Here is a 401,438-nt window from a genome sequence, read left to right as displayed (position 1 = left end):
CTGAAAGGGGTTTACAACCCGAAGGCCGTCATCCCCCACGCGGCGTCGCTGCATCAGGCTTTCGCCCATTGTGCAATATTCCCCACTGCTGCCTCCCGTAGGAGTCTGGGCCGTGTCTCAGTCCCAGTGTGGCCGGTCGCCCTCTCAGGCCGGCTACCCGTCATCGTCTTGGTGAGCCATCACCTCACCAACAAACTGATAGGCCGCGAGTCCATCCCCCACCGATAAATCTTTCCAGCACTCACCATGCGATGAGTGCTCGTATCCGGTATTAGCCACGATTTCCCGAGGTTATCCCGAAGTGGAGGGCAGGTTACTCACGTGTTACTCACCCGTTCGCCACTAATCAGGCGGTGCAAGCACCACCGTCATCGTTCGACTTGCATGTGTTAAGCACGCCGCCAGCGTTCGTCCTGAGCCAGGATCAAACTCTCCATGAAAATCATGAAAAACTATAAACCTGACAAAATAAACAAACAACCAGCATTAACTGCTGTATCATCCGTTACAATCTGCCATTCAAAATAATGGCATCGATAAACAGACACGCTATTGAGATATCAAGCAACACGCGCACTCAGTGTTCCGAACCTTTTCAAGCTCTTCGCCCTGAGGCAACCCGTCTAACTTAGGACTTCCGCTCCTCCGAGTCAAATCGCTGCGGTGTGATCCGCGCCGCGATCCTCTTCCGAGAACCTTCCGCCCCAGGTCAGGACCAGTTCCAACCTCTCGACCATGGGCCGATCCGCTGTCCCGATCTCCTGGGCACGAGGAAGAACATTACGGGGGTTCCGAGACCCCGTCAAGCCAGAACGGCCCTTTTCGAGGTGGCCTCGACCACATCGCTCGCCGTCGAGGCGCTCATCGGCCCCGACGCCGATCCTCGTTCCGCCCGACCGTGCAGGTCAGAGCAAGGATCGAAGGGGCTCAGCGAGCGGGCACCACTCCACGGTGCAGGGCCACGATTCCCCCGCTGAGGTTCCGGTACCGCACCTGCTCGAGGCCGACCTGGGCGAACCAACCCCGCAGCGCCTCCTGGTCCGGCCAGTCGAGGATCGACTCGGCGAGATAGTCGTAGGCGTCAGCGCTCGTGGCGACGCGTCGTGCCACGGCCGGCAGCGCACGCAGCAGGTAGTTCTCGTAGACCGTCCGGAAGGGACGCCACGTCGGGGTCGAGAACTCGCAGACCACGACGCGACCTCCCGGGCGCACCACCCGGGACATCTCCGCGAGCGCCAGACGCGGCTCGTGGACGTTGCGCAGGCCGAAGGAGATCACCGCGGCCTCGAAGGAGTCGTCCGCGAAGGGGAGGTGCTGGGCGTCGGCGCCCACGAACGGGACCGGCGCACCGCGTCGTCGGCCCTCGGTCATCATCCCGAGCGAGAAGTCGGCGGCGACCACCTGCGCACCTGCGCGGGAGATGGCGGCGCTCGAGGTGCCGGTGCCGGCGGCGAGGTCCAGGACCTGGTCCCCCGCAGCGATGTCGAGGGACTCGACCATCTTCTCTCGCCACATCCCGACCTGCCCCATCGCGGCGACGTCGTTCATCAGGTCGTAGCGGCGGGCGATGCCGTCGAACATCGTCGCGACGTCGTACGGCTTCTTCTCGAGATCGGCACGGCTCATGCCCTGATCCTCGCACGGACCGTGCCCCGGGAGCGCCAGCCGGCCCGCACTCCCGACGCTCCCCGGACCGACCGAGGCGTCGAGGCCCGTCCCTGGAAGAATGCCTCCGGGCCGCCTCGTCACCGGACGGCCCGGACCGTCCTCGTGAGGAGAGCTCGAATGACCGCTGCCAGCACCGCTCGCACCGACGCCCTGCGCGCCCTGACCATCCCCTCGGAGCTCCTGCCCTCCGACGGACGCTTCGGCTCCGGTCCCTCCCGGGTGCGCGATGCGCAGATGGAGGCTCTCTCCTCGGTGTCCCGCACGGTGATGGGCACCTCCCACCGTCAGGCCCCCGTCAAGCAGGTCGTCGCTCGGGTCCGTCAGGGCCTGGCCGAGCTCTTCTCCCTCCCCGAGGGGTACGAGGTGGTGCTCGGCAACGGAGGCTCCACCGCGTTCTGGGACGTGGCCGCCTACGGACTGATCGAGAAGCGCTCCCAGCACCTCGTGCTCGGCGAGTTCTCGCAGAAGTTCGCCGCGGAGTCCGCCGGCGCACCGCATCTCGCGGAGCCCGAGGTCATCCGCGCCGAGCCGGGGAGCTGCCCTTCCCCGCGCTTCTCCGAGGACGTGGACGCCTATGCCTGGCCGCACAACGAGACCTCGACCGGCGTGATGGTCCCGGTCGCCCGTCCAGACGGCGCGCACGAGGACCAGCTCGTGCTCGTGGATGCGACCTCGGTGGCCGGCGCCGCGAAAGTAGACGTCTCGGCGACGGACGCGTACTACTTCGCCCCGCAGAAGGCCTTCGCCTCCGACGGGGGGCTGTGGCTCGCGCTCCTCTCCCCCGCCGCGATCGAGCGCGCGGAGCGGCTCGGCGCGGCGGAGGACCGCTGGATCCCGTCCTTCCTCTCCCTCACCGCCGCGATCGACAACTCGCGCAAGGACCAGACGCTCAACACCCCGGCGGTGGCGACCCTGGTGCTGATGGCCGAGCAGATCGAGTGGATGCTCGCCCAGGGCGGTCTCGCCTGGGCCGACTCCCGCACCCGCACCACCAGCGGCATGCTCCAGGCCTGGGCCGAGCGGCGCGAGGAGATCACCCCCTTCGTGACGGACCCGGCGGCGCGCTCGCAGGTCGTGACCACCCTCGACGTCGACGACTCGATCGACGCCACGGCCATCACCTCCGTGCTGCGGGCCCACGGGATCGTCGACATCGAGCCCTACCGCAAGCTCGGACGCAATCAGCTGCGCATCGCGACCTTCCCGGCCGTGGACGAGCAGGACGTCGCCGCGCTGATCGCGGTCCTGGACCACGTGCTCGACCGCTCGGCCGACGCCGTCTCGTAAGCACCTCGCCGGGCCGGGCGGCTCCCGCGCGCTGACCGCTGCGCGTCGGCCCGCCCGCCCTCCCGCGGGGATCACGCGTCCCGCACGCATGAAGGGCCCCGTCCTCGGACGGGGCCCTTCATGCGTGCGGCACGTGCGAACGGGGAGTCGATGCGGGGCCGCGGCGAGGCTCTTCGCGGTGCGGGCGGGGGCGGTGCCGCGCTTCTGCGTCGCCTTGCTTCTGCGTCGCCGTGATCCCGGGGCGGCGCCCCGCTCGCCCGCGAGGGCATCCCGGCGCCACCGTCTCTGCGTCCCTCCGCGCCCCGTCAGTCCCGCGGCGGGACCAGCGTGCACCGCAGCAGGGCGGTCGCCTCGCGCAGGCTCTCCCGCTCCGCGGCGCTGATCCCGTCGAGACGGGAGCGCAGCCAGGCGTCCCGCTCCGCGCGGCCGGCCCGCACCAGGTCCCTGCCCCGTTCGGTGAGGGTCACCCTCACCTGCCGACCGTCCTCGGGGTGGGCGGATCGGCGGACGAGCCCCGCCTCCTCGAGGCGGCCGAGCACGCGGGTCATCACCGGAGGGCTCACGTGCTCGAAGTCGGCCAGCGCCCCCGGGGTGGACTCCCCCGCCCGGTCCAGGTGCGCGAGCACCGAGAACTGCGAGGCGGAGACCGCGTGCGAGGCGGTGTGCGAGCGCAGGATCCGCGAGGAGACCAGCAGCAGGCGCTGCAGCTCGGCGGCGAGCTCCGCGATCTCGGTCTCCGCCCCGGGATCGGTCACAGCAGCAGGCCCTCGACCGCGCCGCGCAGGAAGTACGCGACGAACATCAGGGCGATCACGTACATCAGCCAGTGGATCGAGCGTGCCTTGCCCCGCACCAGCTTCAGCAGCACGTACATGATGAAGCCGGCGCCCATACCCACGGTGATCGAGTACGCGAAGGGCATCAGGATGATCGTGAGGAAGGCGGGGATCGCGATCTCGACGTCGGTGAAGTCGATGTCGGTGATCTGGGTCATCATCAGGAAGCCGACCATCACCAGCGCCGGGGTCGCCGCCTCGTAGGGCACCATCCCCACGAGCGGCGAGAGGAAGGTCGAGAGCAGGAACAGCACGCCGACGACCACCGCGGACAGCCCAGTGCGCGCGCCCTCGGCGACGCCGGAGGTGGACTCGACGAAGCTCGTGTTCGAGGAGACGCCGCCCATGCCGCCGGCGATCGCCGCCGCGGAGTCGACCACGAGGATCCGCTGGGAGTGCGGGATGTCGCCCTGCTCGTCGACGAGGTCCGCCCCCGCGGCGACCCCGACCATGGTGCCCATGGTGTCGAAGAAGTCGGCCAGCAGCAGCGAGAAGACGATGACGCTCGCACCGACCGCTCCCGCGGCGGTGATCCCGCTGATCGGGTCGACGGTCAGCAGCGTGGAGAAGTCGGGCAGCTGGACCGGGAACTCGGAGACGGCCGGGACGTTCATCGCCCACCCGCCCGGATTGCCGGGGCCGTCGGCGCCGGCCGGGGCGAAGGCGCCCAGGTGGAGCACGCGCTCGATCACGATCGACAGCGCGGTCGCGGTGACGATGGCGATGAGGATCGCGCCGGGGACCTTGCGCACCCACAGCACGAACATGAGCAGCAGTCCGGCGACGAACACGAAGGTGGGCCAGCCGGTGAGGGACCCGTCGTTGCCGAGCTGGACCGGGGTGCCGTTCGCGGTCGTCACGAACTTCGCGTTGTACAGGCCCAGGAAGGCGATGAACAGCCCGATGCCGACGGCGATCGCGGTCTTGAGGAAGGCCGGGACGGCGTCGAAGACGGCCTTGCGGAAGCCGCTGAGCACCAGCAGCAGGATGACCACGCCCTCGATGACGACGAGGCCCATGGCGCCGCCCCAGGTCATGCCCGGCAGCGGGACGACGGAGTAGGCGAGATAGGCGTTCAGCCCGAGCCCGGCGGCCAGCGCCAGCGGGAACTTCGCCCACGCCCCCATGAAGATGCTCAGCAGTCCTGCGATGAGCGCGGTGCCGGCGGCGACGGCGGGGAGGTTCGGCTCGGTGCCGCCGCCGAGGTACATCCCGGTCGAGTCCGGGACCGTGCCGATGATCAGGGGGTTCAGCACCACGATGTAGCACATCGAGAAGAAGGTGACGATGCCGCCGCGGATCTCCCGGGGGATCGTCGATCCGCGTGCGGTGATGTGGAACCAGCGGTCCAGGGCGCCGCGCGGCGCCTCGGGGGTCGTGGTCGCGGCGTCGGGGGCTGTGCGGGAGGAGGAGGGGGAGGGATCGGCCTGCTGCATGAGGGCGATCGTATCGGCCCTGCGCCCACCGGGTCCCTGCCGGGGAGGGTGGTCCCGGCCGGGACCCGGTGGTATCGGTCTCAGTGGGAGCGCGCGGCGCGCTCGGCCTCCTCGAGGCGGCGCTCGTGGCGGTAGTCCTCGTGCAGCTCGAGGCGGGAGGCGGCGGCCTCGTCGGCGACGACGACGACCTCGGGGTGCATCTGCAGCACGGTCGCGGGCCAGCGCGCGCTGATCCCGCCCTCGACGAGCTGGGCGATGGCCGCGGCCTTGTTCTCCCCGGAGGCGACCAGCACGATCCGCCGCGCCTCGAGGATGGTCCCGAGCCCCTGGCTGAGGGCCTGGATCGGGACGTCCTCGCGGCTGGCGAAGTAGCGCGAGTTGTCGGCGATGGTCGAGCGGGTCAGGCCCACCACGCGGGTGCGGGAGCCGAGGGAGCTGCCGGGCTCGTTGAAGGCGATGTGGCCGTTGGAGCCGATGCCGAGGACCTGCACGTCCACGCCCCCGGCGTCCCGGATGCGTCCGTCATAGGCCACGGCCTCGGCGTGGGGGTCCTCGGCGGTGCCGTCCGGGGAGAAGACCTTCTCCTCCGGCAGGTCGATGTGGGAGACGAGGTTCTCGCGGATGAAGCGGTGGTAGCTCTGCTCGTGCTCGTCGGGCAGGCCCACGTACTCGTCGAGGAGGAAGGCGCGCGCGTCGGCGAAGGAGAGCCCCTCCTCGCGGTGGCGGCGGATCAGCTCCTGGTAGGCGGGCAGCGGCGAGGAGCCGGTCGCCAGGCCCAGCACCGGGCCCCGGTCGCCCGCGCGCTCGAGGACGCGCTGGATCTCGTCGGCGACCACGACGCCTCCGGCCGCCGCGTCCTCCACGATGTGGATCTGCATGGTCCTGCCCCTCTCCGGCCGTGCGCCGGATGCTCTGCGCCGCGCCGCTGCCGCGTGCGCGAACGTGCTCGTTTGCGTGACCATCCGAGGATACTCGCTCACGGAGGTTCCGAACCCACGGAGGTTCCGTACGCGACGACGCCGCCGCCCCCTGAGGGGCGACGGCGTCGTGTCGGGGGACGCTCAGCGGCGTCCCGCGCGGCTCACTTCTTCTTGCCGGAGCTCGCGGCGAGCTCGAAGGCGGCGCGCGGGGTCTCCGCCTGCGGGATGCCGATGATGTCGCGGCGGGAGACGAGGTTGCCCACCCAGCCTGCGGCCACGGAGACCTTCCGGCCGATGGTCGGCATCGCGTACAGGTGGTACGAGCGGGCCATCGCCCAGGCCGGCAGGCCGCGGATGTCCAGCTCCTTCTCGCCGAGCATCAGGCGGCCGACGCCCTTGTACATGCCGAGGGTCGCGAAGACGCCGAGGTTCTTGTGGTAGTAGTCCACCAGCGGGCGGCCCTGGACGGAGCGCGCGATGTTGTCGGCCAGGCGCTTGGCCTGGCGCACCGCGTGCTGGGCGTTGGGCGGGCAGAACTTGCCCTCGCCCGAGGCGAGGTCCGGCACGGCGGCGCAGTCGCCGGCGGCGAAGACGTCGTCGAAGGGGCCGTCCTCGCCGTTGACGCGCAGGTCGGGCAGGACCTGGACCTTGCCCATGAGCGGGCCGCGCTCGGTGACGATCGGGAGATCGGAGGTCTCCTCGTCGAAGAGCACCGGGTTGGGCTTCACGCCCGCGTTCCACACGAGCAGGTCGGTCTCGAACTCGTCGCCGTCGCTGGTCTTGATCACGCCGTTCTCGGCGGAGTTCAGGAAGGTCTCGAGCTTGACCTCGATGCCGCGCTCGCGCAGCTGGTTCAGCACGTAGGCGCGCTGGTCCTCGGTGAGCTCCGGGAAGATGAAGGGGGCGCCGTCGACGAGCACGAAGCGGATGTCGGAGGCGTGGAGGTCGGGGTAGTAGCGCAGGGCGTCGCGCACCATGTCCTCGGCCTCGGACACGGCCTCGCCGCCGGCGAAGCCGCCGCCGATGAAGGTGAAGGTGAGCAGGCGCTTGCGGAGCTTGGGGTCCTTCGTGGTCGCCGCCTCGGCGAGGTTGGCGAGGATGCGGTCACGGACGGCCGCGGCCTCCTCGACCTGCTTGAAGCCGATCGCGTTCTCGGCGAGGCCGGGGATCGGGAGCAGACGCGGGACGGCGCCGAGGCCCACGACGAGGTAGTCGTAGGAGATCTCGAGCTGCTCGCCCTCCTCGGTGTCCACCACCACGGTGTGCTCGGCGCTGCGGATCGCCGCGACGGAGCCGGTGACGACCTTGGTGCCGGTGAGGATCTTGCGCAGCGGCGCGAGCACGTTGCGGGGATCGATGCTGCCGGCGCCGACCTCGGGGAGGAAGGGCGCGTAGGTCATGTACGGACGCGGGTCGACGACGGTGATCGCGACCTCCGCTCCGAGCGTCTTGCGCAGCTCGGACGCGGTGGTCATGCCGACGGAACCGCCGCCGAGGATGAGGACATGGGGCTTGCCGCCGAAGGTGTTGGTCATGGACCCCAGCCTAGGACCGTATGGTCGCTGAGACAAAAGCACCTCGTCAGGTGGTCACCGCCCGACGCGCGGAGGGTCTCAGGGCACGTGGTCCAGCAGATCCAGCGCCATCCCGTCGAGGATGTCGTGCTCGCTCGTGCGGGTCTCGGTGATGCCGGAGGCGGCGGCGACGCGCTCGACGATGCGCGACCAGATCAGCGCGCCCGCGCCGATGACGTCGATGCGCCCGGGGTGGATCACCTGGTGGCGCGCCCGTTCCTCGCGGGTCTCCCGCAGCAGCGACTCGCACAGCGCGCGGACCTCGTCGACGGGGAGGGCGGCGCCGTGGGTGACATCGGGACGATAGTCCCGGATCCCGGTGGCGACCGCGGTGACCGTGGTCACCGTCCCGGCGACTCCGACGAGCGAGGCGACCTGCTCGAGCGGGATCGCCGCCGCGGCCTCGTCCAGCAGGGCGTCGATGTCCGCCGCGGCGGCGGCGATCTCGGCGTCGGCGGGCGGGTCGGAGCGCAGGTGGCGCTCGGTGAGGCGGACCGAGCCCATGTCCAGGCTGATGCGGTGGGTGGGGGCGGTGGTGCCGAGCACCAGCTCGGTGGAGCCGCCGCCGATGTCGACCACGAGCGCGGGCCCTGCGGGCAGGCCCTCGACGGTGCTGACCGCGCCGCGGTAGGAGAGCTCCGCCTCCTCCTGGCCGGAGATGACCTCGGGGTCGATGCCGAGGATCGCGCGGATGCCGGAGATGAAGTCCTCGCGGTTGGAGGCGTCGCGGGTCGCGGAGGTGGCCACGAAGCGGACGTCCTCGCGGCGCACGCCGTGGTGCTCCACCAGCGCCTGGTAGCGGCGGGCGGCGTCCAGCGTGCGCTCGACGGCGACGGGGTCGAAGCGTCCGGTGCGGTCCACGCCGAGCCCGAGGCGGACCATCTCCAGGTGCCGCTCGAGGTCGACGAGGCGCCCGGTGGCCTCGTCGCGCCGGGCGATCAGCAGGCGGATCGAGTTGGTGCCGCAGTCGATCGCGGCGACGGGCGCGCTCATCGTCCCTCCTCGCCCTCGTCGGTGCGGTGCTCGTCCGGGTCGGACGTGGATTCCTCGTCCTGGCAGCGGCAGACGAGCTCGGGCGCCGCGCCGTCGATCATCGCGAGCACCTCGTCGCCGACCGGGTTGACGCCCGGTCCCTCGGCGAGGGACTGGCCCGCGAGGGCGTGCAGGCACTTGACGCGCGTGGGCATCCCGCCGGCGCTGACGTGCGCGACCTCCTCCGCCTCGCCGATCTCGGCACGGCGCGCCAGATAGCGCTCGTGCGCCGCCCGGTACGGGGCGGCGAGCTGCTCGTCGCTCTCGAGGCGCTCGGTGAGCTCGGCCATCAGCCCGGTCGCCTCGAGCCGGGAGAGCTCGAGGGTGAGCCAGGGAAGGGTGAGGTACAGCGAGGTCGGGAACGGGGTGCCGTCCTCGAGGCGCGGCGCGGTGCGCACCACGGCGGGGCGCCCGCAGCCGCAGCGCCTGGCGATCGAGACGACACCGCGCATGTCGCGGCCGAGCTGGAGGCGCATGATCTCGAGGTCGCGCGGCGAGGCGGGCGTCTCGTGGGGAAGAGGGGCGAGTGAGGTCACTGGTCGTCGTCCTGATCGGTGGTGTCGGCGGGGTCCTCGGCCGGGACGTCCTCGTCGGTCGAGCCGGTCTCGTCGGGGATGTCCTCGGGGGTCAGGCGGCTCGAGCCCTCGACGCTCTCCCAGAGGGTCGAGTACCACTCGCCCTCCTTCGCGGCCTCCTCGGCCTGCTGCGCCTCGGTGAGGGGGACGTCCTGGCCGGAGGTGTCGGTGAGGCGGTACTGGGTCTCCCCCGGCATCGCGAACAGGAGGCGCTCGCGAGCGCGGGCGGCCACGTAGGTGGGGTCCTCCCACTGCGCGACCTGCTCGCGCAGGTCCTCGACCTCCGCCTCCTGCTGGGCCACCTGGCCCTGCAGGTCGGACAGCTTCTGGCGCTGGGCGACGTAGGAGTTCACCGTCGGCACGAGGGCCGCCAGCGCCACCACCACGAGCGCGACCAGCACGAGGGTGCGGCGCGTGATCGTGATGCCGGGCCCGTCCGGGCCGTCGGCGCGGGAGGGGGAGGTGGTGGGGCGGGAGGCGGCGGCCGGTCCCCGGCTGCGGTCGCCGCCGGTGCCGGCGGAGGCGGGTTGCCTGGTCCCGCCGGGGCGGGCGGCGCCGCCGCGGCCGGGGGCGGCCGACGGGCGCGAGGTCGAGCGCGCACCGGTGCGACGGGCCCCGGACGCGGCGACCGGGCGCCTCGTCGATCGCGGGGCGCCCGGTCGTCTGCTGCTCATGCGCTAGAGGATACGGCCTCCGCCTGGACGCGCCGCGCGGGAAACGCGGTGCGTCCGGGCGGCGGCGATCACGCCGTGTAGCGCGGGAAGGCGGAGGCGCCGGCGTAGCGGGCGGCCTCGCCGAGCTCCTCCTCGATGCGGAGCAGCTGGTTGTACTTGGCCACGCGCTCGCCGCGGGCGGGGGCGCCCGACTTGATCTGGCCGCAGTTGGTCGCCACGGACAGGTCGGCGATGGTGGTGTCCTCGGTCTCGCCGGAGCGGTGGGACATCATGGCCTTGAAGCCCGCGCGGTGCGCGAGGTCGACGGCGTCGAGGGTCTCGGAGAGCGAGCCGATCTGGTTGACCTTGACCAGCAGCGCGTTGCCGGCGCCCTCGTCGATGCCGCGGCCGAGGCGCTCGGGGTTGGTGACGAAGAGGTCGTCGCCCACGAGCTGCGTCTTGGTGCCGAGGCGCTCGGTGATGGCCTTCCAGCCGTCCCAGTCCTCCTCGTCCAGCGGGTCCTCGATGGAGACCAGCGGGTAGGCGTCGACGAGCTCGGCGTAGTAGTCCACCATCTCGGCGGAGGTCTTCTTCGCGCCCTCGAAGGTGTAGGCGCCGTCCTCGAAGAACTCGGAGGCCGCGACGTCGAGCGCGAGAGCGACGTCCTTGCCGGCCTCGAAGCCGGCCCTGCCGATGGCCTCGACGATCAGGTCGAGCGCGGCGCGGTTGGAGTCGAGGTTCGGGGCGAAGCCGCCCTCGTCGCCGAGACCGGTCGCCAGGCCCCGCTCCTTGAGCACGGCCTTCAGCGCGTGGTAGACCTCGGCGCCGACGCGCATGGCCTCGGAGAAGGTCTCCGCGCCGATCGGCGCGATCATGAACTCCTGGATGTCGACGTTGGAGTCCGCGTGGGATCCGCCGTTGAGGATGTTCATCATCGGGACGGGCAGGATGTGCGCGTTCGGGCCGCCGACGTACTGGTACAGCGGCACGCCCGCGGAGGCCGCGGCGGCGCGCGCCACGGCGAGGGAGACGCCGAGGATGGCGTTCGCGCCGAGGGTGCCCTTGTTCTTGGTGCCGTCCAGATCGAGCATCGCCTGATCGATCGCGCGCTGCTCCTGGACGTCCATGCCGTGGATCGCCGGCAGGATCTCGGTGATCACGGCGTTGACGGCGTCGAGCGTGCCCTTGCCGAGGTAGCGGTCCTTGTCGCCGTCACGGCGCTCGACGGCCTCGAACTGGCCGGTGGAGGCGCCGGAGGGGACCGCCGCGCGCTCGAACGTGCCGTCGTCGAGCAGGATCTCGACCTCGACGGTGGGGTTGCCGCGGGAGTCGAGGATCTCTCGGGCGAGGAGTGCTTCGATCAGGGCTGCCATGGGCTGTTCCTTCCTTCGGTGATGAAGTTCGAATCGTCCGGTCGGCGCTGACCGTCCGCCCGACAGTCTAGGCCGAGCGGCGCCCGCCACGCGCCCCCGTGCCCGCGGTTGCGGCCGGAGGGGGCTGACGGAGGATGAGCGCGCCGGTCAGGAGGCGGTGCCCTGCTCGAGCTCGCGGACGGTCCTCGCGAGCAGGGCGCGCAGCGCGGTCTCGGGATCGTCGTCGCGGCCCTCGGCGGCCACGACCAGGTCGAGCAGCGCCCGGCCGAGGTCGCCGCCCCAGTCGTCGGCGTCCTCGGCCGAGGCCGCGGCGTCGGCCGCCGCGAGGAGCTGCTCGAGCCCGCCGGCCGATCGGGCGCGGTGGACGATCTTCGCCGCGGTCTGCAGGGCGGGCAGCTCGGCGGGGATTCCCTCGGCCCAGCCGCGGGGGCGCGTCGGAGCCGTCCCGGAGCTCCCCTGCTCCTGCAGGTCCTGCTGGGCCTCCTGGACCTGCTGCTTCTCCTGCGCCTTGACGGCGTGCCACTGCGCGATGATCTGCTCGACGTCGGCGGGGTCCTCGAGCGCCTGCTCGGGCGCGTCGCCGAAGACGTGCGGGTTGCGCCGCTCCATCTTCGCGACGAAGGAGCGGGCCACGTCGTCCACGTCCCAGGCCGGCTCCTCCTCCTGGCCCACGCGCGCGTGGAAGAGGATCTGGAAGAGCAGGTCGCCGAGCTCGTCGGGCAGCGCCCCGGGGCCGTGGCCGGCGGGGTCGTCGATCACCTCGAGCACCTCATGGGTCTCCTCGAGGAGGTAGCGGGCGAGCGAGGCGTGGGTCTGCCGGTGGGTCCAGGCGTCGCCGCTCGGCGCCCGCAGCGCCTCCATCACCTCCACGGCCCGCAGCAGGGCGCTACCGCGCGGTGCGGGATCGGTCGGGTCGGGGCGCTGCGCGGTGCTCACGGTGGCGAGGCTACTTCCTCGCCGGGCCCGATCCCGCCTCCGCCTGCACGACGGGCGCGGAGATCTGCTCCGCCGCGGAGGGCACGAGCACGCGCAGCACCTCGCGCGCCCACTCGAGCAGCGCGTGGTCGCGCAGCTCGGTGCCGCCGAAGCGGGAGGTCATCGGGCGGGGCACGAGCACCTGGCGCAGGGCGGGCTTGAGCAGCGTGCCCGGGTACAGGCGCTTCATCCGCATCGCGACGGAGTCGGCGGGCTCGAGATGGGCGAAGCGGATCATCTTGCCCTGGGCCTGGACCTCGTCCACCCCGGCGGCGCGGGCGTCGATCCGGAAGCGGGCCACGTCCAGCAGCACCTCCACCGGCGCGGGCAGCGGGCCGTAGCGGTCCGCGAGCTCGGCACGGACCTGCTCGATCTCGGAGACCTCGCGCACCGCGGAGAGCTTCGCGTAGGCCTCGAGCCGCAGTCGCTCGGAGCCGATGTAGTCGTGCGGGACGTGCGCGTCCAGCGGCAGCTCGACCCGGATCTCCTTCTCCGGCGCGCTCGCCTCGCCGCGGAAGGCCGCGACGGCCTCCCCGACCATGCGCACGTAGAGGTCGAAGCCCACGCCGGCGATGTGCCCGGACTGCTCGCCGCCGAGCAGGTTGCCGGCGCCGCGGATCTCGAGGTCCTTCATCGCCACCTGCATGCCTGCGCCGAGGTCGGTGTTGGTGGCGAGGGTGGTGAGGCGGTCGTGGGCGGTCTCGGTGAGCGGCTTGCCGGCGTTGTAGAGGAAGTAGGCGTAGGCGCGCTCGCTCGAACGGCCCACGCGGCCGCGCAGCTGGTGCAGCTGCGAGAGCCCGAAGCGGTCCGCGTTCTCGACGATCAGGGTGTTGGCGTTGGCGATGTCGAGGCCCGTCTCGACGATCGTGGTGCACACGAGCACGTCGAAGTCCCGCTCCCAGAAGTCGACGATCACCCGCTCGAGCTGGTGCTCGTTCATCTTGCCGTGGGCGACGGCGACGCGGGCGTCGGGCACCAGCTCGCGCAGGTGCGCGGCGACGCGGTCGATGTCCTCGACCCGGTTGTGGATGTAGAACACCTGCCCCTCGCGCAGCAGCTCGCGCCGGACCGCGGCGGCGATCTGGCGATCCTCGTCGGCGCCGACGTAGGTCAGCACCGGATGGCGCTCCTCGGGCGGGGTCGCGAGGATGGACATCTCCCGGATGCCGGTCACGGCCATCTCGAGCGTGCGCGGGATGGGGGTCGCCGACATGGACAGCACATCCACGTTCGTGCGCAGCGCCTTGAGCGTCTCCTTGTGCTCGACGCCGAAGCGCTGCTCCTCGTCGATGATCAGCAGCCCCAGGTCCTTGAAGCGCACGTTGCCGGTGAGCAGGCGGTGGGTGCCGATCACGACGTCGACGCTCCCCTCGCGCAGACCCTCGACCGTCGCCTCGGAGTCGGCGGCGGACTGGAAGCGGCTGAGCCCCTTCACGGTCACGGGGAAGCCCGTGTACCGCTCGGAGAAGGTGTCGAGATGCTGCTGGGCCAGCAGTGTCGTCGGGGCGAGCACGGCGACCTGCTTGCCGTCCTGGACGGCCTTGAATGCGGCGCGCACCGCGATCTCCGTCTTCCCGTAGCCGACGTCGCCGAGGATCAGGCGGTCCATCGGGACCGGCTTCTCCATGTCCTTCTTGACGTCCTCGATGGTGGAGAGCTGGTCCGGGGTCTCGACGAACTCGAAGGAGTCCTCGAGCTCCCGCTGCCAGGGGGTGTCGGGGCCGAAGGCGTGGCCGGGCGCGGACTGCCGGGCGGAGTACAGGCGCACCAGCTCGTCGGCGATCTCGCGGATCGCCTTGCGGGCCTTCGACTTGGTCTTCGCCCAGTCGGCGCCGCCCATGCGGTTGACGGACGGCTCCTCGCCGCCGACGTACTTGGTGACCTGGTCGAGCTGGTCGGAGGGGACGTAGAGCCGGTCGCCGGGCTGGCCCTTCTTCGAGGCCGCGTACTCGATGACGAGGTACTCGCGGGTGGTGCGCTTCGCGCCGGTGCCGACGGTGCGGCTGGTCATCTCCACGAAGCGGCCCACGCCGTGGTGGGCGTGGACGACGTGGTCGCCGGGCCGCAGCTGGAGCGGGTCGACGACGTTGCGGCGGCGGGAGGGCATCCTCCGCTCCTCGCCGCGGCGCGCCCCGGACTTGCCGGTGAGGTCGCGCTCGGAGGCGAGGGCCAGCTTCAGGTCCTCGGCGACGAGCCCTTCGGCGAAGGGGCCGACGGTGACGACGGCCTCGCCGGGCTCGACGGGTCCCTCGAGCCGCTCGGCGAAGACGGCCGCCATGCCCTCGCCGCGGAGGTTCTCGGCCGCGTGGCGGGCCCCGCCCGGGCCGGCCATGGTCGCGAGGACGGACCAGCCGTCGGCGCGGCGGCGCTCGAGGTCCTTCGCGGCGTCGGCGGGCTTGCCGGAGTAGCCGGGGTGGGTGGACGTGCCGGAGGTGGTCAGATCGAGGTCGGCGTCGAGGCCGAAGGCGGCCAGGGTGAACCAGGCGCGGCCGCCCTCGCGGGCGTGGCCCTTCGCCTCGGACAGGGGCACGAAGCTCGCCGCCCCCACGTCGATCGGGAGTCCGCCGCCGGCGGCGGCGCTGGACCAGGCCGCGGCGAGGAACTCGTCGGTCGTGGCGACGAGCTCCTCGGAGCGGGCGCGGGCCTTCTCCGGGTCGACGACGAGGAAGCGGGCGCCGGCGGGGAGCACGTCGGCGACCTGCTCCATGCCGTCCACGAGGACGGGGCTGAGGGACTCCATGCCGTCGGCGGCGATGCCGTCGGCGATGCGCAGCAGCAGGTCGCGCGCGCCGGGCAGCTCCTCGGCGCGGGCGCGGGCGCGCTCGCGCACCGTGGGGGTCAGCAGGATCTCCCGGCAGGGCGGGGCGTCGAGCCCGTGCGGGACGGCATCGAGCGAGCGCTGGTCGGCGACGGCGAAGTACCGCACGTCGTCGATCTCGTCCCCGAAGAGGTCCACGCGCACGGGATGCGGCTCGGTGGGCGGGAAGACGTCCAGGATCCCGCCGCGCACCGCGAACTCGCCGCGCTTCTCGACCATGTCCACGCGCACGTAGGCGGCGTCGACGAGCTCCTGCTCGAGGTCCTCGAGGGGGTGCTCCTCCCCCACCTGTGCCCGGACCGGACGGAGCTCGCCGAGGCCGGTCGCGATCGGCTGGAGGAGGGAGCGCACGGGCATCAGCAGCACGTGCACCGGGTCCTCGGTCTCCGGATGGGCGATGCGGCGCAGGGTCTTCAGGCGCTTCGCGACGGTGTCGGCGCGCGGGGAGAGCCGCTCATGGGGCAGGGTCTCCCAGGCGGGCAGCTCGGCGACGTGCGCGGTGCCGACGAGGGCGCTCAGCGCCGCGCGGAGGTCCTCGGCGGCGCGGGTGGTGGAGGTGACCACGACCAGCGGCGACTCGGCGCTCGCGCGTCGCGCGAGATCGGCGACGACGAAGGGGAACAGCGCGGTCGCGGCGACGATGTCCCCGCCCGGGCCACGGTCCTCGTCCGCGCCGGCGGACTCGACGAGCTCGCGGATCGCGGTGAGGTCGGCGCCCTCGGCGAGGCGCGCGAGCAGCGGGGCGAGCGGCGGAGCGGACCGCTCAGCGCTCACGGCATCGGGGCCTGGGTCGGCGGCCCGGTCGGTGCGTGCGGCGTCGGTCGGTGCGGTCATCGGCCCTCCCGGGAGTGGAAGCGCTGCTGGGCGGCGGTGAGGCCCTCGAGGACGACGGCCTCGACGGCGTCGGCGGCGTCCGAGATCAGCAGCTCAAGCGTGCGGCGCTCGGTGGAGGTGAAGGGGGCGAGCACGTGGTCGGCGGTGTCGCGGCTGCCCGGGGGCCGGCCCACCCCGACGCGGACGCGCAGGTAGTCCTTAGTGCCCAGCGCCTTGGAGATGTCACGCAGGCCGTTGTGGCCGCCCTCGCCGCCCCCGCGCTTCAGGCGCACCGCGTCGAAGGGGATGTCGACCTCGTCGTGGACGACGACGACCTGCTCGGGGTCGATGCCGTAGTAGGCGGCCAGCGCCTTCACCGGACCGCCGGAGACGTTCATGTAGGTAGTGGTCTTCGCGAGAATCACCCGCTCGCCGGCGCCGGGAGCGCCGAGACGGCCCTCCAGCACCACGGCCTGCGCCCGCTTGGCGGCGGCGAATCGCCCGCCAGCGGCGTCGGCGATGTGGTCCAGGACCATCTGGCCGATGTTGTGCCTGGTCGCGGCGTACTTCGGGCCGGGGTTGCCCAGGCCCACCACCAGGTACGGCCCGGGGCGGCGCTCGCTCACGGTCATGATGCTCCTCGTTCTCACCCGTGCGCGGCGGCGCACGACCCCGGACACCGTACCGGGGCGCCGCGCGATGCGCGACGCCCCGGCAGGCGGTGTGTGAGCAACGGAGCGGGACGGGGAGCCGACGGGCGTCCTGCCCGCGCTCCCCGTCCCGGAGGGGTCACTCCTCCTCGGAGCCCTCGGAGGACTCGGCGTCCTCGCCCTCGGCGGACTCGCCCTCAGCGCCCTCGGCTGCCTCGGCATCCTCGTCCTCACCCGGAGTCTCGAGGTCGGCCTCGTCCACGCGCGGCACCATCACGGAGACCACGAGGATCTCGGCGTCGGTGACGAGCTCTGCATCGCCCGGGAGGACGACGTCGCCGGCGAAGAGCTGGTAGCCCTCCTCCTTGCCCTCGACGTCGATCTCGATCTGCTCGGGGACCTTGAGCGCGTCGACCGAGAGGGTCAGCGACTGCAGGTCGACCATCGCGATCGCGGGGGACACGGCCTCGCCGTCCAGGACGACGGGGATGTCGACCTCGACCTTCTCGCCCTTCCTGACGATGATCAGGTCGAGGTGGTTCAGCGTGCGCTTGAGCGGGTGGCGCTGGATCTCCTTGATCAGGGCCAGGTGGGAGGTGCCGTCGGCGAGCTGCAGCTCGAGGAGGGCGTTGGGGTTGCGGGCCGCGAGCGCGGTCTCGTGACCGGGCAGCGACAGGTGCAGCGGCGCCTCGCCGTGGCCGTACAGGACGGCGGGGACGCGGCTCTCGGCGCGCAGACGGCGGGCAGCGCCCTTGCCGAAGTCCTCGCGCAGTTCGACGTTCAGCTTCTCAGCCATGGTGGTGCTCCTCGTGGATGCGGGGCTCGACGATGAGCGACGCCACGGGGCACAGGGAGGGCACTCCTCCCGGAGATCCGCACCGCGTCGATCACGGAGGGGACAGGACCCCTCCCTCGCCGAAGTGACGCGCAGACAATACCACGCAGGCCTCCACACGTCGCCCGATGGAGGCTCGGAGGTGAGCGGCGCCGCATGGCGCAGCGCCTCCCGCCCTCTCACTCCTCCTCTCACCCTACCCTCTCGCCCAACACCCCGGGACCAACGTCCCTGCAGGTCAGGAGCAGAAATCAGTGACCTTGGTCCCCGCGTGGACCCGTCGATCGGGCCTACCGTTGTTCTTGTCAGACAGACACCCCGAGATCCGATCATCGACCGGGTCGACACCGAAAGGCCCCTCCCGTGAGCGCCACCGCCGCAACCCCCGCCGCTGCGACTCCCGCCCGCCCCGCCGCCTCCGAGGTCACCGCCACGCGGAAGGCCGGCTGGGGCTACACGCTCCTGGGCGTGACGCGCCTGATGGTCGGCTTCACCTTCCTGTGGGCCTTCCTGGACAAGACCTTCGGCCTCGGCTTCGCGACCCCGCCCGAGGGCGCCTGGCTGAACGGCGGCTCCCCCACCGCCGGCTTCCTCGGCGGCTCGATCGAAGGCGGCAACCCCTTCGCGGACGTGTGGAGCGTCTTCCTCTCGATCAACCCGCTCACGGACGTGCTGTTCATGCTCGGCCTGCTCGGCGTGGGCCTGGCGTTCATGCTCGGCATCGGCACCCGCGTCGCCGCCGTCTCGGCCGCCGCGATGTACACGCTCATGTACCTCGCCGCGTTCCCGATGTCGACCAACCCGCTCTACGACACCCACCTGCTGCTCGCGGTCGCCGTCCTCGCGATGGCGGGCCTGGCCGCCGGTGACCACATCGGCCTCGGCAGGCAGTGGAGCCGGCTCGTCAAGGGCAACCGGTTCCTGATCTGAGTCCCAGGCCCCACCCCACCGCACGACGAAGCGGCCCCGTTCCCCGGAAGGAACGGGGCCGCTTCCCCGTCGGCCGCGCGGATCGCAGGGCGCCGCGACCGCAGGAGCCGCCGCCCCGGACCGCGCCGACCCGGACCTCGCCGGCTCAGACCTCGCCGTCGAAGAGGCTCGTCACCGAGCCGTCGTCGAACACGGCGCGGATCGCCCGCGCCAGCAGCGGCGCGATGGAGAGCTGGGTGAGGCGGTCGAACTGCTTCTCCGGCGGGACCGGGAGGGTGTTGGTGCACACGACCTCGCGCACCTGGGAGTTCTTCAGCCGCTCGGTCGCCGGGTCCGAGAGGATCGGGTGGGTGGTGGCGATGACGACGGAGGCGGCGCCGTTGGCGATCAGCGCGTCGGAGGCCTGGACGATGGTGCCGGCGGTGTCGATCATGTCGTCGACGAGGATGCAGGTCTTGCCCGTGACGTCGCCGATCACGCGCTTGGCGACGGCCTGGTTGGGGCGCGTCGTGTCGCGGGTCTTGTGGATGAAGGCGAGGTTCACGCCGCCGAGCCGCTTGGACCACTGCTCCGCGACGCGGATCCGGCCGGCGTCCGGGGAGACCACGGCGATGTCCTCCTCGCCGTACTTCCTCTGCACGTAGTCGGCGAGGATCGGCAGAGCCATCAGGTGGTCCAGCGGCCGGTTGAAGTAGCCCTGCACCTGCGGGGCGTGGAGGTCCACGGAGATCATGCGGTCCACGCCGGCGGTCTCGTAGAGGTCCGCCATGAGGCGGGCGGAGATCGGCTCGCGGCCGCGGTGCTTCTTGTCCTGGCGGGCGTAGGGGAAGCTCGGCGCGATGGCGGTGATGCGCTTGGCGGAGGCGCGCTTGAGCGCGTCGATCATGATGAGGTGCTCCATCACCCAGGTGTTGATGGGAGCGGGGTGGGACTGGAGCACGAAGACGTCGGTGCCGCGCACGGACTCGCCGTAGCGCACGTAGATCTCCCCGTTGGCGAAGTCCCAGGCGTCCATGGGGAGGACCTCGACGCCGAGCTCCTCGGCGACCTCCTGGGCGAGCACCGGGTGGGCCCGTCCTGAGGCGAGGACCAGTCGCTTCTCCCCGGTGGTGACGATTCCGCTCATCGCTGCTCGTGCTCCTTGTGCTCCTCGGCGGCAGTTCCTGCGGGCGTCTGTGCCGCGGACCCCTGCTCGGCGTCGAAGGCGGCCCGGGCCGCGCTCTCGGCCGGGGTCCCCGCACGGCGTCGCAGGGTCCATCCTTCCATGTTCCGCTGCGAGACAGCGTTCACGCCCAGCGCTCCGGCGGGGACGTCCTTGCGCACGGTGGTGCCGGCGCCCGTCGCAGCGCCATCGCCGATCGTGACCGGGGCGACGAGCACGTTGTCCGAGCCCACGCGCACGTGGCGGCCGACCGTGGTGCGGTGCTTGTTCACCCCGTCGTAGTTCGCCACGATCGTGCCGGCGCCGATGTTGGTGCCCTCGCCGATCACGGCGTCGCCGACGTAGCTGAGGTGGGGCACCTTCGCGCCCTCGCCGATCACCGCGTTCTTCGTCTCGACGAAGCCGCCGATCTTGCCCTTCGCGCCGAGGTCCGTGCCGGCGCGCAGGTAGGAGAAGGGGCCGACGGTCGCGCCCTCGCCGATCACGGCGAGCAGCGCATGGGAGCGGACCACCTCGGCGCCTGCGCCGACCTCGGTGTCGCGCAGGGTGGTGTCCGGGCCGATCACGGCCTCGGCGCCGATGTCGCTGGCGCCGTGCAGCTGGACGCCGGGGAGGATCGTCGCGTCCTGACTGATGGTGACGTCGGCGTCGATCCAGGTGGTGGCGGGGTCGACGATCGTGACGCCGGCGCGCATGTGGCGCTCGAGGATGCGGCGGTTCATCTCGGCGCCGAGCTGGGCGAGCTGAACGCGGTCGTTGACGCCCTCGACCATCATCACGTCCTCGGTGACCACGGCCCGCACGGAGCGGCCGTCGGCCCGCGCGATCGAGAGGACGTCGGTGAGGTACATCTCGCCCTGGGCGTTGTCGGTCGTGATGCGGCCGAGCGCGTCGCGCAGCACGGCGAGGTCGAACGCGTAGATGCCGGAGTTGATCTCGTCGATCGTGCGCTGCGCGTCGGTCGCGTCCTTGTGCTCGACGATGCCGAGCACCTCGGAGCCGTCCTCGCTGCGGAGGATCCGGCCGTAGCCGGCGGGGTCGGGGACGCGGGCGCTGAGCACGGTGACGGCGGCGCCCTCGGCCTCGTGGGCGGCGACCAGCTCGCGCAGCGTCGCGGGGTCCAGCAGCGGCACGTCGCCGTAGGTGACCAGCACGGTGCCCTCGGCCGCGGTGACCTGCTCGAGGCCGCATTGGACTGCGCGGCCGGTGCCGGGGATCTCGTCCTGGTCGGCGACCCGCACCTCGGAGGCGTGCTCGGCGAGGTGCTCGGCGACGCGCTCGCGCTCGTGGCGCAGCACGACGACGAGCTCGCCGGGGCCGGTGCCCTCGGCGGCGGTGAGCGCGTGCACGAGGAGCGAGCGACCGCCGATCTCGTGGAGCACCTTGGGGGTGCGGGACTTCATGCGGGTCCCGGCGCCGGCGGCCAGGACGATGACGGCGACGGGTGCAGTGGTCTCGGCAGTGGCCACGTCGGCAGCTCCTAGAGATCGAGGGTGGGATCGACGGGTGTCGGCCGCGCCGCCCCGGAGGGCGGTGAGCGTTCCGCCATCAGGACTCGAACCTGAAACTTCAGAACCAAAATCTGAGGTGTTGCCGATTACACCATGGCGGAGCGCGCCCGTCGCGGAGCGCCTGCGAGCAGGCGCGGGCCACCGCCGGACAAGGCCGACGGGCGCACGGACGCGGGGCGATCCTACCGCCCGGGCGGCCTCGGCCAGCGCCCGTCGACGCTCTCGGGGGCTCCGCTGACCCGCCGGTCATCGTACGGTCGCCGTGTGGGAGACTCGCCGCATGGCGGAGAACGGGGCCCCTCGCGGCCGGTCGACCCGGATGACGGGCAAGGAGCGGCGGGAGCAGCTCGTGCTCGTCGGCCGACGGGTGTTCGCCGAGAAGGGGTTCGACATGACCTCGGTCGAGGAGATCGCCTCGCGCGCGAAGGTCTCCAAGCCGATCGTCTACGAGCACTTCGGCGGCAAGGAGGGCCTGTACGCGGTGGTCGTGGACCGCGAGGTCTCCACCCTGCTCACCGCGCTCGAGGAGTCCCTCTCCGATCAGCGCGCCCATCCGCGGATGCTGATGGAGCGCGCGGCGCTGGCCTTCCTCGCCTACATCGACGAGAACGAGGACGGCTTCCGGATCCTCGTGCGCGACTCCCCCGTCAGCCATTCCGTGGGGACCTTCTCCTCCCTGCTCACGGACGTCTCGCGCCGCGTCGAGGTGATCCTGGCGAGACAGCTGCGGCTGCACAAGTACCCGATCAAGGACGCCGCGCTGTACGCGCAGATGCTGGTGGGCATGGTCGCCTACACAGGCCAGTGGTGGCTCGAGACCCGCAGGCCCTCGAAGGAGGTCGTCGCCGCGCGGATGGTGAACCTCTCCTGGTTCGGGCTGAGCTCGCTGGAGAAGAAGCCCGAGCTGCGCGGGGAGCCCAAGGGCTGAGCGTCCCGGTCGGAGCGGCACGCCGTCCGCGTCGCCCGCGTCACCCGTGGCGACCGCGGCCCGGGCCGAGAACCTAGACTCGCCCCATGCCCACCACGCCTGCGGACGACGCCGCGCCGCCCCATGACGAGGTCGACCGCGTCCTCGCGGGCTGGGAGCTCGCGCGCGAGGACCTCGACGTCTCGCCGCTGGCGGTCCTCTCCCGCGTCTCGCGCCTGACCCGCTATCTCGAGATCGCCCGGCGCGAGGCCTTCTCCGAGGCGGGGCTCGAGGGCTGGGAGTTCGACATGCTCTCCGCCCTGCGCCGCAGCGGCGAGGACGCCCTCTCCCCCGGCGCGCTCATGCACGAGACACTCGTGACCAGCGGCACCATGACCACCCGCATCGACAAGCTGGTCACCCGCGGCCTGGTCTCGAAGAACCGCAGCCCGCACGACGGCCGCGCGGTCGAGGTGCGCCTGCGTCCCGACGGCGTGGCCCGTGTCGACGCCGCGATGGAGCGCCTGCTCGAGGCGGAGCGGGAGCTGCTCGGCCCGCTCGCCGCGGCCGAGCAGGCGGAGCTCGCGGGCATGCTCCGCACCCTGCTGCTCACCTTCGAGTCCGACGACCCCCTCGGCGGCTGAAGCCCGCGCGCGGTGCCCGGTGAGCGTCCGCTCCCGCGCCGCGCGGCCCCCTCCGATTCCGCTCCCCGTCCCCCAGGAGGACCCCACCCGCATGGCTCATCTGCTCGGCACCCAGTCCCTCCACGTCGCGCTGCCCGATCGCGTGCTGCTCGACGACGTCACCGTCGGAATCGACGAGGGCGACCGCATCGGAGTCGTCGGCCGCAACGGCGACGGCAAGTCGACGCTGCTGCGCCTGCTCGCCCGCGCGCAGGCGCCCGACGAGGGACGGGTGACCGTGCGGGGCGGGGTGCGCGTCGGCGTCCTGACCCAGCAGGACGAGGCGACCGTCGGGGCGAGCGTCCGCGACCGCGTGGTGGGCGACCGTCCGGAGTACGAATGGGCCTCCGACGCGCGGATCCGCGACGTGCTCGCGGGTCTGCTCGGCGGCATCGATCTCGACGCACCGCTCACTGACCTCTCGGGCGGGCAGCTGCGCCGCGTGCACCTGGCGGAACTCCTGGTCGGCGACTGGGACGTGCTGCTGCTGGACGAGCCGACGAACCATCTCGACGTCGAGGGCATCGCCTGGCTCGCCGAGCACCTGCGGCGGCGCTGGAGCACGAAGGACGGCGGGCTGGTGGTCATCACCCACGACCGCTGGTTCCTCGATGCGGTGTGCACCCGGATGTGGGAGGTGCACGACGGGATCGTCGAGCCCTTCGAGGGCGGGTACGCCGCCTACGTCCTCCAGCGGGTCGAGCGAGACCGACAGGCCGCCGCGATCGAGTCGAAGCGGCAGAACCTGATGCGCAAGGAGCTCGCGTGGCTGCGTCGCGGCGCGCCGGCGCGGACCTCGAAGCCGAAGTTCCGCATCGACGCGGCGAACGAGCTCATCGCCGGCGAGCCGCCCGTGCGCGACACGGTCGCGCTGACCCAGCTGGCGACCTCGCGGCTGGGCCGCGACGTGATCGACGTGCTCGACGTCGACGCCGGCTACGGCGGCACGACCGTGCTGGAGGACGTGACCCTGCACATCGGCCCGGCGGATCGGATCGGGATCCTCGGACCGAACGGCGCCGGGAAGTCGACGCTGCTCGCGCTGATCACTGGGGACCTCGAGCCGCTCTCCGGGCGGGTCAAGCGCGGCAAGACCGTGACGGTGCGGCAGGTGTCCCAGCGGCTCGAGGGCCTGCAGGAACATCTGGACTCCCGGGTCAGCGATGTGGTGGGCCGGTACCGCACCACGTTCACGGCCGGCAAGGACGAGGTCTCCCCCGGCCAGCTGCTCGAGCGTCTGGGCTTCACCGCGGCGCATCAGAAGGTGCAGGTCAAGGCGCTCTCGGGTGGTCAGCAGCGTCGGCTCGACCTGCTGCTGACGCTGCTCGAGGAGCCGAACGTGCTGGTGCTGGACGAGCCGACTAACGACATGGACACGGACATGCTCGCGGCGATGGAGGACCTGCTGGACACCTGGCCCGGCCCGCTGCTGGTGGTCTCGCACGACCGCTACCTGCTCGAGCGCATCACGGACACGCAGTACGCGGTGCTGGACGGCGGGGTGCGGCACGTGCCGGGCGGTGTGGAGCAGTACCTGGAGCTGCGGGCTGCGAGCGAGGAGGCCGCGGCGGGTTCGGCCTCGGGCAGGGCGACCGGCACGGGCTCCTCCGGCGCTGCCGGCTCCGGGTCCGGGGCGGGCGGCGCAGGGCCCTCCGGATCCGGCGGCAGCTCCGCGGTTGCCCCTGCCCTCTCCGGCGCCGAGGCGCATGCGGCGCAGAAGGAGCTCGGCGCGATCGAGCGGCGGATGAAGAAGCTCGAGAAGCAGACGGAGTCCCTGCACGCGAAGCTCGCCGCGCACGACCAGTCGGACTACCAGGGGCTGCAGGAGATCACCGCGCAGCTGCAGGAGGTCGAGCGGGAGAACGAGGAGCTCGAGGAGCGCTGGCTGGAGCTGTCCGAGCAGCTCGGCTGAGCGTCGACGCCCGGCTGAGGTCGGCCGGTGCACGGCACTCGGGATCCGCGATTCCCGAATCTGCTCATCCCCTCCCGACTATCTCCCCCGACTGCCGCGTCGCACGATCCAGTCACCCGGGTAGCCCGGGAGACGGTGGATCCGGTGTGGATCCGGGATGTCCGTGAGCCGCAGGCGCAGATCCGTGAGCGCGCGCTGCAGGGGCATCAGCTCTCCGGGCTCGTCGTTCGCCAGCGGCAGTCTCTCGCGCCCGCTGTTCCCAGGGGTGATCGCGTCGCATCGGCGGTCCGCGCGCTCGCCGGTCGTGCGGTGCTCCGTCATCCGTTCCCTCGCCGCATGCTCTGCCGTCGCGTGGCTTCTCGGAACATCGGTGTCGGATGCGCGGCTCGCGGATGCGCATCGTCGTCGGTAGGTGCCGAGCGGATCGAGGTTGATCGCCCCGCGGGTCGCGCTGCGGCCGTTACGGGTGGTCCAGCGGACCGTGCGGCGCACGCCGTCCTCGTCGCGGACCACGCGTGCGGTCTCCCCGGCGAGCTCCTTCTGGTTGCATGCGGCGCAGAGGCCGTTGCCGTTGTCGAGGGACGTCGCCCCGCCCTGCGACCACGGCGTGATGTGGTCGATCTGCCGTATCGGGGCGTCGCAGTAAGGTCCGCGGCAGGTCTGGTGGGCGAGGGTGAGGAACCTGGTCAGCGCTGCGGGGAACGCCCGCGACCGTGATTCCACCGCGACCAGGTCGCCGTGGTCGAGGTGGGCGTAGAGCTGACGGATCGTCAGGGCGAGGTCGGTGTCCTCCTCGGCCTGGGCCGCGCGGAGCATCTCCTCGCGCACATGGTCGTAGGGCACGGACCCGAATCCTTCGACCAGGGCGGCATCGGCGTGCGCAGGGGCGAGGAGGGAGCGGTCGGTGATGACGATCCCGACATCGAGCGTCGTGGGGTCGATGCCGTCGCCTCGGCCGATCAGCGCATCGGCGAAGAGGTCGGCCATGATCTGCTGGTGGCCGCGCCGGTCGCCCTGGGCGCGGGCGCTCTCGGCCGCGACGTCGAGTCCCTTGCGGATCCGAGCGCCGTCGATGCCGGGGACGAGGGCGGTGATCCGCGCCATTCCGTGGTCTGTGCGCCGCACTGTCACGTGCCGCTCCCGTTTCGCGGCCTGGTGGCGCGCGGCGGCACCGGCAGGGTCGAGGGCGTGGAGGATCCTCGCCGCCTCGTCGCCCCACTGCTGCGGCCCGCACCCTTCGAGCTCGGCGAGCCGGGAGGTGAGGATCGTATCGACCTGTCGACGCTGCTCCGGGGTCGCCGGGCCGAGGACCGAGCCGACCTTGTGGGCGGACTGCGGGAGCATGCGCGCGGAGGACAGCGCCGAGATCATCCCGGGCATGCTGCGGACGAGCCGACGGGAGGTGGCGAGCGTGCGCCCCACGACAGAGCGGGAGGACTTCAGCGCTCGCGACGCTTCGGCGCGGGCCACCAGCGCGGCCTGCCTGGGACTCTCCTCCCGTCGGAGGCAGTCCGCCTTCACCGCGTCCTCGAGGTGCACCACGGTCCGCGCCCGCAGCGACTCGAGCGCTCCTTCCAGGCCGACGATGGTCTCGAGGAGCGTCATCGTCCCGTCGATGTCCAGCGAGTCCAGGGGCGCGGAGCCCCGCTCTCCGAGCTCGGCGAGGGTCTCGCGGGCGGCGAGGAGGTCGAGCTCGCCGATGGTCAGCTGCTCGGCGTCGACCTGGATCGGGCGGTCCGCACGAGGAGGGAGCTCGCCGGCCGGATCCCCGGGCGGGCGGAAGTGCTCCCCGGACGGGCGGCCGTATTTCCCGGACGGGCGACCATGTTCCCCGGACGGGCGGCCGTGATGACCGGAGGCGCCGGCGGCACCTTCGGGGATCTCGCGCTCGTTCGAGGATTCCTTCGACATACCTCTATTTTTGCACGGCCATTCGAGGAAGAGAAGACCCACAATGCAGCTACCGACCAGGAACTTCGCAGTGTGGATAACCAGGTCGTGGGGAGGGAAGGTCGGCGGTCGCGGCAGACAGCGGCACTAACACCCTCCCGCCGACCTGCAGACCCGCATTCATCTCAGGCCCTCGACTGCGCGTTTGAATACGAGGCGGAATGTCAAGAAGCGTCGATTCCTGTGGATAACTCGGATGCCGTCTACGATCTTCCGCACGGAATTGCGGACAGCGCACTGTGGAAAACCAATACGTGGGGAGGAACCCTCGACACGACGCGGTGGATGACTCCGCTTCGTGGAGGAACCGTCCAAGCCGCACCGGGACGGGGCCGCGCTCGGAGGGGCAATCCGCAGCCCGGCTCAGCTCTCCTCGAGCACGCTCGCGCCGGGCGCCGAGCCCCGCGCGATCAGGCAGGACTCCGCCAGCCCATCCTCCGTCAGCCCTGCTGCGATGGTGCGCGCGGCGGCCTCGTCCTCGACCAGCGCGGCGACCGTCGGCCCGGAGCCGCTGACGATCGCGCCGATCGCGCCGAGCCGCTCGGCAGCCTCGACGACCTCCTCGAGCCGGGGATGCAGGGCGAACGCCGCGGCCTGGAGGTCGTTGTGGAGGGTGTCGGCGAGCAGCTCGAGGTTGCCGCCGCTGAGCGCCTGGAGCTGTCGCTCGTCGATCTCGGGTCGCTCCGGCGGCACCCGGCCGCCCGCGAGCACGAGCTCGTCGAAGCGCCGGAAGACCTCCGGGGTGGAGAGGTGCCCGCCGGGGACGGCGAGCAGCCAGGTCCATTCGCCGTGGGTGAGCACCGTGGTGAGGTCCGCGCCGTTGCCGCGGCCGAGCGCGGTGTGTCCGAGCATCGAGAAGGGCACGTCGGCGCCGAGTTGTGCCCCGAGCGTGCGCAGCGCCTCGGCGCCGAGGCCCAGCCCCCACAGCCGGTCCAGCGCCACGAGCACCGCCGCAGCGTCGGCCGAGCCGCCCGCCATGCCGCCGGCGACGGGGACCTGCTTGCGGACGTGGAGCGCCGCCGCCTCCCGCACCCCGCACTCGGTGCGCAGCAGCTCGGCGGCGCGCAGGGCGAGGTTGGTGCCGTCCAGCGGCACCTCCCCGGGCACCTCGGAGGTGATCTCGAGGCTCATCTCGTCGGCGCGGGTCGCCGTGACGGTCTCGTAGAGGTCGACCGCCTGGAACACCGTCGCGAGCGCGTGGTAGCCACTGCCGTCCACGCCGCCGACGTGCAGGGACAGGTTGATCTTGCCGGGGGCGCGCACGACCACCCGTTCGAGGGCGCCGTTCACCCCTCGGCTCCCGTCGCGTCGTCCTCGGGCACGGTGCGCCCCGTCCCCTCGCCCGCCTCGGTGTCGCCCTCGGCCTGCTCGGCCGCGGCGTGCGCGATGGCGCGGAACTGCTCGACCTCGAGGGTCTCTCCTCGAGCCGACGGGTCGATCCCGGCGGCGCGGAGGATCTCCTCGGCGCGTGCCGCGGTGCCCGCCCAGCCGGCGAGCGCGGCGCGCAGGGTCTTGCGGCGCTGGGCGAATGCCGCATCGATCACGGCGAAGACCTGCTCACGCTCCGCCGCGGTGCCGAGCGGCTCCTCGTGGCGGACCAGCTGCACGAGGGCGGAGTCGACGTTGGGGACGGGCCAGAAGATCTGGCGCGAGATCCGTCCGGCCTGGACGGCGCGGCCGTACCAGGCGGCCTTCACGCTCGGTCCGCCGTAGGTGCGCGAGCCCGGCCCGGCGGTGAGCCGGTCGACGACCTCGGACTGCACCATGACCAGCGCCGAGCGGAGCGAGTCGAAGCGCTCGAGCATGGTCAGCAGGATGGGGGTGGCGACGTTGTAGGGCAGGTTCGCGACCAGCATCGTCGGCTCCCCCGCGCGGGGCAGCTCGGGCAGGTCGGTGACCTGGAGCGCGTCGGCGTGGACGAGGCGGAAGCGCCCCTCCTCGACGCCGCGGGCGCGCAGGGTGAGGGGGAGCAGCTCGGCGAGGCCGCGGTCGAGCTCGACCGCGACGACGTCCGCCTGCGCCTCGAGCAGGCCGAGGGTGAGGGACCCCAATCCCGGCCCGACCTCGAGCACGGCCTGGCCGGGCTCGACGCCGGCGCGGCCGACGATGGTGCGCACCGTGTTGGGATCCATCACGAAGTTCTGACCGCGCTGCTTCGAGGGGCGGATCCCTGCGGCCTCGGCGAGCTCGCGGATGTCGCGGTGGGTCAGCAGCAGGCCGGCGCCGTCCTGCTCGCCCCCGCGGCCCTGCTCCCCCGTGCTCATACCGCGGCCGCCTCGGGCCAGCCGTACACGTCCTGGGTGGTCGCCCGCACCGCGCGGCAGGCCTCCTCGAGGGAGGCACCGGTGGTCTCCGCGATCGTCGCCATGGTCAGCGGGATCAGGTAGGAGGAGTTCGGCCGGCCGCGATAGGGCACGGGGGTGAGGAAGGGCGCGTCGGTCTCGACCATGACCTGTCCGAGGCCCACCTCGGCGAGCGCGGCGCGGAGGTCGGTCGCGTTCTTGAAGGTGACGGTGCCGGCGAAGGAGAGGTACCAGCCGCGGTCCGCGCACTGGCGCGCGAACTCCGCGTCGCCGGAGAAGCAGTGGAAGACGGTCCGCTCGGGGGCGCCGTCGGCCTCGAGGATCTCGAGCACGTCGCGGTGCGCGTCGCGGTCGTGGATCTGGAGCGGGAGGTCGAGCTCCTTGGCGAGCGCGATGTGGGCGCGGAAGGAGGAGATCTGCGCCTCGCGGGCCTGCTCGTCCTTGCGGGAGGTGCGGAACCAGTCCAGGCCCGTCTCCCCCACCACGACCATGCCGGGGCCGCGCAGCAGCTCCGAGACCTCGGCGACGGCGGCGTCGAGGCCGACGATCCCGCGCCCGTCGTGGTCGTGACCGCGGGCGTGCAGCGTCGCCTCGTTGGGGTGCACGGCGACGCCGCCGCGCAAGGAGGGCGGGCAGTCCGGGGCGGCCAGCAGCGCCGCGGTCCAGCGCACCGCCTCGAGGTCGGAGCCGATCGTGATCTGCGCGTCGATGCCGGCGGCGGCGGCGCGGTCCACATGGTCCTGGACGCTGAGCTGCGTGTCCCCGTCGGCGAAGTCGAGGTGGCAGTGGTTGTCGATCACCGGGTACGGCAGCGGCTCGGGCGCGGGCGGCCAGGAGCGGTCGCGCTTCTTCCCGCGCGGATCGATGTCCTCGCGGTCGCGCACCGGCGGGAGCGCGGAGGCGGGGGTGTTCTCGTGCGGTGACGGCATGCGACCATCGTAGGAGGGTCGCCGCACTGCTCCGCACCGTGTCCTCGGGAGCGCCCCCTCGGCCTGCGGGGCCGACGGCCGCCGCGCAGCGCCGCAGAGGCGCCCGACCGGCCGTGTCCTGCACCGCCGGTGTGATACCTCACGGAGCGCGAGGGCGCGGAATCGATGCGGATGTGGCAAGATGGGTCGTCGTTGCGCGCCCTTTCGTGCACCCGAGCGCCCCGATCGTCGTGTCCCCGGACACTGCAGCGGGTTCGGGTCGCTGCTCGGTACGGACGCCAACGCCGTTCATCCTCCGGACCGTCCAAGGAGCGTCCCATGGCAGTGCCCAAGTTCAAGATGTCCCGTGCGCGCACGCACTCCCGCCGCTCGCAGTGGAAGGCGAACAACGCCGACCTCGTGCAGGTGACGGTCCGCGGCCGCACTGCCAACGTCCCGCGCCGCCTCGCGAAGGCCTACCAGCGCGGCCTCCTCCAGATCGAGGACTGATCCCGCGCGGGCACGGCCCGCACGCAGGACCTTCGAGAACGCCCCCGGCACCAGGTGCCGGGGGCGTTCTCGCATGCTGTCCTCACCGCCGACGGGCGGCGAGCGCGAGGTCGTAGAGCTCGCTCGCGCCGACGCCCTCGTGGGTCCGGGCGATCTCCTTCGCCGCGTCCTTGAGCCGCTCCCCCGCCGCCGCCCGCTCGAGCACCTCGTCGACGAGGTCCTCGGCGGAGGCGGCGACCGGCTCGGCCCCGGCGACCACGATCACGATCTCGCCGAGCACCTCGGTGCCCTCCGCCCAACGAACCAGCTCGGCGAGGGTGCCGCGCAGGATCTCCTCGTGCGTCTTGGTCAGCTCGCGGGCCACGGCCGCGCGTCGGCCCTCCCCGAAGGCCTCCGCCATCGCGGCGAGGGTCGCGGCGGTGCGCCGCGGCGATTCGAAGAAGACCATGGTGCGGCGCTCGCCCGCGAGCGGCTCGAGGGCGCTCGCGCGCCGGCCGCCGCGCCGGGGCGGGAAGCCCTCGAAGGTGAAGCGGTCCGGGGCGATCCCCGAGGCGGCGAGCGCGGTGAGCACGGCCGACGGGCCGGGGATCACCGTGACGGGCAGGCCCTCCTCCGCGGCGGCGCGCACGGCCTCGAAGCCGGGATCGGAGACCACCGGCATCCCGGCGTCGGTGACCACGAGGACCCGCTGCCCGGCGCGGACCGCCTCGAGCAGCGTCGCGGTCCGCTCGGCCTCGTTGTGCTCGTGGTAAGAGAGGATCCTCGAGCTCGTGGAGACCTCGAGGTCGGTCATCAGCCGGTGCAGGCGCCGGGTGTCCTCGGCGGCGATGAGGTCCGCGGAGCCGAGCGCCCGCAGCAGGCGCACCGAGGCGTCCAGGGGGTTCCCGATCGGGGTGGCGGCGAGGGTGAGGACTCCGGGCTCGAGCATCCCGCCATGCTAGTGCCGTCGGTGCCGGTTCCCTCGCCGCCGTCGGGCTCCGCGTGCTGTCCGTGGCGCGGCCTGCCGATCACCTAGCATGACCGGGTGCGCACCGAGCTGTCCGAGGAGGAGTCCGCGGCGGGGGCCCGTCGTCGTGCGGCCGTCGAGGACGAGCCGGGCGCGCTGCTGGCCTCCTACCGCCGGCGTCTGCGCGCCGTCGACCTGCCGGTCTCGCGGATGGCCTGGGCCGGGGCGATGGCGGTGTTCGGCCTCGCGCTCGTGCTGCGGCTGTGGGGGCTGGGCTCCATCGGGGAGCTGATCTTCGACGAGACCTACTACGTCAAGGACGGCTTCACCCTCACCCAGCAGGGCGTGGAGATGGACTGGCCCGAGGAGCCCGATGCGGCCTTCGAGGCCGGGGACGTCGACTCCTACGAGGAGACCGCCTCCTATGTCGTCCATCCGCCGCTCGGGAAGTGGCTGATCGGCGCGGGCATGACGCTGCTGGGGGCGGACAGCCCCTGGGGCTGGCGGATCTCCTCCGCCGTGCTCGGCTCCCTCGCGGTGCTGATGCTGACCTTCATCGCGCGGCGGCTGTTCCGCTCCACCACCGCGGGCCTCATCGCGGGGCTCCTGTTCGCCGTGGACGGGATGGCGCTCGTCCATGCGCGCACGAGCCTGCTGGACCCCTTCCTGATGGTGTTCGTGCTCGCCGCCTTCGGCGCGCTGCTCATCGACCGCGACCGGTTCCGGGAGCACCTCGCGCTGACCGCCGCCCGGATGCACCTCGCCGCCGAGGCGCCGCCCCCGCTCGGGGCCTCGGGCGGGCTGCGACCCTGGCGGATCCTGGCCGGGGCGCTGCTCGGTGCGGCCTGCGCGGTGAAGTGGTCGGGGCTGTACTTCGTGGCGGTCTTCGGGATCATGACCGTGCTGTGGGACTGGTGGGCACGCCGCACGATCGCCCAGCCCCGATGGTTCCTCGTCGGGCTGGTGAAGGATGCGATCCCCGCGTTCTTCGCGGTGGTCGGCACGGCGCTGCTGACCTACCTCGTCTCCTGGGCCGGCTGGTTCGCCTCCTCGATCGGGTACAACCGCCACCTCGCGGCCGACGAGGGCGTCGCCACCGGGTTCGATCCGCTCGATGCGCTGATCTCGCTGTGGCTGTACCACCGCCAGGCCTACGACTTCCACGTCGGCCTCGACTCCGAGCACCCGTACGCGGCGCATCCCGCGGGCTGGCTGCTGCAGCTGCGGCCGACGAACTTCTACTACCGCTCCTACGACTATGGGGAGAACGGCTGCGAGGTCGCCCGCTGCGGCGCGCACATCCTCGACGTCGGCAATCCGCTGATCTGGTGGCTGGGAGCGCTGGCGATCCTCGTCGCCGTGGTGCTCGGGATCGTGCATCGCGACGGGCGGGCGTGGGCATCGCTGTCGGGGATCGTCGCCGGCTACCTGCCGTGGCTGCTGTACACCGACCGCACCATCTTCACCTTCTACGCGATCGCCTTCGAGCCGTGGCTGATCCTGTGCCTGACCTACATGCTCAGCCTCGTGATCGGTCCGCCGGGCGCGGAGCGGGAGCGGCGCCTGGCCGGCGGGCTGTTCGTCGGCTCGCTGCTGGTGCTCATCGTGATGGTCTCGGCGTTCTTCTGGCCGGTGTGGACCGGGCAGGTGCTGGACGTGGAGCAGTGGCAGTACCGGATGTGGCTGCCGTCCTGGACCTGACAGACCGCGGGCGCGCCGGCGTCCCGTGCGGCAACCCCGCAGTCCGGTGCATCACGGCCCCTGCCCGCCGCTACGATGACGCCATGGCCACGGACTCCTCAGCGCTGCGAGCTCTCGCCCACGACCTCGGTGTCAGCACCCGGTACTGGGGGTGGGACGGCACCGAGAAGGACGTCGCCGACTCCACCCTGTACGCGATCCTCGCCGCGCTCGGCTCCCCGGTCGCCTCCGACGGGGACATCGCCGCCGTCCGCGCCCACCGCGAGCGCGCCCCGTGGGAGCGCACTCTCCCGCCGGTGACGGTGATGCGCGAGGACCGGGCCTCGAGCGTCCCCGTGCACGTCGACCACGGCACCCCCGTCTCCGTGCACGTCCTGCTCGAGGAGGGCGGGCGGGTCGATCTCGTCCAGGGCGAGGACCACACGACGCCGTTCGACCTCGACGGCACGCTGCGCGGCCGCGCCCGCTTCCTGCTGCCGGGAGGGCTGCCGCTGGGCTGGCACCGGCTGGTCGCCGAGACCGCCGCCGGTCCCGCCGAGGCGGACCTCGTGGTCACCCCGGCACGGCTCACCGTCCACGAGCAGTACGCGGCCCGGCGCGCCTTCGGCATCCAGGCGCAGCTGTACTCGGTCCGCTCCGAGCGGTCCTGGGGCATCGGCGATCTCGCCGACATGCGCGACCTCGCCGCGATCACCGGAGCGCGCCACGGCGCGGACTTCCTGCTGGTGAACCCGCTGCACGCCTCCTACCCGACCCCGCCCGTGGAGCCCTCCCCCTATCTCCCGGTCACCCGGCGCTTCACGGCCCCGCTGTACCTGCGGATCGAGGAGGTGCCCGAGCACCGCTCCCTCACCGAGATCGCCCGTCAGAAGGTCGAGCTGCTGCGCGGCACGGTCGCGGACCGCAACACACGCGGGGACCGGCTCGAGCGCGACGCCGTGCTGGAGGCGAAGCTCGAGGCGCTCGAGGAGCTGTTCGCGGTCCCGCTGACGGCGGGCCGGGCCGCGCTGCTGGACGCCTACCGGGCGCGGGAGGGGCAGGGGCTCGAGGACTTCGCCCTGTGGTCCGCGATCGCGGAGTCGGTGCGCGGCACGCCCAGGGAGACCGTGCTGCAGCATCTCGACGAGGCGGTCCTCGAGCAGGCACGGACCGAGCTCGCCGACCGGATCGAGTTCCACGTCCGCGTGCAGTGGTGGCTGGACGAGCAGATGGCCGCCGCACAGGCCGCCTCGCGCGAGGCCGGGATGCGGATCGGGATCATGCACGATCTCGCCGTCGGCGTCGAGCAGGTCGGCGCGGACTCCTGGGCGCTTCAGGACGTGCTCGCCCGCGGCGCGACCGTCGGCGCGCCCGCCGACCAGTACAACCAGCAGGGCCAGAACTGGTCGCAGCCGCCCTGGCACCCGGAGCGTCTGCGCGAGGCGTCCTACCGGCCGTGGCGGGACATGCTGCGCACCCTGACGCGGCATGCCGGCGCGCTGCGGATCGACCACGTGCTGGGCCTGTTCCGGCTGTGGTGGATCCCCGAGGGGCACCGGGCGGCCGACGGCGCCTACGTCTCCTACGACCACGAGGCGATGATCGGGATCCTCGCGCTGGAGGCGCAGCGCTCGGGCACCCTCGTCGTCGGCGAGGACCTGGGCACCTTCGAGCCGTGGGTGCGCGACTACCTGGTGGACCGCGGAATCATGGGCACCTCGATCCTGTGGTTCGAGTACGACGGCGAGGGGAAGCCGCTGCGCGCCGAGGACTACCGCACCCTGTGCATGGCCTCGGTGAACACCCATGACCTGCCGCCGACGGCCGGCTATCTCGCCGGCGACCACGTCACCCTCCGCCACGAGCTCGGGCTGCTGGAGCGGCCGCTGGACGAGGAGCTCGCGACCGACGCCGCCGGACGCGAGGAGGTGCTGGACGTGCTGCGGGCCGAGGGGCTGCTGGCCCCGGGTCCGGCAGGCGATGTCGAGGAGACGGTGATCGCGCTGCACCGGCACCTGGCCCGCACCCCGTCGATGCTGCTCGGGGTCTCGCTCGTGGACTGCGTGGGCGAGCGACGGATCCAGAACCAGCCGGGCACCGACGAGGAGTACCCCAACTGGCGGATCCCGCTCGCGGACCCGGCCGGCCGGCCCGTCGGCCTCGACGAGATTGCGACCGATCCCCGCACCGCACGGCTGCTCGCCGCGGTGCGGGAGGGGATCGGCGGGCGCTGAGCCCGCTCTCCCCCGCCCGCCGGGACGCTCGACGACGCAGCCCCGCCTCCCGTGATCGTGGGAGGCGGGGCTGCGTCGTCGGCGGGGCAGGCTCAGGAGGCGGTGACGGTGCCCCACTCCTCGCGCGCCTCGAGGAAGGCGCGGGCCGCGGCCTGGGCGCCCTCGAGGCTGTGGTGGGCGCCCCAGCCGCACTGGACCTCGTTCGCGGCGGGGACCTCGTCGGCCGCGAGCAGGTCGCGCAGGGTCGCCTCGAGGATCGGGGCGAAGCCGTCTGCGTCGTGGTCTCCCATCAGCAGCACGTAGAACCCGGTGCGGCAGCCCATCGGGGAGACGTCCAGGACGTCCCCGGAGTGGTTGCGCATGTGCTCGGCCATCATGTGCTCGAGGGAGTGGACCGTCTCGGACTCGAGATGGGCGAGGTTCGGCTGGGTGAAGCGGACGTCGAACTTGGTGAGCACGTCGCCGCCGGGCAGCTCTTTGCGATCGGCGATGCGCAGGTAGGGCGCGGCGACGGTGCGGTGGTCGAGGTTGAAGCTCTCGACGTTCATGCGGGGCTGCTCGGTCATGGTTCTCCTCTGATCGGGTGTGGGCGGAGGGTTCGGGGGCCGACGGGGCCGGTGCGCCGTCGGCGGGGGCGGAGGCGCGGCGCAGGCGCTCTGCGCGGCTCGGTCAGCGGCTCGAGCGGGAGGTGCGGCCGCGGACGACACCGACGAACTCCTGACGGATCTCGTCGTCGGCCGCGCGCGGCCAGGCGAGCGCGATGCGTGTCGGTTCGCCGTCCCGCAGAGGGAGGGCGACGGCGTCCTTGCGACGGTGGAGGCGGGCGAGGGAGAGCGGGACCCGCGCGAAGCCGACTCCGCTTGCGGCCACGGCGATCCGCGAGGCGGCATCGTCGAGGTGCTCCTGCCGGATCTCGGTCTGCCCCGCGAGGTCGGCCTCGACGATGTCGTCCTGCAGGCTCAGCACGTCCTCGTCGCCGACCACCACGCAGGCGCGCTCCTCCCACAGCGCCACCCGGTGCAGCTGCTCGCCCGACTCCTCCGGCAGCGGGAGGCGCACGAAGCACATGTCGACCTCGCCGCCGATCAGCGCCTCCGTCTGGCGGGAGAGCGGGACGGGGACGAGCTCGAGCCAGGCGTCGCGGCGGCCGGACTTCCAGCGGCGCAGGAAGCGGTCGGGCTCGACGCCGGGCACGAAGCCGACGCGCAGGGTGGTGTGGTGCATGGGACCAGACTAGGGCCCGAGACGGTCCTGGGTCGTCCCGGGGCTCGTCGGTCGTTCGGCGCGGGCGAGGACGCGCAGCAGGTCCGGGGTGAAGCGCTCGGCGCGGACGAGGTTCAGCATGTGGTTGCCGTAGGGCAGCAGCTCGAGCCGGCCCTGCGGGGCGGCGGCGGCGAACGAGCGCTCGTGCAGTCGCAGCTGCTCGAAGCGGCCGTGGAGGAAGGTCACCGGCACCGGGATGCGGGACAGCTCGCCGCGCAGGTCCAGGGAGGCGACGGCGGCGAAGGCGGGAGCGACCACGTCGATGTCGGCCCGGCCGCCGCGCAGGTAGGCGCGGGCCCCGTCCCGGCCCAGCAGCCAGGTGAAGGGGAAGGCCTCGGAGCCGCTGCGCATCGCGGGCAGCAGGTCGGTGGCGGTGATCAGGCGGGCGTAGAGCCGGGCGGTGAGCGGGGTGGGCTGCACCGCGGCGCCGCAGGCGACGAGGGAGCCGAGGACGGGGGATGCACCGGCCCTGTCGGTGCCGGCGTCGGCCCGGTCCGCCGCGCCGAGCCGCGCCGCGGAGCGGATCGCGAGCATCCCGCCGAGCGAGCTGCCGACGAGGTGGACGGGCAGAGCGGTCGCCTCGTGCGCGGTGCGCGCCGCGCCCTCGATGACGGACTGCGCGGCCTCGAGGGTGAAGGGCTCGCCGCGGCGTGCGCCGTGCCCGGGCAGGTCCGGGGCGAGGACGTGGTGGCCGGCGGCGCGGAGCGCGGGCACCTGCGGGTCCCACTGGCTGTACGAGGTGCGGGTGCCGTGCACGAGCACGACGGGCCAGGGGCGGGCGGGCCCGGCGGGTCGGGTCGCGGCGTGGTCGCTCATGCCGGCACCGTCGCCGCCGCGCAGCGGTGCAGCACCTTCGCGAAGCGCTTGGGGCGGGAGAGGTTCGCGATGTGCCCGGCATCCTGGAGGATCACGAGCTCGCCGTCGCGGGCGGCCTCGACGAAGAGCGCCTCGTGGCGACGGAAGGGGTCGTGCTCGCCGTTGACGAAGGTGATCGGCACGTCGATCGCGGCGACGTCGGCGAGCAGGTCGAGGGCGCCGATCGTGCGCACCACGGTGCGGATCACGCCGTGGGCGCGGCCGCCTCCGTAGTAGCGCTTCGCGGCCTTGCGGGTGTGGCGCCGGGCGAAGGAGCGGGCGACGCGGGCATCGGAGTCGCCGGGCAGCCAGTCCTTCATCGTCATCCACAGCCCGTACATCCGCGCCATCGCGGGTCCGGGCACGATCGTGCAGTCCGCGGCGACGACGCCCGCGAGCCGGCCGGGGTTCGTGCCGGCGAAGTGGAGGGTGAGATAGCCGCCGAGCGAGAGGCCGACGAGCAGCGGCGGCTGCTGGCAGCGGGAGACGGCCTCGTCGATCGTGGCGAGCGCGGACTCGAGGGTGAAGGGCTCGCCGCGGCGGGCGCCGTGGCCGGGCAGGTCCGGGGCGATCACCTCGTAGCCGCGGTCGCGCAGACGGCGAACCTGGCCCTTCCACATGGTGCGCGAGGAGCGCACGGCATGGATCAGCACGATGCTCCGAGTCACGGCGTCCCCTCCTGTGGCGTTCAGCTCCCCCGAGGGAGAGTACCGGGAGCCTGCTCCCCACGGCTGCATCCCCCCACGGACGAGTCCCCGAAGGGCTCTCGCCGGGACGGACAGCCCTCCGTCGCGCCCCTTCGCCACCGCTGCGTCGGCGCACGTCGGAGGGCGATTCCGTTTCCTCCCGGTAAGCCCTATTCTCCCGATACGGGGCGAGGACGCCCCTTTCCCGGCGAAGGAGCCCACCATGCTGACCAGTGTGTTCGACCGTCTCCGTCCAGCCCTCGTGTGGTGTGCCGTGCTGGCCCTCTCGGGCTGCGTCTCCATCAACGTCCCGACCGCTGACCAGCCCCCTCCGGATGAGCCCGGGGTCATCACCGAGGACGCAGGTCAGGAGGGCGAGCTCTCGGACGAACAGGGACCGGAGAAGGACACCGAGGACGACGCCGATCCGGTCTCCTCCTCCCCGGCCGATGATGGATCGACACCGGAGCAGGGCCTCGACGAGGATGCAGACGCTGGCGCCACCTCCAGCTGGGAGACCGTCACGGAGGAGACGAGCTCGGGCATCGCTCGCCTCACCGTGGTCGGCTGTGATCCGTCGGTGTACGGCTCCGGAAGCGGATTCCTCGTCGCCCCGGATCTCATGGTCACGGCGGCGCACGTGGTCGACGAGGCGATCACGACCACCGTCGCCGTCGACGGAGAGGTCCGGGACGCCGTGACGCTCGGCATCGACGACGGCGCCGATGTCGCCCTTCTCCTGCTGGACGAGCCCTTGGACGGGGCGCACGTCTTCTCCTGGCCGGAGGACGAGGTCGGCATCGGAACGGACATCGCGGCGCTCGGGTTCCCTTACGGCGGCGACCTGTCGATCAACAGCGGGACCCTCAGCAGCATCGAGCAGCGCGAGGGCCTGGAGTGGGTACGGATCAGCGCGGACGTGAATCCGGGAAACAGCGGAGGGCCGGTCATCACTCGCTCGGGGGACGTCGTCGGCATCGTTAGCCACGGCTACCACGAGATCAACGGACGCCCGGCCAATGCGATGAGCTACGCCCTCTCCCATGCCACTGCGCGTCCGCTGGTCGACGAGTGGGCCCAGTCCCCCGACCGTCCGGCCACGCCCGAGTGCGTCACCGAGACGGATCCGTCCGAGGTCGCCGTCGACGGCGATGTCTCCGACCCCGAGGTCGCCTTCGCCCTGCTCACCCTGCTCGTGCACGGCGACGCCATCAACCAAGGCAGCTACGACAGCGCGTACGCGATCTTCACGCCCCGGATGCAGGAGGCCATGGGAGGCGTCGAGGCCTGGTCGAGCGGGCTGCACAGCTCGTACTGGACCGAGCTCACGCTGACCGACAGCACGGTCACGCAGGGCGGCGTCACGCTCCGGGTGGCGCTCCGCACCGAGCAGGCGCCCGAGGACGGCCCGGACGGCCAGTCCTGCAGCGACTGGGACCTCACCTACGACCTCGTCCGGGACGGAGACACGCAGGAGCTGCTCATCGACAAGGTGACCTCGCACAGCGACCCCGTCGGCTGCTGACTACCCTGGGACGATGCCGAGCTACCGCCTCCATCTGCCGATCGGTGCGCTGCGCGCCGGCTCCTCCCCCGCCGACGTGCTCGAGCAGGCCGCGCTCGCGCTCGGCTCCCTCCACGCCGTGGAGCGGAAGGACGTCGAGGCGCCGCTCGTCGCGGGCCGGCGCGTCGGCCGGGTGGTGCTGCGCTTCGGCGTGGATCCGAGCTCCCGCGCGGAGGAGGACGAGTCGGCACGGCGGGCCCTCGCGGCCGTGGCCCGGCATCTCGAGGAGACGGTGTGCGAGGTCGCTCCGGCGAGCGCCGTGGTGCTGAGCCGCGGTGCGGGCGGACGGTTCCGGCCGATCCCGCCGTCCCGCCCCGGGGCCTGAGCACTCGCCCACACCTGCGGCGCGCACCGCGCCTGTGGTGGGATGAGGGCGGTGCGCCGTCCGTGCGTTCTGCCGTCGTCCCAGGGGGAGAACGATGATCCAGCCCGTCACCGCGCCCGTCAGCCGCCCGCTCACCACCGCGGTCACCGGCACCAACGGCAAGACCAGCGTCGCGACCGCGACGCTGCAGCTGCTGCGCGCGGCGGGGCTGCGCGCGGCCGGCTGCGACTCGACCGGGATCGACGACGTGCACGGCGCGGTGAGGCCCGCGCAGTTCCGGCGCTCTGCGCAGTTCCTGCCGGATCTCAACGCCGAGCAAGTCGCTCTCGGTGCGGAGGCGATCTCGCTCGAGGCCTTCGTGGGAATCCTCAAGGATGGCCTCTTCGAGCACGTCGAGGTCGACGTGGCGGTGTGCACGGGGCTGGAGCGCGACCACCTCGACGTGCACGGCAGCGTCGAGGCGTACTGGGGTGCGAAGCTGCGGCTGTTCGAGGAGCACCTGCGGCCCGACGGGGTGGCGGTGCTGGCGACGGACTGCGCGCAGGGGGATCTGGTGCGGGACGCGGCGGCGCGGCGCGGGGCGCGCCTGGTGACGGTCGGTCCCGGCGGGGACGTGGCGCTCGAGGAGGCCGAGGAGGTCGCCGCGGCCGACGGGGCGGTGCGGCTCGAGAGGATGCTGCGTGGGCTCGCAGCGTCTCCCGGTGCTGCTGCCGACGGTGCACGCGGTGGCGGTGACGAACCTGCTGCTCGCGGCGAGCGCGGTGATCGCCCTCGGAGCTGAGCCCGGGACGGTGGTCGAGGCGCTGGCAGGGGTGGCTCCTCCTCCGGGCCGGCTCGAGGTGATCGGGCGCCGCGACGGCGTCACCGCGATGGTCGACACCGCGCACAGCGGACGCCGCACCATCCCGCTCGCGGACACGAAGAACCCCGCCGGTCCGGAGACCAGCGGGGTGATTTTGTGGAGCTAGGGGGATTCGAACCCCCGACCTTCTCATTGCGAACGAGACGCGCTACCAACTGCGCCATAGCCCCATGTCGCTCGGCGACCGCATCAGATTAGCACCCCACCAGGGATGCTGTCGCATCGAGGCGGGCCTCTTGACGAAGGTCACAGAGCGGACGCTCAGCTCCCGACCCGCAGAGCCTGCAGCTCGTCCTGCAGCGCATCGAGCACCTCGAGCCGCCCCTGGCCGGAGCAGGCGACGTAGGCGGGCTGGAGGTGGTCGGGCCGCTCGGCGACCTCCTCCCCGGCCCAGGTGCGCAGGGAGCCGCCGGCGCGGCGGACGATGTGGAAGCCGGCCGCGACGTCCCAGGAGTTGATCGCGGTCAGCGCGGTGGCGTCCGCCCATCCCGCGGCGACGTAGGCGAGCTCGAGCGCGGCGGAGCCCAGGTGGCGCACCGCGGAGACCGAGTCCTCGAGGGTGCGGACGGCGCTCGCGGCGAACTCCGGGAAGCGGGAGCCCGTGCGCTGGCCGGGGTAGCCGGAGAGCACGAGGGCGTCGGGGGCCGGGCGGGTCTCGCGCGGGGTGATCTCCCGGCCGTTCAGGGTCGCGGGGCCGTCGGCCGCGGCGAAGACCTGGCCGAGCACCGGCGCGTCGATCACGCCGGCGACCAGCTCGTCGCCGATGGTGACGCCGATCGAGATGCAGAACAGCGGCAGGCCGGCGGCGAAGTTGCTGGTGCCGTCGATCGGGTCGACGTAGAAGCTGACCTGCTCGGGACCGGAGGGCTCCGCGGCGGGGCGCTCCCCGCCCTCCTCGCCGATGATGCGGGCGCTGGGCAGCAGTCGGCGCAGCTCGGAGACGATGATCTCCTCGCTGCGGCGGTCGTGCTCGGTGACGATGTCGTGGCTGGAGGTCTTGTACTCGCGGGAGAGGTCGTCGCGGTCGAGGCCGCGGAGGTACTCGGCGGCGGCGTGTGCGGCGGTGAGGGCGTGCTCGAGCAGCTGGGCCGGGGACGGGGCGGAAGAGGCGGTGGTGTTCATCACCGCCAGGCTAGTCCGCCCTGGTCAGGATCGGAGCGACGGCCCGGAGCACGGACATCTCCCCTCCCCCGACCTGACCTCCGCGACGCCGACCGGTCACGTCCCGAGCAGATGGCGGAGCGCCGGCGTCATGAGCTGTCCGTCCGGATCCGCCGCGCGGCGCACGGCGCGGAAGTCCTCGAAGCGCGGGTAGAGCCGGGAGAGCTCGCGGGCGCCCAGCCAGTGCATCTTGCCCCAGTGGGGCCTCGCCCCGAACCCGGCGAGGGTGCGCTGGACGAGCAGCAGATAGGGCCCGGCCTCCTCCCGGTGGTACCGGTGCGCGGCGATGTACACGGTCTCCCGCTCGAACGCGGTGGAGAGCCAGACGTCGTCGGCCGCGGCCCGGCGGATCTCGAGCGGGAAGGTGACGCGCACGTCCTCGGCCGTGAAGCGGGCGCGCAGCGCCGCGAGCGCCGCCTCGAGGTGCTCGGCCGGCAGCGCCCACTCCGACTCGTGGAAGCGCACCCGGCGCGGCGCGGCGTACACCGCGGCGGAGTCGTCGACCGTGCGCGGCCCGGCGAAGACGTGGGAGGCGAGCTCGGCGACGGGCCTCGACAGCGGCGGAGCGACCGCTGCGGCGCGGCACAGCATCTCCCAGGCGCCGTTGCCGAGCACCTCGCGCTGCAGCAGCACGGCGGCGCGCGGGGGCCGCTGCCGGGGCGCGTCGGCCGGGAGACGGGTCATGGTGCGCACGGTCGCGCGATCGGTGCGGGGGAACCAGAAGATCTCGTGGTGGTCCGCCCTCTCGCAGGTCGCGAGGAACTCGCCGGCCGCCTCGTCGAGGGGCCGGGTGGTCTCGACCAGCTGAAGCCGGTAGGCGGGCACGCATTGCAGGGTCACCTCGAGGACCACCCCGATCGTGCCGAGGCCGAGCCGTGCCGCCTCGAAGAGGTCCCGGTCCTGGGTCGGCGAGGTGTCGAGGACGGAGCCGTCGGGCAGGGCGATCCGCAGTGCGCGCACCGTGCCCGCGAAGCCGGTGAAGCGCGCGCCGGTGCCGTGGGTGCCGGTCTGGATCGCCCCGGCGATCGACTGCCGGTCGATGTCTCCCATCGTCTCCAGCGCCAGGCCGTGCGGGGCGAGGAGCTCGGCGACCGACCAGAGCCGGGTGCCGCCGCGCAGGGTCACGAGGCCGGTCGCCGGATCGGCGCGGACCAGCCCCTGATGGCGGTCGAGGGTGAGGAGCAGCCCGTCGGTCGCCACCAGCGGGGAGAAGGAGTGGCCGCCGCCGATCACGCGCAGCGGGAGACCACGGGAGCGCGCCTCCCGGAGCGCGGCGGTGACCTCGTCCTCGCTGGTGGGGGCGAGGACCTCGTGCGGGGTGAAGCGGACCGCGCCGGACCAGTTGCGGCGCGGCCGGGGGCGGCCTGATCGCGGGCGGCGGCTCGGGCTCGTCGTCATCGACGGCTCCTTCCGGGACAGGGGCGGCGGGGCGCTGCGGGCCGGGGTTCAGAGGAAGGTCAGGCCCTCGCCGCGGTAGGTGGGCATCGGGTCCAGGACCTGCTCGCCCTGGACGGGCAGGTAGTGGGAGAAGTGCTCGGCGGGCTCGCCGGCCTTGGCGTGCCGCAGCCACACCGTGTCGCCGATGAGGAGGTCCTCGGCGGCGGGGCCGATCACAGGGGTCTGCACCTCGCCGGCCGCCTCCTGCGGGGCGAAGGCGAGTCCGGGCGGATGGGCGATGGTGGGCAGGCGGTCCGTGCCGGGCGGGCCGGAGGCGATCCACCCGCCGCCGAGCACGGTCGCGACGCCCGGGGCGGGGCGGCGCACGACGGAGGTGCCCAGCCACAGCGCGGGCTGCGGGGAGAAGCCGCGGTAACGGTCGAACAGGCCCGGCCCGATCAGCCCCGAGCCGGCGGCGACCTCGGTGACGGCCTCCTCGGCGGCGCTGGACTCGAGCGAGCCGGTGCCGCCGGCGTTGACGAACTCGAGCGGGGCGAGCGCCCGGACCGCGGCGACCACCTCGGCGCGGCGTGCGGCGATCTCGGGGCGGGAGAGGCGCTTCATCGCGCGGACCGTGGCACCGTAGGGGGTGTGCGCGGCGTCGGTGACCCCGGCGATGTGGCCCTCGTAGGCCATCAGACCCACCAGCTGGAGACGGGGCCGGGAGATCGCCGCGCGGGCCAGGCGGACGGCCTGGCCCGCCGTGCGCACCGGGGAGCGCAGGGCGCCGAAGCGGATCCCGGGCAGTGGGGCGTAGGAGACGTCGAGCTCGAGCGCCACGCGGATCCTGCGCCCGCCCGTGCGGGGCGGGAGGTCGGCGGTGGCGTCGAGGACCAGATCCAGCTGCGCGGCCTCGTCGACCATGAGCGTGATCGCGTCCAGCGCCTCAGGGGAGGCGGCGAGGCGGCGCAGCGCCCCACGCTCCGCGGTCGGATAGGCGACCAGCACGTCCCGTGCCCCGTGGGCGACGAGCCACAGCGCCTCGGGGAGGGTGAAGGCGAGGATCCCGGAGATGCCGGGGCGGGCGAGGACCCGGTCCATCAGCCCCCGCACCCGCAGCGACTTCGAGGCGATGCGCACCGGGGTGCCGCCGGCGCGGCGGAGGAGGTCGTCGGCGTTGGCGTCGACGGCGTCGAGGTCGAGGACCGCGAGGGGGCGCTCGGACCAACCTGCCCCGGCCAGCAGTCCGTCGAGTCCCGCGAGGTCGCGCACCGGGTCTGCCTCAGGCGCGGCGGCGGGCGAGGATCTCGTCGAGGTGGAGGTCCTGCGCGGGGGCGAAGCTCTCCTCGACCGCCTCCGCCTCCTCGACGTGCGCGCGCTCCAGCGGCACGGACTCCGGGAGCATGCTGCGGCGGTGGGCGGCGTGACGGCTGGCGAGGTCGTCGACCTCGCCGCGCAAGGCGTAGGTGGGCCGCGGCACCGGGCGGGGGGTCCACTCCCCCGGGCGCGTGACCTGCTCGGCCGCGCGCTCCGAGGCGGTCTCGAGCGCGGACGCGGAGGCCGCCTCGGCCTCCGCGGACGCGGCGGGGTGCTGCGCGGCGGAGACGGCCGACGGGGCGGGCAGCTCGCGGCCGGTGCTCGCGGGCGTCTGCTCGGCGCGTCGACGCGCGGTCTCGGCCTCGGCCCGCTGCTGACGGCCGCGGGTCGCGGCGCGGGTGCGGCGGGCCCGACGGTCCAGCTCGGCACGGCGCAGCCCCACCAGGAACACGCCGAGCACGACCGCGCCGAGGACCGGCGGCCACCAGGGCAGCACGTTCGCGATCGCGCCGACGACCAGCGCGGCGGTGAGGACGATCAGCCCGATCAGCACACCGCGCATGAGACGACGCGAGCGGCCGCGCTCCTCGCCGAGGTCGACGCGCGTGCCGGGGTCGGTGTCGAAGCGGGGCCGACGGGTCGGGTCGGCGGGACGCATGAGCAGGCGGTCCTGGGGCATGGGGGTGGTCACCTCGGCAGACGAGCGGCGGGCGTGGACGGCCTCGGAGAGATCCCGGGCCTGGGGCGTCATCCCGGCCTCGTCCGCGGCGCGGGCGCGGCCCATCACCTCGCGACGGGCGGCGGTGCGTGGCAGCGCGTACACCAGCCACAGCAGCAGCAGGCCGCCGAAGAGGACGGCACCGAGATTGATCGACTCCACACCGCCACAGTAATGACACCGATGTGATTCGCCTGGTCACGGAGCGGGCGTGTCGGCGAGCAATTCCGTGCGCCGCGCCACCGCGGGTCTCAGCCGGTCGGTGCGGGGCTCGGATGCTCGCGATGCAGGCGGCGCAGGACCCCGTAGCCGGCGTGGTCGGTCGCGACCTCCTCGGCGGTCAGCGCGAAGACGAGGTGGTCGCGCCAGCCGCCGTCGACGTGGATCGCCGCGCGGCGCAGCCCCTCGGGGCGCAGGTTCAGCTTCTGGACCACGCGCAGGCTCGGCGCGTTCTCGGGCCGCACGGTCACCTCGACCCGGTGCAGGCCGAGTTCGGCGAAGAGGTGGTCGATCACCAGCGCCGCCGCGCGCGGCGCCAGCCCGCGGCCGGCCATCTCCCGATCCACCCAGTAGCCGAGCACCGCCGAGCGCACCGCCCCGTATTGGATGGGGCCCGCGGTGATCTGCCCGATCACCCGTCCGCCGACGACCATCGCGAGCGGGAGGGAGGTCCCCAGCCGCGCCTGCTCGTCGGCCCAGCGGCGCAGGGTGCGGAAGTCCGCAGGCCCGCGCTCGCTCAGCGGGTCCGTCGCGTCCCACGGCCGCAGCCAGTCGGCGCTGCGGGCACGCAGCCGCTCGAAGTCTCCGCGGTCGCGCCGTCGCAGCGGGCGCAGCGTCAGCTCCCCGTCGCGCAGGGCCAGGGGCCACACGTGAACCATCGCGTCATCGTAGACGTCCGACGGACTCGCCTGCGCGTTCTCCCGCCGTGTGCGAGCCTGGGCTGCGGACGCCCGGCGTCGGCCGATGCGCCGCCGTCCGGGGCCTCCCGCCCCCCGGGTCGGCGCGCCGGGCGGAGAGCCGTCGCCTACGAAGGAGCAGAGCGCGCAGTTGGAGGAGGCACTCGTGGACGAGCAGCTCGTGGACAAGCAGTCGGAGAAGAAGGCGCTGCGCAAGCAGCTGCGCGCGGACCGGCGTGCCATGTACGGGGAGGACCCCGGCCGGCGCTCCCGCGAGGCGGAGGCGATCCTCGCGCATGCCGCGGAGATCGTCGCGGACATCGCGGCCCGGGCCGCCCGTCGGGAGGAGGCCGGGGAACCGGCCCCTCGCGTCGCCGCCTTCCATCCCACCCCGACGGAGGCCGACGTGATGCCGCTGGCCTCCGCCCTCGCGGCGCGGGGCGCGGAGCTCGTCTTCCCCGCCGCCGCCGGGTCGGAGCTCGAGTGGATCCGCTGGGACGGGGTCTCCGACTTCGCCGACTCGCCCGGCCGCGGCTTCGGGAAGGAGCCCCAGGGCGAGCGGCTCGGGTCCGATGCGCTCTCCGAGGCCGTGCTCGTGCTCGCCCCCGCTCTCTCCGTGGACCGCTCCGGCACCCGGATCGGGCACGGCGCCGGCTACTACGACAGGGCGCTGACCACCCTTCCCGCCGAGGCGCGGGTGGTGGTCGTGACCCATCCGCACGAGCTGCTCGCGGCCGGCACCCTCCCGCGCGAGGAGCACGACGTGCCAATCCGCGAGGTGCTGACGGCCGACGGGATCGTCTCGCTGGTCACCTCCGATCCCGTCTGAGCGCCGAGCGGTCGTAGACTTCCTGCGGCCGCCCGTGCGCGGCCCGCACATCGACCATCCCGGAGGACCCGCGTGCCCACGTACGTCTATGCCTGCAAGAACTGCGGACATCGTTTCGAGCAGTACCAGAGCTTCAGCGAGGACTCGCTGACCACCTGCCCCGAGTGCGCGCAGGAGGCCCTGCGGAAGGTCTTCGACTCGGTGGGCATCGTCTTCAAGGGCTCCGGCTTCTACTCGACGGACTCGGCGACCTCGGGCGCCTCCACCGTGGGCGGGGGCTCCTCCTCCGACGCGGCGGGCGGCTCCGCCTCGTCCTCGGAGGGATCCGCCGGCTCGTCCGCGGCCGGCTCCTCCTCTGCCAGCTCCTCGGCGGGCCCCTCCTCGCAGCCCGCCGCCGCGGCCTCCTGACCTCTCCTCCCCATCGCCCCGCCGTCCACCGCGGGGCGCGGTCCGTCGCGCCGTCGCGCAGGCGCCCCTAGCGTCGGAGCATGCTCACTCGACTGCTCCCCCACCTGCCCACATGGCGCCGGGCCCTGCGCCGTCGGCGCCGCACCCTGGCCGTGCTCGGCGTGGCCGCCGCCGCAGTGCTGCTGGTGCCCTCGCTGGTGCCGGCCTCGGTGACGGGGACGGAGGTGGTGGTCGCCGCCGAGGACCTGCCGACCGGCACCGCCCTGGAGGCGGGGCAGATGCGCACCGTCGAGGTCGCGAGCTCACTGGTGCCCTCCGGTGCCGCGACCGCGGCGGAGGATCTCGTGGGCGAGCGGCTCGCCGCCCCGGTCGCCGAGGGCGGCCCGATCCTCGCCGGAGACCTGCTCGGCACCGGCGAGGACCCCCTCCCCGAGGGGACGGCGCTGCTGGCCGTCCCCGTGCCGGAGGTGCTGCTGCCGCATCTCCGATCGGGAAGTCGCATCGAGCTGCTGACGAGCGACCCCGTCGACGGGTCCGCGACCCGCATCCCCGCGGAGATCCGCTCCCTCTCCGCCGCCGCGACGGGCACGGGAGCGCTCGGCACGGGGACCGACACCGGCGTCCAGGCGCTCGTGCTCGTGGACCGGCAGCGGTCCGGAGAAGTCGCTCACGCTCTCGGCACGTCGACCGTGACGGTGTCCGTGATCGGCTAGAGTCCGAGCGGGCCGTGACTTCGGTTCTCCCTCATCCCCATCTTGAGAAGGAACTCCCCATGAAGGGCTTCAAGGACTTCGTCATGCAGGGCAACGTCATCGACCTCGCGGTCGGTGTCGTGATCGGCGGCGCGTTCACCGCGCTGGTCACCGCCTTCGTCGACAACCTCATCAACCCGGTCGTCGCCGCCGCGGGCGGCGCGGACAGCGTCGAGGGTTTCGGCTTCAAGATCTTCGAGAACAACGAGGCGACCTTCATCAACTTCGGTGCGGTGATCTCCGCGGTCATCACCTTCCTGATCACCGCGGCGGTCGTCTACTTCGTCTTCGTGATGCCGATGACCAAGGCCCGCGAGGCGGCCAACCGTCGCAAGGGCGTCGAGGAGGAGGTCGAGGCGGCTCCCGAGGACATCGTGCTGCTCTCCGAGATCCGCGACCTGCTCAAGACCCAGAACCCCCAGGGCGGCAACCCCCAGGTCTGATCCTGGTCCGATCCACCCCGGCGCGGCATCGCCCGCGCACCCCATGACGGGGGCGGCACCGTGCGGTGCCGCCCCCGTCGTCGTTCCCGGGGTGGACGTCGTTCCCCGGGCGGGCCCCGCGCGCGAAGCCGGTGCCCGCCCCGGCGCCGGGGCGGGATGCGATACCGTCCCCCGGGTGACCCGCTCCCCCACCGCCCCGAAGGGCACGACCCGCCCCGCGGCGCCCGCCGTCCCGGGCACGGAGGACGAGGCCGCTGCGGCCGGTCCGGACCTCGGGGCGATGATCGAGGCGACGATCGCCTGGTACGCGGAGACCGCCCGCGACCTCCCCTGGCGCTCTCCCGACGCGACGGCCTGGGGGATCCTGGTCTCCGAGGTGATGCTGCAGCAGACCCCCGTGGTGCGGGTGCTGCCGCGCTGGCTGGAGTGGATGCAGCGCTGGCCCGAGCCGGCAGCCCTCGCCGACGCCCCGACCTCCGAGGTGCTGCGCGCCTGGGATCGGCTCGGCTATCCGCGCCGCGCGCTGCGCCTGCAGGAGTGCGCGCGCGAGATCGTGCGCGCGCACGGGGGCGTGGTCCCCCGCGGCGAGGAGCGGCTGCGATCGCTGCCCGGGATCGGCGAGTACACCGCCGCCGCGGTCACCGCCTTCGCCCACCACGACCGCGCCGTGGTCGTGGACACCAACATCCGGCGCGTCCTCGCCCGCGCCGTCCGCGGCAGGGCGCTGCCGGACCGCTCCTACTCCGCCGCCGAACGGGCGCTCGCCACGCACGCGCTGCCCGCGGAGCGTGAGCGGTCGGTGGCGTGGAACCAGGCCGTGATGGAGCTCGGCGCGCTGGTGTGCACCGCGCGGACGCCCCGCTGCGCCCAGTGCCCCCTCGCGGGGATCGGCTGCGCGTGGGTTGCCGCGGGCCGCCCCGAGCCCGAGCAGGACACGCGGCGCCGTCAGTCCTTCGAGGGGACGGACCGGCAGATGCGCGGGCGGATCATGGCGCTGCTGCGCGAGCAGGGCGCGGCTGCACCGGCGATGCTCGCGGCGCTGGATCCCGAGGATCCGGTGCGGGTGGAGCGCTGTGTGCGCTCCCTGCTGGCCGACGGGCTCGCAGCGGTGGCGGAGGAGGCGGGAGAGGCCGCCACGGAGGGCGACGCCGGCGCGGAGGGCGATGCCGGGACGCTCCCCGGGCTGCGCCTGCCCTGAGGCACCGCGCTTGCCCTGAAGCACGGCGCCGACGGGCTCAGGAGCTCCGGTCGAGCTGCTTGATCATGCGGGTGTTGCCCAGGGTGTTGGGCTTGACCCGGGCGAGGTCCAGGAACTCGGCGATCCCCTCGTCCGGGGAGCGCAGCAGCTGGCTGTAGATCTCCGGGTCGACCGTCTCGGCCATCTCCTCGAAGCCGTGCCGAGCGAAGAACTCCACCTCGAAGGTCAGGCAGAACACGCGCTCGAGACCGAGCTCCACGGCCCGGTCCAGCAGCGCCTCGAGCATCCGGTGTCCGAGGCCCGTTCCGCGCACCGTGTCGGACACGGCGAGGGTGCGCACCTCCGCGAGGTCCTCCCACATCACGTGCAAGGCGCCGCATCCCACCACCCTGCCGTCCTCGTCGACCGCGACGAGGAACTCCTGGACGGCCTCGTAGTAGGAGACGAGGTCCTTGCCCAGCAGGATCCCGGTGTGGGTCATCGGCTCGACGAGCGCGTTGATGGCGCGGACGTCGGCCGGGAGCGCGGGACGGATCTGTGCGGCGGTGTCTGAGGTCATGCGGGGCTGTCCTCTCCGTGGACGGTGGTGGCGGCGTCGGCCTCGGCGTCCGCTCCGGGGCCGGTGCCGACGGTGGAGCCGGCGCCGACGGCAGAACCGGTGCCGACGCCGGAGCCGGCGTCGGGGGCGGTGCCGACGCCTGTGCCGGTCTCGACGGCGGAGCCGGCCTCTGGATCGGCCTCGGCATCGCGACGCTCGGCGCGACGGTCGAGCCAGCGGTGCACGGCCGCGATGATCCGCTCGACCACCAGCGCCATCACGATCGCGGCGACGAGCGCTACGGTGATCGCCAGCAGGTGGTTGTTCTCGAACCAGGCGCCGGCGACCGCGCCGATCGCGCAGGAGTACACCGCCCATACGAAGGTGGACAGTAGCGAGCGGGGCCAGAACAGGCGGTGCGGGTAGTGCACGGCGCCCGCGACGAGGTTCACGGCGGTGCGGCCGAAGGGGATGTAGCGGGCCGTCATGAGGAAGACCAGGGCCCGCTTGCGCAGCCCGTTCTCCGCGGCCTCGACCGCGCGTCGGCCCTTGCCCCCGCGCAGGAAGCGGAAGCGCTCCCAGCCGATCTTGTTGCCCAGGAGATAGCCGAGGTTGTCCCCGGTGAAGGCACCGGCCCAGGCCGCCAGCCCGATCAGGATGATCGAGGGTCTTCCGGAGCTCGACCACAGCGAGGACAGGGACACGATCGTCGACTCGCTGGGGACGGTCGGGAAGAAGCCGTCCAGGGCGGCGAAGGCGTAGACGACGAGGTGGACCCACCAGGCGTCGCCGATCTGGAGGATCCAGTCCTCCAGGACGCCGGTCAGCGAGAGGAGACGGTCGAGCAGCTCTCCCATGGGTCCTTCCGGTCTGGGGTCCCGCGGCCCCCGTGGGGGCCGCTGCGCTCCGGGACGTGATCCCGTGGCCGGTGACCCCGGTCCGGGAGTGCTCCGCGCTCCGGCGAGCGACCGGAGGCGGGATCGGTCACGGCCCGGCTCCCGCGGACGGGGGCCGGGCCGTGACCCGAGCTCAGGAGGCGCTGGCCTCCGCGCTGTCGGGCGTGCTGTCGGCGCCGTCCGCGCCGTCGGCGTGGGTGACGTCCTCGGCGCGGGCCTGGGTCATCGACTCCACGTCCACCACGTCGGAGATCGGCTCGAGGGAGCCGTCCTCGCCGCGGCGGGCGAAGGTGAGATCGCCCAGCAGGCCCTCGCCCTCGGCGTCGACCACGATCTGGTCGCCGACCTGGACCTGACCGAACAGGATCCGCTCGGAGAGGGAGTCCTCGATGTCTCGCTGGATGGTGCGGCGCAGCGGCCGCGCGCCCAGCACGGGGTCGTAGCCCTTCTCGGCCAGGAGGTTCTTGGCCGGCTGCGTGAGCTCGAGCGTCATGTCGCGGTCCTGCAGGCGACGCGAGAGCTTCGCGACCTCGAGATCGACGATCTGGATGATCTCGGTCCGGGACAGCTGCGGGAAGACCACCACGTCGTCGACGCGGTTGAGGAACTCGGGCTTGAAGTGCTGCTTGAGCTCCTCGTGGACCTTCGACTTCATCCGCTCGTAGTCGGTGGAGAGGTCGCCGCCCGCGGTGAAGCCCATGGAGACGCCCTTGGCGATGTCCCGGGTGCCGAGGTTGGTGGTCATGATGATGATGGTGTTCTTGAAGTCCACCACGCGGCCCTGGGAGTCGGTCAGGCGGCCGTCCTCCAGGATCTGCAGCAGCGAGTTGAAGATGTCCACGTGGGCCTTCTCCACCTCGTCGAACAGCACGACGGAGAACGGCTTGCGGCGCACCTTCTCGGTGAGCTGGCCGCCCTCGTCATAGCCGACGTAGCCGGGGGGCGAGCCGAACAGGCGCGAGGCGGTGTGCTTCTCGCCGAACTCCGACATGTCCAGCTGGATGAGCGCCTCCTCGTCGCCGAAGAGGAACTCGGCCAGGGCCTTGGCCAGCTCCGTCTTGCCGACGCCGGTGGGCCCGGCGAAGATGAACGAGCCGCCGGGGCGCTTGGGATCCTTCAGGCCCGCACGGGTGCGGCGGATCGCCCGGGAGATGGCCTTGATGGCCTCGTCCTGCCCGATGACGCGCTTGTGCAGCTCGTCCTCCATGTTCAGCAGGCGCGAGGACTCCTCCTCGGTCAGCTTCACGATCGGGATGCCGGTGGAGGCGGCGAGGACCTCGGCGATGACCTCCTCGGAGACGGTGGTCACCGCGTCGGACTCGCCGTGGCGCCAGGCCTTCTCCTTCTCGTCCCGCTCGGACTTGAGCTTCTGCTCCTCGTCGCGGAGGTTCGCGGCGAGCTCGAAGTCCTGCCCGTCGATCGCCTCCTCCTTCTTCTTCCGCGCCTCCTCGATGCGGGAGTCGAACTCCTTGAGCTCCGGCGGGGCGGTGAGGCGGCGGATGCGCAGGCGCGCACCGGCCTCGTCGATCAGGTCGATCGCCTTGTCCGGCAGGAACCGGTCGTTGACGTAGCGGTCGGCGAGGTTCGCCGCGGCGACGAGGGCGGAGTCGGTGATGGTCACCTTGTGGTGCGCCTCGTAGCGGTCGCGCAGGCCCTTGAGGATCTCGACCGTGTGCGCGACCGAGGGCTCGTCGACCTGGATCGGCTGGAAGCGGCGCTCGAGCGCGGCGTCCTTCTCGATGTGCTTGCGGTACTCCTCGAGGGTGGTCGCACCGATCGTCTGCAGCTCGCCGCGGGCCAGCATGGGCTTGAGGATGCTGGCGGCGTCGATCGCGCCCTCGGCGGCTCCGGCCCCGACGAGGGTGTGGATCTCGTCGATGAACAGGATGATGTCGCCGCGGGTGCGGATCTCCTTGAGCACCTTCTTCAGGCGCTCCTCGAAGTCGCCGCGGTAGCGGGAGCCCGCGACCAGGGAGCCGAGGTCGAGGGTGTAGAGCTGCTTGTCCTTGAGCGTCTCGGGGACGTCCCCGGCGACGATCGACTGGGCGAGACCCTCCACGACGGCGCTCTTGCCGACGCCGGGCTCGCCGATCAGGACGGGGTTGTTCTTGGTGCGGCGGCTGAGCACCTGCATGACCCGCTCGGCCTCGCCCTCGCGCCCGATGACCGGGTCGAGCTTGCCGTCGCGGGCGGCCTGGGTGAGGTTGCGGCCGAACTGGTCCAGCACGAGCGAGCCAGAGGGCTGACCCTCGGAGGGGCCGCCGGCGTTGGCCGGCTCCTTGCCCTGGTAGCCGGAGAGGCGCTCGATGACCTCCTGGCGCACGGCCGACGGCTCGGCCTTGAGACGGGAGAGCACCTTGACGGCGGTGCCCTCGCCCTCGCGCAGCAGACCGAGCAGGATGTGCTCGGTGCCGATGTAGTTGTGGCCGAGCTGGAGCGCCTCGCGCAGGCTCAGCTCGAGCACCTTCTTGGCGCGCGGGGTGAAGGGGATGTGGCCCGAGGGGGTCTGGTTGCCCTCGCCGATGATGTCCCGGACCTGCTCGCGCACGGCGTCGAGCGTCACGCCGAGGGCCTCGAGCGCCTTCGCGCCGACGCCCTCGTTCTCGTGGATCAGGCCCAGCAGGATGTGCTCGGTGCCGATGTAGTTGTGGTTGAGCAGGCGGGCCTCGTCCTGCGCCAGGACGACGACGCGACGCGCCCGGTCGGTGAACCGTTCGAACATGGTCCTCCCCATTCGGTGGTGGTGATGGATCGAGAGTACGCGGATCGGGCGGGGATTCCCCGTGTGTTCGCCGCGGGCGTGATGGCTGTTCGCCGTGGGCATGACGACCCGCTCCACCGGTGGCCGCGGGATCCCGACACGCGCCGCCGGCCCGCCGGTCGGGTGCCACGGGACGATCGGGACCGCCCCGTATCATGGCGTGCGTCACACCCCCTTCCTCAAGGAGCACCTCATGGGCGCCATCGTCGGCGGAATCATCCTCTTCGTCCTGGGAGCCATCGCGCGCTTCGCCCTCGAGATCGACATGCCGGGGGTGGACTCGGCCATGCTCGGCACCATCCTGATGGTCGCGGGAGCGGTGCTGTTCCTCGTCGGCCTGCTGCTGATGCTGCGCTCGCGCAAGACCGTGGTGGACACCCAGAACGCTCCGGGGCACAGCGTCTCCGAGCGCCGCGACCCCCCGCCGAACGTCTGAGGGTCACGACCCGACCGAGGCGGCAGCCCCTGTGAGGGGTGCCGCCTCGTCGCTGTGCAGGCGGCGAGGCGCCCGGCGCGGGCGCGGCGACCCCGGGCGGACGCCTGCGGACACGAGATACGCTGATGGGCACGACCGCCCGGGGCCGCGCGAGGCAGCACGCCGACCGGCCGCGAGGCGAGTGACGAGCAGCGAACGGAGAGACATGGCAGACCTGGACGTGACCCGCGCGGATGCGGTGCTGATCGGCGGCGGCATCGCCAGCGCGACCCTCGCCGCGATGCTCACCGAGCTCGAGCCGGACTGGGACATCGTGGTCCTCGAGCGCCTGGACTCCCTCGGCGCGGAGTCCAGCGACGCATGGAACAACGCGGGGACCGGGCACAGCGCGCTGTGCGAGCTGAACTACACCCCGCAGGACGTGGACGGCTCCGTCAGCCCCGCCAAGGCCATCGCGATCAACGAGCAGTTCCAGGTCTCTCGCCAGTTCTGGACCCACCTCGTGGAGAACGACCGGATCGGCGACCCCTCCCGCTTCATCCACACCGTCCCGCACATGAGCTTCGTGCACGGGATGGAGAACGCGGACTACCTGCGACGCCGCCACGAGGCGCTCGTCGCCAACCCGCTCTTCGACCGCATGGAGTTCACCACCGAGCACGCCCGGCTCGCCGAGTGGGCGCCGCTGGTCTCCGAGGGACGCCCGGTCACCGAGACCATCGCCGCGACCTGGTCGCCCGACGGCACCGACGTCGACTTCGGGGCCCTGACCCGGGAGATGCTCGACTTCGCCTCCCGCGCCGGGACCACCGTCGCCACCGGCTCCGAGGTCGTGGACCTGCGCCGCATGGGCAACGACTGGGGCGTCATGGTGCGCAGCACGGCCGACGACTCCCTGCGCGTGGTGCGTGCGCCGTTCGTGTTCGTCGGCGCGGGCGGCTACGCCCTGCCGCTGCTGCAGAAGTCCGGGATCGAGGAGATCCGCGGCTTCGGCGGCTTCCCGATCTCGGGCCAGTGGCTGCGCTGCACCGACCCGGCCGTCATCGCTCGGCACGACGCGAAGGTGTACGGAAAGGCCGCCGTCGGCGCCCCGCCGATGAGCGTCCCGCACCTGGACACCCGGTACGTCGGCGGGAAGCGCTCGCTGATGTTCGGCCCGTACGCGGGCTGGTCGCCGAAGTTCCTCAAGTCCGGCTCCTACACGGACCTCTTCGAGTCGATCAAGCCCTCGAACCTCACCCAGATGATGGCGGTCGCGCCGCCGAACCTCGACCTCATGGTCTACCTCGGCTCGCAGCTCGCCGCGACCACCCACAAGCGCTTCGAGGCCCTGCTGGAGTACATGCCGGACGCCGAGATGTCCGACTGGGAGGAGGTCACCGCCGGGCAGCGCGTCCAGGTGATCGCCCCCGACAAGAAGAAGCACGGCGTGCTGCAGTTCGGCACCCAGCTGATCACCGCGGCCGACGGGTCGATCGGCGGCATGCTCGGCGCCTCCCCCGGCGCGTCGACCGCGACGAGCATTATGCTCACGATGCTCGAGAAGATGTTCCCCCAGCGCATCGAGGCGTGGCGACCCGCGCTGCAGCAGATGGTCCCCAGCTGGGGCACCCACCTCTCGGAGGATGCGGAGCTCGCGCACCGCACCCTCGAGCGGACCGCCGCCGCCCTCGACCTCACCCACTGAGAGCCACCCGGCCTCGCCCACTGCGCGTCGACGACGACGCCTCGCCGCTCCAGGAGAGCTCATGCGGATCTCGCTGATGACCACCTGTCTCGTGGACGTGATGGCCCCGGACGTCGCCCGGGCCACCGTCACCCTCCTGGAGCGGCTGGGCCACGAGGTGGTGTTCGACAGGCGGCAGACCTGCTGCGGCCAGATGCACACCAACTCCGGGTACTACACCGAGGCCGCGCCGATCGTGCGCTCCTTCGTGGACACCTTCGAGCCGGCGCTCGATCGGGTCGACGCGATCGTGATGCCCTCGGGCTCCTGCACCGGGTGCGTCCGCGACCAGCACGCGCTGGTCGCCCGGCACGAGGGCGACACGGCGCTCGAGGAGCGCGCCGCCGCAGTCGCCGCGAAGACCTACGAGCTCTCCGAGCTGCTGGTGGACGTGCTGAAGGTGACCGACGTGGGCGCGTACTTCCCCCATTCGGTCACCTACCACCCCACCTGCCACTCGATGCGCTTCCTGAAGGTGGGGCCGCGCCCGCTGAAGCTGCTGCGCGCGGTCGAGGGCATCGAGGTGAAGAACCTGCCCGAGTCCGACACCTGCTGCGGCTTCGGCGGCACCTTCTCGGTGAAGAACGACGCCACCAGCGACGCGATGGTCACCGACAAGGCCGCGAACGTCGTCGCCTCCGGTGCGGAGTTCGTGGTCGCCGGCGATGCCTCGTGCCTGATGAACATCGGCGGGAAGCTGCACCGCACCGGGGCGGCGCCGAGGTCGGTGCATCTCGCGCAGATCCTCGCCTCGACGAAGGAGGACCCCTTCGTCCCGTCGGAGACGATCCTCTGGAGGGCGTCATGAGCACCGTCCAGCTGGGAATGCCGACCGTCCGCCCCCAGCACGCCTCGCCCGTCTCGACCCTGCGCGGCGAGCGCGGGTTCCCGGAGGCGGCGCGGGAGGCGCTGGGCGATGCGACCCTGCGCGCGAACATGCGCCACGCGACCTCGACGATCCAGGCCAAGCGCGCCGGAGCGGTGCGCGAGGTGCGCGACTGGCAGAAGCTCCGCAGCGCCGGCAGCGCCCTGAAGTGGCAGGTCACCGATCATCTCCCGGAGCTTCTCGAGCAGCTCGAGGAGTCGGTGTCGGCCGCAGGGGGCGTCGTGCACTGGGCCCGCGATGCCGAGGAGGCCTCCGAGATCGTCACCCGCCTCGCCCTCGAGCGCGATGCCCGGGAGGTGCTGAAGGTCAAGTCGATGGCGACCCAGGAGATCGGCCTGAACGAGGCGCTCGCGCATGCGGGCATCCGGGCGATCGAGTCCGATCTCGCCGAGCTCATCGTCCAGCTCGCGGACGACACCCCCTCCCACATCCTGGTCCCCGCGATCCACCGCAACCGCGCGGAGATCCGCGAGATCTTCCTGGCGGCGATGCCGGATCTCGATCCGTCGATCACCGACGACCCGGCCGAGCTCGCGGAGGCGGCGCGCCGCTTCCTGCGCGAGAAGTTCCTGGACATGCCCGGCTCGGTCGCGATCTGCGGGGCGAACTTCGCGGTCGCCGAGACGGGCACGCTGGTGGTCGTGGAGTCCGAGGGCAACGGGAGGATGTGCCTGACCCTGCCGAGGACCCTGATCTCCGTGGTCGGGATCGAGAAGATCGTCCCCACCTTCCAGGACCTCGAGGTGTTCCTGCAGCTGCTGCCCCGCTCCTCGACCGGCGAGCGGATGAACCCGTACACCACCCTGTTCACGGGCGTGCACGAGGGCGACGGCCCCGAGGAGTTCCACCTGGTGCTGCTGGACAACGGGCGATCGTCGGTGCTGGAGGACCCCGAGGGGCGCAGCGCCCTGCACTGCATCCGCTGCTCGGCCTGCCTGAACGTGTGCCCGGTCTATGCGCGCACGGGCGGCCACGCCTACGGATCGACCTATCCCGGCCCGATCGGCGCGATCCTCTCCCCGCAGATGACGGGCATGAGCGGCACCGACGACCCGAACTCGACCCTCCCCTACGCCTCGAGCCTGTGCGGCGCCTGCTACGACGTGTGCCCGGTGAAGATCGACATCCCCGAGATCCTCGTGCACCTGCGCGCGAAGGACGTGGACCGGCGCCGCGAGGCGCGCGGCGAGTTCCACGGCAGCTGGGACCTGGCGCTGAAGGGCGCGAGCCGCCTGATGTCCTCCCCCCGCGCCTACGACCTCGCCGTCCGCTCGGCGAAACCGCTGTCCTCGCTGCTGCCCGGCGCGAACATCGGACGGCTCCCGGGGACGCTGCCGATCCTCCCGGGCTGGACCGACCACCGCGACCTGCCCAGTCCCCCGCAGTCCTTCCGGTCCTGGTGGGACGAGCGCGAGAGGGAGCGCGCCGCTCGGGGCCCGGAGGGACCGTCGACCGGCGGTCCCGGTGGGAACGGCCGCACGCGATCGGCCGACGGGCCCACCCCGGACGGCGACGCACCGCCCGCCGACGATTCCGCCGGCACCCCCGACGGGGAGGAGCGGCCGTGAACGACTGGAGCGATGCCCGCCCCGCCCGCACTCCGGGGATGAGCGCGAAGGAGGAGATCCTCGCGCGCGTGCGCACCGCGCTCGCGGCCCCGCGCCGTGATGCGGTGACGGGCGCCGAGGACGTACCTCGCGACTACCAGCGCTCCGATGACAGGCAGGAGCTCGGCACCGCCCCGGAGAAGGTGCGCGACGTCCTCGTCCAGCGGCTCGAGGACTACACCGCGGTGGTGCACCGCACGACGCCGTCGGAGCTGCCCGCCGCGATCGCCGCGGCGCTCGGGGACGCCGCCTCGGCGGTGGTCCCCGCCGGTCTGCCGCCCGAGTGGACGCCGCCGTCAGGCATCGCGGTGACCGTCGACGACGGCACCGCCTCGCCCCGCGAGCTCGACGGGATCGACGCCGTGCTCACCGGCTGCCACACCGCCATCGCGCTGACCGGCACGATCGTGCTGCGGAACGACGATCTCGGCGGCAGGCGCGCGATCTCGCTGGTCCCGGACCGGCACGTCGTGGTTGTCGAGGCCGAGCAGGTGGTGCTCGGGGTGCCGCGCGGCATCGAGCGCATGGCCGAGGATCCCCGCGCCGCGTGGACGATGATCTCCGGGCCGAGCGCGACCAGCGACATCGAGCTCGACCGCGTCGAGGGCGTGCACGGGCCGAGCCGTCTCGAGGTCGTGCTCGTCGAGCCCGAGCCCGAGCCCGAGCCCGAGCCCGAGCCCGAGCCCGAGCCGGAGACGTCACCCGCACCGGAACCCGGCCCCGACGCCCCCGCCCGCCCTCCGGCCGACAGCGGCCCCACCACCCCCACCTCCCAGGAGAGCAGCCGATGACCACTCCCCTCACGCCCGCCGACCTTGGCGCCCCCGCCGCCGCTCCCGGGGACGCGGGCCGTGCCGCCCGCGATCGCGGCAACCTGCTGGTCCTCGTCGCCGGGGACTACCGCGCCGAGATCTCCACCGTCGGCGCGACGCTCGAGTCCCTCACCGTCGGCGGTCGCGATCTCGTGCTCCGCAGCCCCGAGGAGGGGCCGATGCTGTTCTACCGGGGCGCGATCGTGGCGCCCTGGCCGAACCGGATCGGGGACGGCACCTACGTGTGGGACGGCGAGGAGCTGCGCACCCCGCTCAGCGAGCCCGAGCGCGGCAACGCCCTCCACGGGCTCGTCTCCTTCCAGTCCTTCACCCCGGCGTCGGTGGACGAGGACGAGGCGGTGCTGCGCACCGAGCTGTTCCCCACCCCCGGCTATCCCTTCCACCTGCTGCTCACGGCCCGGTTCTCCCTCTCCGCCGAGGACGGGCTGGCCACCACGGTCACCGCCCGGAACCTCGGCCGACGCGACGCCCCCTACGGGGTGTGCCCGCATCCCTATCTCCTCGCCGGCCCCGAGCCGCTGGACGAGTGGTCGCTGCAGGTCGCGGCGAGCACGGTGCTGACGGTGACCGAGGACCGGCTGCTGCCCACCGGCACCGCCCCGGTCCCGCCCGGCGGTCCCTTCGACTTCTCCGCTTCGCGCGTGCTCGGCGACCTGTTCATCGACCACGCCTTCACCGACCTCGGCCGGGACGCAGAGGGGCGCCTGGCCGTCGCCGTCACCGCTCCCGGCGGCACCGGGGTGGAGCTCACCGCCGGTCCCGAGTGCCCGTGGCTGCAGATCCACACCGGGGACCGCCCAGAGCCGGAGCACCACCGCCGCGGCCTCGCGGTCGAGCCGATGACCTGCCCGCCGGACGCCTTCCGCAGCGGCACCGACGTGGTGCGCCTGGCCCCCGGCGACGAGCACGCCGCCTCCTGGGGCATCCGCGGCTGGTGACCAGCTGATCGGCGCGGCGGGCCCGACGGCGGGCGGGGGACGCCGCGCCGGCGCGCCGCCCGAAGCGCGGCCCAGGACAGGACGAGGGCCCGTGACCGTCATGGTCACGGGCCCTCGCCGAAGGCGTCGGCGGCTCATAGCCGCCGGGCGGGGTTCACTCCCCGTGGGCCTCCTCGTACGCCTTGCGGATCGCGCCGGAGATCCGGCCGCGATCGGGGACCTCGTAGCCCGCCTCACGCGCCCACTCGCGGATGCGCGAGGAGTCGTTCGAGCTCGCACGGGAGCCGGAGGCGGTGCCGCGGGTGCGGCGACCCCCGACGCGGCGCGCCTTGCCGACCCAGCCGCTCAGCTCCTCGCGGAGCTTCTCCGCGTTCTCGGCCGTCAGGTCGATCTCGTAGGCGACGCCGTCCAGGGCGAAGCTCACCGTCTCCTCGGCCTTGTCACCGTTGATGTCGTCGATGAGCTCCACGTAGGTCTTCCGTGCCATAGGGGTTCTCCCTCGCTGGTGGTTTCCGGACTTCATCATGAACGCATGGGGTGTTCACGATATCGCACAGTATCCATTACGAGGCCGGTCATTTCAATCTGATTACGAGGGGTGTGGACGAAGGGGTGTTCTCATTCTCGTCCGCCGCCGCATCAGGGGTCTTTCCGGGGCTGCTTCCGCTCCAGCAGCTCCTGCTCCGCCCGGCGCTCGGCCTCCCGCTCACGGCGGTCGGCGCGCAGCAGTGCACGGATCACGAACCAGAACAGCAGCCCCACGCCGATCGAGGGCAGCAGCGCACCGGCCTCGAACCAGAACCCGGAGTCCATCTCAGGCCCCCGGCTTCACGAGCGGGAACAGGATCGTCTCGCGGATGCCGAGCCCGGTCAGGGCCATGAGCAGGCGGTCCACGCCCATCCCCATGCCTCCCGTCGGCGGCAGCGCGTACTCCATCGCCTCGAGGAAGTCCTCATCCAGGCGCATCGCCTCGTCGTCGCCCTGGGCGGCGAGCTCGGCCTGCTGGGCGAAGCGCTCGCGCTGGATGACGGGATCGACCAGCTCGGAGTAGCCGGTGGCGAGCTCGAAGCCGCGCACGTACAGGTCCCACTTCTCGACCACGCCGGGCGTGCTGCGATGGGCCCGCACCAGCGGGCTGGTCTCCACCGGGAAGTCGCGCACGAAGGTCGGCTCGTGCAGGTGGTCGCCCACGCGATGCTCGAAGAGCTCCTCGACGAGCTTGCCGTGGCCGTACTTCGGGTGGTCGAGGTCCAGCTCGAGCGAGCGGGCGATCTCCCGCAGGCGCGCCGGGGTGGTCTCGGGGGTGATCTCCTCGCCGAGGGATTGGGAGAGCGAGCCGTAGACGGTGATCTTCGCCCATTCCCCGGAGAAGTCGTATTCGGTGCCGTCGGCGAGGGTGACGACCTGGGAGCCGGTGGCGGCCTCGGCGGCCTCCTGGATCAGCGACTGTGTGAGCTCGCCGATCGAGTCGTAATCCCCGTAGGCCTGGTAGGACTCGAGCATCGCGAACTCGGGCGAATGCGTGGAATCGGCGCCCTCGTTCCGGAAATTGCGGTTGATCTCGTAGACCTTCTCGAGCCCGCCCACCGCGGCGCGCTTGAGGAAGAGCTCCGGCGCGATCCGCAGGTACAGGTCCAGGTCGAAGGCATTCATGTGGGTGACGAACGGCCGTGCCGCCGCACCCGAGGGGATCACCTGCAGCATCGGGGTCTCGACCTCGACGAAGTCGCGACCGCGGAAGGACTCGCGGAGGGAGTGCATTACCTCGGAGCGCAGGCGCACCGCGTCCCGCGCCTCCTGGCGCACGATCAGGTCGACGTAGCGGCGGCGCACCCGCGACTCCTCGGAGAGGTCCGCGTGGAGCACCGGGAGGGGGCGCACCGCCTTCGCGGCCATCTGCCAGGAGTCGGCGAAGATGCTCAGCTCTCCGCGCCGGGACGCGCCGACCCGGCCGTGGAAGAAGACGTGGTCGCCGAGATCGACGTCGGCCTTGAGATCGGCGAGGCGCTCCTCGCCGATCACGGCCTGCGAGGCCATGATCTGCAGACGCTCCCCGGCGCCGTCCTGGAGGGTGACGAAGGCGAGCTTGCCCGTGTTGCGCTGGAAGACGACGCGGCCGGAGACGCCGACCTCGTCGTCCGTCTCCACGCCGGCCTCGAGGTGGCCGTACTCCGCGCGGACCTCGGCGATCGTGGCGGTGACGGGGACGGAGACGGGATAGGGCTCCTCCCCGCGCGCCAGCAGGCGCTCCCGCTTGGACCGTCGGACCGCGATCTGGTCGGAGCTGTCGGTCACCTCGGAGGCAGGGGGGTTCTCGCTCATGGCTGCGATTGTCTCATCACCGCGCGCGTGACGGCCTCAGGGATCAGGGTGCTGTCGCCACCGCCACAGCGGCGTCCAGCAGCCGGGTGCCGTCGACGCGTCCGGCGAGCACGACGAGCACCTCGCCGCGGTGGTCGGGGCCGGCGGGCTCGAGGGTCGCGGGGTCCAGGGCGAGCGCGTAGTCCCAGTCGATCTCCGCCCGCCCCCGCGCGGCCTCCAGAGCGTCCTGGATGCCGGAGAGCGAGGGGGCGGCCGCGAGCGCCGCGGCGATCGTGCGGGACAGGGCCAGAGCCTGCTCCTTCCCGTCCGCGGAGAGATAGGCGTTGCGGCTGGAGCGGGCGAGGCCCGTCTCCTCCCGCTGGATCTCCACCGGTTCGATCCGCACGGGCAGGTCGAGGTCGGCGACCAGGCGCTGGATGATCGCGAGCTGCTGGGCATCCTTGCGCCCGAACACGCTCAGATGCGGATCCGTCAGGCGCAGCAGCTTCGCGACGACGGTGACCACGCCGTCGAAGTGGCCGGGCCGGGCGGCGCCCTCGAGGACCGTACCGGCGCGTCCCGCGCTCACCGAGACCGTCGGCGGCATGACGGGGTACATCTCCTCCACACCCGGGGCGAAGACGAGGTCGACGAGCCCGTCGACGAGGGCGAGATCCGCCTCGAGGTCGCGGGGATAGGCCTCGTAGTCCTCCCCGGGTCCGAACTGGAGGGGGTTGACGAAGTCGGTGAGGATCACGTGGTCGGCGAGCTCGCGGGCCCTCTCGACGAGGGCCAGGTGCCCGGCATGGAGGGAGCCCATGGTGAGCACTGTCGCGACCGTCCCGTCCATCGCGGCGCGGTGCTCGCGCAGCGCGGACTTGGTGGTGACGAGCGTGGTGCGCGGGGTGCTCTCGGGCACGGCGGGGTCCTTCCTCAGCTCTCCTCCGGGGGCGGGGCCGCCTCCAGCAGCGCCCGGATCGTCTCCCGGTCGCCCTCGGGGAGTCTCGCACGCGCGAGCGCCGCGAGGGCGAGGGCGCGGTAGGTGTCGCTCACGTCGCCGGGCTCGAGCGGGGCGGCGGTCGCGTCGAGATCGGCGAGGGCGTCGAGGTGGGCGGCGACGGTGCCGGCGTCCCCGCGGACCACCGGTCCGGTCAGCGCCCCGCTCCCCCGCTGCAGCGACTCCTCGAGCGCCGCCTCGAGCAGCGGGCGGAGGTAGGCGCCGGGGTCCTCGATGCCGAGCCGGGCCAGCGCTCTGCGGGACTGGTCCACGAGGACCACGAGATGGTTCGCGGCGTGGGCGAGGGAGGCGTGGTAGAGCGGGCGGTCGCCCTCGGCGATGACGACGGCCTCGCCGCCCATCTCCACCACGAGCGCGGCGGCGACGGGCAGGAACTCCTCGGTGGCGGTGATCCCCATCGGGCATCCGACGAGCCGGCGCAGGTCGGTGCGGGTGCCGGTGAAGGTCATCGCCGGGTGGATCGCGAGGGTCGCGGCGCCGGCGCGGGCGAGCGGGGCGAGCACCTCGGTGCCGTAGCGGCCGGAGGTGTGGACGACGAGCTGCCCGCCGGGGGCGAGGCCGGTCGCGGCGATCCCGCTCGCGAGCGGTCCGAGCTGGTCGTCGGGCACGGCCAGGAGCAGCATCTCGCTGCGCTCGACGAGCGCGGGGACGTCCAGCAGCGGCACACCGGGCAGGAGCTCGGCGGCCCGCTCGCGGGAGGCGTCGGAGACGGCGTAGGCGCCGGTGAGCGCGTGGCCCTCGGCGCGCAGCGCGGCGCCGAGGACGGCGCCGACGCGTCCGGCGCCGATCACGCCGATGCCGAGGCGGGGCGGGGTCATCGGGTCTCCTGCCCGTCGGGGCGCGGGCCGGGGGCGGGTGCGGGTGCGGCGGGCCGCTCCTGCTCGGGGTCGCTCCCGGGGTCAGTGCCGGGCGCCTGCGCGGCGGCGCCGACGGGCGCGAGCGCGGGACGGGGCCAGCTCTCGCGATCCCGGTAGCGGCGCAGGGTGCGGGCGTCGGCGGCGAGCACGGCGTGCAGGGCGAGGGCGTCCTCGCGGCGCAGGTTCTCCAGCAGGAGCGAGTCCCCCGCGCCCTCGACATGGAGGTCCAGCACGCCGAGACGGCGGGCGAGCGGGCCGTCCTCGAGCCTCAGCTCCTGGATCCTCTCGCGGGGCACGATGCTGAGCTTGCGGGACACGAGGCCGCTGCGGTGCACGAGCGCTCCCGGCAGCAGGATGCTCACCTCGGTGCGGCGGGCGATCCAGTACCAGCGCACCGGGGTGCGCAGTCCGGGCAGGTCGCGGGCGCGGGCGGTGAGGAGGTGCTCGAGGGTCGCGAGGTCGTCGTCGGTGCCCAGCGGTGCGCTGAGCCGGCCGAGGGTCTGCCGCAGCTCTTCGCGGGTGCCGACGGGGAGCACGCTGGTCGCGCCGTTCTCGTCGTCGTCATCGATCCCGGCCACGGTCGCGGAGACGGCGGTCCAGCCGGGGCCGCGCCAGAGGAAGGGGCGGCGCAGGTCGAAGCGCTGGATGCGGCCGGCGGCGATGTTGTCGGTGCGCGTGTTGGCCAGGCCCCGACGCATCCGCAGACCGCGCTCGCTGAAGCGGGAGACGAAGCCCCAGCCGGAGTCGATCCGGCCGAAGACGTACTTCGGCACCGCGATCGCGGTGGGCGCCAGCGCGGCCAGAATCGCGATCGAGAAGCCCTCCTGCCACAGGGCGAGGAGCACCGCGACGACCACGCCGACGACGCTCATCACGATCCCGGTGAGGAAGCCGAGGTCCCGCACGAGGGAGCGGACGAGTCGCTCGGTGGGGATCCTCGCGATGAGCTCGCCGTCGGTCACCCCGTCGTACAGGACCTCCTCGAGACGACCGCCGTGCTCGTGCGCGGCGTCGCCGGCGTCCTGGCCGCCTGCGGCGGAGGAGCCCGCGGCCGGGCCGCCGGCGAGGGCTGCGCGGGCCTCCGCGCTCGTCACGCCGGCCGGAGCGCCCACGACGGGATCGGCGGAGGAGCTCACGGCCGACGTCCCGGCCGCGACCTCGAGGATGCCCAGGCGCAGCTCCTCGGCGCGGGCGGAGGAGACGTACTCGATGTCGAGATACGACTCGCCGCCTCCGGCGACCTCGACGCGCACCTTCGCCAGTCCCAGCAGGCGGGCCAGCAGCGGGCGCTCGATCGAGACGGACTCGATGCGTGCCCGCGGCGCGTACTCGCGGGAGCGGCTGATCATGCCGCTGTGGACGGAGACGCCGTCCTCGTCCACCGCGTAGGTGGTGAACCACCAGCTGAGGGCCGACAGGACGATCGCCACGAGGACGACGACGAGCAGGATGCCCAGTCCGATCAGCGCGCGACGGATCGTGAACTCGTTCGCCAGCTGGGCGATGTTCTGGGCGGTGAGCACCGCGATGATGCCCACGACGACCTTCCAGCCGGTCACCAGCGGCGTGATCGGATGCGTGCGGTGGCGGGGCGCGGCGGCGTCGGCGGCAGGCGCCCCTGCCTCCGTCGCCTCGGGGGCATGCGGGTCCGGGGTCGAGGACCCGCCGGTCACGGGGTCGGGGCCGGGGGCGGTCACAGCGCCGCCATCAGCTCGACGCCGCGCGCGGTGAGCAGGGCGCGCAGGCGCTCGGCCTCGTCCTTCGGCAGGCCGGGCAGGGTGACGCCGGCGCCGTCATGGGCGGTGCTGAGCGTGAGCTTCGCGAGGCCGTAGCGACGGTCCACCGGCCCCTCGTCGATCTTCACCGACTGCACGCGGCCGTAGGGGATCGTGTGCACGGAGCGGAACATGATACCGAGGGCGACGGTGAGGTCCTCCTCCCCCTCGCGATAGCCGATCGCCCGCACCCGTCGCGGGGTGAGCGCGAGGCCCTGCACCACCAGCACCAGCGGCACGATGGCCGTCAGCCCCAGCCACCACCATCCGGTCAGGACCGCCGCGACGATCGCGCCGATGGTCAGCAGCACCCCGATCACGTAGCCGGGGATCCCCGCGAGATAGCGGGCCGGGACGAGCTTCGGCGAGACCGGCTGCAGCCCCTGCTCGCCCAGTCGCGCCCCGGCGGCGTCCGAGACCTCGGGCGGCAGGGCGTCGTGGGGCGTCGCCGTGGGGAGCGGCGGGCGGGCATCGGGCGCGGCGGAGGTCATGGGGACATCGTGTCATCCCGGGCCGGAGGCGCTGTGCGACGCTCGGCGCTGCCCGCCCCGCCGAAGGTCGGTCCTCGCCCGTGCCCCGCTCCGCCGACCGGCAGCTCGCAGGCCCGTCCCGCGGCGGGGTCGGAGGGCTCGGAGCGAGCGGTCAGGACCCGGCTTCCGCGCCTTCGGCGGAGCCGTCGCCGCCGGGTGGGAGCTTTCCCCATCGCTCCACGATCACCCCGAGCACGCCGAGCACGATGCCGGAGACCGCGGCGGCGGCGGTCGGCAGGATCGCGCCGAGCAGGTCGCCGGTGCCGGTGATCAGCAGGAACAGCGCCTGGCCGGCGAAGATCCCGCCCATGATCGCGCCCGTGTAGGCGCAGGCCCGGGCCAGCAGGACCGTGCGATAGGCGGTGGGCAGGTCGATCTGGTGTCGGCGCGGCGCGTAGGAGGGCTTGTCGCGACGCTCCTCGCTCTCCTGGAGGTAGCGGCGCATCGGGAGGCCGTAGGCGAGCAGCACCGCGGCCAGGGCCAGCAGCACCAGGGTGGTCAGCCAGCCCGCGATCGGGAGGGAGTGGCCTCGGGCGGCGAGGGTCTCGAGCATCTGGGCCCCGAAGCCCGCACCGATCACGAGGATCAGCACGAGCACCGGGATGTTCAGGGGCCTCACGACTCCGCCGCTCCCTCCCCCGTCCGGGAGGCCGGGGCGTCGAAGCCCTCGAGGGCCGGGCCCGGGCGCAGGTCCTCGCGGTCCGCGGCGCGGGCGAGGAGCGCCTGGACCGGTCCGCGGCCGGGCAGCACGGCGGCGGGGTCCGCGGCATGCCAGGGGCCGAGCACGAAGGCGCGCTCGTGGGCGCGGGGGTGGGGCACGGTGAGGTCGGGGTCCTCGCTGCGCCAGTCGCCGTAGGCGATCACGTCGACGTCGAGGGTCCGCTCGCCCCAGCGCACCAGGCGCTGCCGTCCGGCGGCCCGCTCGGCGCGGTGGGCCAGGGCGAGGAGGTCGTGGGGACCGAGCTCGGTGGTCACGCCGACCACGGCGTTGAGATAGGCGCCCTGGCCGTCCGGCCCGCCGACGGGGGCGGTCTCGAGCACGGGCGAGGTCCAGGCGATCTCGGTGCCCGGGTGGGAGGCGAGCACGTCGAGCGCCCCGCGCAGGTGCGTCTCGCGGTCGCCGAGGTTGCTGCCGAGCGCGAGCACGGCGGGGACGGGGCACGCGTCGCGCTCGATCGCGACGGCCACCCCGCCGACGGGCAGTCCGACCGGGGCGGCGGGCTTGTGCACGCGCACGCCGACGCGGCGCACCAGCGGGTGCCCGGTCTCCTCGAGGATCCTCGCGGCGATCCGCTCGGCGAGGGTCTCGACGAGGTCGTGGGGGCCGGCGCCGATCTCCTCGTGCACGGCCGTGACGACCTCGGCGTAGTTCACGGTGCGGGAGAGGACGTCGGTGCGGCCGGCCGCAGCGGTCGAGAGGTGCAGGACGACGTCGACCGCGAACTCCTGGCCGATCTCCTTCTCCGCGGCGAGGACGCCGTGATGGCCCCAGGCGCGGATGCCGGTGACCTCGATGCGGTCCAGGCGTCCGATCGACGGCGTCGCGGAGCCGTGATGCGCGCTGCCGTCGACCGCGCTGCCGTCGACCGCTCCGCCGTGGTGCGCCCTGCCGTCATGCGGGCTGTCGTCGTGCGGCCTGCCGTCGTGCGGGCTCATCGGCGCCTGCTCCGACGCAGCCGGTCCCCGACCCGCACCGCGGCGAGGTTGGAGGGGACCTCGTGGACGCGCACCGCCCAGGCGCCGTGCTCGGCGCTGTAGGCGCTGATCGCGGCGGTCGCCGCGTCGCGGTCCACGTCGAGGGCGCTGACGAAGCGCTTGCGCGAGGCGCCGATGAGGACGGGCAGGCCGTGGGAGGCGATCGCGTCCCAGTCCGCCAGCAGGTCCCAGTTCTGCTCCCCCGTCTTGGAGAAGCCGAGGCCGGGATCGGCGACGAGGAAGCGGTCCTCGATCCCGGCCTCGCGCAGCGTGCTGAGGCGGTCGCCGAGCTCGGCGGTGCTGTCGTGGGCGACGTCCTCGTACCGGGCGAGGTCGTTCATGACGTCGCTGTGGCCGCGCCAGTGCATCGCGATGAACACCGGCGGGGTGCCCAGACGCGTGCGCAGCTCGGCGACCTGCGCGCCCATCCGCACGTCGGCCTGGCCGGCGGAGACATCGTTGACGATCAGGGCCCCGGCCGCGATGCTCGCGGCGGCGACGGAGGCGCGCATGGTGTCCACGCTGAGCACGACGTCCTCGGCGGCGAGAGCCTCGACCACGGGGATCACCCGGCGCAGCTCCTCCTCCTCGGGGACGCGCGGGGCCCCGGGGCGGGTGGACTCCCCGCCGATGTCGATGATCGCGGCGCCCTCGGCGACCAGGCGGCGCCCGTGGGAGATCGCGTCGGGGGCGCTGTCATGCTCCCCGCCGTCGGAGAAGGAGTCGGGGGTGACGTTCAGGACCCCCATGACGAGGGTGCCGTCCCCGCCGAGGCGGTCCGGCAGTCCCTCGGGTCGGCGCACGGGGATGGTCACGACCTCACCGTCCGTTGATCAGGGCCATGGCCTCGCCGCGGGTGCTCGGGTTGTCCCGGAGCATGCCGCGCACGGCACTGGTGATGGTGCGGGCCCCGGCCGCGCGCACGCCGCGCATCGACATGCACATGTGCTCCGCCTCGATCACGACGATGGCGCCGGCGGCGCCGAGCTCGTCCATCAGCGCATCGGCGATCTGGAAGGTGAGCCGCTCCTGCACCTGCGGGCGTCGGGCGTAGACGTGGACGAGGCGGGCGAGCTTGCTCAGCCCCGTGACCGCGCCGTCGCCGGGGATGTACCCTACGTGCGCCATCCCGTGGAAGGGCAGCAGGTGGTGCTCGCACATCGAGTGGAAGGCGATGTCGCGCACGAGCACCAGCTCCTGGTGCTCGATGTCGAAGGTCGTCGACAGCGGCTCGTGCGCGTCCTGGTCCAGCCCCTCGAAGACCTCGGCGTACATCCGCGCCACCCGCGCGGGGGTGTCCAGGAGGCCGTCGCGGTCGGGGTCCTCGCCGATCCCGGCGAGGAGCTCCCGCACCGCCGCCTCGACCCGGGGCCGGTCCACAGCCATCTCAGCGCTCCGTCTCGTCGTGGTCGCCGTAGCCGTAGCCCTGGCCGGGACCGGGCTGGCCGGAGCCGCCGGGGGCACCGCCGTGCGGGGCGCCGGGGATGCCGGGGCCGTCGCCGCCCGGATGGGGCAGCTCGGGGGCGCCGGGCTGCAGCGGCTCGCCCGCGTCGTGCTCCTCGGTGCCGGTGCCGGTGGTGGTCGAGCCGACCGACGGCGCCTCGAGGGAGGGGCGCTCCTCGCTGGAGACCCACACCTCGCGAGGAGGGAGCTTGGTGACGTCCGCGAAGATCGCGGCGAGCTCGTGCTCGTTCAGCGTCTCCTTCTCCAGCAGCTCCTCGACCAGACGGTCCAGCACGTGACGGTTCTGCACGATCACGGACCAGGCCTCGTCCAGGGCGTTGTCCAGGAGCGTGCGCACCTCCTGGTCCACGATGCTCGCGGTCTCGCCGGAGAAGCGGGGGCCCTGCCCCTGCTGCATGCCCACGAACACCTCGTCCTGGTCGCCCGAGAGGGCGACCTGGCCGACGGCCGCGCTCATGCCCAGCTGCATGACCATGGTGCGGGCGATCTTGGTGGCGTTCTGGAGGTCGGAGCTGGGGCCGGTGGTGACGTCGTGGAAGATCGACTCCTCCACCGCGTAGCCGCCCATCGCGTAGGCGAGGCGGTCCAGCAGCTCGTTGCGGGACTGGTAGTTGCGGTCCTGCGTGGGGACCACCATCGTGTAGCCGCCGGCCTGGCCGCGCGGCAGGATCGTCACCTTGGTGACCGGGGCCGAGTTGTTCATCGCCGCGGCGACCAGGGCGTGCCCGCCCTCGTGGTAAGCGGTCATCTGGCGCTCGCGCTCGGTCATCACCTTGGAGTACCGCTGCGGGCCCATGGAGACGCGATCGATCGCCTCGTCCAGGGCGCGGTTGTCGATGATCTGGTTGCCAGAGCGGGCGGTGAGCAGCGCCGCCTCGTTCAGCACGTTGGCGAGGTCCGCACCGGACATGCCGATGGTGCGCTTGGCGACGGCCTCGAGGTCCACGTCGTGGGCCAGCGGCTTGCCCTTGGCGTGCACGCCGAGGATGTGCAGGCGGCCCTTGAGGTCCGGGGCGGTCACCGCGATCTGGCGATCGAAGCGGCCCGGGCGCAGCAGCGCCGGGTCGAGGATGTCCACGCGGTTGGTGGCGGCGATGAGGATGACGTTCTGGTTCTCGTCGAACCCGTCCATCTCCACGAGCATCTGGTTCAGCGTCTGCTCGCGCTCGTCGTGGCCGCCGCCCATGCCGGCGCCACGGTGGCGGCCGACGGCGTCGATCTCGTCGATGAAGATGATCGCCGGGGAGTTCTCCTTCGCGGTGTTGAACAGGTCGCGCACGCGGCTCGCGCCGACGCCCACGAACATCTCCACGAAGTCCGAGCCGGAGATCGAGTAGAAGGGCACGTTCGCCTCGCCGGCGACGGCCTTGGCCAGCAGCGTCTTGCCGGTGCCGGGCGGGCCGTAGAGCAGCACGCCCTTGGGGATCTTCGCGCCGACGGCCTGGTAGCGGCCCGGATCCACGAGGAACTGCTTGATCTCGTCGAGCTCCTCGACGGCCTCCTCGGCGCCGGCGACGTCGGCGAAGGTGACCTTCGGGGCCTCCTTGTTGAACAGCTTCGCCTTGGACTTGCCGAACTGCATCGCCCGGCCGCCGCCCTGGGCGTTCATGATGAGGAACCAGAACAGGCCGATGAAGATCAGCAGCGGCAGGAAGGACAGCAGCAGAGTGGACCACCATGAGCTGGTGGCGATCTCGTCGGTGTAGCCGCCTGAGGGGGCGGACTCCTCGACCGCGGAGACGATCGACTCGCCGCGCGCGTCGACGTAGGCGAAGCGCACCCGGTTGCCCTTGTTCTCCTCGCCGTCGGTGAAGTCCTCGGTCAGGACCAGGTCGACGCGCTGCTGGTTGCCGCCGATGATCTTCGCCTGCTCGACGGTGTCGCCCTGCAGCAGCTCGAGGCCCTGCTCGGTGTCGATCTGCTGGTAGCCGTCACGGCCCAGCAGGGAGAACAGCGCCATGCCCAGCAGCAGCGCGACGACGATCCAGAGGGCGACGGAGGTGAAGGGGCGGCGCTTCCTGCCGCCCGAGCCGCGGCCCGTGCTCTTGGGGGAATCTGCCACCGGTTCAGTCCTCGTAGACCGAGCGTGCGAGGACGCCCACGTAGGGAAGGTTGCGGTAGTTCTCCGCATGGTCGAGCCCGTACCCGATGACGAACTCGTTGGGGATGTCGAAGCCGACGTACTTCACGTCGATCTCGACGCGCGCGGCCTCGGGCTTGCGCAGCAGCGTCGCGATCTCCACGGACTTCGGCCCACGGGAGCGGAGGTTGGCCAGCAGCCACTTCAGGGTCAGGCCCGAGTCGATGATGTCCTCGACGATGAGGACGTTGCGCCCGGTGATGTCGCCGGAGAGGTCCTTGAGGATCCGCACCACGCCCGAGGACTTCGTGCCCGAGCCGTAGGAGGAGACCGCCATCCAGTCCATCTCGACCTTGAGGTCGATGGAACGGGCGAGGTCCGCCATCACCATCACCGCCCCCTTCAGGACGCCCACCAGGATCGGGGGCTCCTCGGCGTAGTCCGCGGCGATCTGCGCGCCGATCTCGGCGAGCCGGTCACGGATCTGCTGTTCGTCCAGCAGCACGCGGTCGACATCGGGGTGGGGGTGCGTCTGGGGCACGCGGATCTCCTCCAGGTGATGTGGTGGGTGCGTCCGCCGCGGCTCACGGAGCGGGACGGCACCACACCAACAGGCCGTCACGGCGAGCGACCTCGATCCTACCCGGAACGGGCACCGCTGCCTGACCGTGCCATGAGACGACCAGCGCATCCAGCGCGAGCACCTGCCTGCGCAGCAGCGATTTCGTGGATCCACCTGCGTCACCTGCATCGATTGCGCGCTGAGCGGAACGGGAGGCGTCGCGCAGCACGCGGGTGCGCACGGGGGCGGGGACGGCGGCGAGGGCGTGGACGTCGAGGTGCAGCAGGTCGCCCTCCTCGGCGAGCTCCCCGGCGTCGCGGTGCAGGGCGGGCAGCAGCGCCCGCGCCTCCTCGTCGAGATGGTCCACATCGGGGCGGACCAGGTCGGCGCTGCGGGCGAGGTTCTCGTCGATCTGCTCCCCGAGGATCTCGCGCAGCAGCGGCAGGGCCCGGTGGCGCACCCGCGAGCGCAGCAGCTCGGGATCCGCGTTCATCGGGTCCTCCCACCACTCGAGGTCGTGGAGGGTGCAGATCTGCTCGGTGTCGGCGCGTCGCAGGGCCGTGGTCTCGTCGCGGCCGGTGCCGAGGAAGGGGCGCAGCAGGTGGCCGCGGCTGCGGCGGATCCCGGCGAGCGCCCGGGGCCCGGCGCCGCGGGCGAGGGCCATCAGGACCTGCTCCGCCTGGTCGTCGAGGGTGTGGCCCAGCAGCACGGCGAGCGCACCGCGCTCCTGGGCGAGGTGCTCGAGGGCGTCGTGTCGGGCGGTGCGGGCGGCGTTCTCGAGACCGCCGGGCGCGGCGAGGTCGACGGACGGCGTGAGCACGTGTGCCTCGGCGCCCAGCCGCTCCGCCTGCGCGGCAGCGCGCGCGGCGACGGAGGCGGAGCCGTCCTGGAGCCCGTGGTCGACGATCGCGGCCTCGGTCGCGAGCCCCATCCGCTCCCCCACCCAGCAGGTGGTCGCCAGCAGCGCGAGCGAGTCGGCGCCCCCGGAGACGCCGACCAGCAGCCGCGGGGAGAGGTGGCCGGAGCCGGTGTCGTCGGCGAGCTGCTCGAGCCGCTCGGCGACGGCGGCGCGGACGGCGCGGCGGGCACGGGCGACCACGGGAGGAGGGCCGGCCATCAGTCGACCTGCACCATCTCGGCGGCGACGTCGTCCACCGCGGCGCGGGCGGCGTCCGCGTCTGCGCCGTCGAAGCCGTGGACCACGATCGAGTAGCCGACGGTGCGGCCGTCGGGGAGCACGGTCACGCCGGCGAGGGTCGCGGCGCCGCCGAGATAGCCGGTCTTGCCGCGCACCTGCCCGGCGGCGGCCGAGTCGTCACCATGGCCGAAGCGGTCCGCGAGCGTGCCCGAGAGCGCCGCGACGGGCACGTCGTAGAGGATCTGCTCGAGGGCGGGCACCTCGCCGGAGGCGACCTGGGCGAGCACCGCGGCGAGCAGCGCCGGCGGGACCCGGTTCTCCCGCGAGAGCCCGGACCCGTCGCGGAGGTCGAGCCCGGCGAGGTCCTCCTCGGGCAGCCCCATCTCGGCGCCGAGCTCTCGGATCTCCGCCTCGACGGCGGCGGCGGCGCCGGCGGGGGTGGTCTCCTCGCCGCGGGCGAGCGCCACCAGGTGCGCGAGCAGCTCGGCGGTGGTGTTGTCGGAGATGAGCAGGGTGTGGCGCACGATCTCCGAGAGCGGCTCGGAGGAGATCTCCGCGGCGGGCGCGCCCTCCGGGGCGGCGGCCGCGGTGATCCCGCCGGTCACCTCGAGGCCCTCCTCGCCGAGCAGCTCGGCGAAGCGCCGGGCCGCATCGCCGGCGGGATCGGTGGACTTCGGGCCGTACTGCTCCCCGTCGAGCCATCCCTCCTCGAGCGCGAGGGAGGCGGTGGGCGTGACCCAGCCGCCCGCCGTGCCGTTGTCGCCCCAGGCCGGGTTCGCCCCGCCCACGAGATACGAGTCGTCCAGGGCGAGGGAGACGGAGGAGGTCCCCTGCTCGGCCGCCAGCGCCGCCGTCTGCGCGGCGAGCTCGCGCAGATCCTCCTCGGTGAGGGTCATATCACCCTCTCCCGCCAGGGTCACCACGCCGTCCTGGACGGTCGCGCGGGTGACCAGCACCTCATCCCCCGTGTACTGCCGCAGCACGGCCGCGGCGGTGAGCAGCTTGAGGGTCGAGGCGGGCACGAGAGCGCTGGACGAGTCCCGCTCGGCGAGCACCTGGCCGTCCTCGGCCGCGACGACGCTGAAGGCCAGGCCCCCGCCCACGACGGGCAGCTCGGCCTTCGCGGCCATGCGCTGCTGCAGGTCGGCGGGGTCGACCGGGGACGGCGAGGAGTCGACGGGGGTCACGGCCTCGGCCGGATCGACCCGCTCCCAGTCCTCCGCGACGGCGCGGGGCCCGGAGCCGGGGTCATCCTCGGCGCTGCGCACGGTGAGCACGCCGGGGAAGGCGTCCATCAGGTCGCCGAGGACGTAGAAGCTCACGGGCAGTGCCGCGCACATCACGACGGCGACGGTGCGCCACATGCGCTCGGTTGCTCGAAGGGCCATGCCACCACGATATGGTGTCCCGGTCATCGGAAGCGGCCCACAGGGCCGGAGCAATGAAGTGGCCCACGGGGCCGGAGCAATGGAGCGGCTGTCGTGGAATTCGACGTGACCATCGAGATCCCTCGCGGGAACCGGAACAAGTACGAGGTGGACCACCACAACGGGCGGATCCGCCTGGACCGGATGCTCTTCACCGCGACGCGCTATCCGGACGACTACGGCTTCATCGAGGGGACCCTCGGCGAGGACGGCGACCCGCTGGACTGCCTGGTCCTGCTCGAGGAGCCGACCTTCCCGGGCTGCCTGATCCGCTGCCGCGCGCTGGGCATGTTCCGCATGCGCGACGAGGCCGGCGGCGACGACAAGATCGTCGCGGTGCCGGTGGGCGATCGCCGTCAGGTGCGCCGCCAGGAGCTGACGGACGTCTCGGAGTTCCACCGCCTGGAGATCCAGCACTTCTTCGAGGTCTACAAGGATCTCGAGCCGGGCAAGAGCGTCGAGGGCGCGCACTGGGAGGGCCGCAGCGACGCGGAGGCGGAGATCCGCCGCTCCTACCAGCGTGCGGTCGGCACGGAGCACGCCAACGAGTTCACGCAGGAGGTCTGAGCGCGGTCCGTCCGCGCAGGACGCATGACGACGGGGCCGGTCCGGAGGGACCGGCCCCGTCGTCGTGCGCGGGTGGGACCGCGGGCGCGACGCCCGGGATCCCGGCTCAGCGGCGGGTGAGCTCGCCCTCGAGGTCCTGCGTCCCCTGGCCGAAGATCTCGAGCATCGCCTCGACCACGGAGCGGGCCACGACGCGGGCGCCGAGGCCGCCGAGGACCGCGCCGATCCCGAAGGGCACCAGGCGTGCGAGCCACAGCCCGCCGGTGCGGGCCACGACCCGGCGCCGCACGTACTTGTTGACCTGCTTGGTGACGAAGCCGGGCAGGAGGCCTCCGCCGCCGAGGACCGAGTTCCAGCGCATGCCCTGCCGGCCGAGCGCCTTGCCGATGATCTCGGCGCCGCGCTCGCCGCCGAGCACGCCCAGCAGCACGAGGCGTCGCGTCTCGCGGTCGGTCATGTCGACGCCGTAGATGTCGGCGGCGGCGAGGGTGAGGAAGGCGCAGGACTCCGCGAAGGAGAGCCCCTCCCCCACGGTGAGGCCGATCGCGGCGGCGGTGCCGAGGCCCGGCAGCGCCGCGACGCCGCCGATGCCGGCGCCGGTCGCGGTGGTCAGCGCGGTGAAGCGCGAGGTGACCTTCTCCAGCAGCTGACGGTCCGTCGCCTCAGGGTGCTTGGCGCGCAGGTGCTCGACGTAGGTGCGGGCCAGCGGCGCCTGGACCTTGAGCGCGGCGTCGATCAGCGAGAGCCAGCGCTCGTCGAGCTGCTCGTCGAGGGAGCCCTCCTCGAGGGGGAGGTCGTCGGGTCGCGTCGCGGCGGCGCCGTGGTCGCGCGGGACGGGCTGCGGGGAGTTCGTGGCCACCTGGGCCTCCATTCGTCGGGGTCCTGAACAGGGCAACGGTATCGCGCACGGGTCCACGCTCCTGGACGGCGGGTGCGCGCGGCGGAGGCCCGGTCCGCGGTCGGCTCCCCGTCCGACGGGGACGGGGTGACGCCGCGGGCGCCGGACCGCTCCGGCGCGGACCGGGCGGTGCGGACCGGGCGGCGCGGCGCCTCAGCGGCGCAGCACGACCTCGCCCTCGCCGAGCTCGGCGATGTCGCCGCTCAGGCCCAGTCGGCGCACGGCCTCGCCGAGGTCCGCGTAGTGGTGGACGTAGCCGGCCTCCACGAAGGAGCGCGGCACCATCCGGTCATGGCAGAGGGTCCCGCCCAGGTGGTCCGTCTCGTGCTGGAGGATCCGCGCGGTCCAGCCCACATGCTCCTCGTCGACCTCGCGCAGGGAGCCGCCGGGCAGCAGCTCCTGCGCGCGCAGGCGCACCCGGCGCGAGCGGGGCACGATCGACTGCCAGCCGTCGACCGAGAGGCAGCCCTCGAAGGCGAAGACGGTCTCGTCCCCGACCGGCTCGACGACGGGGTCCAGCAGGGCGCGCAGCGCGAGCGGTCGGCGCTCGAGCAGCTCGTCCTCGGGGTCCTCCCCCTCCTCGGCGGCGAAGGGGTCCTCGACCACATAGAAGCTCAGCGGCAGCCCGATCTGCGGGGCGGCGAGACCGACGCCGGGCGCGTCCCTCATCGTCACGGTCATGGCATCCGCGAGCTCCGCCAGGAGCGCGGGCTCGAGGCGGTCGCGGGCGGCGACGGCGGTGCGGCGGAGGGCGGGATGCCCTGCCTGCACGATGCGCAGCGGGGCGCCCTCGCGGGGGCGTCGGTCCAGGATCTTCCGGGTCAGCTCAGCAGTGTCCACCGCCCCAGTATCCCGTGCCCGGCCCCGTGCACGGGAGTGCGCCGGGCTCGGCCCTGCCGCGGCCCGTCCACGGGCCGGGCAGGGTGTCGCCGGGACGACGGCGCGCCGTCGGTGGCAGGGCGGACCGGGAGGGTGAGACGTGGGATACACTCTGCCGTGCCGGTGCGATGGAGCACCCCCGAGGAGCTCCCCCGAACCGGTGTCACAGTCACTTCACAACGGATCGTCCGGCACGTACCTGCCGGTGAAGGAGAACCACCATGGCAACAGTCACGTTCGACAACGCCTCCCGGGTCTACCCGGGCCAGGAGCGCCCCGCGGTCGACAACCTCAACATCGAGATCGGCGACGGCGAGTTCCTCGTCCTCGTCGGCCCCTCGGGCTGCGGCAAGTCGACCTCCCTGCGCATGCTCGCCGGTCTCGAGGAGATCGACGCGGGCCGCATCCTCATCGGCGATCGTGACGTCACCGACGTCCCGCCGAAGGACCGCGACATCGCCATGGTGTTCCAGAACTACGCGCTGTACCCGCACATGACGGTCGCCGACAACATGGGCTTCGCCCTGAAGATCGCCGGCACCCCGAAGGCGGAGATCCGCAAGCGCGTCGAGGACGCCGCGGCGATCCTGGACCTCACCGAGTACCTCGACCGCAAGCCGAAGGCGCTCTCCGGCGGTCAGCGCCAGCGTGTGGCCATGGGCCGTGCGATCGTGCGCTCCCCGCAGGTGTTCCTCATGGACGAGCCGCTGTCGAACCTCGATGCGAAGCTGCGCGTCTCGACCCGTACCCAGATCGCCTCGCTGCAGCGTCGTCTCGGCGTCACCACCGTGTACGTCACCCACGACCAGACCGAGGCGATGACGATGGGCGATCGCGTGGCCGTCCTCGACCGCGGCGTGCTCCAGCAGATCGACTCCCCGCGCCGCATGTACGACCACCCGAACAACGTGTTCGTGGCCGGCTTCATCGGCTCCCCCGCCATGAACCTGCTCGAGGAGAAGCTCACCGACCAGGGCGTGCAGTTCGGCGGCGCCGTGCTGCCCGTGGACCGTGCGACCCTCTCGGACACCGACCAGTCCACCGTCACCGTGGGCGTGCGCCCCGAGGACCTCGAGCTCGTCGGCGACGAGCAGGGCATCGCGGTCGAGGTCGACGTGGTCGAGGAGCTCGGCGCGGACGCGTTCATCTACGGCCGCCGCGCCGGCAGCGACGAGACCGCCAAGCCGTTCATCGCGCGCGTCGACGGCCGCCGTCCCCCGGCCAAGGGCGAGACCGTCTACTTCCGTCCCAAGGAGGGCCACCTGCACCTCTTCGACGCGAAGTCGGGCAAGCGCCTCGGCGACTGAGCACCCCCGCTCCGCACGACGGGCGTCCGGCTCCGGCCGGGCGCCCGTCGTCCGTCCCCGGCGGGCTCGGCGCCGGCCCCGTCGTCCCCGGGACGGTTCCCGGCGGCCTCGGGGCCGCGACGACACGACGTCCCGGGCCGTGATCTTCCCGTCGGACCGACGTGAAATGTGGAAGCGTATGGGCCTGGCCCTCGCGCTCGGGAGAGAATGGACCCATGGCACCCCTGGAGATCACCGCGTCCCGTGCAGACCCTGCACTGCTGGATCTGCCCTGGGAGACGCCGCTGGAGCAGTGGCCCGACGAGATCCTGGCCGCGCTCCCCCGCGGCATCTCCCGCCACGTGGTCCGCTTCGTCCGGGTCTCGGGGCGGGTGCTCGCGCTCAAGGAGATCAACCACCACCTCGCCCAGCGCGAGTACGACACGCTCAAGGTGCTCGGCCGGATCGGCATCCCCTCGGTCGAGCCCTTCGCCGTGGTGTCCGGTCGCACGGGCCGCTCCGGCGAGGCGCTGGACGCCGTGCTGATCACCCGCCATCTGCAGTTCTCCCTCCCCTACCGGGCCGTGTTCAGCCAGGTCTCGCGCCAGGACACCGCCCAGCGACTGCTCGACGCGCTCGCCGTGCTGCTGGTGCGGCTGCACCTGGAGGGCTTCTACTGGGGCGACGTATCGCTGTCGAACACACTGTTCCGCCGTGACGCGGGCGCCTTCGCCGCCTACATCGTCGACGTCGAGACCGGCTCCCTCCACGAGACGCTCACGACCGGGCAGCGCCACTACGACCTCGACCTGGCCCGCACCAACATCATCGGCGAGCTGATGGACCTGCAGGCCGGCGACATGATCGACCCCGAGGTCGACGCCGTCGAGATCGGCGACGACCTCGTGGCCCGCTACGAGGAGCTGTGGGACGCGCTGACCTCCTCGGAGCGCTTCTCCGCCGACGAGCGCTGGCGGGTCTCCGCCCGGATCGAGCGGCTGAACAAGCTCGGCTTCGACGTGGGCGAGCTCGAGATCACCACCGACCTCGACGGCACGACCCTCTCGATCCGCCCGAAGGTCGTCGACGCCGGCCACCACTCGAGGCGTCTGATGCGCCTGACCGGCATCGACGCCCAGGAGAACCAGGCGCGTCGGCTGCTGAACGATCTCGACCAGTTCCGCGCGGACACGGAGCAGCAGGCCGAGGAGGAGGAGTTCGTCGCCCACGAATGGCTCAAGGACCAGTACGAGCCCGTGGTCCGCGCGATCCCCCGGTCGATGCGCTCGAAGCTCGAGCCGCCGGAGTTCTTCCACGAGGTGCTCGAGCACAAGTGGTTCCTCTCCGAGCAGGCCGGCGTCGACGTGAGCCTCGACGACACCGTGCGGCACTACATCCTCAACGAGCTCATCCACCGGCCCGACGAGAAGTCGCTGGTGACCACCGAGACCTCGGCCCTGCCGATCGTCGAGGCCTGAGCGGGCCGGGGAGAGACCGAGACGAGACGTGGCTGCGTCGGAGCGGCGCCGGCATCCCCGGCTCGACAACCTGTCCCTGCGCGAACAGCTCGGCGTGGACCGGCTGGGGCGCCGGCTCGTGCAGATGATGATCGGGCTGACCGGCTTCGGGCTGTCGCTGGCGATGCTGCTGCGCTCGGGGCTGGGCGGCGCGCCCTGGGACGTCTTCCACGCGGCTCTCGCCGAGCGGCTCGGCGCGACCGTGGGGTCGATGAGCATCGCGGTGAGCTTCGTGCTGCTCCTGCTGTGGATCCCGCTGCGCGAGCGGCTCGGGATCGGCGCGGTCGCGAACGCGATCTGGGTGGGGGTCAGCATCGACCTCGGGATGCTGATCCTGCCGGAGGCGAGCTCGCTGCCCGTCGCGATCGCCCTCATGCTGCTCGGCGTGGTGGTCAACGGGATCAGCGGCGCCGTCTACATCGGCGCGCAGCTCGGTGCGGGCGCCCGCGACGGGCTGATGACGGCGCTCAGCCGGGTGCTCTCCCGGCCCGTCGGGCCGGTGCGGATCGTGCTCGAGGTGATCGTGCTGGTGACCGGATGGCTGCTGGGCGGACCGCTCGGGCTCGGCACCGTCGTCTACGCGATCGCGCTCGGCCCCGTCATCCAGCTGGCGCTGCCCCACGTGCTGATCCCGGTCCGCTCGGTGCAGGGCAGGGAGCCCGGCCCCGCGCGCTGAGGCGCGCGGGCCGGGGCTCTCGGGCCGGGCCCGGGCTCGCGCGGCAGGCCGAGCCGGAAGGGTCAGGCCGGGCCGGGAGGGTCAGGCCAGTCCGTGCTGGTCCCGGACCCCGGAGATCTCGTAGAGCGCGATCGCGGCGGCGACCGAGGCGTTCAGCGACTCGGAGCGCCCCGCCATCGGGATCGAGACCACCTGGTCGCTGGTCTCCCGCGCGAGGCGGGAGAGGCCCTTGCCCTCGGCGCCGACGACGAGCACGGCCGGCTGGGTGCCGAGCTCGAGCTCGCGCGAGGTGACGTCGCCGTCCGCGTCGAGGCCGAGCACGAACACGTCCTGCTCCTTGAGCGCGGCGAGGGTGCGGTTGAGGTTCGTGACCTGGGCGACGCGGACGCGGCCGGCCGCGCCCGCGGCGACCTTCCACACGCTCGCGGTCATCGACACGCTGCGCCGCTCCGGCAGGATCACGCCGTGCGCGCCGAAGGCGTCGGCCGAGCGGAGGATCGCGCCGAGGTTTCGGGGGTCGGTGATGCCGTCGAGCGCGACCAGCAGCGGCGGCTCGAAGCGGTCCGCGGCGATCTCGAGCAGCTCGTCGACCTCGGCGTACTCGTAGGGCGGGATCGTCAGCGCCACACCCTGGTGCACCGAGTGATCGGTCATGCGGTCGAGGTCGGTGCGGGTCGCCTCGACGACCGGCAGCGCCCGCGCCGCGGCCAGGCGCATGATCTCCCGCACCCGCTCGTCGGCGTCGATCCGCACCATGAGGGTCAGCTGGGTGGCGGGGATCTCCTCCCGCAGCGCCTCCAGCACCGCATTGCGCCCCGCGACCTGGTCGCTGCCGGGCGCCTTGCCCTTGGCCTTGGGCCCGCCGCGTCGTCCCGCGGCGCCGGATCCCGAGCCGCCGGAGTACTTCTTGTGGTTCGGGCGCTCCTCGGCCTTCGGGGTCGGGCCCTTGCCCTCCAGCCCCCGTCGGCGCACGCCGCCGGAGCCGACGGTCGCGCCCTTCTTGCCCTTGCGCACCGCGCCGCGGCGCGAGCTGTTGCCTGCCATGGATGGTCTCCTCAGTCCTGCTCAGTCTCGGGTCTCGAGGGTCCAGCGGGCGCCGCCCTGGCCGTCCTCGATGCGGATCCCGGCGGCGGTCAGCGCATCACGCAGCGCGTCGGCTCGGGCCCAGTCCTTCTCGGCGCGCGCCGCCTCGCGGGCGGTGAGCTGCGCGGAGATCAGCGCGTCGAGCGCCGCGTGCTCCGCCCCGGAGGCGCCTGCCGCCCCGCCCCACTGCTCCCCCAGCGGGTCCAGCCCCAGCACGTCGAGCATGGCCCGCAGACGGCCGAGGCCCTCGGCGACCTGGGCGCCGTCCGCCCCGCCGCGCGCGGCCAGGAGCGTGTTCAGCGCCGCCTGCTCGCGGTGGATCACCGCGAGCGCCTCGGGGACGGAGAGGTCGTCGTCCATCGCCGCGACGAACTCCTGCGGCAGCTCCACTGCGCGCAGGTCGGCGTCGGCCGCGGCGATCGGGTCTCCCCCGAGCTGCTCGGCGGCGCGGCGCGCGGTCGCGGAGAACCGCTCCCACACCGTCTCCGCCTCCCGCATCGCGGTGGTGTTGTACTCGATCGTCGCGCGGTAGTGGCCGCCGACGAGGGCGAGGCGCACCGCCGCGGCGGGGTGCTCGCCGAGCGCATCGGCGGCGGTGACGAAGTTGTCCAGGCTCTTGCCCATCTTCAGCCCGTCGACCGTGACCATGCCGGAGTGCATCCAGCGCTGGGCGAAGCCGTAGCCGGCGGCGTGGGACTGCGCCTGCTCGTTCTCGTGGTGCGGGAAGCGCAGGTCGAGCCCGCCGGCGTGGAGGTCGAAGGTCTCGCCGAGGTACTTGCGGCTCATGGCGGAGCACTCGAGGTGCCAGCCCGGGCGGCCGCGGCCGAAGGGCGTGTCCCAGGAGGCGGTCTCCGGCTCGGTCGCCTTCGCCGCCTTCCACAGGGCGAAGTCGCGGCGGTCGCGCTTGCCGGGCTCCATCTCCTCGCCCGCGTCCTGCATGTCCTCGAGGGACTGGCGGGTCAGCGCGCCGTAGGTGGGCAGGGAGGCGACGTCGAAGTAGACCGAGCCGGCGCCGTCGGCGTAGGCGTGGCCCCGCTCGATCAGGCGCTGCATGAGCTCGATCATCTCGGGCACGTGCCCGGTGGCGCGCGGCTCGTAGGTGGGGCGGCGGTTCCCGATCCGGTCCAGCACGTCCTGGAACTCGCGCTCGAAGCGCAGCGACCAGGCGAACCACTCGGCGCCCGCCTCGGCGGACTTCACGAGGATCTTGTCGTCGATGTCGGTGACGTTGCGGACGTGCGCGACCTCGTAGCCGCTGCGCTCGAGCCAGCGCACCAGCACGTCGAAGGAGAGGAAGGTGCGCAGGTGCCCGAGGTGGGGCGCGCCCTGCGTGGTGGGACCGCAGACGTACAGCGACACCGCCCCCTCGCGCACCGGGGTGAACGGTGCAGTGGTGCGGGTGGCGGTGTCGTGCAGGTGGAGAGTCACGTTCCCAGGGTACTGCCTGCTGGGGCCGTCTCCGCTCAGCCGGTTCGACCGGCGCGCGGCCTGGCCGATCGGTCCCAGGGCGGTCACTCGGTGCGGGCGCTGACCTGCTTGCCGTAGAGCTCCTCGAAGGTGTCGTCGTAGGAGACGGCGTTGCTGCGGCGCTTGCCCTGGACGGCCTGGACCGCAGACTGGGCGGTCTCGATCGTGGTCTCGGGGGCCTTCAGCTTCCGGGAGACCAGGAAGGCGACGAGCCCGGCGATCGCGCCGAGGAGGATGAACACGCCGGCGACGATGAGGAACGAGCCCCAGGCCGGCAGCCCGAGCGCCTGCAGACCGGTCGCGGCCGCGAACAGCAGCATGACCCAGGCCGACAGGAGGAGGAACAGCAGCACGGCGGCCATGGCGGCGATGATGCCGACCTTGATGCCGAGGGCCGTGATCTCCTTCTTGGCGATGTCGATCTCGTGATGGACGACGCCCAGGAGCTCATCGCGGATGGACTGGACGAGCTCGCCGATGGACCGCTGGGTGGGCGGCGTGCTCGGGTCGTTCGTGGTGTTGATCATGATCGGAGCCTATCGCAGGGTGCGGGCGTTTCTGTGTCGGATCGAGCCGGTTCGAGGGAGCGGGCCGAGGGCTCAGTCCACCGAGATCCGCTTGCGGCGGGTGGTCTCGGGGCGGGGGCCGGCGGCAGTGGTGCGGCGCGCCACCAGCGAGGGGGCGACCGCGACGTCCCGGAAGGTTCCCTCGTGGCCGGAGACGCGGTCCACCAGCATCTGGGCCGCCAGGGCGCCCAGCCGCTCCGAGTTCGGGTCCACGCTGGTCAGCTCCGCGACGCCGGAGGAGGCGAGCGAGGTGTTGCCGTAGCCGGCGACCGCGAAGGCCTCCGGCACGTCGTAGCCGGCCTCGCGGGCCGCGGAGAGCACGCCGACGGCGGTGACGTCGTTGGCGCAGGTCACCGCGGTGGGGACCTGGCTCCCGCGCAGCAGCATCGACCCGGCGGTCTGGCCGACCTGCTCGGTGAAGTCGCCCGGCTCGACCCGGGCGGAGTCCGCCAGGCCGTGGCGCGCCATCGCGGCGCGGAAGGCGTCGGCGCGCTCGCGGGCGACGGCCGCGCCGACCCCGCCGACGTGAGCGATCTCGCGGTGGCCGAGGCTCACCAGGTGGTCGACCAGGAGGCCCTGCCCGACCTCGTCGTCGATGCGGACCGTGTCGATCCGGCCGACGAGCTCCTTCGAGCAGCCGATCCCGACCAGGGGTCGGTTGCCGGTGGCCTCGAGGACCTCGTCCATGTCAGCGAGGTCGGAGACCATCAGGAAGCCGTCCACGCCGAGGTGGACGAGGTTCTCGATCGCGTCGGTGTCCACGGCGACCGGGTACTCCGGCAGGCGCCGACGGGTGGGCACGACGACGGCGGTGCGGCCGGTCGCGGCGAGCTCGATGCGGATCGAGCGGACGAGGTCGGAGATCCAGGTGTTGCGCATGGTGTTCACGAGCACGGCGACGACGCCGCGGTGCTCCGTCTCCCCGCTGAGCTCCTCGAGCGGGAAGTGCAGGCGCTCGGCGGCCTCGCGCACGCGCTCCACCATCCGGGGCTTGATCTCGTCGGCGCCGCGCAGGGCGCGCAGCGCGACCGCGCTGGAGATCCCCAGCGAGTTCGCGACGTCGCGGAGGGTGCCGCGGGAGGCGCCGTCGGCGTCGAGCTCGGCGGCGGTCGACTCCATGTCCTCGACCATCTGGCCGGTCGAGCCGTCGTCGGCCTGGGCGGCGGCCGCGTCGTTGTGGGGGTCCAGGGAGCTGTCGGAGGAGGTGGCGTCACTGCTCATGGCCTCCATTGAACCGCATCGGCGGCGGCCGCGGAGGCAGGTCCGCGGGAGCAGTCGGTGCGGTATGGCTCACCCGGCGCCGGGCGCGCGGGGGATATCCCCCGCGCATGCCGACGGCGGGCCCGGTGGGACCGGTCGCGAGGGCCCGTCTAGGGTCGAGCCATGGACGAGTCGAGCGAGAGGACCGGGGCGCCCGCCCGGTCCCGGATCTCCCCCGCCGCGCTGGCCTCGGTGGTCGTCGGCGGGGTGCTGAGCCTCACCTGGTGCGTGGCGAGCATCGTCATGCTCGTGACGGGGCTGAGCGCCCTGCCCGCGCTGGGCAGCGGGCTGCTGCTGCTGGTCCCGTGGCTGCTGCTGATGCAGGTCGCGGTGCGGATCGAACGGCGCCGCGCGGTCGCGGTGCACGGCATCGGGGTGAACATCCCCGCCCGGCGCCGCTCGCTGCGCCGCGGTGCGGCCGGCTGGCTGCAGGACCGCTGGTTCGAGCTCGGCACCGGCGGGTTCTGGCGCGGGGTCCTCCACCACCACCTCGCGATGATCGTGGCCGGGGCGTTCCTGCTCGTCGCCCTCGCGATGCTGTGGCTGGGCTGGTCCGGCTGGGAGCTCGCGCTGCTGCACGGCCCCGTCCGGATCGGGAGCCTGGAGATGTCCCGCTGGGCCCTCGCCGTGCTCGGCACCGCGGCCCTGGCGCTCTGCGCGGTGCTGCTCGCCCTCGGCGCGCTCGCCGACCGCGGTCTCGCGCGCGGCCTGATCTCCGGCTCCGAGGAGGAGCTGCGCGAGCAGGTGGCGGACCTCGCCGAACGGCGTCAGGGCGCGGTCGACGCCGCCGCCCAGGAGCGGCTGCGCATCGAGCGGGATCTCCACGACGGGGTGCAGCCGCGTTTGGTGAACCTCGCCATGACCCTGGGCCTCGCCCGCACCGCGATCCGCACCGACCCGGACCGGGCCGAGCGGCTCGTCGGCGAGGCGCATGCGGAGGCGAAGGCCGTGATGACCGACCTGCGCCAGCTCGCCCGCGGGATCCACCCGGCGGTGCTCACCGACCGGGGCCTGGATGCGGCGCTCTCCGCCCTCGCCGCCCGCTCCCGCATCCCCGTCGACCTCGACGTCTCCCTGCTGGGGCCGGCGCACGCCGGGCTGGACCGGGAGCGGGAGGGCGTGGCCTACTTCGTGGTCGCCGAGGCGCTGACCAACATCGCCAAGCATGCGCAGGCCGAGCAGGTCTCCGTGAGCGTGCGCCAGGACCCGCACGCGCTGCGGGTGCGGATCGAGGACGACGGGCGCGGCGGGGCGCGGGTGCGCCGCGACGGGCTCTCCACCGGCCTCGCCGGGCTCACCGACCGGGTCCGCGCGACCGGCGGCGTGCTCGGGATCAGCAGCCCCGTCGGCGGCGGCACCGTGCTCGAGGCCGTCCTGCCCACCGGCGCGCCGGCCTCCGGCGCCGCTCCCCTGCGACCGGCCCTGTCCGCCGACCTGACCGCCGTCCCCCTCCCGCGCCCGGCCGACGGTACCGGGCCCCGAGACCAGACCCTGGAGGTCCCCCGATGAGGATCGTGATCGCCGACGACGCCGTGCTGCTGCGCGCCGGGCTCGAGAGGCTCCTGACCGACGCCGGCCACGAGGTGGTCGCCGCGGTGGGCGATGCGGCGGGCCTGCTCGCCGCCGTCTCCCACCACCGCCCCGACCTCGCGGTGATCGACGTGCGGATGCCGCCGACGTTCACCGACGAGGGCGTGCGGGCCGCGGTGCTGATCCGGCAGCAGGATCCCGAGGTGGCGCTGCTGGTGCTCTCCCAGTACGTCGAAGAGCGCTACGCCTCCGATCTCATCGCCGACTCCTCGCACGGCCTGGGCTACGTGCTCAAGGACCGGGTCGCGGACGTCGAGGAGTTCCTCGGCGTGGTGGCTGACGTCGGCGAGGGCGGGACCTGGCTGGACCCCGAGGTGGTCCAGCAGATCTTCGTCCGCTCCCGGCGGCGCCGCACCCTCGAAGCACTCACCCCGCGGGAACGCGAGGTGCTCTCCCTGATGGCGCAGGGCCGCTCGAACCAGGCGATCGCCGATGCCCTGTTCGTCTCCGCCGGAAGCGTCGAGAAGCACATCTCCTCCCTGCTCACGAAGCTGGACCTGCCGCCCGTGGACGGCGAGAACCGACGGGTCATGGCGGTGCTGCGCTATCTGGAGTCGGAGGACCGGACGTGAGCACCGTGGACCGCGGGCCCGCCCTGCGCAGCGATGGCGCGTCGGACGGCGGCGCGCTGCGGGAGGTGGACACCCCCGTGGCGGAGGGCGGTGCCTCGGGGACAGGGCGCGGCCTGCCCCCGGAGCGTCGCTACGACCCGCCGCGCCGGCTCACGCCCTCCCGCGAGCGCGACCGCCCCTGGCGGCTGGGCGTGGCCCTCGCCGGCGGCGCCGTGATGCTGGTGGTGATCCTGTTCCTGGCCGCCTCGACAGGCTTCACCTGGTGGAACGGCCGCGCCTACCAGGACGTCCCCGCGACCGCGGGGCTCGGGACCCCCGCCTCGCTGCAGCTGACCAGCACCCTCGGCGATGTGCGCGTGCAGCCCTCCGAGGAGGTCGACGAGGTGACGCTCTCGCTCGTCACCCCGGGCACCACGGTCCCGTCGCCGGCCGGGGAGCAGGTCCGCGCCCGTCTCGAGCGCGGCGGCACCGGCTCCGCCGTGGCCATCGCCGTGAGCCAGCCCGAGAGCTACTCCACGTGGCCCGGCCTCGACGACACGCGCGACGTGCTCGTGCTGGTCCCGGTCGGGCACGAGCTGGACCTCGACCTCCGCACCGATGTGGGGGACGTGGTGGCCGAGGGCGACTTCGGCTCCCTCGCGGTGCGCTCCGACGTGGGCGACGTGCACCTGGGCACGACGAGCATCGCGGAGGGCGTCACCGTCTCGACCGAGGTCGGGGCGATCGAGGCCGACCTCGCCGCCCCCGGTCCCACGGCCGTGGACCTCTCCTCGACCCTCGGGGACATCTCCCTGCAGCTCCCCGCGGAGGCGAGCGGAGCGGTCGGGGCGGTGACCGAGCTCGGCGACGTGAGGATCGCGGTCGGGGGCACCTCGACGTGGCAGGTCGAGACGCGCAGCTCGCTGGGCGAGGTCACCGTGGACCCCGCGCTCCGCGGCTCCGAGTCGGAGTCCGCGGGTACGCTGACCGCCGTCACCGAGACCGGGGACGTCACGCTCACGCGCTGAACGTCCCCGGTCGCGGCGTCCCTCAGGACTTCCCGGACATCCCCTGCTGGATCAGGTCCATCACCGAGGCGTCGGCGAGGGTCTGGGTGTCCCCCACCTGGCGGTTCTCGGCGACGTCGCGCAGCAGGCGGCGCATGATCTTGCCCGAGCGGGTCTTGGGCAGCTCGGTGACCACCAGCACCCGCTTCGGCTTCGCGATCGGGCCGATCTCCTTGCCCACATGGGCCCGCAGCAGCTCGGGGACCTTCTCCTCGCCGCCGGCGGCCGCGATCTCCTCGTCGCTGCCGCCGCGCAGGATCACGAAGGCGACGGGAGCCTGCCCGGTGGTCTCGTCGTTCGCGCCGACCACCGCGGCCTCGGCGACCCAGTCGTGGCCGACCAGCGCGGACTCGATCTCCATGGTCGAGAGGCGGTGTCCGGAGACGTTCATGACGTCGTCCACGCGGCCCAGCAGCCAGATGTCGCCGTCCTCGTCGCGCTTGGCGCCGTCTCCGGCGAAGTAGAGGCCCTCGAAGCGGGACCAGTAGGTCTCCTTGAAGCGCTCCGGGTCGCCCCAGATGCCGCGGAGCATGCCGGGCCAGGGCTTGTCGAGCACGAGATAGCCGCCCTCGCCGTTCGCGACCGACGTCCCGCTCTCGTCCACGACGTCCGCGCCGATCCCGGGCAGCGGCACCTGCGCGGAGCCGGGCTTGGTGGCGGTGATGCCGGGCAGCGGCGAGATCATGATGCCGCCGGTCTCGGTCTGCCACCAGGTGTCCACGATCGGGCAGCGGTCCCCGCCGATCACGCGGCGGTACCACATCCATGCCTCGGGGTTGATCGCCTCGCCGACGCTGCCGAGCAGGCGCAGGGAGGAGAGGTCGTGCTTCGCGGGGATGTCCTCGCCCCATTTCATGGCGGTGCGGATCGCGGTGGGCGAGGAGTAGAACAGGGTGACCCCGTGCTTCTCGACGATCTCCCACCAGCGGCCCTGGTGCGGGGTGTCCGGAGTGCCCTCGTAGATCACCTGCGTGGCGCGGTTGGCCATCGGGCCGTAGACGACGTAGGTGTGCCCGGTGATCCAGCCGACGTCGGCGGTGCACCAGTACACGTCGGACCTCGGCTTGAGGTCGAAGACGTTGCGGTGGGTGTATGCGGCCTGGGTGAGATACCCGCCGGTGGTGTGGACGATGCCCTTGGGCTTCCCGGTGGTGCCGGAGGTGTAGAGGATGAACAGCGGGTGCTCGGCCTCCACCGGCACCGGCGCGTGCTCGGTCGAGGCGGTCTCCCTCGCCTCGTGCCACCACACGTCACGGCCCTCGGTCCACTCCACGTCCCCGCCGGTGCGGCGCACCACGAGGACCTTCTCGACGGAGTCCGCGCCGCCGGCGAGCGCCTCGTCGACGGCGGGCTTGAGCGGGAGCTGCTTGCCGCGGCGGTTCTGCCCGTCGGCGGTGATCACCACGCGCGCCTCGGCGTCCTCGATCCGGGAGCGCAGCGCGTCGGCGCTGAAGCCGCCGAAGACGACCGAGTGGGGCGCGCCGAGGCGGGCGCAGGCGAGCATCGCGAAGACGGCCTCGGGGATCATCGGCAGGTAGATCGCGACGCGGTCGCCGGTCCTCACGCCGAGGTCCACGAGCACGTTCGCCATGCGGGAGATCTCGTCCTTGACGTCCGCATAGGTGAACGTGGCGTCGGAGCCGTCCTCGTACTCGGCCAGCAGCGCGACCTGGTCGCCGTGGCCGGACTCGACGTGGCGGTCCACGCAGTTGTAGGCGACGTTGAGGGTGCCGTCGGCGAACCAGCGCGCGAAGGGCGGGTTCGACCAGTCCAGCGTCTCGGTGAAGGGCGTCTCCCAGCTCAGCAGGCTCGCGCGCGAGCGCCAGAACGCGAGGCGGTCCCGCTCGGCCTCCTCGTAGAGCGAGGGGCGGGCGACCGCGTCCTGCACGAACTCGGTGGGCGGGGAGAAGGTGCGGGTCTCCTGGGAGAGGTTCTCGATCCCGGTGACGGCCTCGTCAGTCATGAACACTCCTGCTTCACGGGCCCCGGGGGCGACCGGGGCGGATGGACGCGAACACCGTATCGCAGGAGATGCACGTCACGCTCGCGATGATCATGGGCGGACCGACGCCCTCCGGGCCGGGCCGACTACCGTGGGGGACCATGGCCCCCGACCCCGCCGTCACCCCCACCCTGCTCGCCCCGGCGCAGCTGCGCCGCCTCGAGATGCGCAACCGCATCTGGCTCGCCCCGATGTGCCAGTACATGGTCGAGGAGCGGGACGGGGTGCCCACCGACTGGCACCTGGTGCACCTCGGCGCGCGGGCCGCGGGCGGCTTCGGGATGATCGTCACGGAGGCGACGGCGATCTCCCCCGAGGGACGCATCAGCCCCCAGGACACAGGGCTGTGGAACCGCGAGCAGACCGACGCGTGGCGGCGGATCACCTCCTTCTGCCAGGGCCAGGGCGCCCGCATCGCCGTGCAGCTCGCCCATGCCGGCCGCAAGGCCTCCACCTGGCCGGCCCTGCCCCGCTACCGCGCGCGGCGCGGCACGGTGCCGGAGTTCGCCGCGGGCTGGCGCACCGTCGGCCCCACCCCGGAGCCCTTCCCGGGGCTGGACGCGCCCGATGCGCTGGGAAAGGAGGAGATCGCCGGGGTGGTCGCCGACTTCGTCGCCGCGACCGGCCGGGCCGAGGAGGCGGGCTTCGACGCGGTCGAGCTGCACTTCGCCCACGGCTATCTCGTCCACGAGTTCCTCTCGCCGCTGGTGAACACGCGCACCGACGAGTACGGGGGCGACGGGCCGGGACGGCGCCGCCTGGCCCGGGAGATCGCCGCGGCGGTGCGCGAGGCCTGGCCGGCCGATCGCCCGCTGATCGTGCGCATCAGCGCGACCGACTGGATCGACGGGGGCTGGGACATCACCCAGTCCGTCGAGCTCGCCCGCGAGCTCGAGGAGGTCGGCGTCGACGCCCTGCACGTCTCCACCGGCGGTGCCGTCATCGCGGACATCGCGGTGGGCCCCGAGTACCAGGTCGGCTTCGCCCGGACGCTGCGCGATGCCGTCTCGATGCCGGTCGCGGCCGTCGGCCTGATCACCGATCCGCACGGCGCCCAGGAGGTGCTCGAGCGCGGGGACGCCGACTTCGTGGCCGTGGGCCGGGCGGCCCTGCGCGAGCCGGGCTGGCCCCAGCGCGCCGCGCACGAGCTGGGGGTGCGCGATCCCGCGCTCTACCCCGGCGCCTACCACCGCGGCTCCTGGTGAGCGGCACGGCAGGTCGACGATGATCCTGGTGACCGGGGCGAGCGGCGGCGTCGGCACAGCGCTGTGCCTGGAGCTGGCCGCGCGCGGCGAGGACCTCGCGCTCACCGCCCGGGATCGGGGCAGGCTCGAGACGCTGGCCGAGCGGGTGCACGCAGCGGGCGGCACCGCCACGGTCCACCCCTGCGATCTGCGGGACCAGGAGGCGGTCGCGGAGCTCGCCGCGGAGGTGCTCGCGCTGCACGGGGCACCCTCCGCCGTCGTCTCCCTCGCGGGCCACTCGCTGCGCCGCTCCCTCGCCGACACGATCGGGCGCCCGCACGACCTCGTGCGTCTCACGGGTACGAACATGCTCGGCCCGGCCGCGCTGCTGCTCGCCCTGCTCGCGCCGATGAGCCGCGCCGGCGGGGGACGGCTCCTCGTGGCCACCAGCGCCTCCGCCCGGATCCCGACCCCGGGCTGGGCGGCCTACGGCGCCTCGAAGGCGGGGCTGGACGCCTGGCTGCGCGCGATCCGGCCCGAGGCGGAGCAGGCCGGGGTGCGGATCACCGTGGTCGAGCTGCCGCTGGTGGCGACCGCGATGGCCGCCCCGACCTACGGCGACCGGCCCCGGGGAGCGCTCACGCCCGCGCAGGCCGCCGCCCGGGTGCTGCGGGGGCTGGACCGCGCCCCGGCGCTGATCTCCCCGCCCTGGGCACGGCTCGCCGCGGTGCTCTCGCAGGCCGCGCCCGCCCTCGCGGCCCGTGGTGCGGGCGCCGGGGCGGAGCTCGCTCGGAGGCTCGCCGCCCGCACCCCCGCTCCGCGCGGCGGCGGCGAGCAGGGCCGGGGGCCCGACGGGCAGGGCCTCGCCGACCAAGAGCGACGGCGATGAGGCACCGGACCCCGGCCGGGCTCCGGGGCAGCGGGAGGGCGGCCCGGGCCCGGGCCTCCCGCCCCCGCGCTCCCCTGGCCCTGCCCGCCCTGGACGTCGGCGCCGCGCTGCGCGCGCGGGTCGGAGCGAGGCCGCGCGCCGTGGTGCTCGTGGACCGTCACGGCACGCTCACCGGAGGCGAGCTGCTGGACCTCGTGCGTCTGCACCGCAGCGGCACCGCCACGGCGGACCGCGCCGGACTCGCCGCCCTGCCGGCCGAGGCCTCGCTGCGCCAGGTGCTCGCCGCGGTGCTCGCCGGCCCCGAGATGCTGGAGCTGCGCTCGAGCGGCTCCACCGGCGCTCCCCGGCCGCAGCGGCGCGGTCCCCTCTCCCCCGCGCAGCTGCTCTCCCTGGCGGACCTCGCCCGTCGGATCGGGCTGCGGCCGGGCCGGGTCACGGCCTGCGCGGCGCCGGGGGTGCACGGCCACGGCCTGGTGGCGACGCTGGGCGCCCTCGCCCTCGGCGCCCCGCTCGTGGACCTCACGCATCTGCCTGCCGCGGAGCGCATCGCCCTGCTGCACCGCACCTCGCCCGCGCTGCTCACCGGGGTGCCGGTGCACCTCGCGGACCTGCTGCGCGCGGACCGGGAGCTCGGCGGCGGGCGTCCGCTCGCGATCGACCGCGTCGTCGCGGGCTCCGACGTGCTCTCCCCCGTGCTGCGCGCGGACCTCGCGCGCCACTTCCGGGCACGGGTCCACGACGTCTACGGCACCACCGAGACCGGCTCGCTGTGCGTGGACGGTCGCCCTCTGCACGGCGTGCACCTGCGGGAGCTCGACGGGCTGCTGTGCGCCCGCACCCCGTTCACGGGCGGTCGGGAGCTGGTCACCGATCGCGGGGAGATCACGGAGGGCGGGATCGTGCGCGTGCTGGCCCGGGCGGACGGCTCGGTCTCCTCCGGCGGGATGCTCCACGACCCCGCCGCGACGGTGCGCGTGCTGCGCTCCGCTCCCGGCGTCGCGTCGGCGCGGCTGCAGGTGGTGCCCGATGCGCGCTTCGGCGTGCGGACCCTCGCCGAGGTGGTCCTCGCCCCGGCCGCGGCGGACGCGGTGCCGCCGAGCGTCGAGGAGCTCCGGACCCTGGTGCGGGACCGGCTGGGCGCCGCGGCGGTGCCCCGCGAGGTGCGGATCCTGCCGCCGGGCGCGGCGAGCGCGGCGCCGTCGGGACCCGACGGCGAGGGGCCCGCCCCGTCGGGAGAGGGCCCCTCGGCCCCCTGGGGCTTCAGCGGGCCGATGGACGGTCCGCTCAGCAGTCCGGGACGCTGACCGGCACCGCGGTGACCGCGAGCCCGCCCATGGCGGTCTCCTTGTAGCGCTCGGACATGTCCTTGCCCGTCAGCCGCATCGTCTCGATGACGGTGTCGAGGGAGACGAAGTGCTCGCCGGTGCCGCGCAGCGCGAAGCGCGCCGCGGTGATCGCCTTGACCGCCGCCATCGCATTGCGCTCGATGCAGGGCACCTGCACCAGACCGCCGACGGGGTCGCAGGTCAGGCCCAGGTTGTGCTCCATCGCGATCTCGGCGGCGTTCTCGACCTGGGCGGGCTTGCCGCCCATCACCTCGCACAGCGCCGCGGCCGCCATCGAGCAGGCCGAGCCCACCTCGCCCTGGCAGCCCACCTCGGCGCCGGAGATCGAGGCGTGCTCCTTGTAGAGCGAGCCGATCGCCCCGGCGGTCAGCAGGAAGCGGACCGCGATCTCGTCGGGGTCCACGCCCTCGATGTAGTTGGTCGCGAAGAAGAGCACGGCCGGGATGATCCCGGCGGCCCCGTTGGTCGGCGCGGTGACGACGCGGCCGCCGGCGGCGTTCTCCTCGTTCACGGCGAGCGCGGCGAGGGAGACCCATTCGAAGGAGTTCATGGGCAGGCGCGCCGGATCCTCGGCGGAGAGCGAGTCGTACCAGGAGGCGGCGCGTCGCTTGACCTCGAGCCCGCCGGGCAGGATCCCGGGGGTGCGGATGCCTCGCTGGATGCAGTCGTCCATGGTGCGCCAGATCCTCAGCAGGCCCTCGCGGATCTCCTCGTCGTCCCGCCACTGCCTCTCGCGCAGCAGCATCGCGTCGGAGATCGAGATGCCCCGGTCCTCGCACACCCGCAGCAGCTCGGCTCCGGTGGTGAAGATGGTGCGGCCCTCGTCCTCCGCGGCGACCTCCGCGATCGAGCGGTCCATGTCCGCCTCGTCGACGACGAAGCCGCCGCCGACGGAGAACATCGGACGGCGCACGAGCTCGGCGCCGCCCGCGTCCTGGGCGATGAAGGTCATCCCGTTGGAGTGCTGGGGCAGGAAGGTCAACGGGTGCAGCACGATCGAGGAGGGTCGCAGGGACACCTCGAGCCGGCCGTCGAGCAGCAGCCCGCCCTCGGCCTCGATCCGCTCGACGCGCTCCCTGCCCGCGACCGGGTCCACGGTCTCCGGATCCGAGCCCTCCAGGCCCATCACGATCGCGGAGAGGGTGCCGTGCCCCTCGCCGGTCGCGGCGAGCGAGCCGTACAGGTGGACCTCGACCTCGGCGACCTGGGGACCCGTCTCCGGGTCCGAGAGCACCTCGTGCGCGAACTGCGCCGCCGCCCGCATCGGCCCCACCGTGTGGGAGCTCGACGGGCCGATGCCGATCTTGAACATGTCGAACGTGCTGATGCTCACCGCAGTCCTCCTCGACGTCCTCGTCGTGTCGGTCGTGCCCGTCGCGCGTGCGGCCGGGCACTGCGTGCCGTGACCGAGGGTGCTCTCCCCCGACGCGTCACGGCAAGACGATCATCGTCCCCCGTGCCGGCGCGGGCCGCGGCTCGGCGCGCCGGAGCGGCCACGGCCGCCCGCGCGTCCGGTGCCCCGGCCCTGGCCGGAGTCCTGGCCGCGCCCTGAACCGCCGGAGTCCCTGCCTCCGCGGCCGGTGCCGCCGGAGCCCTTGCCGCCGGACCCCTTGCCGGCGCCGGAGCCCTTGCCCGCACCGCGCCCGCCGCCGCGGGGTCCCTGCGCCCCGCCTCGTCCGGCGCCCGCGCCCTTGCCCCGGCCGGGAGCGCCGCCGCGCCGCGGCCCCACGCGGCGCTCCTGCGACGGCTCCTCCTCCCAGGAGGCGCGGCGCTCCTCGTTGGTGCGTCGCGCCTCGGCCTTGCGCTCGTCGGCGCCGCGGGAGCGGGAGAGGTCGAGCTTGCGGGGCGCGCCCTTGTACTTCACGCGGGCGGGGTCGTCGACCGGCTCCCCGGCCGGGGTGCGGCCGCCCAGCTCCTCGAGCACGGGGTGCTCGGCGTCCTCGACGTCCTCCGCCCAGCGCGGCTCGACCTCCGCCTCGCCCAGGATCCGACGAGCCTGTCGGATCTGATGGGGAAGGGCGAGGGTGACCACGCTGCCGGCGGCGCCGGCGCGGGCGGTGCGGCCGGAGCGGTGGACGTACTCCTTGACGTCGTCCGAGGGGTCCACGTGCACCACCATCGTCACGTCGTCGATGTGGAGGCCGCGGGCGGCGACGTCGGTCGCGACCAGCACGGGGAAGGCGCCCTGGCGGAAGCCGGCCAGCACGTTCGTGCGCAGCCCCTGCTGCTTGTTGCCGTGCAGGGCCGCGGCGCCGATCCCCACCTCGACGAGCTCCTGGGCGACGCGCTCGGCGCCGAGCTGGGTGCGGGTGAACATCAGGGTGCGTCCCTCGCGGGCGCCGAGCTGGGCGGTCACGGCGCGCTTCACGGACGGGGCGATCGCCAGGACGGTGTGCTCCATGGTCTTCACCGCCGCGGTGACCGGGGTGGTCTCGTGGCTGATGGGGTCGACGAGGAAGGTGTCGACGATGTCCTCGACCTGCCCGTCGAGCGTCGCGGAGAAGAGCATCTTCTGAGTGCCCATCGGGACGGCGGCGAGGATGTCGCGCACGTCGGGCAGGAACCCGAGGTCGGACATGTGGTCGGCCTCGTCGATCACGGTCGACTCCACCAGGTCCAGCTGCAGCGCGCCGCGCTCGGCGAGGTCGATCAGGCGTCCCGGGGTCGCCACCACGATGCCGACACCGCGGGCGACCGCGTCGGCCTGCTTCTCGATGTTCATGCCGCCGGAGACCAGCTGGGCGGAGATCCCGACCGCGCGGGCGAAGGGGTGGATCGTGTCGACGACCTGCACCGCGAGCTCGCGGGTGGGCACGAGCACCACGCCGAGCGGCCGACGGCGATGCACCTTGCGGCCGCGGAAGCGGGAGGTCATCGCGAGGGTGAAGGCGAGGGTCTTGCCGGAGCCGGTCTCCGCGCGGGCTAGCACGTCGCGGCCCGCGAGGGCGTCGGGGAGGATCGCGGACTGGATCTCGAAGGCGCGCTCGAGCCCCTGCGAGGCGAGCACGCCGAGCAGCTCGTCGGGCAGCGCCATGTCCTCGAACCGCTCCGAGAGATGGGCGGAGCGGCGGCGAGCCTTGGGCATGGTGATCCTCCTGACGACGACGAGCACTCCCATCATCCAGCATCTCGCACTCATGGGATAATGCGAGCGATGTTGCGCACTCTCATGACCTCGAAGATCCACCGGGCCACGGTCACGCAGGCGGACCTGCACTACGTGGGCTCGGTGACGATCGACCCCGTCCTCACCGAGGCCGCGGGTCTCGTCGAGCACGAGCAGGTCACGATCGTCGACATCGCCAACGGCCACCGCCTGACCACCTACGTCATCGAGGGCGAGCGCGGCAGCGGCGTGATCGGCATCAACGGCGCCGCGGCGCACCTGGTCTCCCCCGGCGACCTCGTGATCATCATGGCCTACGGACAGCTGGACGCGGCCGAGGTCGCCTCCCATCACCCGCGCGTGGTCCACGTCGACGAGGACAACCGCATCGTCGCGATCGGCGAGGACGGCGCGCAGCCCGTCCCCGGCATGCCCGACCAGATCGACGGCCGCACCTCCCACGGCATCCGCTGACCCCGCGTCTCGGCGACGTCCGGCCGCACGGACCCCGGGAAGCTGGGCACGGGGTCGCACCCTCCCCGTCGGCCCGTGTCCGACCCGCGAACGCAGGAAGCCCCTTTCCGCCTGGCCCTATAGGATCGGTGCGGTGACCTCCTCCGCACCCCTTCCTCCCCAGTGAGCGGCGTCCTCGCGGGCTTCTTCATCGTCTGGTCCATGATCGGCGTGGGCTGGGTGGTGGGACGCACCGGCGTGCTCGGCGCCCACGGCCGCTACGTCCTGAACCGCACCACCTTCTTCGTCGCCTCCCCCGCGCTGGTCCTGGTGGGGCTGCTCGGCTCTGATGTGCGCTCGGTGTTCTCCCTGCCGATGCTGGTGGCCGGGCTGTCCGGGCTCGGCACCGGCGCGCTGCTCATCGCCGGGGTGGCCCTGTTCACGAAGCGGCGCGGCGCGGATCTGGTGGTCACCGCGATCAGCGGCTCCGTCGTCAACGGCGCGAACATGGGCTTCCCGATCGCCGCCTACGTGCTCGGGGACATCTCCCACGCCCTGCCGGTGATCCTCTTCCAGCAAGCGGTCTACACGCCTCTCTACCTCTTCGTCCTGCACCGGGTCACGGAGAAGGACGCCCAGGGCGCGGCCGGGGTGCTGCGCAGCATCGTCGCGAACCCTGTCATCATCGCCTCGGCCATCGGGCTGGTGCTCGTGCTGATCGGAGTCGAGGTCCCGGGCGTGGTGCTCGAACCGGTCCAGTCCCTGGCCGACATGGCGATCCCGGCGATGCTGCTGGCCTACGGGCTGTCGTTGCACGGCTCGCGCCCGCTCGCGAAGGACGACGGATATCGCGGCCTGATCGCCGTCGCCTCCGGTGCGAAGCTCCTCGCCATGCCGCTGATCGCGCTCGGGATCGGGCTGCTGCTCGGCATGCGGGGCGCCCACCTGTACGAGGTCGTCGTGATGGCGGCGCTGCCCACCGCGCAGAACGTGTACGTCGCCGCCGCCCGCTACCGCGCCTCGGAGAACCTCGCGCGGGACACGGTGCTCATCACGACGATCGGGACGGTGCTCGTGCTCCTGCTCATCTCCGCGGTGCTCGAGGTCTGATCGGGCGGGTCCCTCGGGGACGGGCGCGCTAGGATGGCCCGGTGACGGAACGGCTGCTGCTTATGCAGCCGCGTCGGACAAGGCCCGCGACCGTGTCGCGCTCCTGAGCGAGCGCCCGGCCACGACGAGGCACCGACGCGGCCCCCCTCGCCTGCGCGAGGGTTTTTTCATGTCACGAGGCCATCACCCCACTGCCTGACCCACTGCCTGGCGGCCCCGGCCGCACTGATCCTTCGGAGGACGATCCACCCATGAGCGAGGCACCCCACCGGTACACGGCCGCGATGGCGGACGAGATCGAGCTGCGCTGGCAGCAGCGCTGGGACGAGGAGGGCACCTTCCACGCCGACAACCCCGTCGGCGAGCTGCGCGGCACCGCCCCCTCGCTCGGGGAGGCCACCGCCGCCGCCACCTCCTCGTCCGAGAAGATGTACATCATGGACATGTTCCCCTACCCCTCGGGGTCGGGGCTGCACGTCGGCCACCCGCTGGGCTACATCGCGACCGACGTGGTCGCCCGTCACCAGCGGATGCTCGGCAAGAACGTGCTGTACACGATGGGCTACGACGCCTTCGGCCTGCCCGCCGAGCAGTACGCCGTCCAGACCGGCACCCATCCGCGCACCACCACCGAGGCGAACGTCGCGAACATGCGCCGCCAGCTGCACCGGCTGGGCCTGTCCCATGACGCGCGCCGCTCGCTGGCGACCACGGACCCCGAGTTCGTGAAGTGGACGCAGTGGATCTTCCTGCGCATCTTCGACTCCTGGTACGACCCGGACGCCCCGAACGCCGACGGCGTGACCGGGCGCGCCCGGCCGATCGCCGAGCTGCGCGAGGAGCTGCGCGCCGGCACGATCGACCCCTTCGCCCTCGCGGGCCGCCAGGGCCTGGAGATCCCCGCCTCCTGGCAGGGCCGCAGCGCCGCCGAGGTCCCCGGCGCCTCCGACGCGGAGATCGCGCAGCTCGCCGACGGCTTCCGCCTGGCCTACATCTCCGAGACGCCCGTGAACTGGTGCCCCGGCCTCGGCACGGTGCTGGCCAACGAGGAGGTCACTGCCGAGGGCCGCTCCGAGCGCGGCAACTTCCCCGTCTTCACCCGGCGCCTGCGCCAGTGGAACATGCGCATCACCGCCTACGGCGACCGCCTGGTCGACGACTTGGACCGGGTGGACTGGCCCGAGTCGATCCGCTCCATGCAGCGCAACTGGATCGGCCGCAGCCACGGCGCGCAGATCAGCTTCCCCGTCACCGGCCTCGCGGGCCGCGAGGACGCCGGCTTCGACGTGTTCACCACGCGCGCCGACACCCTGTTCGGCGCGACCTTCTGCGTCCTCTCCCCCGAGCACTCCCTGCTGACGGACGTCTCCGCCCTGCCGGAGGCGTGGCCCGAGGGCACGCACGAGGCCTGGACCGGCGGCGCCGCGAGCCCCCGCGAGGCCGTCTCCGCCTACCAGGCGCGCGCCGCCTCGCTGGACGAGGACGAGCGCACCGAGGAGGGCCGCGAGAAGACCGGTGTGTTCACCGGCCTGTACGCGACGAACCCGATGGACGGCCGCGAGCTGCCCGTCTTCACCGCCGACTACGTGCTGATGGGCTACGGCACCGGCGCGATCATGGCCGTGCCCGCCGAGGACGAGCGCGACTTCGCGTTCGCGGACCGCTTCGAGCTGCCCGTGATCCGCACTGTCCGCCCGCCGGAGGACTTCACCGGCGGGGCCTGGACCGGCGAGGGTGAGAAGATCAACTCCGCCTCCGCGGACCTGGATCTGAACGGCCTGGACAAGGACGAGGCGAAGGCGCGCGCCACCGCCTACGCCGAGGAGAAGGGCTTCGGCCGGGCCCGCACCACCTACCGCCTCCGGGACTGGCTGTTCTCCCGGCAGCGCTACTGGGGCGAGCCCTTCCCGATCGTCTACGACCCCGCGGATCCCGAGACCCCGATCGCGCTGCCGGAGTCGATGCTGCCGGTGGACCTGCCGGAGGTCGCGGACTTCTCCCCGAAGACCTTCGACCCGATGGACGCCGATACCGAGCCGCAGACCCCGCTCTCGCGCGCCGAGGACTGGGTCGAGGTGGAGCTGGACCTCGGCGAGGGGCCGAAGACCTACCTGCGCGAGACCAACACGATGCCGCAGTGGGCGGGTTCGTCCTGGTACCACCTGCGCTACATCGACCCCACCGACGACGAGGTCCTGGTGCGGCCCGAGAACGAGAAGTACTGGCTGGGCGCCCGTGAGGAGGGCGGCGTCGGCGGCGTGGACCTCTATGTCGGCGGCGTGGAGCACGCGGTGCTGCACCTGCTGTACGCGCGGTTCTGGCACAAGGTGCTCTTCGACCGCGGCGACGTGACCAGCCAGGAGCCCTTCCACCGCCTGTTCAACCAGGGCTACATCCAGGCCTACGCCTACACCGACTCCCGCGGCGTGCACGTGCCGGCCGAGGAGGTCGTCGCGGAGGCCGACGGCACCTTCACCTACCAGGGCGAGCCGGTCACCCAGGAGTACGGGAAGATGGGCAAGTCGCTGAAGAACGCGGTCGCGCCCGACGACATGTACGAGGAGTACGGCGCGGACACCCTGCGCGTGTACGAGATGTCGATGGGGCCGCTGGACCTCTCCCGCCCGTGGGAGACCCGCGCCGTGGTCGGCTCGCAGCGCTTCCTGCAGCGCCTGTGGCGCCTCGTGGTCGACGAGGAGACCGGGAAGCTGACCGTCTCCGACGAGCCGGCGGACCTGCCCACGAAGCAGGCCGTGCACCGGACGATCGACGGCGTGCGCCGCGACATGGACCGGATGCAGTTCAACACCGCCATCGCGAAGCTCATCGAGCTGGTCAACCACCTCACCAAGCAGCTCACCTCGACCGGTACCGTGCCGCGCGAGGCCGTGGAGCCGCTGGTGCTGATGGTCTCCCCGCTCGCCCCGCACCTGGCCGAGGAGCTGTGGGTGCGCCTGGGCCGCTCCGGCGGGATCTCGCGGGTGGCGTACCCGGTCGCGGATCCGGAGCTGCTGAAGGCTGATCAGGTCACCTGCGTCGTCCAGGTCAAGGGCAAGGTCCGTCACCGGATCGAGGTCGACCCCGAGATCTCCGCCGAGGACCTCGAGGCCGCCGTCATGGCCGAGGACCGGGTCAAGGAGCTGCTCGAGGGGCAGACGGTGCGCAAGGTGATCGTCCGCGCCCCCAAGATCGTGAACATCGTGGTCTGAGACCGGGCGGCCGTCGGCCCCGTCGCTCCCTGGAGCGGCGGGGCCGACGCATGTCCGGCCGTGGTCGTGTCGGGCTCGGGCTCGGGCTCGGACTCGGATTCGGGCCGAGGGCCTGCGACCGTTCCTCCACATCCGGCCGTCGTCCACATCGAGGCCCGGCCCCGGGCGGCGCGGACCGAGCGATCCCTAGCCTCGCGCCATGGACACCTTCTGCGGATGCGACACCGAGACCCTGGACGATCTGGCCGAGCGGGTGCGCGAGGGCGCGCTGCGCCTGATCCAGTTGATCGAGCTGCTGCGCGAGGCCGTCGAGTCGGTCGACTGGACCGGCCCGGACGCCGACGCCCACCGTCACCGCACCGCGACGATGGCCGAGCACGGCCTCGCCGCCGGCGCCGACCTGCGCGCGAAGGCGCTGGAGCTGAGACGCCATGCGTGGGAGCAGGAGCGGGCCTCGGAGCTCGACCCCGGAGCGGCGGTGCGGGCCGAGCTCCCCGGGGACGGGGGCGGCGAGGGGGTCTTCGAGGATCCCGGCCGCTGGATCGGCGGCCCGATGGCACCGGCGGATCCGCTCGACCCGCTGCCCGGACTCCGCGGCCTGCGCGGCCTGCCGACGCCGCCCGGTGGCTGGGGTCCGTGGGTCGGAGGCCCGATGGCTCCGGCGGACCCGCTGGATCCGCTGCCCTCGATCCCGACGCCGAGCGGCGGCTGGGGTCCGTGGATCGGCGGGCCCTTCATGCCGTCCCCTCCGCCGCCCGCAGTGTCGGGACCTCTGCCCGAGGGTGAGCAGTTCGCACTCGATCCGGAGATCGTCGCCGAGGCGCGCGGCGACCGCGAGCTCGCCCTCGGCTCCGTCCCGGTCGCCGGTCAGATCCAGACCGCGCTCGGCCTGCACGAGGAGCTCGGGCACCTCAACGATCGCCTCGACGAGGCGGCCGACGGCACGGTCTTCGAGCCCCTGGCCCGCGTGGCGCGAGTTCCCCACACCGTGACCGAACCGGTGCTGGGCGAGGGCTCCACCGCCGGCCAGCTGGCGGGAGTCCTCGATCGGAGCTGGGCGAACGTCCTCCAGACCGGCTCCGAGGTGACCGCCGCCGTCGGCGAGGGCGACCTCGCCGCGGCCGCGCGCGCCGGCGAGCGCGGGCTGTACCGCAGCGCGGAGAACTCCGCGGATCTGCTCACGATCACGCCGATCCCGGCATATGCGGAGTCGGGCGCGGATCTGCTCGGCGAGGGGGCCGACGCGGTCCGCGGGATCAGCCCGGAGGCGGCTGCCGGGCTGGAGAGCGCCGAGGCCACGGTCCGGGAGGACGTCGAGGGCCTCACGGACTTCCGCGAGACCCACACCGACGGGGAGACCTGGTACGACGCACGACGTCGCTACGCGCCGATGCCCTGGGATCCGCAGGGCTGACACGCGGGACAGAGCCGTGCATCTCCGACGTGACGCCCCGGCTCGGCATGGGAAGCAGTCCCATCGACCGCTGCGACGCAGCGCGGCATGATATTGCGCCATGACCTTCCAGGGTGCCGACACCGATCAGCTGCGCGAGACCGCCTCCGCCTTCGAGCGAGGAGCCGAGTCGCTCGAGACGCTGCTGACCACCCTGTCCGGTGTCGTGAGCGCGGTCGACTGGCAGGGACCGGACGCCGACCGCTTCCGTTCCGACTTCGAGCGCCTCGTGCAGCAGGCCGACGTGACCGCATCGGACGTCGCCGAGCGTGGTTCCCGACTCGAGCAGGAGGCCGAGGAGCAGGATGAAGCGTCGTCCGGCGGCGGTGCGGGTGCCGATGCCGGACCGGGTGGCCCGACCCCTCTCGACCGAATACGCCGGATCTTCGGTGGCCTGTCCAGCTCCGACGGAACCTCGGATGCCGAGGAGAAGTTCCGGGAGGTCTCGAAGGAGATCTTCAACAAGGTCGCGGACAAGGTCGGCGACTCTCGGGAGCTGCCCACCTGGGCGCGGCGACTGACGAAAGGAGTCGCCGCCGGAGTCAACGTGTACCCCGAGATGGAAGAGATGTACCAGCACCTCGCCGCGGGCGAGACCGGCCTTGCGATCGGCGATGGCTTCGAGATCGTCTGGGGTGCTGCTCCCCACCCGGTCGCGGCTCTCGGATCCATGGCGAACGAGGAGTTCACCGGTCCCGGCGAGGACGCCACCTCCCCCTTCGAGAAGTGGGGACAGATCCAGGAGGAGAGCTTCGGCGCGCGCTACGGCGAGAAGGTCGGGGGCGATATCTCGCACCTGCTGGGTTTCGAGGACGAAGGCACGATGGACAACCTGATCACCTCGGGCGGCGGAGTCGCCGGGTGGACGACGTTCTCGGCCTTCGGCCCGACAGGTTTCCTGAACCAGGCCAGCGGCGTCTGGAACTCACGGGACTGACGAAGTCCGAGAACGCTTGACCGAGCATGACGAGGTCCCGGTGCAGGGCTGAGCCCGCACCGGGACCTCGATCCCGCAGAGAGGTGCCGAGGTCATTCCTCCCGGGATGCAGGGACGTCGTCCTCGACAGACGTGCCGAGCACGAGCCCGTCACCGTCGGCCGCGGTGGTGACCGTGACCGTCTGGCCGTCCTGCACCTGGCCGCGCAGGATCAGGCGGGCGAGGCCGTCGCCGATCTCCTTCTGCACCAGGCGCTTGAGCGGCCGCGCTCCGTACATCGGGTCGAAGCCCTCCTCGGCGAGCCAGCGCGTGGCCGCCTCGTCGACCTGCAGCGCGATGCGCCGCTCGGCCAGACGCTCCGCGACCTCCTGGATCTGCAGGGTGACGATGCTGCCGAGCTGCTCGCGGGAGAGCGCGTCGAACAGCACGATGTCGTCGAGCCGGTTGAGGAACTCGGGCTTGAAGGAGGCGCGCACCACCTGCATCACACGGTCGTGCTTCTCCTGCTCGGTCAGCGCCGCATCCTGCAGAGCATGGGCGCCGAGGTTCGAGGTGAGGATCAGGATCGTGGAGCGGAAGTCCACGGTCCGGCCCTGTCCGTCGGTGAGCCGGCCGTCGTCGAGCACCTGCAGCAGCACGTCGAACACGTCAGGGTGCGCCTTCTCGATCTCGTCCAGCAGCACCACCGAGTAGGGGCGTCGCCGCACCGCCTCGGTGAGCTGGCCGCCCTCGTCGTAGCCGACATAGCCCGGGGGCGCTCCGACCAGCCGTGCGACGGTGTGCTTCTCGGAGTACTCCGACATGTCGATGCGGATCATCGCCCGCTCGTCGTCGAAGAGGAACTCGGCCAGCGCCTTGGCCAGCTCGGTCTTGCCCACGCCCGTCGGGCCCAGGAACAGGAACGAGCCGGTGGGACGGTTCGGGTCGGAGATCCCGGCCCGGGCCCGGCGCACCGCGTCGGAGACCTCGGAGACCGCACGCTCCTGCCCGATCAGCCGCTTGCCGATCAGCTGCTCCATCTGCAGCAGCTTCTCCGTCTCCCCCTGCATCAGACGCCCGGCGGGGATGCCCGTCCAGGCGGCGACCACCTCGGCGATGTCATCGGGGCCGACATGGTCGGCGACCATCGGCCGCTCGTCCTCGCCCTCTGCGCGGCCCTCCTGCTCCTCGGCCTCGCGCAGCTGCTGCTTGAGCGAGGGGATGTCGCCGTAGAGGATCTTGGAGGCCGCAGTGAGGTCGCCCTCGCGCTGCGCTCGGTCGGCCTGCATCCGCAGCTGCTCGAGCTGCGCCTTGAGATCGCCGACCAGGTTCAGCCCGGCCTTCTCGCGCTCCCAGCGGGCGGAGAGCTCCTGCATCGCCTCGGTGCGGTCGGCGAGCTGGGAGCGGACGGAGTCCAGGCGGGCCAGCGAGCCCGGGTCGTCGCTCCCGGCGAGCGCGAGCTCCTCCATCTTCAGCCGGTCCACCTGGCGCCGCAGGATGTCCAGCTCCTCGGGGGAGGAGTCCAGCTCCATGCGCTGGCGCGAGGCGGCCTCGTCCACCAGGTCGATCGCCTTGTCCGGCAGCTGGCGCCCGGCGATGAACCGGTCGGAGAGGGAGGCAGCGGCGACCAGTGCGGAGTCGGTGATGGTGACCTTGTGGTGCGCCTCGTACTTGTCCTTCAGACCGCGCAGGATCGTCACGGTGTCCTCGACGCTCGGCTCCCCCACCAGCACCTGCTGGAAGCGGCGCTCGAGCGCGGGGTCCTTCTCGATGTTCTCGCGGTACTCGTCCAGCGTGGTCGCGCCGACCATGCGCAGCTCGCCGCGGGCGAGCATGGGCTTGAGCATGTTGCCGGCGTCCATCGAGCCGTCGCCGGAGCCGCCCGCGCCGACCACGGTGTGCAGCTCGTCGATGAAGGTGATGATCTGGCCGTTGCTGGTGCGGATCTCTTCCAGGACCGCCTTCATCCGCTCCTCGAACTCGCCGCGGTACTTGGAGCCGGCGACCATCGAGGAGAGGTCCAGGGAGATCAGGCGCTTGCCGCGCAGAGAGTCGGGGACGTCGCCGGCGACGATGCGCTGGGCGAGACCCTCGACCACGGCGGTCTTGCCCACGCCGGGCTCGCCGATCAGGACGGGGTTGTTCTTCGTGCGGCGGCTGAGCACCTGCACGACGCGGCGGATCTCGGCGTCGCGTCCGATCACCGGGTCGAGGCGTCCCTCGCGGGCCTGCTCGGTGAGGTCGATGCCGAACTTCTCGAGGCTCTGGAAGGTGCCCTCGGGGTTCTGGGAGTCCATCTGATTCATGCGGTCATCTCCTGGGGTGAGTGTGCGGACGGCATCGCGGAGAGCTCGTGGGGTGGCGCCGACGCTGCTGAGCAGCCTCGAGGCCGCGTCCTTGCCGAGTGCGATGCCGATTAGCAGATGCTCGGTGGACAGGTAGGTGCGGTGGGCGGCGTCGGCCTCGTGGCGCGCCGCCTCGAGGGCGTCGTAGCCGGTGCCGACGAAGGTGGGCGAGGACTCCGCGCCCCCGCCGGAGACGCGGGGCAGGGATTCGATCGCCTGCTCCGCGCGGCGGATCACGTCCAGGGGATCGACGCCGACGGCCTCGAGCGCGGCGCGGGCGATCCCGTCGACCTGCCCGGCGAGCGCCCACAGCAGGTGCATCGAGCTGATCTGGGGGTTGCCGAGCTCGACGGCCTTCTCCGCTGCCGCGGTGACGGCCTCCTGCGAGCGGGTGGTGAACTTGAACTCCACGGTGCTCCTTCTGCTGTGCGGGCCCTTCCGGGCGGTGGTCTCGGGATGATCATCCCTGCTCGATGGGGTCAACGTCGACAGGGTTGAGTCTATTCCGCTCAACTTCGCGGTCGTCGAGCCGCAGGGACGGGAGCTCGTCCACAGGCGGCCCGGCGCCCGGGTGTGCGGCGCGTCTCCCCTGTAGCATCGACCCGGAGCCGCGCACCGTCCGTCCAGGGGAACCGACGCCGACGGGGGCGTCGGCCCCGCCTGCATCCCCGCACCTCCTCCAGAGACCGAGGCCTCCATGTCCCAGTCCCCCTACCCGCCGCAGGGCGGCCAGTACATGCCCAACGGTCGCCCGCGGCCGGGAGCGACGCAGTCCGCGCCCGGGGCACCGTCCTTCCAGCAGCAGCCGCGCTACATCGACTACGGCAATCCCCGGGCCTACGACACCTCGGTGCGTCCTGCCTCGGGCCTGACCGCCGCGCGCTTCGCGCCGGCGCAGATCCAGCGCCCCGACCAGGCCCAGCCGCAGTCGGCCTGGTCAACCCAGACCCGTCGGGTGCACGAGGTCTCGCAGAACCCCACGCAGCTGCCCGCGGTGAGCATCCTGGTGTGGATCTCGCTGATCGTGCTCGGCTTCGCCCTGCTGCTGGTGCTGGGCTACTTCTTCCTCGAGTTCGTGCTCACCGCGAGCTCGAGCCCGGCCTGGTGGCCGGTGACCGCCTTCCTCGCCGGGATCTCCCTGGTGGTGATCGGCCTGGTGATGTTCCTGGCCGACCGATGGGACCCGCAGCCCTTCCCGCTGCTGCTCATCGCGGTGTTCTGGGGCGCGGCGATCGCGGCCTTCGGCAGCTACTGGATCAACTCCCTCAACAGCCTGCTGGTCTACATGGTCACCGGCAGCGAGGCGGCCGTCGCGTTCGCCGGCCCCGTGATCAGCGCGCCGCTGGTGGAGGAGACCACCAAGGGCGCGGGCCTGCTCGTGCTGATGCTGCTGGCGCGCCGCTACTTCAACGGGCCGCTGGACGGGCTGATCTACGGCTCCCTGATCGGCGGCGGGTTCGCCTTCACCGAGAACATCATCTACTACACCCGGATCCTCGAGGAGGCGGGCGGCTACGGCGTGCTGTTCCTGTTCCTGCTGCGCGGGCTGGGGAACATCTTCGGCCACGCGATCTACACCGCCTGCACCGGCGTCATCGTCGGCTTCGTGGCCCGCAAGTGGGGCTCCATCATGGGCTTCCTGGTGTTCATCCCCGCGCTGATCCCCGGCATGCTGCTGCACGCGGCGTGGAACTTCACCGCCGGCCTCGGCGGCGGCCTCGGGATGACGGTCCTCATGTACGGCGCGAAGTTCCTCCTCTCCTGCTGCTTCCTGGTGTTCATCGTCGTGCTGATCTGGGACGAGTCCCGGCTGACCCGCGTGCGCCTGGGCGACTACGCGAACCAGGGCTGGCTGACCCACGAGGAGGTCGACATGCTCGCGACCTGGAAGGGGCGCCGCGAGGGCAAGCGCTGGGCCACCCAGATCGGCGCGAAGCCCGTGATGAAGAGGTTCATCCGCGAGAGCGCGGACCTCGCCTCGATCCGCCAGCGCCTCCTGGCCGACGGCGCGAACCCGAAGGTCGTCCAGATCGAGCGGAACCTCCTGCAGCGCCTGACCAGCAACCGCCAGGAGCTGCTCTCCCACGCCCGCTGAGCAGCGCCGTCACGACCAGGGCACAGCCCTCACGCCACAGGCCCCGCCCCCGATCACCGGGGGCGGGGCCTGTGCCGTGAAGGACGACGGGTCAGCGCTCGTCCTCGCTCCAGGGGTGCTGGTCGCGGCCGCGCAGGCGCTCGAACTGGCGCCGCTCGCGCTTCGTGGGACGGCCGGTGCCCCGCTCACGGCGGGGCGGCGCCGCGGCGAGCTGCGGGACCGGCTCCGGGCTGTGGTCCTCGTAGGCCTCACGCGCGATGGGGGCGCCGACGCGCTTGGTGAGGATCCTCGTGACGACCACGATCTTCTCCCGGCCCGGGGAGCGCACCCGCAGCTCGTCGCCGACGGAGATCCGCTGGGCGGCCTTGACCGGCTCGCCGTTGCGGCGCACATGGCCGCCGCGGCAGGCGGCCGTCGCGGCCGAGCGCGTGGGCATCAGCCGGGCGCTCCACAGCCACACGTCCAGCCGCACCGACGTCGGGCCCGACGAGGCCCCGGTCCCGGAGGCCGGGCCCGTTCCCCCGTCGCTCATGCCGCGTGCGGCGTCCGCACGAGCGGCCACGGGTCGTGCGCCTCGAGCTGGGCGGCGAGGGCGAGCAGGAGCGGCTCGTCGCCGGGCCGCGTGGCGCCGAGCTGGACGCCGAAGGGCAGCTCCACGCCGTCCACCGCTTCGCGGTGCAGCGGCACCGAGAGCGCGGCGGTGCCGAGCATGTTCCAGGTGCTGGTCCACGGGGTGAAGGCGCACTGGGCGGCGAAGTCCTCGGCGCCGTCGGCGAGCTGGAGCGTCTCCGGGAACGCGGGCGGGGCCGCGAGGGACGGGGTGAGCACCACGTCGAAGGAGGCGAAGTCCTCGAGGGTGCCGCGGGCGAGGGCCTGCACCCCGCTGAACGCGGCGGCGAGGTCGACGCCCGTGTATGCCCTGCCCTGCTCGCGCAGCCAGCGGGTCAGCTCCAGCAGCTGCCCCTCCTGCGCGGGCTCGAGCGGGATGCTTGCCGCGCCGACGGTCCACAGCGGCATGAAGGCGGTCCACTGCTCCGGGGTGAACGGGGCGGGGATCTCCTGCGTGCTGTGCCCGAGGTCCTCCAGCAGGCGCACGGCCCGCTCGAGGCCGGCGAGCGCGGCCGGGTGCACCTCGGTGTCCGCGGCCAGCGGCTCGCACAGCACGCCGATGCGCAGCCCCCGCGGCGCCGCGCCCTGCTCGAGCCGTGCGAGATAGGTCCCCTCGTGGGCGGGGGCCGGCATGAAGTCGCCGGGGCGGGGCCCGGCGATCAGGTCGAGGCCCGCCGCGAGATCGCGCACCTCGCGGGCGAGGACCCCGTCGGTGACCAGCCCCATCCCCTCGCCGCCGTACGGTCCGGGCGAGACGAGGCCGCGGGACGGCTTCAGCCCCACGATCCCGCAGCAGGCGGCGGGGATCCGCACCGAGCCGCCGCCGTCGGAGCCGTGGGCGATCGGCACGATGCCGCTGGCGACCGCGGCGGCGGCGCCGCCGCTGGATCCTCCGGCGGTGCGGCGCAGGTCCCAGGGGGTGCGGGCCGGCGCGCCGGTCGCGGGCTCGGTGTAGCAGGGCATCCCGAACTCGGGGGTCGTGGTCTTGCCGACGGTGAGGGTGCCGCCGTCGAGCAGACGCTGCGCGACCCCGTCGGTGCGCGTGGCGATGTTCCCGCGCAGCGCCGCGCTGCCGGCCTCGAAGGGGGCGCCGGCGAGCTGGGTGAGGTCCTTGATCGGCATCGGCACCCCGAGCAGGGGGTGGCTGCGGGAGAGCTCCCCGAGGGCGCCGTCGGTGCGGGCCGCTTCCAGGTGCTCCCCCGCCTCGCGGGCCTGGGCGAGGGTGAGCTCCTCGAGGACGTGGGCGAAGGCCCCGACCTCGGCGCCGACGGTGCGGGCGCCGTCGAGCGCCGCCTCGGCGAGGGAGACGGGATCGAGCTCGCCGGAGCGCAGGGCCGCGGCGGTGGCGAGGGCGCCGAGCGGCGCATCCGTCGGCCCGGAGGCGCCCCGAGGCGCGCCCGCTCCCCCGTCGGCCTCCTGGCTCGCGCCTGCCGGGTCGCCGGGCTGTGGGGTCGCGGCGGTCACCGCCTGACCCCGTCCTGCGCGCCCTGCTCGAGTCCGGCCCGCGCGTGGTCGAGGATCCCGTCGACGGCCTCGGTGATCTGCTCCCATGTGAGCTCGAAGTCGCTCTCGTCGCCGTACCAGGGATCACGGATGCCGGTGTCCTCGACGGGCTCGGGGGCGAAGTCGCGGACCATGCGCAGCGTCTCGGCCGCCCGGTCGGCGCCGAGCACCGAACGGATCGGGTCGACGTGGTCGTGGTCCAGGGCGAGCACGAGATCCGCGCTCCTCAGCTCCTCGGGATCCATCCGTCGGGCCCGGTGGCCGGAGGGGTCGATCCCGTGCTCGCGCAGCAGCGCCCCGGCGCGCGGATCGATCGGGTTGCCGCTCTCCCAGCCGGTGGTGCCGGCGGAGGCGATCTCCACCTCCCCGGCGAGGCCCTCCGCCTCGACGGCCTCGCGCAGCGCGTACTCGGCCATGGGCGAGCGGCAGATGTTGCCGGTGCAGACGGTGAGGATGCGGTAGGTCAACGTCACTCCTGTCAGGTGGTCGAAGGGGTCGTCCCGGGGTCCTCCAGCAGATCCGCGTACTCGGGATGACGCTCGATGAAGCCGCGGACGAACCAGCAGGTGGGGCGGACCTTCAACCCTCGGGCGCGGGTCTCCTCGAGGGCGAAGCGGACGATCGCCGAGCCGATCCCGCGCCCCGAGCGGTCCGGGGCGACGACGGTCGAGCGCAGGTCGCGCACCTCGTCCTCGTCCTCGAAGGCGAGGACGGCCACGACGGTCTCGCCCTCGAGGGCGGCGAAGCGGTCGCGATCGTCGTCGTGGACCAGGCGCACCGCGCCCTGGTCGGCGGAGGTCTCATCCATGCCGGTCACGGTACACTGCCGCTCATGCCCTCGCCCCTGATCTGGCACATCACCGAGTCGGCCGCCTGGGAGGCGGCGGTCCCGGAGGGCGTCTACACCCGCGCGACCCGCGGCAGGGACCTCGCCGAGGAGGGCTTCCTCCACGCCTCCTGGCCCGAGCAGGTCTCGAAGGTCGCCAAGCGCATCTACCCCGACCGCCCCTCGGACCTCGTGATCCTCGAGATCGACGTGGGCCGGGTCGAGGCGGCCGGCATCGCCGTGGACATCGAGGCCGACGTCGACGGGAAGGGCCGCGGCTACCCGCACATCATGGGGCCGCTCCCGGTCAGCGCGGTGGTGCGCCTGCGGCGCACCAAGTGGATCGGCCGGGAGTTCGTGGTCGTCGCCTGACCCGGCCCGTGCCCGCCCCGGCGCCGGCCCCGACGCGCGCCCTGCCCGCGCGGGACCGCCCCGCCCGCTCCGTGCGGGCGTACCATCGGGCATGGCCAGATCACGTCGCTCCGCGAAGTATCTCGACATCCATCCGGAGGATCCGCAGCCCCGCCTGATCGAGCAGGCGGTCGCCGCGCTCGAGGAGGGCGGCCTGATCGCCTATCCGACGGACTCCTGCTACGCGCTGGGCTGCCGTCTCGGGGACGCGGACGGCCTCGAGCGGATCCGTCGCATCCGCCAGGTCGGCAAGGACCACCACTTCACGCTCGTCTGCGCGGACTTCGCCCAGCTGGGGCAGTACGTGCTGGTCTCCAACCCGACCTTCCGCCTGGTCAAGAACGCGACCCCGGGGCCGTACACCTTCATCCTCCCCGCGACCCGGGAGGTGCCGCGCAAGATGGCCCATCCCAAGAAGCACACCGTCGGGGTGCGGATCCCCGATCACCGGGTGGCCCATGCGCTGGTCGAGGCGCTCGGCGAGCCGATCCTGTCCTCGACGCTGCTGCTGCCCGGGCAGGAGGACCCGCCCTCGGAGGGCTGGGTGGTGCAGGACCTGCTGGGCGGGCAGGTCGACGTGATCATCGACTCCGGCGAGGTGGGGATCGAGCCGACCACCGTCGTGGACCTCACCGGGTCCGAGCCCGTGATCGCCCGTGAGGGCGCGGGGGACATCGACCGGATCTGAGCGGCGAGACCCCGCCCCGTCCGTCCGACTCCGCACCGGCCCCTCCTGGCGGCTCCCCGCCGCCTCGCCCCGCCCCGGCCTCGGGATCCTCAGCCCTGCGCCGCGGTCCGGCGGGTGGAGAGGACCCCGGAGAACGCGAGGATCCCCAGCGCGTAGATCGGCACCAGCCACAGCGCGTAGCGCAGCGTCAGCGCGTCCGCGAGCGCGCCGACGAGCGGCGGGGTGAGGAAGAAGCCGAGCCGCGCGAACCAGCCCACCACCGTGATGCCGACGCCGGAGGGCACGCCCGGGAGGTTGTCGGCCGTGCGGAAGGCCGCCGGGAACAGGGTGGCGATCCCCCAGCCCGCCGCCGCGAAGCCGAGCAGCGCGGTCGCCGGGCTGGGCAGCAGCAGGGCGATGCTCATCCCGACCAGGGCGATGAGGGCGCCGACGCGGGCGGTGACGCGGTCGCCGAGCCGGTCCACGATCGCGTCGCCGGTGAAGCGGCCGATCGTCTGGGCGCCCTGGAGGGCGACGAAGGCCATGCCGGCCAGGAACGGGGTCGCCTCGAAGGTGGAGCGCATGAACAGCGCGCCCCAGGTGTTGCCGGCGTCCTCGGTCGACCCCGCGAACACGAGCACCATGCCCAGCGCCGCCACAAGCCCCAGCGAGCGCAGGCCCATCCCCGCGATGCGCCGCCCCGCGGGCGCGACCGGCGGCACCTCGGCGGCGGAGGCGGCCGACGGACCCGCCGGGGAGTCGCTCGATGCCCCACCGGTGCCCTCCGTCGCGGCGGCCGGCGCGCGCTCGGTCGAGTCGTCGCCCGGGAGCAGGAACCGGTAGGAGCCCAGCACGAGCGCGCCGAAGACGATCAGGCCCGCCACGCCCTGCGCCCACAGCGGCAGTCCGACCTGCGCGGCGGCCGCGCCGAGCAGCCCGCCGAGGACCGCGCCGAGCGACCACCAGCCGTGGTAGCTGTTCATGATGGAGCGTCGGTAGCGGCGCTCGACCCGCATGCCGTGCGCGTTCATGGAGATGTCGGTGAGCGCGTCGGCGGCCTGGGCCAGCAGCAGCGCGGCCGTCAGCCACAGCCAGGAGCCGGAGACGTAGATCGCCAGGTGAGAGGTCGAGGCGAGCAGCTGGAAGGCCACGGAGGTGCGGGCCGAGCCGAAGCGGGACATCAGCCGGGCGGCGAACAGCCCCGCGAGCAGCCCGCCGAGCGGCCCCAGCCCCACCGCGAGACCGAAGGCGGTGTTGCTCAGCCCGATCGACTCCACCAGCTCGGGATACCGCGGCAGGATCGCGCAGAAGGAGGCGCCGTTGAGGAAGAAGATCAGCGAGACCGCCCGGCGCGCGAGCATCGCGTCGCGCGGCACGGAGGGGCGGAGGGCGTCGTCGGCCGACGGGGAGTGAGCGTTCACGATGCACCATTGTCCGTCACGACGGGGGCTGCGTCACGCCGGATCCTCGCAGGGGCTCTCCCGGGCGGTCGGGCCGGGCTGGAGCGTCCCCGGACATGACCGTGCCCGGCCGCCGCGAGGGCTGCCGGGCACGGTGGAGGATGAGGAGCGGGAGCTCAGGTGAGGAAGCGCGGCACCAGGTCGAAGGTGCCGAACAGCGCCACCAGGCACATGGCCAGGCCCGCGATGAAGGTCACGGCGGTGAACATCGCCATCACGTAGAGGCCGGCGGCGAACAGGCCGAACAGCACGAGGAACAGCACCACCGACAGGACGACGTTGTTGCCCTTCGAGGTCATGTTCTCGTCCTCGTGCACCCGCGCGCGGGTGGTGTCCGCGACGTGCTCGTTGCTCATGCTGCCTTCTTTCCTGACTCTGCCGGTCCGCGACCGGCGGTGCGGCGTCCACGGCGCCCGTCATCAGGCGCGGGCGACCAGGACCATCCTAGACCAGTGCGCGGCTGCTCGCGGCCACGTCCCGGTGCCGGATCGCGGTGAGCAGGCTCTCGAACACCGCAGCGCCCCTCTCGCCGTCGATCTCGGGATGCCACTGCACCCCGATCACGCCCGTGCCCGAGGCGGCCTCGACCGCGAGCGGGAGGCCGCTCGCGTGCCGGGCGACGATGCGCAGGTCGCCGCGGACCTCGCGCACGCCCTGGTGGTGGAAGGCGGTGACCCGGGCCGAGGTGCCGAGGGCGAGGGCGAGGTCGCTGGCGGCGTCGATCTCGACGTCGACCGCGGTGGGGGCGAGCCCGGTGGTGGGATGGGCGGGGACGTCCTCGGGGAGGTGGCGGTGCAGTCGGCCACCCTCGGCGATCGTGATGATCTGCAGGCCGCGGCAGATCCCGAGCACGGGCACGCCGACTTCTCGGGCGGTGCGGTAGAGCGCCGTCTCGAAGGCGTCGCGGGCCGGGTCCGGGGTCATGTCGGTCCCGAGCGCGTCCTCGCCCCAGGCCGCGGGGTCGAGGTCGGTGCCGCCGGTGAGGACCAGGCCGTCGAGCTCGGCGAGCTCCTCCTCGGTCCAGGGGTCCTGCGGGGACAGGATCACGGGCCGGGCGCCGGCCTCGCGCAGGGCGCGGACGTAGTGCTCGTTGACGACGACGGCGTCGTGACCCTCCCAGGCGCCGGACATCATGGTGCGGGTCCCCGCGGTCACGCCGATGAGCGGGCGACGAGTGCGCTGCGCCATGATGTTGTCCTTTCCGCAGTGGAGCCGGGTCACGTGCCGCCGATCGGCGACAGGACTCAGTCCACCCCGCGGCAGCCCCTCCTCGCGAGCTGTGTGGCGGAATGTGACGGCGGCTCAGCGGGCGGGCACTCCGGCGTGCTCCTCGATCGCCCGGCGGTAGTAGCCGCGCAGCTGCTCGCTGAGCACCGGCCAGGTGCGCTTGCGCACGGACTCCAGCGCCGCCGTGCCGAAGGCCTCGCGCTTCGCGTCGTCGAAGAGCAGGTCAGCGGCGCGGTCGCGGAGCTCGTCGAGCATCCCCGGGGTGTACAGCCAGCCGGTGCGGCTCGGAGTGACCAGGTCCACCGGTCCTCCGCGGCGCGGTGCGATGACGGGCAGGCCGGAGGCCATGGCCTCCTGGATCGTCTGCCCGAAGGTCTCGAGCTCGCCGGGGTGGACGAAGAGGTCGGCGCTGGCGAGGTGCGCGGCGAGGTCCGTGCCGGAGCGGAAGCCGGCGAAGCGCGCCCGGGGCATGTCGCGGCGCAGGGCGTCCCGCTCGGGGCCGTCGCCGACGATCAGCAGGCGCACCCCGGGCATGTCGTGCAGCACGCGCAGATCGGCGACCTGCTTCTCGGGGGCGAGCCGGCCCACGTAGACCACGAGCTTCTCCTCCGGATCGGCGTAGCGGGCCCGCAGCTTCGCGCTGCGCAGCGAGGGGGAGAACAGCGAGGTGTCCACGCCGCGCCGCCACAGGTGGACCCGCTCGATGCCGTGCTCGAGCATCTGGTCGCGGGTCGCGGTGGACGGGGCGAGGTTGAGGGTGGCGCGGTTGTGCACGTCACGCAGCAGCTGCCAGGAGGCGTTCTCGAGGAAGGGCATGCCGTAGCGGGCCGTGTAGCCGGGGATGTCGGTCTGGTACACGGCGACCGTCGGCACCCCGGCCTTCTGCGCCGCGACCACGGCGCGGCCGCCGAGGATCATCGGCGAGGCGAGGTGGATGACGTCGGGCGCGAACTCGTCGATGCGGCGGCGCAGGGTGGCGGCGCTGGTGGTGGCGATGCGCACCTCGGTGTAGCCCGGCATGGGGGCGGAGGCGATGCGGCGCACCCGGACCCTGCGTCCGCAGGAGGTGCGCAGGTGCTTGTCGGCCCCGGGCCACTTCGGGGCGATGATCCCGGGATCATCGCCCGAGGCGGCGAAGTGGTCGACGACGCGGAGCACCGAGTTGGTGACCCCGTTCATGTGCGGCAGGAACGATTCGGCGACGACGAGGATCCTCACGCCCCCGATGATCCGCCGCCCGGGTCTCCGCGGCGCCACGGGGGCGTGACGCGTCGTCGACCAGGCGGTGAACTCTCGCCCCCGCCCGGGGCCCCGGCGCGGGGTCCCGGCCGTCTCCGGTGGGGACCCCGCGGGGCTCAGCGGCGCGCCGACCTCACAGCCGGGCGGAGGCGAGGGCCGCGCCCTCCACGAGCGAGGCGAGCTTCGCCCAGGCGATCTGCGGGTGGATGCGCCCGCCGAGTCCGCAGTCGGTCGAGCCGATCACCCGCTCGGGGCCCACGATCCGAGCGAAGCGCTCCAGGCGCTGGGCGACCAACTCGGGGTGTTCGACGACGTTGGTGGCGTGGGAGACGATGCCGGGGACGATCACCTTGTCCTCCGGCAGCTCGAGGTCCTGCCACACGGTCCACTCGTGCTCGTGGCGCACGTTGGCGGCCTCGAAGGAGTAGTACTTCGCGTCGATCTCGGGCAGCAGCGGTGCGATGTGGCGGAACTCGATGTCGGTGGTGTGCGGGCCGTGCCAGGAGCCCCAGCACAGGTGGAAGCGGGTCTGCTCGGTCGGCACGTTCACCAGCGCCCGGTTGACGGCGTCGACGCGCTTGCGGGTGAACTCGACGTAGTCGGCGACGGAGGGCTCGGGGTTGATCTGGTCCCAGTTCTCGGCGATCGAGGGGTCGTCGATCTGCACGGTCAGGCCCTCGGCGGCGATCGCCTCGTACTCGGGGCGCATCACCTCGACCCAGGCGTCGAGGAAGGCGTCCTCGTCGCCGTAGTGGTCGTCGTTGATGCGGGAGCCGGAGCCCGGGGACAGCGCGGCGAGGTAGCCGTTCGTGAAGCCGGCGGAGTCGAGCGCGGCGCGGAAGTTCGCCACGTCCTGCGCGACCAGCTCGCGACCGGTCTCGGAGTAGGCGATCGCGGAGGTCGCGGCGGGGAAGGTGGGCTGGGAGCCGACGGTGATGCCCGAGGTCGGGTCCTGGTACGCCTCCGCGAAGAGCGTCCAGTCCCGGCGATCGGGGAAGGTGGTCAGGCGCACGTTCCCGGGGGTGGAGCGCACCGGCTCGGAGGAGAGGTGGTCGCTGCCCGTGATCTGCAGGCCGCTGACCCGGTCGAAGATGTAGGACCACCAGGAGCCGTAGTTCACGGCCGAGCCCATCAGGTGCCCGTGCTCGCCGTCGTTGGGGATCGAGATCCCGATCTCGCGCTGCTTCGCGACGACGTCGACGACGGCCTGGCGCAGCACCTCGCGGAACTCGTCGGTGGGGGCAGGGGTCAGCCCGTCCTCGCCGACGGGGCGGGCGGCGTTGGCGGCGATGAGCTCCGGGCTGCGGGGCAGGGAGCCGGCGTGGGTGGTGAGGATCTCGGTCATGGGCCGAGCCTAGGAGCAGGGGCGGCCCGGACACGAGCCGGGCCGTCACAGCAGTTCACGAACACGCCCGCCCGGGCCGCAGGAGCGGTCCGGGCGGGCGTGGGGCGGGGTCGGCCGAGGTCAGTCCAGCGGCCAGGTGGGCACCAGGTTGCGGTCGCCCCAGGCCTGGTCGATGCGACGCACCGGCGGCCAGTACTTCGACTGGATCCGCATCTGGGCGCTGTCGTGGACGGAGTCGTCCTCGGGCGCGGTCCAGGAGCCGGGGTAGACGGCGATCTCGCGGGAGTAGGGGTGGGTCCACTCCCCCGTTGCGATCGACGAGGCAGTGTGCGGCGCGTTCACCAGGGGGTTGTCCTCGGCGGGCCAGGTGCCGGCGAGCACCTCGTCGGCCTCCTTCGCGATCATCAGCATCGCCTCGACGAAGCGGTCGATCTCGGCGAGGTCCTCGGACTCGGTGGGCTCGACCATGAGCGTCCCGGCGACGGGGAAGGACATGGTCGGGGCGTGGAAGCCGTAGTCGATGATTCGCTTGGCGACGTCGTCGACGGTGATCCCGGTGCGCTCGGTGAAGGGGCGCAGGTCCACGATGCACTCGTGGGCGACCAGCCCGTTCTCGCCGGTGTACAGGATCTCGTAGGACTCGGAGAGTCGGCGGGCCATGTAGTTCGCCGCGAGCACCGCCGAGGCGGTCGCGTGGCGCAGCCCGTCCGGCCCCATCAGTCGGATGTACGTCCAGGTGATCGGGAGGATCGAGGGCGAGCCGTAGGGCGCCTGCGACACGGGCGCGCCGCCGTGGGCCTGCTCCCCCGCCCCGGCGACCGGGTGCGACTCGCGCTGGATCTCGGGGTGACCGGGCAGGAACGGCGCCAGGTGCGCCTTCGCCGCGACGGGGCCGACGCCGGGACCGCCGCCGCCGTGCGGGATGCAGAAGGTCTTGTGGAGGTTCAGGTGGGAGACGTCGCCGCCGAACTCGCCGGGACGCGCCACCTGCAGCAGCGCGTTGAGGTTCGCGCCGTCGACGTAGACCTGGCCGCCCGCGTCGTGCACGAGCTCGCACACGGTGCGCACCTCCTCCTCGTACACGCCGTGCGTGGAGGGGTAGGTGATCATGATGGCGGCGAGCTCGTCGCCGTGGTCCTTGATCTTCTGCTTGAGGTCCTCGAGGTCGATGTTGCCCTTCGCGTCCGAGGCGACGACCACGACGCGCAGGCCCGCGTTCACGGCGCTGGCGGCGTTGGTGCCGTGGGCGGAGCTCGGCACGAGGCACACCTCGCGGGAGGACTCGCCGCGGGAGGCGTGATAGGCGCGGATCGCCAGCAGTCCCGCGAACTCGCCCTGCGAGCCGGCGTTGGGCTGCAGGGAGACCGTGTCGTAGCCGGTCAGGTCCGTCAGCCAGGTCTCGAGCTGGGTGATGAGGTCGAGATATCCCGTCACGTCCTCGGCCGGCGCGAAGGGATGGATCCCGTTGAACTCGGCCCAGGTGATGCCGGCCATCTCGGTGGCGGCGTTGAGCTTCATCGTGCACGAGCCCAGCGGGATCATCCCGCGGTCCAGCGCGAAGTCCCGGTCGGAGAGGCGGCGCAGGTAGCGCATCATCGCGGTTTCGGAGCGGAAGGACGAGAACACCGGGTGGCGCAGGAAGGGGTCCTCGCGCACCAGGCCGTCCCAGCCGGCGCCGGAGCCGACCTCGGCGAGCTCCTGGCCGGGGGTCGGGGCGTGCGGGGCGAAGGCCGCGGCGATCGCCTGCAGGTCCGCGGCGGTGATCGTCTCGTCCAGCGACAGGTGGACCACGTCGTCGCCGAGCACGCGGACCAGGAACCCGGCCTCGCGCAGGGAGGCGGCGATGTCGGAGGCGGTGCCGGTGGCCCGCACCTCGAGAGTGTCGAAGAAGGACTCCGCGACCAGCTCGAAGCCGCTGCGGCGCAGGAGGTCGGCGAGGGAGGCGGTGCGGTCGGCGACGGTGCGACCGATCCGGGTCAGTCCCTCGGGGCCGTGGTAGACGGCGTACATCGCGGCCATCACGGCCAGCAGCACCTGCGCGGTGGTGATGGAGCTGGTGGCCTTGTCGCGGCGGATGTGCTGCTCGCGGGTCTGCAGGGAGAGGCGGTAGGCGGGGTTGCCGTCGGCGTCGCGGGAGACGCCGACCAGGCGGCCGGGCAGCTGCCGCTCGAGGCCCTTGCGCACGGCGACGAAGCCGGCGTGCGGGCCGCCGAAGCCGAGTGGAATGCCGAAGCGCTGGGTGGTGCCGACGGTGACGTCGGCGCCGAGCGACCCCGGGGAGGCGAGCATGGTCAGGGAGAGCAGGTCCGCGGCGACGATCGCGACGGCCTTGGTGGACCTCACCTCGGCGATGACGTCGCGCGGGTCCCAGATGCGGCCGGAAGCGCCGGGGTACTGGATCAGGGCGCCGAAGTAGTCGCCCTCGGGGGCGCCGTCCGTGCGGAAGTCGACCTCGCGCAGCTCGATGCCGAGCCCGTCGGCGCGGCCCTGCAGCACCGCCCTGGTGGCCGGCAGCGCGTCGGTGTCGACGAGGAAGACGTTCCCGTTGCGCTTCGCGGTGCGGCGGGCGAGCATCAGCGCCTCCGCCGCGGAGGTCGCCTCGTCGAGGGTGGAGGCGTTGGAGACCTCCATCCCGGTGAGGTCGCAGACCATGGTCTGGAAGGTCAGCAGGGCCTCGAGTCGGCCCTGCGAGATCTCGGGCTGGTACGGGGTGTAGGCGGTGTACCAGGCGGGGTTCTCCAGCACGTTGCGCTGGATGACGGCGGGGGTGTGGGTGCCGTGGTAGCCGAGGCCGATCAGGGAGCGGCGCGTGGTGTTGCGGTCCGCGAGGGCGCGGAGCTCCTCGAGCGCGGCGGGCTCGGTGATCCCGTCGGGGACGGAGGTCGCGTCGAGCGCCTCCTCGTCCAGCAGGATCGTGGAGGGCACCGCCGCCCGCAGCATCTCGTCCAGGGACTCGTAGCCCAGGACCTCGAGCATGTGGCGCTGTGCGCCGGGGTCGGTGCCGACGTGGCGGCGGACGAAGGAGTCGTGATCGAGCGCAGGCGTTGCGGTCATGAAGGCGTGTCCCTGAGGTTCTACGTGGAGGTGCGGGGTCGTGACCTGGGCGCGGGGCGGCCCGGCACCGGGCCGCCCCTGCATGCTCAGGACTGGGTGAGGGCCTTGTACTCCTCGGCGCTGAGCAGGTCGTCGGGCAGCGCCTCGAAGGTGGCCTTGATCAGCCATCCCTCCTCGAAGGGCGAGGAGTTCACGAGCTCGGGCTCGTCGACGACGGCCTGGTTGGTCTCGGAGACGGTGCCGCTGATCGGCGAGAAGAGATCGGAGACGGACTTGGTCGACTCGATCTCGCCCATCTCGGTGCCGGAGGTGATCTCGGAGCCGGCCTCGGGCAGGTCGACGTAGACGACGTCGCCGAGCTGCCCGGCGGCGAAGTCGGTCACGCCGATGACGGCGACGCCGTCGGACTCGACGCGGACCCACTCGTGGTCCTTGCTGTAGAGGAGTTCTGCGGACATTTCTCTGGTCCTTCCTGGGGACGGTCGGGGAACTCGGAGCCGCTCAGCCGCGGCGGTAGAAGGGCGTCTCGACGACGCGGACCGGCAGGTCCTTGCCGCGCACGTCGACCACCAGCTCGGTGCCTACCTCGCGGTGGGAGGGGTCGATGTAGGCCAGTGCGATGGGATGGCCGAGGGTCGGCGAGAGCACGCCGGAGGTGACGGCGCCGATCTCGTTCCCCTCCCCGTCGCGGACGGCGGAGCCGGCGCGGGCGGCCCGGCGGCCCTCGGCCGCGAGGCCCACCAGGACGGGCAGTCCCTCGGTCTGCGCCGCCTCGGTGGCCTCCCGGCCGACGAAGTCGCCCTTGGAGGAGAGCGCGACGATGCGGCCCATGCCCGCCTGGGCGGGCAGCAGGTCCCGGCTCAGCTCGTTGCCGTACAGCGGCATGCCGGCCTCGAGACGGAGGGTGTCGCGGCAGGCGAGGCCGCAGGGCACGACCCGGTCCCCGCCGACGGCGGTGAGAGCGTTCCAGAGCTCCTCGGCGGAGTCGTCGCCGACGTACAGCTCGAAGCCGTCCTCGCCGGTGTAGCCGGTGCGGGCCACGAGCAGGTCGCCGCCGCGGTAGGTGCCCTCGGCGAAGCGGTAGTACTTCATCGAGGTGATGTCCTCGGCGGTGACGCCCTCGACGCCGGAGTCCTCGGCGGCCAGGAGGTCCAGCAGGATCTGCTCGCCGGCGGGGCCCTGCACCGCGATCAGGGAGGTGCGGTCCGAGGCGTCGTCGACCTCGACGTCGAAGCCGGCGACGCGGGCACGGATCTCCTCGGCGTCGACGACGGCGTTGGAGGCGTTGGCGACGACGAGGAAGCGGTCCTCGGCGAGCCGGTAGACGATCACGTCGTCGATCACCCCGCCCTGCTCGGTCAGGAGCAGGGTGTACTTCGCGCGGCCGACGGTCACGGCGGAGAGCTTGCCGGCCATGGCGTGGTCGAGGGCCTCGCCCGCCTGCGGCCCGCGCAGGTGGATCTCGCCCATGTGGCTGAGGTCGAAGAGGCCGGCGCTCTCGCGCACCGCCCGGTGCTCAGCGAGGTCCGAGTCGTAGCGGACCGGCATCCGCCAGCCCGCGAAGTCCGTGAACGTCGCTCCGAGCGACTCGTGGACCGCCTCCAGTGCCGTGCTGCGAAGGTCCTGGTCGACCATGGTGCTCCTACTCGTCCGGGGACTGCGTGACTGTTCGTCCTGACCGACTCGCGAGGCCCGGTGCGGGACCGGGCACCGACGCTCGGCGGCACGCCGATGTGCCGCAGGCTCACCATACCGAACCCGGGCACGCCTCGCGGACCTCGTCGCACCCCGTTGCCACGGCGCCGCGGGACCCCGGCGGGGCGCGACGGGCCCCGGTGCTTGTACCGTGGTGGTCGTGACGAAGGAAGGCTCCGCCGAGTGGCCCGTCCGGATCCGCAGTCCCCGACTCGTGATCCGGCCGCCGGGCGACGCCGACCGCGCCGCGCTGATCCGGCTGATGACCGACCCGGTCACCCGCGAGTACCTCGGCGGCGCGGTGGACTACGCCTCCCGCCAGGCGCTCGAGCTCTCCCCGCTGGGCATCACCTGGGGGCGCTGGGTGCTCGCCCTGGCCGAGGACGACACGATGATCGGCTCGATCACGCTGGACTACGACCGCGGGGAGCTGGAGCTGTCCTACGCGCTGCTGCCCGAGTGGACCGGTCTGGGCTACGCCGCGGAGTCCTGCATCGCGCTGCTGGACTGGGCGCGCCGCGAGCTCGAGGACGAGGTCGTCATCGCGATCAGCCAGACCCGCAACAAGCGCAGCGTCGCCCTGCTGCGCAAGCTCGGGTTCACGGTGCGCAAGGGGCTCGAGGAGTTCGGCACCCAGCAGCTGCTGCTGGAGCGCTCGCTGCGCGAGCCGCTGCCCGCCCAGGAGACGACCCTGCAGACCGCGGAGGACCCGCCGCCCCCGACGCGTCGCTGACGGCGCCGCGCTCGGCCGCGATCGGCCGCGGCGGCGCTCAACCGCTCGACCGCGACGGCGCTCAGCCGCGGGCGACGGGGCAGCTCATGCAGCGCGGACCGCCCCGCCCGCGCCCCAGCTCGTCGCCCGCGAACTCGAGCACCTCCACCCCCTGGGCGCGGAGGTAGTCGTTGGTCGCCGCGGCCCGCTCGTAGGCGACGACCCTCCCCGGGGCGAGGGCGAGCACGTTGCACCCGTCATCCCACTGCTCGCGCGCGGCGGCGTAGGCGTCCAGCGGCGGGGTGAGCACCCGCAGCGAGGGGACCCCGAGCCCGCGGGCGAGCACCTCGTCCATCTCGTCGGCCGACCGCGCCCGGGAGACCAGCCGGTCGCCGAGCCGCTCGATCTCGAAGGTCTCCAGCGCCGGCAGGGGGCCGAAGCGCAGCATCGACTCCTCGTCGACGACGGTCGTGACGGTGTCCAGGTGCATCATCGCGCGGCGGTGGGGCAGCGCGATCGCGATCACCCGGTCCACCGCGTCGTCGGCGAGGAGGGCGGCGGCGAGGCGCTCGACGCCGACGGCGCTGGTGCGCTCCGACATCCCGATCGCGACCGTGCGCGGGGACAGCATCATCACGTCGCCGCCCTCGACGGTCGCCGCCCCGGCGCCGTCGCGGCCGAGCAGGCGGCGCGGACCGCCGGTCCCGGCGAAGCGCGGATGGTGGCGGTAGACCATCTCCAGGTGGAGGCTCTCCCGTCGCCGGGCCGAGCGGCGCATGGCGCCGACCGAGACCACGTCGCCGATCCAGGCGGAGGTGTCGCGGGTGAACAGGTGGTTGGGCAGCGGGTCGAGCACGAGGTGCTCCTCCCCCACCCGCTGCAGCGCGATCGAGCGCGGCTCCGCCCCGAGCGCCCTCAGCTCGCCGACGGTGATCCCGCCGATCAGCACGTCCGCGAGCGCCTCGGCGTCGAGGTCGGCGAGCCCTCCGCGGAGGTCCTGGACGGCGATGTCGCCGAGCACGGCGGGGTCCAGGGCGCGGACGAGCAGGTGCTCCCGCAGCCCCGCGTCGCGCACGATGTCGACGAGCAGGTCCCGCAGCTGGAGGACGTCGACCCCCTGGTCGCCCAGGAGACGGGTGAACTCGTCGTGCTGCGCCTCGGCACGGTCCCGCCACAGCACCTCGTCGAAGAGCAGCTCCTCCCGGGTGTCCGGGGTGAGCCGCTCGAGCTCGCGGCCGGGCCGGTGGACGAGGACGGTGCGCAGCGGCGAGATCTCGTCGTGCACCCCGTGGGCGCCCGCGGCGGGGGCCGCCTCCGGGGTCGGGACCGTGCCGGTGCTGCTCATGCTGCGCTCTCCTCGCGGGTCGACGTCCTCGTCGTGCCGGACGCTAGCAGAGCACCGGGGCGGGATGATCGATACGCTGGGAGCACCCGTCACCGTCATCCAGGAGGATCCGTGTCCGAGCTGTCCATCCCCACCACCGCCCTCGCCGACGGCACCGTCTTCCCGCTGATCGGCTTCGGCACCTCCGGCATGAAGGGCACGGGCGGCGCCGACGCGGTCGCGGCGGCGCTGCGCGCCGGCTACCGGCTCGTCGACACCGCCGCCCAGTACGGCAACGAGGCCGCCGTCGGCCAGGGACTGCGCGACAGCGGCCTGGACCCCGACGAGGCGCTGATCACCACCAAGATCGCCGGCGGCGACCAGGGCCGGGAAGAGGCCCGCGAGGGCCTGCTCGGCTCGCTGCGCCGCCTGGGCCTGCCCCGCGTGGCCCTGACCCTCATCCACTGGCCGAACCCGTCGCGGGGCCTCGCCCTGGACACCTGGCGCACCCTCGTCGAGCTGAAGGAGCAGGGCCTGACCCAGCACATCGGCGTCTCGAACTTCCGCCCCGAGCAGCTGCAGCAGCTGATCGACGAGACCGGCGTCGCGCCCGAGGTGAACCAGATCCAGCTCTCCCCCGCCCTGCAGCGGCGGGAGGCCGTCGCCTTCCATCGCGAGCACGGCATCGTCACCCAGGCCTGGGGCCCGCTCGGCGGCCGCGAGGGCCTCGGCGAGCAGTTCGCGCTGCGCCGCGTCGCCGAGAAGCACGGCGTGAGCACCTCGCAGATCTCGCTGCGCTGGGCCGTGGACCAGGACATCGTCGTGATCCCGAAGTCGCAGGACCCGACCCGTCAGCGCACCAACGCGACGCTCGAGGGGATCTCCCTGGACGACGAGGACCGTGCGCTGCTGGCCACCCTCGACCTCGGGGAGGACGCCGCCTGGGACTCCCGCGAGCACGAGGAGTGGTGAGCACGGCCGCTCCCTTCGTCCCGGGACCGGAGCACCGTGAGGTCGTCTTCCTCACGGGATCCGGGCTCAGCGCCCGCACGGGACTGGGCACCTTCCGCGGCCCGGAGGGCCTGTGGGCCCTCGAGCCGGAGACCGAGCAGGCGATGCACGCCTCCCTGCTGCCGGGCTCGCTGCCGAAGCTGTGGGCCGTGTGGGGGCGGATGGCCTCGATCGCGCTCGCGCACGGCCCCACTCCGGGGCACCGGGCGATCGCCCGCCTCGGTGCGCCGGTGATCACCCAGAACGTCGACGGGCTGCACCAGGCCGCGGGCAGCGAGGTCGTCGCCGAGCTCCACGGCAGCGCCCTGCACGCGGTGTGCCTGGGGCGGCGCTGCGACTGGCGGGCGGTGCTCGCGCCGGGCGAGGGGTCCTCCCCCGAGGACCACGGCGTGCCCGGTCACTGCCCGCGCTGCGGGGAGCCGACCCGCCCGGACGTGGTGCTCTTCGACGAGCAGCTGCCCTCCGCGGAGCTCGAGCTCGCCATGCGCCTCGCGCAGCGTGCGGATCTCCTCGTCGTCGTCGGCACCAGCGGGGTCGTCTTCCCCGCGGCGCAGCTCGCGCCGCTGGCCCGGGAGCACGGGGCGACGACGGTGCTGGTGGACATCGCTCCGCCGCACGGCTCCTCGGAGCTCTTCGACCACGTGCTGGCCGAGGACGCGCACGAGGTGCTGCCTGCCTGGGAGCGTCGCCTCCACCGCGTCGGCGGGACCTCGTTCCTCGATCCCTTCGGCGCCTGAGCGCAGCGGTCCCGGCGGGCGCGCTCGACCCGCGGGGCCAGGGGCCCCGCGGGTCGTCGGCTCCGGATCAGATCCAGATCGCCGGGTCGGTGTGCTCCTCGGGATGCGCCGCGCCGGCGCGGATCGTCGCGGGGATGCCGACGGCGGTCGCCCGGGCCGGGACGTCCTTGACGACCACGGCGTTGGCCCCGACCTGGGCGCCCTCGCCGAGGGTGATCGGGCCGAGCACCCGGGCACCGGCCCCGATCACCACGCCGTCACCGACCGTGGGATGGCGCTTGACCCGCTCCATCGACCGGCCGCCGAGGGTGACGCCGTGGTAGAGCATCACGTCGTCGCCCACCTCGGCGGTCTCGCCGATCACGACGCCCATGCCGTGGTCGATGAAGAAGCGCCGGCCGATCGTGGCGCCGGGATGGATCTCGATGCCGGTCACCGAGCGCGCGCCCTGGGCGAGGACGAGGGCGGGCAGCTTCGCCCCGCGCGCCCAGAGCCGATGCGCCACGCGGTGGGTCCAGATCGCGTGCAGCCCCGGGGAGGTCAGCAGGATCGCGAGGTCGTCGGTCGCCGCAGGGTCGCGGCGGTGCGCCGCCGCGAGGTCCTCCCGGACGCTCGCGACGACGCCCATCACCCGGTCCAGGGCGGCCATGGCGTCCTTCCTCAGTCCGCGTACTGCGCGAACAGCGGAGTGGAGAGGTAGCGCTCGCCGAAGGAGGGCACGATCACCACGATGGTCTTCCCGGCGAACTCCTCGCGGGCGCCGACGCGGGCGGCGGCCTCGATCGCGGCGCCGGAGGAGATGCCCACCAGCAGGCCCTCGCCGCGGGCCACGGAGCGGGCGCGCTCCATCGCGGTCTCGGCGTCGATGTCGAGCACCTCGTCGTAGACCTCGCGGTCCAGGATCGAGGGCACGAAGTTCGCGCCGATGCCCTGGATCTTGTGGGGGCCGGGCTGGCCGCCGTTGAGGATCGCGGACTCCTCGGGCTCGACGGCGAAGACCTTCACCTCGCCCTTGCGCTCCTTGAGCACCTGGCCGATGCCGGAGATGGTGCCGCCGGTGCCGATTCCGGCGACGACCGCGTCGACCTCGCCCTCGGTGTCCGCCCAGATCTCCTCGGCGGTGGTGCGGCGGTGGATGTCGAGGTTCGCGGGGTTGTCGAACTGCTTGACCTGCACGGCGCCGGTCTCCGCCGCGATCTCCTCGGCCTTCTCGACCGCGCCCTTCATGCCCTTGGCGGCCTCGGTGAGGACCAGCTCGGCGCCGTAGGCGCGCAGCAGCATCCGCCGCTCCTTGGACATCGACTCGGGCATGGTCAGGACGACCTTGTAGCCGCGGGAGCCTCCGATCATGGCCAGCGCGATGCCGGTGTTGCCGGAGGTCGCCTCGACGATGGTCCCGCCGGGCTTCAGCTCGCCGGACTGCTCCGCGGCGTCGATCATGGCCACGCCGATGCGGTCCTTGACGGAGTTGGCGGGGTTGTAGAACTCGAGCTTGGCCAGGACGGTCGCGCGGACGTCGTCGCCCAGGCGGTTGAGCTTCACCAGCGGGGTGCGGCCCACCAGATCGGAGACGTTCTCGTAGACGGGCATGCGGTACCTCCTCGTCGGGCCCCGCACGGTACGGGGCCAAGGGTTTCTTGTGTCGATCATAACTGCGCGAGGCGTGAAGGGTCCGGGAGTTCAACGGGCGACCCACGGGACGCCGACGGGAGCGGCTGACGGGAGCGGCCGCGGAGACTCCCGGGGTTCTTCCGCGGGTCGACGGGAGAAGGGCGCGACACCGACGGAGGTCGACCCCCGTCCCGTCGGCCGAGCCGTTACGGTCGCCTCATGTCCACGTCGCGTCCGTCCTCCGCCGCTCTCGACGCACCCCGCACCCGCCGTCCCACGACGGCCGTCCTGCTGCTGCTCGCGCTCCTGGTCGTCCTCCTGCCGGCGGCGCTCGCCCCCGCGCCCGCCCGCGCCGAGCCGCCGGCCTCCGTCGAGGTCACCGACACCACCCGCTCCGTGGACCCGGAGATCCTCGAGCACCGCCTCGCGGAGATCGACTTCCGCACCGAGGTGCGGCTGGTCGTGCTCGTCCTGGACGTCACCGAGCACGACCTGGACCCGGCGGACGACAGGGCGCTGAACGATGCGGTGCTCGACCACGCCCGCAGCTCCGACCCCTCGCTGCTCTCCGCCGACGGGTCGCACTGGGCCGACGGGACGGTGATCCTCGCCCTGGACCCGGAGAACCGGTTCCTCGGCAGCTACGGCGGGGAGGACGTGAAGCTCACGGAGGAGCAGTTCGCCGACGTCCAGGACGCCATGCGGGGCCCCGCCCGGGACGGGGACTGGGAGCGGTCGGTCGAGGCCGGCGCCGAGGAGTACGCCGCGCTGCTGCTGCGCCCCTGGTGGCAGCGCCCCGCCGTGCAGATCCTCGCCGGCGCGGTCCTCGTCCTCGCCGGCGCCTGGGTGCTGATCCTGCTGGGGCTGCGACGCGGCGCCCGGGAGAGGGCGGATCGCACGCGCATCCGCCACGACGAGGTGCTCGCCCGCCGCGCCCTCACCGACGCGGCAGGGCGCACCCTGCCCGACTCCTCCCCGTACGCGCAGGCCGTCGTGCGGGATCACGGGCGGTACACGGAGACGTTCGCCGAGGCGGAGCAGCTGCGGGAGCAGGTTCCCGCGGCCGAGGAGCGCTCCCGCTCCTGGGGGCTGCTCGGCCGGGACCGGGACCTGGCGCACCGCTGGGAGGACAAGGTCGAGACCCTGGACGCTGCCGACGACCGGATCCTCGCCGCCGCGGACCTGCTGCACCGCATGGGCGGCTGGCGCGGCAGCTGGGAGCTGGAGCTGCTGCCCCTGCGCGACTCCCTCAAGAGCCTCGGGACGGTGCGCGGAGAGCGCGGGGCGATGTCGGGGACGGAGCGGGTGCTCGCCGACCGGCTGCTGGACCTGGGCGAGCACACCGAGCAGGAGATCACCGCCCTGACGGCGCGGCTGGAGGCCGACGAGATCGACCCCGACTCCGCCCTCGAGGAGCTCGACACCCTCACCCGGGAGCTCTCCGCCGCGGTCGCGGCCCTGACCCGGGCGCGGATCGACTCCCAGGCGGAGGACGACGAGGAGCGGGCTCTGCTGGAGGAGGAGGCGGAGGGCCGCGGACGGCGCTACCGCTCGCTGCGTGCGCTGCGCGCGGAGCTCGAGGGGCGCGACGGGCGAAGCCCCGTCGCGGGCGAGGGCTCCGAGGACTTCTGGCGGCTGAGCCCCGTGGCCTGGTACTCGTCCTGGCACGGCTCCTCGGGCCAGGCGCTGTCGGAGCACCGCAATCCCACGACCTCGAGCTCGTCGACCTCGAGCGTCTCCGGCTACTCCCCGAGCAGCGGCGGCGGGTTCTCCGGCGCGGGCAGCTCGAGCCGCTTCTGAGCCGGCGCCGGGCTCGCCCGCCCCTGCACCGGCCGCGGACGAGGACGGGCCCGTGGCCTGCCTGCGCAGGTCACTGGCCCGTCCCGTCGGCGGGAGCGGTCAGTAGACCATCCCCATGAACTCGCGCACGCGCTGGAGGGTCTCGTCGGCCGCGGCGTTCGCGCGCTCGTTGCCGGTGCGCAGCACCTGCTTCAGGTGGCCGGGGTCCTGCTCGAGCTCGGCGCGGCGGGCGCGCAGCGGGGCGAGGTGGGCGTTCAGGGCCTCGGCGGTGAAGATCTTCAGGGTCCCCGCGCCGCGGTCGCCGATCTCCTCGGCGATGTCCTCGGGGGTGCGGCCGGTGGACTGCGCGGCGATCGTGAGCAGGTTTGCGACCTCGGGGCGGTTCTCGGGGTCATAGGTGATCTGCCGGTCGGCGTCGGTCTTGGCCTTCTTGATCTTCTTGAGCGTCTCGGCCTCGTCCATCCGCAGCATGACGGTGTTGCCCAGCGACTTGCTCATCTTGTTCTCGCCGTCCAGCCCCAGGATCGTCGGCGACTCGGAGAGCAGCGCATCGGGCTCGGGGAAGTACTCCTCGCCGCCCGCATAGCGCTCGTTGAAGCGGCGGGCGATGACGCGGGTCTGCTCGATGTGGGGCAGCTGGTCCTTGCCGACGGGCACGAGGTTGCCGTGGCAGAAGAGGATGTCCGCGGCCTGGTGCACGGGATAGGTGAGCATGAGCCCGCCCATCGCGGACTTCCCGGCGGCGGCCAGCTCGGCCTTGACGGTGGGGTTCCGCTCCAGCTCCGGCTGGGTGACCAGCGAGAGGAAGGGCAGCATGAGCTGGTTCAGGGCGGGCACCGCCGAGTGGGTGAAGATCGTGGCGCGCTCGGGGTCGATGCCGACGGCGAGGTAGTCGGTGAGCAGCTCGCGCACGGAGCCCTGGATGTCGCCGAGGATCTCGCGGTCGGTGATCACCTGGTAGTCGGCGACGATCACCCAGGTCTCCACGCCGGCCTGCTGCAGGCGGACGCGGTTGCGCAGGGAGCCGAAGTAGTGGCCGATGTGCAGGGCGCCGGTGGGCCGGTCACCGGTGAGCATGCGCAGGCCGCTGGGGTCGCTCTCGATCTTCTGCCAGATCGCGTCGCTGCGCCGCTGGGCGGCGCCGTAGCTGGAGGGGGCGATTTCGGGGGTCACATCGGCGACGGTATCGATCATGCCCACCATGCTATCGGCGCCCGCGCGCCCCTCCGACGTGACCGACGACAACCGGATCGTCGGGTGCCTCACCAGGCCAGGGAGAGCACCAGCACGGCGATGGAGAGGAGCAGCATCCCCAGACAGTTCACCCAGAAGGCGGGTCCGAGGAAGCGCGCCCGCAGGTGGGAGGCGGCGGCTGCGAGGAAGTAGACGACCCGGGCAGGACGGCAGCACAGCCCGGAAGTCGGCGGTGAGCCGATTGGTGAGCTCGGAGAACAAGGTGGAGGGATAGCGGCCCGTCACGAGGATCGCGACATACGACCGGGACAGCTCAGGGTGCGCGAACAGGATCCCCAGGAAGGGATCGACCAGCCCGAGCATGGCGTCCGCGACGTCCAGCGCACCATACCCGGTCGTCTCCGGCTCGTACCCCGCGACCTCTGGGACGGCAACGTCGTGCAGGCGGGCGATCTGCCCTTCGACCCCCGGACCAGCAGGGCGTTCTTGTCCCCCGCCATCACTGTGTCGACGCTGACCTCGCACTCCGTGGCGATGACGCGGAGGGTCGTGGCCGCGAAGCCTCACTCGTAGAACAGTCGCGCGGCGGCGGCGATCACCCGACGACTCGTCCCTGCGCGCTGTGCGTGCCGTGTTCCGGGCATCGGACCTCCCCGACCGTGGTGTACATGTTCAGTGAACACGTTCACCGGGGTGCAACCCGAAATGATCGCACATCCGGACGGAGGAGCCGGTTCTCCTCGACTCCCTTCCAAGGATGGAAGTCAGGTGATGAATACCGTGCCGTGCGGCGTTGCCGGGGTCGCTCGCGGCGTCCAACCGGGGCGAGGAAGCCCCCGGTCCGCGGCCCCGGGTCAGGCTTCGGGGGCGGAGCCGGTGGAGCCGCGGACGACGAGCTGGGGCCGCACCACCACCAAGGTGCGGGAGGGGCGACGGGACTCCTCACCGCCACTGAGCGCGGCGCGCACGGCCGCGCGAGCCAGGGCGGGCACGGCCTGGCGCATGGTGGTCAGCGGCGGGTTCGTCAGGGCCGACCAGAACACGTCGTCGTAGCCGACCACGGAGACGTCCCCCGGGATCGCCAGGCCCATCGCGCGCACGGCCTCCAGGGCGCCGGCGGCCATCACGTCGGACCCGCACATGATCGCGGTGGCGCCGCGGGCGACCAGGTCGCGGGCGGCCTCGTAGCCCCCGGCGTAGGAGAAGTCGGTGTAGGAGACGGGGCGCTCCTCACGGTCGCTGTCGGCGGAAGCCTCCTCGAAGACCCGCACCTTCTCGCGCACCGGCCAGGTGCGCTCGTCCCCCACCGCGAGGCCGATGCGGTGGTGGCCGAGGTCCTCCAGGTGCTGCAGGGTGGCGCGCACGGCGTGCTCGTCGTCGGTGGACAGGTAGGCGGCGTCCAGGTCCGGGCGCACGCCGTTGACCAGCACCAGGGGCCTCCCGGCATCGGTCACCTCGCGGTAGTGGTCGATGGGGCCACCCTCCTGGGCGTGGTGCCCGGAGACGACGATGATGCCGTCCACCCCGATCGACAGGAAACGCTGCAAGATCTCTCGCTCGCGTTCAGCGGTCCGGGCACGCATGGCCACCAGGCAGTCGGCCCCGCGCGCGAAGAGCTCGGCCTCGATGCGCTCGGCCCATGAGGTGAAGACCTGGTTGTCGAGGTCGGGCACCAGCACACCTACCAGCGGCCCGGAGCGGGTGGCGGCGGTGCCGACCTCCCGCCCCAGCCGGCGGGCCGTCTCGATCACGGAACGCCTGGTGGCCTCGTTGACCCCGGATCGCCCGTTGAGCACCCGAGAGACCGTGGCCTCGCTCACACCGGCGGCCTCGGCGATGTCGATGAGTCGCGCCATCACACTCATCCTCCCCGGTCACGGGCGTCATCGCGCCGTGTCCAAATCGTGTCCTGCAAGTTCTTGCTCATTCTTGCACAAGACAGCGGCAGGATCTATATTTTTTCCCAATCCGCACGGCCACCGACGGCCAGGTGCACCACGATTCGAAGGAGAAGACGTGCAGATCCGTCGCAAGAACTTCCTCGCCCTGAGCGGCATCGCCGCCACCACCGGTGTCCTCGCCGCCTGCGGCGGCAGCAGCGACTCCGGTTCCGACAGCTCCTCCGGCGGCTCGGACGCGGGCGGCTCCTCCGAGGGCGCGGCGCCCGAGCGCGCCGATGCCGACCTCGTGATCTGGACCGACGAGGTCAAGGCCGGCGCCCTCGAGGGCCCGGCACAGGACTGGGCCGAGGCCAACAACCTCACCGTCGCGGTGCAGATCGTCGCGGACGACCTACAGGGCAACTTCATCACCGCCAACCAGGCCGGCAACGGCCCCGACATGATCGTGGCCGCCCACGACTGGATCGGGAACCTGGTGCAGAACAGCGCCATCTCCCCGGTGCAGCTGCCCTCCGGCGCCTCCGACGCGATCGCCCCGGTCGCCCTGGAGGCCGTGACCTACGACGGTCAGACCTACGGCGCCCCCTACGCCGTGGAGACCCTGGTGCTCTACGCGAACAACGAGCTCACCGACGTGCCCGAGCCCTCCACCGTGGAGGAGCTGGTCGAGGCCGGCGAGGCCGGCGGCGCCGAGAACGTGCTGTCCCTGCCGGTCGGCGAGGAGGGCGACGCCTACCACATGCAGCCTTTCTACACCTCCGGCGGCGGCTACCTCTTCGGCGAGGACGCCGAGGGCAACCTCGACCCCTCCGACGTGGGCGTGGGCCAGGAGGGCTCGATCTCCGCGGCCGAGAAGATCGTGGAGCTCGGCGAGCAGGGCGTGCTGAAGACCTCCATCAGCAACGACAACGCGATCTCGCTGTTCACCGACGGCAACGCCGCCTACCTGATCTCGGGCCCCTGGGCCCTGGCCGACATCCGCACCGCCGAGGTCGACTTCACCATGAGCCAGGTCCCCGGCTTCGAGGGCATGGACCCGGCGGTCCCCTTCGCCGGCGTCAACGCCTTCTTCGTCGCCTCCAGCGGCGCCAATCAGGCCTTCGCCCAGCAGTTCGCCACCGACGTGGTCTCCTCCCCCGACATCGCCGAGGCGATGTTCCCCGGCAACGAGCTGCCCCCGGTGAACCTCGAGCTGCAGGAGAAGCTCTCGGGCGAGTACCCCGAGGTCGTGCGCGTGGCCGAGTACGCCGAGGACGCCTCCCCGATGCCCGCCATCCCCGAGATGGCCGCCATCTGGGAACCGCTCGGTCAGGCCGAGGCCAACCTGGTCGGCGGCGCGGACGCCGAGTCGACCATGACCTCCGCCGGCGAGCAGATCTCCAGCCAGATCGCCTGACCCTCCCTCCGTCACGGAGCGGGCAGCACGCCCGCTCCCCCGGCTCCCCCGGACGGGGTGCGACATCACGACGTCGCACCCCGTCCGACCGGCCTGCCCGGTCGCCCCCGCCACCCCGTGAAAGGCACCGTCGCCATGTCCAGCCCCCTGCCGCCCGTGCACCGCGAGCGCAACACCTCGATCCCCGCGGTCCTGGTGCGCATCATCGTCCTCGGCGCCGTCCTCGCCGTCACCGCTTTCACCGTGCCGCTGATGATCCAGCAGCAGCAGTGGATGTGGCTGGCCGTGATGGTCCTGGCCGCGATCGCGATCTTCCTCATCTACTCCACGAAGCGCTTCATCCCCGGGAAGTACCTCTTCCCCGGCACCTTCTTCCTCGCGGTCTTCCTGATCACCCCGATCATCCTCACGGTGGGCTACTCCTTCACCAACTACGGCGACGGCACCCGCGGCACCAAGGAGCAGGCGGTGAACTCGATCATCGCCAACTCGGTGGTCCAGACCGACGACTCCACCTGGTACAACATGTCGGTCGCCACCCAGGGCGACCCCGTGGAGGGCCCCTTCACCCTGTTCCTGGTGGACCCCGCCACCGGCACCGTCTACTCCGGCGACGAGGAAACCGAGCTGGCCCCGGTGCCCTCCGCCGACGTCACCGTCGAGAACAACTACGTCACCGAGGCCTCCGGCTACACGATCCTCGAGGCGCGCGAGGTCAACGACGCCTACAACGCGCTGCAGGAGGTCGCCGTCCCCGTCGACGAGAACTCCGCGGTGCGGGTGCAGGGCGCCAATCAGGCCTACGTCGGCACCACCTTGCTGACCTACGACGAGGCCGCCGACACCATCACCGACACCCAGACGGGCGCGGTCTACACGGTCGGCACCGTGGGCGACTCCGAGTACTTCGTGAACGAGAACGGCGAGCGCGCCTTCAGCCAGTCCTGGCTGCAGAACGTGGGCTGGTCCAACTACCAGCGCCTGTTCACCGACTCCAACATCGCCGGCCAGTTCCTCGCCGCCTTCGCCTGGACCCTGGTCTTCGCCCTCGGCTCGGTGGCGCTGACCTTCGTGGTCGGCTTCGCCCTGGCGCTGATCCTCAACGACGAGCGGCTGAAGGGCCGCCGCCTGTACCGCTCGATCCTGCTGATGCCATACGCGGTGCCGGGCTTCATCGCCCTGCTGGTGTGGTCGAACTTCTACAACCAGGACTTCGGCCTGATCAACACCACCCTCGGCATCAACGTGAACTGGCTGGGCGATCCGACGATGGCCAAGATCGCGGTGCTGCTGACGAACCTGTGGATGGGCTTCCCCTACATGTTCATCGTCTCCACCGGCGCCCTGCAAGCGATCCCCGGTGACGTGATGGAGGCGGCCCGCATCGACGGCGCCAGCCGCTTCCAGACCACGGTGAAGGTCGTGACCCCGCTGCTGCTGGTGGCCGTGGCCCCACTGCTGGTGGCTTCCTTCGCCTTCAACTTCAACAACTTCAACGCGATCGAGCTGCTCACCGAGGGCGGTCCGTTCCTGCCGGGCGAGTACACCCGCGGCGGCACCGACATCCTGATCTCGATGATCTACCGCATCGCCTTCGGCGGCTCGGGGGCCGACTTCGGCTTCGCCTCCGCCGTCTCCGTCGCCCTGTTCGCGCTGACCGGCGTGCTCGCGGCGATCCAGTTCCGGTTCACCAGCGTCCTCGAAGACGTCAACTGAGAGGCGGCCCGATCATGAGCACGCAGACTTCGCAGCAGACCTCCGTCACCGCGCAGCGGCGGATGCCCTTCGGCCGCTGGATGGCCGAGGTCGGGTGGCGCCACGTCGTCGGCATCCTCGCCGTCGCCTTCGCGGTGTTCCCCATCCTGTTCATCGTCTCCGCCTCGGTGAACCCGCTGGGCACCGTCTCCAGCTCCGGCCTGATCCCCAAAGCCTTCTCCCTGGTGCACTACGAGTCCCTGATCGCGGGCGATCGCGGGCCCTTCCTGCGCTGGTACGCGAACACGGTCATCGTGTGCGGCACCGTCGCCCTGGTGCAGGTGTTCCTCTCCACCCTGGCCGCCTACGCCTTCAGCCGCCTGCGATTCGCCGGTCGCCGCATCGGCCTGCTCTCGCTGCTGCTGGTGATGATGTTCCCGGCGTTCCTGGCGATGATCGCGGTCTACTCGATGGTCTCCGGGCTGGGCAAGGCGATCCCCTTCCTGGGTCTGGACTCGCTGCCGGGCTACATCATCGTGCTGCTGGGCGGCTCGCTCGGCCAGGTGTGGCTGATCAAGGGCTTCTTCGACACCGTGCCCAAGGAGCTGGACGAGGCCGCCATCATCGACGGCTGCTCCCACTGGCAGGTGTTCACCAAGATCCTGCTGCCCACCCTCACCCCGATCCTTGCCACCACCATCCTGCTGGCCCTGGTGGGTGTGCTCTCCGAGTTCCTGCTGGGCTCGATCTTCCTGACCAGCAACGACACCAAGACCCTGGCCGTGGGCCTGTACGGGATGCTCGAGGGCGACCGCTCCAACAACCTGGGCGTCTTCGCCGCCGGCTCGGTGATGATCATGGTGCCGGTGATCATCCTGTACCAGTTCCTGCAGCGCTACATCGTCGGCGGCTCCACCGCCGGCGCCGTGAAGGGCTGAACGGACCCTCCCGATGAGCGATCTCCCCTCCCCCGCCCCGCAGCCGGTCGATCCCGCGATCGAGCCCAGCGGCGTGCCCCTGACCGAGCAGCCCCACCACGACTCCGGCCCGTCCTTCGTGCCGGGTCCGCGGGCGGGCCTCGGCCAGGAGGCCACGCTGCGGGTCTGGGTGCCCGGCGCCTATCCGGCCCACACCCTGGCCCTGCGGTCCGTGGTGGACGGGGAGATCCTCACCGGGGACCTCACCCCGCGTCCCGCGTCCGACGGCACCGGCACCTGGTGGGAAGCGACCCTGACCGTCGCGAACCCGGTCGTGCCCTACCGCGTCGCCGTGCTCGCCGAGCCCGGTGCCCGCACCGCCTCCGGCGCCCCGGTCCCCACCTACGCCTGGCTCACCGCCGCCGGCCTGGTGCCCTGGGACGTCTCCGACGCCACCGACTTCCGCCTGGTCGCGCACGAGCCGGCCCCGGACTGGGTGGACGACGCGATCGTCTACCAGGTCTTCCCCGACCGCTTCGCCCGCAGCTCCCGCATCCCCGAGGACCCCGAGGGCCGCCCCGTCCCGGAGGACCTGCCCGCCTGGGCGGTGCCGATGCGCTGGGACGAGGAGCCCGCCGTGCGCGGCGACCTCACCGGCGCCCAGTACTACGGCGGCGACCTCGACGGGATCATCGAGCGCCTGGACCACATCGCCTCCCTCGGCGCGGACACCGTCTACCTCACCCCGATCTTCCCCGCCGGCTCCGTGCACCGCTACGACGCCTCCACCTTCGAGGCGGTCGATCCGCTGCTCGGCGGCGAGGAGGCCCTGGTGCGGCTCTCGAAGGCGCTGCACGCGCGCGGTATGCGCCTGGTGCTGGACCTGACCACCAACCACACCGGTGACACCCACGAGTGGTTCCGCGCCGCCCAGGCCGATGCCGGGAGCGAAGAGGCCGGGTACTACCTGTTCACCGAGCACCCGGACCGCTACGTGAGCTGGCTGGACGTGCCGAGCCTGCCCAAGCTCGACCAGCGCAGCGCCGCCCTGCGCGCCCGCCTCACGCGCGGCGAGGGCTCCGTGACCGCGCGATTCCTCGACGAGCCCGTGCTCGCCGACGGCTGGCGCATCGACGTGGCCAACATGACCGGCCGCCACGGTGCGGTGGACCTCACCCGCGAGGTGGCCCGCGAGATGCGCGGCACCCTGCGCCGGGTCCGCGCCCGCACCGGCCGGGACACCTGGCTGGTCGCCGAGCACGGCCACGACGCCACCGGGGACCTGGACGGCGACGGCTGGCACGGCACCATGAACTACACCGGCTTCACCCGGCCCCTGTGGGCCTGGCTGGCCGAGCCCGGCAGCGCCCTGAACTGGCTGGGACTGCCCATGACGACGCCGCGGGTGCCCGGCGGTGCCGTCTCCCGCAGCCTGCGCGACTACAACGCGCAGATGCCCTGGCCCTCCCGCCTCCACTCCCAGAACCAGCTCTCCAGCCACGACACGCCCCGCACCCGCACCGTGGTCGGCGAGCGCGGCCGCCAGCTCACCGCCGTCGCCGCCCTGGCGGCCCTTCCGGGGGTGCCCACCGTCTTCGCCGGGGACGAGCTCGGCGCCGAGGGCCTCACCGGGGAGCACGCCCGCACCCCGATGCCCTGGGCCGCCATCGACGCCCTCTCCGAGCAGGCGGGTGATCCCGGGGACGCCGATCTCCCGGTCGATGCCGAGGTGCTGGAGGCCACCCGCACCCTGCTGGGCCTGCGCCGCGAGCACCCGGCCCTGCGCCGCGGCGGCCTGCGCTGGCTGCACACCGGGGACGACGCCCTTGTGCTCGTGCGCACCCACCCGGACGGCGACATCATCGTGCACCTGGCCCGGGACGCCCACGATCCCGTCGCTCTGGACCTGCGGTCCCTGCCCGGCGTGACCGGTGCCCATCCCCTGGCGGCCGTCGGCGGCGCCACCGCCGCCGCGGACGGACCGCTGCTGCACCTGCAGGCCACCGCGGCCGGCGCCACCGTGCTGGCTGCTGAACCGACCACGGAACCGACCTCTGTCTGAGACTCCACGAATCCTCCGGGCCGGCACTCCCCGTCGGCCCGGCGCCCCGCACCGCCCCCATCGGAAGGACACCATGACCACCACCTCCTCGCCCGCCCCCGCGACCGCGCAGCCGGAGGCCGGCGCCCCCGAATGGTGGCGCGACGCCGTGGTCTACCAGGTGTATCCCCGCTCCTTCGCCGATGCGGACGGCGACGGCATGGGCGACCTGCCCGGCGTCACCTCCCGCCTGCCCTACCTGCGCGAGCTCGGCGTGGACGCCCTCTGGCTCTCGCCCTTCTACACCTCCCCGCAGCGCGACGGCGGCTACGACGTGACCGACTACTGCGACGTGGACCCGCGCTTCGGCTCCCTCGCCGATGCCGACGAGCTCATCGCCTCCGCCCATGCGATGGGCCTGAAGGTGATCGTGGACATCGTCCCCAACCACTCCTCGAGCGAGCACGAGCTGTTCCAACAGGCGCTGGTGGCCGGGCCCGGCTCCCCCGAGCGGGACATGTACGTGTTCGCCGACGGCCGGGGGGAGCACGGCGAGCTGCCGCCGAACAACTGGACCTCGATCTTCCACGGAGAGGCCTGGACCCGCGTCACCGAGGCGGACGGCACGCCCGGGCAGTGGTACCTGCACATCTTCGACACCTCCCAGCCGGACTGGAACTGGCAGAACCCGCGCGTGCACGCCCTGTTCCGGGATGTGCTGCGGTTCTGGCTGGATCGCGGGGCCGACGGGTTCCGCGTGGACGTCGCCCACGGGATGGTCAAGCCCGAGGGGCTGCCGGACGCCGCCGTCAACGCCGAGGGGCTGCTGGACATCCCCGAGGGCGAGGTGCCGATCTACTTCGACAACGACGGGGTGCTGGAGATCTACCGCGAGTGGCGGCCGATCTTGGACTCCTACGAGGGCGAGCGGATGATGGTGCTGGAGGCCTGGATCCCCGAGCACCGGCTGCCGCTGTACATCGGCCGCGAGGAGGCGCACCAGTCCTTCAACTTCGGGTTCCTCCAGGCCACCTGGGGCGTGGAGACGATGCGGGCGGCGATCGAGAAGCCGCTGGCCCTGGCCGATGCCGTGGGCGCGCCCACCACCTGGGTGCTGTCCAACCACGACGTGATCCGGCACGCCACCCGCTACGGCTTCCCGCCCGGCTACCGCTTCGGCGAGGGGCTGGGCCGCGAGGAGACGCCGGACGCGGCGCTGGGCCTGGCCCGCGCCCGCGCGGCGACGCTGCTGATGCTGTCCCTGCCGGGCGCCGCCTACCTGTACCAGGGCGAGGAGCTGGGCCTGCCGGAGGTCGCGGAGATCCCCGACGCGCTGCGCGAGGACCCCGCCCATCTTCGGGCCGGGGTGCCCGGCCGCGACGGCTGCCGCGTACCGCTGCCCTGGCGGGCGGACGCCCCGGCGCACGGCTTCTCCCCCACCGGCGAGAGCTGGCTGCCGCAGCCGGAGGAGTTCGGGGCGCTGGCGGCGGATGCGCAGGAGGGCGTGCCCGGGTCGACGCTGGAGATGTACCGCGCCGCGATCGCGCTGCGCAGGGAGCACGGCCTGGGCCGCTCGGACGCCCCGGTGGAGTTCCTCGAGAACCTGCCCGAGGGCCTGCTGGGCCTGGTCCGCGGCGAGGTGGTGGTGCTGGTGAACACCTCGGAGCAGGAGCTGCCCCTGCCCGCCGGACCGGACGGCCTCGACCTCGCGGACGCGGAGGTGCTGGTCGGCTCCGCCGAGCCCGTGCCCGGCCGGCTCCCGGCCGACGCCGCCGTGTGGCTGCGTCGGCGCTGAGCCGCCGCTGCGCCGGGGAGGAGCAGCACTGACGCCGCCGGCTGGTCGCTGGTGAGTCGCGGTGCTCACGTCCGGCCGCGCAGGGCCCGTCCCTGCGCGGCGGGAGCCCGCCTACCCGCTAGGATCGCGCTCATGCGCTCGCCCTCCGCCCCGGTCGACCCCGGGTTCGACGTCGTCGTGCTCGGGGCCGGCCTGAACTCCCTGAACCTCACCATCGCCTTCCACGCCCAGTACGGGATGCGCTGCACCACCGTGGTGCGCACCCCGGTGGCGATGAACGAGCGCACGGTCACGACGGACCTCGTCACCCTCGGCGGCGACGCGAGCGACGAGGACCTGCGCGATGCGCTGATCGACCTGGCCGCCCAGCGGCCCGCCGGCCGCCCGGCGCTGCTGCTGACCAATGCGGACTCCCTCATCGAGCTGATCGATCGCTTCCGCGCTGATCTGGAGCCGCACTACCTGCTCGCGCAGGTCGATGCCCGGCTGCTGTCGCGCCTGGCGGACAAGGCCGAGTTCGCGGAGATCTGCGCGGAGCTCGGCATCGACACGGTCCCCACCGTCATCGTCGACTTCTCCGGGGCCGGGGAGCCGGACTGGAACGGGCACGAGGAGCTGCCCTGGTCCTATCCCGTGGTCGGCAAGGCCGCGAACACCGCCGAGTACCACCACGTCGACTTCCCCGGGAAGAAGAAGGTGTTCTTCCTCGAGTCCGCCGAGGAGCAGCAGGACCTCGTGCGGTCCCTGCGGGAGGCCGGCTTCACCGGGCGCTTCCTGTTCCAGGAGCTGATCGAGGGGGACGACACCGCGCAGCGCTCGATCACCGCCTACCGCTCCAGCCGCGGGAGGGTGACGCTGCTGTGCGCGGCGCAGGTGCTGCTGGGCGAGCACACCCCCGAGGCGCTCGGCCGGCCCGCCGCGATGATCACCGGCGACTTCCCGAGCCTCACCGCCGCCGCGGAGCGCTTCCTGGACCATGTGGACTACGTGGGCTTCGCGAACTTCGACGTGAAGGTCGACCCGCGCACCGGCCGGGAGTGCTTCTTCGAGATCAACCCTCGCATCGGCCGGAACAACTACTACGTCACCGCCGCGGGCGAGCCGGTGGCGCGGCACGTGGTCGAGGACCGGGTGCACGGACGCGACATCGCCCAGGTGCGCGTCACCCGGCCGATCCTCTACACGATCCTGCCGCTGCGGCTCGTGCTCTCCTATGTGCGCGATCCCGCCCTGCGCGAGCACGTCCGGGGTGTGGCGCGGCGGGGGCTGCGCAACCCCTTCCGGTACCGTCCTGAGGGCCTGTGGATGCGCGCCTACTCGGTCGTCTCCGGCCTGAACTTCGTGCGCAAGTACCGCGCCGTGTACCCGCGCCCCACCGACACCGGCTTCTGAGCGTCCCGCCGCAGCACGTCCCGGCGCTCCCCGATCCCAGCGCTTCACCTCTCCCGCACCGCGCACGACCGACAAGGACCCCTCTGATGCCCGACACCCCGCCCCGCCCCTACACCGCCGTGTCGACCCCCGAGGTGGACCTGGTGCTGCTCGGCGGCGACATCGGCATCTACGCCCTGGCCCGCGCCTTCCACGAGAAGTACGGGATCACCTCGACGGTCGTGACCCGGAAGGTCGCCGGCCCCGTCGCGGACTCCTCGATCCTGACCACCGTGGAGCTGGGCATGTCCGCCTCCGAGGAGGACATGGTCGCGGCGCTGCTGCAGGTGGGCCACGACAAGGCCGCCCGCCCCGGCGGCACCCGCCCGGTGCTGCTGGCGAACGCGGACTTCCTGGTGGCGCTGCTGGCCGCGCACCGCGAGGAGCTCGGCGAGCTCTTCCACCTGCCGCTGCTCGACGACGACGTGCTCGAGGCCGTCGCGGACAAGGCGACCTTCTCCCAGATGTGCTCCGAGATCGGCGTGGCCACCCCGCGCACCGTCGTGCTCGACTTCGAGGGCGGCACGGCGCCGGAGGTGCCGGAGCTGGACCTCGGCTGGCCCGTGGTCGCCAAGGCCTCCCGCTCCTCCGCGTACAACGCCGTCTCCTTCCCCGGCAAGCGGAAGGTCTTCGAGATCGAGGACCGAGCGCAGCTGCTCGACCTCGTCGGCCGCCTCACGGCGGCCGGCTACCAGGACCGCTTCGTGGTCCAGGAGATGATTCCCGGCGACGACACCTCGATGCTGTCGGTGACCGCCTATGTCGACACCCAGGGCCGGGTCACCCTGCTCGGCGGGGCGCAGGTGCTGCTCGAGGAGCACACCCCCGGCGCTCTGGGTAACCCGGCGGCGATGTTCACGACCGACCTGCCGGAGGTGTTCGAGCAGTCGGTGCGCTTCCTGCACCACTCCGGGTACCGCGGCTACGCCAACTTCGACGTGAAGATCGACCCCCGCGACGGGGTCGGGAAGTTCTTCGAGGTCAACCCCCGCATCGGCCGGAACAACTACTACATGACCGCGGCCGGGGCGAACGTCGCGCTGCCCGTGGTGGCGGACCTCGTGGAGCAGCGTGAGATGGAGCGGCTGGTGCCGCGCGAGGAGATCCTCTACTCGATCGTGCCGTGGCCGCTGCTGCGCCGCTACATCATCGACCCGGACCTGCGCACCCGGGTGCGGGAGATCGGGAAGCGCCGCACCGTGCACCCGCTCGCCTACGGGGTCGAGGGCGCGAAGCGCCGCTTCTACGTGCTCGCCGCGACGATGAACCAGGTCAAGAAGTTCCTCCAGCACTACCCGCGCCCCTCGGCCGACGGCTTCTGAGGGGCGGGCGACCGGCGCGGTCCGGTCGACTTCTCCGCGCGCCCTGCCTAGGCTGATCGGCATGAGCGAGAACGTCACCGAATCCGACGAGACCTTCAGCCTGACCTCCTCCGCCACGCCGGACGGGACGGTGGTCGCCCCGCCGCAGCTCGTCGAGGCCCTCGGCGGGCAGAACCTCTCCCCCGATCTCGCATGGAGCGATGCTCCCGAGGGAACGCGGTCCTTCGCGGTCACCTGCTATGACCCGGACGCCCCGACGGGCTCCGGGTTCTGGCACTGGGTCGCCTGGGACATCCCCGCCGACGCCGCGACGCTGCCGCAGGGCGTGGCCCGCGAGGACGCCGGCTCGCCGATCCGCCAGGCCGTGAACGACTTCGGGAACGTCGGCTACGACGGGCCGGAGCCGCCCGCCGGCGCCCCGCACCGCTACCAGTTCTCGGTCCACGCCCTGCCGGTGGAGACCCTCGGCGTCGAGCACGGGGCCGCCAACGTCCAGGCGCGCTTCGCGATCTTCACCCAGCAGCTGGCGTCCACGTCGCTCACGGCCCGTTACCAGGTAACGGGCTGACGCACTAGGGGGAAACTCTCCGCGACGCGTCGGGCGCGCCCGGTTCTGGCCCCTGGGCACCGGTCATAGGCTCGGAGCATGAGCACGCGGACCAGGCACGACCAGGCGTCGGAGGCAGGATCAGACCACGGTCTGACCCCTCTCCTCCGCTCGGCGGAGGCGCTCAGCGCGACCACGTGCGAACCTCGAGGGGTGAACGTGACCAGGATGCGCCCGAGCCCCCGTCAGGACGCCGAGCCGACCCGTCCCCTGCGAGTGCTCCTCACCACCGACTGGTGGGAACCGGTGGTCAACGGGGTGGTCGCCTCGGTCCAGACCCTGCGCCGCGAGCTGCTCGCCCTGGGCTGCGACGTGCGGGTGCTGACGCTGTCCCAGGGCATCCGCACCCGCAGCGAGCAGGGCGTCTACCGCATCGGCTCGGTCTCCGCCTCGATGGTCTACGACCGCGCCCGGATCGGCATGCCCGCCAGCCGCCGCGTGCTGCGCGAGATCCTGCGCTGGCGACCGGACGTCGTCCACTCCCAGTGCGAGTTCTCGACCCATGTGTGGGCGCGCCGCATCGCCCGCACCCTCGCCGTGCCGCTGGTGCACACGTACCACACGATCTACGAGGACTACACGCACTACTACTCCCCCAGCCGCTCCGTCGGCCGGAAGGTCGTGGAGACCTTCTCCCGCCGGGTCCTGGCGGGCACCGACGCCGTCGTGGTCCCCACCGCGAAGGTCCAGCGGATCCTCACCGGCTACGGGGTCCGCTCCCCCGTGCACGTCGTGCCGACGGGCCTGGACCTCGAGCGCTTCCGCCCCGCCGCGAGCGAGGCCGAGCACGAGGACGTCCGGGCGCTGCGCCGCGGGCTCGGCATCTCCCCCGAGCAGCGGGTGCTCGTCTCCGTCTCGCGCCTGGCGAAGGAGAAGAACCTCGAGGAGGTCCTCGACATGGTCGCGGCCGCGGACCGGGCGGACACGGTGCTCGTGCTCGTCGGCGACGGGCCCTACCGCTCCGAGCTCGAGGCGCACGCCCGGGCGCTCGGGATCGCCGACCAGGTCCGCTTCGCGGGCGTCGCGGTTCCCGCCGAGGTGCAGCGCTGGTACCGGATCGGCGAGCTGTTCGTCAGCGCCTCCCTGAGCGAGACCCAGGGCCTGACCTTCATCGAGGCGCTCGCCTGCGGGCTGCCGCTGCTGTGCCGCCGCGACGCGTCGCTGGCGAGCGTGGTCGTCGAGGGGCGCACGGGCTGGCAGTACGAGGACGCCGAGCAGTTCTCCGCCCACCTGTCCGCGCTGCTGGACGGCTCGCGCCGGCGCGAGGAGATGGCGACCGCGGCCCGTGAGCACGCGCAGGCGACCTGCGGGGCCCAGGACTTCGGTCGGCACGTGCTCGAGGTGTACCGCCAGAGCCTGCGCCGCAGGCCCGCCCGGATCATCTCGCGCCCGGTCGTGACCGCTTGAGCTCCACGACCGGGACGATCCCCGCGGTCCGCACCGCGCCGACGCGCCCGGCGGCGCCTGCCCGCCGCGTCGCCGTCCGGCCGGTCCCCGCACCCGTCGTCCGTCCGGGCGCGGTGCAGGCACCGGCCGTCCCGGCCCGCCCCGTCGCCGACGGGATCGCCGGGGCCGGCGGCCCGGAGGCGGGGGTCCGACGGGACCCGCTGAGGATCGCCGCGCGGCTCTCCCCGCTGCTCGGCCTCGGCCTCTCCATCGCACTGGTGGTCTGGGGACTCGACACCGGGGTGCTTCGCTCGCTGACGAACCTGCAGGCCTTCATCGACTCGCTCGGCGCCTGGGGTCCGCTCGCCTTCTTCGTGGTCTCCGCCGCCTCGGTCGTCTTCCCCATCCTCCCCGGCGGTCTGCTGGTGATCGCGGGGCCGGTGCTCTTCGGCGCCGTCGAGGGGACCGTGCTCAACTACCTCGCCGTGTGCTCGGGCTCCCTGCTGAACTTCCTGATCGCGCGGCACGTGGGCCTCTCCCTCATCGAGCGGATGTTCCGTCCGCGCACGGTGGAGAAGCTCCTGGGGTGGACGCGCAGCGCGCACTTCACCCGCGCCTTCGCGCTCGCGATCGCGCTGCCCGTCGCGCCCGACGACCTGCTGTGCTACATCGCGGGCACCACCCGCATGAGGTGGCGCACCTACGTCGCCATCATCCTGCTGTGCAAGCCGTGGGCGCTGATCGCCTACGGCCTCGGCGTGAGCACGCTGCTGCTGCGCTTCCTTCCCTGGTGAGGAGTACTCCCCGATGCTCATGAGCTCCCGCGCCGCGAGGCGCCGCCGTCGGCCCCTCGAGGCGGCCGGCCGCCGATTGGACCGCATCGCCCGCACGGTCCTGCCCGGACGCCATCCCCGCCGCGGGGTGCGCGGCGACGAGCCGCTGCGCGTGCTGCTGCCGCGCGGCCTCGCCTCGCTGGCGAAGGAGTCCGGGATCGGCGCCGCGATCCGCCATCAGGAGACCGCCGTGCGGGCCCTCGGCCACGAGGTGGTCACCAACCCCCTGCGCTCCTTCGACGTGGTGCACCTGAACACCCCGTTCCCGGACACGCCGCTGCTCGCGCACTGGGCGCGGCTGTGGCGTCGGCCGGTGCTGATGTGGGCGCACTCCACCGAGGAGGACTTCCGCGACTCCTTCCCCGGGGCGAACCGCGTCGCGCCGCTGTTCCGTCGCTGGATCGCGCACCTGTACCGCCGCGGCGACCTCGTGGTCACCCCGAGCGAGTACTCGCGCGGGCTCATCTCCCGGCCGGAGTACGGACTGCGCGCCCCGGTGCGGGTGCTCTCCAACGGCGTGGACACGACCTTCTTCCGCCCCGATCCGGGAGCGCGGAGGCGGCTGCGCGAGCAGCTGGGCCTCGGTCCGGAGGCGCGCGTGGTGGTGAGCGTCGGGATGCAGCTGGTGCGCAAGGGGATCCTCGACTGGGTGGAGGTGGCGAGGCTGCTGCCGGAGGTGACCTTCGTCTGGTACGGCCGCACCGATCCGCGCATGCTCACCCGGGACGTCGAGCGGGCGCTGGCCTCCGCGCCGCCGAACGCGCTCTTCCCCGGCTACGTGCAGGCGGAGCAGGTGCGCGAGGCGTACTGCGGGGCGGACGTCTTCTGCTTCCTCACCAAGGAGGAGACCGAGGGGATCGTGCTGTGGGAGGCGCTGGCGTGCGAGGTGCCGGCGCTGGTGCGCGCGATCCCGATCTACCGCGACGGGATGCCCGACGGGGTGCTCACGCACCAGGTCGCCGGCGACGGTCCCGACTTCGCGGAACGCGCGGCGGAGAAGCTCGGTGCGCTGCTGGACGGGGAGCTCGCCGACCTCCGCCGGGCGGGACGCGAGGCGGCCGAGGGCGTGGACATCCAGCAGATCGCGCGGACGCTCGGGACGCTGTACGAGGAGGTCGGGGCGCAGCCGCACCGGCCCGCTCCCGGGCGGGACGGCTGAGGCCGGGCCGCCCGGGCGCGAGTCCCGGCCGCGGCCCGGCGACGGCGGCCGCTCGCTCGGTGCCGGCGGTCGAGGCCGGGTGCCGGCGACCCGCTGTCAGCGGCGGTGGCCGGGACGCCAGACGACGAGCGCGCCGCTGCCGGAGCTGCGGCGGGGACGCTCGCCGCGGCGCAGAGCGCTGATCTCCCCGTCGCGGTCGGCAGTGAACACGCGGCGCTGCGCGGGGCTCATCGACTCGAGGGTCTCGCGCACGCGCTGCAGCTGGTCCTGGAGGGTCTGGACCTCGTCCTGCAGCTCGAGGATCCGCTTGATGCCGGCGAGGTTGACGCCCTGGTCCTGGGACAGCGCCTGGATCTCTCGCAGTCGCATCACGTCGCGCGCGCTGTAGCGGCGTCCCCGGCCGCGGGTGCGCTGCGGGACGACCAGGCCGAGCCGGTCGTACTGGCGCAGGGTCTGGGGGTGCATGCCGGAGAGCTCGGCCGCGACCGAGATGGCGAAGACCGGCGCGCGGTCGTCGAGACGGGGCGAGGGGGCCATCGGGGAGCTCCTTCCGGGATGCGGGGACGGACGGGTCGGGACGGCGGGCGGCGCCGCTCGCCGGACGGACCGGCCGGCCGCCTTCGTCCGGGCCGGTCGGCTTCGGTCAGCTGGCGGCGGCCGCGGCGAGCCCGGCGCGCGGGTCCTCGCCCGCGAGCGCCTCGCGCAGGTCCTCCACGGCCTTCTTCGCCTTCCCCTCGACGTGCGAGGGGACCGCGACCTGGACGGTGACGTGGAGGTCCCCGGTGCGCTTGGAGGTCACGAGCCCCTTGCCGCGCACGCGCAGGGTGCGGCCGGACGGGGTGCCCGCGGGAACCTTCACCGAGACGGTGCCTCCGTCCAGCAGCGGGACGGACAGGGTGGTGCCGAGCACCGCCTCGTCGAAGGAGACGGGCACCGTGATCTTCAGGTTCGCGCCGTCGGCGCTCCACACGGGGTGCTCCTCGACGTCCAGCGTGAGCAGCAGGTCTCCTGCCGGGCCGCCGCCGGGGCCGGGTCGGCCCTTGCCGCGCAGGCGGATCTTCTGCCCGTCGTGGACGCCCGCGGGGATGCGGGTGGTGACGGCCTTCCCGTCGACGGTCAGCCGGATCTCGGTGCCCAGCGCCGCGTCGCGGAAGCTGATCCTCGTGCGGGCCGAGATGTCCTGGCCCTTGGAGGGGCCGGGCTGGAAGCCGGCCGGTCCCCCGCCGCCGAAGCCGCCGCCGGCCTGGCCGCCGAACATCTTCAGCAGGTCGTCGAGGTCGGGGTTCGCACCTCCTCCGCCGCCTGCGGCGTAGCCGCCTGGGGCGCCGTGGCCGCCGCCGAACATGGAGGAGAAGATGTCCTCGAAGCCGGCGGCCCCGGGGCCGCCCTGGCCGGCGGAGAAGCGTGCGCCGCCGGAGCCCATGGCGCGGATCGCGTCGTACTGCTCGCGCTGCTCGGGGTCGTTGAGGACCGAGTAGGCCTCGCCGATCTCCTTGAACGTCTCCTCCGCCTTGGGGTCGTCGGGGTGGCGGTCGGGGTGGTACTGCCGGGCCTTCTTGCGATAGGCCTTCTTGATCTCCTGCGCGTCGGCGTCCTTGGAGACGCCGAGGACCGCGTAGAAGTCCTTGTCGAGCCAGTCCTGTCCGGACATCAGCGTCTCCTTCCGGGAGCCTCAGGTACTTCTGCGTCGTTCGTGGTGTTCGTAGGGTTCGTGGTGTTCGTAGGGAATGAGCCGGGGCGGGGCCCGTCGGCGGGACCGACGGGCCCCGCCCCGGCGTAATGCAGGCGCCTGCTCTCAGGCGGGTCCGCGCGTCCCGACCCGGGCGGGGCGCAGCACGCGATCGTTCAGCGCGTAGCCGGGCTGCATGACGAGCGAGATCGTGGCGGTCTCGACGTCGTCGGCGTCCTCGTGCATGAGGGCCTCGTGGAGGTTCGGGTCGAACTCCTCGCCCACCGCGCCGAAGCGCTTCAGGCCGTGGGAGCCGAGGATCTCCTCGAGCTTCTGCGCGATCGAGTGGAAGGGCGTGCCCTCGGCGATGTCGCCGTGCTGGCGGCCCAGCTCCACGTCGTCGAGCACCGGGATCAGGGCGGCCAGGACGCGGCCCACGGCCGCCTCCTTGCTCACCTCGGCGGAGGACTCGATCCGGCGGCGCGAGTTGACGTACTCGGCCTGCTCGCGCTTGAGCTGCTCGGTGAGCGCGGTGACCTGGCCCTCGAGCTCGGCGACCCGTCCGGCGTCGGCCGGGGCGGAGTCCCCGCCCTGGCCGGAGGCGGCCTGCTCGAAGAGCGTCGCCGCCTCGGCGTCGATCGGGTCGACCGGCTCCTGGGAGCCCTGTCCCTCGGAGGCGGGGGCGTCCCCGGAGGGACGGACCGAGCCGTCCTCCGGGTTCACCTTCCGCTTGTCGGTGAAGGAGAACCGCGGCTCGCCCTCAGGGCGCTGAGCGTCGTCGGGGTGGCTCTGGTTCTCGGTCATCACTTCTTCTCCTCGTCCTCGTCCACGATCTCGGCGTCGACCACGTCGTCATCGTCCGACGACGGCGCCTCGGCGCCCTCGGGAGCGCCCTCGGCACCCTCCTGGGCCTGCGAGTAGATCGCGGTGCCGACGGCCTGGAGCGCCTCGTTCAGCGCGTCGCGCTTGGCCTCGAGGTCCTCGGTGGAGGCGTCCTCCTTGGCCAGCTCGTCCTTCGCCTCCTTGATGGCGTCCTCGGCCTTCGTCCTGTCGCCGTCGGAGATCTTCTCCTCGTTGTCCTTCAGCAGCTTCTCGCCCTGGTAGACGAGCTGCTCGAGGGTGTTGCGGGCGTCGGCGTTCTTGCGGCGCTCCTCGTCCTCGGCGGCGTGGGCCTCGGCGTCCTTCACCATGCGGTCGATGTCCTCGTCGGACAGGGCGGAGCCGCCGGTGATCTGGATGGACTGCTCGTTGCCGGTGCCGCGGTCCTTCGCGGTCACGTGCACGATGCCGTTGGAGTCGATGTCGAAGGTGACCTCGATCTGCGGGATGCCGCGCGGGGCCGGGGCGATGCCGGTGAGCTCGAAGGTGCCGAGCATCTTGTTGTCCCGGGTGAACTGGCGCTCTCCCTGGAAGACCTGGATCGCGACGGAGGGCTGGTTGTCCTCGGCGGTCGAGAAGACCTCGGAGGTCTTCGTCGGGATGGCCGCGTTGCGCTCGATGAGCTTGGTCATCACGCCGCCCTTGGTCTCGATGCCCAGGGAGAGCGGGGTGACGTCCATGAGCAGGACGTCCTTGCGCTCGCCCTTGATGACCGCGGCCTGGAGAGCGGCGCCGACGGCGACGACCTCGTCCGGGTTCACGGACTTGTTGGGCTCCTTGCCGCCGGTGAGCTCCTTGACGACCTCGGTCACCGCGGGCATGCGGGTCGAGCCGCCCACGAGGACCACGTGGTCGATGTCGGAGACCTTGATGCCGGCGTCCTTGATGACCTGGTGGAAGGGGGCCTTGGTGCGCTCGAGCAGATCGGAGGTCATGTCCTCGAACTGCGCGCGGGTCAGCTTCTCGTCCAGGTGCAGCGGGCCGTTCTCGGTCATCGAGAGGTACTGCAGGGAGAGGGTGGTGGAGGTGGAGGAGCTGAGCTCCTTCTTCGCCTGCTCGGCGGCCTCCTTCAGGCGCTGCAGGGCGATGCGGTCCTTGCCCAGGTCCACGCCCTCCTTGTTCTTCACCTGCGAGATCAGCCAGTCGACGATCTTCTGGTCCCAGTCGTCGCCGCCCAGGCGGTTGTCGCCGGCGGTGGCCTGGACCTGGATGGTCGAGCCCTCGTCGTCCTTGCTCACCTCGAGCAGGGAGACGTCGAAGGTGCCGCCGCCGAGGTCGAAGACGAGGATCTGCTCGTCGTCGTTGCCCTTCTCGAGGCCGTAGGCCAGCGCCGCGGCGGTGGGCTCGTTGATGATGCGCAGGACGTTCAGACCCGCGATGGTGCCGGCGTCCTTGGTGGCCTGACGCTCGGAGTCGGAGAAGTAGGCCGGGACGGTGATGACCGCGTCGGTCACGGACTCACCCAGGTAGGACTCGGCGTCCTTCTTGAGCTTGCCGAGGATGCGCGCGGAGATCTCCTGCGGGGTGTACTTCTTGTCGTCGATCTCCTGGGTCCAGTCGGTGCCCATGTGGCGCTTGACGGAGGAGATGGTGCGGTCGACGTTGGTGACGGCCTGGCGCTTGGCGACCTCGCCGACGAGGACCTCGCCCTGCTTGGAGAAGGCGACGACCGACGGGGTGGTGCGGGAGCCCTCGGCGTTCGCGATGACGGTGGGCTGACCGCCCTCGAGGACGGCGACGGCGGAGTTGGTGGTGCCGAGATCGATTCCGACGACACGGGACATGGGTGCCTGCCTTTCTGCGACGGATGCGCCGCACGGGATCTTCGCTGCCGACCAGCGGCCGACGGCAAGACTTGAGCTGTACGGACTCAAGTAGAGAACTCGAGATCGACGATGTCAATCTCAGCAGCTCCGTTCTTGAGTGCACCCGACTCAACTCTGCTCCGATCAGGTTCATTCCCGGTGCAGCAGCTCGTGATGCAGGCCACATCCGCAGGTTCTCGACGAGGTGGCAGTGATCTCACCGATCTGTCACTGGCGTGACTGGATCGCGGATCCTGTCTTGGACGAGGGCATCGATGACGGTGCGGGCGTCGATTCGGGCCCGACGCCTCCAGGCCCGGCGGCTCCGCGCAGCCCTCGCCTCTCATCACGTCGCCGAGCGCCAGGATCGCCGGTTGCGCGGGTCGAGCTCGCCGCGAAGAGAACTGAGGCCGGGCGGAGCGTCTCCTGGTCCTCGCGCAGCTGCCCGTTCTCAGCCTTCGATCGCTTGACCTCGGCAGTCCCTGCGCTGGTGACACCCGGACGACTCCCGTGGTCGACATCGTCCTGCGCCGGACAGCGCCGCACGGGCCCCCACGGGACGCCGTCCTGCCGAGCGGTCGCGACCGCTGCGGCGAGGTGGGAGGGGAACCCCCGCGGGAGCTCTCGCACGAGCCGCGCGCACCTCGCGCGCAGCTGGGGATCGATCTCCCACGGCCGCCCGTCCACCCCCTCGGACCCGAACAGCAGCGGCATCGGAGCCGGTCCGAGCCAGTGGCGCCGTCCAGCACGGTCAGGCAGAATCGCGCCGTGCCCCACTCAACCTCGCCCTCGCGCGGAATACCCGGAAGACTCCGCACGGAGTCGGGCTCGGCCGTCCTGCTCATCGTCGTCACAGCCTTCGCTCTCCTCTGGGCGAACTCGCCGCTGTCCTCTTCCTATGTCGAGCTGTGGCAACAGAGCGTGGGGATCGACGTCGGCCCGTTCGGCCTGCACCTGGATCTGCACCACTGGATCAACGACGGACTGATGGTCGTGTTCTTCTTCGTCGTGGGTCTCGAGGTGCGCCAGGAGTTCGCACACGGGGCTCTGCGGGACAGCAGTCGCGCCCGCCTGGCGGCGATCGCGGGCGTCGCGGGTGTGGCGTTGCCCGCGCTGGTGTACGTCCTGGTCGTCGGCGCGTCCGGTGGCGAGGGGCTCCGCGGGTGGGGGGCGGTCGTCGGAACGGACACGGCGTTCATGCTCGGTGCTCTCGCGATCGTCGGCCCCCGGCTTTCCGGGCAGCTGCGCGTCTTCCTCCTGACCCTCACGGTGGTCGACGACTTCCTTGCGGTGTCGATCATCGGGGTGTTCTACAGCGACGAGATCCGGCCCGTCCCGCTGCTGGTCGCTCTCGGCTGCCTCGTCGCCCTGTGGCTGGTGGGCCGTTCCCGGCAGTGGAGTGCCGCTCCGTACGTGGGGATCGTCATCGTGCTGTGGCTGGCGACTCTGTCCTCCGGCATCCACGCCTCGCTGACGGGCATGATCGCCGGCCTTCTGATCCCCGCCTACCCGACGCAACGGCACAAGGTGGTCGCCGCCCGGCAGCTTTTCCGCGACTTCTGGCAATCCCCGAGCGCTTCCTCGGCGCGTGCCGTCGGACGGGGGCTGTCCAAGGGCGTGTCGGTCAACGAGCGGTTGTACGAGTACCTCCGTCTCCCCACGGCGTTGCTGGTCGTGCCGATCTTCGCTCTGGCCAATGCCGGAGTCGACCTGCGCGGCGGGGTGGTGGCCGACTCGCTGGGCTCGCCTGTGACGTGGGGCGTCATCGCGGGGCTCGTGCTCGGCAAGCTCCTCGGAATCGGGATCGCGACGCTCCTCGCCGTTCGGATGGGCGCAGGCCGACTGCCGGAGGGGGTCGGAATGGGCAGCGTGTTCGGCGGGGCAGCGCTTTCGGGCATCGGTTTCACCGTGTCGCTGCTGGTCATCAGCCTCGCTTTCGACTCCTCCTCCGACCTGGGGCGCCAGGCGACGCTGGGCGTGCTCGTGGCGATGGTGCTCGCCACTGTTCTGGGCTGGTCGATCTTCAAGGTCGCGGCCCGTCGGTGGGGAGAGGAGACGGCGGATCTCCCGATGACGCTCGACTCTCCGGTGGACCCCGAGGTGGATCACATCCGCGGACCGGAGGACGCCCGGCTCACCCTCGTGGAGTTCGTGGACTTCGAGTGCGAGTACTGCGCGCACGCCACTGGCTCCTGGGAAGATCTGCACGGGCGCTTCGGAGACGATCTGCGCTACGTCGTGCGGCATCTGCCTCACCATCCTCACGGCCCCCTCGCCGCCCGGGCCGCCGAGGCGGCCGCGAAGCAGGGGATGTTCTGGCCGTGGCTCGACTTCGTGTTCACTCGGCAGGACGCGCTGGAGAGGGAAGATCTCATCGGCTACGCGGCCGAGCTGGGCCTCGATGTCGAGGCGTTCATCGAGGATCTCGACAGCGACGAGGTTGCTGCGAGGGTCCAGCGGGACATCGCGAGCGCGGAGGCGAGCGGCGCCAAGATGACCCCGACGTTCTTCATCGAGGGTTGTCGGATGGTGGGCAGCTATGACGCGCGCTCACTGACCGAGATGCTGGAATCCAGCCGTCGCGGGGGCCGCACCCAGGCGGCGAGGGCCTGAGGCCGATCCGCGAGCCCGGAACACGGTGGGACGCGGGCGGTGCCGGCGCGTATCAGTCACAGCAGCGCGTTCCCGCGTTCGCGTCGGGCTGGTCTTGGACGCCGTGCGGCATCGCCTTCACGCCGGCCACCAGCTCTTCGAGGCCACGGCCATGAGGTTCGCGGCGCAGTGGGTACGACACCGCTGCCGACGGCCGGACCGAGACCCGCTATCGAGTCTGGGCGCTCGGGGAGTGCGCATCATGGGAGTGAGTGATGCTTGCGAGCTCGGCGCGCGTGCGGGCGCCGTACTTCCGCAGCAAGTTGGCCACGTGGTACTTCACGGTGTTGGCCGTGATCCCGAGCTGGTCGCCGATGCGCTGGTTCGAGATCCCGGTCGCGACCAGGCGCAGCACCTGCTTCTCGCGGTCGGTGAGCTCCTCGGCGCCCTCCACGGTGAGCGCTGCGCTGGGTGGGTCCAGCGGGATCTCGATCCGCAGCGTCGTCCCCCAGCCCGGGGTCGTCTCCACGTCCATGGTTCCGTCGAGCGCCGCCACTCGCTCCACGATCGGACGCAGTGTGTCGTCGTGCGCCGTCACCGCGATTCCCCCGTCGTCACGGACCTCCATCAGCAGGTTGCGGCCATCGCAGTCCCAGCCGATCCGGGCGCGCGCGGCGTCGGCGCGGTCCATGAGCGAGAGCACTGCTGTGCGGGAGATGGCGCGGGCTTCCCGAGCGACCGGGCCCGGCAGCGCCCGTCCTCGCTCAGGAGGCTCTGCGAACTGGACCTGCAGCGGCCCGGAGCGGATCAGAGGACGCAGTTCGGTGCGCAGGCGCGAGAATGCCTCGGCTACCGGCTCGAGCACGCTCTCCTGCAGCTCATGGACCGAACGAGCACGGATGAGCGCGGAGGAGGCGATCTCCGTGGCCTCCCTGCGCGCGGCCGCATCCGCGAGTCGGCCGGAGCGGAGCACGGCGAGGATCGATTCGAGGGTGATCGCATGTTGATCAGCCTGCTCGGTCAGGGCACGGTCCCGCGACAGGGAGCTTGCACGTTCCAGCGGGCTCGGGAGGTCGCTCACCCCGCTACTCTAGCCCGACCTGGGAGGCCCACCCGATCGAACGGGGCACCCCGCTCATCGGGCAGCAGTGGACCGCCGCGGACCGGCCCAAGATGGTCGGCATGGAAGAACGAGGCATCCAGGATTCGCTGACGCGGATCGTCAACGAGATCGAGGGGGCAGCTGCCCTTCCCGACGCGACCGCGCTCGCGGCCGCCGTCGAGCTGACAGCGGACGCCCGGCGGGTCTTCGTCCACGGCGCCGGACGCTCCGGGCTCGCTCTGCGGATGACGGCCATGCGCCTCATGCACCTCGGGCTGGAGGTCCACGTCGTCGGTGAGACGACGACCCCGGCGATCGGAGAGGGCGATCTGCTGCTGACCGCCAGCGGTTCCGGCACGACCTCGGGGGTGGTGAACGCGGCTGAGACGGCGAGATCCGTCGGTGCCCGCGTCATCGGGATCACGACCGACCCCGAGTCACCGCTTGCTCAGCTGTCCCACGCCGTCCTGGTCATCCGTGCGGCGACGAAGACAGACCGGTCCGAGCAGCAGTCGGCCCAGTACGCCGGCAGCCTCTTCGAGCAGCTCCTCGTCCTCGTCGGCGACGCTCTCTTCGACGTCCTGTGGCAGAAGAGCGGTCAGAGCGCGGATGCGCTCTGGCCCCGTCATGCCAACCTCGAATGACCTTTCTTCCCCGTTCCATCATCGACACCACCACGAGAAAGAGATACCCCGACATGCGACTGCAGTTCGCCATGGACACCCTGACCACCGAGTCCGCCCTCGACCTCGCCGCGAAGGCCGCACCCCACGTCGACATCCTCGAGCTCGGCACCCCTCTGATCAAGAGCGAGGGCCTCGCGGCGATCACGGCGGTCAAGGCCGCCCACCCCGACAAGACCGTCTTCGCCGATCTCAAGACCATGGATGCCGGCGAGCTGGAAGCCGACATCGCCTTCACTGCCGGAGCGGATCTGGTCACCGTGCTCGGCGTCGCCGGTGACAGCACGATCGCCGGCGCGGTCGCCGCGGCGACCAAGCACGGCAAGGGCGTCGTCGTCGATCTGATCGGTGTGGCCGACAAGGCCGCACGGGCCCGAGAGGTCGTCGCCCTCGGCGCCGTGTTCGTGGAGATGCACGCCGGCCTCGACGAGCAGGCGGAGGACGGCTACAGCCTCGACGCCCTGCTCGCCGCCGGCGAGGCCGCCGAGGTCCCGTTCTCCGTCGCCGGCGGCGTCAGTGCGGACTCGGTCGAGGCCGTCCAGCGGGCGGGAGCAGACGTGGCCGTCGCGGGCAGCGCCATCTACAGCGCATCGGACGTCGCCGCCGCGGCCGCCGCCATCCGCTCCGCCATCCGGTGACCACCGCCCACCGCATCCCGTGGAGAGGGGGCAGGTGACGGCACGCCCGGGCCCTGTCCCCGACCACCGGATGCGGTGGACTGATGCCGCAGCCGATCCCCGCGTGGCGCAGAGCGCCACGTGACCCTCCTCCCCGCAGGGCGTGCCGAGGCGGGCCCGCGCCCGGGCATCGTCCGGGACGGGATCGGCGACGGATCCGTGCACAGAGCCGGCCCGCGACCGCCGCTGGAGCGACGATCGCGGGCCGGGTGCATGACAGCCCGGGATCAGGCGGGAATCATGCCGTGGGGGTCGATGATGAACTTCTCCGAGACACCGGTATCGAACTTCGCGTAGGCGTCCGGGGCCTCGTCGAGGCTGATGACCTTGGTGTTGAGCATGTCGCTGAGGTAGGGCATGCGGTCCCAAAGGATCGACATCATCAGCTCACGGTTGTAGTGCATGATCGGGGCCTGGCCGCCGGAGATCCGAGGCGACTTGATCCACGCCTTGCCGAAGTCGAGCGGGTAGGTGCCCTCCTGCTCGGCCTTGGAGGAGGCCAGCGGGTCGGGGCCGTAGACGCCGACGATGCCGGTGGCACCGCCTGCGCGGGTGGCGTCCATGACCTGGTTGATGGCGTGGGCCGGGCTCATGTCCTCGGCCTCGCGGCCGATCCCGTGCGCCTCGTTGCCGACGTAGTCGACGGCGCAGTCCACCATGGGCTCGCCGAGGATGGCCTCGATCTGATCGGTCAGCGGCACGTCCTGGTTCAGGTCGATGGTCTCGCAGCCGTTGTTCTTCACCAGGTCCAGCCGGTCCTGGTGGTAGTCACCGACGATGATGCAGGACGCGCCCAGAAGACGGGCCGCCGCGGCGCCGCAGCGTCCCACAGGTCCGGCGCCGGCGATGTAGACGGTCGAGCCGGGCTTCGCCCCGGCCTCCATGAGGCCGTGGAACGCGGTGGGCAGGATGTCCGAGAGCAGGGCGAGGTCACGGATCTTCTCCATGGCCTGGTCCTTGTCGGGGAAGCGGAGCAGCTGGAAGTCGGCGTAGGGGACGAACAGGTACTCCGCCTGCCCACCCTGGAAGTCGCCCAGGTTGAACCCGTAGGCGCCGCAGGACACGTCGGGGTTCACGGTCTCGCACACCTCGGTGTGGCGGGCGCGGCAGTTGCGGCATCGGCCGCAGGCGACGTTGAAGGGGACCGAGACCAGGTCGCCTTCGGAGAGGAACTCGACGTCGGAGCCGATCTCGACGACCTCGCCGGTCATCTCGTGCCCCAACACCATGCCCTGGGAGACGGGGAAGGAACCGCGGTAGATGTGCAGGTCGGAGCCGCAGATGTTGGTGGCGACGATCTTGAGGATGACGCCGTGCGGGGCGCTCCTGCCGTTCGGCATCTCGAGCTTCGGGAAGTCGAGGGTCTCGACGCGCATGTCCTTGACGTTCTGGAACACGACGGCGCGGTTGCTGCTTGCCATGACGTTCTCCTCCAGTTGGGGATGGCCCGGTCGCGGAAGTGCCACGGTCATAAGGATGCCCGTCGCCCGCGACCTCGGCTCTTGTCGAGCATAGGACAGAGGGAACCTCGCCCTCCACCGAGGTGCCCGCCGCGGCTGCGGCGATAGGCGCCACGGCCAGGTGAACCGTGGAGGACTGGGGCATGCACCGACCGATCGGTGGAACGCGTTGCTAGTCTCGCCGGCATGGTCGAAGCACGTAGATCCGCATCGTCGGACTCCTCACCCGTTCAGCCCGACGTGCAGGTTCTCGGCGCTCGCCAGCACAACCTCCAGGACATCGACCTGACGGTGCCTCGCGACGCGCTGGTGGTGTTCACCGGGGTCTCGGGCTCGGGGAAGTCCTCCCTGGCCTTCGGAACCCTGTTCGCGGAGTCCCAGCGCCGCTACCTCGAGTCCGTCGCTCCCTACGCTCGTCGCCTGATCGACCAGGCCGGCGTCCCGGACGTCGACTCCATCACGGGCATGCCGCCGGCCGTCGCTCTTCAGCAGCAGCGTGGAGGCCGCAGTGCGCGGTCCTCGGTGGGCAGCATCACCACGCTCTCCTCGCTGGTGCGCATGCTCTACTCCCGGGCCGGCCACTACCCCGATGATCAGCCGATGCTCTACGCCGAGGACTTCTCCGCCAACACGGTGCAGGGCGCATGCCCGGAGTGCCACGGCATCGGCCGGGTGTACGAGGTCACCGAGGACACGATGGTGCCGGACCCTTCGCTGACGATCCGCGAGCGGGCCATCGCCTCCTGGCCGACGGCCTGGCACGGCCATCAGCTGCGCGATGTGCTCGTCGCCCTCGGCTACGACGTCGATGTGCCCTGGAAGGATCTGCCGAAGGAGGATCGGGACTGGATCCTCTACACCGAGGAGACGCCGTACGTCCCGGTCCATTCGCGGCTGACTCTCGCCGAGGCTCGGGCCGCGACCGAGGCGGGCGTCGAACCGAGCTACTCGGGCACCTTCGTCGGCGCGCGTCGGTACGTGCTCGACACCTTCGCGAACACCAAGAGCGAGTCGATGAAGCGACGCGTGGCGGAGTTCCTCTCGGTCGCTCCCTGCCCTGCCTGCCAGGGGAAGCGGCTGAAGCCGGAGGCCCTGGCAGTGACGTTCGAGGGTCTCGACGTCGCAGATCTCTCCGCGCTGCCGCTCGCGGAGCTCTCCACGCTGATCGACCAGGCGGTCGAGCGAGCTGCCGGAGCTCTCGACGGGGCTGAGTCGGCGGGCCGCACAGCTGGCCAGGCTGACCGACGCGACGCCGGGCAGCGGATCGACGCCGGAGGATCCGCCCCCGCGGCCGTCGAGGACGCACTCTTGTCGTCTGACCGCTCGGTCGAGAAGCTGGCCGCGACAGCGCGATTGGGCGCGGAGCTCGTCAACAGACTGCGGCCGATCATCGATCTGGGTCTGGGGTACCTCTCCCTGGGCCGCACCACCCCCACCCTCTCCGGCGGCGAGCTGCAGCGGCTGCGGCTCGCCACCCAGCTGACCTCTGAGCTGTTCGGCGTGGTCTATGTGCTCGATGAGCCGTCCGCGGGGCTCCATCCGCAGGACGTCAGCGCCCTGCTCGGCATCCTCGACGGGCTCAAGCGCCGAGGCAACAGCCTGTTCGTGGTGGAGCATTCGGTGGACGTGATGCGGCACGCCGACTGGCTGGTCGACATCGGGCCCGGCGCGGGTGAGCGCGGCGGGCGTGTCGTCTACAGCGGGCCCTACGAAGGGCTGGCAGAGGTGGAGGAGTCCGTCACCCGCGGCTACGTCTTCGGGGGCAGCGGCCTGCCCCGCCGGACGCCTCGCGAACCGCAGGGATGGCTGAGACTCGAGCACGTCACGCGCAACAACCTGCGCGACGTGACGATCTCCTTCCCGCTCGGGGTGTTCACCGCCGTCACCGGGGTCTCGGGATCAGGCAAGTCCAGCCTGGTCAGCCAGGCACTGCCTGCGCTGCTCGGCGAACGGCAGGGACGAGTAGACCAGGCGGAGGACGCCGCCCCCGCCGAAGGGGACGAGCTCCTGCTGTCGGACGAGCCCGACGAGCTCGAGGGAGAGATCCGGGGCGACGTCGCCGGGGTGCGCCGCGTCGTGAGCATCGACCAGAAGCCCATCGGTCGCACCCCACGCTCGAACGTCGCCACCTATACGGGCCTGTTCGACCACGTGAGGAGAAGGTTCGCGGAGACGCCCGAGGCTCGCGCTCGCGGGTACAAGGCGGGCAGATTCTCCTTCAACGTCACCGGCGGTCGCTGCCCTACCTGCAAGGGCGAAGGATCCGTCATGGTGGAGCTGCTCTTCCTCCCCTCGGTCTACACCGAGTGCCCCGACTGCCACGGCACCCGCTACCAGTCCAGCACGTTGGAGATCGCCTGGCGCGGCCGCAACATCGCGGAGATCCTCGCCATGAGCGTCGAGGAGGCCCACGATTTCTTCCACGGCGAGTTCGACATCATGCGGTCGCTCGCGGCACTGATCGATGTGGGCTTGGGGTATCTGCGGCTCGGACAGCCGGCCACCGAGTTGTCCGGAGGTGAGGCGCAGCGGGTGAAGCTCGCCTCCGAGCTCCAACGATCCCAGCGCGGGGACACCCTCTACGTCCTGGACGAGCCGACGTCCGGGCTGCACAGCGCCGATTCCGACCGGCTCGTGACGCATCTCCAGACCCTCGTGGACGCAGGCAACACCGTCGTCGCGGTCGAGCTCGACATGCGCATCGTCGCCGTGGCCGACCACGTCATCGACCTCGGGCCCGGCGCGGGAGACGATGGCGGCACGGTGGTCGCCTCGGGCACGCCCGCGCAGGTCGCCTCGTCCGGAGCCGGTGCGTCGGCACCGTACCTCGAGGCCGCGCTCCAGGAGGCCACCTCCCGGATGTGAGAGTCGGAAGGCTGCGATGAGGGCGAAGACCTCGCGCAGAGAGCGCACCGGACGAGCAGGCTGCGTCACCTGATCGGTGACCCTCGCCGTGTGCCTTCCCCGCGCGGTCAGCAGGCGCTCTGCCCCGTCTGCGGATGAGGTCGGGAACCGGTGACCCTCGAACGACGCTGACCGGACGCCCTGCGGCGGCGTCGACGTCCTCGTGCCCTCGGCGTCCCGGCGTCGCGGCGTCGCGGCGTCCCGGCGTTCCGGCGTTCCGGCGTCCCGGCGTCCCGGCGTCCCGGCGTCCCGGATGAGATGGCCACGTGCGCCCCGTCCCTGACGTACGAGGCCTACACTTGCTGAGGGGCAGACGCTCACATTCGGCCGGGCCCCGGCGAAGAAGGCCCACCGTCGATGGCGGAACGTCAACGACGACTTCCGGGCCGAAGCTTCTTCTCCGTCCCGAGGACCCGGACCGAGAATCGGCAGCCACCACCTGCCGGGACCTCGATGAGCGCAACCACGACTGCACGCGAGTCGTCCTGCACCCGAACCACGCTGCCCGGTACGGACAGCGTGCGGCTCGCCCGCACGGGCAGGCCGTCACCTCCCACAGAACGGAGCAGAACATGGCAGACGAATTGCACGGCAAGCGGATCGCGATCCTGGCCGCGGACGGCGTCGAGCGCGTGGAGCTCGAGCAGCCGCGACAGGCTCTTCAGGACGCCGGGGCCACGACCGTGCTGCTCTCGCTGCACGAGGGCGAGATCAAGGCCCGCGAGAACGACCTGGACGAGGCCGGGACATTCTCGGTCGATGCCCTGGTGAAGTCCGCCTCGGCCGACGAGTACGACGCCCTGCTGCTTCCCGGCGGCACGGTCAACCCCGATCAGCTGCGCGTGGACACCGACGCCGTCGGATTCGTGCGCGACATCATGGTCGCCGACAAGCCGGTCGCCGCGATCTGCCACGGACCGTGGACGCTGATCGAGGCCGGTGTCGCGAAGGGTCGGACGCTGACCTCGTACCCGAGCATCCGCACCGACCTGCGCAATGCCGGAGCGAACGTCGTCGACGAAGAGGTGGCGCGCGACGGGAACCTGATCACGAGCCGCTCGCCCGAGGATCTCCCGGCCTTCAACGCCGCGATGGTCGAGCTGTTCAGCCAGGACAAGTGAGGAGAACATGATCAACTCTGCATTGTCGGTCGTCGTTCACGCCCAGCCCGGCAAGGAGTAGGACGTCGCGGACTTCCTCCGCAGCGCCCGCCCCATCGTCGAGCAGGAGGAGGGGACGCGGGCCTGGTTCGCCCTGCAGTTCGACGAATCCACCTTCGGGATCTTCGACGTGTTCCCCGACGACGAGGCCCGCCAGACCCACCTCTCCGGTGGCGTCGGTCAGGCACTCGCTGCGCAGGGAGCTGATCTGTTCAGCACCGAGCCGAGCATCCAGAACGTCGACGTGATCGCATACAAGCTGCCCGGCGAGACCGCCTAGAGGAACAGCTTCGATCGCCTCGGCGGCCAGGAACCGCGGGGTTCTCCCACGACGATCAGCGTTCCGCCGACGCAGGGTTGAGATGTAGGGCTTCCTGTGAAGTGGGCAGGGTGAAGCGGGGGTGTCCACCGGCCGGTGGGTGCCCCCGCTTCTGCGTTCGAGGGGTGCGCCTGGGGATGTCGCGTGTCTGTTCGACGCGTGGTCAGCGTGATATGCGCGGGTTGGTTACCGCATGACGCTGGTTCGGTAGAGGGGTGAATCGCCTGTAAGTGTTCGTGGTGGCCGGCCCGGGGCTGGCTGGCAGGGTTGGTGCTGGTAGCCCGGTGCCCGTCGTGACTCGTGAATCGGCTGACCTCTACGGGGTGTCATTCCCGGCATCTGTCCGGCGGGGACCGGGTGCCGGCGCCAGCCCTGCCCACTGCGATGGCTTCATCAGAAGCATGTCCACCGCCGGGATCGCGATCTCGGCGGCGTGGCTCGTTACAGGCCCGCCTCGTAGTGACTCTCATCCTGGGCCGACGCCGGCAACGACGTCCAGTCCCAGCGAGTCGAGAGGAACATCGTCATGAATAGTCTGCCTGCCACCGTAGGGGACTTCTACCAATACGTCGTTGGAGTCGACACCCACGCCGCAACCCACTCCTACGCGATCATCGAGGCTCCGAATGGCGGTCTCATCGATCAGAATGCCTTCCCGACCAGCCCGGCAGGGCTGCGACGCGCACGAGAGTGGATCACGCGCCGCACCGAGGGAGATCTTGGCGGGGTGCTGATCGCAGTGGAAGGAACCGGCTCCTACGGAGCAGTTCTCAGCGGCGTGCTGCAGCAGGGCGGCTACCGAGTCGTCGAGGCACCGACCCCGCGTCGTGCACGAGCCCGAAGCAAGACCAGTTCGCACGGCCCCCGTCGTTCCCCGACGGGGCGGGCGGGCTGATCGGCACCGCCGGCGACTGGCTCCACTTCGGCGAGATGATGCTCGAGGGCGGAACGAGCAACGGGTGCCAGGTGCTGCCGGGCCGCCTCGTCACCCTGCTGCTGACCGACCACCTCTCCGAGGCGCAGAGGCGAGCGGCAGGCCTCTTCCTCGCCGACGGTGAGGGCTGGGGATTCGGCGGCAGCGTCCGGGCCGACGGCAGCTACGGCTGGACCGGAGGCGCCGACACCACCGCCCGCGTGCACCCCGGTCGCGGAGCGGTGAACATCCTGATGACGCAGGTGGCGCTCGACGGCCCCGAGGGAGCACCCGTCCTAGACGCCTTCGAGGAGCTCGTGCTGCACGGCACCGACGGGCGCGCCTAGCGTCCGTCCTCGATTCGATCGGTCACCGGAGGAGCCGAGCCGTCGGCTGGTAGTCACGCTCGCCCAATCACATACAGCTGGACGCCATTGGTCGGTCGGAGGGGCGTCTTCCGCAGAGCGCTGCCTGCTCCTCGCCCCGGTGAGGAGGGCTCGGAGTGCTCGCGGCGCGGCGACTCGCGAGGTTCGGCGAGTTGTGCAGTCCGACGAGCGCGACCGACGCACCGCGTTCCGGCTCCCGCCTCGACGACGTCGGAGAGTGAGCCGTCCACCTTGAGGTCACCTTGACCTCCGCTCCCTAGTGTGGGCATCCCGTACCCACCAGGAGGAGAACATGCGCGTCCATCGCATCCCCGCCCGTCTCGCCGCCGTCGCCGCTCTCGGCGCCCTCGCCCTCGCCGGCTGCAGCGGCGGCGGTTCCGAGGAGCAGGGCACAGACCACTCGGCGCACGGCAGCGCGGCGTCGGACAGCGGCGGCACCGCCGCGTCCGACGAGGGAGGTCATGCCGCGTCCGACGGAGGCGGCCATGCCTCCGGCCACGGGGACCACCCGATGGACGGCGGCCCGGCCCCGGAGGGCATCGCCGAGGCCTCGGATCCCACCTACCCCGTCGGCACCGAGGTGACGCTCACCGCCGACCACATGGAGGGGATGGACGGGGCGACCGCCACGATCTCCGGCGCCTTCGACACCACGACCTACTCCATCAGCTACACCCCGAGCGACGGCGGCCAGCCGGTGACCGATCACAAGTGGGTCGTGCACGAGGAGCTGCAGGACCCAGGCCGGGCGCCGCTCGAGGTCGGCGACGAGGTCGTGGTCGAGGCCTCGCACATGCCCGGCATGGAGGGAGTGACGGCCACGATCGACAGCGTCACCGAGGAGACCGCGTACATGGTCGACTACGAGGCGGACGGCATGGAGATGACGAACCACAAGTGGGTCGTCGAGAGCGAGATCGAGCCCGCCGCCTGAGCCGGCACCGGCCCCACTCGCTCATCGGGCCGCGGCCACGCGCGGCAGGCTCACCGTGAAGGTCGCGCCCCTGCCGGGTCCGTCGCTGGCCGCGTCGAGGCGCCCGCCGTGGGCCTCGGCGAGGGCCCGGCTGATCGTCAGGCCGATCCCGGAGCCCGAGCCCTCGCGCGAGCGTGCGGCGTCGGCGCGGTAGAACCGCTCGAAGAGCTGTGCGCCCTCCTGCGCGGTGAAGCCCTCCCCGTCGTCCGCGACGACGAGCAGGAGATGACCTCCCTCGTCCCTGGCGGTGAGCTGCACGGTGCCGCCGCGCGGAGTGTGCCTCATCGCGTTGCCCAGGAGGTTGTCGAGGATCTGTGCGAGGCGGTCGGGATCGGCGCGCAGCCCGAGCTTCCCCGCCGTCGGCCCCTGGAGTCGCAGCGTGATGCCCGAGGCCGTGCACCGCTCGCGCCATTCCTCCTCGACGCGGGCGAGCAGCGTCTGCACGTCGAGCTCGCAGGGAGCGAGCGGGACCTGGCCCTCCTCGGCGCGGGAGACCTCACCGAGGTCCTCGGCGAGCCGCGCGAGCCGCGTCGTCTGCGCTGTGAGGACGTCGGCAACCCCCTCCGGGGAGAGGACCCCGTCGGCCATCGCCTCATGGTGTGCCGCGAGGGTCGCGATCGGGGTGCGCAGCTCGTGGGCGAGGTCGGCGAGCAGGCGCCCGCGCGTCTCCTCGACCGCATCGAGACGGGCGGCCATCTCGTTGAGCGTGTGCGAGAGCGCATCCAGCTCGGCCCCCGCGCCGAGCACCGGGACCCGTGCCGAGTACCTGCCTCGGGAGAGCGCCTCGATCCCGTCCCCCAGAGCGGCGAGGGTGCGACGCAGGCGCCGCGACAGGCTCCAGATGACCGCTGCGGCGACCAGGAGGGAGACCACGAGCCCGGCGACGAGGGCGATCAGCAGGGCGTCGCGATGGGCCCATTCGATGTGCATCAGCTCGGGGCTGCCGAGCGGCAGGTCGGTCTCCAGCAGGTGACGGTGGAAGATCGCCGGCGCGATCAGCACGGTGAGCACCGCGATGCTCGCCCCGCCCACGCCGAGCACCAGGAGCTGACCGCGCATGAGCCGCGCCGCGAGACTCGGCGCGGGACGTCTCCGGCGGCGGAGGCTCATCGTTCCTCACCTCCCAGCCGGTAGCCGATCCCGCGGACCGTGAGCACGTAGCGCGGCGCCCCGGCCGTCTCCCCGAGCTTGCGGCGCAGGTTCGCGATGTGGACGTCGACGAGATGGTCGTCGCCCTCGTCGTCGGATCGACCGACGGCGCGGAGCAGCTGGTCTCGGCTGAGCACCTGGCCGCGGTGGTCGGCGAGTGCGGTCAGCAGGTCCCGCTCGGTGGGGGTCAGGGGCACCGCCTCGCCGTCCAGGCGCACCTCCTTCGCCGCCACGTCGATCTCGAGCCGTCCGATCCGGTGTGTCCCGGCCGAGGCTTCGCCGGCCGCTGCTCCGCGGCGTGGGCGGCGAAGCACCGTCTCGACGCGGGCGACCAGCTCGCGGACGCTGAAGGGCTTGGTGAGATAGTCGTCCGCCCCGGCGGAGAGCCCCACCAGGCGGTCGGCCTCCTCAGCCCGGGCAGTGGTGATCAGCACGTAGCAGTCGGAGACCTCACGGAGCCGTCTCAGCACGTCCAGTCCGTCCAGCCTCGGCAGGCCCAGGTCGAGGACGACCACGTCCGGCTCCAGGGCGTCTGCGGCCTCGAGGGCCTCCGGCCCGGTGCGAACGGTGCGGGCGAGGTGGCCTTCGCGCTCGAGATACCGGCGGACCACGTCGGCGAGGGCCGGTTCGTCCTCGACGACGAGGACCGTGGCGGGTGGGGCAGTGCGTGCTGGCATGATCCCAGTGTCGTCGTTCTCCCGCTCCGATCCCTTAGCCTCGCAGCATGTCCCCGACCGCCCATCCCTCGGCACCCGCGCCCCGCCCGGAGGACCACTCCGACGAGCCGCCCTCCTCGAGCCGCTTCCAGCGCCTGGACGGGCAGGCCGTGCGTCGTTCGGCGGCGACTCTCGAGCATCGCATCTCGACACGCTTCCCGGACCGCACCCTGTGGGAGGTGTGCCGCGAGGTGGTGGGGCTCGTGGACGAGATCAACGCGGGCACCGGCATCAGCCGTCGCCGGGTGCGGCTCGCTCGCGTCCTCTCCCGGCTCGGGGTGGTCGCGATCGTGATCTTCCTCGGCGGAGCGGTCGCGCTCGCGGCCGGGGACCTGGTCGAGGAGCGGGAGGTGCTGGGTCCGCTGGACATGCTCCCGCTGCTCGAGACGATCATCAACGACCTCGTCTTCGGCGGGATCGCGGTGTTCTTCCTGCTGCGGATCCCGGAGCGGATGGAGCGGGCGCGCGTGCTGCGGATCCTGCACCGCCTGCGCTCCCTGGCCCACGTGATCGACATGCACCAGCTGACCAAAGTGCCCGAGCGGCTCGAGCGCGGCTCGCGCGAGGACGGCGGGCTGGACCTGGACCGCACGGAGCTGACCCGCTATCTCGACTTCTGCACGGAGATGCTGTCGCTGGTGGGCAAGAGCGCTGCGCTCTTCGCGGAACACACCACGGACGGGGACGTGCTGGATGCGGTCGAGGGCATCGAGGCGCTCACCTCGGACATGGCCCGCAAGGTGTGGCAGAAGATCGGCATCATCCAGCAGCAGGGATGAGGGGAGGGCTCGTCGAACGCGCCACGCAGCCGGCGCTCAGCTGAGCGCGGCGAGCACCTCCGGCAGCGCCCGGCCCTCGTGGTCGAACATCGCCTGGTTCTCCCAGGCGTTGCCGGAGGCGGGGTCGTGGAGGTCCCAGCCGGCGCCCTCCACCGCGGTCCAGGCGGGCTCCCAGTAGACGGCGCCGCGGCCGCGGCCGCCGCCGGCGGAGACGGTGACGTCCTGGACGGCGCGGAAGAACGCGGCCTGCCCGGCGGGCGTTGCCGGATACCCCTCGGGCAGCGGCGTCGCGCCGTCGACGATGTTCGGATAGGGCACACGGGGGTCGTCCTCGAGCGTGAAGGGATAGGCCGTCTCGACGACGACCACGTCGCGCGCGCAGCGTTCCGAGAGCACGGCGACCGCCTCCTGGAGGTCGCCGAGAGTGCCGTGCCAGTACGGGTAGTAGGACAGACCGATGAGGTCGAAGGGCACGTCGCGGGCGAGCACCTGCTCGAACCACCACGTCAGGCCCTCGATCCCGTCGTGGATATTCGTCAGGTGAAGCATCACCTCAGCGCGGGGGAACACCTCGGCCACCGCCTGGGAGCCGGCGGCGAGGAAGCGGCACAGGTCCTCCCACCGGGCGCCGGCGACGCCGTCGGCCTCGTCCACGTCCCATGTCTGGCCATGGGGCCACAGCATGCCGGGGTTGATCTCGTTGCCGACCTGCACCATCGCCACGTCGATCCCGGCCTCGCGCAGGGCGAGGAGGGTCGAGCGGGTGTGCTCGGCGACCGCGTCGACGAGGCCGTCGACGCCGAGGTCGGACCAGGCCGCGGGCACGTGCTGGGCGCCCGGGTCGGTCCACTCGTCGGAGTAGTGGAAGTCCACGAGCACGTCCATGCCGGCCCGGCGGATCCTTCGAGCCATCTCGACGGTGCGCTCCGGGGTGCACCAGCCGTCGACCGGGTCGACCCAGACGCGCAGCCGCCCGAGCGTCGCGCCGTGCTCGGCCATGATCTCCACCGGGTCGACGCTCCGCGTCCCGTCGGCCGAGACGTACACCGCCCCGTGCGCCTCGTTCTTCGGCACGCCTGAGAGGTCGACCCCGCGCACCGTGCGCGGGACGCCGCCGGGCAGGAGCTCGAGGTCGTCGATGCTCGCCCAGGCCCCATCCCCGCCGCGCACGCGGAGCGACGCCTCGAGCACGCCGCGCGCCTCCGCGAGGCCGACGGCGAGGTCTAGCCATGCCCCGTCCCTCCCGGTGACCGGGAGGTGCACCTGCTCCGTCCTCCCTCGGGAGCGGATCTCGAGGCGGGCGGCGGTGCCGTCGCCGCCGGCGCGGACCCGGGCGCGCAGCACCCGGTCCCCTCCCCGGCCGATGACGACCTGCTGGCGGGCGACGACCTCCTCGCCCGCGGCCGGCGCGAGGTGGAGCACGTGCTCCCGCTCGCCGTCGGCCGTGACGGTGACCGCCTCGGGCGGACCGTCGATCGACCAGTGCGCGGTCCGCTCGGCGAAGCCGGGGTTGCGCAGGGCCTCGGGCCGACCGGCCGCCTGGGCCGGGGAGGTCCCGGCGGCGCAGACGGCGAGGGCGCCGCCGAGTCCGAGCCCGGCAAGGCGCCGCCGGGGCACGGCGCGGGAGTTCTCGGGGCGGGTGCTGCGGGTGGACGTCATCGTCTTCTCCTTCGCGTCGGGGCGGGGTCGCCGTCAGCAGGCGGCGACCGGGGCCGGGGCGGGCAGGCGCCGGGTGGCGACTCCCCCGGCCGGGATCTCGAGCACGGTGCCGTCCCCGGCGGGGACCTGGGCAGGCCGTGCGGTGTGGTTCAGCGCGATGAGGTGGCGCGTGCCGTCGGCGGCGGTGCGCTCGAGCAGCTCGACGTCCTCGGGCAGGTCCCGGGGCGCGAGTCCCGCCGCGGCGTAGGGCTCGGCGAGCAGGGCGGCGAGGTCGTCGGCGTCGAGGTCCGCGCCGACGTACCAGGCGCGGCCGGCGCCGTGGGCATGCCGGGTCGCGGCGACGCCGCCGGGCAGCGGGCCGTCCGTGAAGCGCCCCAGCGCCTCGGCGCCGGCGAGGTGGAGGTCCTCGGTCCAGATCCGGGCGCGCAGCGCGCTCCCGCCGAGCTCGAGGCGGACCTCCTCGCCCTCGCGCAGGGGGCAGAACTCCTGCACCTCGACGCCGAGCACGGGGGCGAGGGCCGCGTTGAGGCCTCCGGCGCGCACGCCGTCCTCGGCGTCGACGACGCCCGAGAAGGGGCCGACGACGAGGTTCCCGCCGGCGGCGACGTGGCCGGCGAGGTTCGCGGCGGCGGCGTCGGTGAGGAGGTACGAGGCGGGGGCGAGCACGAGGCGGTAGGCGGAGAGGTCGTCCTCGGGGTGGACGAAGTCGACCGCGAGGTGATCGCGCCAGAGCCGCTCGTACCAGGTCTGGATCTGGGCGCGGTGGCCGAGCGCGGCCGCGGGCCGCCACGGGAGGTCCTGCGCCCAGTGCGACTCCCAGTCCCACAGGACCGCGACGTCGGCGGTGACCCGTGAGCCCCGGAGGTCCGCGAGCTCGCCGAGGCGGGCTCCGAGCTCGGTGACCTCACGCCAGATACGGCTGCCCGTGCCGGCGTGGGGGAGCATCGCCGAGTGGAACTTCTCCGCGCCCTTGCGGGAGGCGCGCCACTGGAAGAACATCACCGCGTCCGCTCCTCGGCCCACGTGGGACAGCGAGTTGCGGGCCATCTCGCCCGGGCGTTTGGCGATGTTCCGCTCCTGCCAGTTCACGCCCGAGGTGGAGTGCTCCATGAGCATCCACGGCCGGCCTCGGGCGAGCGAGCGGGTGAGGTCGGCGTCGAGCGCGAGCTCGACGAAGTTCCGCTCGTCGGCGGCGACGAGGTAGTGGTCGTTGGAGACCACGTCGACCTCGTCGGCCCACTTCCACAGGTCGATGTTCGGGCAGGTGTGCGCCATGAAGTTGGTCGTGACGGGAACGTGCGGGGTGAGCTCCCGCAGCACGTCGCGCTCGGCGCGGAAGCACTCGAGGATCTGCTCGGAGCTGAAGCGGCGCCAGTCGAGCTCGAGCGAGGGGTTCTGCACCGACGGCGTGGGCAACGGGGCGTGGACGTCGGCCCACTCGCCCAGCACCTGGCCCCAGAAGGCCGTGCCCCAGGCATCGTTCACCGCCTCGAGGGAGCCGTAGCGGCGGGCGACCCACTCGCGGAAGGCGTCCTGGGCGTGCAAGGAGAAGCTCTCGCCGACGGGGGCGCCGTACTCGTTGTGCACGTGCCAGAGCGCGAGGGCGGGATGGTCGCCGTAGCGCTCGGCGAGGGCGCGGGTGATGGTGGTCGCCGCGTCGCGATAGGCGGGGGACGAGGGGCAGGCCATGCCGCGTGAGCCGGGGCCCAGCGCACGGCCCTGGCGGTCCACAACCCGGGCCTGCGGCTGCTCGCGGAAGAACCAGGCGGGAGGCGCGGCGGTGGGGGTGCCGAGATCGATGCGGATCCCGTGACCGTGGAGGATCTCGAACACCTCGTCGAGCCACTCCCACCGGTACTCGCCCCGGCGCGGCTCGAGGCTCGCCCACGAGAACATCCCGATGCTCACCAGGTTCACGCCCGCCTCCTGCATGAGGCGGGCGTCCTCCACCCAGGTCTCCCGGGGCCACTGCTCGGGGTTGTAGTCGCCGCCGAAGGCGATGCCCTCGACGCCGAGGGGCCAGGGGTGGGCGACAGTGGACTGGGATCGATCACGGTGCATGGTGCAGGACTCTGACACGGAAGTCCTTCCTTCGCAAGCCGTGCCGACGGGCATTGACTGTGATCGATTACAGCCCTACGCTTCCCGCCAGGCCGTCCACGACCGGGCCGCCTGTCCATCGCAAGGAGGCGAGCATGACCAGTGCCACCCACCCCCGGCAGCGCCCGGGCCTCTCGCGCCGCAGGCTCCTCGGCGCGGCGACGACGCTCGGCGGCGGCGCCCTCGCCGCCGGCTCCCTCGCCGGCTGCGGCGCCGCGGCCGTCACCGGCTCCGGCACCACCGAGCTGACGTTCTGGACCTGGGCCCCCGGCATCGAGGACGTCGTCGCGCTGTGGAACGAGCAGAACCCCGACGTGCAGGTGGAGGTGAGCCGGCAGGACGCCGGCGACGCCGCCGTGACCAAGCTGCTCACCGCCGTCCGCGCCGGCAACGGCGCCCCCGACCTCGTGCAGGTCGAGTACCAGGCGATCACCTCGCTGGTCGCCGCGAACGCCCTCGCCGACCTCTCCGCCGACCTCTCCCCCGAGACCGCCGGACACTTCGCAGAGGGGATCTGGTCCTCCGTGGGCCTCCAGGGCGACAGCATCTACGCCATCCCGCAGGACACCGGCCCGCTGCAGCTGTACTTCCGCGGGGACGTCTTCGACGAGCTGGGCCTTTCGGCCCCCACCACCTGGGAGGAGTACGCCGAGGCGGCCCGGACGATCCACGCCGCGGACGAGACGATGTTCCTGGGGACCTTCTCCTCGACCGACCCCGGCCTCTTCGTCGGCCTCGCCCAGCAGGCCGGCGCCTCCTGGTGGGAGATCGACGGCGAGCGCTGGCGCGTCGCGATCGACACCGAGCCCACCAGGCGCGTCGCCGAGTACTGGGGCGGCCTCGTCGAGGAGGGCGTCATCGCCGCCGAGCCGATGTACACCCCGCAGTGGAACGCCGCCCTGAACGCGGGCACGCAGGTGGGCTGGGTCTCCGCCGCCTGGGCGCCGGGTGTGCTCGCTGGCAATGCGGGCTCGACCGCCGGGCTGTGGCGGATGGCCACGATCCCGCAGTGGGACGCCGGGCATGCGGCGACCGGGAACTGGGGCGGCTCCACCACCGCCGTCACGGTCGACTCCCCGCGCCGCGCCGCCGCGGTGCGCTTCGCCGAGTGGATGAACACCTCGCCCGAGGGGGTGCGCGCCCTCGTCGAGAAGAGCGGCGTGTTCCCCGCCGACCGGCCCGGTGCGGCCGAGGCCCTCACCGCGCCGCCCGAGTTCTTCGCCGCGCAGGAAGACTTCCACGAGCTCTCCACCGACAACGCCGAGGGCGTGCGGCCCTTCACCTTCGGCCCCAACGTCAACGTCGCGTACTCGATCTTCAACGACGCCTTCGCGCTCGCGACCCGGACGGGCACCGCCGACGCCTTCGTCGACGCCGTCGCCACCATCCATGCCGGCACCGTCGCCGACCTCGAGAACCAGGGGTACGACCTCGCATGAGCACCGCCACCGCCTCCACCCTCCGCCGGCGCACCGATCGCTTCGGCTTTATCTTCATCGCCCCCGCCGCGCTCTGCTTCCTCGCCTTCCTCGCCGTGCCGATCGGCTACGCCCTCTGGGTGAGCGTGCGGCGCGAGCAGGTCGTCGGCCTAGGCCTCGGCGCCGGCGGCCGCGTCGAGGGCTGGGCGGGGCTGGGCAACTACGCCCAGGTCCTCGCCGATCCCGAGTTCCTCGCCAGCGCGCTGCGCGTGCTGGTCTACGGCCTCGTGCTCGTGCCCGTGATGCTGGGGCTCGCGCTGCTGTTCGCGCTGCTGCTCGACTCGCCGAGGGCCCGCCTGCGACGTGCCGGCCGCATCCTGATCTTCCTGCCCTACGCGGTGCCGGCCGTCATCTCGTCCCTGCTGTGGGGCTTCCTGTACCTGCCCGGCACGAGCCCCTTCCACTTCCTGGCCGGCGCGCTCGGCGGCACCCTGCCCGACGTGCTCTCCCCGCAGCTCGTGCTGCTGGCGATCGCGAACATCGGGATCTGGGGCGGCACCGGCTTCAACATGGTGGTGCTGTACACCTCGCTGCGCTCCGTGCCCGGCGAGCTCTACGAGGCCGCGACGCTCGACGGCTGCTCCGAGCTGCAGATCGCGCTGCGCGTGAAGGTGCCGATGATCGTGCCCTCCCTGATCATGACCGCTGTCTTCTCCATCATCGCGACGCTCCAGGTGTTCGCCGAGCCGATGCTCCTGCGCCCGCTGACGAGCTCGATCTCCACCACCTGGTCCCCGCTCATGCGGATCTACCGCGACGCCTTCACCGAGAACGACATCTACACCGCCTCCGCCGGGTCCGTGCTCGTGGCCCTGGCGACCTTCGTCATCTCCTTCGGCTTCCTGCGCCTCGTGCGCGGTCAGGCCTTCTCCCAGGAAGCACGGTGAGCCGCGCCATGACCGCCTCGACCGCTCTCGACCCCTCCGCCCCCGCCTCGTCCGACGCCGTCGCCGACCGCCCCTCGCCCCGCACGGGGCGCACCCCCGCCCGCAGCGGGGTCGGGGCCGAGCGGCCCTCCCTCGTCGCCACCGGGATCCTCCTGCTCGGCGCGCTTTACTGCCTGCTGCCGGTGCTGTGGGTGCTGGTCGCCGCCTCCAAGAGCGCCGACGAGCTGTTCTCGACCTTCACCTTCGCCCCCTCCACGCACCTGCTCGAGAACCTGCGGGACCTCTTCGCGTATCGCGACGGGCTGTTCCTGCGCTGGGCCGGTAACACCGTGCTCTACGCGATCGGCGGCGCGCTCGCCTCGACGCTCGTCTCGGCCGCCGCCGGCTACGGCCTCGCCCTGTTCGACTTCCGCGGCAAGAAGCTGTTCTTCAACGTGATCCTCGCCGGCGTGCTGCTGCCGGCCGTCATCCTCGCCGTCCCCCAGTACCTGCTGTTCGCGCAGGCCGGCCTCGCCAACACCTACTGGGCGGTGCTTCTGCCGAGCATCCTGAACCCCTACGGGATCTACCTCGCCCGGATCTACGCCGGCGCCTCCATCCCGCGGGAGATGGTCGAGGCCGCCCGCACCGACGGCGCTGGGGAGCTGCGGATCTTCACCCGCTTCGCCGTGCCGATGATGATGCCGGGGCTCGTGACCGTATTCCTCTTCCAGTTCGTGGGCGTGTGGAACAACTACATGCTCCCGTACATCATGCTCGGCGACGACGAGCTGTTCCCCATCACCGTGGGGCTCTCGACCCTCATGAACCAGGGCGCCTCGCAGCCGGCGATGTACACCACCGTGATCACCGGCGCGCTCGTCTCGATCATCCCGCTCATCGCCCTGTTCCTGCTCCTGCAGCGCTACTGGCAGTCGGATCTCACCGGCGGCGCGGTCAAGGGCTGAACGCAGCACCCGAGCACGCTCGGCAACTGCTGTCGGCGATACTTGCCGCGGGTGTCGTCGCGTCGCGGCGACCCGAGAGGAGGGAGAGACGTGGCTGCACCACGAACCGCCGGGGCGCCCAAGCGTCCGACGATCTCCGAGGTGGCTCGGCGCGCCGGTGTCTCCACAGGGACCGTTTCGCGCTATCTCAACGGCGGGCACTGGGTGTCTCCGGAGGCGTCGAAGGCTGTCACGAAGGCGATCCGGGAGACCGGCTACGTCGCCAACGCCACCGCGAGGAAGCTCCGCACCGGCAGGAGCGGCACCATCGCCTTCGTGGTCGACGAGTCTCCCGCCCGGTTCTTCGAGGACCCGAACTTCGAGGCTCTGGTGGTCGAGGTGGGGGCCGCGCTGGCGGCCAGGGACCAGTCGATGGTGGTGCTCCTGGCCGGGGACGAGTCGAGCGCGAAGAGGGCCGAGTCCTTCCTCCTCACCAGCGGGGTCGATGCCGCGGTCACCGCCTCGGCGCAGCCACAGCACCATCTGTTCGAGAGGCTCCTCTCCTCGGGGATCCCGCTGGTGAACATCGGCAGTCCGACGGGCCTCGAGGATCGCATCGCCTTCGTCGCGGCCGACGACCGCGAAGGCGGCCGACTGATGGCCGAACACCTGCTCGAGCGCGGCGCACGCCGGTTCGTCGTCATCGCCGGGCCCGAGCACTCGCCCGGCGGCATCCTGCGCCCCGGCGCGTTTCACGACGCGATCCGAGCGGCGGCCGCCGCTGGAGTCGATGCGGAGGTGCTGGAGGTTCGGCACGGCGACTACTCGAGGGACAGCGGTCGGGAGATCGCCCGTGAGCTGATCGCGGCTCATCCGAGGTTCAACGGTCTCTTCGCCGCGAACGACCGGATGGCGCGCGGAGCGATCGAGGCGCTGCACGAAGCGGGCCGCGCCGTCCCCGGCGATGTCCTGGTGGGCGGTTTCGACGACTCCGCCGGGGCGGAGGACGAGGCTCCGCCGCTGACGACGATCCGTCAGGATTTCACCCGCATCGCCGTGGAGCTCGTCGATGCGCTCGGCAAGCAGATCGACGGCGGGGTGCGCACGAACGTGATCGTGCCGGTGCACCTGGTGACCCGCGAGTCTACGGCCGACGCGGATGTCTGAGGCCCGCCGGGGCGTCACAGCGCTCCGCGGCACGGGCTGGGTGCTGCTGGCCCTGGGCGTGCTGGGCGCCGCGGCGCTGCTCGTGCTGCGGCAGGTCACCGTGATCCACACCTGGCACGAGTACCTCATCGCCGCAGCGTCGTTCATCCCGCTGATCTGGCTGCCGCTGCTGGTCGCGGCGCTCGGACTCGTGCTGCTCCTGCGCGCCCGGTGGCGACTGCTCGCCGCGGCGCTCACCCTCGTGCTCGTGGCCGTGACGGCCTGGCCGATGCTGCCCGGCCCGGAGCGGTCGGCCACCCCGCAGGTCGTCCCCGAGGGGACGCTCACCGTGCTCTCGTCGAACATCGAGTACGGCGGCGCCGACATCGACGAGATCGCCCGTCTCGCCGAGCAGGGGGTGGACGCGATCGCGCTGCAGGAGGTGACGCCGGAGTTCGAGGAGGCTCTCGAGACGTCGGGCCTGCTGGAGGCCTTCCCGCATCATGTCGGCACCGCCCGCGACGATGCGGGCGGGACGATGCTGCTCTCCCGCACCCCGGTCGAGCTGGTCGACTCCATGGAGGGCGCCGTCTTCGACAACCTCCTCGCCACCACGACGGTCGACGGCACGCTCTGGCACCTCGCCGTGATCCACACGGCGCCGCCGCAGATGGGCGCGGAGTCCTGGACCGCTGATGCCGCTGCGGTCGGCGAGATGGTCGCGCCGTACGCCGAGGAGAACCTGCTGCTGGTCGGGGACTTCAACGCGATCGAGCAGCATCACACGATGCGCGAGCTCACGGCCGACGGGTCGCTCCGCTCCCTCGTCGCGCCCGGGCGGGGCCGCGGGGAGGGGCTGTGGGAGCCGACCTGGCCCGTCGGCCGCAGCGTGCCGCCCTTCGCCCGGATCGACCATGCGCTCGTCGGCGCCGGTGTCGAGGGCCCCGTGCCGAGCTATCTGACGATCCCGGGCACCGACCACAAGGCGCTGCGGGTGCAGGTCTCCCCCGCCGTCACGGACGGGGACTGAGCCCTCGCCCGGTCGCCGCGGCGGAGGTCAGCCGCCTGCCAGCAGCCGCTCGGGGACCAGCTCGGCACCCTCGACGTCGGCGAGGAGCGCGGGCGCGATCCGCTCCCCACGGCGGACGATCGTCAGGCCGCCGCGCTCCTCGAGGATGACGAGCTCCACCTCGGCGGGGTCGAGCACTCCCCCGATGCGCAGCCGGTCGTGCAGCCCGGCCTCCGTCAGCCGGCGTCGACGCAGCGACTCGGCGCGACTGCGGCCCTCGAGCATCACGACGCTCGGGCGGCGGCGCATGGCCGCCGGCAGGACCGGTGCTAGGCGGCGGAACGTCCCCATCAGCGCCTCCATCACCATGAGCGTGTTCAGCACGAGCAGGGCGCCGATCATCGTCGGCGACTCCCCGAGCATCGAACGGGCGCTGACCCCGCCGACCACGGCGAGCACCACGAAGCTCGCGGTGCTCATCGTCGCCATCAGCCGGGTGCCGGAGAGGTGCACCAGCAGCGAGAAGAACAGGTACAGCACGATCGTGGAGAGCACCACGCCCGCTGCGCCGGTCCAGCTGATGCCGAGATAGTCGTGCCAGAGCAGGTCCAGGTCGATCATGCCCACCATCATGGCAAGCGCCTGCCTCCGCCCCTGCGACTCCCCGGCCCTCAGTTCCTCGCGAGGTCGCGCACCGCGCGCTCGAGCACGGGCCGGACCTCGAGGGACGGGTCGACGGTGAGCCGGTGCAGCAGCAGTCCGTCGCACAGTGCCATCAGCGCCCGCGCGGCGGGGACGGGGTCCGGGATGCCGACGTCGGCCGTGATCCGCTCGGTCCAGGTCTCGAAGGCCGCGCGCTGTCTGCGCAGGGGCGCGGCCAGCTCCTCGTCGGCGCCGATCTCGAGGAAGAGCGCGTAGCGGGCGCGGGCGCGGGCGGCGAGGGGGCCGCTCTGCGCCTCGAGCATGCGCGCGAGCAGGTCCGCGAGCTGCGTCGGGGCGGTGAGGACGGGGAGTGCTGAGGGGTCGGCGTCGGCCCGCTCGCGCTCGGCGATGTGGTCCACGATCCCGGCGAGGAGGGCGCGGCGGGTGCGGAACCAGTTCGAGGTCGACCCGGCGGGCAGACCGGCGCGCGCGTCGATCCGGGCGTGGGTGAGCGCGCGGATCCCCTCCTGGCCCAGCAGCGCGACGGCCGCCTCGAGGCTCCGCTCCTTCGACGTGGCCGCCATGGATTCCCCCTCTTCCTCCGCGCCAGCACGCGGTCTACTATTTTCATAGTAGCCCTCGTCCCGAGGACTCTTCCTCGAGGAGCGTCGTCATGAGCGCATCCGAGTCCCTCCCCCTGGCCGCCCCCGAGGACCGCGACTGGTCCCCGCCGCTCCCTCCGGCCGACGGCATCACCCATCGCAGGATCGCCACCCCCGGGCTTCGCACCCATCTGGCGGAGTGCGGGCAGGGCGAGCCGGTGCTGCTCCTGCACGGGTTCCCCGAGCACTGGTGGCAGTGGCGGGTGGTGGCGACGGGTCTGGCCGCGGCCGGGTACCGCGCCCTGGCCCCGGACCTGCGCGGGGCGGGGTGGACGGAGGCGGACTCCCCCGCCCTCGAGCGCACCTCACGGCTGCGGGACGTGCTCGCGCTGCTGGACGCCCTGGGGCTGGAGAGAGTGCACCTGGTCTCGCACGACATGGGGGCGCTCACCGCGATGCAGCTGAGCTACGAGCATCCCGAGCGGGTGCTCTCCGCCGTGCAGCTCTCGGTGCCGCCGGCGTTCTTCGCCTTCTCCCCGCGGATCGTGCCCGGCTTCCGGCACCTGCCGCAGTTCCTGCTCCACCGGCGCGGGACCTCCCTGCGCGGGATCTTCTCCCCCGCCTATGTCGCGCGCGGCATGACGGAGGAGGTGAAGGACCACCACCTCGCGCCGCAGCGGCGCGCGGAGGTCGAGGCCGCCGTCCGCACGCTGACCTGGCGGCAGATCCTGCCCGAGGCGCTGCGGATGAGCGCCGGGCACTACCGTCGGCGCCGCCTCGCGGTGCCGACGCTGGTGGTCTTCGGCCACCAGGACCGTCCCTGGACGGAGCCGGTGGTGCGCCGCATCAGCCGGCATGCACCGCGCTGCGCGGACCGCGTCGAGCTCGCCTTCGTCGAGGACGCCGCGCACTTCCTCACCGACGACGCGCCGGAGGAGGTCACCGCTCTGGCGCTCGACTGGTTCGCGAGGACCGGCTGATCCCGGGAGCGGGCCGCTCCGTCGGCCTCAGCGCTGCTCGGCGCGGCGCACCATCTCGTCGATCCAGAGCGGGGCGAAGGGCGAGGTGCAGTTCGGCGGGGTCGGGTAGTCCTTCAGCACCTCGAGCCGCTCGCCGATCGCGATGGCGCGCTGCCGCCGGGCCTGGTCGTGGATGCCGATCTCGGCGAGGCACTGGTTCATCGCCCACTGCAGCCGCTCGGGGGCGTCCTTCATCTCCGCCTCGATCTGGTCGAGGAGCGCATTGAGATCGATCCCCTCGGGCGCCTCGCCTGCCGGGGCCTTCGCGATCCGCTCGCTGGTCAGCGCCCAGCCAGCGCTCGCGACGACGGGGTCGGCGTCGGCGAACCAGGCCTCGCGCAGCGCCTCGCGGTGCGGGCTCTTCTTCACCATGTAGCTGACCAGCCACTCGTGGACCTTCGGCGTCGGCGCCTCGCGCAGCATCGCATCGAGCTCCTCCTCGCCGTACTGCTTCGGGCGGGAGATCAGCAGGGCCAGCAGCTTCGGGGTGGAGTCGCCGGCGGGAGCGGCCCACAGGGCGCGGGCGAGGTCTGGCCGGGTCTTCAGCCGCTTCGCGACCGCGCGGAGCTTGGTGAGGTTCACGGCGTGGTCGTCGCCGTGCTTCGCGTTCACCGCGCGCATCCGGTCGTCGGCGAGCGCGGCGAGCTCCTCGTGCAGGGCGTCGACCTCGGCCTCGAGCTCGGCGTCGGTGCGCGGGGTGGCGGCGGCGGTCATGGTCGGTGCTCCTTGCTCGCGGGAGCGTCCAGGATACGGCCGAGCGCGCCGACGAGCTCCTCGCGGGGCAGGCGGGCATCGAGCCGTTGGACGTGCGTCCGCCCCTCCAGCAGGGCGTCGAGCGCGGCGAGGTGCGCCGCGGCGTCGTCGGGGCCGACGTGGCGATCGTTCGCCGCCTGCTCGGGCCGGTCGGGCGCGGCGCGGCGGGAGGCGAGGCGCGCGGCGAGGGTCGCCTCGTCGGCCACGAGCGCGGCCTCGACGAAGCGTGCCCCGGTGTCGGCGGCGAGCTGGGCGAGCTGGTCGGGGAAGGCTGGGCGGGCGAGGTACTGGCCGATCAGCACGTCGTGCCCGTCGGCCAGGTGCCTGCCGGCGAGCGCGAGGGCGAGGCGCCGTGCCTGGAGCCCGGAGCGGTGCAGGTCCTCCTCCCAGCCGCCGAGGGAGTGCTTCAGCTGGTCGACGTCGAGGGCGAACGCGAGCGGGCGCCGCGCCGCGAGCAGCGCGGAGACGGTGGACTTGCCGCTGCCGGGCGCGCCGTTGAGCAGCAGGAGGACGGGGGCGGTCATCCCGGCAGTCTCTCGCGGATGCCGCGGCGGCGGGTCCGGGACGCGCCCCGGACCCGCCGCCGTCGCTCGCCGGTCGGTGCTCTGCCCGCCCCTGTCGGTCGGGTCCTCGGGATCAGCCGACGCTCGCGCGCGGCGCGCCGATACCCGGGTCGATCCTCGGCACCTCGCCCGCCCCGGGGCGGATGTCGATGTCGAAGATGTCCAGCGGCAGGTAGACGGTTGCGCAGGCGTTGGGGATGTCGACCACGCCGGAGAACCGGCCCTCGATCGGCGCGGCGCCGAGCAGCAGGTAGGCCTGCTCGGCCGACCAGCCGAAGGTGGTCAGGTACTCGATCGCGTGCAGGCACGCCCGCTGGTAGGCGAGGTGCGAGTCGAGATAGCGCTGCTCGCCGTCGAGGGTGACCGAGGTGCCGGAGAAGCTCAGCCACCGAGAGTGCTGCGGGGCGGTGTTCCCGGGCATGAAGATCGCGTTCTCGGCGACGTTGTACTTCTCCATCCCGCCGGGGATCACGTCGACGTGCAGGTCGATGAACCCGCCCATCTCGATGCCGCCGCAGAAGGTGATCTCGCCGTCGCCCTGGCTGAAGTGCAGGTCGCCGACGGAGAAGTTCGCCCCGTCCACGAACACCGGGTAGAAGATCCTCGTGCCGCGGGTGAGGTTCTTGATGTCCTGGTTGCCGCCGTTCTCGCGCGGCGGGGCGGTGCGGGCGCCCTCCCCCGCGACCCGGTCGAACTCGCCGTCGGGGACCCCGCCGAGGATCGCGCCGTCCGGTTCGGGCGGCAGGGCGAGGGCCGGCACGCGGTCCGGGTCGGTCGCGATGAGCGCCGCCTCGCGGGAGTTCCACCTCCCCAGCAGCTCCGGCGAGGGGGCGGTGCCCATCAGGCCGGGATGGATCATGCCGGTGAACTCGACGCCGGGGACGTGGCGGGAGGTCGCCCTCTCGCCGCGGAAGTCCCACACGGCCTTGTAGGCGTCGGGGAACTGGTCGGTGAGGAAGCTGCCGCCGTTGCGCTTGGCGAAGATGCCGGTGTAGCCCCAGCCCTGCCCCGCGAGCGGGCCGTCGTCCTCCTGCGGGATCGGGCCGACGTCGAGGATGTCGACGATCAGCAGGTCGCCGGGCTTCGCCCCCTCGATGCGGAAGGGCCCGGAGAGGGTGTGGACCGTGTTCAGAGGCGCGGTGGCGACGTCCTCGGCGGAGTCGTCGTTCTTGATGTACCCGTCGAACCATTCGCGGCAGTCCACGCGGAAGGTGTCGCCGGGATTGACGCTGACGGCCGGCGGGATGTCCGGGTGCCAGCGGTTGTGACCGAGGATCGTCTGCTCGGTGAAGGGCTTCGCGGAGTCGAGGGGGAACACGTTCTGGGGCATGCTTCTCCTTCCACAGCGACGGGTCCGCGGATCGGCCCCGCCGGGTCCTGGGCCGCGTTCAGGGACGCGGCAGCCGCGCGTGGCGCGGGTCCGTCGAGGTGCGGGTCGCGGCGGGGCGGGCGCCGGGGACGCGATCGACGACGGCGGGTTCGTGGGCGCTCCTCGCCGTGGAGTCGAGCAGCTTCCCGGCGCTCGTGCCGAGCCGGCCGAGGCGCGGGGCGCTCATCCGCCGACGGGCCGGCGCCCCGCAGTCGGGGCAGAGAAGGTCCTCGTCGCGGGCGCTGATGGGCACCGAGCGCTCGTACTCGTGCGCGCTCTCGCAGCGGAACTCGTAGATCGGCACCGGGCCCTCCTGTCACCTGCATCACTTCGTCGTGATGACCCCACCATAGGCAACTCGCGGCGGTTCCGCGACGCCTCGGGCGATCGGGCGGTCGTCGGGCGGGAGCGGGGCGGGAGTCGGGTGGGAGCGGGGCCTGTGCCGGGCGCGGAGCAGGGACTGGGCGGGAGCCGGGCTCAGAGCGGGAGCTTGAACCCGAGGTGGCTCGGGGCGTACCCGAGCCGGGTGTAGAAGCGGTGGGCGTCCGTGCGGGCGGCATCGGTGGTGAGCTGGGCGAGGGCGGCGCCGTGCTCGCGCCCCCAGCGATGGACCCACTGCATCAGCGCGGTCCCGAGGCCGCTCCCCCGCGCGTCGGCGGCCACGCGCACCGACTCGATCTGCAGACGCAGCGACCCTCCGCGGGAGAGGGACGGCAGCAGCGTCAGCTGCAGCGTGGCGAGCAGCGCGCCCGCCTCGTCGCGCGCCGCCAGCAGGAGATGCGCGGGATCCTGGTCGATCGCCGCGAAGGCCCGGCGATAGGGGTCGAGCTCCGGGGCCTCCCGGTCCCGGCCCAGCACGTCGTCGGCGAGCAGGGCGACGAGCTCGGGCAGGTCCGCCTCGCGCGCGCGGTGCAGGGCGACGGGGCCGGTGGGGAGGTCCAGGATATCGAGAGCCGTCATGTCGCCATTGTGCGCGTGCCCGCAAGGACGTGGGCACGCGCTCCGGGTTCCCGTCCTCGGCACAATGGCCCCATGAACGTGTCCCCGTCCTCCGCCACGCCCTTCTCCCCCGGCACGCCCCGCAGCGCGCAGCTGTCCTTCTCGGACCAGCCGGCCTGGATCGTCGCCGACGAGGTGGTGGGCGGCTGGACGCTCCTGATCGGCGGCGTGGAGCAGTCCCATGTGGACCTCGAGGACCCGACGCGGCTCGTCCACGAGTACCTGCGCCGGATGGGGAACGTGCTGGACCGGGTGCGGCCGGCCGGGGCGCCGCTGCGGATCGCGCACCTCGGCGGCGGGGCGCTGACCCTGGCCCGCTACGTGCAGGCGACGAGGCCCGGCTCCGCGCAGCTGGTGATCGAGATCGAGCGGGAGCTGCCCACCCTCGTCACCACCGCGCTGCCTCTGCCGGAGGGCACGGAGCTCGAGGTGGTCATCGGGGACGCGCGCGAGGAGCTCGCCGCGCTCGGGGAGCGGGAGTTCGACGTGATCGTGCTCGACGTGTTCTCCGGACAGGACTCCCCCGCCCACCTCGCCGAGGCCGCGTTCCACCGCGAGGCGCTCGCCCGTCTGGGTGCCGATGGGCTGCTGATGGTGAACGTCGGCGACGACGCGGGGCAGCTCTTCCTCGCCGCGCAGGTGCGGGAGCTCGAGGCCGCCGCGGCGGAGGCGGGTGTGCCGGGGGTGTGGACGCTCACCGATGCGCAGCTGCTGACCCGCCCGGCCGACGGGAACATGGTGCTGCTGGCCGGCGGCGCGCTCGCCTCCCCGGCGGTCGAGGACTGGCGCGCAGCCTGGCTCGCGGCAGGGCCGCACCCGGCCGCGGTGCTCGACCCGACCGAGACCGACCGGGCCTTCGGCGCCTCGCGCCCCCGCTCTTGACGGGGCGGGGCCGGCCTCGCCCGGGACGACGACGGCCGCCGCCCTCTGAGGGGGCGACGGCCGTCGTGGCGAGGTCAGCTCAGACCAGCTCGATGCGGGCGCCGGGGTCGTTCATCACGATCACCGGGGTCACGGTCGGGTGCCCGGCCGCGCGGATCGCGGTGAGGTCGGCGCGCAGCAGCGGCGTGCCGGCGACGACGCGGTCGCCGGTCGCGACGAGGGTCTCGAAGCCGTGCCCCTTCATCTCCACGGTGCCCAGGCCCACGTGGATCAGCACCTCGACGCCGTCCTCGAGGGTCAGCGCGACGGCGTGACCGGTGGGGAACACGTGGGCGACGGTGCCCTCGGCCGGGGCGAGCACGAGCCCGTCGCTCGGCTCGATCGCGATGCCGGGGCCCATGACCCCCTGGGCGAAGGTCGGATCCGGCACCTGGTCGAGCGGCACCGAGCTGCCCTCGACGGGCCGGCGCAGGCGCACGAGGGAGGAGGCCCGCAGCGCGGTCCCGCTCCCCGTCCCGTCGGCCGGCCCCTGCTCCTCGAGGGCGCGGACGTCCTCCCCGTCGACGGGACGGTCCGCGCCGCTCATGATCCGCTCCATCGCGTCCTTCACGAACTGCACGGAGGTCCCGTAGATCACCTGGACGGAGTGCCCGCCGGGCTTCATGGTCCCGGCCGCTCCGGCGCGCTTCAGCGCCGCCTCGTCGACCTTCGAGACGTCGGCGAGCTCCATCCGCAGGCGCGTCGCGCAGTTCTCGAGGTCGGTGATGTTCGAGGCGCCGCCGAGGGCGGCGAGGAAGGCGGTCGCGGTCGCGGCGTACCTGCTGTCGCTCGCGGCATCCTCCCCCTCGACCCTGCCGTCGAAGGAGTCGTCGCGGCCGGGGGTCTTCAGGTCGAACCTGAGGATGATCCAGCGGAAGGCGAGGAAGTAGACGGCGAACCAGAAGATTCCCATCAGCGGGATCGCCCACGGGTTCTGCGCCATGGGGTTCACCCAGCCGAGGACCAGGTCGATGAACCCGCCGGAGAAGCCGAAGCCCATCCGCACCGGCAGCAGGGCGCTGATCGCCATGGAGATGCCGGTGAACAGCGCGTGGAGCAGGTACAGGCCGGGGGCGAGGAACATGAACGCGAACTCGAGCGGCTCGGTCACGCCCACGAAGAACGCGGCGACGGCGCTGGAGAAGAGCACGCCCGCGGCGACCTTGCGCCGCGAGGTCCTCGCGGTGACGTACATGGCCAGCGCCGCGCCGGGAAGGCCGAACATCATGATCGGGAAGAAGCCGGTCATGTACTGGCCGGTGACGCCGTAGGTGCCGGAGCCATCGAGGAAATTGCCCAGGTCGTTGATGCCGGCCACGTCGAACCAGAACACGGAGTTCAGGGCGTGGTGCAGGCCCAGCGGGATCAGCAGGCGGTTGAGGAAGCCGTAGAGGCCCACGCCCACCGGCCCGAGCGTCAGGATGAATTCGCCGAAGGCGACCAGTCCGCCGAAGGCCAGCGGCCAGACGAAGAACAGCACGAGCGCGAGCACGAGGGAGAGGCCCGCGGAGACGATCGCGACGGAGCGGCGGCCGGAGAAGAAGGCGAGCGCGTCGGGCAGCTCGGTCTCCTTGAAGCGGTCGTAGGACCAGGCGCCGATGAGGCCGCAGAGCATGCCCACGAAGACGTTCTCGAGGTTGCTGAAGGCGAGGTCCACCTCCGCCTCGTCGATGCCCTGGAACAGGGCGACGTTCTCCGGGGACAGCAGCGTGGTCACCACCAGCCAGGAGACGAGGCCGGCGAGGGCGGAGGTGCCGTCGGGCTTGGTGGCCATGCCGAGCGCGACGCCGATCGCGAACAGCAGGGGGAGGTTGTCCAGGAGCGCGCCGCCGGCGGTCTGGAAGAAAACGCCGACGAGGTTCGCGTCGTTCCCGGTGGCGGTCAGGATCCAGTAGCCGATGCCGCTGAGGATCGCGGCGACGGGGAGGACGGCCACGGGCAGCATCAGCGATCTGCCCAGGCGCTGGAAGAACTTCATCGTTGCCTCTCGGAGGTGGGGCACGACGGAGCCCGCGGCAGGGCCGCGAGGCGGAGCGCGCCCGAGGACGGTCAGGGTCGGTGCGGGGCGCGGTGGGTCCCGCTCCCCGGTCCGGGATCGCGCCGACGTGCGGTGGCGGCGCGGCAGGACCTGCCAGGTGCCCGTCGGACCGGCGGCGTCGCCGAGGTGGGTCCCGGTGCGGGGGCCGACGGCGGTCTCGGGCCGCGTGGACGCTATCACGCCGGTTCCCCGGTCCCGACGGACAGGTCTCCGGACGACGAGCCATTCCCCGCGCAGTGCATACATCGACGGCACGATTCCCCCGGATTCACCGTTGCTCGCGCACAGGGGCTGCGACTCTGCATACACTCATGCCATGCGGGCCAGTGACCGCGCCTACACGGCGCTGCGCGAGGAGATCATCGACGGCTCCCTCACGCCCGGCGCCGTGCTGGGCGAGGTCGAGCAGTCCCGGCGCCTGGGCCTGTCCCGCACCCCGCTGCGCGAGGCCCTGGCCCGACTGGTCTCCGACGGGCTCGCCGAGCCTGCCGCGGGCCGCGGGATCGTCGTCACCGCCGTCTCCCTCGACGAGGCCGCCCCGCTGTTCGACCTCCGCATCGCGCTGGAGACCCTCGCCGCCCGCCGCGCGGCGGAGCGCATCGCACGGTCCGACGGGATATCCGGCGCGCGGGGCGGGGCCGACGCCTTCGCCGCTCTCGCCGACCGCTTCGAGCAGGCGCGCGGCCTTCTCGCCGCCGGCACCGACCCCACCGCCTACTACGCCCTGACCCGCGAGCTCGACGCCGCGCTGGACACCGCCTGCGGTAACGCGTATCTCGCCGAGTCCCTGCGCGGCCTGCGCCTGCACCTGGGCCGGCTGCGACGCCTGGCGCGCAACTCCCCGGACCGCCTCGCCGACTCCGCCCGCGAGCACGCCGACATCGCCCGCGCGATCGCCTCGGGGGATCCCGAGCTCGCCGCGGCGAGCACCCTCGTCCACCTCCGCCGCGCCCTCGCCCACCTGCAGAGCGCCGGCATCCCCGCCGACGCCACCGCACCCGCCGTATCCGCCGAACCCGCCCACCAGGAGGCCACCGCATGATCGACCACGATGTCCGCGTCCACCGCTCCGAGGAGAACCTCGCCCACGAGGACCAGCTGGCCTGGAAGATGGCGCAGGTCGCCGTCGACCCGGTCGAGGTCGAGCCCGAGGTCGCCGAGATGGTGATCAACCGCGTCATCGACAACGCCGCCGTCGCCGTCGCCTCGCTCACCCGCGCCCCGATCGTCTCCGCCCGCTCCCAGGCCCTCGGCCATCCCGTCCCCGCCGGCGGCACCGGCTCGAGCGTTGTCGGCCTCGAGGCCCGCACCTCCCCCGAATGGGCCGCCTGGGCCAACGGCGTCGCCGTGCGCGAGCTCGACTACCACGACACGTTCCTCGCCGCGGACTACTCCCACCCCGGTGACAACATCCCGCCGCTGCTGGCCGTCGCCGAGCACACGGGCCGCACGGGCGCCGAGCTGCTGCGCGGCATCACCACCGGCTACGAGCTGCAGGTGGACCTGGTGCGCGCGATCTGCCTGCACGAGCACAAGATCGATCACGTCGCCCACCTCGGCCCGTCGGCCGCCGCCGGGATCGGCACGCTGCTGGACCTTCCTGCCGAGACGATCTTCCAGGCGATCGGGCAGGCACTGCACACCACCACCGCCACCCGCCAGTCCCGCAAGGGCGAGATCTCCACCTGGAAGGCGCACGCCCCCGCCTTCGCCGGGAAGATGGCCGTGGAGGCGGTGGACCGCGCGATGCGCGGCCAGACCTCCCCGGTCCCGATCTACGAGGGCGAGGACGGGGTGATCGCGTGGCTGCTGGGCGGCCCGGACGCCCGCTACACGGTGCCGCTGCCCGGGCCCGGCGAGGCCAAGCGCTCGATCCTGGACACCTACACCAAGGAGCACTCGGCCGAGTACCAGGCGCAGGCCTGGATCGACCTGGCCCGGCGCCTCCACGCCGAGCACCCCGAGCTCGCCGACCCCGCGAACATCGACTCGATCCTGCTGCGCACCTCGCACCACACCCACTACGTGATCGGCTCGGGCGCGAACGACCCCCAGAAGTACGAGCCGACCGCGTCCCGCGAGACGCTCGACCACTCGATTCCGTACATCTTCACGGTCGCCCTGCAGGACGGGACCTGGCACCACGTCGACTCCTACGCCCCCGAGCGCGCGGCCCGCGAGGACACCGTCGCGCTGTGGCAGAAGGTCACCACCGAGGAGGACGCGGAGTGGACCCGCCGCTACCACTCCCTGGACCTCGCCGAGAAGGCCTTCGGCGGCGAGGTCGTGATCACCCTGGCCGACGGCACGACGCTGCGCGACGAGATCGCGGTGGCCGATGCGCACCCCCAGGGCGCCCGGCCCTTCGCCCGCGCGCAGTACGTCGACAAGTTCCGCAGCCTCGCGGACGGCGTGCTCGAGGAGCGCGAGATCGCCCGCTTCCTCGACGCCGCGGAGAACCTCGCCGAGCTGCCCGCTGGGGAGCTGCATCGCCTGAACGTCCTGGCCGCCCCCGGCGTGATCGACCCGTCGGCCGCCCCGAAGGGACTGTTCTGATGCTGTCCTCGACCCGCACCCCCGCCCAGAAGCGCCAGGACCTGCGCTCACTGCTGGTCCCCGGCGCCGCCGCCCCGTTCCCCGGCGCGTTCACACCACTGTCGGCGACGCTGATCCAGGAGAAGGGCTTCCCCGGCGTGTACATCTCCGGGGCGGTGATCGCCAACGAGCTGGGGCTGCCGGACATCGGCCTGACCACCCTCACCGAGGTCGCCGCGCGCGGCGCCCAGATCGCCCGCGCCACCGACCTGCCCTGTCTGATCGACGCGGACACCGGCTTCGGCGAGCCGATGAACGTGGCCCGCACTATCCAGCAGCTCGAGGACGCGGGGCTCGCGGGCTGCCACATCGAGGACCAGGTCAACCCCAAGCGCTGCGGGCACCTGGACGGCAAGACCATGGTCGACCTCGGCACCGCTTCGAAGCGGATCCGCTCCGCGGCCGATGGCCGACGGGACCCGGGCTTCCTGGTCATGGCCCGCACCGACCTGCGTGCGACCGACGGCCTGCCCGCCGCGATCGACCGGATGAAGGCGCTGGTGGACGCGGGGGCCGATGCGATCTTCCCCGAGGCGCTGGCGGACCTCGGCGAGTTCGAGCAGGTCTGCGCGGCGCTGGACGTCCCGGTGCTGGCGAACATGACCGAGTTCGGGAAGTCGCAGCTGTTCACCCGCGAGCAGCTCGCCGAGGCGGGCGTCGCGATGGTGATCTACCCGGTCACCCTGCTGCGGGCCGCGATGGGCGCGGCCGAGCGGGTGCTGGAGACGATCCTGGAGACCGGCACGCAGGAATCTCGCGTCCCCGAGATGCTCACGCGTGCGCGGCTGTACGAACTGGTGGACTATGAGTCCTACAGCCGCTTCGACGCCTCGGTCTTCGACTTCGAGGTCCCCGCCGCGCACGATGCCGCGCAGACGCCGCCCGCCCAGACACCGCCGTCGACGAAGGAGTGAGCCCCATGAACCACGCCACCGACACCTCCGGGATCAGGAAGGGACTGAACGGCGTCGTCGCCGACGTCTCCGCGATCTCGAAGGTGAACCCCGAGACCAACTCGCTGCTCTATCGCGGCTATCCCGTCCCGCAGCTCGCCGCGACACAGTCCTTCGAGGCGGTCGCCCATCTGCTGTGGACCGGGGAGCTGCCGGACGCCGACGAGCTCGCCGCGCTGCAGGAGCGCTTCCGCGCTCACCGCGACCTGGACCCGACGGTCAGGCAGGCCCTCGACGCGCTGCCGACGACCTGCCACCCGATGGACTCGGTGCGCACCGCCGTCTCGGTCCTCGGAGCGCTGGACCCCGACGCGGAGGACGCCTCCCCCGAGGTCGAGCTCGCCAAGGCCGAACGGCTCACCGCGCAGCTGCCGGCCGTGATCGCCTACGAGCAGCGTCGGCGCCGGGCCGGCGGGCCGACCGAGCCGGTCGCCGGCCGCCAGGACCTCGACCACTCCCAGAACTTCCTGTGGATGACCTTCGGCGAGGAGGCGGCGCCCGAGGTGTTCGACGCCTTCCGCGTCTCGCTGATCCTCTACGCCGAGCACTCCTTCAACGCCTCGACCTTCACAGCGCGCGTGATCACCTCGACCCTCGCCGACCTCCACTCGGCCGTGACCGGGGCGATCGGCGCGCTCAAGGGCCCGCTGCACGGCGGGGCGAACGAGGCGGTCATGCACACCTTCGACGAGATCGGGATCCGTCCCGAGGAGTCCGGCGCCGAGGCGAAGGAGCGGGCGAGGGCCTGGATGGAGGACGCCCTCGCGCAGAGGAAGAAGGTGATGGGCTTCGGCCACCGCGTCTACAAGCACGGCGACTCGCGCGTGCCCACCATGAAGCAGGCGCTGGACGCGATGATCGCCCACACCGGCCGCGACGAGATCCTGGGCCTGTACGACGGGCTCGAGCAGGCGATGGACGAGGCCAAGGGCATCAAGCCGAACCTCGACTACCCCGCCGGGCCCGTCTACCACCTGATGGGCTTCGACACCGAGCTGTTCACGCCGCTGTTCATCGCGGCGCGGGTGACCGGGTGGACGGCCCATGTGATGGAGCAGCGGGCGTCGAACGCGCTGATCCGTCCGCTGTCGCAGTACGACGGGGTGGACGAGCGGCCGGTCCCCGGCGCCTGATCCGGACCGCGCGCCCCGCCCGTGCGCCGAGTCCCGGCACTCAGGCGCCGGGGAGGTCGGGCAGGGCCGCGGCGGCGGCGCGGATGTGCTCCGCGGTCAGCCTCGCGGCCTCCTCGGCCTCCCCCGCCCGGAGCGCGTCGATGATCTCCCGGTGCTGGGCGCGGAGCATGTCGGCCATCGTGTCCCAGTCCTCGACCTTGGTGAAGGCCTCGAGGATCGGCGCGCGCAGGGAGGCGCGGATCGCCCCGGTCATCTCCGCGAACAGCGCATTGCCGCCGGCGCGGGCGATCGCGACGTGAAACTCGGTGTCCGCGTCGTTGAAGTCCTCGCGGCTCGCGCCGGGACGGTCCATCCTCGTCAGGAGCTCCTCGAGCTCCGCGAGCGCCTCCGCGTCCGCGCGCTCCGCGGCGAGCGCGGCGCTGGCCCGTTCGAGCAGGACCCGCGTCTCGACCACGTCGTGGACGGGGAAGTTCGCGAGGGCGACGTGCAGCCGCAGGAAGCGCTCGAGGGCGGCGCGGGGCAGCGCGGCGACGAAGGTGCCGGCCCCGCGTCCGGAGCCGACCTCGGAGCGGAGCACCCCGTGGGCCTCGAGCACCCGGATCGCCTCGCGCACCCCGGTGCGGCTCACCTGCAGCCGGGAGGCGAGCTCCCGCTCGGGCGGGAGCAGGTCCCCGACGGCCAGCGCACCGCTCATGATCTGGTCCTCGATCGCGTCGATCACCAGCTCATGGGTGCTGCGACGGGACACGGGACCCCAGGCCGCACCGCCGGCTCCGGCTGTGCTTCCATGCGGTCCGACCTCCGAGTGGTGCGCGTTCTCGACCATGGGCCCGTTCTAGCACAGCCGGCTCCGCGCACGCACGGCCCGCTCCGTCCACCGGCCCTCGCCGGACGCATCCCGTCGAGGTCCCGCTCCGGCCCCGTCCCGTGATCCCGTCCCGTCAGGGGCTTGCCTCGCCGCCGCCCCGGCCCTACCATCACTGTGTGGTCGGACCACATCGTGGTCTTCCGCTTCCTCTCCCCTCACGACTCACCAGGCACGACATCGACGGCGATGCAGTGCAGCACCGCCGCTGACGTGCCTCGGAGGTTCCCATGTACACCCCAGACCTCGCACCGCTGGCCGGCAGCCTGATGCTGTCCTCGCTCGTCGCGATCCTCCCCCTGCTGACGATCTTCGTGACCCTCGGAGTGCTGCGCTGGAAGGCGCACTGGGCAGGCCTCTCAGCACTGGCCGTCGCAGGCCTGGTCGCCGCGCTCGTCTACGGCATGCCCCTTGACCTCGTCGCCCTCTCCGCCTCGCAGGGGTTCGCCTTCGGACTCTTCCCGATCATGTGGATCGTGCTCAACGCGATCTGGCTGTACGAGCTCACCGTCCGCAGCGGACGCTTCGAGGACCTCCGCCTGGTCATCGACAAGATCTCCGACGATCCCCGGGTCCAGGCGATCATCATCGCCTTCTGCTTCGGAGGCCTGCTCGAGGCCCTCGCCGGCTTCGGCGCCCCCGTCGCGATCACCGGCGTGATGCTGATGGCGGTGGGCTTCACCGCGATGCGCGCCGCGACCGTGGTGCTCATCGCCAACACCGCCCCGGTCGCCTTCGGCGCGATCGCGATCCCGATCATCACCGCCGGCAACCTCACCGGCATCCCCTACCAGCACATCGGCGCGATCATCGGACACCAGGCGCCGTTCCTCGCCGCCGTGGTGCCGCTTTTCCTCGTGCTGCTGGTCGACGGCCGACGCGGGGTGCGCCAGCTCTGGCCGCTCGCGCTCGTGGTCGGCCTCGTCTTCGCGATCAGCCAGTACGTCTCCTCGAACTTCGTCTCCGTCGAGCTCACCGACATCATCGCCTCCCTCTCCGGGCTCGGCGCCGCGGTGCTCATGCTGCGCGTGTGGAAGCCCGTCGGCGGGAAGGACGCCCTGGCGAACATGCACCGCGAGCGCGAGACCGAGCAGGCCGACACCCCGCAGGACGCGACCGGCGGCGGCGCGGTCGCCACCCGCACCCGACCCGACACCGCCCTGACCCCGGGCCGCGTGCTCATGGCCCTGTTCCCCTACCTGCTGGTGATCCTGGTCTTCTCCGCCTCGAAGCTGGTGCCCGCGCTGAACTCCTTCCTCGCCTCGACGGATCTGAAGATCCACTGGCCGGGCTTGGACGGCCGGGTGCTCACCGCCGCCGGGGAGGTCTCCACCAGCACCGTGTACACCCTCCAGTGGCTCTCCTCGCCGGGCACCCTGCTGCTGCTCACCGGGATCGTGGTGGCGCTCGTCTACCGACTCAGCGCGCGGGACGCCGTCGACGTGTACGCCACCAACCTCGTGAAGATGCGCTGGTCGATCCTCACCGTCGCCGCGGTGCTCGCGCTCGCCTACGTCATGAACCAGTCGGGCCAGACGATCACCATCGGCACCTGGATCGCCGGCACCGGCGCCGCCTTCGCCTTCCTCTCCCCGATCCTGGGCTGGCTCGGCACCGCGGTCACCGGCTCCGACACGAGCGCCAACGCCCTGTTCGCGACCCTCCAGCAGACCGCCGCCGAGAAGGCCGGGCTGGACCCGGCACTGCTGGTGGCCGCGAACACCTCCGGCGGCGTGGTCGGCAAGATGATCAGCCCCCAGAACCTCACCATCGCGGCCACGGCCGTGGGCCTGGTCGGTCAGGAGTCCGCGATCTTCCGCCGCGTCATCTGGTGGAGCCTCGGCATGCTCGTCGCGCTGTGCCTGCTGGTCGGGCTGCAGTCGAACGTGCTGTCCTGGATGATCCCCTCCCCCTGACTCGCTATTGCTCGCCCCGATACGACCGTCCGACACGAAGGAGGACCCATGGTCCAGCGTCAGATCCCCCGCCCCTCCGAGCTCCTCGAGCTCATGAAGTTCAAGAAGATCGACCTCGACCCCAAGCGGCGACGGCTCTCCTCGGCGCTCACGATCGAGGACCTGCGCACGATCGCGAAGCGTCGCACTCCCGCCGCGGCCTTCGACTACACCGACGGCGCCGCCGAGCGGGAGATCTCGATGCGCCGCTCCGTCGAGGCCTTCGAGGACATCGAGTTCCACCCCTCGATCCTGAACGACGTCTCCTCGGTGGACACCACCACCCAGATCCTCGGCGGAAGCTCCGCGCATCCCTTCGGCATCGCCCCCACCGGCTTCACCCGCCTGATGCAGACCGAGGGCGAGATCGCAGGTGCCTCGGCGGCCGGCGCGGCCGGTATCCCCTTCACCCTCTCGACCCTGGGCACGACCTCGATCGAGCACGTCAAGGAGGCGAACCCGCTGGGTCGCAACTGGTTCCAGCTCTACGTGATGCGCCAGCGGGAGATCTCCTACCGCCTGGTCGAGCGCGCCGCCGAGGCCGGCTTCGACACCCTCTTCTTCACGGTGGACACCCCCGTGGCCGGTGCACGGCTGCGCGACTCCCGCAACGGGTTCTCGATCCCGCCGCAGCTCAGCCTCGGCACCGTCGTCAACGCGATCCCGCGCCCCTGGTGGTGGTGGGACTTCCTGACCACGGCGAAGCTCGAGTTCGCCTCCCTCTCGGAGACCGGCGGCACCGTCGGGGAGCTGCTGAACTCCGCGATGGATCCCTCGATCGACTTCGAGGACCTCGCCGAGATCCGGAAGATGTGGCCCGGGAAGTTCGCGGTCAAGGGGGTCCAGACCCTCGAGGACGCGAAGAAGCTCGCCGACCTCGGCGTCGACGCGATCGTGCTCTCCAACCACGGCGGCCGCCAGCTGGACCGCGCCCCCGTGCCCTTCCATCTTCTGCCCGAGGTGGCGCGCGAGATCGGCAAGGACGTCGAGATCATCCTGGACACCGGCATCCGCAGCGGTGCCGACATCGTCGCCGCGATCGCGCTGGGCGCCGACTTCACGATGATCGGCCGCGCCTACCTCTACGGGCTCATGGCCGGCGGCAAGGAGGGCGTGGACCGCACCATCGAGATCCTCGCGAGCCAGGTCGAGCAGACCATGAAGCTGCTGCAGGTCCCCACCCTCACCGATCTCGGCCCCCAGCACGTCACGCAGCTCAGCCGCCTCACCCGCCTGGGCGAGGAGGAGAGCCGCCCCCGGGTGCTCTGACCGGCCGGTCGCGGGGCGCGTCGGCCGTGTACATCGGCGGCGCGGAGTCCTAGGGTCGGGCCATGACCGCCGACGACGCCGCCCCTGCCGCTCCCTCCCTCGACGACCGCCGCGCCCCGGACATCAAGCCGCGCAGCCGCACGGTCACCGACGGCCTGGCCGCCACCACCTCCCGCGGCATGCTGCGCGCGGTGGGGATGGGCGACGAGGACTGGGACAAGCCCCAGATCGGCATCGCGAGCTCCTGGAACGAGATCACCCCCTGCAACCTGTCGCTGGACCGGCTCGCCCGTGCCGCGAAGGAGGGCGTGCACTCCGGCGGCGGGTACCCGCTCCAGTTCGGCACCATCTCGGTCTCCGACGGGATCTCGATGGGGCACGAGGGCATGCACTACTCCCTCGTCTCCCGCGACATCATCGCCGACAGCGTCGAGACGGTGATGCTCGCCGAGCGGCTCGACGGCTCCGTGCTGCTGGCCGGCTGCGACAAGTCCCTGCCGGGGATGCTGATGGCCGCGGCTCGGCTCGACCTCGCGAGCGTCTTCGTCTACGCGGGCACGATCATGCCCGGCCGCGCCTCGCTCTCCGACGGCACCGAGAAGGACGTGACGATCATCGACGGCTTCGAGGCCGTCGGCGCCTGCGCGCGCGGGCTGATGAGCAGGGAGGACGTCGGCCGGATCGAGCGCTCCATCTGCCCCGGTGAGGGAGCCTGCGGCGGCTTCTACACCGCGAACACCATGGCGACGGTCGCCGAGTCGATCGGCATGTCGATCCCCGGCTCGGCCACTCCCCCGTCGGCCGATCGTCGCCGCGACGCCGACGCGCGCCGTGCGGGCGAGGCCGTGGTGGGGATGCTGAGGCAGGGCATCACGACCTCCGACATCATGACCAAGGCCGCCTTCGAGAACGCGATCAGCGTGGTGCAGGCCTTCGGCGGCTCGACCAACGCGGTGCTGCACCTGCTCGCGATCGCGCACGAGGCGGGCGTGGACCTCACCCTCGAGGACTTCGCCCGGATCGGCGCGAAGGTGCCGCACCTCGCGGACCTCAAGCCCTACGGCCGCTACGTCATGAACGACGTGGACCACGTGGGCGGCATCCAGGTGGTGATGAAGACGCTGCTGGACGAAGGCCTGCTGGACGGCGACTGCCTGACCGTCACCGGTCGCACGATCGGCGAGAACCTCGAGGTCCTCTCGCCCCGACCGGCCGACGGGACCGTGCTGCGCCCGGCGACCGCGCCGATCGCCCCCACCGGCGGGATCACGATCCTGCACGGCTCGCTCGCCCCGGAGGGCGCGGTGGTGAAGTCCGCCGGCTTCGAGGAGGACGTCTTCGAGGGGACCGCGCGCGTGTTCGAGCGGGAGCAGCAGGCGCTGGACGCGCTGAACGACGGCACGATCGACCACGGCGACGTGGTGCTGATCCGCTACGAGGGCCCCAAGGGCGGGCCGGGCATGCGCGAGATGCTCGCGATCACCGGCGCGATCAAGGGCGCCGGGCTCGGCAAGGACGTGCTGCTGATGACCGACGGCCGCTTCTCCGGCGGGACGACGGGCCTGTGCGTCGGCCACATCGCCCCGGAGGCGGTGGACGGCGGACCCATCGCGTTCGTGCGCGACGGGGACCGGATCCGCCTGGACGTCGGCGCGGGCACCCTCGACCTGCTGGTCGACGAGGCGGAGCTCGCCGCGCGCCGGGAGGGCTGGGAGCCGCTGCCGCCGAAGTTCACCAAGGGCGTGCTGGGCAAGTACGTGAAGCTCGTGAAGTCCGCCTCCCGCGGCGCGATCCTCGGCGACTGAGCGTGGCGCGGACGGGGACGGCTCAGGGCGCGGCGACGAGCAGCACGAGGGATCCCTCGTAGCGCGGCAGGGTGCGCAGCGCGCCATGACGGGCGTCCCAGGTGCCGTCGAGCAGGTCCCCGGCGAGCTCCCGGGTGAAGCGGTCGCTCACCGCGGGTTCCACCAGGGACCAGGCGGAGCAGGCGCGCTGCGCCTCGAGATCCAGCAGGTGCTCGGGCCGTCCGAAGTAGGCCTCGGTGAACCCGTCGGTGCAGCCCTGCGGGATCAGCACGGTGCTGATCGAGACGCTGCCGCCGAGCCCGTCGGCGAGCGCGTCGAGTGCGGGATAGCGGCGCGCCTCGACCTCGAGCACCTCCGGCGCGTACTCCCGCACCCAGAACTCCTGGACGCGGCTCGGGTCGCAGGTGAGGAGCACGACCGGGCCGCGCGTCACGCGGCGCAGCTCGGCCAGGCCCGCAGGAAGGTCCCGCCACTGGTGGACGCTGAAGGTGGTCATGGCGGCGTCGAAGGAGTCGTCGGCGAAGGGGAGCTGCTCGGCGGTCGCGTCCACGGCCGGGGACAGGTGGGCGGGGCGCTGGGCGCGCATCACGGCGGAGGGCTCCACGGCGGTGACCCCCCGGTCCGTCGGCTCGTAGGAGCCCGCCCCGGCGCCGACGTTCAGCACGGTGCGCGCCTCGCCGAGCGCCTGCGCGATCACGGCGGCGAGCCGCTGGTCGGGGCGTCGGTAGCGGGAGTAGGTGGACCCGAGGGCGCCGTAGTCCGCGTCTCCCGCGCTGCCGTCCTGGATGCGCTGTGCCATGGGCGTCAGCCTAGTGAGGGGCTCGGGCGTGGACGGCGGCATGGGGTCGCGCGCCCGGGTCCGTGCGCGTCTCGACGTCGACGACCTCGAACCCCGCCGCCTCCACGAGCTCGGTCATCCGGCCGACGGGCCAGTGCTGCGCCGGCGCGACGGCGTGGTCGAAGGGCTCCTGCCTCGCCCCGTCGAAGAACCCCAGCAGCAGGGTCCCGCCGCGGCGCAGGGCCCGGTGCAGCGCGGAGAGGGCGCCGGGCATCGCCGCGGGCTCGAGATGGATCAGCGAGTACCAGACGAGGATCCCGCCCCAGGCGCCCGGATGCCCTTCGAGGTCGGCGAGCGCGGCGCGGCGGTAGACCGTCCCGGGATGGCGGTCCCGGGCGCTCCGCACGAACTCCGCCACCGGGTCCCAGCCCTCGACCTCGAGGCCGAGCGCCGCGAGGTGCGCGGTCCAGTGCCCGGGGCCACAGCCGAGGTCGAGCAGCGGCCCACAGGCCGTGCGGGCCCAGGTCTCGATCCGTCGGACGTCCGCAGGGGCCATCGCCTCGACGCTGCCGAGCAGCGCGGTGTACTCCTCGGCGCGCCGGGCGTAGGCCTCCAGTGCGGTCATGGACGAGGATCCTAGGCGGCAGCGGCAGGGCCGCCCTTCAGGCGCGCGAGGACGAGCAGCGCGGCGGGGACCAGGACGAACAGGAACCCGCTGGGCCCGAGGATCCACACGCAGCCCAGGGCCCAGAGCCCGAGCACGGGCCCGAACGCCGCGAGTGCTCGCCCTCCCTGCCGCCCCAGACGGATCAGCAGCAGCGCGAGCAGGATCCCGGGGAGGACGAACCCGCCGGGCAGCCCCAAGAACTGGGCCGCCTCGTCGAGGCTCGCCTCGGTGGTGCGCAGCGGTCCGGCGAGCCAGTCGGCCCAGTACGGATGGAGCGAGAAGGCGAGCGTGTGCAGGGCGCAGATCGCGAGGAGGCTCCGGCCGGCGGCCGTCGTGAGGCGGTCGGGACGGGGGCGGGTGCGGAGGGCGGGGGTGTCGGTGGTGGTGCTCATGGGACGAGCCTCGCCCTTGCCCGTCCCGCCCGCCTCCCTCCCGCGAGCGACTGCGCTCCCCCGTGAGGGGGAACGGTGGGACCGCCCGCGTCGCTCCGCTCCTCTGTCGCACCCCGCTCCTAGGCTCGTGAGCATGTCGCCGTCGCGCCGCTCCGCTGCGCGCTCCGTCCCCGCCGATGCGGTGCGGGCCGAGCGCGAGCGGATCCGTGCGCTCCTGCTCGCGCAGCGTCCCGAGCTGGGCGCTCGCCTCGCCGTCGGCCCGAGCGGTGCGCTCGTGATCCCGCTGCGCAGGGGCGGGAGCGTCGAGATCGGCAGGATGCGCCGACGTGGCACGCCCCGCTGGGTCGTGGTCGCCCCGTCGGCGGCGGGCGCGCGGGTGCGAGAGCCCGCGACGCCGAGCGCGATCGTCCGGGTCGTCCTCGCCGCGCTCGACGAGGACGCGACGGGCAGGTCGCTCAGCGCGGTGCGATGAGGTCCGCGAGGATCTCGATCTGGGGGCGGAGGATGCCCTCGCCGAGGGCGACCGCATCGGGGCCGAGCTGGCCGAACAGGTGGGCGCTGATCACGCCGACGAGTCCCGACCAGGCCGTGACGGCGCGGGCGGCGGTCGCGGCGTCCGCCTCGATCGCGAACTCCGTCAGATGCCGGTCCAGCAGCCCCGAGACCGCAGGGTCGAGCGCCGGCGACTCGCCGAGCGGTCGATCCCCCCGGGCCGCGTCGGCCGCGATCGCGAGCACCTCGCGGGTCACCTGCGTGCCGGGCGCGTTCGTGGTCTCCGACGGCGCCGCGTAGCCCGGGACCGGGGTGCCGTACAGCAGCGACCAGCGCTCCGGGGCAGCGAGCGCCCAGCTCGACATCGCCCCGCCGAGGGCGAGGAAGCGCTCGCGCGGCTCGTCACCGGCGCCCGCGAGACGCTCCTCGACCGCGGCGGCGAGGTCCTCGTAGGCGTCGACGATCAGCAGGGTCAGCAGCTCGTCGCGGCTGGCCACGTAGCGGTAGACCGCCGAGGAGACCATGCCGAGGCCGCGGGCGATCTCGCGGACGCTGAGACCGGCGACGCCGCTCTCGGCGAGCTGGGCGTTCCCGAGCTCGACGATGCGGGCCATGGTGCGCTCCCGGGCGAGGGCGCGGGACGTCGGTGCGGCGTTCATGCTCCGCATCCTCCCACACTCCGAGAGCACTGCTCTTGACGTCGAACCGAGAGCGGTGTTCACTGTTCTCGACAGAACAGAGAGCAGTGCTCACATTCGGGAGGCAGTCATGCATCACCTCGTCATCGGAGAAGGACAGATCGGCCGCGCGATCATCGAGCGGGCGCTCGCGGACGGCGACACCGTCACCGTGCTGCGCCGCACCGCGAAGGACCCCGACCCCGGGATCCGACGCGTCGCCGGGGACGTGCTCGACCCGGCGGCGCTCGGGGCCGCGATCGACGGCGCCGACGCCGTCATGGCCACCTTCCACGCCCCCTACGACGCCCGGCTCTGGCGCGAGCAGCTCCCGCCCCGCGAGCTCGCCGTGCTCGACGCGGCCGCCGAGCGCGGGATCCCGGTGATCTTCCCGGAGTCCTTCTACGGCTTCCAGGGCGGTGCCGCCTCCCTCACGGAGGACGCCCCGCCCAGTCCGCAGGACGAGAAGGGACGGGTGCGGCTGGAGCTGCTGGCCGCACGCCGCGCGCACCGGGCCCGCACCCTCAGCGTCATCGCCTCGGACCTGATCGGGCCGAGCACCGTCGGCACCGGGGCGGCGGTCGCGACCGCGATGGTGATCGAGCCTGCGCTCGCCGGGCGTCGCGCGATCCTGTTCGGCCGGGCCGACGCACCGCACACCCTCACCCACGTGCCGGATCTCGCGGCGGCGATGCTCCACGCCGCCCGTCGCGCCGAGCACCTGACCGGGGCCGCGGGCGATGCGGTGCTGAACGCCCCTGCCGCCCCCGCCCGCACCCAGCGGGAGCTGATCGCGGAGGTGTCCCGGCTCGTGGGCGCGCCCGCCCGTCGGCCGATCCCGATCCCTCGGGCGGCACTGACCCTGCTCGCGCCGTTCAACACCTTCGCCCGTGAGCTCCACGGGATCTCCGGGCTCTGGTACGGGCCGTGCGTGCAGGTGCCGGGGCGTCTCGAGCGGGAGGAGGGGCTCGTCGCGACGAGCTGGGAGGACGCGGTCGGCGCGACGGTCAGGGCGGCGCAGGGCGCTCGCGACACGGGGGCTGTTAGCGTCGCCCCATGAGCGACTCCGCTGCCCCCGTCGGCCCCTCCCTCCATCTCTCCGTCGTGATCGACCGCCCCTGGCGTCGCGTGTACGAGTACGTGAGCGATCCGCGGAACCTGCCTCGCTGGGCGGCGGGGCTCGCCGGCAGCGAGGTGCAGCGCGAGGTCTCCCAGTGGTCGATGAGCTCGCCGATGGGGCGGGTGCTGGTCAGCTTCGTCCCCGAGAACGATCTGGGCGTGGTGGACCACACCGTCACCCTGCCCACCGGCGAGTCCGTGCTGAACCCGCTGCGGGTGCTGCCGCTGACGGAGGAGAGCTGCGAGGTGGTGTTCACCCTGCGCCGCGGCGCGATGAGCGAGGCGGAGTTCGCGGAGGACGCCGAGGCCGTCGGCGCGGACCTGGCAACGCTGAAGGAGATCTGCGAGCAGGGCTGAGGCTCGGGCAGGAACGCATGGATGCCCAGCGGTGTCGGGCCAGCCCGACACCGACCGTCCCGGTGACAGGATGGGCCTTCCGGCGATCCGGCCCGAGAGTGGAGGCATGACCACGATGACCCTGCCCCGCACGGCCGACGAGACCCCCGCCCAGGCCCGGGGCGTCGGCGCCTGGGCGTCCCGGATCGGCCGCTTCCTCGGCTACTCGTTCCTCGCCCTGGTGCTCGGCGCGATCGGCTTCTCCCTCGTCATCGCCCTGCTCTCGGCGGGCGCGGCGACGGTGGTGGTGTGGGTCGGGCTGCCGATCCTGGTGGGCGGGGTGCTCGTCGCCCGCGGTTTCGCGGCGGCCGAGCGGGCCCTGCAGTCCGCGATCCTCGGCACGCACCTGCCCACGCCGCTGCCGAAGCAGCCGCGCGCCGGCGCCGGGTGGGTGCGGCGGATGCTCACCCCGCTCACCGATCCGCAGCGCTGGCTGGACTCGCTGTGGGTGCTGGTGAACTTCCTGCTCGCCCTGATCACCTTCCCGCTCGCGATCGCCTGGACGCTCGGGGCGATCGGGACCGCCGGCGGACCGCTCGCCACGCTCATCCTGGAGAACGTGCTGCCGGACGCGGACCGCAGCGCATTCGCGGACCTGCTGGGCTTCACCGGGCCGACGGCCCTGGCCATCGACATCGCGCTCCAGGTCGCCGTGGGGCTGCTGTTCCTGCTCACTGTCGGCCCCGTGGTGCGGGGGCTGACCGCCCTGCACCGCGGGGTCGGGCGGGGTCTGCTCAGCTCGCGACACGAGGAGCAGCAGCGCCTGGCGCGCGCCGAGGAGTCCCGTGCCGCGGGCCGCTCGGCGGAGTCCGCGGCGCTGCGCCGCCTCGAGCGGGACCTGCACGACGGCCCGCAGCAGCGGCTCGTGCGCGCCTCCATGGACCTCGCCCGGATCGAGTCACTCACCGAGAAGGATCCCGAGCGGGCACAGGCCGTGCTGCGCGAGGCGCGAGAGCAGCTGGGTCTCACCCTCGACGAGCTGCGTCGGCTCTCGCGCGGGATCGCCCCGCCGATCCTGGTGGACCGCGGCCTGCCGGCGGCGCTCGCCGAGCTCGCGGCGATCTCCCCGCTGCCCACGACGGTGGAGGCCCCGGAGCTGGACCTGCCCGAACATGTCGAGATCGGCGTCTACTACGTCGTCTCGGAGGCGCTGACCAATGCCGCGAAGCACTCCGGGGCGGGGTCTGTCGTGGTGGAGGTGGCGCGGATCGGCGAGGATGTGCGGGTGAGGATCGAGGACGACGGACGCGGCGGTGCAGAGATGCGGACCGGCGGCGGGCTCGCCGGGCTCGCGGGACGGGTCGCCTCGCTCGAGGGCCGCCTGAGCGTGCACTCCCCCGACGGCGACGGCACCCGGGTCGAGGCGGTGATCCCGTGCGTGTCCTGATCGCCGACGACTCGGCGCTGCTGCGCGAGGGACTGCGTCTTCTGCTGGAGGACGCGGAGCACGAGGTGGTGGGCACCGCCGCGACGGGCACGGAGCTCGTGGCCCGGGCGCTCGAGCTGCGGCCCGACCTGGTGGTCTCCGACATTCGCATGCCTCCCTCGCACAGCGACGAGGGACTGCGGGCCGCGAAGGAGATCAGGGCGGCATGGCCGCAGGCGCCGATCGTCCTGCTGAGCCAGTACGTGGTGGTGGGCTACGCGACCGAGCTCATCGAGTCCGGGGCGGAGTCGACGGGCTATCTGCTCAAGGACCGGGTGTTCGACATCCGCTCCTTCCTCGAGTCGATCGAACGGGTCGCCAGGGGCGGGGTCGCGATCGATCCCGACGTGGTCGCTCAGGTGATCGCCTCCCGGCGGCGCTCACCGCTGGACGACCTCACCCCGCGCGAGCGGGAGGTGCTCGAGCTGATGGGCGAGGGACTGACGAACGCCGCGATCTCCGAGCGGCTGTTCCTCAGCACCGGGGCGATCGAGAAGCACACCCAGCGGCTCTTCGCGAAGCTCGGGCTGAGCGACGACGCGAGCGTGCACCGGCGGGTGACGGCGGTGCTGACGCTGCTGGGGAAATAGTCGATCCGTCGCGTCCCAAGTCGAATCATTCCTCCACAGTCGGCGGTCGTGCACAATTCCGTTCACGACATTGACGCAGGAGCCATCTCGCTATTCCGGGGGATCGACTTCTCGGAGACGCATCACGGGCGACACCTCCGCACCGGCATCGCAGAAACCGCGCCGACCATTCCTCCACACACCCACCTTTTCCACACTTTTATCCACATATCTCAGCGCGTCGACCGCGTCATCCACAGAATCCTTCCTGGCCTGTCGCCAGGAATCGACGCTCATTACGCTGGAGGAATGGAGAACACGACACCGCAGGATGACGGGGACCGCCCCGGTGGGGACGCTCCCCACCCCGGCGCGGCACCCTCGTCGGCCGACGTGTCAGGGCCGCCAGGCGCGTCCGGGGCTGCCGGCGCGTCCGGGGCGTCCGGCGCGTCCGGCCCTGCCGACCGTGCTGCGGCGGCCGGCAGCTCCGGAACGGCCGACAGCAGTGGAACGGTCGATGCGCTGGACCAGGCCGCCGCGCAGCTCGCAGACCTCGTCGCCGCCCCGTCGGCCCGCGCGGTCCTCGCCGAGATCGTCACCTCCACCCTCCACGCTTTCACCCGCACGCGCTCCACGCGCGACCCCTTGCCGGACACCGCTCCGGGCAGTGGGGAGGAGGCCCTGGCCGTGCTCGCCGGACTCGACCACCTGCGCTCCGCGCTCGCCGCCATCGACTCGACCTGGCAGGTGCGGGCCGAGCAGCGGATCGCACGCGATGACGAGGCCCGCGACGTCCCCGCCTCCCGACGCGGCAAGGGCGCGTCCCACGAAATCTCGCTCGCCCGTCGCGTCTCGCCCTCCTCCGGCTCCTACTCCCTCGCCGCGGCGCGGAGACTCGTCCAGCAACTGCCCGGCACTGCCTCGGTGCTGCGCCGCGGACGACTCACCGCGGAGCAGGCCTCGACCGTCGCGACCACGCTCGACGGCGCGTCCCCGGAGACCTGTGCACAGATCGACCGGCTGATCGCCGAGGACCCTGACGCGCTGCAGGGACGCGGGCGCAGGCGCCTGGCCTCCGACCTGCGCGGCATGATCCAGCAGCTCGAACCCGAGGGCTCACGGGACCGGGCCGAGCGCGCCGCGAGGGCCCGGCACCTGACGATGACACCGCTGGCCGACGGGATGGCGCGGATCAGCGCGGTGCTGCCGGGGCTCGACGCGACCTCCGTGATGCAGACCCTCCACGCCCGCTCCGAGTCGCTCCGCGCCGGCGGCGCCCGTACATCTGCACGCGCCCTCGAGGCGGACCTGCTGGTGGACGCCGTGCTGCGCGCCGCCCCCATGAGCGGCGCCCTCGCACCCACCGCCTCCCGACCGCGACTGGACCTCGGCGTCGTGATCACGGACCGGGCTCTGCTCGGGCGGGGCGACGAGGACGAGTGCGCGCTGCTCGAGGGCTACGGCACGATCCCCGCTCACGTCATCACCGACACCCTGCAGGGGTGTCCGCCGGGGCGCATCCGCGAGGCGGGGCCTGATGGCCCGCAGGACGACGTCGGCCCTCCTCCGGCCGCCGATCGGATCGGGGACGCGGAGCCGGCCTGCCCGATCGAGGGCGCGGAGCCGGTCGACGCGGTCCACGACGGGCAGGTCGAGCCGCCCGCACCGGAGCCACCGCCGCCCGGGCCGCCCGCCCCGCTCGAGCATCCCGACCACGAGGCCGCCGCCGTCTTCCGTCGGCTGTACGCGAGCCCGCGCCCCGGGGAGCTGGTGGCGATGGAGTCACGGGCGCGCGCCTTCCCCGTCGGCCTCTCCCGGCTGATCCGTCTGCGGGACGTCACCTGCCGCACGCCCTGGTGCAATGCGGTGATCCGCCACATCGACCACGTCCTGCCGCACCACCGCGGCGGGCCGACCAGCTACGAGAACGGTCAGGGGCTGTGCGTGCGCTGCAACCTGGCCAAGGAGCACGGGACGTGGGAGGTCACGGCGGTCGGCGGCGACGGGCGCGATGCCGGGAGTGCTCCTGCGACCGACACAGGGAGCGATCCCACGACCGACACCGCGACCAGCGGCTCGACCCGTCACCGCTGGACCAGCCCGCACGGCGCGGTCGGCTACTCGTCACCGCCGAGAGTGATCCCTCCGCCCCTCCGCCCCGCAGATGCCTCCTGCCCCTCCGAGAGCGAATCATCCGGGGCAGAGGACGGGATCGCACCGCCCGGGGACGGCGCGGATTCCCCGTGACTCCCACCGCTCGCGCCGCCTACGCTCGCACTGACCGGTCGGCGCTCCGCGTCGGCCCCGCCCCGGCGTGACGGGCGCGCCGCGGACCCCGCCGGACAGCCCGCGAGGACGGTGCGATGCACGGATCTCCCCCACCCACGACCACCCGCCCGCTGCACCTCACGATCCTCGGCGCCGGCGTCGCCGGGCTCGCCGCCGCGATCCTCCTCTCCCGCGACGGCCACCACGTCGAGCTGCTCGACGAGCGCTTCTCGATCCCCGCCGTCGGGACCTCGCTCGGACTGTTCGGCCCGGCGCAGCAGGTGCTGGACAGGATCGGGGTGCTCGAGGCGGTGCGTGAGCTCTCCGCCGCCCCTGAGCGCGGCACCCTGCGCGCCGCCGACGGGCGGGTGCTCGCCGAGATCCCCGCCGGCGGTGCCCTGCTGGTCCCGCGCTCCACGCTCGTCCGCCTGCTGCAGGAGGCGCTGCCCGCGGAGGTCCGCACCGTCCGGCGGCGGGTCGAGAACGTCCGTCCGCTGCGCGCCCGCGCAGACCTGCTGATCGGCGCCGACGGAGTCCACTCGCTCGTGCGGCGCTCGGGCTGGCCGGGCCGGCCCGCCGCCCGCTCCCACGGCATGACCGTGCTGCGCGGCACCGCCGAGGGGACGCCGCCGGAGATCTCCGAGACCTGGGGCGGGGGCTGGCTGTTCGGGATCACGCCGCTGGCCGGGGAGGGCACGAACTGGTTCGCGTGCCTCCCCGAGCACCGTGCCCCGAGCACGCGCGCGAGCCTCGAGCACCTGCGCTCCGTGGTGGGCGGTCGGCGCGCCGCGATCGACGAGGTGCTCGCCGCGGCCTCTCCGGAGCGGACCCTCGTCCACGGCATCCGCACCGTCCCTGCCCTGGTGCCGGTGCGGGACCGGGCCGTGCTCCTCGGGGACGCCGCCCACGCGATGGCGCCCAACCTGGGCCACGGGGCGAACACCGCCCTCGCCGACGCCGCCGCGCTCGCGGACGTGCTGGCACAGGACCGGCCGGAGGGAACCGGGCGGGGGCGCGACGGGCTCGGCGAGCCGGGGCGGGATCTCACCGCCGCGCTGAGGGCCTACGCCCTGCGCCGCACCCTGCCGGGCCAGGCCTGGCGGATCGGGTCGGGGATGATGCTGCGACTGGCGATGCTGGACGGCGCTGCTCCCCTGCGGGACCGCCTGCTCGGCGGGGCGCCGCTCATGACGCCTGTCGCTGCGCCGCGCGACGGATGACCGACAGGATCCCGGCTCAGCGCACCTTCCGGGCCAGCGTGGTGATGACGTGCCAGTGCTTCTTCTCCGCGAGGAAGCGGCCGTCCTCGTCCCGCACCGAGCGGTCGATCACGTGGAAGTCGCGGAACATCGCGTCGATCTCGTGCAGCGGGAGCGTGGCGACATCGGGCAGCTCCGCCCAGGAGTCGTTGGGGCCGAAGAAGTCCACCGCCATCACGCCGCCGCGCGGGAGGGCGCCGACGAGCTTCGCCCACACCTCCGGCAGTGCCTCCGGGCCGAGCAGGCCCAGGGTGTAGGTCGAGTAGACGATCTGCGCGGACGGGAACTCCTCCACGTCCTGGATGTCGGTGTGGTGGAAGGTCACCGAGCCGCTCATGCGCTCGTTCTCCACCAGGCGGGCAGCGAGGGTGTCGTCGCTGTCGTAGGCATGGACCTGCCAGCCGCGCCGGGCGAACTGGAGGGAGTCGGCACCGGCGCCGGCCCCCAGATCGAGCACGACCCCGGGACGGCGGTCACCTCCGGCCGCAGAGATCGCCTTCCCCACGAGCCGACGGGCGGGACGGCCCGCGGCGTGGGCGTTCAGCGCCGCCCAATCAACCTTCTCCGCCGTGTCCATGCCTGTCAGGCTCCACCATGCTCATTCCCAGTTCAACTTCCCGTGACCCAGGCCGCGTCCTATTTCGTCACGGGCGAACAGCGGCCCCTCGGAGCGCCGCCGCGCGGCCCCTCTAGGATGGCGGGATGACGGCCACCTCCCTGCGGATCGCCGCGGTCTGCCTGCACACCTCACCGCTCACCGAGCCCGGAGGCGCGGATGCGGGCGGCATGAACGTCGTGGTGCTCGAGCAGTCCCTCGCCCTCGCCCGGCTGGGCCACCGCGTCGACCTCTTCACCCGACGCTCCGACCCCGACGCCCCGGCCGTGGTCGAGGTCGCCGACGGGGTGCGCCTGCTGCACCTCGACGCCGGGCCCGCCACCCCCGTCGCCAAGGGCGAGATGGACGCGATGATCCGGCCCTTCCGCGAGCAGCTGCGGCCGCACCTCGCCGACGGCGACTACGACCTCGTCCACTCCCACCACTGGTTCAGCGGCGTCTCCGCCCTGCCCCTCGCCCGGGAGCTCGACCTCCCCCACCTGCAGTCCTTCCACTCGGTCGCGGCGCCCGAGGGCTCCTCGACGCTCGAGGCCGGGGAGCCGGCCGAGTCCGAGGGCCGCATCCCCGGCGAGCAGTTCGCCGCGACCGGCTCCGACCTCGTCATCGCCGTCTCCGACGCGGAGGCGCGCACCGTCGTGGAGCGCTACGGCGTCCCCGGCGAGCGCCTCGCCGTGGTCCGCCCCGGCGTGGACGTGGACCGCTTCCACCCCTGCGAGGACGTCCAGGCCCGGCGCCACCGCCCCACCCTCCTGTTCACCGCGCGGATCGAGCCGCTGAAGGGCCCCGACCTGGCGCTCGAGGTCCTCGCTCGGCTCGACCCCGCACGGGGCGCGCGGCTCGTGCTGGCCGGCTCCGCCGCCCCCGCCTTCGCCGAGTACCTCGAGTCGCTGCGAGCCCTCGCGAAGGAGCTCGGCGTCGAGGACCGGGTCGAGATGGTCGGCACCCTGGACCGCGATCAGCTCGCCGAGGCGATGCGCTGCGCCGGCGCGCTGCTGCTGACCAGCTGGTCGGAGACCTTCGGCCTCGTCGCCCTCGAGGCGCAGGCCAGCGGTACCCCCGTGCTCGCCTGGCGCGCGGCCGGCGGGGTGCGGGAGGCCGTCGCGCCCGACGGTCTGGTGCAGGGCAGCCGAGACCCCGACGTCTGGGCCGAGACCCTCGAAGCGCTCCTCGACGACGAGGACCGCTACGCAGCGGCGGTCCGCGCCGCCCGCGAGTTCGCCGCCTCCCGCACCTGGGAGGCGACCGCCGAGGCGCTCGCCTCCCAGTACACCCGTCTCGTGGAGAAGCGCGCATGAGCACCGACCCCTGGCAGCTGCTCGGGACCGCACGCACCGTGCTCGCCGTCCACGCCCATCCCGACGACGAGTCGCTCTCCACCGGCGCGCTGCTCGCCGCGCTCGCCGCCGACGGCACCCGCGTCGTGCTCGTCACCGCGACCCGCGGCGAGGAGGGCGAGATCGTCCCCGGCGCGGTCGCCGACGGGGACGAGCGCCCCCTCGAGGAGATCCGGGAGCGGGAGATCGATGCCGCGACCGCCGCGCTCGGGATCGCCGAGCGGCACTGGCTGGGCACCGCCCCCGCGCTCGCGGCCGGCGCGGCCCCGCGCCGCTACCGCGACTCGGGCATGGTATGGGTGCGCGAGGGGCTCGCCGGTCCCTCCCCCGACGCCGGCCCCGACAGCTTCTCCCTCGCCCCGCTCGAGCAGGCCGCGGACGACCTCGTCGCCCTGGTGGAGCAGTCCCGCCCGGACGTGCTGATCGGCTACGACGACGAGGGCACCTACGGGCATCCCGACCATGTGCGCGCCCACCACGTCGCCGTCGCCGCGGCCGAGCGGACCGGCGTGCCGCTGGTGCAGATCGCGAGCGACGCCGCGGCACCGGGCACCGTGGTGCGCGATCTCCCGCAGACCGCGGACGCGGTGGAGCGGGCGGTGGACTCCTACCGGACCCAGCTCACGCTGCGCGGACCGGTCGAGGGAGGGTTCGCGATCCGGCACGTCGGAGGGCAGGACGACATGGTCGCCCTGCGCGCCGGGCTCAGGGGCTGAGCACCCCGCTCAGGCGCGTCAGAGGCTGACGTCCAGCAGCGTCGGCAGGTGATCGCTGGCGCCCGAGAGCCGCTCCGCGCCGACCCGCGCAGTGGAGCGGACGGCCCGCGCGTCCCGCACCCGCACGCCCTCGCCGACGAGGATCGCGTCGATCCGGCGCACCGGACCGGCGGCCGGGAAGGTGTGCTCGGACTGCCCGGCCGGGTCCCGCAGCAGCGGATCGAGCAGTCGCCGGGCCGCGCCGTCGGCGGTCTCGTTCAGGTCGCCGCCGACGATCACCGGCGCCCCCGCCCCGCGCACCAGCGCCGTGACGTGCTCGGCATGGCGCAGACGGTTGTCCTCCTGCAGCGCGAAGTGGAGCGAGGAGACGACGACCTCGCCGCCGCCGGGCACCGACAGCCGTACCGCGGCGACCCCGCGCGGGTAGGTCGAGTTCAGGTCCGTGACGGTCTGCGCGACCGGGTGCATGCCGCGGCGGATCACCTGCGCGGCGACGTCCTCGGTCGCGAGGATCGCGAGGCCCCGCCCGCCGAGCCCGCCGACGAGGACCCGTCGGCCGACGCGCCGGGCGAACCATGCCAGCCGCGACGTGGGCAGCACGAAGCGGGGCGCCTCCTGGACCAGCAGCACGTCGGGGTCGAGATCGCCGACCGCCTCGATCAGCGCGTGCAGGTCGCCGCGCAGCTCCCACAGGTTCCAGGACAGGATCCGCAGGTCCCAGCCGCCGCGCCCCGAACTGCCTCGGGCGGCGCTCACGGGCTCGGCTCCTCGGCCACCTGCGGGGCGATGACCCGCTCGACGAGGTTCGTGAGCTCCTCGACCTCGTAGCCGGGCCAGCCGAACAGGACTCGCCTCCATTCGGGCGGGACGGCCTTGTGGCCGAGCGCCGCCCCCATCAGGGAGCCGGTGATGCAGGCGACGGTGTCGGTGTCGTAGCCGGCCCGGGCCGCGGCCTCGAGAGCGGCGACCAGTGCGTCGCGCTGGGCGAACTTCCCCTCGGGAATCGGGCCGACGCCGGCGATCGCCGCCCACGCCGCCTGGAAGGCGCCGACGACCCAGCCGTTGCGTCGGAACATGACCGGGGTCGACTCCTCCGCCTCCTCGATCCGGTCCTGCCAGACCGTGCGGCGCTCGGGCTCGAGCTGGTCGAGGCCGACGCGCACGTCGAGCTCGCCGGTGAGGATCGCGTGGCGCACGGCGAAGCCCCACAGGATGCAGGCCTCGATCGTGTCCGGATGCACGTGTGTCAAGCGGCACACCGAGACGATCGCCTCGGCCGCGTCCGCGTCCGGGGAGAGCAGATAGGGCAGCACCGAGGCGTGGGCGCGCATCAGGGAGCCGTTGCCCGCGGAGGTCGGGTGGTCCTCGTGCGCCTTCGCGGCCGCGGCCCGGAAGTCGACCGCGCGGGGCGCGTAGTGGCCCGCCTCGCGGCCGATGTCCGCCGCGGAGCGCAGCACGTGGGAGGTGAGGTTCCCGATGTCCGGGGTGCCCAGCGACCACGAGTACCACTCGCGCGCGATGTGGTCCTGCGCGGACTCGAGCCGCAGGTCATGGTGGTCCGAGGCGGCTAGAGCGGCTTCGAGCACGACGATCGCCATCGAGGTGTCGTCGGTCCACTCCCCCGGCTGCCAGCCGAGCACGCCGCCGCCGATCATGGCGATCTCCTCGGAGTCGACGACGGGGGCCTGGAACTCGTAGGGCGCCCCGAGCGCGTCCCCGGTCGCCGCGGCCACGACGGCGCCGACCGCCCGCTGCCGCTGCGCCGCGGTCAGCCCGGGGGCCTGGGAATGCTTCTCGTCGGTCCTCACGAGGCCATGGTTCCACAGGTCAGGCCCGGGCCGGGCCCCGTTACCCTGGTGGGGACCGAGAAGGAGCCCCATGACCGACACCCCCGCGGAGCCCCGCCCGCACTGCGACGACCCCCACGATCCCCATGACCACACCGGTCATGACCATCCCCCCACCGGGGCGGATCTCGTCCGGGACCTCGTCAAGGGCCTGTCGATCCAGGCCCTGCTGATACCCGCCCTCGCGATCGTGATGCTGGTGGCGATCCTGCCCTTCGCCCCCACCACGCCGGTGCCGTTGCTGCTGGGCATCGGGCTGGGCGCCCTGCAGCTCGTCTCCCTCGTCGCGACGAGCCTCTTCGTGGCCCGCACCCGCCGCCAGCTCGCCGTGAACCCGGGGCTGGTCGCGGTGCGCAGCGTGCTCGAGGAGGTGCTGCGCATCGCCGCGGTGCTGCTCGCTCTCGTGCTGTGGCCGGCCGACATCCGCTCCGAGCTCGGGGTGTGGGTGGGCGCCGGCTGCGCGCTGGTGTGGATCGTGCTGGCGACCGCGCAGACCGTCGCGACCCGGCGCCGCATCGCCACGCCCGGCGACTGGTCCGAGGAGGCGATCTCGACCCTGCTCTCCCAGCGCGTCGGCGCCCGCGAGACCGTCGTGATGCGCCTGCTGGACGTGCTCGGCACCGTGATGTTCCAGCTCGGCGCGACCGTGCTCGTGATCCTCTCGCCCGTGCTCGCCGTCGGCACCGCCGTGCTCTCGATCGGCACCGGGCTGTCGACCCTCGTCCTCCAGCGCAGGCCTCCGGCGGAGCGCTCCCGCACCCCCTGGGCGTACATGCCCATCGCCCTCGGTGCACTGACCCTCGCCCTGGCCGTGCTCGGACTGCTGAGCCTCTGACCGACCGACCCCACCACCCCCGCAGGAGCCGATGATGACCGCTGCCCTCCCCTCCGGACTCGACCTCGAGCAGGTCGACGCCGCCGCCCGCCCCCAGGACGACCTCTTCGGCCACGTCAACGGCCGCTGGCTCGCCGAGCACGTGATGCCCGCCGACCGGTCCAGCGACGGCGCCTTCCACGCGCTGCGCGACCTGTCCGAGGAGCGGGTGCGGGAGATCGTCGAGGAGGCGGCCGACGACGTCGCGCGCACCGCGGACGAGGCGGGGAGCCTGCCGGTCCCGACCACCGACCACGCCCGGATCGGCACGCTGTACCGCATGTTCATGGACACCGAGGCGATCGAGGCCGCGGGCCTGTCCGGCCTCGCCGACCTGCTCGACGAGATCGGGGCGACCCGGGACCTCGAGGGCCTCGTGCGCCGGATGGCGGCGCCCGACTCGGGGGCCTCGGCGGTGCTCGCCTACGTGTGGACCGACGACCACGACTCCTCCCAGTACCAGGTCAAGATCCATCAGGGAGGCCTCGGCCTGCCCGACGAGTCCTACTACCGCGAGGAGCACCACGCCGAGACCCGCGAGGCCTATGCCGCGCACCTGGCGAACCTCGCCCGCCTCGCCGAGCTGCCCGGCCGTGCGGGGCTCGCCGCCGGCGGCCCCGAGGAGCTCGCCCGCGCCGTGCTCGACTTCGAGACCCGCCTCGCCGCCTGCCACGTCGACGTGGTCCGCCTGCGCGACCGGGAGAAGTCCGACAACCCCATGGACGCCGCGCAGCGCCGCGAGCTCGCCCCCGCCTTCCCCTGGGACGCGTACATCGAGGGCACCGGCGCGCCGGCCGCGGCCTTCGACGTGGTCTCCGTCGGCCAGCCCGAGTTCGTCTCCGCCGCCGCGGAGCTGCTGGCCGGGGAGGACCTCGCCGTGCTGCGCACGTGGCTCGCGATGCACACCGTCTCCTCCTACGCCCCCTATCTCCCCGCCGCGCTGGTCGAGGAGGACTTCGACTTCTCCGGCCGCGTCCTGTCCGGTGCGGAGGAGCTGAAGGAGCGGTGGAAGCGGGGCGTGGCCCTGGTCGAGGGCGCGGTCGGCTTCGCCGTCGGCCGCGAGTACGTCGCCCGCCACTTCCCCGCCGCCCACAAGGAGCGCATGACCGCGCTGGTCGACGCCCTGATGGACGCCTACCGCGACTCGATCAGCTCGTTGGACTGGATGACCCCGGCCACCCGCGAGAAGGCGCTCGCGAAGCTCGAGAGGTTCACCCCGAAGATCGGGTATCCCTCGACGTGGCGCGACTACGACGGCCTCGAGCTCGTCCCCGGCGACCTCGTCGCGACCGTCCGCGCCTCCCGCCGCTTCGAGGCGGACTTCGAGTTCTCGAAGGTCGGCGGGCCGATGGACGAGACCGAGTGGCACATGACCCCGCAGACGGTCAACGCCTACTACAACCCCGGCCGGAACGAGATCGTCTTCCCCGCCGCGATCCTCGAGCCCCCGTTCTTCGACGCGGAAGCCGACGACGCCGTGAACTTCGGCGGGATCGGCGCGGTGATCGGCCACGAGGTCGGCCACGGCTTCGACGACCAGGGCTCGAAGTACGACGGGGACGGCAACCTCGTCTCCTGGTGGACGGCGGAGGACCGCGAGGCCTTCGACGCCCGCGCCGCCCGTCTCATCGCGCAGTACTCGGAGCTCTCCCCGCGCGAGCTCGACGACTCCCACCGAGTCAACGGCGCCCTCACCATCGGCGAGAACATCGGCGACCTCGGCGGGCTCTCCATCGCAGTCAAGGCCTATCTCGCCAGCCGCTCCGAGGAGGAGGCCGCGGCCGAGCTCGACGGGCTCACCGGCCTGCAGCGCGTGTTCTGGTCCTGGGCGACCGTGTGGCGGGGCCGGAACCGGCCCCAGGAGGCGATCCGCCGCCTGGCCGTGGACCCGCATGCGCCGATGGAGTTCCGCTGCAACACGGTCGCCGGGCACATCGACGAGTTCCACGAGGCCTTCGACGTGCGCGAGGGCGACGGCATGTACCGCGCCCCCGAGGAGCGGGTGAGCATCTGGTGAGGCCCGATCCGCCCTTCCACGTCGGGCGGACGGTGCCCTCGTCCGTGGGCTGGACCCGCGTCGTCGTCACCGTGGTGGCGGGCCTGATCGTGTCGGGCCTGCTGCTGCAGCGCGGCTCGGCGCCGGGCGCGATCGCGGTGCTCGCCGCCTTCGCGCTGCTGGCGCTGTGGACGTGGATGGGCCAGGCCACCCGCTTCGTGGTCGACGGGAACGGGGTCACCGTGAGCCTCGGAGGCTTCCTCCCCCGCCGGGTCTGGCCGATCGAGGACTTCCGCACCGTGCAGCTGCGCGATATCCCCACCGGCACCGTGGGCGTCGCCCTCGGCGGCTACGGCTGGCGGCGCGGGAGGGCGATGACCCCGAAGCCCGAGGAGCTCACCCCCGTCGGCCGGCGGAAGATCTTCACCCTCGCCGAACAGCAGCGTCCCTACCGGATGCTGGTCACCCGGCCGGGCACGAGCGTGGAGATCATCGGGACGAAGGACACCTGCTACATCCTCTCCCCCGTCGACCCCGAGGCGGCCGCCGATGCGATCGACCAGGCCATCCGTGCCCGCCGCTGAGCGTGCTCCTGGGCTAGACTGTCTGCTCGTCATCCACTGACAGGGGAGCACCGTCCGGTGCTGAGAGTGCGCCGACGGCGCAGACCCTCGAACCTGATCCGGCTCGCACCGGCGTAGGGAGTCGGGATTTCCGTGGAGCACCGCCGGTGCTCCGCGCCCCTTCCAGGACCTGGGAGGAGACGTGATGACCCGTTATCGCACCGTCGATCTGCTGGTGACCGTGCTGATCGGGGCGGCCTTCGGGGTCGCCTTCCTCGGCTACGGCCAGCTCTACACCCTGATCGGCCCGCTGACCGCGGCGTTCAAGCCGGCCGAGGGGCTGCTGGCGGGGATCTGGTTCCTGCCGGCCGTGCTCGCCGCGCTGCTGGTGCGCAAGCCCGGCGCCGCCCTGCTCGCGGAGATGGTCGCCGCCGTGCTCTCGATGCTGCTGGGCAGTCAGTGGGGCTGGGGCACCGCCGTGTCCGGTCTCATGCAGGGCGGTGGGGTCGAGCTCGCCTTCCTGCTCACCCGCTACCGGCGCTTCACCCTGCCCGTGGCGGTGCTCGGCGGCGTGCTCTCTGCCTTGCTCGAATGGGGATGGGAGAAGGTCGCCTACTACCAGGAAATGAGCTGGGCCTTCTCCGGCACGATGCTCGCCTTCTTCCTGCTCTCGGGGGCGCTGCTGTGCGGGGTGCTGGGCTGGGCGGCGAGCCGGGCGCTGATCGCGACCGGCGCGGTGGACTCCCTGGCCTCCGGCCGGGAGGCGGCCCGCGCGGTGGAGGCCTGAGCACCGGGACCGTCCCGGCGGCGTCCGTGCACGTCGACGGGCTGCGCTGGCGGCCGCTCAGCCGGCGCGAGCCGACCATCGAGGGGCTCGACCTCGAGATCCCGCCCGGGCAGCGAGTGCTGCTGGCCGGGGCGAGCGGCAGTGGGAAGTCGACCGTGCTGCGGGCGCTGGCCGGGCTGCTGGACCCCGAGGACGGGGACGGCGAGGGGCTCGTCCCCGCGCCCAGCCGGCCCGGGGAGCGGGGCCTGCTGCTGCAGAACCCGGTGCACGCTCTGGTCGGCGCGACCGTCGCCCGCGACGCCGCCTTCGGACCGGAGAACGCGGGACTGCCCCGGCCGGAGCTCACCGAGCGCGCCGCCCGGGCGCTCGAGGCGGCGCGCGTCGACCTCGACCCTGAGCGGGCGCCGCTGGACGCCTCGGGCGGCCAGCAGCAGCGGATCGCGCTGGCCGGCGCACTGGCCCTGCGCCCCGACCTGCTGCTCCTGGACGAGCCGACCTCCATGCTCGATGCCCCGACGGCCGAGCAGGTGCGAGAGGCGATCCTGACGGTCGCGGGCGGCCGCACCCTCGTCGTCGCCGAGCACCGGTTCGGGCCCTGGCTGCCGCACGTGGACCGGCTGATCGTGCTCGGCCCTCGCGCCCGGGTGCTCGCCGACGGAGCACCGGGCGAGCTGCTCTCCCGGCAGCGGGAGGTGCTGGTCGCAGCGGGGGTGCTCGAGGACGGGACGGCCGGCGAGGAGGCGCGCGGCTCGGCCGAACCCGGCGAGACCGTCGCCGCGCTGCGCGGCGTCACCGTGCCCGCCCGGGGGCTCACCGCGCCGCAGGACCTCGCGCTGCGCTCCGGGCGGCTGACCGCGCTGACCGGCCCGTCCGGTGCGGGCAAGACCTCCCTGCTGCGCGTCCTCGTCGGCGCGACGGAGCCGGGCGCGGGCGCCGTGTCCCGCCCCGAGCCCTCCCAAATCGCCCTCGTCCCCCAGGACCCCGAGCACTCCTTCGTCGCGACGACCGTGCGGGAGGAGGTCCTCGCCTCCCCCTGGGCCACGGACGAGGCCCTCGCGGACGAGCTTCTTCAGCGGGCGGGCCTCGCCCCGCTCGCCGGCGCCCACCCCCACCGCCTCTCCGGCGGCGAACAGCGCCGTCTCGCGATCGTCGCGGCCCTCGCCCAGCGCCCCGGCCTGCTCGTGCTCGACGAGCCGACCGTGGGCCTGGACGCCCGGCGGCGCCGCGAGGTGCTGGAGCTGCTGCGCGAGGCGAGGGCCCGCGGCACGGCGGTGCTCGTCGCGAGCCACGACGAGCTCCTCGTCGACGCGGCCGACGCGCGCCACGACCTGCCCTCCCCGGCGCCGGGCGCGGTGCCCACGCCCTCGCCCCGCCGGGTCCCGGCCGACGCGCTGAACCCGCTGACGCTGAGCCTGATCGGGATCCTCGCCGCGATCGGCTCCTTCGCCGTGCAGAGCTGGCAGGGCGGGCTGCTCGCCCTCGCCCCGACCGTGCTGCTCGCCCCGCTGGCGGTGCGGAGCCTGCGCGGCGCGGCCCTGCGCCTGCTCCCGATCCTGCTCTCTGCGGCGGGGCTCGCCTGGACCACGGCGCTGCTGGGCGAGGCGCCGGCGCTGTCCGGAGAGGCATGGCTCGTCGGCCTGAAGGAGGCCGCGCGGATCACCGCCTTCGTCGCCCCCGGGGTGCTGGCCCTCGCCTCCGTGCGCCCCACCCCGCTCGGGGACGCGCTCGGCCAGCGCCTGCACCTGCCTGGACGGCCCGTCGCCGCCTCCGTGATCGCGCTGGTGCGGGTGGGGCATCTGGGCCGGCAGTGGGCGGCGATCCTCGAGGCCCGCACTCGCCGCGGTCTCGGCGGTCCCCGCTCCCCCCGGGTGCTCGCGGGTGCCACCCTCGCCCTGCTCGTGGACACGCTGCGCGGCGCCGAGCAGCAGGCCCTGGCGATGGACTCCCGCGGCTTCGCGACCGCGACGCACCGCACCTGGGCGGCGCCGAGCCCCGTCGGACCCGCGGACCTGCTGGGGGTCGTGATCGCGGCGGGACTGCTGGTGTGGCCGCTGATCGCCGAGCTGCTCGTCGGCCCCGCGTAATACGCTGGGGCGATGACCGACGACTCCCTGGATCCCGAGCTCATCGAGCTCGCCAACACCCTGCTCGACGCCGCCCGGAAGGGCGACGCCGAGACCGTGCGCGCTTTCCTCGACAACGGCGCGCCGGCGAACCTGCGCGACGCCTCCGGGAACTCCCCGCTCATGCTCGCCGCTTATCACGGGCACGCCGCGCTGGTGAGCGAGCTCGCCGCCCGCGGCGCCGACGTGGACCTGCTCAACGACCGCGGCCAGTCCCCGCTCGCGGGCGCCGCCTTCAAGGGCTTCACCGAGGTGGCGAGGGCGCTGCTCGAGGCCGGGGCGGACCCGGACCTCGGCGAGCCGAGCGGCCTGGCGACGGCGCGCTACTTCGAGCGGGCCGAGATCGTGGAGCTGATCGAGGCGCGTCGGGCCTGAGCCGACTGGGCCGGGCTCAGGCGCTCGCGGGGCGCAGCACCATCGCGACGTGCTCGATCCCTGCCTCGAGGAACACGTCGCTCACCGTCTCGAAGCCCATCGAGGCGTACCACGTTTCGAGATACGCCTGGGCGTCGAGGTGCACCTCGGCGCTCGGGGCGAGCTCCCGGGCCCGCTCGAGCGCCGCGACCATGAGGCGCCTGCCGTGGCCGCCGCGACGACGGTCCGCACGCACCGCGACCCGGCCGATGCGGAGCGTGCCGTCCGTCTCCCGCAGCAGGCGCAGGTGGGCGATCGGCGCGCCCTCCTCCTCGAGCCACAGCAGCTCCGTGGTCGGCTCGAGCTCGCGCCCGTCGAGGTCCGCGTCGGTCGCGCCCTGCTCCATGGTGAACACGTCCTGGCGGAGCGTCGCCAGGAGGTAGAGCGTGCGGGCGGAGAGGTCGTCGAGGACGGCGCGGTGCAGGACGGGCGGGGCGGCGGGCTGGTCGGGCATGGGCGTCAGGGTACGGCCGTCGGCACCGATCACCGCGCGAGCGCCCAGGGTGCGGCGGGGTGCTCGCGGGTCCAGCCCGCGCGGCGGCTGCGGACCCGCTGGCAGCGCGGGCACCAGAACACCGTGCGTGCGGCGATCTCGCCCGAGCGGATCGTCGTCCCGCACAGCCGGCAGGGCAGGGTCTGGCGGTGGTAGACGTAGAAGGACTCCTCGCGGGGCACCACGTCCGGGTCCTCGTCCCCGTTCTGGCGGGTGCCGCGGGAGCGCTCGACGATCCGCGCCTCGATCTGCCGGTGCTCGGGCTGGGTGGTGACGATCCGTCCCGTCCGCGCGCCGTAGGCCATCAGCGCGACCAGGTCCTCCCACATCCCCTCGCACATCCCGGCGGTGAGATCGCGGCCGGGCACGAAGGGATCCAGCCTCGCCCGGAACAGCAGCTCGGCGCGGTAGATGTTCCCGATCCCGGCGACGACCTTCTGGTCCATCAGGAGCGCGCCGATCGTGGTGCGGGAGCGCCGGATCCCCTCGACGAAGCGGCGCCGCGCGGAGCCGTCGGGGTCCGGGCGCAGCGGGTCCGGGCCGAGCCGGTCCAGCACCCGCTGCCGGCCCTCGGCGTCCAGCACCTCGCAGGCGGTGGGGCCGGTGAGGTCGGCGAGGCCGCGGGGGCCGGCGATCCGCAGCCGCACCGTCTCGCGCGGCACGATCCGCCGCCAGTCGACGGTGCCCTCGCTCTCCTCCTCGCGCTCGCCGACGCGCAGGCGCGGGGCGCCGATCGCGTGGGCGCCTGCGAAGCCGGGGTCGCCCGCGAAGGTCCAGGACCCGTACAGGCCCAGGTGCACGTGGACGTGCCGCACCGACGGATCCGCCGGGTCGACGTCGGCCGTTGGGGCGAACGGCAGGAAGAGGTGCTTGCCCACCGCCTCGGCGCCGAGCAGCACCTGGCCGTCGAGCCGAGCGGCGTCGGAGAAGCGTCCCTGGGGGCTGGAGGTGCGCACCCGCTGCCCGCCGAAGCCGCGCGCGAAGGCGGCGGCGAGCCGGTGGACGGTATGGCCCTCCGGCATCAGCGCGCGTCGGCGCCGGCGCCCTGGTCCTCGCTGTAGCCGCCGGTGGTCTCGTAGCGGGCGACCAGGTCGATGCGGCGCTGGTGGCGCTCCTCGCCGGAGAACGGCTCGGCCAGGAACAGGTCGATCAGCGCCTCGAGCTCCTCCTCGGAGTGCTGGCGCGCGCCGACGGAGATCACGTTCGCGTCGTTGTGCTCGCGGGCCAGGCGCGCGGTCTCCTCGTTCCACACCAGCGCGGCGCGGACCCCGGCGACCTTGTTCGCGGCGATCTGCTCGCCGTTGCCGGAGCCGCCGATGACGATGCCGAGCGAGCCGGGCTGCGCGACGACGGCCTCGCCCACGTCGGTACAGAAGGGCGGGTAGTCGTCCAGGGCGTCGTACTCGTGGGCGCCGTGGTCGGTGACCTCGTGACCCTTCTTCTCCAGCTGGGTCACCAGGCGGTTCTTCAGCTCGAAGCCGGCGTGGTCGGTGCCGATGTGCACGCGCATGTCGTGGCTGTCTTCCTGTCGTGGGGTAGGGGTGGGAGACCCGTCAGGGACGGGCGGGGCGGTCAGCTGAAGTCGACGCCGCCGGAGCGGGAGCGCTTGAGCTCGTAGAAGCCGTCGATCGAGGCGAGCGTCGCGAGCGCGTCCAGCAGCTTCCCGGCCTCCTCGCCCTTCGGGGCCGGGGAGACGACAGGGCCGAAGTAGGCGGTGCCCTCGCCGAAGGAGATCACCGGGGTGCCCACCTCGTCGCCGACGCGGGAGGTGGCGCCCTCGTGCGAGGCGCGCAGCGCCGTGTCGATCTCGTCGCCGGCGACCGGCTCGTAGGCCTCGATCAGCTCGGCCGGCAGATCCGCATCGGCGAGCGCGGCGACCGCGGTGGCGCGACGGTCCTCGTTCTGACCGCCGACGTGATAGCGCTCGCCCCAGGCGGTGTACCAGCGGGAGAAGGCCTCGTTCCCCTCGGCCTCGCGGATCGCGATCGCCAGCCGGCCCGGGCCCCAGGAGTCATCGAGCATGGCGCGATAGCCGGGATCGAGCTCGCGACCCTCGTTGAGGACGGACAGCGACATCACCGAATAGACCGGCTCGATCTCGCGCACCTCGGCGGCGTGCAGCAGCCAGCGGCTGGTCATCCAGGCGAAGGGGCAGACGGGGTCGACGAACAGCTCCACGCGACGGGCGCTCATGGACTCTCCTCGGATCGGGGGTGGTGAGCCCCCATTGTCGCACCGGCGCGCCCGCCGTGCGTCGACCGGCTCACGGGCGGGGGAAAACACCTTGCCCCGCAGGGTCCGGACGGGTTGGATCGGACAAGTGCTCGACTCCTCCCCTGCCGCGGCCGCGGCGACCTCCTGCCCGGCGCGCCCCGTCCCCGGCGTGCTGCGCTCCATCGTGCGCACCCACCGTCGCACCCTCGCGCTCATCCTGCCGCTGGCGACCGTGTCCGAGGGCGTCGAGATGCTCATGCCGATCGTGCTGGGCCTCCTCATCGACCACGGCATCCTCGCCGGCGATCTGCGGCTGACGGTGCTGGGCGCGGCGGGACTGATCCTGCTGCGCGTGTTGGGCGTGCTGCTGTGGGTGTGGACCTTCCTGCTCTCGCAGAAGGCGGTCATGTACGAGCGGCACCGGCTGCGGGTGGGCCTGACCGGTGCGGTGCTCGACCCGCGCTCGCGCACGGTGCGCCGCCCCGCCGGCGAGGTTCTCTCGATCGCCACCTCGGATGCGGACAAGGCGTCCGACGTGATGGACATGATCCCGTGGGTGGTCCCCTCGACCCTCGCGGTGCTGGGGGCGACCGCCTATCTCGCCGTGATGGACCTGTGGCTGGGGCTCGCGATGGGGCTGGGCATCGTGGTGATGGTGGTGGTGATCCGCGTGATCACCCCGACCCTGTCCGCCCGCTACGACGACCAGCAGTCCCAGGCCGCGGAGGCCGCGGCGACCGCGACCGACCTCGTGCACGGGCTGCGGGTGCTGCAGGGCCTGGGCGTGCAGAGCCGGGCACGGGCGACCTACCGCCGCCGCTCCCGCACCGCGCTGGACGCGGCGCTGGTCAACGCCCGCTACTCGGGCCTCTCCTCGGGGCTCACGACCCTGGTGACCGGGACGATGCTCGCGGCGGTCGCGGTCGTAGCCTCGCTGCGCACCCTCGACGGCGCGCTGACCCTCGGCGTGCTGATCGCCGTGGTGGGCCTGGCCCGCTACGTGATGGGGATGCTGCAGGGCCTCTCCGGCGCCCCGGTGTGGTGGGCCGGTATGTCCACCTCGGCGCGTCGCGTGCGGGACCTGTACACGGACCTCGGCCGCACGGTCGACGATCCGGAGCTGACCCTGGACGTGCTCACCACGCAGCGCGACGAGCGCGGCGGTCGCGGGACGGGCCGACGCGGCGCCGCCGGCGGCCTCCACCTGCCGCTGCTGTCCGTCGCCGACGGCGAGGTGGTGGCGCTGGCCTGCGCGGATCCGGCCGACGCCGCGGACGTGATCGACGCGGTCAGCGGCCGCGTCGACGGCGGCGCCCGCGTGGGCGAGGTGGCGATCACGCCCGAGGACCGGCTGGGCCTGCGGGCGGACCTGCTCGTCGAGCCGCACGTCGTGGACCTCTTCGACGGCACCCTGCGCGAGCAGCTCGCGACCCGTGCCCCCGAGCAGGGCCCCTCGCCGGAGACCGGCGACGACGGCTGGGCCGACGCGGCGCTGCACGCCGCCGGCGCCGAGGACCTGCTGCGGATCCTGCCCGAGGGCTACGACACCCGCATCCTGGACCGCGGCGCGAACCTCTCCGGCGGGCAGCGGCAGCGGATCGCGCTCGCCCGCGCCGTCGCCGCGGACGCGCCGGTGCTCGTGCTGCACGACCCGACCACCGCTGTCGACGCCGTCACCGAGCAGAACATCGCCGAGGCGCTGGTCGCCGCACGGCACCGCACCGACCGGGCGACCCTGCTGGTCACCCGCGCCCCGGCGCTGTTGCAGGCGGCGGACCGCGTGGTCTTCGTCCGCGACGGGCGGATCACCGCCGAGGGCGAGCACACCGATCTGATGGGACACGAGCAGTACCGGGAGGTGGTGCGGCGATGAGCGCATCGCAGGGATCCCAGGGGACCCGCATGCCGGGCCTGGACTGGGATCGACCGCTCGAGGAGGTCCTCGGCGAGGACGCGACCGCGCGCCGTCAGCTGGCCGAGCACGCGCAGCTGCTGCCCATCGCGGGCCCCGGCGCCTCGATGCGCTTCATGCTCGCGCGGCTGCGGGAGCACTGGCTCTCGGCCACGGCCACGCTGCTGATCACCGTCGGCGGCGCGGTCGCCGCCGCGATCCTCCCCCGTCTGATCGGCTCCGCCGTGGACGTGGTCGCCGCCGGCGGCTCGAGCGCCGAGGTGTGGTCGTTGGGGCTGCGGATCCTCGGGGTCGGGGTGCTCCAGGCGGTGCTGATGGCGGCGGGGTGGTCGATGATCTCCGCGCTCGGCCAGCGGATCCTCGCCGGGATGCGCGAGGACGTGATCGACCGTGCCCTGGACCTGCCCGCGCAGACCATGGAGCGCACCGGCATCGGCGACGCCCTCTCCCGCGTCGCCGACGACGTGGACGTCGCCGCCCGGGCGGTGAACAACCTCGTCCCGAACCTCATCCAGCTCGGATTCCTGGTGCTGATCACCCTGGGCGGCATGGCGATGCTCTCACCGTGGCTGCTGCTCATGGTCGTGATCATCGTGCCGATGTACGTGCTGGCCGCGACCTGGTACCTGCGCCGCACCGGCCCGATCTACCGCCGCGAGCGGATCGCGATGGGCGCCCGCGCCCAGGGCCTGCTCTCCGCCATCCACGGCATCCCCACCGTGCACGCCTACGGCATCGAGCGGCGCGAGACCCGCCACGTGGCCGTGCTCTCGGAGACCGCCGCGCTGCTGAACATGCGCGTGATGCACCTGGTGAGCCGGCTGGTGCTGGGCCTGAACGTGCCCGAGAACCTGGCGCTGGCGATGGTGATCGGGGTCGGCTTCGTGCTGGTGCAGACCGGTGCGGCGCCCGTCGGCCTGGTCACCGCGGCGGCGGTGTACCTGGTGACCCTGTTCTGGCCGATGATGGCGGTGATCTTCAACCTCGACGAGGTCCAGTCGGCGCTGGCGAGCCTGGCGAGGATGGTCGGGGTGATCACCTCGATCGACCCCGCGGTCTCCCCCGGCACCGAGGTGCCCCGCGACGCCTCGATCCGCCTCGAGCAGGTCTCCCACGCCTACGGCGAGGACGAGGACGGGAACGAGCGGATCGTGCTGCGGCCGCTGGACCTCGAGATCGCGCCCGGGGAGACGGTCTCGCTGGTGGGCGCCTCCGGCGCGGGCAAGTCGACCCTCGCCGCGATCATGGCGGGCACGCTCGTCCCGCGCCACGGCCGGGTGCTGCACGGCGGTGCGGATCTCGCGAGCGCGGACCTCGAGGCCGTCCGACGCCACGCCTCGATCGTCTCCCAGGACGTGCACGTCTTCCGCGGTTCGCTGCGGGAGGACCTGCAGCTGGCCGCCCCCGACGCCTCCGACGAGCTGCTGCGCGTGGCGCTGGCCAGGGTGGAGGCGCTCGCCTGGGTGGACCGTCTGCCGCGGGGCCTGGACACCGAGGTGGGCGAGAAGGGCGAGCGGCTCACCGCCGAGCAGTCCCAGCAGCTGGCCCTCGCCCGCGTCTCGCTGCAGGATCCGGCAGTGCTGATCCTCGACGAGGCCACGGCCGACGAGGGTTCCTCCGGGGCGCGCGTGCTCGAGCGGGCCGCGCTCGAGGTCGCCCGCGGCCGCACCACGATCATCGTCGCCCACCGCCTCTCGCAGGCGCGGGTCGCCGACCGGATCCTGGTGATGGCCGACGGCGCGGTCGTCGAGCAGGGCACCCACGACGAGCTCGTCGCCCGCGGCGGGGACTACGCCCGGCTGTGGGAGGCCTGGGCCGGCTGAGCCCGGGCCCGCGCGGGGGTCACTCCCCCCGTCGCACCAGCCCGGACTCGTAGGCGGCGACCACGAGCTGAGCACGGTCGCGCAGGGCGAGCTTGCCGAGTATCCGCGAGACGTGCGACTTGACCGTCTGCTCCGCCATCACCAGCTCGGCGGCGATCTCCCGGTTCGACAGCCCCCGCGCGACCGCTCGGAGCACGTCCAGCTCGCGCTCGGTGAGCACCGACATGCTCAGGTCGGCACCCGCCGCCCGCTCGGGACGCGCCACGAAGTCAGCGATGAGGGCCCTGGTGACCCGGGGAGCGAGCAGCGACTCCCCGTCGGCGACCACACGCACGGCCTGGACCAGCTCCTCGGGTGTGGAATCCTTGAGCAGGAACCCGCTCGCTCCGGCCCGGAGCGCCGAGAACACGTACTCCTCCGCATCGAAGGTGGTGAGCATGATGATCTTCGGCTGCGTCCCCGGCATCGCGAGCACCGCTCGGGTCGCCTCGAGCCCTCCGACCTGCGGCATCCGGATGTCCATCAGCACCACGTCCGGACGAGTCGTCCGGACCGTCTCGGTGAGGCCCGCCCCGTTGGCCGCCGTCCCCACCACCTCGATCCCCTCCTGGGCGTCCAGGAGCGCCGCGAACCCACCTCGGATCATCGACTGGTCGTCGACGACCAGCACCCGGATGGGGTCCTGCGCGGCGGGGTCCACGGGGGCACGGTCCATAAGGCCACGGTATTCCCTCCGGAGGACGGCTCCCCTCCCCAGTCCGGCGCGCTGCCATGTTCCTGGTCCCTGACCGGCGCAGCCTGCGCCGGCTCGGGCCGGACCTGGCGCTGCTGTTCACCGGGCTCCCGCTGACCCTGCTCGCCGCGGCGCTGCTGCTGCCCCTGGCCGCGATCTCCGCCGCCCTGGCGATCCTCTGGGTGGGGGTGCTCCTGTTCCCCCTGACGCTGAACCTCTCCTCTGCGTTCGCCCGCTGGGACCGCATCCGCCTGCGGCGCTGGGGCCTCGGGGTATCCGAGGCCCGGTACCGGCCGACCGAGCCCGGGGCCCGAGGTCATCTGCGCCGCCTCGGCGACCCACGGCGCTGGCTGGACCTCGTCCTCGAGGGTCTGGTCGCGCTGCCGATCAGGGTGCTCACCGCGACCGCGACGCTGGCCTGGGCCCTGGGGGCGCTCGCGGGGCTCGGCTACGCGATCTGGGGCCGGCTGCTGCCCCCGCAGGTGTGGGAGGTCCCCGGCCAGTGGGCGCTCGCCCTGGTCGCCGGACTCCTGCTCGCGCTGACGCTGCCCGCCGTGGTGCACCTGCTCGCCCGCTTCGACGCGGTGGTCACCGCTCCCCTGCTGGGCGGTGAGGTCACCGGACCTCGCTTCCCCGCTTGGCCGGGGAGCATGCCGGCGGTTCTCCCGACCTCCTCGGAGCCGGTGCCGCGCGAGACCGCGTGGAGCCGGATGACCATCGCCTTCCTCGCCTTCGTGCTGGTGGTCGTCGCCTGGCCGGTCACGGCGGTGGTCTACGACGTCCATCCGGCCGTCGCGATGGTCGTGACCACCGCGGCGGGCGCCTCCGCCGTGGCCGGTGCACGCTGGCCGTGGGCGGGGCTCTCCCTCTCGGCCGTGGCGGCGCTCGCGATGATGCTCGCCACCGCCCCCGCGCACCAGGCGGCGCCCTGGCCGTGGCCGGTCACCGCGCTGCTCGCCCACTGTCTCACCCTCGCGGTCCTCGCCGTCTTCCACCGCTGGTACTGGGTGCTGTCGGCCTGGTCCGCCGGGGCGGTGCTGACCCTGGTGTCGCTGCTGGTGACCGACCCCTCCGAGATGCCCGACGGCACCCTGCGCGCGGTGATGACCAACGGGGTGGTCCTGGTCGCGATCAGCGGCGGGGTCGTGCTGCTGGGCCTCACCGCGCGGCAGTGGATCCTGGTGCGCGGCCAGGTCGAACGCGCGCGGACCGTCAGCGCCGAGGAGATGCGCCGACGGCGCGAGCTGGAGGAGCGCGGGCGCATCGCCCGCGAGCTGCACGACGTGGTCGCGCACTCCATGTCGGTCATCACGGTCCAGGCGGGCACCGCGAGGTTCCGCCTGCAGCACTTGGACGAGGCGACCGTGAGCGAGTTCGAGGACATCGCCGCCTCCTCCCGCCAGGCGTTGGGCGAGATGCGCGCGCTGCTCGCGATCCTGCGCACCGAGGACTCCCTGGACGAGATGCCGATGCAGGGGCTGGACGACGTCGAGGACCTGGTGGCCTCCTCCCGGAGCACGGGTGCGAGGATCACCGCAGAGCTCGAGGAGGTTCAGGCTCCGCCGACGGTCGGCCTCACCGGCTACCGCGCGGTGCAGGAGGCGCTCAGCAACGCGCTGCGCCATGCGCGCGGGGCGGAGATCGAGGTCCGCGTGCGCGTCAGGGACTCCACCCTGGTGATCAGCGTCCTGAACGGTCCCCCGCCGGCCTCGGACCCCCTGCAGGACCCGATCCCGGGCGCCGGACTGGGCCTGGCCGGAACGCGGGAACGGGTGCGCGCGCTCGGGGGCAGCGTCGAGAGCGGGCCGACGCCGGACGGCGGTTTCGCGCTGCGCGTGCGGATCCCGCTCGCGGGACCCCTACCGGGGTAGGGGCCCGAAGTTCGCTCCGGCGGGGGACGCGGATGACGGCGCCCGTCGCCTACCGTCGACACCATGACCACCACCGCCGTTCCGGCCGCGGGCCCGTATCGCGCCGCCGCGCACACCCGGGACTTCTTCGAGCTCACGCAGCGCGTGAAGGATGCGGGCCTGATGGGCCGCGACGTGCGCACCTACATGGTGCGCACCGCTGTGCTCGCCGCCGCGCTCATCGGCGCGTTCGTCCTGCTGCTCACGCTGGGCGGCACCTGGTGGCAGCTCGCCGTCGCCGCACTGTTCGGGGTCCTGTTCACCCAGGCAGCGTTCCTGGGCCACGACGCCGCGCATCAGCAGGTGTTCTCCAACGGTCGCCGCAACGAGTGGTTCTCGCGGGTGATCGGGAGCCTCGTGGTGGGGCTGAGCATCGCCTGGTGGAACCGGAAGCACAGCAAGCATCACGCCCATCCGAACACGATCGGCCGCGACGGCGACATCGCCGGCGGCGTGCTCGTGTTCGTCCCGGGCGACCAGGAGGGACGCACCGGGTTCATGGGGTGGCTCGCCCGTCACCAGGGGTACGCGTTCATCCCGCTGCTGAGCCTGTTCGCGTTCGTCCTGCACTATGAGGCGATCTCCACCCTGCTGCGCCGGGACCGGGTCAAGCACCGTGCTCTCGAGCTGACCCTGGTGCTCGTGCGGATCCTCGGCTTCCCAGCGATCGTGCTGCTCACCCTCGGTCCCGGCCTCGGTGCAGCCTTCCTCGCAGTGCAGTTCGCCGTCTTCGGCATCACCATGGGAGGGTCCTTCGCCCCCAACCACAAGGGCATGGCGCTGATCCCGAAGGACCTCGAGGTGGACTTCCTGCGACGCCAGGTGCTCACGAGCCGCAACATCACCGGTGGCCGCATGATGAGCATCGCGATGGGCGGTCTGGACCTCCAGATCGAGCACCACCTGTTCCCGCGGATGCCCTCGGCGAACCTGCGCAAGGTGCAGCCGATCGTCAAGGAGTTCTGCGCCGAGCGCGGCATCACCTACACCGAGACCGATCTCGTCTCCTCCTACCGGGTCATCATCCGCTACCTGAACCGGGTGGGGCTCGGCTACGCGGATCCCATGGACTGCCCGCTGGCCGCGCAGCTGCGCGGGGCACCGGTCGGGGCCTGACGGACCGCACCGGTCGGCGCGCCGCCGACGGTCCCGGCGACCAAGAGCCCCGCGACCCCTCGATCCGGCTCGAGCAGGTCGCCCTTGCCTACGGCGAGGACGGGCGCGAGCGGATCCTGATGATGTTCGAGGGGGCGGTCCTCGAGCAGGGCACGCACGAAGAGCTCATGGCCCGCGGCGGGGACTGCGCCCGCCTGCGGGAGGCCCGGGCCGGCTGACGCCGCGGCGGTGCGCTCAGGTGCGGCGGGGGCGCAGCACGAACGCCCCGGCCGCGGCGAGCGCGAGGCCGACCAGACCCAGAGCGCCCGCCCCGGCCAGGCGCAGCACGACGGCCGTTCCGGGGCCGGTCCGGATGTCCCCGAGCTCGAGCACCGGACCCTCGGCGGCGTCCTCGGCGGGATCGCCCTCGACCTCGAGGGTGAGGATCAGGCGCACGCGCTCGTCCCCGGCGGGATCGGCCCCGGCCGTGCGCTGCATGCGGTGCATCTGGATCGTGTAGGTGCCCGGCAGCCAGGCACTGCGGATCGAGTCCTGGTCCGAGGCGCGGTTGCCGAGGTCGACGGGCGCCGCCATCCCGCCGCCGCGCACTGTGCCGGAGGAGCCGATCGCCGAGCGCCCGCCGTTCACCGCCACGGGGGCGCGGACGGCGTCTACGACCCGCAGGGAGAGCTGGCCCGGTTCGTCCTCCGGCGCCGAGACGATCTCGGTGCGCCAGCGCAGCCTCTGCCCCTCCTGCACCTCGAGGCGCAGCAGAGCAGTCTCCCCCGGCACCAGCTCGAGCACGTAGGAGCCCGGGTCGACCTCGCGGGCCTCCGCGATGGAGCGACCGGGCTCGAGCGGCTCGGGGTCCTCGGGGGCGACGGGCCGGGCGCCGTCGTCCTCGAGCGGCTCCTCCAGAGCGGGGGCGCCGCCGCCGAGGCCGGCCGGCTGCACCGCGAGCTGGAGCTCGACGGGCAGCGGGTCCTCGCGATCCTTCGGCCCCTCCCGGGCGACCTTCACGAACAGCTCCTCGCCCGCGCAGCCGTCGGGCCCCATCGCCCCGGAGACCGCGGTGGTGGTGATCGGACCGTCGCCCTCCTGCGACTCCCCGACGTCCGTGCGGCCCGAGTCGTCGCACGCCTCGCCGCCGGCGGTGAGGAAGGAGACGTCGAGGGTCAGCGGCGTGCTCTCCTCGGGCAGACCGCCGGCGACGGGCGGGGCGGCGATCGTCGCCGCGGCATGCACCCTCTGGCCGTCCTCCACCGCGATCCGGTAGTACTTCACGGTGCCGTCCTCGCCGCTCTCGGCGCCGCCGCGCTCGAGGACGTCCCGGTGCAGCCCGGGATCGAGCGACGGGGCCTCGGCGAGGGACGCGCCGCCGGAGACCTCGGGTCCCTCGGCGGCGTAGGCGATCGCGGGCGGCTCGCCCTCGGCGAGGACGGGACCGGCAGGGACCGGACCGGCGAGCGCGGGCAGGACGGGCACGGCGAGCACGAGAACGCCGCCCGCCGCGAGCAGTCGCGGGGCGGCGCGGGGCGGGAGGGGGTGCCCTAGCATGACCACCATCATGTCCGATGTCATCGCCGGCCGCATCGCGCTGCTCGAACCCCTCGCCCGGGGCGCCTCCGGCTCCCTGTGGCGCGCCGTGGACCGTCGCTTCGACGCGGTGTGCGCCGCGAAGGTGATGCGTCAGCGGGACGGCGCCGAGGTGCTCCGCTTCGTGCGCGAGCAGGCCGCGGGCGGCATCGGGGCGCACCCCCATCTGCTGCCGCCCTACACCTGGGTCGCCGAGGACGACACGATCGTGCTGGTCATGCCGCTGGTGCACGGCGGGACCCTGGCCAGCGCCGTCGCCGAGCACGGCCCCCTCTCCCCCTCCCTCGTCGCGCATCTGCTGCGCCAGCTGCTGGACGCGCTCGCGGCGATGCACGCGGCGCGCTGGGTGCACCGCGACGTGAAGCCCGCGAACCTGCTGCTGGACAGCACCGGCCTCGGAGCACCGCATCTGCTGCTCGCCGACTTCGGCATCGCGCTGCACGAGAGCGACATCCGCCTGACCGAGACGGGCCTCGTCCACGGCACCCCCGGCTTCATGGCCCCGGAAGCGCTCGAGGGGGACACCGGCTCGGCCGCCCAGGACGTGTGGGCGGCGGGGGCCTGCGCCCTCGAGGCCCTGGACCCGCGCCCTCCCCGCGAGCGGCCCGATCCCGCCCGGGCCCTGGACCGTCTCGAACGGGCGCTGCGCCGCAGCACCGACCCCTCCGCCGCGGGGCTCGGCGCGCTGCTGCGCTCGCTGCTCGCCGCGGACCCCGCGCGGCGTCCGGGCGCCGCGGAGGCCCGGGACATGATCCCCTCCGACCTCGGGCCGGTCGAGCGGTGGTCCCGCAGCGCCTCCGGGACGCGGTTCGCGGTGCACGACCGGATCGCGGCCGAGGACGGCCGGGCCGAGGTGCCGCTCGAGGGCCCCGGATCGCTCGCCGGTGCGACGCCGGGCCTGCACGAGCGACTGGACGCGCGCTCCGCGGCACGGTCCGCGCCCGCGGTGTCGGGAGCGCCCGCGGTCTCGGGAGCGCCCGCGGTGTCGGGAGCGCCAGCGGCATCACCCGCGCCCGCGCCGGCACCCGCGCCCTCGACGTCGGCCGCCGGGACCCCGCCCGCCCCGACCGTCCGGGCCCGATGGGAGGACGCCACCACCACCGAGCGCGTCCTCGAGGCGCCGACCGCCCAGGACCCCCGACCCGCGCCCTCGCGGCGCCGCCTCGGGCTCGGCGTGCTGCTGCTCCTCCTCGCGCTGCTGTGCCTCCTCGGCGCGGCGGGCCTGGCCTGGACCGCGCTGACCTGAGCCGACGCTCCGACTCGGCGCCCGCCGCGACGGCGTGCCGCCACCGGCTGAGATGACGACGAGGTAGGGTCGCCCCATACGCCTACCCCTCCACGGGCAGCGCAGCCCCGGCCCGGTGGCCGGTCGGTACGGGGCGTCCGCGGAGGCCGATCCGGCCGGGACCTCCACCATGTCTTCCACCCCGCGCTGGTCGCCCGGCGACCAGGTGACCTGGACCTACTACACCCCACAGCACCCCACCCGCACCGTCCGCCCCGGCACCGTCGTGCTCGACGACGACCGCGGCGTGGTGGTGTGGATCGCCCCCGGCACCGAGGTGCTGCTGCCCGTGCTCGAGTCCGGGGCGGCGCTGCGCCGCGCCGGCGACGAGGGCATGTTCACCGCACCCCGCGTGCAGTCCAAGCAGCTCTGGACCGGCAACGGGATCCTCATGATCGGCCTGCCCGACAAGCCCTACTCGATCTGGCTGTTCTACAAGGACGACGGCTCGCTGGGCTGCTACTACGTCAACCTCGAGACCCCCTACGAGCGGACCGAGGAGGGCGTGCGCACCCGCGACCTGGTGCTCGACCTCGTGGTCCTGCCGCGCCGCGACTGGCACTACAAGGACGAGGACGAGCTCGAGGGCGCCGAGCGCACCGGCTACTTCAGCCCCGAGGAGGTCGAGGGGATCCGCGCCGCCGGCCGCGACGCCGAGCGGCACATCGCCGAGTGGACCTACCCCTTCTCCGCCGGCTACGAGTACTTCTTCCCGGACCCCACCTGGGAGCTGCCGCGGCTGCCCGAGCACTACAGCTGGGACCTGGACCTGACCCGACGCTGAGCGCAGGGGCCGGGCCCGGTGGCAGGATGGCCCCATGTCCTCAGAGAACCTCACCCGGGACGAGGCGCGACGCCGCGCCTCCTTCCTCAGCACCGACGCCTACGAGATCCGGCTGGACCTCACCACCGACGAGCGGACCTTCCGCACGGAGACCACGCTGCGCTTCGACGCCGCGGAGGCGCAGGAGACCTTCCTCGACCTGATCGCAGAGGAGGTCCACGAGATCGAGCTCAACGGAGAGCTCCTGACCGATCCCGCCTCCCGCTTCGACGGCGCCCGCGTCCGCCTGCCCGCCCTCGCCGAGGGCGCGAACACCGTGCGCGTCCTGGCCACCGGCCGGTACATGAACACCGGCGAGGGCCTGCACCGCTTCGTCGACCCCGTCGACGACGAGGTGTACCTCTACACCCAGTTCGAGGTCTCCGACGCCCGGCGCATGTTCGCCTGCTTCGAGCAGCCCGACCTCAAGGCGACCTACCAGCTCACCGTCACCGCGCCCGACCACTGGCGTGTCATCTCCAACTCCCCCACGCCGGAGCCGTCGGCCGCGGGCGAGGGCACGGCGACCTGGACATTCTCCCCCACCGAGCGGATGTCCACCTATCTGGTCGCGCTGATCGCCGGCAATTACCAGGGCGGGACCGGCGAGGTCACCGCGCGCGACGGCCGCACGATCCCGATGGGCGTCTTCGCCCGCGCCTCCCTCGCAGACCACGTCGACGCCCAGGACGTCATCGACGTGACCCGGGCCGGGATCGAGTTCTACGAGCAGGCCTTCGACCAGGACTTCCCGTTCCGCAAGTACGACCAGGTCTTCGTGCCCGAGTACAACATGGGCGCGATGGAGAACCCCGGCGCGATCACCTACGTCGAGTCCTACGTCTTCCGCTCCGACGTCGCCGACGCGGTGCGCGAGCGGCGCGACCTCACCATCCTCCACGAGCTCGCCCACATGTGGTTCGGGGACCTGGTGACCATGCGCTGGTGGGACGACCTGTGGCTGAACGAGTCCTTCGCCGAGTACGCCTCCACCCTCGCCAGCGCCGAGGTGACCCGCTGGGACGACGCCTGGACCACCTTCGCGCTGTCGGAGAAGAGCTGGGCCTACCAGCAGGACCAGCTGCCCTCCACCCACCCGATCGTCGCCGACATGGTCGACCTCGAGGCCGTCGAGACGAACTTCGACGGCATCACCTACGCCAAGGGCGCCTCGGTGCTGCGCCAGCTGGTGGCCTACGTCGGCCGGGAGGAGTTCTTCGCCGGCGTGCGCGCCTACTTCGCGAAGCATGCCTGGGGGAACACCGAGCTGAGCGATCTGCTGACCGAGCTCGAGGCCACCAGCGGCCGCGACCTGACCCGCTGGGCGCAGCTGTGGCTGCAGCGCTCCGGGGTCAACACCCTCGCCCCCGTCATCGAGCACGACGCCGACGGCGCCGTCTCCCGCTTCGCGATCCGGCAGACCGCCCCGGCGGAGCACCCGGTGCTGCGCCCGCACCGCCTGCAGGTGGGCGGCTTCTCCCTGCAGGACGGGAAGCTCGTGCGCACCGAGACGCTCGAGCTCGACGTCGACGGCGAGCTCACCGAGGTGCCCGAGCTCGCCGGGCGCCGCGCCGACCTCTGGCTGCTCAACGACGGCGACCTGACCTACACCAAGGTGCGCCTGGACGCCGACTCCCTCGCCGTCGCGATGGAGCACCTGCGCGACCTCGAGGACCAGCTGGCCCGCACCCTGCTGTGGTCCGCCGCCTGGGACATGGTGCGCGACGCCGAGCTGCCCAGCCGCCGCTTCCAGCAGCTGGTGCTCGCGAACCTCACCGGGGAGAGCTCCTCCTCCGTGGTCCGCACCCTGCTCCAGCAGCTCGAGTCCGTCGCCGGCCCCTACGCCGCCGCGGAGGAGCGCGCCGGCCGCACCGAGCAGGCGGCCGACGCCATCTGGGCCCTCGCCCAGGAGGCCGAGGCCGGCTCCGACACGCAGCTGCAGCTGCTGGAGAGCTTCGCGCGCCTGGCCCGCACCACCGAGCACCGCAGCACCCTCGAGGGGCTGCTCGGCGGCGGCATCGCCCTGCCCGGCCGCGAGATCGACACCGATCTGCGCTGGAAGCTCGTGATCTCCCTGGCCGTGCTCGGCGGGATCGACGCCGCCGGCATCGACGAGCAGCTCGCGGCCGACGACACCCAGTCCGGCCGCAAGCACGCCCTCACCGCCCGTGCCGCGCTGCCCACCGAGGTCGCCAAGGCCAAGGCATGGCGCCGCACGGTCGAGAAGGACACGCTGGCCAACGAGTCGGTCACCGCGGTGGTGCAGGGCTTCCGCCGCGTCACCGACGAGACGCTGATCGCCCCGTACCGTCCGCGCTACTTCGAGGAGATCTCCCGGATCTGGGCGGAGCGCTCGAACGAGATCGCGACCCGCCTGGTCTCCGGCTACTTCCCGCACTCCTACGGCGGGCAGGGCGTGCTCGACGCCGCGGACCAGTGGCTCGCCGACTCCGAGGACGCGCCCTTCGGCCTGCGACGCATCATCATCGAGGGCCGCGACACCGTCGCCCGCCAGGAGCGGGTGCGCGCCGCGGACGTCGAGTGAGCCGACGGTGACGAGCCTCGCCCCGTCCGGGCCATGACGGCCCCGGCGGGGCGAGGATATCGTCGAGGACATGCCTGACGACTTCCCTCCCGACCTCGCCCCCCTGCTCGCGACGCCCTCCACGGACGAGGCGCTGAGCCTCGCCGATCAGCTGCTCCAGTGGCTCGCCACCAGCGGCGTGAAGATCGTCGTGATCCTCGTGGCAGCCACCGTCCTCAGCCTGGTGGCCGGCTGGCTGCTGCGCCGCTTCTTCACCACGATGGTGCAGTCCGGCTCCCGGATCTCGAACGCGGCGAGCACCGTCATCAAGCGCGACCCCCGCTCGCAGAAGGCCGCACAGGCACGCCGCGAGCAGCGCGCCGAGACCCTCTCGAACGTCGCCCGCAACGTGGCCCGCGCCGTGATCTGGGCGATCGCGTTCATGATGATCCTCTCCGAGATCGGCGTGAACATCGCCCCGGTCATCGCCAGCCTCGGCGTGGTCGGCCTGGCCGCCGGCATCGGCGCGCAGACGATCATCAAGGACGTCGTCGCGGGCATCGTGATGCTCTTCGAGGACATCGTCGCCGTCGGCGACTGGGTGGACCTCGAGTACGCCGAGGGCACCGTCGAGTCGATCAACCTGCGCGCCACCCAGGTGCGCGGCGTGGACGGCGTGCTGTGGACGGTGCGCAACGGCGAGATCATCCGCGTGGGCAACTACGCGCGCGGCTTCTCCAACGCCGTGGTCACCCTCGACATCGACGCCGGCGCCGACGACGAGAAGGTCTCCGAGGTCCTCGAGCGGGTCACCGCCGAGTTCGCGGCGGACCCGAAGTGGAAGGAGCCGGTCCTCGCCCCGGCGGACATCTCCGGGATGCTCTCGGTGGACGGCAACAGGTACCAGCGCCGTGTCGTCGTCCAGACCGTCCCCGGTCAGCAGTGGGGCGTCGAGCGGGAGCTGCGGGCACGGATCCGCGCCGGCTTCTCCGATGCCCATCTCGCCTTCGCCCTGCCTCGCTTCGTCGAAGCGGGGAAGTGACCCCCGCCCGCCCCCGAACAGACGGAGCACGACCATGACCACCCCTGCAGGCCGCTCGCCCGAGCAGCAGAGCTTCTACGACGCCGTCGGCGGTGCGCCGACCTTCGCCCGGCTCGTCGAGCGGTTCTACGAGGGCGTCGCCGAGGACCCGCTGCTGCGCCCGATGTACCCCGAGGAGGACCTCACCGGGGCGAAGCACCGCCTGGAGACCTTCCTCGCCCAGTACTGGGGCGGGCCGAAGACCTACGGCGCCGAGCGCGGGCATCCGCGGCTGCGGATCCGCCACGCCCCCTTCCCCGTCTCCCCCTCGGCGCGGGACGCCTGGCTCCGCCACATGCGCGTGGCCCTGGACGAGCTGGAGCTCGCGCCGCTGCACGAGCAGACGCTGTGGGACTACCTCGAGCGGGCCGCCCACTCGATGCTCAACACCGTCGACGGCGGCGAGGCGCCCGCGGCCGGGCAACAGGTCCCCGACCGGCTCTCCTGAACCGGCCGGCGCGCCCGCCCACGGCCGGGGTGACCTCCCCGGGACCGTTGATCCCTCGGCGGGTCAGTCCCGGAAGGTCAGCGGCTCGCCCGTGAAGGCGCGCAGCGACTCGCGGACCTCCTGCTCGAGGCGGACCGGGGAGCCGCTCGCCGCATCCACCAGCACCATGACGGTGCGGGCGCGGGCGTAGGGCGCCCTGCCCTCGGGATCGTCGCGGGTGAGGACGAGATAGTCCGCGCTCAGGCTCGCCCCGCCGATCCGGGAGAGCCACAGCCGCACCACCACGCCATCGCGGCGGTGGCCGAGCTGACGGGCGTACTCGATGCGCTGGGAGGCGATGACCGTGGCGAGATCGGCGCCGGCGCCGCTGATCGGCAGGGCGGCGGGCGGCTGTTGCGCCCCGAGCTCGAGCTGCTCGGGCGAGGGCTGCCAGAAGGCCGCGATGCGCGCCTCCTCGAGCAGGCGCACCATGGCGGCGTTGTTCACGTGCCCGTAGGCGTCGAGGTCGGTCCAGCGCACGGGGACGGGCACGTCCAGCGGTGCGGGGTGCTCGGGCGTGGCGTCGGTGGTGATAGAGAACTGCATGATGCTCATGCTAGATCGCCGGACCGGCACGTCCTGACCAGTACGATCGGGGCATGACCGCCTCGAACCCCGACCATGCGCGCGTCGCCGCGGGCCTCGTCGACCTGCTGGACCTCCGTCCCGTCGACGCCGCGGGGGCGGCATCCTCCCCCACCGCCGTCACCGTCTACGAGGGGGACTCCTCCCCGCAGCCCGGCGGTCACGTGTTCGGCGGCCAGGTGATGGGCCAGGCCGTCACCGCGGTGGGCCGCACCGTCCCGGAGGGCCGTCGGATCCATTCGATGTACTCCTACTTCCTCGCCCCGGGCGATCCCGCGCACCCGATCCGCTTCGAGGTCGACGCGCTGCGCGACGGCGGATCCTTCTCCGTCCGACGCGTGCTCGCGACCCAGCCCGGCCGCACCGAGGAGGAGGGCGAGCGCACGATCCTCGCCATGACCGCCTCGTTCCAGGAGGAGCAGGAGGGGCTCGAGCACGCCGAGCACGCCCCCGAGGCCCCGGACCCTGAGGGGCTGCCGACGACCGCCGAGGTGCTCGCGGGCATCGAGCACCCGGTCGCCGAGTACTGGTCCACGCAGCGGCCGATCGACATCCGCCACGTCACCGACCCGATCTACCTGCGGCCCGACGCGAACGGCGGCACGATCGACGCGCAGATGGTGTGGATGCGCACCCTCGCCCCGGTGGACGCGGACCCGCTGCTGCACGACTCGATCCTCGCCTTCGCCAGCGACTACACGCCCTTCGAGCCGATCCTGCGCAAGCAGGGCCTGAGCTGGATGACGCCCGGTCTGAAGATGGCGACCATCGATCACGCGATCTGGTGGCACCGCCACGTGCGGGCCGACGAGTGGCTGCTGTACGTCCAGCGCTCCCCCTCCGCCTCGGGCGGGCGCGGCCTCACCCACGGGCAGATCTTCGACCGGTCCGGGGAGCTCGTCGCGACGGTCACGCAGGAGGGCATGATCCGCGCGCCGCGCCGGGGCTGATCCGCAGCGGCTGATCGGGCTGGGCTGTGATCCGGCGGGGCTGTGCTCCGTCGGTCCCGCCGCCGGTCAGGACATGACCGTGCGGGCGGCCTCCTGGGCGCGGGGCAGCGCCTTCTCCGCCGTGGTGTCGCCGCGGAACACCTCGGCGATGATCGCGAGGGCCTCGCCGGTCGCCTCCGCGGAGCGGGCCCCGTGCTCGGGGAGGGCCGGCTCCTGCGGCACCTCCACCGCGGTGACGTCCACACCGACGCCCGCCCAGCTCTCCTCCCACGCGCCGCGCAGGTCGCGGTGCGCGGGGATCCCGAGGCGGTTCTCGGCCAGCGGGCGCTGGCCCTCGACCGAGCCGAGCCAGCCCAGCAGCCTCCCGATCGCCGCGGCGCGGTCCTCGTCGTCGGGATCCACGCCGGCGGCCGCGACGGAGTGCACCAGCGGACGGGCGCCCTCGGGCCCCGAGACCACCGGGTGCAGGGTCCACTCGAAGGCGCCGTCGATCTCCTCGACGAGGGTGTGGAGGTCGTAGGTGCCGGTCTGCAGCAGCCCCAGTCGCCCGCCGACGAAGAGCTCCCGGCAGCGGCCGGGCTCCTCGACGGTCTCGGCCGCGGCGGGCGCGAGATGGGCGGAGGCGAGGTCGGCGAGGTACTGGATCGCGGCGACGCCCTGCTCGGTTGCGAGGGTGACGGCGCCCTCTTCGTCCTGCCAGGCCCCGCCCTGCCCGGCGAGGAACGGGCCGAGCACCGAAGAGCGGTCGGGGTGGGCGCTGAAGCCGTGGCTGGTGCGGGCGGCGGGGTCGAAGCCCTCGTCCCCGGGATGGCGGCCCTCCCCGTCGGCGGTGAGGGCGGTGGCGAGCTCCCGCAGCGGATCGGAGCCCGCGCCGGGGTCGTAGACCAGCGCGGAGGCGTCCCCGCCTGCGGCGGCGACGAGGCCCTGGTTCGCGATCAGCAGGCTCTGGTCGTAGTACTGGGGCACGCCCCACAGCGTCTCGTCGATCCGGTGGAGGTCGGTGGCGACCTGCTCCCAGGCGGAGCTGTCGCGCCCGACGATCTCGCCGACATCCAGTAGCACCTCCGCGGCGTGGGTCTCGGCGAGATGGGCGGTGTTCATCCACAGCACGTCGGGCAGGGTGCCGCCGGCGACGTCGAGCGGCAGCTGGGTCCAGTAGTCGTCCCAGCTCAGCACCTCGAGCTCGACCTCGATGCCGCTGTCCGCGGTGAACGCGGCCAGCGACTCCTCGTAGGCGGCGCCGGCCGCCTCGCTCCACACCCGCATCCGCAGCCGGTCGCCGTCCTCGAGCTCGGCAGGGGCGCCGCGGGAGCAGCCGGAGAGGGCCCCGACCCCGGCCAGTCCCGTCGCGGCGGCGGTGAGCAGGAGCTGTCGACGGGTCGGCACGGGTTCGAGGCCTCTCTGAAGGGTGCGTCGGGCGGGGAGCCTCAGGCGGTGGTCACCAGCCCGAGCTCGGCGCGGGAGGACAGCACCGGATGCTGCGGGGTGACCCGCACGGTGCAGCCCACCCGGCCGGGGACGGCGAGGGCGAAGCGGGCGGCGAAGCGCCCGTCGTCCCCGCGTCGCAGCGGGATCAGCTGCGGATCGATGATCTCATCCCCGTCGGCGACCTCTCCCAGGACCGCCTCGACCAGCACGTCCTCGTCCGCGAGGCCTGCGAGGTCGACCTCGGCCGAGAGGGTGACCTCGGCGCCGGTCGCCACCCGGTCCTCGGTCGTGCCCTCGAGGCGCACATCGCGCACGGCGACCTGCGACCACTTCTGGCCCACGCGGGCCTTCCAGCCGGTGAACGCCCCGGCCAGCACGGGATCCGCGGCGAAGGCGCCCGCGGCGCGAGAGGCCGGGAGGTAGAGGTCGGTGACGTAGTCGCGCACCATGCGGGCGGCGGTGATCTGCGGGGCGATCCGCACCAGGGAGGAGCGGACCTTCGTCATCCAGCCGCGCTGCATCCCGCGCGCGTCGCGCTCGTAGAACAGCGGCGCGATCTCCTGCTCGAGGATCTCGTACAGCGCCCCGGCCTCGATCCGGTCGCGCTCGACCTGGTCGGCGACGTCCGCGGTCGGGATGGTCCACCCGGCCGCGTCGTCCTTCATCTCGTCCCACCAGCCGTCGGAGATCGAGAAGGTCAGACCGCCGTTGAGCACGGCCTTCATGCCCGAGGTGCCGGAGGCCTCCTCGGGGCGGACGGGGTTGTTCAGCCACACGTCGGCGCCGGCGATCAGCACCGAGGCCATGCGGATGTCGTAGTCGGGCAGGAACACGATCCGGTGGCGCACGCCGTGGTCGTCGGCGAACTGCACCAGCTGCTGGAGGAACTCCTTGCCGGGGCGGTCGGCCGGGTGGGACTTGCCCGCCACGACGATCTGGACCGGGCGCTCCTCGTCCAGCAGGATCCGCTTGAGGCGCTCGGGATCCGAGAGCATCAGCGTCAGCCGCTTGTAGGTCGAGACGCGGCGGGCGAAGCCGATGGTCAGGACGCCCGGGTCGAGGATGTGGTCGGTCCAGGCGAGCTCGGCCTCGTCGGCCCCGCGGCGCAGCCAGGAGTCCTTCACGTGCTTGCGCGCCATCGCCACGAGGTCCGCGCGCAGCGCGTCCCGGGTGGAGGTGAGCTCGTGGTCCGTGAGGGCCGACAGCGCGCTCCAGTCCGACATGGAGGAGATGTCGACGTCGCCGAGCGCCTTCTTGTACAGGTCGTCCATGTGCGCGGAGGTCCAGGTGCGGCGGTGCACGCCGTTGGTGACCGAGCCGATCGGGACCTCGGGCACGTCGAAGCCCGGATACAGGTTCTGGAACATCCCGCGGGAGACGGCGCCGTGGAGCTTCGCGACGCCGTTGGAGCGCTGGGCGATGCGGAAGCCGAGCTGGGCCATGTTGAAGATGTCGCCGCCCTCCTCGATGCCGAGCGCGAGCGCGGCCTCGACCGGGAGGGAGGGGATCAGGCGGGAGAGCCCGTTCTCGTCGGCGTCGAGGTAGCCGCGCAGCTGCGAGGCGTCGAAGCGGTCGATGCCGGCGGGGACCGGGGTGTGGGTGGTGAAGACGGTGCCGGCGCGCACCTCGGCGACGGCCTCGGAGAACCCGGCGCCGCCCTCGATCAGGCGACCCACGCGCTCCAGCCCGGAGAACCCGGCGTGGCCCTCGTTGAGGTGGAAGACGGTGGGGGCCGGTCCGCCGGTGACGCGGGCGTACTCCTGCACGGCGCGGACGCCGCCGATGCCCAGGACGATCTCCTGGACGATGCGGTGCTCGTGGTCGCCGCCGTAGAGGCGGTCGGTGATCTGGCGGGCGGACTCGTCGTTGCCCTCGACGTTCGTGTCCAGCAGCAGCAGCGCGACCCGGCCCACCTGGGCCTTCCACACCGCGATCGCCACGTCGCGGCCGCCCGGGAGGGTCACGCGGACGGTGAGCTGGGTGCCGTCCTGCTCGAGGACGGGCTCGACGGGGAGGTCGGCGGGGTCGTTGAGGCGGTACTCCTCCTGCTGCCAGCCGCTGCGATCCAGGGACTGGGAGAAGTAGCCCCACTGGTAGAGCAGGCCGATGGCGGTCAGGGGCACGCCGAGGTCCGAGGCGGACTTCAGGTGGTCGCCGGCGAGGATGCCGAGGCCGCCGGAGTAGATCGGCAGGGTGGGGGTGATCCCGAACTCCATGGAGAAGTACGCGATCGAGGAGCCCTGGCCGGTGCCCTGCTCGCCCGGGACGGTGCGCTGGAACCAGCGGCCGGAGTCGAGATAGGTGCGCAGGTCCCCGACCTCGGAGCGCATCCGCGCGAGGAAGGACTCGTCCCGCGCCGCCTCGGCCAGGCGCCCGGCGGGCACCATGGGCAGCATCGCGAAGGGGTTCTCGCCGCTGTCGACGAAGGCCTGCGGGTCCAGGCTGCGGAACAGGTCGACGGTCTGTCGACGCCAGGACCAGCGCAGGTTCAGCGCGAGATCGCGCAGGGGGGCGAGGGCGTCCGGGAGCTCGGAGGCGACGGTGATCGTGGAGATCGGCTTCATGACCCCAAGATACCCGAGACGGGCGTTCTTCTTGCAGGGGACTTGCGTGTCGGGATCGCCGAAGTCCGGGAGAATTTCTGGACCCTCACCAGCACTGTTGGGACACCTTCCGTTCATCCGCGCGAGTGGCCGCTACGATCTGTCAACCCTCTTGCAAGAACTTTCAGCGGCGTCCGCCCCGGTCCATCCCTCCTCGTCGTCCCCGTTCCGCGCGCTCTGCGCCCGCGACGGCGCTCCTGCCTGCCACAATGGGGGCGGCACCGTGGGGGCGGTGCCGTCGACGAGAGCACAGCGCATGGAGGGGCCGGGATGGTCAGCGAGGCAGCGACCGGGGACGTCATGGATCTTCCCGGGATCCCGGAGGACACGATCGATCTCGGGGAGCGGCTCGATCCGGTGCGGACCCTCCTGCGGCGCACCGCGGGCGGGGACCGTCGCGCGGCCGGTGCGCTGCTGGACGTGCTCGGACCGCGGATCCACGGTCTCGCGGTGCACGTGACCGGCTCCGCCGCCCGCGCCTCGGCGCTCACCGTCAGCGTGCTGCGCTCGTGCCTGCGCGATGCCGCAGATCTCGCGGCGAGCGGCCTGCCCGGCGAGGCGGCGGTGCTGGACCGGGCCCGACGCGCGGCGCTCGCGACCCGTCCCAGCGGCGACGTCCGCTCGCTGGTCTCCCCCGCCGCCGCGAACGACCGCACCCGCGACCGACGGGAGGTGGATGTGCTGAGGGTCCTGCTCGGCCTCCCGCTTCCCCAGCGCGCCCTCGTCGAGTCCGCCGCGCAGGGCCGCTTCGCGGCGACGGGGGCCGAGCGGCCGGGAGCCGCGACCGCCCTCGCCCAGGTCCTCGACGCGCTCGTGCCCCTCGGCGGCCCGGAGGACCCGGAGCTGCGGGCCCTGGCCGCCCTCGACGCCCTGGCCCTCGCGGACCCCTCGGAGCGGGCACGGCTGAAGGAGATCGCGCGAGGTCCCGAGACCGCGGGCGTGCACCGCCACGCGATCGAGGCGGCGGCACGGCTGACGCTCCTGACCGCCGTCCCGCCCTCGCGGGACCTGCATGTGGCCGTGCTCGAGGGCTTCGCCCCGGAGCCGGTCCCCGCCCCGGAGCCCGAGGCGGCATACAGCGGCGACTACGCGACCCCGGTGCTGGGCACGGACTCGCAGCGCCGCGTGGTGGGGCCGCCCGCCCGTCCCGGCGCCGCACCGGCCGCGGCGCCCGGGGCGTCGGCCCCCTCGGCCCCGACGCCCGTCCCCTCCGGCGGCGAGCAGGCCGGCCCGGACGCCGCCCCCTCCTTCGCCTTCCGCCCCGGCGACGAGGCGGAGCGCGGCCGCCGTGCTCGCCGCCGACGCCGACAGCAGGCCCGCGCCGGGACGCCCCGCACCCCCTGGATCTCCCGCGCGCTCGCCGCGCTCCTGGCGGTGACCGCCCTGGTCCTCGGCGGACTGCTGGTGACCACCCGCGGCGATCTCGCCGAGGCCGAGGAGTTCACCGACACCTGGGCGACGCTCTCCCTCGCCCCCGAGGCGCAGCTCGTGCCCGGGCTGAGCGACAACGGCGCCTGGCAGGCGGTGATCGCGGAGGACGGCGTGGCGCTGCACGCCGAGGGCGTCGCCGGCTGGGACGGCGAGGTGCTCGAGCTGTGGGGCGAGACCGACGGGGTCGCGCGGAGCCTGGGCGTGCTGGACCTCTCCCGCGACGGCGAGATCTCGTTCACCGCCGACGGGACCGCCGATCGGCTGCTGGTCACGCGGGAGATGGCGCCGGGCAGCGGCTCCGGCTCCCCCTCCCCGCGAGTGGTGGCGACGCTCGACCCCGGGATCAGCGGCATCTGAGCGAGGCGCTCGTCGGGCGCGGACCGCGGCCCGGCGTCGGCGTCCGCCCGGGCCGCCCGGCCGGCGAGACGCCAGGCCAGGACGATGCCGGGACGGCGGAAGGGGCCGATCACCTCGCGGTGATGGCCCCTTCCGTCGGCTGGACCGGTGCTCCCGGCCCGGACCTCAGTCGCGGGTCAGGCGGCGGTAGGTCACGCGGTGCGGGCGCGCGGCCTCCTCGCCCAGACGGGCGACCTTGTTCTCCTGGTAGGACTCGAAGTTGCCCTCGAACCAGTACCAGTTCGCCGGGTTCTCCTCGGTGCCCTCGTAGGCGAGGATGTGGGTCGCCACGCGGTCCAGGAACCAGCGGTCGTGGGAGACGACCACGGCGCAGCCCGGGAACTCCAGCAGCGCGTTCTCGAGCGAGCCGAGGGTCTGCACGTCCAGGTCGTTCGTCGGCTCGTCCAGGAGCAGCACGTTGCCGCCCTGCTTGAGGGTGAGCGCGAGGTTCAGGCGGTTGCGCTCGCCGCCGGAGAGCACGCCGGCCTTCTTCTGCTGGTCCGGGCCCTTGAACCCGAACTGGCTGACGTAGGCGCGCGAGGGGATCTCGACCTTGCCGACCTGGATGAAGTCGAGCCCGTCGGAGACGACCTCCCAGAGGTTCTTCTCCGGGTCGATGTTCTCGCGGTTCTGGTCGACGTAGCTGATCTTGACGCTCTGGCCGATCTTAAGCTCGCCGCCGTCCAGGGGCTCGAGGCCCACGATGGTCTTGAACAGGGTGGTCTTGCCGACGCCGTTGGGGCCGATGACGCCCACGATGCCGTTCGGCGGCAGGGAGAAGGAGAGCCCGTCGATGAGCATCCGCTCGCCGAAGCCCTTCTTCAGGTCCTTCGCCTCGATCACCTGGTTGCCCAGGCGGGGGCCGGGCGGGATGGTGATCTCCTCGAAGTCGAGCTTGCGGGTCTTCTCGGCCTCCGCGGCCATCTCCTCGTAGCGGGCCAGACGGGACTTGGACTTCGCCTGGCGGCCCTTGGCGTTGGAGCGGACCCAGTCCAGCTCCTCCTTGAGACGCTTGGCGAGCTTCTGGTCCTTCTTGCCCTGGACCTGGAGGCGCTCCTCCTTCTTCTGCAGATAGGTGGAGTAGTTGCCCTCGTAGGGGTAGAGGTGGCCGCGGTCGACCTCGGCGATCCACTCCGCGACGTGGTCGAGGAAGTAGCGGTCGTGGGTGACGGCGATGACGGCGCCCTCGTACTGCTGGAGGTGCTGCTCGAGCCAGAGCACGCTCTCGGCGTCGAGGTGGTTGGTGGGCTCGTCCAGCAGCAGCAGGTCGGGCTTCTCCAGCAGCAGCTTGCACAGCGCCACGCGACGGCGCTCACCGCCGGAGAGGTGGGTGACGGGCTCGTCGCCGGGCGGGCAGCGCAGCGCGTCCATCGCCTGCTCGAGCTGCGAGTCGAGGTCCCAGCCGTTCTGGGCATCGATCTCGGTCTGGAGCTTGCCCATCTCCTCCATCAGCGCGTCGAAGTCCGCGTCGGGCTCGGCCATCTCCTCGCCGATAGCGTTGAAACGCTGGACCTTCTTGAACAGCTCGCCCATGCCCTCCTGGACGTTCTCCAGGACGGTCTTGGACTCGTCCAGCGGCGGCTCCTGCAGCAGGATGCCGACGCTGTAGCCGGGGCTGAGGCGGGCCTCGCCGTTGGAGGGCTGGTCCAGGCCTGCCATGATCTTCAGGATCGTCGACTTGCCGGCGCCGTTGGGGCCGACCATGCCGATCTTCGCGCCCGGGTAGAAGCTCATGGAGACGTCATCGAGGATGACCTTGTCGCCCACGGCCTTGCGGGCCTTGTACATCGTGTAGATGAACTCTGCCAATGTGGTGTCCTTGTCGGAGAGCGGTCGGAGTGCTGGTCTCTCACCGGCGCGCCGCAGGGCGGTGCCGCACGGGAGTCGTCGCGATGACCGACTCTACCCCGCCCGCCCTCGGCGCGACCCGCCCGGGCCCGGCTCGGGCCGGCCAGATGGAGGTCGAACCGGCTCAGTCCGTCGGGACGCCGCGCTCGGCGAGCACCCGCCGGGCGATGCTCACGCCGGGCTCGGCGCCCTCGCGGTGCGGATCGCCGTTGCGGGGCCAGAGATGCGCGTCGATGCCGAGCTCCCGGGCGGCCTCGACGTTCTCCGCGCGGTCGTCGAAGAAGATCACCGCCGAGGGGAGCCGCACTCCCCCGGTCTCGTGCGCCAGCACGTCCAGCAGCACCTCGTAGATCTCGCGCTCGGGCTTCATGGTGCGCTCCTCGGCGGAGATCACCGCGAGGGTGAAGGCCTCGAACCAGTCGGCCTTCCGCACCGTCTCGCCGAAGGCGGCCGAGGCGTTGGACAGCAGCGCCATCCGCACATCGTTGCGGGCGAGGTCGTGCAGCAGCGCGCGGGAGTCGGGCTCCAGGCGCAGGAAGTAGCGGTTGTCGGCATCCTGCAGCTCGTCGATCTCCGCAGCGGTGAGCTCCTCCACGCCGGCGGCGCGGGCGACCGCGCCCCAGTACTCGGCAGGGCTGGTGCGGCCGGCGTCGTAGTCGCCGCGCTCGGCCCACAGCGCCTCGCCGACGGCCTCGACGTCTCCGCCGAGCAGCGCGTGGATGTCGGGGACCGGGTCGTGGCCGGCGCTCAGCACGCCGCCGAAGTCGAAGACGACGGTGGGGCGCTGCGGGGCGCGTCGGCGGTTCTTCTTGCTCATGGGGTCACGTCCTCACAGGTGGGGAGTCCTTCGACGGTGCCGGTCTCGGCGATGGTGGTCGTCGCCTCGAGGGCCTCCTCGAAGGTGCCGACGGCGACGACCTCGAGCCCGTCGGGCTCGTAGCCGACGACCTCCTCGCAGTTCGCGGAGGGGGCCAGGAAGAACTCGGCGTCGGACTCCTCCGCTCCGACCATCTTCTGGCGGATCCCGCCGATGGAGCCGACGGTGCCGTCCTCGGCGATGGTGCCGGTCCCGGCGATGGCGTGCCCGCCGGTGAGGGCCCCCTCGGTCAGCTCGTCGTAGACGGACAGGGAGAAGATCAGCCCCGCGCTCGGGCCGCCGACGTCGCCGACGGCGATGTCGATGTCGAGCGGGAACTCGTGGCCCTCGGCGAGGATCACCCCCATCCGCGGCGTGCCGTCGACGAGCTCGGTGGGGACCTGGAGGTCCTTCTCCTCGCCGTCGCGGCGCACGGTCATCTCCACGTCCTCGCCCTCGGGCACGGCGGCGATGAGGTCGCGATAGCCCTGCACGTCGCCGGCGGTCTGCCCGCCGACGGAGACGATCACGTCACCGCCCTCGAGGGTGCCGGCCGCGGCGCCGTCCTCCTGGACCCCGGCGATCATCACGACGTCGCGGTACTCGATGTCGAGCTCGTCCAGGGCGACCGCGACGGCGTCCTGCTGGGAGGTGCTCATCGCGGCGGTGTTGGTCAGGGTGGTCTGCTCGCGGGTCTGCCCGTCGGGGAAGACCGCCTCGCGCGGCAGCACCATCTTGGAGCGGTCGAACCAGGCGACGACGACCTCGACGGGGGTGACCCGGTAGCCGGGCCCGCCATCGACGGAGACCGTGGTCATCATGAGCGACCCGTCGGTGGGGTGGGTCTCGGCGCCGTCGATGACGAGGATCTCCTCGTCCTCCCACTCGCCGAGCACGTCGATGGCGGGACCGGGCCGCTCGATGACATAGGGCACGGGGAGCAGGGAGCCGCCGAGGATCATCGCGCACAGCAGCACGAGCATCGTCAGGGCGAGTCGGGGCCGGGCGAGCTGCGCGTCGTCGATCGCGCGCGCGGCCGCCGCGCGCACCCCGCGGCGGCGGGCAGGGGGCGTGGGGTCGTCGGTCACCCGGCCCATTGTGCCGCACCGGGCGGGGCGGTCAGCTCGCTGCCGGGGTGCGGTCGGTACCCTGGGGACCCCACGGACCGCAGGAGGTGGCCATGAGCGATGCCCCGATCCCGGGTGGACCCGGTGACATGGACGAGGAGGCGCTGAAGCGCTTCCTGAAGGAGACCTTCGGGGACGCGCTCCCCGAGGGAGCGCTGGACGGGCTGGACCTCTCCGCCCTCGCGCAGCAGGCGAACCTCCCCCAGGACCCCGCGCAGCTGCGCGCGGCGGCCGCCCAGATGCAGCACCTCTTCTCCGCCCAGGGCGACAGCCCCGTGAACTGGCAGATGGCGGAGGATCTCGCGCGTCGCACCGCCGCCGGCCAGGTGACCCTGCCGGGCGTCGAGACGCCGTCCGGCACGCCGGGCGATCCGAGCCCGTCGGCCGAGCAGGTCGCCGAGCTGCGCCAGGCGGCGCAGGTGGCGCGGCTGTGGCTGGACCCGGTGCTCGCGATCGACGTGCCGTCCGCGGAGCTGCAGGTCTACGGCCGCGGCACCTGGCTCGCGCGCACCCTGCCGCGCTGGAAGCCGATCGTGGAGCCGGTCGCGAAGTACATGGCCGGCGCCATCGGCGAGGCGATCAGCGCGCAGATGGGGCAGATGGGCGATCTCGGCGCCATGGGCGCGGCCGGGATGCAGATGCCCGGCGGCGGCGATCCGGCCGGGATGATGGAGCGCATCGGCGGGACGATGTTCGGCGTCCAGTTCGGTCACGCGATCGGGGCGCTGGCCCGGGAGATCTCCGGCACCACGGACCTGGGGCTGCCGCTCGGCCGCGACGGCGAGCCGGCGCTGGTCGCTGCGAACGTCGAGGACCTCATCTCCGCGCACTCCCTCGACCCGGCGGCGACGCGGATCTTCCTCGCCTCCCGCGAGATCGCGCACACCGCCCTGTTCACCGCCGCGCCGTGGCTGGGCCGCGCCCTGTTCTCCGCGATCGAGGACTACTCCCGCGGGATCACCCTGGATCTCGACGCGCTCGACGAGATGGTGCGGGACCTGGACCTCTCGGACCCGCAGTCGATGCAGGCGCGCCGGCCCGAGGAGATGTTCGTCTTCACGCGCCGCGCCTCGCAGGAGCGGGCCCTCGAGGAGCTCGCGACCACCCTCGCGCTGATCGAGGCGTGGGTCGACCACGTCACCACGAAGGCGCTGACCGGCAAGCTGCCGGACCTCGAGGCGCTGCGCGAGGTGCTGCGCCGCCGCCGCGCGGCAGGCAGCCCGGCCGAGCAGATGCTCTCGAAGACCATCGGCATCGAGATGCGGCCGCGCCGCGTGCGCGAGGCGCTGTCCTGGTGGGAGTCCGTGCTGGCCACCGAGGGCGAGTCCGGCCGCGAGGCGAAGTGGGACCACCCCGACCTGCTTCCCACGGCGGAGGTGCTCTCGGGCACGCCGCAGGCGCCGAGGACCGATGCCGCCGCCCCGGCCGAGGGCGCGGAGGAGCTCGCCGACGTCACCATCCCCGTCGACTTCGACGCGGAGCTCGAGAAGCTGCTGTCCGGCGAGGGCGTGGACGACGCGCCCCGCGAGGACGAGCAGGGCCGGCTGCGCGAGGACGGCGAGGGCTCGGGCGACGGGGGCACCGACGACGGCGGTTCGGACAGCGGCGACTCCGACGGGTCCGGCACCGACCAGGACGGGAACGGCCCGGCGGGCGATGCCCGCTGAGGTGGACGACGGCACCGCGGACGCCTCGCCGGTGGCGGACGGGGCTCCTGCCGCCGAGCCGCCCGTGAGCGCTCCGACGTCGTCGGCCGCGCCCGAGCCGGCGTCGGCAGAGCTCGCCCTCGCGCTCGAGGGCGCGGCCTCGACGCCCGACCTCGCCCGGGAGTTCCTCGACCTGCTGACGGGCGTGCCGCGCACCTTGTACCGCGACGGCGGGCCGCGCCATCTCACCGCGAGCGCGATCGTGACCGATGCGCCGGGCGAGCACGTGGCGCTCGTCTGGCATCTCAAGGGCCGCTTCTGGGTGCAGCCCGGCGGTCATCTCGAGGACGGCGAGACGAGCCTCGAGCAGGCGGCGCGGCGCGAGGTCGCCGAGGAGATCGGTCTGTCGGGCCTGGAGCGCATCGGCGAGGGCCCGGCGATGCTCCACCGTCACGGGCTGGACGCCGCCTTCGGGCGGTGCCAGGAGCACTGGGACGTGCAGTACCTGCTGCGCGCCCCGCGCCCGGCCGCTGAGATGCCGCTCAGGGCGAGCGAGGAGTCGGGGGACGTGCAGTGGTTCCCCTGGCCCTCCCGCACTCCCCTGCCCGGCACGGCGGCAGGGCTGCTGCCGGAGGGCGTGGTCCCGGACCTGCCCGCCGCGCTGGATGCCCTCGGGGAGCGTTTCGGGACGCTGCTGCGCTGAGCTGCAGCGCTGAGCTCCACCGCTGAGCTCCGGCGTCGAGCGGTCCTGCGCGTCCTGTGCTCGACGGAGCCCGCGCGCGCAGCACCGCCCGCCCCGGCCGCGCTCAGGACTCCCCGGCGGCCTCCTCGACGTCGTCGCCGTCCAGCGGCGGCATGTTCTTCGCCCAGGAGACCCCGTCGAGGAATCCCTGCGCCTTCTCCGCCTGCGGGTAGGCGGCCATCAGCGCCTTGAACTCGGGCCCGTGGCCGGGCACGAGCAGGTGCACCAGCTCGTGCATCATCACCGAGCGCACCACGTAGTCCGGCATGCCCTGCAGCTGGTGCGAGAGCCGGATCGTGCCGTCGGCCGGGGTGCACGAACCCCAGCGGGTGTTCTGGCGTGTGGACCACGTCACCGAGGCGGGGTGGGCCCGGCCACCGAGATGCGCCTCACTGACCTCGCGCGCCATCCTCATCAGCTCGGCGTCGCTGCGCCTCGCGGGGGTGCTGCGCGCCTCCCGCGCGACCATCTGGTCGACCATCTTCCGTGCCCAATCCCGCTCCTGGCGGGCGCTGAAGGAGGCGGGGATCGCGACCACGATGTCGCCGTCGCGCCTCGTGATGGACACGGTGCGGCGCCGGCGGGCGCTGCGCCGCACGAGCACCCGCTCCCCGCGGGGCCCGCTCAGCTGCTCATGGTGGACCAGATCATTCATGGGGCAAGCCTGGCACGCTCGGTCGGCGAAGTTTTTTCGTCCACAGCTGTGCACTGCGAAGGGGCCGGTCAGAGCGTCGTGACCGGGGACGATGACGGTTCCTCCACAGTGTTCACACCGGGTGGGGCCGGCTGTCCACACGATGGGGCCGGTTGTCCACAGTCGGTCCCCGGTCCGTCTTTGACCCGCCTGGTCCGCAGGGGCTAGGTTTCCCTGCACGTAGGACCCCGGGATAACTAGCAGGACGCACACGGGGAAGGTGCGCGTGGTGCTGAGCGCCCCCGGGGTCCTACGGCCCAGGTCGGCCTCACGCTGCCGTCGGGCCGCCGATATCGGCTCGTCGTGCGCACTTCCTCGGCTCCCCCGGAGCCCCCAGTCTCCCGAAGCGCACGACGGGCCGGTCAGATCGGATCACTCCTCTTCTGCGCCGCGCCGCGGCCGTTCCTGATTCGTGCGCATGTGCGCCCCCGGCTACAGTGGTCCGGTCCCGGTCCGCGGCGAGAGTCGTGCGCCGGTGAATGTTCATCACTCACGAACCCACGAGGAGCGGATATGGCCGACGAGACCTATGCCGGAGAGTTCTACTGCGTCAAGTGCCGCGAGAAGCGGGAGGCCGAGGGCAACGTCGTCGTCTCCAACGGTCGTCGCATGGCCAAGGCCGTGTGCCCGGAGTGCGGCACCAAGCTGAACCGGATCCTCGGCAAGGCCTGATCGACGTACTGCGAGGCACGAGCGGTAGGAGATCAGGCAGACACAACTGCTGATCGACGTACTGCGAGGCACGAGCGGTAGGAGATCAGGCAGACACAACTCCTGATCAACGTACTGCGAGGCTCTGCCTCCACAGACCGCGAAGGGCGGGGCACCATCGGTGCCCCGCCCTTCGTCGTCCCCTCGCCCGTCGCGGGCGCGCTCATGCCGCGTCGGCGTCGGGGAGGGGGTTCTTCCGCGGGCGGCCGCGGCCGCGCTTGACGGCGATGATGCGGCCGTCCTGGAAGATCGCGCCTCCCCAGACGCCCCAGGGCTCGCCCCGGTCCAGGGCGCCCTGGCGGCACTCCTGGATCAGGGGGCAGTCGGCGCACAGGAGCTTGGCCTGCTCGAGGTCGGCGGGGCGCTCAGAGAAGAAGAGGTCGGCCGCGTCCGCGTCGTGGCACGGCAGCATGTCTGCGGAGGCGTCCGCAGGGTTCAGGAAAGTGGTCAGTAGAGAAGTCATCGTCTCGCTGCTTCGACGTCGTCGGGAAGGACGGCCCCGGGAGGGGCGGGAGGGGGCGGCGCCGGTGCCGCCCCGTGCAGCGAGGGTGGACCTCGTCAGCTCAGGCGGAGCACCGCGGGGGCATAGCCCCGTTCGCGCGGCAGAAGAGCGGGCGCGCCGAGGGGGCGCAGGCCAGCTCCTGCCAGATTCCTGAAAACGATCACGAGACCCACCCCCCTTCTGTGCGCGTGCCCCGGCTTCCCGGCTCACGACCCGAACGATTGACGTGGACGACTCTACACCCGTCCCGGCGAATGCAGAAGTATTTTTTGACCTGCGGTTTCAGTCCTTCGCGGAGGGTCCGGCGAGGATCCGGAGCAGCTCGGCGCCGTAGGAGGAGACCTTCGCGGGGCCGATCCCGGGCACGGCCAGCAGCTCCTCCTCGGTACGGGGCGCGCGCTCGGCGACGGCCTCGAGGGCGGCGTCGGTGAGCACGGCGTAGGCGGGGACGCCGCGCCGACCGGACTCCTCCCGACGCCAGCTGCGCAGCTCGGCGAGCAGCTCGGGCCCGGCGGTCGACGGGCAGCCGTCGTGGCGGCCGCGACGCTGCTCGGCGGCGGAGACCAGGCCCTGCCCGCACACCCGGCACTCGGAGTAGACGGTCGCGGAGCGCCGCCCGGTGCGGCGCGGTCCGGGGCCGGGCGCGGTGCGCGGGGAGTCGGGATGGGCGAGCACTCCGTCGAGGAAGCGGGAGGGCTTGCGGGAGCCGCGGGCGCCGGGGGTGCGGGCCGCGGCCCAGCTGACGGTGAGCAGGTCGCGGGCGCGGGTGAGGGCGACGTAGAACAGTCGCCGCTCCTCCTCGACCTCGGCGGGGGTCTTGGCCATGGAGATCGGCAGCAGCCCGTCGCTCGCGCCGACCACGAACACGACCGGCCACTCCAAGCCCTTGGCGGCATGGACGGAGGCGAGGGTGACGCCGTCGACGACGGGCGCGGCCTGTGACTCGGCCCGCTCCTCGAGCTCTCGGACCACGTCGGCCATAGTCGCGCCGGGCCGGGCGGTGATGGTGTCGGTGAGGCCGACGAGGGCGTTCAGCGAGTCCCAGCGGTCGCGGATCGCGCCGGTGGTCTCCGGGGCCTGCTCGGACCAGCCCTGCTGGGAGAGGACGTCGCGGACGGCACGGGCCGGGTCGAGCTGCTCGACTCGGGTCGCGGCGCGCAGGGACACCATCGCGCGCCGCACCTCCTGCCGTTCGAAGAAGCGGTCCCCGCCGCGCACCAGGTAGCCGATGCCGCGGGCGGTGAGCGCCTGTTCGAACGCCTCGGACTGGCTGTTGGTGCGGAACAGGATCGCGATCTCGGAGGCGGTGCGGCCCTCGGCGATCAGCGCGCCGATGCGGTCGGCGATCCCGTCGGCCTCGGCGCCGTCGTCGGGGAAGGACTCCACCAGCGGCGGCGGCCCGGCATCGCGCTGGGAGACGAGTGTGAGACGACCGGCGCGGGTGCGGCCCTGCGCGCCGTCGAGGACGGTGTTGGCCATGCGCACGATCTCGGGGGTGGAGCGGTAGTTGCGCTCGAGGCGGATGGTGCGGGCGCGCTTGAACTCGCTGCGGAAGTCCAGGAGGTAGGAGGCGCGGGCACCGGCGAAGGTATAGATGGTCTGGGCGGCGTCGCCCACCACGCACAGGTCGTCGGAGGTGCCCAGCCACAGCCGCAGCAGCGCGTGCTGCAGGGCGGAGACGTCCTGGTACTCGTCGACGACGAAGTGCTTGTACTGGGCGCGGACCTCGCGGGCGACGTCGCCGCGCTCGGTGAGGAAGCCGACCATGTGCAGCAGCACGTCCTCGAAGTCGATGACGTTGTGCTCCTTTTTCACCTCCTCGTACTGGGTGAGGATGCGAGAGATGGAGCGGGAGTCGAAGCCGGCCACGCCCGGGCGGCGGGCCTGCGCGGCCGCGTCCGGATAGGTCTCGGGGGTCAGCATCGACACCCGCGACCACTCGACCTCGGCGACGATGTCGCGCAGCGCCGCGCGGTCCACGCTCAGGTGCAGGCGGGAGCAGGCCTCCCCCACCGCGGCGTACTTGCTGGCGATGATGTCGGGCATCGACCCGCCGATGACGCGGGGCCAGAAGTGGCGCAGCTGGCGCAGCGCGGCGGAGTGGAAGGTGCGGGCCTGCACGGCGGGCACGCCGAGGTCCCGCAGGCGCGAGCGCATCTCGGCGGCGGCCTTCGCGGTGAAGGTGACGGCGAGGACGTGGCGGGGGTTCAGCTGACCGGTGGCGACCCCGTAGGCGATGCGGTGGGTGATCGCGCGGGTCTTGCCGGTGCCGGCGCCGGCGAGCACGCACAGCGGCGTGCCGAAGCTGCCCGCCACCTCGCGCTGCTCGGGGTCGAGCGCGGCGAGGAGCGACTCCGCATCGGCCGGGGCGGAGGGGGCGGTGGCGTCGGGGGCGGCGGTCTGGTCGGTCATCGCCCTCCATCCTGCCAGGGCGGTGCGACGCTCCACGGGGTGCTGTGGACGGCGGGTGCCTCACACCCCGTCGGGGCGTCGGGACACGAGCGGCCGGGGCAGTCTCGGCCGGGCACCTCACGGGTGATGGCGCGTGGCGTACCTCTACGCCCATATAGGCGTAGAGGTACGCCACGCGCCATCGACTGACCATTGCCCTCGCCGACGTCGAGCCGAGGGCAGCTGGTCGATCAGGACCCCGCAGGTCGAGCCGGGCCGGCGAGCGCCGCTCAGGTCTCGGCGGAGCGGCCGTACCAGTCGTCGATCAGGGCGCGGCCCATCGAGGCGGGGCCGGGCAGCTCGATCTCGTCGGCCGCGAGAGCGGCGGCGAGCTCCTCGCGGCTGAACCAGCGCGCCTCGGCGATCTCCTCGTCCTGGAGGGTGAGCTCGCCTGCCTCCGGCGCCCAGGCGCGGTAGCCGAGCATGAGCGAGCGCGGGAAGGGCCAGGGCTGGCTGCCCATGTACTCGACCTCGGTGACGGCCACGCCCACCTCCTCGGCGACCTCCCGGGCGACGGCGTTCTCGAGGCTCTCGCCGGGCTCGACGAAGCCTGCGAGCACCGAGTGGAAGCGGCCGCGGAAGTGGGCGTTGCGGGCCAGCAGCAGGCGGTCCCTGCCGTCCCGCACGGCCATGATCACTGCAGGGTCGGTGCGGGGGAACTGCTCGACGCCGTCCTCACGGCAGCGCAGCACCCAGCCGGCCATCTCGGGATCGAGCAGACCGCCGCACAGCGGGCAGTGCCGCATCGAGCGGTGCCAGGCACCCATCGCGACCGCGGCCGCGGCGAGGTCGGCATCCGCATCGACCAGCCGGTCCGCGACGCGCCGGAGGTCGCGCAGATCACGGCCGGGGTCGTCGAGCTCGGGGCTCGGCTCGGGGATCTCCACGGCGAGTACCCGCACGCCGTCCCGTCGGCCCAGCAGCACCAGCGGCTGGGTGGTGCCGCCGCGAGGGTCCGCGGTCTCCAGCACGGCGTGCAGCGTGCCGTCCTCGTCCTCGGAGAGCGCCACAGCCCCGGCGCGCGTGACGAGATAGCGGGCGTCCTCGCCGGGGGCGAGCACTCCGTCCTCGCCGCGCAGCAGCGCGTCGCGGTCGGAGCCCAGCAGGGTCAGGGGCGTGTCGAGATGCGGTCCACGGAGCGTCGGCATGACCTCGAGCCTAACCGGCGCGCGGGGTCGGGACGGGTACGGTGGACGCGTGCATCGCAACTCCTACTCCATGGCTGCCCTCGCCGCGGCGGCGGTCCCCGGGCTGGCCCCGGTGCGGACCTCCTCCATCGCCACCCCGGTCGAGGATCTCGACGTCGCCGGAGTGGTCGCGGAGGACGGCCGCCGAGTGCTGGTCCACTCCCCCGCCACCACGGCCGCCGGGATCCATCTCGAGCGCGACCTGCGCGTCGCCGATGCCCTCACCGGGACCCCGCTGAAGGCCGTGATCCCGCCCGTGCTCGGCTACGTCAAGCTCCCCGAGGGCGGGCGCAGCGCGGTGACCGAGGCCCCCGTCGGCCGGCCGCTCATGCTCGAAGACCTCCAGGACAGCGAGGAGCTCGCCCGCTCCCTCGGCGAGGTCCTCGCCCGGATCCACACCGTGCCGCGCTACGCGGCGGAGTCCGCAGGGGTGGAGTCCTTCACCCCGGAGGTGCTGCACGCCCGCCACCGTGCCCGGATCGACAAGGTCCACGCCGCCGGGCACCTGCCCGCCGCGGTCGCGCAGCGGTGGGACGCGCTGCTGGCCGATCAGGAGCTGTGGGACTTCACGCCCCAGTTCATCCACGGGGACCTGTCCGAGGAGAGCCTGTTCGTCTCGGGCCGGCGCCTCAGCGCCGTGCGGGACTGGTCCTCCTCGATCGTCGGCGATCCCGCGGCGGATCTGGCCTGGCTGATCTCCTCGCTGGACCCGGAGCGGTTCGACTCCCTGTACGCCGCGTATCGCGAGGAGCTGCCCACCTCGAGCCATCCCCGGCTGATGGAGCGGGCGCAGGCGCTGGGCGAGTTCGCGGTCGCGGAGTGGCTCGAGCACGGCCTGGAGATCGAGGACGAGGACATCGTCGCCGACGCCCGCGGCATGATCGCCGATCTCGACGCGGACCTCGCCCAGATCGCACGCGAGGAGGCCGAGCGCACCTACGACGAGATGAACGCGCACGAGGACGGCGGGCGGTCCGCCGACAGCGCCCGCTCCGAGGCCTGAGCGAGGACCAGCACCCTCACCGACATCGGTCGTCCGGGCATGCCCCCGGCCGGCATGAGCCCACGGCGGACTCGGCCTTCCGGCCGCGTCACTCCCCCGCCAGCATCTCCGCGATCCGTTCGCGGGAGGGGTGCTCGGTGACCTCGTGGGTGATCCCGTCGGCCACGAAGTGGAAGGCCGTGCGGATGTTCCGGAGCGGCAGACCGGTCCGCTCGTGCCAGGCCAGGCGGTAGAGCGAGAGCTGCAGCGAGCGTTCGCGCAGCTGGGAGGGGCGGGGCATGCGGCCCGTCTTCCAGTCCACGATGATCACCCCGCCGGTGCCATCGGGCCCTGCCGTGCCGTCGCCGCCCTCGGGGTCTGCGAAGACCGCGTCGATCACGCCGCGCACCCCGATCTCGCCGATCCGGGTGGTGACCGGCTGCTCGACCGCGAAGGGGCTGCGGTGCGCCCAGTCGGAGGCCTCGAAGGCCTCGCGCAGGGCGCGGGCGTCGGCGAGGGCGCGCTCCTCCTCCGGGTCCTCGAGATCGGCGAGGTCCTCGAGGTCCAGCAGGGTCGCGCTGCCGAAGCGGTTCTCGAGCCAGGAGTGGAAGGCGGTGCCGCGCACGGCGGCCGGCGAGGGGCGGCGCGGCAGCGGGCGCAGCAGCTCGATCGCGGCGGCCTGCGGGTCGCGGGCCTGCGCCACCACCTGAGAGGCGGACAGCCGCGGCGGGGAGTGCACGGCAGGCGCGGCGGCGTGCTGGGCGAGGTCGGCCAGCGCACGGCGCACGAGCTCCTCGAGCTCCGGGTCGGCGAGAGCGGGCGCATCGATCCCTTCGGCCGACGCGGGGCCGGGCGGGTCCGTCCGGTCGGGCTGCGGGCCACCGGGCGCCGGGTCGTCGGTGGCCAGGTCCGTCGATGCAGCGGCGGTCTCGCGGGCGACCTCGGCGAGGCGGGCGGCGGCGCGGGTGCGGGCCTGCTCGGCCTCGCCCGGGGCGGGCGGCCAGGTGGCGGTGGGCCGCTCGGACTCCAGCGGGTTCTCCTCCGGCACCTCCTGCGCGGAGCGGAACGCCTCGGGCACCAGCGGCGCCGCCTCGGTGAGATAGCGGGAGCGGGGGCGCGGGGTGCGCAGCCCCTCGCGCCAGGCGGCGGAGGTCAGCAGCAAACGACGCTTGGCGCGGGTGACGGCGACGTACATCAGGCGCCGGTCCTCGGCCAGCGCCTCCTCGCCCTGCGCGAAGCGGTACTCCTGGATGATCCCCTCGGCGTCGACCTGGATGTCGGCCTCGGCCCAGGCGAGCTCAGGCAGCGTGTCCGCATCGCCGCGCAGGGCGGTGGGGACGGAGGCTCCGGCGAGCTTGCCGAGCCAGCCGTCACCGGGCACACGCACCCGCCCGGTCTCGTCGGCCTTGGCGCGGCGCAGGTCGTAGGAGGGGACGGAGCCCTCGGTGAGCCCGGCGACGGCGACCAGGTCCCACTCCAGGCCCTTGGCGGAGTGCATGGTCACGATGGTCACGGCGGCGGGGTCGTGGGCCTGCTCGGGTGCGGCGGTGACGGAGAGTCCGGCCTCCTCGTCCTCGCTGATCTCGAGCAGGTCGAGATAGGCGCCGAGGCCGCCGCGGCGGGCGGTGCGCTCGAAGGAGGCGGCGTGGTCGCGGAACGCCTCGAGGTCGGCGAGCGCACCGGTGCCCGGGGCGGTCTCCAGCAGCGCGAGGTCCACCTCGAGCACCCGGATCGCGGCGGTGACCAGGTCCGGCAGGGGCAGCGGGAGCAGGCGCCGCACCTCGCGCAGCATCTGCTGGAGGTGCAGCAGCCGCTCCCGGCCGACGGGGGTGAGGGCGCGGCCCGAGGGGTCGGTCCAGTCCGCCGGCGGCAGGTCGTCGAGCGCGTCGACGAGGGAGACCTCCTCGGCCTCGTCCCGGGCGCCGACGGCACCTCCCTCGCCCGCGCCGACCCGTCGGCGGGAGCCCATCCGGTCCCGCCAGCGGCCGAGGACGGCAAGATCGCGGGCACCGAGCCGGATCCTCGGCCCGGTGAGCAGGCGCATCAGGGCGTCGCCGCGGCCGGGGTCGTGGGCGCATTCGAGCAGGGCCCGCACGTCGGCGACCTCGGGGCGGTGCAGCAGACCGCCGAGGCCGACGACCTGGGCGGGCAGGCCCCTCTCCTCGAGCCCGGCGACGAGGGCAGGGATCTGGCGGCGGGCGCGCACGAGCACCGCGGCGGAGGCGGGCGGGGCATCGGCGGGGCCGGCGCCGTCCCCGGCGTCGCGTCCGTCCTCGGCGCGACGGGCGAGGATCCAGTCCGCGATCGCCCTCGCCTCGGCCCGCTCGTCGGCCGCCTCGAGGATCTCGCAGGCCCCCTCCCCCGCGCCGGGGCGGGGGTGCAGCTCGGGGATCTCGATCCCGGCGCCGGCGGCGCGCAGCGGGGCGGCGACGCGGTTGGCGACGGCGAGCACGGCCTCGTCGTTGCGCCAGGAGGTGGACAGGGTGCGCTGGAGGACCGGCTGCGCCTCGGTCGCGAAGGCGTCGGCGAAGCCGGCGAGGGAGGCGGCCGAGGCGCCGCGCCAGCCGTAGATCGCCTGCTGCGGGTCGCCGACGGCGCAGGCGGCATGCCCGGGGCCGAAGAGGTCGGTGAGCATGCGCAGCTGGGCGACGGAGGTGTCCTGGAACTCGTCCAGCAGCACCACGCGGTGCATGCGACGGGCGAGGGTCGCGGCGGCGGGGACCTGGCGGGCGATGCGGGCGGCGAGGGAGACCTGGTCGGAGAAGTCCAGCGCGGAGTCGGCGGTGCGGATCTCGGCGAAGCGGCGCAGCAGCGGGATCAGGGCCAGACGCTGTTCGAGCTGGTCGATCACCTTCGCGACGTCCTTCGGGGTGGTGCGTCGCCTGCCCTCGACCTGCAGCGGGATCTGGGAGAGATGGTCGCGGATCTCGCGCAGATGCGCCTCGAGCTGCTCGGGGGTGATGAGATGGTCGGCGAGCGAGGAGCTCAGCGAGAGCAGGGCGGCGGTGAGCGTGGCCGGGGAGGCCTCGAGGTCCAGGGAGTCGTCCCAGCCCTCGACGATCTCGTGGGCGAGCTGCCAGGAGGCGGAGGCGGACATCATGGTCAGGTCCGGGTCGATGCCGACGGCGAGGGCGTGCTCGCGCACCAGGTCCAGGGCGAAGCCGTTGTAGGTGTGGACCAGGGGGCGCTGGCCGACGAGCTCGTCGCCGCCGCGCTCCAGGCCGGGCGGCAGCTCCTCCCCGGCGCCGCGGAGGGCCGCGGCGAGGGTGGCGAGGCGGGCGCCGATCCGCTCGCCGAGCTCGTGGGCGGCCTTGCGGGTGAAGGTCAGGCCCAGCACCTGGCGCGGCTCGACGATGCCGTTGGCGATCAGCCACACCACGCGGGAGGCCATGGTCTCGGTCTTGCCGGAGCCGGCTCCGGCAACCACCAGCATCGGCGCGAGCGGCGCCTCGATGACGGAGGTCTGATCGGCGGTGGGCGGAGGCTGCTCGAGCAGGGCCGCGAGCTGCGCGGCGGAGTACCGGGCGGCATGAGCTCCGGGGGCGGAGACATGGACGGAGTCGGTGGTCACAGCTGCTCTCCTTCGGGCTGGAGCGGGCAGCTGGAGCGCACCGCGCAGTGGTCGCAGTGCGCGTTGCGACGCGCGGTGACGTGCTCGCCGGAGACCTCGCGGGCCACGTCGCGTACCAGCTCGTCGAACCACTGCGGGTGCTCGGCGCGGGACAGCGCGGTCTGGGTGCGCACCGCGGCCTTCTTCCCGCCGGTGCCGACGTAGACGAGCTGGGCGCCGTTGAGCTGCTCGGGGGCGTCCTCGCCGAGCTGCTCGGCGAGCGCCCCCTCGCGCACGGCGGCCTGGTAGGCGGCCAGCTGCAGGTCCTCCTCGGCCTTCGCGGCGGACTTCGCGGTGCGGCCGGTCTTGAGATCCACGACCCGCAGACCGGTCGCATCGCCCTCGATCCGGTCGATGCTGCCGCGCAGGCGGACGCGGTCCAGCGCCACCTCGAAGGGCGCCTCGACGGCGAGGGGCTCGCCGGCGACGCGGAGGTGCTCGGTGAGCAGACGGGCGGCGTCCTCGGCGTGGCGCACGCGGCGGCGGCCGGACCAGGTGTCGGTGCCGGGCATGCCGCGCAGCAGGGTGTGCAGCTCGTCCAGGAGGTCGACCTCGCCGCGGGGGTGGATCTGGGCGAGGTGGTGGATCGCGGTGCCGAGCAGCTGGGCGGGGCCGCCCGCGCGGGTGCCGCCGGCGCGCTCCATCAGCCAGGACTGGGGGCAGTCCACGGCGCGCTCGAGCGCGGAGGGCGAGAGGGTGATCGGGTCGTCCGGGCCGTGCAGCGGCGCGGTGGAGCTGGGCTGCTGGTGGTACCAGCGGCCGGGGTCGGTGCCGGGGGCGCCGGCGCGGCCCAGGGCCTCCAGGGCGAGGGCCGCGTCGCGGGAGCGGACGGGGTCCTCCTCGTGCAGGCGGCGGCGCAGCGCGGCGACGAGGCGGCGCGCGTCGGGGGCGGGGCCGGGGTCGCGGCGCAGCACCTCGGGGTCGATCCAGGGCTCCCCCGCCGCGTCCTCGAGCACGTCGAAGAGGGCGGAGGGCTCCTCCTGCTCGCCCTCGATCGCGGTGAGCAGCACGCGGGTGCGGGCGCGGGCGAGGGCGCTGACGGCCAGGCGCAGCTCATCGGCGAGGACCTGCTCGCGCTGCAGGGCGCGCAGCGCCTCGGGGCCCGGGGCGGGGTCGGCGGCGCGGGGTCCGGCGAGCAGGGAGAGGTCCGCGGCGCCGAAGAGGGTCGAGCGCAGGCGCAGGTCCGGCCAGGCGCCCTCCTGGAGGCGGGCGAGGACGACGGTGTCGCGGTGCTCGCCTGCGAGCTGGGCGGGGGTGAGCACGTCGATCCGGCCGCGGGCGGCGGCGGCCGGGGCGAGCGTGTCCTCGACGACGGCCTGGGCGCGGATCTGCTCGACGAGGTCGAGGGCTCCGGCGCCGGGGCGGCGCTCGGTGAGGCGCTCGGCGGCGGCGAACAGCTCCAGCAGCGCGTCCAGCCTCGCCGCGGCCATCCGGGCGCGGGCGCCGTCCACGTCGCCGGCGTCGCCGAGGGCGGCGCGGCGCCAGCCGCCGGCGAGGCCGGAGGCCTCCCAGGCGTGCCAGAGCACCTGTTCGGCGCCGTCGTCGCGGTGCTCCCGGACGGCGCGGATCATGTCGCGCAAGCGGTGCACGGGGGCGGCGGCGCGGTCGCGGGCGTCCGCGGCGGGAAGGCCCGGCACCTCGTCCTCGACCAGAGCGCGGGCGAGCAGCTCCTCGCTCCTGACCGGCGGGGCGGGGGCATCTTCCGTGCTGTCCTTCGGGCGGTGCTCGGCCGACGCGGGCGCCTCGGGGTCGCTCTCCTCCGACGCTCCCGATCCCGACGAACCTTCCCCTGCCGCGCTCGCCTCCTCCGCGCGATGGGCGGCCAGCAGCAGGCGGCGGATCCGGCGCAGGCGCAGGTCGTCGGCGTCGCCGAAGGGGCCGCGCAGCAGCGCGGTCGCGGTGCGGGCCTCGAGCGGGGTGCCGGCCGGGGCGAGGCCGAGCTCGAGGATCGTGAGCAGGTCGTCGACCACGGCGACGTCGCGCAGCGGCTGGGGGCGGCGCGGGACCCGCACGGGCAGGCCGGTGCGGGAGAGCAGATCGGCGACACCGGCGACGGCCGCGCCGGAGCGGCACACCACGGCCATGTCGTCGTAGTCGACGCCCTCGCGGTGGTGGAGGTCGCGCAGGGCGGAGCCGATCAGGCGCGCCTCGTCCATCGGGTCCGCGGCGCGCAGCGCCACGAGTCCTCCCGGTCGCTCGGCGCGGGGCCGACGGGACGCGGCCGGGGCGCCCGCGAGCGGGAGCCTGCCCCGCAGCGCGTCGACCACGGCGACGAGCCCCTCCTCGCCGCCGTGCGCGCCGTCCAGCGTGATCTCGAGCGGCGCGCCGGGCAGGGCCTCGCGCAGCCGGGCGGCGGCATCGGGCAGGGCGCCGCGGAAGGTGTCCACCGCCGCGTCGGGGCAGCTGGTCACCAGCACCTTCGCCCCGGCCGCGGCGAGCGCGACGACGAGGTCGATGCCGGCGGCGGTGAGGTCCTGCGCGTCGTCGACCACCACGGTGCGGAAGGGCGCGGGGAGGGTCGGGTCCGCCAGGAGCACGGCGGCGCGGCGCACCAGCGCACCGGAGTCGAGGCGGAGGCCGGCGTCGAGCGCGGCGGAGGCCTCGAGGTCGAGCACCCCGAGGTAGTCGCGCAGCAGCGCGGCGGCGTCGCGCCAGGCGGGGCGGCCGTGCTCGCGGCCGAGCTCCTCGAGCGCGGCGGGGCCGAGGCCGAGCTCCCCGGCGCGGGTGATCAGGTCGCGCAGCTCGGTGCGGAAGCCGGGCAGGGTGCGTGCGCCGGGGTCGACGTCCAGGTGCCAGGCGGGGCGCTCGGCGATCAGCTCGGCGAGCAGGGCATCCTGCTCGGCGCCGGTGACCAGGGTCGGCTCGCCCAGCCCTCGGCGCAGCGCGTCGGCGCGGGCGATCGCATGGGCGAGGGCGGGCGGGGTCATGGCGCGGGCGGCGCCCTGTCCGTGGACGGCGAGCGCGTCGCGCAGGCGCCCGGCGGCGAGGCGGCGCGGCGCCAGCAGCAGGGCGTCCTCCCCGGTGGCGTCGGCCGCGGCGAGCGCGAGGGCGGTGCGGCCGCTGCCGGGCCCGCCGTGGACGATCACGTGGTGGCCGGCGGCGACGGCGTCCAGGGCGCGGCGCTGGCCCGGGTCCAGCTGCGCGGCGGGCAGCAGCGCGGGCAGCGCCTCGAGATCGGGTCCGAGCAGGCGGATGCCCTCCCTCGTGATGGTGCCGGTGCGTCGCATGGGACCATTGGACCCCATGGCCCTGACGTCCGGGATGCTCCGCACAGGACTCCGACGGCGGTACAGTGTGCGGGATCACCCGATGTCCCTAATGTCGGATTCCGGAGGTTGACCTCATGTCCTCGCCCACCACCTCCCGGATGCCCCGCGAGCAGCGTCGCTCGCAGCTGCTGCGACTGGCCACCGAGGTGTTCACCGAGAAGGGCTACCAGGCCACTTCGATGGACCACATCGCCACTGCCGCCGGGGTCACCAAGCCCGTCCTCTACCAGCACTTCCGCTCGAAGGAGGCCCTCTACGTCGAGGTCCTCGACGTGATCGGCGAGGCGATGCTCGTCGAGGTCCGCGACATGGCCGGGCGCGGCGGCGACGCCGAGGACCGGGTCCGGCTCGGCATGCGCCGCTTCTACGAGCTCATGGCGCTGAAGAACTCGCTGCGCCTGTTCACCGGTCACGAGATCGTCTCGGACGAGGTCAAGGAGCGGGTCACCCGGATCCTCGACGAGATGTCGATCGAGCTGGCGGGGGTGCTGACCTCCTATCGCGCGCTGAGCACCGGCCAGGCGAGGATCCTCGGCCGGGGCCTTATCGGCATCGCCCAGACCACCGCCCAGCAGCTCCACGACGCCGCCGACGACGAGGAGCGCGACGAGATCCTCAGCACCGTGACCGTCGTGGTGGTCAACGGCCTGACGGGCTTCACGCCGGTGGAGCAGACCGGCGCCGGGCGGGCGGACGCCGACGACCCGGCACCCGAGCAGGGCGCCTCCCGCTCCTGAGCACGGGCTCGCCCCTGGCGGACGGGACGCGGTTCCGCCCGCGGCGTACGCGCGCCGGAGCGCCCGAGGGTCCACGTAGACTCGCCGTGAACAGCACTCCCGTCTCCGCCCGTGAGCGGAGGGAAGGTCAGGTCATGGAGATCCGCATCGGCATCCAGCACTCCCCCCGCGAGCTCGTGATCGAGTCCGACGAGAACGCCGAGGCGGTGCTCGAGCGCCTGGGCGCCGCGGTCGCCGACGGCAGCCCGGTCACCCTGGTGGACGACAAGGGCAAGAAGGTCCTGATCCCCGGTGCGAAGCTCGCCTACGCCGAGGTCTCCACCGAGGAGCCCCGCCGCGTCGGCTTCCTCGGCTGAGGACTTGACCACCCCCGAGGAGCCGACCCCCGCGGACGACGCCGCGGGAACGGCAGCAGCGGGAGGGACCGGGTCCCCGGACGACGCCGGCCCCACCGGGACCGACGGGTCCGCGCAAGACCGCGAGGACGAGCACCCCGCGCAGTCGGCGCCGACGGACGAGGCGAGAGCCCGCCGTCGGCGCCGTCGCCGTGCCCGGGCGCTGCAGGTGACCGCCACCGCCGTGGTCGCGGTGCTCGGTGCGATCCTCGGGCTGCTGCTGGTGCCGGACTCGAAGGTCGAGGTCGGCCCGCTGACCGCCTCGGTGCACGTGCGCCCCTCCCTCTCCTCGGACACGGTGCTGCTGCTGCCGCCGATCGGCGAGGTCTCCTTCGACACCCACACCGCGCCGGTGTCGATCGAGGCCCGGGTCAAGGGCGTCGACGTCGAGAAGGCCGAGGCGCTCTTCTACTCCGACACCGGCTTCGCCGAGCTGCAGAGCACCGCCCCGGAGCAGATCACCGCGGCGGCCGCCCGGAACGCCGCGATGAACGCCCTGTTCGCCGCCGTCGGCGCTGGCCTCGCCGTCGGCCTCACCTTCCGCCGGGTGCGCCGCTCGCTGGTCGCGGGCGGCAGCGCCGTCGCGCTGGTCGGCGTCTCCGTCGGCGCGACCGCGGTGACCTTCTCCCCCGCGGCCCTGACCCAGCCCCGCTTCGAGGGGCTGCTCTCCCAGGCCGCGTACATCGCGGACCTCGGCGAGGCGACCGCACAGGACTACGCGAGCTATCGCGACACGCTCGCGGAGTTCGTGGGGCAGGTCTCGGCGCTGTACATCGCGGCGGACAGCCTGCCCGTGGGCCTGGACCAGGAGAACCTGGTCACGGTGCTGCACGTCTCCGACATCCACGACAACCCGCAGGCCTACGACGTGATCGAGCAGCTGCACACGCAGTTCGCGATCGACGCCGTGATCGACACCGGCGACATCGTCTCCTGGGGCACCCCGGTCGAGAACGAGCTGCTGCGCCGGATCGGCACGCTGGACGTCCCCTACGTGTACATCAGCGGCAACCACGACGGCGCCGCGGCCGCAGCCACCATCGAGGAGCAGCCGAACGCCACCGTGGTCGACAACGAGGTGGTCGAGGTGGCGGGCCTGACGATCGCCGGGATCGGCGATCCCCGCTTCGCGGCCGACGACGACTCCGACATCGGCAGCGGCTGGCAGGAGGGCAAGGACGCGGTCGCCGCGAGCGCCTTCCAGCTCGGCGACACGATCGAGGCGTACGACGAGGCCCATCCCGAGGACCCCGTCGACCTGGCGCTGCTGCACGATCCGACCCAGCCCGACGGACTCCTGGGCCGCGCCCCGCTGGTGCTCTCCGGCCACATGCACACCTCGGACGTCGAGCTGGACCGGGAGGGCTCCGGCACCGACTGGCTGACGGTCGGCTCCACCGGCGGCGCCCTCGCCTCCGGAGGCGTCGCCCCGGTGCTGCAGGGCGATGACCCGCTGGACCTCACCGCCCGGATGCTCTACTTCGACCGGGAGACCGGACGCCTCGTCGCCTACGACGACATCACGATGGGTGGGCTGGGCCTGGTCTCCGTCTCGATCCACCGCTCCCAGATGCCGCAGGAGGACGCCGAGCTCGAGGTGCCCGAGGGCGCCGAGACCCCGGAGGGCACCGTCCCGCCGGAGCAGGAGGTCGCCCCCGGCGAGGGCCTGCCGGACGAGGACCGCGTCACGCCCACCGACCCGGTGAGCCCCGCGCCGGGCGCGAGCGACGGCGGCGAGGGGTAGGAACCGGACCGACGACGCGACACGACCTAGATGTAGTTGGTCAGGGACTAATGCGCGGGTAGGTGTCACATGATCTGTGGCGCTGGAAAGCGTTGCAAGGAAGGATGTGCATCATGCCCGCTCCGTATCCTCAGGAGCTCCATGACGACGTCGTCCGCGTCGCGAGGAAACGCGAACCTGGCCAGAAGCTCGCCGTGATTGCGAACGATTTCGGGATCTCCGAGTCGCACCCTACGAACTGGATGCGTCAGGCCGACGTCGAGGACGGTGCCCGTCCCGGAAAGACCCGCGAGGAGTCCTCCGAGCTGCGGGATCTGCGTCGCCGGAACCGGCTGCTGGAGCAGGAGAACGAGGTCCTGCGCCGCGCTGCCGCCTACCTCTCCCAGGCGAACCTGCCGGGAATATCCTCTACCCGCTCGTGAGCGAACTCGCCGACTACGGAATCCCTGTCGCGGTGTCTTTGCAAGCCCTGAAGCTCTCCCGCCAGCCCTATTACCGTTAGATCAAACAGCAGGTCACCCAGGCTGAGCTCGTCGAGGCATACCGGGCGAACGTGCTGTTCGACGCCGACCGCAGCGATCCCGAGATCGGCTACCGGTTCCTCGCCAGCGAAGCCGCAGCAGCAGGCGAGGTGATGCGCGAGCGGACCTACCACCGTCGTCGCCGGCAGGCTCGCCTGGGCTGTTTGACCCCCATCGAGTACGAGACCACGATAGACCCGACCGTCAGCCTGGCGACCTAACCCCAGCTGACACATGATCGCGCTTCAGTCCCGTCCGATGTGTGCCACTCACATCTAAGACCCTAGCTGAGTCATGTTCCAAAACACAGAGTTGGACCTTGTGGAACAGGGGCGACGTGTGGCTTCGTTCGCTTGGTGGCGGGGTTTTTGCAGCGCTCCGTGGCGGTCTTGTTGCCGCGATCACGCAGGACTGGCTGCAGGTAGGTGTCGCGGTCTGAACCGAGAGGGGTGCGCCCGGTCGGGGCCGTTTGGATCGCTGCCGCTACGTCAGAGTCCGAAGGCTCCGCCGCTGACGAGGATCACGATGCCGAGGCCGATGAGAACGATGGGGAAGAGGATGTGCTCCCAGCGTTCGAGCACTTCGGCGATCGGGGGGCGGGTGGCGACGAACTTTGCCAGGGCCACCAGGACCGCGACGAGCGCGAGGAAGACGATGCAGTAGGCGACTGCTGCGAGAGGTTCCACGCTGAGGAAGACAGGGGTGTAGACGCCGATGTTGTCGCCGCCGTTGGCAAGGGTGACGCCTGCGACGGTCCACACGCCGACCTTCTTGCCGGCAACCTTGGCCTCGTCGTCATCGTCGTCATCGTCTCCGCGCCAGGCCTGCCATGCGGCCCAGAGGCCGAGGCCCAGAGGGATGAGACCGAAGTACGGGATGGCTGCCGAGGGCAGGAATGCTCCGGCGCCGATGGTCACCAGGACCGCGGCACCGAGGATGCCGGCGAATCCGAGGTACTGGCCGGCCAGAATGCGGGCGGTAGTGCCGCGCTGGCCTGCCCCTCGCGCGAAGAAGAGGGAGAGCACGATGATGTCGTCGATGTTGGTCGCTGCGAACAGGCCCATCGCCTGCAAGACCGAGGTGAGGATCATGCGCCCTCCCCAGCTGCGTCGCATCCGGGAAGCGAGCAGGCGGGATCGATGCACGGGGCGTCTTCGTCCACTGCCAGGGTGGCATCGACCAGTGCCGTCAGCGCCTGCGCCAGGTGCGAATCGGCGATCTCATATCGTGTCCGACGACCCTCGGGCTCGGAGACGACGATCCCGCAATCGCGCAGGCATGCCAGGTGGTTGGACACGTTCGGGCGTGTCAGGTCCAGATCTCGGGCCAGTTCCGCCGGGTAAGCGGGATGGTCGAGCAGGGTCAAGATGATCCGGGATCGAGTGGGGTCGGCCAGTGCACGACCCAGGCGGTTCATCACGTCGAGACGCGAAGCAATAGTCAGCATGGACTGAACTATACAGCGCGCACTGAACACTCGGTCACAGGCGTCAGCCCAGATCGCATGCCCGTAAGGGGAACCCTCACCGGACACCACCGCTACTTATCGAGAGGAACGACGGCACGCCTGGCGGGCTGTCCCGTAAGACCCGTCCGGTGAACTGTCCGGTGAAGGGAGGCTATATGACACACTGGGGAGCATGTCCCCCTTGAAGGTCGGCTATGCCCGAGTCTCCACCGACGAGCAGGACCTGACCGCGCAGCGTGACGGACTCGCGGCGTTCGGCGTCGATCCCAAGCGCATCTACGTCGATCACGGGCTCACGGGCCGCAACGCCGACCGTGAGGGCCTGCGGCAGGCGCTGGCTGCCTGTCGGGACGGCGATACGTTCGTGGTCACCAAGCTCGATCGGCTGGCGCGTTCAGTCCGTGATGCCCACCAGATCGCCGACGACCTCGCGGCGCGGGAAGTGAAGCTGAGCATCGCCGGATCGGTGTACGACCCGACCGACCCGATGGGGAAACTGTTGTTCAACGTGCTGGCGATGGTCGCCGAGTTCGAAGCCGACCTCATCCGTGCCCGCACCCGCGAGGGGATGAAGGTCGCCAAGGCCAAGGGCCGGCTGCGCGGGAAGTCACCGAAACTCACCCCCCGGCAAGAAGCTCACCTCGTCCAGCTACATGCTGCCGACGAGCACACCGTGGGCGAGCTGGCCGAGCTGTTCAGCGTGGGCCGCTCCACGGTCTACCGCGCCCTTCAGCGCGCCGAGCGCGGGCGCGAGAACGTCGTGCAGTAGGTGCGTCGTGGACGCTCGAGCGTGGTGGCGAATCCTCAGGCTCCACGTCGAGGACCAGGTGCCCCTTGCGCGCTTAGCTCGCGAGACCGATGTAGGGCTGCGGACCCTGGAGCGCTGGCACGCCCGCTACCGCGCTGACGGCTACGCCGGACTGGAGACAGCCTCACGGGCGGACGCCGGGGCCCGCCGCCTTCCGCCCGACCTCGTTGACCTGATCGAGGGCCTGGCACTGAGCAAGCCGCGGCCGGCCATCGCCACGATCCATCGCAAAGTCACGGGCATCTGCGCCGCCCGGAGGTGGCCGGTCCCCTCCTACTCGGTGGTGTGGGACATCGTGCGGACCCTGGATCCCGGCATGGTCACCCTCGCCCTGGAGGGCGCAGCGTCCTACCGCGACAAGCACGAGCTGGTGCTACGCCGGCAAGCAGAGCTGCCCAACGCGATGTGGCAATCCGATCACACCATGCTCGACATCCTGGTGGTGGGCACCGACGGCAAGTCCGCACGGCCATGGCTGACAACGATCCTCGACGACTGCTCCCGGGCGGTCTGCGGCTACACAGTCTTCCTGGGCGCACCGTCGGCGATGAACACCGCCCTGGCGCTGCGCCAAGCGATCTGGCACAAGACTGACCCGGCCTGGCCGATGTGCGGCCTGCCCGACGTGCTCTACGTCGACCACGGCAGCGACTTCACCAGTGACCAGCTCGCCCACACCGCCGTCGACCTCCATATCCGACTGATCCACTCCACCGTCGCCCGACCCCAGGGACGGGGCAAGATCGAGCGGTTCTTCGGCACCATCAACACCGAGCTACTCGCCACCCTGCCCGGACTCATCACCGAAGGGGACCCCTGGCCGACACCGAAACTGTCCCTGGCCGACCTCGATAGCGCCTTGGAGGCGTTCGTGGCCACCTACAACGACCGCACGCACAGCGAGCTCGGAACCTCCCCGCGCAGCGCGTGGATCGCCGATGGCTGGCTGCCCCGAATGCCCGAGAGCCTGGAAGACCTCGACAGACTGCTGTTAACCGTCGCCAAGACCCGCGTCGTGCGCCGCGATGGCATCCGCTTCCAGGGCCTGCGCTACGTCTCGCCAACTCTGGCCGGCTACGTCGGACGCTCGGTCGTGATCCGCTACGACCCCCGCGACATCACCGAGATCCGCGTCTTCGATCACGACGAATTCGTCTGCAAGGCCGTCAACCAAGAGCACCACGACCAGAAGGTCAGCCTCAAGGAGATCCAGGCCGCGCGCAACGCCCGCCGCCGGGCGCTGCGAGCCGGCATCAACGAACGCATCGCCCTCGTGGCCGCACCTACCGAGACGCCACGGATCACCGAAGCACCGGCTCCGGCGCCGAGGTCGGCGTTGAAGATCTACAAGGAGGACCTCAGGTAAGCCAGCGCTTCATCGTCACCAAGGAGCACCGCCGCTTCACCGAGTTCGCCGACGCCGTGCGCCGCGGGCACACCATCGGTTTGTGCTTCGGATCAGCCGGCGTAGGAAAGACACTCTCCGCACGCCGCTACGCACACTACGAGAAGGCTCATGACCTGCTGACCTACTGGGGGCCGCGCTCCGACAACGACGCCAAGATCTACGCCGCCTTGAACCGGAGCCGCACCGTGCTCTACACCCCCAGCGTGCTGACCACCCCGCGGACCCTGAAGGACGAGCTGACCCAAGCCATCACCCGCACCAACATGTGCATCGAGCAGCACCTCGTACCTCCCGGCACGGCCACTCCCGAGGCCTGGGGATGGCGACACGGCAGGAACTACGTGGAGCTGATCATCGTCGACGAGGCCGAACGACTGCGTCCCGCCGCGCTGGAACTGCTGCGCGATCGCTACGACCGCGACGGCATCGCCCTGATCCTGATCGGCATGCCCGGCCTGGAGAAGCAGTTCAGCCACTACCCCCAGTTCTACAGCCGAGTCGGCTTCGCCCACCAGTACCGGCCCCTGGGACAAGACGAACTGCTGTTCGTCCTCGAGCGACACTGGCGATCCCTCGGCAAGACCCTCGACCCCGACGACTTCACCGACGCCCAAGCCATCGCAGCCATCGCACGGATCACCCGCGGCAACTTCCGGCTCCTCGAACGCCTCTTCCCCCAGATCCAGCGGGTCCTGAAGATCAACGAACTCGACACCATCACCAACGACGTCATCGAAGCCGCACAGAGCACCCTGGTCATCGGTGTCACCTGACCCCGCCACGAAGCGACCGAAGAACCCCGCCATTCAGCAGACGAAGTCACACCGTCAGCCGCGGTCTTCTTCCCACTCCCGTGGGTCTCGAGCCACTGTCGCAGCGTGCCTCGGACGATCCCGAGGTCCTCCGCGATACCGCGGAGCGTCGCTCCCGGTGTCGACTCGTACAGGTCAACCGCCTGCTGGCGAAACTCTTCGGAGTAGTTCTTCCTGGCCATGGTTCATGATCTCGCTTCCCCAGCAGATGCTGGAATCAGCGTGTCCACGAACAAGGGTCAGGCCCCCACCACCACCGGCGAGTTTTCTCAACGCCACCCTGAACCGGCCCAACCACACAGCGAGGATTCAGCCTCCGTGCCGCCACAGCTACCGGCGAGATGAGGTCGGCGCGGCGTGCTCCGGTCACTGCCAGGACGATGGCGGCGATAGTGAGCACGGCGGCGGTGCCGGTGAAAACACCGCGCCGAGACCGGCTACACCGAAGGCCAGCAGCAAGGGTGCCCGATGCAGAACAGGCGCACTGCTGCACCAGTACCGAGGACCAGGCGTCCCCGGCGCTCCGGCCCGGGCCTCGGATTGGGCCAGTGGATACGAGGGATCTCAGGCGCAGCAGGACGTCGGCATCTGGTTGCGGAAGAGGCCGGCGACGATGCGCAGACTCTCCGCCATGGTCAGGTACGGCGCCCAGGTGTCGGCCAGATCATCAACGGTCATGCCGGCCTTGATGGCGTAGGTGGCCGCCAGCATGATCTCCCCGGCGCCGTCGGCCAGAGCGTGCACGCCCAGCACCTTGCCGGTCGTGGCGTCAACTACGAGCTTCACCGCGCCCCTGGTGTCGTGCTGGACCAACGCCCGAGGGACGTCGGATAGGCCCAGGACCCGGCAGTCGCACACGTACCCGCGGGCGAGGGCCTCGTCCTCTGTCAGCCCTGCCGAGGCCAGCTGGGGCCTGGTGAACACGACCGCAGGCAGACCGGTGTAGTCCACGCGTGCGGGCGTGGCCCGACCGTCGTCGGCAAGTGCGTTGAGCGCGGCGGCCCGACCGCCGGCGGCGGCTACGTAGACGTACTGAGGAGCCCCCGAGACGTCACCGGCGGCGTAGATGCGCGGGTTGGAGGTGCGCTGGGACTCGTCGACCACGACGAAGCCCCGCTCGTCCACGTCCACCGCGGCAGCGGCCAGGTCCAGGCCGTCGGTGCGCGCGAAGCGCCCGGTGGCCACCAACAGCCGTGCTCCGCGGACCTGCGCGCCGGAGGCGGTGCTCACCACGACGTCCTGTCCATGAGGACCGATGCCGGTGGCCACCGCGGTCGCGTGCTCCTCGACCACCGTGATGCCATCGTCGGCGAAAACCTCCCGAAGCCCCTGGGCCAGCTCCGGCTCGGCGTGGGGCGCCAGACGCCCGACCACCGACACCCGGGCACCGAGGTGGGCGAACAGCTGGGCCTGCTCCATCCCGACATAGCCGCCACCGATGACGACCAGGGACTTGGGCAGCTCGGTGAGCTCCATCGCCGTGGTCGAGGTCAGCCAGTCCACGGACTCAAGGCCGGCCACGTCCGGGACGGCGGGGGTGGAGCCGGTGGCGATCAGGTAGGCCCGGGCCCGCAGCACCGCGCCGTCGACGGCCATGGTGTCCTTGTTCAGGAAGGCGGCCTGGCCCGAGCGGACCTCGAAGCCGTAGGCGGCGGCTACGTCGGCGTACTTCGCCTCGCGCAGGCTCTCGATCAGGCCATCCTTCTGCGCCACTAGGGCGCCCAGATCCACCGGTCCGGCTGACGTCGGGACGCCTGCGAAGGGGTTGGTCAGCGCGGCGTGCCGCGCTCCGGCGGCCGCCAGCAGCGTCTTGGACGGCACACAGCCGATGTTCACGCACGTGCCGCCGAGGACGCCGCGTTCGATCAACACCACACTCTTGCCGGCCTGGCTGGCCGCGATCGCCGCCGACATGGCCGAGCCTCCTGACCCGATCACGGCCAAATCGACGTCGTAGTCCTCACCCATATCGCACATCTCCTTTGCGTTGCACGTCTCCAGTGACCAGAATGGACCTTCCAGTGCAGGGAAAGGTCAAGATGAACGTGGAAGCCGTTCGAGCAAGGAGGCGCCGTGCGGATCGGTGAGCTGGCCGAGGCCAGCGGCACCACAACCAAGACGCTGCGCTTCTACGAAGAAGCCGGGCTGCTGCCCGCACCGGACCGAACCGCCAACGGCTACCGCGACTACGCCGCTGAAGCCCTGGCGCGCCTGGGCTTCATCCGCCGCAGCCGCACCGCTGGGTTCACTCTGGCCCAAATCCGCGAGGTCCTCGACATCCGCGACGCCGGGGTCGCACCCTGCCGGCACGTGCAAGATCTGCTCGAGACCCGCCTGGACGACCTGGACCGCCAAATCGCCGACCTACAGGCACTGCGACACACCGTCGCCCAACTCAGCGACGCTGCCGCCACGGTCGACCCGACCAACTGCGACGCCACGACCATCTGCCGCTACCTGTGATCCGCACGGTCCCGAACCTGGCTGGCGCAGTGCCCACCGCTTGGTGCCGAACAGCGTCCCGGGGACCGATCGACCCGGCCCCGCTGGCCATCGCTCGTCAGTGAGACCGCCACGAAGCGACCGAAGAACCCCGCCAATTAGCGGACGGAGTCACAGGCGACGGCCGAGCAAGAGGTGTCGCGTTTGGGTATACCTAGTGCGACGGATGTGTAGCAAAAGTACACTTCGGGAGCCTATTGGTAACTGTAAATGACCGCTTAGTAACTGTCTTGCTGGGGTGCCCCTGTTTGGTGCGTGCCCAGCGAGCTCGCGGGCGACAGTGGTCCGCACAAGCCAGCAGCGATCGAGAGCCCGTGCCACGTACGGTCGGTTAGGGCGTTCCCTCTTCGACGGTGATGACCCCCAGTGCCACCATGAGCAGGAACGCCGCGAAGGTCAGCCAGGCGACGATCATGATGAGCCACGCTATGGCTGTGAACTTCTCGGCACGGTAGGGGTTGGTCTCGGCAGTGGACATCGCAGCGATCCCGAGTAGACCAGGCAATACGCCACCTATGAGGACTCCCACCACAGCCACCACTCGCGCTTTGCGCTTGATCTCAGCGATCTCAGTCGTCACGTCCCGATGCACTGCGCGTCTCATCGTGGGTGCGGCCTCGCGGTTCACCGCCGAACGTCGGTACGGGCCTAGAAGGAAGGTATACCGCGGCAGGCCGCCGGTCGGGCGAGAGATGCCGGACCGTCGGGCCATAAACGGTCCCCTCTGGGGCAGCGCAGAAGACGGTTATCGTCGGAGGATGAGAGCGAGGAAGTGGTTGCGTGAGCAGGAGCAGAGACTTGCTCAGTTCACGGCCGAGAACCCAGATGGGCCCTGGGGGCCGTCGCAGCGGGCAATCGATGCGGGATGTAGAGCCTTCGCAGGACGGGCTACCTCTGGCTTCACCCAGGGCCATGATGTCCTCGTGACGCACTGGGGAGGAACCCCAGAAAGGACCCTTCTCCAGCGCCTCCGCGGCGAACCTGCGAGCCCACCACCTGATGGCGGCTTCGACATCGACATCTACTCCCCGACGAGCGCTCCCGACGCGGTCTCTGAAGAGCTCGACCGGTCGTGGACCCAGATCGGGTTGACGCTCCCCGAGGTGCTGGCGTGGTGCGAACCCCTCTCCATCAACTGGCTGCCGCCGTTGCTGGCCGAGAGGGCAGGAGGGTGGTTCATACGCGGGGGGTACGACCCAGACTCCCCAACCGGTCTCCCGGAAGACGTATGAAGTGCGCTGACAGGCGCGAGCCATAAACGGTCGGTTGTGAAATGGCGATGAGCGCACGCACACGGAGGGCCTCGGGGCTGGCGTTCGTCGACTAGTTGGACGGCGAGGACCGCATGAGAGCGAGCCACTGCGCTCTTTCTGTGGTACTCGCGGGCCTGCCAGGGAGATCGCGGAACCGGGTTTGATGGAACGTCGATTCGCCTTCCGGGCGTACGCACCGCCAAACCCCGGCATCATCGAGCCACAAGAACCCGAGGGTGTGCCCCTTGACCACTCGGCACGTGATGCCGTAGTCGAGGTATGCAGCGACCAAGGCGACGGCGACATCACTGCGCCACTCGTCGTGCCCTTCGACGCCGTGTTCGCCCCACAGGCCGATGGACACCTCGATGCAGTCTTCGCCGTCGAGGTCAGCGATGACCCCGATAGCGGCGGGCAGACCGACCGTCATGTCCGAGGACAGCTCGATCTCACCGGGCGCCGGCCGCACGGTGGTGACCTCGATCTTGCATCGAGATGTAATAGCGTCCGCCACGCGAGTCAGATCCACCTGACCGTCATCGGCGGCCCCGAGGTCAACACCCGACGAGGGCAACGTGATCCTCGGTTCGCGCCTCGCGATCGAGAGCGCGGCGTCAGTGCCGATGAGCAGCAGGACGATCGGGCCGATGACGATAGTCAGGGCTAGCTGAAGGATTGCCGCGACGACGGAGCCCAGAATGTCGCCGAAGCGGCGCAGGAGCCTCCCCACCACGCGGCCTCCTCTGTGCTGATCCTCCCGCCAGTATGGCAACTTCCTGCGTTCTCTGAGCGTCTACTCGTGACCTCCGAGGTGGCGTGTCACAAACAGTCGGTTGCAACGCGGAGACTGCCATCGGACACTGCCAGCATGCTGAGAAGATGGCGCGCGCGACGCCCAAGGGAACAGTGCGAGGCATGCGGTCACGACTGGAGCGAACATTTGCCTGAGCGGCCGGACACGTACGAGTGCAGCGAGTGCACCTACCAGATCAATCACGAAGAGCCAGGTGCTCCACCCAACGCTTGCCGCCTTTATTCGCCTCGCACTGAAGGCTTATGACCCGCTCGGCCAGAGCGCTACGGACCGCTCGTTGCGGCCCCGGCTAGCTGTCCCGCCGGGGTATACCCAAACGGGAAGACACCAGTCGACGACCGAGTGTCTATTGGAGCCGTTGCCGGAGCTCGGAGACGTGGCGCCGCTCGGCAGGGTGGCCGTCGAAGTACACCTCCAGCGAGTCAACGATGAGGCGATATGCGAGCGCTGGCATCTCACTCGGGGATAGCATCGCAACCCGCTCGCGGGAGAGGCTTGAGGCAACTCCGAGGTAGAGCTCCTCTTGGGAGCAGTTCGGCATGAGCTGCCAGTGTGGCGGCGTGTCGGACTCGCCCACGGCGACAAGTACAGACAGCAAAAGATCGGGGAGCTTACTGAAGTCAATGTGCGGGCGTAACGCTTCCTGGATCTCGTGTGAGGCAACGTCGAAGTAGTCGTACGCGAGGCTATGCGGTGGATAGGCGAAGACCTCGCCGCCGGGGTGCTCATAGACGTGCTGCGGGATCTCACTGGTGTCCTGGACGTCGACCTGGAGCCAGCTGAAGGTATCGACCGGGAAGCCCTTCTCCAGCGGCTTCGATCGCACGACCGGGTACTTCTTGCAGCTCACGCTCACTTGCCACCTCAGAGGCCCTTGGAGATAGTCTTCATCTTCGCCGTACCGCTCCTCGAGCACCTCCTCAGCCAGGTACTGGAGCTCCTCGCGCCCTTCCCAGGTCCCAGCCGATAGCACCGACGGGTCACGCAGAACCGACCTGTAGACCTCCTCCCCAAGGGCGACGATGCCCGCGCACACGTACTCGAATCCGTCATCGCTCCACCCCTCTCCGTCGAACAGCTCGGGGTTGGTCATTAACGCCTTGCGCACGGCTCGGCTGCTGAGCTTCTTGACCTTTCCCCACAACTGCTTGTCGAAGCCTTCTAGGTCAGAGTCCGACAAGCCTCGCAAGGCAGTGCGCAGAACCTCCAAGTCGACCTCGCGCCCGGTCCTCGCTTCGTCCACCAGGTTCCAAAACATGGCTTCCTTCATGCACTCACTCTCACATCCACTAGGACCACTGTCCGGCGATCTCGATAATTCAGGCCGACCGCAAACACAGTGCACCATTTCAGGGATGCACCAGTGATGTTCCGTCCGGAACGCACCTCCAAGATCCGAACGAAGCATGCTGGACTGCTGCCCGAGTGGGCGACACACCGCGCGGACAAGTTTTGGGAAGCGCGTCACGGGAGGGAACTGCTCGAATCCGAGCAAGCGTCATCACCCCTCCCTGGAAAACGATTGCAGAAAAAGGCACATCCTGCACTCACGGATTGACGGCCAGAATTTTTGGGGCGTAGCGCAGGGAGAGCAGCTGGCAAACGCCAGATTTTTTACCTTGGAGGTGTTTGGCAATACTCGAGAAGATCTTCACGCACTCGGCTTCCGGCATCCACACCCAAGGGATTCCGAGCTCTCATTATTCAACTTCGCTAGGTAATTCCGCAAGGAACATCTCCGCAGCCTCATTACGTTCGCTTCCCCAGTCAGAAGTACAGAGGCGCTCTCTGCAATCACGAAGCCACCCATTATTGCCGGAGGCTAAGGCCACTTCGGCCGCGTCTCGTACCAACGCGGGCGGGTTAGCCGTAATGAAGGTCGCCTGAAGGGTCGGCACTGTGCCGTCAAGAATGCCGTGGTAGATGCTACTCCAGGTGGAGTGATTAGCGGCGAACGGTACCGACAATTCATTAATATCACGCGCGAGCAGCTCTCGCTCGAAAGTGTCGCGAACATTATACAGTTCGCGACCCTCGAGGCTCCTCTCGCGCATAACGTGCGCGTAGACCTGACTATAATCGTACGCTGGGCTTACGGGCCGCCTGGCACCGTACCTGAAATAGCCCAGGATCACGTCGCGGTAAGTTCCGTCCGATGACGGCCTACCTTTCTCTATGTCGGCAATAATTGTAAGGTCCTGCGTATCCAAGTAAAGCTTTCTTCCGCCGGGCAGCGGCTTAAATCCGAGTGGACTTAGGCTTTGAAGAAGAGTCGAGTATAGTTCGGCATCCACGGAGCGCGCATTAAATCTCACTTAGCAACTTATCCAATCTGCCTGAAGCGAATTATCCCGTTGGCGTCTTTCCAGTAAACCCATAGCCCACCCTTCCGTCCGGTTGCCTTCTCGTATCGCGCCAACTGCTTGAATCCGGCGCGGATGGCACGTCGATTCCAGGGCTTGAGCTCCATCGGCCTCCCGCTCGCGGTCATGCCGTCTGCGTAGCAGGGCGTCAAGCTTCCCTTGCAGATGCTTCGTCGAGGAGTGTAGCCGCCGCGCCTATTTACTACCACGCGAGTAAACTTACTATGCGCCTGATTTCCCAATGCTATTATGAGTCACGGACATCACCGAGCACTCCTCACGCGAAGGCAAGATCTACTGCGCCGCAGTGCTGGATGCCTGCAGCCGCAAGATCATCGGTTGGGCCATCGACTCCAAGCAGGACTCCGCCCTGGTCGTGAACGCCTTGGACATGGCCATCCGTGCACGTCAACCAGGTTCCGGAGGAATCGTTCATGCGGATCACGGAGTCCAGTTCACCTCCTGGGTCTTCACTCAGAAGATCCGCTCCGCCGGTCTGCTGCCGTCGTTCGGGACCGTCGGCGACGGGCTGGACAATGCGATGATGGAGTCGTTCTGGTCCACGATGTAGATCGAGCTGCTGAACCGGAAGAAGTGGAAGACCCGGATCGAGCTGGCAAACGCGTTCTTCGAGTACATCGAGGTGTTCGACAACCGCCGACGCCGGCACTCCTCTCTCGAGTACGCGACACCCCACGACTACGACCTCGCCCGCACCCCGCGGGCACTCACCGCCGCCAGAAGCTAGCAATCGAGAGTGGAAACCAGGCCATAGGTCAGGTCAAGCTGACACCTGATCGGGCATCAGTCCCGTATTGAACTAATGTGGCTGAATCAAGTATGGCCTGCACTCCGGCACCGCGTTGGTGCGCCACGCATTGTGGCCTATTGGCGCCCCCATTCACCCCAGAACCATTTATGTTGGACCGCTAGAAACCTTCTCCCCTTTTTTGCGAGCTCTATATATTCGCCGTCCAAGAAATTGATACGAACACCTGTTCCACATCGCCCAAAGCACCCCTTGAGCTCGACCTCTTCCCACTGTCCATTCAGCCAATTCTGGGCCGCAACGACTAAGATCTCGAACAATTCTCGGTCATCATCTTCCGCACCCTGGAGTGTGTACATGTCAGTCACTTCGTGATATTCGTACTCACCAAGAGCGAGAGTCACCCACCCGGGACCAACGAAGAGCTCCGCGACCCCCTTCTTGCCAGGAGTGCTTAGCCGGAGATTGTCATAGTCCCTGCCGATCTGGACGGCAGTTTCAAGGCTACGTGACCGCGCAAATGAAGTGGCATAATCTACGATACTCGAATCTCTCGCTCGATTCCGACGAAGCTCGCTATTGTTCACGTTGGAGACTCCTTCTGGCGTCACTTCCTAGGCCTCCGATCCCACCATACTTTCTGCCTCATGGTCTTAGCATTAGTGTAGCCTCCCCAGTGTCGGTCCATGTGGATACTATGCCTACCCCTGGGCGACTTTCCTGCCTTAACTGCTTTCTGGTAGTGTTTCGGCGCCTTCCCTACGGAGATTCGCCAATTGGCACCTTTTGCAGTTCTCCCAATCCTAATGAAGTTATTCCCGTTCCGTACAAACTTGGAAAGTCCGATTCCGCCGAGCAGACCACCGAGAGCAGTTGCCGTCACTGCGCCCTTGACCGTGAATTTCTTTGTGCCTGCATATTTTGCCGCGTACGTGCCGAGTCCGACGGCGGCACCTACGGCCATCCCGCAGACTACCGAAACTCCACAAGCAACTGCTCCGGCGATCCCGCCGACGACAAGCGCTCCCTTCGCGACCTTGCGCCAGTTCTTTTTCCACCATCCCTTTTTTCCGTCGAGGTCGAACGAATTGATGGGGTCGGTGGGGTAGTTGTACGAGGTGGCGTTCCCGCCGGGGACCGGGTCGACGCTGGTGAAGGCGCCCGTGATTCGGTTATAGAACCGGACGCCCATGAGGGTGAGGTTCGCTGTCTCCGCTGTCGTGGAGCGTTCCTTGGCGCCGAGCCAGCCATAGCCCGCACTGGTGCCGACGGTCTCTGTCTGAGCGGGGTCGATGGGGGTGCCGTATTCGGTGTAGCTGGACCAGCCGGCGATGGTGGTTGCTGCCGTGGTGGCGGGGGTGCCGGCGGGGATCGGGATGGTGGTGGTGATGTCGTCGTGGATGTTGGGGAGCATGAGGGAGACGCCGCCGTCAGTGGCGATGCTGGCGCCGAGGTCTCCGCTGATGGAGCTGGTGTAGCGGAGGGTCTCGGTGGACCCATCGGGCTTGGTCGTCTCGATCCAGGAGGGGTTGTCGGAGGAGTCGGTGTAGTGCCGGGTCGTGGTCGTCACCTCCCCGCCAGTGTCGCTGGACTGGACCAGGCGCCGCTTGGCGACGTCCAGGGTGAAGGTCGTGGTGGTGCCGTCCCGAGCCACCTTCTGGGGGAGGTCGTTGTCGAAGTACCCCAGCTGCACGTCTCCACCGGTGGGGTTCGGGGCGTGGGTTGCGGGGAGGGTCGTCTGCCGGCCGAGGGGGTCGTAGACGTAGCCGCCGGTGAGCCGGTCAGCGGTGTCGTAGGTCAGGGTCTGGTCGATGCCGGCGGTGGCGGTGCCGGTGGGGGTGCCGTCGGCCCGGATCGTCTCCTTCACCGTGGAGCGGGCGCCGTTGGTGGTGAAGGTGTAGTCCCGCACCGTGTAGGGGCTGACGTCGCTGCCCTCGACCGGGGTGCCGGTGAGGTCCTCGACCTTGGCGAGGTTCCCGGACTTGTCGTAGGTGTAGCGGTGGTCGAAGTCCAGCGGGTTCCCGCCGGTCGGTTCGGTCATCTCCCCGTCGGTGGTGCCGCCGTCGGGAAGGATCCCGGCGGTGGTCGCGATGGCGGAGGCGAACGTGGTCTGGTCGGTGCGGACCCGGCCGAGGATGTCGTTGGTCTGGGACCACGCGATCCAGTCCCCCGTGGTGACATCGCCGGTGTCGGGGTCGGTGAACCGACCCATCCCAGCGCGCGTGAGCATCCGCCGCACACGAGGACGGTCAATGACATCCAACGCAGGAACTCCTCGCCCACTCGCAGCACCCACGCTGCTCCACCCCTCCGACGCCGGAGATTGAGCACATGATGCAGTCAACGATCAGCTAACGCACAGAGACCTCGATCACGGAACGATCACGATTCCTCACCCCTGTCCAGGATTGCGGAGGGCCCTTCCCGAGCGGCCGGTGTGGGCGGTTCGACCCGTTCGTCACCTTCCGGACCTCGGTTCGGGTCCGAGGGCTACCATGGCCGTGCACATCCATGACCAGAGAGTTGAACGGTGCCTGAAACGATCCCGCACACCGATGAGGCCGTGTCGGCCTCCCCCGCCGTCGAGCAGAGCTCCGGCACCACCGACCCGCAGCAGACCTTCGCCGACTACGACGTCCGCGCCGACATCGTCGAGGCCCTCGCCGCCAAGGGCATCACCACGCCCTTCCCGATCCAGGCGCTGACCCTCCCGGTCGCGCTCCGCGGCCGCGACATCATCGGCCAGGCCAAGACCGGCACGGGCAAGACCCTCGGCTTCGGCATCCCGCTGCTGCAGAGCTCCGTCGCCCCCGGCGAGCCGAACCCCGACGACCGCCCGATCGGCAAGCCGCAGGCCCTCGTGGTGCTGCCCACCCGTGAGCTCGCGGTGCAGGTCGCCCACGACCTCGAGACCGCCTCGGCGAAGCGTCCGATCCGCATCCTCACCGTCTACGGCGGCCGCGCCTACGAGCCGCAGATCGAGGCGCTCGAGAAGGGCGTCGAGGTGGTCGTCGGCACGCCGGGCCGTCTCATCGACCTGATGCGCCAGAAGCACCTCGATCTCTCCCAGGTGCGCACCGCGGTGCTCGACGAGGCCGACGAGATGCTCGACCTCGGCTTCCTCGAGGACATCGAGAAGCTGCTCCAGGCGGTGCCCGCCAACCGTCAGACGATGCTGTTCTCCGCCACGATGCCCGGCCCGATCATGGCGCTGGCGCGGCGGTTCATGAAGCAGCCCACCCACATCCGCGCCCACGACCCCGGCGACGAGTCCCGCACCAAGGCGGACATCAAGCAGGTCGTCTACCGCGCCCACCAGCTCGACAAGATCGAGGTGATGGCCCGCGTGCTGCAGGCCCGCGGCCGTGGCCTGTCGATCATCTTCATGCGCACCAAGCGCCAGGCCGACCGCGTGGCCGGCGACCTCGCCGACCGCGGCTTCGCCGCCGCTCCGCTGCACGGCGACCTCGGGCAGGGCGCCCGAGAGCAGGCCCTGCGCGCCTTCCGCAACGGCAAGATCGACGTGCTGGTCGCGACCGACGTCGCTGCCCGCGGCATCGACGTCACCGACGTCACCCACGTCGTGAACTGGAACTGCCCCGACGACGACAAGACCTACCTCCACCGCACCGGCCGCACCGGCCGCGCGGGCAAGAAGGGCACCGCGATCACCTTCGTGGACTGGGAGGACCTGGCGCGCTGGGCTCTCATCGCCCGGCAGCTGGGGCTGGAGTCGACCGAGGCGGTGGAGACCTACTCGACCTCCGACCATCTCTTCACCGATCTCGACATCCCCACCGACGCCAAGGGCACGCTGCCCAAGGACAAGCGCACCCGCCAGGGCCTTGACGCGGAGGAGATCGAGGACCTCGGGGGTCCCGACTCGTCCGGCCGCGCCCCGCGCGAGGGCGGGCGCGGCGGTCGTGACTCCGGTCGCGGGGGCCGTGGTGGTCGCGACGGCGGTCGCGGCGAGGGCCGTGGCCGCGGCGGGGGCCGCTCCGGAGGCCCGCGCAAGGACCGGGACGAGGAGCCCCGCGAGCAGACGGCCGGCACCGAGAGCAGCGGGCGCACCCGCGATGAGCAGGACGGCGAGAAGCCCCGCCGCACCCGCTCGCGCTCCCGCACCCGCCGTGTGAACGGCGAGGTCGTCGCCGAGCAGAGCACCGGTGCCGAGTCGTCGTCGACCGGTCCCGAGGAGACGGGCGGCTCGTCCGAGTCCGCCGGCGGCTCCTCGAACCGTCGCCGTCGCTCGCGCGGCGGTCGCGGCCGCAGCCGCGGCGGGTCGTCGAACGGCGGCTCCGAGAGCTGACGCTCCGATAGTGCCGAGACGGGCCCCGACACGTTCCTCGTGTCGGGGCCCGCCCGCATCCTCCGCGCGCCCGCTCAGGGCCTGATGACGCGGGTCCCGCTCGTCGCGCGACGCTCGATCTCCGCGAGCACCGCCGGGTCGGTGAGGTTCTCGGCGAGCAGGTTCGGCTTGCCCGTGCCGTGGAAGTCGCTGCCGCCGGTGACCAGCAGGTCGTGCCGGTCGGCGAAGCTCTGCAACCGCTCCCGCTCCGCGTCGTCGTGCTCGCGGTGATGCACCTCCACGCCGTCGAGCCCTGCCTCCACGAGCTCCTCGAGCAGCTCGACCGGCAGGTCGTCGTCGCGGGTGACCGAGCCGGGATGTGCGATCACGGAGACGCCGCCGGCCTCCCGGATCGCGGCGACCGCCTCGAGCGGGGAGGGCGCGTAGTAGGGCACGTAGTACGGGCCGGAGCCGCGCAGGATCTCCGCGAACGCCGCCGACCGGTCGGGCACCACCCCGGCCGCGACGAGGGCGTCGGCGATGTGGGGTCGGCCGATCACCGTCTCCTCCCCTGCCACCTGAGCGAGCACGTCGTCCCAGGTGACGGGGTGGTCGCGGCCGATCAGCTCGACCATCCGCCGGGCCCGCTCGATGCGGGAGGAGCGCGCCTCCGCCATCTCGGCGGCCAGCGCCGTGCCCTCGGAGGGGTCGACGAGCAGGGCCAGCAGGTGCACGCTGCGGTGCCCGTGCTCGGAGGAGACCTCGATCCCTGGCACGGCCGCGACACCGGTGGCGGCGACCGCGCCGGGCAGCTGTGGCCAGCCCTCGACGGTGTCGTGGTCGGTCAGGGCCAGCACGTCCAGCCCGACCGCCTGGGCTTGCGCGAAGAGGTCCGGCACCGACGTCGTCCCGTCCGAGCACGTGCTGTGCCCGTGGAGATCGATGCGCTGCCTCGCGCCGGAGTAGGACCGCTCACTCATGCGCCCAGGGTAGACCGAGGCGTGAGAACATCGTGGGGTGAGCACCGAGAACACCGACACCAGCACCGACGCCACCTCCAGCGAAGGCCGTATGAAGGACCTCGCCTCCCGGGGTGACTCCCGCTCTCAGCGCCCCGACAGCGCGGCGTTCCGCGAGTTCATCGCCTCCGGCTGGGACGAGACGGTGCCGGACGCCGAGCGGCGCGAGTCCGCGGACTTCACGCCGGAGCGTCGTGACGCGCTGGTGCGTCGCCTGCCGGGGACGCGGCTGGTGCTGCCCGCCGGTGTGCTGAAGGTGCGCTCGAACGACACCGACTACCCCTTCCGCCCCGACACGGCTTTCGCGTACTACTCGGGGCTGGGCACCGACGAGGAGCCCGACAGCGTGCTCGTCGTCGAGCCGTCGGCGGAGGACCCGACGGTCTCGGTCGCGACCTACTTCTTCCGGCCCCGCGCCGGCTTCGACTCCAGCGAGTTCTACGCCGACTCCCGCTACGGCGAGATGTGGGTGGGCCGCCGCCCGACCCTCACCGAGGCCTCCCAGCGGCTCGGGATCGAGGTGCGCCACATCGACGAGCTGCGCGACCACCTCGCCAAGGACGTCGGCGCCCAGCTGTCGCTGTCGGTCGTGCCCGAGGTCGACGCGTCGATCGAGGCGATGGTCCAGGAGATCCGCTCCCAGAACGGTCTGCCCGGCGGGGAGGAGGCTGCCGCCGAGAACGCCGCCCTGCGCGAGGCGGCCAGCGAGGCCCGGCTGGTCAAGGACGAGTACGAGGTGCGCCAGATGCGTATGGCCGTCGAGGCGACGCTGCGCGGCTTCGAGGACGTCATCCGCAACCTCCCCCAGGCCGTCGGCCATCCTCGCGGCGAGCGGGTCATCGAGGGCGTCTTCGCGGCGACCGCCCGCGCCGACGGCAACGGCGTCGGCTACGACACGATCGCCGCGGCCGGCGACCACGCCTGCACCCTTCACTGGACCCGCAACGACGGCGCCGTGCGGCCCGATGAGCTGGTGCTCGTCGACGCGGGTGTCGAGATCGACTCGCTCTACACCGCTGACGTCACCCGCACCCTCCCCGTCTCGGGCACCTTCTCGCCCGTGCAGCGCAAGGTCTACGACGCGGTGCTTGAGGCCTCTGATGCAGCGTTCGCGGTCGCGCGCCCCGGGCTGCGCTTCCGCGAGCTGCACACCGCCGCGATGAAGGTCCTCGCCGCCCGCCTCGAGGAGTGGGGTCTGCTGCCCGGCACCGCCGAGGAGTCCCTCGCCCCCGAGGGCCAGTGGCACCGGCGCTGGATGCCGCACGGCACCAGTCACCACCTCGGCATGGATGTGCACGACTGCGCCCAGGCCCGCCGCGAGATGTACCTCGACGCGGAGCTGGTGCCCGGGATGGTGTTCACGATCGAGCCGGGCCTGTACTTCAAGGAGAACGACCTGCTGGTCCCCGAGGAGCTGCGCGGGATCGGCGTGCGCATCGAGGACGACGTTCTCGTCACCCAGGACGGGGTCGAGAACCTCTCCGCCGCAGCGCCCCGCCGTGCCGAGGACGTCGAGGCCTGGATCGCCGAGCTGCGCTCGTGAGCACCTCCGCGCCGCCCCGCTTCTACGCCGCGAGGCTCGTCGGCACCTCCGTCTTCGACCCGATCGGGGACGCGGTGGCGACGGTCCGCGACGTGGTCGTGGTGCCGCAGACCCGCAGCAGCGCCCGCGCCGTCGGGTTCGTGGTCGAGGTCGCGGCGAAGCGGCGCGTGTTCCTGCCGATCACCCGGGTCACCTCCATCTCCCCCGGCCAGGTGATCTCCACCGGGGTGCTGAACGTGCGCCGCTTCGAGAAGCGGACCGGCGAGCTGCTGGTGCTCGGCGACCTGCTGGACCGGGTGGTGACCCTCTCCGACGGTTCCGGCGAGGCGACCGTGCTGGACATCGCCCTGGACCAGGACCGCCACCGCGACTGGACGATCTCGCGCCTGCATGTGCGCCGGCGCCGCTCGGGCGGGTCGCTGGGCCGGCTGGTCTCGCGCGGCGAGACGCTCACCGTCGACCTGCGCGAGGTGACGGGCCTGTTCGGCACGCAGGCGGAGCAGTCCGCCCACCTGCTCGCCGCCTCCTACCAGGACCTCAACCCCGCCGACCTCGCCGAGATCATCCAGGAGCTGGAGACCAAGCGCCGGATAGAGCTGGCCGGGGAGCTGGCCGACGAGCGGCTCGCCGACGTGCTCGAGGAGCTGCCCGAGGACATCCGCGTCGAGGTCGTCACGGGCCTGGACGCCAAGCGCGCCGCCGACGTGCTGGACGTGATGGACCCCGACGACGCGGCGGACCTCGTCCAGGAGCTGCCCGATGAGGTCGCCTCCCAGCTGCTGAACCTGATGGAGCCCGAGGAGGCGGAGGACGTGCGCCGCCTGATGGCGTACGACGAGTACACCGCCGGCGGCATGATGACGACCGAGCCGCTGATCGTCTCGCCCGAGACGCCGGTGGCGCACTGCCTGGCGATGATCAGCCGCGAGGCGATCCACGCCGCGCTCGCCTCGACCGTGCACGTGTGCCGCTCCCCGCTCGAGACCCCGACCGGCCGCCTGCTCGGGATCGTGCACTTCCAGCAGCTGCTGCGGGAGCGGCCCGACCGTCCCGTCGGCGAGATCATCGACCAGGACCGGGTCGCCGTCTCCCCGACGGTGCCGCTGTCGACCGTGACCCGTGAGATGGCGACCTACAACCTCGTCTCCATCCCGGTGGTCGACGACGACGGACGCCTGCTCGGCGCGGTCACCGTCGACGACGTGCTCGACCACGTGCTGCCCGACGACTGGCGCGAGCAGGACGACGAGCCCCCTGCGACGACCGGGCAGATCGATCTGTCCGCGATCGCGCGGGCCACCGCGCGCGACAGCGGTGAGGAGGGCTGAGGATGGCGGAGAAGAACGTCGACCCTCTCGACGACCCGGCGCCCCGTCGTCGCGGCCGCCTGCGCAATCCGCTGCGCGGCGACGCCTTCGGACGCGGTGCGGAGGGCTTCGCGCGCATGATGGGCACGCCCGCCTTCCTGGTGGGCATGACCCTTTTCTGCGCGGTGTGGCTGACCTGGAACTCGCTCGCCCCGGAGTCCGCGCAGTTCGACCCGCGCGCCCTGAACTTCACCCTGCTCACCCTGATCCTCTCGCTGCAGGCCTCCTACGCCGCTCCCCTGCTGCTGCTCGCGCAGAACCGGCAGGACGACCGCGACCGCGTCCAGGCCGAGCAGGACCGCCAGTCCAACGAGCGCAACCACGCCACCACCGACTTCATCACGCGCGAGATCGCCTCGCTGCGCCTCGCCCTCAACGACGTCGCGACGCGCGACTTCGTGCGCGGCGAGCTGCGCGACCTCCTCCAGGAGCTCGAGGAGGCCGGACCGGAGACGGACCGCCCCGAGGCGCCCGCGCTGGACGACCAGAGCCTCCGCGCGATCCTGCGCGAGGAGGTCGAGGCGGCGCTCGAGCGCCGCACCGGGAAGGAGCAGGACCCCCAGTGACGACACCGGAGACGCCCGCCCAGGGCGCGACCGAGGCCCCCTCCGACGAGCGCGTGGAGCGTATCCACGAGGCGCTGAGCGGGGTGATCGACCCCGAGATCCATCGCCCCATCACCGAGCTCGGCATGGTCGGGTCCGTGGACGTGGACGCCGAGGGCATCGCCCGCGTGCACGTGCTCGTCACGATCGAGGGCTGCCCCATGCGGGACCGGATCGAGCGCGAGACCGCCGAGGCGACCGCGACCGTGCCGGGCCTGTCCCGCGTCGAGGTCACCACCTCCGCGATGACCGAGGAGCAGCGCCGCGAGCTCACGAACCGGCTCCGCCAGGGGCGCCGCCAGATCCCCTTCAACCAGCCCGGCTCCCTCACCCGCATCTTCGCGATCTCCTCCGGCAAGGGCGGGGTGGGCAAGTCCACCGTCACCGCGAACCTCGCCGCCGCGATGGCGGCCGACGGGCTGCGCGTCGGGGTGATCGACGCGGACATCCACGGCTTCTCGATGCCGGGCATGTTCGGGATCACCGATCAGCCCACGAAGGTCTCCGACCTGCTCATGCCGCCGGTCGGTCACGGTGTGGCCGTGATGAGCATCGGCATGTTCGTGCCCGAGGGGCAGGCCGTGGTGTGGCGCGGCCCGAAGATGCACCGCGCGATCGAGCAGTTCGCCTCCGACGTGTTCTGGGGCGACCTCGACGTGCTGCTGCTGGACCTCCCGCCCGGCACCGGCGACGTCGCGATCTCGGTCGCGCAGCTGCTGCCCGGCGCGAAGATGGTCGTGGTGACCACGCCCCAGCAGTCCGCCGCCTCCGTCGCCGAGCGCGTCGGCTCCCTCGCCGCCTCCACCGAGCAGAAGATCGCCGGGGTCGTGGAGAACATGGCGGGCCTGACCCTGCCCGACGGCTCCGTGATGGACGTCTTCGGCAGCGGCGGCGGCGACCGGGTCGCCGCGACGCTCGCCGAGGCCGTCGGCGAGCAGGTGCCGGTGTTGGGCCGCGTGGGCCTGGACCCGGCGCTGCGCGAGGGAGCGGACCGGGGCGTGCCGCTGGTGGTCTCCGCTCCCGACTCCCCCACCGCGCAGGCGCTCACGGCCGTGGCGCGCTCGCTGACGCGGTCCCCGCGGGGCCTGGGCGGGATGAAGCTGCCGCTGTCGGTCGCGCGGCACTGAGCCGTCCAACGCATCACGCCGGGTTCCGTCGCGCCACCATGCCGTCGGGCATCGACGTCGAGGCCGGACGCTCAGCGGCGCCGGCCGGCGAGCGCGTGGCTCAGGTGGCCTCGTCGTCGAAGGGGGCGCGCTTGGGGCCCTCGTCCTTCGCGGCCGAGCCCGAGCGCTTCTTCGCGCTCTTCGCGGCGCCCGCCGCGGCCGCGCCGCCGGCCACGGACATGGCCTCCTTGCTGGGCAGCAGCTCCTCGATGTCGGTGTCGCCCCAGGCCTCGCGGATGATGCGGCGCGGATCGTACTGGCGCGGGTCGTACTTCTTGAGGTCCTCGATGGCGATGCCCATCTCGTCCTCGACCGTCGAGCGCGAGTCGTCCACCCAGCGGCGCGCCTTGCGCACCCACTGGACCAGCGAACGGGTGACCTCGGGCAGCCGCTGCGGGCCCACGATCACGAGGAACACGATGAGCAGGACGACGATCTCCCACCCGCCGAGGCCCATGAAGCCGGTGCCGCCCATTGTCCACCTATACGTCTCGAGGTCCGCTGCTGCGGGCCCATTATTGCATCGCGCCCCCTGGGAACGGCGCACGGACTGCGCGTCGCCCGCGCGGCTGTCGTAGGATCGGCCCGTTCACAGGCATGCGGCGAGAGGAAGCGGAGATGTCGTCGGGAAAGGTGGCCTCCTGGGCCCACGGCGAGGAGTTCGTCGACGAGGCGGACCTCTTCGCCGACGACGGCGTCCTGGCCCGCGCCCGCGAGCGCGGCAACGAGCTCGGCGCGCCGCCCGTGCTGCCGGGAGCGGGCGCGCTGATGCGGCTGCTCGCCGCGGCGGTGCAGGCACGCTCCGCGGTCGAGATCGGCACCGGCAGCGGCGTCGGCTCCCTGTACCTGCTCGCCGGGATGCACCCCGACGGGGTGCTCACCACGATCGATCCCGAGGTCGAGAACCAGCGCGCAGCACGCGAGGCGTTCGCCGAGGCGCGGATACGGACGCCGCGGGTGCGGACCATCGCCGGTCAGCCGCGCGACGTCGTCGGCCGGCTCACCGATCACGCCTACGACCTGGTCGCCTTCCCCGCCCACGCCCCGCACGCGGAGGAGCTGCTCGAGCACGCCCGGCGCCTGCTGCGCCCGGGCGGCGTGCTGGTCATCCCCCACGCGCTCTTCCACGACCGGGTCGCGGACCCGGCCGCGCGCGATGCCACCACCCGGGCGGTGCGGGGCCTGCTCCGCGCGGTCTCCGAGGCGGAGGACCTCGTCCCCGCGCTCACCGGCAGCGGCGACGGCGTGCTCGCCGCGGTGCTCCGCCCCCGCCGGGGCTGAGAGTCGGCGCCCGGACAGCATCGGCCCCGCACCCGTCCAGCGGGTGCGGGGCCGATGCCGGCGGCGAGCTGCTTACTTGATCACGCCCTCCAGGGCGTCCCGCAGCTCCACGGCTTCCGATGCGGCGATCTCGACGACCAGACGGCCGCCCCCCTCGAGCGGGACCCGCATGATGATGCTGCGCCCCTCCTCCACGACCTCGAGCGGACCGTCACCGGTGCGCGGCTTCATAGCAGCCATGGCGTGCCTCCTAGATGTGTCGCTGCCCCTGAGTCGCTCCCCCGGACGGGGCCTCTGGCAGCGCGCGTACGGTGGCCATTATCTCAGGTCTTCGGGAGTGCTCGCACGCCGAGTCCGACGAGGCCGCTCCGGCAGGCCGATCCCGTCGCCGAGACGGCCCGTCGCCACACCTACCATGAGTACCGCGACCACGAGCGCCACCAGCAGCAGGAGCAGCACCATCGGGCCGACGGCGGTCACGAGGCGTCCACGACCTCGTCCTGCGCGGAGGTTCGGTGCTCCCCCGCCGCCGGACCTTCGTCGCCGCCGCGGATCGCCTCGCCGAGCGCGGCCAGGGCCTCCTCGGCGGTGTCCACCACCCGCACGAGGTCCAGGTCGGCCAGGCTGATCATCCCGCGGTCCACGACCGCCGAGCTCACCCAGTCCAGCAGTCCCTGCCAGTAGTCGCGGCCCACCAGGATCACGGGGAACATGTCGATCTTGTGGGTCTGCATCAGGCACAGCGCCTCGAACAGCTCGTCGAAGGTGCCGAAGCCGCCGGGCATCACCACGAAGCCGCTGGAGTACTTCACGAACATGGTCTTGCGCGCGAAGAAGTAGCGGAAGTCGACGCCGAGGTCGACGTAGGGGTTCAGCCCCTGCTCGTGCGGCAGCTCGATGCCGAGGCCGACGGAGACGCCGCCCGCCTCCTGAGCGCCGCGGTTGCCGGCCTCCATGATGCCGGGGCCGCCGCCGGTGATCACGGCATAGCCGCGCTCGGCGATGCCCGCGCCGATCCGCCGCGCGCACTCGTAATCGGGGTGTCCCTCGCCGAGGCGTGCGGAGCCGAAGATCGAGATCGCCGGGCCCAGCTCGGACAGCGCCCCGAAGCCCTCGACGAACTCCGACTGGATCCGCAGCACCCGCCACGGATCGGAGTGCACCCAGGCTCCCGAGGCGGACTCCTCGAGCAGACGCTGGTCGGTGGTGCGGTCGGGCCGCTGGGCGCCGCGCAGCGTGACGGGGCCCTTGCGGTGGTGCTCTCGTTCCTCCGGTGTCATGGCGCGATCGTAACGGCCCGGGCCCCTGCGCGCGGGACCGCCCGGGCTCAGGCCGCCAGGAGGTACCGCCGCAGTCCCTCGAGCGCGCGGGTGAGATCGTCGACCGGGACGTGCTCGTCGTCGGTATGGGCCAGCAGCGGGTCACCGGGCCCGAAGTTCACCGCCGGGGTGCCGAGGGCCGAGAAGCGGGAGACGTCGGTCCAGCCCTGCTTCGCGGCCAGGGGGACCTCTCCGCCGAGCGCGGCGAGGAAGTCGCGGGCGGCGGCGGTGTCCAGGCCCGGCAGCGCGCCGGGCGCCGAGTCGGTCACCTCGATCTCGAGGTCCAGGCCCGCGAGGACCTCGCGCACGTGCGCCTCGGCCTGCTCGACGCTGGTGTCCGGGGCGAAGCGGTAGTTCAGGGTGGCGCTCGCGCGGTCGGGGATGACGTTCCCGGCGATCCCGCCGGTGATCGCGACGGCGTTGAGGCACTCGCGGTACTCGAGCCCGTCGATCACCGCGCGGCGCGCCTCATAGGCGGCGAGCCGCTCGAGCACCGGGGCGAGGTGGTGGATCGCGTTCTCGCCCACCCAGTCGCGGGCGGAGTGCGCGGCGACGCCGCGGGCGGTGACCCCGAGCTTCATGGTGCCCTTGCACCCGCCCTCGACCCCGGCGGAGGTGGGCTCCCCGAGGATCGCGAAGTCGGCCTCGAGGAGTTCGGGGTGCTCGGCGGCGAGGCGGGTGAGGGAGTTGTCGGCCGCGGCGACCTCCTCGTGGTCGTAGAACAGCCAGGTGAGGTCCATCGGCGCATCGGCCGCCTCGACGGCGAGCTTCAGCATCACCGCGACCCCGCCCTTCATGTCGCAGCTGCCGCGGCCGACGAGCTCCTCGCGGCCCTCGCGGAGACGCCTCGAGGAGGGGAGGTTCGCGGCGACCGGGACGGTGTCGAGATGACCGGCCAGCAGCACGCGCCGGTCCCGGCCGTGATGGGTGCGGGCGATGACGGTGTCCCCGTCGCGCAGCACCTCGAGGTGCGGGGCGTGCGTGCGCAGCGCCTGCTCGACGGCGTCGGCGAGCGCCTTCTCATTCCCGGAGACCGACTCGATGTCGACGATCGCGGCGGTGAGGTCGACGATGTCGGCCGACGGGTCCAGGGCGGGGGCGGGGCGCGTGCTCATGTGCGACATCGTGCCACGCCCGGGTGGCGCCTCATTCCGCGGCGAGCGCTCCCCCGGCGCGGGCGAGGCGCACCGCGACCGCCTCGGCATGGCGCAGCAGCTGCGGTGAGGTGCCCGGCTCGGCGGTGATCGCGGAGCCCGGCTGGGCGGTGGAGACGGGGACTCCCACGAGCAGGCGCCGCTCGTAGACGGTGTCGTCGGTGCCGATCGGGGCGTAGAGCCCGTCGACCGCGATGGAGCCGGTGAGCATGCGGCGGCGGGAGCCTCGGGAGGCCCAGTGGTCCTTCTGCGCCTCGCCGCGCTCGCGCCAGGCGCCGAGCAGGGCGGAGCGGTAGGCCGGCAGGTCCACGGGCGGCAGATGCGCCTCGAGCACCCCGTCGCACAGGGTCACGGACCCGTCCCCGCCGCGCACCGCGAAGCGTCCCGCCTCCTCGTCGATGTCCAGGTGCATGCGCGGGCCGGTGAAGCGCACCAGCCCCGCCGCCTCGAGCGCGAGCACCTGCCGGGCGCGCAGCACGGGAGGGCCCGAGGCCCAGGAGGCGAAGGCGTTGCGGAGGTGGCCGTCGATGTCGCGGCGCACCGACTCGGTGGTGTACGCGCCGAGGTCGATGAGGCGATTGACCTGCATCCGCAGCGCGATGAGCACTCGGTGGATCAGCACCCAGGCGGGATCGGGCGCGGTCGCAGCGGCGAGCGCGGAGGCGAGCACCTCGCGGGTACGGCGATGGGCATCGGCGCTGTCCCCGCCGCGGCGGCCGAAGGGGAACAGCAGGCGGATCAGCGCCTCGTCGCTCGCGAGCTCGACGTGCCCGGCCCCGCGCAGGGCACGGCGCAGCTCGGCGAGCATCAGCGGCATCACCTCCCCCTCGTGGTCCACGCCCGCCGAGCGCACCGCGAGCTCGAGGACGCGCTCGCTGGTGAGGACCTGCAGCGGGTAGGGGCTCAGCTGCTCCTGGGGCAGGTCGGGCTTGGGGCGGTAGACCATGCCGGAGCGGGAGCCGATCACGAGCACGGGCTCGGCGCCGCCGGGCACGTAGCGCAGCCCCGCCTCTGTCTCCGGGGCCTCCTCGAAGCGCCCGCCGGCGGCGGTGGTGAGCATCCCGATCGCGTCGTAGAAGTTCAGGCCCATCCCCTGCACGGCGACCGCCTCGCGGCCGAGCAGGGCGGCGTAGTCGACCTCGAGCGGGTTGGCGGGGCCGAGGTGGACCAGTCCGTGCCGCTCGGCGGCGTCGGCGAGCTGCTGGGAGCGGGGGCCGAGCGCGGTGGGCAGGTGGCCGAGCGCGAGCGCGACCGCGTCGGCGCGCAGCACCCGTCCGTCCGAGAGGCGGATCCGCTGGGGTCCGTCGGGCGGGCCGGTGACGTCCACGGCCTCGGCGGGGTGCAGCACGATCCGCAGCCGTTCGGGGTCCGCGTCGGCGAGCGCGGTCTCGAGCACGTGCGCGAGATACCGGCCGTGTGCGGCGCGGGAGGCGAAGTCGGAGGGGCCGAGCCCCTCCCCTGCCAGGTGGTCGGCGAGGCTCTCGCGGTGCGGGACCGGCAGCAGCGGATGGCAGGACTCGTCCGGGTACAGGGTGGTCTGGCAGGTGGTGGTGTTCATCAGCAGCACCTCGGGCTGGTCATGGCGCCACACGGATCCGCCGCGCCCCACCAGCGGGTCGACCAGGTGCACGGTCAGCGGCCCCTGCCACTCCTCCGTGGTCGATGCCGCGACCAGCCGCTCCACGATCGCGGTGCCCCGGGGGCCCGCCCCGATGACGACGACGGTGCGGACGGGGTCGGCGGCGTGGGTCATCCCCCCAGTATGCGGCGCGGCGCGGAGCCTTCGGTCCGTGCGCGCCGTCTGGGACCATGTCCCCATGTCGTCGACGTCGCCGAGACACCTTCCGCCGCGCTCGAGCTCCGGACCCCTCACCGGGGTCCTCTTCGGGCAGGCCGCGCGCCTGCGCGCGGTGGTCAACGCCGATCTGCTGCCGCGCGAGCGCGCCGCGGCGGACGCGCTCGTGCTCACCGCCTGGCTCAGCGCCGCCCAGCGCGAGCGCTACGCGCCCTCCCTGCGCGCCCCGGGCTCCGTCGAGGAGTTCGCCGAGCGCCTGGCCGACGAGCGCCGCGTGGTGCTCGAGGAGGGCGCGGACCCGGTCGCGGACGAGGCCGGCGCCTCGGACGAGGCGGAGCGGGCGGCCAGGCAGCTCCCGCTGCGGCTCCTCGAGGGGGCGCTGCTGCTCGGCGCGCTCGTCTGCGTGGTGCTCACCGTGCTGCGGAGCCTGAACGCCGAGGATCTCCCCGGGCACCTGGCCGCCGAGGCGGGTCCGCTGCTCGGCGGGATGCTGGCGTGCTTGGTGCTCGCCGCGGTCGTCGGCGCGGTCGCGACGCGCCGCCGGGACCGGACGCTGCTGGACTGGGCGGTCTCCCGTCCCGGCCAGCTGGGGCGCGGGCTGCCGCTGCGCAGGCCGCTGCAGGGCGAGTCCGCGGGGCCGGTGATCCTCGGATCCCTCGGCCCGGCGCTCCTGCTCGGCGCGGGCGTCCTCGCGATCGTCGCCGGCGCCGCGGTGCTGCTGCTCTCGCTCATGCTGCGCGCCGAGATCGTCGCGGCCGAGCAGGCCCCGGCGCTGCTGATCGGCGGGGTCATCGCCTTGGTCGCCGCGACCGCGGCGGTGTACCTGGGCGGGCGGCGCCGGGAGCGGAGGGCGCGACGGGTGCGGGCGAGCGAATGGATCGGACCGGCGCCGCAGGACGAGGAGCCGCCGGCGGTGTGAGCCGTGGCGCGGTCGGGGAGGCCACGTCGTCCCCTCATTCCGGGACGGAGTAGCCCCTCTCCCGGGCGTGGCGCTCCCAGCGGGAGGAGACGGGCAGGCGGCGCAGGTCGCGGGCGAGCAGGCCGATCACCACGCCGAGCGCGAGCACCGCCGCGAAGAGCAGCAGCGTGGTCGTGCTGCCGGCGATCTCGAGGCCCCAGCCGGCGAGCGCGGGCGCGAAGGTCATCACGCCGAGGGACACCAGGCGCATCAGCGAGCTGATCCGCCCCTGCATCGCCACCGGCGTGATGTGGGTGAAGAACCCCTGCCCGGAGGCGTTGAAGGCGGGCAGGCCGATCCCGATCGCGGTGTAGCACAGGGCGATCCACACCATCGAGGGCGCCACGGGCAGCAGCATCCCGACCAGGGTCATCAGGGCGACGGGCGCGATCGCGAGCGCCCCCGTCGGCACCGTGTCCACCAGGCGCGGGGCGAGGGAGGCGCCGAGCAGGATCGAGGCGGCCAGCGCCGTGTTCAGCAGGCCGATGCGGGAGGCGGGCACCCCCTGGTCCGCGAGGTCCAGCATCACCGTGAACAGCAGCCCGTTGGCGCCGAGGTTCACGGCGGAGGAGACGGCGAGCATCTGCAGCCGGATCGGCTGGGTGCGGATCCAGGCGAGGGCCTCTCGGAGGTCGTCGACGACCTTCGTGGGCGGGGAGCCCTCGGCCCTCGGCCGGTAGCGTCCGCGCATGCTCAGCGTCGCGAGGACCGAGCCGACGTTCCCCAGCAGGTGCACGAGCGGAGGGAACACGATCGACAGCCCCAGCAGCGCACCGCCCACGGGCCCGGAGGCCATCTCGACCGCGGCCTCGCGGCCCTGGTTCACCGACACGGCCCGGGGCAGCTGCGTCACGGGCACGATCTGCTTGAGCATGGCGTTGGAGGCGCTGCCCAGCGCCGTTTCCCGCAGCCGGTCCAGGAAGGCGAGCGAGGCCAGCAGCACGGGACCGGCCCAGCCGCCCAGCAGCACCACGACCAGAGCGAGCTGCACGAGGGCGCCGGTGATCCCGGCGAGCAGACGCAGGGAGCGGCGCTCGATCCGGTCGGCGAGCAGGCCGCCGGGGATCAGGCCGACGACCGCGCCGAGCCCCTGCACCAGGGCGACCAGCCCCGTCGTGCCGAGGGACTGGGTGACCATGAAGGTGATCAGCGGGAAGGCGAAGGCGCCGATCCCGGTGCCGATGTCGAGCAGCAGGTCGCCGAGCAGCCACCGCAGGTACTCGCCGTTGCGGTGGAGAGGGGCATGGCGGGGCGCGTGCGCGTCGTCGCCGTCGGTCATTCGCTCACCGTTTCCCCGGACATCGCGGTCCCTCCCGCTCGGGGCGTCTGGTGCCGCGCGGTGTGCTCTTCGCCGCGCCCTGGCGGGCGCATGCTCCCCTGCTGGGTCAGGATTCGTAGACTCGGCCCATGAATTCCTCGACATCCGAGTCCACCGTCACCGCCGCCTGGGGCATCGCGCTCACGACACTCGGGGCCGACGGTTCCGTCCTCGACGCATGGTACCCCTCGCCGCAGCTCGGCGAGGCTCCCACTGACCCCGCCGGCCATCCCCTCCACGCGCAGCTGGCCGCCGCCGCACGGGCCGACGAGGTGCGCGGCACCACCCAGGAGGTCGTGGTCCGCACGATCGACCTGCCAGCCGCCCCGACCGATGCGGCAGACGCCTACCTGCGCCTCCATCTCCTCTCCCACCGCCTGGTCCGCCCGAACTCCCTGAACCTCGAGGGACTCTTCGGGTCGCTCACCAACGTCGTGTGGACCACCGAGGGGCCCTGCGCGGTCGCCGGCTTCGAGGAGACGCGCCTGCGCCTGATCGCCGCGGGCCGCACCCCCACCGTGCTCAGCCTCGACAAGTTCCCGCGCATGGTCGACTACGTGCTGCCCACCGGCGTGCGCATCGGCGACGCGGACCGGGTGCGGCTCGGCGCGCACCTCGCCGAAGGCACCACCGTGATGCACGAGGGCTTCGTGAACTTCAATGCCGGCACCCTCGGCGCCTCGATGATCGAGGGCCGCATCTCCCAGGGCGTCGTGGTCGGGGACGGCTCCGACGTGGGCGGCGGCGCCTCCACCATGGGCACACTCTCCGGTGGCGGCACCGAGCGCGTCAGCATCGGTCGGCGCTCCCTCGTCGGCGCCGAGGCCGGGATCGGCATCGCCCTCGGCGACGACTGCGTGGTCGAGGCGGGGCTGTACGTCACCGCCGGCACGAAGGTCGAGCTGCTCGGCGAGCCCGGCGCCGAGGCCCAGGGCCCGCACGTGGTGAAGGCGCGGGAGCTCTCCGGGGTGCCGAACCTGCTCTTCCGCCGCAACTCCCTGACCGGTGCGGTGCAGGCGGTGGCCCGCGCGGGCCAGACCGTCGAGCTCAACGCCGCCCTGCACAGCAACTGAGACGCAGCATCTGAGGGACGGAGGACCGCGAGGATGGCAGCAGGCTCCCGTGCGCGCGGCCGCGCGCACGGCGGCGTCGGCCGTCACCTCGCGGTCCCTCTGGTCATGGTGCTGGTCTTCGGCGGGATCGCTGGCGGCAGCTATCTCGCCCTGGAGCGCTATGGCTCCCCCGCCCACGAGGGCACCTGCGTCGCCTCGGGGCTCGGCACCAGCCACCGCTACACCACCGATCGGGTCGCGAACGCGGCGCTGATCAGCGCGACGGCGGTGGATCGGGGCATGCCGCCGCGGGCGGCGTCGATCGCGCTGGCGACCGCGTACCAGGAGTCGCAGCTGCAGAACATCGACTACGGCGACCGGGACTCGCTGGGCCTGTTCCAGCAGCGGCCCTCGCAGGGCTGGGGCACGGAGGAGCAGATCATGGACCCGGTCTACGCCTCCAACGCCTTCTTCGACGTGCTCGAGACCTACCCCGACTACACCAGCGCCGACATCAACGACATCGCCCAGCAGGTGCAGCGCTCCGGGCATCCCGAGGCGTATCGCGACCACGAGACCGAGGGTCGGCTGTACGCCTCGGCCCTCACCGGCCAGTCCGGCGCGAACCTGCTGTGCACCCTCGACGAGGTCGGTGCGACCGCCTCCCCCGAGCAGCTGCGCGGCGAGCTCGCGCGGCAGTTCCCCCGCGCGACGGAGTCCGGTCGGGTCACGTCGTCGCTGGATTCCGCCGCTGGGGCCGCCCCGCAGGTGCCCGAGGGCGCCGGCGCGACGGCGCTCGTGCTCGACCCGGGCGGCGATGAGACGCTGGGCTGGTCGCTCGCGAACTGGGCCGTGGCCCGTGCGGCCGACGACGGGGTGGTGCAGGTCAGCTACCGCGGCCGGGTCTGGGACCGCACCGCCCACGGCGAGGAGGCCGGAGCCTGGGGCAGCGCCGAGGGCGGCGATCCCGAGCGGGTGGTCGTGCTGGTCAGCGGGCGCTGAGCGCCGCGGATCAGGACCCGGCGCACTGAGCGCTCGCCCTGGTCCGACGCTCGCTCGGGCTCAGTGCACGGTGAGGCCGCGGGCGCGGAACTGCCCGCGCACCCGCTCGACGACCTCCGTGGACGGCGGCAGCGCGTCCCGCAGCCGGTATTCCATCCCGAGCACGTCCCACTTGTCCTGGCCCATGTTGTGGAAGGGCAGCACCTCGACCCGCTCGACCACGTCCCGCCAGCGCTCGACGATGTCCGCGACCTTCTCGACGTTCTCCGCCGCGTCGGTCCACTCCGGCACGAGAACGAAGCGGATCCAGATCGCGATGCCGGCGCGGGCGAGCCGGTCTCCGAAGTCGATCGTGGGCTGCAGCTCCCGGCCGGTGAGTCGCTTGTAGCTCGGCTCGTCGCCGCTCTTGACGTCCAGCAGCACGAGGTCGACGTCGGCGAGCAGCTCGTCCTTAGCGACCGCGCCGAGATACCCGGAGGTGTCGATCGCGGTGTGGATGCCGAGCTCCTTCGCGGAGCGCAGCACGTTGTGGGCGAAGGCGGGCTGCATGAGCACCTCGCCGCCGGAGAGGGTGATCCCGCCGCCGGTCGCGCGGAACACGCGGCGGTAGCGGCGCAGGAGCCGCTCGATCTCCTCGAGCTCGACGTCCTGGCCGCGCCGCATCTCCATGGTGTCGGGGTTGTGGCAGTAGACGCAGCGCAGCGGGCAGCCCGCGAAGAAGATCGTCAGCCGGGTGCCGGGGCCGTCGACCGCGGTGACCAGCTCCCAGGAGTGGACCGAGGCGAGGCGGCCCTCCCGGAACGCGGCCAGGCGGCCGCTGCGGTCCAGCTCCGCCTCGGCCATCCCGTCGATCCCCGCACCGGCCCGCCGGTTCCGGGCGGGCCGGCCCAGCAGGTCGATGCTCTGCGTCATCTGCGCTCCCGTCCCTGTGATCCCTGCGCGTCCCGTGCCGATGCGCCGCTCAGGCGCCCTGGTGGAACGTGCGGTCCAGGACGTCCAGCTGCTGCTCGCGGGTGAGCTTGACGAAGTTCACCGCGTAGCCGGAGACGCGCACGGTGAGGTTCGGGTAGTCCTCCGGGTTCTCCATCGCGTCGACGAGGGTGTCCTTGTTCAGCACGTTGATGTTGGCGTGGAACAGGCCGGTCTCGGCGTTGTTCGCGGCCCGGCTCGCCGTCATGGAGGCGAGGCGCTGGTCGAAGGTGGGGGTGGTCATGGGGTTCTCCTCGGGGTGTGCGGTGCGGGTTCGGGGGTGGAGGGGCTGGTCAGGCGGGGCCGCCGGGTGCCGGCCGGCCGACGGGGCGCGTCGGCCGGCCGGTGCGAGGCTCACTCGTGGTCGATCATGAAGCCGGCGTCGAGGATCCCGACGAGGTTCGTCACCTGCTCGTCCTTGGTGCGGCCGAGCCCCTGCGGGGTGATCGTGTTGGTCAGCGAGATGCCGTCCAGGGCGTCCTCGTAGTCGAGCTTGCCGACCGAGAGCATGGAGGCGACCATGCCGTGGGTGTCGGCGCCGTTCTCCGGGTTCGCGCCCGGGGAGAAGGGGGTGCCGGCCCGGTGCCCGGAAGGGAAGGAGCCGGTCGCCTTCCCGTAGACGACGTTCGAGGTGATCGTCAGGACCGACTGGGTCGGGATGGCGTCGCGGTACATCGGGATCGCCTTGATCTTCTGCATCACGGTGTGCACGATCGTCGCCGCGATGTCGTCGGCGCGGTCGTCGTCGTTCCCGTAGCGGGGGAAATCCCCCTCGGTCACGTAGTCGACGACCAGGCCGGTCTCGTCCCGCACCGGGGTCACCGTCGCGTAGCGGATCGCGGAGAGGGAGTCCGCGACGATCGACAGGCCCGCGATGCCGCAGCCCATGGTGCGCACGATCTCGCTGTCGTGCAGGGCCATCTCGATCGACTCGTAGGCGTAGCGGTCGTGGCTGTAGTGGATGATGTTCAGCGCCTCGACGTAGGTGCCCACCACCCAGTCGAGCATCTCCTCGTAGCGCTGCCAGACCTCGTCGAAGTCCAGCGGGCCGTCGCCCGTGATCGGGGTGTGCAGCCCGGGCTCGGTGACCTGCTTCCCGGTGACCTCGTCGCGGCCGCCGTTGATCGCGTAGAGCAGCGCCTTGCCGGCGTTGACGCGGGCGCCGAAGAACTGCATCTGCTTGCCCACCCGCATCGGGGAGACGCAGCAGGCGATCGCGGCGTCGTCGCCCCAGCGCTCACGGATCTGCGCGTCGGACTCGTACTGGATCGAGGAGGTCTCGATCGAGATCGCGGAGCAGAACTCCTTGTAGCCCTCCGGCAGGGACGGGTCCCAGAAGATCGTGATGTTCGGCTCCGGGGCGGGGCCGAGGTTCCGCAGGGTCTGCAGCAGACGGAAGGACGTCTTCGTGACCAGTGGCCGGCCGTCCTCGGCGAAGCCGGCATCGGACCAGGTCGCCCAGTAGGGGTCGCCGGAGAAGATCTGGTCGTAGTCGACGGTGCGCAGGAAGCGGACGATGCGCAGCTTGATCACGAGCGCGTCGATGATCTCCTGCGCCTCGGACTCGGTGAGGGTGCCGGCGGCGAGGTCCCGCTGGATGTACACGTCCAGGAAGCCCGAGAGGCGGCCGATGGACATCGCGGCGCCGTCCTGGCTCTTCACCGAGGCCAGATAGGCCATGTAGGTCCACTGCACGGCCTCCTGGGCGGTCGCCGCCGGGCGGCGCAGGTCCAGCCCATAGATCTCGCCGAGCCGCACCAGCTTCGCCAGCGCCTTGATCTGCTCGGCGTGCTCCTCCCGATAGCGCGCCCAGTGCTCGGAGAAGCCCTGGTCCGCGACGGCGTCCTTCGCGGCCTTCTTCTCCGCGATCAGGAAGTCCGCGCCGTAGAGGGCGAGGCGGCGGTAGTCGCCGATGATGCGGCCGCGGCCGTAGGCGTCGGGCAGGCCGGTGATGATGTGGCTGGAGCGGGCGGCGCGGATCCGCGGGGTGTAGATGTCGAAGACGCCGTCGTTGTGGGTCTTGCGGTGCTTGGTGAAGATCTCCTTGATCCGCGGATCGGGCTCCTTGCCCGCCTCCCGGATCGCGGTCTCGACCATGCGCCAGCCGCCGCTGGGCATCATGGCGCGCTTGAGCGGCACGTCGGTCTGGAGGCCGACGATCACGTCGTCGTCCTCGCTGATGTACCCGGCGGGGAAGGCGTCGATGTCGGCGGGGGTCTCGGTGTCGACGTCGTAGACGCGCCGCCTGCGCTCCTCCGAGAGGTAGGTGCGCTCGAGGTGGTCCCAGAGCCGGAGGGTCTTCTCGGTGGGGCCGGCGAGGAAGGAGGCGTCGCCCGAGTAGGGGGTGTAGTTGCGCAGGATGAAGTCGCGCACGTCGATCGTCTCCTGCCACGGGCCGGGGGCGAACCCTGCCCAGGCATCGCCCGGGGCGGTCTCGGCGGCGGGACGGTCGGTGGTCGCGGTGCTCATGGCGGCTCCTGTTCGCGGCGCGGGCCCGCGGTGCGGGGCCCTTCGTGGATGACTCCACGCTAGGCACCGCCGAGGCCCTCGACCGGGGTCGAAGGTCCCCGCACGATCCGAGCCGGCCCGCCGCTGGACGTCGGTCCATCGCCGCCGGGACGAAGGGCCTGCCGAGTGCGACAGCGGTCCCAAGGGACGCGGCGGGCCTCCGCCTGGCACGACCCCGCCGGGCATGACGGAGGGCCCGCACGATCGATGATCGCACGGGCCCTAGCGGGTCCTCAGGACGGTGCCGACGGCCCGCCGGAGCGCTCAGCTGCGCTGCTTGTCCATCTCCGCCTTCAGATCTGCGAGGCGCAGCTCGCTGGTGCCGGTGCGTTCCTGCATCGCGGTGTATGGGCGCTCGGCCTCGCCGGTGTAGATCTGGCGCGGGCGGCCGATCTTCGTCTCCGGGTCGTGGATCATCTCCTGCCACTGGGCGATCCAGCCCGGCAGGCGGCCGATGGCGAAGAGCACCGTGAACATCTCGGTGGGGAAGCCGATGGCCTTGTAGATGATGCCGGTGTAGAAGTCGACGTTCGGGTAGAGCTTGCGCTCGACGAAGTAGTCGTCCTTCAGCGCGATCTCCTCGAGCTTCATCGCGAGCTCGAGCCGCTCGTCCTGCACGCCGAGGCGCTCGAGGACGTCGTCGGCGATCTTCTTGACGATGCGGGCGCGCGGATCATAGTTCTTGTACACCCGGTGGCCGAAGCCCATCAGGCGGATCCCGTCCTCCTTGTTCTTCACCTTCTCCATGAAGTCGCGGGGATCCATGTCGCGGGCCTGGATCTCGTCGAGCATCTCCATCACGGCGGCGTTCGCGCCGCCGTGGGCGGGGCCGGAGAGGGCGCCGATGCCGGCGGAGATCGAGGTGAACAGGTTCGCCTGCGCGGAGCCGACCAGGCGCACCGCGGAGGTGGAGCAGTTCTGCTCGTGGTCGGCGTGGAGGATCAGCAGCTGCTCCATCGCGCGCACGATCACCGGGTCCGCGATGAACTCCTCGACCGGGAAGCCGAAGGTCAGGCGCAGGAAGTTCTCGATGAGGGAGAGCCGGTTGTCGGGGTAGAGCAGCGCATGGCCCTGCGCGATGCGGTGCGCGTAGGCGGCCATCGTCGGCATCTTCGCCAGCAGGCGCACGGAGGAGATCCGCACCTGCTCCTCGTCGAAGGGGTCCAGGGAGTCCTGGTAGAAGGTCGACAGGCCCGACACCCCGGCCTGCAGCACCGCCATCGGGTGGGCGTCGCGCGGGTAGCCGTCGAAGAGGTGCTTGAAGCGCTCGTCGAGCAGGGTGCGGCGCTCGACCTGGGCCTCGAAGTTGTCGAGCTGGCCCTTGGTGGGCAGCTCGCCGTTGATCAGGAGGTAGGCCACCTCGAGGTAGCTGGACTTCTCCGCGAGCTGCTCGATGGGGTATCCGCGGTAGCGCAGAATGCCCTCGTCGCCGTCGATGTAGGTGATCGAGGACTTCGCGTTCGCGGTGTTCATGAAGCCGGGGTCGTAGGTGACCTGGCCGGTCTCCTTGCGGAGCGGACCGATCGTGATGCCGGAGTTGCCCTCCACGGCAGGGACGACCGGAAGGTCGAGGGACTTCTCCCCGAGGGTGAGGTGGGCAGACGTCGTGGCGTGATCCATGGGCTCTCCGTTGTGCGTGGTCGGATCGGTCCCGGCGCGGGGCCGGAGGTGTCAGGAGCGCTCGAGGCGCTGGGCGGCGGCGGCGATCCGCTCGTCGGTCGCGGTGAGGGCGACGCGCACGAACCGCGCTCCCCCCTCACCATAGAACATCCCTGGTGCGACCAGCACACCGAGGTCTGCGAGGCGGTCGACGGTGGCCATCGAGTCCTCGTCGAAGGTCGTCCACAGGTACAGGCCCGCCTGCGAGCCGTGGATCGTCCCGCCCGCGGACTCGAGCGCCGGGGCGAGCTGAGCCCTGCGGGCCCGGTAGACCTCCCGCTGCGCGGCGGGGGCGGCGTCATCGGCGAGCGCTGCGGCGAAGGCGGCCTGGACGGGGCCGGGCAGCATCATCCCGGCCTGCTTGCGCACCGCGACGAGCTCGGCCACGAGCGACGGGTCCCCGGCGACGAAGGCGGCGCGGTAGCCGGCGAGGTTGGACTGCTTGGACAGGGAGTACACGCACAGCAGACCCTCGAGGGAGCCGCCGTTCACCCGCGGGTCCAGGATCGAGGGGACCTCCTCCACGGTCCAGGGCAGCAGCGCGTAGCACTCGTCGGAGGCGACGACGATCCCGCGCTCGCGCGCCCAGGCCAGCAGCGCGCCGAGCTGGGAGGCCGTCAGCACCTCGCCGGTCGGGTTCGAGGGGGAGTTCAGCCACAGCAGCCGGATCCTGTCCGCGGCGGACGGGTCCGGCAGCGCGGCGTCGCCCTCGGCGGCCAGGCGCGCCATGTCCACCGGCAGCGGCCTCGCGCCGACGAAGCGGGCGCCCATGTCGTAGGTCGGATAGGCGATGTGCGGGAACGCGATCACGTCGCCCGCGCCGAGGCCCAGCTGGAAGGGCAGGTGCGCGACGAGCTCCTTCGAGCCGACGGTGGGCAGCACCGCGTCGACCCCCAGCGCGGCGGGGGCCGCGCGGTGGCGGCGGACGAAGTCCACCAGCGCCTCGCGCAGCGCGGGGGTGCCGACCGTGGTCGGGTAGCCGGGGCTGTCGGCCGCGTCGGCCAGCCCCTGCTGCACGGAAGCGGGCGTCGGGTCCACGGGGGTGCCGACGGAGAGGTCGACGAGCCCATCCGGATGCTGCGCCGCCCGCTCGCGGGCGGGCACGATCGCGTCCCAGGGGAAGGCGGGCAGGCGCGCGGCGAGGCCCTCGCGCGCGACGGGGCGGGCGGCGGAGTGCGTCGGCGCCACGGCTCAGGCCAGGGGGTTCTCTTGCGGGGGCAGGGCCTCGACGAGGGGGTGGTCCTTGTCGATCACGCCCATCTTCGCGGCGCCGCCCGGTGCGCCGAGCTCGTCGAAGAACTCGACGTTGGCCTTGTAGTAGTCGGCCCACTCGTCGGGGGTGTCGTCCTCGTAGAAGATCGCCTCGACGGGGCAGACGGGCTCGCACGCGCCGCAGTCCACGCACTCGTCGGGCTGGATGTACAGCATCCGGTTGCCCTCGTAGATGCAGTCCACGGGGCACTCGTCGACGCAGGCACGATCCTTCACGTCGACGCAGGGCAGGGCGATGACGTACGTCATGTGCGGCTTCCTTCCGTCCGGGGCGCCCTCCATCATCTCATCCCGGCCCCGCCCGGGAGCGCCGCCGGGACGTGCCGGAGCGAGAGGTGACAGGATGCACAGCCTGCCTGCGCCGGCCCCCGCGCCGGGCCGACGGGCACGGGGATAGCCTGCCCGGATGACGATGCACGAGGGTCACCGGGTCCGCGCCGGCTGGGCGCCCTTCCTCGCGGAGGGGCGACGGGTGGTGCTGCGCTATGCGATCGACCGCGAGCGCTCCCCGCACGGCGAGTCGATGAGCGATGCGCTGGGCACGATCACGCTGGTCGACGACGCGGTGGTGCAGGTGATGACGCGGCGCGGCGAGGTGCGCGTGCCGCGAGCCCTGGTCATCGCCGCGAAGGAGGTCCCGCCTCCGCCGGTGCGGCGGCAGGGGCCTGCCGCGCCCTGACGATGTAGTCCACGCCGGAGCCGACGTGCAGCACAGCCCCGACCCACACCAGCGCCTGCGCGGCCGGCACCAGCGAGGGCGCCCACGCGGCGACGGCGACCAGCAGGAACACCGAGGCCATCAGCACGAAGGTGCGGATCTTGCCGAGCCAGGAGACGGAGATCCGCCCGCCGAGCGCGGCGCGCGTGGCGAGGACGGCCATCGCCGCGTCGACGACGACGATCACGGCGAGCGCCGCCCAGGGCAGCAGGTCGGCGAGAGCCAGGGTCAGCACGATCGCGACGAGGCCCAGCCGGTCCGCGATCGGGTCCATGATCTGGCCGGTGCGGCTGGTCTGGTCCAGGGCGCGGGCGAGCAGCCCGTCGATCCAGTCGGTCGAGGCCCAGACGAGCAGCAGCACCACGCCGAGGGTGTCCGGCCCGTCCGCCAGGCGCAGGCACACCGGCAGCAGCAGCGCGAGGCGGACGAGGGTGACGAGGTTCGGGATCGTCGCCCAGTCGGGGCGGTCGGCGGCGCTCACGGCCTCAGCGTGCCCGGGACCGGCCGCGTCCCGCCACCGTGATCATCAGGGCGAGGGCGAAGGGGATCAGGATCCCGATCCCCTGGACGATCCAGCCGGAGAACTGCGCCTGCCCGGCGATCTCGGCGGGCAGGAGCACCCCGCCTCCCGCCCCCTCGCCGAGGAAGGGCCCGGCCAGCAGGCCCCACAGCGAGCCGACCACCAGGAGCGGGAAGCGGGTCCCCGTCGCGGACCACAGGAACAGGCACACCACGGCCTGGAAGACCGCGCCGAACAGGAGCCCGGCCGGGAGGTCGGCGCCGAGCACGGTCAGCTCGAACCGGTGGGTGGTGACCAGCAGCAGCACCGAGACGATCGCGAGCACGATCGCCATCGCGGCCTGGCCGAGCCGGGCGGCGAGGGAGGTCGTGTCGACCGCCGTCGGCCTCTGCTGCGTGCTGGTCACCGCGTCACTTCCCGGACTTCGCCTTGGACTGGGCGCGACGGCGCTCGTTCGCATCCAGGATCACCTTGCGGATGCGCACGATCTCCGGGGTCACCTCCACGCACTCGTCCTCGCCGGTGAACTCGAGGGACTCCTCGAGGGTCAGCTTCCGCGGCGGCACCAGGTTCTCGAAGGAGTCCGACGACGCGGCGCGCATGTTCGTCAGCTTCTTCTCCTTGGTGATGTTCACGTCCATGTCCTCGTTGCGGGAGTTCTCCCCCACGACCTGACCGGCGTAGACCTCCGAGGTCGGCTCGACGAAGAAGGAGCCGCGCTCCTGGAGGTTGATCATCGCGAAGGGGGTCACGTTCCCGGCGCGGTCGGCGACCAGCGAGCCGGTGGCGCGGAACTCGATCTCGCCCATCCACGGCTCGAAGCCGTCGGCGTAGGAGGAGGCGATGCCGTTGCCGCGGGTCTCGGTCATGAACCGGGTGCGGAAGCCGATCAGGCCGCGGGCGGGGACGATGAACTCCATGCGCACCCAGCCGGAGCCGTGGTTGCTCATGGTCTCCATGCGGCCCTTGCGCGAGGCCATCAGCTGGGTGACGGTGCCGAGGTACTCGTCGGGCACGTCGATGGTCATCCGCTCGACGGGCTCGTGGACCTTGCCGTCGATCTCGCGGGTGAGGACCTTCGGCTTGCCGACGGTGAGCTCGAAGCCCTCGCGGCGCATCTGCTCGACCAGGATCGACAGGGCCAGCTCCCCGCGGCCCTGCACCTCCCAGGCGTCGGGGCGCTCGGTGGGCAGCACCTTCAGGGACACGTTGCCGACCAGCTCGGAGTCCAGACGGTCCTTCACCTGGCGGGCGGTGAGCTTGTGGCCCTTGCCGTTCTTGCCCGCGAGCGGCGAGGTGTTGATGCCGATGGTCATCGAGATCGCGGGGTCGTCGATGGTGATCAGCGGCAGCGGTCGCGGATCGTTCACGTCGGCGAGGGTCTCGCCGATCATGATCTCCGGAATGCCGGCGACGGCGACGATGTCGCCCGGGCGGGCGGCGCGGGTCATCGGCTCGCGGGAGAGGCCCTTGGTCTCCAGCAGCTCGGTGATCTTCACCGTCTTCGTGGTGCCGTCCTGGGTGCACCAGGCGACCTGCTGGCCCTTGGTGAGCTCGCCGTTCTTGATTCGCAGCAGCGCGAGACGGCCCAGGAACGGGGAGGCGTCGAGGTTGGTGACGTGGGCCTGCAGCGGCACCTCGTCGTCGTAGCTCGGGGCCGGGATCGACTCGAGGATGGTCCTGAACAGCGGCTCGACGGTCTCCTCCTCGGGGAGGGTGCCGTCGGCGGGCTGGGTGGTGGAGGCGCGGCCCGCCTTGCCGGAGGCGTAGACGACCGGCACGTCCAGCACCGCGTCGAGGTCGATGTCGTCGATCTCCTCGGCAAGGTCGGAGGCCAGGCCCAGCAGCAGGTCGGTGGCCTCGCCGACGACCTCCTCGATGCGGGCGTCGGGGCGGTCGACCTTGTTGACCACGAGGATGACGGGCAGCTTCGCGGCCAGCGCCTTGCGCAGCACGAAGCGGGTCTGCGGCAGCGGGCCCTCGGAGGAGTCCACCAGCAGCACGACGCCGTCGACCATCGACAGGCCGCGCTCGACCTCGCCGCCGAAGTCGGCGTGGCCGGGGGTGTCGATGACGTTGATGGTGATGCCGTCGGGCTCGCCGATCGCCGCGGCCGAGGGGCCGACGTAGCGGATCGCCGTGTTCTTGGCGAGGATCGTGATGCCCTTCTCGCGCTCGAGCTCGCCGGAGTCCATCGCCCGCTCGTCGTGCTTGTCCCGTTCGCCGAAGGCTCCGCCCTGGGTGAGCATGGCGTCGACCAGGGTGGTCTTGCCGTGGTCCACGTGGGCGACGATGGCGACGTTTCGCAGGTCGGTGCGGTGCTGGATGGTCATACGCAGGTGCTCGATTCAGATAGCGCGGCGGGGCGTGGACCGAGCAGCGCCCGGTCGCACGGCGGGTGCGACCCGCTCCAGGGCCGCGCCGAGTCTATCGGGCCGGGGCGCTCCGCGACGGGTGCGGGGATGAGAGCTTCGACGCGCTGTTCCCGGCGAGGAGCGCGGCGGGGAGGGCCGAGGCGAGGCGTCACCTCTCGGATCGACGAGGGCGAGGCCCGCACGGATCCTCTCCGCGCGGGCCTCGCCCCTGTCATCGGTCCGACGTCATCGGCCCCCGGTCACCGGCTCACACGTGCCCGGCCTGGGCGAAGGGATCGATGATGTCGTCCGGGCCGCCGTCGCCCTCTCCGCCGGTCTCGTCGGCAGAACCCTCCGGGGCCTCGACGTCGATCGTCTCCGAGCCTGCCAGCGGGATGGAGCGGCCGGGGATCGCGGCGAGCAGGCGCTTGGTGTAGTCCTGCTGCGGGGCGTGGAAGACGTCGTCGGTGGTGCCCTGCTCGACGACCTTCCCCTTCTCCATCACGAGGGTGTGATCCGCGATCTGCCGCACCACGGCGAGGTCGTGGGTGATGAACAGGTAGCTCAGCCCCAGCTCGGCCTGCAGGTCGTTGAGCAGCTCGAGCACCTGGGCCTGGACCAGCACGTCCAGCGCCGAGACGGCCTCGTCGCAGATCACGACCTCGGGGTCCAGCGCGAGCGCGCGGGCGATCGCGACGCGCTGGCGCTGGCCGCCCGAGAGCTCGTTGGGATAGCGACGCATCATCGCCGCGGGGAGCGCGACCTTGTCCAGCAGGTCGCGGACCTTCGCCTCGCGGCTCTTCGGATCCCCGATGCCGTGCAGACGCATCGGCTCCTCGATCGTGCGGAAGATCGAGTACATCGGGTCGAGGGTGCCGTAGGGGTTCTGGAAGATCGGCTGCACGCGACGGCGCAGCGCCTTGAGCCGGCCGCCCCGCAGGTCCGCCGCGTCCTCCCCCTCGAAGAGCACCCGGCCCGAGGTGGGCTCGAGCAGCTTCAGCACCATCTGGGCGACGGTGGACTTGCCCGAGCCGGACTCCCCCACGATCGCCGTGGTGGTGCCGCGGCGCAGCGCGAAGGAGACGTCGTCGACCGCGAGGAAGGGGGTCGACCTCCACGGCACCTTCCCGCGGATCGGGAAGGACTTCGTCAGGCTCTGCACCTCGATCACCGCGTCGGCGTCCGGCTCGGCGTAGCCGAACTCGGGCGCCATCGTGTCGGACACCGGCGCCGGGGAGGTGAGGCGGTCCTCGGCGTGCACCGGCGCGTTCTCCTGCGCCTGCTCCCGGATCTCCGCCCGCTGGGAGGAGGAGACCAGGCGCCGCGAGGCGAGCGACGGCGCGGCGCTGATGAGCCGCTTGGTGTACGGGTGCTGCGGGTCCTGCAGCAGCTGCAGCGCAGGACCGGACTCGACGACCTGGCCCTTGTACATCACCACCAGGTGCTGGGCGTGCTCGGCGGCCAGACCCAGGTCGTGGGTGATCAGCAGCACCGCCACGCCGAGCTCACCGGTGAGGTGGTCGAGGTGGTCGAGGATCTGCTGCTGGACGGTGACGTCCAGGGCGCTGGTGGGCTCGTCCGCGACCAGCAGCTTCGGCCGGGCGGCCAGGCCCATCGCGATCAGGGCGCGCTGCTTCATGCCGCCGGAGAACTCGTGCGGGAACTGCTCGGCGCGGCGCTCCGCGTCGGAGAGACCCGCCTCCTCGAGCAGCTGGACGGTGCGCTTCCTCGCCTCGGCGCCCTTGGCGATGCCGTTGGCCGCGAGGGTCTCGCGGATCTGGGCGCCGACCTTCCACATGGGGTTGAGGTTGCTCATCGGGTCCTGCGGGACCAGACCCACCTGGTCTCCGCGCAGCACCCGGATCTCCTTCTCGGAGACGTGGGTGATGTCGCGGCCCTCGAAGAGGATCTGCCCGCCGGTGATCGAGCCGTTCTTGGCCAGAAGGTGCGCGATCGCCATGGCGGTTGTGGACTTGCCCGAGCCGGACTCGCCCACGATCGCGACGGTCTCCCCGGGGTACACCTCGAGGTTCGCATTGCGCACGCCCTTGACCGGTCCGCTCGAGGTGGTGAACGTGATCTCGAGGTCCTTGATCTCCAGCAGCGGCTGCGCGGAGCCGGCCGGGGAGGCGGACGGGGTGGGGTTCACGGAGGTCGTGGTCATCGCTTCCTCGCCTTCGGGTCCAGTGCGTCGCGCACCGCGTCGCCGAGCATGATGAAGCTCAGCACGGTGATCGCCAGCGCCAGGGACGGGTAGAACAGCATGGACGGCTGCGTGCGCAGCGCGTCACGGGCGTCGGAGATGTCCCCGCCCCAGGAGACGGCGGAGGTGGGCAGGCCCACGCCGAGGAAGGACAGCGTCGCCTCGGCGACGATGAACACGCCGAGGTTGACGGTCGCGGTGACGATCACCGGGGCGATCGCATTGGGGATCACGTGCTTCAGCAGCACCGTCCCGCTCCCGGCACCGAGCGCGACCGAGGAGGTGACGTAGTCCTGGCTCTTCGTGGAGATCACGGCACCGCGCATGATGCGGGCGACGTTGGTCCAGCCGAAGATGCTCAGCACCACGATCACGGTCCACATGCTCATCTCGCCCACGCGGGTCGCGACCACGATCGCGCCGAGGATCATCGGCACGGCGAAGAAGATGTCGGTGACGCGGGAGATGACCTCGTCGAACCAGCCGCCGATGTAGCCGGCGAGCGCGCCGATCGTGCCGCCGATGAGGGTCGAGCCGATCATGGCGAAGAAGCCGATGATCACCGAGGTGCGGGCGCCCCAGAAGGTGCGGGCCATGATGTCGTAGCCCTGGCGGGAGGTGCCGAAGGGGTGCTCGGGACCGGGCGGCTGGTTCGCGCGGCCGAGATCGCCGAAGCCCGGGTCCTGCGAGGTGAACACCTGCGGGAAGGCGGCGACGAAGAGCACGAACAGGATCAGCAGCGCGGAGATCACGAACACGGGGTTGCGGACCAGGCTGCGCCCGGCCTCGGCCCACAGCGAGCGCGGGGTGCCGGAGGTGTCGACCGCGTCGACCTCCTGCAGCGGGGTCTCGGCGAGCGGCGCGACCCAGTGCTCCGTGCGGGGGCGGCGGGAGTTCTGAGCATCACTTCGCATAGCGGATCCTCGGATCGAGCACGCCGTAGAGCAGGTCCACGACGAGGTTGGAGAGCAGGAAGATGATCACCAGCAGCGTCACCAGCGACACGATCATCGGGGCCTCGCCCGCGTTGATCGAGCTGAACAGCAGCGTGCCGATGCCCGGGACGTTGAAGACGCGCTCGGTGACGATCGCGCCGCCCATCAGGGCGCCCAGGTCCGCGCCGATGAAGGTGACCACGGGGATCAGGGAGTTGCGCAGGACGTGCTTGGAGACCACGCCGCCGCGGGAGAGGCCCTTCGCGGTCGCGGTGCGCACGTGGTCGGCGCCCGCCGTCTCCGCGATCGAGGTGCGGGTCAGGCGCAGCACGTAGGCGAAGGAGACGCCGCCGAGCACGATGCCGGGCAGCAGCAGGTTCTGCCAGGACGGGTCGCGGCCCACGTTGATCGGGGCGATCCCCAGCTGCAGGCCGAAGACGAACTGCGCCAGGAAGCCCAGCACGAAGGTGGGCGTGGCGATCAGCAGCAGCGAGAGCATCAGCAGCGTGGTGTCGATCAGCTTGCCCTTGCGCAGGCCCGAGATCACGCCGGCGGCGACGCCGAAGATCGTCTCGACGACCACGGCGATGATCGCGAGGCGGAACGTGGTCGGGAAGGCCGCGGCGATCTGGTCCCACAGGGGGCGGCCGTTGAAGCCGACGCCCAGGTCGAAGGTCAGCACGCTCTTGAGGTAGAGCAGCCACTGCACGAGGACAGGCTGGTCGAGGTTGTACTGCTCGCGCAGCCGCTGCTCGACCGCCGGGGAGATCGGCTTGTCACCGGCCAGAGTGAGGATCGGGTCGCCCGAGGTGTAGAACGCCAGCAGGTAGACGATCAGGGTGGCGCCGAGGAAGACGGGGATCATCTGCAGCAGTCGCCGCCCGATGTACCAGAGCACGTCGTTCCCTTTCGATGGAGGAGGGGCCTCGCGGCCCGGTGGAACGGCCCGGCCGGGGGCCGGGCGTGGAACAGCGGGAACCGGACGCAGCCGGTTCCCGCTGTCACGGGGAGATCAGCAGATCACTTGGTGATGTTGTGGTACAGCGGCACGGTGTCCCAGCCGTACTCGACGTCGGAGACGAGCGTCGAGTAGCCGCCGATGGTGTTCTGGTACCAGAGCGGGAGGACGGGGAGGTCGCGCATGATCAGGGCCTCCGCCTCCTTCCAGATCTTGATGGCGTCCTCCTCGGTCTCGGCGGCGAGGCCGTCGGCCAGGAGCTGGTCGAACTCGGGGTTCTTGTAGTCGCCGTCGTTGGAGCCGTTGCCGTCGGCCGCGGAGGAGCCGTAGAGCGGGCCGAGGAAGTTGTAGGCCGACGGGTAGTCCGCCTGCCAGCCGGAGCGCCAGGTGCCCATGAGGTCACGAGCGCGGATCTGCTCGCGCATCTCGCCGAAGGCCGGGAACGGCGTGGGCTTCGCCTCGATGCCGAGCACGTTCGCGAGCGAGTTGCAGACCGCCTCGACCCAGTCCGCGTGCGGACCGTCGGCGTTGTAGGCGAGGGTGAGCGGGCCCTTGAACGGGGTGATCGCCTCGGCCTCCTCCCACAGCTTCTTCGCCTCGGCCTCGTCGAACTCGAGCACCTCGGCGCCGGGGATGTCGGTCGCGCCGCCGCCGGGGATCACCGGGGAGACGAAGTCCGTGGCCGGGGTGCGGGTGCCGAAGAAGAGGTTGTCGCAGATCGACTTGCGGTCGATCGCGCGCGAGAGCGCCTTGCGACGGATCGCTCCGGCCTCGCCCTCGAAGTTCGGGTCGTAGCCGGGCAGGGTGATCGACTGGAACACGGCGCCGGGGGCGTTGACGGCCCGCTCGCCGAGGTCGCTCTCGAAGGTCGCGAGCGCCGAGCCGGGCAGCTGGTCGACGACGTCGACGTTGTCCGACTGCAGGTCGAGGTACATCGTCTCCGGGTCCTGGTAGACCGTGAAGTTGATGCCGGAGTTCTTCGGGGTGCGGGGACCGTCGTAGGACTCGTTGGGGACCAGCACCAGCTCCTGGTCGTGGGTCCAGGTCTCGAGCTTGTAGGGGCCGTTCGCCAGCGGCGCCTCGCCGTAGGCCTCCATGTCGTCGAAGGCCGAGGGCGGCATCGGCATGTACGCCGAGTAGCCCAGGCGGGTCGGGAAGTCCGACTGCGGGGTGACCAGGCGCGCGGTGAAGGTGGTCTCGTCGACGACCTCGAGGCCGGAGAGGGTCGCATCGGCGGCGACGCCCTCAGCGGAGAGCTCCTCGTAGCCCTCGAAGGGCTCGAAGAAGTACTGGCCGATCTGGGCGTTGGCGGCGTTCGCGCCGTAGTTCCAGGAGTCGACGAAGTCCTGCGCGGTGATCGGGGTGGAGCCATCGGAGTAGGTGAGGCCCGAACGGATCTTGATGGTCCAGTTCTGGTTGTCGTCGGACTCGATCGACTCGGCGATGTCGTTCTCGATGCTGCCGTCGGCCTTGTAGTAGACCAGGCCCGCGAAGATCATCGTGATGATGCGGCCGCCGCCGACCTCGCCGGTGTTGGCGGGCAGCAGGGGGTTCTCGGGCTCGGTGGTGTTCGCGTAGATCGGCTCTCCGGTGCCGCCGCCGGCATCGCTGCCGCCGGCTCCGGCGCCGCCTTCGTCTCCGCCGCAGGCGGCGAGGGTGAGGGCGGCCGCGCCTCCGGCGGCGGTGCCCAGCATCATGGATCGGCGCGAGATGGCCATGGGTTCTCCTGGATGGCTCGTGGTCGTGCACCGCACCATCGTTGTGCGGTACGGCACCTAGTGTGCACCCTCCGATGTCAACTGCATTCCATCTGTCGGTAACGCTTCGGTCTCGGCGATTTTTCAACCACGAGCGGAACCGGGACGGACCAGGGGCGGAACCCGTGGCAGGAAGTCTCCTCAGAGCGTGCCTGGGTGTTGAATGGCCGTATGACTTCTTCCGATCCCACCACTGCTCCTGTCGACCCCACCACGACCGAGGCCTGGGCCGAGCTCGAGGCGCACGACCTCGCGCTCGAGGGCTCCCTGCGCGAATGGTTCGCCGAGGATCCCGAGCGCGCCGCCCGCTTCACGCACGACGCCGCCGACCTCCACGTCGACCTGTCGAAGAACCTCCTGACCCCCGAGACCATGCGCCTGCTGCTGAAGCTGGCCCGCGAGGTCGGGGTCGAGGAGCGCCGCGACGCGATGTACGCCGGCGCCCACATCAACACCACCGAGGACCGCGCCGTGCTGCACACCGCGCTGCGCCGCCCCGCCGGCTCCTCCCCCGCCCTGGCCGTGGACGGGCAGAACATCGACGAGGACGTGCGCGGCACGCTCCACCGCGTCTACGAGTTCGCCGAGAAGGTCCGCTCCGGCGAGTGGACCGGCGTGACCGGCAAGCGCATCGAGACGGTCGTGAACATCGGCATCGGCGGCAGCGACCTCGGCCCCGTCATGGTGTACGAGGCGCTGAAGCCCCTCGCCCAGGACGGCCTCGAGGCCCGCTTCCTGTCCAACATCGATCCCACCGACGCGTACGAGACCACGCGCGGCCTCGACCCCGAGACGACGCTCGTCATCGTCGCCTCGAAGACCTTCACCACCCTGGAGACCCTCACCAACGCGCGCCTGGTGCGCAGCTGGCTGTTGGAGGGCCTGCGCGAGAGCGCCGGCCTGACCGCCGAGCAGGAGAAGGAGGCCGTCGCGAAGCACTTCGTGGCCGTCTCCACCGCGCTGGACAAGGTCGAGGAGTTCGGGATCGATCCCCGGAACGCCTTCGGCTTCTGGAACTGGGTGGGCGGCCGCTACAGCGTCGACTCCGCGATCGGCACCGTGCTCGCCACCGTGCTGGGCCCGGACGTGTTCGAGGAGTTCCTGGCCGGCTTCCATGCGATGGACGAGCACTTCGCCACCGCTCCCGCGGAGCAGAACGTGCCGCTGCTGATGGGCCTGCTGAACATCTGGAACGTGAACTTCCTGGAGGCGGAGACCCATGCGGTCCTCCCCTACTCCCAGTACCTCCACCGCTTCCCCGCCTACCTCCAGCAGCTCACCATGGAGTCCAACGGCAAGGGCGTGCGCTGGGACGGCTCGCTGGCGACCACCGAGACCGGCGAGGTGTTCTGGGGCGAGCCCGGCACCAACGGCCAGCACGCCTTCTACCAGCTGATCCACCAGGGCACCCGCGTGATCCCGGCGGACTTCATCGCCTTCGCCACCCCGGACCACGCGCTGGTCGACGGGGAGCAGGACGTCCACGAGCTGTTCCTGGCGAACTTCTTCGCCCAGACCAAGGCGCTCGCCTTCGGCAAGACCGCCGAGGAGGTCCGCGCCGAGGGGACCGAGGGCGCGCTCGTCGCCGCCCGCGAGTTCTCCGGGGACCGGCCCACCACCTCGATCATGGCCCCGAAGCTGACCCCGTCGGTGCTGGGCCAGCTGATCGCGCTGTACGAGCACATCACCTTCGTGCAGGGCGTCGTGTGGGGCATCAACTCCTTCGACCAGTGGGGCGTGGAGCTCGGCAAGCAGCTGGCGAAGGACCTCGCCGGCGCCGTCGCCGGCGACGAGGAGAAGATCTCCGCGGAGGACGCCTCGACCGAGGGCCTGATCCGCTACTACCGCGAGCACCGCGAGGGCTGATCACCCTCGCCGTCGCATCCGTCGACGGCATCGACGAAGGGCGGTCCCGATCGGGACCGCCCCTCGTCTCGCACTCCCCCGGCTCAGGCCAGGTAGTCCACGTCCTTGGTCTCGCCGCCGAGGACGAGGGCGAGGATCGTGACGACCGCGGCGACGGCGAGATAGCCGCCCACCAGCAGCAGCGAGCCGCCCTGCGCCTGCCACAGCGCGATCATCGCGTAGGGGGCCGGGGCCGCGCCGATCACCGAGGCCATGTTGTAGCTGACGGCGCTGCCGGTGTAGCGCACGTCGGCCTTGAACATCTCCGGCAGGAACGCGGCCATCGGCCCGAACGTCATGCCCATGAGGGTGAAGCCAAGGATCAGCGCGGCCATCACCCCGGCCGTGCCGGCGTGCATGAGCTGGTCCAGGACGAGCCCGAACACGCCGATCCCGGCGGTCACGGCGAGCAGGAGCCGCTTGCGCCCCAGCCGGTCCGCGAGCGGACCGGAGACGACGGTGAAGATCCCGAAGAAGACCACGCCGATGATGAGCATGGTGAGGAAGTCGGTGCGCTCGTAGCCGAGGCCCGGCACGAAGGTCGCGGCGTTGAAGTCCTTGCCGCCCGCCTCCGCGGCGGCGCGGGCGGAGGCCTCGTCGGCCGCGGTGGTGCCCACCACCATGAGGAAGGCGGTCATGAGGTAGAAGAGCACGTAGGTGGCGACCATCGCGAGGGTCGCGAGCACGAGCGGCTTCCACGCGGTGCGGAACACGCGCGCGATCGGCACAGAGGCGACCCGCTGCTCGTCCAGCACCTTCTGGAAGGCCGGGGACTCCATGAGCTTCAGCCGCACCCACAGCCCCACGACCACCAGGACCGAAGAGAGCAGGAAGGGCACGCGCCAGCCCCAGGCCATGAACTGCTCCGGGGTGAGCTGCACGCTCAGCAGCACGAACAGCAGGTTCGAGAGGATGAAGCCGAGCGGCGCGCCGAGCTGCGGGAAGGTGCCGTACAGGGCGCGCTTGCCGGGCGGGGCGTTCTCGGTCGCCAGCAGCGCGGCGCCGGACCACTCGCCGCCCAGCCCGATGCCCTGGCAGAAGCGCAGCAGCACCAGGATCGCGGGGGCGATGAACGCGAAGCCCGGGGTCGAGGCGGTGGGCAGAACGCCGATGAGGAAGGTCGCGATGCCCATCACCAGCAGGCTTGCCACGAGCGTGGCCTTGCGGCCCACGCGGTCGCCGTAGTGACCGAAGATCAGCGAGCCCAGCGGCCTCGCGACGAAGGCGACGCCGAACACCGCGAAGGAGCTCAGCAGCTGGTTCGCCGGGGTCTGCGTGGGGAAGAACAGCGCCGGGAACACGAGCGAGGCCGCGGTCGCGTAGGCGTAGAAGTCGAAGAACTCGATGGTGGTGCCCACCATCGAGGCCGTGATGACCCGGCCGCGGGTGTTGGCCGGTGCGGCCTGCGGCGGGGCGGTGGAGGAGGTCGGGGCGGGGACGGTGTTCACGACGGGCGACCCTAGACCCGGAGGTCCACCATGCGGACCCCATACCCGGATCGTGAGACACCGTGGTGCGTCGCGTGGGGCGGCGCTCCTCCGGCGGCGCTCCGCCCGGCGGGACACCCCAGGTCCCCGCCACCGGTCTCTCGGCACCGCCGGTCACCAGTGGGTCTCCGGTCGCGGATCGGCCTCCCGACCGGCGGCCGTCGATGGAAGAATCATCGACGGCATGCCTGAACTCACCGAGGGGAACCCATGGAAGCCTTGATACCGATCATCGGCGGCGTCGTCGTCGTGGTGGTCGTCCTGCTCATCCTGCTGCTGGTGCTGCTGCGCAGCTACCGCATCGCCGCACCGAACGAGGCCCTGATCATCACGGGCCGCAATGCGAAGGCGAGCCCCACCGGGGACATCGACCTGGAGTCCGGCAGCGCCCGGGTCGTGATCGGCGGGCGCGCGATCGTGCGTCCGATCGTGGACCGCGCCTTCGTGCTCAGCCTGTCCTCGCGCCAGATCCCGGTCGAGGTCGAGGGCTACTCGATGAACGGCATCTTCCTCCGTCTGCGCGGGGTGGCGCAGGTGAAGGTGGGCGGCAATGTCGAGGACGTCCGCAAGGCCTCGCAGCGCTTCCTCGATCAGCAGCAGCAGATCGACCACTACACCCAGGAGATCCTCTCGGGCACCCTGCGCGCCGTCGTCGGCACGCTGACGGTGGAGCAGATCATCCGCGACCGCGCCTCCTTCGCCTCGCAGGTGCAGGCCGAGGCCGAGCACTCGATGAACAACCAGGGCCTGGTGATCGACACCTTCCAGATCTCGGCCATCGAGGACGACGGCTCCTACCTGCGCGACTGGGGCCGTCCCGAGGCGGCGCTGGTCGCCAAGCGCGCCGCGATCGCCGAGTCGGACGCGAACCGTGAGTCGACCCAGGCGAAGAACCTCAACCTCCAGCAGGAGGCGGAGTCGAAGCAGGCCTTCGACATCCGCAACGCGGAGATCAAGGAGGAGACCGATGCGCGTCAGGCCGTCGCCGACGCCGCCGGTCCCCTCGCCCGCGCCGCACAGCAGCAGAAGATCATCGAGCAGGAAGAGCTCATCGCGGTCCGCAACAACGACCTGCGCGAGAAGCAGCTCATCGCCGAGGTCCACAAGCCGGCCGAGGCCAAGCGCTACGCCGAGCAGCAGGACGCGGACTCCAAGAAGTACGCCCGCGTCGCGGACTCCGAGGCGCAGCTGACCGACGAGCGCAACCGCGCCGAGTCCCGCAAGGTCACCGCGGACGCCGAGGCGCACGCGATCGAGGCCCGCGGTCGGGCCGAGGCCGAGGTCGAGCTGCAGCGCCGCTCGAAGGACGCCGAGGCGGTCCGGCTCGAGGGCCAGGCCGAGGCCGACTCGCTGCGCGCCAAGGGCGAGGCGGAGGCCGCGGCGATCCGCGCCAAGGGCGACGCCGAGGCGGAGACCACCCGTGCCCGCGCCGAGGCGTACAAGCAGTTCAACGACGCCGCGGTCCTGGCCCAGGTGCTCGAGGTGCTGCCGGAGGTCGCCGGCGAGCTCGCCTCCCCGTACTCGAACATCTCCAACCTCTCGGTGTTCTCCACCGACGGCGAGGCGAAGATCGGGCAGAACATCTCCGTGGGCCTCGCCCAGGTGCTCGACATGGTCAAGTCCACAACCGGCGTGGACTTCCAGGACACGCTCCAGCGGGCCGCCGAAGGCGGTCGCGCGGTGCGCCAGCAGTCCGAGCAGACCCGTGGCACGGGGATCTCCCCCGCCGCGGACCCCACGGCCGACGACGAGGAGGGCGAGGCCTGAGGCCTCTCCCCCGTCTCTGCGGCGCCCCGTCCCCTCTGCGGAGGAGGCGGGGCGCCGCTTCGTCATCCCCCGTCAGGGCACTGTCCATCCGTCGTCCACCTGCGACGATCCGGGGACCGAGGACCCGGGCGGAAGCTCCCCGGTCCGCCTAGGGTGGAGGCGGAGCACGCCGAGGAGCGGCTCCGCCCCGACGTCCTGACGCCCGAGAGAAGAGAGCCAGCCCGTCATGAAGATCGGAATCCTGACCTCCGGCGGCGACTGCCCCGGCCTGAACGCGGTGATCCGTGGAGCGGTGATCAAGGGCGATCGCCTCTTCGAGGACGAGTTCATCGGCTACCGGGACGGCTGGCGCGGCGTGATCGAGGGGGACTGGATGACCCTCCCCCGCCGTCGCGTGCGCGGCATCGGCCGGATCGGCGGCACGATCCTGGGCACCTCCCGCGCGAATCCCTTCCACGACGGGGCCGACGGCGCCGAGATCGTCCGGCGCCACATGGACGAGCAGGAGGTCGACGCGATCATCGCGATCGGCGGCGACGGCACGCTGTTCACTGCGAACCGGCTGTCCGCGGCGGGGATCCCGGTGGTCGGCGTGCCCAAGACGGTCGACAACGACCTCGACGCGACCGACTACACCTTCGGCTTCCACACGGCGGTCGAGATCGCGACCGAGTCGCTGGACCGGCTGCGGATGACCGGCGACTCCCACCACCGCTGCATGGTGGCGGAGGTGATGGGACGCTCGGTGGGGTGGATCGCGCTGCACTCGGGGATGGCCGCGGGCGCGCACGTGATCTGCCTGCCCGAGTTCCCGCTGAGCATCGAGGAGATCTGCGGCTACGTGAAGGCGGCCCACGACCGCGGTCGCGCCCCGCTGGTGGTGGTCGCCGAGGGGTTCGTGCCCTCCGACGCGCCCGAGGGCTTCATGGACTACGACCTCGACGAGTTCGGGCGGCCGCGCTTCGGCGGGGTCGCCGCGGCGCTCGCCCCGCTGATCGAGGAGCGTCTGGGCATCGAGTCGCGGGCGACGGTGCTGGGGCACATCCAGCGCGGCGGCGAGCCGACGGGCTACGACCGGGTGCTCGCCACGCGACTGGGCACCGCGGCGGTCGATCTGGTGCACGGCGGCGGCTTCGGACGCATGGTCGCGCTGCGCGGCACCGACATCGTGGACGTGCCGCTGACCGAGGCGATCGACAGCCTGAAGACGGTGCCGGAGTCGCGCTGGCACGAGGCCGAGGTGCTCTTCGGCTGAGCCGCCGCCCGTCGGAGCCGTGGGGCCCCCGGGCGAGGACGGCCGAGCATCGGTCGGTTGCGGCCGAGGGCAGGGCCCGGCCGGCGAGCCCGCTCAGCCGCCGATCGTGACGAACTGGCTGTAGTTCCCGTCGGCATCGACCCCGCGGACGTAGAACTTGTCCCCCTCGGCACGGTCCGTCGAGATCTCGAAGGGCCCGGTGCCGCCCGCGGAGCGCCACTCGTAGGAGGCGTAGGTGCGCCACTCGTAGTCCACGGCCTTGAACTCGCCGGCCTTCGGCGTGACCCGGTAGGACTCGGTCCCGGTGTTCGTCGCCACCACGTCGAGCTCGATCGTCGGGAGCGAGGTGTCGTTCCACATCGGCGGGGTGGTGAAGCGATAGGTCGTCGTGGCGCTGCGCAGCCCCTTGTCGTTCTCCGCGTAGGCGGTCACGGTGTACGTCGTCTCCGGGGCGACATCGCAGGTGCTGCTGCCGTCGCCGGTCTTGGTGAGACGGTTGCAGGTGAAGCCCTGCGGGGACAGGACCAGATGCTTGAAGCCGGTCCCGCCCGCGTCGGCGGGCGCGTCGGCGCTGAGCCTGATCAGGCAGTCGTCCAGCGCCTGGCAGATGAAGCCGGAGTCGTCCGCGGAGAGCCGGGGCGGGTCCGGGACGGTGTACGGCGTCACCGAGTTCGAGGCGGTCGACAGCGCGCTCTCCCCGCCCTCGAAGCGATTGCGCGCCTGGACGGTGAAGCGGTGGGCGGTGCCGTTGGCCAGGCCGTCGACGGTGACAGAGGTCGTCCCGGCCGGCACCGTCCTCGAGCCGCCGTTCCAGCGGACCACGTAGTCCTTCACCGCAGTGCCGTTGCCGGCCGCGGGCGACCAGCTCACCGTCGCGCGTCCGTTCGGGCCATTGCCCGTGGCGGCGTCGGGCAGGGAGGCCTTCACGCCCGTGGGCGCCTCGGGCACGGCCCAGGGCACGACGGTGTTCGAGGCGGCCGACGCCGGGCCGCGGCCCACCGAGTTCTCCGCCGTGATCGTGAAGGAGTAGCTGGTGTCCGGGTCGAGGCCGCGCAGCACGTGGGAGGAGGCGTCGCCGTCGACGCTCGCGCTGACCCCGCCGCTGCCCGTGATGACGTAGGAGGTGATCGGCTCGCCGTTGGCGACGGCGTCGCTCGCGGCGGGCCAGCTCACGCGCACGCCGCCGCCGAGGCGGTCGTTGGTGCGCTCGGCGGTGACCTTGCCGTCCAGGGCCTTCGGCGGCCCGGCGGGGTGCTCGGGCGAGGACCATCCCGACCATTCCGAGGGCTCCTCGGCGAGGTTCGAGGCCCGCACCCGGAAGCGGTGGTCGGTGCCGTTGGCGAGCCCCTCCCAGACCAGTTCGGTGGTGGCGGCCTCGACGGTGCGGGACTGGGTCTGCCCGCCGGCCTGCATCTGCAGCTCGTAGCTCTGCAGGGCGGAGCCGCGGTTCTCCGGCGCGGCCCAGGAGACGCCCAGCTGTCCGTCGCCGCGGGTGACCGAGGGGACGGCCGGCGCCTCGGGGCGCACGTCGGGCCGGGCGACGGCCGAGGGGGCCGAGGCCGGGGAGTCGCCGACGTCGTTGGTCGCCACGACCTGGAAGCGGTACTCGGTGCCGTTGGCGAGCCCGGTGAGGGTGCAGGAGGTCGAGGCGCACTCGTGGCTGACGGCCGGTCCGCTCGCGGAGGTGACGGTGTACCCGGTGATCGGGGCGCCGTTGTCGTCCCCGGCGGTGAACACCAGCTCCACGCTCCCGTCGCCGACCTCCCCGATCCGCGGCGCGGAGGGGGCCTCGGGCTTCCCGCGCACGGTCGCGCGGATCTCCCCGACGGCGCGACGGGCCGGGTCACCGGTGCGGTCCTCGACCGTGTAGGAGGCGCTGAGCACGCCGGCGAAGTCCGCGTCCGGGGTGAGGACCACCCTGTCGCCGTCCACGTCGACGCTCCCGCTGCCGTTCGTGAGCTGTGCGGAGACGAGCTCGAGCGGCTCGCCGGGGAAGGGGTTGGAGTCGTTCTCGAGCACGGGCAGCTCCTCGGTGCGGCCCGCGTCGATCTCGACGACGTCCATCACCGGGGTGGCGAGGGGACGGGTGCTGCCGACGACGATCACCTGGAAGCTCGCGTCGACCGGCTCCGTCTCGCCGTCGGTGACGGTCAGCGGCTGCTCGGCGCTCGCCCCGAGAGGCGCGTCCGCGCTCGCGGTGACGGCGAGACGGCCGTCGGTGATCTCCGCGGTGACGCCCTCGGGCAGCTCCGCCTCGCCGAGCGCGAACTCGAGCGGGTCGCCGTCGGGGTCCTCCGCGGCGGTGGCCAGGTCGACCGTGGTCGCCGAGCCGCCCACCTCGACCTCGAGCACCGAGCCGCGCAGGGTGGGCGGGAGGTTCGTGTCCCCGGGCAGCACCTGGACGGGGATCGACATCGTCCCGGTCGCGGCGGTCGCGTCCCCGGCGGGGCCGTCGGAGACCTCGAGGGAGATCGTGTCCCGGCCGACGAAGGCGGCGGCCGGACGGTACAGCAGCGTGGTCTCGTCGACCACGAGATCGGTGCCGTCGGTGTGCCCCGCGGTGACCGTCGAGGGGTCCACGATGCGGGCGCCGTCCGCGCCCGGACGCACCCGCACGGCCTGGGGGTCGGTGAGGTCGATGCTCTTCTCGCCGCCGGCGGCGACCTCGAGCGGCTCCCCCGCCCAGACGGGCGCGATGCGGGAGGTGCCGGGCACCCACACGTAGCCGCTCGAGGTCTGGCCGTCGAGGTCCGTGATCGTGTAGCGCAGGCGCTGCTGCTCCTCGCCGGGGGTGAGGGTGAGGATCCGGCCGTCGAGGCTCGCGCCCTCGGCCGCGGTGTCGAGGGCCACCTCGAGGTCGGCGACGCTGCCGTCGGGATCCCGGTCGTTGGCCAGGAGGTCCACGCGGATCGGCCCGCGGTCGGGATCCAGCACGTCGGCGGGGTCGACGTGGTCGTCGGTCGCGATCGGCTCGAGCAGCGGGGCGTTCGGGTCCACTCGCACGGTGAGGGTCGCGGCGCTGGCGAGCTGCCCGTCGGTGATCCGGTGCAGGATCGTGTGGGTGCCGGGCTCGGCCGGGGCGACGGCGGTGATCCGCTGCGCGGAGCGGTCCTCGTCCGGGGGCAGCACCTCGATGTCGGTGGTCGGCTCGATGCTGTCCGGCACCAGGGAGAGCTCGTCGCTCTCCGGATCGGAGTCGTTCTCGAGGACGGGCACCTCGAACTCGCGCTCGGGCCGCACGTCGACCTTGTCGTCGACCGCGTAGGGCGGCTGGTTCCGGTCGGTGGGGGCGGCGACGCCGACGAGCACCTCGGCGGTGCCGACCGCGCCGGAGGGGTCCATCACCTGGTAGCGGAAGCGGTCAGTGCCCACGGCGCCCTCGTCGGGCAGGTACTCGATCCAGGTGCCGTGCGCGCTGACGATCCGGCCCAGCTCGGGCGCGGGCTCGGAGGCGCCCATGAGCATCACCGAGTCGCCGTCGGGGTCGATCCCGGAGGTGGGCACGGGGATCCGCACCGAGGTGCCGGCGACGGCGCGCGCGGTGAGGGACTCGGGGCGCGGCGCGGTGTTCGGGGCGTCGGCGGGCACGATCCGCACGGTGACGCGGGCGGCGCCGCTGCGGCCGGTCGCATCGAGCACCTCGTAGGTGAAGGTCCCCTCGCCGCGGGCGGACGGGTCGGCGGTGAAGCGGATCTGCTGGTCGTGCCGTTCGACCTGTCCCAGCCCCTCGAGGCCGGAGGTGTCGGTGATCTCGCCGAGCGACAGATCGGAGCCGGTGGGAGAGAGGTCGTTGTCCAGCACGTCGAGCATGACCATGTCCCCGGCGCGCACGATCCCGTCGTCGCGGGCGCCGACGGGGTTCGCGAACTGGGTGTCGGTGCGGGCGAGCATCACGCGCACCGTGCCGGTGGTGCTGCCGGCGGAGTTCGCGACCTCGTAGCTCAGCGGGATCGGCTCCTCCCCCACCTCGGCGTCCGGGGACGCCTCGACGCGCAGGAGGTGGTGGCCGACGGCGGTGGCCTTCAGCCCGCTGCCCTCCGGCACCTGCACCGAGCCGAGCACGAGCACGCCCCCGGTGGGGTCCACGTCGTTCTCCAGCGGGTCCACGAGCACGTCCCCGCCGGTGGTGGCCAGCGCCATGTCGTCGACGGGCACCGGGAGCAGCGACTCCTCGGCCGGGTCGACCACGTCGATGCGCAGCAGCCCGGTGGAGCTCGCCGAGGTGGCGGAGGCGGTGTACTGCAGGTAGTAGGTGCCGACCTCGCCGCTCGCGCGGACGGTGCCGGTGACCAGATCCGTCTCGACCTCGAGCCCCGGGGCCTCCTCGACGTGGGTCAGCTCGAGCTGGCCGCCCGCCGGGTTGATGTCGTTGACCAGGGGCTTCACGGTGCCGGTGCGGCCGGTGACGACCCGGAGGTGGTCGGTGGTGGTGATCGGGGCGAGCTCGGGGTCGGTGACCGCCTCGACCTCGAGCACGTGCTCGGAGGCGGCGCCGTGCTCGTCGCGGAAGGTGAGCGCGACCTGCTTGGGGCCGGTGACGAGCCCGGCGTCGTCGACGGTGACGGTGCCGTCGGGGCGGAAGGTGACCAGGTCCTCGGGCGCGATGGTGGCGTCGGCGAGGTAGAAGGCGTCGCCCTCGGGGTCCTCCCAGTAGGGCAGCACGTTCAGCGTCACCGACTCCCCCGAGAGCACCTGGACCCTGGTGATGGCCTGGTCGGCGGGTTCGGGGGCGGTGTTCTCCCCGGGGGCGTGCACGGTGAGGGTCACGGTCGCGGTGTCGGTGCCGCCGCGTCCGTCGGAGACCTCGTAGGTGAAGGTGGAGGTGCCGCTCGCGTCCTCGGCGACGGCGACCTGCAGCTGGGTGCCGCCGAGGATCGGGGTGACGGTCCCGGCGTCGGGCTGGGCGCCCTTGACGTCGGCGAGCAGCACGTCGCCGTCGGGATCGGTGTCGTTGCGGGTCACGGGCAGGACGACGTTCGCGCCGGGGCGCACCCCGTGCTCGTCGTCGTTGGCGACGGGCGGGCGGTTCTCCTGGTCCCGCTCCTCCTCGATGTCGGTGATCGTGGTGGTGACCGTCTCCTCCTCGACCTCCTTCTCGTCCTGCTGGATGTCCTGGGTGATGACCCAGTCGTCGACCAGGGTCATGTCCTTCTGGATCGTCCAGGAGGAGGAGCCGCTCGCGTCGTCCAGGACGACCAGGCCGTGGTTCTCGCGCAGCACGAGCTCCGCGCCGGCGTCCGCCTCGGGGACCGCCTCGAGCACCGGCTCCGCGCCGTCGCAGATCCGGGCGTAGCGCAGGGAGCCGTTCCAGGCGCCGTAGGTGCAGGAGCCGGTCCGGACCGGAGCGGCGGGGGTGCCTGTGCCGCCGGCGGGATGGTCCACAATCTCGCCGCGGCCGAGCGGGACCTCCAGCAGCGCGTCCTCGGTCGCGACGGCGAGTCGGTCGCTCTCCGGGCCGGGGGCCTGGAGCTCGATCCCGGCGGCGTCGGAGACCCCGGCCTCGGTGAGGTCGACGGCGCGCAGGCGGGTGCCCAGGCGCAGCTGGCGCTTCTCGCGGTCCAGCACCACCGGCTCCTCGCCGACCGCGCTGAGGGCGACCTCGTCCCCGGTGCCGGACAGGCCGCCGACGGTGAGGGGGTCCTCCTGGCGCGGGGACGCGGTGTCGAGGGTGCGGGGGAAGCACAGCAGCTGGTCGCCGTCGAGGACGAGCACGGTCCCGGCGTCGGTGACCGCGATCGTCGGCACCCCGCCGTCGGCGGTGTGGACGGGCTCGACCGCGGAGGTGGTGAAGGCCGCCGCCTGCTCGGGGGTGAGGATCCAGACCCGTCCGTCGGGCGCGGCGATCGCGATGCGGTCCCCGCCGAGCGCGACCTCGGTCTCGGGCGGGAGCTCGATGGTGCCGCCGCGGACGATCGAGGCGGTGTTGATCATGGTGTAGCCGCGGCCGCCGACCGTCATCACGGTGTACCCGGACTGCAGGATCTCGAGCTCGTCGCCGACGATGCTCAGGCGCGCGTCGAGCTCGCCCGCGTCGACGTTCATCCGCCCGATCATCCCGTCGCCGCGGTGGCTGACCCACACGCCGCCGTCGGACACCTCGATCTGGGAGGACTCCTCACCGGGATGCCGCAGCGCGAAGGCGGTGAGCACGAGCGCGAGGAGCGCGATCACGGCGGTGGAGATCGTGGTGCCCCGTCGGCGCGCGGGCGCCGTCCTCGACCTGCTCACTGCGGTGCTCCCCTTCCCCTGACCGCAGTCTCCCCCGCTCTCCCCCGAGCATCGGCTGCGACGGTCTGATCCTAGCCTGTCGCGGCCGGGCCGCCCTCCCTCGTCCCGGGCCGGACGACGGCTGTTCACCCGTCGGTCGCCGCGCCGGCGCACGGCACGTCAGCGCGGCCGACGGGGAGCGGTCCGGCGCGTCAGCGCGGGGAGCCGATCTCCCCCAGCAGCGCCTTGGCGTAGGCGGCATGGACGGATTCCTCGTCGGAGGGATGGTAGAGCCCGGCGCGCACGTCGCGGGAGAGGCGCTCGAGCTCGCTGCGGCGGAAGTACTGGACGCCGCCGCTGGCGCGCAGCACCTGGTCGACCGCGGCGATCGCGGCCTCGGTGGCGCGGGACTTCACCCCGGAGAAGTGCAGGAACCAGCGCGGCCCGTGGTCGCTCGTGCCCGGGCCGCTCTCCCCGGTGCCGAGCGCGTCGAGGTCGGCGAGGACCTTCTCGGCCTGCAGCACCGCGCCGTCGAGGCGGATCGCGGCGTCGGCGAGACGCCAGCGGATGTCGGGGTCGTCGGCGTGGACGATGCCCTTGGTGGCGCTGCGGCGGGTGGTCGCGATTGCGCCGCCCACCTCCACGGCGCGCTGCGCGACGCCGGTGTACACCGAGGCGATCAGCAGCTCGAAGGCGCCGAAGATCCCCATCACGAAGGGGTCGGTGTTCGGGCCGACGGGGGTGGTGGTCAGCACCCGCTCCGCCGTGACGGCCGCGCCGTCCAGACGCGTCGTGCGGGACTGGGAGGGGCGCATGCCGTGGGTGTCCCAGTCGTCGAGGGTCTCGACGTGCTCGTCGCGCTCGATCACCCCGAACACGAGCCGGGGGTCGCCCTCGCGCGCGGCGGCGACCCGGCCGTGCACGACCAGGCGGTCCCAGACGGGGGCGAGGGAGGTGAAGATCTTGGTGCCGGTGAGGCGGAAGCCGTCGCCGTCGGGGACGGCGCGGGTGCCGGAGTCGAAGAGCATCGCGTCGTTGCCCGCCTCGGAGATCCCGAAGGCGAACAGCTTCTCCGCGGCGGCGTCCTCGAGGACGCTGCGCACGGGCTCCGCGCCGAGGCGGTGGGCGTGCAGCGCGGCGCCGGTGACGACGAGGTGCATGTTCATCGACAGTGCCGTGGCGGGGGCGGCGCCGGCCAGGCGGCGCTGGACGCGCGCGGCCTCCAGCAGGCTCCCGCCGAGTCCGCCGAGCTCGCGGGGGACCAGCAGGCGCAGGTATCCGCGCTCGCGCAGGTCGGCGAGGTCCTGCTCGGGGAAGGTGTTCTCCCGGTCGTGGACCACCGCGCGCTCGCGGAAGGTCTCGAGCAGGGAGTCGGGCAGCAGCTCCTCGGGGATGACGCTCATGGGTCCACGCTAGTCCAGGTCGCACACCGTGCGGGGCTCCGGGCCGGGGCCGTGCTCGTGCAGGGTGGTCCGGGTGCGCAGCGTCGCGACGACGGGGCGGTGGTCGGAGTCGGTGAGCGGACCGGTGGCGAGGTCCAGCACGTCCACCGCGCCCCGCACCCACAGCGAGTCGATGCGGCGCACGGGGAGGCGCGCCGGGTGGGTCGGGCGCGCCGGGGAGCCCGTCAGCGCGGAGAGCACGAGAAGTTCCCGCAGGCCGCGCCCGGGTCCGCGCAGCGCGTCGGCCGCCTCCCGCCAGCCGGCGGCGGCGAGCGGTGCGAGCTCGGGGCGGTGCGGGGCGGCGTTGAGGTCGCCGAGCAGCACGGCCGGTCCGGTGATCCCCACGGCGCGGCGGAGGATGCCGAGCACCTCCGCGGTGCGGTGCCGGGGCCGGTCGTTGTCCAGATGGGTGACCAGCAGGTCGAGCGCGTCGCCGCCGCCGCGCGTCACCTGCGCGTGCAGCACCCCGCGGGGCTCGTGCCGCGCTGGGGCGCCCGGATGCGCGGGGAGGGCGTGCATCACGGGGCCCGTGAGCGCATGCGGGGTGAGCAGCGCGACCCCGTAGCGGCGGCGCGGATCGCCCGGCCGGAGGGGCGGCAGGTCGAGCGCCGCCCCGAAGGCGACCTCCCAGCCCAGCAGCTCGGCGAGCCGGGAGGCCTGGTCCTCGTGCCCCGAGCGGGGCCCGTAGGCGACGTCCACCTCCTGCAGACCGATCGCGTCGGCCCGCAGCGCGGCGATCGCCCGGGCGGTGCGGGCGAGGTCGACCCGTCCGTCGCGGCCCAGACCGTGGCGGATGTTGAAGGTCGCGATGCGCCAGGGCGCGGGCCGCCCCGGGCCGTCCCCGCCGCCTCGCCGCACGGGCGGCGTGCTCACGCCGTCACCCTCGCGCTGCCGTGCTCAGGAGAGGCATCCCGGGCCCAGCAGGGCCTTCAGCGAGGCGTACAGCGCGGCCGACGGGGTGACCGCGAGGCGCTTGTCCAGCTGCATCAGGGTCGTGCGGCCGGGCTCCTGGAGCTTGACCCGCACCTCGGAGGAGCCGGGGTTGTCCTCGAGCACGCCGCGGAGGTCGCCGACCACCTTCTCGGTGGCGCGCAGGGCGGGCAGGGCGATGGTGACGGGGCCGTCGACCCCTCCCCCGGTCTCCGGGATCGTCATCTCCATGACCCGCAGCTCGGGCATGCCCTTGGAGGTGTCGACCCGGCCCTTCATCGAGACGACGAGGTCCTCGGCGAGCTCGGAGGCGACGGTCATGTAGGTCGAGGGGAACATCAGGCAGTCGATCGAGCCCTCGAGGTCCTCGACCGTGGCGATCGCCCACATGTCGCCCTTCTTGGTGGTCTTGCGCTGCAGGGTGGTGATCAGCCCCGCGATCGTGACCATCTCGCCGTCCTTGACGGCGCCGTCGTCGGCCAGCGAGCTGATGGAGGTGGAGGAGTTCTGGGCGATGACGTGCTCGAGCCCGTACAGGGGGTGGTCCGAGACGTACAGGCCCAGCATGTTGCGCTCGAAGGCGAGCAGCTCCTTGCGGTCCCACTCGGGCAGGTCCGGGATGGTCAGCGTCGCCGCGGAGCCGGAGGCCATCGCGTCCTCGCCCTCGCCGCCGCCCGCGCCGCCGAAGACGTCGGCGAAGAGGTCGTACTGGCCCTGGGCCTCCTTGCGCTTGACGTCGACGACCGAGTCGACGGCGTCCTCGTGGATCAGCACGAGGGAGCGGCGGTTGTGGCCGAGGGAGTCGAAGGCGCCGCCCTTGATCAGCGACTCGATGGTGCGCTTGTTGCACACCGACAGCGGGACCTTGTCCAGGAAGTCGGTGAAGGAGGTGAAGGCGCCCTTCTCCTCGCGGGTGCGGATGATCTCCTCGACCACGTTCGCGCCGACGTTGCGGATCGCGGAGAGGCCGAAGCGGATGTCGTCGCCGACGGCGGAGAAGTACAGGTCGGACTCGTTGACGTCCGGGGGCAGCACGGTGATGCCGCGGTGGCGGCAGTCGCCGAGGTAGAGGCCGAGCCGGTCGCGGTTCTCCTGGGTGGAGGTCAGCAGCGCGGCCATGTACTCGGTGGGGTGGTTCGCCTTGAGATAGGCGGTCCAGTAGGAGACCACGCCGTAGGCGGCGGAGTGGGACTTGTTGAAGGCGTAGTCCGCGAAGGGAAGCAGCGTCTCCCACAGCGCCTGCACGGCGGCGTCGGAGTAGCCGTTGTCCTTCATGCCCGCCTCGAAGGAGACGTACTGCTTGTCCAGCTCCGCCTTCTTCTTCTTGCCCATGGCGCGGCGGAGGATGTCCGCCTCGCCGAGCGAGTAGCCGGCGACCTTCTGCGCCGTCTGCATGACCTGCTCCTGGTAGACGAGCACGCCGTAGGTCTCGTCGAGGATCTCCGAGAGCGGCTCCTCGAGCTCGGGGTGGATCGGCGTGATCTCCTGCAGGCCGTTCTTGCGCAGCGCGTAGTTGGTGTGCGAGCCCATGCCCATCGGGCCCGGTCGGTACAGCGCCGAGACGGCGGTGATGTCCCCGAACTGGTCGGGCTTCATCTGCCGCAGCAGGGTGCGCATGCCGGAGCCATCGAGCTGGAACACCCCGAGGGTGTCGCCGCGTTGGAGCAGCTCGTAGGTCGCCGGGTCGTCGAAGGGCAGGGTCTCCAGGTCCGGCGGGGTCTTCCCGTTGCGGGACATGTTCTCCACCGCGTCGGAGAGGACGGTGAGGTTCCGCAGCCCCAGGAAGTCCATCTTCAGCAGGCCGAGCGTCTCGCAGGTCGGGTACTCGAACTGGGTGATGATCTGACCGTCGGAGGGGCGGCGCATCATCGGGATGATGTCGGTGAGGGTGTGGCTGGACATGATGACCGCGCAGGCGTGCACGCCCCAGCCGCGGGTCAGGCCCTCCACGCCCTTGGCGATCTCGACGACCTTCTGGACGTCGGGGTCCTCGTCGTGCATGCGGCGGAACTCGGTCGCCTCCGCATAGCGCTTGTTCTCGGGGTCGAAGATCCCGTTGATCGGGATGTCCTTGCCCATCACCGCCGGCGGCAGCGCCTTGGTGATCTTGTCCCCCATCGCGAACGGATAGTCGAGCACGCGGGCGGCGTCCTTGATGGAGTTCTTCGTCTTCATGACGCCGTAGGTGACGACCTGGGAGACCTTGTCGTCGCCGTACTTGCGCTCGACGTACTCGATGACCTCGCCGCGGCGGCGATCATCGAAGTCGACGTCGAAGTCGGGCATGGAGACGCGGTCCGGGTTCAGGAACCGCTCGAAGAGCAGGCCGTGCTCGATCGGGTCGAGGTCGGTGATGCGCATGGCGTAGGCGACCATGGAGCCGGCGCCGGAGCCACGGCCGGGGCCGACGCGGATCCCCTGCTCCTTGGCCCACTTGATGTAGTCGGAGACGACCAGGAAGTAGCCGGGGAAGCCCATCTGGAGGATGATCCCGACCTCGTAGTCGGCGCGCTTCTGGACCTCGTCGGGGATGCCGGAGGGGTACCGGTAGTGCAGGCCGTCCTGGACCTGCTTGACGAACCACGACTCCTCGTCCTCCCCGCCCGGGGTGGGGAAGTGGGGCATGTAGTTCGCACCCTCGTTCGTGGTGGTGAAGGAGACGTCGCACATCTCGGCGATGCGCAGGGTGTTGTCGCAGGCCTCGGGGAACTCGCGGAACAGCTCCCGCATCTGCTGGGCGGACTTCAGGAAGTAGCCGGAGCCGCCGAACTTGAAGCGGTCGGGGTCGTTCAGGCGCGAGCCGGAGTTGATGCACAGCAGCACGTCCTGGATGGTGGCGTCCTGCTCGGTGACGTAGTGGAGGTCGTTGGTCGCCACCAGCGGGGCGTTCACCGCCTTGGCGACCTCGAGCAGGTCCTTGGTCACGCGCTTCTCGATGTCGAGGCCGTGGTCCATCAGCTCGATGAAGTAGCTGTCCCTGCCGAACATGTCCTGGAACTCGCCGGCGGCCTTCACGGCCTCGTCGAACTGTCCCAGCCGCAGGCGGGTCTGCACCTCGCCGGAGGGGCAGCCGGAGGTGGCGATCAGGCCCGGCGCGTACTTCGAGAGGATCTCGCGGTCCATCCGCGGCCACTTGCCCATCTGCCCGTCGAGGGAGGCTGCCGAGCCGAGGCGGAAGAGGTTGTGCATGCCCTCGGTCGACTTCGACAGCAGGGTCATGTGGGTGTAGGCGCCGCGGGCGGAGACGTCGTCGCCCGCCGCCTGCTGCTCCTTGGTGCCCCACTGCACGCGGGTGCGGTCATGGCGACTGGTCCCCGGGGTCACGTACGCCTCGATGCCGACGATGGGCTTGACCCCGGCGTCGGTCGCGGCCTTGTAGAACTCGTAGGCGCCGAAGAGATAGCCGTGGTCGGTGATCGCCACCGCCTGCTGGCCCTGGTTCACCGTCTCGGCGACCAGCTTGTCGATCTTCGCGGCGCCGTCCAGCAGCGAGTAGTCGGTGTGGACGTGGAGATGGACGAAGTCATCGGAACCCGCAGAAGCCATGCCCACCAGCGTAGCCGCGAGGGCCGACGGGCGAGCGCTCAGGCAGGGGTCGGAGAGGTCACCCCGGCGCGTCCGGCGTGTCGGGAATCCGCCGGCGCGTCGGGGCGTTGACGAGCGCTGCTCAGCAGGGTCCTCAGCGCGGGTCCGCGACCTCCGCGTGGGTGCGCAGGATGGACTCGGTGGTGCCCTCCGGGGCGCGGCCGATGCCGCACTCGGTGGCGACGCCGAAGTCACGGCCCAGGACCTTCTGCGCAGCGGCGATGCGGGCGCGGGCCCCGTCGGCGCCGTCCTCGCGGTGGACCAGCCCGAGATACAGCTCGGGCACGTCCGCGAGCTCTGCGAGCGGGGCGAAGTACCCCTCGTCGTTCCTGCTGATCGGCACGGGCAGGTGCAGCCAGCACAGCGGGCGGCCGACGGCGCCGAGGACGGCGTTCGCGACCCGGACGAGGTGCGCGGTGTCGGCCGGCTCGACGAAGTGCTTCTCCCCCGCGTCGCCGTAGCAGAGGTGCATCCCGACCTCGACCTCCGCGGGGACGGCGTCGACGAGAGCGGCGAGCCGGGCGACGATCCCCTCGAGCACTCCCCCGGTCCACCAGCCCTGCATGACCGCGCCGTAGCCGGAGGCGCCCTCGAGGATGCCCATCTCGGAGGCGACGTCCCACTGGATCGCGAGGTCCTGGTGCGAGATCTCCTCGAGGATCTGCTCGAGCTCGCCCAGCAGCGCGTCCGCGTAGACCGGCTCGATCGCGATCCGGTCGTCACCGGAGAAGAAGGAGGAGATCACCGCGACGGGGGTGGGCAGGGAGACCTGGAAGCGCATCCCGGCCGGGATCGCGCCCTCGGCCCGGAGGCGGGTGAACAGGGCGTAGGACTCACGGGCCGCGTCCGCGTAGCCGAGCGGCGGCAGGTCGATCTCGGCGGGCTCGACCCCGTCGGCGATCCGCAGCGGGCGGGCGTCGAGCCCGGCGCCGAAGGGGATCGGCTCCTCGCCGACGCGCTCGATGCCGTCGGCCTCGCCGAGCACGTCGGGCTGGAACATGATCCAGTGGAATCGCTTCCCGACCTCTCCGTCGGGGATCCGCCCGACGTGCGCGCCGAGGATCTCGGCGACCGTGCGCATGGTCTTCTCGGCGTCGTCGTAGTTCACGCTGCCCGTGAGGAGGGCGCCCCGTGGAGTCGTCATGGGGCCAGGTTACGGGCGTCCCGGGGCGGGCTCAGAGGTACTCCCACTCCTCCTGGATCGCGAGGTCCTCGAGCTCGCGGAGCATAAGGTCGAGCGGAGGATTCTCCTCCCGCCGGCGGCGCAGGTGGCGCAACAGCCCGAACCGCTCCAGGCGTCCGGCCTTCGCCACTATCCCGGCGAGGGCAGAACGGGGATCGTCGTCCGACAACGGCACCCGCCGTTCGGCGCCCCTGGACAGGGAGGGCCACTGCTCGAACCGTGCGCCGTCGGTCCAGGGCGCACCGGTCTCCCACTTCTCCGGATCCCGCCACGCCTCGATCTCGACCCCGGAGATGTGCAGCAGGAGGTGGATGCCGGAGGTCTGGCGACGGTGCCCGCATCGCTGGAGCGCGGCGGCGAGGACGCCCAGGCAGAGGCCGGTGTGGGGGCTCGAGGACGTGCTGCCCAGCGAGGCGGCGAGCACCGCGAGCTCCAGGGCTTCCGCGGTCTCCCCGTCGTGCATCCGCCGACGCGCGAGCAGCCCAGCCATCAGCGCGGCAGCTGCGCTGCGGTCGAGGACGTCGTGCAGATGCAGGGCGCCGAGGACTCGCAGGCCGAGCACTTCGGGGAAGTCGGGGTGGTCGCGAAGGGGCGAGTGCGGGGAGATCCCGCGCGGCGCACCGAGGTCGGCGTCGAGCAGGGCATCGGCGAGCGCGGACGCCAGGTCCTCGAGCGCCGCCGCGACCGGAATCTCAGCCACGTCTTCCTCGACCCCGTGCCCCGCGACCCGGCACTCCTCGAGCAGCTGGGCGATGGCCCTGTCTCCCACTTCCTCGACGAGGTCGAGGTAGTCGTCCTCCGCCGCCGTCCCGGAGGGCAGCGCGAGCGTGTCCGCGGTCGTCATGGGGATACGGTACGGACTCGGGTCGGCATCCGGGCCGACGGGGCCGGCCGGCTGAGAGCTGACCCGCTCAGCCCCGGCCGTCCTCCTCCGCCGCCTGCTCGCGCTGCATGTCGGCCATGAGCGAGTTCATGTAGTCGTAGACGTCCTCGAAGCTGAGGCGTCGCTCGTCGCGGCGCGGCGGGATCCCGCCGACGAAGGCGCCGCCGTGCCAGGCCAGGGAATCGTCCGGCAGGGTCGGGTCGTCGTCGCGCCACAGGTCGATCGGGATCGCATGGGCGGCGAGGTCACGGGCGATCTCGTCGGCGCGGGCCGGGTCCCCGGATCGCTGCAGCACGGAGACCAGCAGGGACTGCGCGGCCCAGGCGAGGGCGTCGTCGTCGCTGCGCTCCCCCGGCTCGACGGACTCCTGGACGAGGGCGACGTAGCTCGCGGCGAGCTCGTCGGCCCCGTCCTCGTAGTGGTCCTTCGCCACGCGCAGCGCGACCTTCGGCACCAGGTCCCGCGCCTCCCACAGCACCGCGGCGCCGACGAGCGCCATGCCCACGCCGGTCGGGAAGTCGGGGTCCAGGGCGAGCTCGGAGCTAGGGGGACGTCCGGCGCGGCGGTCGTCATCGGCGGCGAGGAACTCCTCGACGGAGCGTGCGAGTGCGGCGCGAACCCGCTCGTCGTCGCGCAGCGCGAGCTCGGCACCCTCGGGGTCGAGGCCCAGGCGGCGCGCGACGCGGGCGACGGGGAAGTCGGGGCGGGACAGGGCGGCATCCCGGGTGGGGGTCAGCGCTCCGGAGGTCTGCTCGTCGGTCATGGCTCGACGGTATCGCCTGACTGGATGGGCCGATGCACGCCGACACCCCGATCCTGCTGCGGCCTCTGGTCACAGACGTTGCCGAGATGTTCGCCGACTGGGCCGCGGACGAGGTCTCCGTCACCCACGAGGGCTGGACGCCAGGCTGCCGCGCGGGCGGCACCGGGACGGAGCGGCCGCTCAGCGCTCCCTGAGCCGCTCGAGCGCCTGCTGGAGGTCGTCCGGGTAGGTGGAGGCATAGGTGACCTCGCGCCCGCTGACGGGGTGGGTGAAGGTCAGCTCCATCGCGTGCAGCCACTGCCGCACCAGGCCCACCTTCGTCGCGAGGGTCGGGTCCGCGCCGTAGAGCGGGTCGCCGACCAGGGGATGTCGCAGGGCGGCCATGTGCACGCGGATCTGGTGGGTGCGGCCGGTCTCCAGGCCCACACGCAGCAGGGTCGCGCCGCGCAGCTCCTCGAGGGTCTCGTAGTGGGTGACCGAGTGCTTGCCGTCCTCGCGCACCGCGAACTTGTAGTCGTGGCTCGGCGAGCGGCCGATGGGCGCGTCGATCGTGCCGGAGGGCTGATCGGGCGCCCCCTGGCACACCGCGTGGTACACCTTCCCCACCTCGCGGGCGCGGAAGGCGTCCTTCAGAGTGGTGTAGGAGCGCTCGGTGCGGGCGACGACCATGAGCCCGCTGGTCCCGACGTCCAGACGGGAGACGATCCCCTGCCGCTCGGGGTCGCCGCTGGTGCGGATCGAGACGCCGGCGGCGGCGAGATGGCCCAGCACCGTCGGCCCGGACCAGCCGGCGCTCGGATGCGCCGCGACGCCCACGGGCTTGTCGATCACGACGATGTCGTCGTCCTGGTGGATCAGGCTCATGCCCTCGGCGATCTGGGGCCGGACCTCGACGGCCGGCTTCTCGTCCGGCAGCTCGACGTCCACCATCGCTCCGGGCTCGAGACGGGTGGAGCGGGCGGGGACCTGGCCGTCGACCAGGACGTGCCCGGCCATGACGAGGTCGGCGGCGCGGGTGCGGGACAGGCCCAGCATGCGGGAGATGCCCACGTCCACGCGCTCCCCGGCGAGGCCGTCAGGGACCATCAGGGTGCGGGAGGCGCTCACTTCTCCGCCTCCGGGGATTCCTCCGCCGGGTCTCCCGTCGACGGCTCGGCGGCACGGGCCTGCTCCTGCTCGGCGCGGGTCTGCGCCTGCTCGGCCTCGGCCTGCTCCTGCACGGCGCGGGCCGGATCGGCGTCGAGGCCGAACAGCCCGAGCGCGATCACCAGGATCGCCCCGCCCACCACAGCCATGTCGGCGACGTTGAAGACGGGCCAGTTCGGCAGCTCGAGGAAGTCGACGACCGCGCCGTGGAAGGGGCCGGGGGCCCGCAGCAGGCGGTCGTGGATGTTGCCGAGCGCGCCGCCCATGATCAGACCGAGGGCCAGCGCGTACCAGGGCGAGCGGACCGAGCGGACCGCGAAGACGATCACGCCGATCACGATCGCGATCTGCAGGCAGGTGACCACCGGGGTGATCTCCGCGCCCATCCCCCAGGCCGCGCCGGTGTTGTACAGCAGGGTCAGCTGCAGCACCTCGCCGAGGAAGGGCTGGGGGTCGAGCTCGGGGAGGGTCGCCACCGCCCAGTTCTTCGTCACCTGATCCGCGACCAGGAGCACGACCGCGAGCAGGCCGACGACGGCGAGGACGGCGGGGCGGCTCAGACGGCGACGAGCGCCGGACCACTGCGGGCCGGCGCTCGTCGACGTGGGGTCAGGAGTGCTCACAGACCGAAGTTCGCCTGCTTGTCCTGCGTCTCGCTCGTGTCGAGCTCGCGCAGCTGGTTCTCCAGGTAGTTGCGCAGACGGTTGCGGTAGTCGCGCTCGAAGTTGCGCAGGCCCTCGATGGTCTTGTCGAGCTCGGCCTTCTTCGTCTCGAGCTCGGCCAGCGTGGTGCGGGACTTCTCCTCGGCCTCGCCGACGATGCGCTTGTGCTCCTCGTTCGCCTCGGTGATGAGGCGGTCGCGCTCGTCCTCGCCGTTCTTGACGTGCTCGTCGTGCAGGCGGTTGGCCAGGGCGATGATGCCGGCGGCGGACTGGTCCGGGGTTTGCGCCGAGGCGGGGACGGGCTCCTCGGCGACGGCCGCGGGCTCCTCGTCGGCGACGACGGCCTGCGGGGCGGTCTCGTCGGCAGCGGCGGCGCCGGGCACCTCGGAGACGAGGGTCTCCTCGTCCTGGTCCTCGGCCTCGACGGCCGGGGCGGCGGCCGCGGCAGGAGCACCGGACTCGAGCTCAGCGATGCGGTTGTGCGCCTCCTCGAGCTCCTTCTTCAGGCGCTCGTTCTCGGAGATCAGTTCCTTCAGGCGGGGTTCGACCTCGTTGTCGAGGAAGTTGTCGACCTCGTCCATGTCGTAACCCTCGGAGAACCGAACCGGGGTGAACCGCTGATTCATCAGGTCTTCGGGCATCAGAGCCATGGGTCACCTTTTCGTCATTCGTGAGTCGGTTTGCGCGGTGAGGCGCGGTGCGGACAGCCTATCGGATCGGCGGCTGACCCCTGCATCGGGGCCGGGAGAATCGCGCACCTCACATCGCCGGGCCGTGATCAGACCGCGAGGCCTGCGAGGACGCGCAGCACGATCCAACCCACGATCAGGAGGATCATCAGGGACAGGTCCAGGCTCACCGCGCCGAGCCGCACCGGGGGAATCAGACGGCGCAGCAGCTTGACCGGGGGGTCCGTCAGCGTGAAGACCACCTCGAAGAGCACCAGCACCAGTCCCGAGGGGCGGAACTCGCGGGCGTAGCCCTGGATCCACTCGAGCACCAGGCGCGCCAGGAGCAGGAGCAGATAGAGCAGGACTGCGAGATAGAGGATCCCGGCGACGAGCTGCATAGAAGAATCAGCTCTGGTTGTAGAAGCTGCCCTCGTCGGCCGAGGAGTCCCCGTCGACCTGGACGAACTCCGGCGACAGCAGGAACACCTTGGAGGTGACGCGCTCGATGGTGCCTCGCAGGCCGAAGACGAGGCCGGCGGAGAAGTCGACCATGCGCTTGGCGTCGCCGTCCTGCATGTCCGAGAGGTTCATGATCACCGGCACGCCGTCGCGGAAGGACTCGCCGATCGCCTTGGCGTCGTTGTAGGACCGCGGATGGATCGTGGTGATGCGCTGCATCGACTCCTCCACTGCCGGGGCCATCGCGACCACGTTGGAGTGCTGACGGATCGGGGTCACCTGGGCCTCCCGTTCGATGGTGGGCTCGGGCGCCCGCTCGGTGCGGCGGGACGGAGCAGGCTGCTCCTCGCGGTACCGCTCGTCCTCGTAGTACTCGTCGTCGACCTCGTTGGCGAGGCCGAGTGCGACCATGGCGTTGCGCCAGGTTCCCATCGCAGTTCTCCCAGTCGTTGTTCGCGCTGACCTGGGCCCCAGGGAAGCACGGGGAGTGCGCGGGAGCCCGTTGACTCGAAAGTACAGCAGGCGATTCGACACGACAGGGACGTCGTCGGCGTGTCGTGCGCGTGTCGCGGCGTGACGTGCACGTCGTGACGTGGGAGCCGCCCGGGTCCCGGGCGCGGCGGCGACGCCCGGCAGGGATCGCCCGGGCCCGGCTCAGCCCCTGCGCAGCACTCCGGCGAAGCGGCCGGTGGCGGCGCTGCGGCGGTAGGAGAAGAAGCGCTCGTCCTCGAGGGTGCAGGGGTGCTCGGCGTCGATCGCCTCGGCGGGGACGCCCGCGTCCTGCAGCACCGAGACCGCTCCCGCTCGCAGGTCCAGCGCCGGGGTCCCCCAGCTCGTCCTCGAGGCGGTCACGGGCAGGAGGGCGGCGGCGTCCTCGCGCATCTGCTCCGGCACCTCGTAGCAGGCACCGCAGATCGACGGGCCGATGCTCGCGGTCACGTCCGCGGGGCGGGCACCGAGGGCGGCCATCTCCGAGAGGGTCGCCTCGAGCACGCCGTCCAGCAGGCCGCGGCGGCCGGCATGGGCGACGGCGACGACCCCGGCGACCGGGTCGGAGAGAAGCACGGGCAGGCAGTCGGCGACCATGATCGCGAGCGCCACGTCGGTGCGGTCGGTGACGATCGCGTCGGCGCGCACGACGGGTCCCGGCTCCCCCGCGGGCCCTGTGCCGTGTCCGGGTCCGGGGTCCTGCGCGGGCAGCACGTGCACGTCGGAGGAGTGGACCTGCTCGACGAAGACCAGCGGGGCGCCGATCTCCGCGGCCACCCGAGCCCGGTTCTCCTCGACGGCCTGTGCGTCGTCGCCGACGTGGCGGGCGAGGTTGAGGCCGGCGTGCTCGCCCGTGCTGACCCCTCCGGCACGGCCCGTGAACAGGGCACGGGCCCCGCGGATCCGCGGGGCCCGTGCGCTGAGGGGGCTCGTCACTTCAGGAAGGACGGCAGGTCGAGGTCGTCGTCGTCCGCCGGGGGCTCCTCGATGTGCGGCGGGCGGGTGGGCTCGGGGGCCCGGGGCGCCGGCTGCGGGGCGACGTTCTGCTGCTGGCCCGCGTCCTCGACGTCCGCGGCGTCCAGCGCCTCGGTCTCGGGCTCGGGGGCGCTGGGCCGCGACGGGGAGAAGGCCTGCTGCGGCAGGCCCCAGGCGCCCGGGGAGGCGGCGGTCGCGCCGGTGCCCTGGCCGGGGCGCTGCTCGGAGGAGGCGGGTCGCTGCTGGACGGCGGGACGCTGCTGCACCGCGGGGCGCTGGGCGGGCTGCTCGGTGCGGGCGGCGGGGCGCTGCTGCGGGGTGAGGTCCTGGCGCGGCTGGGGACCGCCGCCCTCGAAGCCCGCGGCGATCACGGTCACGCGCACCTCGTCGCCGAGGGCGTCGTCGATGACGGAGCCGAAGATGATGTTCGCATCCGGGTGCGCGGCCTCCTGGACCAGGCGCGCGGCCTCGGAGACCTCGTACAGGCCCAGGTCGCTGCCGCCCTGGATGGAGAGCAGCACGCCGTAGGCGCCGTCGATCGAGGCCTCGAGCAGCGGGCTGGAGACCGCGAGCTCCGCGGCCTGCAACGCGCGGTCGTCGCCGCGGGCGGAGCCGATGCCCATCAGGGCGCTGCCCGCTCCCTGCATCACGGACTTCACGTCCGCGAAGTCGAGGTTGATCAGGCCCGGGGTGGTGATCAGGTCCGTGATGCCCTGGACGCCGGAGAGCAGGACCTGGTCCGCGCTCTTGAAGGCGTCGAGCATCGAGACCTGCTTGTCCGCGATGGAGAGCAGGCGGTCGTTGGGGATCACGATGAGGGTGTCGACCTCGGCCTGGAGCGCGGCGATGCCGGACTCGGCCTGGGTCGAGCGGCGGCGGCCCTCGAAGGTGAAGGGGCGGGTGACCACGCCGATGGTCAGCGCGCCGAGGCTGCGGGCGATCTTCGCGACGACGGGCGCGCCGCCCGTGCCGGTGCCGCCGCCCTCGCCGGCGGTCACGAAGACCATGTCGGCCCCGCGCAGGACCTCCTCGATCTCCTCGGCGTGGTCCTCGGCGGCCTTCTTGCCCACCTCGGGGTCGGCGCCGGCGCCGAGACCACGGGTGATCTCCTTGCCGACGTCGAGCTTGACGTCGGCGTCGGACATGAGGAGCGCCTGGGCGTCGGTGTTGATCGCGATGAACTCCACGCCCTTGAGCCCGGACTCGATCATGCGGTTGACGGCGTTGACACCTCCGCCGCCGACGCCGACGACCTTGATGACTGCGAGGGAGATCTGGGTTCCGGCCACGTTTGGTCCTTGCTCTTGGCTCTTGTAGGTCTTCCTGGAGAAGGGCCTGGATCGCGCCTGGTCGCGACCGCTCCTCAACCCTGGACCTCTACTTGAGGTTCGGACTTCGGGGCGCCTCTCCTTTCCCTCGACGCTAAGGAGGAGTGCACGCGCACGCAAACACCGAGGGCGCGTGTCGGGCGCGAGCCGGGCCAATGTCACCGTCCGGTCCGCCCGATCCGTCGGACTGCGCGGCGTCCGCCCGCCCGTCCCGCCCCGCTCCCGGCGCACGGGGGCCGGCGTCGCGGCGGAGGAGGTCAGCGGGTGACGGGTGCGACCGGGGAGGAGACGTCGATGGTCGTTCCGGGCCGGCCCAGCAGCGCCTGCACCACTTCGGCCTTGAGGTCCGCATCGTGCGCGTCGCCCCAGACGACCGTCTTGGTGCCGCCGTCCTCGAGGGTGAGGACGAGGGTGACGTCGCTGGTGCTGGAGGCGGAGACCTCCCGGACAGCGCCGCGCAGCGGATCGGGCAGGGAGGCGAGCACCTCGCTCATGGTCGCGGCCGCGCCCTCGGGGTCGGCGGCGCCGCCCTGGACGGTCATCGGCACCAGGGTCGCGCCCTCGGCGGCCGCGGCCGGGAGCTCCTCCCCCGCGGCGTCGACCACGGCGGTGCTGCCGTCGGCGCGGGTGAGCTGCGCGACCGGGGCGGCCTCGGTGACGGTGACGGTCATGCCGTCGGGCCAGGCCCGGTCGACCTCGGCGGAGGCGACGCCCGGCACCTCGGCGGCCCGGTCGGCGATCTCGTGGGTGGGCAGCAGCAGCACGCTGTCGCCGGCGTGGGAGGCGACGGCCTCGCGCACGTCCTCCTCGGCGACGTACCCGGTCCCCTCGACGGTGATGTCGCGGACCTGCAGGGCAGGGAGCATCACGGCGGTGGCGAGGGCGGCGACGAGCACGAGCAGGGTCACGAGGGTGCCGGCGATGATCGCGCGCCGACGACGGCGCCACGGGCGTCCCGCGACGAGCTCGCGGAAGCGGTCCGCGGCCTGGACGACGCGGCCGCCGCCCGGCTCCTCCTCCTGGTTGCGGGGCGGGGCGAGCGGCGCCTCGGGCGCGACGGCGGGTCGTCCGAGGCTTCGGCCCCTGCCCCGGGATGCGCCCGGTGCCGGGGACGGCGTGGCGGCCGAGTGGGCCGAGGGGGCCAAGTGAGCGCTGCGGGCCGACGGCGCCGGAGCGGCGCTCCGGCCGGTCGGCGCGGCGCGGCCCGGCTGCGCGGCGCGGCCCGAGATCGGGGTGCGGCCCGACTGCGGGGTGCGGCCCGACCGTGCGGTCCGCGACGGGCCCCCGGCGGAGCCGGTCCCTTCCGTGGGGCGAGGACGGGCCTCGCGGGCGGGGCGCCGTTCGGCGGACTGCTCGGGGCGCTCCGCGGGCGGCGTCGGACGGACCGTGCCGGGGCGCGGCCTGGGAGTGGTGGGGCGGCGTGCCATCAGGCGCGGTCCCGGGGGTCCGCCTCGAGCGCGGCGAGCAGCGCCGGGGTCGTCTCGACGATGTCTCCGGCGCCCAGCATCAGCAGCAGGTCGCCGGGGCGGGCCGCGGCCGGGACCAGGTCGAGGACCTGCACGTCGGCGTCGAGGGGCACCACTGCCTCGCCCGCGTGGGCGGTGATGGTCCGGGCGGTGGTGGCGGGGTCGGGGTCCTCGCGGGCGGCGTAGACGGGCATCACCCAGGCGAGGTCCGCGGCCTCGAGCGCGGCGGCGAAGTCCGCGGCGAAGTCGCGGGTGCGGGAGAAGAGGTGGGGCTGGAAGACGGCGAGGACGCGGCCCGGAGTCTCCTGCGCCTCGACGATCCCGCGGGCGGCGTCCAGGGTCGCGGCGACCTCGCGGGGGTGGTGGGCGTAGTCGTCCACGACGGTCACTCCCCCGGCGGTGCCCGCCACGTCGAAGCGGCGGGAGGCGCCGGTGAAGGTGCCCAGGCCCGCGGCGAGGCGGGCGGGGTCCAGGGACGGGTCCGCGGCGGCGGTCGCAGCGAGGGCGCCGACGGCGTTGAGGACGTTGTGGTGGCCGGTGACGGCGAGGGACAGCGTCAGCGGGCCGGCGGGGCCCTCGATCTCGACCTCGGCGCCGCGGGCCCCGCTGCGCTCGGCGCGCAGCGTCCACGCGGTGCCCTCTGCGGTGCCGTAGCCCTGGACGGCGACGCCGCGGGCCCGGGCCCTCTCGCCGAGGGCGGCGGCGCCGGGGTCGTCCTCGCAGACGACGAGGGTGCCGCCGGGCAGGAGCCGGTCCACGAGCGCGTCGAAGGCGGCGGTCAGGGTCTCGGCGTCGCCGTGGAAGTCGAGGTGGTCGGGCTCGAGGTTGGTGACGACGATCGAGCGCGGGGCGAAGGCGAGGAAGGAGCCGTCGGACTCGTCGGCCTCCACGACGGCGGGGCTGTCCGGGCCGCTGCCGCCGGGCTGCTCCCCGAAGCCGGCGTTGCGGCCGAGGTCCGGCACGGCCGCGCCGAGCGCCCAGGCCGGGTCCTGCCCGGCGCCGCGCAGGGCGGCGACGGCCATGCCGGTGGTGGTGGTCTTGCCATGGGTGCCGGCGACGGCGATCAGGTCCCGCTCCCCGAGCAGGCCCGCCAGCGCCGCGGCGCGGTGGATGACGGGGATCCCGCGCTGGTGGGCGGCGGCGACCTCGGGGTTGTCGGCGCGCACGGCGGTCGAGACGATGACGAGGTCGCAGTCCTCGGCGAGCAGCGCGGCGTCGAATCCGATCCCGATCCGGGCGCCGGCCTCGCGCAGCGGGGCGATGAACTGGCCGTCCTGGGAGTCCGAGCCGCTCACGGCGAGCCCGGCCTCGAGGGCGAGGCGGGCGACGGCGCTCATGCCGGCGCCGCCGATCCGCACCACGTGCACCGAGCGGATGCTCTTCCCCGCCGGCCAGTCCGGCCGGGTGATCACGTCGCCGGGGCGCAGGATCGTGCGGGGTGCGGGGCCGTGAGAGGAGGCGGGAGTCATGGGGTCACGGTATCCGGGCGCTCGGCGCTGCCGGGTCAGGCTCGGCGTGCGACGCCGATCACGACGTCGGCCATCACCTCGGCCGCGTCCGTGATGCCGAAGGCGCGCGCGGCCTCGGCCATCGCGCCGCGCCGCTGGTCGTCCAGCAGGAGAGGCAGCACCTGGTCACGCAGGTGCTGCGCGTCGAGCTCGGCGTCGGGGACCATCAGCGCGCCGCCGGCGGCGACGACCTCCTCGCCGTTCAGCGCCTGCTCGCCATTGCCGATCGGGAGCGGGACCAGCACCGCGGGCAGGCCGACGGCCGTCAGCTCGCTGACGGTGCCGGCGCCCGAGCGGGTGAGGGCGAGGTCGGAGGCCGCGTAGGCGTCCTCCATGGCGGAGACGTATTCCAGCACCCGGTAGCTCTCGTGCTCGACGAGGCCGTCGGCCTTGCCGCGGCCGGTGATGTGGAGGATCTGCGCGCCGGCGGCGGTGAAGGCCTCGGCGGCCTCGCCGACGGCGGCGTTCAGACGCTGGGCACCGAGGGACCCGCCGGTGGCCAGTAGCACGGGGCGGGACGGGTCCAGCCCGTAGCCGGCGACGGCCTCCGCCCGGCGGGCGGCGCGGTCGAGATGGGCGATCCCCTCGCGCATGGGCATGCCGATGCGGCGGGCGCCGGGGAGGGTGGAGCCGTCGAAGGCGGTGAGCACGGCGGCGGCGCGGCGGGCGCCGAGGCGGTTCGCGAGCCCCGGGCGACGGTTCGCCTCGTGGATCACGACGGGCAGGCGCTGGGCGGCCGCGGCGAGATAGGCGGGCGGGCAGACGTAGCCGCCGTAGCCGGCGACCACGTCGATCCGTCGCTCGCGCAGGAGGGAGCGTACGGCCTTCAGCGTGCCGGCGAAGCGACCGGGGAAGCGCAGCGCGGCCCCGTTCGGGCGGCGCGGGAAGGGGACCTTCTCGATGGTGACGAGCTCGAGCCCGGCGGCGGGGACGAGGTCCGTCTCGAGCCCCTGGGCGGTGCCGAGCACGATGATCTCGGACTCGGGGCTGCGGCGGCGGATCTGCGCGGCGGTGGCCAGCAGCGGGGAGACGTGTCCGGCGCTGCCGCCGCCGGCCAGGAGGATGCGGGGCGGGGTGGGGGTCATCGGGTCCTCCGGGAGGGGCTGGAGGCGCCGCGGCGGCGGCGCGAGGCGGAGCGTCCCGAGCGCGAGGAGCGCCCGGCCTTCGCAGCACGACCGGCCTTCCCGCGGCGTCCGGCCTTCGCGGGGTGGGCGGCAGGGGCGCTGTCGCGCGGGGCGGGCTGGACGCTGACGGAGCGGCGCACCGCCCCGAAGCGGGCGCTGATCGCCTCCTGCGCGCCGGGCTCGCGCCGGGCGAAGGAGAGCAGCAGTCCGAGCGCGGTCATCGAGGCGAGCAGGGCCGAGCCGCCCGAGGAGATGAACGGCAGGGGCACGCCGATCACGGGCAGCAGCCCGGTGACCACCATCATGTTCACGACGGCCTGGCCGAGCAGCCAGGCGCTGATGCCGGCGACGGTGATCTGCATGAAGTGATCCTCGAGCCGGGTGATCATGCGGAACATGATCAGCGCCAGCGCGGTGAACAGCGCGAGCACGCCGAGGGTGCCGATCAGGCCGAGCTCCTCGCCGATGATCGCGAAGATGTAGTCGTCCTGGGCCGCGGGCAGACGTCCCCACTTCTGCCGCGACTCCCCGAGACCGACGCCCCACCAGCCGCCCTCGGCCAGGCCCATCAGGCCCTGGTCCGACTGATAGCAGGAGTCGCCCTCGCAGATCCCGTGGATCCAGTTCGTGATGCGAGCCATGCGGTTGGCGCTGGTGACGGTGAGGAAGATGATCCCGATGACCCCTGCGGCGCCGGCGAGGGCGAACCACCGACGCGGGATGCCGGCCACCCACATCGCTCCGGCGACCAGCATGGCCATGATCATCATGGTCCCGAGGTCATGCCCGAGCATCACGAGACCGAGTGCCAGGAGAGCGCCGGGCACCAGCGGGAACAGCAGATGCGCAGGGCGGTGGAGCAGCGGTCGTTTCACCGACAGCAGCGCCCCGAGCCACACGGCGAGGGCGAGCTTGAGGAACTCGGAGGGCTGCAGCGTCTGACCGCCGATCATGATCCAGTTCTGGTTGCCGTCCACCGCGACGCCGAGGCCGGGGACGAAGACCAGGCACTGCAGCAGGAGCCCGAGGCCCAGCAGCGGCCAGGCGGCGCGCCGGTAGAAGCCCGGCGGCAGCACCGCGGCGATGATCAGCAGCACGAGCCCCATCCCGGCGAAGGTCCCCTGGCGGACCAGACCGGCGTATCCGGAGTTGCCGCGGGAGATGTTCAGGACCGCGGAGGAGGACAGCACCATCACCAGGCCGATGCCGACCAGCATCGCGCCGACGACGATCAGGCCGTAGAAGTCCAGCGCCGGGGAGCGCAGCCAGCTGCCGACGCCCTCGCGGACGCGACCGGAGATGTTCCCCAGGGGCTGGTCCTCGTCGGGGCGGACGACGGAGGTGGAGCGGTCCGCGGGCCGGGTGCCGGAGCCGGACGGGCGGGAGTCGGTGCTGCGACGTGCGTCGCGCCGGGTGTCCTCCATCGTCATGCGTGCTCTCCTGGCAGTCGGGTCACGGCCGCGGCGAACAGATCCCCCCGTTCCGCGTAGTCACGGAACTGGTCGATGGAGGCGGCGGCCGGGGCCAGCAGCACCACGTCCCCTGCGGCGGCGAGGGAGCGGGCGGCCTGCACCGCGTCCTCCATCAGCCGGGTGCGCGCGGCGACGTCGTCAGTCTCGCCCGGATCGATGCGCCGGACGGGGACCTCGGGGGCGTGTCGGCTGAGCGCCTCGGTGAAGGGCGCGGGGTCCAGGCCCAGCAGCACGACGCCGACCAGGCGGTTCGCGGCGGCGGCGACGAGCGGGCCGAGATCGGCGCCCTTGACGTCGCCGCCGGCGATCCAGACCACGCGCTCGGCCGCCTGGAGGGAGGCCGCGGCGGCGGCGGGGTTGGTGGCCTTGGTGTCGTCGACGAAGCCGATGCCGTCGACGGTGGCGAGGTGCTGGGCGCGGTGGGCGCCCATGCGGTAGGCGCGCAGGCCGTCGCGGACGGCATGGGCCGGGACGCCGTGCGCGCGGGCGAGCGCGGCCGCGGCGAGGGCGTCCAGGAGCACGTGGGGGCCGGCGCCCTGGGGGCCCAGGTGGGCGAGATCGGCGAGGGTGGCGAGCTCGGCGGCGGAGCTGCGGCGCTCGGGGTGGAAGGCGCGGTCGACGAGGATGCCGTCGATGATCCCGAGCTCGGACAGGCCCGGGGCGCCCAGCGAGATGCCGACGGCGCGGGCGCCCTCGACGACGTCCGCCTCCTCGACCAGGTGCAGGGTGGTCTCATCGGCGGTGTTGTAGACGCAGGCGGTGCGGACGCGATCGAAGATGCGTCCCTTGGCGCGGGCGTACTCCTCGGCGCCGCCGTGCCAGTCGAGGTGGTCGGCGCTCACGTTCAGCACCACCGCGGCCTCGCAGTCCAGGTGCTCGGTCCAGTGCAGCTGGAAGCTGGACAGCTCCAGCGCGAGCACGTCGAAGCCCTCGGGGTCCAGGGCCGCCTCGATCACGGGCAGGCCCACGTTCCCGCAGGCGACGGCGCGCAGGCCCGCGGCGCGCAGGATCGACTCGAGCATGGTGACGGTCGTGGTCTTGCCGTTGGTGCCGGTGATGCCGAGCCAGGCGGGGCCGTCGGCGGGCTGCATGCGGCGGGCGAGCTCGACCTCGCTCCACACGGGGATGCCGCGGGCGGCCGCGGCGGCGAGCAGGGGCTGGTCGGGGCGCCAGCCGGGCGAGGTGACCACGAGGTCGATCCCCCGGTCCTCGGGCAGGGCGCGGGTGTGCTCGGTGCCGAGGCGGAACTCCACCCCGAGCACCTCGAGGATCCGGGCGCGCTCGCGGATCTCGGGGGTGTCCGCCCCGTCGACGACGAGCACGCGGGCGCCGCGCTGCATGGTCTGGTCGGCGATCGCGTACCCGGAGACGCCGAAGCCGGTGACGAGGATCCGCAGCCCGGCCACGTCCATCCCCGGCCAGGGACGCTCCTCGGCGGGGAGGGAGGGGGCGCCGCCCGCCGGGGCGGTCATGAGGCGAGCCTCGGCAGGGCGTCGAGGTAGAACAGGCCCAGGCCCACGCCGGCGAGGATCCCGGCGACGATCCAGAAGCGGACCACGATGGTGACCTCGTTCCAGCCCTTGAGCTCGAAGTGGTGCTGCAGGGGCGCCATCCTGAACACGCGCTTGCCGGTCAGCTTGAAGCTCGTCACTTGGATGATCACGGACAGGGAGATGACCACGAAGAGGCCGCCGATGATCGCGCCGAGGATCTCGGTGCGGGTGACGATGGTCAGGCCGGCGATCGCGCCGCCGAGGGCGAGGGAGCCGGTGTCGCCCATGAAGATCTTCGCGGGCGAGGTGTTCCACCACAGGAAGCCGACGCAGGCGCCGATGATCGCCGCGCACAGCACCGCGATGTCCAGCGGGTCGCGGGTGTCGTAGCAGTGCACCAGTCCGCCGGCGTCGAGGTCGACGCTGCACACCTGCCGCCACTGCCAGAAGCTGATGATCAGGTAGGCGGCGGTGAACAGGATGGTCGCGCCGCTGGCGAGGCCGTCGAGGCCGTCGGTGAGGTTCACGCCGTTGGACCAGGCGGCGACCAAGAAGTTCGCCCAGATCGCGAACAGCAGGAAGCCGACGACCGAGCCGAGGAAGGCGAGGTCGAGCCAGGGGATGTCGCGGACGAAGGAGATGTGCGTGGAGGCGGGAGCGTTGCCGTTCTCGTCGGGGAACAGCAGCGCCATCACGGCGAAGCCGGTCGCGACGAGGAACTGGCCCACCAGCTTGTAGCGGGGGCGCAGGCCCGTGGAGTCCTGCTGGGAGATCTTGAGGTAGTCGTCGAGGAAGCCGACGACGCCGAGGCCCACCATCAGGAAGAGCACCAGCACCACGGAGACGCTCGGCGAGGTCCACAGCACGAGGTGGGTGAGGAAGTAGGCCAGGACCACCGCGAGGATGATCGCGACGCCGCCCATGGTGGGCGTGCCGCGCTTGGTCGCGTGGGAGGTGGGGCCGTCGTCGCGGACGAACTGTCCGTAGCCGCGGCGCTCGAGCACCTTGATGAACAGCGGCGTCCCGAAGATGGACATGGCCAGGGCGAGCGCCCCCGCGATGATGATCGCGATCATGCATCGTCTCCCGTCTGGTCGGTCCCGGCGGGCCGGTCGAGCGCCTCCACGAGCGGCTGGGCGAGCCAGCGCAGGCCCGCGTCGCGCGAGGACTTCAGCAGCACCGCGTCACCGGGACGCACGGTCCGTTCCAGCACAGCGAGCGCCTCGTCCACGGTGTCGACGTACTCGGACTCGCCGCCGAAGCTGCCCTCGAGGCTCGCCCCGTGATGGATCGGTGCGGCGCCGTCGCCGACGACGTAGAGCTGGGAGATGTTCAGCCGCACCGCGAGGCGGCCGATCTCGTCGTGCAGCAGTGCCGCGTCCGGGCCGAGCTCGAGCATCTCGCCGAGCACGGCGATGGTGCGGCGAGTGCGGCCGAGGTGCGCGAGGGTCTTCAGCGCGTGGCGCATCGAGTCGGGGTTGGCGTTGTAGGCGTCGTTGATGACGAGCGCGCCGCCCGCCTCGAGGACCTCCATGCGGTGGCCGGAGGCGAGCGTCGCCCCCTCGAGCGAGGCGGCCGCCGCCGCGGGGTCGACGCCCGCGGCCAGCGCCCCGGTCAGGGCCGCCAGCACATTCGCGGCCTGGTGCTCGCCGAGCAGGTCGGGGCGGACGGGGAAGGTGCCGGAGGGGATCGGGGTGCCGTCGAGGGCGGTGAGCCCGTCGGGCACGACGAGGTCGAAGCCGACGCGGGCACGGTCGTCGAGGGTGAGGTCGGCGCCGCGCACCGTCCCCTCGTGGAAGCCCCAGGTGAGGACCGGGGCGGCGGAGCGCTCGGCCATCCCGGCGACGAGGCGGTCCTCGGCGTTCAGGATCGCGCGGCCTCCGGGGGCGAGCGCCTCGACCAGCTCGCCCTTGGCCGTCGCGATCGCCTCGACGCTGCCGAACTCGCCGAGATGGGCGGAGCCGACGTTCAGGACGAGGGAGATGTCGGGGCGGGCGATGGCGGTGAGCTGGGCGATGTGGCCGATGCCGCGGGCCCCCATCTCCAGCACGAGGAAGCGGGTGGACGCGGTCAGGCGCAGCACGGTTAGCGGCAGGCCGAGCTCGTTGTTGAACGTGCCGGCGGGGGCGATGGTCTCCCCGGCGGGGGTGAGGATCGTGCCGAGCAGGTCCTTGGTGCCGGTCTTGCCGGCGCTGCCGGTGACGGCGAGGACGACGAGGTCGGGGTTCTCGGTGCGGGCGAGCTCGAGCTGGGCGCGGGCGAGGGCGGACAGGGCGGTGCGCACGTCGGTGACCTGGACGGCGGGCACGCCGCGGTCCTCGGTGACGAGCGCGGCGGCGGCGCCGGCGGTGCGGGCGGCCTCGAGGTAGTCGTGGCCGTCGGCGTGCTCGCCGGGGAAGGCGGCGAACAGGTCGCCGGGGGCCGCCTCGCGGGAGTCGATGCGTGCGGTGCCGGTGACGGTCTCGTCACCGGTCGCGCCGCCCACGAGGGTCCCGCCGGTGATCTCGGCGATCTCCCGTGTCGTGATCTGGAGCATGCTCAGCGTCCTTCGTCCATGTCGTCGGCATCGACCCGTCGGGGCGTCGACCGTGCCGTGTGCAGCGCGTCGCGCAGCCGGAGGCGGTCGTCGAACGGATGGACGATACCCCCGATCTGCTGGCCCGTCTCGGCTCCCTTGCCCGCCACCAGGATGGTGTCGGACACGTCGGCCAGGGAGGCGGCCAGCTCGATCGCGGCGCCTCGCCCGTCCACCTCGTGGACCTGCGCTTTCGTGCCCTCGGGGATGCCGGCGAGGACCTCGGCGCGGATGCTCGCGGGGTCCTCCGTGCGGGGGTTGTCGTCCGTGACGATGACCACGTCGGCCAGGCGGGCGGCGACCTCGCCCATCCGGGGCCGCTTGGTGCGGTCGCGGTCCCCGCCGGCTCCCATGACGACCACGAGGCGGCGCGTGCCGGGCACGGCGCGCAGGGTGGTCAGCGCCTGCTCGAGGGCGTCGGAGGTGTGGGAGTAGTCCACGATCCCGCGCACCCCGTCGCCGGCGACCAGCTCCATCCGGCCGGGGACGGTGCCCTCGGTCGCGAGGGCCTCCACGACCTCCGGGCCGGAGTGCCCGATCGCGGCGAGCAGCAGCTCGGCGGCGAGGGTGTTGGCGACGTAGTGACGGCCGGGCAGCGCGGCGTGCAGGGTGCGCTCCCCGTCGGGGCCGTGCACGGTGACGGTGCTGCCGTAGCCCTCGGAGTGCGCGGCGACGGCGCGATGGTCCGCCTCGACGCCGGGCAGGGTCGCGTAGGTGATGACGGGGATCGTCGCCTCGCGGGCGAGGCGGCGGCCCCACTCGTCGTCCACGCAGACGATCCCGCGACGGGCGTGCTCGGGGGTGAACAGCAGTCGCTTGGCCCGGTAGTACTCCTCCATCGAGCCGTGGAAGTCGAGGTGGTCCTGGGTGAGGTTGGTGAAGCAGGCGACGTCGAAGACCACCTCGTCGGCGCGGTGGAGGACGAGCGCGTGGCTGGAGACCTCCATCGACGCGACGGCGACCTCGTCCTCGGCCATGCGGGCGAGGATGCCGTGCAGCTCGGGCGCCTCGGGGGTGGTGCGCACGGTCGCGACCGTGTGGTCCGCGCCGCGGGCGTCGCGGTAGCTGGTGCCGCTGGTGCCGATCACCCCGGCGGGGACGCCGAGGGCGAGCAGGGTGCGGGTGATCGCGGTGGTGATCGAGGTCTTGCCGTTGGTGCCGGTCACGCCGACGGTCGCGAGGCGCTCCGCGGGCCGGCCCTGGACCAGGGCGGCGGCGGTCGCGGTGGCGGCGCGGGGGTCGGGGACGACGAGGGCGGGCAGGCCCGCCTCGGCGCAGAGCGCGCTGCCGTCCTCGTCGGTCAGGGCGAGGGCGGCGCCGCGTTCGACGGCCTGGGCGGCGAACCGGGCACCGTGGGTGACATGGCCGGGCAGCGCGCACCACAGGTCGCCGGGCTCCACGGAGCGGGAGTCGAGGGTGACGCCGGTCAGGCGCAGGGCGTCATCATCGGGGTCGTGCGGCGCGGCGCCCAGGGCGGAGGCGAGCTCGGCGACGCTCGCGCCGCGGGCGCGGCGCGGGCGTGCAGGCTCGTGCTGGGGCACAGGGGTCTCGCTCATGGGTGTCCTCACCACTCGTTCTCGAGCTGACGGGCGGGCACGCCCGTCGGGGCGATGCCCTGGTTCTGGAGCGTGAAGGTCGTCAGCTCGGAGAAGGCGGGGGCGGCGGCCTTGGAGCCCGAGATGAAGGTGTTCAGGCCGAAGAGGAAGACGCCGATGACGATCTCGGGGTCGTCCGCGGGGGCGAAGCCGATGAAGGAGGCGGTGTAGGTGCCGTCCGGGACCTGGGCGGTGCCGGTCTTGCCGGCGACCGCGTAGCCGCTCACCGCGGCGCTCGAGGTCTCGTCGTCCACGGCGTTGTCCATCAGCGCCTGCATGGTGGCAGCGGTCTCGCTCGAGACGACGCGTGTGCTCTCGGGCTCGCCGAGGGGGCGCACGGAGCCGTCGGCCTCCTTGACGCCGGAGATCAGCGAGGGCTGGACGCGCACGCCGTCGTTGGCGAAGGTGCCGACGGCGGAGACCATCTGGAGGGCGTTGACGCTGTAGCCCTGGCCGAAGGAGGTGGTGTAGCGGGTGCGGCCGGTCCAGTCGGAGGCGGGGTGGACGATGCCGGCGGACTCGCCGGGCAGCTCCACGCCGGTCTTCTCCCCCAGCCCGAAGGCGAGGAGGTAGTCGTGGCGCACCTCGGGGGTGAGCGTCTCGGAGATCTGCACGGTGCCGACGTTGGAGCTGTTCTTCAGCACCCCGGCGAGGGTGAGGCGCTGGTCGGGGTGCTGGTGGGAGTCCTTGATGCGCTCGCCCTCGAAGTACTTCTCGTAGGGGATCTCGTACTGGGTCTCGGGCGTGACGGTGCCCTCCTCGATCGCGGCGGCGATGGTGAAGAGCTTGCCGGTGGAGCCCGGTTCGAAGACGCTCGAGATCGCGCGGTTGCCGAGGTCCTCGGCATCGGCGTCGCCCGGCGAGTTCGGGTCGTAGGTCGGGGACTCCGCCAGGGCCAGCACCTCGCCGGTGCGAGCGTTGTAGGCCACGGCGCTGCCCCCGGTGGCGCCCCACTGCTCGACGGAGCTGGCGATGACCTGCTGCGCCTTCCACTGGAGGTCGCGATCGATGGTGAGCACCACGTCGCTGCCGTCGACGGCGGGGGTCGTCTCCTGCTTGCCGGTGGGGATGATCTGCCCCTGGGCGCCGCGCTCGTAGGTGGTCTTGCCGTCGGTGCCGGCGAGCTCGTCGTCGAAGGAGAGCTCGGTGCCGGCCAGGGCCGTGCCGTCGGCGCCGACGAAGCCGAGCACGTTGCCCGCCACGGAGCCGGCGGGGTAGATCCGGTCGGCGACCGGGTCCGCACCGATGCCGGGGATGCCCAGCGCGATCGCGGCGTCACGCACGGCGGGCTCCACGTTCTTGCGGAGGTACGCGAAGCCGGCCTCGCCGGTCAGCGCCTCCTCGGTCTCGCTCACGCTCCAGCCGAGCACCGGCGCGAGCTCCTGCGCAGCGGCCTCCACGCCGGTGACCTCGGCGGTCTTCGAGTTCGCGAGGTAGTCGTCGACCTGGGTCTGGTTGACCCAGAGGTCATAGCGCTGCACGGAGCTGGCCAGCACGGTGCCGTCGCGGTCGGTGATGTCGCCGCGCAGCGCGGGGATCGACCGGGTGACGGTGCGCTGGGCGATCGCCTCCTCGGCCCGGGCGCTCGCGTCCAGGCCCTGCACCCAGACCAGGCGGCCGGAGAGGGCGAGCACGGCGACCAGGACCAGGCTGATCAGGAGGCGATGGCGGGTGGAGGGGTCCCCCACGCGGGCCCGCGGGAGCCGGATCGCGCCGCCTGCGGGGCGTGGACGACCAGCACCTCCCGCGGAGCGGGAGGTGCTGGACCGGCCGTTCCTGCGCGATGGCGACATGTGTCAGGCCCCTTCGTTGCCCATGCCGTGGTATTCGGTGGGCTCGTCGTAGATCTGCGCCGGCGGGACCGCCACCTCGGCGGGCACGTCCGCCAGCTCCGGCGTCCCCCCAGTCTGCTCCGCCGGGGCCGTCTCGCCGATGATCTGGCCCGTGTCGAGGTCGATATATGCCGGATCCGACACCGGGACCATCCCGATCTCGCGCGCCTGGCGCTCGAGCTCCTGCGGGGTGCCGAGGCGCTCGTTGGTCTCCTGGAGGCCCTGGCTCTCCTCGGTCAGCCGCTGCGACTGGCCCTGGAGCCGGGTGATCTCGTAGCTCGCGTCGGACATCTGGATGTTCATGAACAGCAGCGCGGCGAGGGTCGCGGTGACGATGAGCGTGCACAGCAGCGTGAACGGCATCGAGCTGCCGCCCGTCTTCGGCGTGGAGACGACGGTGAGGCGGGGCCGGGCGGTCTGGGCGGTGCGCGCTCCGCGAGCAGGGCGGATCGCGGGCGCATGAACGGCGGACGTGCTGGCCATCTCAGTGTGCTCTCTCGGCGGAACGGGTACGGGTCAATGCTCGCAGTCGGACGGACGCGGCACGGGTATTGCCATTCCGTTCGTCCTCGTCGGCCTGGAGCGCGCCGCGGACGAGCGGGGTGAAGGTGGGCTTGTGCTCCTCGAGCTCGACCGGGAGTCCGGGCGGGGCCGAGGAGCGGGTGCGGCGGGTGAAGGCCGTCTTGACGAGACGGTCCTCGCCGGAGTGGTAGGACTCCACGACGATGCGGCCGCCGACGTGGAGGCAGTCCAGCGCCGCCTCGATCGCGGAGGCGAGGATCTCGAGCTCCTCGTTGACGGCGATGCGCAGGGCCTGGAAGGTGCGCTTGGCAGGGTGGCCTCCGCTGGCCTTCGAGGCAGCGGGGATCGCCTTCTCCAGCAGCTCGACGAGCTCGCCGGAGCGGGCCAGCGGGGCGGTCTCGCGCTGCTCGACGATGCGGCGGGCGATCCGGCGGGCGAAGCGCTCGTCGCCGAGGTCGTGGAGGATGCGGGCGATCTCGGCCTCGGGCAGCTCGCGCAGCAGGTCCGCGGCGGTGTGTCCGTCGGAGGTGGCGTCCATGCGCATGTCCAGCGGCGCGTCGACGGAGTAGGAGAAGCCACGCTCCGCGGTGTCGATCTGGAAGCTGGAGAGCCCCAGGTCCATCATCACGCCGTGGGCGCCGGGCAGGTCGAGCTCGGCGAGCACCTCGGGGATCTCGTCGTAGGTGGCGTGGACGAGGGTGGCGCGCTCGCCGACGCCCTCGCGGTCCAGGCGCTCCCGGGCCAGCGCGAGCGCCTGCGGGTCGCGATCGATGCCGACCAGCCGGGCCCTCGGCGCGGCGTGCAGCACGGCGGCGGCGTGGCCGCCCATGCCGAGGGTCGCGTCGATGTGGACCGATCCGGGCTCCTGCAGCGCCGGGGCGAGCAGCTGGACCGAGGTCTCGAGCAGGACCGGAAGGTGCCTCTGCTCGGCCGGCAGGTCGCCGTGCGCGGTGTCGTCCATCTCGCCCCTCCCCTCGGGTCGTGCTCTCGTGCGATGTGCTGCGGTCTCGGTCCGGATGCCGTCCGGCGCCCCCTGGGCGCTGCCGTCCTGTCAGATTCCCCGTCGTTCCCGACCCGCCACCGGGGAAGTTGCGTCGGGGCGGGAACGACGAGAGGTCTCACAGGACGGATGTCCTCGTGGCCGGGCTCAGAACAGGCCGGGGATCACCTCCTCGGAGGTCTCGGCGAAGCCCTCCTCCTTCTGCTCGAGGTAGGTCTCCCAGGCCGGGAGCGACCAGATCTCGAGCCGGTCGAGCGCGCCGATGACGGCGCACTCCCGATCCAGCCCCGCGTAGGTGCGCAGATGGCTCGGGATGGTGATGCGGCCCTGCTTGTCCGGGATGACGTCCTCCGCACCGGACATCAGCACTCGCAGGTAGTCGCGGGTGCGTCGGTCGGTCGTGGGCGCCCGACGGGCCTCCTCGAGCTTCTGGCGGAACTCCATGAGCGGGTACACGGCGATGCAGTGCTCCTGTCCACGAGTCATGACCAGTCCCGAGGCGAGCTCGTCGCGGAACTTGGCCGGGAAGATCAGTCGGCTCTTCTCGTCGAGCTTGGGCGTGAAGGTGCCGAGGAACATCCGCAGCCTCCTTCAGTCGCCGTGACTCGCGATCAGATCTCCATCCCCTCCCAACGCGCTCCACTTTACCCCACTACTCCCCACCCATGGCCACAGGAACGGGGAAATCGGGGCTTGAGTGTTGGGTCACTGCAGGTCAGGAGGGTGGAGCGAGGTGGGGGGAATCTCGCGTCCGGGCGTGGTGCGAGGGCGCTGCGGGGCGCCGGATCCCAACTGACAGCGCACCCCTCCCCCACCGCTCCACGACATCTGCCGAGGTCAGCGGGCCGGAGCCTCCGCGTCGGGTGCCCCGGGGCCCGGGGTGGAGGGAGGTGGAGGACACCGGTGGAGCGATGTGGGGAGTCGCCGGGAGCGGGGTGGGGACGGGGCCGCGGGAGCCCCGGGGAGCAGGGTGGGGACCGGCCGGACGGCCGGGCCGGGTCGCCCCGCGACAGCGCGGTGGAGCGCGGTGGGGACCGACCGGGCGGACGGTCGGGGCGTGCCGTGGCAGCGCGGTGGAGCGCGGTGGGGACCGACCGGACGGCCGGGCCGAGGCGCCTTCTGACAGGGCGGTGGAGCGAGGTGGAGACCTTCCGCGCGGTCGAGGGAGCGGCGGCGGAGGTAGTGCCGGCCCCGGGAACGACGAAGCCCCGGCTCGAGGAGCCGGGGCTTCGGGGGGTCAGGGACGGGCCGTGGGGCGCCGCAGGACGGTGCGGAGGGGCGGGGCGACAGCGGCCGGGAGCCGGACGGTCAGAGGCGCGGGTCGTCCCCCGCGCGCTTCTCCCAGCGCTCCTCCATCTTGCGCATGAAGCTGCCGCCGTCGCCGGTGCCGGGGGCCGTCGGCCCCTGACCGCCGCCGGGACCGCCTCCCGAGCCGCCGGTGCCGGAGGAGGTGCCGCTGGGGCCGGTGATGGCGTAGACCGCACCGGCCACCATGCCGATGAAGGCGATCACGCCGAGCCAGATCGCGGGAAGGGCCACGGCCAGGACGAGCAGGGCGAGGCCCAGCACGACGGCTCCGAGGCCGATCAGGATGCGGCGACCGTTGCGTCGCGGCGGCGCCTTGGGCGCGAAGGCACGTGCGAGGCGCGGATCGTCGGCGAAGAGCTGACGCTCCATCTCGTCGAGCATCTTCTGCTCGTGTTCAGACAGCGGCATGGTCCCGCTCCTTGTCCCCGTCCTCTCGCGCCCTGCGGCGCCCGGTGCACCCGCCGGAGGCCAACAGCCCCGTCGGCGGTTCATCCAGTTTAGAGCGTCTTCCTGAGTTATGGGAACCATCTGTGCGAGGCGCCTCCGCTCACCGTCCCGGTGACGACTCCCCCGGCGCCGGCGACTCCGTCGGCGGCACCTCGGCACGCCCCGGCTCGAGGGTGGACCCCCTGCTCAGGCTCGCGCTGCCGAAGCGGTCGCGGGCGCGGTCCATCGCGGCCTCCAGATCGGTCCAGCCGGCCGGCCTCGCGCTGAGCTCCGACTGCAGGGACACCCCGGCGGCGGGCTCGAGCTGGGTCGCGCGGACCCCGGCGAGCCGTACCCTGCGCATCGTCGGGCGCTCCCTCTCCCAGAGCGCGACCACGTGCTCCCTCAGTCGTTCGCCGCTCGCGGTGGGCTGGTCGAAGGTGGAGGAGCGGGAGAGCGTCGTGCCGTCGGGGGCGCGGAGCTTGAGCACGACGGTGCGGGAGACGAAGCCCGAGCGGCGCAGCTGCCGGGAGACCTCGTCGGCCATCATCGTGATGCGCCGGCGCACCTCCGCGGGGTCGGTGAGGTCCTCGTCCCAGGTCCGCTCCGTCCCCAGCGACCGGTCCTTCGTGCGGTGGCCGAGCCCGGTGCGGTCGCTGCCGTCGGCGAGCGCGAGGATCTCGGGGGTGCGCGGGCCGAGCGCACGGGCGAGGGTGCTGGTGGGGACCTCCCGCAGCTGTCCGATGGTGCGCACGCCGAGCCGTTCGAGGGCCGCCTGCGCCTTGGGGCCGACGCCGGAGATCGCGCCGACGGGCAGAGGGGCGAGGAACTCGGCCGTCCGGTCGGCGGGAACGATCAGCATCCCGTCGGGCTTCGCCCGGGCGGAGGCGATCTTCGCGACGGCCCGGGAGACCGAGCCGCCCACCGAGCTGGGCAGCGCGAGCTCCTCGCGGATGCGTCGCCGCAGCAGGTCGGCGATCTCGACGGGCTCGCCGAAGAGCCGGCGCGCACCGCGCACGTCGAGGAACGCCTCGTCGACGCTGATCTGCTCGATGTCCGCCACGACGTCCCCGAGGATCCTCATGACCTGGGAGGAGACCTCGCGGTAGTGCGCGATCCGGGGCGGGACGATCACGAGGTCGGGGGCGAGGCGGCGGGCGCTCGCCATGGGCATCGCCGACCGGATGCCGCGGGCGCGGGCGGGATAGCTCGCCGCGGCGACGACTCCCCGGGCGCCGGCGCCTCCGACGACGACGGGCAGTCCGCGCAGCGACGGATCGTCGCGCACCTCGATGGAGGCGAAGAAGGCGTCCATGTCCAGGTGGAGGATCCCCGGGATCTCCTCCGGTCCGTCCGCCGTGCGGACGGTGCGCGTGCCCGTTCCCATCGCCACCTCCCTCGCCGAGGACTGTACCGGGCGGGCACGGCGGACGCTCAGTCCTCAGACAGCTCCGCGAGCGGGACGGGCAGGCCCTCGAGGAGCTTCTCGGCGACGCGGTCCAGGTGGGCCGTGGTCCCCTCCAGGTGCTCGGCGAGCAGCTCGGGGTCCGGCAGCGCCGAGGCGTCCCGGTCCAGGCGGGTGCGCTCGGCGACCAGGGGGCCGAGCGTCTCCGCCCGCCGGGCCTCCTCCCCTCCCAGTCGCTCCAGCGCGGTCCAGACGTTCAGCGGCAGCGCCCGACGGCGCTCGCGGTTCGCGCGGGCGACGAGCACCCCGGCGCCGCGGAGCGCGGCGCGGTGGACGAGCTCGAAGGCCTCGCGAGGGGCGACGGGGGCGAGCTCGCGTCCCTGCTGGAGCAGCTGCCGCGCCCGCTCGAGATCGGCCTGGTCCTGATCGAGGCGGGCGAGGAGCAGTTTCAGGGAGCGGGCGTCCGAGCGCAGGACCGTCTCGGGGTGCTGCCCTCCGCTGCGTGCCGTGGTGGTGCCCATCGCGCTCCTCCTCCTGCTCGGTGCTGTCCTCGGTGCCGCCCGTCGCGCGGGGTGTCCGGCGCCGGCCGGTCTCGCCCCGGCCTCGTGTCCTGAACGTTAGGCGGAGGGTGTGACGGACGACGCCCGAGCGGGCCCTGCTGGGGACGAGCGGGGGCTGGGGAGGAGAGGTGGGCGGCACGGCCCTCCGCGGCGCGTCTCCTAGAGTGGTGCGATGCCCCGCCGTGATCGCGCCCCGCGCGCCCCCTTCGACAGCCTCGGCCCGCTGGACACGGCGATCCCCATCTCCACCGGCACCGCGCGGCTCACGGTCGAGACCGACGGCTCGGTGCTGCTGGACGTCAACGGCGTCCCCTCCTCGCACCTGCATCCCGATCCGGAGCACCTGGTGTTCGAGTACATGCGCTGGATGCTGCAGGTGATCGACCTCCATCTCGAGGAGTCCGACGAGGAGCGCGCCGCCCAGCTCGCCCATCTGGGAGGCGGCGGCTGCTCCCTCCCCCGCGCCGTCGCGTCCCGCCACCCCCGTGCACGGCAGATCGTGGTGGAGCTCGACGCCCTGCTGGCCGAGCGGGTGAGGGAGTGGTTCGACCTGCCGCGCTCGCCCCGGCTGCGCCTGCGGGTCGACGACGCGCGCACGGCGCTCGCGGACTGGCGGGAGGACCGCTTCGACGTGCTGGTCAGGGACGTCTTCGCCGGCTCCCTCACCCCGCCGGAGCTGATCGGGCTCGCGGCGGTCCGCGATGCGGCGCGGGTGCTGCGACCCGGGGGCCTCTATCTCGCCAACTGCGCCGCACCGCCCGGGACGCGACTGCTGGCCGACGAGGTCGCGACGCTCTCGGCCGTCTTCTCGCACGTCGGCGTCATCGCCGAGCCGGCGCATCTGACCGGCAAGCGCCGCGGGAACTGCGTGCTCCTGGCTTCCCAGCGACCGCTGCCCGACGGCGTCGACCGGGCCCTGCGCTCGGACGCTGTCTCGGTGCGGCTCGCCCGGCAGGACCGGGTGCTCGCCCTGGCCCGGGCCGGGACGGTGCTGGGCGGCGACTGACCCGTCGGCTCAGATCCCGGCATGCCCCCGGGGCGGGGGCCTCGCGCCGCAGGGGCGCCCGCACGGCGCCATCCCGTCGACCGCGCCGTCGGACGTGCGGATCATCCCCCGACGACGACGGACCGGGCAGGAGCGCGATGCTCCTGCCCGGTCCGTGGGTTCACGGGAGTTCCGTGGTCAGAGCGGGCGGACCTGCTCGGCCTGCGGGCCCTTGTCCCCCTGGCTGACCTCGAACTCCACACGCTGACCCTCGTCGAGGGCGCGGTAGCCGTCCATGTCGATCTTGCTGTGATGCACGAAGACGTCTGCGCCGCCTCCGTCGATCTCGATGAATCCGTAGCCCTTTTCGGCGTTGAACCACTTGACCGAGCCCTGTGCCATACCTGTCACCTTCTGTGTCGTCCATCATCGATCGCACGACGCGATCGCGGTGCCGCGTGAAGCCGTCCCCCGCCGGAGCGGGTGGCGCAATGGTGCGTGCCGTACTGCTGTGCCGGAGGCACCGTCGACGGACTGTCCTGCTGGAACTGCATCACCGCAACGCGCCCATTCTGACACGACCGTGGCCCGCTTCACACGTCGATGGCGAACACCTGGTCACGAAGACATAACGAACTGTGATCGACGGCTCCCTCGCGAGGGCCCGGGAGGCTCAGCCCTCCCGCGTCCCGTCGCCCGGGTCGTCCTCGTGGTCCGCGAGGAAGCGCTCGAAGTGCTCCCCGATCTCCTCGGCCGTGGGCAGGTCCAGCGTGGTCGCCAGCGGAGAGCGGTCCTCCCCCTCGCTCATCGCGTCGTACTGCTCCTCGAGGGCGCTGACGATCTGGTGGACCTCGCCGTTCTGGGCGAGGGTGCCCTGCAGCGCGACGGTAGCGGCATCGGTGAGGTCGCCGAGGTGCACGAGCGGGAGGTCGAGCTCGGCGGCCTCGCTCACCCGTCGCAGCAGCGCGAGAGCGCCGGCGGGGAAGTCGGTGCGGGTGAGGTAGTGCGGGATCTGGGCGGCGTAGCCCATCGCCGGATGCCCGGCCCTCCCCAGCCGGTTCTCGAGCAGGGAGCTGAAGGCGGCGGGGATCACGAGCTCGGAGGCGCCCTCCTCCCCCTCGGAGGGGTCGGTGCCCGGCGCCGGCGTGGGGCGCGTGCCGGGGCGTCCCAGCAGCGAGGGGTCGTTGGCATGCGCGAACAGACCGATCGGCCGGGTGTGCGGGACCGCCATCGGCACGGCCTGCATGCCCACCACCCGCTCGACCTCGAAGTACTCCACGAGGTCGATGAGCGCCTCGGCGAGCCGCTTCCACTGCAGGTCAGGCTCCGGACCGTCGAGGAAGAGGAAGGGGCGGTCGCTCTCGTCGTACATCAGCCAGAGCGTGATCTCCGGGATCGCGACCTCGGAGAAGGAGGTGCCGTCGAAGGTGGCCTGCGGGCGGGAGCCGCGGTAGTCCAGCAGCTCGTCGGTCTCGAAGGAGACCAGGCGCAGATGCCGCAGCTCGTCGCGGAGGTAGTCGGCGGCGATGCGGCAGGCGTTGCCGGCGTCGACCATGCCGGGCAGGGCGTGGACGAGGGTGAGTCCCGAACGGGGCACAGCCTCGAGGACCTCGGTCGACTCGAAGCGGTACAGATCACGGGGATCGCGCATCGGGCTCTCCTCCCTCGCTGCCGTGGAGATGTCGGTGACCTGATGGCACACGCATCCAGGCGGGTCCACCATAATGGACCACCGTGCCTCGCCGACCCCGGGTCCGCCCGGGAGGGCGCGGCAGGTGGAGCAGCGACCGGAAGGGGCAGACCAGTGGACGGGACCGAGGAGCAGGTCGCTCGGGAGGCCGAGGAGCAGGTCGCTCGGGAGATCGCCCGGGAGCAGGAGTACGCCGATCTCCTCTACGCCCGGGTCGACGAGCTGATCACCCACGTCGAGCGGAACCTCGACCGGATCCAGGGGTCGCAGCAGGCCTCGACCCACCAGAACCGCTCCGAGCGCGACTCCTTCATGGCCCTCTACGAGGACCGCCTCGCCCTGCTGCGCTCCGTGTCCCGCAGCGTCGTCTTCGGACGCCTGGACATGGACGACGCCGCACGCCACTACATCGGCCGGATCGGCCTGTTCACCCCCGAGCGCGAGCAGCTGCTGGTGGACTGGCGCGCCCCGGCCGCCGCCGCCTTCTACCGCGCGACCAGCACCGAGCGCCTCGACGTGCGCCTGCGCCGGCACCTGATCAGCCGCGGCCGCACCGTCGTCGGCCTCGAGGACGACGTGCTGGACCAGAGCGTGCTCGAGGACGAGGACCACGACGTGGTCCTCCAGGGCGAGGGAGCGCTGCTCGCCGCCGTCTCCGGCACGCGCACCGGCCGGATGGGCGACATCGTCGCGACCATCCAGGCCGAGCAGGACCGGATCATCCGCTCCGAGAACCGCGGCGTGCTCGTGGTCCAGGGCGGACCGGGCACCGGCAAGACCGCCGTGGCGCTGCACCGCGCCGCCTACCTCCTGTACACACACCGCCGCCGGCTCGAGCACACGGGCGTGCTGATCATGGCGCCCACCCCCGGGTTCCTGCGCTACATCGAACGCGTCCTGCCCAGCCTCGGCGAGTCCGGCGTGGTGATGATGACGCCGGGCGAGATGTTCCCCGGGGTCGAGACCTTCACCCACGACGTCGACGACGTGGCACGCCTCAAGGGCGATGCCGCGATGGCGGAGCTGCTCTCCCGCGCGGTCAAGCAGCGACAGGCGGTCCCCGAGAAGGACGTGAGGCTGCGGATCGACGGCACGCCGCTCGTGCTCACCCGGGACATGCTCCGCGACGCCCGGCGCGAGGCCCGCGCCACGCACAAGCCCCACAACGCGGCCCGCGCCGTGTTCGTCCGCGCGGCGATGGACCGCCTGGTCGAGGCCTACGAGCGCGCGCTCGTCGCGCAGGGCTCCACGATCGTGCCGGAGGATCGACCGGACCTGCTCTCCGACCTCCGCCACGACCCCGAGGTGAAGCGGCAGCTGAACCTGGCCTGGCTCCCCTACACCCCGCAGGGCTTCCTGCGGATCCTCTTCGCGCGTCCCGACCGGCTCCGGGCAGCGGCGCCGCGCTCCCTCGCCGGGCAGGTCGACCTGCTGCTGCGCCCCAAGGACTCACCCTGGACGGTCGAGGACGTGCCGCTGCTGGACGAGGTGGCCGAGCTCCTCGGCGAGGACGCTGCCCCGGCCGAGGCGAAGGCCAAGGACGATGCCGAGAGGCGCCGCGCGGACGTGGAGTACGCGCGCAAGGTCATCGAGAACATCGACACCTCCGGCATCGTCCGGGCGGAGGACCTCGCCGACCAGGTCGGGCAGATCCGCGACGGCCGCACCCTCGCCGAGCGCGCCTCCTCCGAACGCTCCTGGACCTACGGCCATGTCGTGGTCGACGAGGCGCAGGAGCACTCCCCGATGAGCTGGCGGGCGCTGATGCGCCGCGCCCCCACCAAGTCCTTCACCGTGGTGGGCGACGTCGCGCAGACCTCCTCCGCCGGCGGCACCGACTCGTGGACCCCGGCGCTGTCCCCGTACATCCAGGACCGGCTGCAGGTGGAGCACCTGACCGTCAACTACCGCACCCCGCGCCGGATCATGGACCGCGCGGTCGCGATGGCGCAGGCCCACTCGCTGCCGGTCACCGAGGTCAGCTCGGTCCGGGACGGTGACGAGGACCCGCTGCTCGAGCTGGTCTCCCCCGCCGAGCTCACCGCACGCAGCGCCGAGGCGGTGCGCCGCGTGCACGAGCGCCTGCCGGGACGGATCGCCGTGATCGCCGCGGCCGAGCGCCTCCGCGATCTCGCCGCCGCGATCGGCTCCCTCGAGTCCGTGCCGACGGTCGGCATCGGCTCGGCGGGGGTCGACGACGAGGTCGCCGTGATGACGGCGCAGGACGCGAAGGGCCTGGAGTTCGACATCGTGGTGATCGTGGAGCCGGCGGAGCTGATCGACGCGCACGGCGCGGGCGACCTCTACGTCGCGATGTCGCGCTCCACGCAGCATCTCGGGGTGGTCCATGCCCGGGAGCTCCCGGCCGGGATGGCGGGCTGACCCCTTCGCCGGCGCCGCCGGGACCTCAGCGCCCCGGGACGGCGATCGGCGGCCGTGGCTTCCCCTCCACGACCGCCGATCTGGTGTGCACCTCGTCGGTGCACGAGGAATATCTTAAGCACAGTCCGACCCCCTCCTGCACCAGGTCCAGGAATCTCCCCGGATCCGTGCAGACGGCCGGCGGCGCTCAGCCCGTCGCGCCGCCCCCGGAGGTCGCTCCCTGCACCTGGGAGCGCTCGGCGCGCAGTCGCGCGATCGCGGCCTCGAAGTCGTCGAGGGAGTCGAAGTCCTGGTAGACGCTCGCGAAGCGCAGGTAGGCCACGAGGTCCAGCTCCTGGAGCGGCTGCAGGATCGACAGGCCCACCTGGTGGGCGTCGATCTCCGCCTGCCCGCTGAGCCGGATGGTCTCCTCGACCCGCTGGGCGAGCAGGGCCAGCTGATCGTCGCTGACCGGACGGCCCTGGCAGGCCTTGCGGACGCCGGAGATGACCTTCGCCCGGCTGAAGGGCTCGCTCACCCCGGACCGCTTGAGGACCGACAGCGAGGCGGTCTCCGAGGTGGAGAAGCGTCGCGAGCAGCTGGGGCACTGACGGCGACGCCGGATCGTCGCGCCGTCGTCGGACGTGCGCGAGTCGACGACGCGCGAATCGGGGTGGCGGCAGAACGGACAGTGCATCCGCTCAGGGTACCGGCACGACCCCCGCTCAGCGCGAGGCATCCTCCGCCGCGGGCAGCTCGAGCTGCTGACCGGCAGTGATCCGCCCGGTGGGCAGGTGGTTGAGGCTGCGGACCTCGTCGACGAACTCGGCCTCGTCCATGCCCTCGGGGGCATGCTCGGCGGCGTAGTCCCAGAGCGTGTCGCCCGTCTCGACCGTGATCACGGCGGGCTGGGCGGGCTCGGTGCCGGCGAGGGCTGCGGGGAGGTCGAGCGCGAGGAGGGCGATCGCGGCGACCGCGAGGCCGAGCAGGAAGGCGACGCCCGTGAGGAGGCGCCGGCCGCGGCGGGTCGGCTCGAGTCGAACACGCGGTCGAGCGACGACCTCGCGGGCCTGCTCGTCCTGCCGCGGGAAGGGAAGGACCGTGGCGGTGTGGGTACGCATCTCCGAACTCCTGTTCGATCGAATCTCTGTGCGACTGTAGCCCGCAGCGCTCGCGACACGCAAGAGGAACATCGAACACATGTTTGGCATCCGCCGCGTGCCGCCCTACGCTGGGCCACGAGGACAACGGAACCCGATGGGTCCGACAGACGACGCCAGGAGGCCGCACGATGACGCCGAGCACCCCCAAGCCGACCCGGGCGCGCGGCGACGCGCCGGCCGACGAGCGCACGGCCGGTCTGACGCGCCGTCAGCGCCTCGTGCTGGAGACGATCAACGAGGCCGTCGCCACCCGCGGCTACCCGCCGTCGATGCGCGAGATCGGCGATGCCGTGGGCCTGACCTCCTCGTCCTCCGTCGCCCACCAGCTGCAGACCCTCGAGCGCAAGGGCTTCCTGCGCCGTGACCCCAAGCGCCCGCGCGCGATGGAGGTCGTGATGCCGGAGGCCGACGACGCCCCCGCGCCGCCCGTGGAGATCGAGCCCGGCGGCAGCTCGGTGAGCGTCCCGCTGGTGGGCCGGATCGCCGCCGGCATCCCGATCACCGCCGAGGAGCAGGTCGAGGACGTCTTCACCCTTCCCGAGCGCCTCGTCGGCGGCGGGGACCTCTTCCTGCTGCAGGTGGTCGGCGACTCGATGATCGACGCCGCGATCTGCGACGGGGACTGGGTCGTGGTCCGCTCGCAGAGCACCGCGGAGAAGGGTGAGATCGTCGCCGCGATGATCGACGGCGAGGCGACGGTGAAGACCTTCGTGCAGCGCGACGACCACGTCTGGCTGATGCCGCACAACCCGGCCTTCGCACCGATCCTCGGCGACCACGCCGAGATCCTCGGCAAGGTCGTCGCGGTGCTGCGCTCCGTCTGAGCGCCCGGGCTCGCGCGCCTCAGGAGTCCGCGGCGAGCCTCAGGAATCCGCGGCGAGCCTCCGGAGCGCGCCGAGGGCGACCTCGGGGTCGGCCGTCGGCCACAGCGGCGGCATCGACTCGCGCAGGAACGAGCCGTACCGCGCCGTCGACAGCCGCGGATCGAGCACGGCGACCATCCCGCGGTCCGTCTCCCGCCGGATCAGCCGCCCCGCCCCCTGGGCCAGCAGCAGCGCGGCGTGCTGGCCGGCGACGGCCATGAAGCCGTTGCCGCCGTGCTGGGCGATCCGCTCCTGCCGGGCCGACATCAGCGGGTCGTCCGGGCGGGGGAACGGGATCCGGTCGATGGTGACCAGGCGCAGCGAGCGGCCGGAGACGTCCACGCCCTGCCACAGCGTGAGCGTGCCGAACAGGCTCGCGTCCTCGTCCTCCCGGAAGGTGCGCACGAGGTTCGCCATGGAGTCCTCGCCCTGCACCGCGACGGTCAGGTCCAGCCGTGCGCGGACGTGCTCAGCGGCGATCTCCGCGCCGCGGCGCGAGGAGAACAGGCACAGCGCTCCCCCGCGCGAGGCCTCCACCAGCTCGGTGAGGTGGTCCAGCATCGCCGGTGAGGGGCCGTCCCGGCCCGGCTGCGGGAGATGGCGGGCAGTGTAGAGGATGCCCTGGCGCCGGTAGTCGAAGGGGCTGCCCACGTCGATGCCCGCCCAGGCCCCGGAGTCCTCGGCGGCGGGGATCTCGTCCTCGGCGACCCGTCCGCGGCGGGCGAGGCCCACCTCCCCGGCGGCCGGCTCGAAGCGGCCGCCGAGGGCGAGCGTCGCGGAGGTCAGCACCGCGGTGCGGTCCTCGAGGATCGCGCCGCGCATCGCCGCCGCCACGCTCAGCGGCGCGACCTGCAGCGAGGCCCGGCCGGTCGCCTGCCCGCGGGAGACGGAGACGACGTCGTCCTCGCCCGGGTCGGTCAGGCGCTCGCACACGTCGATGATCTCCTGCAGGTTCGCCCGCACCGTCTTGCGCGCCCCGGCGGAGGAGTCGTCGCCGGCGTCCTTCGCGTCCGAGTGGGCGGTGCGCGCCTCGACGCGGACGTGGCCGACGGCGTCGGCGAGCTGATCGGGCAGGTCCCCGAGCACGCGCCCGTCGGGGGCGAGCTCGAGCGCGGCGCGCAGCTCCTCCCCTGCGTCGTCCAGCGCGGTCGCCGCGACGCCGAGGCCGCGCAGGTCCCGCACCGCCCCGCGGAGCATGCCGGGGTTGAGGATCTCGGTGACAGCGCTCGTGACCCGTGCGGTGAGGTCATGGGCCTCGTCGAAGACGACGACGTCGTGCTCGGGGATGATGCCGTGGCGGTCGAAGGAGTCGATCGCGAGCAGCGCATGGTTCGTCACGACCACGTCCACCTCGCGCGCGACCTCGCGGCTGCGCTCGGCGAAGCAGTCCTGGACCATCGGGCAGGAGGTGCCGATGCACTGGTTCCCTGTGACGGACACCTGGCGCCAGGCACGGTCCGAGACGGCGTCCTCGAGGGAGTCGCGGTCGCCGGTGTCGGTCTCCTCCGCCCATTCCCGCAGGCGCTTGACCTGCGTGCCGAGCTTCTCGCCGCCGGTGCGGGACGGGTCCGAGGACGCCTCGGAGAACAGGGCGCCGGGCTCGATGTCGACCGGATAGCCGCCGGCGATCTTGTGCTTGCACAGGTAGTTCGCACGTCCCTTGAGCAGCGCGAAGGTGGGGGTGCGCGGCAGGTGCGGGGCGAGCGCCTCCGCGAGTCGCGGCAGGTCCTTGCGCACGATCTGGGTCTGCAGCGCGATCGTCGCCGTGGAGATGACCACGGGGCGTCCGGTGACCAGGGCGTGCCGCATCGCGGGCACCAGATATCCCAGCGACTTGCCGGTGCCGGTGCCCGCCTGGACCAGGAGGTGCCGGCCGCCGGACATCGCCAGGTCGACCGCCTCCGCCATCGTCTGCTGGCCGGGGCGGGGAGAGCCTCCGACGGCGGAGACCGCGGCATCCATCAGGTCCGACAGCGGGACGTCGGCCGCCGCCGGGGCGACGGGATGCTCGGGTGCGGAGGTCATCGGATCAGCGTATCCGCGCGGGAGACGGGACCCGCCGAGGCGCACCCCGGTGTGCCCGATCTCCCGCCGCCCGGGGCCTCGGCGCCCCCGGGGCACCCGCGGCACCGGATCGTCGGGGCTCCGGGGTCATCCGTCGCGCCGCGGAGTCAGGACGAGGCGTCCATCTCCGCGGCGAGGGTCTCGTCCACGAGCGCGTGCACGCGGGTCCCCTCCATCAGGTGCTCCTCGGCGAGGACCTCCCCGGTGGTGTGGGCGCGGGAGACGAGGTCGCCGCGCGAGTACGGCACGACCACGTCGACCTCGACCGCGGGGCGCGGCAGTCGCTCGGCGATCAGCTCGCGCAGCTCCTCGATCCCCTCCCCCGTGCGGGCGGAGACCACGGCGCTGACCTCGACCTGGCTGCGCAGGCGCGCGATGGTCTCGGGCGCGGCGAGATCGGCCTTGTTCAGCACGACGATCTCGGGGACGTCGAAGCCCTCGATCTCGCCGAGCACGGTGCGGACCGCGGTGACCTGCCCCTCGGGGTCGGGATGGGAGGCGTCCACGACGTGCAGGAGCAGGTCCGAGTCGCCCACCTCCTCGAGCGTCGAGCGGAACGCCTCGACCAGCTGCGTGGGCAGGTGGCGGACGAAGCCGACGGTGTCGGCGAAGGTGAACTCGCGCCCGTCGGGCGTGGTGGCGCGGCGGACGGTCGGGTCCAGGGTCGCGAACAGCGCGTTCTCGACCAGCACCCCGGCCCCGGTGAGCCGGTTCAGCAGGGAGGACTTCCCGGCGTTGGTGTAGCCGGCGATCGCGACGGCCGGCACCTGGTGGCGGCGGCGGTCGGCGCGCTGCGCCTCGCGTCCGGGGGCCATGAGCCGGATCTCGCGGCGCAGCTTCGCCATCCGGTCGCGGATGCGACGGCGGTCCAGCTCGATCTTCGTCTCGCCCGGGCCGCGGGAGCCCATGCCGGCCCCGGCGCCGCCCACCTGGCCGCCGGCCTGGCGGGACATGGACTCGCCCCAGCCGCGCAGTCGCGGCAGGAGGTACTCGAGCTGGGCGAGCTCGACCTGGGCCTTGCCCTCCCGGGACTTCGCGTGCTGGGCGAAGATGTCGAGGATCAGGGCGGTGCGGTCGATGACCTTGACCTTGACGATGTCCTCGAGGGCACGGCGCTGGCCGGGGGCGAGCTCGCCGTCGGCGATCACGGTGTCCGCCCCGGACTCGGCGACGATGTCGGCGAGCTCGGCGGCCTTGCCCTTGCCCAGGAAGGTCGCGGGGTCGGGGTGGGCACGGCGCTGGAGGATCCCGTCGAGCACCTCGGAGCCGGCGGTCTCGGCGAGCGCGGCGAGCTCGCGCAGGCTCGTCTCGGCCTCGTCGGCGTTGCCGCTGGTGTACAGGCCCGCGAGGACCACGCGCTCCAGACGCAGCTGGCGGTACTCGACCTCGGAGACGTCCTCGAGCTCGGTGGAGAGCCCGGCGACGCGGCGCAGCGCCTGGCGGTCGGCGAGGTCGTACTGCTCGCCGTCGGCCTCCGAGGAGAAGGTGGTGGCCTGGGCGGAGGCGTCGCCGCGGGAGAGGATCCGCTCGGTGAGCGGGTCGCGACGGGGGCCGGCGGGTGCGGGGTCCTCCGCTGCGGGAGAGTGCTCGACGGCCCCGGTCCTTCCCGTGCTGGTCCCGTCGACGTCGAGGTCGGAATCGGGTTCGGGATGGAAGGCGATGGGCACGATCGGGGCACTCCTTAGGGTCGGGTGAAGAGGTCGTCCCAGAATCCCACGTCCCGTCGGCCGGGTCGAGGGATTTTGCGCTGGGCGGAGCCGGATCACGGTCGGATCACGCCCACGAGCACGGGGGCACGCCCGGGTCCAGGGCGCGGGCCGCGGCGCCGTGCGTCGCCGTCAGGGGCCGGGGCTCCGTATCCTGCGGGGGTGGACGAGCACTACTTCACCGCGAACCCCTCCGCCCCGGACCGTCGATTCCCGCTGCCGGTGCGTCTGGCCGGGCGGGACCTGGACCTCGTCTCCTCCTCCGCCGTGTTCAGCGGGCACGGGCTCGACAAGGCGACGGCGGTGCTGCTGGACCGGCTCGACGAGGTCGCGGAGCCCCCGGAAGGGGGCACGCTGGTGGACCTCGGCTGCGGCTGGGGGCCGATAGCGCTGACAGCGGCGCTGCTGCATCCCGGGGTCGAGGTGTGGGCGGTGGACGTCAGCGAGCGGGCCCGGGAGCTCACCGCCGAGAACGCTCGTCGTGCGGGCGTGGAGAACCTGCGGGTTCTCGCGCCGGAGGAGGTCCCCGGGGATCTCGCCGTGGACACCCTGTGGTCAAACCCGCCGATCCGCATCGGGAAGCCGGCGCTGCACGATCTCCTGCGCGAGTGGACGGCGCGTCTGCGGCCGACGGGCACCGCCGCGCTGGTGGTGGGGAAGAACCTCGGCGCCGACCCGCTCGCGCGCTGGCTCGGCGAGCTGCTGCCCGAGCGCGAGGTCGGCAAGGCGGCGAGCGCGAAGGGCTTCCGGGTGCTGGAGATCGGTCCCGAGAGCTGACGATTCGGCGGCAGCGCTCCCGCCCCGCCGCCGCGCACCGGTGACCGGGGGCCAGCCGCTCAGGCCCTCAGGCGATCAGTCGATCAGTCGCTCAGCAGGGTCGTCCCGTCGGCGACCAGCTGGGCGGGGCCGCTGAGCGTGACCTCCCCCTCCTCGGTCCAGCCCACCTCGAGCCGTCCGCCGGGCACGTCCACCGTCCACGGCGTGCGGGACCCGTCCCCGGCGCGCAGCGCCGCGGCGACCGCGACGGCGGCGACGCCGGTGCCGCAGGAGCGGGTCTCCCCCACCCCGCGCTCGTGGACGCGCATCGCCACGTGGTGCGGACCGCGCTCGCTGACCAGCTCGATGTTCGCCCCCTCCGCGGGCTCCGGGGCCAGGGCGGGTCGGCGGGAGAGATCGAGGCCGTCGAGGTCCACGTCCGCGGGCAGGAAGGCGACCGCGTGGGGGTTGCCCATGTCGACGTCGGTCGCGCTCAGGCGCAGCCCGGCGATCTCGACCGTGCGCGCCTCCGGGACCGTGCGCGAGGCGCCCATGCCGACGCGGACCTGCCAGGGCGCGCCGGGGCCCGTCGGCCGCTCGAGGATCTCGACGGTGCGCACGCCGGCCCGGGTGAGGATCGCGAAGCGGTCCTCGCGCACGTGCCCGGCCCGCTGGAGGTGCGCGGCCAGCACGCGGACCCCGTTGCCGCACATCTCGGCGATCGAGCCGTCGGCGTTGCGGTAGTCCATGAACCATTCGGGCGCGTCGGCGGTGGCGTCGATCTCGGCGGCGCGGGAGCGGACGGCGCGGATCACGCCGTCGCCGCCGATCCCGGCCCGGCGGTCGGCGAGCGCGGCGACGCGGACGGCATCCAGCTCGAGCCGGCCGTCGGGGTCGTCGAGGATCACGAAGTCGTTCTCGGTGCCGTGGCCCTTGGTGAAGGCGAGGGGTGCGCTCATGGAGGAAGCCTACGGCCGGGCCCCGTCGGCCGCCGTGTCCTGCGTCTCGAGGACGGCGAGCGCCCGACGGAGGAGTGAGGAGCCGCCCGGGTCCTCGTCCGCGTCGAGCCAGCGCACGCGCGCATCGCGGCGGAACCAGGTGTCCTGCTTGCGGACCAGCCGGCGGGTGCCGGTGACCGTGTCCTGGATCGCCTGGGCGCAGTCGAGGGTGCCGTCGAGCACGGCCAGGCCCTGCTCGTAGCCGATCGCCCGGCGTGCGGTGAGTCCGCGGTCCAGTCCCTTCTCCCGCAGCGCGCGGATCTCCTCGAGCAGTCCGGCCTCGACCATGCGGTCCACGCGCACGGCGATCCGTTCGTGGAGCAGGGCGCGGTCGCGGCGCAACCCGATCTGCACGGTGGAGGCGTCGGCGTACAAGGGGCGCGGCAGGAACGCGGTGAAGGGACGCCCGGTGAGGGTGCCGACCTCGAGGGCGCGCACGATCCGGCGGGCGTCGCGGGGGCCGATGATCCCGGCGGCCTCGGGGTCGCTCGCGGCGAGCTCGCGGTGCAGCGCCGCCGTCCCCTCCTGCGCGATGCGCTGCTCGAGGCGCTCGCGGAGGGCGGCGTCGGTGGGCGGGAACTCGATGTCGTCGAGCACGGCGCGCACGTACAGCCCGGAGCCGCCGACCAGGATCGGGGTCCTGCCCCGGGACCGGATCGCGGCGATCGCCCCGCGCGCGTCGCGCTGATAGGCGGAGACGCTGGCCTCCTCGGTGACCTCGAGGACGTCCAGCAGGTGATGGGGCACCCCGGCGCGCTCCTCGGGGGTGACCTTCGCGGTGCCGATGTCCATGCCGCGGTACAGCTGGAGGGCGTCGGCGTTGATCACCTCGCCGTCGAGCTGCCTGGCCAGGGCGATCGCGAGGTCCGACTTGCCCGTCGCGGTCGCGCCTACCACGGCGATCAGCGGAGTCGCCGCCGAGGCGGGGGCGGGGTCCTGCGCGCTGTGCTCCACAGCCCGCACTGTAGTCGTGTGGGAGGTGTCACCGGGCTCCCCGTGGCACGGGCCCTGCCCTGTTCCCCGGTGGAGGGAGTAGGGTGATCGGCGATCCTGGCACGGACACGCCTGCCAGGCCCTACGTCCAACGCCCGAGGTGGGAAGTGACTGCACCGAACGAGTCCCCTGTCAGGACGGACTCGGCCACTGGTCTGGCCCCTGTGACCATGGCGAGGCTCGAGGAGAGCCTCACGCGCCATGGCTATGCCTTCGTCGAGGACGATGAGCACGCGGAGATCGTCCGCGCTCGCTTCGACGACTACCGCTTCCAGTTCATGCTCACCGGAGAGGACCTCGGCGTGCTGCAGACCCGCGGCCGCTGGAGCCATTCGGTGGACGTCTCGCGCAAGGTCGAGATGGTCAAGCTCTGCAACGAGTGGAACATGAACCGCATCTGGCCGAAGGTCTACGTGCGCCGCGAGTCCGAGGGTCTCCTCGGCGTCTACGGCGAGCTGGCCGCGGACTTCCGCGCCGGCGCCCTCGACTCCCAGATCGACAGCGCGATCAAGTGCGGACTCAGCACCGTGATCGCCTTCTTCCACAGCCTGGAGGAGCGCCTCGGCGCCGAGCTCGACGACCTCGACACCTGAGGTCCGCCTCCCGTGCACCACGAGCCGGGGCCCTCGCGAGCGATCGCGAGGGCCCCGGCTCCTGTGTGTGCGGAGGTGTGCGGCCGACGGCGCCGGCCGACTCCCGGGACCACCTGCGGCGGGCCCGATCAGCCGCGGGCTCGGCCGTCGGCGGGCTCAGCCGCGGCGCAGGCTCGGCATTCCGAGTGTGACCGGTCCGGCCGGCGCCGCCCCGCCGTGGCCGGTGCCGCAGGAGCCGCCCGCGTCCAGGCCCTGCACGCCCGCCTCCCAGGCATCGCCGGAGCGGGTGCGGCGCACCGAGAAGCGCGGGTCCCCCGGCCTCGGGGGCGTGCCCGCCTCGAGCGCGCTGTCGGCGATGAGGTAGTGCGGCGCGGCATGGGTGACCGTGGCGGTGACCAGGTCACCGGGGCGGGGGCGCTGCGCCTCGGGCAGGTCCGTCGGCAGCGAGAAGTGCACCAGGCGGTGGTCGCGGGCGCGGCCGGAGAGACGGCGGGTCTCGGCGTCGCGATCCCCCTCGCCCTCGGCGACGAGAATCTCCACGCCGCGCCCCTCCTGGGCCAGGTTCTCCTCGTGGGCGATGCGGTCCTGGAGGGCGACGAGCCGCTCGAACCGCTCCTGGACGACCTCCTTGGGGATCTGGTCCTCCATGGTCGCGGCGGGGGTGCCGGGGCGGATGGAGTACTGGAAGGTGAAGGCGCTGGAGAAGCGGGAGGCCTCGACCACCTCGAGGGTGCGCTGGAAGTCGTCCTCGGTCTCGCCGGGGAAGCCGACGATGATGTCGGTGGTGATCGCGGCCTCAGGGATCCGCTCCCGGACCCGGTCCAGGATGCCGAGGAACTTCTTGGAGCGGTAGGAGCGCTTCATCCGGCGCAGCACGTCGTCGGAGCCGGACTGCAGCGGCATGTGCAGCTGAGGCATGACGTTGTCCGTCTCGGCCATCGCGTCGATGACGTCGTCGGTGAACATCGCCGGGTGCGGGGAGGTGAAGCGCACCCTCTCCAGGCCCTCGACGTCGCCGCAGGCGCGCAGCAGCTTCGCGAAGGCGCCGCGGTCCCCGAACTCCACGCCGTAGGAGTTCACGTTCTGGCCCAGCAGCGTCACCTCGATGGCGCCGGAGTCGACCACGTCGCGCACCTCAGCGAGGACGTCGCCGGGGCGACGGTCCTTCTCCTTGCCGCGCAGGGAGGGGACGATGCAGAAGGTGCACGTGTTGTTGCAGCCCACGGAGATCGACACCCACGCCGCATAGGCGGACTCGCGCCGGGTGGGCAGCGTCGAGGGGAAGACGTCGAGCGACTCGAGGATCTCGACCTGCGCCTCGGCGTTGTGGCGGGCACGGTCCAGCAGCACCGGAAGCGAGCCGATGTTGTGGGTGCCGAAGACGACGTCGACCCACGGGGCGCGCTCGACGATCGCGGCGCGGTCCTTCTGCGCGAGGCAGCCGCCGACGGCGATCTGCATCCCCGGGTTCGCGTCCTTGCCGGGGCGGAGCCCGCCGAGGGTGCCGTAGAGCTTGTTGTCCGCGTTCTCCCGGACCGCGCAGGTGTTGAACACGATCACGTCGACCTCGCCGCGGCGCGGATCGGCGTCCTTCGGCGCGGCGATGTAGCCGGAGCCCTCGAGCATGCCGGTGAGGCGCTCGGAGTCGTGCACGTTCATCTGGCAGCCGAAGGTGCGCACCTGGTAGGTGCCGCGCTGCGGGGCGGGGGCGGTGAGAGACATAGTGGATCCAGGGTACGGCGCACGGTGCGGCGGGCCCCACAGGTCACAGGGCGGAAACGATCACCATGAAGTGACCGTCCTCATGCCACGAGCACCTAGGGTGGGCATGACCTGCGGGGAGGCCGATTAGACACAGCTGTCCGATCGGTGCCTGCTCCCCGGTGACGACCCCGACGAGGAGTAGACATGCGAATGCGACGACGCAGCTTTGCCGCCCTGGGCGCTTCGATCCTGGGAGCCGGCGTGCTCGCCGCGTGCGGCGACGACGGAGGATCCGGAGGGGGCGAGGGCGGGGCTCCCGCCGAGGGCGGCGAGGGCGACTTCGTCACCGACCTCACCTTCGGCACCGGCGGCACCGCCGGCGTGTACTACCCGCTCGGGGGCGAGTACGCGAGCATCTACCAGGACAACATCGAGGGCATCACCGTCAACTACACCGACTCCGGCGCCTCGGTCGAGAACATCGGGATGATCTTCCAGGGCGAGTGGCAGCTCGGGATCGCGCAGTCCGACACCGCGAACGCCGCGGTCACCGGCTCCGCCGACTTCGAGGGCGCGCAGGTCGACAACCTCGGCTGGATCGCCGCGCTCTACCCGGAGGCCGCCCACATGGTGACGCTGACCGAGGGCGGCTTCGCGTCGGTCGCGGATCTCAAGGGCAAGCGGATCGCCGTGGGCGACGTCGGCTCCGGCACCCGTGCGGTCTCCGACGCGATCCTCGCCGCCTACGGGATCGCCGAGGGCGACTACGAGCCCTTCGAGCAGGACTTCTCCAGCTCGCTGGACCTCCTGCGGGACGGCAACATCGACGCCTCGATCTTCGTGGTCGGCACCCCGACCGGATCGCTCGGCGACCTCGCCGCCACGAACGAGGTCACGCTGCTCTCTCTCGACGAGGACACGGCGCAGGAGATCGCCGACGGGTCCCTGTACGAGGTCTACACGATCGAGCCCGGCGCCTACGACTTCGTGACCGAGCCGCTGACCACGCTGTCGGTCGCCGCGGCGCTGGTCGCCTCGACCAGCCAGGTCAGCCCCGAGGTGGCCTACGAGATCACGGCGGCGACCTTCGAGTTCGCCGATCAGATCACCCTCCCGCAGAGCGAGCTGATCACGCACGACTACGCCCTGTTCGGCCAGGGCGACGTCCCCTTCCACCCCGGTGCCGAGAAGTACTACCAGGAGCAGGGGCTCCTCTGAGATGAGCACTGCCGACACCCCGTCCGCTCCTCGGCCGGAGGACTCCTCGCTCGACGTCCCGCTCGACGCGGAGTCCATGAAGGAGGCCGAGGAGCAGACGGAGGAGCTGCTGCGGGAGCACGACAGTGCGAGCCGTTTCCGCACCGGGCTCGGCGCCTGGGTCTGGATCGTGGGCGGACTGTCGATCGCGCTGACGCTGTTCCACCTCTACACCGGGGTCTTCGGCTCGCGCCCCTCCCTCATCCAGGGCGCGATCCACCTCGGCGGCGCGACCTCGATCATCTTCCTGCTCTACCCGATCAACAAGCGCGTGAGCCTGACGAACGGGGTGCCCTGGTACGACGCGGTCCTGGCGGTCCTCTCGCTCGGCGCGAACCTGTACATCGTCGTCGAGTACCGGCATCTGACCAGCAACCTGGTGCAGATCATGGGGTTCCGGGAGATCGACTACATCGTCGCCGCCCTGGGGATCCTGCTGGTCCTTGAGGCCACCAGGCGCTGCGTGGGGCTGCCGATCGTGATCATCGCGTCCCTCGCGATCGTGTACTCGATCTTCGTGTACGGGATGAGCTGGCAGAACTACGCGGTCGGCACGTTCTTCACCGCGCGCTCGGGGGTGTTCGGCACCCCGATCCAGGTCTCCTCGACCTTCATCTTCCTGTTCCTGCTGTTCGCGGTCGTGCTGATCCGCACGAACATCGGCGTGTTCTTCAACGACCTCGCGTTCCGTCTCGCCGGGCGTTTCACCGGCGGCCCGGCCAAGGCCGCGGTCGCCGCGAGCGGCCTGCAGGGGATGATCTCCGGCTCCTCGGTCGCCAACACCGTGGCCTCGGGGTCCTTCACGATCCCGATCATGAAGAAGGCCGGGTTCAAGCCGCACGTCGCCGGGGCCACCGAGGCCACCGCCTCCACCGGCGGGCAGCTCATGCCGCCGATCATGGGTGCCGCCGCGTTCATCATGGCCGAGTACACGGGCGTTCCCTATGCGGAGATCATTGTCATCGCGATCATCCCCGCGCTGCTGTACTTCCTCGGCGTCATGCTCTCGGTCCACTTCGACGCCAAGCGCAACGGGCTCGGCGGCCTGCCCGGCTCGATGCTCCCGTCGTGGAAGTCCCTGCTGACGCGGGCGGACCTGATCATCCCGCTGGTGATCATCGTGTGGATGATGCTGGACGGCTTCTCCCCGGCGCGCGCGGCGCTGTGGGGCATCGGCGCCGCCTTCGTCCTGAGCTTCCTGCGGAAGTCGACACGGCTGGGCTTCGTCGGGATCGTGCAGACGCTGGAGGCGGGTGCTCGCACCGCGCTGCCGGTGATCGCCGCCTGCGCCACCGCCGGCATCGTCGCCGGCACCGTCACGAGCACGGGGCTGGGCAGCCGGCTGGGCGGTTCGATCATCGACATCGCCCAGGGCAACTTCCTGCTGGTGCTGCTGATGACGATGATCGTCTGCCTGATCCTGGGCATGGGGCTGCCGACCACTGCGAACTACGTCGTCACCGCGACGATCGCGGCACCGATCCTGATCAACAACTTCGATGTCCCCGTCATCGCGGCGCACATGTTCGTGTTCTTCTTCGGGATCCTCGCCGACATCACCCCGCCGGTGTGCCTCGCGGCCTATGCCGGCGCGGGGATCGCCGGGGCGAACCCGATGAGGACCGGGGTCACGGCGGTCAAGCTCGCGATCGCGGCGTTCCTGATCCCCTTCGTGTTCGTCCTGGAGCCGTCCCTGCTGCTGCAGGGGACGATCGCCGAGCTGATCCTGGCGCTGGTCACCCTGGTGCTGGGGATGATGGTGATCTCGGCCGGGCTGGCGGGCTACTTCTTCGGGCGGACCAGCGTCCTGGAGCGGATCCTGCTGCTGCTCGGCGGAGCGCTGATGGTCTATCCGCAGATCGTCGTCTCCGTGGTGGGCATGGGGCTCGCCGCAGCGGCCGTGGTCATGCAGCTCATCGCGCGCCGCGGCTCCCGCGGCGACGGCACCCCGGGGGCAGAGCGGGAGGACGCCGCCGAGGGGGCCGCCTCCGCGTCCTGACGCGGGTGCACGAGCCGGAGGGCCCCGCCGCCCGAGCGCAGGCGCTCAGGCGGCGGGGTCCTCGGCCGCGGCGCGCAGCTCCCCGGCGATGACGTGGACGGCGAGGTCGCCCGGATAGCCTTTGCGGGTCAGGAGCGCATCGAGCCGGCGGGAGAGCCGGCGGCGGTGGCTGCCGTCGCGCTCCTCCCGGAGCCGCTCCCGGTCGCGATGGTCGATGCGGGAGCGGACCAGCTCGCGGCAGCGCTGCTCCTCGTCGCCCTGCCCGTCCGAGAGGGCGGCCTCGATCAGCTCGGCGTCGACTCGCCGCGCCTCGAGCTCGCGGCGCAGCGCCTCGTCGCCGAGGGCGCGCAGCACGCGGCGCTGCTGGACCCACTCGCGGGCGAACGCGGCGTCGTCGATCAGGTCAGCGCGGGCGATCCGGGCCATCGTCTCGTGGGCGACGTCCGCGGGCACCTCTCGCTCGGCCAGACGGCCGCGCATCTCGCCCTCGGAGCGGCGCCGCGTGGACAGCAGACGCATCAGGTAGCGGCACTCGTGCACGACCGCCTTCTCGCGGGCGCGCTGCTCCTCGCTCTGCTCGGGACGGGGCCGCTCGAGGATCTCGCGGGTGCGCGCGGCGAGCTGCTCGGTCACCTGCTGCGCAGGGTGCGGGCGCCGGGCGGGGGCCTCCTCCGGGGAGCTCGAGCCCCGGGAGCGGGTCACGGACCGGGCTGCGTGCGGGTCCGCGCCCCCGGACCGTGCGGGGACGTCGGCGGCGCCGACCACCTGCTGATCGCCGGCGCCGCCGGGGTGGTGCCGAGGAGTCATCGCTCAGATGTTGGCGGGGACGTCCTCGTCGAGGAACTCGTCCTCGCCCAGCACGTCCTCGGCTCCGACCTCGGCCTCGGGGGCGGACTGCTCCGCGGCGTACTTGCCGACGCCGAGGGTGCGCAGGATCTTCTCCTCGATCTCCGCGGCGAGATCGGGGTTGTCCTTGAGGAACTGGCGGGAGTTCTCCTTGCCCTGCCCCAGCTGGTCGCCCTCGTAGGTGAACCAGGCGCCGGACTTGCGGACCACGCCGTGCTCCACGCCGAGATCGATCAGGCCGCCCTCGCGGGAGATGCCCTCGCCGTAGAGGATGTCGAACTCGGCCTGCTTGAAGGGCGGGGCCATCTTGTTCTTGACGACCTTGACGCGGGTGCGGTTGCCGACGGCGTCGGAGCCGGACTTCAGGGTCTCGATGCGGCGGATGTCCATGCGGACCGAGGCGTAGAACTTCAGCGCCTTGCCGCCGGTGGTGGTCTCGGGGCTGCCGAAGAAGACGCCGATCTTCTCGCGCAGCTGGTTGATGAAGATCGCGGTGGTGCCCGAGGAGGACAGCGCGCCGGTGAGCTTGCGCAGTGCCTGCGACATGAGGCGCGCCTGGAGGCCGACGTGGGAGTCGCCCATCTCGCCCTCGATCTCGGCCTTGGGCACGAGCGCGGCGACGGAGTCGACCACGACGATGTCCAGCGCGCCGGAGCGGATCAGCATGTCGGTGATCTCGAGGGCCTGCTCGCCGGTGTCCGGCTGGGAGACCAGCAGGGCGTCGGTGTCCACGCCGAGCTTCTTGGCGTACTCGGGGTCCAGCGCGTGCTCGGCGTCGATGAACGCGGCGATGCCGCCGTTGCGCTGCGCGTTGGCGACCGCGTGGAGGGCGACGGTGGTCTTGCCCGAGGACTCCGGACCGTAGATCTCGACGATGCGGCCGCGGGGCAGGCCGCCGACGCCGAGGGCGGCGTCCAGCGCGACCGAGCCGGTGGGGATGACCTCGACGGGCGGGCGGGTATCGTCGCCGAGCCGCATGATCGATCCCTTGCCGAACTGGCGGTCGATCTGGGCGAGGGCGTTGTCGAGGGAGGAGCCGCGATCCTTCGAGGTGGACTTGGGGGCGGACTTCGATGCAGCCATGGGGTGTTCCTTCCTGAGGGCCGGGTGGGCCGACGTGGTGACCTTGCGGCCACAGTAGGCGCCGACCCCGACATTCGCCGCTGCCCCGGTGCCCCTGTGGATGACGGGGCGCTGGGGAGGAGAGGTGCTGAGGCGGGCACGATGCCCGGGGACCGACGGACACAGACTACCGAACAGACGTTCGAACTCAAGTCGGCCGCGGGCGTGTCGCGCCGCGTGTTCCGCAGCGACCCTGCGGCGCCGGCGGCGACGCCGGCTCCAGGGGACGTCAGCGTCGTCGCTGCTCGACGGGAATCTCCCAGCGGGCGGACTCGGGGACCTCCATCGCCTCGCACAGCGCGGTCCACACAGCACGCACGGCGACCCCGTGCTCGAGGGCCTCGGCGGCGGTCAGGCCACCGACCTCCTCGAGCACGAGGTCGTGGGTGTAGGTGCGGGCCAGCGCCGGGCCGAACACGTGATCGGCCAGCTCCGCGAACTCGCTGCGCCGCACCTCAGCTGGCGCCGACCAGCGGGGCGGCGCCGTCGGCGAGGCCCTCGGGGACGGTGTCCGGGATCGTCACGCGCTCGGCGACCGCGATGCGGTCGGAGACCTCGCGCAGCACGAAGGACAGCGGGAGACCGAGGGCGTCGGTCACGGAGACGAGCAGCTCGCTGGAGGCCTCCTTCTGCCCGCGCTCGATCTCGCTGAGATAGCCCAGCGAGACGCGCGCGTCGGAGGACACCTGCCGCAGCGTGCGGCCCTGGGCGCGGCGCGCATCGCGCAGCACGTCCCCCAGCTCCTGACGGAACAGGATCATGGACCTTCCTCCCTTCCTCTGACTCTGGATGAACTTCTCATGCACCTCTGGGATGCGGTACGTCGTCGTCATCACATGGAGCCCAACGCGTCCTCCCGCGAGAGTGTTCCCCAGAGTGTAGTGGGCCACGTCCGAGGGTTCGCTGGAGATGTGCACGGTGGACATCGGGGAGGAGAGGTCCGCGTCGTCCCCGGCTGATCAGGACTCGGACGGATCGGCGAGCTCGGCGGCGAGCTCGGCGAGGGCCTCCTGGACGGCGAGGGCCCGGATCTCGGCTCTCCCGCCGATGAGACGGACCTCACGGGTGCGGGTGGGGCCGCCGCGTCGGGCGATCCCGAGGTGCACCGTGCCCTCCGGCACACCCCGCGCGTCGGGGCCGGGGCCGGCCACTCCGGTCGTGGAGACGGCGAGGTCCGCGTCGTACAGCCACTGCGCGCCCTCGGCCATCGCTGCGGCGACCTCCGCGGTCACCGCGCCGGTGCGCTCGAGCAGCCCGGCGTCCACGCCGAGCACTCGGCTCTTCGCCGTGTAGGAGTAGCAGGCCGCTCCCCCGGCGACGACATCGCTCGCACCGGGCACGTCGACCAGTCGGGCCACGACCGCGCCGGCCGTGAGGGACTCGGCGGTCGCGAGGGACCAGTCGCGCTCGCGGGCCGCGTCGATCACCGCGGCGGCGTCGATCGCGGGGGCAGGAGTCCCGCTCATGCCTGCCCGGTCCCCGCCGAGAGCGCCTCACGGCGCAGGCGCAGGCCGTCCTTGAGGTTCACCAGGCCGGACCAGACGGTCAGCACCACGGCCAGCAGCACCAGGGCCAGGCCGATCCAGCGCGCCGGGGACCACCACAGCTCGAAGGGGATGAGGCAGAAGGTGATCGCGATGGACTGCACCATCGTCTTCGCCTTGCCGGCCATGTTCGCCGGCAGCGCCCCGTACTTCAGGATCGTGAAGCGCATGACGGTGATGCCGATCTCGCGCACCAGGATCAGCACGGTCATCCACCAGGGGACGTACTCCCACACCGAGAGCATGATCAGCGCCGCGCCCGTGATCGCCTTGTCCGCGATCGGGTCCATGATCTTGCCGAAGTCAGTGATCAGGTTGCGGCTGCGGGCGAGGTGACCGTCGACGAAGTCGGTGATCATCGCCAGGACGAACACCGCGGCGACGAGCAGGCGGCCCGGCACGGTGTCGGGGTAGAGGATCGCGAGCACCACCAGCAGCGGCACCATGACGCAGCGCAGCATGGTGAGGATGTTGGCGATGTTCCACAGCGGGACCTCGGCCTCGGGCTTCGTGGTCATCGGTGCTCCTGGGGTGCGGCGGGACGGGAGGGGCGGAGGGGGCGGGGGCGGGACGCTCAGCGGCCGGTGAGGCTCCAGGCGTCCTCGTTCTCCTCGTCGTCCTCGTCGTAGTAGTCGACGGCGGGCTCGGTGCCGTCGTCGGCGAGCGGGTCGGTGTCGTACCGGCCTGCGCCGCCGTCGCCTACGGGCTCGGTCGGCTCGGGCTCGAGGTCGACGGCCTGGTCGGCGCCGTAGGGCTCGTCGCCCTCCCCGCCCGGGGACTCCTCGCCGCGGATGCGGGCGATCGCGGTGCCGAGCTCGTCGGGGTGGACGAGCACGTCGCGGGCCTTGGAGCCCTCAGAGGGGCCGACGATCTCGCGGGACTCGAGCAGGTCCATCAGCCGGCCCGCCTTCGCGAAGCCGACGCGCAGCTTGCGCTGCAGCATGGAGGTCGAGCCGAACTGCGTGGTGACCACGAGCTCCGCGGCCTGCAGCAGCACCTCGAGATCGTCGCCGATGTCGTCGTCGATCTGCTTCTTCTCCGCGACGACGGTGACGTCCTCGCGGTAGTTCGGCGTCATCTGCGTCTTGACGTGGTCGACGACCTTGTGGATCTCCGACTCGTTGACCCAGGCGCCCTGGACGCGCATCGGCTTCGCCTTGCCCATCGGGTGGAACAGGGCGTCGCCCTGGCCGATGAGCTTCTCCGCACCGGGCGTGTCGAGGATGACGCGGGAGTCCTGCAGGGAGGAGGTCGAGAAGGCGAGGCGGCTGGGCACGTTCGCCTTGATGATGCCGGTGACGACGTCGACCGACGGGCGCTGCGTGGCGAGGATCAGGTGGATCCCCGCGGCGCGGGCGAGCTGGGTGATGCGCTGGATCGAGGCCTCGACGTCGCGGGGGGCGACCATCATGAGGTCCGCGAGCTCGTCGACGACCACCAGCAGGTACGGGTAGGGAGCCAGGCGCCGCTCGCTGCCGGCGGGGACCTGCACCTCCCCGGCGCGCACGGCCTTGTTGAAGTCGTCGATGTGCTTGAACCCGAAGGCGGCGAGGTCGTCGTAGCGGGCGTCCATCTCCTTGACGACCCACTCGAGCGCCTCGGCGGCCTTCTTCGGGTTGGTGATGATCGGGGTGATCAGGTGCGGGATGCCCTCGTAGATGGTGAGCTCCACGCGCTTGGGGTCCACCAGCACCATCCGCACCTCCTCCGGGGTCGCGCGCATGAGGATCGAGGTGATCATCGAGTTGACGAAGCTGGACTTGCCGGCGCCGGTGGCGCCCGCGACCAGCAGGTGCGGCATCTTGGCGAGGTTCGCGACGACGAACCCGCCCTCGACGTCCTTGCCCACGCCCATCACCAGCGGGTGCTCGTTGCGGCGGGCGACCTGGCTGCGCAGCACGTCGCCGAGCGCGACGGTCTCGCGGTCGGTGTTGGGGATCTCGATGCCGATCGCCTTCTTGCCGGGGATCGGCGAGAGGATGCGCACGTCCGAGCTCGCGACGGCGTAGGCGATGTTCTTGTCGAGCGCCGTGACCTTCTCGACCTTGGTGCCGGGCTCGAGCTCGACCTCGTAGCGGGTGACCGTCGGGCCACGGGAGAAGCCCACCACCTCGGCGGCGACCTTGAACTGCTCGAAGACCTCCTCGAGCGCGTTGACCACCCGGTCGTTGGCCTCGGAGCGGGTCTTGTGCGGCGGCCCCTCGAGCAGGAAGGAGGACTCCGGCAGGGTGTAGACCACGTCGCCGGCGAGCTCGAGCTGCTCGCCCGCGCGGGGCAGGTCGCCCATCGGCGGATGCACCAGCTCGGTCGCGTCCTCGGGCTTCTCCGCCGGTGCGGCGGCGGGCGCCTTCTTCGTGGGCATGGGGGTGGTGCGGTCGCCGCCGCGGGCGCCCTTGGCGGGCAGCGCCGCGGTGGGCGCGTCGTCGCCGGTGGGGAAGGTCTTGGCGCGCTGGTTCTCGTCCTCGACGACGTCGAAGACCTCGGTCGCGTCCTCCGGGGCGCCGCGGCGCGGACCGGCGGGGCCGGCCTTTGCCGCCTTCGCGCCCTTGCCGGCGCGGCCCGGCTTCTTCGCGCCGGGGCGGCCCTCCTCGGCCACGCCCTGCTCGAAGGCCTCGTCGCCGGCGTAGCCGAACGCCTCGTGGTCCCGTTCGGCCTCCGCGGCCTCCGCCTTCTCCTTGCGGGTGCGGCGACGGGTGCGGGCGGCGGGCTGGGCCTCGGTCTCCTGCTCGTGCACGGCCGGGTCGACGCGGCGCGGGCGCAGGCCGAAGGCGATGCGCTCCTCGTCCTCCTCCTCGCTGCGGCCGACCATCACGTCGTAGACGCCGCGCAGGCGGGAGGGGATCGACTCGACCGGCGTCGCGGTCAGCACGAGGATGCCGAAGGCGATCAGGGCGGAGTGGATGATCACGACGGCCAGCGGCGGCAGCAGCGCCTCGAGCGGCGCGGCCGCGAGATAGCCGAGCACGCCGCCGCCGCGGGCGAGGGCGTCGATGCCGTCGGCCGGGGCGGGCAGCCGCGCCGAGACCGAGGCGATGGCGGAGATCGCGGTGAGCAGCACGGCGATCCCGATCGAGATGCGGGTGTTGGCGCGCAACTGGTCGGGGCGCCGGAACATGCGCAGCGACCAGCCTGCGGCCAGCAGCGGGATCACCATGGAGGAGATGCCGAAGGTGCCGGCGACCACGGTGTGCACGGCGCCGAGCACGGGTCCGCTGGACTGCCACCACTCGACCACGGCGACGAGCACCGCGATCAGCATCAGGAACAGCGCGTAGCCGTCGCGCCGCTGCTCGGGCTCGACCTCCCAGCGCTGCACCCCGATGCCGCGGACCATGCCGCCGACCATGCGGGCGATCGCCAGATAGCCGGAGCGCACTGCGCGCACCGGCAGGGGGAGCGTCGAGGGGTCGTTCGCCGCGGCTCCGCGGGTCCGGGAGCTGCCGGAGGCCGAGGAGCGGGACGAGCCTTTCGACGCACGTGCGGGGGAAGACGTACGTGTCGCCATGGTCCCGATGGTACATTCCGGCCCCCGCTCGGCCCGGGAGGCGACCCGCGCGATCCGCTCCTCGGGCGCGGATCACGTCGCGGTCGCGGCGGGGCCCCGGCGCCCGCCGCGGGAGCGCGCCGGGCCGAGCCGGCGCGCCGCAGGGGGCTCAGGCCTCGACGACCACCGGGATGATCATGGGCCGCCGGCGCAGCCGCTGGCCGACATAGCGGCCGACGACACGCCGCATGACCTGCTGCAGCTGGTAGGTGTCGCGGCGGTCGGCCTGGTCGGCGACCGCCTGCTCGAGGGCCTTGACGATGTCGGGCCGGAGCCGGTCGAAGACCGCGTCGTCCTCGGCGACGCCGCGGGCGTGGATCTCGGGTCCCGCGATCAGCGCCCCGGTCTCGGAGTTCACGACCGCGAACAGGGAGATGAACCCCTCGTCGCCGAGGATGCGGCGGTCCTTGAGGTCCGCCTCGGAGATCTCGCCGACGCTCGAGCCGTCCACGTACACGTAGCCGTTGAGGATCTCCCCGACCACCTGGGCGATCCCGTCCTTCAGGTCCACGACCTGGCCGTCGCGGGCGAGGACCACGCGCTCGCGCGGCACGCCGGTGGCCTCGGCGATGCGGCCGTTGGCGATGAGGTGGCGGACCTCGCCGTGGATCGGCATGACGTTCTTCGGCCGCACGATGTTGTAGCAGTACAGCAGCTCGCCCTCGCTGGCGTGCCCGGAGGTGTGGACCTTGGCGCTGCCCTTGTGGACCACCTCGGCGCCGAGCGCCATGAGCCCGTTGACCACGCGGAAGACCGCGTTCTCGTTGCCGGGGATGAGGGAGGAGGCGAGGATGACCACGTCGCCGGGGCCGACGGAGACGCGGTGGTCGCGGTTCGCGATCCGGCCCAGCGCCGCCATCGGCTCGCCCTGGCTGCCGGTGCACATCAGCACCACCTGCTCGTCGAGCAGGGAGTCGATGCGCTTGACGTCGACGAGGGTGTCCTCGGGGACGCGGAGGTAGCCCATCTCGGCGGCGATGCCCATGTTCCGCACCATCGAGCGGCCCACGAAGGCGACCTTCCGCCCGTGCGCCGCGGCGGCGTCGAGCACCTGCTGGACGCGGTGGACGTGGCTGGAGAAGGAGGCCACGACGATCTTCTGGCGTGCGCGGGCGAAGATCCCCTTCAGCACCGGACCGATCTCCTGCTCGCCGACGGTGAAGCCGGGGACCTCGGCGTTGGTGGAGTCGGTCATGAACAGGTCCACCCCGGCCTCGCCGAGGCGGGCGAAGGCGCGCAGGTCGGTGATCCGCCCGTCGAGCGGGAGCTGGTCCATCTTGAAGTCGCCGGTGTGCAGGACGGTCCCGGCGGGGGTGCTCACGTGCACCGCGAGCGCGTCGGGGATCGAGTGGTTCACGGCCACGAACTCGCACTCGAAGGGACCGAAGCTCTCGGTCTGCCCCTCCGCGACGGCGAGGGTGAAGGGACGGATGCGGTGCTCGCGCAGCTTCGCCTCGAGGAAGGCGAGGGTCAGCTGGCTGCCCACCAGCGGGATGTCGGGCTTGCGCCGCAGCAGGTAGGGCACGGCGCCGATGTGGTCCTCGTGCCCGTGGGTGAGCACGATCGCGGCGACGTCGTCGAGCCGGTCCTCGAGCATGTCGAAGTCCGGCAGGATCAGGTCCACGCCGGGCTGGGACTCCTCGGGGAAGAGCACCCCGCAGTCGACGATCAGCAGGCGGCCCTCGTACTCGAGGACGGTCATGTTGCGGCCCACGTCGCCGAGGCCGCCCAGCGGCGTGATCCGCAGCGTGCCCGGGGCGAGCTCGGGCGGTGCGGGGAGACGGTCGGTGAAGGCGGCGGTCATCTGGGTCTCCTCGGCACTCGGGCGGATCGGGTCAGAGCAGGCCGGCGGCGTCCAGTGCGGCGGAGAGCTCGCGCAGCTGGGTGGCGTCGGCGGGCAGGTGCGGCCCGCGCATCGCGGCGTGCGGGAGCACGCCCTGCAGGTGCAGCGCGGCCTTCGCGGCGACAGCGCCGGGCATCCGGTTCATGATCGCCTCGACCACGGGCACGAGCTGGCGATGGGCCTCGAGGGCGGCGGACAGGTCGGAGCGGTCCACCGCCTCGACCATCTCCCGCTCGATGTCGCCGGCGATCTGGCTGACCACGGAGACCATGCCGGCCGCGCCGAGCGTCAGCCAGGGCAGGTTCAGCGCGTCCTCGCCGGAGTAGTAGACGAGGTCGGTCTGCGCCATGACGAGGGAGGCCTGCTGGAGGTCGGCCTTGGCGTCCTTCACCGCGACGATGCGCGGGTTCTCCGCCAGACGCAGCAGGGTCTCCAGCGCCAGCGGGATCCCGGAGCGGCCGGGGATGTCGTAGAGCATCACGGGCAGGTCGGTGGAGTCCGCGATCGCGGTGGTGTGGGAGACGACCCCGGCCTGGGAGGGCTTGGAGTAGTAGGGCGTGACCACGAGCAGCCCGTCGACGCCGACCTCGGCGTGCGCGCGGGCGAGGTCGATCGAGTGGGCGGTGTCGTAGGTGCCGACGCCGGCGACCACGGTCGCGTATTCACCGACGGCCTCGACCACCGCGCGGGCCAGGTCGATCTTCTCGACGTCGGTGAGGGTGGGCGCCTCCCCCGTCGTGCCGGAGACGACCACGAGGTCGTGGCCGTGCTCGACGACGTGGGCGGCGAGCGACTGGGCCGCGTCGAGGTCGACGCGGTGGCCGTCCTCGCTCAGCGGGGTGACCATCGCGGTCCCCACCGCGCCGAACGGTCGCGCAGGGCGCTGGTCGGTGCTGCTCATGGTCTCCTCCAGGGGAAGTGCTGCTGCCCGGATCCTAGTGCAGGGGCGGGCCGTGTCCCGTGCCGTCCCGGCACGCGGCGGGTCCGTCGGCGCCGTGCCGCGGCGGGCTCCGGCGGGGCGAGGGCCCGCCGCCGCGACGTCCTCAGCGCCGGTCCGCGCCGCCGAGGTCGACGAGGATCGCCAGCGGCGTGCGCTGGCGGCCCTGGCCGAGGGGGTTGTCGGCGAAGGTCGCCTCGAGCACCTCGTTCGTGGTGGGCACGTCCGAGCCCAGCACGTTGCGGCCGATGTCGTTGGCGTCCATCACGACCGTGCCGACGAAGCTGTCGCGCAGCGCGGCGGGGATGTCCGCGCCGCGGATGCCCGCGGAGATCCGCGCGGCGACCGCGTCCGGATCCTTGGGCGGGAGCTTCGCGGAGACGTTCGAGGGGAAGGCGGAGTACGGGGTGGGTCCGTCGATCGCGCGCACGTTCGCGCCGACGACCTCGTAGAACAGGCCGCGCCTGCCGACGACCTTGCCCGCGGCGCCGACGGCGGAGGCGGCGACGACGCGCGGGAGCCCCACCTCGCGGATCGCGAGCTCCATCGTGGTCGGGTCGCCCAGGCCGATGCCGGCCGGGGTGCGGGAGACGAAGCGGCTGAGCACCTTGGCGGAGCGGCGGGGCCTGATCTCCCAGGTGAACCAGGAGCGGCCCTGCGTGATCGCGATGATCTTCTCGCTGATCACGAAGTACCAGGGAGCGCCGTCGGGGACGACGCCGCCCGGCAGGGACGCGGCGAAGGCCTCGACCCGCTCGCGGGCGATCCGCTCGACGTCGTCGCCGCGGGCGACCAGCGCGGTCTGCAGCGGCAGGCGGCGCCAGGTGCGCCCGTCGGCCTCGGAGACGAGGTCGAGCTGCTTGCCCTCGTTGGCGACGTAGTCGCTCTTGGGCACGACCTCCTCCTCGGCCGCGGGCTCCGCGGCGACGGCGGCGGGGGCCGGGGCGGCGGCGAGCGCGGCCTCGTCGGCCGAGCCGCCGAGCGCGAGGGTGGCGCCCTCGGCGTCGTCGAAGAAGGTGCGCATCCACAGCTCGACGTTCAGCAGGCGCCAGAACATCAGCGTGCCGTGGTTCTCCGGATGGGCGATGTAGTCGTCGAACAGCGCCAGCACGCTCGGCGCGTCGAAGTAGGGCCGGGAGGCGAAGGACGCGGAGGCGAAGACGTCCCGCAGCTGCGGGGCGATCGAGCGGAACCACTCCCCCTCGGGGGTGGTGAAGCCGATCTTGTTGCGGCGCTTGGAGATCATGTCGGGGAGGATCCCGTCCATCGCCTCGCGCAGGATCCGCTTGTTCCATCCGTCGTGGATGATCGCGGACTCGTCGAGGGAGAACAGGAACTTCAGCAGCTCCTTGTCGACGAACGGCACGCGCCCCTCGATGCTGAAGCGCATCGTGTTCTTGTCCTCGTAGCGCAGCAGCGAGGGCAGGGAGGAGCGGAAGGTGTCCTCGAGCAGACGCTCCTTGAGGTCGTCCTGGACGGAGGTGACCTTCTCGCCGCTGTGCTCGGCGACGAAGCCGGAGTTCAGCAGCGCCTCCATCGGCACGGAGGTGCGGCCGGAGAACTTGGTGCGGGCCAGCTTGCGGAGGATGTCACGGGAGCCGACCACCTCGGAGGCGAGCTCCTTGAACCTCTTCTGGCGGCGTAGCTGGCGGAGGTAGACGTAGAAGTACGGGTTGTACCCGGCCATCATCTCGTCGGCGCCCTGGCCGTCCAGGAGCACGGTGATGTGCTGGCTGGCCTCGCGCATCACCGCGTACTGCGCGTAGGGGCCGGTCGAGATGATCGGCTCCTCCTGGGTGCGCACGAAGTCGTGGAGATCCTCGAGGAACGCCTCGGGCTGCGGGTGGATCTTGTGGGCCGTGATCTGGCCGCGGTTCTCGTCCAGCAGCGCGTCGACGTAGCGCTCCTCGTCGTTGGAGGAGTTCGGGAAGACGGCGGAGAAGGTGTTCTGGCGGGAGCCGACCGCCTCGTAGCCGGCGTCCTCGGGCTGCTCCCGCAGCTGCCGCGCGATGACGGCGGCGACAGCGGAGGAGTCCAGGCCGCCGGAGAGGGAGGTGCCGACGGGGACCTCGGACTGCAGGCGCATCCGCACGGAGTCCTGGAAGCGCTCGCGGTACTCGTCCACGACCGACTGGTCGTAGGGGCGGCTGGGGCGGGCGGCGATCTCGCGCAGCTCCTCCTTCAGCCGGGTGAAGGAGCGCACCTCGGTGCCGTCGGGGCGGATCTCGAGCACCTCGCCGGACATCAGGCGGTTCACGCCGGCGAAGAAGGTGCGGGAGTCGTCGTCCTGGACGCGGAACTTCAGGTACCGGTAGACGGCCCGGTCGTCCGGCGCGGCCTCGAAGGTGCCGGAGGCGAGCAGCGAGCGGATCTCCGAGCCGAAGACGACCTTCGGCGCCCCACCGGGCTCGGAGGCGGGGTCCACGCGGTAGTAGAGCGGCTTGATGCCGAAGTGGTCGCGCGCGAGGGTGACGGTGCCGGTGGTCGCGTCGTGGATCGCGAAGGCGAACATGCCGTTGAAGCGGTCGTAGGCGGCGGTGCCCCACTCGGCGTGCGCCTCCAGCAGCACCTCGGTGTCCGAGTCGGTGCGGAAGGTGTGCCCGAGCTGCTCGAGCTCGGCGCGCAGCTCGAGGTAGTTGTAGGTCTCGCCGTTGTAGACGATGGTGTAGCGGCCGTCGGCGGTGGTCATCGGCTGGGCGCCGTGCTCGCGGTCGATGATGGCCAGGCGCCGGTGGGCCAGCCCGGCCTCGCCGTCGACGAAGAGGCCCTCGCCGTCGGGACCGCGGTGGGCCAGGGCGCCGCTCATCCGGCGGGCGATCCGCTCGGTGTCAGCGCCGTATCCGTAGGTGCCGGCGATTCCGCACATGGGGCGAGTCCTTTCGAGGGGGACGGCTGCGCCCTCGGTCCGGACGCTCGCCGCCGTGGGGCGACGACTTCGGGGACGTCGTCCGCAGGGCGCGGGACGGACCGGTCGGGCCGCCCAAGGGTATCAACGGGGCCGCGGCCGACGGAGCAGGCGCGGCGCGACGGTCAGCTTCCGCGGCGGGTGAGGACGAGGTCCTCGCCCTCGACGCGGACCTCGAGGTCGTCCAGCGAGGTGACCAGGGCGTCCGCGAGCGGGGACAGCTCCCCGGCGGGGGTGGTCGTCGTCACGGCGACGGTGCGGGCGCCGGCGGCGATCCCGGCGCGGAGCCCGCCGACGGAGTCCTCGAGGACGACGGTGCGGGAGGGCTCGACCCCGACCCGCTCGGCGCCCAGGAGGTACGGCTCCGGATCGGGCTTGCCGTGGGTGACCTGGTCCGCGGTGACCAGCCCCTCGGGCACGGGCAGCCCGGTGCGGGACCAGCGGGCCTCGAACAGGGGCCGGGTGCAGGAGGTGACGATGGTCCAGCTCGTGCGGCCCAGGGTCTCGGCGGCGGCGTCGAGCTCGGCGAGCAGCCGCTCGGTGCCGGGCAGGACGACGATCCCCTCCACGTCCTGCATCTCGAGCTCCTCGATCCGGCGGTGGGCCGCGTCGAGCTCGGCCTCGCTCTCCTCGGGCAGGATCTGGGCGAGGATGCGGCGGGCGGGCATGCCGTGATGGGCGTGGCCGAACCGGAGGTCGGTGCCCAGCTCGCGCAGAAGCGTGTTCCAGCACCGCTCGACGGCGGGGCCCGAGTCGATCAGGGTCCCGTCCATGTCCAGCAGGAGGGCGCCGGTGCGCAGCGGCAGGGCGGTGTCGGGAGCGGGATCCTGGGAGTCCGTCATGCCGTCAGAATCTCATATCCCCTGGCGGACGCGCGGAGGAGGTCCGTGCAGGTGATCGTAGAGTGTCGAGCATCATGACCGCCGCCGCCCCCGCTCCGTCGCCGCGCCCCGACGCCCCTGGTGCGTCCCTGCGCACGATCCGTCACACCGGCTTCTCGATCGGGCTGGCGACGGGGCTGTACGGGATCAGCTTCGGCGCGCTTGCGACCGCCTCCGGGCTCGACCTGTGGCAGGCGATGGTGCTCTCCGCGGTGATGTTCACCGGCGGCAGCCAGTTCGCCTTCGTGGGCGTGGTCGGCGGGGGCGGCTCCGCCCTCGGCGCGGCGCTCGCCTCGCTGCTGCTGGGGATCCGCAACACGCTGTACGGGCTGATCCTCGCGCCCTCCCTTCCGCGCGGCGGGGCGAAGGGGGCGGCCCGCGCGCAGCTGACGATCGACGAGTCCGCGGCGCTGGCGGCGACGGGCGCGACCGAGGCGGAGCGTCGGGCGGGGTTCTGGTCCGCCGGGGTGTGGGTGTACGTCTTCTGGAACCTGTTCACCCTCGCGGGCGCGCTGGCCGGTCAGCACATCGCCGATCCCGCGGCCTGGGGGCTCGACGCCGCCGCGGCCGGGGCGTTCATCGCGCTGCTGTGGCCGCGGCTGCGCAGCGGGGACGCGGTCGCGATCGCGGTGGCCGCGGCGTTCGTGGCGCTGCTGACCACGCCGGTGCTGCCCGCCGGGCTGCCGGTTCTCGCCGCGGCGCTGGTCGCGGTGGTGGCCGGTCTGCTGCCGTCCCGTCGCGGGGCGACGGGGCACGCCGCGCCCGAGGGCGATGCGTCGGACGACGAGCCCGCGGCGGACGAGGAGGAGCGGCGATGAGCCTGCTGTGGATCGCGGTGATCGCCGCGTCGGTGCTGTCCTTCGTGCAGAAGTGGATCGGTTACCAGGCGCCGCAGGACGTGCTCGAGCGCCCCCGGATCGCGCGGATCACGCGCCTGCTGCCGATCGCGCTGCTGGGGGCGCTGGTGGCGACCCAGACCGCGGCCGACGGGACGGAGGTCGTGCTGGACGCGCGTCTGGCCGGGCTGGGCGTCGCGGTGGTGCTGCTGCTGGTGCGGGCGCCGTTCCTCGTGGTCGTGGTCGGCGCCGCCGCGGCCGCGGCCGCGCTGCGGGCGCTCGGCTGGGCCTGAGCCCGGCGTCCTGCTCGTCGCGCCGCTCGGCGCACCGCTCGCCATCACTATCGCCCGGGCTCCCGGCGCGAGGACGCCCGACGGGTCAGCGGCGCGCGGCCTCGATGGCGCGACGGGTCGCCATGCGCGCCCCCTTGCGGTCGCGCAGCGCGTCGTAGGCCAGGGCGAGGCGGAACCAGGCGCTCCACTCCCCCTCGCCGCCGCCCTGGACCGCGGTGCGCGCGGCCTCGAACTCGGCCCGGGGGTCCTCCGGCTCGGCGTCGGCCGGGGGCTCGTACCGGGCGGAGAGGTCGCCGGCGGCCATGCCGAAGAGCACCTCGCGCCAGGTCACCCACACGGTCAGCACCAGCAGCACCACGATGCCGATGGCCAGCCCGTACCCGAGCCCTCCCCCGGCGCGCACGAAGCCCCAGGCGATCCAGCCCAGGCCCCACGCATAGGCCGCGGTGACCAGGAGGAGCACCGCGACCATCAGCTTCTGTCGCATCCCTGTCCCCGTCCCGGGCCTCAGCCGAGGTCCATGTAGCCGTCCAGGCCCACGGTGAGGCCCGGGTGCGCGGCGACCTCGCGCACGCCCAGCAGCACGCCGGGCATGAAGCTGATGCGGTCGAAGGAGTCGTGGCGCAGCACGAACTGCTCCCCCACCCCGCCGAACTGCACGACCTCGTGGGCGACGAGTCCGCGCTGCCGCACCGCGTGGACGTGGATGCCGTCGACGACCGCGCCGCGGGCGCCGTCCGGATCCTTCTCGGTGGCGTCCGGGACCGGGCCGAGACCGGCCGCGGCACGGCCGCGGGCGATCGCGGCGGCGGTGTGGCGGGCCGTGCCGGAGGGGGCGTCGAGCTTGTTCTCGTGGTGCATCTCGATGATCTCGGCGCTGTCGTAGTAGCGCGCGGCCACCTCGGCGAAACGCATGGCGAGCACGGCGCCGATCGCGAAGTTCGGGGCGATCAGCACGCCCACGCCCTCGGCGCCCGCGAGCCGCTCCCGCAGCTCCTCGAGCGACTCCTCGGTCCAGCCGGTGGTGCCGACCACGGCGTGGATGCCGTGGTCGATCAGCCAGGCGACGTTGTCGGCGGTGGCGGAGGGGACGGTGAGGTCGATCGCGACCTCGGCCCCGGCCTCGGCCACGGCGGTCAGGTCGTCGCCGCGGCCGATCCGGGCGACGAGCTCGAGGTCGTCGGCGTCCTCGACGGCACGGCAGGCGGCCGCGCCCATGCGGCCGGCGGCGCCGAGCACGGCGACGCGGGTGGGGCGTGCGGAGGACGAGGTGGATGCGGGGGTCATGGCGGCTCCTGGGGTCGTGGCGGTGCAGGGAGGGACGGGGACGGGGACGGTGCGCGAGTCGCGGTCAGCGCTCGGGGCCGACCTCGACCCGGGTGCTGTACGAGCGGGCCAGGCGCGCGGCGAGGTCCCGCACGTCGGCGACGTCGACCTCCCCGATGCGGGCGAGGGTCTCGTCGACGCTGGTGTAGCGGCCGTGGACCAGCTCGATGGTGCCGAGGCGCCCCATCCGGGAGCTGGTGTCCTCGAGGCCGAGCGCGAAGGAGCCGGTGATCTGGCCCTTCGCCCGGGTCAACTCGAGCTCCTCGATGCCCGCCTCGCCCATGCGGCCCAGCTCCTCGGCCAGCAGCTCGACGACCTGGCCCGTGCGGCCGGGACGGCAGGCGGCGTACATGCCGAACAGTCCCGCATCGCGGTAGCCGGCGCTGAAGGAGTAGACGGTGTAGGCCAGCCCCCGCTCCTCGCGGACGGACTGGAACAGGCGGGAGGACATGCCGCCGCCGAGCACGGACATGAGCACCGAGAGGGTGTGGCGGTCCTCGCTGAGCGCGGTGAGGCCCTGCCCGCCGAGGTAGATGTGGTTCTGCTCGGTGGGGCGGGCGAGACGGTGCGGGACGAGCGCGCCGACGTCGGCGGCGATCCCCTCGCTCGGCACGGCGGTCGCGGCGCGCCGCGCGCGGGAGGGCAGCGCCCCCTCCTCCAGGCTCCAGCCGCCGCGGCGCAGGCCCGCGGCCAGGAGGCCGGCCAGCTCGTCGTGGTCGATGTCGCCGACGGCGGTGACCACGAGGTTGTCCGGCCGGTAGTGCTCGCGGTAGTGGGCGCGGACGTCGTCGATGGTGAGCGCCTCGACGCTCGCGGCGGTGCCGCCGACGGGACGGCCGAGCGCCGTGTCCGGGCCGAGCACCTGGGCGAGGAAGGTCTCGTAGCCGACGTCGTTCGGGTCGTCCTCCGCCATCGCAAGCTCCTCGAGGATGACCTCGCGCTCGGTGGCGAGCGCATCCTGCTCGAGGACGGAGGCGGTGATCATGTCGGTGAGGACGTCCACGGCCATCGGCACGTCGGCCGAGCGCACCCGTCCGTAGTAGAGGGTGTGCTCCTTGGCGGTGACGGCGTTGGAGTCGCCGCCCACCTCGTCGAAGGCGGTGGCGATGTCCATCGCGCTGCGGCGCCGGGTGCCCTTGAACAGCAGGTGCTCGAGCACATGGGTCGATCCCGCATGGGCGGGGGCCTCGTCGCGGGAGCCGACGGGCAGCCACAGCCCGATGCTCGCGCTGCGCACGCTGCGGTCGGTCTGGGTGAGCAGCCGCACCCCGCCGGGCAGGATGCTGCGCCGCACGCCGGTCGCGGCGTCGAGGATGACGTCGGAGGCAGGATCGTCGTACAGGAGGTCGTAAGGCATCGCTCGATTGTTCCACGGGGCGGGTGGGAGGTCGCCGAGCCGTTCGTCACGGCGACCGGGATGCACTGAGGGGAGGCGCCCGGGCTCGGGCGCCTCCCCTCCTGCTGTCGCCGGCTCCTGCGGGCGGGCGGACGGATCACGGCACGAGGATCACTCGGCGGTGGTCTCCTCGGCGGCGACGGACGCCTGCGACTCGACGGCCTCGGCGGACTCGGCCTCGTCCTCGATCACGGCGAGGGAGATCTTGCCGCGGGCGTCGATCTCGCGGATCTCCACCTCGATCTTCTGGCCGACCTTGGCGACGTCCTCGACGTTCTCGACCCGCTTGCCGCCGTTGAGCTTGCGCAGCTGGGTGACGTGGAGCAGGCCGTCCTTGCCCGGGGTGAGCGAGACGAAGGCGCCGAAGTCGACCACGCGCACGACGGTGCCGAGATAGCGCTCGCCGACCTCGGGGACCATCGGGTTGGCGATGGCGTTGACCGCGGAGCGGGCCGCCTCGGCCGAGGGGCCGTCGGTCGCGCCGATGTAGACGGTGCCGTCGTCCTCGATGGTGATGTCGGCGCCGGTGTCGTCCTGGATCTGGTTGATCATCTGGCCCTTCGGGCCGATGACCGCGCCGATCTTGTCGACGGGGATGGTCACCGCGAGCACGCGCGGGGCGTGCGGGCTCATCTCGTCGGGCGCGTCGATCGCCTCGCCCAGCACCGAGAGGATCGCCAGACGCGCCTCGTGGGCCTGCGACAGGGCGCCGGTGAGCACCGAGGCGGGCAGGCCGTCGAGCTTGGTGTCCAGCTGGATGGCGGTGACGAACTCGGAGGTGCCGGCGACCTTGAAGTCCATGTCACCGAAGGCGTCCTCGGCCCCGAGGATGTCGGTGAGGGCCGCGTAGCGGGTCTCTCCGTCCACCGTGTCCGAGATCAGGCCCATCGCGATGCCGGCGACCGGGGCGCGCAGCGGCACGCCGGCGTTCAGAAGCGAGAGGGTCGAGGCGCAGACGGAGCCCATCGAGGTCGAGCCGTTGGAGCCGAGGGCCTCGGACACCTGACGGATCGCGTAGGGGAACTCCTCGCGGCTGGGCAGCACCGGCACGATGGCACGCTCGGCGAGCATGCCGTGGCCCACCTCGCGGCGCTTCGGGGAGCCGACGCGGCCGGTCTCGCCGGTGGAGTACGGCGGGAAGTTGTAGTGGTGGATGTAGCGCTTGCGGTCGACCGGCCCGAGGGAGTCGATCTGCTGCTCCATCTTGAGCATGTTCAGCGTGGAGACGCCCAGGATCTGGGTCTCGCCGCGCTGGAACAGGGCCGAGCCGTGCACACGCGGGAGCACCTCCACCTCGGCGGAGAGCGCGCGGATGTCGCGCAGGCCGCGGCCGTCGATGCGGACGCCCTCGGTGAGGACCTTCTTGCGCACAACCTGCTTGGTCAGCGCGCGGAAGGCGCCGGAGACCTCGGACTCGCGACCCTCGAGCTGCGCGCCCTCGGCGGTCAGCTCGGCGGTGACCTCGCCGAGCAGCTGCTCGGTGCGCTCCTCGCGCTCGGTCTTCGCGGCGATGGACATGACCTCGGCCAGGCGCTCGGTCGCGGCAGCCTCGACGATGCCGTAGGCGTCCTCCTGGTAGTCCAGGAAGAGCGGGAACTCGCGCACGGGCTTCGCGGCCTTCGCGGCGAGCTCCTGCTGCGCCACGCACAGGCTGCGGATGAAGACCTTGGCGGCCTCGAGGCCCTCGGCGACGACGGCCTCCGTCGGGGCGATCGCGCCCTGCTCCTTGATGAGGGTCCAGGAGTTGTCGGTGGCCTCGGCCTCGACCATCATGATCGCGACGTCGTCCTCGACGATGCGACCGGCGACGACCATCGAGAAGACGGCCTCGTCCAGCTGCGCGAAGGTCGGGAAGGCGACCCACTGGCCGCCGCCCTGCGCGTCGGGCATGAGCGCGATGCGCACGCCGCCGATCGGGCCCGAGAAGGGCAGACCGGAGATCTGGGTGGAGGCGGAGGCGCCGTTGATGCCGACGACGTCGTAGGCGTCCTCGGGGTTGCAGGCCATGACGGTGAGCACGACCTGGACCTCGTTGCGCAGGCCCTTGACGAAGGCGGGGCGCAGCGGGCGGTCGGTGAGGCGGGCGGCGAGGATCGCGTCGGTGCCGGGGCGGCCCTCGCGACGGAAGAACGAGCCGGGGATGCGGCCCGCGGCGTACATGCGCTCCTCGACGTCGATGGTGAGGGGGAAGAAGTCGAAGTGCTCCTTCGGCTTGTTCGACACGGCGGTCGCCGAGAACACCATGGTGTCGTCGTCGAGGTAGACGGACACGGCGCCGGCGGCCTGCTGGGCGAGGCGGCCGGTCTCGAAGCGGACCTCGCGACGACCGTAGGCGCCGTTGTCGATGACGGCGGTGGTGGCGGTGATTTCAGGGCCTTCCATGGCCATGGGGGATCTCCTTGGTTGAGGGGTGCCCCTGCCGGTGCGGCCTTCGTCAGTCACCCGCGGCTCCCGGGCGGGACCGGGGTCTCCGGTCGCCCGATCCGCAGGCCACTGCCGAGGACCGAACCTGGTCGGGGGCGGACATACGACACCGCCGCCCGCCCTGTGGGCGAGCGGCGGAGGGGATCAACGGCGGATGCCGAGGCGCTTGATCAGCGCACGGTATCGCTCGATGTCGTTCTCCTGGAGGTACTTCAGGAGGCGCTTGCGCTGACCGACCAGCAGCATCAGACCACGGCGCGTGTGGTGATCGTGCTTGTGGGTCTTGAGGTGCTCGGTCAGGTAGGTGATGCGGTGGGTGAGCAGCGCGGTCTGGACCTCGGGCGAACCGGTGTCGCCCTCGCCGGTCGCGTACTCCGAGATGATCGCCTGCTTGGTGGCGGAATCGAAGGCCATACTGGTTCTCCTCAGGTCGTTGCGCGGCGCGCCGGGGCCTTCTGCCCCGGGCTCTTCCGACGAGCGGCCCCCGAGCGCACCTCGCCCTTGCGGGTGGGCAGTTGCTGGGGGCGGGATCGCTCTCCGCGGCCGATATGACGGCTCGAGAAGGATATCAGGAGCCCAGGTCGCTCCGGGAGCGCTCCGCCTCGAGAGTGCGGCGGGTCACCTCGACGTCCTCGGCCATCTGCTCCACGAGTGCGTCGATCGAGTCGAACTTCAGCGTGGGCCGCTGGAACTCGACGAACTCCAGGCGCACGGTGTCGCCGTAGAGGTGGAGGTCGTGGTCGCCGAGCACGTACGCCTCGACGGTGCGGCGGGGCGCGCCGTCGGCCTCGAAGGTGGGATTGGTGCCGATGGAGATCGTCGCCGGGGCGCCGGCCAGCGGCTCGTCCCCCGCGTGCGAGGGTTCCTGGGCGGTGACCGTCGCATAGCCGGCGTAGACGCCGTCGGCGGGGATCAGGCCCTGCGGCTGCGGGCCCAGGTTCGCGGTGGGGAAGCCGAGCTCGCGGCCGCGGCGGAAGCCGTGGTGGATCACGTCGGTGACGGTGTGCAGCCTGCCCAGCGCCTCGTTCGCGGCGCGCACGTCGCCGGCGAGGAGGTCGCGACGGATCCCCGAGGAGGAGATCCGGCCGGTGCCCGCGCCCTCGGGGCCGAGGTCCGGGGCGGTGACGACCTCGAAGCCGTACTTCTCCCCCAGCTCGCGCATGGTGTCGATGTTCCCCGCGTTCGCGCGGCCGAACAGGGCGTCCTCCCCCAGCACCACGCACTTCGCACGCAGCCCCTCGACCAGGAAGATCCGCACGAACTCCTCCGGGGAGTGCTGGGCGAAGTCGAGCGTGAACTCGAGGTCGAGCACGCCGTGCAGGCCGGCGAGCAGGAGCAGGCGGTCGCGGTCCTCGTGCCCGGTCAGCAGCGGCGTCGCCTCGGGCGAGCCCATGACATGGCGCGGATGCGGCCAGAAGGTGAGGGCGACGGGGCTCAGGGAGCGTGCCTCGGCGTGGCGGCGCAGCTGGTCCAGCACGAAGCGGTGCCCCCGGTGGACGCCGTCGTAGTTCCCGATCGAGACCGCGGTCTCGCCGAGCTCGGCGGGCACCTCCAGGGCGGAGTGCCAGATGGGGAGGCGGGTCACGACGCGCTCAGGTCCTTCCGATGCCGGGTGCGGTCCGCGCACCCGTGCTCCGCCGCCCCGGCGGGCGGGCTGCGACGGCGGGTTCGCCGGAGGACACTGTAGCGCTCGCAGGCCGGGGCCATCCGACGTCGCCACGGCCCCGACTCCCCGGGGCGTGCTCCGGGCCACCTGCCCGAGTGCGACCTGGACCGCGGCTGTTGCCGAGCTGTGACGAACCTCGGGCCGGACATCGTGGTAGTGCGCGGGACGCTCCGTTACTCTCGGACGGAAGGCGGCGCCGGGGAGGGACCCCTGTGCCCTGCGGCGCGAGCCGAGGGCGGGCACGACGGCCGCCGAGAACGGATCTGGATCCATGACGAACGTGACCGATACGGCCCCGGGTGGCCGCAGCCGTCGCCGGGTCGCGCTGATCCTCGTGGCGATCGTCGCCGTCCTCGCCGTGATCCTCACCGGCGGGGCGCTGGCCTACGCCAAGCAGTTCGAGGGCCGCGCGCTGCCGGGCACCATGGTGCTCGGCCAGGACGTCTCCGGGAAGAGCCCCGAGGAGATCGCCGCCCTGGTGACCGAGCACGGCGAGTCCGTGAAGGTCTCGGTGACCGCCGGCGACCAGCAGCTCGAGGTGCCGCTGTCGGACCTCGGCGTGAGCGTCGACTCCGCCGCGACGGCCGCCGCGGCGCTCGAGCGCGACGACTCCCTGCCCGCGGTCATCTCCTCGACCTGGTCCGGCGAGCACAGCGTCGAGCCGGTCGTCGAGGTCGACGAGGCCGCCGTGGCCGAGTTCGCGAAGGGCCTGGTCCCCGAGGACATGACCACCCCGGTCGATGCGCAGGTCGTCTTCGACGAGGAGGCGCAGGCCTGGAACGTCGAGCCCGGTCGCAACGGCCAGGGCGTGGACCCGCAGACCCTCGTCGAGGCCGTGAAGTCCAAGGCCCCCGCCCTCGAGAGCTTCTCCGTGGAGCAGCCGATCGAGGAGATCGCCCCCGCGATCACCACCGAGGAGGCCGAGGAGGTCGTCGGCACGATCTCCTCGCTGCTCGAGCAGCCCATGTCGATCTCCGGCGCCGACGGCGAGACCCACGAGGTCTCCGCCGAGCGCCGCAGCGACTGGATCTCCGTGGCCCCGGACGAGTCCGGCGAGAACCTCACCATCGCGGTGGACGAGGACGCGGTGCGCGAGTGGGTCGCCACCCGCGCCGACAAGGACGCCGTCGAGCCGGAGAACGGCATCGAGCAGGTCGACGAGGCCGGCGAGGTCGTCAAGGTCGTCTCCGAGAAGAAGGACGGCCTGGAGATCACCAACA

At 72.5% G+C, this 401,438-nt stretch carries 345 protein-coding genes, 2 tRNA genes, 1 rRNA gene, 3 pseudogenes and 1 riboswitch (1 of these 352 running past the window's edge); of the genes and pseudogenes, 144 read left to right on the top strand and 207 right to left on the bottom strand.

Annotated elements, in window-relative coordinates; translation table 11 throughout:
* Nucleotides 1-440 (bottom strand): 16S ribosomal RNA (locus tag A4A78_RS12805); the annotation flags it as partial.
* A 487-nt stretch (nt 441-927) separates the two neighbouring features.
* The gene (locus A4A78_RS12800; RefSeq protein WP_062949762.1) at nt 928-1,626 is read right to left on the bottom strand and encodes a demethylmenaquinone methyltransferase; all 699 of its coding nucleotides are present in this window, start codon (nt 1,624-1,626) and stop codon (nt 928-930) included.
* A 159-nt stretch (nt 1,627-1,785) separates the two neighbouring features.
* Between A4A78_RS12800 and serC the strand changes: the two genes are divergently transcribed.
* Nucleotides 1,786-2,955, top strand: a complete 1,170-nt coding sequence (serC, locus tag A4A78_RS12795; RefSeq protein ID WP_062949760.1) for a phosphoserine transaminase — start codon at nt 1,786-1,788, stop codon at nt 2,953-2,955.
* Nucleotides 2,956-3,260: 305 nt separating this feature from the next.
* On the opposite strand, the gene A4A78_RS12790 is transcribed toward serC, so the two are convergent.
* The 12 genes from A4A78_RS12790 to A4A78_RS12735 all read right to left on the bottom strand — a co-directional run bounded on the left by A4A78_RS12790 (nt 3,261) and on the right by A4A78_RS12735 (nt 17,406).
* Nucleotides 3,261-3,710 (bottom strand): MarR family winged helix-turn-helix transcriptional regulator, encoded by a 450-nt coding sequence (locus A4A78_RS12790; protein ID WP_062949758.1) that lies wholly within the window; start codon nt 3,708-3,710, stop codon nt 3,261-3,263.
* Nucleotides 3,707-5,227 (bottom strand): NCS2 family permease, encoded by a 1,521-nt coding sequence (locus A4A78_RS12785; RefSeq protein ID WP_010551101.1) that lies wholly within the window; start codon nt 5,225-5,227, stop codon nt 3,707-3,709. The genes A4A78_RS12790 and A4A78_RS12785 overlap by 4 nt, the downstream gene beginning before the upstream one ends.
* Before the next feature lie 80 nt (nt 5,228-5,307).
* A complete protein-coding gene (gene nagB / locus A4A78_RS12780) occupies nt 5,308-6,105 on the bottom strand; it encodes a glucosamine-6-phosphate deaminase (protein ID WP_062949756.1) in 798 nt (265 codons plus the stop codon).
* Nucleotides 6,106-6,308: 203 nt separating this feature from the next.
* Entirely contained in the window at nt 6,309-7,682 is a 1,374-nt protein-coding gene (locus A4A78_RS12775; RefSeq protein ID WP_062949754.1) for an NAD(P)/FAD-dependent oxidoreductase, read from the bottom strand.
* Nucleotides 7,683-7,760: 78 nt separating this feature from the next.
* Nucleotides 7,761-8,714 (bottom strand): exopolyphosphatase, encoded by a 954-nt coding sequence (locus A4A78_RS12770; protein ID WP_062949752.1) that lies wholly within the window; start codon nt 8,712-8,714, stop codon nt 7,761-7,763.
* Complete coding sequence (locus A4A78_RS12765) at nt 8,711-9,289, bottom strand: DUF501 domain-containing protein (RefSeq protein ID WP_062949750.1); 579 nt, start codon at nt 9,287-9,289, stop codon at nt 8,711-8,713. Before A4A78_RS12765 ends, A4A78_RS12770 begins: the two co-directional genes overlap by 4 nt.
* Nucleotides 9,286-10,002 carry a septum formation initiator family protein gene (locus tag A4A78_RS12760; RefSeq protein WP_062949748.1) on the bottom strand — a complete coding sequence of 239 codons (717 nt, stop codon included), beginning with the start codon at nt 10,000-10,002 and terminating at the stop codon, nt 9,286-9,288. Before A4A78_RS12760 ends, A4A78_RS12765 begins: the two co-directional genes overlap by 4 nt.
* 68 nt (nt 10,003-10,070) lie before the next feature.
* Nucleotides 10,071-11,354, bottom strand: coding sequence for a phosphopyruvate hydratase (eno, locus tag A4A78_RS12755; protein WP_062949746.1), 1,284 nt, complete (start codon nt 11,352-11,354; stop codon nt 10,071-10,073).
* Nucleotides 11,355-11,501: 147 nt separating this feature from the next.
* On the bottom strand, nt 11,502-12,290 hold the full coding sequence (locus A4A78_RS12750; RefSeq protein WP_062949744.1) for a MazG nucleotide pyrophosphohydrolase domain-containing protein: 789 nt from the start codon (nt 12,288-12,290) through the stop codon (nt 11,502-11,504).
* A 10-nt stretch (nt 12,291-12,300) separates the two neighbouring features.
* Nucleotides 12,301-15,981 (bottom strand): transcription-repair coupling factor, encoded by a 3,681-nt coding sequence (gene mfd / locus A4A78_RS12745; protein WP_231881038.1) that lies wholly within the window; start codon nt 15,979-15,981, stop codon nt 12,301-12,303.
* Nucleotides 15,978-16,592, bottom strand: a complete 615-nt coding sequence (gene pth, locus A4A78_RS12740; RefSeq protein WP_062949742.1) for an aminoacyl-tRNA hydrolase — start codon at nt 16,590-16,592, stop codon at nt 15,978-15,980. The genes mfd and pth overlap by 4 nt, the downstream gene beginning before the upstream one ends.
* Nucleotides 16,593-16,749: 157 nt before the next feature.
* On the bottom strand, nt 16,750-17,406 hold the full coding sequence (locus A4A78_RS12735; RefSeq protein WP_062949739.1) for a 50S ribosomal protein L25/general stress protein Ctc: 657 nt from the start codon (nt 17,404-17,406) through the stop codon (nt 16,750-16,752).
* 402 nt (nt 17,407-17,808) lie between these two features.
* Here A4A78_RS12735 and A4A78_RS12730 point away from each other — a divergent pair, with 402 nt between their 5' ends.
* Complete coding sequence (locus A4A78_RS12730) at nt 17,809-18,375, top strand: hypothetical protein (RefSeq protein WP_082835318.1); 567 nt, start codon at nt 17,809-17,811, stop codon at nt 18,373-18,375.
* A gap of 145 nt (nt 18,376-18,520) precedes the next feature.
* Here A4A78_RS12730 and A4A78_RS12725 read toward each other — a convergent pair whose 3' ends face one another.
* The 3 genes from A4A78_RS12725 to A4A78_RS12715 form a co-directional block, all read right to left on the bottom strand.
* A complete protein-coding gene (locus A4A78_RS12725; protein ID WP_010551089.1) occupies nt 18,521-19,501 on the bottom strand; it encodes a ribose-phosphate diphosphokinase in 981 nt (326 codons plus the stop codon).
* Nucleotides 19,498-21,006, bottom strand: coding sequence for a bifunctional UDP-N-acetylglucosamine diphosphorylase/glucosamine-1-phosphate N-acetyltransferase GlmU (glmU, locus tag A4A78_RS12720; RefSeq protein WP_062949737.1), 1,509 nt, complete (start codon nt 21,004-21,006; stop codon nt 19,498-19,500). Before glmU ends, A4A78_RS12725 begins: the two co-directional genes overlap by 4 nt.
* Before the next feature lie 71 nt (nt 21,007-21,077).
* A tRNA-Gln gene (locus A4A78_RS12715) sits at nt 21,078-21,149 on the bottom strand.
* 179 nt (nt 21,150-21,328) lie between these two features.
* On the opposite strand from A4A78_RS12715, the gene A4A78_RS12710 reads away from it, so the two are divergent.
* The 3 genes from A4A78_RS12710 (at nt 21,329) to A4A78_RS12700 (ending at nt 24,550) form a co-directional block, all read left to right on the top strand.
* The gene (locus A4A78_RS12710; protein ID WP_082835317.1) at nt 21,329-21,976 is read left to right on the top strand and encodes a TetR/AcrR family transcriptional regulator; all 648 of its coding nucleotides are present in this window, start codon (nt 21,329-21,331) and stop codon (nt 21,974-21,976) included.
* A gap of 86 nt (nt 21,977-22,062) precedes the next feature.
* The gene (locus tag A4A78_RS12705) at nt 22,063-22,599 is read left to right on the top strand and encodes a MarR family winged helix-turn-helix transcriptional regulator (protein WP_053917517.1); all 537 of its coding nucleotides are present in this window, start codon (nt 22,063-22,065) and stop codon (nt 22,597-22,599) included.
* A 91-nt stretch (nt 22,600-22,690) separates the two neighbouring features.
* Complete coding sequence (locus A4A78_RS12700) at nt 22,691-24,550, top strand: ABC-F family ATP-binding cassette domain-containing protein (RefSeq protein WP_062949729.1); 1,860 nt, start codon at nt 22,691-22,693, stop codon at nt 24,548-24,550.
* 78 nt (nt 24,551-24,628) lie between these two features.
* On the opposite strand, the gene A4A78_RS12695 is transcribed toward A4A78_RS12700, so the two are convergent.
* From A4A78_RS12695 to A4A78_RS12680, 4 genes are all read right to left on the bottom strand, one after another.
* Nucleotides 24,629-26,461: an HNH endonuclease signature motif containing protein gene (locus tag A4A78_RS12695; RefSeq protein WP_062949727.1), complete on the bottom strand. Its 1,833-nt coding sequence runs from the start codon at nt 26,459-26,461 to the stop codon at nt 24,629-24,631.
* A 402-nt stretch (nt 26,462-26,863) separates the two neighbouring features.
* Nucleotides 26,864-27,790, bottom strand: coding sequence for a 4-(cytidine 5'-diphospho)-2-C-methyl-D-erythritol kinase (locus A4A78_RS12690; RefSeq protein ID WP_062949725.1), 927 nt, complete (start codon nt 27,788-27,790; stop codon nt 26,864-26,866).
* On the bottom strand, nt 27,787-28,764 hold the full coding sequence (gene rsmA, locus A4A78_RS12685; RefSeq protein WP_062949723.1) for a 16S rRNA (adenine(1518)-N(6)/adenine(1519)-N(6))-dimethyltransferase RsmA: 978 nt from the start codon (nt 28,762-28,764) through the stop codon (nt 27,787-27,789). Before rsmA ends, A4A78_RS12690 begins: the two co-directional genes overlap by 4 nt.
* Nucleotides 28,761-29,732, bottom strand: coding sequence for a TatD family hydrolase (locus A4A78_RS12680; RefSeq protein ID WP_062949721.1), 972 nt, complete (start codon nt 29,730-29,732; stop codon nt 28,761-28,763). The genes rsmA and A4A78_RS12680 overlap by 4 nt, the downstream gene beginning before the upstream one ends.
* Before the next feature lie 318 nt (nt 29,733-30,050).
* Between A4A78_RS12680 and rpmF the strand changes: the two genes are divergently transcribed.
* The gene (rpmF, locus tag A4A78_RS12675) at nt 30,051-30,221 is read left to right on the top strand and encodes a 50S ribosomal protein L32 (protein ID WP_010551080.1); all 171 of its coding nucleotides are present in this window, start codon (nt 30,051-30,053) and stop codon (nt 30,219-30,221) included.
* An 82-nt stretch (nt 30,222-30,303) separates the two neighbouring features.
* Here the strand turns inward: rpmF and rsmI are convergent, their stop codons facing one another.
* Nucleotides 30,304-31,149: a 16S rRNA (cytidine(1402)-2'-O)-methyltransferase gene (gene rsmI / locus A4A78_RS12670; RefSeq protein ID WP_062949719.1), complete on the bottom strand. Its 846-nt coding sequence runs from the start codon at nt 31,147-31,149 to the stop codon at nt 30,304-30,306.
* Nucleotides 31,150-31,245: 96 nt separating this feature from the next.
* Between rsmI and A4A78_RS12665 the strand changes: the two genes are divergently transcribed.
* Both A4A78_RS12665 and malQ read left to right on the top strand, forming a co-directional pair.
* Nucleotides 31,246-32,868, top strand: a complete 1,623-nt coding sequence (locus A4A78_RS12665) for a dolichyl-phosphate-mannose--protein mannosyltransferase (protein ID WP_062949717.1) — start codon at nt 31,246-31,248, stop codon at nt 32,866-32,868.
* A gap of 83 nt (nt 32,869-32,951) precedes the next feature.
* Entirely contained in the window at nt 32,952-35,081 is a 2,130-nt protein-coding gene (gene malQ, locus A4A78_RS12660) for a 4-alpha-glucanotransferase (RefSeq protein WP_062949715.1), read from the top strand.
* Between the two features lie 92 nt (nt 35,082-35,173).
* Here the strand turns inward: malQ and A4A78_RS12655 are convergent, their stop codons facing one another.
* The 4 genes from A4A78_RS12655 to A4A78_RS12640 all read right to left on the bottom strand — a co-directional run bounded on the left by A4A78_RS12655 (nt 35,174) and on the right by A4A78_RS12640 (nt 37,867).
* Complete coding sequence (locus A4A78_RS12655) at nt 35,174-35,647, bottom strand: S-ribosylhomocysteine lyase (RefSeq protein WP_062949713.1); 474 nt, start codon at nt 35,645-35,647, stop codon at nt 35,174-35,176.
* A 103-nt stretch (nt 35,648-35,750) separates the two neighbouring features.
* Nucleotides 35,751-36,305 carry a LysR substrate-binding domain-containing protein gene (locus tag A4A78_RS12650; protein WP_062949711.1) on the bottom strand — a complete coding sequence of 185 codons (555 nt, stop codon included), beginning with the start codon at nt 36,303-36,305 and terminating at the stop codon, nt 35,751-35,753.
* Between the two features lie 9 nt (nt 36,306-36,314).
* Nucleotides 36,315-37,160, bottom strand: a complete 846-nt coding sequence (locus tag A4A78_RS12645) for an alpha/beta fold hydrolase (RefSeq protein WP_062949709.1) — start codon at nt 37,158-37,160, stop codon at nt 36,315-36,317.
* Nucleotides 37,157-37,867 carry an alpha/beta fold hydrolase gene (locus tag A4A78_RS12640; RefSeq protein WP_010551073.1) on the bottom strand — a complete coding sequence of 237 codons (711 nt, stop codon included), beginning with the start codon at nt 37,865-37,867 and terminating at the stop codon, nt 37,157-37,159. Before A4A78_RS12640 ends, A4A78_RS12645 begins: the two co-directional genes overlap by 4 nt.
* 241 nt (nt 37,868-38,108) lie before the next feature.
* On the opposite strand from A4A78_RS12640, the gene A4A78_RS12635 reads away from it, so the two are divergent.
* From A4A78_RS12635 to A4A78_RS12620, 4 genes are all read left to right on the top strand, one after another.
* Complete coding sequence (locus tag A4A78_RS12635; RefSeq protein WP_062949707.1) at nt 38,109-39,410, top strand: serine protease; 1,302 nt, start codon at nt 38,109-38,111, stop codon at nt 39,408-39,410.
* Between the two features lie 13 nt (nt 39,411-39,423).
* Nucleotides 39,424-39,774, top strand: a complete 351-nt coding sequence (locus tag A4A78_RS12630; protein ID WP_062949705.1) for a hypothetical protein — start codon at nt 39,424-39,426, stop codon at nt 39,772-39,774.
* A gap of 94 nt (nt 39,775-39,868) precedes the next feature.
* Nucleotides 39,869-40,555: a Mur ligase family protein gene (locus A4A78_RS12625; RefSeq protein WP_062949703.1), complete on the top strand. Its 687-nt coding sequence runs from the start codon at nt 39,869-39,871 to the stop codon at nt 40,553-40,555.
* Nucleotides 40,506-40,742 (top strand): hypothetical protein, encoded by a 237-nt coding sequence (locus tag A4A78_RS12620; protein ID WP_197466679.1) that lies wholly within the window; start codon nt 40,506-40,508, stop codon nt 40,740-40,742. The genes A4A78_RS12625 and A4A78_RS12620 overlap by 50 nt, the downstream gene beginning before the upstream one ends.
* Here A4A78_RS12620 and A4A78_RS12615 read toward each other — a convergent pair.
* From A4A78_RS12615 to A4A78_RS12590, 6 genes are all read right to left on the bottom strand, one after another.
* A tRNA-Ala gene (locus A4A78_RS12615) sits at nt 40,734-40,806 on the bottom strand. The two genes, A4A78_RS12620 and A4A78_RS12615, sit on opposite strands and share 9 nt — an antisense overlap.
* 91 nt (nt 40,807-40,897) lie before the next feature.
* Nucleotides 40,898-41,758, bottom strand: coding sequence for an inositol monophosphatase (locus A4A78_RS12610; protein WP_062949699.1), 861 nt, complete (start codon nt 41,756-41,758; stop codon nt 40,898-40,900).
* A gap of 96 nt (nt 41,759-41,854) precedes the next feature.
* The gene (locus tag A4A78_RS12605) at nt 41,855-43,195 is read right to left on the bottom strand and encodes a D-arabinono-1,4-lactone oxidase (RefSeq protein ID WP_062949697.1); all 1,341 of its coding nucleotides are present in this window, start codon (nt 43,193-43,195) and stop codon (nt 41,855-41,857) included.
* A 48-nt stretch (nt 43,196-43,243) separates the two neighbouring features.
* Complete coding sequence (locus A4A78_RS12600) at nt 43,244-44,446, bottom strand: alanine racemase (RefSeq protein ID WP_082835315.1); 1,203 nt, start codon at nt 44,444-44,446, stop codon at nt 43,244-43,246.
* A 10-nt stretch (nt 44,447-44,456) separates the two neighbouring features.
* Nucleotides 44,457-45,371, bottom strand: coding sequence for a hypothetical protein (locus A4A78_RS12595; RefSeq protein ID WP_062949695.1), 915 nt, complete (start codon nt 45,369-45,371; stop codon nt 44,457-44,459).
* An 89-nt stretch (nt 45,372-45,460) separates the two neighbouring features.
* Nucleotides 45,461-46,087 carry a GNAT family N-acetyltransferase gene (locus tag A4A78_RS12590; protein WP_062949693.1) on the bottom strand — a complete coding sequence of 209 codons (627 nt, stop codon included), beginning with the start codon at nt 46,085-46,087 and terminating at the stop codon, nt 45,461-45,463.
* A 184-nt stretch (nt 46,088-46,271) separates the two neighbouring features.
* Here A4A78_RS12590 and A4A78_RS12585 point away from each other — a divergent pair, with 184 nt between their 5' ends.
* From A4A78_RS12585 to A4A78_RS12565, 5 genes are all read left to right on the top strand, one after another.
* Nucleotides 46,272-46,934 (top strand): 5-formyltetrahydrofolate cyclo-ligase, encoded by a 663-nt coding sequence (locus A4A78_RS12585; RefSeq protein ID WP_062949691.1) that lies wholly within the window; start codon nt 46,272-46,274, stop codon nt 46,932-46,934.
* Between the two features lie 72 nt (nt 46,935-47,006).
* Nucleotides 47,007-47,342, top strand: coding sequence for an FmdB family zinc ribbon protein (locus tag A4A78_RS12580; protein WP_062949689.1), 336 nt, complete (start codon nt 47,007-47,009; stop codon nt 47,340-47,342).
* 80 nt (nt 47,343-47,422) lie between these two features.
* Entirely contained in the window at nt 47,423-48,055 is a 633-nt protein-coding gene (locus A4A78_RS12575; protein ID WP_062949687.1) for an SAF domain-containing protein, read from the top strand.
* 59 nt (nt 48,056-48,114) lie between these two features.
* The gene (gene mscL, locus A4A78_RS12570; protein WP_062949685.1) at nt 48,115-48,537 is read left to right on the top strand and encodes a large conductance mechanosensitive channel protein MscL; all 423 of its coding nucleotides are present in this window, start codon (nt 48,115-48,117) and stop codon (nt 48,535-48,537) included.
* Between the two features lie 175 nt (nt 48,538-48,712).
* Nucleotides 48,713-49,735, top strand: a complete 1,023-nt coding sequence (locus A4A78_RS12565; RefSeq protein WP_062949683.1) for an A/G-specific adenine glycosylase — start codon at nt 48,713-48,715, stop codon at nt 49,733-49,735.
* 37 nt (nt 49,736-49,772) lie between these two features.
* On the opposite strand, the gene A4A78_RS12560 is transcribed toward A4A78_RS12565, so the two are convergent.
* The 3 genes from A4A78_RS12560 to A4A78_RS12550 form a co-directional block, all read right to left on the bottom strand.
* On the bottom strand, nt 49,773-50,294 hold the full coding sequence (locus A4A78_RS12560; protein ID WP_062949681.1) for an amino-acid N-acetyltransferase: 522 nt from the start codon (nt 50,292-50,294) through the stop codon (nt 49,773-49,775).
* Nucleotides 50,291-51,130 carry a DedA family protein gene (locus A4A78_RS12555; protein ID WP_062949679.1) on the bottom strand — a complete coding sequence of 280 codons (840 nt, stop codon included), beginning with the start codon at nt 51,128-51,130 and terminating at the stop codon, nt 50,291-50,293. Before A4A78_RS12555 ends, A4A78_RS12560 begins: the two co-directional genes overlap by 4 nt.
* Nucleotides 51,131-51,302: 172 nt before the next feature.
* Nucleotides 51,303-53,891 (bottom strand): ATP-dependent Clp protease ATP-binding subunit, encoded by a 2,589-nt coding sequence (locus A4A78_RS12550; protein ID WP_062949677.1) that lies wholly within the window; start codon nt 53,889-53,891, stop codon nt 51,303-51,305.
* 199 nt (nt 53,892-54,090) lie between these two features.
* Between A4A78_RS12550 and A4A78_RS12545 the strand changes: the two genes are divergently transcribed.
* The 6 genes from A4A78_RS12545 (at nt 54,091) to A4A78_RS12520 (ending at nt 60,356) form a co-directional block, all read left to right on the top strand.
* Entirely contained in the window at nt 54,091-54,366 is a 276-nt protein-coding gene (locus tag A4A78_RS12545) for a DUF6458 family protein (protein WP_231881037.1), read from the top strand.
* Nucleotides 54,367-54,571: 205 nt separating this feature from the next.
* Nucleotides 54,572-56,053: a malate:quinone oxidoreductase gene (locus tag A4A78_RS12540; RefSeq protein WP_062949675.1), complete on the top strand. Its 1,482-nt coding sequence runs from the start codon at nt 54,572-54,574 to the stop codon at nt 56,051-56,053.
* Nucleotides 56,054-56,114: 61 nt separating this feature from the next.
* Entirely contained in the window at nt 56,115-56,900 is a 786-nt protein-coding gene (locus A4A78_RS12535) for a (Fe-S)-binding protein (protein ID WP_062949673.1), read from the top strand.
* On the top strand, nt 56,897-58,546 hold the full coding sequence (locus tag A4A78_RS12530; protein WP_062949671.1) for a lactate utilization protein B: 1,650 nt from the start codon (nt 56,897-56,899) through the stop codon (nt 58,544-58,546). The genes A4A78_RS12535 and A4A78_RS12530 overlap by 4 nt, the downstream gene beginning before the upstream one ends.
* Nucleotides 58,543-59,376, top strand: coding sequence for an LUD domain-containing protein (locus A4A78_RS12525; RefSeq protein ID WP_062949669.1), 834 nt, complete (start codon nt 58,543-58,545; stop codon nt 59,374-59,376). The genes A4A78_RS12530 and A4A78_RS12525 overlap by 4 nt, the downstream gene beginning before the upstream one ends.
* On the top strand, nt 59,373-60,356 hold the full coding sequence (locus A4A78_RS12520; protein WP_082835314.1) for an aldose 1-epimerase family protein: 984 nt from the start codon (nt 59,373-59,375) through the stop codon (nt 60,354-60,356). The genes A4A78_RS12525 and A4A78_RS12520 overlap by 4 nt, the downstream gene beginning before the upstream one ends.
* A 154-nt stretch (nt 60,357-60,510) precedes the next feature.
* Here A4A78_RS12520 and A4A78_RS12515 read toward each other — a convergent pair whose 3' ends face one another.
* The 15 genes from A4A78_RS12515 to A4A78_RS12450 all read right to left on the bottom strand — a co-directional run bounded on the left by A4A78_RS12515 (nt 60,511) and on the right by A4A78_RS12450 (nt 75,165).
* Nucleotides 60,511-60,843, bottom strand: coding sequence for an Lsr2 family protein (locus A4A78_RS12515; RefSeq protein WP_010551050.1), 333 nt, complete (start codon nt 60,841-60,843; stop codon nt 60,511-60,513).
* A 152-nt stretch (nt 60,844-60,995) separates the two neighbouring features.
* On the bottom strand, nt 60,996-61,169 hold the full coding sequence (locus A4A78_RS17985) for a hypothetical protein (RefSeq protein ID WP_197466678.1): 174 nt from the start codon (nt 61,167-61,169) through the stop codon (nt 60,996-60,998).
* A gap of 1 nt (nt 61,170) precedes the next feature.
* Nucleotides 61,171-62,679, bottom strand: a complete 1,509-nt coding sequence (gene lysS / locus A4A78_RS12510; protein WP_062949667.1) for a lysine--tRNA ligase — start codon at nt 62,677-62,679, stop codon at nt 61,171-61,173.
* Nucleotides 62,680-62,722: 43 nt separating this feature from the next.
* Nucleotides 62,723-63,577 (bottom strand): pantoate--beta-alanine ligase, encoded by an 855-nt coding sequence (gene panC, locus A4A78_RS12505; protein ID WP_062949665.1) that lies wholly within the window; start codon nt 63,575-63,577, stop codon nt 62,723-62,725.
* A gap of 14 nt (nt 63,578-63,591) precedes the next feature.
* Nucleotides 63,592-64,494, bottom strand: a complete 903-nt coding sequence (locus A4A78_RS12500; RefSeq protein ID WP_010551046.1) for a Rossmann-like and DUF2520 domain-containing protein — start codon at nt 64,492-64,494, stop codon at nt 63,592-63,594.
* Entirely contained in the window at nt 64,491-66,230 is a 1,740-nt protein-coding gene (locus tag A4A78_RS12495) for a PH domain-containing protein (protein ID WP_231881036.1), read from the bottom strand. Before A4A78_RS12495 ends, A4A78_RS12500 begins: the two co-directional genes overlap by 4 nt.
* The gene (locus A4A78_RS12490) at nt 66,227-66,799 is read right to left on the bottom strand and encodes a PH domain-containing protein (protein ID WP_062949663.1); all 573 of its coding nucleotides are present in this window, start codon (nt 66,797-66,799) and stop codon (nt 66,227-66,229) included. Before A4A78_RS12490 ends, A4A78_RS12495 begins: the two co-directional genes overlap by 4 nt.
* 151 nt (nt 66,800-66,950) lie before the next feature.
* Nucleotides 66,951-67,457, bottom strand: a complete 507-nt coding sequence (locus A4A78_RS12485; protein WP_062949661.1) for a DUF3180 domain-containing protein — start codon at nt 67,455-67,457, stop codon at nt 66,951-66,953.
* Nucleotides 67,454-68,494, bottom strand: coding sequence for a 2-amino-4-hydroxy-6-hydroxymethyldihydropteridine diphosphokinase (gene folK / locus A4A78_RS12480; RefSeq protein ID WP_231881035.1), 1,041 nt, complete (start codon nt 68,492-68,494; stop codon nt 67,454-67,456). The genes A4A78_RS12485 and folK overlap by 4 nt, the downstream gene beginning before the upstream one ends.
* Entirely contained in the window at nt 68,491-69,348 is an 858-nt protein-coding gene (gene folP, locus A4A78_RS12475) for a dihydropteroate synthase (RefSeq protein ID WP_062949659.1), read from the bottom strand. Before folP ends, folK begins: the two co-directional genes overlap by 4 nt.
* A 4-nt stretch (nt 69,349-69,352) precedes the next feature.
* Nucleotides 69,353-69,919, bottom strand: a complete 567-nt coding sequence (folE, locus tag A4A78_RS12470) for a GTP cyclohydrolase I FolE (protein ID WP_062949657.1) — start codon at nt 69,917-69,919, stop codon at nt 69,353-69,355.
* Nucleotide 69,920: 1 nt separating this feature from the next.
* The gene (gene ftsH / locus A4A78_RS12465) at nt 69,921-72,059 is read right to left on the bottom strand and encodes an ATP-dependent zinc metalloprotease FtsH (protein ID WP_062949655.1); all 2,139 of its coding nucleotides are present in this window, start codon (nt 72,057-72,059) and stop codon (nt 69,921-69,923) included.
* Nucleotides 72,060-72,063: 4 nt separating this feature from the next.
* Complete coding sequence (gene hpt / locus A4A78_RS12460) at nt 72,064-72,618, bottom strand: hypoxanthine phosphoribosyltransferase (protein ID WP_010551038.1); 555 nt, start codon at nt 72,616-72,618, stop codon at nt 72,064-72,066.
* Between the two features lie 43 nt (nt 72,619-72,661).
* A complete protein-coding gene (gene tilS, locus A4A78_RS12455) occupies nt 72,662-73,756 on the bottom strand; it encodes a tRNA lysidine(34) synthetase TilS (protein ID WP_062949653.1) in 1,095 nt (364 codons plus the stop codon).
* Nucleotides 73,756-75,165: a D-alanyl-D-alanine carboxypeptidase gene (locus A4A78_RS12450; protein WP_231881034.1), complete on the bottom strand. Its 1,410-nt coding sequence runs from the start codon at nt 75,163-75,165 to the stop codon at nt 73,756-73,758. The genes tilS and A4A78_RS12450 overlap by 1 nt, the downstream gene beginning before the upstream one ends.
* 93 nt (nt 75,166-75,258) lie before the next feature.
* On the opposite strand from A4A78_RS12450, the gene A4A78_RS12445 reads away from it, so the two are divergent.
* The gene (locus A4A78_RS12445) at nt 75,259-75,771 is read left to right on the top strand and encodes an inorganic diphosphatase (protein ID WP_010551035.1); all 513 of its coding nucleotides are present in this window, start codon (nt 75,259-75,261) and stop codon (nt 75,769-75,771) included.
* Between the two features lie 106 nt (nt 75,772-75,877).
* On the opposite strand, the gene A4A78_RS12440 is transcribed toward A4A78_RS12445, so the two are convergent.
* Together A4A78_RS12440 and A4A78_RS12435 are read right to left on the bottom strand one after the other, a co-directional pair.
* Nucleotides 75,878-76,630, bottom strand: a complete 753-nt coding sequence (locus tag A4A78_RS12440) for a hypothetical protein (RefSeq protein ID WP_231881033.1) — start codon at nt 76,628-76,630, stop codon at nt 75,878-75,880.
* A 192-nt stretch (nt 76,631-76,822) separates the two neighbouring features.
* A complete protein-coding gene (locus A4A78_RS12435; protein WP_062949647.1) occupies nt 76,823-77,509 on the bottom strand; it encodes a peptide deformylase in 687 nt (228 codons plus the stop codon).
* Nucleotides 77,510-77,769: 260 nt separating this feature from the next.
* Between A4A78_RS12435 and A4A78_RS12430 the strand changes: the two genes are divergently transcribed.
* The 3 genes from A4A78_RS12430 (at nt 77,770) to A4A78_RS12420 (ending at nt 81,027) form a co-directional block, all read left to right on the top strand.
* Nucleotides 77,770-78,855, top strand: a complete 1,086-nt coding sequence (locus A4A78_RS12430) for an ABC transporter ATP-binding protein (RefSeq protein ID WP_062949645.1) — start codon at nt 77,770-77,772, stop codon at nt 78,853-78,855.
* Between the two features lie 215 nt (nt 78,856-79,070).
* Nucleotides 79,071-80,312 carry a DUF4032 domain-containing protein gene (locus A4A78_RS12425; RefSeq protein ID WP_062949641.1) on the top strand — a complete coding sequence of 414 codons (1,242 nt, stop codon included), beginning with the start codon at nt 79,071-79,073 and terminating at the stop codon, nt 80,310-80,312.
* Nucleotides 80,313-80,340: 28 nt separating this feature from the next.
* Nucleotides 80,341-81,027: a YitT family protein gene (locus A4A78_RS12420; protein WP_082835312.1), complete on the top strand. Its 687-nt coding sequence runs from the start codon at nt 80,341-80,343 to the stop codon at nt 81,025-81,027.
* Between the two features lie 81 nt (nt 81,028-81,108).
* Here A4A78_RS12420 and rlmB read toward each other — a convergent pair whose 3' ends face one another.
* The 4 genes from rlmB to A4A78_RS12400 form a co-directional block, all read right to left on the bottom strand.
* Complete coding sequence (gene rlmB / locus A4A78_RS12415; RefSeq protein WP_062949639.1) at nt 81,109-82,071, bottom strand: 23S rRNA (guanosine(2251)-2'-O)-methyltransferase RlmB; 963 nt, start codon at nt 82,069-82,071, stop codon at nt 81,109-81,111.
* Between the two features lie 21 nt (nt 82,072-82,092).
* Entirely contained in the window at nt 82,093-83,538 is a 1,446-nt protein-coding gene (cysS, locus tag A4A78_RS12410) for a cysteine--tRNA ligase (protein WP_062949899.1), read from the bottom strand.
* An 83-nt stretch (nt 83,539-83,621) separates the two neighbouring features.
* Nucleotides 83,622-84,104, bottom strand: coding sequence for a phage holin family protein (locus A4A78_RS12405; protein WP_062949637.1), 483 nt, complete (start codon nt 84,102-84,104; stop codon nt 83,622-83,624).
* Between the two features lie 72 nt (nt 84,105-84,176).
* Nucleotides 84,177-85,364, bottom strand: coding sequence for a LacI family DNA-binding transcriptional regulator (locus A4A78_RS12400; protein WP_062949635.1), 1,188 nt, complete (start codon nt 85,362-85,364; stop codon nt 84,177-84,179).
* Nucleotides 85,365-85,526: 162 nt separating this feature from the next.
* Here A4A78_RS12400 and A4A78_RS12395 point away from each other — a divergent pair, with 162 nt between their 5' ends.
* The 3 genes from A4A78_RS12395 to A4A78_RS12385 are packed head-to-tail and all read left to right on the top strand — an operon-like array spanning nt 85,527 to nt 88,572.
* Nucleotides 85,527-86,912 (top strand): sensor histidine kinase, encoded by a 1,386-nt coding sequence (locus A4A78_RS12395; protein ID WP_062949633.1) that lies wholly within the window; start codon nt 85,527-85,529, stop codon nt 86,910-86,912.
* Complete coding sequence (locus A4A78_RS12390) at nt 86,909-87,565, top strand: response regulator transcription factor (protein WP_062949631.1); 657 nt, start codon at nt 86,909-86,911, stop codon at nt 87,563-87,565. The genes A4A78_RS12395 and A4A78_RS12390 overlap by 4 nt, the downstream gene beginning before the upstream one ends.
* Nucleotides 87,562-88,572, top strand: a complete 1,011-nt coding sequence (locus A4A78_RS12385; RefSeq protein ID WP_062949629.1) for a DUF4097 family beta strand repeat-containing protein — start codon at nt 87,562-87,564, stop codon at nt 88,570-88,572. Before A4A78_RS12390 ends, A4A78_RS12385 begins: the two co-directional genes overlap by 4 nt.
* 22 nt (nt 88,573-88,594) lie before the next feature.
* Here A4A78_RS12385 and acs read toward each other — a convergent pair whose 3' ends face one another.
* Nucleotides 88,595-90,574, bottom strand: a complete 1,980-nt coding sequence (gene acs, locus A4A78_RS12380) for an acetate--CoA ligase (protein WP_062949627.1) — start codon at nt 90,572-90,574, stop codon at nt 88,595-88,597.
* 140 nt (nt 90,575-90,714) lie between these two features.
* On the opposite strand from acs, the gene A4A78_RS12375 reads away from it, so the two are divergent.
* Genes A4A78_RS12375 through A4A78_RS12365 form a run of 3 tightly spaced genes read left to right on the top strand, consistent with a single transcriptional unit; the run spans nt 90,715 to nt 93,990 of the window.
* Entirely contained in the window at nt 90,715-91,818 is a 1,104-nt protein-coding gene (locus A4A78_RS12375) for an NADH:flavin oxidoreductase/NADH oxidase (protein WP_062949897.1), read from the top strand.
* A gap of 19 nt (nt 91,819-91,837) precedes the next feature.
* A complete protein-coding gene (locus tag A4A78_RS12370; protein WP_062949625.1) occupies nt 91,838-92,686 on the top strand; it encodes an SDR family oxidoreductase in 849 nt (282 codons plus the stop codon).
* Nucleotides 92,683-93,990, top strand: a complete 1,308-nt coding sequence (locus tag A4A78_RS12365; protein WP_062949623.1) for an AMP-binding protein — start codon at nt 92,683-92,685, stop codon at nt 93,988-93,990. The genes A4A78_RS12370 and A4A78_RS12365 overlap by 4 nt, the downstream gene beginning before the upstream one ends.
* On the opposite strand, the gene A4A78_RS12360 is transcribed toward A4A78_RS12365, so the two are convergent.
* Nucleotides 93,971-95,365 carry an L-serine ammonia-lyase gene (locus A4A78_RS12360; RefSeq protein ID WP_062949621.1) on the bottom strand — a complete coding sequence of 465 codons (1,395 nt, stop codon included), beginning with the start codon at nt 95,363-95,365 and terminating at the stop codon, nt 93,971-93,973. The two genes, A4A78_RS12365 and A4A78_RS12360, sit on opposite strands and share 20 nt — an antisense overlap.
* Before the next feature lie 111 nt (nt 95,366-95,476).
* Nucleotides 95,477-97,117, bottom strand: a complete 1,641-nt coding sequence (locus A4A78_RS12355) for a DEAD/DEAH box helicase (protein ID WP_062949895.1) — start codon at nt 97,115-97,117, stop codon at nt 95,477-95,479.
* Nucleotides 97,118-97,186: 69 nt separating this feature from the next.
* Here A4A78_RS12355 and panD point away from each other — a divergent pair, with 69 nt between their 5' ends.
* From panD to A4A78_RS12330, 5 genes are all read left to right on the top strand, one after another.
* Nucleotides 97,187-97,612, top strand: a complete 426-nt coding sequence (panD, locus tag A4A78_RS12350; RefSeq protein ID WP_062949619.1) for an aspartate 1-decarboxylase — start codon at nt 97,187-97,189, stop codon at nt 97,610-97,612.
* Between the two features lie 162 nt (nt 97,613-97,774).
* The gene (locus tag A4A78_RS12345; RefSeq protein WP_062949617.1) at nt 97,775-98,701 is read left to right on the top strand and encodes an AEC family transporter; all 927 of its coding nucleotides are present in this window, start codon (nt 97,775-97,777) and stop codon (nt 98,699-98,701) included.
* A gap of 251 nt (nt 98,702-98,952) precedes the next feature.
* A complete protein-coding gene (gene leuS, locus A4A78_RS12340) occupies nt 98,953-101,910 on the top strand; it encodes a leucine--tRNA ligase (protein ID WP_062949615.1) in 2,958 nt (985 codons plus the stop codon).
* A 199-nt stretch (nt 101,911-102,109) separates the two neighbouring features.
* Nucleotides 102,110-103,324 carry a hypothetical protein gene (locus tag A4A78_RS12335; RefSeq protein WP_062949613.1) on the top strand — a complete coding sequence of 405 codons (1,215 nt, stop codon included), beginning with the start codon at nt 102,110-102,112 and terminating at the stop codon, nt 103,322-103,324.
* A gap of 100 nt (nt 103,325-103,424) precedes the next feature.
* Complete coding sequence (locus A4A78_RS12330; RefSeq protein ID WP_062949611.1) at nt 103,425-104,300, top strand: WXG100 family type VII secretion target; 876 nt, start codon at nt 103,425-103,427, stop codon at nt 104,298-104,300.
* Nucleotides 104,301-104,392: 92 nt separating this feature from the next.
* Here the strand turns inward: A4A78_RS12330 and clpB are convergent, their stop codons facing one another.
* Complete coding sequence (gene clpB, locus A4A78_RS12325; protein WP_062949609.1) at nt 104,393-107,035, bottom strand: ATP-dependent chaperone ClpB; 2,643 nt, start codon at nt 107,033-107,035, stop codon at nt 104,393-104,395.
* 286 nt (nt 107,036-107,321) lie between these two features.
* Here clpB and A4A78_RS12320 point away from each other — a divergent pair, with 286 nt between their 5' ends.
* Nucleotides 107,322-108,719, top strand: a complete 1,398-nt coding sequence (locus tag A4A78_RS12320) for a PrsW family intramembrane metalloprotease (protein WP_062949607.1) — start codon at nt 107,322-107,324, stop codon at nt 108,717-108,719.
* A 91-nt stretch (nt 108,720-108,810) separates the two neighbouring features.
* On the opposite strand, the gene A4A78_RS12315 is transcribed toward A4A78_RS12320, so the two are convergent.
* Genes A4A78_RS12315 through A4A78_RS12300 form a run of 4 tightly spaced genes read right to left on the bottom strand, consistent with a single transcriptional unit; the run spans nt 108,811 to nt 111,639 of the window.
* Nucleotides 108,811-109,251, bottom strand: a complete 441-nt coding sequence (locus A4A78_RS12315) for an RNA-binding S4 domain-containing protein (protein WP_062949893.1) — start codon at nt 109,249-109,251, stop codon at nt 108,811-108,813.
* On the bottom strand, nt 109,248-110,792 hold the full coding sequence (locus tag A4A78_RS12310; protein WP_062949605.1) for an amidase: 1,545 nt from the start codon (nt 110,790-110,792) through the stop codon (nt 109,248-109,250). The genes A4A78_RS12315 and A4A78_RS12310 overlap by 4 nt, the downstream gene beginning before the upstream one ends.
* A complete protein-coding gene (locus A4A78_RS12305) occupies nt 110,789-111,298 on the bottom strand; it encodes a low molecular weight protein-tyrosine-phosphatase (protein WP_062949603.1) in 510 nt (169 codons plus the stop codon). Before A4A78_RS12305 ends, A4A78_RS12310 begins: the two co-directional genes overlap by 4 nt.
* A gap of 11 nt (nt 111,299-111,309) precedes the next feature.
* Nucleotides 111,310-111,639, bottom strand: coding sequence for a GNAT family N-acetyltransferase (locus A4A78_RS12300; RefSeq protein ID WP_062949601.1), 330 nt, complete (start codon nt 111,637-111,639; stop codon nt 111,310-111,312).
* Between the two features lie 24 nt (nt 111,640-111,663).
* On the opposite strand from A4A78_RS12300, the gene A4A78_RS12295 reads away from it, so the two are divergent.
* Entirely contained in the window at nt 111,664-112,029 is a 366-nt protein-coding gene (locus A4A78_RS12295; RefSeq protein ID WP_010551005.1) for a DUF952 domain-containing protein, read from the top strand.
* A 91-nt stretch (nt 112,030-112,120) separates the two neighbouring features.
* Nucleotides 112,121-112,756, top strand: coding sequence for an L-threonylcarbamoyladenylate synthase (locus tag A4A78_RS12290; RefSeq protein ID WP_062949599.1), 636 nt, complete (start codon nt 112,121-112,123; stop codon nt 112,754-112,756).
* Between the two features lie 89 nt (nt 112,757-112,845).
* On the opposite strand, the gene A4A78_RS12285 is transcribed toward A4A78_RS12290, so the two are convergent.
* The 8 genes from A4A78_RS12285 to gcvT all read right to left on the bottom strand — a co-directional run bounded on the left by A4A78_RS12285 (nt 112,846) and on the right by gcvT (nt 122,695).
* Nucleotides 112,846-114,156 carry an MFS transporter gene (locus A4A78_RS12285; protein WP_062949597.1) on the bottom strand — a complete coding sequence of 437 codons (1,311 nt, stop codon included), beginning with the start codon at nt 114,154-114,156 and terminating at the stop codon, nt 112,846-112,848.
* A 155-nt stretch (nt 114,157-114,311) separates the two neighbouring features.
* A complete protein-coding gene (locus tag A4A78_RS12280; protein ID WP_062949595.1) occupies nt 114,312-114,551 on the bottom strand; it encodes a hypothetical protein in 240 nt (79 codons plus the stop codon).
* Between the two features lie 88 nt (nt 114,552-114,639).
* On the bottom strand, nt 114,640-115,383 hold the full coding sequence (locus tag A4A78_RS12275; RefSeq protein WP_062949593.1) for a gamma-glutamyl-gamma-aminobutyrate hydrolase family protein: 744 nt from the start codon (nt 115,381-115,383) through the stop codon (nt 114,640-114,642).
* Nucleotides 115,384-115,497: 114 nt separating this feature from the next.
* Nucleotides 115,498-116,640, bottom strand: a complete 1,143-nt coding sequence (locus A4A78_RS12270; RefSeq protein ID WP_062949591.1) for a glycosyltransferase family 1 protein — start codon at nt 116,638-116,640, stop codon at nt 115,498-115,500.
* 154 nt (nt 116,641-116,794) lie between these two features.
* Nucleotides 116,795-118,006 carry a cobalamin-independent methionine synthase II family protein gene (locus tag A4A78_RS12265; protein ID WP_062949589.1) on the bottom strand — a complete coding sequence of 404 codons (1,212 nt, stop codon included), beginning with the start codon at nt 118,004-118,006 and terminating at the stop codon, nt 116,795-116,797.
* A gap of 120 nt (nt 118,007-118,126) precedes the next feature.
* A complete protein-coding gene (gene gcvP, locus A4A78_RS12260; RefSeq protein ID WP_062949587.1) occupies nt 118,127-121,060 on the bottom strand; it encodes an aminomethyl-transferring glycine dehydrogenase in 2,934 nt (977 codons plus the stop codon).
* Between the two features lie 86 nt (nt 121,061-121,146).
* Nucleotides 121,147-121,518: a glycine cleavage system protein GcvH gene (gene gcvH, locus A4A78_RS12255; protein ID WP_062949585.1), complete on the bottom strand. Its 372-nt coding sequence runs from the start codon at nt 121,516-121,518 to the stop codon at nt 121,147-121,149.
* A gap of 43 nt (nt 121,519-121,561) precedes the next feature.
* Complete coding sequence (gene gcvT, locus A4A78_RS12250; RefSeq protein WP_062949583.1) at nt 121,562-122,695, bottom strand: glycine cleavage system aminomethyltransferase GcvT; 1,134 nt, start codon at nt 122,693-122,695, stop codon at nt 121,562-121,564.
* A gap of 220 nt (nt 122,696-122,915) precedes the next feature.
* Between gcvT and A4A78_RS12245 the strand changes: the two genes are divergently transcribed.
* Nucleotides 122,916-123,488, top strand: coding sequence for a GNAT family N-acetyltransferase (locus A4A78_RS12245; protein ID WP_231881030.1), 573 nt, complete (start codon nt 122,916-122,918; stop codon nt 123,486-123,488).
* Nucleotides 123,489-123,549: 61 nt separating this feature from the next.
* On the opposite strand, the gene A4A78_RS12240 is transcribed toward A4A78_RS12245, so the two are convergent.
* Nucleotides 123,550-124,812, bottom strand: coding sequence for an arginine deiminase (locus A4A78_RS12240; protein WP_062949579.1), 1,263 nt, complete (start codon nt 124,810-124,812; stop codon nt 123,550-123,552).
* A 111-nt stretch (nt 124,813-124,923) separates the two neighbouring features.
* On the opposite strand from A4A78_RS12240, the gene A4A78_RS12235 reads away from it, so the two are divergent.
* Both A4A78_RS12235 and A4A78_RS12230 read left to right on the top strand, forming a co-directional pair.
* On the top strand, nt 124,924-125,763 hold the full coding sequence (locus tag A4A78_RS12235; RefSeq protein ID WP_062949577.1) for an aldo/keto reductase: 840 nt from the start codon (nt 124,924-124,926) through the stop codon (nt 125,761-125,763).
* Complete coding sequence (locus A4A78_RS12230) at nt 125,760-126,539, top strand: Sir2 family NAD-dependent protein deacetylase (RefSeq protein ID WP_062949575.1); 780 nt, start codon at nt 125,760-125,762, stop codon at nt 126,537-126,539. The genes A4A78_RS12235 and A4A78_RS12230 overlap by 4 nt, the downstream gene beginning before the upstream one ends.
* A gap of 67 nt (nt 126,540-126,606) precedes the next feature.
* On the opposite strand, the gene epsC is transcribed toward A4A78_RS12230, so the two are convergent.
* Complete coding sequence (gene epsC / locus A4A78_RS12225; protein WP_156488616.1) at nt 126,607-127,188, bottom strand: serine O-acetyltransferase EpsC; 582 nt, start codon at nt 127,186-127,188, stop codon at nt 126,607-126,609.
* Nucleotides 127,189-127,199: 11 nt separating this feature from the next.
* Nucleotides 127,200-128,129, bottom strand: coding sequence for a cysteine synthase A (gene cysK, locus A4A78_RS12220; RefSeq protein WP_062949573.1), 930 nt, complete (start codon nt 128,127-128,129; stop codon nt 127,200-127,202).
* A gap of 240 nt (nt 128,130-128,369) precedes the next feature.
* Between cysK and A4A78_RS12215 the strand changes: the two genes are divergently transcribed.
* Nucleotides 128,370-129,950, top strand: a complete 1,581-nt coding sequence (locus A4A78_RS12215) for a DUF5129 domain-containing protein (protein WP_062949571.1) — start codon at nt 128,370-128,372, stop codon at nt 129,948-129,950.
* A gap of 99 nt (nt 129,951-130,049) precedes the next feature.
* Here the strand turns inward: A4A78_RS12215 and trpS are convergent, their stop codons facing one another.
* Complete coding sequence (gene trpS, locus A4A78_RS12210; RefSeq protein WP_062949888.1) at nt 130,050-131,144, bottom strand: tryptophan--tRNA ligase; 1,095 nt, start codon at nt 131,142-131,144, stop codon at nt 130,050-130,052.
* Between the two features lie 854 nt (nt 131,145-131,998).
* Nucleotides 131,999-133,000, bottom strand: a complete 1,002-nt coding sequence (locus A4A78_RS12200; protein WP_062949567.1) for a LacI family DNA-binding transcriptional regulator — start codon at nt 132,998-133,000, stop codon at nt 131,999-132,001.
* Between the two features lie 160 nt (nt 133,001-133,160).
* Here A4A78_RS12200 and A4A78_RS12195 point away from each other — a divergent pair, with 160 nt between their 5' ends.
* The 11 genes from A4A78_RS12195 (at nt 133,161) to A4A78_RS12145 (ending at nt 147,627) form a co-directional block, all read left to right on the top strand.
* Nucleotides 133,161-134,441: an extracellular solute-binding protein gene (locus A4A78_RS12195; protein WP_062949565.1), complete on the top strand. Its 1,281-nt coding sequence runs from the start codon at nt 133,161-133,163 to the stop codon at nt 134,439-134,441.
* Between the two features lie 135 nt (nt 134,442-134,576).
* Nucleotides 134,577-136,157, top strand: coding sequence for an ABC transporter permease subunit (locus tag A4A78_RS12190; protein ID WP_062949563.1), 1,581 nt, complete (start codon nt 134,577-134,579; stop codon nt 136,155-136,157).
* A gap of 14 nt (nt 136,158-136,171) precedes the next feature.
* Complete coding sequence (locus A4A78_RS12185; RefSeq protein ID WP_053918813.1) at nt 136,172-137,074, top strand: sugar ABC transporter permease; 903 nt, start codon at nt 136,172-136,174, stop codon at nt 137,072-137,074.
* 13 nt (nt 137,075-137,087) lie between these two features.
* A complete protein-coding gene (locus A4A78_RS12180) occupies nt 137,088-139,115 on the top strand; it encodes an alpha-amylase family glycosyl hydrolase (protein ID WP_062949559.1) in 2,028 nt (675 codons plus the stop codon).
* Between the two features lie 73 nt (nt 139,116-139,188).
* A complete protein-coding gene (locus A4A78_RS12175) occupies nt 139,189-140,889 on the top strand; it encodes an alpha-amylase family glycosyl hydrolase (protein WP_062949557.1) in 1,701 nt (566 codons plus the stop codon).
* 132 nt (nt 140,890-141,021) lie between these two features.
* Nucleotides 141,022-142,281, top strand: a complete 1,260-nt coding sequence (locus tag A4A78_RS12170) for a carboxylate--amine ligase (protein WP_062949555.1) — start codon at nt 141,022-141,024, stop codon at nt 142,279-142,281.
* An 86-nt stretch (nt 142,282-142,367) separates the two neighbouring features.
* On the top strand, nt 142,368-143,642 hold the full coding sequence (locus A4A78_RS12165; protein ID WP_062949553.1) for a carboxylate--amine ligase: 1,275 nt from the start codon (nt 142,368-142,370) through the stop codon (nt 143,640-143,642).
* A gap of 61 nt (nt 143,643-143,703) precedes the next feature.
* Nucleotides 143,704-144,210 (top strand): YbhB/YbcL family Raf kinase inhibitor-like protein, encoded by a 507-nt coding sequence (locus A4A78_RS12160; protein ID WP_062949551.1) that lies wholly within the window; start codon nt 143,704-143,706, stop codon nt 144,208-144,210.
* Nucleotides 144,211-144,417: 207 nt separating this feature from the next.
* The gene (locus A4A78_RS12155; protein WP_062949549.1) at nt 144,418-145,656 is read left to right on the top strand and encodes a glycosyltransferase; all 1,239 of its coding nucleotides are present in this window, start codon (nt 144,418-144,420) and stop codon (nt 145,654-145,656) included.
* Nucleotides 145,653-146,429, top strand: a complete 777-nt coding sequence (locus A4A78_RS12150; RefSeq protein ID WP_062949547.1) for a TVP38/TMEM64 family protein — start codon at nt 145,653-145,655, stop codon at nt 146,427-146,429. The genes A4A78_RS12155 and A4A78_RS12150 overlap by 4 nt, the downstream gene beginning before the upstream one ends.
* A gap of 13 nt (nt 146,430-146,442) precedes the next feature.
* Complete coding sequence (locus A4A78_RS12145) at nt 146,443-147,627, top strand: glycosyltransferase (protein WP_062949545.1); 1,185 nt, start codon at nt 146,443-146,445, stop codon at nt 147,625-147,627.
* Between the two features lie 96 nt (nt 147,628-147,723).
* Here the strand turns inward: A4A78_RS12145 and A4A78_RS12140 are convergent, their stop codons facing one another.
* From A4A78_RS12140 to dnaK, 4 genes are all read right to left on the bottom strand, one after another.
* Complete coding sequence (locus tag A4A78_RS12140; protein ID WP_062949543.1) at nt 147,724-148,164, bottom strand: heat shock protein transcriptional repressor HspR; 441 nt, start codon at nt 148,162-148,164, stop codon at nt 147,724-147,726.
* Nucleotides 148,165-148,270: 106 nt separating this feature from the next.
* Nucleotides 148,271-149,278: a DnaJ C-terminal domain-containing protein gene (locus tag A4A78_RS12135; RefSeq protein WP_062949541.1), complete on the bottom strand. Its 1,008-nt coding sequence runs from the start codon at nt 149,276-149,278 to the stop codon at nt 148,271-148,273.
* 144 nt (nt 149,279-149,422) lie between these two features.
* A complete protein-coding gene (locus tag A4A78_RS12130) occupies nt 149,423-150,100 on the bottom strand; it encodes a nucleotide exchange factor GrpE (RefSeq protein ID WP_062949540.1) in 678 nt (225 codons plus the stop codon).
* On the bottom strand, nt 150,100-151,959 hold the full coding sequence (gene dnaK / locus A4A78_RS12125; protein WP_062949538.1) for a molecular chaperone DnaK: 1,860 nt from the start codon (nt 151,957-151,959) through the stop codon (nt 150,100-150,102). The genes A4A78_RS12130 and dnaK overlap by 1 nt, the downstream gene beginning before the upstream one ends.
* Nucleotides 151,960-152,778: 819 nt before the next feature.
* Here dnaK and nhaA point away from each other — a divergent pair.
* The gene (nhaA, locus tag A4A78_RS12120) at nt 152,779-154,593 is read left to right on the top strand and encodes a Na+/H+ antiporter NhaA (RefSeq protein ID WP_156488626.1); all 1,815 of its coding nucleotides are present in this window, start codon (nt 152,779-152,781) and stop codon (nt 154,591-154,593) included.
* Nucleotides 154,594-154,801: 208 nt separating this feature from the next.
* Here nhaA and A4A78_RS12115 read toward each other — a convergent pair whose 3' ends face one another.
* Entirely contained in the window at nt 154,802-155,653 is an 852-nt protein-coding gene (locus tag A4A78_RS12115; RefSeq protein ID WP_062949534.1) for a LuxR C-terminal-related transcriptional regulator, read from the bottom strand.
* Nucleotides 155,654-155,745: 92 nt separating this feature from the next.
* Between A4A78_RS12115 and hxlB the strand changes: the two genes are divergently transcribed.
* Nucleotides 155,746-156,318 (top strand): 6-phospho-3-hexuloisomerase, encoded by a 573-nt coding sequence (gene hxlB / locus A4A78_RS12110; protein WP_062949532.1) that lies wholly within the window; start codon nt 155,746-155,748, stop codon nt 156,316-156,318.
* A 53-nt stretch (nt 156,319-156,371) separates the two neighbouring features.
* The gene (hxlA, locus tag A4A78_RS12105) at nt 156,372-156,995 is read left to right on the top strand and encodes a 3-hexulose-6-phosphate synthase (RefSeq protein WP_062949530.1); all 624 of its coding nucleotides are present in this window, start codon (nt 156,372-156,374) and stop codon (nt 156,993-156,995) included.
* Nucleotides 156,996-157,261: 266 nt separating this feature from the next.
* Here hxlA and A4A78_RS12100 read toward each other — a convergent pair whose 3' ends face one another.
* Nucleotides 157,262-158,455: an alcohol dehydrogenase catalytic domain-containing protein gene (locus A4A78_RS12100; RefSeq protein ID WP_062949528.1), complete on the bottom strand. Its 1,194-nt coding sequence runs from the start codon at nt 158,453-158,455 to the stop codon at nt 157,262-157,264.
* A gap of 225 nt (nt 158,456-158,680) precedes the next feature.
* On the opposite strand from A4A78_RS12100, the gene A4A78_RS12095 reads away from it, so the two are divergent.
* Together A4A78_RS12095 and A4A78_RS12090 are read left to right on the top strand one after the other, a co-directional pair.
* Nucleotides 158,681-161,359: an excinuclease ABC subunit UvrA gene (locus A4A78_RS12095; protein WP_062949526.1), complete on the top strand. Its 2,679-nt coding sequence runs from the start codon at nt 158,681-158,683 to the stop codon at nt 161,357-161,359.
* Between the two features lie 611 nt (nt 161,360-161,970).
* Nucleotides 161,971-162,519, top strand: a complete 549-nt coding sequence (locus A4A78_RS12090; protein ID WP_062949524.1) for a type 1 glutamine amidotransferase domain-containing protein — start codon at nt 161,971-161,973, stop codon at nt 162,517-162,519.
* Here A4A78_RS12090 and A4A78_RS18375 read toward each other — a convergent pair.
* Nucleotides 162,503-162,967, bottom strand: coding sequence for a hypothetical protein (locus A4A78_RS18375; RefSeq protein WP_197466677.1), 465 nt, complete (start codon nt 162,965-162,967; stop codon nt 162,503-162,505). The genes A4A78_RS12090 and A4A78_RS18375 overlap by 17 nt on opposite strands.
* A gap of 436 nt (nt 162,968-163,403) precedes the next feature.
* Here A4A78_RS18375 and A4A78_RS18370 point away from each other — a divergent pair, with 436 nt between their 5' ends.
* The 3 genes and pseudogenes from A4A78_RS18370 to A4A78_RS12075 all read left to right on the top strand — a co-directional run bounded on the left by A4A78_RS18370 (nt 163,404) and on the right by A4A78_RS12075 (nt 165,110).
* Nucleotides 163,404-163,772 (top strand): transposase, encoded by a 369-nt coding sequence (locus tag A4A78_RS18370; protein ID WP_082835311.1) that lies wholly within the window; start codon nt 163,404-163,406, stop codon nt 163,770-163,772.
* Nucleotides 163,673-164,137: pseudogene (locus A4A78_RS17830) on the top strand (serine hydrolase); the annotation flags it as partial. The gene A4A78_RS18370 and the pseudogene A4A78_RS17830, both read left to right, overlap by 100 nt.
* 331 nt (nt 164,138-164,468) lie before the next feature.
* The gene (locus A4A78_RS12075; RefSeq protein WP_062949521.1) at nt 164,469-165,110 is read left to right on the top strand and encodes a YdhK family protein; all 642 of its coding nucleotides are present in this window, start codon (nt 164,469-164,471) and stop codon (nt 165,108-165,110) included.
* 21 nt (nt 165,111-165,131) lie between these two features.
* On the opposite strand, the gene A4A78_RS12070 is transcribed toward A4A78_RS12075, so the two are convergent.
* Nucleotides 165,132-166,208 (bottom strand): cell wall metabolism sensor histidine kinase WalK, encoded by a 1,077-nt coding sequence (locus tag A4A78_RS12070; RefSeq protein ID WP_062949520.1) that lies wholly within the window; start codon nt 166,206-166,208, stop codon nt 165,132-165,134.
* A 47-nt stretch (nt 166,209-166,255) separates the two neighbouring features.
* Nucleotides 166,256-166,975, bottom strand: a complete 720-nt coding sequence (locus A4A78_RS12065; protein WP_062949519.1) for a response regulator transcription factor — start codon at nt 166,973-166,975, stop codon at nt 166,256-166,258.
* Nucleotides 166,976-167,022: 47 nt separating this feature from the next.
* Here A4A78_RS12065 and A4A78_RS12060 point away from each other — a divergent pair, with 47 nt between their 5' ends.
* Entirely contained in the window at nt 167,023-167,793 is a 771-nt protein-coding gene (locus A4A78_RS12060) for a hypothetical protein (protein WP_062949518.1), read from the top strand.
* A gap of 36 nt (nt 167,794-167,829) precedes the next feature.
* On the opposite strand, the gene A4A78_RS12055 is transcribed toward A4A78_RS12060, so the two are convergent.
* Both A4A78_RS12055 and A4A78_RS12050 read right to left on the bottom strand, forming a co-directional pair.
* Complete coding sequence (locus tag A4A78_RS12055; protein WP_082835310.1) at nt 167,830-169,452, bottom strand: glycosyl hydrolase 53 family protein; 1,623 nt, start codon at nt 169,450-169,452, stop codon at nt 167,830-167,832.
* A gap of 33 nt (nt 169,453-169,485) precedes the next feature.
* Nucleotides 169,486-171,513, bottom strand: coding sequence for a beta-galactosidase (locus A4A78_RS12050; RefSeq protein ID WP_062949517.1), 2,028 nt, complete (start codon nt 171,511-171,513; stop codon nt 169,486-169,488).
* A gap of 134 nt (nt 171,514-171,647) precedes the next feature.
* Between A4A78_RS12050 and A4A78_RS12045 the strand changes: the two genes are divergently transcribed.
* The 5 genes from A4A78_RS12045 to A4A78_RS12025 all read left to right on the top strand — a co-directional run bounded on the left by A4A78_RS12045 (nt 171,648) and on the right by A4A78_RS12025 (nt 177,019).
* Nucleotides 171,648-172,991, top strand: coding sequence for an ABC transporter substrate-binding protein (locus A4A78_RS12045; protein ID WP_062949516.1), 1,344 nt, complete (start codon nt 171,648-171,650; stop codon nt 172,989-172,991).
* Nucleotides 172,988-173,917, top strand: coding sequence for a carbohydrate ABC transporter permease (locus A4A78_RS12040; RefSeq protein ID WP_062949515.1), 930 nt, complete (start codon nt 172,988-172,990; stop codon nt 173,915-173,917). The genes A4A78_RS12045 and A4A78_RS12040 overlap by 4 nt, the downstream gene beginning before the upstream one ends.
* An 8-nt stretch (nt 173,918-173,925) precedes the next feature.
* Nucleotides 173,926-174,864: a carbohydrate ABC transporter permease gene (locus A4A78_RS12035; protein ID WP_062949884.1), complete on the top strand. Its 939-nt coding sequence runs from the start codon at nt 173,926-173,928 to the stop codon at nt 174,862-174,864.
* Between the two features lie 90 nt (nt 174,865-174,954).
* Nucleotides 174,955-176,010 carry a LacI family DNA-binding transcriptional regulator gene (locus A4A78_RS12030; RefSeq protein WP_191458262.1) on the top strand — a complete coding sequence of 352 codons (1,056 nt, stop codon included), beginning with the start codon at nt 174,955-174,957 and terminating at the stop codon, nt 176,008-176,010.
* The gene (locus A4A78_RS12025) at nt 176,003-177,019 is read left to right on the top strand and encodes an endonuclease/exonuclease/phosphatase family protein (RefSeq protein ID WP_062949511.1); all 1,017 of its coding nucleotides are present in this window, start codon (nt 176,003-176,005) and stop codon (nt 177,017-177,019) included. Before A4A78_RS12030 ends, A4A78_RS12025 begins: the two co-directional genes overlap by 8 nt.
* 27 nt (nt 177,020-177,046) lie before the next feature.
* On the opposite strand, the gene A4A78_RS12020 is transcribed toward A4A78_RS12025, so the two are convergent.
* Together A4A78_RS12020 and A4A78_RS12015 are read right to left on the bottom strand one after the other, a co-directional pair.
* Entirely contained in the window at nt 177,047-177,619 is a 573-nt protein-coding gene (locus A4A78_RS12020; protein WP_197466675.1) for a DUF421 domain-containing protein, read from the bottom strand.
* Nucleotides 177,620-177,669: 50 nt separating this feature from the next.
* Entirely contained in the window at nt 177,670-178,224 is a 555-nt protein-coding gene (locus A4A78_RS12015; protein ID WP_062949507.1) for a TetR/AcrR family transcriptional regulator, read from the bottom strand.
* Nucleotides 178,225-178,313: 89 nt separating this feature from the next.
* Here A4A78_RS12015 and A4A78_RS12010 point away from each other — a divergent pair, with 89 nt between their 5' ends.
* Nucleotides 178,314-179,222, top strand: a complete 909-nt coding sequence (locus A4A78_RS12010; protein WP_062949505.1) for an alpha/beta fold hydrolase — start codon at nt 178,314-178,316, stop codon at nt 179,220-179,222.
* Between the two features lie 27 nt (nt 179,223-179,249).
* Here A4A78_RS12010 and A4A78_RS12005 read toward each other — a convergent pair whose 3' ends face one another.
* The 5 genes from A4A78_RS12005 to A4A78_RS11985 all read right to left on the bottom strand — a co-directional run bounded on the left by A4A78_RS12005 (nt 179,250) and on the right by A4A78_RS11985 (nt 182,906).
* The gene (locus tag A4A78_RS12005; RefSeq protein ID WP_062949503.1) at nt 179,250-179,975 is read right to left on the bottom strand and encodes a DNA alkylation repair protein; all 726 of its coding nucleotides are present in this window, start codon (nt 179,973-179,975) and stop codon (nt 179,250-179,252) included.
* The gene (locus tag A4A78_RS12000; protein WP_062949501.1) at nt 179,972-180,538 is read right to left on the bottom strand and encodes an AAA family ATPase; all 567 of its coding nucleotides are present in this window, start codon (nt 180,536-180,538) and stop codon (nt 179,972-179,974) included. The genes A4A78_RS12005 and A4A78_RS12000 overlap by 4 nt, the downstream gene beginning before the upstream one ends.
* 112 nt (nt 180,539-180,650) lie before the next feature.
* Nucleotides 180,651-181,907, bottom strand: coding sequence for a formamidase (gene fmdA, locus A4A78_RS11995; RefSeq protein WP_062949499.1), 1,257 nt, complete (start codon nt 181,905-181,907; stop codon nt 180,651-180,653).
* Nucleotides 181,908-181,965: 58 nt separating this feature from the next.
* Entirely contained in the window at nt 181,966-182,250 is a 285-nt protein-coding gene (locus tag A4A78_RS11990; protein ID WP_062949497.1) for an FmdB family zinc ribbon protein, read from the bottom strand.
* A 173-nt stretch (nt 182,251-182,423) separates the two neighbouring features.
* Nucleotides 182,424-182,906 carry a GNAT family N-acetyltransferase gene (locus A4A78_RS11985; RefSeq protein WP_062949495.1) on the bottom strand — a complete coding sequence of 161 codons (483 nt, stop codon included), beginning with the start codon at nt 182,904-182,906 and terminating at the stop codon, nt 182,424-182,426.
* 72 nt (nt 182,907-182,978) lie between these two features.
* On the opposite strand from A4A78_RS11985, the gene A4A78_RS11980 reads away from it, so the two are divergent.
* Nucleotides 182,979-183,827, top strand: coding sequence for a spermidine synthase (locus A4A78_RS11980; protein ID WP_062949493.1), 849 nt, complete (start codon nt 182,979-182,981; stop codon nt 183,825-183,827).
* Nucleotides 183,828-183,906: 79 nt separating this feature from the next.
* On the opposite strand, the gene nagE is transcribed toward A4A78_RS11980, so the two are convergent.
* Nucleotides 183,907-185,844 (bottom strand): N-acetylglucosamine-specific PTS transporter subunit IIBC, encoded by a 1,938-nt coding sequence (gene nagE, locus A4A78_RS11975; protein WP_062949882.1) that lies wholly within the window; start codon nt 185,842-185,844, stop codon nt 183,907-183,909.
* Nucleotides 185,845-186,220: 376 nt separating this feature from the next.
* Here nagE and A4A78_RS11970 point away from each other — a divergent pair, with 376 nt between their 5' ends.
* From A4A78_RS11970 to A4A78_RS11955, 4 genes are read left to right on the top strand one after another with little or no spacing between them, the layout of a single operon-like run.
* On the top strand, nt 186,221-186,946 hold the full coding sequence (locus tag A4A78_RS11970; protein WP_062949490.1) for a GntR family transcriptional regulator: 726 nt from the start codon (nt 186,221-186,223) through the stop codon (nt 186,944-186,946).
* Complete coding sequence (locus A4A78_RS11965; protein WP_062949488.1) at nt 186,943-188,460, top strand: MmgE/PrpD family protein; 1,518 nt, start codon at nt 186,943-186,945, stop codon at nt 188,458-188,460. Before A4A78_RS11970 ends, A4A78_RS11965 begins: the two co-directional genes overlap by 4 nt.
* Nucleotides 188,460-189,413, top strand: coding sequence for a methylisocitrate lyase (gene prpB, locus A4A78_RS11960; protein ID WP_062949487.1), 954 nt, complete (start codon nt 188,460-188,462; stop codon nt 189,411-189,413). The genes A4A78_RS11965 and prpB overlap by 1 nt, the downstream gene beginning before the upstream one ends.
* Nucleotides 189,414-189,418: 5 nt before the next feature.
* A complete protein-coding gene (locus A4A78_RS11955; protein ID WP_062949485.1) occupies nt 189,419-190,585 on the top strand; it encodes a bifunctional 2-methylcitrate synthase/citrate synthase in 1,167 nt (388 codons plus the stop codon).
* 40 nt (nt 190,586-190,625) lie between these two features.
* Here the strand turns inward: A4A78_RS11955 and A4A78_RS11950 are convergent, their stop codons facing one another.
* Complete coding sequence (locus A4A78_RS11950; protein ID WP_062949483.1) at nt 190,626-191,411, bottom strand: FadR/GntR family transcriptional regulator; 786 nt, start codon at nt 191,409-191,411, stop codon at nt 190,626-190,628.
* A gap of 269 nt (nt 191,412-191,680) precedes the next feature.
* Here A4A78_RS11950 and A4A78_RS11945 point away from each other — a divergent pair, with 269 nt between their 5' ends.
* From A4A78_RS11945 to ilvD, 3 genes are all read left to right on the top strand, one after another.
* On the top strand, nt 191,681-193,366 hold the full coding sequence (locus tag A4A78_RS11945) for an L-lactate permease (RefSeq protein ID WP_062949481.1): 1,686 nt from the start codon (nt 191,681-191,683) through the stop codon (nt 193,364-193,366).
* Between the two features lie 48 nt (nt 193,367-193,414).
* Entirely contained in the window at nt 193,415-194,674 is a 1,260-nt protein-coding gene (locus A4A78_RS11940; protein ID WP_062949477.1) for an alpha-hydroxy acid oxidase, read from the top strand.
* Nucleotides 194,675-194,736: 62 nt separating this feature from the next.
* Nucleotides 194,737-196,479: a dihydroxy-acid dehydratase gene (ilvD, locus tag A4A78_RS11935; protein ID WP_062949474.1), complete on the top strand. Its 1,743-nt coding sequence runs from the start codon at nt 194,737-194,739 to the stop codon at nt 196,477-196,479.
* 22 nt (nt 196,480-196,501) lie between these two features.
* Here the strand turns inward: ilvD and A4A78_RS11930 are convergent, their stop codons facing one another.
* The 3 genes from A4A78_RS11930 to A4A78_RS11920 are packed head-to-tail and all read right to left on the bottom strand — an operon-like array spanning nt 196,502 to nt 198,316.
* Nucleotides 196,502-197,278, bottom strand: a complete 777-nt coding sequence (locus tag A4A78_RS11930) for a class I SAM-dependent methyltransferase (RefSeq protein ID WP_062949473.1) — start codon at nt 197,276-197,278, stop codon at nt 196,502-196,504.
* A 10-nt stretch (nt 197,279-197,288) separates the two neighbouring features.
* Nucleotides 197,289-197,882: a class I SAM-dependent methyltransferase gene (locus tag A4A78_RS11925; protein ID WP_062949469.1), complete on the bottom strand. Its 594-nt coding sequence runs from the start codon at nt 197,880-197,882 to the stop codon at nt 197,289-197,291.
* Nucleotides 197,883-197,893: 11 nt separating this feature from the next.
* Nucleotides 197,894-198,316, bottom strand: a complete 423-nt coding sequence (locus A4A78_RS11920; RefSeq protein ID WP_197466674.1) for a hypothetical protein — start codon at nt 198,314-198,316, stop codon at nt 197,894-197,896.
* Nucleotides 198,317-198,449: 133 nt separating this feature from the next.
* Between A4A78_RS11920 and A4A78_RS11915 the strand changes: the two genes are divergently transcribed.
* The gene (locus tag A4A78_RS11915; protein ID WP_062949467.1) at nt 198,450-198,788 is read left to right on the top strand and encodes a hypothetical protein; all 339 of its coding nucleotides are present in this window, start codon (nt 198,450-198,452) and stop codon (nt 198,786-198,788) included.
* Here the strand turns inward: A4A78_RS11915 and A4A78_RS11910 are convergent.
* A complete protein-coding gene (locus A4A78_RS11910; protein ID WP_062949465.1) occupies nt 198,772-199,467 on the bottom strand; it encodes a TetR/AcrR family transcriptional regulator in 696 nt (231 codons plus the stop codon). The genes A4A78_RS11915 and A4A78_RS11910 overlap by 17 nt on opposite strands.
* Before the next feature lie 109 nt (nt 199,468-199,576).
* On the opposite strand from A4A78_RS11910, the gene A4A78_RS11905 reads away from it, so the two are divergent.
* The 6 genes from A4A78_RS11905 (at nt 199,577) to A4A78_RS11880 (ending at nt 206,483) form a co-directional block, all read left to right on the top strand.
* On the top strand, nt 199,577-200,545 hold the full coding sequence (locus A4A78_RS11905; protein WP_062949463.1) for an NAD-dependent epimerase/dehydratase family protein: 969 nt from the start codon (nt 199,577-199,579) through the stop codon (nt 200,543-200,545).
* On the top strand, nt 200,542-200,961 hold the full coding sequence (locus tag A4A78_RS11900; RefSeq protein WP_062949461.1) for an SRPBCC family protein: 420 nt from the start codon (nt 200,542-200,544) through the stop codon (nt 200,959-200,961). The genes A4A78_RS11905 and A4A78_RS11900 overlap by 4 nt, the downstream gene beginning before the upstream one ends.
* 106 nt (nt 200,962-201,067) lie before the next feature.
* The gene (locus A4A78_RS11895) at nt 201,068-202,387 is read left to right on the top strand and encodes a sensor histidine kinase (protein ID WP_062949459.1); all 1,320 of its coding nucleotides are present in this window, start codon (nt 201,068-201,070) and stop codon (nt 202,385-202,387) included.
* Nucleotides 202,375-203,016, top strand: a complete 642-nt coding sequence (locus tag A4A78_RS11890; RefSeq protein ID WP_062949457.1) for a response regulator transcription factor — start codon at nt 202,375-202,377, stop codon at nt 203,014-203,016. Before A4A78_RS11895 ends, A4A78_RS11890 begins: the two co-directional genes overlap by 13 nt.
* Nucleotides 203,017-203,304: 288 nt before the next feature.
* Nucleotides 203,305-205,242 (top strand): HNH endonuclease signature motif containing protein, encoded by a 1,938-nt coding sequence (locus tag A4A78_RS11885; protein WP_062949455.1) that lies wholly within the window; start codon nt 203,305-203,307, stop codon nt 205,240-205,242.
* A gap of 116 nt (nt 205,243-205,358) precedes the next feature.
* A complete protein-coding gene (locus tag A4A78_RS11880) occupies nt 205,359-206,483 on the top strand; it encodes an FAD-dependent monooxygenase (protein WP_231881028.1) in 1,125 nt (374 codons plus the stop codon).
* Nucleotides 206,484-206,499: 16 nt separating this feature from the next.
* Here A4A78_RS11880 and A4A78_RS11875 read toward each other — a convergent pair whose 3' ends face one another.
* Nucleotides 206,500-207,099 (bottom strand): trans-aconitate 2-methyltransferase, encoded by a 600-nt coding sequence (locus tag A4A78_RS11875; protein ID WP_062949454.1) that lies wholly within the window; start codon nt 207,097-207,099, stop codon nt 206,500-206,502.
* Nucleotides 207,100-207,224: 125 nt separating this feature from the next.
* Here A4A78_RS11875 and A4A78_RS11870 point away from each other — a divergent pair, with 125 nt between their 5' ends.
* Both A4A78_RS11870 and A4A78_RS11865 read left to right on the top strand, forming a co-directional pair.
* Nucleotides 207,225-208,433 carry a glycosyltransferase gene (locus A4A78_RS11870; RefSeq protein ID WP_062949453.1) on the top strand — a complete coding sequence of 403 codons (1,209 nt, stop codon included), beginning with the start codon at nt 207,225-207,227 and terminating at the stop codon, nt 208,431-208,433.
* Nucleotides 208,430-209,188, top strand: a complete 759-nt coding sequence (locus A4A78_RS11865) for a PIG-L family deacetylase (protein ID WP_062949452.1) — start codon at nt 208,430-208,432, stop codon at nt 209,186-209,188. Before A4A78_RS11870 ends, A4A78_RS11865 begins: the two co-directional genes overlap by 4 nt.
* An 18-nt stretch (nt 209,189-209,206) precedes the next feature.
* Here A4A78_RS11865 and A4A78_RS11860 read toward each other — a convergent pair whose 3' ends face one another.
* Both A4A78_RS11860 and A4A78_RS11855 read right to left on the bottom strand, forming a co-directional pair.
* Nucleotides 209,207-209,944, bottom strand: a complete 738-nt coding sequence (locus A4A78_RS11860; RefSeq protein WP_062949450.1) for an endonuclease/exonuclease/phosphatase family protein — start codon at nt 209,942-209,944, stop codon at nt 209,207-209,209.
* A complete protein-coding gene (locus A4A78_RS11855; protein WP_062949448.1) occupies nt 209,941-210,996 on the bottom strand; it encodes an ADP-ribosylglycohydrolase family protein in 1,056 nt (351 codons plus the stop codon). Before A4A78_RS11855 ends, A4A78_RS11860 begins: the two co-directional genes overlap by 4 nt.
* Before the next feature lie 70 nt (nt 210,997-211,066).
* Between A4A78_RS11855 and A4A78_RS11850 the strand changes: the two genes are divergently transcribed.
* From A4A78_RS11850 to A4A78_RS11825, 6 genes are all read left to right on the top strand, one after another.
* Complete coding sequence (locus A4A78_RS11850) at nt 211,067-211,870, top strand: hypothetical protein (RefSeq protein WP_062949446.1); 804 nt, start codon at nt 211,067-211,069, stop codon at nt 211,868-211,870.
* Between the two features lie 31 nt (nt 211,871-211,901).
* Nucleotides 211,902-213,926: a M13 family metallopeptidase gene (locus A4A78_RS11845; RefSeq protein ID WP_062949444.1), complete on the top strand. Its 2,025-nt coding sequence runs from the start codon at nt 211,902-211,904 to the stop codon at nt 213,924-213,926.
* Nucleotides 213,923-214,489, top strand: a complete 567-nt coding sequence (locus tag A4A78_RS11840) for a hypothetical protein (protein ID WP_062949442.1) — start codon at nt 213,923-213,925, stop codon at nt 214,487-214,489. Before A4A78_RS11845 ends, A4A78_RS11840 begins: the two co-directional genes overlap by 4 nt.
* A gap of 31 nt (nt 214,490-214,520) precedes the next feature.
* Nucleotides 214,521-214,626, top strand: a riboswitch (TPP riboswitch).
* Nucleotides 214,627-214,673: 47 nt separating this feature from the next.
* Nucleotides 214,674-215,255, top strand: a complete 582-nt coding sequence (locus A4A78_RS11835; RefSeq protein WP_053918875.1) for an ECF transporter S component — start codon at nt 214,674-214,676, stop codon at nt 215,253-215,255.
* 26 nt (nt 215,256-215,281) lie between these two features.
* Nucleotides 215,282-217,339, top strand: a complete 2,058-nt coding sequence (locus tag A4A78_RS11830) for an ATP-binding cassette domain-containing protein (protein ID WP_062949440.1) — start codon at nt 215,282-215,284, stop codon at nt 217,337-217,339.
* Nucleotides 217,340-217,351: 12 nt separating this feature from the next.
* Nucleotides 217,352-217,753, top strand: a complete 402-nt coding sequence (locus A4A78_RS11825) for an ankyrin repeat domain-containing protein (RefSeq protein ID WP_062949438.1) — start codon at nt 217,352-217,354, stop codon at nt 217,751-217,753.
* A gap of 16 nt (nt 217,754-217,769) precedes the next feature.
* On the opposite strand, the gene A4A78_RS11820 is transcribed toward A4A78_RS11825, so the two are convergent.
* The 4 genes from A4A78_RS11820 to A4A78_RS11805 form a co-directional block, all read right to left on the bottom strand.
* Nucleotides 217,770-218,246, bottom strand: coding sequence for a GNAT family N-acetyltransferase (locus A4A78_RS11820; protein WP_231881027.1), 477 nt, complete (start codon nt 218,244-218,246; stop codon nt 217,770-217,772).
* Nucleotides 218,247-218,275: 29 nt separating this feature from the next.
* Entirely contained in the window at nt 218,276-219,307 is a 1,032-nt protein-coding gene (locus A4A78_RS11815) for an Fpg/Nei family DNA glycosylase (RefSeq protein WP_062949434.1), read from the bottom strand.
* Entirely contained in the window at nt 219,307-219,795 is a 489-nt protein-coding gene (locus A4A78_RS11810; RefSeq protein WP_053918880.1) for a ribose-5-phosphate isomerase, read from the bottom strand. The genes A4A78_RS11815 and A4A78_RS11810 overlap by 1 nt, the downstream gene beginning before the upstream one ends.
* Before the next feature lie 62 nt (nt 219,796-219,857).
* A complete protein-coding gene (locus A4A78_RS11805) occupies nt 219,858-220,478 on the bottom strand; it encodes a hypothetical protein (RefSeq protein WP_062949432.1) in 621 nt (206 codons plus the stop codon).
* A gap of 127 nt (nt 220,479-220,605) precedes the next feature.
* Here A4A78_RS11805 and A4A78_RS11800 point away from each other — a divergent pair, with 127 nt between their 5' ends.
* The gene (locus A4A78_RS11800) at nt 220,606-222,372 is read left to right on the top strand and encodes an ABC transporter ATP-binding protein (protein ID WP_062949430.1); all 1,767 of its coding nucleotides are present in this window, start codon (nt 220,606-220,608) and stop codon (nt 222,370-222,372) included.
* Complete coding sequence (locus A4A78_RS11795) at nt 222,369-224,234, top strand: ABC transporter ATP-binding protein (RefSeq protein ID WP_231881026.1); 1,866 nt, start codon at nt 222,369-222,371, stop codon at nt 224,232-224,234. The genes A4A78_RS11800 and A4A78_RS11795 overlap by 4 nt, the downstream gene beginning before the upstream one ends.
* A 19-nt stretch (nt 224,235-224,253) precedes the next feature.
* On the opposite strand, the gene A4A78_RS11790 is transcribed toward A4A78_RS11795, so the two are convergent.
* A complete protein-coding gene (locus A4A78_RS11790; RefSeq protein WP_062949426.1) occupies nt 224,254-224,949 on the bottom strand; it encodes a response regulator transcription factor in 696 nt (231 codons plus the stop codon).
* 56 nt (nt 224,950-225,005) lie between these two features.
* Here A4A78_RS11790 and A4A78_RS11785 point away from each other — a divergent pair, with 56 nt between their 5' ends.
* Both A4A78_RS11785 and A4A78_RS11780 read left to right on the top strand, forming a co-directional pair.
* A complete protein-coding gene (locus A4A78_RS11785; protein WP_062949424.1) occupies nt 225,006-226,838 on the top strand; it encodes a histidine kinase in 1,833 nt (610 codons plus the stop codon).
* Nucleotides 226,839-226,901: 63 nt separating this feature from the next.
* On the top strand, nt 226,902-227,993 hold the full coding sequence (locus tag A4A78_RS11780; protein WP_062949421.1) for an acyl-CoA desaturase: 1,092 nt from the start codon (nt 226,902-226,904) through the stop codon (nt 227,991-227,993).
* A gap of 234 nt (nt 227,994-228,227) precedes the next feature.
* On the opposite strand, the gene A4A78_RS11775 is transcribed toward A4A78_RS11780, so the two are convergent.
* A complete protein-coding gene (locus A4A78_RS11775) occupies nt 228,228-229,529 on the bottom strand; it encodes a hypothetical protein (protein ID WP_156488613.1) in 1,302 nt (433 codons plus the stop codon).
* Between A4A78_RS11775 and A4A78_RS11770 the strand changes: the two genes are divergently transcribed.
* The 5 genes from A4A78_RS11770 (at nt 229,528) to A4A78_RS11750 (ending at nt 235,729) form a co-directional block, all read left to right on the top strand.
* Nucleotides 229,528-230,814: a serine/threonine-protein kinase gene (locus tag A4A78_RS11770; protein WP_062949417.1), complete on the top strand. Its 1,287-nt coding sequence runs from the start codon at nt 229,528-229,530 to the stop codon at nt 230,812-230,814. The genes A4A78_RS11775 and A4A78_RS11770 overlap by 2 nt on opposite strands.
* Nucleotides 230,815-230,983: 169 nt before the next feature.
* The gene (locus A4A78_RS11765) at nt 230,984-231,637 is read left to right on the top strand and encodes a DUF402 domain-containing protein (RefSeq protein WP_062949415.1); all 654 of its coding nucleotides are present in this window, start codon (nt 230,984-230,986) and stop codon (nt 231,635-231,637) included.
* 34 nt (nt 231,638-231,671) lie between these two features.
* Nucleotides 231,672-234,221: an aminopeptidase N gene (gene pepN / locus A4A78_RS11760; RefSeq protein WP_062949413.1), complete on the top strand. Its 2,550-nt coding sequence runs from the start codon at nt 231,672-231,674 to the stop codon at nt 234,219-234,221.
* 70 nt (nt 234,222-234,291) lie between these two features.
* Nucleotides 234,292-235,242: a mechanosensitive ion channel family protein gene (locus A4A78_RS11755; protein WP_062949411.1), complete on the top strand. Its 951-nt coding sequence runs from the start codon at nt 234,292-234,294 to the stop codon at nt 235,240-235,242.
* 34 nt (nt 235,243-235,276) lie between these two features.
* Nucleotides 235,277-235,729, top strand: coding sequence for a globin (locus tag A4A78_RS11750; protein WP_062949409.1), 453 nt, complete (start codon nt 235,277-235,279; stop codon nt 235,727-235,729).
* A gap of 63 nt (nt 235,730-235,792) precedes the next feature.
* Here A4A78_RS11750 and A4A78_RS11745 read toward each other — a convergent pair whose 3' ends face one another.
* A complete protein-coding gene (locus tag A4A78_RS11745; RefSeq protein WP_062949876.1) occupies nt 235,793-236,314 on the bottom strand; it encodes a thioesterase family protein in 522 nt (173 codons plus the stop codon).
* Nucleotides 236,315-236,367: 53 nt separating this feature from the next.
* On the opposite strand from A4A78_RS11745, the gene A4A78_RS11740 reads away from it, so the two are divergent.
* On the top strand, nt 236,368-237,303 hold the full coding sequence (locus A4A78_RS11740) for an acyl-CoA thioesterase II (protein WP_082835307.1): 936 nt from the start codon (nt 236,368-236,370) through the stop codon (nt 237,301-237,303).
* Nucleotides 237,304-237,369: 66 nt separating this feature from the next.
* Here A4A78_RS11740 and A4A78_RS11735 read toward each other — a convergent pair whose 3' ends face one another.
* Complete coding sequence (locus A4A78_RS11735; protein ID WP_062949407.1) at nt 237,370-238,689, bottom strand: ABC transporter substrate-binding protein; 1,320 nt, start codon at nt 238,687-238,689, stop codon at nt 237,370-237,372.
* A gap of 41 nt (nt 238,690-238,730) precedes the next feature.
* Entirely contained in the window at nt 238,731-241,295 is a 2,565-nt protein-coding gene (glgP, locus tag A4A78_RS11730) for an alpha-glucan family phosphorylase (protein WP_062949405.1), read from the bottom strand.
* A gap of 309 nt (nt 241,296-241,604) precedes the next feature.
* On the opposite strand from glgP, the gene A4A78_RS11725 reads away from it, so the two are divergent.
* Nucleotides 241,605-243,122, top strand: coding sequence for a hypothetical protein (locus tag A4A78_RS11725; RefSeq protein WP_062949403.1), 1,518 nt, complete (start codon nt 241,605-241,607; stop codon nt 243,120-243,122).
* 165 nt (nt 243,123-243,287) lie between these two features.
* Here the strand turns inward: A4A78_RS11725 and ettA are convergent, their stop codons facing one another.
* The 3 genes from ettA to A4A78_RS11710 form a co-directional block, all read right to left on the bottom strand.
* Nucleotides 243,288-244,970 (bottom strand): energy-dependent translational throttle protein EttA, encoded by a 1,683-nt coding sequence (gene ettA / locus A4A78_RS11720; protein ID WP_062949401.1) that lies wholly within the window; start codon nt 244,968-244,970, stop codon nt 243,288-243,290.
* Nucleotides 244,971-245,133: 163 nt separating this feature from the next.
* On the bottom strand, nt 245,134-245,826 hold the full coding sequence (locus A4A78_RS11715) for an HAD family phosphatase (RefSeq protein WP_062949399.1): 693 nt from the start codon (nt 245,824-245,826) through the stop codon (nt 245,134-245,136).
* On the bottom strand, nt 245,823-246,962 hold the full coding sequence (locus A4A78_RS11710) for a PDZ domain-containing protein (RefSeq protein WP_062949397.1): 1,140 nt from the start codon (nt 246,960-246,962) through the stop codon (nt 245,823-245,825). The genes A4A78_RS11715 and A4A78_RS11710 overlap by 4 nt, the downstream gene beginning before the upstream one ends.
* Before the next feature lie 83 nt (nt 246,963-247,045).
* Here A4A78_RS11710 and A4A78_RS11705 point away from each other — a divergent pair, with 83 nt between their 5' ends.
* Nucleotides 247,046-248,659, top strand: a complete 1,614-nt coding sequence (locus A4A78_RS11705) for a zinc-dependent metalloprotease (RefSeq protein ID WP_231881025.1) — start codon at nt 247,046-247,048, stop codon at nt 248,657-248,659.
* A gap of 64 nt (nt 248,660-248,723) precedes the next feature.
* Nucleotides 248,724-249,341 carry an NUDIX hydrolase gene (locus A4A78_RS11700; protein WP_231881024.1) on the top strand — a complete coding sequence of 206 codons (618 nt, stop codon included), beginning with the start codon at nt 248,724-248,726 and terminating at the stop codon, nt 249,339-249,341.
* A 103-nt stretch (nt 249,342-249,444) separates the two neighbouring features.
* Here A4A78_RS11700 and A4A78_RS11695 read toward each other — a convergent pair whose 3' ends face one another.
* On the bottom strand, nt 249,445-250,035 hold the full coding sequence (locus tag A4A78_RS11695; RefSeq protein WP_062949393.1) for a M48 family metallopeptidase: 591 nt from the start codon (nt 250,033-250,035) through the stop codon (nt 249,445-249,447).
* Between the two features lie 552 nt (nt 250,036-250,587).
* Between A4A78_RS11695 and A4A78_RS17975 the strand changes: the two genes are divergently transcribed.
* Nucleotides 250,588-250,746 (top strand): DUF5679 domain-containing protein, encoded by a 159-nt coding sequence (locus tag A4A78_RS17975; RefSeq protein ID WP_010551122.1) that lies wholly within the window; start codon nt 250,588-250,590, stop codon nt 250,744-250,746.
* A gap of 202 nt (nt 250,747-250,948) precedes the next feature.
* On the opposite strand, the gene A4A78_RS11690 is transcribed toward A4A78_RS17975, so the two are convergent.
* The 3 genes from A4A78_RS11690 to nudC all read right to left on the bottom strand — a co-directional run bounded on the left by A4A78_RS11690 (nt 250,949) and on the right by nudC (nt 254,886).
* A complete protein-coding gene (locus tag A4A78_RS11690; protein WP_050815754.1) occupies nt 250,949-251,248 on the bottom strand; it encodes a WhiB family transcriptional regulator in 300 nt (99 codons plus the stop codon).
* Between the two features lie 321 nt (nt 251,249-251,569).
* Nucleotides 251,570-253,699 carry an ATP-dependent DNA helicase UvrD2 gene (locus A4A78_RS11685; protein ID WP_062949391.1) on the bottom strand — a complete coding sequence of 710 codons (2,130 nt, stop codon included), beginning with the start codon at nt 253,697-253,699 and terminating at the stop codon, nt 251,570-251,572.
* A gap of 269 nt (nt 253,700-253,968) precedes the next feature.
* Nucleotides 253,969-254,886: an NAD(+) diphosphatase gene (gene nudC, locus A4A78_RS11680; protein ID WP_062949389.1), complete on the bottom strand. Its 918-nt coding sequence runs from the start codon at nt 254,884-254,886 to the stop codon at nt 253,969-253,971.
* Nucleotides 254,887-254,935: 49 nt separating this feature from the next.
* On the opposite strand from nudC, the gene A4A78_RS11675 reads away from it, so the two are divergent.
* Nucleotides 254,936-255,928: a phosphotransferase gene (locus A4A78_RS11675; protein WP_062949387.1), complete on the top strand. Its 993-nt coding sequence runs from the start codon at nt 254,936-254,938 to the stop codon at nt 255,926-255,928.
* Between the two features lie 88 nt (nt 255,929-256,016).
* On the opposite strand, the gene A4A78_RS11670 is transcribed toward A4A78_RS11675, so the two are convergent.
* Nucleotides 256,017-259,478: an ATP-dependent DNA helicase gene (locus A4A78_RS11670; protein ID WP_062949385.1), complete on the bottom strand. Its 3,462-nt coding sequence runs from the start codon at nt 259,476-259,478 to the stop codon at nt 256,017-256,019.
* On the bottom strand, nt 259,475-262,744 hold the full coding sequence (locus A4A78_RS11665; protein WP_062949383.1) for a UrvD/REP family ATP-dependent DNA helicase: 3,270 nt from the start codon (nt 262,742-262,744) through the stop codon (nt 259,475-259,477). Before A4A78_RS11665 ends, A4A78_RS11670 begins: the two co-directional genes overlap by 4 nt.
* Before the next feature lie 116 nt (nt 262,745-262,860).
* Here A4A78_RS11665 and A4A78_RS11660 point away from each other — a divergent pair, with 116 nt between their 5' ends.
* From A4A78_RS11660 to A4A78_RS11640, 5 genes are all read left to right on the top strand, one after another.
* Nucleotides 262,861-263,523 carry a TetR/AcrR family transcriptional regulator gene (locus tag A4A78_RS11660; RefSeq protein WP_062949381.1) on the top strand — a complete coding sequence of 221 codons (663 nt, stop codon included), beginning with the start codon at nt 262,861-262,863 and terminating at the stop codon, nt 263,521-263,523.
* 134 nt (nt 263,524-263,657) lie between these two features.
* The gene (locus A4A78_RS11655) at nt 263,658-263,879 is read left to right on the top strand and encodes a DUF3107 domain-containing protein (RefSeq protein ID WP_010551130.1); all 222 of its coding nucleotides are present in this window, start codon (nt 263,658-263,660) and stop codon (nt 263,877-263,879) included.
* Nucleotides 263,880-263,883: 4 nt separating this feature from the next.
* Entirely contained in the window at nt 263,884-265,662 is a 1,779-nt protein-coding gene (locus tag A4A78_RS11650; RefSeq protein WP_062949379.1) for a metallophosphoesterase, read from the top strand.
* Between the two features lie 113 nt (nt 265,663-265,775).
* Nucleotides 265,776-266,084 carry a transposase gene (locus A4A78_RS17970; protein ID WP_062949377.1) on the top strand — a complete coding sequence of 103 codons (309 nt, stop codon included), beginning with the start codon at nt 265,776-265,778 and terminating at the stop codon, nt 266,082-266,084.
* Between the two features lie 131 nt (nt 266,085-266,215).
* Nucleotides 266,216-266,404 (top strand): hypothetical protein, encoded by a 189-nt coding sequence (locus A4A78_RS11640; RefSeq protein WP_010551133.1) that lies wholly within the window; start codon nt 266,216-266,218, stop codon nt 266,402-266,404.
* A 267-nt stretch (nt 266,405-266,671) separates the two neighbouring features.
* Here the strand turns inward: A4A78_RS11640 and A4A78_RS11635 are convergent, their stop codons facing one another.
* Nucleotides 266,672-267,274 (bottom strand): cadmium resistance transporter, encoded by a 603-nt coding sequence (locus tag A4A78_RS11635; protein WP_062949375.1) that lies wholly within the window; start codon nt 267,272-267,274, stop codon nt 266,672-266,674.
* Complete coding sequence (locus A4A78_RS17555; protein ID WP_006590980.1) at nt 267,271-267,630, bottom strand: helix-turn-helix transcriptional regulator; 360 nt, start codon at nt 267,628-267,630, stop codon at nt 267,271-267,273. The genes A4A78_RS11635 and A4A78_RS17555 overlap by 4 nt, the downstream gene beginning before the upstream one ends.
* 193 nt (nt 267,631-267,823) lie before the next feature.
* Here A4A78_RS17555 and A4A78_RS11630 point away from each other — a divergent pair, with 193 nt between their 5' ends.
* Genes A4A78_RS11630 through A4A78_RS11620 form a run of 3 tightly spaced genes read left to right on the top strand, consistent with a single transcriptional unit; the run spans nt 267,824 to nt 270,640 of the window.
* A complete protein-coding gene (locus A4A78_RS11630; RefSeq protein ID WP_006590953.1) occupies nt 267,824-268,420 on the top strand; it encodes a recombinase family protein in 597 nt (198 codons plus the stop codon).
* 7 nt (nt 268,421-268,427) lie between these two features.
* Nucleotides 268,428-269,825, top strand: a complete 1,398-nt coding sequence (locus A4A78_RS11625) for a Mu transposase C-terminal domain-containing protein (RefSeq protein WP_082835306.1) — start codon at nt 268,428-268,430, stop codon at nt 269,823-269,825.
* Between the two features lie 11 nt (nt 269,826-269,836).
* Nucleotides 269,837-270,640 carry an AAA family ATPase gene (locus A4A78_RS11620; protein WP_062949866.1) on the top strand — a complete coding sequence of 268 codons (804 nt, stop codon included), beginning with the start codon at nt 269,837-269,839 and terminating at the stop codon, nt 270,638-270,640.
* Between the two features lie 35 nt (nt 270,641-270,675).
* Here A4A78_RS11620 and A4A78_RS17820 read toward each other — a convergent pair.
* Both A4A78_RS17820 and merA read right to left on the bottom strand, forming a co-directional pair.
* Nucleotides 270,676-270,861: pseudogene (locus tag A4A78_RS17820) on the bottom strand (transposase); the annotation flags it as partial.
* Nucleotides 270,862-271,243: 382 nt separating this feature from the next.
* Nucleotides 271,244-272,647, bottom strand: coding sequence for a mercury(II) reductase (merA, locus tag A4A78_RS11615; RefSeq protein ID WP_062949373.1), 1,404 nt, complete (start codon nt 272,645-272,647; stop codon nt 271,244-271,246).
* A gap of 105 nt (nt 272,648-272,752) precedes the next feature.
* Here merA and A4A78_RS11610 point away from each other — a divergent pair, with 105 nt between their 5' ends.
* Entirely contained in the window at nt 272,753-273,142 is a 390-nt protein-coding gene (locus tag A4A78_RS11610; protein ID WP_010552305.1) for a heavy metal-responsive transcriptional regulator, read from the top strand.
* A 370-nt stretch (nt 273,143-273,512) separates the two neighbouring features.
* On the opposite strand, the gene A4A78_RS11605 is transcribed toward A4A78_RS11610, so the two are convergent.
* Nucleotides 273,513-273,761, bottom strand: a complete 249-nt coding sequence (locus A4A78_RS11605; RefSeq protein ID WP_156488612.1) for a hypothetical protein — start codon at nt 273,759-273,761, stop codon at nt 273,513-273,515.
* A 178-nt stretch (nt 273,762-273,939) separates the two neighbouring features.
* On the opposite strand from A4A78_RS11605, the gene A4A78_RS17815 reads away from it, so the two are divergent.
* On the top strand, nt 273,940-274,413 hold the full coding sequence (locus A4A78_RS17815; RefSeq protein ID WP_156488611.1) for a hypothetical protein: 474 nt from the start codon (nt 273,940-273,942) through the stop codon (nt 274,411-274,413).
* 91 nt (nt 274,414-274,504) lie between these two features.
* Here A4A78_RS17815 and A4A78_RS11600 read toward each other — a convergent pair whose 3' ends face one another.
* From A4A78_RS11600 to A4A78_RS18365, 3 genes are all read right to left on the bottom strand, one after another.
* Complete coding sequence (locus A4A78_RS11600) at nt 274,505-275,167, bottom strand: hypothetical protein (RefSeq protein WP_062949368.1); 663 nt, start codon at nt 275,165-275,167, stop codon at nt 274,505-274,507.
* A 427-nt stretch (nt 275,168-275,594) separates the two neighbouring features.
* Nucleotides 275,595-276,518, bottom strand: coding sequence for a DUF4240 domain-containing protein (locus tag A4A78_RS11595; protein WP_197466673.1), 924 nt, complete (start codon nt 276,516-276,518; stop codon nt 275,595-275,597).
* Between the two features lie 1,053 nt (nt 276,519-277,571).
* Nucleotides 277,572-277,853 (bottom strand): hypothetical protein, encoded by a 282-nt coding sequence (locus tag A4A78_RS18365; RefSeq protein WP_369816752.1) that lies wholly within the window; start codon nt 277,851-277,853, stop codon nt 277,572-277,574.
* Between the two features lie 11 nt (nt 277,854-277,864).
* Between A4A78_RS18365 and A4A78_RS17545 the strand changes: the two are divergent.
* Nucleotides 277,865-278,359 (top strand): annotated as a pseudogene (locus tag A4A78_RS17545) (IS3 family transposase); the annotation flags it as partial.
* A 628-nt stretch (nt 278,360-278,987) separates the two neighbouring features.
* Here the strand turns inward: A4A78_RS17545 and A4A78_RS11590 are convergent.
* A complete protein-coding gene (locus A4A78_RS11590; protein WP_197466671.1) occupies nt 278,988-280,610 on the bottom strand; it encodes a hypothetical protein in 1,623 nt (540 codons plus the stop codon).
* Between the two features lie 300 nt (nt 280,611-280,910).
* On the opposite strand from A4A78_RS11590, the gene A4A78_RS11585 reads away from it, so the two are divergent.
* Nucleotides 280,911-282,689 carry a DEAD/DEAH box helicase gene (locus A4A78_RS11585; RefSeq protein WP_062949362.1) on the top strand — a complete coding sequence of 593 codons (1,779 nt, stop codon included), beginning with the start codon at nt 280,911-280,913 and terminating at the stop codon, nt 282,687-282,689.
* A gap of 74 nt (nt 282,690-282,763) precedes the next feature.
* Here the strand turns inward: A4A78_RS11585 and A4A78_RS11580 are convergent, their stop codons facing one another.
* Nucleotides 282,764-283,648: a PHP domain-containing protein gene (locus A4A78_RS11580; RefSeq protein ID WP_062949360.1), complete on the bottom strand. Its 885-nt coding sequence runs from the start codon at nt 283,646-283,648 to the stop codon at nt 282,764-282,766.
* Between the two features lie 37 nt (nt 283,649-283,685).
* On the opposite strand from A4A78_RS11580, the gene A4A78_RS11575 reads away from it, so the two are divergent.
* From A4A78_RS11575 to A4A78_RS11560, 4 genes are read left to right on the top strand one after another with little or no spacing between them, the layout of a single operon-like run.
* Nucleotides 283,686-285,230 (top strand): aminopeptidase P family protein, encoded by a 1,545-nt coding sequence (locus A4A78_RS11575; protein WP_062949358.1) that lies wholly within the window; start codon nt 283,686-283,688, stop codon nt 285,228-285,230.
* A complete protein-coding gene (locus tag A4A78_RS11570) occupies nt 285,227-286,558 on the top strand; it encodes a magnesium transporter MgtE N-terminal domain-containing protein (protein WP_062949356.1) in 1,332 nt (443 codons plus the stop codon). The genes A4A78_RS11575 and A4A78_RS11570 overlap by 4 nt, the downstream gene beginning before the upstream one ends.
* A 2-nt stretch (nt 286,559-286,560) precedes the next feature.
* Entirely contained in the window at nt 286,561-287,163 is a 603-nt protein-coding gene (locus A4A78_RS11565) for a DUF1003 domain-containing protein (protein ID WP_062949354.1), read from the top strand.
* On the top strand, nt 287,160-288,329 hold the full coding sequence (locus A4A78_RS11560; protein WP_062949352.1) for a P-loop NTPase: 1,170 nt from the start codon (nt 287,160-287,162) through the stop codon (nt 288,327-288,329). Before A4A78_RS11565 ends, A4A78_RS11560 begins: the two co-directional genes overlap by 4 nt.
* 100 nt (nt 288,330-288,429) lie before the next feature.
* On the opposite strand, the gene A4A78_RS11555 is transcribed toward A4A78_RS11560, so the two are convergent.
* Complete coding sequence (locus A4A78_RS11555) at nt 288,430-288,843, bottom strand: twin-arginine translocase TatA/TatE family subunit (RefSeq protein ID WP_062949350.1); 414 nt, start codon at nt 288,841-288,843, stop codon at nt 288,430-288,432.
* Nucleotides 288,844-288,986: 143 nt separating this feature from the next.
* Here A4A78_RS11555 and A4A78_RS11550 point away from each other — a divergent pair, with 143 nt between their 5' ends.
* The gene (locus A4A78_RS11550) at nt 288,987-289,649 is read left to right on the top strand and encodes an O-methyltransferase (protein ID WP_053916179.1); all 663 of its coding nucleotides are present in this window, start codon (nt 288,987-288,989) and stop codon (nt 289,647-289,649) included.
* A gap of 72 nt (nt 289,650-289,721) precedes the next feature.
* Here the strand turns inward: A4A78_RS11550 and A4A78_RS17540 are convergent, their stop codons facing one another.
* From A4A78_RS17540 to A4A78_RS11535, 4 genes are all read right to left on the bottom strand, one after another.
* Complete coding sequence (locus tag A4A78_RS17540) at nt 289,722-289,889, bottom strand: DUF3117 domain-containing protein (RefSeq protein ID WP_010551467.1); 168 nt, start codon at nt 289,887-289,889, stop codon at nt 289,722-289,724.
* A 236-nt stretch (nt 289,890-290,125) separates the two neighbouring features.
* Nucleotides 290,126-290,929: a TIGR00730 family Rossman fold protein gene (locus A4A78_RS11545; RefSeq protein ID WP_062949348.1), complete on the bottom strand. Its 804-nt coding sequence runs from the start codon at nt 290,927-290,929 to the stop codon at nt 290,126-290,128.
* A 47-nt stretch (nt 290,930-290,976) separates the two neighbouring features.
* Nucleotides 290,977-292,083 carry a succinyl-diaminopimelate desuccinylase gene (gene dapE / locus A4A78_RS11540; RefSeq protein WP_062949346.1) on the bottom strand — a complete coding sequence of 369 codons (1,107 nt, stop codon included), beginning with the start codon at nt 292,081-292,083 and terminating at the stop codon, nt 290,977-290,979.
* Between the two features lie 31 nt (nt 292,084-292,114).
* Nucleotides 292,115-293,875, bottom strand: a complete 1,761-nt coding sequence (locus A4A78_RS11535; RefSeq protein ID WP_062949344.1) for an FAD/NAD(P)-binding domain-containing protein — start codon at nt 293,873-293,875, stop codon at nt 292,115-292,117.
* Nucleotides 293,876-293,939: 64 nt separating this feature from the next.
* On the opposite strand from A4A78_RS11535, the gene A4A78_RS11530 reads away from it, so the two are divergent.
* Nucleotides 293,940-294,836, top strand: a complete 897-nt coding sequence (locus A4A78_RS11530) for a hypothetical protein (protein ID WP_231881023.1) — start codon at nt 293,940-293,942, stop codon at nt 294,834-294,836.
* Nucleotides 294,837-294,870: 34 nt separating this feature from the next.
* Here A4A78_RS11530 and A4A78_RS11525 read toward each other — a convergent pair whose 3' ends face one another.
* The gene (locus tag A4A78_RS11525; protein WP_062949340.1) at nt 294,871-296,154 is read right to left on the bottom strand and encodes an MFS transporter; all 1,284 of its coding nucleotides are present in this window, start codon (nt 296,152-296,154) and stop codon (nt 294,871-294,873) included.
* Between the two features lie 128 nt (nt 296,155-296,282).
* Between A4A78_RS11525 and dapD the strand changes: the two genes are divergently transcribed.
* Nucleotides 296,283-297,266, top strand: a complete 984-nt coding sequence (gene dapD / locus A4A78_RS11520) for a 2,3,4,5-tetrahydropyridine-2,6-dicarboxylate N-succinyltransferase (RefSeq protein WP_062949338.1) — start codon at nt 296,283-296,285, stop codon at nt 297,264-297,266.
* Between the two features lie 33 nt (nt 297,267-297,299).
* Nucleotides 297,300-298,247: a hypothetical protein gene (locus A4A78_RS11515; RefSeq protein WP_062949336.1), complete on the top strand. Its 948-nt coding sequence runs from the start codon at nt 297,300-297,302 to the stop codon at nt 298,245-298,247.
* Nucleotides 298,248-298,307: 60 nt separating this feature from the next.
* On the opposite strand, the gene pflA is transcribed toward A4A78_RS11515, so the two are convergent.
* From pflA to fdxA, 6 genes are all read right to left on the bottom strand, one after another.
* On the bottom strand, nt 298,308-299,159 hold the full coding sequence (gene pflA, locus A4A78_RS11510; RefSeq protein ID WP_062949334.1) for a pyruvate formate-lyase-activating protein: 852 nt from the start codon (nt 299,157-299,159) through the stop codon (nt 298,308-298,310).
* Nucleotides 299,160-299,208: 49 nt separating this feature from the next.
* A complete protein-coding gene (gene grcA2, locus A4A78_RS11505; protein ID WP_062949332.1) occupies nt 299,209-299,460 on the bottom strand; it encodes an autonomous glycyl radical cofactor GrcA2 in 252 nt (83 codons plus the stop codon).
* Between the two features lie 110 nt (nt 299,461-299,570).
* Nucleotides 299,571-301,685: a pyruvate formate lyase family protein gene (locus tag A4A78_RS11500; protein WP_062949330.1), complete on the bottom strand. Its 2,115-nt coding sequence runs from the start codon at nt 301,683-301,685 to the stop codon at nt 299,571-299,573.
* Nucleotides 301,686-301,988: 303 nt separating this feature from the next.
* Nucleotides 301,989-303,344, bottom strand: coding sequence for a citrate synthase (locus tag A4A78_RS11495; RefSeq protein WP_082835302.1), 1,356 nt, complete (start codon nt 303,342-303,344; stop codon nt 301,989-301,991).
* 51 nt (nt 303,345-303,395) lie between these two features.
* The gene (gene dapC, locus A4A78_RS11490; protein WP_062949328.1) at nt 303,396-304,571 is read right to left on the bottom strand and encodes a succinyldiaminopimelate transaminase; all 1,176 of its coding nucleotides are present in this window, start codon (nt 304,569-304,571) and stop codon (nt 303,396-303,398) included.
* A 3-nt stretch (nt 304,572-304,574) separates the two neighbouring features.
* Complete coding sequence (fdxA, locus tag A4A78_RS11485) at nt 304,575-304,904, bottom strand: ferredoxin (protein WP_010551454.1); 330 nt, start codon at nt 304,902-304,904, stop codon at nt 304,575-304,577.
* A 157-nt stretch (nt 304,905-305,061) separates the two neighbouring features.
* Between fdxA and A4A78_RS11480 the strand changes: the two genes are divergently transcribed.
* The gene (locus A4A78_RS11480) at nt 305,062-305,334 is read left to right on the top strand and encodes a hypothetical protein (protein WP_062949326.1); all 273 of its coding nucleotides are present in this window, start codon (nt 305,062-305,064) and stop codon (nt 305,332-305,334) included.
* Here A4A78_RS11480 and A4A78_RS11475 read toward each other — a convergent pair.
* The 7 genes from A4A78_RS11475 to A4A78_RS11445 form a co-directional block, all read right to left on the bottom strand.
* The gene (locus A4A78_RS11475; protein ID WP_062949324.1) at nt 305,273-305,854 is read right to left on the bottom strand and encodes a CDP-alcohol phosphatidyltransferase family protein; all 582 of its coding nucleotides are present in this window, start codon (nt 305,852-305,854) and stop codon (nt 305,273-305,275) included. The two genes, A4A78_RS11480 and A4A78_RS11475, sit on opposite strands and share 62 nt — an antisense overlap.
* Before the next feature lie 4 nt (nt 305,855-305,858).
* Nucleotides 305,859-306,299 carry a hypothetical protein gene (locus tag A4A78_RS11470; RefSeq protein WP_062949322.1) on the bottom strand — a complete coding sequence of 147 codons (441 nt, stop codon included), beginning with the start codon at nt 306,297-306,299 and terminating at the stop codon, nt 305,859-305,861.
* 4 nt (nt 306,300-306,303) lie between these two features.
* Entirely contained in the window at nt 306,304-308,226 is a 1,923-nt protein-coding gene (gene typA, locus A4A78_RS11465) for a translational GTPase TypA (protein WP_062949318.1), read from the bottom strand.
* 289 nt (nt 308,227-308,515) lie between these two features.
* A complete protein-coding gene (locus A4A78_RS11460; RefSeq protein WP_062949316.1) occupies nt 308,516-310,411 on the bottom strand; it encodes an ABC transporter ATP-binding protein in 1,896 nt (631 codons plus the stop codon).
* The gene (locus A4A78_RS11455) at nt 310,408-311,364 is read right to left on the bottom strand and encodes an ABC transporter permease (RefSeq protein ID WP_062949314.1); all 957 of its coding nucleotides are present in this window, start codon (nt 311,362-311,364) and stop codon (nt 310,408-310,410) included. The genes A4A78_RS11460 and A4A78_RS11455 overlap by 4 nt, the downstream gene beginning before the upstream one ends.
* Entirely contained in the window at nt 311,354-312,283 is a 930-nt protein-coding gene (locus tag A4A78_RS11450) for an ABC transporter permease (RefSeq protein ID WP_062949312.1), read from the bottom strand. Before A4A78_RS11450 ends, A4A78_RS11455 begins: the two co-directional genes overlap by 11 nt.
* A gap of 122 nt (nt 312,284-312,405) precedes the next feature.
* On the bottom strand, nt 312,406-314,061 hold the full coding sequence (locus tag A4A78_RS11445) for an ABC transporter substrate-binding protein (RefSeq protein WP_082835301.1): 1,656 nt from the start codon (nt 314,059-314,061) through the stop codon (nt 312,406-312,408).
* A 210-nt stretch (nt 314,062-314,271) separates the two neighbouring features.
* Between A4A78_RS11445 and pgi the strand changes: the two genes are divergently transcribed.
* Entirely contained in the window at nt 314,272-315,966 is a 1,695-nt protein-coding gene (gene pgi / locus A4A78_RS11440) for a glucose-6-phosphate isomerase (RefSeq protein WP_062949310.1), read from the top strand.
* A gap of 83 nt (nt 315,967-316,049) precedes the next feature.
* Here the strand turns inward: pgi and A4A78_RS11435 are convergent, their stop codons facing one another.
* On the bottom strand, nt 316,050-317,453 hold the full coding sequence (locus A4A78_RS11435; protein ID WP_062949308.1) for an MFS transporter: 1,404 nt from the start codon (nt 317,451-317,453) through the stop codon (nt 316,050-316,052).
* Between the two features lie 249 nt (nt 317,454-317,702).
* Here A4A78_RS11435 and A4A78_RS11430 point away from each other — a divergent pair, with 249 nt between their 5' ends.
* Both A4A78_RS11430 and A4A78_RS11425 read left to right on the top strand, forming a co-directional pair.
* Nucleotides 317,703-319,259 (top strand): flotillin family protein, encoded by a 1,557-nt coding sequence (locus tag A4A78_RS11430; RefSeq protein WP_062949306.1) that lies wholly within the window; start codon nt 317,703-317,705, stop codon nt 319,257-319,259.
* 226 nt (nt 319,260-319,485) lie between these two features.
* Nucleotides 319,486-320,514: an ATP-dependent 6-phosphofructokinase gene (locus tag A4A78_RS11425; protein ID WP_062949304.1), complete on the top strand. Its 1,029-nt coding sequence runs from the start codon at nt 319,486-319,488 to the stop codon at nt 320,512-320,514.
* Nucleotides 320,515-320,607: 93 nt separating this feature from the next.
* Here A4A78_RS11425 and A4A78_RS11420 read toward each other — a convergent pair whose 3' ends face one another.
* The 7 genes from A4A78_RS11420 to A4A78_RS11390 form a co-directional block, all read right to left on the bottom strand.
* A complete protein-coding gene (locus A4A78_RS11420; protein ID WP_062949302.1) occupies nt 320,608-326,742 on the bottom strand; it encodes an Ig-like domain-containing protein in 6,135 nt (2,044 codons plus the stop codon).
* Nucleotides 326,743-326,933: 191 nt separating this feature from the next.
* A complete protein-coding gene (locus A4A78_RS11415) occupies nt 326,934-328,124 on the bottom strand; it encodes an acyl-CoA dehydrogenase family protein (protein ID WP_062949300.1) in 1,191 nt (396 codons plus the stop codon).
* 9 nt (nt 328,125-328,133) lie between these two features.
* Entirely contained in the window at nt 328,134-329,036 is a 903-nt protein-coding gene (locus tag A4A78_RS11410) for an endonuclease/exonuclease/phosphatase family protein (protein ID WP_062949298.1), read from the bottom strand.
* A gap of 24 nt (nt 329,037-329,060) precedes the next feature.
* Nucleotides 329,061-332,639 carry a DNA polymerase III subunit alpha gene (gene dnaE, locus A4A78_RS11405; RefSeq protein ID WP_062949296.1) on the bottom strand — a complete coding sequence of 1,193 codons (3,579 nt, stop codon included), beginning with the start codon at nt 332,637-332,639 and terminating at the stop codon, nt 329,061-329,063.
* 133 nt (nt 332,640-332,772) lie between these two features.
* Nucleotides 332,773-333,822, bottom strand: a complete 1,050-nt coding sequence (locus tag A4A78_RS11400; protein ID WP_062949294.1) for a hypothetical protein — start codon at nt 333,820-333,822, stop codon at nt 332,773-332,775.
* A 31-nt stretch (nt 333,823-333,853) separates the two neighbouring features.
* The gene (locus A4A78_RS11395; RefSeq protein WP_062949292.1) at nt 333,854-334,705 is read right to left on the bottom strand and encodes a hypothetical protein; all 852 of its coding nucleotides are present in this window, start codon (nt 334,703-334,705) and stop codon (nt 333,854-333,856) included.
* Between the two features lie 67 nt (nt 334,706-334,772).
* The gene (locus tag A4A78_RS11390) at nt 334,773-335,507 is read right to left on the bottom strand and encodes a hypothetical protein (RefSeq protein ID WP_062949290.1); all 735 of its coding nucleotides are present in this window, start codon (nt 335,505-335,507) and stop codon (nt 334,773-334,775) included.
* A gap of 32 nt (nt 335,508-335,539) precedes the next feature.
* Here A4A78_RS11390 and A4A78_RS17805 point away from each other — a divergent pair, with 32 nt between their 5' ends.
* Nucleotides 335,540-335,701: a hypothetical protein gene (locus A4A78_RS17805; protein ID WP_156488609.1), complete on the top strand. Its 162-nt coding sequence runs from the start codon at nt 335,540-335,542 to the stop codon at nt 335,699-335,701.
* Here A4A78_RS17805 and A4A78_RS11385 read toward each other — a convergent pair.
* The 22 genes from A4A78_RS11385 to A4A78_RS11280 all read right to left on the bottom strand — a co-directional run bounded on the left by A4A78_RS11385 (nt 335,688) and on the right by A4A78_RS11280 (nt 359,484).
* The gene (locus A4A78_RS11385; RefSeq protein ID WP_062949288.1) at nt 335,688-336,614 is read right to left on the bottom strand and encodes an RluA family pseudouridine synthase; all 927 of its coding nucleotides are present in this window, start codon (nt 336,612-336,614) and stop codon (nt 335,688-335,690) included. The genes A4A78_RS17805 and A4A78_RS11385 overlap by 14 nt on opposite strands.
* Nucleotides 336,611-337,276, bottom strand: coding sequence for a signal peptidase II (lspA, locus tag A4A78_RS11380; protein WP_062949286.1), 666 nt, complete (start codon nt 337,274-337,276; stop codon nt 336,611-336,613). The genes A4A78_RS11385 and lspA overlap by 4 nt, the downstream gene beginning before the upstream one ends.
* Nucleotides 337,273-337,965, bottom strand: coding sequence for a DivIVA domain-containing protein (locus A4A78_RS11375; RefSeq protein ID WP_062949284.1), 693 nt, complete (start codon nt 337,963-337,965; stop codon nt 337,273-337,275). The genes lspA and A4A78_RS11375 overlap by 4 nt, the downstream gene beginning before the upstream one ends.
* A 128-nt stretch (nt 337,966-338,093) precedes the next feature.
* A complete protein-coding gene (locus A4A78_RS11370; protein WP_062949282.1) occupies nt 338,094-338,384 on the bottom strand; it encodes a YggT family protein in 291 nt (96 codons plus the stop codon).
* Nucleotides 338,385-338,391: 7 nt separating this feature from the next.
* On the bottom strand, nt 338,392-338,877 hold the full coding sequence (locus A4A78_RS11365) for a cell division protein SepF (protein WP_010551432.1): 486 nt from the start codon (nt 338,875-338,877) through the stop codon (nt 338,392-338,394).
* Nucleotides 338,878-339,099: 222 nt separating this feature from the next.
* Nucleotides 339,100-339,870: a peptidoglycan editing factor PgeF gene (gene pgeF, locus A4A78_RS11360; protein WP_062949280.1), complete on the bottom strand. Its 771-nt coding sequence runs from the start codon at nt 339,868-339,870 to the stop codon at nt 339,100-339,102.
* Nucleotides 339,867-341,198, bottom strand: coding sequence for a cell division protein FtsZ (gene ftsZ, locus A4A78_RS11355; RefSeq protein WP_053916213.1), 1,332 nt, complete (start codon nt 341,196-341,198; stop codon nt 339,867-339,869). The genes pgeF and ftsZ overlap by 4 nt, the downstream gene beginning before the upstream one ends.
* 296 nt (nt 341,199-341,494) lie before the next feature.
* A complete protein-coding gene (locus tag A4A78_RS11350) occupies nt 341,495-342,664 on the bottom strand; it encodes a cell division protein FtsQ/DivIB (protein ID WP_062949278.1) in 1,170 nt (389 codons plus the stop codon).
* Nucleotides 342,664-344,172 (bottom strand): UDP-N-acetylmuramate--L-alanine ligase, encoded by a 1,509-nt coding sequence (gene murC, locus A4A78_RS11345; protein WP_062949276.1) that lies wholly within the window; start codon nt 344,170-344,172, stop codon nt 342,664-342,666. The genes A4A78_RS11350 and murC overlap by 1 nt, the downstream gene beginning before the upstream one ends.
* A gap of 35 nt (nt 344,173-344,207) precedes the next feature.
* Nucleotides 344,208-345,296 (bottom strand): undecaprenyldiphospho-muramoylpentapeptide beta-N-acetylglucosaminyltransferase, encoded by a 1,089-nt coding sequence (gene murG / locus A4A78_RS11340; protein WP_062949274.1) that lies wholly within the window; start codon nt 345,294-345,296, stop codon nt 344,208-344,210.
* On the bottom strand, nt 345,293-346,765 hold the full coding sequence (gene ftsW / locus A4A78_RS11335; RefSeq protein WP_062949272.1) for a putative lipid II flippase FtsW: 1,473 nt from the start codon (nt 346,763-346,765) through the stop codon (nt 345,293-345,295). The genes murG and ftsW overlap by 4 nt, the downstream gene beginning before the upstream one ends.
* A complete protein-coding gene (murD, locus tag A4A78_RS11330; protein ID WP_062949270.1) occupies nt 346,762-348,279 on the bottom strand; it encodes a UDP-N-acetylmuramoyl-L-alanine--D-glutamate ligase in 1,518 nt (505 codons plus the stop codon). Before murD ends, ftsW begins: the two co-directional genes overlap by 4 nt.
* Entirely contained in the window at nt 348,276-349,376 is a 1,101-nt protein-coding gene (mraY, locus tag A4A78_RS11325) for a phospho-N-acetylmuramoyl-pentapeptide-transferase (protein WP_062949268.1), read from the bottom strand. Before mraY ends, murD begins: the two co-directional genes overlap by 4 nt.
* Nucleotides 349,373-350,836, bottom strand: coding sequence for a UDP-N-acetylmuramoyl-tripeptide--D-alanyl-D-alanine ligase (murF, locus tag A4A78_RS11320; protein WP_062949266.1), 1,464 nt, complete (start codon nt 350,834-350,836; stop codon nt 349,373-349,375). The genes mraY and murF overlap by 4 nt, the downstream gene beginning before the upstream one ends.
* 2 nt (nt 350,837-350,838) lie before the next feature.
* Nucleotides 350,839-352,431: a UDP-N-acetylmuramoyl-L-alanyl-D-glutamate--2,6-diaminopimelate ligase gene (locus A4A78_RS11315; protein WP_062949264.1), complete on the bottom strand. Its 1,593-nt coding sequence runs from the start codon at nt 352,429-352,431 to the stop codon at nt 350,839-350,841.
* An 8-nt stretch (nt 352,432-352,439) separates the two neighbouring features.
* Complete coding sequence (locus A4A78_RS11310) at nt 352,440-354,158, bottom strand: penicillin-binding protein 2 (RefSeq protein ID WP_062949262.1); 1,719 nt, start codon at nt 354,156-354,158, stop codon at nt 352,440-352,442.
* Nucleotides 354,159-354,266: 108 nt separating this feature from the next.
* Complete coding sequence (locus A4A78_RS11305; protein WP_062949260.1) at nt 354,267-354,785, bottom strand: hypothetical protein; 519 nt, start codon at nt 354,783-354,785, stop codon at nt 354,267-354,269.
* A gap of 1 nt (nt 354,786) precedes the next feature.
* Nucleotides 354,787-355,785 carry a 16S rRNA (cytosine(1402)-N(4))-methyltransferase RsmH gene (gene rsmH, locus A4A78_RS11300; RefSeq protein ID WP_062949258.1) on the bottom strand — a complete coding sequence of 333 codons (999 nt, stop codon included), beginning with the start codon at nt 355,783-355,785 and terminating at the stop codon, nt 354,787-354,789.
* A 186-nt stretch (nt 355,786-355,971) separates the two neighbouring features.
* A complete protein-coding gene (gene mraZ, locus A4A78_RS11295) occupies nt 355,972-356,403 on the bottom strand; it encodes a division/cell wall cluster transcriptional repressor MraZ (RefSeq protein WP_010551419.1) in 432 nt (143 codons plus the stop codon).
* A 729-nt stretch (nt 356,404-357,132) separates the two neighbouring features.
* A complete protein-coding gene (locus A4A78_RS11290; protein WP_062949256.1) occupies nt 357,133-357,540 on the bottom strand; it encodes a DUF3040 domain-containing protein in 408 nt (135 codons plus the stop codon).
* Nucleotides 357,541-357,679: 139 nt separating this feature from the next.
* Nucleotides 357,680-358,945 carry a DNA polymerase IV gene (dinB, locus tag A4A78_RS11285; protein WP_062949254.1) on the bottom strand — a complete coding sequence of 422 codons (1,266 nt, stop codon included), beginning with the start codon at nt 358,943-358,945 and terminating at the stop codon, nt 357,680-357,682.
* A gap of 47 nt (nt 358,946-358,992) precedes the next feature.
* On the bottom strand, nt 358,993-359,484 hold the full coding sequence (locus A4A78_RS11280) for an SAV_6107 family HEPN domain-containing protein (RefSeq protein ID WP_062949252.1): 492 nt from the start codon (nt 359,482-359,484) through the stop codon (nt 358,993-358,995).
* 211 nt (nt 359,485-359,695) lie between these two features.
* Between A4A78_RS11280 and A4A78_RS11275 the strand changes: the two genes are divergently transcribed.
* On the top strand, nt 359,696-360,529 hold the full coding sequence (locus tag A4A78_RS11275; RefSeq protein ID WP_062949250.1) for a spermidine synthase: 834 nt from the start codon (nt 359,696-359,698) through the stop codon (nt 360,527-360,529).
* 177 nt (nt 360,530-360,706) lie between these two features.
* Here A4A78_RS11275 and A4A78_RS11270 read toward each other — a convergent pair whose 3' ends face one another.
* Both A4A78_RS11270 and A4A78_RS11265 read right to left on the bottom strand, forming a co-directional pair.
* Nucleotides 360,707-360,910 (bottom strand): cold-shock protein, encoded by a 204-nt coding sequence (locus A4A78_RS11270; RefSeq protein ID WP_010551414.1) that lies wholly within the window; start codon nt 360,908-360,910, stop codon nt 360,707-360,709.
* 271 nt (nt 360,911-361,181) lie between these two features.
* Complete coding sequence (locus A4A78_RS11265; protein ID WP_062949248.1) at nt 361,182-362,159, bottom strand: proteasome assembly chaperone family protein; 978 nt, start codon at nt 362,157-362,159, stop codon at nt 361,182-361,184.
* Nucleotides 362,160-362,312: 153 nt separating this feature from the next.
* Here A4A78_RS11265 and A4A78_RS11260 point away from each other — a divergent pair, with 153 nt between their 5' ends.
* Nucleotides 362,313-364,580 (top strand): ATP-binding domain-containing protein, encoded by a 2,268-nt coding sequence (locus A4A78_RS11260; protein ID WP_062949246.1) that lies wholly within the window; start codon nt 362,313-362,315, stop codon nt 364,578-364,580.
* Between the two features lie 187 nt (nt 364,581-364,767).
* On the opposite strand, the gene nrdR is transcribed toward A4A78_RS11260, so the two are convergent.
* Both nrdR and A4A78_RS11250 read right to left on the bottom strand, forming a co-directional pair.
* Nucleotides 364,768-365,256: a transcriptional regulator NrdR gene (gene nrdR / locus A4A78_RS11255; protein ID WP_062949244.1), complete on the bottom strand. Its 489-nt coding sequence runs from the start codon at nt 365,254-365,256 to the stop codon at nt 364,768-364,770.
* A 28-nt stretch (nt 365,257-365,284) separates the two neighbouring features.
* A complete protein-coding gene (locus A4A78_RS11250) occupies nt 365,285-365,680 on the bottom strand; it encodes a LysM peptidoglycan-binding domain-containing protein (RefSeq protein ID WP_062949242.1) in 396 nt (131 codons plus the stop codon).
* Between the two features lie 170 nt (nt 365,681-365,850).
* Between A4A78_RS11250 and lexA the strand changes: the two genes are divergently transcribed.
* Nucleotides 365,851-366,546 (top strand): transcriptional repressor LexA, encoded by a 696-nt coding sequence (lexA, locus tag A4A78_RS11245; RefSeq protein ID WP_062949240.1) that lies wholly within the window; start codon nt 365,851-365,853, stop codon nt 366,544-366,546.
* Between the two features lie 39 nt (nt 366,547-366,585).
* Here lexA and A4A78_RS11240 read toward each other — a convergent pair whose 3' ends face one another.
* On the bottom strand, nt 366,586-368,610 hold the full coding sequence (locus A4A78_RS11240) for an ATP-dependent DNA helicase (RefSeq protein WP_062949238.1): 2,025 nt from the start codon (nt 368,608-368,610) through the stop codon (nt 366,586-366,588).
* A gap of 146 nt (nt 368,611-368,756) precedes the next feature.
* Nucleotides 368,757-370,316 carry a GTPase HflX gene (gene hflX / locus A4A78_RS11235; protein ID WP_062949236.1) on the bottom strand — a complete coding sequence of 520 codons (1,560 nt, stop codon included), beginning with the start codon at nt 370,314-370,316 and terminating at the stop codon, nt 368,757-368,759.
* A 201-nt stretch (nt 370,317-370,517) separates the two neighbouring features.
* Between hflX and A4A78_RS11230 the strand changes: the two genes are divergently transcribed.
* On the top strand, nt 370,518-371,132 hold the full coding sequence (locus A4A78_RS11230) for a class I SAM-dependent methyltransferase (protein WP_062949232.1): 615 nt from the start codon (nt 370,518-370,520) through the stop codon (nt 371,130-371,132).
* Between the two features lie 83 nt (nt 371,133-371,215).
* On the opposite strand, the gene dapF is transcribed toward A4A78_RS11230, so the two are convergent.
* Nucleotides 371,216-372,070: a diaminopimelate epimerase gene (dapF, locus tag A4A78_RS11225; RefSeq protein ID WP_062949229.1), complete on the bottom strand. Its 855-nt coding sequence runs from the start codon at nt 372,068-372,070 to the stop codon at nt 371,216-371,218.
* A 9-nt stretch (nt 372,071-372,079) separates the two neighbouring features.
* Nucleotides 372,080-373,063, bottom strand: coding sequence for a tRNA (adenosine(37)-N6)-dimethylallyltransferase MiaA (miaA, locus tag A4A78_RS11220; protein WP_062949227.1), 984 nt, complete (start codon nt 373,061-373,063; stop codon nt 372,080-372,082).
* Nucleotides 373,064-373,272: 209 nt separating this feature from the next.
* On the opposite strand from miaA, the gene A4A78_RS11215 reads away from it, so the two are divergent.
* Nucleotides 373,273-373,695, top strand: coding sequence for a YbjN domain-containing protein (locus tag A4A78_RS11215; RefSeq protein ID WP_082358605.1), 423 nt, complete (start codon nt 373,273-373,275; stop codon nt 373,693-373,695).
* A 156-nt stretch (nt 373,696-373,851) separates the two neighbouring features.
* Here A4A78_RS11215 and miaB read toward each other — a convergent pair whose 3' ends face one another.
* Entirely contained in the window at nt 373,852-375,417 is a 1,566-nt protein-coding gene (gene miaB / locus A4A78_RS11210) for a tRNA (N6-isopentenyl adenosine(37)-C2)-methylthiotransferase MiaB (protein WP_062949225.1), read from the bottom strand.
* Nucleotides 375,418-375,603: 186 nt separating this feature from the next.
* Between miaB and A4A78_RS11205 the strand changes: the two genes are divergently transcribed.
* Together A4A78_RS11205 and A4A78_RS11200 are read left to right on the top strand one after the other, a co-directional pair.
* Nucleotides 375,604-376,617, top strand: coding sequence for a TAXI family TRAP transporter solute-binding subunit (locus tag A4A78_RS11205; protein ID WP_062949223.1), 1,014 nt, complete (start codon nt 375,604-375,606; stop codon nt 376,615-376,617).
* Between the two features lies 1 nt (nt 376,618).
* Nucleotides 376,619-378,655, top strand: coding sequence for a TRAP transporter permease (locus A4A78_RS11200; protein ID WP_197466670.1), 2,037 nt, complete (start codon nt 376,619-376,621; stop codon nt 378,653-378,655).
* 45 nt (nt 378,656-378,700) lie between these two features.
* Here A4A78_RS11200 and A4A78_RS11195 read toward each other — a convergent pair whose 3' ends face one another.
* The 11 genes from A4A78_RS11195 to A4A78_RS11145 form a co-directional block, all read right to left on the bottom strand.
* Nucleotides 378,701-379,462 (bottom strand): regulatory protein RecX, encoded by a 762-nt coding sequence (locus tag A4A78_RS11195; RefSeq protein ID WP_062949221.1) that lies wholly within the window; start codon nt 379,460-379,462, stop codon nt 378,701-378,703.
* A 3-nt stretch (nt 379,463-379,465) separates the two neighbouring features.
* Nucleotides 379,466-380,584 carry a recombinase RecA gene (gene recA / locus A4A78_RS11190; RefSeq protein WP_062949219.1) on the bottom strand — a complete coding sequence of 373 codons (1,119 nt, stop codon included), beginning with the start codon at nt 380,582-380,584 and terminating at the stop codon, nt 379,466-379,468.
* Between the two features lie 268 nt (nt 380,585-380,852).
* Nucleotides 380,853-381,077 carry a DUF3046 domain-containing protein gene (locus A4A78_RS11185; RefSeq protein WP_010551395.1) on the bottom strand — a complete coding sequence of 75 codons (225 nt, stop codon included), beginning with the start codon at nt 381,075-381,077 and terminating at the stop codon, nt 380,853-380,855.
* A gap of 1 nt (nt 381,078) precedes the next feature.
* A complete protein-coding gene (locus tag A4A78_RS11180) occupies nt 381,079-381,384 on the bottom strand; it encodes a helix-turn-helix domain-containing protein (protein ID WP_062949217.1) in 306 nt (101 codons plus the stop codon).
* 198 nt (nt 381,385-381,582) lie between these two features.
* A complete protein-coding gene (locus A4A78_RS11175) occupies nt 381,583-382,089 on the bottom strand; it encodes a CinA family protein (protein ID WP_062949215.1) in 507 nt (168 codons plus the stop codon).
* A complete protein-coding gene (gene pgsA, locus A4A78_RS11170) occupies nt 382,086-382,685 on the bottom strand; it encodes a CDP-diacylglycerol--glycerol-3-phosphate 3-phosphatidyltransferase (RefSeq protein ID WP_010551392.1) in 600 nt (199 codons plus the stop codon). Before pgsA ends, A4A78_RS11175 begins: the two co-directional genes overlap by 4 nt.
* 56 nt (nt 382,686-382,741) lie before the next feature.
* Entirely contained in the window at nt 382,742-385,672 is a 2,931-nt protein-coding gene (locus A4A78_RS11165) for a DNA translocase FtsK (protein ID WP_231881022.1), read from the bottom strand.
* A gap of 148 nt (nt 385,673-385,820) precedes the next feature.
* The gene (locus A4A78_RS11160) at nt 385,821-387,515 is read right to left on the bottom strand and encodes a ribonuclease J (RefSeq protein ID WP_062949211.1); all 1,695 of its coding nucleotides are present in this window, start codon (nt 387,513-387,515) and stop codon (nt 385,821-385,823) included.
* Between the two features lie 31 nt (nt 387,516-387,546).
* Nucleotides 387,547-388,455, bottom strand: a complete 909-nt coding sequence (gene dapA / locus A4A78_RS11155; RefSeq protein WP_062949209.1) for a 4-hydroxy-tetrahydrodipicolinate synthase — start codon at nt 388,453-388,455, stop codon at nt 387,547-387,549.
* 142 nt (nt 388,456-388,597) lie between these two features.
* A complete protein-coding gene (gene asnB / locus A4A78_RS11150; protein WP_062949207.1) occupies nt 388,598-391,357 on the bottom strand; it encodes an asparagine synthase (glutamine-hydrolyzing) in 2,760 nt (919 codons plus the stop codon).
* A gap of 164 nt (nt 391,358-391,521) precedes the next feature.
* The gene (locus tag A4A78_RS11145; RefSeq protein ID WP_062949205.1) at nt 391,522-392,238 is read right to left on the bottom strand and encodes an HAD-IA family hydrolase; all 717 of its coding nucleotides are present in this window, start codon (nt 392,236-392,238) and stop codon (nt 391,522-391,524) included.
* Between the two features lie 74 nt (nt 392,239-392,312).
* Here A4A78_RS11145 and A4A78_RS11140 point away from each other — a divergent pair, with 74 nt between their 5' ends.
* Both A4A78_RS11140 and A4A78_RS11135 read left to right on the top strand, forming a co-directional pair.
* Nucleotides 392,313-393,095 (top strand): AzlC family ABC transporter permease, encoded by a 783-nt coding sequence (locus A4A78_RS11140; RefSeq protein WP_082835300.1) that lies wholly within the window; start codon nt 392,313-392,315, stop codon nt 393,093-393,095.
* The gene (locus A4A78_RS11135) at nt 393,092-393,406 is read left to right on the top strand and encodes an AzlD domain-containing protein (RefSeq protein WP_010551385.1); all 315 of its coding nucleotides are present in this window, start codon (nt 393,092-393,094) and stop codon (nt 393,404-393,406) included. Before A4A78_RS11140 ends, A4A78_RS11135 begins: the two co-directional genes overlap by 4 nt.
* Nucleotides 393,407-393,491: 85 nt before the next feature.
* Here the strand turns inward: A4A78_RS11135 and A4A78_RS11130 are convergent, their stop codons facing one another.
* The 6 genes from A4A78_RS11130 to A4A78_RS11105 all read right to left on the bottom strand — a co-directional run bounded on the left by A4A78_RS11130 (nt 393,492) and on the right by A4A78_RS11105 (nt 400,137).
* Nucleotides 393,492-393,893: a hypothetical protein gene (locus A4A78_RS11130; protein ID WP_062949201.1), complete on the bottom strand. Its 402-nt coding sequence runs from the start codon at nt 393,891-393,893 to the stop codon at nt 393,492-393,494.
* Between the two features lie 20 nt (nt 393,894-393,913).
* Nucleotides 393,914-394,693: a 4-hydroxy-tetrahydrodipicolinate reductase gene (gene dapB / locus A4A78_RS11125; protein WP_062949199.1), complete on the bottom strand. Its 780-nt coding sequence runs from the start codon at nt 394,691-394,693 to the stop codon at nt 393,914-393,916.
* A 64-nt stretch (nt 394,694-394,757) separates the two neighbouring features.
* Nucleotides 394,758-396,089 carry a pitrilysin family protein gene (locus tag A4A78_RS11120; RefSeq protein ID WP_062949197.1) on the bottom strand — a complete coding sequence of 444 codons (1,332 nt, stop codon included), beginning with the start codon at nt 396,087-396,089 and terminating at the stop codon, nt 394,758-394,760.
* A gap of 150 nt (nt 396,090-396,239) precedes the next feature.
* Nucleotides 396,240-398,510 carry a polyribonucleotide nucleotidyltransferase gene (locus A4A78_RS11115; protein WP_062949860.1) on the bottom strand — a complete coding sequence of 757 codons (2,271 nt, stop codon included), beginning with the start codon at nt 398,508-398,510 and terminating at the stop codon, nt 396,240-396,242.
* 186 nt (nt 398,511-398,696) lie between these two features.
* Nucleotides 398,697-398,966, bottom strand: a complete 270-nt coding sequence (gene rpsO, locus A4A78_RS11110) for a 30S ribosomal protein S15 (protein WP_010551380.1) — start codon at nt 398,964-398,966, stop codon at nt 398,697-398,699.
* 154 nt (nt 398,967-399,120) lie between these two features.
* Entirely contained in the window at nt 399,121-400,137 is a 1,017-nt protein-coding gene (locus A4A78_RS11105; protein WP_062949194.1) for a bifunctional riboflavin kinase/FAD synthetase, read from the bottom strand.
* A gap of 352 nt (nt 400,138-400,489) precedes the next feature.
* On the opposite strand from A4A78_RS11105, the gene A4A78_RS11100 reads away from it, so the two are divergent.
* On the top strand, nt 400,490-401,438 hold the 5' portion of the coding sequence (locus tag A4A78_RS11100) for a L,D-transpeptidase family protein (protein ID WP_062949192.1). Its footprint extends 587 nt past the window's final position; only the first 949 of its 1,536 coding nucleotides appear in the window; it begins with the start codon at nt 400,490-400,492; the stop codon falls past the right edge of the window.

Source organism: Brachybacterium sp. sponge (assembly GCF_001613775.1).
Classification (GTDB): domain Bacteria; phylum Actinomycetota; class Actinomycetes; order Actinomycetales; family Dermabacteraceae; genus Brachybacterium; species Brachybacterium conglomeratum.
The sequence above is the reverse complement of the archived record's forward strand: the minus strand, read 5'-3'. Positions and strand labels throughout refer to the sequence as shown.

Coding starts and splice junctions, on each gene's coding strand:
- A4A78_RS12630 (WP_062949705.1), top strand. CDS start 39,424: ATGCCGAGCTACCGCCTCCATCTGCCGATCGGTGCGCTGCGCGCCGGC.
- A4A78_RS12035 (WP_062949884.1), top strand. CDS start 173,926: ATGACCGCCTCGACCGCTCTCGACCCCTCCGCCCCCGCCTCGTCCGAC.
- A4A78_RS12515 (WP_010551050.1), bottom strand. CDS start 60,843: ATGGCACGGAAGACCTACGTGGAGCTCATCGACGACATCAACGGTGAC.
- A4A78_RS12015 (WP_062949507.1), bottom strand. CDS start 178,224: ATGGCGGCCACGTCGAAGGAGCGGAGCCTCGAGGCGGCCGTCGCGCTG.
- rsmA (WP_062949723.1), bottom strand. CDS start 28,764: ATGAGCACGGGGGAGCAGGGCCGCGGGGGCGAGCAGGACGGCGCCGGC.
- A4A78_RS12240 (WP_062949579.1), bottom strand. CDS start 124,812: ATGAGCAGCACCGGCACGGTCCCGACCCCGGAGGCGGCCCCCGCCGCG.
- pgi (WP_062949310.1), top strand. CDS start 314,272: ATGACTTCTTCCGATCCCACCACTGCTCCTGTCGACCCCACCACGACC.
- mscL (WP_062949685.1), top strand. CDS start 48,115: ATGAAGGGCTTCAAGGACTTCGTCATGCAGGGCAACGTCATCGACCTC.
- A4A78_RS11885 (WP_062949455.1), top strand. CDS start 203,305: ATGGAGAACACGACACCGCAGGATGACGGGGACCGCCCCGGTGGGGAC.
- typA (WP_062949318.1), bottom strand. CDS start 308,226: ATGACCATCCAGCACCGCACCGACCTGCGAAACGTCGCCATCGTCGCC.
- A4A78_RS12090 (WP_062949524.1), top strand. CDS start 161,971: ATGGCAGACGAATTGCACGGCAAGCGGATCGCGATCCTGGCCGCGGAC.
- A4A78_RS12145 (WP_062949545.1), top strand. CDS start 146,443: ATGCTCATGAGCTCCCGCGCCGCGAGGCGCCGCCGTCGGCCCCTCGAG.
- A4A78_RS12025 (WP_062949511.1), top strand. CDS start 176,003: ATGTCTGAGGCCCGCCGGGGCGTCACAGCGCTCCGCGGCACGGGCTGG.
- A4A78_RS12040 (WP_062949515.1), top strand. CDS start 172,988: ATGAGCACCGCCACCGCCTCCACCCTCCGCCGGCGCACCGATCGCTTC.
- A4A78_RS12405 (WP_062949637.1), bottom strand. CDS start 84,104: ATGATCAACACCACGAACGACCCGAGCACGCCGCCCACCCAGCGGTCC.
- A4A78_RS11145 (WP_062949205.1), bottom strand. CDS start 392,238: ATGACGGACTCCCAGGATCCCGCTCCCGACACCGCCCTGCCGCTGCGC.
- A4A78_RS11530 (WP_231881023.1), top strand. CDS start 293,940: ATGTCGTCGACGTCGCCGAGACACCTTCCGCCGCGCTCGAGCTCCGGA.
- A4A78_RS12655 (WP_062949713.1), bottom strand. CDS start 35,647: ATGACCGAGCAGCCCCGCATGAACGTCGAGAGCTTCAACCTCGACCAC.
- merA (WP_062949373.1), bottom strand. CDS start 272,647: ATGGGTGAGGACTACGACGTCGATTTGGCCGTGATCGGGTCAGGAGGC.
- A4A78_RS11980 (WP_062949493.1), top strand. CDS start 182,979: ATGAACGTGTCCCCGTCCTCCGCCACGCCCTTCTCCCCCGGCACGCCC.
- A4A78_RS11375 (WP_062949284.1), bottom strand. CDS start 337,965: ATGGCTCTGATGCCCGAAGACCTGATGAATCAGCGGTTCACCCCGGTT.
- A4A78_RS11895 (WP_062949459.1), top strand. CDS start 201,068: ATGACCACGATGACCCTGCCCCGCACGGCCGACGAGACCCCCGCCCAG.
- A4A78_RS11180 (WP_062949217.1), bottom strand. CDS start 381,384: ATGATCCTGTTCCGTCAGGAGCTGGGGGACGTGCTGCGCGATGCGCGC.
- A4A78_RS12065 (WP_062949519.1), bottom strand. CDS start 166,975: ATGCCAGCACGCACTGCCCCACCCGCCACGGTCCTCGTCGTCGAGGAC.
- A4A78_RS12320 (WP_062949607.1), top strand. CDS start 107,322: ATGTCCCAGTCCCCCTACCCGCCGCAGGGCGGCCAGTACATGCCCAAC.
- gcvT (WP_062949583.1), bottom strand. CDS start 122,695: ATGGTCGACCAGGACCTTCGCAGCACGGCACTGGAGGCGGTCCACGAG.
- A4A78_RS11965 (WP_062949488.1), top strand. CDS start 186,943: ATGATCGACCACGATGTCCGCGTCCACCGCTCCGAGGAGAACCTCGCC.
- A4A78_RS18370 (WP_082835311.1), top strand. CDS start 163,404: ATGAATAGTCTGCCTGCCACCGTAGGGGACTTCTACCAATACGTCGTT.
- A4A78_RS11815 (WP_062949434.1), bottom strand. CDS start 219,307: ATGCCGGAGGGCCATACCGTCCACCGGCTCGCCGCCGCCTTCGCGCGC.
- A4A78_RS11370 (WP_062949282.1), bottom strand. CDS start 338,384: ATGCAGCTCGTCGCCGGGATCCTCTATCTCGCAGTCCTGCTCTATCTG.
- A4A78_RS12365 (WP_062949623.1), top strand. CDS start 92,683: ATGAGGCACCGGACCCCGGCCGGGCTCCGGGGCAGCGGGAGGGCGGCC.
- A4A78_RS11590 (WP_197466671.1), bottom strand. CDS start 280,610: ATGCTCACGCGCGCTGGGATGGGTCGGTTCACCGACCCCGACACCGGC.
- pgsA (WP_010551392.1), bottom strand. CDS start 382,685: ATGACCACGAAGCCCGAGGCCGAGGTCCCGCTGTGGAACATCGCCAAC.
- A4A78_RS11790 (WP_062949426.1), bottom strand. CDS start 224,949: ATGGACCGTGCCCCCGTGGACCCCGCCGCGCAGGACCCCATCCGGGTG.
- A4A78_RS12060 (WP_062949518.1), top strand. CDS start 167,023: ATGTCCCCGACCGCCCATCCCTCGGCACCCGCGCCCCGCCCGGAGGAC.
- A4A78_RS11565 (WP_062949354.1), top strand. CDS start 286,561: ATGGCGGAGAAGAACGTCGACCCTCTCGACGACCCGGCGCCCCGTCGT.
- A4A78_RS12005 (WP_062949503.1), bottom strand. CDS start 179,975: ATGACCGCCGCCGCCACCCCGCGCACCGACGCCGAGCTCGAGGCCGAG.
- asnB (WP_062949207.1), bottom strand. CDS start 391,357: ATGTGCGGAATCGCCGGCACCTACGGATACGGCGCTGACACCGAGCGG.
- A4A78_RS11850 (WP_062949446.1), top strand. CDS start 211,067: ATGACCGACACCCCCGCGGAGCCCCGCCCGCACTGCGACGACCCCCAC.
- A4A78_RS12605 (WP_062949697.1), bottom strand. CDS start 43,195: ATGACGACGAGCCCGAGCCGCCGCCCGCGATCAGGCCGCCCCCGGCCG.
- A4A78_RS12695 (WP_062949727.1), bottom strand. CDS start 26,461: ATGTCGAAGGAATCCTCGAACGAGCGCGAGATCCCCGAAGGTGCCGCC.
- mraY (WP_062949268.1), bottom strand. CDS start 349,376: ATGATCGCGATCATCATCGCGGGGGCGCTCGCCCTGGCCATGTCCATC.
- rpmF (WP_010551080.1), top strand. CDS start 30,051: ATGGCAGTGCCCAAGTTCAAGATGTCCCGTGCGCGCACGCACTCCCGC.
- A4A78_RS12265 (WP_062949589.1), bottom strand. CDS start 118,006: ATGACCGAGATCCTCACCACCCACGCCGGCTCCCTGCCCCGCAGCCCG.
- malQ (WP_062949715.1), top strand. CDS start 32,952: ATGGCCACGGACTCCTCAGCGCTGCGAGCTCTCGCCCACGACCTCGGT.
- lysS (WP_062949667.1), bottom strand. CDS start 62,679: ATGAGCGAGAACCCCCCTGCCTCCGAGGTGACCGACAGCTCCGACCAG.
- grcA2 (WP_062949332.1), bottom strand. CDS start 299,460: ATGACCACCCCCACCTTCGACCAGCGCCTCGCCTCCATGACGGCGAGC.
- A4A78_RS12175 (WP_062949557.1), top strand. CDS start 139,189: ATGACCACCACCTCCTCGCCCGCCCCCGCGACCGCGCAGCCGGAGGCC.
- A4A78_RS11445 (WP_082835301.1), bottom strand. CDS start 314,061: ATGGCCATCTCGCGCCGATCCATGATGCTGGGCACCGCCGCCGGAGGC.
- A4A78_RS12575 (WP_062949687.1), top strand. CDS start 47,423: ATGCTCACTCGACTGCTCCCCCACCTGCCCACATGGCGCCGGGCCCTG.
- A4A78_RS11270 (WP_010551414.1), bottom strand. CDS start 360,910: ATGGCACAGGGCTCGGTCAAGTGGTTCAACGCCGAAAAGGGCTACGGA.
- A4A78_RS11515 (WP_062949336.1), top strand. CDS start 297,300: ATGGCAGCAGGCTCCCGTGCGCGCGGCCGCGCGCACGGCGGCGTCGGC.
- A4A78_RS17975 (WP_010551122.1), top strand. CDS start 250,588: ATGGCCGACGAGACCTATGCCGGAGAGTTCTACTGCGTCAAGTGCCGC.
- A4A78_RS12700 (WP_062949729.1), top strand. CDS start 22,691: ATGGCTCATCTGCTCGGCACCCAGTCCCTCCACGTCGCGCTGCCCGAT.
- A4A78_RS11835 (WP_053918875.1), top strand. CDS start 214,674: ATGACCCGTTATCGCACCGTCGATCTGCTGGTGACCGTGCTGATCGGG.
- A4A78_RS11900 (WP_062949461.1), top strand. CDS start 200,542: ATGAGCGACTCCGCTGCCCCCGTCGGCCCCTCCCTCCATCTCTCCGTC.
- dapE (WP_062949346.1), bottom strand. CDS start 292,083: ATGAGCACGCGCCCCGCCCCCGCCCTGGACCCGTCGGCCGACATCGTC.
- A4A78_RS11480 (WP_062949326.1), top strand. CDS start 305,062: ATGACGATGCACGAGGGTCACCGGGTCCGCGCCGGCTGGGCGCCCTTC.
- trpS (WP_062949888.1), bottom strand. CDS start 131,144: ATGATCGATACCGTCGCCGATGTGACCCCCGAAATCGCCCCCTCCAGC.
- A4A78_RS11920 (WP_197466674.1), bottom strand. CDS start 198,316: ATGAGCACCACCACCGACACCCCCGCCCTCCGCACCCGCCCCCGTCCC.
- A4A78_RS11810 (WP_053918880.1), bottom strand. CDS start 219,795: ATGCGCGTGCACATCGGCACCGACCACGCCGGCTTCGAGCTGAAGAAC.
- A4A78_RS11710 (WP_062949397.1), bottom strand. CDS start 246,962: ATGGGCCGGGTGACCGACGACCCCACGCCCCCTGCCCGCCGCCGCGGG.
- A4A78_RS11740 (WP_082835307.1), top strand. CDS start 236,368: ATGACCGCCTCGAACCCCGACCATGCGCGCGTCGCCGCGGGCCTCGTC.
- A4A78_RS11765 (WP_062949415.1), top strand. CDS start 230,984: ATGTCTTCCACCCCGCGCTGGTCGCCCGGCGACCAGGTGACCTGGACC.
- A4A78_RS11930 (WP_062949473.1), bottom strand. CDS start 197,278: ATGGCACAGCGCATCCAGGACGGCAGCGCGGGAGACGCGGACTACGGC.
- A4A78_RS12190 (WP_062949563.1), top strand. CDS start 134,577: ATGTCCAGCCCCCTGCCGCCCGTGCACCGCGAGCGCAACACCTCGATC.
- A4A78_RS12430 (WP_062949645.1), top strand. CDS start 77,770: ATGGCAACAGTCACGTTCGACAACGCCTCCCGGGTCTACCCGGGCCAG.
- A4A78_RS12710 (WP_082835317.1), top strand. CDS start 21,329: ATGGCGGAGAACGGGGCCCCTCGCGGCCGGTCGACCCGGATGACGGGC.
- A4A78_RS11865 (WP_062949452.1), top strand. CDS start 208,430: ATGAGCACCGACCCCTGGCAGCTGCTCGGGACCGCACGCACCGTGCTC.
- A4A78_RS11140 (WP_082835300.1), top strand. CDS start 392,313: ATGACCGCCGCCGCCCCCGCTCCGTCGCCGCGCCCCGACGCCCCTGGT.
- A4A78_RS12200 (WP_062949567.1), bottom strand. CDS start 133,000: ATGGCGCGACTCATCGACATCGCCGAGGCCGCCGGTGTGAGCGAGGCC.
- A4A78_RS12490 (WP_062949663.1), bottom strand. CDS start 66,799: ATGACCTCCGCCGCGCCCGATGCCCGCCCGCCGCTCCCCACGGCGACG.
- A4A78_RS12645 (WP_062949709.1), bottom strand. CDS start 37,160: ATGAGCGACCACGCCGCGACCCGACCCGCCGGGCCCGCCCGCCCCTGG.
- lexA (WP_062949240.1), top strand. CDS start 365,851: ATGACGCCGAGCACCCCCAAGCCGACCCGGGCGCGCGGCGACGCGCCG.
- A4A78_RS11525 (WP_062949340.1), bottom strand. CDS start 296,154: ATGACCGACGGCGACGACGCGCACGCGCCCCGCCATGCCCCTCTCCAC.
- A4A78_RS12140 (WP_062949543.1), bottom strand. CDS start 148,164: ATGGCCCCCTCGCCCCGTCTCGACGACCGCGCGCCGGTCTTCGCCATC.
- A4A78_RS12290 (WP_062949599.1), top strand. CDS start 112,121: ATGGCCAGATCACGTCGCTCCGCGAAGTATCTCGACATCCATCCGGAG.
- folE (WP_062949657.1), bottom strand. CDS start 69,919: ATGGCTGTGGACCGGCCCCGGGTCGAGGCGGCGGTGCGGGAGCTCCTC.
- A4A78_RS11120 (WP_062949197.1), bottom strand. CDS start 396,089: ATGCCTTACGACCTCCTGTACGACGATCCTGCCTCCGACGTCATCCTC.
- A4A78_RS12330 (WP_062949611.1), top strand. CDS start 103,425: ATGACCTTCCAGGGTGCCGACACCGATCAGCTGCGCGAGACCGCCTCC.
- A4A78_RS12760 (WP_062949748.1), bottom strand. CDS start 10,002: ATGAGCAGCAGACGACCGGGCGCCCCGCGATCGACGAGGCGCCCGGTC.
- panD (WP_062949619.1), top strand. CDS start 97,187: ATGTTGCGCACTCTCATGACCTCGAAGATCCACCGGGCCACGGTCACG.
- A4A78_RS11655 (WP_010551130.1), top strand. CDS start 263,658: ATGGAGATCCGCATCGGCATCCAGCACTCCCCCCGCGAGCTCGTGATC.
- dapD (WP_062949338.1), top strand. CDS start 296,283: ATGAATTCCTCGACATCCGAGTCCACCGTCACCGCCGCCTGGGGCATC.
- A4A78_RS12155 (WP_062949549.1), top strand. CDS start 144,418: ATGCGCCCGAGCCCCCGTCAGGACGCCGAGCCGACCCGTCCCCTGCGA.
- A4A78_RS11940 (WP_062949477.1), top strand. CDS start 193,415: ATGGTCCAGCGTCAGATCCCCCGCCCCTCCGAGCTCCTCGAGCTCATG.
- A4A78_RS12390 (WP_062949631.1), top strand. CDS start 86,909: ATGAGGATCGTGATCGCCGACGACGCCGTGCTGCTGCGCGCCGGGCTC.
- hxlA (WP_062949530.1), top strand. CDS start 156,372: ATGCGACTGCAGTTCGCCATGGACACCCTGACCACCGAGTCCGCCCTC.
- A4A78_RS11430 (WP_062949306.1), top strand. CDS start 317,703: ATGGAAGCCTTGATACCGATCATCGGCGGCGTCGTCGTCGTGGTGGTC.
- A4A78_RS11535 (WP_062949344.1), bottom strand. CDS start 293,875: ATGACCCACGCCGCCGACCCCGTCCGCACCGTCGTCGTCATCGGGGCG.
- gcvH (WP_062949585.1), bottom strand. CDS start 121,518: ATGTCCGCAGAACTCCTCTACAGCAAGGACCACGAGTGGGTCCGCGTC.
- rpsO (WP_010551380.1), bottom strand. CDS start 398,966: ATGGCCTTCGATTCCGCCACCAAGCAGGCGATCATCTCGGAGTACGCG.
- A4A78_RS12680 (WP_062949721.1), bottom strand. CDS start 29,732: ATGCCGTCACCGCACGAGAACACCCCCGCCTCCGCGCTCCCGCCGGTG.
- A4A78_RS12355 (WP_062949895.1), bottom strand. CDS start 97,117: ATGCCCAAGGCTCGCCGCCGCTCCGCCCATCTCTCGGAGCGGTTCGAG.
- A4A78_RS11280 (WP_062949252.1), bottom strand. CDS start 359,484: ATGGGCACCACCACGGCACGCAGCGGAGGGCAGCACCCCGAGACGGTC.
- A4A78_RS11390 (WP_062949290.1), bottom strand. CDS start 335,507: ATGACCGACGAGCAGACCTCCGGAGCGCTGACCCCCACCCGGGATGCC.
- rsmH (WP_062949258.1), bottom strand. CDS start 355,785: ATGGACGACACCGCGCACGGCGACCTGCCGGCCGAGCAGAGGCACCTT.
- A4A78_RS12095 (WP_062949526.1), top strand. CDS start 158,681: ATGGTCGAAGCACGTAGATCCGCATCGTCGGACTCCTCACCCGTTCAG.
- A4A78_RS11315 (WP_062949264.1), bottom strand. CDS start 352,431: ATGAGCGAGACCCCTGTGCCCCAGCACGAGCCTGCACGCCCGCGCCGC.
- ilvD (WP_062949474.1), top strand. CDS start 194,737: ATGACCGCCGACGACGCCGCCCCTGCCGCTCCCTCCCTCGACGACCGC.
- A4A78_RS11500 (WP_062949330.1), bottom strand. CDS start 301,685: ATGAGCACCGCGACCACCGACCGTCCCGCCGCCGAGACCGCCCCGGGC.
- A4A78_RS12650 (WP_062949711.1), bottom strand. CDS start 36,305: ATGCACCACACCACCCTGCGCGTCGGCTTCGTGCCCGGCGTCGAGCCC.
- A4A78_RS12070 (WP_062949520.1), bottom strand. CDS start 166,208: ATGCGCGGTCAGCTCCTGGTGCTCGGCGTGGGCGGGGCGAGCATCGCG.
- A4A78_RS11630 (WP_006590953.1), top strand. CDS start 267,824: ATGTCCCCCTTGAAGGTCGGCTATGCCCGAGTCTCCACCGACGAGCAG.
- A4A78_RS12295 (WP_010551005.1), top strand. CDS start 111,664: ATGCCCTCGCCCCTGATCTGGCACATCACCGAGTCGGCCGCCTGGGAG.
- A4A78_RS11985 (WP_062949495.1), bottom strand. CDS start 182,906: ATGACGGCTCTCGATATCCTGGACCTCCCCACCGGCCCCGTCGCCCTG.
- A4A78_RS12635 (WP_062949707.1), top strand. CDS start 38,109: ATGCTGACCAGTGTGTTCGACCGTCTCCGTCCAGCCCTCGTGTGGTGT.
- A4A78_RS11425 (WP_062949304.1), top strand. CDS start 319,486: ATGAAGATCGGAATCCTGACCTCCGGCGGCGACTGCCCCGGCCTGAAC.
- hxlB (WP_062949532.1), top strand. CDS start 155,746: ATGGTCGGCATGGAAGAACGAGGCATCCAGGATTCGCTGACGCGGATC.
- nagE (WP_062949882.1), bottom strand. CDS start 185,844: ATGAAGTTCTTCCAGCGCCTGGGCAGATCGCTGATGCTGCCCGTGGCC.
- A4A78_RS12170 (WP_062949555.1), top strand. CDS start 141,022: ATGCGCTCGCCCTCCGCCCCGGTCGACCCCGGGTTCGACGTCGTCGTG.
- fmdA (WP_062949499.1), bottom strand. CDS start 181,907: ATGCCCCAGAACGTGTTCCCCCTCGACTCCGCGAAGCCCTTCACCGAG.
- epsC (WP_156488616.1), bottom strand. CDS start 127,188: ATGGCCGCCCTGGACCGGGTGATGGGCGTCGTCGCGAGCGTCCGGGAG.
- pepN (WP_062949413.1), top strand. CDS start 231,672: ATGTCCTCAGAGAACCTCACCCGGGACGAGGCGCGACGCCGCGCCTCC.
- A4A78_RS12315 (WP_062949893.1), bottom strand. CDS start 109,251: ATGAGCGACGGGGGAACGGGCCCGGCCTCCGGGACCGGGGCCTCGTCG.
- dnaE (WP_062949296.1), bottom strand. CDS start 332,639: ATGGCTTCTGCGGGTTCCGATGACTTCGTCCATCTCCACGTCCACACC.
- A4A78_RS12010 (WP_062949505.1), top strand. CDS start 178,314: ATGAGCGCATCCGAGTCCCTCCCCCTGGCCGCCCCCGAGGACCGCGAC.
- murD (WP_062949270.1), bottom strand. CDS start 348,279: ATGACCGCCCCGGCGGGCGGCGCCCCCTCCCTCCCCGCCGAGGAGCGT.
- A4A78_RS11455 (WP_062949314.1), bottom strand. CDS start 311,364: ATGCGAAGTGATGCTCAGAACTCCCGCCGCCCCCGCACGGAGCACTGG.
- A4A78_RS11250 (WP_062949242.1), bottom strand. CDS start 365,680: ATGCGTACCCACACCGCCACGGTCCTTCCCTTCCCGCGGCAGGACGAG.
- A4A78_RS12275 (WP_062949593.1), bottom strand. CDS start 115,383: ATGGCGCAGCGCACTCGTCGCCCGCTCATCGGCGTGACCGCGGGGACC.
- A4A78_RS17985 (WP_197466678.1), bottom strand. CDS start 61,169: ATGGACTCCGGGTTCTGGTTCGAGGCCGGTGCGCTGCTGCCCTCGATC.
- A4A78_RS11545 (WP_062949348.1), bottom strand. CDS start 290,929: ATGACACCGGAGGAACGAGAGCACCACCGCAAGGGCCCCGTCACGCTG.
- cysK (WP_062949573.1), bottom strand. CDS start 128,129: ATGCCCGTCTACGAGAACGTCTCCGATCTGGTGGGCCGCACCCCGCTG.
- A4A78_RS11135 (WP_010551385.1), top strand. CDS start 393,092: ATGAGCCTGCTGTGGATCGCGGTGATCGCCGCGTCGGTGCTGTCCTTC.
- A4A78_RS11875 (WP_062949454.1), bottom strand. CDS start 207,099: ATGGACACGGCGGAGAAGGTTGATTGGGCGGCGCTGAACGCCCACGCC.
- A4A78_RS12550 (WP_062949677.1), bottom strand. CDS start 53,891: ATGTTCGAACGGTTCACCGACCGGGCGCGTCGCGTCGTCGTCCTGGCG.
- A4A78_RS11755 (WP_062949411.1), top strand. CDS start 234,292: ATGCCTGACGACTTCCCTCCCGACCTCGCCCCCCTGCTCGCGACGCCC.
- acs (WP_062949627.1), bottom strand. CDS start 90,574: ATGACTGACGAGGCCGTCACCGGGATCGAGAACCTCTCCCAGGAGACC.
- A4A78_RS12555 (WP_062949679.1), bottom strand. CDS start 51,130: ATGGGAGAGCTGCTCGACCGTCTCCTCTCGCTGACCGGCGTCCTGGAG.
- A4A78_RS11955 (WP_062949485.1), top strand. CDS start 189,419: ATGAACCACGCCACCGACACCTCCGGGATCAGGAAGGGACTGAACGGC.
- A4A78_RS11205 (WP_062949223.1), top strand. CDS start 375,604: ATGCGAATGCGACGACGCAGCTTTGCCGCCCTGGGCGCTTCGATCCTG.
- A4A78_RS12725 (WP_010551089.1), bottom strand. CDS start 19,501: ATGAGCGGAATCGTCACCACCGGGGAGAAGCGACTGGTCCTCGCCTCA.
- A4A78_RS11495 (WP_082835302.1), bottom strand. CDS start 303,344: ATGGATCACGCCACGACGTCTGCCCACCTCACCCTCGGGGAGAAGTCC.
- A4A78_RS12500 (WP_010551046.1), bottom strand. CDS start 64,494: ATGACCCCGCCCCGCCTCGGCATCGGCGTGATCGGCGCCGGACGCGTC.
- A4A78_RS12530 (WP_062949671.1), top strand. CDS start 56,897: ATGAGCACCGTCCAGCTGGGAATGCCGACCGTCCGCCCCCAGCACGCC.
- nudC (WP_062949389.1), bottom strand. CDS start 254,886: ATGCCGACGCTCCGTGGACCGCATCTCGACACGCCCCTGACCCTGCTG.
- A4A78_RS12055 (WP_082835310.1), bottom strand. CDS start 169,452: ATGACGTCCACCCGCAGCACCCGCCCCGAGAACTCCCGCGCCGTGCCC.
- murC (WP_062949276.1), bottom strand. CDS start 344,172: ATGACTCCCGCCTCCTCTCACGGCCCCGCACCCCGCACGATCCTGCGC.
- dapB (WP_062949199.1), bottom strand. CDS start 394,693: ATGACCCCCGCATCCACCTCGTCCTCCGCACGCCCCACCCGCGTCGCC.
- A4A78_RS11715 (WP_062949399.1), bottom strand. CDS start 245,826: ATGAGCAAGAAGAACCGCCGACGCGCCCCGCAGCGCCCCACCGTCGTC.
- A4A78_RS11725 (WP_062949403.1), top strand. CDS start 241,605: ATGGTCAGCGAGGCAGCGACCGGGGACGTCATGGATCTTCCCGGGATC.
- A4A78_RS11395 (WP_062949292.1), bottom strand. CDS start 334,705: ATGACGACCGCGGACACGCTCGCGCTGCCCTCCGGGACGGCGGCGGAG.
- pth (WP_062949742.1), bottom strand. CDS start 16,592: ATGACCGTGAGCGAGCGCCGCCCCGGGCCGTACCTGGTGGTGGGCCTG.
- A4A78_RS11910 (WP_062949465.1), bottom strand. CDS start 199,467: ATGAACGCCGCACCGACGTCCCGCGCCCTCGCCCGGGAGCGCACCATG.
- miaB (WP_062949225.1), bottom strand. CDS start 375,417: ATGTCTCTCACCGCCCCCGCCCCGCAGCGCGGCACCTACCAGGTGCGC.
- A4A78_RS11275 (WP_062949250.1), top strand. CDS start 359,696: ATGCCCCGCCGTGATCGCGCCCCGCGCGCCCCCTTCGACAGCCTCGGC.
- A4A78_RS11365 (WP_010551432.1), bottom strand. CDS start 338,877: ATGGGAACCTGGCGCAACGCCATGGTCGCACTCGGCCTCGCCAACGAG.
- A4A78_RS11750 (WP_062949409.1), top strand. CDS start 235,277: ATGACCACCCCTGCAGGCCGCTCGCCCGAGCAGCAGAGCTTCTACGAC.
- A4A78_RS11685 (WP_062949391.1), bottom strand. CDS start 253,699: ATGACCGACCAGACCGCCGCCCCCGACGCCACCGCCCCCTCCGCCCCG.
- A4A78_RS12075 (WP_062949521.1), top strand. CDS start 164,469: ATGCGCGTCCATCGCATCCCCGCCCGTCTCGCCGCCGTCGCCGCTCTC.
- A4A78_RS12610 (WP_062949699.1), bottom strand. CDS start 41,758: ATGAACACCACCGCCTCTTCCGCCCCGTCCCCGGCCCAGCTGCTCGAG.
- A4A78_RS12395 (WP_062949633.1), top strand. CDS start 85,527: ATGGACGAGTCGAGCGAGAGGACCGGGGCGCCCGCCCGGTCCCGGATC.
- A4A78_RS12185 (WP_053918813.1), top strand. CDS start 136,172: ATGAGCACGCAGACTTCGCAGCAGACCTCCGTCACCGCGCAGCGGCGG.
- A4A78_RS11870 (WP_062949453.1), top strand. CDS start 207,225: ATGACGGCCACCTCCCTGCGGATCGCCGCGGTCTGCCTGCACACCTCA.
- leuS (WP_062949615.1), top strand. CDS start 98,953: ATGAGCGAGGCACCCCACCGGTACACGGCCGCGATGGCGGACGAGATC.
- A4A78_RS11775 (WP_156488613.1), bottom strand. CDS start 229,529: ATGCTAGGGCACCCCCTCCCGCCCCGCGCCGCCCCGCGACTGCTCGCG.
- A4A78_RS12590 (WP_062949693.1), bottom strand. CDS start 46,087: ATGGTTCACGTGTGGCCCCTGGCCCTGCGCGACGGGGAGCTGACGCTG.
- gcvP (WP_062949587.1), bottom strand. CDS start 121,060: ATGACCGCAACGCCTGCGCTCGATCACGACTCCTTCGTCCGCCGCCAC.
- A4A78_RS12165 (WP_062949553.1), top strand. CDS start 142,368: ATGCCCGACACCCCGCCCCGCCCCTACACCGCCGTGTCGACCCCCGAG.
- A4A78_RS12770 (WP_062949752.1), bottom strand. CDS start 8,714: ATGAGCGCGCCCGTCGCCGCGATCGACTGCGGCACCAACTCGATCCGC.
- A4A78_RS11950 (WP_062949483.1), bottom strand. CDS start 191,411: ATGGTCGAGAACGCGCACCACTCGGAGGTCGGACCGCATGGAAGCACA.
- A4A78_RS12785 (WP_010551101.1), bottom strand. CDS start 5,227: ATGCAGCAGGCCGATCCCTCCCCCTCCTCCTCCCGCACAGCCCCCGAC.
- A4A78_RS12375 (WP_062949897.1), top strand. CDS start 90,715: ATGGCCCCCGACCCCGCCGTCACCCCCACCCTGCTCGCCCCGGCGCAG.
- A4A78_RS11305 (WP_062949260.1), bottom strand. CDS start 354,785: ATGGCCAGCACGTCCGCCGTTCATGCGCCCGCGATCCGCCCTGCTCGC.
- A4A78_RS11805 (WP_062949432.1), bottom strand. CDS start 220,478: ATGAGCGCCCGTCGCGTGGAGCTGTTCGTCGACCCCGTCTGCCCCTTC.
- A4A78_RS11160 (WP_062949211.1), bottom strand. CDS start 387,515: ATGACCGCCGCCTTCACCGACCGTCTCCCCGCACCGCCCGAGCTCGCC.
- A4A78_RS12215 (WP_062949571.1), top strand. CDS start 128,370: ATGTCCACGTCGCGTCCGTCCTCCGCCGCTCTCGACGCACCCCGCACC.
- dinB (WP_062949254.1), bottom strand. CDS start 358,945: ATGGGAACGGGCACGCGCACCGTCCGCACGGCGGACGGACCGGAGGAG.
- A4A78_RS11845 (WP_062949444.1), top strand. CDS start 211,902: ATGATGACCGCTGCCCTCCCCTCCGGACTCGACCTCGAGCAGGTCGAC.
- A4A78_RS11240 (WP_062949238.1), bottom strand. CDS start 368,610: ATGACCTCCGCACCCGAGCATCCCGTCGCCCCGGCGGCGGCCGACGTC.
- A4A78_RS12560 (WP_062949681.1), bottom strand. CDS start 50,294: ATGACCTCAGACACCGCCGCACAGATCCGTCCCGCGCTCCCGGCCGAC.
- A4A78_RS11695 (WP_062949393.1), bottom strand. CDS start 250,035: ATGAATGATCTGGTCCACCATGAGCAGCTGAGCGGGCCCCGCGGGGAG.
- A4A78_RS11780 (WP_062949421.1), top strand. CDS start 226,902: ATGACCACCACCGCCGTTCCGGCCGCGGGCCCGTATCGCGCCGCCGCG.
- A4A78_RS17805 (WP_156488609.1), top strand. CDS start 335,540: ATGCACGCCGACACCCCGATCCTGCTGCGGCCTCTGGTCACAGACGTT.
- A4A78_RS12370 (WP_062949625.1), top strand. CDS start 91,838: ATGATCCTGGTGACCGGGGCGAGCGGCGGCGTCGGCACAGCGCTGTGC.
- A4A78_RS12000 (WP_062949501.1), bottom strand. CDS start 180,538: ATGACCGCCCCCGTCCTCCTGCTGCTCAACGGCGCGCCCGGCAGCGGC.
- A4A78_RS12400 (WP_062949635.1), bottom strand. CDS start 85,364: ATGAGCAGTGACGCCACCTCCTCCGACAGCTCCCTGGACCCCCACAAC.
- A4A78_RS11415 (WP_062949300.1), bottom strand. CDS start 328,124: ATGAGCGTCATCCCCGAGGAGCTGCTGCCCGACTCCCTGCTCGAGACC.
- A4A78_RS11350 (WP_062949278.1), bottom strand. CDS start 342,664: ATGGCACGCCGCCCCACCACTCCCAGGCCGCGCCCCGGCACGGTCCGT.
- eno (WP_062949746.1), bottom strand. CDS start 11,354: ATGGCAGCCCTGATCGAAGCACTCCTCGCCCGAGAGATCCTCGACTCC.
- A4A78_RS11290 (WP_062949256.1), bottom strand. CDS start 357,540: ATGCCGCTGTCTGAACACGAGCAGAAGATGCTCGACGAGATGGAGCGT.
- A4A78_RS12735 (WP_062949739.1), bottom strand. CDS start 17,406: ATGGCTGAGAAGCTGAACGTCGAACTGCGCGAGGACTTCGGCAAGGGC.
- A4A78_RS12425 (WP_062949641.1), top strand. CDS start 79,071: ATGGCACCCCTGGAGATCACCGCGTCCCGTGCAGACCCTGCACTGCTG.
- murG (WP_062949274.1), bottom strand. CDS start 345,296: ATGACCCCCACCCCGCCCCGCATCCTCCTGGCCGGCGGCGGCAGCGCC.
- A4A78_RS17970 (WP_062949377.1), top strand. CDS start 265,776: ATGCCCGCTCCGTATCCTCAGGAGCTCCATGACGACGTCGTCCGCGTC.
- A4A78_RS12705 (WP_053917517.1), top strand. CDS start 22,063: ATGCCCACCACGCCTGCGGACGACGCCGCGCCGCCCCATGACGAGGTC.
- ftsW (WP_062949272.1), bottom strand. CDS start 346,765: ATGACGATGGAGGACACCCGGCGCGACGCACGTCGCAGCACCGACTCC.
- A4A78_RS11635 (WP_062949375.1), bottom strand. CDS start 267,274: ATGATCCTCACCTCGGTCTTGCAGGCGATGGGCCTGTTCGCAGCGACC.
- A4A78_RS11905 (WP_062949463.1), top strand. CDS start 199,577: ATGCATCACCTCGTCATCGGAGAAGGACAGATCGGCCGCGCGATCATC.
- A4A78_RS11690 (WP_050815754.1), bottom strand. CDS start 251,248: ATGACTTCTCTACTGACCACTTTCCTGAACCCTGCGGACGCCTCCGCA.
- rlmB (WP_062949639.1), bottom strand. CDS start 82,071: ATGGCAGGCAACAGCTCGCGCCGCGGCGCGGTGCGCAAGGGCAAGAAG.
- A4A78_RS12625 (WP_062949703.1), top strand. CDS start 39,869: ATGATCCAGCCCGTCACCGCGCCCGTCAGCCGCCCGCTCACCACCGCG.
- serC (WP_062949760.1), top strand. CDS start 1,786: ATGACCGCTGCCAGCACCGCTCGCACCGACGCCCTGCGCGCCCTGACC.
- A4A78_RS11460 (WP_062949316.1), bottom strand. CDS start 310,411: ATGACCACGACCTCCGTGAACCCCACCCCGTCCGCCTCCCCGGCCGGC.
- A4A78_RS12520 (WP_082835314.1), top strand. CDS start 59,373: ATGACCACTCCCCTCACGCCCGCCGACCTTGGCGCCCCCGCCGCCGCT.
- A4A78_RS11825 (WP_062949438.1), top strand. CDS start 217,352: ATGACCGACGACTCCCTGGATCCCGAGCTCATCGAGCTCGCCAACACC.
- A4A78_RS12450 (WP_231881034.1), bottom strand. CDS start 75,165: ATGGCCCTTCGAGCAACCGAGCGCATGTGGCGCACCGTCGCCGTCGTG.
- A4A78_RS11820 (WP_231881027.1), bottom strand. CDS start 218,246: ATGCCCGACCAGCCCGCCGCCCCGCCCGTCCTGCACCGCGCCGTCCTC.
- dapA (WP_062949209.1), bottom strand. CDS start 388,455: ATGAGCAGCACCGACCAGCGCCCTGCGCGACCGTTCGGCGCGGTGGGG.
- A4A78_RS12130 (WP_062949540.1), bottom strand. CDS start 150,100: ATGACCGAGAACCAGAGCCACCCCGACGACGCTCAGCGCCCTGAGGGC.
- A4A78_RS12100 (WP_062949528.1), bottom strand. CDS start 158,455: ATGGCAAGCAGCAACCGCGCCGTCGTGTTCCAGAACGTCAAGGACATG.
- A4A78_RS12535 (WP_062949673.1), top strand. CDS start 56,115: ATGCGGATCTCGCTGATGACCACCTGTCTCGTGGACGTGATGGCCCCG.
- recA (WP_062949219.1), bottom strand. CDS start 380,584: ATGGCTGCATCGAAGTCCGCCCCCAAGTCCACCTCGAAGGATCGCGGC.
- dapF (WP_062949229.1), bottom strand. CDS start 372,070: ATGAGCGCACCCCTCGCCTTCACCAAGGGCCACGGCACCGAGAACGAC.
- nagB (WP_062949756.1), bottom strand. CDS start 6,105: ATGCAGATCCACATCGTGGAGGACGCGGCGGCCGGAGGCGTCGTGGTC.
- A4A78_RS11880 (WP_231881028.1), top strand. CDS start 205,359: ATGCACGGATCTCCCCCACCCACGACCACCCGCCCGCTGCACCTCACG.
- A4A78_RS17540 (WP_010551467.1), bottom strand. CDS start 289,889: ATGGCTGCTATGAAGCCGCGCACCGGTGACGGTCCGCTCGAGGTCGTG.
- mfd (WP_231881038.1), bottom strand. CDS start 15,981: ATGACCGCACCGACCGACGCCGCACGCACCGACCGGGCCGCCGACCCA.
- A4A78_RS11115 (WP_062949860.1), bottom strand. CDS start 398,510: ATGGAAGGCCCTGAAATCACCGCCACCACCGCCGTCATCGACAACGGC.
- glgP (WP_062949405.1), bottom strand. CDS start 241,295: ATGAAGCCGATCTCCACGATCACCGTCGCCTCCGAGCTCCCGGACGCC.
- A4A78_RS11705 (WP_231881025.1), top strand. CDS start 247,046: ATGAGCGATGCCCCGATCCCGGGTGGACCCGGTGACATGGACGAGGAG.
- A4A78_RS11200 (WP_197466670.1), top strand. CDS start 376,619: ATGAGCACTGCCGACACCCCGTCCGCTCCTCGGCCGGAGGACTCCTCG.
- A4A78_RS11785 (WP_062949424.1), top strand. CDS start 225,006: ATGTTCCTGGTCCCTGACCGGCGCAGCCTGCGCCGGCTCGGGCCGGAC.
- A4A78_RS11580 (WP_062949360.1), bottom strand. CDS start 283,648: ATGAGTGAGCGGTCCTACTCCGGCGCGAGGCAGCGCATCGATCTCCAC.
- A4A78_RS12800 (WP_062949762.1), bottom strand. CDS start 1,626: ATGAGCCGTGCCGATCTCGAGAAGAAGCCGTACGACGTCGCGACGATG.
- tilS (WP_062949653.1), bottom strand. CDS start 73,756: ATGGCCGGCCCTCCTCCCGTGGTCGCCCGTGCCCGCCGCGCCGTCCGC.
- A4A78_RS11660 (WP_062949381.1), top strand. CDS start 262,861: ATGTCCTCGCCCACCACCTCCCGGATGCCCCGCGAGCAGCGTCGCTCG.
- A4A78_RS11970 (WP_062949490.1), top strand. CDS start 186,221: ATGCGGGCCAGTGACCGCGCCTACACGGCGCTGCGCGAGGAGATCATC.
- A4A78_RS12050 (WP_062949517.1), bottom strand. CDS start 171,513: ATGCACCGTGATCGATCCCAGTCCACTGTCGCCCACCCCTGGCCCCTC.
- A4A78_RS12775 (WP_062949754.1), bottom strand. CDS start 7,682: ATGACCAACACCTTCGGCGGCAAGCCCCATGTCCTCATCCTCGGCGGC.
- A4A78_RS11915 (WP_062949467.1), top strand. CDS start 198,450: ATGTCGCCGTCGCGCCGCTCCGCTGCGCGCTCCGTCCCCGCCGATGCG.
- A4A78_RS12180 (WP_062949559.1), top strand. CDS start 137,088: ATGAGCGATCTCCCCTCCCCCGCCCCGCAGCCGGTCGATCCCGCGATC.
- pflA (WP_062949334.1), bottom strand. CDS start 299,159: ATGACGCAGAGCATCGACCTGCTGGGCCGGCCCGCCCGGAACCGGCGG.
- A4A78_RS12300 (WP_062949601.1), bottom strand. CDS start 111,639: ATGGATGAGACCTCCGCCGACCAGGGCGCGGTGCGCCTGGTCCACGAC.
- dnaK (WP_062949538.1), bottom strand. CDS start 151,959: ATGTCCCGTGTCGTCGGAATCGATCTCGGCACCACCAACTCCGCCGTC.
- A4A78_RS11925 (WP_062949469.1), bottom strand. CDS start 197,882: ATGACCGCACTGGAGGCCTACGCCCGGCGCGCCGAGGAGTACACCGCG.
- A4A78_RS11770 (WP_062949417.1), top strand. CDS start 229,528: ATGACCACCATCATGTCCGATGTCATCGCCGGCCGCATCGCGCTGCTC.
- A4A78_RS11595 (WP_197466673.1), bottom strand. CDS start 276,518: ATGAAGGAAGCCATGTTTTGGAACCTGGTGGACGAAGCGAGGACCGGG.
- folK (WP_231881035.1), bottom strand. CDS start 68,494: ATGAGCCCGCACGACGGCAGGCCGCACGACGACAGCCCGCATGACGGC.
- prpB (WP_062949487.1), top strand. CDS start 188,460: ATGCTGTCCTCGACCCGCACCCCCGCCCAGAAGCGCCAGGACCTGCGC.
- A4A78_RS12335 (WP_062949613.1), top strand. CDS start 102,110: ATGGACACCTTCTGCGGATGCGACACCGAGACCCTGGACGATCTGGCC.
- A4A78_RS11550 (WP_053916179.1), top strand. CDS start 288,987: ATGTCGTCGGGAAAGGTGGCCTCCTGGGCCCACGGCGAGGAGTTCGTC.
- A4A78_RS11215 (WP_082358605.1), top strand. CDS start 373,273: ATGGCGAGGCTCGAGGAGAGCCTCACGCGCCATGGCTATGCCTTCGTC.
- A4A78_RS12540 (WP_062949675.1), top strand. CDS start 54,572: ATGGCAGACCTGGACGTGACCCGCGCGGATGCGGTGCTGATCGGCGGC.
- fdxA (WP_010551454.1), bottom strand. CDS start 304,904: ATGACGTACGTCATCGCCCTGCCCTGCGTCGACGTGAAGGATCGTGCC.
- A4A78_RS12280 (WP_062949595.1), bottom strand. CDS start 114,551: ATGAGCAACGAGCACGTCGCGGACACCACCCGCGCGCGGGTGCACGAG.
- A4A78_RS11175 (WP_062949215.1), bottom strand. CDS start 382,089: ATGAGCGGGACTCCTGCCCCCGCGATCGACGCCGCCGCGGTGATCGAC.
- A4A78_RS12020 (WP_197466675.1), bottom strand. CDS start 177,619: ATGATCGACCTGGACCTGCTCTGGCACGACTATCTCGGCATCAGCTGG.
- A4A78_RS11400 (WP_062949294.1), bottom strand. CDS start 333,822: ATGACGACTCCACGGGGCGCCCTCCTCACGGGCAGCGTGAACTACGAC.
- A4A78_RS11265 (WP_062949248.1), bottom strand. CDS start 362,159: ATGCGCGATCCCCGTGATCTGTACCGCTTCGAGTCGACCGAGGTCCTC.
- A4A78_RS11945 (WP_062949481.1), top strand. CDS start 191,681: ATGTACACCCCAGACCTCGCACCGCTGGCCGGCAGCCTGATGCTGTCC.
- A4A78_RS11130 (WP_062949201.1), bottom strand. CDS start 393,893: ATGCGACAGAAGCTGATGGTCGCGGTGCTCCTCCTGGTCACCGCGGCC.
- A4A78_RS11795 (WP_231881026.1), top strand. CDS start 222,369: ATGAGCGCATCGCAGGGATCCCAGGGGACCCGCATGCCGGGCCTGGAC.
- A4A78_RS17815 (WP_156488611.1), top strand. CDS start 273,940: ATGAGAGCGAGGAAGTGGTTGCGTGAGCAGGAGCAGAGACTTGCTCAG.
- A4A78_RS11165 (WP_231881022.1), bottom strand. CDS start 385,672: ATGGCGACACGTACGTCTTCCCCCGCACGTGCGTCGAAAGGCTCGTCC.
- A4A78_RS17555 (WP_006590980.1), bottom strand. CDS start 267,630: ATGCTGACTATTGCTTCGCGTCTCGACGTGATGAACCGCCTGGGTCGT.
- A4A78_RS11195 (WP_062949221.1), bottom strand. CDS start 379,462: ATGACTCCTCGGCACCACCCCGGCGGCGCCGGCGATCAGCAGGTGGTC.
- A4A78_RS11745 (WP_062949876.1), bottom strand. CDS start 236,314: ATGCAGTTCTCTATCACCACCGACGCCACGCCCGAGCACCCCGCACCG.
- nrdR (WP_062949244.1), bottom strand. CDS start 365,256: ATGCACTGTCCGTTCTGCCGCCACCCCGATTCGCGCGTCGTCGACTCG.
- A4A78_RS11555 (WP_062949350.1), bottom strand. CDS start 288,843: ATGGGCGGCACCGGCTTCATGGGCCTCGGCGGGTGGGAGATCGTCGTC.
- A4A78_RS12160 (WP_062949551.1), top strand. CDS start 143,704: ATGAGCGAGAACGTCACCGAATCCGACGAGACCTTCAGCCTGACCTCC.
- A4A78_RS12045 (WP_062949516.1), top strand. CDS start 171,648: ATGACCAGTGCCACCCACCCCCGGCAGCGCCCGGGCCTCTCGCGCCGC.
- A4A78_RS11665 (WP_062949383.1), bottom strand. CDS start 262,744: ATGCGACGCACCGGCACCATCACGAGGGAGGGCATCCGCCTGCTCGGA.
- mraZ (WP_010551419.1), bottom strand. CDS start 356,403: ATGTTCCTCGGCACCTTCACGCCCAAGCTCGACGAGAAGAGCCGACTG.
- rsmI (WP_062949719.1), bottom strand. CDS start 31,149: ATGCTCGAGCCCGGAGTCCTCACCCTCGCCGCCACCCCGATCGGGAAC.
- A4A78_RS12135 (WP_062949541.1), bottom strand. CDS start 149,278: ATGTCCGGACAGGACTGGCTCGACAAGGACTTCTACGCGGTCCTCGGC.
- murF (WP_062949266.1), bottom strand. CDS start 350,836: ATGCTCCAGATCACGACACGGGAGATCGCCGAGATCACCGGCGGGACC.